The sequence below is a fragment of the Marinobacter arenosus genome (assembly GCF_019264345.1).
Classification (GTDB): Bacteria; Pseudomonadota; Gammaproteobacteria; order Pseudomonadales; family Oleiphilaceae; genus Marinobacter; species Marinobacter arenosus.
Genome location: NZ_JAHVAO010000001.1, coordinates 401,391 through 862,763, shown reverse-complemented (window position 1 = coordinate 862,763; position 461,373 = coordinate 401,391). Strand labels below are relative to the sequence as shown.

403 protein-coding genes, 9 tRNA genes, 1 other RNA gene, 3 pseudogenes and 1 riboswitch are annotated in these 461,373 nt (G+C 57.5%); of the genes and pseudogenes, 242 read left to right on the top strand and 174 right to left on the bottom strand.

Features of this window, described 5'->3' with window-relative positions; translation table 11 throughout:
* Positions 1 to 91: 91 nt before the first annotated feature.
* Positions 92 to 949, bottom strand: a complete 858-nt coding sequence (gene folD, locus KXD86_RS03920) for a bifunctional methylenetetrahydrofolate dehydrogenase/methenyltetrahydrofolate cyclohydrolase FolD (RefSeq protein ID WP_218634768.1) — start codon at positions 947 to 949, stop codon at positions 92 to 94.
* 231 nt (positions 950 to 1,180) lie between these two features.
* Between folD and KXD86_RS03915 the strand changes: the two genes are divergently transcribed.
* From KXD86_RS03915 to KXD86_RS03870, 10 genes are all read left to right on the top strand, one after another.
* Positions 1,181 to 1,257: transfer RNA gene (locus KXD86_RS03915), tRNA-Pro, on the top strand.
* 33 nt (positions 1,258 to 1,290) lie between these two features.
* A tRNA-Arg gene (locus KXD86_RS03910) sits at positions 1,291 to 1,367 on the top strand.
* 86 nt (positions 1,368 to 1,453) lie between these two features.
* Positions 1,454 to 1,529: transfer RNA gene (locus KXD86_RS03905), tRNA-His, on the top strand.
* Between the two features lie 72 nt (positions 1,530 to 1,601).
* Positions 1,602 to 1,686: transfer RNA gene (locus KXD86_RS03900), tRNA-Leu, on the top strand.
* Between the two features lie 224 nt (positions 1,687 to 1,910).
* The gene (gene tig / locus KXD86_RS03895) at positions 1,911 to 3,215 is read left to right on the top strand and encodes a trigger factor (protein ID WP_218634767.1); all 1,305 of its coding nucleotides are present in this window, start codon (positions 1,911 to 1,913) and stop codon (positions 3,213 to 3,215) included.
* Positions 3,216 to 3,392: 177 nt separating this feature from the next.
* Positions 3,393 to 4,028 carry an ATP-dependent Clp endopeptidase proteolytic subunit ClpP gene (gene clpP / locus KXD86_RS03890; RefSeq protein WP_218634766.1) on the top strand — a complete coding sequence of 212 codons (636 nt, stop codon included), beginning with the start codon at positions 3,393 to 3,395 and terminating at the stop codon, positions 4,026 to 4,028.
* 76 nt (positions 4,029 to 4,104) lie between these two features.
* Positions 4,105 to 5,388 carry an ATP-dependent Clp protease ATP-binding subunit ClpX gene (gene clpX, locus KXD86_RS03885; RefSeq protein WP_218634765.1) on the top strand — a complete coding sequence of 428 codons (1,284 nt, stop codon included), beginning with the start codon at positions 4,105 to 4,107 and terminating at the stop codon, positions 5,386 to 5,388.
* 166 nt (positions 5,389 to 5,554) lie between these two features.
* A complete protein-coding gene (gene lon, locus KXD86_RS03880; protein WP_218634764.1) occupies positions 5,555 to 7,972 on the top strand; it encodes an endopeptidase La in 2,418 nt (805 codons plus the stop codon).
* A 239-nt stretch (positions 7,973 to 8,211) separates the two neighbouring features.
* Entirely contained in the window at positions 8,212 to 8,484 is a 273-nt protein-coding gene (gene hbs, locus KXD86_RS03875; protein ID WP_041344017.1) for a non-specific DNA-binding protein Hbs, read from the top strand.
* Positions 8,485 to 8,636: 152 nt separating this feature from the next.
* Positions 8,637 to 10,490: a SurA N-terminal domain-containing protein gene (locus tag KXD86_RS03870; protein WP_218634763.1), complete on the top strand. Its 1,854-nt coding sequence runs from the start codon at positions 8,637 to 8,639 to the stop codon at positions 10,488 to 10,490.
* A 153-nt stretch (positions 10,491 to 10,643) separates the two neighbouring features.
* On the opposite strand, the gene lamB is transcribed toward KXD86_RS03870, so the two are convergent.
* Together lamB and KXD86_RS03860 are read right to left on the bottom strand one after the other, a co-directional pair.
* The gene (lamB, locus tag KXD86_RS03865) at positions 10,644 to 11,969 is read right to left on the bottom strand and encodes a maltoporin LamB (RefSeq protein ID WP_218634762.1); all 1,326 of its coding nucleotides are present in this window, start codon (positions 11,967 to 11,969) and stop codon (positions 10,644 to 10,646) included.
* Positions 11,970 to 12,241: 272 nt separating this feature from the next.
* Complete coding sequence (locus KXD86_RS03860) at positions 12,242 to 13,114, bottom strand: MurR/RpiR family transcriptional regulator (RefSeq protein ID WP_218634761.1); 873 nt, start codon at positions 13,112 to 13,114, stop codon at positions 12,242 to 12,244.
* Positions 13,115 to 13,327: 213 nt separating this feature from the next.
* Here KXD86_RS03860 and zwf point away from each other — a divergent pair, with 213 nt between their 5' ends.
* From zwf to KXD86_RS03845, 3 genes are read left to right on the top strand one after another with little or no spacing between them, the layout of a single operon-like run.
* The gene (zwf, locus tag KXD86_RS03855; RefSeq protein WP_218634760.1) at positions 13,328 to 14,803 is read left to right on the top strand and encodes a glucose-6-phosphate dehydrogenase; all 1,476 of its coding nucleotides are present in this window, start codon (positions 13,328 to 13,330) and stop codon (positions 14,801 to 14,803) included.
* On the top strand, positions 14,790 to 15,509 hold the full coding sequence (pgl, locus tag KXD86_RS03850) for a 6-phosphogluconolactonase (RefSeq protein ID WP_218634759.1): 720 nt from the start codon (positions 14,790 to 14,792) through the stop codon (positions 15,507 to 15,509). Before zwf ends, pgl begins: the two co-directional genes overlap by 14 nt.
* 32 nt (positions 15,510 to 15,541) lie before the next feature.
* Entirely contained in the window at positions 15,542 to 16,189 is a 648-nt protein-coding gene (locus KXD86_RS03845; protein ID WP_218634758.1) for a bifunctional 4-hydroxy-2-oxoglutarate aldolase/2-dehydro-3-deoxy-phosphogluconate aldolase, read from the top strand.
* Positions 16,190 to 16,283: 94 nt separating this feature from the next.
* Here the strand turns inward: KXD86_RS03845 and pyk are convergent, their stop codons facing one another.
* Together pyk and gap are read right to left on the bottom strand one after the other, a co-directional pair.
* Positions 16,284 to 17,732: a pyruvate kinase gene (gene pyk, locus KXD86_RS03840; protein ID WP_218634757.1), complete on the bottom strand. Its 1,449-nt coding sequence runs from the start codon at positions 17,730 to 17,732 to the stop codon at positions 16,284 to 16,286.
* Between the two features lie 68 nt (positions 17,733 to 17,800).
* Positions 17,801 to 18,805: a type I glyceraldehyde-3-phosphate dehydrogenase gene (gene gap / locus KXD86_RS03835; protein WP_218634756.1), complete on the bottom strand. Its 1,005-nt coding sequence runs from the start codon at positions 18,803 to 18,805 to the stop codon at positions 17,801 to 17,803.
* Between the two features lie 169 nt (positions 18,806 to 18,974).
* Here gap and edd point away from each other — a divergent pair, with 169 nt between their 5' ends.
* Both edd and KXD86_RS03825 read left to right on the top strand, forming a co-directional pair.
* Positions 18,975 to 20,795 carry a phosphogluconate dehydratase gene (edd, locus tag KXD86_RS03830; RefSeq protein WP_218634755.1) on the top strand — a complete coding sequence of 607 codons (1,821 nt, stop codon included), beginning with the start codon at positions 18,975 to 18,977 and terminating at the stop codon, positions 20,793 to 20,795.
* A complete protein-coding gene (locus tag KXD86_RS03825; RefSeq protein WP_218634754.1) occupies positions 20,792 to 21,757 on the top strand; it encodes a glucokinase in 966 nt (321 codons plus the stop codon). The genes edd and KXD86_RS03825 overlap by 4 nt, the downstream gene beginning before the upstream one ends.
* Before the next feature lie 25 nt (positions 21,758 to 21,782).
* On the opposite strand, the gene KXD86_RS03820 is transcribed toward KXD86_RS03825, so the two are convergent.
* Positions 21,783 to 22,517, bottom strand: a complete 735-nt coding sequence (locus KXD86_RS03820; RefSeq protein ID WP_218634753.1) for a nitroreductase family protein — start codon at positions 22,515 to 22,517, stop codon at positions 21,783 to 21,785.
* A gap of 81 nt (positions 22,518 to 22,598) precedes the next feature.
* Here KXD86_RS03820 and KXD86_RS03815 point away from each other — a divergent pair, with 81 nt between their 5' ends.
* The gene (locus KXD86_RS03815) at positions 22,599 to 23,201 is read left to right on the top strand and encodes a uracil-DNA glycosylase family protein (RefSeq protein WP_218634752.1); all 603 of its coding nucleotides are present in this window, start codon (positions 22,599 to 22,601) and stop codon (positions 23,199 to 23,201) included.
* 3 nt (positions 23,202 to 23,204) lie between these two features.
* Here the strand turns inward: KXD86_RS03815 and glpD are convergent, their stop codons facing one another.
* Positions 23,205 to 24,734 carry a glycerol-3-phosphate dehydrogenase gene (gene glpD, locus KXD86_RS03810; RefSeq protein WP_218634751.1) on the bottom strand — a complete coding sequence of 510 codons (1,530 nt, stop codon included), beginning with the start codon at positions 24,732 to 24,734 and terminating at the stop codon, positions 23,205 to 23,207.
* A gap of 170 nt (positions 24,735 to 24,904) precedes the next feature.
* Positions 24,905 to 25,663 carry a DeoR/GlpR family transcriptional regulator gene (locus tag KXD86_RS03805; protein ID WP_218634750.1) on the bottom strand — a complete coding sequence of 253 codons (759 nt, stop codon included), beginning with the start codon at positions 25,661 to 25,663 and terminating at the stop codon, positions 24,905 to 24,907.
* A 207-nt stretch (positions 25,664 to 25,870) separates the two neighbouring features.
* On the opposite strand from KXD86_RS03805, the gene glpK reads away from it, so the two are divergent.
* Positions 25,871 to 27,343: a glycerol kinase GlpK gene (glpK, locus tag KXD86_RS03800; RefSeq protein ID WP_218634749.1), complete on the top strand. Its 1,473-nt coding sequence runs from the start codon at positions 25,871 to 25,873 to the stop codon at positions 27,341 to 27,343.
* Positions 27,344 to 27,372: 29 nt separating this feature from the next.
* On the opposite strand, the gene KXD86_RS03795 is transcribed toward glpK, so the two are convergent.
* Complete coding sequence (locus tag KXD86_RS03795) at positions 27,373 to 29,262, bottom strand: sigma-54-dependent Fis family transcriptional regulator (protein ID WP_218634748.1); 1,890 nt, start codon at positions 29,260 to 29,262, stop codon at positions 27,373 to 27,375.
* 330 nt (positions 29,263 to 29,592) lie between these two features.
* Between KXD86_RS03795 and KXD86_RS03790 the strand changes: the two genes are divergently transcribed.
* From KXD86_RS03790 to KXD86_RS03765, 6 genes are all read left to right on the top strand, one after another.
* Positions 29,593 to 30,687: an ABC transporter ATP-binding protein gene (locus KXD86_RS03790; protein WP_218634747.1), complete on the top strand. Its 1,095-nt coding sequence runs from the start codon at positions 29,593 to 29,595 to the stop codon at positions 30,685 to 30,687.
* Entirely contained in the window at positions 30,687 to 31,787 is a 1,101-nt protein-coding gene (locus tag KXD86_RS03785) for an ABC transporter ATP-binding protein (RefSeq protein ID WP_218634746.1), read from the top strand. The genes KXD86_RS03790 and KXD86_RS03785 overlap by 1 nt, the downstream gene beginning before the upstream one ends.
* Positions 31,787 to 32,653 (top strand): carbohydrate ABC transporter permease, encoded by an 867-nt coding sequence (locus KXD86_RS03780; protein WP_218634745.1) that lies wholly within the window; start codon positions 31,787 to 31,789, stop codon positions 32,651 to 32,653. Before KXD86_RS03785 ends, KXD86_RS03780 begins: the two co-directional genes overlap by 1 nt.
* A 9-nt stretch (positions 32,654 to 32,662) precedes the next feature.
* Entirely contained in the window at positions 32,663 to 33,469 is an 807-nt protein-coding gene (locus KXD86_RS03775) for a carbohydrate ABC transporter permease (RefSeq protein WP_218634744.1), read from the top strand.
* A gap of 12 nt (positions 33,470 to 33,481) precedes the next feature.
* A complete protein-coding gene (locus tag KXD86_RS03770) occupies positions 33,482 to 33,757 on the top strand; it encodes a DUF2160 domain-containing protein (RefSeq protein WP_218634743.1) in 276 nt (91 codons plus the stop codon).
* A gap of 147 nt (positions 33,758 to 33,904) precedes the next feature.
* Positions 33,905 to 35,653 (top strand): ABC transporter substrate-binding protein, encoded by a 1,749-nt coding sequence (locus tag KXD86_RS03765; protein ID WP_218634742.1) that lies wholly within the window; start codon positions 33,905 to 33,907, stop codon positions 35,651 to 35,653.
* 87 nt (positions 35,654 to 35,740) lie between these two features.
* On the opposite strand, the gene KXD86_RS03760 is transcribed toward KXD86_RS03765, so the two are convergent.
* The 3 genes from KXD86_RS03760 to KXD86_RS03750 form a co-directional block, all read right to left on the bottom strand.
* Entirely contained in the window at positions 35,741 to 36,991 is a 1,251-nt protein-coding gene (locus KXD86_RS03760) for an ABC transporter substrate-binding protein (protein WP_218634741.1), read from the bottom strand.
* A 177-nt stretch (positions 36,992 to 37,168) separates the two neighbouring features.
* The gene (locus tag KXD86_RS03755) at positions 37,169 to 38,053 is read right to left on the bottom strand and encodes an aldo/keto reductase (RefSeq protein WP_228739314.1); all 885 of its coding nucleotides are present in this window, start codon (positions 38,051 to 38,053) and stop codon (positions 37,169 to 37,171) included.
* Position 38,054: 1 nt separating this feature from the next.
* On the bottom strand, positions 38,055 to 39,875 hold the full coding sequence (locus KXD86_RS03750; protein WP_218634740.1) for an alpha-amylase: 1,821 nt from the start codon (positions 39,873 to 39,875) through the stop codon (positions 38,055 to 38,057).
* A 262-nt stretch (positions 39,876 to 40,137) separates the two neighbouring features.
* On the opposite strand from KXD86_RS03750, the gene malE reads away from it, so the two are divergent.
* The 3 genes from malE to malG all read left to right on the top strand — a co-directional run bounded on the left by malE (position 40,138) and on the right by malG (position 43,881).
* The gene (malE, locus tag KXD86_RS03745) at positions 40,138 to 41,337 is read left to right on the top strand and encodes a maltose/maltodextrin ABC transporter substrate-binding protein MalE (RefSeq protein ID WP_218634739.1); all 1,200 of its coding nucleotides are present in this window, start codon (positions 40,138 to 40,140) and stop codon (positions 41,335 to 41,337) included.
* Between the two features lie 101 nt (positions 41,338 to 41,438).
* Positions 41,439 to 42,980, top strand: a complete 1,542-nt coding sequence (malF, locus tag KXD86_RS03740; RefSeq protein WP_218634738.1) for a maltose ABC transporter permease MalF — start codon at positions 41,439 to 41,441, stop codon at positions 42,978 to 42,980.
* 10 nt (positions 42,981 to 42,990) lie between these two features.
* Complete coding sequence (malG, locus tag KXD86_RS03735) at positions 42,991 to 43,881, top strand: maltose ABC transporter permease MalG (protein ID WP_218634737.1); 891 nt, start codon at positions 42,991 to 42,993, stop codon at positions 43,879 to 43,881.
* Between the two features lie 93 nt (positions 43,882 to 43,974).
* On the opposite strand, the gene KXD86_RS03730 is transcribed toward malG, so the two are convergent.
* Positions 43,975 to 45,018 carry a hypothetical protein gene (locus KXD86_RS03730; RefSeq protein WP_218634736.1) on the bottom strand — a complete coding sequence of 348 codons (1,044 nt, stop codon included), beginning with the start codon at positions 45,016 to 45,018 and terminating at the stop codon, positions 43,975 to 43,977.
* Between the two features lie 339 nt (positions 45,019 to 45,357).
* On the opposite strand from KXD86_RS03730, the gene KXD86_RS03725 reads away from it, so the two are divergent.
* Positions 45,358 to 46,482, top strand: a complete 1,125-nt coding sequence (locus KXD86_RS03725) for an esterase/lipase family protein (protein WP_218634735.1) — start codon at positions 45,358 to 45,360, stop codon at positions 46,480 to 46,482.
* Positions 46,483 to 46,543: 61 nt separating this feature from the next.
* On the opposite strand, the gene malK is transcribed toward KXD86_RS03725, so the two are convergent.
* Together malK and KXD86_RS03715 are read right to left on the bottom strand one after the other, a co-directional pair.
* On the bottom strand, positions 46,544 to 47,659 hold the full coding sequence (gene malK, locus KXD86_RS03720) for a maltose/maltodextrin ABC transporter ATP-binding protein MalK (RefSeq protein WP_218634734.1): 1,116 nt from the start codon (positions 47,657 to 47,659) through the stop codon (positions 46,544 to 46,546).
* A 32-nt stretch (positions 47,660 to 47,691) separates the two neighbouring features.
* The gene (locus KXD86_RS03715; protein ID WP_376770948.1) at positions 47,692 to 49,347 is read right to left on the bottom strand and encodes an alpha-glucosidase; all 1,656 of its coding nucleotides are present in this window, start codon (positions 49,345 to 49,347) and stop codon (positions 47,692 to 47,694) included.
* A gap of 335 nt (positions 49,348 to 49,682) precedes the next feature.
* Here KXD86_RS03715 and KXD86_RS03710 point away from each other — a divergent pair, with 335 nt between their 5' ends.
* Positions 49,683 to 51,830: a methyl-accepting chemotaxis protein gene (locus tag KXD86_RS03710; protein ID WP_218634733.1), complete on the top strand. Its 2,148-nt coding sequence runs from the start codon at positions 49,683 to 49,685 to the stop codon at positions 51,828 to 51,830.
* A 23-nt stretch (positions 51,831 to 51,853) separates the two neighbouring features.
* On the opposite strand, the gene KXD86_RS03705 is transcribed toward KXD86_RS03710, so the two are convergent.
* From KXD86_RS03705 to KXD86_RS03695, 3 genes are all read right to left on the bottom strand, one after another.
* On the bottom strand, positions 51,854 to 53,227 hold the full coding sequence (locus KXD86_RS03705) for a sodium:solute symporter family transporter (protein ID WP_218634732.1): 1,374 nt from the start codon (positions 53,225 to 53,227) through the stop codon (positions 51,854 to 51,856).
* 88 nt (positions 53,228 to 53,315) lie between these two features.
* Positions 53,316 to 55,118 carry a PHA/PHB synthase family protein gene (locus KXD86_RS03700; RefSeq protein WP_218634731.1) on the bottom strand — a complete coding sequence of 601 codons (1,803 nt, stop codon included), beginning with the start codon at positions 55,116 to 55,118 and terminating at the stop codon, positions 53,316 to 53,318.
* Between the two features lie 75 nt (positions 55,119 to 55,193).
* Positions 55,194 to 55,553: a phasin family protein gene (locus tag KXD86_RS03695; protein WP_218634730.1), complete on the bottom strand. Its 360-nt coding sequence runs from the start codon at positions 55,551 to 55,553 to the stop codon at positions 55,194 to 55,196.
* Positions 55,554 to 55,710: 157 nt separating this feature from the next.
* Here KXD86_RS03695 and KXD86_RS03690 point away from each other — a divergent pair, with 157 nt between their 5' ends.
* The 6 genes from KXD86_RS03690 (at position 55,711) to KXD86_RS03665 (ending at position 62,871) form a co-directional block, all read left to right on the top strand.
* Positions 55,711 to 56,031, top strand: a complete 321-nt coding sequence (locus KXD86_RS03690) for a TraR/DksA family transcriptional regulator (RefSeq protein ID WP_218634729.1) — start codon at positions 55,711 to 55,713, stop codon at positions 56,029 to 56,031.
* Between the two features lie 23 nt (positions 56,032 to 56,054).
* A complete protein-coding gene (locus tag KXD86_RS03685) occupies positions 56,055 to 56,765 on the top strand; it encodes an ABC transporter ATP-binding protein (protein ID WP_218634728.1) in 711 nt (236 codons plus the stop codon).
* 49 nt (positions 56,766 to 56,814) lie between these two features.
* The gene (locus tag KXD86_RS03680) at positions 56,815 to 59,136 is read left to right on the top strand and encodes an ABC transporter permease (RefSeq protein ID WP_228739313.1); all 2,322 of its coding nucleotides are present in this window, start codon (positions 56,815 to 56,817) and stop codon (positions 59,134 to 59,136) included.
* Positions 59,136 to 60,341, top strand: a complete 1,206-nt coding sequence (locus tag KXD86_RS03675) for an efflux RND transporter periplasmic adaptor subunit (RefSeq protein WP_218634726.1) — start codon at positions 59,136 to 59,138, stop codon at positions 60,339 to 60,341. The genes KXD86_RS03680 and KXD86_RS03675 overlap by 1 nt, the downstream gene beginning before the upstream one ends.
* Positions 60,342 to 60,428: 87 nt before the next feature.
* Positions 60,429 to 62,174, top strand: coding sequence for an N-acyl-D-amino-acid deacylase family protein (locus KXD86_RS03670; protein ID WP_218634725.1), 1,746 nt, complete (start codon positions 60,429 to 60,431; stop codon positions 62,172 to 62,174).
* Between the two features lie 64 nt (positions 62,175 to 62,238).
* On the top strand, positions 62,239 to 62,871 hold the full coding sequence (locus KXD86_RS03665; RefSeq protein ID WP_218634724.1) for a DUF2238 domain-containing protein: 633 nt from the start codon (positions 62,239 to 62,241) through the stop codon (positions 62,869 to 62,871).
* Here KXD86_RS03665 and malT read toward each other — a convergent pair.
* Complete coding sequence (malT, locus tag KXD86_RS03660) at positions 62,859 to 65,615, bottom strand: HTH-type transcriptional regulator MalT (protein WP_218634723.1); 2,757 nt, start codon at positions 65,613 to 65,615, stop codon at positions 62,859 to 62,861. The genes KXD86_RS03665 and malT overlap by 13 nt on opposite strands.
* A gap of 246 nt (positions 65,616 to 65,861) precedes the next feature.
* Here malT and KXD86_RS03655 point away from each other — a divergent pair, with 246 nt between their 5' ends.
* The 4 genes from KXD86_RS03655 to KXD86_RS03640 are packed head-to-tail and all read left to right on the top strand — an operon-like array spanning position 65,862 to position 70,491.
* Positions 65,862 to 66,662, top strand: coding sequence for a C39 family peptidase (locus KXD86_RS03655; RefSeq protein ID WP_218634722.1), 801 nt, complete (start codon positions 65,862 to 65,864; stop codon positions 66,660 to 66,662).
* A 54-nt stretch (positions 66,663 to 66,716) separates the two neighbouring features.
* The gene (locus KXD86_RS03650) at positions 66,717 to 67,727 is read left to right on the top strand and encodes a transporter (protein WP_218634721.1); all 1,011 of its coding nucleotides are present in this window, start codon (positions 66,717 to 66,719) and stop codon (positions 67,725 to 67,727) included.
* 38 nt (positions 67,728 to 67,765) lie between these two features.
* Positions 67,766 to 69,391 carry an OmpP1/FadL family transporter gene (locus KXD86_RS03645; RefSeq protein ID WP_218634720.1) on the top strand — a complete coding sequence of 542 codons (1,626 nt, stop codon included), beginning with the start codon at positions 67,766 to 67,768 and terminating at the stop codon, positions 69,389 to 69,391.
* A gap of 35 nt (positions 69,392 to 69,426) precedes the next feature.
* On the top strand, positions 69,427 to 70,491 hold the full coding sequence (locus KXD86_RS03640; protein ID WP_218634719.1) for a MalM family protein: 1,065 nt from the start codon (positions 69,427 to 69,429) through the stop codon (positions 70,489 to 70,491).
* A 10-nt stretch (positions 70,492 to 70,501) separates the two neighbouring features.
* On the opposite strand, the gene KXD86_RS03635 is transcribed toward KXD86_RS03640, so the two are convergent.
* From KXD86_RS03635 to KXD86_RS03625, 3 genes are read right to left on the bottom strand one after another with little or no spacing between them, the layout of a single operon-like run.
* On the bottom strand, positions 70,502 to 71,533 hold the full coding sequence (locus tag KXD86_RS03635; protein ID WP_218634718.1) for a polysaccharide deacetylase family protein: 1,032 nt from the start codon (positions 71,531 to 71,533) through the stop codon (positions 70,502 to 70,504).
* Between the two features lie 44 nt (positions 71,534 to 71,577).
* Positions 71,578 to 72,240 (bottom strand): DNA-J related domain-containing protein, encoded by a 663-nt coding sequence (locus KXD86_RS03630; protein ID WP_218634717.1) that lies wholly within the window; start codon positions 72,238 to 72,240, stop codon positions 71,578 to 71,580.
* 27 nt (positions 72,241 to 72,267) lie between these two features.
* Positions 72,268 to 72,912, bottom strand: coding sequence for a TetR/AcrR family transcriptional regulator (locus KXD86_RS03625; protein WP_218634716.1), 645 nt, complete (start codon positions 72,910 to 72,912; stop codon positions 72,268 to 72,270).
* Positions 72,913 to 72,984: 72 nt separating this feature from the next.
* On the opposite strand from KXD86_RS03625, the gene ttcA reads away from it, so the two are divergent.
* Positions 72,985 to 73,899 (top strand): tRNA 2-thiocytidine(32) synthetase TtcA, encoded by a 915-nt coding sequence (ttcA, locus tag KXD86_RS03620; RefSeq protein WP_218634715.1) that lies wholly within the window; start codon positions 72,985 to 72,987, stop codon positions 73,897 to 73,899.
* Between the two features lie 33 nt (positions 73,900 to 73,932).
* On the opposite strand, the gene KXD86_RS03615 is transcribed toward ttcA, so the two are convergent.
* The 9 genes from KXD86_RS03615 to ccoN all read right to left on the bottom strand — a co-directional run bounded on the left by KXD86_RS03615 (position 73,933) and on the right by ccoN (position 82,611).
* On the bottom strand, positions 73,933 to 74,622 hold the full coding sequence (locus KXD86_RS03615; RefSeq protein ID WP_218634714.1) for a sulfite exporter TauE/SafE family protein: 690 nt from the start codon (positions 74,620 to 74,622) through the stop codon (positions 73,933 to 73,935).
* A complete protein-coding gene (gene ccoS / locus KXD86_RS03610; protein ID WP_218634713.1) occupies positions 74,622 to 74,870 on the bottom strand; it encodes a cbb3-type cytochrome oxidase assembly protein CcoS in 249 nt (82 codons plus the stop codon). The genes KXD86_RS03615 and ccoS overlap by 1 nt, the downstream gene beginning before the upstream one ends.
* Before the next feature lie 36 nt (positions 74,871 to 74,906).
* A complete protein-coding gene (locus KXD86_RS03605; RefSeq protein WP_218634712.1) occupies positions 74,907 to 77,357 on the bottom strand; it encodes a heavy metal translocating P-type ATPase in 2,451 nt (816 codons plus the stop codon).
* Entirely contained in the window at positions 77,354 to 77,869 is a 516-nt protein-coding gene (locus KXD86_RS03600; RefSeq protein WP_218634711.1) for a FixH family protein, read from the bottom strand. Before KXD86_RS03600 ends, KXD86_RS03605 begins: the two co-directional genes overlap by 4 nt.
* Before the next feature lie 46 nt (positions 77,870 to 77,915).
* Positions 77,916 to 79,346, bottom strand: coding sequence for a cytochrome c oxidase accessory protein CcoG (gene ccoG / locus KXD86_RS03595; protein WP_218634710.1), 1,431 nt, complete (start codon positions 79,344 to 79,346; stop codon positions 77,916 to 77,918).
* Positions 79,347 to 79,479: 133 nt separating this feature from the next.
* Positions 79,480 to 80,370: a cytochrome-c oxidase, cbb3-type subunit III gene (gene ccoP / locus KXD86_RS03590; RefSeq protein WP_218634709.1), complete on the bottom strand. Its 891-nt coding sequence runs from the start codon at positions 80,368 to 80,370 to the stop codon at positions 79,480 to 79,482.
* Positions 80,367 to 80,552, bottom strand: a complete 186-nt coding sequence (locus tag KXD86_RS03585; RefSeq protein WP_218634708.1) for a cbb3-type cytochrome oxidase subunit 3 — start codon at positions 80,550 to 80,552, stop codon at positions 80,367 to 80,369. Before KXD86_RS03585 ends, ccoP begins: the two co-directional genes overlap by 4 nt.
* Before the next feature lie 4 nt (positions 80,553 to 80,556).
* The gene (ccoO, locus tag KXD86_RS03580; protein WP_218634707.1) at positions 80,557 to 81,165 is read right to left on the bottom strand and encodes a cytochrome-c oxidase, cbb3-type subunit II; all 609 of its coding nucleotides are present in this window, start codon (positions 81,163 to 81,165) and stop codon (positions 80,557 to 80,559) included.
* A 15-nt stretch (positions 81,166 to 81,180) separates the two neighbouring features.
* A complete protein-coding gene (gene ccoN / locus KXD86_RS03575; RefSeq protein WP_218634706.1) occupies positions 81,181 to 82,611 on the bottom strand; it encodes a cytochrome-c oxidase, cbb3-type subunit I in 1,431 nt (476 codons plus the stop codon).
* 222 nt (positions 82,612 to 82,833) lie between these two features.
* On the opposite strand from ccoN, the gene KXD86_RS03570 reads away from it, so the two are divergent.
* Positions 82,834 to 83,502, top strand: coding sequence for an alpha/beta family hydrolase (locus KXD86_RS03570; protein WP_312846250.1), 669 nt, complete (start codon positions 82,834 to 82,836; stop codon positions 83,500 to 83,502).
* On the opposite strand, the gene KXD86_RS03565 is transcribed toward KXD86_RS03570, so the two are convergent.
* Entirely contained in the window at positions 83,478 to 85,325 is a 1,848-nt protein-coding gene (locus tag KXD86_RS03565; protein WP_218634705.1) for a sensor domain-containing diguanylate cyclase, read from the bottom strand. The two genes, KXD86_RS03570 and KXD86_RS03565, sit on opposite strands and share 25 nt — an antisense overlap.
* 116 nt (positions 85,326 to 85,441) lie before the next feature.
* Between KXD86_RS03565 and rlmM the strand changes: the two genes are divergently transcribed.
* Positions 85,442 to 86,518 (top strand): 23S rRNA (cytidine(2498)-2'-O)-methyltransferase RlmM, encoded by a 1,077-nt coding sequence (rlmM, locus tag KXD86_RS03560; protein WP_218634704.1) that lies wholly within the window; start codon positions 85,442 to 85,444, stop codon positions 86,516 to 86,518.
* On the opposite strand, the gene KXD86_RS03555 is transcribed toward rlmM, so the two are convergent.
* Positions 86,515 to 86,805 carry an antibiotic biosynthesis monooxygenase family protein gene (locus KXD86_RS03555; RefSeq protein WP_218634703.1) on the bottom strand — a complete coding sequence of 97 codons (291 nt, stop codon included), beginning with the start codon at positions 86,803 to 86,805 and terminating at the stop codon, positions 86,515 to 86,517. The two genes, rlmM and KXD86_RS03555, sit on opposite strands and share 4 nt — an antisense overlap.
* Before the next feature lie 84 nt (positions 86,806 to 86,889).
* Between KXD86_RS03555 and tusA the strand changes: the two genes are divergently transcribed.
* Positions 86,890 to 87,132, top strand: a complete 243-nt coding sequence (gene tusA, locus KXD86_RS03550; RefSeq protein ID WP_218634702.1) for a sulfurtransferase TusA — start codon at positions 86,890 to 86,892, stop codon at positions 87,130 to 87,132.
* A 5-nt stretch (positions 87,133 to 87,137) separates the two neighbouring features.
* On the opposite strand, the gene KXD86_RS03545 is transcribed toward tusA, so the two are convergent.
* Complete coding sequence (locus KXD86_RS03545) at positions 87,138 to 89,015, bottom strand: protein-disulfide reductase DsbD (RefSeq protein ID WP_218634701.1); 1,878 nt, start codon at positions 89,013 to 89,015, stop codon at positions 87,138 to 87,140.
* 158 nt (positions 89,016 to 89,173) lie between these two features.
* Between KXD86_RS03545 and KXD86_RS03540 the strand changes: the two genes are divergently transcribed.
* Genes KXD86_RS03540 through pdxB form a run of 3 tightly spaced genes read left to right on the top strand, consistent with a single transcriptional unit; the run spans position 89,174 to position 92,214 of the window.
* The gene (locus KXD86_RS03540; RefSeq protein ID WP_218634700.1) at positions 89,174 to 89,764 is read left to right on the top strand and encodes an elongation factor P hydroxylase; all 591 of its coding nucleotides are present in this window, start codon (positions 89,174 to 89,176) and stop codon (positions 89,762 to 89,764) included.
* The gene (locus tag KXD86_RS03535; protein WP_218634699.1) at positions 89,761 to 91,041 is read left to right on the top strand and encodes a DEAD/DEAH box helicase; all 1,281 of its coding nucleotides are present in this window, start codon (positions 89,761 to 89,763) and stop codon (positions 91,039 to 91,041) included. Before KXD86_RS03540 ends, KXD86_RS03535 begins: the two co-directional genes overlap by 4 nt.
* Positions 91,042 to 91,059: 18 nt before the next feature.
* The gene (gene pdxB / locus KXD86_RS03530) at positions 91,060 to 92,214 is read left to right on the top strand and encodes a 4-phosphoerythronate dehydrogenase PdxB (RefSeq protein ID WP_218634698.1); all 1,155 of its coding nucleotides are present in this window, start codon (positions 91,060 to 91,062) and stop codon (positions 92,212 to 92,214) included.
* A gap of 52 nt (positions 92,215 to 92,266) precedes the next feature.
* On the opposite strand, the gene htpX is transcribed toward pdxB, so the two are convergent.
* The 3 genes from htpX to KXD86_RS03515 all read right to left on the bottom strand — a co-directional run bounded on the left by htpX (position 92,267) and on the right by KXD86_RS03515 (position 94,935).
* Positions 92,267 to 93,148, bottom strand: a complete 882-nt coding sequence (gene htpX / locus KXD86_RS03525) for a protease HtpX (RefSeq protein WP_218634697.1) — start codon at positions 93,146 to 93,148, stop codon at positions 92,267 to 92,269.
* A gap of 94 nt (positions 93,149 to 93,242) precedes the next feature.
* On the bottom strand, positions 93,243 to 93,710 hold the full coding sequence (locus KXD86_RS03520) for a hypothetical protein (RefSeq protein WP_218634696.1): 468 nt from the start codon (positions 93,708 to 93,710) through the stop codon (positions 93,243 to 93,245).
* Positions 93,711 to 93,720: 10 nt separating this feature from the next.
* Positions 93,721 to 94,935, bottom strand: coding sequence for a pyridoxal phosphate-dependent aminotransferase (locus KXD86_RS03515; RefSeq protein ID WP_218634695.1), 1,215 nt, complete (start codon positions 94,933 to 94,935; stop codon positions 93,721 to 93,723).
* 255 nt (positions 94,936 to 95,190) lie between these two features.
* Between KXD86_RS03515 and KXD86_RS03510 the strand changes: the two genes are divergently transcribed.
* Together KXD86_RS03510 and KXD86_RS03505 are read left to right on the top strand one after the other, a co-directional pair.
* The gene (locus tag KXD86_RS03510; protein WP_218634694.1) at positions 95,191 to 95,676 is read left to right on the top strand and encodes a glutathione peroxidase; all 486 of its coding nucleotides are present in this window, start codon (positions 95,191 to 95,193) and stop codon (positions 95,674 to 95,676) included.
* 2 nt (positions 95,677 to 95,678) lie between these two features.
* Positions 95,679 to 96,146, top strand: a complete 468-nt coding sequence (locus tag KXD86_RS03505; RefSeq protein ID WP_218634693.1) for a MarR family winged helix-turn-helix transcriptional regulator — start codon at positions 95,679 to 95,681, stop codon at positions 96,144 to 96,146.
* On the opposite strand, the gene KXD86_RS03500 is transcribed toward KXD86_RS03505, so the two are convergent.
* The gene (locus KXD86_RS03500) at positions 96,109 to 98,370 is read right to left on the bottom strand and encodes a hybrid sensor histidine kinase/response regulator (RefSeq protein ID WP_228739447.1); all 2,262 of its coding nucleotides are present in this window, start codon (positions 98,368 to 98,370) and stop codon (positions 96,109 to 96,111) included. The genes KXD86_RS03505 and KXD86_RS03500 overlap by 38 nt on opposite strands.
* Before the next feature lie 118 nt (positions 98,371 to 98,488).
* Entirely contained in the window at positions 98,489 to 99,262 is a 774-nt protein-coding gene (locus KXD86_RS03495) for a hypothetical protein (RefSeq protein WP_218634691.1), read from the bottom strand.
* A gap of 256 nt (positions 99,263 to 99,518) precedes the next feature.
* On the opposite strand from KXD86_RS03495, the gene KXD86_RS03490 reads away from it, so the two are divergent.
* Entirely contained in the window at positions 99,519 to 100,529 is a 1,011-nt protein-coding gene (locus tag KXD86_RS03490) for a LysR family transcriptional regulator (RefSeq protein WP_218634690.1), read from the top strand.
* Here the strand turns inward: KXD86_RS03490 and KXD86_RS03485 are convergent.
* From KXD86_RS03485 to KXD86_RS18995, 8 genes are all read right to left on the bottom strand, one after another.
* Positions 100,518 to 101,483 carry a GNAT family N-acetyltransferase gene (locus KXD86_RS03485; protein WP_218634689.1) on the bottom strand — a complete coding sequence of 322 codons (966 nt, stop codon included), beginning with the start codon at positions 101,481 to 101,483 and terminating at the stop codon, positions 100,518 to 100,520. The two genes, KXD86_RS03490 and KXD86_RS03485, sit on opposite strands and share 12 nt — an antisense overlap.
* 9 nt (positions 101,484 to 101,492) lie before the next feature.
* A complete protein-coding gene (locus KXD86_RS03480; protein WP_218634688.1) occupies positions 101,493 to 102,644 on the bottom strand; it encodes a cupin domain-containing protein in 1,152 nt (383 codons plus the stop codon).
* A 16-nt stretch (positions 102,645 to 102,660) separates the two neighbouring features.
* On the bottom strand, positions 102,661 to 104,028 hold the full coding sequence (gene purB / locus KXD86_RS03475) for an adenylosuccinate lyase (RefSeq protein ID WP_218634687.1): 1,368 nt from the start codon (positions 104,026 to 104,028) through the stop codon (positions 102,661 to 102,663).
* A 94-nt stretch (positions 104,029 to 104,122) separates the two neighbouring features.
* The gene (gene hflD, locus KXD86_RS03470; protein ID WP_218634686.1) at positions 104,123 to 104,761 is read right to left on the bottom strand and encodes a high frequency lysogenization protein HflD; all 639 of its coding nucleotides are present in this window, start codon (positions 104,759 to 104,761) and stop codon (positions 104,123 to 104,125) included.
* A complete protein-coding gene (gene mnmA, locus KXD86_RS03465) occupies positions 104,758 to 105,936 on the bottom strand; it encodes a tRNA 2-thiouridine(34) synthase MnmA (protein ID WP_218634685.1) in 1,179 nt (392 codons plus the stop codon). Before mnmA ends, hflD begins: the two co-directional genes overlap by 4 nt.
* Positions 105,937 to 105,986: 50 nt before the next feature.
* A complete protein-coding gene (locus tag KXD86_RS03460) occupies positions 105,987 to 106,436 on the bottom strand; it encodes an NUDIX hydrolase (RefSeq protein WP_218634684.1) in 450 nt (149 codons plus the stop codon).
* Entirely contained in the window at positions 106,433 to 107,074 is a 642-nt protein-coding gene (locus tag KXD86_RS03455; RefSeq protein ID WP_218634683.1) for a pseudouridine synthase, read from the bottom strand. Before KXD86_RS03455 ends, KXD86_RS03460 begins: the two co-directional genes overlap by 4 nt.
* Before the next feature lie 221 nt (positions 107,075 to 107,295).
* Positions 107,296 to 107,607, bottom strand: a complete 312-nt coding sequence (locus KXD86_RS18995) for a cold shock domain-containing protein (RefSeq protein ID WP_218634682.1) — start codon at positions 107,605 to 107,607, stop codon at positions 107,296 to 107,298.
* A gap of 316 nt (positions 107,608 to 107,923) precedes the next feature.
* On the opposite strand from KXD86_RS18995, the gene clpS reads away from it, so the two are divergent.
* Positions 107,924 to 108,283: an ATP-dependent Clp protease adapter ClpS gene (clpS, locus tag KXD86_RS03445; protein WP_228739312.1), complete on the top strand. Its 360-nt coding sequence runs from the start codon at positions 107,924 to 107,926 to the stop codon at positions 108,281 to 108,283.
* 18 nt (positions 108,284 to 108,301) lie between these two features.
* Positions 108,302 to 110,572 carry an ATP-dependent Clp protease ATP-binding subunit ClpA gene (clpA, locus tag KXD86_RS03440; RefSeq protein ID WP_218634681.1) on the top strand — a complete coding sequence of 757 codons (2,271 nt, stop codon included), beginning with the start codon at positions 108,302 to 108,304 and terminating at the stop codon, positions 110,570 to 110,572.
* 121 nt (positions 110,573 to 110,693) lie between these two features.
* Here clpA and infA read toward each other — a convergent pair whose 3' ends face one another.
* The 9 genes from infA to KXD86_RS03395 form a co-directional block, all read right to left on the bottom strand.
* Positions 110,694 to 110,912 carry a translation initiation factor IF-1 gene (infA, locus tag KXD86_RS03435; RefSeq protein WP_014421226.1) on the bottom strand — a complete coding sequence of 73 codons (219 nt, stop codon included), beginning with the start codon at positions 110,910 to 110,912 and terminating at the stop codon, positions 110,694 to 110,696.
* A gap of 82 nt (positions 110,913 to 110,994) precedes the next feature.
* Complete coding sequence (locus KXD86_RS03430) at positions 110,995 to 111,708, bottom strand: arginyltransferase (protein ID WP_218634680.1); 714 nt, start codon at positions 111,706 to 111,708, stop codon at positions 110,995 to 110,997.
* Complete coding sequence (gene aat / locus KXD86_RS03425; RefSeq protein ID WP_218634679.1) at positions 111,709 to 112,422, bottom strand: leucyl/phenylalanyl-tRNA--protein transferase; 714 nt, start codon at positions 112,420 to 112,422, stop codon at positions 111,709 to 111,711.
* 150 nt (positions 112,423 to 112,572) lie between these two features.
* A complete protein-coding gene (gene trxB, locus KXD86_RS03420; RefSeq protein ID WP_218634678.1) occupies positions 112,573 to 113,526 on the bottom strand; it encodes a thioredoxin-disulfide reductase in 954 nt (317 codons plus the stop codon).
* Positions 113,527 to 113,663: 137 nt separating this feature from the next.
* Positions 113,664 to 114,575: an AAA family ATPase gene (locus tag KXD86_RS03415; RefSeq protein ID WP_218634677.1), complete on the bottom strand. Its 912-nt coding sequence runs from the start codon at positions 114,573 to 114,575 to the stop codon at positions 113,664 to 113,666.
* Positions 114,576 to 114,582: 7 nt separating this feature from the next.
* On the bottom strand, positions 114,583 to 115,506 hold the full coding sequence (locus KXD86_RS03410) for a carbon-nitrogen hydrolase (protein ID WP_312846249.1): 924 nt from the start codon (positions 115,504 to 115,506) through the stop codon (positions 114,583 to 114,585).
* Positions 115,503 to 116,504: an agmatine deiminase family protein gene (locus tag KXD86_RS03405; RefSeq protein WP_376770947.1), complete on the bottom strand. Its 1,002-nt coding sequence runs from the start codon at positions 116,502 to 116,504 to the stop codon at positions 115,503 to 115,505. Before KXD86_RS03405 ends, KXD86_RS03410 begins: the two co-directional genes overlap by 4 nt.
* A gap of 160 nt (positions 116,505 to 116,664) precedes the next feature.
* Positions 116,665 to 116,967: an outer membrane protein assembly factor BamE gene (locus KXD86_RS03400; RefSeq protein WP_218634675.1), complete on the bottom strand. Its 303-nt coding sequence runs from the start codon at positions 116,965 to 116,967 to the stop codon at positions 116,665 to 116,667.
* A 108-nt stretch (positions 116,968 to 117,075) separates the two neighbouring features.
* A complete protein-coding gene (locus tag KXD86_RS03395; RefSeq protein WP_218634674.1) occupies positions 117,076 to 117,663 on the bottom strand; it encodes a PilZ domain-containing protein in 588 nt (195 codons plus the stop codon).
* A 121-nt stretch (positions 117,664 to 117,784) separates the two neighbouring features.
* On the opposite strand from KXD86_RS03395, the gene KXD86_RS03390 reads away from it, so the two are divergent.
* Complete coding sequence (locus KXD86_RS03390; RefSeq protein ID WP_218634673.1) at positions 117,785 to 119,026, top strand: lipoprotein-releasing ABC transporter permease subunit; 1,242 nt, start codon at positions 117,785 to 117,787, stop codon at positions 119,024 to 119,026.
* A complete protein-coding gene (locus KXD86_RS03385; protein ID WP_218634672.1) occupies positions 119,019 to 119,729 on the top strand; it encodes an ABC transporter ATP-binding protein in 711 nt (236 codons plus the stop codon). Before KXD86_RS03390 ends, KXD86_RS03385 begins: the two co-directional genes overlap by 8 nt.
* Here the strand turns inward: KXD86_RS03385 and KXD86_RS03380 are convergent.
* Positions 119,717 to 120,262, bottom strand: coding sequence for a DUF2062 domain-containing protein (locus KXD86_RS03380; protein ID WP_218634671.1), 546 nt, complete (start codon positions 120,260 to 120,262; stop codon positions 119,717 to 119,719). The genes KXD86_RS03385 and KXD86_RS03380 overlap by 13 nt on opposite strands.
* 138 nt (positions 120,263 to 120,400) lie before the next feature.
* On the opposite strand from KXD86_RS03380, the gene KXD86_RS03375 reads away from it, so the two are divergent.
* The 9 genes from KXD86_RS03375 to murB all read left to right on the top strand — a co-directional run bounded on the left by KXD86_RS03375 (position 120,401) and on the right by murB (position 129,254).
* The gene (locus KXD86_RS03375; RefSeq protein ID WP_312846248.1) at positions 120,401 to 122,788 is read left to right on the top strand and encodes a DNA internalization-related competence protein ComEC/Rec2; all 2,388 of its coding nucleotides are present in this window, start codon (positions 120,401 to 120,403) and stop codon (positions 122,786 to 122,788) included.
* 72 nt (positions 122,789 to 122,860) lie between these two features.
* Positions 122,861 to 123,487, top strand: a complete 627-nt coding sequence (gene pocA, locus KXD86_RS03370) for a flagellar polar localization protein PocA (protein ID WP_218634670.1) — start codon at positions 122,861 to 122,863, stop codon at positions 123,485 to 123,487.
* Between the two features lie 5 nt (positions 123,488 to 123,492).
* Positions 123,493 to 123,918: an ExbD/TolR family protein gene (locus KXD86_RS03365; protein ID WP_218634669.1), complete on the top strand. Its 426-nt coding sequence runs from the start codon at positions 123,493 to 123,495 to the stop codon at positions 123,916 to 123,918.
* Positions 123,915 to 125,693, top strand: coding sequence for a lipid A export permease/ATP-binding protein MsbA (msbA, locus tag KXD86_RS03360; protein ID WP_218634668.1), 1,779 nt, complete (start codon positions 123,915 to 123,917; stop codon positions 125,691 to 125,693). The genes KXD86_RS03365 and msbA overlap by 4 nt, the downstream gene beginning before the upstream one ends.
* On the top strand, positions 125,690 to 126,718 hold the full coding sequence (lpxK, locus tag KXD86_RS03355) for a tetraacyldisaccharide 4'-kinase (RefSeq protein WP_218634667.1): 1,029 nt from the start codon (positions 125,690 to 125,692) through the stop codon (positions 126,716 to 126,718). Before msbA ends, lpxK begins: the two co-directional genes overlap by 4 nt.
* A gap of 19 nt (positions 126,719 to 126,737) precedes the next feature.
* A complete protein-coding gene (locus KXD86_RS03350) occupies positions 126,738 to 126,926 on the top strand; it encodes a Trm112 family protein (protein ID WP_218634666.1) in 189 nt (62 codons plus the stop codon).
* Positions 126,927 to 126,950: 24 nt separating this feature from the next.
* Complete coding sequence (kdsB, locus tag KXD86_RS03345; protein WP_218634665.1) at positions 126,951 to 127,751, top strand: 3-deoxy-manno-octulosonate cytidylyltransferase; 801 nt, start codon at positions 126,951 to 126,953, stop codon at positions 127,749 to 127,751.
* Positions 127,735 to 128,214: a low molecular weight protein-tyrosine-phosphatase gene (locus KXD86_RS03340; RefSeq protein WP_218634664.1), complete on the top strand. Its 480-nt coding sequence runs from the start codon at positions 127,735 to 127,737 to the stop codon at positions 128,212 to 128,214. Before kdsB ends, KXD86_RS03340 begins: the two co-directional genes overlap by 17 nt.
* Entirely contained in the window at positions 128,211 to 129,254 is a 1,044-nt protein-coding gene (murB, locus tag KXD86_RS03335; RefSeq protein WP_218634663.1) for a UDP-N-acetylmuramate dehydrogenase, read from the top strand. Before KXD86_RS03340 ends, murB begins: the two co-directional genes overlap by 4 nt.
* 37 nt (positions 129,255 to 129,291) lie before the next feature.
* Here murB and KXD86_RS03330 read toward each other — a convergent pair whose 3' ends face one another.
* Entirely contained in the window at positions 129,292 to 131,025 is a 1,734-nt protein-coding gene (locus KXD86_RS03330; protein ID WP_218634662.1) for a proline--tRNA ligase, read from the bottom strand.
* A gap of 209 nt (positions 131,026 to 131,234) precedes the next feature.
* Positions 131,235 to 131,732, bottom strand: a complete 498-nt coding sequence (locus KXD86_RS03325; RefSeq protein WP_218634661.1) for an Lrp/AsnC family transcriptional regulator — start codon at positions 131,730 to 131,732, stop codon at positions 131,235 to 131,237.
* 148 nt (positions 131,733 to 131,880) lie between these two features.
* On the opposite strand from KXD86_RS03325, the gene leuA reads away from it, so the two are divergent.
* Positions 131,881 to 133,575, top strand: coding sequence for a 2-isopropylmalate synthase (gene leuA, locus KXD86_RS03320; protein ID WP_218634660.1), 1,695 nt, complete (start codon positions 131,881 to 131,883; stop codon positions 133,573 to 133,575).
* A gap of 93 nt (positions 133,576 to 133,668) precedes the next feature.
* Here the strand turns inward: leuA and KXD86_RS03315 are convergent, their stop codons facing one another.
* From KXD86_RS03315 to xseA, 3 genes are all read right to left on the bottom strand, one after another.
* Positions 133,669 to 133,878, bottom strand: coding sequence for a cold-shock protein (locus KXD86_RS03315; RefSeq protein ID WP_008169155.1), 210 nt, complete (start codon positions 133,876 to 133,878; stop codon positions 133,669 to 133,671).
* A gap of 314 nt (positions 133,879 to 134,192) precedes the next feature.
* Positions 134,193 to 136,076, bottom strand: a complete 1,884-nt coding sequence (locus tag KXD86_RS03310) for a propionyl-CoA synthetase (RefSeq protein WP_376770946.1) — start codon at positions 136,074 to 136,076, stop codon at positions 134,193 to 134,195.
* A 102-nt stretch (positions 136,077 to 136,178) separates the two neighbouring features.
* Positions 136,179 to 137,558 carry an exodeoxyribonuclease VII large subunit gene (xseA, locus tag KXD86_RS03305; RefSeq protein WP_218634658.1) on the bottom strand — a complete coding sequence of 460 codons (1,380 nt, stop codon included), beginning with the start codon at positions 137,556 to 137,558 and terminating at the stop codon, positions 136,179 to 136,181.
* 192 nt (positions 137,559 to 137,750) lie between these two features.
* On the opposite strand from xseA, the gene guaB reads away from it, so the two are divergent.
* The 6 genes from guaB (at position 137,751) to KXD86_RS03275 (ending at position 144,193) form a co-directional block, all read left to right on the top strand.
* Positions 137,751 to 139,214: an IMP dehydrogenase gene (gene guaB, locus KXD86_RS03300; protein WP_218634657.1), complete on the top strand. Its 1,464-nt coding sequence runs from the start codon at positions 137,751 to 137,753 to the stop codon at positions 139,212 to 139,214.
* Between the two features lie 64 nt (positions 139,215 to 139,278).
* On the top strand, positions 139,279 to 140,856 hold the full coding sequence (gene guaA / locus KXD86_RS03295; protein WP_218634656.1) for a glutamine-hydrolyzing GMP synthase: 1,578 nt from the start codon (positions 139,279 to 139,281) through the stop codon (positions 140,854 to 140,856).
* Positions 140,857 to 140,866: 10 nt separating this feature from the next.
* Positions 140,867 to 141,379 (top strand): tRNA adenosine(34) deaminase TadA, encoded by a 513-nt coding sequence (gene tadA / locus KXD86_RS03290; RefSeq protein ID WP_218634655.1) that lies wholly within the window; start codon positions 140,867 to 140,869, stop codon positions 141,377 to 141,379.
* A 9-nt stretch (positions 141,380 to 141,388) separates the two neighbouring features.
* Entirely contained in the window at positions 141,389 to 142,381 is a 993-nt protein-coding gene (galE, locus tag KXD86_RS03285) for a UDP-glucose 4-epimerase GalE (RefSeq protein ID WP_218634654.1), read from the top strand.
* A gap of 40 nt (positions 142,382 to 142,421) precedes the next feature.
* Positions 142,422 to 143,765 carry a UDP-glucose dehydrogenase family protein gene (locus tag KXD86_RS03280; protein ID WP_218634653.1) on the top strand — a complete coding sequence of 448 codons (1,344 nt, stop codon included), beginning with the start codon at positions 142,422 to 142,424 and terminating at the stop codon, positions 143,763 to 143,765.
* A gap of 2 nt (positions 143,766 to 143,767) precedes the next feature.
* On the top strand, positions 143,768 to 144,193 hold the full coding sequence (locus tag KXD86_RS03275) for an HIT domain-containing protein (protein ID WP_218634652.1): 426 nt from the start codon (positions 143,768 to 143,770) through the stop codon (positions 144,191 to 144,193).
* 128 nt (positions 144,194 to 144,321) lie between these two features.
* Here KXD86_RS03275 and fabR read toward each other — a convergent pair whose 3' ends face one another.
* Positions 144,322 to 144,951: an HTH-type transcriptional repressor FabR gene (gene fabR, locus KXD86_RS03270; protein ID WP_218634651.1), complete on the bottom strand. Its 630-nt coding sequence runs from the start codon at positions 144,949 to 144,951 to the stop codon at positions 144,322 to 144,324.
* Between the two features lie 240 nt (positions 144,952 to 145,191).
* On the opposite strand from fabR, the gene aspS reads away from it, so the two are divergent.
* The 15 genes from aspS (at position 145,192) to nadA (ending at position 157,191) form a co-directional block, all read left to right on the top strand.
* The gene (gene aspS / locus KXD86_RS03265) at positions 145,192 to 147,003 is read left to right on the top strand and encodes an aspartate--tRNA ligase (protein WP_218634650.1); all 1,812 of its coding nucleotides are present in this window, start codon (positions 145,192 to 145,194) and stop codon (positions 147,001 to 147,003) included.
* Positions 147,004 to 147,065: 62 nt separating this feature from the next.
* Positions 147,066 to 147,809: a YebC/PmpR family DNA-binding transcriptional regulator gene (locus KXD86_RS03260; protein ID WP_218634649.1), complete on the top strand. Its 744-nt coding sequence runs from the start codon at positions 147,066 to 147,068 to the stop codon at positions 147,807 to 147,809.
* An 18-nt stretch (positions 147,810 to 147,827) separates the two neighbouring features.
* Positions 147,828 to 148,355 carry a crossover junction endodeoxyribonuclease RuvC gene (gene ruvC, locus KXD86_RS03255; RefSeq protein WP_218634648.1) on the top strand — a complete coding sequence of 176 codons (528 nt, stop codon included), beginning with the start codon at positions 147,828 to 147,830 and terminating at the stop codon, positions 148,353 to 148,355.
* Positions 148,356 to 148,385: 30 nt separating this feature from the next.
* On the top strand, positions 148,386 to 149,015 hold the full coding sequence (gene ruvA, locus KXD86_RS03250) for a Holliday junction branch migration protein RuvA (protein WP_218634647.1): 630 nt from the start codon (positions 148,386 to 148,388) through the stop codon (positions 149,013 to 149,015).
* 151 nt (positions 149,016 to 149,166) lie between these two features.
* Positions 149,167 to 150,198: a Holliday junction branch migration DNA helicase RuvB gene (ruvB, locus tag KXD86_RS03245; RefSeq protein WP_218634646.1), complete on the top strand. Its 1,032-nt coding sequence runs from the start codon at positions 149,167 to 149,169 to the stop codon at positions 150,196 to 150,198.
* Positions 150,191 to 150,628, top strand: a complete 438-nt coding sequence (gene ybgC / locus KXD86_RS03240) for a tol-pal system-associated acyl-CoA thioesterase (protein WP_228739309.1) — start codon at positions 150,191 to 150,193, stop codon at positions 150,626 to 150,628. The genes ruvB and ybgC overlap by 8 nt, the downstream gene beginning before the upstream one ends.
* Positions 150,629 to 150,642: 14 nt before the next feature.
* Entirely contained in the window at positions 150,643 to 151,332 is a 690-nt protein-coding gene (gene tolQ, locus KXD86_RS03235) for a protein TolQ (RefSeq protein ID WP_218634644.1), read from the top strand.
* 35 nt (positions 151,333 to 151,367) lie between these two features.
* Entirely contained in the window at positions 151,368 to 151,814 is a 447-nt protein-coding gene (tolR, locus tag KXD86_RS03230; protein ID WP_218634643.1) for a protein TolR, read from the top strand.
* Positions 151,815 to 151,836: 22 nt separating this feature from the next.
* Positions 151,837 to 152,865: a cell envelope integrity protein TolA gene (tolA, locus tag KXD86_RS03225; protein ID WP_312846247.1), complete on the top strand. Its 1,029-nt coding sequence runs from the start codon at positions 151,837 to 151,839 to the stop codon at positions 152,863 to 152,865.
* A gap of 14 nt (positions 152,866 to 152,879) precedes the next feature.
* Positions 152,880 to 154,193, top strand: a complete 1,314-nt coding sequence (tolB, locus tag KXD86_RS03220) for a Tol-Pal system beta propeller repeat protein TolB (protein ID WP_218634642.1) — start codon at positions 152,880 to 152,882, stop codon at positions 154,191 to 154,193.
* A 64-nt stretch (positions 154,194 to 154,257) separates the two neighbouring features.
* Entirely contained in the window at positions 154,258 to 154,827 is a 570-nt protein-coding gene (gene pal / locus KXD86_RS03215) for a peptidoglycan-associated lipoprotein Pal (protein WP_218634641.1), read from the top strand.
* A 24-nt stretch (positions 154,828 to 154,851) separates the two neighbouring features.
* Positions 154,852 to 155,619, top strand: coding sequence for a tol-pal system protein YbgF (gene ybgF / locus KXD86_RS03210; RefSeq protein WP_218634640.1), 768 nt, complete (start codon positions 154,852 to 154,854; stop codon positions 155,617 to 155,619).
* 93 nt (positions 155,620 to 155,712) lie between these two features.
* Positions 155,713 to 155,788: transfer RNA gene (locus KXD86_RS03205), tRNA-Lys, on the top strand.
* 70 nt (positions 155,789 to 155,858) lie between these two features.
* Positions 155,859 to 155,934, top strand: a tRNA-Lys gene (locus KXD86_RS03200).
* A gap of 195 nt (positions 155,935 to 156,129) precedes the next feature.
* On the top strand, positions 156,130 to 157,191 hold the full coding sequence (gene nadA, locus KXD86_RS03195) for a quinolinate synthase NadA (protein WP_218634639.1): 1,062 nt from the start codon (positions 156,130 to 156,132) through the stop codon (positions 157,189 to 157,191).
* Positions 157,192 to 157,203: 12 nt separating this feature from the next.
* Here the strand turns inward: nadA and KXD86_RS03190 are convergent, their stop codons facing one another.
* The gene (locus tag KXD86_RS03190) at positions 157,204 to 158,682 is read right to left on the bottom strand and encodes a M48 family metalloprotease (RefSeq protein ID WP_218634638.1); all 1,479 of its coding nucleotides are present in this window, start codon (positions 158,680 to 158,682) and stop codon (positions 157,204 to 157,206) included.
* Positions 158,683 to 158,846: 164 nt separating this feature from the next.
* On the opposite strand from KXD86_RS03190, the gene KXD86_RS03185 reads away from it, so the two are divergent.
* Together KXD86_RS03185 and KXD86_RS03180 are read left to right on the top strand one after the other, a co-directional pair.
* Positions 158,847 to 159,074: a sulfurtransferase TusA family protein gene (locus tag KXD86_RS03185; protein ID WP_218634637.1), complete on the top strand. Its 228-nt coding sequence runs from the start codon at positions 158,847 to 158,849 to the stop codon at positions 159,072 to 159,074.
* Positions 159,075 to 159,090: 16 nt separating this feature from the next.
* Complete coding sequence (locus tag KXD86_RS03180; RefSeq protein WP_218634636.1) at positions 159,091 to 160,170, top strand: AI-2E family transporter; 1,080 nt, start codon at positions 159,091 to 159,093, stop codon at positions 160,168 to 160,170.
* A gap of 7 nt (positions 160,171 to 160,177) precedes the next feature.
* Here the strand turns inward: KXD86_RS03180 and KXD86_RS03175 are convergent, their stop codons facing one another.
* The gene (locus KXD86_RS03175) at positions 160,178 to 160,645 is read right to left on the bottom strand and encodes a peroxiredoxin (protein WP_218634635.1); all 468 of its coding nucleotides are present in this window, start codon (positions 160,643 to 160,645) and stop codon (positions 160,178 to 160,180) included.
* A gap of 74 nt (positions 160,646 to 160,719) precedes the next feature.
* Between KXD86_RS03175 and dapA the strand changes: the two genes are divergently transcribed.
* The 6 genes from dapA to KXD86_RS03145 all read left to right on the top strand — a co-directional run bounded on the left by dapA (position 160,720) and on the right by KXD86_RS03145 (position 166,029).
* Positions 160,720 to 161,598: a 4-hydroxy-tetrahydrodipicolinate synthase gene (gene dapA, locus KXD86_RS03170; protein ID WP_218634634.1), complete on the top strand. Its 879-nt coding sequence runs from the start codon at positions 160,720 to 160,722 to the stop codon at positions 161,596 to 161,598.
* Positions 161,599 to 161,633: 35 nt separating this feature from the next.
* Complete coding sequence (bamC, locus tag KXD86_RS03165) at positions 161,634 to 162,731, top strand: NlpB/DapX family lipoprotein (protein ID WP_218634633.1); 1,098 nt, start codon at positions 161,634 to 161,636, stop codon at positions 162,729 to 162,731.
* A gap of 45 nt (positions 162,732 to 162,776) precedes the next feature.
* Complete coding sequence (purC, locus tag KXD86_RS03160) at positions 162,777 to 163,490, top strand: phosphoribosylaminoimidazolesuccinocarboxamide synthase (protein ID WP_218634632.1); 714 nt, start codon at positions 162,777 to 162,779, stop codon at positions 163,488 to 163,490.
* A gap of 31 nt (positions 163,491 to 163,521) precedes the next feature.
* Positions 163,522 to 164,259 (top strand): TIGR04219 family outer membrane beta-barrel protein, encoded by a 738-nt coding sequence (locus tag KXD86_RS03155; protein WP_218634631.1) that lies wholly within the window; start codon positions 163,522 to 163,524, stop codon positions 164,257 to 164,259.
* Positions 164,260 to 164,271: 12 nt separating this feature from the next.
* Positions 164,272 to 165,279 carry an NAD-dependent epimerase gene (locus tag KXD86_RS03150; protein WP_218634630.1) on the top strand — a complete coding sequence of 336 codons (1,008 nt, stop codon included), beginning with the start codon at positions 164,272 to 164,274 and terminating at the stop codon, positions 165,277 to 165,279.
* A gap of 117 nt (positions 165,280 to 165,396) precedes the next feature.
* A complete protein-coding gene (locus KXD86_RS03145) occupies positions 165,397 to 166,029 on the top strand; it encodes a GNAT family N-acetyltransferase (protein ID WP_218634629.1) in 633 nt (210 codons plus the stop codon).
* Here the strand turns inward: KXD86_RS03145 and KXD86_RS03140 are convergent.
* The 8 genes from KXD86_RS03140 to KXD86_RS03105 all read right to left on the bottom strand — a co-directional run bounded on the left by KXD86_RS03140 (position 166,021) and on the right by KXD86_RS03105 (position 173,072).
* A complete protein-coding gene (locus KXD86_RS03140) occupies positions 166,021 to 166,860 on the bottom strand; it encodes an RluA family pseudouridine synthase (RefSeq protein WP_218634628.1) in 840 nt (279 codons plus the stop codon). The two genes, KXD86_RS03145 and KXD86_RS03140, sit on opposite strands and share 9 nt — an antisense overlap.
* A 100-nt stretch (positions 166,861 to 166,960) precedes the next feature.
* On the bottom strand, positions 166,961 to 167,824 hold the full coding sequence (locus KXD86_RS03135; RefSeq protein ID WP_218634627.1) for a cupin-like domain-containing protein: 864 nt from the start codon (positions 167,822 to 167,824) through the stop codon (positions 166,961 to 166,963).
* Between the two features lie 245 nt (positions 167,825 to 168,069).
* Positions 168,070 to 168,146, bottom strand: a tRNA-Val gene (locus tag KXD86_RS03130).
* Between the two features lie 55 nt (positions 168,147 to 168,201).
* Positions 168,202 to 169,152, bottom strand: a complete 951-nt coding sequence (locus KXD86_RS03125; protein ID WP_218634626.1) for a DMT family transporter — start codon at positions 169,150 to 169,152, stop codon at positions 168,202 to 168,204.
* Positions 169,153 to 169,307: 155 nt separating this feature from the next.
* On the bottom strand, positions 169,308 to 170,396 hold the full coding sequence (locus tag KXD86_RS03120; RefSeq protein WP_218634625.1) for a hypothetical protein: 1,089 nt from the start codon (positions 170,394 to 170,396) through the stop codon (positions 169,308 to 169,310).
* Positions 170,397 to 170,520: 124 nt separating this feature from the next.
* Complete coding sequence (locus tag KXD86_RS03115) at positions 170,521 to 171,594, bottom strand: hypothetical protein (protein ID WP_218634624.1); 1,074 nt, start codon at positions 171,592 to 171,594, stop codon at positions 170,521 to 170,523.
* Between the two features lie 139 nt (positions 171,595 to 171,733).
* Positions 171,734 to 172,351 (bottom strand): YceI family protein, encoded by a 618-nt coding sequence (locus KXD86_RS03110; protein ID WP_376770945.1) that lies wholly within the window; start codon positions 172,349 to 172,351, stop codon positions 171,734 to 171,736.
* Positions 172,338 to 173,072 carry a CDP-alcohol phosphatidyltransferase family protein gene (locus KXD86_RS03105; RefSeq protein ID WP_218634623.1) on the bottom strand — a complete coding sequence of 245 codons (735 nt, stop codon included), beginning with the start codon at positions 173,070 to 173,072 and terminating at the stop codon, positions 172,338 to 172,340. The genes KXD86_RS03110 and KXD86_RS03105 overlap by 14 nt, the downstream gene beginning before the upstream one ends.
* 143 nt (positions 173,073 to 173,215) lie before the next feature.
* On the opposite strand from KXD86_RS03105, the gene KXD86_RS03100 reads away from it, so the two are divergent.
* From KXD86_RS03100 to KXD86_RS03085, 4 genes are read left to right on the top strand one after another with little or no spacing between them, the layout of a single operon-like run.
* Positions 173,216 to 174,217: a zinc-dependent alcohol dehydrogenase gene (locus KXD86_RS03100; protein WP_218634622.1), complete on the top strand. Its 1,002-nt coding sequence runs from the start codon at positions 173,216 to 173,218 to the stop codon at positions 174,215 to 174,217.
* A 27-nt stretch (positions 174,218 to 174,244) separates the two neighbouring features.
* Positions 174,245 to 174,643: a 6-pyruvoyl trahydropterin synthase family protein gene (locus tag KXD86_RS03095; protein ID WP_218634621.1), complete on the top strand. Its 399-nt coding sequence runs from the start codon at positions 174,245 to 174,247 to the stop codon at positions 174,641 to 174,643.
* A complete protein-coding gene (locus KXD86_RS03090) occupies positions 174,630 to 176,570 on the top strand; it encodes a glycosyltransferase family 4 protein (protein WP_218634620.1) in 1,941 nt (646 codons plus the stop codon). Before KXD86_RS03095 ends, KXD86_RS03090 begins: the two co-directional genes overlap by 14 nt.
* On the top strand, positions 176,567 to 177,562 hold the full coding sequence (locus tag KXD86_RS03085) for a lysylphosphatidylglycerol synthase transmembrane domain-containing protein (RefSeq protein ID WP_218634619.1): 996 nt from the start codon (positions 176,567 to 176,569) through the stop codon (positions 177,560 to 177,562). The genes KXD86_RS03090 and KXD86_RS03085 overlap by 4 nt, the downstream gene beginning before the upstream one ends.
* Here KXD86_RS03085 and KXD86_RS03080 read toward each other — a convergent pair.
* The gene (locus KXD86_RS03080; protein WP_218634618.1) at positions 177,519 to 178,382 is read right to left on the bottom strand and encodes a RibD family protein; all 864 of its coding nucleotides are present in this window, start codon (positions 178,380 to 178,382) and stop codon (positions 177,519 to 177,521) included. The genes KXD86_RS03085 and KXD86_RS03080 overlap by 44 nt on opposite strands.
* 160 nt (positions 178,383 to 178,542) lie before the next feature.
* Between KXD86_RS03080 and KXD86_RS03075 the strand changes: the two genes are divergently transcribed.
* A complete protein-coding gene (locus tag KXD86_RS03075; protein ID WP_218634617.1) occupies positions 178,543 to 178,959 on the top strand; it encodes a helix-turn-helix transcriptional regulator in 417 nt (138 codons plus the stop codon).
* 15 nt (positions 178,960 to 178,974) lie between these two features.
* On the opposite strand, the gene galU is transcribed toward KXD86_RS03075, so the two are convergent.
* On the bottom strand, positions 178,975 to 179,811 hold the full coding sequence (galU, locus tag KXD86_RS03070; protein ID WP_218634616.1) for a UTP--glucose-1-phosphate uridylyltransferase GalU: 837 nt from the start codon (positions 179,809 to 179,811) through the stop codon (positions 178,975 to 178,977).
* Positions 179,812 to 180,144: 333 nt separating this feature from the next.
* Between galU and KXD86_RS03065 the strand changes: the two genes are divergently transcribed.
* The 10 genes from KXD86_RS03065 to prpF all read left to right on the top strand — a co-directional run bounded on the left by KXD86_RS03065 (position 180,145) and on the right by prpF (position 193,668).
* A complete protein-coding gene (locus KXD86_RS03065; RefSeq protein WP_218634615.1) occupies positions 180,145 to 181,296 on the top strand; it encodes a ShlB/FhaC/HecB family protein in 1,152 nt (383 codons plus the stop codon).
* A 144-nt stretch (positions 181,297 to 181,440) separates the two neighbouring features.
* Positions 181,441 to 182,934 (top strand): glucan biosynthesis protein G, encoded by a 1,494-nt coding sequence (locus tag KXD86_RS03060; RefSeq protein WP_218634614.1) that lies wholly within the window; start codon positions 181,441 to 181,443, stop codon positions 182,932 to 182,934.
* Positions 182,935 to 182,958: 24 nt separating this feature from the next.
* Positions 182,959 to 183,243: a hypothetical protein gene (locus KXD86_RS03055; RefSeq protein ID WP_218634613.1), complete on the top strand. Its 285-nt coding sequence runs from the start codon at positions 182,959 to 182,961 to the stop codon at positions 183,241 to 183,243.
* Positions 183,233 to 185,344: a glucans biosynthesis glucosyltransferase MdoH gene (mdoH, locus tag KXD86_RS03050; protein WP_218634612.1), complete on the top strand. Its 2,112-nt coding sequence runs from the start codon at positions 183,233 to 183,235 to the stop codon at positions 185,342 to 185,344. The genes KXD86_RS03055 and mdoH overlap by 11 nt, the downstream gene beginning before the upstream one ends.
* Before the next feature lie 19 nt (positions 185,345 to 185,363).
* Positions 185,364 to 186,944 carry an OpgD/OpgG family glucan biosynthesis protein gene (locus tag KXD86_RS03045; protein ID WP_218634611.1) on the top strand — a complete coding sequence of 527 codons (1,581 nt, stop codon included), beginning with the start codon at positions 185,364 to 185,366 and terminating at the stop codon, positions 186,942 to 186,944.
* 109 nt (positions 186,945 to 187,053) lie between these two features.
* Positions 187,054 to 187,734 carry a GntR family transcriptional regulator gene (locus tag KXD86_RS03040; RefSeq protein WP_218634610.1) on the top strand — a complete coding sequence of 227 codons (681 nt, stop codon included), beginning with the start codon at positions 187,054 to 187,056 and terminating at the stop codon, positions 187,732 to 187,734.
* Positions 187,735 to 187,752: 18 nt separating this feature from the next.
* The gene (prpB, locus tag KXD86_RS03035) at positions 187,753 to 188,640 is read left to right on the top strand and encodes a methylisocitrate lyase (protein WP_218634609.1); all 888 of its coding nucleotides are present in this window, start codon (positions 187,753 to 187,755) and stop codon (positions 188,638 to 188,640) included.
* A gap of 45 nt (positions 188,641 to 188,685) precedes the next feature.
* Complete coding sequence (gene prpC, locus KXD86_RS03030; RefSeq protein ID WP_218634608.1) at positions 188,686 to 189,816, top strand: bifunctional 2-methylcitrate synthase/citrate synthase; 1,131 nt, start codon at positions 188,686 to 188,688, stop codon at positions 189,814 to 189,816.
* Positions 189,817 to 189,895: 79 nt separating this feature from the next.
* Positions 189,896 to 192,493, top strand: a complete 2,598-nt coding sequence (acnD, locus tag KXD86_RS03025) for a Fe/S-dependent 2-methylisocitrate dehydratase AcnD (RefSeq protein ID WP_218634607.1) — start codon at positions 189,896 to 189,898, stop codon at positions 192,491 to 192,493.
* A complete protein-coding gene (prpF, locus tag KXD86_RS03020) occupies positions 192,490 to 193,668 on the top strand; it encodes a 2-methylaconitate cis-trans isomerase PrpF (RefSeq protein ID WP_218634606.1) in 1,179 nt (392 codons plus the stop codon). The genes acnD and prpF overlap by 4 nt, the downstream gene beginning before the upstream one ends.
* Positions 193,669 to 193,737: 69 nt before the next feature.
* On the opposite strand, the gene KXD86_RS03015 is transcribed toward prpF, so the two are convergent.
* Entirely contained in the window at positions 193,738 to 194,472 is a 735-nt protein-coding gene (locus tag KXD86_RS03015; protein WP_218634605.1) for a THxN family PEP-CTERM protein, read from the bottom strand.
* A 285-nt stretch (positions 194,473 to 194,757) separates the two neighbouring features.
* On the opposite strand from KXD86_RS03015, the gene KXD86_RS03010 reads away from it, so the two are divergent.
* The 10 genes from KXD86_RS03010 to KXD86_RS02965 all read left to right on the top strand — a co-directional run bounded on the left by KXD86_RS03010 (position 194,758) and on the right by KXD86_RS02965 (position 207,194).
* The gene (locus KXD86_RS03010) at positions 194,758 to 196,242 is read left to right on the top strand and encodes a bifunctional 2-methylcitrate dehydratase/aconitate hydratase (protein WP_218634604.1); all 1,485 of its coding nucleotides are present in this window, start codon (positions 194,758 to 194,760) and stop codon (positions 196,240 to 196,242) included.
* A 684-nt stretch (positions 196,243 to 196,926) separates the two neighbouring features.
* Positions 196,927 to 198,339 (top strand): TIGR03013 family XrtA/PEP-CTERM system glycosyltransferase, encoded by a 1,413-nt coding sequence (locus tag KXD86_RS03005; protein ID WP_218634603.1) that lies wholly within the window; start codon positions 196,927 to 196,929, stop codon positions 198,337 to 198,339.
* Between the two features lie 62 nt (positions 198,340 to 198,401).
* Positions 198,402 to 199,043: an XrtA/PEP-CTERM system exopolysaccharide export protein gene (locus KXD86_RS03000; RefSeq protein WP_218634602.1), complete on the top strand. Its 642-nt coding sequence runs from the start codon at positions 198,402 to 198,404 to the stop codon at positions 199,041 to 199,043.
* Positions 199,044 to 199,094: 51 nt separating this feature from the next.
* Positions 199,095 to 200,624, top strand: coding sequence for an XrtA system polysaccharide chain length determinant (locus tag KXD86_RS02995; protein ID WP_218634601.1), 1,530 nt, complete (start codon positions 199,095 to 199,097; stop codon positions 200,622 to 200,624).
* The gene (locus tag KXD86_RS02990; protein WP_228739308.1) at positions 200,621 to 201,517 is read left to right on the top strand and encodes a P-loop NTPase family protein; all 897 of its coding nucleotides are present in this window, start codon (positions 200,621 to 200,623) and stop codon (positions 201,515 to 201,517) included. The genes KXD86_RS02995 and KXD86_RS02990 overlap by 4 nt, the downstream gene beginning before the upstream one ends.
* A 55-nt stretch (positions 201,518 to 201,572) precedes the next feature.
* A complete protein-coding gene (locus tag KXD86_RS02985) occupies positions 201,573 to 202,796 on the top strand; it encodes an outer membrane beta-barrel protein (RefSeq protein ID WP_218634600.1) in 1,224 nt (407 codons plus the stop codon).
* A gap of 39 nt (positions 202,797 to 202,835) precedes the next feature.
* A complete protein-coding gene (locus tag KXD86_RS02980; protein ID WP_218634599.1) occupies positions 202,836 to 203,705 on the top strand; it encodes an XrtA system polysaccharide deacetylase in 870 nt (289 codons plus the stop codon).
* A gap of 10 nt (positions 203,706 to 203,715) precedes the next feature.
* Positions 203,716 to 205,041, top strand: coding sequence for a FemAB family XrtA/PEP-CTERM system-associated protein (locus tag KXD86_RS02975; RefSeq protein WP_228739307.1), 1,326 nt, complete (start codon positions 203,716 to 203,718; stop codon positions 205,039 to 205,041).
* 26 nt (positions 205,042 to 205,067) lie between these two features.
* Positions 205,068 to 206,159: a glycosyltransferase family 4 protein gene (locus KXD86_RS02970; RefSeq protein WP_228739306.1), complete on the top strand. Its 1,092-nt coding sequence runs from the start codon at positions 205,068 to 205,070 to the stop codon at positions 206,157 to 206,159.
* Between the two features lie 210 nt (positions 206,160 to 206,369).
* The gene (locus KXD86_RS02965; RefSeq protein WP_218634598.1) at positions 206,370 to 207,194 is read left to right on the top strand and encodes a polysaccharide deacetylase family protein; all 825 of its coding nucleotides are present in this window, start codon (positions 206,370 to 206,372) and stop codon (positions 207,192 to 207,194) included.
* Here the strand turns inward: KXD86_RS02965 and KXD86_RS02960 are convergent.
* Complete coding sequence (locus KXD86_RS02960; RefSeq protein WP_218634597.1) at positions 207,174 to 208,343, bottom strand: ATP-binding protein; 1,170 nt, start codon at positions 208,341 to 208,343, stop codon at positions 207,174 to 207,176. The genes KXD86_RS02965 and KXD86_RS02960 overlap by 21 nt on opposite strands.
* An 8-nt stretch (positions 208,344 to 208,351) precedes the next feature.
* Complete coding sequence (locus KXD86_RS02955) at positions 208,352 to 209,527, bottom strand: carboxylate--amine ligase (protein ID WP_218634596.1); 1,176 nt, start codon at positions 209,525 to 209,527, stop codon at positions 208,352 to 208,354.
* 239 nt (positions 209,528 to 209,766) lie between these two features.
* Here KXD86_RS02955 and KXD86_RS19070 point away from each other — a divergent pair, with 239 nt between their 5' ends.
* Positions 209,767 to 210,303 carry an arsenate reductase/protein-tyrosine-phosphatase family protein gene (locus KXD86_RS19070; RefSeq protein ID WP_218634595.1) on the top strand — a complete coding sequence of 179 codons (537 nt, stop codon included), beginning with the start codon at positions 209,767 to 209,769 and terminating at the stop codon, positions 210,301 to 210,303.
* Positions 210,296 to 211,642 carry an O-antigen ligase family protein gene (locus tag KXD86_RS18990; RefSeq protein ID WP_218634594.1) on the top strand — a complete coding sequence of 449 codons (1,347 nt, stop codon included), beginning with the start codon at positions 210,296 to 210,298 and terminating at the stop codon, positions 211,640 to 211,642. The genes KXD86_RS19070 and KXD86_RS18990 overlap by 8 nt, the downstream gene beginning before the upstream one ends.
* Before the next feature lie 58 nt (positions 211,643 to 211,700).
* Here the strand turns inward: KXD86_RS18990 and KXD86_RS02940 are convergent, their stop codons facing one another.
* The 7 genes from KXD86_RS02940 to KXD86_RS02910 form a co-directional block, all read right to left on the bottom strand.
* On the bottom strand, positions 211,701 to 212,690 hold the full coding sequence (locus KXD86_RS02940) for a glycosyltransferase (protein WP_218634593.1): 990 nt from the start codon (positions 212,688 to 212,690) through the stop codon (positions 211,701 to 211,703).
* A gap of 22 nt (positions 212,691 to 212,712) precedes the next feature.
* Positions 212,713 to 213,585 carry a polysaccharide lyase family protein gene (locus KXD86_RS02935; protein ID WP_218634592.1) on the bottom strand — a complete coding sequence of 291 codons (873 nt, stop codon included), beginning with the start codon at positions 213,583 to 213,585 and terminating at the stop codon, positions 212,713 to 212,715.
* Positions 213,586 to 213,971: 386 nt separating this feature from the next.
* A complete protein-coding gene (locus tag KXD86_RS02930) occupies positions 213,972 to 215,429 on the bottom strand; it encodes a lipopolysaccharide biosynthesis protein (RefSeq protein ID WP_218634591.1) in 1,458 nt (485 codons plus the stop codon).
* Positions 215,426 to 216,577 carry a glycosyltransferase family 4 protein gene (locus KXD86_RS02925; protein ID WP_228739437.1) on the bottom strand — a complete coding sequence of 384 codons (1,152 nt, stop codon included), beginning with the start codon at positions 216,575 to 216,577 and terminating at the stop codon, positions 215,426 to 215,428. Before KXD86_RS02925 ends, KXD86_RS02930 begins: the two co-directional genes overlap by 4 nt.
* 5 nt (positions 216,578 to 216,582) lie before the next feature.
* Entirely contained in the window at positions 216,583 to 217,770 is a 1,188-nt protein-coding gene (locus KXD86_RS02920; protein ID WP_260523766.1) for a polysaccharide pyruvyl transferase family protein, read from the bottom strand.
* A 102-nt stretch (positions 217,771 to 217,872) separates the two neighbouring features.
* A complete protein-coding gene (locus KXD86_RS02915; RefSeq protein WP_218634588.1) occupies positions 217,873 to 219,015 on the bottom strand; it encodes a glycosyltransferase in 1,143 nt (380 codons plus the stop codon).
* Positions 219,012 to 220,037 carry a polysaccharide deacetylase family protein gene (locus KXD86_RS02910; protein WP_228739305.1) on the bottom strand — a complete coding sequence of 342 codons (1,026 nt, stop codon included), beginning with the start codon at positions 220,035 to 220,037 and terminating at the stop codon, positions 219,012 to 219,014. The genes KXD86_RS02915 and KXD86_RS02910 overlap by 4 nt, the downstream gene beginning before the upstream one ends.
* 63 nt (positions 220,038 to 220,100) lie before the next feature.
* Here KXD86_RS02910 and KXD86_RS02905 point away from each other — a divergent pair, with 63 nt between their 5' ends.
* Both KXD86_RS02905 and KXD86_RS02900 read left to right on the top strand, forming a co-directional pair.
* A complete protein-coding gene (locus KXD86_RS02905) occupies positions 220,101 to 221,300 on the top strand; it encodes a glycosyltransferase family 2 protein (protein ID WP_228739304.1) in 1,200 nt (399 codons plus the stop codon).
* A gap of 19 nt (positions 221,301 to 221,319) precedes the next feature.
* Positions 221,320 to 222,465 carry a DegT/DnrJ/EryC1/StrS family aminotransferase gene (locus tag KXD86_RS02900; RefSeq protein ID WP_218634586.1) on the top strand — a complete coding sequence of 382 codons (1,146 nt, stop codon included), beginning with the start codon at positions 221,320 to 221,322 and terminating at the stop codon, positions 222,463 to 222,465.
* Positions 222,466 to 222,524: 59 nt separating this feature from the next.
* Here the strand turns inward: KXD86_RS02900 and KXD86_RS02895 are convergent, their stop codons facing one another.
* The 7 genes from KXD86_RS02895 to KXD86_RS02865 all read right to left on the bottom strand — a co-directional run bounded on the left by KXD86_RS02895 (position 222,525) and on the right by KXD86_RS02865 (position 240,972).
* Positions 222,525 to 224,060, bottom strand: coding sequence for a golvesin C-terminal-like domain-containing protein (locus KXD86_RS02895; protein ID WP_218634585.1), 1,536 nt, complete (start codon positions 224,058 to 224,060; stop codon positions 222,525 to 222,527).
* Positions 224,061 to 224,195: 135 nt separating this feature from the next.
* Positions 224,196 to 225,350, bottom strand: a complete 1,155-nt coding sequence (locus KXD86_RS02890; RefSeq protein WP_218634584.1) for an acyltransferase family protein — start codon at positions 225,348 to 225,350, stop codon at positions 224,196 to 224,198.
* Positions 225,351 to 225,369: 19 nt separating this feature from the next.
* Positions 225,370 to 226,269 carry an alpha/beta hydrolase family protein gene (locus KXD86_RS02885; protein ID WP_218634583.1) on the bottom strand — a complete coding sequence of 300 codons (900 nt, stop codon included), beginning with the start codon at positions 226,267 to 226,269 and terminating at the stop codon, positions 225,370 to 225,372.
* On the bottom strand, positions 226,229 to 227,017 hold the full coding sequence (locus KXD86_RS02880; protein WP_218634582.1) for an alpha/beta fold hydrolase: 789 nt from the start codon (positions 227,015 to 227,017) through the stop codon (positions 226,229 to 226,231). The genes KXD86_RS02885 and KXD86_RS02880 overlap by 41 nt, the downstream gene beginning before the upstream one ends.
* Positions 227,018 to 227,098: 81 nt before the next feature.
* Positions 227,099 to 233,551, bottom strand: a complete 6,453-nt coding sequence (locus KXD86_RS02875) for a non-ribosomal peptide synthetase (protein ID WP_218634581.1) — start codon at positions 233,549 to 233,551, stop codon at positions 227,099 to 227,101.
* 6 nt (positions 233,552 to 233,557) lie between these two features.
* Positions 233,558 to 240,148: a polyketide synthase gene (locus tag KXD86_RS02870; protein WP_218634580.1), complete on the bottom strand. Its 6,591-nt coding sequence runs from the start codon at positions 240,146 to 240,148 to the stop codon at positions 233,558 to 233,560.
* A 179-nt stretch (positions 240,149 to 240,327) separates the two neighbouring features.
* Positions 240,328 to 240,972 (bottom strand): 4'-phosphopantetheinyl transferase family protein, encoded by a 645-nt coding sequence (locus tag KXD86_RS02865; RefSeq protein ID WP_218634579.1) that lies wholly within the window; start codon positions 240,970 to 240,972, stop codon positions 240,328 to 240,330.
* 327 nt (positions 240,973 to 241,299) lie between these two features.
* Between KXD86_RS02865 and KXD86_RS02860 the strand changes: the two genes are divergently transcribed.
* The 3 genes from KXD86_RS02860 (at position 241,300) to KXD86_RS02850 (ending at position 244,346) form a co-directional block, all read left to right on the top strand.
* Positions 241,300 to 242,157: a cupin-like domain-containing protein gene (locus KXD86_RS02860; RefSeq protein ID WP_218634578.1), complete on the top strand. Its 858-nt coding sequence runs from the start codon at positions 241,300 to 241,302 to the stop codon at positions 242,155 to 242,157.
* Positions 242,158 to 242,291: 134 nt separating this feature from the next.
* A complete protein-coding gene (locus tag KXD86_RS02855; protein ID WP_218634577.1) occupies positions 242,292 to 243,410 on the top strand; it encodes a GNAT family N-acetyltransferase in 1,119 nt (372 codons plus the stop codon).
* A 24-nt stretch (positions 243,411 to 243,434) separates the two neighbouring features.
* Positions 243,435 to 244,346, top strand: coding sequence for a formyl transferase (locus tag KXD86_RS02850; RefSeq protein ID WP_218634576.1), 912 nt, complete (start codon positions 243,435 to 243,437; stop codon positions 244,344 to 244,346).
* Positions 244,347 to 244,353: 7 nt separating this feature from the next.
* Here the strand turns inward: KXD86_RS02850 and xrtA are convergent, their stop codons facing one another.
* The 7 genes from xrtA to KXD86_RS02815 form a co-directional block, all read right to left on the bottom strand.
* A complete protein-coding gene (gene xrtA, locus KXD86_RS02845) occupies positions 244,354 to 245,862 on the bottom strand; it encodes an exosortase A (RefSeq protein ID WP_218634575.1) in 1,509 nt (502 codons plus the stop codon).
* Between the two features lie 102 nt (positions 245,863 to 245,964).
* The gene (locus tag KXD86_RS02840) at positions 245,965 to 248,664 is read right to left on the bottom strand and encodes a tetratricopeptide repeat protein (RefSeq protein ID WP_218634574.1); all 2,700 of its coding nucleotides are present in this window, start codon (positions 248,662 to 248,664) and stop codon (positions 245,965 to 245,967) included.
* A gap of 47 nt (positions 248,665 to 248,711) precedes the next feature.
* Entirely contained in the window at positions 248,712 to 250,085 is a 1,374-nt protein-coding gene (gene prsR / locus KXD86_RS02835) for a PEP-CTERM-box response regulator transcription factor (protein ID WP_218634573.1), read from the bottom strand.
* A 136-nt stretch (positions 250,086 to 250,221) separates the two neighbouring features.
* Positions 250,222 to 252,357, bottom strand: a complete 2,136-nt coding sequence (gene prsK / locus KXD86_RS02830; RefSeq protein ID WP_218634572.1) for an XrtA/PEP-CTERM system histidine kinase PrsK — start codon at positions 252,355 to 252,357, stop codon at positions 250,222 to 250,224.
* Between the two features lie 47 nt (positions 252,358 to 252,404).
* Positions 252,405 to 253,352, bottom strand: coding sequence for an SDR family oxidoreductase (locus tag KXD86_RS02825; protein ID WP_218634571.1), 948 nt, complete (start codon positions 253,350 to 253,352; stop codon positions 252,405 to 252,407).
* Positions 253,352 to 254,167, bottom strand: a complete 816-nt coding sequence (locus tag KXD86_RS02820; RefSeq protein ID WP_218634570.1) for a lysophospholipid acyltransferase family protein — start codon at positions 254,165 to 254,167, stop codon at positions 253,352 to 253,354. Before KXD86_RS02820 ends, KXD86_RS02825 begins: the two co-directional genes overlap by 1 nt.
* 37 nt (positions 254,168 to 254,204) lie before the next feature.
* A complete protein-coding gene (locus tag KXD86_RS02815; RefSeq protein ID WP_218634569.1) occupies positions 254,205 to 255,125 on the bottom strand; it encodes a D-hexose-6-phosphate mutarotase in 921 nt (306 codons plus the stop codon).
* A gap of 296 nt (positions 255,126 to 255,421) precedes the next feature.
* On the opposite strand from KXD86_RS02815, the gene KXD86_RS02810 reads away from it, so the two are divergent.
* From KXD86_RS02810 to KXD86_RS02710, 21 genes are all read left to right on the top strand, one after another.
* A complete protein-coding gene (locus KXD86_RS02810; protein WP_376770963.1) occupies positions 255,422 to 255,994 on the top strand; it encodes a 2OG-Fe(II) oxygenase in 573 nt (190 codons plus the stop codon).
* Positions 255,995 to 256,104: 110 nt separating this feature from the next.
* An RNA gene (ffs, locus tag KXD86_RS02805) (signal recognition particle sRNA small type) lies at positions 256,105 to 256,201 on the top strand.
* Positions 256,202 to 256,350: 149 nt separating this feature from the next.
* Positions 256,351 to 258,300, top strand: coding sequence for a DNA polymerase III subunit gamma/tau (gene dnaX / locus KXD86_RS02800; protein ID WP_218634567.1), 1,950 nt, complete (start codon positions 256,351 to 256,353; stop codon positions 258,298 to 258,300).
* A 4-nt stretch (positions 258,301 to 258,304) separates the two neighbouring features.
* Entirely contained in the window at positions 258,305 to 258,628 is a 324-nt protein-coding gene (locus KXD86_RS02795) for a YbaB/EbfC family nucleoid-associated protein (protein ID WP_218634566.1), read from the top strand.
* A gap of 40 nt (positions 258,629 to 258,668) precedes the next feature.
* Positions 258,669 to 259,271 carry a recombination mediator RecR gene (gene recR / locus KXD86_RS02790; protein WP_218634565.1) on the top strand — a complete coding sequence of 201 codons (603 nt, stop codon included), beginning with the start codon at positions 258,669 to 258,671 and terminating at the stop codon, positions 259,269 to 259,271.
* Positions 259,272 to 259,290: 19 nt separating this feature from the next.
* On the top strand, positions 259,291 to 260,439 hold the full coding sequence (gene rnd / locus KXD86_RS02785) for a ribonuclease D (RefSeq protein ID WP_218634564.1): 1,149 nt from the start codon (positions 259,291 to 259,293) through the stop codon (positions 260,437 to 260,439).
* Entirely contained in the window at positions 260,436 to 260,729 is a 294-nt protein-coding gene (locus tag KXD86_RS02780; protein ID WP_218634563.1) for a YcgL domain-containing protein, read from the top strand. Before rnd ends, KXD86_RS02780 begins: the two co-directional genes overlap by 4 nt.
* Positions 260,726 to 261,172 (top strand): YcgN family cysteine cluster protein, encoded by a 447-nt coding sequence (locus tag KXD86_RS02775; RefSeq protein WP_218634562.1) that lies wholly within the window; start codon positions 260,726 to 260,728, stop codon positions 261,170 to 261,172. The genes KXD86_RS02780 and KXD86_RS02775 overlap by 4 nt, the downstream gene beginning before the upstream one ends.
* Positions 261,172 to 261,516, top strand: coding sequence for a hypothetical protein (locus KXD86_RS02770; protein ID WP_218634561.1), 345 nt, complete (start codon positions 261,172 to 261,174; stop codon positions 261,514 to 261,516). The genes KXD86_RS02775 and KXD86_RS02770 overlap by 1 nt, the downstream gene beginning before the upstream one ends.
* 46 nt (positions 261,517 to 261,562) lie before the next feature.
* Positions 261,563 to 263,461: a vWA domain-containing protein gene (locus KXD86_RS02765; RefSeq protein ID WP_218634560.1), complete on the top strand. Its 1,899-nt coding sequence runs from the start codon at positions 261,563 to 261,565 to the stop codon at positions 263,459 to 263,461.
* 17 nt (positions 263,462 to 263,478) lie between these two features.
* Entirely contained in the window at positions 263,479 to 264,321 is an 843-nt protein-coding gene (locus KXD86_RS02760) for an AAA family ATPase (protein ID WP_218634559.1), read from the top strand.
* Positions 264,322 to 264,343: 22 nt separating this feature from the next.
* Positions 264,344 to 265,522: a vWA domain-containing protein gene (locus tag KXD86_RS02755; protein ID WP_218634558.1), complete on the top strand. Its 1,179-nt coding sequence runs from the start codon at positions 264,344 to 264,346 to the stop codon at positions 265,520 to 265,522.
* A gap of 338 nt (positions 265,523 to 265,860) precedes the next feature.
* Positions 265,861 to 266,406 (top strand): AraC family transcriptional regulator, encoded by a 546-nt coding sequence (locus tag KXD86_RS02750; RefSeq protein WP_228739303.1) that lies wholly within the window; start codon positions 265,861 to 265,863, stop codon positions 266,404 to 266,406.
* 98 nt (positions 266,407 to 266,504) lie between these two features.
* A complete protein-coding gene (locus KXD86_RS02745) occupies positions 266,505 to 268,064 on the top strand; it encodes a tetratricopeptide repeat protein (RefSeq protein WP_218634557.1) in 1,560 nt (519 codons plus the stop codon).
* Positions 268,061 to 270,877, top strand: a complete 2,817-nt coding sequence (gene bamD / locus KXD86_RS02740; RefSeq protein WP_312846244.1) for an outer membrane protein assembly factor BamD — start codon at positions 268,061 to 268,063, stop codon at positions 270,875 to 270,877. The genes KXD86_RS02745 and bamD overlap by 4 nt, the downstream gene beginning before the upstream one ends.
* Positions 270,864 to 271,337 (top strand): tetratricopeptide repeat protein, encoded by a 474-nt coding sequence (locus KXD86_RS02735; RefSeq protein WP_218634556.1) that lies wholly within the window; start codon positions 270,864 to 270,866, stop codon positions 271,335 to 271,337. Before bamD ends, KXD86_RS02735 begins: the two co-directional genes overlap by 14 nt.
* A 15-nt stretch (positions 271,338 to 271,352) precedes the next feature.
* Positions 271,353 to 271,709: a hypothetical protein gene (locus KXD86_RS02730; protein ID WP_218634555.1), complete on the top strand. Its 357-nt coding sequence runs from the start codon at positions 271,353 to 271,355 to the stop codon at positions 271,707 to 271,709.
* A gap of 15 nt (positions 271,710 to 271,724) precedes the next feature.
* A complete protein-coding gene (locus KXD86_RS02725) occupies positions 271,725 to 272,372 on the top strand; it encodes a MotA/TolQ/ExbB proton channel family protein (RefSeq protein WP_218634554.1) in 648 nt (215 codons plus the stop codon).
* Positions 272,373 to 272,418: 46 nt separating this feature from the next.
* The gene (locus KXD86_RS02720; protein WP_218634553.1) at positions 272,419 to 272,949 is read left to right on the top strand and encodes an ExbD/TolR family protein; all 531 of its coding nucleotides are present in this window, start codon (positions 272,419 to 272,421) and stop codon (positions 272,947 to 272,949) included.
* Complete coding sequence (locus KXD86_RS02715) at positions 272,946 to 273,434, top strand: ExbD/TolR family protein (protein WP_218634552.1); 489 nt, start codon at positions 272,946 to 272,948, stop codon at positions 273,432 to 273,434. The genes KXD86_RS02720 and KXD86_RS02715 overlap by 4 nt, the downstream gene beginning before the upstream one ends.
* Positions 273,427 to 274,404, top strand: a complete 978-nt coding sequence (locus tag KXD86_RS02710; protein WP_218634551.1) for an AgmX/PglI C-terminal domain-containing protein — start codon at positions 273,427 to 273,429, stop codon at positions 274,402 to 274,404. The genes KXD86_RS02715 and KXD86_RS02710 overlap by 8 nt, the downstream gene beginning before the upstream one ends.
* 48 nt (positions 274,405 to 274,452) lie before the next feature.
* Here the strand turns inward: KXD86_RS02710 and KXD86_RS02705 are convergent, their stop codons facing one another.
* A complete protein-coding gene (locus KXD86_RS02705) occupies positions 274,453 to 274,938 on the bottom strand; it encodes a MaoC/PaaZ C-terminal domain-containing protein (protein ID WP_218634550.1) in 486 nt (161 codons plus the stop codon).
* A gap of 186 nt (positions 274,939 to 275,124) precedes the next feature.
* On the opposite strand from KXD86_RS02705, the gene KXD86_RS02700 reads away from it, so the two are divergent.
* The 3 genes from KXD86_RS02700 to KXD86_RS02690 all read left to right on the top strand — a co-directional run bounded on the left by KXD86_RS02700 (position 275,125) and on the right by KXD86_RS02690 (position 282,155).
* Positions 275,125 to 276,801 (top strand): long-chain fatty acid--CoA ligase, encoded by a 1,677-nt coding sequence (locus KXD86_RS02700; RefSeq protein ID WP_218634549.1) that lies wholly within the window; start codon positions 275,125 to 275,127, stop codon positions 276,799 to 276,801.
* A gap of 236 nt (positions 276,802 to 277,037) precedes the next feature.
* Complete coding sequence (gene hrpA, locus KXD86_RS02695; protein WP_228739302.1) at positions 277,038 to 280,898, top strand: ATP-dependent RNA helicase HrpA; 3,861 nt, start codon at positions 277,038 to 277,040, stop codon at positions 280,896 to 280,898.
* A 135-nt stretch (positions 280,899 to 281,033) separates the two neighbouring features.
* Positions 281,034 to 282,155, top strand: coding sequence for a beta-ketoacyl-ACP synthase III (locus tag KXD86_RS02690; protein ID WP_218634547.1), 1,122 nt, complete (start codon positions 281,034 to 281,036; stop codon positions 282,153 to 282,155).
* A 7-nt stretch (positions 282,156 to 282,162) separates the two neighbouring features.
* On the opposite strand, the gene KXD86_RS02685 is transcribed toward KXD86_RS02690, so the two are convergent.
* On the bottom strand, positions 282,163 to 282,570 hold the full coding sequence (locus tag KXD86_RS02685; protein ID WP_218634546.1) for an acyl-CoA thioesterase: 408 nt from the start codon (positions 282,568 to 282,570) through the stop codon (positions 282,163 to 282,165).
* 93 nt (positions 282,571 to 282,663) lie between these two features.
* Here KXD86_RS02685 and KXD86_RS02680 point away from each other — a divergent pair, with 93 nt between their 5' ends.
* From KXD86_RS02680 to dinG, 5 genes are all read left to right on the top strand, one after another.
* Complete coding sequence (locus KXD86_RS02680) at positions 282,664 to 283,449, top strand: MlaA family lipoprotein (protein ID WP_218634545.1); 786 nt, start codon at positions 282,664 to 282,666, stop codon at positions 283,447 to 283,449.
* 34 nt (positions 283,450 to 283,483) lie between these two features.
* Positions 283,484 to 284,971 (top strand): DUF3336 domain-containing protein, encoded by a 1,488-nt coding sequence (locus KXD86_RS02675; RefSeq protein ID WP_218634544.1) that lies wholly within the window; start codon positions 283,484 to 283,486, stop codon positions 284,969 to 284,971.
* A gap of 100 nt (positions 284,972 to 285,071) precedes the next feature.
* Positions 285,072 to 286,781 carry an ExeA family protein gene (locus KXD86_RS02670; protein ID WP_218634543.1) on the top strand — a complete coding sequence of 570 codons (1,710 nt, stop codon included), beginning with the start codon at positions 285,072 to 285,074 and terminating at the stop codon, positions 286,779 to 286,781.
* A 3-nt stretch (positions 286,782 to 286,784) separates the two neighbouring features.
* Entirely contained in the window at positions 286,785 to 287,534 is a 750-nt protein-coding gene (locus tag KXD86_RS02665; RefSeq protein ID WP_218634542.1) for a general secretion pathway protein GspB, read from the top strand.
* A complete protein-coding gene (gene dinG, locus KXD86_RS02660; protein WP_218634541.1) occupies positions 287,534 to 289,738 on the top strand; it encodes an ATP-dependent DNA helicase DinG in 2,205 nt (734 codons plus the stop codon). The genes KXD86_RS02665 and dinG overlap by 1 nt, the downstream gene beginning before the upstream one ends.
* Before the next feature lie 271 nt (positions 289,739 to 290,009).
* On the opposite strand, the gene KXD86_RS02655 is transcribed toward dinG, so the two are convergent.
* The gene (locus KXD86_RS02655) at positions 290,010 to 292,748 is read right to left on the bottom strand and encodes a winged helix-turn-helix domain-containing protein (protein WP_218634540.1); all 2,739 of its coding nucleotides are present in this window, start codon (positions 292,746 to 292,748) and stop codon (positions 290,010 to 290,012) included.
* Positions 292,749 to 292,991: 243 nt separating this feature from the next.
* Here KXD86_RS02655 and cysB point away from each other — a divergent pair, with 243 nt between their 5' ends.
* Positions 292,992 to 293,969, top strand: a complete 978-nt coding sequence (gene cysB, locus KXD86_RS02650; RefSeq protein ID WP_218634539.1) for an HTH-type transcriptional regulator CysB — start codon at positions 292,992 to 292,994, stop codon at positions 293,967 to 293,969.
* Positions 293,970 to 293,999: 30 nt separating this feature from the next.
* On the opposite strand, the gene KXD86_RS02645 is transcribed toward cysB, so the two are convergent.
* Positions 294,000 to 294,722, bottom strand: coding sequence for a phosphoadenylyl-sulfate reductase (locus KXD86_RS02645; RefSeq protein ID WP_218634538.1), 723 nt, complete (start codon positions 294,720 to 294,722; stop codon positions 294,000 to 294,002).
* Between the two features lie 182 nt (positions 294,723 to 294,904).
* On the opposite strand from KXD86_RS02645, the gene thrH reads away from it, so the two are divergent.
* Positions 294,905 to 295,519: a bifunctional phosphoserine phosphatase/homoserine phosphotransferase ThrH gene (gene thrH / locus KXD86_RS02640; protein WP_218634537.1), complete on the top strand. Its 615-nt coding sequence runs from the start codon at positions 294,905 to 294,907 to the stop codon at positions 295,517 to 295,519.
* A gap of 33 nt (positions 295,520 to 295,552) precedes the next feature.
* Here the strand turns inward: thrH and pabB are convergent, their stop codons facing one another.
* A complete protein-coding gene (gene pabB, locus KXD86_RS02635) occupies positions 295,553 to 296,887 on the bottom strand; it encodes an aminodeoxychorismate synthase component I (protein ID WP_312846243.1) in 1,335 nt (444 codons plus the stop codon).
* 200 nt (positions 296,888 to 297,087) lie between these two features.
* On the opposite strand from pabB, the gene KXD86_RS02630 reads away from it, so the two are divergent.
* Together KXD86_RS02630 and KXD86_RS02625 are read left to right on the top strand one after the other, a co-directional pair.
* A complete protein-coding gene (locus KXD86_RS02630; protein WP_218634535.1) occupies positions 297,088 to 297,699 on the top strand; it encodes a hypothetical protein in 612 nt (203 codons plus the stop codon).
* Positions 297,700 to 297,875: 176 nt separating this feature from the next.
* Entirely contained in the window at positions 297,876 to 298,796 is a 921-nt protein-coding gene (locus KXD86_RS02625) for a DUF6160 family protein (protein WP_218634534.1), read from the top strand.
* A 123-nt stretch (positions 298,797 to 298,919) separates the two neighbouring features.
* Here the strand turns inward: KXD86_RS02625 and KXD86_RS02620 are convergent, their stop codons facing one another.
* On the bottom strand, positions 298,920 to 299,537 hold the full coding sequence (locus KXD86_RS02620) for a hypothetical protein (protein ID WP_218634533.1): 618 nt from the start codon (positions 299,535 to 299,537) through the stop codon (positions 298,920 to 298,922).
* Between the two features lie 223 nt (positions 299,538 to 299,760).
* Here KXD86_RS02620 and KXD86_RS02615 point away from each other — a divergent pair, with 223 nt between their 5' ends.
* The 10 genes from KXD86_RS02615 (at position 299,761) to KXD86_RS02570 (ending at position 310,725) form a co-directional block, all read left to right on the top strand.
* Positions 299,761 to 300,792 carry a DUF58 domain-containing protein gene (locus KXD86_RS02615; RefSeq protein ID WP_218634532.1) on the top strand — a complete coding sequence of 344 codons (1,032 nt, stop codon included), beginning with the start codon at positions 299,761 to 299,763 and terminating at the stop codon, positions 300,790 to 300,792.
* Positions 300,789 to 302,867: a transglutaminase TgpA family protein gene (locus tag KXD86_RS02610; RefSeq protein WP_218634531.1), complete on the top strand. Its 2,079-nt coding sequence runs from the start codon at positions 300,789 to 300,791 to the stop codon at positions 302,865 to 302,867. Before KXD86_RS02615 ends, KXD86_RS02610 begins: the two co-directional genes overlap by 4 nt.
* Positions 302,864 to 303,895: a DNA polymerase III delta subunit-related protein gene (locus KXD86_RS02605; RefSeq protein ID WP_218634530.1), complete on the top strand. Its 1,032-nt coding sequence runs from the start codon at positions 302,864 to 302,866 to the stop codon at positions 303,893 to 303,895. Before KXD86_RS02610 ends, KXD86_RS02605 begins: the two co-directional genes overlap by 4 nt.
* Before the next feature lie 117 nt (positions 303,896 to 304,012).
* Positions 304,013 to 304,363 (top strand): PilZ domain-containing protein, encoded by a 351-nt coding sequence (locus tag KXD86_RS02600; protein ID WP_008171779.1) that lies wholly within the window; start codon positions 304,013 to 304,015, stop codon positions 304,361 to 304,363.
* Between the two features lie 13 nt (positions 304,364 to 304,376).
* Positions 304,377 to 305,297: an alpha/beta fold hydrolase gene (locus tag KXD86_RS02595; RefSeq protein WP_218634529.1), complete on the top strand. Its 921-nt coding sequence runs from the start codon at positions 304,377 to 304,379 to the stop codon at positions 305,295 to 305,297.
* A 4-nt stretch (positions 305,298 to 305,301) separates the two neighbouring features.
* The gene (locus KXD86_RS02590; protein WP_228739301.1) at positions 305,302 to 306,201 is read left to right on the top strand and encodes a DUF4892 domain-containing protein; all 900 of its coding nucleotides are present in this window, start codon (positions 305,302 to 305,304) and stop codon (positions 306,199 to 306,201) included.
* A gap of 5 nt (positions 306,202 to 306,206) precedes the next feature.
* Positions 306,207 to 307,418: a patatin-like phospholipase family protein gene (locus KXD86_RS02585; protein WP_218634527.1), complete on the top strand. Its 1,212-nt coding sequence runs from the start codon at positions 306,207 to 306,209 to the stop codon at positions 307,416 to 307,418.
* A gap of 96 nt (positions 307,419 to 307,514) precedes the next feature.
* Entirely contained in the window at positions 307,515 to 308,417 is a 903-nt protein-coding gene (prmB, locus tag KXD86_RS02580) for a 50S ribosomal protein L3 N(5)-glutamine methyltransferase (protein WP_218634526.1), read from the top strand.
* A 37-nt stretch (positions 308,418 to 308,454) separates the two neighbouring features.
* Complete coding sequence (aroC, locus tag KXD86_RS02575; protein WP_218634525.1) at positions 308,455 to 309,549, top strand: chorismate synthase; 1,095 nt, start codon at positions 308,455 to 308,457, stop codon at positions 309,547 to 309,549.
* A gap of 33 nt (positions 309,550 to 309,582) precedes the next feature.
* Positions 309,583 to 310,725, top strand: a complete 1,143-nt coding sequence (locus KXD86_RS02570; RefSeq protein WP_218636702.1) for an MFS transporter — start codon at positions 309,583 to 309,585, stop codon at positions 310,723 to 310,725.
* Positions 310,726 to 310,735: 10 nt separating this feature from the next.
* Here the strand turns inward: KXD86_RS02570 and KXD86_RS02565 are convergent, their stop codons facing one another.
* On the bottom strand, positions 310,736 to 311,893 hold the full coding sequence (locus KXD86_RS02565; RefSeq protein WP_218634524.1) for a PilT/PilU family type 4a pilus ATPase: 1,158 nt from the start codon (positions 311,891 to 311,893) through the stop codon (positions 310,736 to 310,738).
* 33 nt (positions 311,894 to 311,926) lie between these two features.
* A complete protein-coding gene (locus KXD86_RS02560; RefSeq protein ID WP_218634523.1) occupies positions 311,927 to 312,799 on the bottom strand; it encodes a LysR family transcriptional regulator in 873 nt (290 codons plus the stop codon).
* Positions 312,800 to 312,982: 183 nt separating this feature from the next.
* On the opposite strand from KXD86_RS02560, the gene leuC reads away from it, so the two are divergent.
* The 22 genes and pseudogenes from leuC to cobA all read left to right on the top strand — a co-directional run bounded on the left by leuC (position 312,983) and on the right by cobA (position 338,712).
* The gene (gene leuC, locus KXD86_RS02555; protein WP_218634522.1) at positions 312,983 to 314,401 is read left to right on the top strand and encodes a 3-isopropylmalate dehydratase large subunit; all 1,419 of its coding nucleotides are present in this window, start codon (positions 312,983 to 312,985) and stop codon (positions 314,399 to 314,401) included.
* A 17-nt stretch (positions 314,402 to 314,418) separates the two neighbouring features.
* Complete coding sequence (gene leuD, locus KXD86_RS02550) at positions 314,419 to 315,066, top strand: 3-isopropylmalate dehydratase small subunit (RefSeq protein ID WP_218634521.1); 648 nt, start codon at positions 314,419 to 314,421, stop codon at positions 315,064 to 315,066.
* 38 nt (positions 315,067 to 315,104) lie between these two features.
* Entirely contained in the window at positions 315,105 to 316,178 is a 1,074-nt protein-coding gene (gene leuB, locus KXD86_RS02545) for a 3-isopropylmalate dehydrogenase (RefSeq protein WP_218634520.1), read from the top strand.
* 130 nt (positions 316,179 to 316,308) lie between these two features.
* On the top strand, positions 316,309 to 317,424 hold the full coding sequence (gene asd, locus KXD86_RS02540; protein ID WP_218634519.1) for an aspartate-semialdehyde dehydrogenase: 1,116 nt from the start codon (positions 316,309 to 316,311) through the stop codon (positions 317,422 to 317,424).
* Positions 317,425 to 317,735: 311 nt separating this feature from the next.
* A complete protein-coding gene (locus KXD86_RS02535; RefSeq protein WP_218634518.1) occupies positions 317,736 to 320,930 on the top strand; it encodes a FimV/HubP family polar landmark protein in 3,195 nt (1,064 codons plus the stop codon).
* A gap of 102 nt (positions 320,931 to 321,032) precedes the next feature.
* Entirely contained in the window at positions 321,033 to 321,941 is a 909-nt protein-coding gene (truA, locus tag KXD86_RS02530) for a tRNA pseudouridine(38-40) synthase TruA (RefSeq protein WP_218634517.1), read from the top strand.
* A complete protein-coding gene (locus KXD86_RS02525; RefSeq protein ID WP_218634516.1) occupies positions 321,938 to 322,567 on the top strand; it encodes a phosphoribosylanthranilate isomerase in 630 nt (209 codons plus the stop codon). The genes truA and KXD86_RS02525 overlap by 4 nt, the downstream gene beginning before the upstream one ends.
* Positions 322,560 to 323,768, top strand: coding sequence for a tryptophan synthase subunit beta (gene trpB / locus KXD86_RS02520; RefSeq protein WP_260523764.1), 1,209 nt, complete (start codon positions 322,560 to 322,562; stop codon positions 323,766 to 323,768). The genes KXD86_RS02525 and trpB overlap by 8 nt, the downstream gene beginning before the upstream one ends.
* Positions 323,769 to 323,787: 19 nt before the next feature.
* Positions 323,788 to 324,600, top strand: a complete 813-nt coding sequence (gene trpA, locus KXD86_RS02515; RefSeq protein ID WP_218634514.1) for a tryptophan synthase subunit alpha — start codon at positions 323,788 to 323,790, stop codon at positions 324,598 to 324,600.
* Between the two features lie 43 nt (positions 324,601 to 324,643).
* Complete coding sequence (gene accD / locus KXD86_RS02510) at positions 324,644 to 325,570, top strand: acetyl-CoA carboxylase, carboxyltransferase subunit beta (protein ID WP_218634513.1); 927 nt, start codon at positions 324,644 to 324,646, stop codon at positions 325,568 to 325,570.
* A pseudogene (gene folC / locus KXD86_RS19065) lies at positions 325,554 to 326,849 on the top strand (bifunctional tetrahydrofolate synthase/dihydrofolate synthase); the annotation flags it as partial. The gene accD and the pseudogene folC, both read left to right, overlap by 17 nt.
* A 6-nt stretch (positions 326,850 to 326,855) precedes the next feature.
* Positions 326,856 to 327,581 carry an acetyl-CoA carboxylase carboxyltransferase subunit beta gene (locus KXD86_RS19060; RefSeq protein WP_228739427.1) on the top strand — a complete coding sequence of 242 codons (726 nt, stop codon included), beginning with the start codon at positions 326,856 to 326,858 and terminating at the stop codon, positions 327,579 to 327,581.
* A 139-nt stretch (positions 327,582 to 327,720) separates the two neighbouring features.
* Positions 327,721 to 328,398: an SPOR domain-containing protein gene (locus KXD86_RS02500; RefSeq protein WP_218634511.1), complete on the top strand. Its 678-nt coding sequence runs from the start codon at positions 327,721 to 327,723 to the stop codon at positions 328,396 to 328,398.
* 93 nt (positions 328,399 to 328,491) lie between these two features.
* Positions 328,492 to 329,061, top strand: coding sequence for a CvpA family protein (locus KXD86_RS02495; RefSeq protein ID WP_218634510.1), 570 nt, complete (start codon positions 328,492 to 328,494; stop codon positions 329,059 to 329,061).
* 34 nt (positions 329,062 to 329,095) lie between these two features.
* Positions 329,096 to 330,622 carry an amidophosphoribosyltransferase gene (purF, locus tag KXD86_RS02490; RefSeq protein WP_218634509.1) on the top strand — a complete coding sequence of 509 codons (1,527 nt, stop codon included), beginning with the start codon at positions 329,096 to 329,098 and terminating at the stop codon, positions 330,620 to 330,622.
* Between the two features lie 30 nt (positions 330,623 to 330,652).
* Positions 330,653 to 331,894 carry an O-succinylhomoserine sulfhydrylase gene (locus tag KXD86_RS02485; protein WP_218634508.1) on the top strand — a complete coding sequence of 414 codons (1,242 nt, stop codon included), beginning with the start codon at positions 330,653 to 330,655 and terminating at the stop codon, positions 331,892 to 331,894.
* A 6-nt stretch (positions 331,895 to 331,900) separates the two neighbouring features.
* Positions 331,901 to 332,434, top strand: a pseudogene (locus tag KXD86_RS19055) (DNA translocase FtsK 4TM domain-containing protein); the annotation flags it as partial.
* A 414-nt stretch (positions 332,435 to 332,848) separates the two neighbouring features.
* Positions 332,849 to 334,477, top strand: a pseudogene (locus KXD86_RS19050) (DNA translocase FtsK); the annotation flags it as partial.
* Between the two features lie 12 nt (positions 334,478 to 334,489).
* Positions 334,490 to 335,149, top strand: coding sequence for an outer membrane lipoprotein periplasmic chaperone LolA (gene lolA, locus KXD86_RS02475; protein ID WP_228739299.1), 660 nt, complete (start codon positions 334,490 to 334,492; stop codon positions 335,147 to 335,149).
* A complete protein-coding gene (locus KXD86_RS02470) occupies positions 335,149 to 336,486 on the top strand; it encodes a replication-associated recombination protein A (protein ID WP_218634506.1) in 1,338 nt (445 codons plus the stop codon). The genes lolA and KXD86_RS02470 overlap by 1 nt, the downstream gene beginning before the upstream one ends.
* A gap of 88 nt (positions 336,487 to 336,574) precedes the next feature.
* Positions 336,575 to 337,849 carry a serine--tRNA ligase gene (gene serS, locus KXD86_RS02465; protein WP_218634505.1) on the top strand — a complete coding sequence of 425 codons (1,275 nt, stop codon included), beginning with the start codon at positions 336,575 to 336,577 and terminating at the stop codon, positions 337,847 to 337,849.
* The gene (gene cobA / locus KXD86_RS02460) at positions 337,846 to 338,712 is read left to right on the top strand and encodes a uroporphyrinogen-III C-methyltransferase (protein ID WP_218634504.1); all 867 of its coding nucleotides are present in this window, start codon (positions 337,846 to 337,848) and stop codon (positions 338,710 to 338,712) included. The genes serS and cobA overlap by 4 nt, the downstream gene beginning before the upstream one ends.
* A 49-nt stretch (positions 338,713 to 338,761) precedes the next feature.
* Here cobA and KXD86_RS02455 read toward each other — a convergent pair whose 3' ends face one another.
* Entirely contained in the window at positions 338,762 to 339,838 is a 1,077-nt protein-coding gene (locus KXD86_RS02455; RefSeq protein WP_218634503.1) for a 3-deoxy-7-phosphoheptulonate synthase, read from the bottom strand.
* Between the two features lie 172 nt (positions 339,839 to 340,010).
* Between KXD86_RS02455 and KXD86_RS02450 the strand changes: the two genes are divergently transcribed.
* Positions 340,011 to 341,834 carry a DUF1631 family protein gene (locus KXD86_RS02450; protein WP_218634502.1) on the top strand — a complete coding sequence of 608 codons (1,824 nt, stop codon included), beginning with the start codon at positions 340,011 to 340,013 and terminating at the stop codon, positions 341,832 to 341,834.
* Between the two features lie 28 nt (positions 341,835 to 341,862).
* The gene (locus KXD86_RS02445; protein ID WP_218634501.1) at positions 341,863 to 342,270 is read left to right on the top strand and encodes a PilZ domain-containing protein; all 408 of its coding nucleotides are present in this window, start codon (positions 341,863 to 341,865) and stop codon (positions 342,268 to 342,270) included.
* Between the two features lie 64 nt (positions 342,271 to 342,334).
* Here the strand turns inward: KXD86_RS02445 and KXD86_RS02440 are convergent, their stop codons facing one another.
* From KXD86_RS02440 to gloB, 7 genes are all read right to left on the bottom strand, one after another.
* Positions 342,335 to 343,120, bottom strand: a complete 786-nt coding sequence (locus KXD86_RS02440) for an enoyl-ACP reductase FabI (protein WP_218634500.1) — start codon at positions 343,118 to 343,120, stop codon at positions 342,335 to 342,337.
* Between the two features lie 66 nt (positions 343,121 to 343,186).
* Positions 343,187 to 344,791, bottom strand: coding sequence for an ABC transporter ATP-binding protein (locus KXD86_RS02435; protein ID WP_218634499.1), 1,605 nt, complete (start codon positions 344,789 to 344,791; stop codon positions 343,187 to 343,189).
* 1 nt (position 344,792) lies between these two features.
* Positions 344,793 to 345,815 carry an ABC transporter permease gene (locus KXD86_RS02430; RefSeq protein WP_218634498.1) on the bottom strand — a complete coding sequence of 341 codons (1,023 nt, stop codon included), beginning with the start codon at positions 345,813 to 345,815 and terminating at the stop codon, positions 344,793 to 344,795.
* Positions 345,816 to 345,817: 2 nt separating this feature from the next.
* Complete coding sequence (locus tag KXD86_RS02425) at positions 345,818 to 346,903, bottom strand: microcin C ABC transporter permease YejB (protein WP_218634497.1); 1,086 nt, start codon at positions 346,901 to 346,903, stop codon at positions 345,818 to 345,820.
* 46 nt (positions 346,904 to 346,949) lie between these two features.
* Positions 346,950 to 348,779: an extracellular solute-binding protein gene (locus tag KXD86_RS02420; RefSeq protein WP_218634496.1), complete on the bottom strand. Its 1,830-nt coding sequence runs from the start codon at positions 348,777 to 348,779 to the stop codon at positions 346,950 to 346,952.
* A 126-nt stretch (positions 348,780 to 348,905) separates the two neighbouring features.
* Positions 348,906 to 350,660 (bottom strand): LysM peptidoglycan-binding domain-containing protein, encoded by a 1,755-nt coding sequence (locus tag KXD86_RS02415; protein WP_218634495.1) that lies wholly within the window; start codon positions 350,658 to 350,660, stop codon positions 348,906 to 348,908.
* A gap of 156 nt (positions 350,661 to 350,816) precedes the next feature.
* Positions 350,817 to 351,611: a hydroxyacylglutathione hydrolase gene (gene gloB / locus KXD86_RS02410; protein ID WP_218634494.1), complete on the bottom strand. Its 795-nt coding sequence runs from the start codon at positions 351,609 to 351,611 to the stop codon at positions 350,817 to 350,819.
* Positions 351,612 to 351,706: 95 nt separating this feature from the next.
* On the opposite strand from gloB, the gene KXD86_RS02405 reads away from it, so the two are divergent.
* The 5 genes from KXD86_RS02405 to KXD86_RS02385 all read left to right on the top strand — a co-directional run bounded on the left by KXD86_RS02405 (position 351,707) and on the right by KXD86_RS02385 (position 356,291).
* A complete protein-coding gene (locus tag KXD86_RS02405) occupies positions 351,707 to 352,501 on the top strand; it encodes a class I SAM-dependent methyltransferase (RefSeq protein ID WP_218634493.1) in 795 nt (264 codons plus the stop codon).
* Between the two features lie 15 nt (positions 352,502 to 352,516).
* A complete protein-coding gene (gene rnhA / locus KXD86_RS02400) occupies positions 352,517 to 352,960 on the top strand; it encodes a ribonuclease HI (protein ID WP_218634492.1) in 444 nt (147 codons plus the stop codon).
* A 29-nt stretch (positions 352,961 to 352,989) separates the two neighbouring features.
* Positions 352,990 to 353,691, top strand: coding sequence for a DNA polymerase III subunit epsilon (dnaQ, locus tag KXD86_RS02395; RefSeq protein ID WP_218634491.1), 702 nt, complete (start codon positions 352,990 to 352,992; stop codon positions 353,689 to 353,691).
* Positions 353,692 to 353,932: 241 nt separating this feature from the next.
* A complete protein-coding gene (locus KXD86_RS02390; RefSeq protein WP_218634490.1) occupies positions 353,933 to 355,639 on the top strand; it encodes a FimL-related protein in 1,707 nt (568 codons plus the stop codon).
* A gap of 4 nt (positions 355,640 to 355,643) precedes the next feature.
* Positions 355,644 to 356,291, top strand: a complete 648-nt coding sequence (locus tag KXD86_RS02385) for a multidrug transporter (protein ID WP_218634489.1) — start codon at positions 355,644 to 355,646, stop codon at positions 356,289 to 356,291.
* Positions 356,292 to 356,361: 70 nt separating this feature from the next.
* Here the strand turns inward: KXD86_RS02385 and KXD86_RS02380 are convergent, their stop codons facing one another.
* Positions 356,362 to 356,676 (bottom strand): SCP2 sterol-binding domain-containing protein, encoded by a 315-nt coding sequence (locus KXD86_RS02380; RefSeq protein ID WP_218634488.1) that lies wholly within the window; start codon positions 356,674 to 356,676, stop codon positions 356,362 to 356,364.
* 230 nt (positions 356,677 to 356,906) lie between these two features.
* Between KXD86_RS02380 and sohB the strand changes: the two genes are divergently transcribed.
* Both sohB and KXD86_RS02370 read left to right on the top strand, forming a co-directional pair.
* Positions 356,907 to 357,971 (top strand): protease SohB, encoded by a 1,065-nt coding sequence (gene sohB / locus KXD86_RS02375; RefSeq protein ID WP_218634487.1) that lies wholly within the window; start codon positions 356,907 to 356,909, stop codon positions 357,969 to 357,971.
* 23 nt (positions 357,972 to 357,994) lie between these two features.
* Positions 357,995 to 358,993, top strand: a complete 999-nt coding sequence (locus KXD86_RS02370) for a YhdH/YhfP family quinone oxidoreductase (protein WP_218634486.1) — start codon at positions 357,995 to 357,997, stop codon at positions 358,991 to 358,993.
* Positions 358,994 to 359,054: 61 nt separating this feature from the next.
* On the opposite strand, the gene KXD86_RS02365 is transcribed toward KXD86_RS02370, so the two are convergent.
* From KXD86_RS02365 to metH, 4 genes are all read right to left on the bottom strand, one after another.
* Positions 359,055 to 359,561, bottom strand: coding sequence for a DUF934 domain-containing protein (locus KXD86_RS02365; RefSeq protein ID WP_218634485.1), 507 nt, complete (start codon positions 359,559 to 359,561; stop codon positions 359,055 to 359,057).
* Complete coding sequence (locus tag KXD86_RS02360) at positions 359,554 to 361,206, bottom strand: nitrite/sulfite reductase (RefSeq protein WP_218634484.1); 1,653 nt, start codon at positions 361,204 to 361,206, stop codon at positions 359,554 to 359,556. The genes KXD86_RS02365 and KXD86_RS02360 overlap by 8 nt, the downstream gene beginning before the upstream one ends.
* Before the next feature lie 390 nt (positions 361,207 to 361,596).
* Positions 361,597 to 361,833: a DUF2970 domain-containing protein gene (locus KXD86_RS02355; RefSeq protein ID WP_218634483.1), complete on the bottom strand. Its 237-nt coding sequence runs from the start codon at positions 361,831 to 361,833 to the stop codon at positions 361,597 to 361,599.
* 40 nt (positions 361,834 to 361,873) lie between these two features.
* Positions 361,874 to 365,572 (bottom strand): methionine synthase, encoded by a 3,699-nt coding sequence (gene metH, locus KXD86_RS02350; RefSeq protein ID WP_218634482.1) that lies wholly within the window; start codon positions 365,570 to 365,572, stop codon positions 361,874 to 361,876.
* Positions 365,573 to 365,815: 243 nt separating this feature from the next.
* Here metH and nfuA point away from each other — a divergent pair, with 243 nt between their 5' ends.
* From nfuA to KXD86_RS02335, 3 genes are all read left to right on the top strand, one after another.
* Entirely contained in the window at positions 365,816 to 366,403 is a 588-nt protein-coding gene (gene nfuA / locus KXD86_RS02345; protein WP_218634481.1) for a Fe-S biogenesis protein NfuA, read from the top strand.
* Positions 366,404 to 366,622: 219 nt separating this feature from the next.
* Positions 366,623 to 367,822 (top strand): hypothetical protein, encoded by a 1,200-nt coding sequence (locus KXD86_RS02340; protein WP_218634480.1) that lies wholly within the window; start codon positions 366,623 to 366,625, stop codon positions 367,820 to 367,822.
* 37 nt (positions 367,823 to 367,859) lie between these two features.
* Complete coding sequence (locus KXD86_RS02335) at positions 367,860 to 368,222, top strand: hypothetical protein (RefSeq protein WP_218634479.1); 363 nt, start codon at positions 367,860 to 367,862, stop codon at positions 368,220 to 368,222.
* A 3-nt stretch (positions 368,223 to 368,225) separates the two neighbouring features.
* Here KXD86_RS02335 and KXD86_RS02330 read toward each other — a convergent pair whose 3' ends face one another.
* The 5 genes from KXD86_RS02330 to KXD86_RS02310 form a co-directional block, all read right to left on the bottom strand.
* Positions 368,226 to 368,552: a TusE/DsrC/DsvC family sulfur relay protein gene (locus KXD86_RS02330; protein ID WP_218634478.1), complete on the bottom strand. Its 327-nt coding sequence runs from the start codon at positions 368,550 to 368,552 to the stop codon at positions 368,226 to 368,228.
* A gap of 3 nt (positions 368,553 to 368,555) precedes the next feature.
* Entirely contained in the window at positions 368,556 to 368,837 is a 282-nt protein-coding gene (tusB, locus tag KXD86_RS02325; protein ID WP_218634477.1) for a sulfurtransferase complex subunit TusB, read from the bottom strand.
* Between the two features lie 34 nt (positions 368,838 to 368,871).
* Entirely contained in the window at positions 368,872 to 369,222 is a 351-nt protein-coding gene (locus tag KXD86_RS02320; RefSeq protein WP_218634476.1) for a DsrE family protein, read from the bottom strand.
* Positions 369,223 to 369,224: 2 nt separating this feature from the next.
* Complete coding sequence (gene tusD / locus KXD86_RS02315) at positions 369,225 to 369,641, bottom strand: sulfurtransferase complex subunit TusD (RefSeq protein WP_218634475.1); 417 nt, start codon at positions 369,639 to 369,641, stop codon at positions 369,225 to 369,227.
* Positions 369,642 to 369,732: 91 nt separating this feature from the next.
* Entirely contained in the window at positions 369,733 to 370,431 is a 699-nt protein-coding gene (locus KXD86_RS02310) for a Bax inhibitor-1/YccA family protein (protein WP_218634474.1), read from the bottom strand.
* 208 nt (positions 370,432 to 370,639) lie between these two features.
* Between KXD86_RS02310 and KXD86_RS02305 the strand changes: the two genes are divergently transcribed.
* A tRNA-Ser gene (locus tag KXD86_RS02305) sits at positions 370,640 to 370,730 on the top strand.
* A 132-nt stretch (positions 370,731 to 370,862) separates the two neighbouring features.
* A complete protein-coding gene (locus KXD86_RS02300) occupies positions 370,863 to 371,060 on the top strand; it encodes a hypothetical protein (RefSeq protein WP_218634473.1) in 198 nt (65 codons plus the stop codon).
* 47 nt (positions 371,061 to 371,107) lie between these two features.
* Here the strand turns inward: KXD86_RS02300 and KXD86_RS02295 are convergent, their stop codons facing one another.
* The 5 genes from KXD86_RS02295 to KXD86_RS02275 form a co-directional block, all read right to left on the bottom strand.
* On the bottom strand, positions 371,108 to 371,848 hold the full coding sequence (locus KXD86_RS02295; protein ID WP_218634472.1) for a 5-oxoprolinase subunit PxpA: 741 nt from the start codon (positions 371,846 to 371,848) through the stop codon (positions 371,108 to 371,110).
* A gap of 3 nt (positions 371,849 to 371,851) precedes the next feature.
* The gene (hemH, locus tag KXD86_RS02290) at positions 371,852 to 372,961 is read right to left on the bottom strand and encodes a ferrochelatase (protein WP_218634471.1); all 1,110 of its coding nucleotides are present in this window, start codon (positions 372,959 to 372,961) and stop codon (positions 371,852 to 371,854) included.
* Between the two features lie 48 nt (positions 372,962 to 373,009).
* Positions 373,010 to 373,438: a protein tyrosine phosphatase family protein gene (locus KXD86_RS02285; protein ID WP_218634470.1), complete on the bottom strand. Its 429-nt coding sequence runs from the start codon at positions 373,436 to 373,438 to the stop codon at positions 373,010 to 373,012.
* Between the two features lie 100 nt (positions 373,439 to 373,538).
* Positions 373,539 to 373,964, bottom strand: a complete 426-nt coding sequence (locus KXD86_RS02280) for a DUF6691 family protein (protein ID WP_218634469.1) — start codon at positions 373,962 to 373,964, stop codon at positions 373,539 to 373,541.
* Positions 373,965 to 373,968: 4 nt separating this feature from the next.
* Entirely contained in the window at positions 373,969 to 374,406 is a 438-nt protein-coding gene (locus KXD86_RS02275; RefSeq protein ID WP_218634468.1) for a YeeE/YedE family protein, read from the bottom strand.
* 346 nt (positions 374,407 to 374,752) lie between these two features.
* Between KXD86_RS02275 and KXD86_RS02270 the strand changes: the two genes are divergently transcribed.
* A complete protein-coding gene (locus tag KXD86_RS02270; protein ID WP_218634467.1) occupies positions 374,753 to 375,160 on the top strand; it encodes a phasin family protein in 408 nt (135 codons plus the stop codon).
* Positions 375,161 to 375,182: 22 nt separating this feature from the next.
* Here KXD86_RS02270 and KXD86_RS02265 read toward each other — a convergent pair whose 3' ends face one another.
* From KXD86_RS02265 to KXD86_RS02220, 10 genes are all read right to left on the bottom strand, one after another.
* Positions 375,183 to 375,812: a TetR/AcrR family transcriptional regulator gene (locus tag KXD86_RS02265; protein ID WP_218634466.1), complete on the bottom strand. Its 630-nt coding sequence runs from the start codon at positions 375,810 to 375,812 to the stop codon at positions 375,183 to 375,185.
* An 18-nt stretch (positions 375,813 to 375,830) separates the two neighbouring features.
* Positions 375,831 to 376,643, bottom strand: coding sequence for an exodeoxyribonuclease III (gene xthA / locus KXD86_RS02260; RefSeq protein WP_218634465.1), 813 nt, complete (start codon positions 376,641 to 376,643; stop codon positions 375,831 to 375,833).
* A gap of 81 nt (positions 376,644 to 376,724) precedes the next feature.
* The gene (locus KXD86_RS02255; protein WP_228739297.1) at positions 376,725 to 377,471 is read right to left on the bottom strand and encodes a hypothetical protein; all 747 of its coding nucleotides are present in this window, start codon (positions 377,469 to 377,471) and stop codon (positions 376,725 to 376,727) included.
* A complete protein-coding gene (locus KXD86_RS02250) occupies positions 377,468 to 377,989 on the bottom strand; it encodes a DUF2878 domain-containing protein (RefSeq protein WP_218634464.1) in 522 nt (173 codons plus the stop codon). Before KXD86_RS02250 ends, KXD86_RS02255 begins: the two co-directional genes overlap by 4 nt.
* Positions 377,986 to 379,260: an SAM-dependent methyltransferase gene (locus KXD86_RS02245; RefSeq protein ID WP_218634463.1), complete on the bottom strand. Its 1,275-nt coding sequence runs from the start codon at positions 379,258 to 379,260 to the stop codon at positions 377,986 to 377,988. Before KXD86_RS02245 ends, KXD86_RS02250 begins: the two co-directional genes overlap by 4 nt.
* On the bottom strand, positions 379,248 to 380,132 hold the full coding sequence (locus KXD86_RS02240; RefSeq protein WP_218634462.1) for a DUF1365 domain-containing protein: 885 nt from the start codon (positions 380,130 to 380,132) through the stop codon (positions 379,248 to 379,250). The genes KXD86_RS02245 and KXD86_RS02240 overlap by 13 nt, the downstream gene beginning before the upstream one ends.
* A gap of 2 nt (positions 380,133 to 380,134) precedes the next feature.
* Positions 380,135 to 381,400 (bottom strand): NAD(P)/FAD-dependent oxidoreductase, encoded by a 1,266-nt coding sequence (locus KXD86_RS02235; protein ID WP_218634461.1) that lies wholly within the window; start codon positions 381,398 to 381,400, stop codon positions 380,135 to 380,137.
* Complete coding sequence (locus tag KXD86_RS02230) at positions 381,397 to 382,197, bottom strand: SDR family NAD(P)-dependent oxidoreductase (RefSeq protein WP_218634460.1); 801 nt, start codon at positions 382,195 to 382,197, stop codon at positions 381,397 to 381,399. The genes KXD86_RS02235 and KXD86_RS02230 overlap by 4 nt, the downstream gene beginning before the upstream one ends.
* Positions 382,194 to 382,661, bottom strand: coding sequence for a nuclear transport factor 2 family protein (locus KXD86_RS02225; RefSeq protein WP_218634459.1), 468 nt, complete (start codon positions 382,659 to 382,661; stop codon positions 382,194 to 382,196). The genes KXD86_RS02230 and KXD86_RS02225 overlap by 4 nt, the downstream gene beginning before the upstream one ends.
* The gene (locus tag KXD86_RS02220) at positions 382,658 to 383,614 is read right to left on the bottom strand and encodes an acyl-CoA desaturase (protein WP_218634458.1); all 957 of its coding nucleotides are present in this window, start codon (positions 383,612 to 383,614) and stop codon (positions 382,658 to 382,660) included. Before KXD86_RS02220 ends, KXD86_RS02225 begins: the two co-directional genes overlap by 4 nt.
* A 118-nt stretch (positions 383,615 to 383,732) precedes the next feature.
* Here KXD86_RS02220 and KXD86_RS02215 point away from each other — a divergent pair, with 118 nt between their 5' ends.
* Positions 383,733 to 384,752, top strand: coding sequence for an NAD(P)/FAD-dependent oxidoreductase (locus KXD86_RS02215; protein WP_218634457.1), 1,020 nt, complete (start codon positions 383,733 to 383,735; stop codon positions 384,750 to 384,752).
* Positions 384,753 to 384,758: 6 nt separating this feature from the next.
* Here KXD86_RS02215 and KXD86_RS02210 read toward each other — a convergent pair whose 3' ends face one another.
* Entirely contained in the window at positions 384,759 to 386,243 is a 1,485-nt protein-coding gene (locus KXD86_RS02210) for an HD domain-containing protein (protein ID WP_218634456.1), read from the bottom strand.
* A gap of 114 nt (positions 386,244 to 386,357) precedes the next feature.
* Between KXD86_RS02210 and KXD86_RS02205 the strand changes: the two genes are divergently transcribed.
* The 7 genes from KXD86_RS02205 to KXD86_RS02175 all read left to right on the top strand — a co-directional run bounded on the left by KXD86_RS02205 (position 386,358) and on the right by KXD86_RS02175 (position 391,873).
* On the top strand, positions 386,358 to 387,566 hold the full coding sequence (locus KXD86_RS02205) for a PP2C family protein-serine/threonine phosphatase (protein WP_218634455.1): 1,209 nt from the start codon (positions 386,358 to 386,360) through the stop codon (positions 387,564 to 387,566).
* A gap of 15 nt (positions 387,567 to 387,581) precedes the next feature.
* Positions 387,582 to 388,073: an STAS domain-containing protein gene (locus tag KXD86_RS02200; RefSeq protein WP_218634454.1), complete on the top strand. Its 492-nt coding sequence runs from the start codon at positions 387,582 to 387,584 to the stop codon at positions 388,071 to 388,073.
* Positions 388,074 to 388,139: 66 nt separating this feature from the next.
* Positions 388,140 to 389,207, top strand: a complete 1,068-nt coding sequence (locus KXD86_RS02195) for an NAD(P)H-dependent glycerol-3-phosphate dehydrogenase (protein ID WP_218634453.1) — start codon at positions 388,140 to 388,142, stop codon at positions 389,205 to 389,207.
* 24 nt (positions 389,208 to 389,231) lie between these two features.
* Complete coding sequence (locus KXD86_RS02190; protein ID WP_218634452.1) at positions 389,232 to 389,681, top strand: SixA phosphatase family protein; 450 nt, start codon at positions 389,232 to 389,234, stop codon at positions 389,679 to 389,681.
* Positions 389,682 to 389,725: 44 nt separating this feature from the next.
* Complete coding sequence (locus tag KXD86_RS02185) at positions 389,726 to 390,622, top strand: radical SAM protein (protein WP_218634451.1); 897 nt, start codon at positions 389,726 to 389,728, stop codon at positions 390,620 to 390,622.
* Between the two features lie 23 nt (positions 390,623 to 390,645).
* Positions 390,646 to 391,212, top strand: a complete 567-nt coding sequence (locus tag KXD86_RS02180) for a DUF1285 domain-containing protein (protein ID WP_218634450.1) — start codon at positions 390,646 to 390,648, stop codon at positions 391,210 to 391,212.
* A 199-nt stretch (positions 391,213 to 391,411) separates the two neighbouring features.
* Complete coding sequence (locus tag KXD86_RS02175) at positions 391,412 to 391,873, top strand: FKBP-type peptidyl-prolyl cis-trans isomerase (protein ID WP_218634449.1); 462 nt, start codon at positions 391,412 to 391,414, stop codon at positions 391,871 to 391,873.
* 118 nt (positions 391,874 to 391,991) lie between these two features.
* Here KXD86_RS02175 and KXD86_RS02170 read toward each other — a convergent pair whose 3' ends face one another.
* A complete protein-coding gene (locus tag KXD86_RS02170) occupies positions 391,992 to 393,644 on the bottom strand; it encodes an electron transfer flavoprotein-ubiquinone oxidoreductase (RefSeq protein WP_218634448.1) in 1,653 nt (550 codons plus the stop codon).
* Between the two features lie 531 nt (positions 393,645 to 394,175).
* On the opposite strand from KXD86_RS02170, the gene KXD86_RS02165 reads away from it, so the two are divergent.
* The 3 genes from KXD86_RS02165 to KXD86_RS02155 all read left to right on the top strand — a co-directional run bounded on the left by KXD86_RS02165 (position 394,176) and on the right by KXD86_RS02155 (position 396,816).
* Complete coding sequence (locus KXD86_RS02165) at positions 394,176 to 394,925, top strand: electron transfer flavoprotein subunit beta/FixA family protein (RefSeq protein WP_218634447.1); 750 nt, start codon at positions 394,176 to 394,178, stop codon at positions 394,923 to 394,925.
* Complete coding sequence (locus tag KXD86_RS02160) at positions 394,926 to 395,867, top strand: electron transfer flavoprotein subunit alpha/FixB family protein (protein WP_218634446.1); 942 nt, start codon at positions 394,926 to 394,928, stop codon at positions 395,865 to 395,867.
* 106 nt (positions 395,868 to 395,973) lie between these two features.
* Complete coding sequence (locus KXD86_RS02155; RefSeq protein ID WP_218634445.1) at positions 395,974 to 396,816, top strand: putative RNA methyltransferase; 843 nt, start codon at positions 395,974 to 395,976, stop codon at positions 396,814 to 396,816.
* A 15-nt stretch (positions 396,817 to 396,831) separates the two neighbouring features.
* On the opposite strand, the gene KXD86_RS02150 is transcribed toward KXD86_RS02155, so the two are convergent.
* Positions 396,832 to 397,311: a hypothetical protein gene (locus KXD86_RS02150; RefSeq protein WP_218634444.1), complete on the bottom strand. Its 480-nt coding sequence runs from the start codon at positions 397,309 to 397,311 to the stop codon at positions 396,832 to 396,834.
* Between the two features lie 12 nt (positions 397,312 to 397,323).
* Positions 397,324 to 397,653 (bottom strand): hypothetical protein, encoded by a 330-nt coding sequence (locus KXD86_RS02145; RefSeq protein ID WP_218634443.1) that lies wholly within the window; start codon positions 397,651 to 397,653, stop codon positions 397,324 to 397,326.
* A gap of 209 nt (positions 397,654 to 397,862) precedes the next feature.
* Between KXD86_RS02145 and KXD86_RS02140 the strand changes: the two genes are divergently transcribed.
* Both KXD86_RS02140 and KXD86_RS02135 read left to right on the top strand, forming a co-directional pair.
* Positions 397,863 to 398,279: a hypothetical protein gene (locus KXD86_RS02140; RefSeq protein WP_218634442.1), complete on the top strand. Its 417-nt coding sequence runs from the start codon at positions 397,863 to 397,865 to the stop codon at positions 398,277 to 398,279.
* Between the two features lie 35 nt (positions 398,280 to 398,314).
* The gene (locus KXD86_RS02135) at positions 398,315 to 399,556 is read left to right on the top strand and encodes a saccharopine dehydrogenase family protein (RefSeq protein WP_218634441.1); all 1,242 of its coding nucleotides are present in this window, start codon (positions 398,315 to 398,317) and stop codon (positions 399,554 to 399,556) included.
* Positions 399,557 to 399,565: 9 nt separating this feature from the next.
* Here KXD86_RS02135 and cydC read toward each other — a convergent pair whose 3' ends face one another.
* Genes cydC through KXD86_RS02115 form a run of 4 tightly spaced genes read right to left on the bottom strand, consistent with a single transcriptional unit; the run spans position 399,566 to position 405,346 of the window.
* Positions 399,566 to 401,182 (bottom strand): thiol reductant ABC exporter subunit CydC, encoded by a 1,617-nt coding sequence (cydC, locus tag KXD86_RS02130; RefSeq protein ID WP_218634440.1) that lies wholly within the window; start codon positions 401,180 to 401,182, stop codon positions 399,566 to 399,568.
* Positions 401,175 to 402,908 carry a thiol reductant ABC exporter subunit CydD gene (gene cydD / locus KXD86_RS02125; RefSeq protein ID WP_376770944.1) on the bottom strand — a complete coding sequence of 578 codons (1,734 nt, stop codon included), beginning with the start codon at positions 402,906 to 402,908 and terminating at the stop codon, positions 401,175 to 401,177. Before cydD ends, cydC begins: the two co-directional genes overlap by 8 nt.
* Positions 402,909 to 403,910, bottom strand: a complete 1,002-nt coding sequence (gene cydB, locus KXD86_RS02120) for a cytochrome d ubiquinol oxidase subunit II (protein WP_218634439.1) — start codon at positions 403,908 to 403,910, stop codon at positions 402,909 to 402,911.
* A gap of 2 nt (positions 403,911 to 403,912) precedes the next feature.
* A complete protein-coding gene (locus tag KXD86_RS02115; protein ID WP_218634438.1) occupies positions 403,913 to 405,346 on the bottom strand; it encodes a cytochrome ubiquinol oxidase subunit I in 1,434 nt (477 codons plus the stop codon).
* Between the two features lie 185 nt (positions 405,347 to 405,531).
* Here KXD86_RS02115 and KXD86_RS02110 point away from each other — a divergent pair, with 185 nt between their 5' ends.
* The 6 genes from KXD86_RS02110 to KXD86_RS02085 all read left to right on the top strand — a co-directional run bounded on the left by KXD86_RS02110 (position 405,532) and on the right by KXD86_RS02085 (position 409,117).
* Positions 405,532 to 406,161, top strand: coding sequence for a class I SAM-dependent methyltransferase (locus KXD86_RS02110; RefSeq protein ID WP_218634437.1), 630 nt, complete (start codon positions 405,532 to 405,534; stop codon positions 406,159 to 406,161).
* Positions 406,162 to 406,239: 78 nt separating this feature from the next.
* Positions 406,240 to 406,326: transfer RNA gene (locus tag KXD86_RS02105), tRNA-Leu, on the top strand.
* 263 nt (positions 406,327 to 406,589) lie between these two features.
* Positions 406,590 to 406,943 carry a zinc ribbon domain-containing protein gene (locus KXD86_RS02100; RefSeq protein WP_218634436.1) on the top strand — a complete coding sequence of 118 codons (354 nt, stop codon included), beginning with the start codon at positions 406,590 to 406,592 and terminating at the stop codon, positions 406,941 to 406,943.
* 215 nt (positions 406,944 to 407,158) lie between these two features.
* Positions 407,159 to 407,464: an NIPSNAP family protein gene (locus tag KXD86_RS02095; RefSeq protein WP_218634435.1), complete on the top strand. Its 306-nt coding sequence runs from the start codon at positions 407,159 to 407,161 to the stop codon at positions 407,462 to 407,464.
* A gap of 70 nt (positions 407,465 to 407,534) precedes the next feature.
* On the top strand, positions 407,535 to 407,945 hold the full coding sequence (locus tag KXD86_RS02090) for a RipA family octameric membrane protein (RefSeq protein WP_218634434.1): 411 nt from the start codon (positions 407,535 to 407,537) through the stop codon (positions 407,943 to 407,945).
* Between the two features lie 41 nt (positions 407,946 to 407,986).
* Positions 407,987 to 409,117: an alcohol dehydrogenase family protein gene (locus tag KXD86_RS02085; RefSeq protein ID WP_228739296.1), complete on the top strand. Its 1,131-nt coding sequence runs from the start codon at positions 407,987 to 407,989 to the stop codon at positions 409,115 to 409,117.
* Positions 409,118 to 409,145: 28 nt separating this feature from the next.
* Here KXD86_RS02085 and KXD86_RS02080 read toward each other — a convergent pair whose 3' ends face one another.
* Genes KXD86_RS02080 through KXD86_RS02065 form a run of 4 tightly spaced genes read right to left on the bottom strand, consistent with a single transcriptional unit; the run spans position 409,146 to position 412,200 of the window.
* The gene (locus KXD86_RS02080) at positions 409,146 to 410,027 is read right to left on the bottom strand and encodes a DMT family transporter (RefSeq protein ID WP_218634433.1); all 882 of its coding nucleotides are present in this window, start codon (positions 410,025 to 410,027) and stop codon (positions 409,146 to 409,148) included.
* A 4-nt stretch (positions 410,028 to 410,031) separates the two neighbouring features.
* Positions 410,032 to 411,495 (bottom strand): patatin-like phospholipase family protein, encoded by a 1,464-nt coding sequence (locus KXD86_RS02075; protein ID WP_218634432.1) that lies wholly within the window; start codon positions 411,493 to 411,495, stop codon positions 410,032 to 410,034.
* 13 nt (positions 411,496 to 411,508) lie between these two features.
* Positions 411,509 to 412,060: a nucleoside 2-deoxyribosyltransferase gene (locus KXD86_RS02070; protein ID WP_218634431.1), complete on the bottom strand. Its 552-nt coding sequence runs from the start codon at positions 412,058 to 412,060 to the stop codon at positions 411,509 to 411,511.
* On the bottom strand, positions 412,057 to 412,200 hold the full coding sequence (locus tag KXD86_RS02065; RefSeq protein WP_218634430.1) for a hypothetical protein: 144 nt from the start codon (positions 412,198 to 412,200) through the stop codon (positions 412,057 to 412,059). Before KXD86_RS02065 ends, KXD86_RS02070 begins: the two co-directional genes overlap by 4 nt.
* Positions 412,201 to 412,380: 180 nt before the next feature.
* On the opposite strand from KXD86_RS02065, the gene KXD86_RS02060 reads away from it, so the two are divergent.
* On the top strand, positions 412,381 to 413,172 hold the full coding sequence (locus KXD86_RS02060) for an enoyl-CoA hydratase (protein WP_218636697.1): 792 nt from the start codon (positions 412,381 to 412,383) through the stop codon (positions 413,170 to 413,172).
* Between the two features lie 16 nt (positions 413,173 to 413,188).
* Here the strand turns inward: KXD86_RS02060 and KXD86_RS02055 are convergent, their stop codons facing one another.
* The 3 genes from KXD86_RS02055 to KXD86_RS02045 are packed head-to-tail and all read right to left on the bottom strand — an operon-like array spanning position 413,189 to position 415,397.
* Positions 413,189 to 413,692, bottom strand: coding sequence for a DUF192 domain-containing protein (locus KXD86_RS02055; protein WP_218634429.1), 504 nt, complete (start codon positions 413,690 to 413,692; stop codon positions 413,189 to 413,191).
* Positions 413,689 to 414,450, bottom strand: a complete 762-nt coding sequence (locus KXD86_RS02050) for an ABC transporter permease (protein WP_218634428.1) — start codon at positions 414,448 to 414,450, stop codon at positions 413,689 to 413,691. Before KXD86_RS02050 ends, KXD86_RS02055 begins: the two co-directional genes overlap by 4 nt.
* A 26-nt stretch (positions 414,451 to 414,476) precedes the next feature.
* On the bottom strand, positions 414,477 to 415,397 hold the full coding sequence (locus KXD86_RS02045; protein WP_218634427.1) for an ABC transporter ATP-binding protein: 921 nt from the start codon (positions 415,395 to 415,397) through the stop codon (positions 414,477 to 414,479).
* A gap of 132 nt (positions 415,398 to 415,529) precedes the next feature.
* Here KXD86_RS02045 and KXD86_RS02040 point away from each other — a divergent pair, with 132 nt between their 5' ends.
* Together KXD86_RS02040 and KXD86_RS02035 are read left to right on the top strand one after the other, a co-directional pair.
* Positions 415,530 to 415,988, top strand: a complete 459-nt coding sequence (locus KXD86_RS02040) for a hypothetical protein (RefSeq protein WP_218634426.1) — start codon at positions 415,530 to 415,532, stop codon at positions 415,986 to 415,988.
* Positions 415,989 to 416,047: 59 nt separating this feature from the next.
* Positions 416,048 to 416,362 (top strand): hypothetical protein, encoded by a 315-nt coding sequence (locus KXD86_RS02035; RefSeq protein WP_218634425.1) that lies wholly within the window; start codon positions 416,048 to 416,050, stop codon positions 416,360 to 416,362.
* Here KXD86_RS02035 and KXD86_RS02030 read toward each other — a convergent pair.
* Positions 416,355 to 416,918, bottom strand: a complete 564-nt coding sequence (locus KXD86_RS02030) for a hypothetical protein (protein ID WP_218634424.1) — start codon at positions 416,916 to 416,918, stop codon at positions 416,355 to 416,357. The genes KXD86_RS02035 and KXD86_RS02030 overlap by 8 nt on opposite strands.
* A gap of 304 nt (positions 416,919 to 417,222) precedes the next feature.
* Positions 417,223 to 417,297: riboswitch (cyclic di-GMP riboswitch) on the top strand.
* 31 nt (positions 417,298 to 417,328) lie between these two features.
* On the opposite strand from KXD86_RS02030, the gene KXD86_RS18840 reads away from it, so the two are divergent.
* Entirely contained in the window at positions 417,329 to 417,985 is a 657-nt protein-coding gene (locus KXD86_RS18840) for a PEP-CTERM sorting domain-containing protein (RefSeq protein WP_228739294.1), read from the top strand.
* A gap of 83 nt (positions 417,986 to 418,068) precedes the next feature.
* Here the strand turns inward: KXD86_RS18840 and KXD86_RS02020 are convergent, their stop codons facing one another.
* Genes KXD86_RS02020 through KXD86_RS02010 form a run of 3 tightly spaced genes read right to left on the bottom strand, consistent with a single transcriptional unit; the run spans position 418,069 to position 421,077 of the window.
* Positions 418,069 to 419,535 carry a PhnE/PtxC family ABC transporter permease gene (locus KXD86_RS02020; protein ID WP_218634423.1) on the bottom strand — a complete coding sequence of 489 codons (1,467 nt, stop codon included), beginning with the start codon at positions 419,533 to 419,535 and terminating at the stop codon, positions 418,069 to 418,071.
* 16 nt (positions 419,536 to 419,551) lie between these two features.
* A complete protein-coding gene (locus KXD86_RS02015; protein WP_218634422.1) occupies positions 419,552 to 420,202 on the bottom strand; it encodes an ATP-binding cassette domain-containing protein in 651 nt (216 codons plus the stop codon).
* Positions 420,202 to 421,077 (bottom strand): putative selenate ABC transporter substrate-binding protein, encoded by an 876-nt coding sequence (locus KXD86_RS02010; RefSeq protein WP_218634421.1) that lies wholly within the window; start codon positions 421,075 to 421,077, stop codon positions 420,202 to 420,204. The genes KXD86_RS02015 and KXD86_RS02010 overlap by 1 nt, the downstream gene beginning before the upstream one ends.
* 185 nt (positions 421,078 to 421,262) lie before the next feature.
* Between KXD86_RS02010 and senB the strand changes: the two genes are divergently transcribed.
* Positions 421,263 to 422,234, top strand: coding sequence for a selenoneine biosynthesis selenosugar synthase SenB (gene senB, locus KXD86_RS02005; protein ID WP_260523760.1), 972 nt, complete (start codon positions 421,263 to 421,265; stop codon positions 422,232 to 422,234).
* Positions 422,235 to 422,251: 17 nt separating this feature from the next.
* On the opposite strand, the gene KXD86_RS02000 is transcribed toward senB, so the two are convergent.
* The 4 genes from KXD86_RS02000 to KXD86_RS01985 form a co-directional block, all read right to left on the bottom strand.
* The gene (locus KXD86_RS02000; RefSeq protein WP_218634419.1) at positions 422,252 to 424,528 is read right to left on the bottom strand and encodes a slr1591 family oxidoreductase; all 2,277 of its coding nucleotides are present in this window, start codon (positions 424,526 to 424,528) and stop codon (positions 422,252 to 422,254) included.
* Positions 424,528 to 425,214, bottom strand: coding sequence for a helix-hairpin-helix domain-containing protein (locus KXD86_RS01995; protein WP_218634418.1), 687 nt, complete (start codon positions 425,212 to 425,214; stop codon positions 424,528 to 424,530). The genes KXD86_RS02000 and KXD86_RS01995 overlap by 1 nt, the downstream gene beginning before the upstream one ends.
* A gap of 42 nt (positions 425,215 to 425,256) precedes the next feature.
* Entirely contained in the window at positions 425,257 to 425,655 is a 399-nt protein-coding gene (locus KXD86_RS01990) for a hypothetical protein (protein ID WP_218634417.1), read from the bottom strand.
* Between the two features lie 172 nt (positions 425,656 to 425,827).
* Complete coding sequence (locus KXD86_RS01985; protein WP_218634416.1) at positions 425,828 to 427,348, bottom strand: GNAT family N-acetyltransferase; 1,521 nt, start codon at positions 427,346 to 427,348, stop codon at positions 425,828 to 425,830.
* Positions 427,349 to 427,544: 196 nt separating this feature from the next.
* Here KXD86_RS01985 and KXD86_RS01980 point away from each other — a divergent pair, with 196 nt between their 5' ends.
* Entirely contained in the window at positions 427,545 to 429,431 is a 1,887-nt protein-coding gene (locus tag KXD86_RS01980; RefSeq protein ID WP_218634415.1) for a methyl-accepting chemotaxis protein, read from the top strand.
* On the opposite strand, the gene KXD86_RS01975 is transcribed toward KXD86_RS01980, so the two are convergent.
* Positions 429,428 to 430,381 (bottom strand): transporter substrate-binding domain-containing protein, encoded by a 954-nt coding sequence (locus KXD86_RS01975; protein WP_376770943.1) that lies wholly within the window; start codon positions 430,379 to 430,381, stop codon positions 429,428 to 429,430. The two genes, KXD86_RS01980 and KXD86_RS01975, sit on opposite strands and share 4 nt — an antisense overlap.
* A gap of 189 nt (positions 430,382 to 430,570) precedes the next feature.
* Here KXD86_RS01975 and KXD86_RS01970 point away from each other — a divergent pair, with 189 nt between their 5' ends.
* Complete coding sequence (locus KXD86_RS01970; RefSeq protein WP_218634414.1) at positions 430,571 to 431,125, top strand: YiiD C-terminal domain-containing protein; 555 nt, start codon at positions 430,571 to 430,573, stop codon at positions 431,123 to 431,125.
* Positions 431,126 to 431,138: 13 nt separating this feature from the next.
* Here KXD86_RS01970 and recQ read toward each other — a convergent pair whose 3' ends face one another.
* Positions 431,139 to 433,007 carry a DNA helicase RecQ gene (recQ, locus tag KXD86_RS01965; RefSeq protein ID WP_218634413.1) on the bottom strand — a complete coding sequence of 623 codons (1,869 nt, stop codon included), beginning with the start codon at positions 433,005 to 433,007 and terminating at the stop codon, positions 431,139 to 431,141.
* A gap of 230 nt (positions 433,008 to 433,237) precedes the next feature.
* Here recQ and KXD86_RS01960 point away from each other — a divergent pair, with 230 nt between their 5' ends.
* Positions 433,238 to 434,416 (top strand): 1-acyl-sn-glycerol-3-phosphate acyltransferase, encoded by a 1,179-nt coding sequence (locus KXD86_RS01960; protein ID WP_218636695.1) that lies wholly within the window; start codon positions 433,238 to 433,240, stop codon positions 434,414 to 434,416.
* A 52-nt stretch (positions 434,417 to 434,468) separates the two neighbouring features.
* Positions 434,469 to 435,128, top strand: a complete 660-nt coding sequence (locus KXD86_RS01955) for an alpha/beta hydrolase (RefSeq protein ID WP_218634412.1) — start codon at positions 434,469 to 434,471, stop codon at positions 435,126 to 435,128.
* Positions 435,129 to 435,146: 18 nt separating this feature from the next.
* Here KXD86_RS01955 and glgP (KXD86_RS01950) read toward each other — a convergent pair whose 3' ends face one another.
* Genes glgP (KXD86_RS01950) through glgB form a run of 3 tightly spaced genes read right to left on the bottom strand, consistent with a single transcriptional unit; the run spans position 435,147 to position 441,076 of the window.
* Positions 435,147 to 437,699 carry an alpha-glucan family phosphorylase gene (glgP, locus tag KXD86_RS01950; protein ID WP_218634411.1) on the bottom strand — a complete coding sequence of 851 codons (2,553 nt, stop codon included), beginning with the start codon at positions 437,697 to 437,699 and terminating at the stop codon, positions 435,147 to 435,149.
* Positions 437,700 to 437,729: 30 nt separating this feature from the next.
* The gene (gene glgA / locus KXD86_RS01945) at positions 437,730 to 439,193 is read right to left on the bottom strand and encodes a glycogen synthase GlgA (RefSeq protein ID WP_218634410.1); all 1,464 of its coding nucleotides are present in this window, start codon (positions 439,191 to 439,193) and stop codon (positions 437,730 to 437,732) included.
* Entirely contained in the window at positions 439,190 to 441,076 is a 1,887-nt protein-coding gene (gene glgB, locus KXD86_RS01940) for a 1,4-alpha-glucan branching protein GlgB (RefSeq protein WP_218634409.1), read from the bottom strand. Before glgB ends, glgA begins: the two co-directional genes overlap by 4 nt.
* Before the next feature lie 197 nt (positions 441,077 to 441,273).
* Between glgB and glgC the strand changes: the two genes are divergently transcribed.
* The 6 genes from glgC (at position 441,274) to glgP (KXD86_RS01910) (ending at position 448,979) form a co-directional block, all read left to right on the top strand.
* Entirely contained in the window at positions 441,274 to 442,539 is a 1,266-nt protein-coding gene (gene glgC, locus KXD86_RS01935; protein WP_218634408.1) for a glucose-1-phosphate adenylyltransferase, read from the top strand.
* Positions 442,529 to 444,256: a glycoside hydrolase family 57 protein gene (locus tag KXD86_RS01930; RefSeq protein ID WP_218634407.1), complete on the top strand. Its 1,728-nt coding sequence runs from the start codon at positions 442,529 to 442,531 to the stop codon at positions 444,254 to 444,256. The genes glgC and KXD86_RS01930 overlap by 11 nt, the downstream gene beginning before the upstream one ends.
* Entirely contained in the window at positions 444,253 to 445,746 is a 1,494-nt protein-coding gene (gene malQ, locus KXD86_RS01925) for a 4-alpha-glucanotransferase (protein WP_218634406.1), read from the top strand. The genes KXD86_RS01930 and malQ overlap by 4 nt, the downstream gene beginning before the upstream one ends.
* Positions 445,747 to 445,859: 113 nt before the next feature.
* Complete coding sequence (locus KXD86_RS01920; protein ID WP_218634405.1) at positions 445,860 to 446,222, top strand: PilZ domain-containing protein; 363 nt, start codon at positions 445,860 to 445,862, stop codon at positions 446,220 to 446,222.
* Positions 446,223 to 446,243: 21 nt separating this feature from the next.
* Positions 446,244 to 446,420, top strand: a complete 177-nt coding sequence (locus tag KXD86_RS01915; RefSeq protein ID WP_218634404.1) for an SDR family NAD(P)-dependent oxidoreductase — start codon at positions 446,244 to 446,246, stop codon at positions 446,418 to 446,420.
* Positions 446,421 to 446,447: 27 nt separating this feature from the next.
* Entirely contained in the window at positions 446,448 to 448,979 is a 2,532-nt protein-coding gene (glgP, locus tag KXD86_RS01910) for an alpha-glucan family phosphorylase (protein ID WP_218634403.1), read from the top strand.
* A gap of 8 nt (positions 448,980 to 448,987) precedes the next feature.
* Here glgP (KXD86_RS01910) and KXD86_RS01905 read toward each other — a convergent pair whose 3' ends face one another.
* A complete protein-coding gene (locus KXD86_RS01905; RefSeq protein ID WP_218634402.1) occupies positions 448,988 to 450,400 on the bottom strand; it encodes a TrkH family potassium uptake protein in 1,413 nt (470 codons plus the stop codon).
* Between the two features lie 249 nt (positions 450,401 to 450,649).
* Between KXD86_RS01905 and KXD86_RS01900 the strand changes: the two genes are divergently transcribed.
* From KXD86_RS01900 to KXD86_RS01890, 3 genes are read left to right on the top strand one after another with little or no spacing between them, the layout of a single operon-like run.
* A complete protein-coding gene (locus KXD86_RS01900) occupies positions 450,650 to 451,192 on the top strand; it encodes an outer membrane beta-barrel protein (protein ID WP_218634401.1) in 543 nt (180 codons plus the stop codon).
* Positions 451,193 to 451,214: 22 nt separating this feature from the next.
* A complete protein-coding gene (locus KXD86_RS01895) occupies positions 451,215 to 451,790 on the top strand; it encodes an acyl carrier protein phosphodiesterase (protein WP_218634400.1) in 576 nt (191 codons plus the stop codon).
* A complete protein-coding gene (locus KXD86_RS01890) occupies positions 451,787 to 452,377 on the top strand; it encodes an ATP-dependent zinc protease family protein (RefSeq protein ID WP_218634399.1) in 591 nt (196 codons plus the stop codon). Before KXD86_RS01895 ends, KXD86_RS01890 begins: the two co-directional genes overlap by 4 nt.
* Here KXD86_RS01890 and KXD86_RS01885 read toward each other — a convergent pair.
* The 5 genes from KXD86_RS01885 to KXD86_RS01865 form a co-directional block, all read right to left on the bottom strand.
* Complete coding sequence (locus KXD86_RS01885; protein ID WP_218634398.1) at positions 452,374 to 453,888, bottom strand: DUF3336 domain-containing protein; 1,515 nt, start codon at positions 453,886 to 453,888, stop codon at positions 452,374 to 452,376. The genes KXD86_RS01890 and KXD86_RS01885 overlap by 4 nt on opposite strands.
* Positions 453,889 to 453,939: 51 nt before the next feature.
* Positions 453,940 to 454,686: a CLCA_X family protein gene (locus KXD86_RS01880; RefSeq protein WP_218634397.1), complete on the bottom strand. Its 747-nt coding sequence runs from the start codon at positions 454,684 to 454,686 to the stop codon at positions 453,940 to 453,942.
* 105 nt (positions 454,687 to 454,791) lie between these two features.
* Complete coding sequence (locus KXD86_RS01875) at positions 454,792 to 455,136, bottom strand: c-type cytochrome (RefSeq protein WP_218634396.1); 345 nt, start codon at positions 455,134 to 455,136, stop codon at positions 454,792 to 454,794.
* Positions 455,137 to 455,258: 122 nt separating this feature from the next.
* On the bottom strand, positions 455,259 to 457,955 hold the full coding sequence (locus tag KXD86_RS01870; RefSeq protein WP_218634395.1) for a mechanosensitive ion channel domain-containing protein: 2,697 nt from the start codon (positions 457,953 to 457,955) through the stop codon (positions 455,259 to 455,261).
* A gap of 227 nt (positions 457,956 to 458,182) precedes the next feature.
* A complete protein-coding gene (locus tag KXD86_RS01865; protein WP_218634394.1) occupies positions 458,183 to 458,458 on the bottom strand; it encodes a DUF1127 domain-containing protein in 276 nt (91 codons plus the stop codon).
* 261 nt (positions 458,459 to 458,719) lie between these two features.
* Between KXD86_RS01865 and KXD86_RS19045 the strand changes: the two genes are divergently transcribed.
* Together KXD86_RS19045 and KXD86_RS01855 are read left to right on the top strand one after the other, a co-directional pair.
* On the top strand, positions 458,720 to 458,989 hold the full coding sequence (locus tag KXD86_RS19045) for a helix-turn-helix domain-containing protein (RefSeq protein ID WP_218634393.1): 270 nt from the start codon (positions 458,720 to 458,722) through the stop codon (positions 458,987 to 458,989).
* Between the two features lie 294 nt (positions 458,990 to 459,283).
* Positions 459,284 to 460,672, top strand: a complete 1,389-nt coding sequence (locus KXD86_RS01855; RefSeq protein WP_218634392.1) for a MipA/OmpV family protein — start codon at positions 459,284 to 459,286, stop codon at positions 460,670 to 460,672.
* Positions 460,673 to 461,373 lie beyond the last annotated feature (701 nt).

Below are 461,373 nucleotides of genomic sequence, written 5' to 3'. Positions count from 1 at the left end.
GCGTTAGGGAGCAACAAAAAACCCCGCTTGAAGCGGGGTTTTTTGTGCCTGGAGGCTTTGCCGAATCCCTGACTCTGTCCAGAGTGGGCGTTCAGTCCTTATGCAGGACGTCCGCCGCGTAAAGCGTGTTCTGAAGCAGTGTGGCGATGGTCATGGGGCCAACACCACCGGGAACCGGGGTGATGTACGAGGCGCGCTCTGCTGCGGCCTCGAAGTCGACGTCGCCGCGCAGTTTTCCGTCCGCCATCCGGTTGATGCCAACATCAATGACCGTTGAACCGGGTTTGACCCACTCGCCGTTGATCAGGCTGGGTTTGCCCACGGCGGCAATCAGAATGTCCGCTTCCCGGACAAATTTCTCGAGGTTCGGGGTGAAGCGGTGGCACACGGTGGTTGTCGCTCCTTTGAGCAGCAACTCCATGCTCATGGGGCGTCCTACAATGTTGGACGCGCCGACAATCACGGCATGCTGCCCCTTGTAGGGGGTGCCGATGCTGTCGAGAAGGGTGATGATGCCAGCCGGCGTGCACGGTCTCAGGGTCGGCTTGCGCTGCATCAGGCGGCCAATGTTGTAGGGATGGAAGCCATCCACGTCCTTGTCGGGTCGAATCTTGACCAGGATCGGGTCCGCATCCAGGTGTTCAGGCAGGGGTAGTTGCACAAGTATGCCGTCCACCGCCGGGTTTTCGTTCAGCTCATCAATGAGGGCTTCCAGGGCTTCCTGGGAGGTGTCGGCCGGCAGGTCGTAGGAAAGTGAGACGATGCCTGCGTCATCGCAGGCTTTGCGTTTGTTGCCAACATACACGTGGGAGGCCGGGTCATCCCCGACCAGTACCACGGCCAGCCCGGGAGCGCGTAATCCCTGTTGTTGGCGGGCTTCTACACCGGCTGCGACCTGCTGTCTCACACCGGCGGCAATTTCTTTTCCGTTGATCAGTTTGGCGCTCATGTCTCGTCTTGTCGGTTGGGCATTGAAAAGTGGAGGCCGGGCATTGTCTCATGCTTCCGTCGGAACTCCAATTGGCGGGGAGCAGGGCGGCGTGGGAGGAACTTTTCGGGTCGTGCCGGGTCATACAGAATCCTGATCTTTCGGTGAATTTGGAATTCCGTGTTGACGGCGTGGTTCGGCGCCGGTAATATGCGCGCCAACTTTGCTGAGGCACTTGTTGTTCAGTTCAGACGGGGTATAGCGCAGTCTGGTAGCGCGCCTGCTTTGGGAGCAGGATGTCGGGAGTTCGAATCTCTCTACCCCGACCACTTTTCTGAGTATTCAGGTGGGCGAACGGTTAAGCGCCCGTAGCTCAGCTGGATAGAGCACCCGCCTTCTAAGCGGGTGGTCGCAGGTTCGAGTCCTGCCGGGCGCGCCATTAAGTCGTCGGCTTGGTCCGAAACCGGGGTCGCCAACCAGCAAAGTTGATAGGTCGAAAATACCGTAAGGTATGTCCTGATTGTGGTGGACGTAGCTCAGTTGGTAGAGCTCAGGATTGTGACTCCTGCGGTCGAGGGTTCGAACCCCTTCGTCCACCCCATTTTCCCGATTTGTTTTCCGCTTTTGTGAAGCTCCAGCCGGTATCGGCTAACCTGGGTTTTGCAGATGATGTGCGAGAGTGGCGGAACTGGTAGACGCGCTGGATTTAGGTTCCAGTGGGGCAACCCGTGAGAGTTCGAGTCTCTCCTCTCGCACCACCCTTTCTTTTTTCGTCAATGTCCCCATATCTACGTTGTGATGCGCAGCCACCGGTGCCGTTTTCCTGCCCGGAAACTGCCTGTGACAGGTGATTCTCTCGGTGGGCCAAACCGTGATAAACTACCCGCTTTTAAATTTCGGTCCTTTCGCGGGAGTTCGCCCGGAGCGGGACTTTTAGCTTTAATTTCATTCACATACCGAACCTGTAATTTGAGGATCTTCCATGCAAGTGTCTGTTGAAACGACCTCCAACATCGAACGTCGGATGACGATTGGTGTGCCCGCCCAGGAAATTGACCAGGCGGTCCAGAAACGCCTGCAGGAAACAGCGCGCACAGTGCGTCTGAACGGTTTCCGCCCGGGCAAGGTGCCCATGAAGGTGGTCAAGCGTCGTTTCGGTGACAGCGTCCGCCAGGAAGTGGTTGGCGAGGTTATGCGCGACCAGTACATCAAGGCACTTCAGGAGCAGGACATCAACCCGGCCGGCTGGCCGAAGTTCGAGCCGAAGACCATGGAAGAGGGCAAGGATCTTGAGTTCGTTGCCATTTTCGAGGTTCTGCCCGAGATTGAACTGGGTGACCTGAGCAAGGTTTCCGTTGAGAAGCTGACCTCTGAAATCGCAGACAAGGATATCGACAACATGATCGATAACCTCCGTCGTCAGCAGGCCACCATGAAGGAAGTCAAGCGCAAGTCCAAGAACAAGGATGTGCTGACCATTGATTTCAAAGGCTTTATCGATGGTGAAGAGTTCGAAGGTGGCGCCGCTGAAGGCCATCGTCTGACTCTGGGCTCAGGCCAGATGATCCCGGGCTTCGAGAAAGCCATCCAGGGCGGTAAGGCCGGTGAAGACATGGAAATCGAAGTGACCTTCCCGGAGGATTACCACAACGAAGAGCTCGCGGGTAAGCCGGCGAAGTTCGAGATTAAGATTCACAAGGTGGAAGAGCCCCAGTTGCCGGAACTGGATACCGAATTCTTCAAGAAGTTTGGTATCGATGCCGAAGACGAGGCGACCTTCCGTGAGGAAGTGAAGAAGAACATGGAGCGCGAGCTGAAACAGGCCGTCTCCAACAAGGTCAAGAACGACGTGGTTGACGGATTGCTCGAGAGCACCGAGCTTGATGTGCCTGCCGCCCTGGTTGACCAGGAAATCGACCGTCTGCGTCAGGATGCGGTTCAGCGCTTTGGTGGTCAGGTTGACTTCCAGCAACTGCCGAAGGAAATTTTCCAGGAGCAGGCTGAGCGTCGCGTGAAGACCGGCCTCCTGTTCCAGGAAGTGGTCAAGCAGAACGACCTGAAGGCGGATCCGGCCAAGGTAGACGAAAAGATCCAGGAAATTGCGTCTACGTATGAACAGCCTGAGGAAGTTGTTGCTCACTTCAACAGCAACCCCGAGCAGAAGTCCCAGATCGAGTCTTCCGTTCTCGAAGATGCCGTTGTTGATTTTGTCCTGGACAAGGCCAAGGTCAAAGAGAAGAAGGTCAAGTACGAAGAAGCGGTACAGGCGGGGCAGCCACAGCGCTGATCCTGTCGGGGTCGGAGAGTACACTCCGACCCTGCTGGCCGAATTCTGAAAACAGCCGGCTTGTCCGGCTGTTTTCATCTGGGCCTGCTGCTGGCAAAGTATAAGGTGAAATAACACCTATAATGATCGCCGTGGCGCGAGTCCACGACCCAATGTCCATAAGGAGTTCAGGCGCACATGACGCAGAAACCAATTGATGGCCCCGCAATGGTTACCAATTCCGGCCTGGTGCCGATTGTTATCGAACAGACCGCTCGGGGCGAGCGCTCGTTCGACATATACTCCCGTCTGCTCAAGGAGCGGGTGATTTTCATGGTAGGGCCGGTTGAAGACCACATGGCGAACCTGATCGTTGCCCAGTTGCTGTTCCTGGAATCCGAGAACCCGGACAAGGACATCCACCTGTACATCAATAGCCCGGGTGGGTCTGTCACCGCCGGGATGTCCATTTACGACACCATGCAGTTTATCAAGCCGGATGTCGCCACGCTGTGCGTCGGTCAGGCGGCAAGCATGGGCGCGTTTTTGCTGGCCGGTGGCGCTGCAGGCAAGCGTGCCTGCCTGCCGAACTCCCGGGTCATGATTCATCAGCCGCTGGGAGGCTATCAGGGCCAGGCGACCGATATCGAGATTCACACCCGTGAAATCCTCAAGATCCGCCATACCCTGAACTCGATCCTGGCCCATCACACTGGCCAAGAGCTGGACACGATCGCCAAAGATACCGATCGTGACTACTTCATGGATCCGGGGCAGGCGAAAGACTACGGGCTCATCGATTCTATACTTGATAAGCGCGTACCGAATAAATAATACTGGAAGTAATCGCATCATACTTGGCCGGCGTATTAGCCACTAACGCCGGCGATTCAAGAGCAGAGGTAATTCAATGGCAGATGAAAGAAACGGCAGAGGCGACGATAACGGCAAGTTGCTCTACTGCTCGTTTTGCGGAAAGAGCCAGCATGAAGTCCGTAAGCTCATTGCAGGGCCCTCGGTGTTCATCTGCGACGAGTGCGTTGACCTGTGCAATGACATCATTCGTGAAGAGATTCAGGAAAATGCGCAGGAAGAGGCCAGCGATCGGCTCCCGACACCCGCAGAAATCCGCGACACTCTGAACGAATACGTCATTGGTCAGGATCGCGCGAAGGTTGTGCTTTCGGTGGCGGTCTACAACCACTACAAGCGTCTGCGCTACGGCGAAGGCAAGGCCGAAGTGGAGTTGGGCAAGAGCAACATCCTCCTGATCGGTCCGACCGGTAGCGGTAAGACGCTGCTGGCTGAGACTCTGGCGCGGATGTTGAACGTGCCATTCACCATTGCCGATGCGACCACGCTGACCGAAGCCGGCTATGTGGGTGAGGATGTCGAGAACATCATCCAGAAGCTGCTTCAGAAGTGTGACTACGACGTCGACAAGGCCCAGCGCGGTATCGTGTACATCGACGAAATCGACAAGATTTCCCGTAAGTCGGATAACCCGTCGATCACCCGGGATGTGTCGGGTGAGGGCGTTCAGCAGGCGCTGCTCAAGCTGATCGAAGGTACCGTCGCGTCGGTGCCGCCCCAGGGCGGCCGCAAGCACCCGCAACAGGAGTTTTTGCAGGTGGATACCGGCAACATCCTGTTTATCTGTGGCGGTGCCTTTGCAGGCCTGGACAAGGTGATTCAGGAGCGTTCCGAGCGGAGTTCCATTGGTTTCTCGGCTGCTGTGGTCAGCGAAGAGGACAAGAAGAGCGCCGGTGACATCATCAAGGATGTGGAAACCGAGGATCTGGTCAAGTTTGGCCTGATTCCCGAGTTCGTGGGCCGTCTCCCCGTGGTCGCGACTCTGACCGAGCTGGATGAAGCCGCTTTGGTGCAGATCCTGACCGAGCCGAAGAACGCGCTGACCAAGCAGTATCAGAAGCTGTTCGACATGGAAGGCGTCGAGCTGGATTTCCGCGAAGACGCGCTGCGGGCAGTCGCACGCAAGGCGATGGAGCGGAAAACCGGTGCCCGGGGGCTTCGGTCGATCATGGAGGCCACGCTGCTGGACACCATGTATCAGATCCCGTCCGAGCACGACGTAACCAAGGTTGTGATTGATGAAAGCGTGATTGACGGGGACTCCGAGCCCTTCAAGATCTACGCGAGCAGCGATCATGCCAAAGCGGTCCCGGAAGACTGACCGGTGCTGTTGAATCAAGTTTGAATGAAAAGGGGCGGAAACGCCCCTTTTCACGTTCTGTTTCCCCGTAAACCCTTTCTGTTTCGTTTGGTAAAAAGATTGCAATTTATGGGGGCGCCCCAATGAAGGGTGATATGCTCAAAGAAATACCGTCAGAGGATTCCCTATGACCCGGATACCCGAAAATACTGTGCAAGAATACCCGTTGCTGCCCTTGCGTGATGTGGTGGTGTTCCCGCACATGGTAGTCCCGCTGTTTGTGGGCCGAGAAAAGTCCATTCAGGCGCTTGAAGCCGCAATGGAAGGAAGCAAGGAAATCCTCCTGGTTGCCCAGCGGGATGCCTCCACCGACGAGCCAGGTCCTGCGGATGTGTTTGATATGGGAACACTGGCGACCGTACTGCAAATGCTGCGGCTGCCGGATGGCACCGTGAAGGTGCTGGTTGAGGGGAATGCACGGGCGACCATCAGTGATATCTCGGAAGGAGACTACCTCTCCGGCAGTGCCGTGTTGATGGATGAAGAAGGTCTGCCCGAGCGAGAGCAGGATGTTCTGATCAAGACTCTGATGGATGAGTTTGAGAAGTACGTGAAGCTCTCCAAGAAAGTGCCGTCCGAAGTCTCGAACGCGCTGACCGGTATCGAGGAGCTGGAACGTCTGGCCGATACCATGGCCGCGCACCTGGAAATGCGAATCCCCGAGAAGCAGGAGTTGCTGGAAGCGCTGGATGTCCGCAAGCGCGTGGACCTGCTTCTGGGCAAACTGGATGGCGAGATCGATCTGATTGAGGTCGAGAAGCGCATCCGCGGCCGCGTCAAGAAACAGATGGAGCGCAGCCAGCGCGAGTATTACCTGAACGAACAGATGAAAGCCATTCAGAAGGAAATGGGCAATCTGGGTGAGGGTAACAACGACTTCGAAGAGCTTGAACAGAAGCTTGAAGAGGCTGGTCTGCCCGAAGAGGCCCGTAAGAAGACGGAAACCGAGCTGAACAAGCTCAAGATGATGTCGCCGATGTCAGCCGAAGCCACGGTGGTTCGCGGCTACATCGACTGGATGCTGGCCGTGCCCTGGAAAAAACGCAGCCGGGTCCGTCACGACATTGAGAAGGCCCGTGAAATCCTCGACCGCGACCACTACGGCCTGGACGAGGTCAAGAAGCGTATCCTGGAATACCTGGCGGTCCAAAGCCGGGTGAAGAAAGTGAAAGGGCCAGTGCTGTGTCTGGTTGGCCCGCCGGGGGTTGGTAAAACCTCGCTTGGTCAGTCCATTGCCAGGGCCACCAACCGGAAGTACACCCGAATGGCGCTCGGTGGTGTGCGCGATGAAGCCGAGATCCGGGGGCACCGGAAAACCTACATTGGTGCGCTTCCGGGCAAGTTGCTCCAGAAATTGTCCAAGGTCGGGGTAAAAAACCCGCTGTTCCTGTTCGATGAAATCGACAAGATGGGCATGGATCACCGGGGGGATCCGGCATCGGCGCTCCTGGAAGTGCTGGACCCGGAGCAGAATCACACCTTCAACGATCATTACCTCGAGGTGGATTACGACCTGTCTGACGTCATGTTCGTGTGCACCTCCAACTCCATGGACATTCCGCCGGCCCTGCTGGACCGGATGGAAATCATCCGGATTCCGGGGTACACCGAGGACGAGAAGGTAAACATTGCGCTGCGGTACCTGTTGCCGAAACAGATCAAGGCCAACGGTCTGCGCAAGGACGAGCTGGTAATCCCGGAGGAAACCCTGCGGGACCTGATTCGCTATTACACCCGTGAGGCAGGCGTACGTGGCCTGGAGCGCGAGATTGCGAAGATCTGCCGCAAGATCGTGCGCGAGCACGTCGAGAGCAATGACAAGGCCTCTGTGACCTTGCAGCCGGATGTGCTGGAGGAGTACTCCGGCGTCAAGAAGTTCAAGTACGGCCTGGCCGAGGAGAAGAACCAGATCGGGCAGGTGACCGGACTGGCCTGGACCCAGGTTGGCGGCGAGTTGTTGACCATCGAATGCGCTTTGACACCGGGCAAAGGGCGGGTCGTAAAGACCGGTTCACTCGGCGATGTCATGCAGGAGTCCATTCAGACGGCTCTGACCGTGGTTCGCAGTCGTGCCCCGGGGTTGGGGCTCGCTGACGATTTCCATGAAAAGCATGATCTGCACATCCACGTTCCCGAAGGTGCAACGCCAAAAGACGGCCCCAGTGCGGGTATCGGTATGTGCACGGCGCTGGTTTCTGCGCTGACCAAAATTCCGGTCAGGGCGGACGTTGCGATGACCGGTGAGATCACGCTCCGCGGACGGGTTCTGGCCATTGGCGGGCTCAAGGAAAAGCTGCTGGCGGCGCATCGGGGCGGTATCAAGACGGTGTTGATCCCGGATGAAAATGTCAGGGATCTCAAAGAGATACCTGATAATATCAAGGAGTCTCTGGAGATTCGTCCGGTCAAATGGATCGACGAGGTCCTGGATATTGCGCTGGCATACCCACCCGAGCCTCGGGCGGAAGATGAGTCATCAGAGGCTGCTTCAGGCAAGCCCCGTGATGATGAAGGTGACAGCGCAGAACGCATAAATACGCATTAAAGGCTTGATGAGTTGTTGACATGCCAGAGAGCCCGTTGGTATAACTGTTTCGCCGTGAAGCAGCCAATACCAAGGGCTCCCGCGCAGTAAGTGCCTATTCCGAACACCGGTTAACAAACCGCAAGGAATAAGAAAACTGAAGAATGGAATTCTCTGACCGCTTATGCGATAGTCGAGAACGTCCGAGAAAAAACAAACCAACCTATAACATCTTCAACCTGAAATCGAAGGGGTTTAGTGTGAACAAGTCCGAACTTATCGATGCAATTGCAGAGTCCTCAGATATCTCCAAAGCCGCCGCTGGCCGTGCTCTGGATGCTATGACCAACTCCATTACCGGTGCCCTGAAAAAAGGCGATCAGGTTACTCTGATCGGTTTTGGCACTTTCTCCGTTAAAGAGCGTGCTGCTCGTACCGGTCGTAACCCGCAGACTGGTGCCGAGATCAAGATTCCGGCCTCCAAAGTGCCTGGGTTCAAAGCAGGCAAGGCCCTGAAAGACGCCGTTAAATAACGGTTCTTTCTCTGGTAGCTCCTGTCGCAGGGGGCTACCCAAGAAGAATTCAAGGCGCATTCCGGACAGGGTGCGCCTTTTTACGTTCGGCGCCCCAATGCTCATCGCCTTACGATAAAACTGCACGACCTTGAACAGGATTCGGGAGAAACATGCTTCAAGATATTCGGGAAAATGCCCAGGGCACCATTGCCAAGATCATCATCGGTCTGCTGATCGTGTCCCTATCCATCTGGGGAATGGACGCCATTATTGGCGGGTTCTCCGGTGAGCCGGAAGTGGCAACGGTGAATGGTGAGGACATCACGGAGCGGGAGTTCCTGCGCCTGGTTCAGATGGAAAGTCAGCGCCGACTGTCGCGCATGGAAACACCGGATCCTTCGCTGCTCAATGAAGACCAGATTCGCCAGGACGTGCTGGAATCCCTGATTCAGCAGGAGGTTCTGATCCAGGACGCCGACAGCCAGGGGTTGGCGTTGACGGACGCTGACATTGATGCGCTGATTACTCAGATGCCCCAGTTCCAGGTAGAGGGGCAGTTCAATCGGGACCGGTTCGTGTCGACCGTCCGCAATATGGGTATGGGCGTCGCTGAGTTCCGCGAGGCTATGCGGAAGCAGTATGTGGTCAACCAGATTCGGGCCGGCATTATCCAGAGCGGCGTGGCGGCCGATGAACACGTCGCCCAGATTCTGCGCATCCAGAATCAGACCCGTGATTTCCGGATTGTGACTGTGCCGGACAGTGCCGTTGCCGGGCAGGTGGACATCACCGACGACGAGGTGCAGGCGTTTTACGAGGAGAACAGCAGTGCCTTCCAGGAACCGGACCAGGTGGATGCGGCCTACATCACGCTGTCCCTGGGGTCGTTGGCAGAAACCATCGAGATCAGCGACGAAGAGCTGCAGGCCTATTACGAGCAGCGTGCCGATGATCTGGCCCGTGAAGAGCGTAAGGCGTCCCATATCCTGATCGAAGATGGCGAGGGGGCTGACGCCACCATTGAAACCCTTCAGCAGCGCCTCGCCGAGGGCGAATCCTTTGCTGACCTGGCTCGTGAGTTCTCCATCGATACCGTCTCCGCGGAAGAGGGTGGTGATCTGGGGTATGCCGGGCGCGGCGTTTACGACGAGGCTTTCGAGGAGGCGCTGTTTGCGCTCAATGAAGGTGAAACGTCAGACGCGGTCGAAACCAGCTTTGGTGTGCACCTGATCAAGCTGGAGGACGTGCGTCGTTCAGAGGTCCCGCCGCTTGAGGAAATCGCCGGTCAACTTCGCAGCGAACTCGCCCGTGACCGCGCCGAAGACCGTTTCGCGGAGATTCGCACCCAGTTGGCCGATTCCGCCTACGCGGCGGATGATCTCGCGGGTCCTGCCGAAGAGCTTGGCCTTGAAGTGCGCGAGGCCACAGGCGTAACCCGAAACGGTGGCATGGCGCCGTTTGATCATGAAGGGCTGCTTCGTCAGCTGTTTTCGGCGGATGTGCTCGAGGAGGGGTACAACACCGAGCTGATCGATGTTGGCGATAATGTGTCTGTTGTCGCGCGTGTTCGTGAATATCGTGAAGCACAGCAGCTTCCTCTGGAGCAGGTGGCCGATGACATCCGTGCAAGATTGCAGGTGCGTGAGACCCGTGAGGCGCTGCGCGAGCGAGCCCAGGAGATCATCGCCGGACTCGAGGCAGGTCAGTCCCTGGAGGAACTGGGTGCTGGTGAATGGGTCAGCTATGAAGCCCAATCCCGGAATTCGCAGGAAGTGGGTGCAGGTGTCATGAGAACGGTCTTCTCGCTGAGTCGTCCAGCAGACGGTGAGGCCAGTTACGGGCAGTCCGTCAGTGCGGATCGCGCGTCGGTGGTTGCGTTGGATGGTGTGAATGAGGGCGCCGTGGAAGAGGACGGTGCTGACTTCGAGCAGCTGAGCCAGTTCCTGGCGTCCCTCGAGGGGCAGCGTGAGTATTCGGCGTATCAGCAGTACCTTCGTAATCGCGCTGAAGTAGAGCGGCCTTGAGCCGGACGTAAGCGTATAGCCCGACCGTCGTCGGGAACTGAAAAGCCCGGTTTCGACCGGGCTTTTTTGTCGGTGGGTGTAGCAGGGGCACAAAAAAGGGCCGGCATGTTGCCGGCCCAAAGGGTCCAAAGGAAGACAGGATACTTGCGGCGTTTACCACCACGCCTCGATCTGGGCGCCAATCTGGATGTCGCCGTCGATGCCGTCCCCGCCGCGGGCAGCCTCGGCTTCATCCCCGAAGAAGGTGGCTGCGTAGGCTCGGATAACCGGGCGGGCCCAGTAGCCGGAACCTGCCTGCCACTGCTGTGCAATGGCGAACTTGCCCAGATCCTGTGATTCGGCGAACCAGGGCCGGTCGGTTTCGCTGTAGCCAACTTCAATGGCCGTGCTCATGACCGGAGTCCAGTTATAGATCGGGCGGGCAACAATGCTCAGGCGTTCACCATCTTTGGCCGCCGGGTCGTGGGATTCGGCCTGCTCGTACACAATGGAGTGGCCAAGGTCCCAGCTATTGCCCAGCTTGATGACGCCGTGGTTCAGCACCCGCCAGCTGGACTCGAAATAGCCGGCCACATTGCCGTTGTCCACCCGGCCGCCGCTGCTGCCTTCGGCGTTGGCAAAGCCCATGGAGTCGGCGCCGTACTGAATGGCGAACTTGTTGAAGCCCCCCATGATCCCCGTTGAAACTTCCGCGGTCAGGAAGTAGCCGTCCTCATCCTCTATGCCCGCGGCCTCCTGCTGGTCTGTCAGGTCAGCCATCGCGTAGATGCCGATCAACTCGAGCGTGTAGTCGCTTGCCACCGGAAAGGCATAGCGCAGGTCAATCTTGTTGTTCTGAACCAGGTTGTCGCCATCACTGGTGTCGGAGTTGGTGTAGGCGACCGAGAAGTTGCCAGACCCCATGCTGATGTTTTCAATGCCCGCGCCGTAGCCGGAGTTGTTGACGTAGTACAGGTCCAGCTGATGGATGTCCTTACGCTGGTAGAAACGCTTACCGGCCCACAGTGTTGCTCCCGGAAGTGAGTCGATGACGTTCTTGGCGGAAACGTAGAGCTGGCGTAATGCAATATCGCCGCCGCCGTATGGATCCGAGTTATTGGTGGTGGTTTCAGAATTGGTGAAGTCTACGTTATTGATGTTATTACCGCCGTTGAGGGCCTGGTAGTCATTGCCCTGGGGGTCGGCGCTGTAGGCCAGCATCGAGTCGAAGCGGAACGTCTTTCCGTCTTCGTTGTAGAGTTCGTCGCCCAGCCCCAGCTCGGCGTAGGTGTCACACTCGTCGGCAAGGCGGCCGACATAGTGCCCTGTGGCACCATTGCCAAAGCAGGTCTGCTCGCCGCCGCTGCCAATGTTGGTGGAGGCGCCCGCGCGGGCATAGCCATTGAAGTCCACCGCCATGGCAGGGCCGGTCATTACGGCAGCCGCGACGGCCGCAGCCAGGGGGAGTTTTCTTGCGAAGAAGCGCTTGTTGTTCTGCATGTTTGGGTCCTGTGCTTTTTGTCGTTTTTGAATGTCAGGGAAGCGGAATTTCCGGTTTTTTCTGAAGCTTCAGTAAGGGCCGGATTGCGCTTCCGGCTTCCGCGATTGCAGCTTCTGCCAATCAGACATTGGGGAAACCGGATTTCATGGTGTTGTAACCCTGGGTGCAGTACATCCTCCGCCCTGAACAAATTGGGGGGTGAGTTTTCAGGGGGAGGAGGGGCGTAGACGGAGGAGTCTCTTATGGGCTGGTTGCGCCGGGCGTTGCGCGCCTATTCGGGAGGAAAGCGTGTCGGTTTGAGGCTTTCCTTGATCTTCTTCAGGTGCCCGAGAAAATCGGCGCCGCGTTTCAGGGTGACGCCGGTGGCCAGAATGTCGATCACCGTCAGGTGAATGATTCTGGATGACATTGGCATATACACCTCGGTGTCTTCGGGAGCTGTTACGCCAAGGACAACGGTGCAGATTTCAGCAAGCGGGGATTGCGGGTTGGTGATGCCGATCACGGTGGCACCGTTTGCCCGCGCGAGCTTGGCTATGTCAACCGTTTCACGGGTACGGCCAGTGTAGGAAATCAGGACGATGACGTCGCCCACATTGGCGCCGGCAGCAACCATCCGCTGCATCAGGGCGTCGTCGTAAGACATCACCGGGATGTTGAAGCGAAAGAATTTGTGCTGGGCATCCAGGGCCACGGCGGCGGAACCGCCCATGCCGAAGAAGTTGATCTGCTTGGCCTGGATCAGGTAGTCAATGGCCATGGCCAGTGCTTTCGGGTCCAGGGCCTGGCGGGCTTTGTCCAGACTGGCAATGGTGCTCAGCATGATCTTATCCGCGAATTCGGATACCGAATCGTCCGGCCCAACGTTCTGGCCGACGTAGGGCGTGCCCGTGGCGATGCTTTGTGCCAGCCTGATCTTGAAGTCCGGAAATCCGGTGGCGGAAAAACCCCGGCAGAACCGGTTCACCGTGGGCTCGCTGACCTCAGCAGCGCGGGCCAGGGCAGCTATGCTGTAACGAGTGGCCGCACTGGGATCCCGAAGAATGGCTTCGGCCACTTTTCGCTCCGATTTGTTGAGGCTGTCCAGCCGGGCCTGGATGTCTTCAAGCAAGTTGTCGTCACGGTGCGCCTGGTTCGCAGCCATTAAAGGTACTCCCTGAATCTTGGCGATCATTGGTGTGAAAACGCGCTGATTATACCGTGTTTTCTGTCATTATGGGGTAGTAAAAGTATCAGAAAATGGTTTTTTTGCTTGGAAAACCCGATTTCCGATGTCATTATTTGCATAAAATTACTACATTGAGTGTTTGTTCGGGCGGTTCTTGGGATCGCCTTACCCACCAGAGAGAAGGAACCAATGGTCAACAAGATTAATACCCGGTGTGACCTGATGCTGTTTGGCGCCCTCGGCGACCTGGCGCAACGCAAGCTGTTTCCAGCCCTTTACCAGTTGGAGCGTGCCAATTTGCTGGCCGAAGGCAGTCGCATTCTCGCGATAGCACGCACCGAGGCTGACACAGTGGCGGTTCGGAAACAGTTGTTCGAGAAACTTGAGCAGCATGTGAAGGCGGAAGAGTTCGAAGCGTCCGTCGTCCGAAAATTCCTCGAACGCGTGGATTACCTGCGGCTGGACTTCAATGACCCCGACGGCTTTGGTGTACTCAACGAGTGGCGTGACGATGCCAACAACGAACTGATCGTCTACATGGCTACACCCCCCGCCATGTACGGCGTGATCGCCCGTAATCTCCGCGCCGCGAGTTGCTGCACCGAGAAGACCCGTGTGGTGGTGGAGAAGCCCATCGGCCACGACCTTGAATCCTCCCGGGTAATCAATGATGAGTTGGGGGAGGTCTACAACGAAAATCAGCTGTTCCGGATTGATCACTACCTGGGGAAGGAGACGGTCCAGAACCTGATTGCCCTGCGATTTGCCAACAACCTCTTTGCCTCGCAGTGGGATCAGAACCACATTTCCCACGTCGAGATCACGGTGGCTGAGAGCGTCGGCATCGAAGGGCGCTGGGGCTATTTCGACAAGGCAGGCCAGATTCGGGACATGATCCAGAATCACCTGCTCCAGTTGCTGTGCCTGATTGCCATGGATCCGCCTTCGGACCTGTCCGCTGACAGCATCCGGGATGAGAAAGTGAAAGTCCTGAAGGCCCTGCGGCGGGTGACGCCGGACATGATGGAGAGTCATGTGGTGCGCGGTCAGTACACCGCCGGCACCAGTAATGGCAAACCGGTGCCGGGGTACCTGGAAGAGGAGGGGGCCAACAAGGGCAGCGATACCGAGACGTTTGTGGCCCTGAAGGCGGAGATCGAGAACTGGCGCTGGTCCGGGGTGCCCTTCTACATCCGGACCGGAAAGCGTCTGCCTGAGAAGCTCTCCCAGATCATCATTCACTTCAAGCCCGCGCCCCATTACATCTTCGATCCGGACCAGAAGCACCTGGCCAATAACAAACTGATCATTCGCCTGCAGCCCGACGAAGGCATGTCACTGAAGATTCTGACGAAGGATCAGGGTCTGGACAAAGGCATGCGTCTGCGTCAGGGGCCGCTGGAACTGACCTTTTCCGAGACCTTTGATACCGATCGTATCCCTGATGCCTACGAGCGATTGTTGTGGGAGGTCATGAAGGGGAATCAGTACCTGTTTGTGCGCCGGGACGAAGTCGAGCACGCCTGGCGTTGGGTGGACGAGGTGATCCGCAACTGGCGCGACAGCGGCGAGCCGCCCAAGCGTTATGCGGCAGGCACCTGGGGGCCTGTGGCGTCCATTGCCATGATCACCCGTGATGGGAGGAGTTGGTATGAAGACGCCTGAGATTGACTTGCCCGAGGGCGTTCACATGCGATTCGGCTCCGACCCGGAACAGGTGGCGCTGGATCTCGCGGACGCCGTGGCCGCCTTCCTCAAGGAGCGGCTTGCTGACGCGCAGAGGGTCAGCCTGGTGGTGTCGGGAGGTTCAACACCCCTGCCATTTTTCCGGGCGCTGTCGACGAAAGATCTTGACTGGCACCGGGTGGATCTCCTGCTCGCGGATGAGCGCTGGGTGCCGGAGGATGACCCTGCCAGTAATACCCGTCTGGTACGGGAGAACCTGCTGCAGGATCGCGCTGCCGGCGCCAACTTTCTCTCACTGAAGCAGCCGGGCGCGACCCCGCTGGAGGGTCTGGAAGCAGTCAAGGCGGAATTGTCCGGGCTGGCGCTGCCGCTCGATGTTTTGATTCTGGGGATGGGGAACGATGGTCACACGGCTTCCCTGTTTCCGGACGCACCGGAATTGCCGCGGGCCATGAGTCCCGACTGCCCGGACCTGGTTGCTGCGGCTACGCCACCGTCCCAGCCTCAACAGCGTATCACCCTGACCTGGCCGACGTTGAGGGATGCCCGTTTTACCGCCCTCCACCTCAAGGGTGCCGACAAGCTTGAGACCCTCAGGCGTGCAATGACAGCACCGGAAGATGTGATGTCGATGCCGGTTCGTGGCTTTCTCAAGCCCGGCCTGAATGTGTTCTGGAGTCCCTGAATCCGGCTCTAACTGATTCCATGGAGAAAATCATGACCCAGCTTTCTGAATTTCATCGTGAGCGCGTCCGAGCCGTGCTGGACGCATCGCCGCTGGTCCCGGTGATTGCAATCAATCACCTTGAGGACGCCGTGCCACTGTGCCGGGCGCTGGTGGATGGTGGCATCAATGTGCTTGAGATCACCCTGCGTACCGAACATGGCGTCGACGCCATCAAAGCGGTTCGTGAAGCCATTCCCGAGGCCTGGGTGGGGGCAGGGACCGTTACCAGCATTGCCCAGTACCGACAAGTGGAGGCGGCTGGTGCCCAGTTTGTCATCACACCGGGGGTGACCGAAGCCATTCTCGAATTTGGCCTGACCTCCGAGGTACCGCTGTTGCCCGGTATCGCAAGCGTCTCCGAGTTGATGATGGGCTACGCCCTCGGATACCGGGAGTTCAAATTCTTTCCGGCGGAAGTGGCCGGTGGTGTGCCCGCGCTCAAAGCGTTCAGCGGGCCCTTCGGCGACGTCACCTTTTGCCCGACCGGCGGCATCCGTCGCGAGACCGCTCGCAATTACCTGGCGCTGAAGAATGTTCAGGCGGTCGGTGGATCCTGGCTGACCCCGAGCGACGTGGTAGCAGCCAGGGACTGGGGGCAGATCACCGAGATAGCCCGCGGCAGCCTGGCCGATCTTTGAGACGGAGGCTGAGAACTCGGGTTTAGTCGTCATCAGGAAATCCGGCGTTCCGATCACCACAGAGTCATCGGAACGCCGAATGGTGCGTGGCGTATCAGCGGATGTCCGAGCCGACCCGGACAATCTTCATGGTATTGGTGCCGCCCTGGGCATTCACATAGTCGCCTTTGGTGATCACGACCAGGTCATGCTCATTGACGACGCCGCGATTCACCAGTTCTGATACCGCCTGCGCGTTGGTCCGTTCGTTGGGGATTTTGGCGGAATCAAACGGGATGGTCTGAACGCCGCGGAACAGGACCACGCGGTGCTGGGTCGAGTGATGGCGGGAGAATGCGAAGATCGGCAAGCTGGACTTGATGCGGGACATAAGCCGGGGAGTTGCCCCGGTTTCGGTCATGCAGATGATCGCAGAGACCCCTTCCAGGTGGTTGGCCGCATACATGGCCGACAGGGCAATCGCCTCGTCCACGCGTTCCATGCTCTCGTGAATGCGGTGCTTGGACTGGTGCATCGAGGGGTGCTTTTCGGCGCCCAGGCAGATCCGCACCATCGCTTCGACCGCTTCCTTCGGGTAATCGCCAACGGCGGTTTCCGCCGATAGCATGACCGCGTCGGTGTAATCCATGACCGCGTTGGCGACGTCCGACACCTCGGCCCGGGTGGGCATGGGGCTGGTGATCATTGATTCCATCATCTGGGTGGCGGTGATCACCGCCCGGTTCAGCACCCGCGCCCGGTTGATGATGTGTTTCTGGACGCCCACCAGTTCGGCATCGCCAATCTCCACCGCCAGATCCCCGCGGGCAACCATGACCGCGTCAGACGCTTCAATGACGGCATCGAGGGCAGCCTCGTCGTGAGCCAGTTCTGCCCGTTCTATCTTGGCCACCAGGCCGGCTTCCGAGCCGGCATCCTTGAGGAGCCTCCGTGCGGTGTGCATGTCTTCCGCGGTTCGCACGAAGGAGACCGCCACGTAGTCGGCACCCAGGCGGGCGGCGGTGACAATGTCCTGTTTGTCCTTTTCGGTGAGGGCGTCTGCCGAGAGGCCGCCGCCTCGCTTGTTGAGTCCCTTGTTGTTCGACAGCGGCCCGCCGATGAGGACCGTGGAGGTGATGCTGTGGTCGTCCACAGAGGTCACTTCCATTTCGATGCGGCCGTCATCCAGAACGAGGATGTCTCCGGGCTCGACGTCTTCAATCAGTTGCTCGTAATCGATACCGACACGTTCCTCGGTACCGGCTTCCTTGTCCATGGAGGCGTCCAGAACGAACGTCTGGCCGGCGACAAGGGTCACCTTGTTGTCCGTAAACCGTGCGATGCGGAGTTTCGGGCCCTGAAGGTCCGCCAGCAGGGCAACAAAGCGCCCCTGGGCGGCGGCCGCCTCACGGACCTGGCGTGCCCGGCCGATGTGTTCTTCGGCGCTGCCATGGGAGAAGTTCAGTCGGGTGACATCGACACCGGCGCCGATGATGGCGGCAAGGGCTTCGGGAGAATCGGTTGCGGGACCGAGAGTGGCGACAATCTTGGTGCGCCTGAGCATGTGTGGTGTCCTTTGGTTGGTCGGGAAGGTCTCATTAAGAATAGTGGAATAACCGGTGCCGGCCAGGGTTACTGGCCGGCCTGCATCAGGGCGATCGCGTTATCCAGCATTCGGTTTGAAAAACCCCATTCATTATCATACCAGGCCATGACTTTTACGTGACGACCCAGTACTCGGGTATGGTTGGCATCGAAGACGCTGGACAGGGCATTGTGGTTAAAGTCCACACTGACCAGCTTTTCCAGGTTGTAGCCAAGAATCGGGCTGGTCTCGGCTGCAGCCCTGACCGCCTCGTTGATTTCCTCAACCGTGGTGTCCCGGCTCGCGATAAAGCCAAAGTCGACCAGCGAGACGTTGATGGTGGGGACGCGCACAGCGAGGCCATCGAGTTTTCCGTCAAGTTCCGGGATGACCTTGCCAATGGCGGCGGCGGCCCCGGTTTTGGTAGGAATCATGGACTGGGTGGCGGAGCGGGCGCGATACAGGTCCGTATGGTAGACGTCACTGAGTTTCTGGTCATTCGTGTAGGAATGAATGGTGGTCATCAGGCCGCTTTCGATGCCCACTGCCTTGTGCAGGGCTTCGACGACGGGGGCAAGGCAGTTGGTGGTGCAGGAAGCATTCGAAATCACGTCGTGCTCCCGGGACAGCGTCTGATCATTGACTCCGAAAACCACGGTCGCGTCGGCGTCAGGGGAGGGGGCGGAGATAATGACTTTGCGGGCGCCGGCGGTTAGATGAGCCGCTGCCGCATCGCGGCGGGTGAAGAGGCCGGTGCACTCGAACACCACGTCAATGTGGAACTCCCTCCACGGCAGCTCTTCCGGATTGCGAACCGCAGAAATAGCGATGCGATCGCCATTCACCGTCAGGGATTCCGCATCGTGTCCGACCACGCCTTCAAACCGACCGTGAACGCTATCATACTTGAGCAGGTGCGCATTGGTTTCGGCGTCGCCAAGGTCGTTGATGGCGACGACCTGAATCTGCTTGCGGTAGTCATTTTCGTAAAGTGCCCGGAGAACATTGCGGCCGATTCGGCCAAAACCGTTGATTGCAATACGGATAGTCATCGTCCGACTCCTCGGTGGTTGGTTTTTTGTTCGTTTTTTCCTCTTATAATGTAGTAAATATAACAACAAAAATTTGGTTTTTGAACGTTTTCCGGGTGAAAACTCCGAAAAAAGAAAGTAAAGTTACATCTATAATGACATCCAACCAGTCAGTTAAATGGAGCCCATCATGCACCCGATCGTTGACAGGGTTACACAGCGAATCATTGAGCGTAGCCGGTCCAGCCGGCAGGACTACCTCGGCCGGATGAACGAGCTGAAGGCCCAGTCGCCCCATCGCAGCACCCTTTCATGCGGAAACCTGGCGCATGGGTTCGCAGCATGCGCCCCGGGCGACAAAGACACGCTGAAGTTCATGAACAAAGCCAATGTCGCCATCGTTTCTGCCTACAACGATATGCTTTCGGCCCATCAGCCCTATGAAAAGTTCCCGGATATTATTCGGGACGCGGCCCATGGGATGGGATCCGTGGCTCAGTTTGCGGGTGGGACGCCGGCCATGTGCGACGGTGTAACCCAGGGCCAGCCGGGCATGGAATTGAGTCTGTTTTCCCGGGACACAATCGCCATGAGCACGGCCGTGGCACTCAGCCACAACATGTTTGACGCAACCTTGCTGCTCGGCATTTGCGACAAAATCGTGCCCGGGCTGCTGATTGGCTCTCTCAGTTTTGGCTACCTGCCGACCATTCTGGTTCCGGCGGGCCCCATGCCTTCCGGTTTGCCAAACAAGGAGAAGCAACGCATTCGACAGCTCTACGCCGAAGGCAAGGTCGGCCGGGAGGAATTGCTGGAGGCCGAGAGCAAGTCCTACCACAGCCCCGGTACCTGCACCTTTTACGGTACCGCCAACAGTAATCAGTTGCTGGTGGAGGTCATGGGGCTGCATTTACCCGGTTCCGCCTTCGTGAATCCGGGAACCCCGCTTCGGGACAGCCTGACCCGCGAGGCGACCGAGCAGGTTATTCGTTTGTCCAAGCCTCATGGGGGCGAGCTTGGCCTGGGCGACATGGTGGACGAGAAAAGCATCGTCAATGCGCTGGTTGCCCTGCTGGTGACCGGGGGCTCGACCAATCACACCATTCACTGGATCGCCATTGCCCGTGCCGCTGGCATCATCATCGACTGGAACGACTACGCGGAACTCTCGTCCGCGGTGCCCTCCATGACCCGTATCTACCCTAATGGGCAGGAGGATGTGAATGCCTTCCACGAGGCGGGCGGCACGCCGTTCCTGATCCGGGAATTGCTGAATGGCGGGTATCTGCACAACGATGTCGAGACCGTGGTGGGGCATGGCCTTGAGCGCTACACCAGGCATCCTGTGCTGGAGGGGGACAAACTGGACTGGCAGCCAGCACCGGCGAAAAGTCTCCGCCCGGAGGTGCTGAGTTCAGCGGCCGAGCCGTTTGCCCCGGATGGCGGGCTGAGGGTTCTGGATGGCAATCTGGGGCGAGGCGTCATCAAGGTGTCTGCGGTAGCGGAGGAGCACCGCAAAGTCGAAGCGCCGGCGGTGGTTTTCAATGATCAGAACGAACTGAAGGCCGCGTTCGATGCCGGAGACATGGATAAGGACTGTATCGTGGTTGTTCGTTTCCAGGGGCCCAAAGCCAACGGGATGCCGGAGCTGCACAAACTGACGCCGTACCTGGGCGTGCTTCAGGATCGGGGCTACAAAGTCGGGCTGGTAACCGATGGCAGAATGTCGGGGGCGTCAGGCAAAGTGCCTGCGGCCATTCACGTGTACCCGGAGGCACTCGATGGCGGGCCGCTGGCTCGCGTCCAGGACGGCGACCTGATCTGTCTCGACGCGTTGACGGGGCGTTTGAGCGTTGAGGTCGATGATCACGAGTTTGCCGAACGGGGTTCGGTAAAAGTCGACTTGAGCGGTTATCATCACGGTTACGGTCGGGAGTTGTTTGGCTGGATGCGCCGTTCGGCAAGCACGCCCGAGGAAGGTGCCAGCTTTTTCTGGAATCACGACGCATGACAGCAAGTCAGTATGCCCTGGTCGGAGACATCGGTGGGACCAATGCGCGATTCGCCCTGGTGGCACAGGGCAGCGTCCGGCCTGAGGCCATTGAAATCCTGCCGTGTGGCGATTACGGCAATCTGGACGATGCCGTGGTGGACTACCTTGAACGCGTGGGGGTGGCTTCCGTCTCCGAAGCCTGCCTGGCGGTAGCCTCGCCGGTGAGCGGTACCCGTGTCAGGATGACCAACAATCACTGGTGTTTCGACACCGATGAGGTCCGCGCCCGTTTCGGCTGGCAGGCATTCAAGGTCATCAACGACTTCACGGCCATGGCGCTGGGTGTGCCCCACGTCCGCTCAGATCAACTGGTGCATGTCTGTGGCGGCCCCGGCGATGAGCGCCGGCCGCGGCTGGTAATGGGGCCCGGAACCGGCCTTGGCGTATCCGGACTGGTGCCTATTACCCATGGTTGGGTGCCCCTGATGACCGAGGGCGGTCACGTGGACTTCGCGCCCACGGACGATACGGAAATGGCCATCCTGCGCATCCTCAAGGCTCGCTTCGGGCGAGTGTCCGTGGAGCGGATTCTGTGTGGCCAGGGGTTGCTGAATCTTTACCAGGCGCACGCGGAAATCCAGGGCGTGGCGGCACCGCTGGATGCGCCCGAACGAGTGACCGAGGCAGCCCTGGGACAGGCGGATCCGCTGGCGCGTCATGCGCTGCGCCATTTCTGCGAAATCCTGGGTCGTGTTGCTGGCAACGCTGTATTGACGTTGGGCAGTACAGGCGGCGTTTATCTTTGCGGCGGCATCCTGCCACGTTTTCTCGATTTCTTCCTGGAAAGCCCGTTTCGGGCCGGGTTCGAAGACAAGGGCCGCATGCGCCCGCTGGTCGAGCGCACACCGGTCTACGTGGTGACCGAGCCCTACACCGGACTTCTGGGTGCCGCCGAAGCCCTGGGCAATCCGGAGGTCTAGTCCGTTGCTCCGGGCCGGGTAGCGTCTACAGGTAGTGAATCAGGTTTTCCTGAGCGACCCGGTATTGCTGATTGTAAACCCCGTTTTCCGCCCGTTTGCCGGCAGCCAGCATCATGGTGACCAGCCCTTTCTTCGGAATTTTCAGCAGTTTTTTCACGCGGCATTCGTCAAAGCCTTCCATCGGGCAGGAATCGTACCCGTGTGCCCGCAGGGCGAGCATCAGGTTTTCCGCGGCCAGCGCCGTTGATTTGGTCGCCCAGACTTTCATTTCATTGGACGAATAGGGGCCTCGCGGTACCGGGCGGGTCAGGCCAACCACGAAGCCCGCTGCTTTCTTGGCAACGCCCAGCAGGCCGAACGGGCCCTGGTTGTAGTGGATGGGGGCAATCTTCCGGTAGTACTTTTCGACAATCGGAGGGAGTTTCTCCTCGGGCCATTGCTCCACCGCCAGTCGGGCGTGATTTCGCCAGGTGTCGGTGCGGGCTACAATGGCAATCAGGAGTGGTGCCGTTTTCGCCGCATTCTGTCCGAGGCAGGCCCCGGCCACCCTGGATTTCAGTTCCGGCGTGCGCACCACGTAAAATTCCCAGGGCTGCAGATTGCTGGAGTTGGGCGCGAGCGTGGCCAGTTCGAGGCAGTCTGCCAGCACGTCGTCGGGTACTGGATCATTCTTGAACCGGCGGATGGAACGCCGGGAACGCACCACCTTTCGAAACTCCTCCACATTGATGTCCGGGAGCGCCCCTGCCTTCGCATTCATAACGGTTCCTTTTGGGTTCGTGTCGCTCTATGGTTACGGGAAACCCTTCAGTGATGCAATTGCCGGGATGACGATTGACCCATGACAGATCAACTTGCCGACTTACCTTTCCGGGAACTGGTTCGGCGGGTGAGGGCCTGCACCATTTGCGCGGACGTGTTGCCCTGTGGCCCGAGGCCGGTGGTTCAGCTCTCGGAATCGTCACGCATTCTGGTGGTTGGGCAGGCGCCCGGTCGCCGCGTTCATGACACCGGGCTCCCCTTCAACGACCCCAGTGGGGACCGGCTGCGGGATTGGATGGGGGTGACCCGGGATACTTTTTACGACGAACAGAAGCTGGCCATTCTGCCCATGGGCTTCTGTTACCCGGGAACGGGGAAATCGGGCGATCTGCCGCCGCGGCCGGAATGTGCACCGGCCTGGCGCCAGGCACTGCTTGATCGATTGCCGGACATTTCACTGACGCTGGTGATCGGCCGCTATGCCCATGCGTGGCACCTGCCGGACGGTGAGGCCTCGGTTACCGGCAATGTGAAGAACTGGGAACGTTACTGGCCAGACGTGGTGCCAATGCCGCACCCCAGCCCCCGCAACAACGTATGGCTACGGCGGAACCCATGGTTTGAAGAGGTCACCGTTCCGGCGCTGCGGGCGCGAGTGGCCTCAATACTGGCAGAACGCTGACGTTCAGGCGCTGTGGTGCATCGCGGCATCGCTCGAATTGGATGCCTGTTGCCCCCGGAGAAACTGGTTCAGGGCTTCAACGTCCTGCTCGGTTGCGTAGAGTCCCTGCTTGGTTCGGCGCCACAGAATGTCATCGGCATCCAGGGCCCATTCGGCTTCCCTCAGATAGCGAACTTCGGCGGCGTAAAGCGTGCCGGCAAAGTGTTGGCCGAGATCGTCCACCGACGTGCAGTCGCGCAGGAAGGTATAGGCACTGGTCCCGTAGGTTCGGACATACCGGCTGATCAGATTGTCCGGTAACCAGGGAAAGTCATGATGCAGCCGGGCCGACAGGTTCTCCTGGTTGTCAAAATCGCCCCCGGGCAAAACGGCGTTTTTGGTCCAGCGGCCACCCGCGTTGGGAAAGAACTGACAGAGCTTGTCGGTTGCCGCTTCGGCGAGCTTGCGATAGGTCGTGATCTTGCCGCCAAAGACCGAAATCAACGGTGCCTTGCCGGGCTCGCTGCTGACTTCGAAGGAATAGTCCCGGGACGCTTTTTGCGCATTCTCCTCTTCGCCGTCCATCAGTGGACGCACCCCGGAATAGGACCAGACCACATCCTCGGCGCTCAGTTGCCGCTTGAAATGCGAGTTCACAATGTCGAGCAGGTACTCGGTTTCCTCCGGAGAGATGCGCGCCTGCTTCGGATCGCCCTCATAATCGACGTCCGTGGTACCCACGAGTGAAAACTGATCTTCATAGGGAATCACGAACACGATGCGTTCATCCTCGTTCTGCAGGATGTAGGCTTCGGTGCCTTTGTTCAGGCGCGGTACGACGATGTGGCTGCCCTTGACCATCCGGATCATCCTGGGGGCGGGCATGGCGAGGGTTTCACCAAAGAGTTTACTCACCCAGGGGCCGGAGGCGTTGACAATGGCGCGGGCCCTGACAGTTTGCTCGGAATCGTCTCCCGTGTCTCTCAGCGTAACCGTCCACTCGTTGTTGCCTCTTTCTGCCTTCACGCATTTGGTCCGGGTCATGATGCGGGCACCGGATTCCTGGGCTTTCTTCGCGGTCAGCACGACCAGTCGGGCGTCGTCCACCCAGCCATCGGAATACTCGAAACCTTTGACGAGTTCCGGCTTCAGAGGGTCGGAGCTGTCGAACCGGATCGAACGTGAGCCGGGCAGAAGTTCCCGTTTGGCCAGATGATCGTACAAAAACAGGCCGGTCCGTATCATCCAGGCGGGTCGGAGGTGAGGACGGTGGGGCAGGCGGAAACGCATGGGCCACATGATGTGTGGAGAGTTCCGAAGCAGTGATTCGCGCTCGGCAAGGGCCTCCCGAACCAGCCGGAACTCGTAATGCTCGAGGTAGCGCAGCCCACCGTGAATCAGCTTGCTGCTGCTGGAAGAGGTCGCCGACGCTAGATCGTTCATTTCACAGAGCAATACCCTGAGCCCGCGCCCCGCCGCATCCATCGCGATGCCTGTTCCGTTCACGCCGCCACCGACGACAACAACGTCATAGGTGTCCTGTTCCTTAATCATGGCTGCTCTGTTCCTCCCTTTGTGGCAAAAGTATGGCCCCGGGGTTGCACACTTTTCGTTCGACTTCGAGCATTATGCGAAAGTCTAAAATATTCGTAAAGGAAAAATAAGAAAAAAAACGAAAATCAAGGTCGGATTCCCGGGGCAGCGTCAGGGGCGCAAAGTCGCGTTCAGACGATGTGGAGTTTGACGTTGTGTTCGGTCAGCAATTGACGGATGTCCAGAGGAGGCTGGGCATCGGTGAAGACGTGATCGGCCTGGGTGATGTTGCCCAGGCGGACCATGGCGTTCCGGCCGAACTTGGTGTGGTCTGCGGCGAGGAGCACCTGATCGGAATTGGCGATGATAGCCTGGGCGACACGGACTTCCCGGTAGTCGAAGTCGAGCAGGGAGCCGTCGTCATGGATGCCGCTAATGCCGATGATGCCGAAATCCATCTTGAACTGGTTGATGAAATCACGGGTGGCCTCACCGACGATGCCGCCATCACGGTTCCGGACCTCGCCGCCGGCGATGATGACGTGAAAGTCCTCTTTTGCGGACAGGATGGATGCGACGTGCAGGTTATTGGTGACGATCTGGAGATTGTTCCGGACCAGCAGCGCCTTGGCGATAGTCTCTGTGGTGGTGCCGATATTGATGAACATGGAGGCGTTGTCGGGAATCATTTCCACCAGGGCTTCGGCAATGCGCTCCTTGGCTTCCAGGTCCATGATTTTTCGGGTTTGATAGGCGGTGTTGACCGTGCTCGAGTCGATCCCGGCTCCACCATGATGCCGGCGAAGCTTCTTTTCCTTGGCCAACTCGTTGAGATCACGGCGGATGGTTTGAGGCGTTACCTTGAACTGATCAACCAACTGCTCCGTGGTGACGAACCCGCTCTGCTGAATCATCTCCATAATCAGGTCCTGTCGGCGACGCTGTGCCATTCACACTACCTCCGCAGTTTTGCTGTGTTCTGATACGAAAAACCGGCCGCTGGTAAACATGTCTGGAGTTTAGTGTTTTTCAGGCGGTTATGCAGCTTCTGGCGGCTGTCTTCTCGGGTCCATTTGCGGAATCCGACGATCTCGGTTGGCTTTTATGTTCAAAAAAGTAAAAATGCGAACAAATAAGAAAGCAAGGACGACCAGACCATGAGCCAATACATACTTTCAATTGACCAGGGAACGACCAGCTCCCGAGCAATTCTGTTCGATCTGGAGGGACACTGCCGGCATTCCCATCAGGAGGAGTTTGCCCAGCATTTTCCCGCCAGCGGCTGGGTGGAGCACGATCCGGAAGATATCTGGGATTCGGTTCAGAGAACGATCAGCCGGGTGATGGCCGAGGGCTGCAAACCCGGTGATGAGGTGCTCGCTGCAGGTATCACCAATCAGCGGGAGACCACCCTTCTATGGGATCGCCAGACCGGGGAGCCCGTGTATCGGGCCATCGTCTGGCAGGACCGGCGAACGGCCTCCTTCTGTGAATCTCTGAAGAAACAGGGGGCGGAGCCCTGGGTGAATGCCAAAACAGGCCTGCTCATTGATCCCTATTTTTCGGCCACAAAGATTCGCTGGATCCTGGATAATGTGCCCGGAACCCGTGAGCGTGCCGACCGCGGCGAGCTTGCGTTCGGTACGGTCGACAGTTTCCTGCTCTGGCGGCTGACGGGCGGCCGGCAGCATCGAACCGATGCCACCAATGCCAGCCGTACGTTGCTGTTCAATATCCATACCCAGGAGTGGGATCCCGAGTTGCTTGAGCTGTTCGGCATTCCCGCCTCATTGTTGCCGGAGGTAATGGACTCGGCCGATGAATTTGGAGAGATCACTGAGGCCGGGGCCCTGAACGGTATCCGGGTTCGGGGAGTTGCCGGCGACCAGCAGGCAGCGCTGTTCGGTCAGACCTGTTTTGAGAAGGGCATGGCCAAGAGCACCTACGGGACCGGATGCTTTCTCATGCTGAACACGGGCGAAAAGGCTTTGAGATCGGATCACCGTTTGCTGACAACGGTGGCCTACCGGGTTAAGGGTAAGCCGACCTATGCACTTGAGGGCAGTATCTTCGTTGCGGGAGCCGCCATACAGTGGTTGCGGGACGGACTCCGGCTGATTGCCGATGCCTGTGAAACCGAGCCGCTGGCGCAAGGCACGCCGGTGGATCATGGCGTCTACCTTGTGCCGGCGTTTACCGGGCTTGGAGCGCCTTACTGGGACCCCAACGCCCGCGGTGCGATCTTCGGACTCACCCGTGATACCGGCATCCGGGAGATCGTAACGGCCGGCCTGCAATCGGTCTGCTACCAGACCAAGGATCTCCAGAAAGCCATGGAACGCGACGGCATCCGCCCCGTGACCCTGCGCGTGGACGGGGGCATGGTGGCCAATAACTGGGTAATGCAGTTTCTTGCGGACGTATTGGGTGCGCAGGTTGACCGGCCGTCATTCGTCGAGACGACGGCTTTGGGCGCGGCGTACCTCGCCGGGTTACAGGCAGGCATTTACGGGTCGCTGGACGAACTTGCGGAGCTATGGCGGTGTGACCGCCGCTTTGAGCCGCAGATGACCAAAACGGACCGGGACCGCCTCTACGACGGCTGGACCCGGGCCGTGGAGAAGCTCTGACCGGCCCCGGGACAGCACCTTGGCCGGGGCTAACGGACGCCGAGTTCCCGCAGGCGTTTGTACAGGGTGTTACGGCTGATGCTGAGCTCCCGTGCGGTCCGGGAAATGTTCCCCATGCATTGATGGTAGACGCGAAGGGTGCGTGCCAGCGGGTCCCGCCCCTTGGCCGTTTCCGCGTCATGGTCGGTGTCTCGGAGGGCAGGCATCGCCTCTGAGGCCGGGGCCGCCAGAGACGATTCGCTGTCGTCGAGCTGAGCCAGAAAATCCTCGGGCAGGTGCCAGACCTGGATGTCTTCGCCATCGGCGATGGCAATGGCCACCCTGAGTACGTTCACCAACTGACGAATGTTGCCTGGCCAGGGATGATTCTCCAGGGCGGCCAGCACGCTCGGGGACAGTTCGTCAGGTTGCCCGGATTCCCGATGCTCCCGGTAGATTTCCCGGATCAATTCCCGTTTGTCCGCCCGGTACCGCAACGGTGGCAACTCCACGCTCAGACCGTTGATCCGGTAATACAGGTCGGTGCGGAACTGACCGGCTTCTATCCGGGATGCCAATGACCGGTTGGTAGCGGTCACCAGCAAGAGGTCCACTGACACGCTGTCTGTGGAGCCGACTGGCGTCACCTCGCGCTCCTGGAGCACCCTGAGCAACCGGGATTGGGCCGAGAGCGGCATCTCCCCGATTTCATCCAGGAACAGGATTCCCTTGTGGGCCTTGCGAATAAAACCCAGCGAGCCCTGGGCCCTGGCGCCGGTAAAGGCACCCGGCTGATACCCGAAAAGTTCCGATTCAACCAGTTCCGGCGGAATAGCGGCGCAGTTCACCGACACCAGGGCTTCGTGCTTGCGGTGACTGGCGCCATGCAGGGCTTTGACCAGTATTTCCTTGCCGACGCCGGTTTCGCCGGTAATCAGAAGCGGCACGCCTCGTTCCAGCACCTTGAAGGCCTGGCTGGCGCAACGGCGGACGGAGGCATCGCCGAATTCAATGGCAGTCAGGTCGGGCTGGGCAATGCTGGGGGCTTGTTCCGACTTCTCCGGCGCAAACCGGGCGTCGGGCTCTGCGCGCGACGCCGGCCGTTTCAGCCGGGCACTCAAGCGCACCTTGCTCCGAGTCACCAACTGCATAGGCATCCGCTCTGGGTGCGCCAGTATGTGGTTGCGCGGCGTGGTGAACAGGTCATCGAGGCGCCGGTTCATGGTGTCCTGGCCCAGGAGCTGGTCCGCCCGCTGGTTGCTTGAAATGATCATGCCTCGGTCATTACAAACGAGAATGCCGGACCAGGGGCTGTCGAAGTTATCGGCGGTCGTATTGAGGGTGATCTGACAATGGCTGTGCTCGAAATGCCGGCTGATGAGCCGGTTCTCAACAGACTGGGACAGTAGCCTCACCATCCCCAGTGTGTGTGCCCGGGGCAGGTAGGCATCACTGAACACACTGAGGGCGCCGGCCAGTGTCTTGGTGGCGTCAAAAATGGGCGCTGCCGAGCCAATCAGGCTGCGATGCAGTTTCAGAAAGTGTTCATTGCGTTCGATCTGAACCGGTTTGCCGGTCGCGATACAGGTCCCGATGGCGTTGGTGCCACAGGTTTGTTCATGCCAGTTGGCTCCGTCCTCGAACCAGGGCTTGAGGTGGGCCTCGGTGATTCGGTCGTCGCCCCAGCTGCGGAGAATATTGGCTTGCCGGTCAGCGAGCAAAATCAGGCAGCGACTGCTGGAGAGAACGTTCCTGTAATACGGCAGAACCTCGGCCTCTGTCATGGCCAGTAGTTCAGTCGTTTCCCCGGTCGTGTCCGCGCCTTTCGGGGTCTGCGCAGTTGGCGAAGGCTGGTCTTCGTGTTCCAGCCCCTGGGCGATGCATCGATCCCAGGACTCTGTGATTACACTCCGGTAATCGCCGTACTCATTCTTCCTCATTGAGCGCCACCTTCGGGTTCGTTTTCTTCTTATTGAACACCGTTGTCGGATTCTACGGTTCGTTTGACCGCGCAGACCTGTTCAATCATCTGTGCAAACACTGTTCAGGTCAATGTTCAATCTGGACAAAGTATCGTTAAACGAACATGTTGATTTTCGTTTTAGAAATCACGGTAATTGCAAAAACCTCGGTAAAACAACAGTGTACAGTTTCTTGGTGGGGGAAAGTGCGAAGCTGGTACAGGTATTGCGTTCTCGTATTCGAATTCGAAGCGCTGGAGGCATGGCTTAGTCTCCGGGCTGCATCTACAAGAACAACAAGGAAAGCCTATGTCCTTAACACTGGAGAATCTCTCCCGTGTGGTCGACGGAGTCGATTATGTCCGGGATGCCAACCTGACCTTTGAGGCCGGGTCCTTCAATGTACTGCTTGGTCGCACGCTGGCGGGAAAGACCTCCCTGATGCGACTGATGGCGGGCCTGGACAAACCCGATACTGGCCGACTGATCTACAACGGTGAAGATGTGACCGGGCAAAGCGTGCAGACCCGGAACATTTCGATGATCTACCAGCAGTTCATCAATTACCCCAACCTGACCGTCTATGAAAACATCGCCTCGCCGCTCAGGCTGGCGAAGATGACCGACTCGGACATCGATCGTCGGGTCAAGGAAACCGCGGCGATGCTGCGGATCGAACCACTGCTTAAACGGCACCCGCTGGAGTTGTCGGGGGGGCAGCAACAGCGGACCGCCATGGCCCGTGCACTGGTCAAGGACGCCACCCTGATTCTCTTTGATGAGCCCCTGGTCAACCTCGACTACAAGCTTCGCGAAGAGTTGCGGGCGGAACTGCGGGAGCTCTTCCGCGAACGTCAATGCATCGCTGTCTATGCGACGACCGAAGCGAACGAAGCACTGGCACTTGGCGGGACCACCACGCTACTCCACGAAGGCAAGGTAGTGCAGACCGGGCCAGTCATGGAGGTCTACCGGAGGCCGGTGAATACCCTGGCGGCCCAGTTGTTCAGCGAGCCGCCCATGAACATGATTCGAGGCAGGGTAACCGCAACCGAAGTCACCTTCGATGAATACTCCCATCACGCCCTGACGCAGGGGCTCGCCCGGCTGGATCCCGGTGATTACTGGTTCGGTATCCGGCCCAGCCACATCGGCCTTGTGCCCGCCAACGAAGACGACCTGGAAATGTCCATGGAGGTCGAACTCAGCGAGATCAGCGGCTCGGAAACCTTTATGCACGTGCAGAACCGCTACTTCGAAATGGTCCTTCAGCTGATGGGGGTGCACCAGTACCACACCGGTGCCCCGGTCAAGGTCTATCTGCCGATCAATAAACTGTTCGTCTTCGACGACAGTGAGCGGCTCGTCCATACCCCGTCACCGGTGAGAGCAGGGGAGGTCTGATGGCAGAAATCCAGTTGAAGTCGCTGGCCCACAGCTACAGCGACATGCCCAAGGACCCCGATGACTACGCGATCCGGCAGCTGGATCACATCTGGGAAAAGGGCGGCGCCTATGCCTTGCTGGGGCCGTCCGGTTGCGGCAAGAGCACCATGCTCAACATTATCTCGGGTCTGGTCCAGCCGTCGGAGGGTGATGTCCTGTTCGACGGCAAGCGCGTGAATGAGTTATCGCCCCGTGACCGTAACATTGCCCAGGTATTCCAGTTCCCCGTGATCTATGACTCCATGACGGTCTACGAGAACCTGGCATTTCCCCTCAAGAACAACAAGGTCCCGGCCTCGAAGATCAAGGCCCGCGTGCACGAGATTGCGGAAGTCCTGGAGATTGAGGACAAGCTCTACCGGAAAGCCAAGAACCTGACGGCCGACGAGAAGCAGAAGGTCTCGATGGGGCGCGGCCTGGTGCGTGAGGATGTGTCCGCCATATTGTTTGACGAACCCCTGACCGTGATCGACCCGCAACTGAAATGGAAGCTGCGACGCAAACTCAAGCAGATTCATGAGCAATTCGACATCACCATGGTGTATGTCACCCACGACCAGCTCGAGGCGTCGACCTTTGCTGACAAGATCGCGGTGATGTACAGCGGTCAGATCGTCCAGTTCGGTACCCCAACAGAGCTGTTTGAGCAGCCGAACCATACCTTCGTTGGCTTCTTTATCGGCAGTCCCGGGATGAACCTGGTGGCCGTCGAACGCTGCGCCGGGGGCGTCTGTTTCGACGACGTCGTTGTTTCGCTTGAGCCCTGGCAGGTGGAGATGCTCCAGCTACTCAAGTCCTCCAACGTGAAAATTGGCATCCGGCCCGAATTCATCCAGGTGTCCGGGGTGGCATCTGACGACACCTACGAGTCGGACGTTCTGGATGTCGAGGACCTGGGGACCTACAAGATCGTCACCGTCCAGCTTGGCGGGGAACGGCTGAAGGTTCGCCAGAACGAGGAGTTCCAGGCCGAGGTCGGCGACCGGATTCACCTGTCATTCCCGAAGCAGTGGCTGAAGCTGTACGTGGATGAATTTCTGGTACAGGAGCAACCGTGATGGAGAAGATACCCAATAATCGCGCTTGGTGGCTGGTGCTGCCGGTATTCATCCTGGTCGCGTTCTCCGCGCTGGTGCCTTTAATGACGGTGGTGAACTATTCGGTGCAGGACATCTTCGGGCCGGGCCAGGCCTACTTTGTCGGCACGGAATGGTTCCGTGAGGTTCTGACCAACGAGCGGCTGCAGGATTCCCTGGTGCGCCAGTTCGTTTTTTCCGGTGCCGTGCTGCTGATCCAGATTCCACTGGGAATCGGCGTGGCACTCATGATGCCCAAGTCCGGAATCAAGGCGTCGTTGTGCCTGATCCTGCTGGCGATTCCATTGCTGATTCCCTGGAACGTAGTGGGCACCATCTGGCAAATCTTTGGCCGCGGCGATATCGGTCTGTTTGGCTGGGGCCTGAACGAACTCGGCTTTGACTACAACTACACCGGCGATACCGTCGATGCTTGGTTGACCGTGCTGTTGATGGACGTCTGGCACTGGACACCCCTGGTGGCGTTGCTGTGCTACTCGGGGCTGCGGGCCATCCCCGAAGCCTTTTATCAGGCCGCGGAAATCGACCGGGCATCGCGGTGGGCCGTCTTTCGGTACATCCAGCTTCCGCGTCTCAAGAGCGTGTTGATCATCGCGGTCCTGCTCCGGTTCATGGACAGCTTCATGATCTACATCGAACCGTTCGTGTTAACCGGCGGCGGGCCGGGAAGCTCGACGACGTTCCTGAGCCAGACCCTGACCACCATGGCAATCGGCCAGTTTGATCTGGGTAGGGCGGCGGCCTTTTCCCTGATCTACTTCCTGATCGTGCTGCTGGTGTCCTGGCTGTTCTTTACGGCCATTACCCATGCCGACAAAGACCAATAGGAGGCGGTGATGCACGAGACACGAGGCAAGAACATCGGGATCACGATTTTCATCCTGTTATTGCTGACGCCGATCTACTGGCTCCTGAACATGTCGTTCAAGACCAATCAGGAGATTCTCAGCGGTCTGACGCTGTGGCCAGAGACGTTTACCCTGGACAACTACGCGGTGATTTTTACCGACCCCAGTTGGTACAACGGGTACATCAACTCCATGATCTACGTGTCCATGAACGTGGTGATCACCCTGCTGGTGGCTTTGCCCGCTGCGTATGCGTTCAGCCGCTATCGCTTCCTCGGGGACAAGCACCTGTTCTTCTGGCTGCTCAGTAACCGCATGGCACCGCCGGCGGTTTTCCTGCTGCCGTTTTTCCAGCTGTACTCGTCCATCGGCCTGTTCGATACCCACATTGCCGTGGCCCTGGCCCATTGCCTGTTTAACGTGCCCCTGGCGGTGTGGATCCTGGAAGGTTTCATGTCGGGTGTGCCCCGGGAGTATGACGAGATGGCGTACATCGACGGCTACAGCTTCCCGAAATTTTTCATCAAGATCTTCCTGCCCATGATCCGGTCCGGAATCGGCGTGACGGCCTTTTTCGCCTTCATGTTCTCCTGGGTGGAATTGCTGTTGGCGCGCACCCTGACGTCGGTGGACGCCCAACCCATCGGGGCAATCATGACGAGAACGGTGGGCGCCAGCGGCATCGACTGGGGAGTGCTGGCGGCTGCGGGTGTCCTGACTATCATTCCGGGGCTGCTGGTGATCTGGTTTGTGCGTAACCACGTTGCCAAGGGCTTCGCGCTCGGACGCGTTTAGAGGAGAACCAACATGCTTGCATGGATGAACTGGACGCCAACCGTCGCAATTTTCTTCACAGTGATTGCCGGCATTCTGGCGACCATGACTGTCTGGGAGATTGTCTCTCCCTGCACCGAGCGCAAGGGATTTCTGCCCATAGCCACCACGCGCGGTGACCGGCTGTTTATTGGCCTGCTGTCCGCCGCGTACATACACCTGGCCTTTCTGGCCGTCAGTACGGTCAGCCTGTGGATTGCCCTCGCGATCTCGGTCATCTGGTTGCTGGTGTTGCTGCGCTGGGGATAGGGACAGGCCAGCGGAATCTCAGAACAACGATCGTGATCGCCCGGAACGGCGGTTCGATCAAAGGAATAGCGGCTAGAGACGCTATGCACAGGGAAACGGAATAGTGACTGTTTCGTTCCATTCAAAACAAGACGAACGAGGTAGGATATGTTCAAGAACAACAACTATCCGAAGACCCTTCTTCTCAGTGCTGCCATCGGTGCTGCAGGGTTGGGGATGAGCCTGCCGGTCAGCGCTGACCAGTATTCGGACGCGGCCGAGAAGTGGGTGGATGATGCCTTCAAAAACTCGACCCTGACCCGGGAAGAACAGCTTGAGGAATTGGCGTGGTTTGCCAAGGCCGCCGAGCCGTTCCGGGGCATGGAAATCAACGTGGTCTCGGAAACCATCGCGACCCACGAATATGAATCCAGTGTGCTCGCCAAGGCGTTTACCGACATCACCGGCATCAAGCTCACCCATACCCTGATCCAGGAAGGGGACGTAATCGAAAAGCTGCAGACCCAGATGCAGTCTGGTCGTAACATCTACGATGCCTACGTGAACGATTCGGACCTGATCGGTACCCACTTCCGCTATGGCAAGGTGGTCCCGGTTGAGGACATCATGAATGGTCCCGGTAAGGACCTGACCCTGCCAACCCTCGATCTGGACGATTTCATCGGACTGGATTTCGTGACCGCTCCGGACGGCAAGCTTTACCAGTTGCCGGATCAGCAGTTCGCCAACCTGTATTGGTTCCGGGCCGACTGGTTTGAGCGCGACGATCTCAAGACCCAGTTCAAGGAGATCTACGGTTACGATCTGGGCGTGCCCGTCAACTGGTCCGCGTACGAGGACATCGCCGAATTCTTCTCGGTGCACGTCAAGGAGATCGACGGGGAGCGTGTCTACGGCCACATGGATTACGGCAAGAAAGATCCGTCACTGGGCTGGCGCTTCACCGATGCCTGGTTCTCCATGGCTGGCGCCGGCGATAAGGGCCTCCCGAACGGGCTGCCCGTGGACGAATGGGGCATTCGCGTGGATGAGTGCCACCCCGTGGGCTCCAGCGTCAGCCGCGGCGGCGCTACCAACGGACCGGCCGCTGTCTATGCGACCACCAAGTACGTCGATTGGCTCGACAAGTACGCACCGCCCGAGGCCCAGGGCATGACCTTCTCGGAAGCCGGTCCGGTCCCGGCCCAGGGCAACGTGGCCCAACAGATTTTCTGGTACACGGCTTTCACCGCCAGCATGGTCAAGGACGGTCTGCCGGTAGTGAACGACGATGGCACGCCGAAATGGCGCATGGCGCCTTCTCCCCGTGGTCCGTACTGGGAAGAGGGCATGAAGCTGGGCTATCAGGACGTGGGTTCCTGGACCTTCTTCGATTCAACGCCGGAGAAGCGTCGTCTGGCCGCCTGGCTGTACGCCCAGTTCACCGTGGCGAAAACCGTTTCTCTGGAAAAGACCCTGGCGGGCCTGACTCCGATCCGCGAATCGGACATCAACTCCGAGGCGATGACCGAAGCCGCGCCAAAGCTTGGTGGTCTGGTGGAGTTCTATCGAAGCCCGGCGCGGGTCCAGTGGTCGCCAACCGGCACCAACGTCCCTGATTATCCGAAGCTGGCCCAGCTTTGGTGGCAGTATATTGCCCAGGCCGCCAGTGGTGAGGCTACCCCCCAGGAAGCCCTGGACGGATTGGCCAAGGCCCAGGATCGTGTCATGGAGCGTCTGGAGCGGGCGAATGTCATGGCCACATGTGGTCCGAAACTGAATGAGCCCCGCGATCCGCAGTACTGGCTGGATCAGCCGGGAGCGCCGAAAGCCAAGCTGTCGAACGAAAAACCGCAAGGCAAAACGGTTCCCTACCAGGAACTCCTGAAGACCTGGGAAGACGCTCGCCAGAGCTGATACCCGTGCTGTGTCGGCCCGCCGCCTGTCGGAGATGGACGGGCGGCGGGCCAGCCTTCCTCTCCGGGACCGAACTGGTCCCCGGCCTCAGAGTGTGATGGGTTTGCCGGCCTGGGCTCGTCGTGCCTCCCACTCGGCGCGCGTCTGGGTTGCCTCACTGCCCGGCATGGAATCAATGATGCTGAAGTAATCGGAACTGTATTTGTCCGACACGACGGTGTCGCGGGGTTTGACCTTGACCACATAGACGGTCTGTTCGTTCTGGTGGTCGAAGTCACGCCAGTGCTGCTCGTCCTTCAGGAAGGTGTAGCGGTGTCCCTCCAGGGCCGCCCGGACCTTGGCCGTGTTGGTGGTGCCGGCGCGTTCGACGGCTTCCTTGTACTGGTACACGATGCTGTAGGCAGACGCCGCAGCCGAGGAGGGCCGCATTTCATAGCGATTCGAGAAGGCCTCCACGAATTCCTTGCCCCTCGGGTAATTCTTCTCATACGGCGCATTCCATACCCAGGGTGCCCCGCCCACAATGCCTTCCATGATGGTCGGGCCGACCTGGCGGGCCATGCCGAGGGTAAGGTTCGGTACTACGATCTGGACTTTGTCCTTCAGCCCCATCTCGTAGGCGACATTCAGGGCGCGAACCATGTCGTCGCCGAACAGCACCAGCATGAGTACCTTGGCATCGCTGGCGGCGGCTTTTTCCAGCGCCTCGCGGAAATCATTGATCAGCGCCCGTGGGAAAGGCGTTTTCACACCCGGGTGATCGCTGGTGTTCTCTGTCTCCGAGAATTTGCGCACCGATTCTTCAACGGACCAGCCCCAGGTGTAGTCGGCGGTAATGTAGAAATACTTCTCGCCGGCGTGGTTGCGCTTGAGGTACTGACTCAGGGCCTTGGCGGTCATCCAGGCGTTGTAGGGCTCCCGGAACATGTGGCTATGGCCTTCGCTGCCGGTCGTCGCGTTGGAATAGGTCAGGGTACCGAAGTAGAGCCGGTCCCGTTCCCGGGCAGCCTTGCCGGAAGCGATGGCCACGGCGCTGGAAACGCCGCCAAAGACCATCTCAGCACCTTCTCTGTCGATCAGCTCAGCGGTGTTCTTTGCCCCCTGGGCCGGTTCTCCGCGTGTGTTGCGGATAACCAGCTCCAGCTGCCGACCAAGGACGCCGCCGGCCTTGTTGATTTCGTCCACGGCGAGGAAGGTGCCGAGTCGTTGTTGCAGCCCCTGGTCCTTGTAGCGCCCGGTCTGCGGGTAGTTCAATCCGATCCTGAGGGTTTCTGCGGATACTGTGGCACTTGCGAGCAACAGCAGGCAGACAGAAAAGAGAGCTTTTCTGAGCGTCATTGATGTCAACCTCCGGCATGCCGTTCCGGGAGAGGGCAAAGAACGGCGGGTTCTTTTTTGTTTAATTGTTAACCGGCGGTAAGTGTCAGTGCTGGCCAACGAGCCAACAATGGGACTTAGGTGGAAGATTTGGTAACAATTTGTACGGCCCGGAAGGTTGCCGATTTCCTCGCTGTTTCAGGGAACTGCCTGGTCGCGAACGGCCTCGAGCAAGGCGTACCAGAGCGGTCGAGGCAGATCCTTCCGAGCCCCCTCCAGTGCCCCCTGAATCCGTGCCGCCCGCAGCGAGCCGAGCACCGGGACCGGTCGACCGGGAAGCTGGCGTAACCAGGCGATGGCCAGACCGGTTTCGCACAACCCCGTTTCCTGCCCGGCCGCCTTCATCAGGGTGTCGGGGATGGCCTGTCCCAGTGCGCCGCCGCCCAGGGGGGACCACGCCAGCCAGCGCAGGTTGTCCGCGAGATGGGCTTCCAGCGTGCCATCGAACAGGGGAGCGGTGTGAGCCAGCGACAACTCACACTGGTTGCAGATCAGTGGAAGATTGGTATGACGCTGGAGCCAGCGCCATTGGTCGGGCAGAAAATTGGAGACGCCGATCTGTCGGACCTTGCCTGCGGCAACCGCCCGTTCAAGCGCCTGGGCAACGCGATCCGCCGCCATCAGCGGATCGGGGCGATGAATCAGGAAGGTATCGATCTGTTCGACTTGAAGGCGACTCAGCGCGCTGTCGATGGCGTCGGTCAGGTAGTGGGCCTCTGCGCGATAGTGTTTGGTGCCCCAGCGGCTGGCGTCCAGATGGGCGGGCACAATTCCGGCCTTGGTGATGACCCGGATCTCCCTTTGAAGCCCCGGATCCGAGGCCAGGGCTTCACCGAAGATCCGTTCGCATTGACCATCGCCGTAGATATCGGCGTGGTCGAACACTGACAGGCCCTCATCAATCCGGGCCCGGATCCACCGCGCCAGGGCCTGTGGTTGGCACAGATCCGGGTGGTCCAGCAATCGCATCATGCCCAGGATCAGTGGGGGCTCGGAAGCCGGAAACGGTGTTGATGTCGGCATACTATTTCCTCGCAAAGGCTACCACGACGCGGTCATCCCCAAGGCGTCGTGAGAAAACATACGGTTGATGGCTGATGAGGGTGTGGGATCCGGCACCGATGGCGGGATGGCGTGCCCGGAACTGCCCCAGTTTCTGCCAGTGACTCAGGACGGCCGCGACGTCCGGGGCGTTAAGGTCCGCCCAGTTCATATCCGAACGGGTCCCCTGATGGGGGTCGGAGCCGGTAGGTCCAAACGGGCGACCGGTTTCGTCACCGTAGAAAATCTGGACGGTCCCCGGGGTCAGTAACAGCGCCGCCGCGGCACGTTTCTGGAGCACGGGGTCGTTGCCCGCCATTCGGCTGAACAGGGTAGTATCGTGGGACGACAGGTAGCTCATGACGTTGAATGGCGTGCCGCCGTTCAGTGTGTCGGCGTACTCTTGATACACCGGTTCCATGGCCGTCAGACACCTCGCGCCGGCGTGGGCTTCCGCTTGCAGATCGAAATTGATCACCGCATCGAAACCGGCATCGAAGTAGCTGCTCCGGCGCACGGAATGAGGAAATACCTCCGCCACCATCCAGAAATCATGTCCCGGCAGCGAGGATTCCGGATGGCGCGCGCGGTAGTCGTCCAGTGCTTCCTGGGCGCGCGCCTTGAGCTCTGCCCAGGCAACCGGTTCGACGTGCTTGGCGGTATCGACCCGGAACCCGTCGACGCCGAAATCACGCACCCAGCTCGTGAGCCAGGTGATCAGGTGATCCCGGACCGAGGCTTGGTCGAGCGGGACCGCCCGGCTGCTGGCCTTGGTCCGGAGGAAGTCGGGCAATTCAACGGGTTCGTCCGTCTCCGTCTTGAAGTCCGGAAGGAACGCCAGGGAACCTCGTTGAGGATCCACCGCGGCACTGGGCGGCGTGTCGTAATCGGCAATGCCGGCCCGAACCCAGCCCTTGCCCCACCAGTGGCGCCAATCGGGGTGGTCGTAGTCAATCAAGGCGTGGTACGCGTGCTGGTTTTCCCAGGATTCCGGTTGCCAGTCACCCCATCGGGGCGGCAGGTGCTTCTCAAAGCCGTCGAACAGGGAACCGAAACCGAACGTCTGCATGTCCTGCAGGGTACTATAGCCCGGGTGATTCATCACCACGTCCATAATGACCCGGATACCCCGTTGGTGGGCCTGGTTCACCAGGGCACGAAATTCCGAGCGGGTGCCGTAGTTGGCGTCCGGTACGGTAAAGTCCAGGGTGTAATAGCCGTGGTAACCGTAGTGCCGGAAATCCCCGCGGTCTCCACCGCCGACCCAGCCATGAATCTGCTCGAACGGAGGGGTAATCCAGAGTGCGTTGACGCCAAGCTCCGCCAGATAGTCGAGCCGGGCTGTGAGACCGGCAAAATCGCCACCATGGAAGGTGCCAATCTCCTCCTTGCCATCGGGTTGACGGCCATAGCTGCGGTCGTTGTCGGCACGGCCGTTCGCAAACCGGTCGGTGACGGCAAAATAGACGGTGGCCCCGGCCCATTCGAACCGGTTCACCGGGGCGCGGATCGACTCCAGCAGAACAAGTCCCTCCGCCTGCGGATCTGGTTTGAACCGCACGGAGCCATCGCGGACCGTGGCGGTGGTGCCGCTGTAGAAATCACGAACCGTTTCACCGTCGTCAAAGGTGCCTGCAACGGGAATGCTGACGGTACCGGTTTGAGTTTGGCACGGCGTGTCAGGGGGCTCACTGCCGGGCGTTGCCGTCGCCGGCGGGTGGACAGTGGCCAGGCATCCGGCCAAAAGGAGGACGGGGACGCGGCATGACGGAGATCGGGCCAGGGCACGAGTGCAGCGGTTCATGAGGGACGCTCCGGGTGCGATTATGGTTGTTATCGACGCCATCAAAGCAAAGTCCGGGGCGGGGTGGTAGACGGAATTTTTACGCCTTTCTACTCCCCCGTGCTACGCCTCGGGGAATGAAATCGGGGGGGATGCTAATTTCACGGAATTGCAACAGAGTGCAGACACTCGCAAAAGAAAGCTTTGCGTTAAGCCCGGCCCGAGAACCTCGCGACTGGCCGGACAACAAGAATAAGGCAAGAACACACAGAGGAAACACCTGATGAATCGTCGACTCTTTATACGCAGCACTCTCGCCGCATCGGTCATGGCCGCAACCTTCGGTCTCTCGGCGCCAGCCCATGCCGAAATCGAAGAAGGCAAACTGGTGGTCTGGATTAACGGAGACAAGGGCTATGATGGCCTTCAGGAAGTAGGCGACTGGTTTACAGAAGAAACCGGTATTCCGGTTGAAGTTGCCCACCCGGACAGCGCAACCGACAAGTTTCAGCAGTCCGCCGCCACGGGTAATGGTCCTGATATTTTCATCTGGGCCCATGATCGCTTTGGCGAGTGGGCGCAAAGCGGCATCATTTCCGAGATTAAACCCTCCCAGAAAGTTGTTGACGCCAATTACGAGTTTACCTGGGATGCGGTCACCGTTGACGGTAAGAAATACGGCTATCCGATGGCGGTGGAGTCCATTGGCCTGATCTACAACAAGGACCTGCTGCCTGAGCCGCCAACCGCATTTGAAGACATTCCCGCTGTGCACAGCAAGCTCGCACAGGACGGCAAGCGCGCCATCCTTTGGGACTACAACAACACCTACTTCACCTGGCCGATGCTGGCGGCCGCCGGCGGTTACATCTTCGCCGAGGGTGACGACGGTAGGGTGGACGTGAAAGACACCGGTGTGAACACCGATGGCGCTATCAAAGGTGCCAAGGCCCTGTCGATGCTGATTGAAGAAGGGGTGATGCCCCGTGGTGCCGACTACAGTGCCATGGAATCCAGCTTCAACAAGGGCGAGACGGCCATGATGATCAATGGTCCCTGGGCCTGGGGCAATCTGGAGAAAAGCGGCATCAATTTCGGCGTCACCACGTTGCCGACGGTGGATGGCCAGCCCAGCAAACCGATGGTCGGCGTGATGGCGGCGACCCTGAATGCCGCGAGCCCGAACAAGGACCTGGCCGTTGAGTTTCTGGAGAACTATGCGCTCTCGGTCAAGGGGCTGAAAATGGTCAACAGCGATGTTCCCCTTGGCGCCGTGGCGAACAAGGCGTTTATGGACGAGCTGTCGGCGGATCCCAATATCCGGGCAACGTTCGAAAATGCCCAGTTGGGCGAACCCATGCCCAGCGTTCCCGCCATGGGAGCGTTCTGGTCGTCCATGGGGCCGGCCCTGCAGAACATCACGTCCGGCCGGCAACCCGTTGACGAGGCACTCGACGCCGCGGCCCAGCGAATCACCCGGTGATCCCGGTGGCGCGGGTCTGACTGGCCCGGCCCCGTATACGTACACGCAGATGAGAATCTGCCGTCGCCCATCGGGCGACGGCAACCTACGGGCTGACTACAATGATAACGGAAACCCTATCCCACCCCGGAACCGAAAGCAGACACTCCATGACCAGAGCCTTTCTGAAATGGGGCGCCCTGGCCGCCCTGGTCGGTATGGCGCTGTACCTGATCCTGGCCCTCTACGCCCAGCGTGAGTTCGTGTTTGCCATGCTGTTCCTGGTGCTCACGGCGTCCGCCGTGGTGGTGTTCATCAATCGCAGGCTGTATGCGCACCGGTATATCTTCCCGGCCATCGCTGGCATGGGGCTTTTTGTGATCTTTCCGCTGATGTACACGATCGGTATTGGCTTCACGAATTACAGCGCCAGCAACCTGCTGAGTTTCGAGCAGGTGCAAGACAACCTGCTCAGCCGGACCTACCAATCCGAAGCGGTTCGATACAACTATCAGCTCTATCGGACCGATGCTGGATACGTGCTCTACCTGGAAGGCCAACACCAGAATCTGACGTCTGCGCCGCTGGATCTGGAGGCCGGTGAAACCTCGGCGCCGGTTCTGCCAGTGGCCGGCAAACCCTCCGGCGAGCCACTGGGAATCCGGGACATTATCCAGCTCAGGGAGGTGCTCTCCGAGGTAACCCTGGTGACCGAAGACGGTCGGGAACTCAGCCAGGCAAGCCTGCGCTCGTTCGCCGCCATTCATCCCCAGTTCACCCTGCACGAGAACGGCAGCCTGACGGACAACCAGACCGGAACGACCTATTACCCGGATCATGAAACCGGTTTTTACCGCTCAGCCGAGGGTGCATCCCTGTCTCCGGGTTGGACCGTCAACATCGGCTGGGACAACTACCTGAAAGTCGTCAGCGACCCGACCATTCGCGGCCCGTTCTTCCAGATCTTTGTCTGGACCCTGGCATTTGCGGTGGCAACGGTCGTGCTTACCCTGGCGCTCGGGTTGCTGCTGGCCAACCTGCTGCAGTGGGAGCAGATTCGCGGCAAGGCCTTTTACCGCACCATGTTGATCCTGCCGTATGCCGTGCCGGCGTTCATCTCGATCCTGGTGTTCAAGGGGCTGTTCAATCAGAACTTCGGGGAGATCAATTTGGTTCTGGAGGGCCTGTTCGGGCTGCGTCCGGACTGGTTCAGTGATCCGGCCCTGGCCCGCACCATGATCCTGATCGTCAATACCTGGCTGGGCTACCCCTACATGATGTTGTTGTGCATGGGGCTGCTGCAGGCCATTCCCAAGGACCTGTACGAGGCGTCGGCGATGGACGGCGCCGGACCGGTCAGTAACCTGTTCAATATCACGCTGCCCCTGATCATCAAGCCGCTGATGCCGTTGCTGATTGCCAGTTTTGCGTTCAATTTCAACAATTTTGTCCTGATTGCCCTGTTAACCGGCGGCGCGCCCGACATTATTGGCGCGAGCACTCCGGCCGGAACCACGGATCTGCTGGTGAGCTACACCTACCGGATTGCGTTTCAGGATTCAGGGCAGAACTTCGGGCTGGCGGCTGCCATTGCCACCGCCATCTTCCTGGTTGTCGGCGCGCTGTCGCTGATCAATCTCAAACTGTCCAAGATCAAGGTGTAAGGAGCTTCCCATGGCAATGGTTCAACCCCGCTCCACGAAATACCGCGTGTTGGCGTCCCACCTGGGGATGTTGGCCTTTATCGCGATCGTGCTGTTTCCGCTGCTGATGGTGATTTCGATCTCCTTTCGGAGTGGCAACTTTGCCTCGGGCAGCCTGCTGCCCGAAAATCCATCGCTGGAACACTGGTACCTGGCGCTGGGTATTCCCTACACCGGGGAAGATGGCGTCACCACGCAACCGCCATTCCCGGTCCTGCTCTGGCTGTGGAATTCGATCAAGGTTGCAGTGGTTTCTTCGGTGCTGATCCTGGCGCTGTCCACCACCAGCGCCTATGCCTTTGCTCGCATGCGCTTCGCCGGGAAAGGCGCGGTGCTGAAGTCCATGCTGATCTTCCAGATGTTTCCGCCGGTACTGTCACTGGTCGCGCTCTACGCGTTGTTTGACCAGATCGGCAACCACGTGAGCTGGCTGGGGCTGAACACGCACGGTGCCGTAATTGTTGCCTCGCTCGGAGGTATGGCATTGCATATCTGGACCATCAAGGGCTATTTCGATTCCATTGATCGCTCCCTTGAGGAGGCGGCAATCGTGGACGGTGCCACCACCTGGCAGGCGTTCCGATACATTCTGCTGCCTTTGTCGGTGCCGATTCTGGTGGTGGTATTCATCCTGGCGTTCATTATGACCATCATGGAATACCCGATGGCCTCGGTACTGCTGGTCGATACTGACAAGCTGACGCTGGCCGTGGGCGCTCAACAATACCTGTACGAACAGAATTACCTGTGGGGTGACTTCGCTGCCGCAGCGGTGCTCTCAGGCTTACCCATTACCGTGATTTTCCTGTACTGCCAGAAATGGATTGTCGGCGGCCTGACCGCCGGCGGCGTCAAAGGATGATTCGCAACCTGTGACGGTTTACCCGGCCAGATGAACCTTCCCCCCACTGGCCGGGCTTTTTACGATCACGCAGGGTTCCACCCTGGCACCGGATCAGTTCTGGCCAAAGACCCGTTCTTCTTCGAAACGGTAATACCCGGCGGCTTCCTCGGACCGGATAACCTCCGCCATGTCCTTTCCAAACACCTCTTCCGTGAGCGCATTGAGCGCCTCCTGGCGTTCAGGGCCTTGCTCGTATTGCTCCAGAATGGCGTTCCGTTCGGACTGGTAACGGTCGCCCTTGCTCCAGCGTTCGTCCCGGCTCCGGTCAAGATCTCCCCAGCGGTCAAGGGCTTCGTCGCCCATGCCCAACTGGGCTCGAATGCCACGCAGGGTGGCGTAGCGCTCCGGAGCCGGCTGTTCATGCAGGGAAGACTGTACGGAGGGCAGGGTGAGAAACCGGTCGGTCAGCTCCTGGCGACGGCTTTCAAGAACACGGCTGGCCTGGTCGCCGTAGGTCTGTTCGATGGCCTGAGTGTAAGCCATGGCCTTGGTGAGGGGCGTCCCCGAATTGGAGTCAATGCTTTGAAGCGATTGCGACAATGCCTGACTCTGCAGTTCCGCCTGCCAGATCAGCTCGGCGTCAGCCCCGAACAGTTCCTGGCGTTTGGCCCAGATGAAATCCCGCCGCTCCCCCGGCGCCATTGCCCTCAAGGCATACCGTTCCTGCTCCATGAAGTCCTGGTAGGCAAGCAGGGCGGTGACCCGCTCCCGGAGCGCGTCGTGATGGTCCGGGAACCACGTCTGCAGCAACGCCAGGAGATTTTCCTCCCAGTGCGCCGGGTCGATGGACGCCAGGTAGCGCATCATGTCCTCGAGCAAGCGGACCTGGGCCTTGGGTTGGTCCAGGTGAGCGCCGTACTTCGATAGCAGTTGCTCGCGTACCCGCTGCAGCTCGGTGTTTTCTGTCACCTGAGGCGTGTTCGCGTCAACCGCCGGCGGAGGTGAATCGGCCGCCGGTTCCGTGGAAACGGCTTGCGCATGTTCAGGTGTCGGGGCCACGGAGGAGGCTCCCGTGCCTGCCGTGATCCAGGCATAGGCGGCGACGCTGAGGGTGAGGCCGGTAATGGTGAGGCCCTGGGTTTTGGTCAGTTTCACGTTGGGCACCTTCGATTGTTGTTTTTATCAGATAGCGATGCACTAGATTGCCGCGACCGGTCGATCATGCCAACCGAATTCGGGGCTTTGTGTCGCCCAACTTGCCATGGCGTGACTTCAGTCACACCAAAGCCGGGGCATATCAGATAGAAAGGAAAGGTCTGCACGTGGCGGACGCCTCGGTAGTCTGGACGGCGATGATTGCCGTTCGCACCGCGAGGATTCAGGGATTGAGTACAGGGATAGGGATACCTGCCCGTGGGGATGTCGGCGACAGGCCAGACCCCAGACAGCATTTACCGTGGTTAGGCTCACAACAAAAACAAGAGGCTAACAATAATGAAGAACGTCAGTACCCTGAAAAAACTGGGTGCCATCGCGCTTTTCGCCGCTGGCATCGTGAATTCGCCCCACACCCTGGCCCGCGACGCAAACCTGACGCAGTATCCGGTCGTGTTTGCCCACGGCATGGCCGGTTTCGATGACATTCTCGGCTACGACTACTGGGGCGATGACTACGGCACGTTCGTGCTTGATCCCTGCGATAAGCTGTTTGAGTCGAACTGCAACGGCGATGTGAATGACAATCAGCGCAGTTTCGTGTCATCGGTAACGCCCTTCCAGAGCTCCGAAGTTCGCGGGTACCAACTCGCCAATAACATCGAAAGCTACATGGCAACCTCCGGCGCCAGCCGGGTTAACATCGTGTCTCACTCGCAGGGTGGCATTGACGCTCGTAAGGCAGCCCGCCTGCTCCGCGAGCGCAAGGGATACCGCGTCGTGGAAACTCACGTGAGTATCTCCTCGCCACACCGGGGGTCACCGGTGGCAAAGTACGTCCTGGACTACTACGCCAATTCGGTGACGGAGACGCTCGCCAACTATTTTGGTGACGTGGTCTACGGCAGTGGTAACGACGCGATCGCCGGCGCCAAGCAACTGGTTTACGACGATTACGATCCAAATGACGGTGTCACCACCGGGATGAAGGCGTTTAACCAGAAGTACCCGTCGAGCACCAGTTATGTCGCCAACTCCGTTTCGCTGATGACCGCTCAAAGCGGCAGCAACGTGAATCCGGCGCTGTGGTTGGTGTCGGAGCTGATCTATAACATCGATGGGGACGGCTACTGCTACGACGACTGCAATAACGACGGTGCCGCGGGCCAGGGCGATGGCAATCCTAACGAACGGGACGATGACGGCGTCGTTGGCATCAACAGTCAGCAGCAGGGCTACCGGATGGAATACGCCGAATGCTGGGGTTGCCTGGATTACGTGTGGGAGCGCACCAACCTGGGTTACGTCTCCGACATTAATCATCCCAACAGCACTCAGATGACATCGTCGGCCTACGTCATCAACCAGGATCACCTGGACGTGATTGGCGTCGGCCCCGATACGTTCGACGAAATGGAGTTCTACGCAGCCATTACGGATTACATCGCCGATCGCGGCGACTGAGGAGCGACTTTCCCACCGGGTCGTGGCAATCGTTATCATTGCCCGACCCGGCGAGGCAGGATCAGAAGTCCACGCAGGGTTCCTGGTACAGCCGCGGACAGGCAGTCCCATCCTGCCGGAACAGGTGGCATTTATTGGCATTGAGGCCAAGTGTTACCGGTGTCCCTTCCTGGACGGGGTTTCCGCCATCGGTGCGCATGGTGAGCACGCCCTCCACATGTTCGACTTCCAGGTGCACCAGTGTCTGGTATCCAAGACGTTCGACCACGTGTACCTCGCCCTTCAGGTACATATCGGCTTCCGCATTTTCCGTCAGATGTTCCGGGCGTACCCCCAGTGTGACCTGCTCACCCACGGACAAACTGCCGCCGTTCACGGGCAGTTCCAGGTGATGGTTGCCGGGAAACTCGACAGTCACGCTCTGGCTGTTGGCGGCTACCACGGAGCAGTCAATAAAGTTCATCTTGGGAGAGCCGATGAAGCCCGCAACAAAACGGGTCGCCGGATAATGGTAGAGCTCCATGGGTTTGCCAATCTGGGCAATCGCACCGCTGTCGAGGGCGACAATCTTGTCGGCCATGGTCATGGCCTCGACCTGGTCGTGCGTGACATAGATCATCGTTGCCCCAAGGCGTTTATGCAGCTTCGAGATCTCGATGCGCATCTGCACGCGAAGTGAGGCGTCGAGGTTCGACAGGGGTTCGTCGAACAGGAAAACCTCCGGTTCCCGGACGATGGTACGGCCGATGGCCACGCGCTGGCGCTGGCCGCCGGACAGGTCTTTGGGCCTGCGCTCCAGCAGCTTGTCCAGTTGCAGCAAGGTGGCTGCATCGTTAACGCGCCGCTCGATTTCAGATTTCTGGGTCTTGGCGAGTTTCAGGCCAAAGGCCATGTTCTCGGCCACATCCATATGTGGGTAGAGGGCATAGGACTGGAACACCATCCCCACTTCCCGTTCCTTGGGTGGCAGATCATTAACCCGGTTGTTGCCGATGTACAGATCGCCGGAGGTTATGTCCTCCAGGCCGGCAATCATCCGCAGCAGGGTGGACTTGCCGCAACCCGAGGGGCCGACAAATACAACGAATTCTCCGTCCTGAATATCCAGGTTCACATCCCGGGTGACCTGGGCTTCGTCAAAACTCTTGCAGATATTTCGTAACGTGACGCTGGCCATAACTGGTATCTTCTTGTTGGGTCGGTATGATCTTAGAGCCTGGCTATTTCAACGCCCCAGGGCTCCAGGTTCAGGGTCGTGCCTTGCCATTGGCCGCCGACAAACTCCGGTGTCCCGGAAACCGGCTCGCACCCCCCTGGCATGGAAATACGGGTCCGCCTGTTGCTGAGGTTCAGGGCAATAATCAGTGTGTCCCGATCAAGGGAACGGGTGAAGACAAGGGTGCCTTCCGGGCTCTCATGAAACTCGATGTCGCCTTTCAGCAGCGTGTCCCGATCCTTGCGCCAGCCCAGGAACGAACGGTACGCGGCGAGCACCGAATGGTCTTCGTCGTGCTGGACTGTCACGGCCGCGTTGTAGTGGTCATCATAGACCGGCAGCCAGGGCCGTGCATCGGAGAAGCCACCATGGGATGCCTCATGGTGCCAGACCATGGGCGTCCGGCAGCCATCGCGGCCTTTGTACTCGGGCCAGAAATTGATGCCGTAGGGGTCCACCAGATCGTCATAGTTCAGCTCGGCTTCGGTCAGCCCCAACTCCTCACCCTGGTAGATGCAGACACTCCCCCTGAGCGTGAGCAGCATGGCCATGTAGGCTTTCAGTTGCCGCTCTGAAGTCGCGCCCCACCGGCTGGCAACCCGGGTGACATCGTGGTTGCCAATAGCCCAGCAGGGCCAGCCGTTGGTGAGCTTGTCCTCGATGGTGCTGACCGTTTTGCGGAAGAATTCAGCGCCATGCTCTTCGGTGAGCAGGTCAAAGGAATAGGCCATGTGCAGCTTGTCGCCGTCACTGGTGTAGTCCGCCATGGTCTGCAGCGAGTTGTCATCGCCGATCTCGCCCACCGTGGTGGTGCCGGGGTACTGTTCCAGAAGACTCCGCAGGCGCTTCAGAAACTCGAGGTTCTCGGGCTGGGTCTTGTCGTGTTTGTGAAGCTGGTAGGCGTAGGGGTTCTCTTTCCGGACGCCGATGGACCCTTCGGCCACCACATTGCTCGCCGGGTTGTTGCGAAGCTTCGGGTCGTGGAAGCAGAAGTTGATCGCATCCAGCCGGAACCCGTCCACGCCGCGGTCGAGCCAGAATTTGACGTCGGACAGCACCTGGTCCTGAACGTCCCGGTTGTGGAAGTTCAGGTCAGGCTGGCTGGCCAGGAAGTTGTGCAGGTAGTACTGCTTGCGCCGGCTGTCCCAGGCCCAGGCCGAGCCGCCAAATACCGACAGCCAGTTGTTGGGCGGAGTGCCATCGGCTTTTGGGTCGGCCCAAACATACCAGTCTGATCTCGGGTTGGTGCGATCGGCCCGGCTCTCTTCGAACCAGGGGTGTTGATCGGAGGAATGACTCAATACCTGGTCGATCATGATCTTGAGGCCCCGCTTGTGGGCCTCGGAAATGAGTTCGTCAAAATCGGCCAGGGTGCCGAAAATCGGGTCCACATCCCGGTAATCGGAAACGTCGTAGCCGAAGTCTTTCATTGGCGAGGTGAAAAACGGGGACAGCCAGATCGCATCCACATTCAGGCTGGCAATGTAGTCAAGCTTGGCAGTCACACCCGGCAGGTCACCAATCCCATCGCCGTTGGAGTCATAAAAGCTGCGTGGATAAACTTGGTAAATGACGGCGCCACGCCACCAGTCCGGATTGTTGGTCATGTTGTCTCGCTTGTTTTCCGGTGGTGAAAGATCCTGATTCATAGTGGGACGCCCGGACATTCTGTTCATCCTCCTGCCTGACTTTTTGTTGGCGTAGTCAGGGGGAGGAGAGGGGCGTAGAGGGGGGAGATACCTCTTATGCACTGCGGTGGTGCCCTGTTTGGTCGGCGATTACCCAGTCTGGCTCGATGTGGTGCGCTGCCGTCGTTCCGATGCTGCCTGCTCGCCTCAGGAATCCACACTGCGGCCAGGGTTCAGCGGGATTCCCCCGTCACTGGCCGATGCGGCCTGAACCTTGCAAAACGTTCCCTGATTCCGGTTTGACTGCACCGGCCTGGTGCCTTGCAGTCCTGGCGTACGGATTGGAGGACGCGTGAATGACCCTGAAAAGTGACACCATGAAACTCACCGGCGAGGAGCGGAGCTGGCTCCCGGCCTGGGGCTCGACGGGCAAGCTCGCCATGGGCTGGTCCTGTTTCCTGAACAGGAAAATGTACGACACCAATGAGCAGATTTTCGAAAGCATTGCCCGAACGCGGCGTGATGCCTTGATGGCATGGGCCGACCACAAGTGGGCCTTCCTGGAGTCCCTGGCGGCCCGACTGGAAGGCCAGGACGAGGCGGCCGTCACGGAGTTGATGCACGCCTCCTCAGGCAGGCTCCGGGAGATTTCTGAACTGTTTGTTGTGGATGAAGACGGCGTCATCCTCGAATCATCCGCCGCCGGTCGCCGGGGTAAACGGGACCTGCCGCGAAAGGCGGTCGAGACCGGTGTGCGTTCACGCCTCCTGCATGGCCCCTATCGAGACCCCGTTACCCTGGAACTGGGGCCAACGACCTCCCGCTTCCACGACGCCGTCACCCTGATGTTCTACCAGCCCGTAATGCTGGACAGCGGGCGGCCCGCAGCGGTTTGCGCCCGAATCCCCAACGACGTGATGAGCGACCTGATTCAACGGGAAGCCGGCCACGTGTTCGAGGAATCCGGTGACAATTATCTGTTCATGATCGACAGCCGATTCGACAACACGATTCTGGCCGGCACGGCGTTGTCCCGGTCTCGGTTCGAGGACGCCACGTTCAGCCATGGTGACAACCTCAAGGAGGGCATTCGCACCGGTTTCGGGACCGTTGGTGTCCGCGAGCACACCGAATTCGAGATTCGCTTCACCGATCCGGCCACGGGGCAACTGCATCCGGGCGTTCGGGAAACCATTGCCCGGGGCGAGAACCTGTACGTGAAGTATCCGGGTTATTCCGATTACCGCCATATTCCCGTCATCGGCAAAGGCGTCACGTTCCAGATGCCGGGCTCACCGGACCGCTGGGGCATGATGTGCGAGGGTGATCTCGAAGAGGTGTACCGGCGGCGCTCGATCTCCTGGCGCCTGTCCGCCCGGTTGGCCGTGCTTATGGGGCTGTTGTGGGCCATCAACTTCGCCCTCGCATGGAGCGGTGTGCCGCTCTGGTTGGAAGGCGCGGTAAACGCCCTTGCAGCCTTGGCCATGGTGTTGCTGTTCAGGGTGTCGTCGGCCAAACCCCTGTCGGAAAAGCTGGGCGCGATGGCGGACGTGATTCGGAACATCGCAGAGGGCGGGGGTAACCTGCGCCAACGCATGGATCTGTCCAATATGCGACGGGACGAAACCGGCGATCTCGCGCGTTGGATCAACAGCTTTATCGACAGTCTGGACGGTATGGTGGGTCAGGTGATCTCTCTCGCGACGGATTCGCGCCAGGCCAGCGACCAGTTGATGACCCAGAACCGACTCGCGGACGAACGAATCCGCGAGGTCCTCACGCACATCGACGATATGGTGCGGGGTGCAACGGAGCAGGAGAATGAAATCCGTAATGCGTCCACCACCGCGCAGGAAATGCGTTCCGGCATGGAAGATGTGGTGGAGCGGGCCCGGGCCCAGTTCGCCCGGGTCAGCCAGGAAACTCAGAGCATTCGCGACGTGATCAACCGGTCGGCGGAAGGTATCCGGGCGGCGAATGATCGTACCGAGGAAATCAGCAAGACCGCGCTGGTGATCAACGATATTGCGGCCCAGACCAATCTCCTGGCCCTGAATGCGGCCATCGAGGCGGCGAGGGCGGGGGAATCGGGCCGAGGCTTTGCGGTGGTTGCCGATGAGGTACGGCAGTTGGCCAGCCGCACTGCCCAGGCCACGAAGGATATCGGTGAACGGCTTGCGGGCGTCCAGGAGGAAACCCGCAGGGCCGTGGTAACCATGGAGGAGGGCATGTCCGAAATGGAGGAGCGGTTGCGTAAGGCGGAAGCTGCGGCGGACGACAATTCTGCCCTCCATCATATGGTGGAGAAACTGTTTCGCGCTATTTCCGGTATTGAGGACACCAACCGTCAGCAGAGCAGCCAGACGTCGGGCGTGGCCGAGAGCGCATCGGTCATGAACGGAGTCATTGAGCAGTTGACGCTCAGCTCGGAGCGTACTCAGGCGTCCGCCAACAAGTTGCAGCGGCTGACCGGCCAGTTCCAGGTGTCAGCGGAAGTGGCCTGAACCACGTCTCTGTGGTGGCCGCCTCAGGCCCGGCCGGAAGCCGGGCGGGCCAGGGTGACAGCGAGGCAGACGAGGCCTGAACCCGCGAGCGCACCGACAAACGGCATGAGCGTGGGAATACTGCCCGGGAAGCTGGCGGCCTCCAGGCCTGCCATTATCGATCCTCCGCTAATCCAGCCCGGCAGCACTGCACCCAGAAGACCCGCCAGGCCGCCGAATATGGCGGCTGTCGTGGTCATCCGGGACCAAAGCCCCATAAGCACCGGCAGCACTGCGGTGGCACACAGCAGATCGGCAATCAGGAACAGTCTGAGCACCGAAATGCCCTGCAGCGCTACCAGCACCACGGGGACCATCAATACCACCGTAACCCAGCGCGCGGACGTGATGGACAGCCCGCGCTTTTCTGTCACCGCCAGCGAAGCCAGCGCGTTCTGGAGTGTGTCCACCGAAGACGCCACCAGGGTTATGGCGAGAATCAGGGCCGGGAGGGTCAACCAGGCTGGGGCCTCGCTCAGCAGTGCAAAGAATGGGATCGGCGGGCTGCCGAGATCAGCACCGCTGAGAGAGGCAAGGATGCCCAGACCACCGACGACCGCAACAACGATGACCGTGATCAGTCCACCCAGAGCCGCTCCCCGACTCAGGCTGCCGGTATCCCGCGCCGACCAGAGCCGTTGCCAGTAGCCCTGGTGGAACAGGTTGGCAGCGGTCACCGCAATGATGAGGGTGAGCGCGACGCTGAGTGCACTGGTTGCAGGAACCTCAGGCAATCTGGCTGTTGAAAGCTCCGGGAGCTGGCCGAGCCCGACGAAGCCGACGATCGCCAGCAGCCCAATCAGCAGGAAGGCCTGCCACTGGTCGGTCACGATGCTGGCGCGCAGGCCGCCCCAGGCGGTGTAGATCAGGGTGGCGAGCGCGACACCGAGCACCACAAGGTTACCGTTGATGCCGGAAAGCAGGGAAGTGATCGCCCCGATCGCGGTCAATTCCGCGGTCAGGAAACACAGCATGTACAACACGGAGATCAAAGACACATAGTGGCGCACGCCGCGGCCGTAGCAAGCCTGGGCAAATTCCCCGATGCTGCGGCCTTCAGGCAGTCGCCGCCGGATTGCGGGCCCGCAATAGGCGAACACGATGAAGGGCAGGGCCGCACCGATGGCGTAGCCTGCGAGCGCCAGGGGACCGACCAGGGCACCGACTTCGGGCGGCGCAAACAGAATCCAGCCACCCATGCCGGACGCCAGGAAAGACAGGCCCAGGGCCCTTGCACCCTGGGTATTGCGTGCGGTGACGTAGTCGTCCAGGCCGCCATCGGCGAGCCGGGCTCTCAGGCCCAGCCAGGTAAAAACGAGCAGCGCAGCGGTCAGCGCTGCCACGGTGGTATAGAGCATCCCAAATCTCCGCCGGTCACAGGGCAGGCAATAGTGCCATATCCCGCTGTCAGCGGCGAGCCTGGGGTGCTCTGAGTGATGCCACCTGTCAGGTTTTGGCGGCTTCCGCGGCCTTTATCCGAACGTAACTGCCGGGCGCCTCCTCAAGAACCTCCAGATTTCCATCCCCCGGAACCCGAGCGGGGACCGTCTCCCCGGCATGCTGACCGAGCCACTCGAACCAGTGCGGCCACCAGGAACCAGGGTGGTGGTCTGCCCCGGCAAACCAGGTGTCGGCATCGGCCGGCAGGGAGTCGTTGGTCCAGTAACCGTATTTCTCGCGGTATGGCGGGTTCACGACCCCGGCGATATGCCCGGAGCCGGAGAGTACGAAGCGAACCTGTCCGCCATGCACCAGGGCGCCCCGGTAGGTGGCCTTCCATTTGGCGATATGATCCTGTCGGGCGGAAAGGAAGAAGGAAGGGACGTCAATCTCCCGCAGGTTGATCGATTCGCCATTCAGGGTCAGGGAGTCCGGCTCGATCAGGCGATTGTTCAGGTACATCTCCCGCAGGTAGAAGCTGTGCATTCGGGCCGGAAGGTTGGTGCCGTCGGTGTTCCAGTACAGGATGTCGAACGCCGCCGGCTTTTCACCTTTCAGGTAATGGTTGGTCCAGAATGACCAGAACAACTCGTTTTCCCGCAATAGATTGAAGGTGAAGGCCATGGCCCGGCCATCCAGGTAGCCTTTGCGCTCCAGCATCCGCTCGATTCCACGGATCGAATGGTCGTTAATAAAAACGCCGATCCCGCCCGGATCCGAGAAATCCAGAAGTGTGGTGAAGTAGGTGGCGCTGATGATGGGGTTCCGACGCTTCTTTTTCAGCCAGGCCAGTGTCGAGCCGAGCAGGGTTCCGCCGACGCAGTAACCAATGGCATTCATACGGTCCTCGCCCGTGGCCTCGGTTACCGCAGCCATGGCCTCCAGTGGGCCCTGTCGCATGTAGTCGTCCCAGCCCTTGTCCCGAAGTGACGGGCCGGGGTTGCGCCATGAAATCACAAACACCGTCTGGCCCTGGTTGACCAGCCACTGAATGAACGAGTTCCGGGCGGTCAGGTCGAGGATGTAATACTTGTTGATCCATGGGGGCACGATCAGCAGAGGCTGTTTGCTCACCGTCTCTGTTGCGGGCGTGTACTGGATCAGCTGCATCAGCTCATTCTGGTAGACAACCTTGCCCGGTGTCGTTGCCAGATTCCGACCCACCTCAAAGGCCGAGCGGTCGGTCATCCCGACATTGAACAGTGACGGATTCTGGCGCAGGTCCTCGAACAGCTGGCGCCCACCATCAACGAGGTTCAGGCCCTTGCGCTCCCACGTGATTTTGAGCACTTCGGGATTGGTGACGGGGTAGTTCGAAGGGGACAGCGCGCTGGTGAGCTGGCGGGCGTAGAAGAGCATCTGGTCCCGTCCACTGGGGGGGAGTCCTTCCATCTGTTCTACCCACTTGAGAAAGGCGCGGCTATTGATCAGGTAGGCCTGATGCAGGACATCAAAGGGCAAATGCCTGTGCCAGTCGTCGGCCTGGAACCGGCGGTCGTCCTTCTCCGCCTCTATCACCGGCTGCTTTTCCCTGCCGGCCAGGCGGGCCAGAGTGTAGTAGCCCAAAGCGAGATGCTTGCGGCCAAGGTCGAGCTCAGCACTGGCGAACCGCAGCGGATGCAGCAGGAGGTCTTCGGCCATGGTGCGGTAGGCGTCCGACATTTCCGTCAGTGTGGAAAGTGAGGCGTCGTCCATCACGCCGCTGTCGCCGAGCCATTTCTCCAGCTGTTGCTGGCCTTGTCGAAAATTGGTTTCAAAGCCGTTGATCAGGTGGCTGGTGGTTTTGCTGAGCAGATCCAGACCGAACATAGCAGTCCTCTCATTACCAAAGGCAGAACAGCCGGAGCGGGCAAACCCCGGACCGGCTGCGTTTTCAACACTGGGTCAGGCCGCGGTCTTGCCGCTGGAACCGGACTTGGAGGCCGCCGGTTTGGCTTTGGCCGTTTCGGCCTTTGGCGTGTCGAAGGCTTGCTGGATCTGTTCCCGGGCCTCGGTGAAATAGTCCTGCCATGCTTTCCAGTCGGCCGTGAACTGCTCGCTCAGGGATTTCAGGGTCTCCGCCTGATCTCCGGTCAGGGTTTTCAGTCCCTCGAGATCACGTACTTCCGAGACTTTCTTCGCCTGTTCCGTGGCGACATCCGCGTAGCGTCGGAATGCATCCATCTGCATTTCCGCGGCTTTGCTGAACTGCTCGATCAGGGTTTCGTTGAAGCGGCTGGCTTTTTCAAACATCTCATTATTCATGCTGACAACTCCTTTGTTGGCATAACGGTTGAGTGGCTATTCTGCCCGAGCTCGCCGCGAACAAATTTGACAGGCGTCAAGCCCGTGTTCGGCTTATGCTTTAGGGTGTGGCATTAACGGTTGAATGCCCGATTTCCCCGTTGGCAGGAGGCGCCTGATGACTAATCGGAAAGCAGAACTTGAAACCCTGCGGGCAGACCTGAAGGTCCGCTTGTCCCGTTTTGAAGCTCACCAGCACCGGGAAGGCGGAGCCCTGGACAAGGATTTTGAGGAGCAGGCAAGTCAGACCCAGAATGATGAGGTCGTTGATTCGCTTGAGGTCGAGACCCGCGAGGAACTGGCCCAGATCGAACGGGCGCTGGAGCGCATCGAGAATGGGCTGGGAGATGAGTGCGAATCCTGTGGGGAGCCAATCGATCCCCGCCGTTTACAGGTCCTGCCCTATACCACCCTGTGTGTTGACTGCGCCGGTGAGTGACATCGGACACCGGGAAGGCGCTGATGGACCCAAAACCTGTTTTCCATACCCGCGGACTGACCAAATCCTATGATCAAGGGGAAGTTCAGGTCCGCGCCTTGAGAGGCGTTGACCTGGACCTTTACGCCGGGGAACTGGTGGTCATGCTGGGGGCGTCGGGATCCGGTAAATCCACGCTGCTCAACATCCTCGGTGGCCTGGATGTGCCAACGTCCGGCGAAGTCCGCTACCGGGATGCGGAGCTGAGCAACGCGGGTGATCGGGAGCTGACCCACTATCGGCGCGACCACGTGGGTTTCGTTTTTCAGTTCTACAACCTGATTCCCAGTCTTACCGCTCTGGAGAACGTTGCCGTCGTCACTGAAATCGCGACACGGCCGATGGCACCCGAGGATGCCCTGGATCTGGTTGGCCTGCGGAATCGAATGCACCACTTTCCCGCCCAGTTGTCTGGCGGCGAGCAGCAACGGGTAGCCATCGCCCGCGCCGTCGCCAAGCGCCCCGACGTACTGCTGTGTGATGAGCCAACCGGCGCACTGGATTCCCAGACGGGCATCCTGGTCCTCGAGGCCCTGGAAAGCGCTAACCGGGAAACCGGAACCACCACCGTTATCATCACCCACAACGCGTCAATTGCCGGCATGGCGGATCGGGTGATCACCCTGTCCGATGGCAACATCAGTGGCGAACGGCGTAACAGTGAGCGTCAGTCACCCCACACCCTGAGCTGGTAGGGCGATGGCTTCCGCACTGACAACCAAGGTACGGCGAGAGCTTTGGCAAATGAAGGGGCAGGTCTTGGCCATCGCCCTGGTCATTGCGGGCGGGGTTGCCGTGTGCGTGATGTCGCTGGTGGCCTATTCCTCGCTCTCCGCCACCCGCGGCCAGTACTACGAGCAGTACCAGTTTGCCGAGGTGTTTGCGACGGTAAAGCGGGCGCCAAAGCATGTGCTGCAACAGGCGGCTGAGATCCCCGGTGTCAGCCGGCTGACCGGTCGGGTGGAGGGCGCAGCGAAACTTGAAATTCCTGGATTCACCGACCCGGTTTCGGCACGGGTGTTGTCTCTGCCCGATCAGGGCCAGCCCGAGGTCAATCGGCTGTTCCTGCGCGAGGGCCGGTTGCCGGCCTCCGGCAGGCCCGACGAGGTCGCTGCTGTCGGTTCATTTGCCGACGCTCATGCGCTTCAGCCCGGTGACCGGTTCTCAGCCATTATCAACGGGCGCCAGCAGACGCTGACGCTGACCGGCATCGTTGAATCGCCTGAATTCATCTACGTCATTCCACCGGGTGGCATGCTCCCGGACTTTGAACGCTATGGCGTGCTCTGGTTGAGCTCGGACTCACTGGCTGCGGCCATGGACATGCGGGGGGCGTTCAATAGCGTGGTGGTTCGGACCGAGCCCGGTTATCCCGTTGCCTCGGTGATTGACGGCCTTGACCGGTTGCTGGACCGGTACGGAGCCACCGGCGCCTTCGCCCGGGAAGACCAGTTCTCACACCGCTTTCTCAGTGATGAACTGGACCAGCTCAAGATCATGGCGACGGTCTTCCCCCTGATCTTCATGAGCGTTGCCATGTTTCTTCTCAACGTCGTCATAAGTCGACTGGTGAGCACCCAGAGAGACATCATTGCGGTGCTGAAAGCCTTCGGTTACGACAACCGCCAGATAGCCTGGCATTACAGTCAGCTCGTGTTGACCATAGCCGCCATGGGCCTTGTCCTCGGTATTGGCTTTGGGGTCTGGCTGGGGCGGGGCCTGGGCGAGCTGTACATGGATTATTACCGGTTTCCGGGGCTATTGTTCCGGCTCGATCCGGGCTGGCTTGTGTTGCTGACCATGATCACCGTTGCGGTCGCCTGGCTGGGTGGCTGGCGTGCCATCCGTTCGGCGGCCTCGATGGCGCCAGCGGAAGCCATGCGACCGGAAGGGCCGGCGAAATTCCGGATCACTCGGGCCGAAAAGTGGCTGTCCGGAATCCATTTTTCCCAACCTTCCCGAATGATTGTGCGCCAGACGACCCGTCGGCCGTTGCGGTCGTTTCTGTCAATGATCGGCGTTGCCATGTCTACCGCAATCATCATGGTGGGCAATTTCCAGTTCGACGCGGTGTCGCTCATGGTGCAAACCGAGTTTGCCCGGGTGCAGCAGCAGGACCTGACGGCCACCCTGATCGACCCTGCCAATGCCGCGGTGCTTTTCGGACTGCAGCGCCAGCCAGGGGTCCGTTTTGTCGAAGGGCGTCGCTCGGTCGCCGCAAGGTTGGTCAACGGGCACCGGGAGTGGCGCAGTGCCTTGACCGGCATCCCCGGGGACGCCGCGCTTCAGTTTGTCGTGGACAAGGATCTGGAAACGGTGAGCCTGCCCGCCGACGGCCTTCTTCTGACCGACTTTCTTGCCAGCGAGCTCGGAGTGTCGGCAGGCGAGAACCTCACGGTTGAGATTCTCGAAGGCGACCGCCGAACCCTGTCCGTGCCGGTGGCCGGAACCACCAGCGAGTTCCTCGGGGTGGGCGCTTACATGAGGCTGGATGCCCTGAATCGGGTATTGGGGGAGGGGCCACTGATCAACCAGGCCCTGTTGAATGTGGATCCTGCTCTTGAAGATACCGTGTATCGGCAACTCCGGGAAACGCCCGGCGTGCTCGGTATAAGCATCCGGCAGGCCATGCTCGACAGTTTTTACGAGACAATGGCGCAAACCTTTCTCACCTTTACGTTTTTCAACAGCCTGCTGGGCGCAATCATTGCGTTCGGCGTGATCTACAACACGATTCGCATATCGCTGGCGGAAAAAGGTCGGGAATTGGCTAGTCTTCGGGTATTGGGGTACACCCATAACGAGATTGCCCACATTCTGTTTGGTGAAATGGCCCTGCTTCTGGTCTCGGGCATTGTCGTTGGCTGGCTGATTGGGCAAGGGCTGGCCTTTCTGCTGATTACCGCTTTGCAGACCGAACTCTACAGGGTGCCGTTGACGATCACGTCCCAGACCCTGGCGCTGTCAGCGACGGTGGTGTTGGGGTCGGCGCTGGTATCGGGCGCGGTGGCCTGGTGGCGGCTCAAGAATCTGGATCTGGTGGCTGTGCTGAAAACGAGGGAGTGATGACAGACAAGCGTTCTGCCGGCAAGTGGCTGTTCTGGGTGCTGTTCGCCCTCCTGGTTTTGGCGGCCCTGTACTTTACCCTGCGCCCGGATCCGGTCTGGGTTGATCTGGTGCCAGCGGCACGGGGGGCAATGGAAGTGTCGATCACCGAGGAGGGCAAAACCCGGGTGAAGGACCGCTACCTGGTTTCGTCTCCTGTGGCTGGCTACCTGCACCGGGTATCGCTGGAGGTGGGGGATACGGTAGCGCCGGGCCAACTGCTGACCGAGGTGGATCCGATGCCGGCCAGTGTGCTCGATGCCCGCAGCAGGGCAGAGGCCGAGGCCCGGGTCGGGGCGGCTCGGTCTGCGCTCAATTCCGCCCGACAGAAAGTGGCGGCGGCCGAGGCCGAAGCAATCTTTGCTGCGAGCGAACTGACGAGGCTCCAGGCCCTGAGCGGCAAGCATTTTGTCTCTGAGGATCGGCTGGAGCAGGCCGAAGCGGCAGACGAGCGTGCCCAGGCAATTCTTCGGTCCGCCCGGTTTGATGAAGAGGTGATGGCCCACGAACTGAGCGCGGCCCGGACACGGCTGGAGGTGTCCGCGGCCCGGACGAGCGGCAACGGGGCTGTTGAGCGGGTTGAGGTCCGATCGCCGGTAAACGGCGCCATTCTGGGGATCGTCAGGAAAAGTGAAGGCGTGATACAGGCAGGCGAGCCAATCCTGGAAGTTGGAGATCCAGGGGCACTGGAAGTGGTGGTGGAGGTTTTGAGTTTCGACGCGGTCAAACTGACTCCCGGGGTCAGGGCCCGATTGACCGGCTGGGGCGGCCAGATGCTCGAGGCTTCGGTGAGACGGGTTGAGCCGGTTGGATTTGAGGACATTTCCGCCCTCGGCGTTGACGAGCAGAGGGTGCAGGTGGTGGCGGACATTGTGAGTCCGGTGGATGAGTGGAAAATGCTGGGTGACGGGTATCGGGTGGACGCTACCTTTGTGCTGTGGGAGGCCGATGACGTCCTGCGCATTCCCGCATCAGCCATTTTCGAGCACGAGGGAACCCATCACGTATTTCGGGCCGTGGAGGACAGGGCCAGACTGACCCCGGTTGTCACCGGCCGCAGCAACGGTCTCTACACTGTCGTTCGGAGTGGTTTGAGCGAGGGAGATGGAGTCGTTCGCCACCCGGACCGGCAACTGGAAGATGGGGGGCGAATCCGGGGCCGGTAGTGGTTCCCGGCGGTAAAACAGGGAAATGTCGGCCCGGTCTGGCTAGACTGTTTCCGAACAAGAAAAACCTGACAGGAGTGAGCCTGCATGAACCGGTATGACACGCTTATCATCGGGGGCCGTTATTTTGACGGCACCGGTGGTCCATCCCGCATTGCACATGTGGCCATTCGCGATGGACGTATCGAGCGGGTGTTCAATTCCGAACCGGACACCAGTCTCTCGGACCGCGTGATCAATGCCGAGGGATGCTGGGTCACGCCCGGATTCCTGGATACTCACACCCACTACGATGCGGAGCTGATTGTTGCCCCCTCGTTGTCCGAATCCGTGCGTCATGGGGTCACCACGGTATTGATCGGTAGCTGTTCCCTGAGCATGGTCTGTTCGGAGGCCGAGGATGCCTCGGATATTTTTACCCGCGTGGAGACGGTGCCGAGGGAGAAGGTACTGCCCATTCTGCAACAGCACAAAAGCTGGCGGACGCCTTCCGGTTGGCTGAGTTTTCTTCGCGACCACCCGCTGGGACCCAACGTGATCAGCTTTCTGGGGCACAGCGATCTGCGTGTTGGTGTGATGGGGCTTCATCGCGCGACCGATCGGCGCGTCAAGCCGACACCGGAGGAGCTGGGGCGCATGGAACAGTTGCTGGAAGAGGCCTTGCAGGTGGGCTTCCTGGGGTTGTCGACCATGTGCCTGAAATGGGACAAGGTCGACGGTGACCGGGAGTGGTCCAAGAGTCTGCCAAGCACCTATGCGCGCTGGCGGGAGGTCAGTCGCCTGAACCGGCTTCTGCGGCGCTACGGGCGGGTGCACCAGGGGGCTCCCAATGCCGCCAATCCGCTCCAGGTCACCCAATACCTTCGGGAAACCCTAGGCTGGTTCCGGAAGCCACTGAAAACCACCTTGATCGCCATGATCGATCTGAAGGGTAACCCCACGGTCCGGCCCATGGCCAATGTCGTGGGCTGGCTTGCCAACGCCTTCCGGGGTAATTTCCGCTGGCAGCTTCTGCCAACGCCCTTTGCCATTTATGCCGACGGCATGGACATCGTCCTGTTTGAAGAATTCGGGGCCGGAGAAATGGCACTGGATGTTCGCGACCAGCTCGAACGCAATGAACTGCTGAAAGACGAAGAGTACCGGCGAACCTTTCGCAAGTTCTACAAGGAGAAGCTGTCGCCGCGGGTCTGGCAGAGAGACTTTGGCGATGCCATTGTGTTGGGCTGCCCGGACGCCTCATTGGTCGGGCGGAACTTCGCCGAACTGGCCGATGAACGTGGCATCCACGTGGTCGATTTCTTTCTGGATATGGTTGTGGCTCACGGTCGGGCGCTGCGGTGGTTTACAGTGGTCGGCAATCACCGCGAGGACCGGCTTCAGCAGATGGTGAAGAATCCCAACGCCCTGATTACGTTCTCCGACGCTGGCGCACACATTCGCAACATGGCGTTCTACAACCTGCCTCTTCGTTTCCTGAAGCTGATTCAGGACAGCCATAGCCGGGGTCAGCCGGTGATGTCCCTTGAGCGCGCCGTCCACCGATTGACCGGGGAACAGGCCGACTGGCTGGGCATTGACGCCGGCCACATCCGGGAGGGTGACCGGGCCGATGTCACTATCCTGGATCCCGAGGGATTGAACCAGGATCTGGAGCAGGTCACTTGGGCCGATATGGAAAGCTTTGGCCTCGAACGGATGGTTAACCGGGTTCCGGGATGCGTGAAACATGTCCTGATCAACGGTCGCCCCGCGGTTACGGATGAAGTCATCGAACCGGCTCTCGGCAAGGAATTGGGCTTCGGTCGGTTTCTGCCCGCTACCACGAGCTGATGACGGCAAAGATGGCTCTACTCTGTACCACCACACCAATCGATAGAGCAGCAGGATGACTGTGATGGCGCGATTTCCGCTACCCGCCTTGGTCTGGACAATGGTTTTTCTGGCAGTGCTGATCTGGTCCGGGATCGGTCCCAAGGATCGGGCCACCTGGGTCCTGGAGGTGTTGCCTGCGGTGATCGGTCTGGTCCTGGTGGCATGGTGTGTGGTTCGTTTTCCGCTCACGCCCATGCTCTACTGGTTGATCCTTATCCACGCGGTCATCCTCATGGTGGGCGGGCATTACACCTACGCCGAGGTGCCCCTGTTTGATTGGTTGGGTGACTGGTTTGGGTGGGAACGAAACAACTACGACAAGCTGGGGCATTTCGCCCAGGGCTTCGTTCCGGCCCTGATCGCCCGGGAAGTGGTTATCCGGCTGGGGGTGTTCGCCAGGCCAGGCTGGCGCTCGTTTTTTATCGTCAGCTTTTGCCTGGCGTTCAGCGCATTCTATGAACTGATCGAGTGGTGGGTCGCCTTGGCGAGCGAAGAGGCGGCGGAATCCTTCCTGGGTACTCAGGGCTACGTTTGGGACACCCAGTCGGATATGGCCTGGGCGTTGTCCGGCGCCATCCTCGCGCTGATCCTGCTTGGCCGCCTGCAGGACCGGCAGATCCGGTCGCTCGACCGGTCCGCAGGTTATTCGCCCTGAATCTTGCTCAACAGATCCTTGGCCAGTTCAATGGCCTCGGAACGGTGGCTGATGTTCTGTTTCTGGTAAAGGCTTCGAATGTGGGTCTTGACGGTAGTCGAGGCTACTTTCAGGTGTTCGGCAATCTGGTCGTTGGAGAGCCCCGCATGAATCAGGCTCAGGATCTGCCACTCGCGGCGTGTGAGCGGTGAGGTCCGGATCAGTTCGGGAACGTCCGGGCGGTCTATGATGTCCTGGATGATGGCCTCGTCCAGTGAGATCCGGATGGCCCGGCTGAAATCCCGCTGCTGCTGAGCCAGCTGTATGAGCCGCTCCGCCCGCTGCAGTTCCATGCCGTCGACCGCCCCTTCGCTGATCAGAGCCTTGAGGATGACGATCAGCACCTTACCCAGGCGCAGAAAGCTTCCCACCGCGCCGGTGGTGCTGGCCAATTGCAGGGCCGCCCTCATCTGCCGAAGGGCATCGTCCCGCCGCTCCTGGTGCCAGTACAGGTTGGCGAGGGCAATGTAATTCCGGTTCAGGTCGGTTTTCAGTCCAAGTCGTTCGGCCACCTGCGTCAGTGATTCGAGCAAAGGTTCGGCTTCCTGCAGGCGTCCCAGGCTGACCAGGGCTCGGGCCTGATTACGGCCGTTGCACTGATAAAAATGGTTGGTGGCGTTGAACGGATCGCATGGTGGGGCGATGGTGAGCCAGCGCTGGATGGAATCGTGGTCCCGCACCGCATCCCAGTAGGACAGCATGGTGGCGTGGGCATTGGCGACCCAGTCCAGATGGTAATCGCCGGACGCCAGCATTTTCTGGATCTTGCCGATGTAGTCGGCGCACAGGGTCTGCCGGCCTCTGGCCTGGGCCACCTTGGCAAGGGAGGTGTAGCTCTGAACGTACCAGCGCTCGCCCTGGGCCTCGAGAATCTCAATGCCCTGCAAGGCACAGCGCTCGGCACTTTCCAGGTGGTGCCATTCCCACATCACCTGGCTGCGTATTCGGAACAGGAATTCCAGTATGGGAAGATGGTTGAGTTGATTGTCCTCCGCGTACTGGAAGGCCCGCTCCTGAATGTTATACGCCTTTTGTAACAGGCCCATGGCAACGCTGATTTCACTTTGCTGGCACAGTGCCCACAGGACATTCTGGTGGGCCTGATGAGCCCGCGCGAGGTGTTCCGTGTCTTGCATCCGGGCGAGAGCTTCGTCCAGCTCACCCCTCACGAACAGCGCCTCGCCAATCACTGATGCGGCGGCTACCCGGGACGTCGGCAGGTAACGGGCCTCTTGCTCAATGGCTTCGCGGGCCAGCGATAGCGCGCGGTCGCCATCGCCGTAATTCATGGCAACCTGAGCCCGGATCGCACTGAATTCACCATGAACCGCCTTTTGGGTGTCCTCACTCATGGATGTCTGCAGCCGGGATTCCGCCGCCGACAGCCAGTTCTCCACCTCGTCGAACTTGTACTGGCCCTGGGCGACCCAGGCGCGCAGCAGTGTCAGGGTCGGATCCTGGGCAATCTGGTCCTGGGGCAGGGTGTCGAGGCAACGCTGCAGCAGGGTGAACTGGCCTTCGGTGAAGAACTTGCGACCGTGCAGCCCCAGCACTCTATTGATGCGATCCGGATCTTCCGCCGCGATGGCATGTTTGGCAGCCTCTTCCGCATGATCAAGCTGCAGCCAGGCGTCCGACGCCCGTTGGTGCAGCTCGCGCTGATTTTCCCGGGTGGTGCAGGTCAGTAAGTGCCGCAGGTAAACCGAGAACAGCGGGTGGTATCGGAACCACAGGGCGGAGTTGTCAACCGGGGTGATGAACAGGCCCATGGACAGCAGGCTGCTGAGTAATGACTGGCCGTCTGTGTCGTCCATGACCCGCATTACCATGCCGGCATTGAAACGATCCAGAATGCTGGTTCGCAACAGGAAGGTGCGTTGCTGTTCGGTGAGGCTGTGCCCCAGGAGTTCGTCAAAATAGTCGAACACATGCTGGTTGCCATGTTCGAGCTGATCGACAAAGTCGCTGAATTCCAGGCTGGTGGCGGCTGAGGCGGCCAGCAGTTGAAGAGCCGAAATCCAGCCCTCGACCCGGCGCACGGCCCGCTCGATATTTTCCCGGGAAACCTCGAAGGGTAACCGGCTCTCCAGGTAGCTCTGGGCTTCATCCGCGCCAAAGGCCAGATCCCGGCTAGTGATTTCGACCATCCGACCCTGCATCCGCAGCTGCGCCACACCGACCGGAGGCAGGGTGCGTGAAATAAGGATCAGCGTCAGGCTCCCGGGCAGGTGCCTTAGCAAAAAGCGCAGGCCGTCATGGATTTCTGAGTTGTTGATCAGGTGGTAGTCGTCCAGGACCAGAAACAGGGGCGTTTCCGTCTGGGTTAGTTCGGCCAGGAGCGCCGTCAGCAACGCCTCGAGAGTCGGGTAGCCAGAGCGCTGCAGAGTTTCAAGTGTCTCGGTACAGCCACCGTCCGTTGCCCGGTCAAGGGCGTTGGCCAGATAGCCGCCAAATCGGGCCACATCGTTGTCGCTGGTTTCCAGCCGGTACCAGGCGGCCTTTGCCTCCAGCGCATCCAGGCGGTCAGCAATGGTTGTCGTCTTGCCATAGCCGGCCGGTGCGTGCACCAGCAGTAGGCTGACCGCCTCGAGTCCCTGCAGGACATCGTTGAACTTCTCCCGCGCCAATAAGGCAGGCGGGGCGAGCGGGCGCTCGTTCTTGGCGGCAATAAAGGTGATCGGTCCCGGGTTAAGTGTTGTTGTCATCAGGATCTACATCTGGAAGTGGCGGTCTTATCAGCCGTTGATACCGGCTTTACCCGTTGGCGTCAACTTCCAACGCTGTCGCACCAAGCCTTGAACTGGTTCTCACATCCATTTCCGAAGGCCTCTTCTGCAGCGGCAGATTTGAGGCACAGTTATCTTTAAGGGATCAGGCTTTTCGGTATCTTACCGTAACAACATGTAACCCGATAAATGTCATGGCCAATAAAAACAGGGACCCCCTTTGACATGCTGCTGGTGCTCGCCGGATCCATTCTCACATTCACCATGGTGCAGGAAGCAACTGTGGTCGAGCCTTTCGAAAAAGGCACCGTTGTCATCGAGCAGGATGTTGATTCCGGGCCTGTGAAACTGCGCTCCGATGTCCGTGTGGAACCGCTGGTTGAACAGAAGTACCGGAACATTGTGCGCCAGGCCTATGACTACAGTTGCGGGAGTGCGGCGCTGACCACGGTGCTGAATTTCTACCTGGGTCGAACGCTGTCGGAGCGGCAGGTGATGGAAGGCCTGCTCCATTACGGTGAGAGTGAGCGGATTGTCGAGCGCCGGGCCTTTTCCATGCTCGACATGAAACGCCTGGTGACCGCGCTCGGATACCCGTCCGGCGGCTTTCGGGCCACCATTGACGATCTCAAGGATCTTGATCACCCCGCTATTGTTCCCATCCACCACGCAGGCTTCAAACACTTCGTTGTGCTTCGGACCATTCGAGATGGGCGGGTGTACCTGGCGGATCCGTCGGTCGGCAATATCTCGTTTCCACTGGCGGAGTTTGAAGAGAAATGGGACGACAACGTTCTGTTTATCGTGTTTCCCGGCAGTGATAAGCCGCTGGACAACCTGGAATTGAAAGAGGAAGACCTGCGTTTTGTAGACGACCAGACCATGACCTTGCTGGCACTGGAACGGATTCCGGAATTCCACGAGGCCACCGAACGGCGAATCCAGAATCTCCTGGAACGCCAGAAGAACAATCCCGACGGCAGTGTAGAAAACACCAGAAAACAACTGCACTACCGTCGCAACTAATTCTCCGGATTGTTATCCGGATCAGGACATTACAAATAAAATAAGGGAGTCAGGATGAATCGTTGGTTTGTGCGAGGCTTTATCCTTGTTTCCACGGCAGGACTGCTTCCGGGCATGGCCCTGGCGCAGGAAGGCAATGTCGACCAGGCGCGGGAAGCCCTGGCCAAGCAGGAGGGAGACGAGGATTCTTCACGTCAGCTGGAAGAAGTGTTCCAGGCTGCGGAGAAGAATTACTCGCTGCAGAAAAAAGGCACTCACGCCCTAAATTACTCGTTTGACTATTCCTACACGGCGGACCAGCGCCTGGATCTGGCCATCACCGATGGCTCGGTCCGGAACCTCGACGTGGTTCCCTCCGCCACCCATAACTTCACCAACGCGTTCTCCTACGATTATGGCCTGTTGGACAACCTGACCGTTGGCACACGGATTCCGTTGGTGGTGAAGTACGATTCGCAGGACGAGCTTACCGTCTACGATTTCGGCGACATCTCCTTTACCGGACGCTGGCAGCCGTTTGCCTACGTGCCTGGCAAAATGTCGACCACGCTGTTTGGAACCTTCACCACGAAAACCGGGGTGAGTCCCTACGAGATCGACATCAATGAACAGCTCTCGACCGGAAGTGGTTATTACTCTCTGGCCGGTGGCGCCAGTCTGTCCAAGGTTCTTGATCCGGTGGTTGTCTTCGGGTCGGTAAGTCTGACCTACAACCTGCCGGCCGAGGACCTGAACCAGGTCCGGGGCGCCCGGCTGTTGACCGAGGTGGATCCCGGGTTCGGGCTGTCGGGCTCTGCAGGTTTTGCCTACTCCCTGTCCTACGACATCTCACTGAGTATTTCCGCACAGCTCAGTTACAGCGACGAAACGGTTCTCACCTTCAGCAATGGTGATCAGGCGGTTGCCCAGGACCAGATGACAGGCTTTCTGAGTATGTCTCTGGGCACCCGGGTCAGCGACACCACCATCGTGAATACCAGTCTTGGTATTGGTCTGACCGAGGATGCCCCGGACTTCTCCCTGGGTGTATCCCTCCCCATTAATTTCTCCGGCCTCAAAGAGTGATTGGTGCCGTCGACGTTTTACGGGAAGGGAAGGAATTCATGGGACACTACAGCCACAAGCGGCAGATTCTCGCGGCTCTGATCGCCACGACCATCTCGTGTGGTGCCGAGGCCCAGCTCGCGCAGAACCTCACCATCCACCCGAAGGCGCTCGCCCTGGGTAACGCGGTGACGGCAGATCCCCCGGGAATCATGGCAATCCATTACAACCCGGCCGGCCTGACCAAGTTGGATGATCGCCAGCTTGAAGTCACTTTGATGAGTGTTTATCTCGACATCGATGCCGATTTCACGGCGCCCGAGGGCTATGAAATCTTCGGGATCGACGGTCTGGAAACGGACCCGCTCACGGGCAAACAGAAAGACCCGGTGGCCAACAGCCACAGCCACACCAACAACGTGGCGTTGTATGTGCCCGGGTATGGCATCCTGAGGGCGCCCCCCGGACCGGCGGTGGCACCGTCGGCCGGTATCAGCATCAACCCTCCCGGGTCGAAGCTGACATTCGCCAATGCCTTTTATCTGCCGTTGGCAGCTGGATTCTATCGTGACAAGGACGATCCCGGCCGTTATCAACCCCAGGCAACGGCGCTGCAGCGCACAACCTACCTGTCGCCCACCGTTGGGTACGAAATCAACGACGAGTGGTCGGTGGGGGCGGGTATCCACCTTTCCCACATGGGGATTGCCGCTGATCAGTATATGAGGGCGCCCAACCTGTTATTGGGGGTCGCGGAGATCCTGCAGGATGCCTTCAACTGTGAAAGCGGTGACGAACCGCTCCAGCCCTGGCTGGCGCTGTGTGGTGGTAACGTCGGTCCATGGGATGACATCGGGGCCCTGAGCATCAATGTTCAGGAGACCTTATCGCCGACCTATTCGTTCGGCGTCATGTGGGAGCCGACCGAGTGGTTCACCTGGGGCGCAAGCTACACTTCCGAAGCCGACATGAACCTGAAGGGCACGTATGAGATTCAGTACACGGATGACTGGTCCGGGTTCTGGCAGAGCGTGAACAGCTCGGTGCTCGGTGCCATTACCTCGGCCATCCTCAGCCTGCCATCCGGCGCGCCCCGCGAAGCCGGTAATGTCAGCATGGATCTGGTGTATCCACAGCACTTCCAGACCGGGATCAGTGTTGACGTGCACCCGAAACTCACGCTGAACGCCGATATCGGCTGGACCGATTACGCTCAATGGGATGCCTTTGAATTCCGTTTCGACCGCAACCTGGAGTTCCTGAACGCAGCGAAGATCCTCTCGCCGGATAACGCCACGTCGGATACCCTGCGCCTGCCCCTTGGTTTCAAGAGTCAGTGGAACTGGGCGTTTGGCGCCGAATTCCATGCCTCGTCGCGCCTGGATTTGCGGGCGGGCGTTGAAATCCGGGACTCGGTCATACCGGACGATCAACGCTCCATCATGGCTCCGTTTGGTGGCGCCAATCTCTACAGTGTCGGTATGGGGTATAAGTGGGACAAGGACACTCAGATCGACATGAACCTCAGTTACCTGCAGTCGATCGAAACCATTCCGGCGGACACCAGTTGTAACGTAAACTGCGACAATATCACCAACATCATCTACAACCCCTATGCGGGGCTGGATATCAAAACCTCGCTCCGGGTGGTCATGGCCGGCCTCAGTTTCCGAACCAAATTCTGAGCGGGCAGCACCCAGTGACGGGGTGGACTCATGGCATGACGATACGCGTTCTGGTGAAGTTAGCAGTTATTTCAGTGGTGGCCGGTCTGGCGACCGGGTGCCAGGTTGGTGGCGCACCGGTATCCGAGCGGGATGGCTATTTTACGTGGGTGGACGAGCAGGGCAGGGTCCGCTACTCACCCATTGTAAAGCCCCCTGTTAAAGAGTCGGACTCTGAGACAGAGCTGGCAACCACGTCTGCAGGTGGCGACCCCGGCGTCAAGACCAGGGCCGAGGCAAGTGAAATGTCCAAGGCATTGGCAGAGGAAACCGAGTACACCCTGGAGAACTACCCGGACGCATCCGAACTTGCCAAGGATGGGTATGTCCGCCCAGGCGAGCGTCAGCCCTATTTCACCTGGCGCGATGCGGAAGGCAATCTGAGAGTCAGTTACTTTCAGCCCGATACCCGCAGCGACGAAGAGAAAGGGCGGGTTCCGCCTCCGATCGAATTGACGCCTGCCAGTATTTACCATGCAGGGCCGGACCTTGAGCCACGGGAGCCTGTTGCGGGCAGTGATCCCGACGCCTTTGCGGTTCTGGGCATTGAATCCGGCAACGAGGATTACTTCGCTCGTTTCAGTGAGTCATGCTGCCGGGGCCTGGACACGAGTAACCATGAAGAGTGGCAGAAAGGCCGTGAGTTTGGTGTCGATCTGGATCCTCAATCTCCGGTTCACGGCTTTCTCACCGGGACCAGCCCATTCCAGTTGATTGACCTTGCCAGCGTTGCCGACCGGACCGATTTTATCGCGCGTATCCGGTCCTATGACCATGATGGCATAGTCGTACCATCCCTGGTGTTCCTGGATAGCGAGTTCCAGCCGGTGCGTCTGGTGACTGACCTTGTCAGTCCCTACGAACCGGAAACCTGGAGTCGCCGCGGGTTCCTCGAAGCCTGGGTGCCGGTCTTCCCGGCCGAAGGCGAGCGCTGGATGGTCATCTTTACCCGCACTGAGGATCTGGATCGGCAGACTGTCATTGAAACCGACCGCGGGCCAAAGGCCATTCCCCATGTTGACCATGGGGAAATCGGCTTGATGATGGCAGAGCCGGACTGAGTCCGCTGGTTCAGTCTTCCGGCTGGGTCAGGTCCAGCCATTGCTTTGACAGCCAATAAAAGCTGCCATCTCCGACCGGATGGGTGCAGTTATAACGGAAACGCCGGCTATCGAAAGCCTTCGGCGCCCGAATCACCACCTCGCCGTCATCCACTTCAAAGTCAATGCGCCCCATACCCGAAGCAAAGCATGTCAGGGCTGTTGGGTTTATTGATGACGGCAGGCTGAAGGTCAGCGTCGGCGGGTTGGTGGAGATCACCCCGTCGGGCAAGTTGGCAGTGTCCACTGGAAATGCTTTGCTCCGCAGTTTATTTTCGAGGCCGTTGAGCTGACCGTAGGTGTTCGCCATGGGAAATCGGGGCAAACGGGTGCTACCGGAGGTTTGGGCAATGGCGCCGGAATGTTGGCCATAGCCGTACCATCCCCGTTCCGCTATTTTTGCCTCCAGCGCGGCGTCGAACTCGCCGTAAGGATAGGCAAACATGGGCGTCGCGCTTCCGAGCTTGTCCTCGAGCGTTGCTTGCGCCGAGTCCAGGCTGGACTCAACGCGCTGTGCCCATTGGCTCTCGCTCTCGCCCGGTTTGCGGGCCAGGTGACCATGGTCGGCGCTGTGGTTGGCAATGGTGACACCTTCCCTTTGCTCGAGTTCCCTCAATTGAGCCCACGTCATGTAGCCCTGTCGCCCCACGGCTTCCGTGTTTACGAAGATGGTGTAGGGGAATGCCTTGTCAGAGAGTATTGGCGCGGCGGTGGTGTAAACCGAGTCGTAGGCATCGTCAAAGGTTATCGCCAGCCGGCTTTCCGTCCCGGGTTCGCTGGCCAAGGCCTCGTCGGTCCCCTTTTTCAGGGGTACGACCGCCAGTTCAAGGTCTGAAATCATGTCCATTTGAGCCTCGAACAACGATACCGAGGTGCTGGTGGACGCGGGCGTGGAATCACTGACATGGTGGTATTGCAACACGACAAGGTCGGCCCGGGTCTGCTGGGCCAGGGTGAACAGAGCCAGAAACAGTAGCGGCTTCACGAATGTTCGTTGTGACATGAAAGATCCTTTCAAACGGTCGTAGATAGTGGGTGCGCTCAACGTCATTTGGCGAATTGAAAGTGGGTTTTGAGTGTGGCAAAGGCAAGATTGAGTGCCTGAATACTCTTGGTATCGCCGCCCCGGTCGGGATGGGCCTGCATGACCGCCCGCCGGAATCGCTGCTTCACTTCCGGAAAACTGTCGGGAACCCTGTCGAACCCCAGTTTTTCCGCAGCCGCGAGGGTGTCGGAGGCGTCTGGTCGGCTGCCCGGTCTCCCGGCCCAGAAGTCGTCCATCATCTGATGAATGACCCCTTCGGGAAGGTGGTATTGGGACAGATCCAGATAGAATGCCCGGAGCATGTCGAGCTCGTCCGGCAAGCCCTTGCCAGCAATGACGTCCTGGGGTGAGAGTTGGATGCGGAGGGGCGAGATGTGCAGCGTTTCACCGATCTCTGAGAGCTGGTCCCTCAGCCGGTAAAGTGCATGGAACAGCAGGAAGTGCACCGGGTATAGCTTCTCCGGATCGCTGAAGCACACGTCTCCGATCAACTCCCACGGCGGGCGTTGCAGCGCTTTGATCAGGAACAGTTCGCTGACACCTTCGGGCGTTCGGCGCAGTTCGTGTTCCAGCGCCACCAGCAGGTGTTGAATCTGCTGTTCCAGAATGCCGTCATTCTCGACAGCGAAAGCCGCAGATCGGCGTATTGAATTGGAGTCGGTCATGGGCCAATGGTAGGGCAGTCGGCTGCGTCAGGAAAGGCCGGACAGTTCGGGGATGCCGCCCAGAAACAGTGCGGTGGAAAACCGCGTTGCCCGAAGCGCCTCCTCGTCTGCGGTGTCGGGTGCACGATGGGCGCGTTGGGCAACCCTCAAGCTCATCTCGTAGGCCACTCCGAAAAAGGCTGCGCAGAGGTAGTCGTAATCCAGTTCTGGCAGCAGGCCCCGGGCCATCGCCTCGCGAACGTCCTCCTCCAGTGACAGCATCGTCAGCCCAAGAATGTCCGAGCCGAACAGCTTTCGCAGGGCACGGTCGTTGCGGTGAGCCAGTTCATAGACCAGCGGGTCCCGGGCGGTTGCGGTATAGAGGGCAAGATAAGCGGAGTGAATAAAATCCTGCGTCGTGTCCGCGGAACGGCGATTACGGGTAAGGCTGTGGTTCAGCCGGGTCAGGAAATCGCTCAGGAGTGCGGCAAAGATGTCCTGTTTGCTTGAGAAGTAATTGTAGAAGGTGCCGGAGGCCAGCTCGGTGCGCCTTATGATGTCGCGGATGGTCGAATTGTCGTAGCCATGTTCGCGAAAGCATTCCCTGGCAGCATCGAGGATGGCCCCTCGATTGCGGATCCGGTTCAGCTCTCGTTTTCCGGTAATCTGACGGTGCGGTTGCAACATATCCATGTCGGTATCCTGTCCCTGAATCCCTGTGACGCGTATAATCCGACGCTCATTAACCTTATGAACGTAGTTGGTATGTCCGAAGCAATGATCGCCAGTCCCGAATCGTCCCAGAGCGCCGAGTTTGAGCGCCGCCAGAAACTGGAGCTGAACAAACTGCAGAAGCGTCTGCGCCGCGAAGTCGGGCAGGCGATTGCCGATTTTTCGATGATTGAAGCCGGCGACAAGGTCATGTGCTGCCTGTCTGGCGGCAAGGACTCCTACGCCATGCTCGATATTCTGCTCAACCTGCAGAAGAGTGCGCCGGTTTCCTTTGAGCTGATTGCGGTCAACCTTGACCAGAAACAGCCCGGATTTCCGGAGGAGGTACTCCCGGAATACCTGAAAACCATGGGTATCGAGTACCACATCATCGAAAAGGACACCTACAGTATTGTTAAGGAAAAAGTACCGGAAGGGAAGACCACGTGTGGTCTGTGTTCCCGGTTACGGCGTGGCATTCTCTACAACTTTGCAGAAGAACACGGGGTGACCAAGATCGCGCTCGGTCACCACCGCGACGACCTCCTGGAAACCCTGTTCCTGAACATGTTCTACGGTGGCAAACTCAAATCCATGCCCCCAGTGTTGCACAGTGACGACGGCCGCAACACGGTGATTCGTCCACTGGCCTATGCGCGTGAGAAGGACATTGCCCGCTACGCCGCGCTTCGGGAATTTCCAATCATTCCCTGCAACCTGTGTGGTTCCCAGGAAAACCTGCAACGGCAGGTCATCAAGGACATGTTCCAATCCTGGGACAAGCAGCACCCGGGCCGGCTGGAAACCATGTTTCGTGCCATGTGCAACGTTGAGCCGTCTCACCTTGCGGACACCAACCTGTACAATTTCCGGGATGGAGAGCGTCTGGGCGGGAAACGTCAGGCCGTGAATACGGCTGAGCCCGAGGATGCCGGCCACTTTGGGCGCCTGGATGTCCTGAACATCTAGCGCTGATCGCCCGGCCATGGCCCGACGATCCCGTTAATGGGCCAGGCCGCCGGTCAGTGGCAGTGTCCAGACGCCGAACACGATCAGCAGCACGCCGGTCACTTTCCGAAACAGCTGTTGACCCTGCAGCTTTCGAATCCAGCCCGCCGCGTAACCCGTTGCCAGCATGGAGGGAAGGGTGCCAAGGCCAAAGAACAGCATGGTCAGGGCTGCCGAGCCCACGGTGGGCTGAAGTGCGGCCCAGCCGAGCGTGGTGTAGATAAGGCCGCAGGGCAACCATCCCCAGAGTGCGCCCAGGGCCAGGGCCTGGCCCACATGATTGACCGGTAACAAGCGCCGTGTCAGCGGAGACAGGCGCTGCCAGACAGGCGTCCCCACCTTCTCAATGTAGCGGATCCCTTGCCACCATTGCCCCATCGACAGCCCCATGGCAATCAGCAGCAGACCCGCAACGGTTCGGAGCACCCAGCCGAGTTCCGACCACTGGTGTGCAGCGGAAGTGCTCAGGACAGCCACCAAGGCCGCAATCATCGCGTAGCTGGCAATTCTGCCCGCGTTGAAAGCCAGTAACATCAGGGTCTGGCGCAGCCTGAACCCTTTGCCCACGGGCAGGGCCATGGATAACGAGGCGCTGATTCCACCGCACATGCCGAGGCAGTGAGAACTGCCCAGTAGTCCGATCAGAAAGGCGCTGGGGTAACTGAGGTAGAGTTCCGGGGCCATCAGGGTTTCGGGTCGTCCTCGTTCGAATCGGCCCCGTTGCGTTCCCCGGACTCTTCCGCGGCCGGGGCATTCGACTTGTCCGTTCGGGCATCGTCCGGAATCATATCCTTGTCATCGTCATAGAGAATCCGGTGCGCCGGCCCCTCCAGATCATCGTACTGGCCACTTTTGACCGCCCACGAGAACAGGAAAATACCCAGGGCCACCACAATCAGCACCAGCGGGACCAGGATCATTACGATTTGCACGGCAAAACCTCGCGGAAAAAGTATCGGGATACGGTATCAGGACACAACCTGAGCGCCAACCGCGGCCTCGGTCTGGGTTTTTGGTTGCCGGGCCTGCCGCCCCAATCGAAGGGCATTCAGAACCACAATCAGCGAACTGGCTGCCATGCCAATGGCTGCGAGCCAGGGCGGCACCATGCCGGCCGCAGCCAGGGGCAGGGCGCACACGTTGTAGACGAAGGCCCACATCAGGTTCTGACGAATAACCCGGCGGGTTTGACGGCTGGTTTTCAGGGCTTCAACCAACTGAACCAGTTGACCATTGAGCAACACGGCATCGGCGTGAAGCTGGGTCAGGTCCGCGGCCGACCCCATGGCGACGGAAATACCCGCCCCGGCCATCGAAGGCAGGTCGTTGAGTCCGTCTCCAACCATCATGACGTTGCGTCCCTCGTCGGTGAGCCGCTTCAGGACGTCGAGTTTCTGTTCCGGTGATGCCTGGCCTATGGCGTCGTCAATGCCGACCGCGTGGGCGACCTGCGAGACGTGATCCGACCGGTCACCGCTGAGCAGGAGGGTGCGGATGCCCAGGCTCTGGAGGGCGTGGATGGCGTCAGCCGCATCCTGTCTCGGCTGATCGTCAAGCGAGAAGCAGGCCAGCCATTGGCGGTCCGACGCCAGCCAGATTTCCATGCCGCGGTCGCCAGATGAGGCCGGTGCAGGCAGGCCCGTCTGTGACTCGACAAACTCCTTATGACCAATATGGAGCTGTTGTTCCCCCCACTGTCCCGACAACCCGCCGCCCAGGTGATTGTTTACCCGCTCGACGACAGCGGACGGACGGTTATGAAACACGCGGGCAATGGGGTGCTCGGAGTGTTGTTCCAGCCCGGCTGCCAGCTTCAGACAGGTGCGCTCGTCCACGTCACCCACGACCCTCACGGCAATGAGGCTCAGCTCGCCCCGGGTCAGTGTGCCGGTCTTGTCAAAGATCACGGTATCAATCGTGTTCATGGATTCCAGGGTATGGCCCCGTGTTGGCAGGAAACCCAGACGCCGCAGTTTCACGGTTGCGGCGGTGATGGCGGTCGGTGTGGCCAGGGACAGCGCACAGGGACAGGTGACCACCAATACTGACAAGGTGATGTCGAAGGCATTGTCGGCCCCGGCGAGCCACCAGCCAAACCAGACCACCGGGGCCAGGATCAGCACCCGGGCCACGAACTTGCCGGCGATCCTGTCGGCCATCTGCGCCACCGGCGGTTTCTCGGCCTGAACCCGGTCCAAAACCCGCATGATGCCCGACAGCCGGGTCTGGGAACCGGCCTTGACCACCCGGACATCCAGCGGATTTTCGCCGTTGATGCTGCCGGCATGCACGGTGTCGCCGGGCATCCGGGTCTCCGGCAGGTATTCACCCGTCAGGGCCGCCTCATTGAGGGTGGACTGACCGTGGACGATCTCACCATCGACGGGCAGGGTTTCCCCCGGCCGAACCCGAATCACATCCCCCGGTTTGATCGCATGCGCCGGTACGACCTCCAGATCCTCACCCTGCACGCGACTGGCGACGGTCGGCTGGAAGCCTGCCAGTGCGTTCCCGGTCAACCCGGCGCGGAACCGGGCCTGCACCTCGATGTAGCGGCCCAGGAGCAGGAAAAAGGTAAACATGCAGACCGATTCAAAATACACTTCCTCGCCGCCGAAGGCGGTCACCCAGGCGCTCGCCGCGTAGGCCAGACCAATGGCAATGGCAACCGGCACGTCCATGGTCAGGTGCCGGGACTGGAGATCTCGCCGGGCGTTACTGAAAAAGGGGCGTGCGCTGTAAAACACGACTGGGGTGGCGATCAGCAGACTGAACCAGCGGAAGAAACTGACAAACTCCGGTGACAGGTCATTCACCATCTCGAAATACAAGGGAAAGGCCAGCATCATGCTCTGGAACGAGCCGATGCCGGCAAGCACCAGTCGAATCAACATGGAGCGATGTTCCGATCGAAGGGCCTGTTCTGCTTCGTCTGGCTGGTAAGGGCGTGCGGTGTAGCCGAGTTCGTGGATGGCAATCAGCAAGTCGCTGAGTCGGCTCTGGTCTTTGGCCCAGACCAGGCGGGCGCGCTGGGTGGTGTGATTGACACTGAAAGACAGCACGCCCGGCTGTTTCTTCATGTGATTTTCCAGCAGCCAGATGCAGGCAGCGCAGGTGATGCCGCCTATCAGGAGTTGGGCTTCCTCGCCACCTTTGACCGGTGACACGAAGGCCTGCTGGACCAGGGGATGATCCAGCTCTCGAATACGGGCAAGTTCGGAGCTGGATAGCTGTCGGGGCGTGACCGCGGGCTCGGTGCGGATGTCGTAGAACCCTGATAAACCCTCACCACGGATGGTCTCGCAAACGGCCTTGCAGCCGCGGCAGCAGAAATGCTGTATTCGTCCATCCAGCTCAAGGGTAATCGGCGGTTCGCCGTCTGCCGGTTCGCCGCAGTGGAAGCATTCCAGGGCAGTCACCCTTTGGCGGCGCCTTCTGAGCTGACCGTGATGCCGTTGTCCGCGGGCAGCCAGGCTTCGCCTTTCAGGCGCCACTGGTTATCCGGCCCACGCAGGTCGTAATACCAGCGTCCATCAATGTCTTCAAGCAATTGGCCGCTGTACTGGCCCGTGCCAGTTTTCTGGAATTGAATGGTCCGGTCGCGATCGGCCAGCGTTGGATGAAAAAGATTCAGGACCAGGTAGGGAAAGTCAGCCGGTCCTTCGTCTGTCGACAGGTTCAGGGCGATGGTGCGGTCGTCGAATCGCATTTCCGCGATCATGCCGAGGTCTTTGGCCTTCTGGTCGCGCGCGATTTCCATGTTGATGCCGCGGCCTTCCTTGGAGTAATCGTCGGTCACCATGGTGTCTTCCAGGTTGGTCGCGATGATGATCATGGAGATGCACCAGATGATGGCGGCCAGCGGAAAAATGGTCAGGAACCAGAACCAGGGCTGGCGGAACCAGGGTGCTATCGGAGCTTGTTCGGTCATATCACTCATTCTCGTTTAAACAGTATGGTCGTCGCGCATTTCAGAATCAGCGGGTTGGACCAACAAATCGGCTTTCAGTTTCCAGCTTCAGCGACGTATCGGTTTGCGACTGGGCCTCAAAGAAAATCTCGTTGTTGGACTGGCTGATGGATTCTGGTGGCACATCAACCACCGTCGGCAGCGACCGGTTTTCGCCGCTTTCCACCGTTACTGACGTCCCGGTCAGAATCCGGATGCCTTCCAGGCCTCGCACTGAAATCGAAAACGTCTGGGGAACTTCGGTCATGTTGGCGATTTTCAGGGTGTAGGAATTCTCAACCCGTCCTTGCCCGTTAAAGCTGTACAGCGCGCCCCGGTCGCGGAGGGCATCCATCTGCGCCGGTACCCGCGTTGCAATGGTCACGACGATGGCCGCAATCATAATTGCCAGCACGGCACCGTAGCCAAAGGTACGCGGGCGAAGCAGCTTGGAAGTCTTGCCTTCCAGCTCGTTCTCGGTGGTGTAGCGTATCAGTCCCCTGGGGTAGTCCATCTTGTCCATGATTTCGTCACAGGCATCGATACAAAGGGCGCAGCCAATGCATTCGTACTGCAGGCCATCGCGAATGTCGATGCCGGTCGGGCACACCTGGACGCACTGGCCACAGTCGATGCAGTCGCCAAGGCCCGCCTCCGCCGGATCGGTTCCTTTTTTGCGGCCGCCCCGGGGTTCACCGCGGTTCGGGTCATAGGACACAACGCGGGTGTTGGGGTCGAACATCACCGACTGGAACCGGGCATACGGACACATGTACAGGCACACCTGTTCACGCATCCAGCCGGCATTGAGATAAGTGGCGATGGTAAAGAACGCTACCCAGAAGTAGGCCCACCCGTTGGCCTGGAGGGTAAAGAGGTCCGTGATCAGTTCCCGGATCGGGTAGAAGTATCCGACAAAGGTCAGCCCCGTGGCGAGGGCGACGAGAAGCCAGGCGGTATGTTTGGCCGACTTCTTGGCGATTTTGGCACCCGAGCGGGGGGCCTTGTCGAGCTTCATGCGTTTGTTGCGGCTGCCCTCGATGCGCTCCTCAATCCACATGAAGATAAAGGTCCACACCGTCTGGGGGCAGGTGTAACCGCACCAGACCCGGCCGAAGAGGGTCGTGATGAAAAACAGGCCGAAGGCGCAGATGATGAGCATCCCGGACAGCAGGATGAAATCCTTCGGGTAGAACGTCAGGCCGTACAGGTGAAATTCCCGGGCCGGAAGGTCGAAGTGGATCAGTGGCTGTCCGTCCAGGGTGATCCAGACAAACAGGAAGTACATGCCCATCAGCAGCATCAGGCTGACATTGCGGATGCGCTGGAAGAAGCCTTTGACTTCTTTCACATAGATTTTCTTGCGGCTGGCGTAGAGTTCGACACTTCCGGTTTTGTTGTTGTTATCGGAGGGGTCAGAGGATGGGTCAACCTGTTTGACCGGAATCTCACTGCTCATCGAAACCTCCCGATGAAAGGGTAAAGCGCTAAGGCGGCCCGGAGGGTCTGCTGATCTGTTCCAGGCTGTGTCCGGCGGGGCAGGGCACAGGCTGGAAAAGACCAGGCCGGGGCATGAGCCCCGGCCTGCTGACTCAGTTCGACAGGCTGTATACGTAGGCTGCGAGAATCTGAATCTGATCTTCTGACAGACGGCCGCTTTGGGCGGGCATCTGGTTCTGACGACCGTTCATGACGGTTTCCTTGATCCACTCATAAGTGGAGCCATACAGCCAGGTGTTGTCCGTCAGGTTAGGTGCACCAACAGATTCCATGCCCTTGCCGTCAGGGCCATGACACGCGGCACAGCCCTGGGCAAACACGGCCTTGCCGGCTTCTGCGGCTTCAGCGTCTTTCTCGCGACCACTGAAGCTCAGCACATAGTTAACCACCTGGTCGACCTGCTCATTGGTCATGTTGGGCATGACACCTTTTGCCGGCATGTTGCCCATGCGACCGTTGTGCAGGGTCTCGAGGATGGCGTCCGGCGAACCGCCGTACAGCCAGTCGTCGTCGGTCAGGTTCGGGAAGCCGACCTGGCCCCGGGCCGCTGAGCCATGGCAGACGGCGCAGTTGTTGGCAAACAGACGCTGGCCGATCTTCAGGGCGTCTTCGTTGGATGCCAACTCGACGACCGGTGTACTGCCATACTGGGCATAGATTTCGCCGTATTTTTCTTCTGCTTCGGCAACTTCAGCCTCCCATTGGTTGGCTGACGTCCAGCCCAGGACGCCCTGGAAGCTACCCAGTCCAGGGTACAGGACCAGGTAGCCCAGCGAGAAAATACAGGTGGCGATGAAAAGGTAGAACCACCACTTTGGCAGCGGATTGTCGTACTCCTCAATGCCGTCAAAGGAATGGCCGGTGGTGCGATCGGTTTCGGTATCGGTGGTCTGGTTCTTACGGGTTGCCCACAGAAGCCACATACAGCCGAAAATAGTACCGAGCACGATCACACTGATCCAGAGGCTCCAAAAGGTACTCATTGTTTCTTCTCCGTTTTTTCCTGTTCGAGAGTACGCTTTTCCACTTCGTCGTCATCGAAGGGCAGATGCGCTGCCTCGTCGTTGGCCTTTTTGCGGTGGGCGCTGTACGCCCACCAGACGATTCCGAAAAAAACCGCCATGACCAGAAGGGTTTGAATGCCGCGTAACTCGTTCAAATCCATGGGATCACCGTTTCTCTGAAATCACGGTACCGAGTTGTTGCAGGTACGCGACCAGAGCTTCGATTTCGAATTTGCCTTCGACCTGAGCAGACGCCTCGGCAATCTGTTCATCGCTGTAGGGCACCCCCAGTGACTGCAGAGTTTCCATCTTGGCCGCCGTTGCTGTGTGGTCTACACGGTTCTCAAACAGCCAGGGGAACGCTGGCATGTTGGATTCCGGAACCACACTGCGCGGATCGTACAGATGCTGGCGCTGCCAGGCGTCCGAGTAGCGGCCGCCGACACGGGCCAGATCCGGGCCAGTACGCTTGGAGCCCCACAGGAACGGCCGATCGTAGACAAACTCACCGGCGACGGAGTAGTGGCCATAGCGCTCGGTTTCAGCCCGGAACGGACGGATCTGCTGGGTGTGGCAGACGTGGCAGCCTTCGCGGATATAGATATCCCGGCCTTCCAGTTCGAGGGCGGTATAGGGTTCCAGGCCCTCAACTGGCTCGTTTGTCTCTTTCAGGAAGAACAACGGCACGATTTCAACGAGAAAGCCGCCGCTGATGGTCAGGATGATCAGTACGATCATCAGACCAATATTCTTTTCAACAATATCGTGGTTCATCTGACCTCTCTCCGTTTACGCCGTCTGGGCTGCTGCGCTTTCATCCGCAACGGCTTCTTTCTGGCGAATAGTCATGTACACGTTGTAAGCCATGACGAGCATGCCACTCAGGAAGATGACGCCGCCGAGGAAGCGGACGAAATACCCCGGGTAGGATGCTTCCAGCGATTCAACAAAGCTGTAGGTCAGCGTGCCGTCGGCGTTAACCGCGCGCCACATGAGGCCCTGCATGATGCCGTTTACCCACATCGCAACGATGTACAGGACGGTACCGACGGTTGCCAGCCAGAAGTGCACGTTGATCAGGCTGGTGCTGTACATGGCCTGGAGACCCCAGAGTTTGGGGATGAGGTGATAGACCGCGCCAATACTGATCATGGCAACCCAGCCCAGAGCACCGGAGTGAACGTGGCCGATGGTCCAGTCAGTGTTGTGAGACAGGGCGTTGACCGTCTTGATGGCCATCATCGGGCCTTCGAACGTTGACATGCCGTAGAACGACAGGGAAACGACCAAAAAGCGCAGGATCGGGTCGGTGCGCAGTTTGTGCCAGGCACCGGACAGCGTCATCATCCCGTTGATCATGCCGCCCCAGGAGGGCGCAAGGAGGATCAGGGACATGACCATGCCTGCGGTCTGCGCCCAGTCAGGCAGCGCGGAGTAGTGCAGGTGGTGCCCACCGGCCCAGACGTAAGTCGCGATCAACGCCCAGAAATGGACAATGGACAGACGGTAGGAGTAAACCGGACGGTTGGCCTGCTTGGGCACGAAATAGTACATCATGCCGAGGAAGCCGGCGGTCAGGAAGAAACCGACCGCGTTGTGACCCCACCACCACTGCATCATGGCGTCGGTCACGCCCGCGTAGGCGGAGTAGGATTTGAACGCGCTGGCAGGGAGCGCCAGGTTGTTGCCGATATGAAGGAACGCCACGGTAATGATGAAGGCGCCGTAGAACCAGTTGGCAACGTAGATGTGGGGCGTGCTGCGCTTCATGATGGTGCCGAAGAACACCAGTGCGAAGGCGACCCAGACCACGGCAATGGCGATGTCAATCGGCCATTCAAGTTCGGCGTACTCTTTGGACGAGGTAAGACCCATGGGTAAGGTGATGGCGGCGGCCACAATGATCGCTTGCCAACCCCAGAAGGTGAACGCAGCGAGGCCGTCCGAGATCAGGCGAGCCTGACAGGTACGTTGAACGACGTAATAACAGGTGGCGAACAGGGCGCTTCCACCAAAGCCGAAGATGACGGCGTTGGTATGCAGCGGCCGTAAACGACCGAAGTGCGTCCAGGGCAAATCCAGGTTCATCGCTGGCCACACAAGCTGGGACGCGATCAATACGCCCATACCCATGCCAACAATGCCCCAGACCAACGTCATGATGGCAAATTGTCTTACCACCTTGTAGTTGTAAGTCAGGTTTGCATTTACTGTGCTCATAGCCTTACCAATGGGTTTAGAGTGAGAAATTATGCGGGCGCAAGTATGGAGAAAGCATTAGCGCTTTGCAATGACTCAGGTCAACTCCGGAAAGCTGTCAAATGCGCCGAAATCAGCAACATGGCATCCTTGCACCGGCCACTAAAAGCGACGTTTTGGGTGTGGGCATATGCCGATGCCTGACGTCTAATGATAGTCCCTAAATAACCTTAGGTGAATGAAGTGGAATTGATTAAGACGAAAAGCTATGAGAAGGGGCCGGACGTGGTAATGATACTTGCGCACGGTGCCGGTGCGCCTGCGGATTCAGCGTTTATGAACGCTCTGGCCGATGAGCTCGACGCAAATGGCGTACCGAACGTGCGGTTCGAGTTTCCCTACATGCAAAAGCGGCGCGAGGACGGCAGGAAGCGACCGCCCGATCGTCAGCCGCGGCTGCTCGAGTGTTTTGCCGACGTGGTCAACCAGGTCCGTCGGGATGTGGGTAACGACTGCCTGCTGGTGGTCGGCGGGAAATCCATGGGCGGACGCATGGCCAGCCTCTTCGCCAGCGAACGCGCCGATATCGACGGCGTGGTGGGGTTCGGCTATCCCTTCCACGCCCCAGGCAAGCCGGATAAATGGCGAACCGGACACTTTGGCTCCTTACGCTGCCCGATGCTTATTGTGCAGGGGACCCGGGATCCGTTTGGAAGACAGGACGAGGTCGAGGCGCGGGCGTCGGAGTTGGCTGGGGTGCATCTTCACTGGTCGGATGGCGGTAATCACGATTTTCAGCCTTTGGCCCGTCAGAATAGCAGTCAGCAAGCCCTGATTGCGGAGGCGGCACAGCAGGCGCGGGCGTTCATCAGGGAGTCTGTCAAGCCTCAGGCTTTGTCCGCCAACGCCTGATTGGACACGATCACCCGGTTACGGCCTTTGCTCTTGGCCTGGTAAAGGGCTTCGTCGGCCCGGTCAAACAGGCTTGTCCTGTCTTCGCCATGAGCCAGAGTTGCAATGCCGGCGCTCAGAGTAATCCGGGCGGCGCGCCCGTCCGGGCTGGTCAGCGAGGAGCTTTCGATATCCTCAAGGATGGCTTCGCATACCTTTAATGCGCCACCCATATCGGTGCCCGGAAGCAGCAGGGCAAATTCCTCTCCGCCGAAACGCACGGCGACATCCCGGGGGCGTTTCACGTGCCGGGTCAGAATGTCGGCGATCAGTTGCAGGAATGTGTCGCCAAAGCCGTGACCCCAGGTGTCGTTGATCGTTTTGAAGTGATCCGCGTCGACGAGGGCGAGCGTCAGTGGCTGTCCGGTTCGCCGGGCCTCGGCACAGAGTTCCGGCAGGATGTTGTCCATGTGTCGACGGTTGTGAAGGCCGGTCAGTGAGTCGTTCAGGCTTAGCGTCGCCAGTTGCCGGTTGGCTTTCTCCAGTTCCCGCATGGTGTTTCGCAGTTGGGCCGTGCGCTCGTGAACCTTGAACTCCAATTCCGTTCTGGCGTTGTGCTCCACCGCCAGCAGTTTTTCATTGAGCAGTCGCCAGCGCTGGACCATGGCGTAGTTGAGCAAGACCACCTGGCCGCCCACGGCCACCTGCATCAGTGCCTCACGAGCGAGAAAATCCGCGAGATAGCCGAACGCGGCCAAGGCGTAGATCAGCCCACCTACCAGCATGACCAGCCACGCGAGCACGTACCACATCGCCGGCTGATAGCCGTGACGCCAACGAACCACGGCAATGACAAACAGGCTGCAGATGACCGTAAGCGCCAGGACTGTGTTGAGCAAGATTGTCTTGCTGTAGGGCAGCAACAGGGTCAGGGCGAGAAAGCCGACACAGAACCAGGCCAGGCCGGTCATCGCGGTTCCAGCAATGGTTTTCTGTTCGACGTCGAGGAAGGAGCGGCCGAACAATGTCATCGACAGGGCGCAGAGGACCAGGCTGAGGGGAATGGAGGTATTGGCGAAGCCGGTGCTGTCGGGCCAGAAATACTGGTTGGCGAAGCCACCCATGGCAAACATGAAAAGTCCCATGGCGGCCATATAGAAGGCGTTGTAGAAGTAATACACGGTGCCCGAACTGAAAAACAGCAGCAGATTGAACACCGCGAAAACCAGGAGGGCACCGTAGAAAAGCCCATGGGTCAGAGTCAGGTGATTGCTCAGGGCGATCACCTGTTCCGGAGTTTCGAACGTCAGGGGCACATTGAGTGCGCCGCTACTCTGTACGCGCAGAGTGATTGATCGGGTTTCGCCCTCGGCCAAGGTGACTGGGAGGAGGAAATACCGGTAGTCTATGCCTCTTGCGTCGAAAGGTCGCTGGTCTCCCGTGGCCAGGTGGTTGTATGGGCCATCACCTGACTGCCAGAACGTTACCTCGTCGAGCAGCGGATAGTTGAGTTTCAGGTACCAGAGTGCCTGGCGATGCCCGGTGTTCTTGACGTTGAGGTGCACCCAGTAAACGGATTTGGTGTGGCTGAATACCAGGTCGTGGCCGTTTGCGGGGGTCCAGTCCAGGTCCTCCGGCAAGCCGTCGGGCGAGCGTGCATCGTGCGCCGGATCGCCGGGCGCAGCGCTGTAAAAACAGATGAAGTGCATCAGCGACCGCCGGGATTCCGCGTTTGTGGCGTCAAGAGTCGGACACCCGGTCCCGGATGACTGGGCATCGGGTAACGCTAGAGCCGGTAGCAGGCTAAGACTCAGGATGGCGAACAGGCGCAGAACAGGCGACATCTGGGGATTCCCGCAAGCAGTAGATCAGAGAGTGTAGCCAAAGCACACAATCTTTGATGTTAAACAGTTTCAAATTTACAGGGTTGCCTTGAGAGGCCTCTGACAACAGGTATCCAATGGAACAGGTTCTTGCATTCTGTCGACCCGGCTTCGAAGCCGAGGCGGGTCGTGAACTGACCGATCAGGCCGCCGAGCGCGGTTTGTTCGGTTTCTTTGAGCCCACCAAAGGCGCTGGCATGGTCTGGTATTCGCTGGGAGGGTCGGAAGCGGCGGAGGATCTCCTGTCGCGACTGGCGCTGGCGGACCTCGTGTTCGTCCGGGACTGGTTCGTCGTCCTCGGTCGTTTCTCGTTGCCGGAACACGATCGAGTGGGGGCTGTCATTGACGGGCTCAGGAATCTGGAACGGGGCTACCCCGGGTGTGCACGCCTCGAGGTCAGGCTGCCTGAAAACAACGCCGACAGCGATCTGGGCAACTTTGCCCGTAAGTGGGTGTCTCCGCTATCACGTGGATTACGGGGGGCGGGCCTCCTGAAGGCCGATCAGAATGCCCCCGCTCCGGCCCGGCTTGAGGTTCTGTTGCCTGACTTTTCCGAGGCGGTCATTGGTTTCAGCCTGGAAGAAAACAGGGCCCGGTACGTCGGTGGCATTCCCCGGCTGCGTTTGCCGGCATCGGCGCCGAGCCGATCTGCCCTGAAGCTGGAGGAGGCGTGGAAAATTTTTCTGCCACCGGAACGGGAACTGGAGTATCTGGGCGGCGGCAAGAAGGCTGCGGATCTCGGGGCCGCACCCGGTGGCTGGACCTGGCAATTGGTGCGCCAGGGAATGCTGGTGTCGGCGATTGATAACGGGCCGATGAATCCCGAACTGATGGCATCCGGTCACGTCGATCACGTTGAGGCTGACGGGTACAGCTGGCGACCCAGGCGGGCAATAGACTGGATGGTCTGTGACATTGTGGACCAGCCTCGGAAAACCGCACGGCTGGCGGTCGACTGGCTTGCCGGCGGGTTTTGCCGTTACACGGTATTCAATCTGAAATTACCGATGAAGAAGCGCTACGATGAATGGCTGATTTGCCGTGATATCATTGAGAAAGGTTTGGCAGAAGCGGGCGTTGGCTTCAATTTGAAGGCCCGCCACCTCTACCATGATCGCGAGGAAATCACCTGTTTTATCGAGAGAACGGGTTAGAAAACGCTCTGTTCGAGGACGGTGATGGTTTCGTCCTGATCCATCATGGGAACCAGCTCGGACATGAGTTCCCGGCGCTCGGGCGAGCGGTACCAACGGTCCCAGTCGGCTTCGGAGCGCCAGTTGGCGAGGGTAATGCGGTGGTTGGGGTCATGGCTGTCGGCGAGTGTTTCGCCGGAAATAAAGCCTGGCGCACTGACCGCTTGTTGCAGGACTTTTCGGGCACGTTGCTCGTAAGCGTCTTCCAGGGTTTCGGCGATGTGGCGTTCAATCAGCACCCGAATCATGGCTTACCTCCAATTTTTTAGCTGTTATAAACAATAATTTAGCAGGTTTTCCGGAAAAATCAGGTTATCAAGCAGGAGAAAGTTTTGACGGCTTCAGAGTACGACGCAGAGCTGGATGCACGGGGACTTTTCTGCCCGGAGCCAGTCATGATGTTGCACAACCGCATCAATGACGTTGCGCCCGGACGCGTGCTTCGGGTTCGGGCCACCGACCCCTCGACCACCCGAGACATTCCCCGGTTCTGCCAGTTTCTCGGCCACGAGTTGGTCCGTGATGAGGAGCAGGGTGACGAGTTCGTGTTCCTAATTCGGAGAGGAGAGGCCTGACAGGATCAGGCCCCAGCTCCGAGCCCATTCAGGTGGCGAAGGAAGTCATCCCGGTCCATTTCGCCCAACACGCGCTGTCCCGTCATTTCCTGTCCATCCCGACCGTAGAACAGGATGGCGGGAGGGCCGAACAGCCCGAGCTCATCAAGTAGCGCCTGCTGCGCCGGCGTGTTGTCTGTCACATCAATCTGCAACAGGGTGTAGGGCGCGAGCGCCTGGATGACCTGCGGGTCGCTGAAGACGTTGCGCTCCATGACCTTGCATGAGATGCACCAGTCGGCATAGAAGTCCAGCACGACCGGGCGATTTTGCGTCCGCGCCTGATCCAGCCGGGCGCGAATCTGGGCCGGTGCGGCGACCCGATCGAAGCCGGCGTGATCGGAGCTTGCTTGGCCGGGCGTTGGCGTCGAGGCCACCGTAAAGGGGGTGAGTGGTCGCAGCGGATCGTTGGCACCACCCATGGCACCGGCAAGTAACGCCAGACCATAGGCAAAAAGCACCAGGCCCAGACCCTTCCGGGTTCGCGCCCAGCCGGCTTTGGCGGCATCGAAGGCGCCAAGCTGAACCCCGGTGATCGCAATGAGCAGGCCCCAGAGTGTCAGTGCTACCCAGGCCGGAACCAGTCGCTCAACCAGCCAGATCGCGACAGCCAGCAGCATCACGCCATAGAAGTGCTTTACCGTGGTCATCCAGTGTCCGCTGGTTGGCAAGAGTCTGCGACCGCCGACCGCCACCAGAATAAGCGGAAGCCCCATGCCGAGGCCGAGCGCGAACAGGGCGACACCGCCGATCAGGGCGTCCTGGGTGGTGGAAATGTAGAGCAGGCTGCCCGCCAGAGGTGCGGAAACGCACGGTGAAACAATGAGCGCCGACAGTGCGCCAATTCCGAAAATGCCCAATACGCGGCTGCCGGTCAGGTGGTGACTGGCGTCATTCAGCGGGTCGCGGATGAATCGTGGCAACTGGATTTCGAACAGATCGAACATGGAGAGTGCGAACACCACGAACAGTGTGGCAAACACCCCCAGCACCCAGGGCGACTGAAGCTGCGACTGAAGATTGAAGCTTGCCCCCAGCAGTCCGGTCACGACTCCGGCCGCAGCATACGTGAGTGCCATGCCCAGAACGTAGCTGACGGACAGCATCAGTGCATGGCCGGACGTGCGAGTGTTATGGCTGGACACCAGGGTCGAGATGATGGGCACCATGGGAAGTACACAGGGGGTAAAGGTCAGTCCCAGCCCAAGGAGGAAAAAAACGCCAACAATTACAACCGAGGATTGCCGGGAAAGAAAACCCGCGAGGCCGGTAGCGGACGACGTGTCTACCGAGCTGCCGTTTTCACTGGTGCTGCCGGGTGCAGGACCCTGGCTCGTGGCATCGCCGGGGTAGTACAGTACATCGCGGGTCTGCGGTGGATAACACAGGCCTGCCTCAGCGCAGCCCTGGTAGGTTACCTCCAGCTGGGCTTCCCGAACGCCGTCGGGCAGGGCAACCGGAACCCGAACCTCGACCGGATCGTAGAAAACGGTTACCTCGCCAAAGAATTCGTCCTGCACAACCTTCCCGGTCCGGGCGAACCGGGGTTCGCCGATCTCGACACCCTCGGTGGTTGAGGCAACACTGATCCGTTCCCGGTACAGGTAGTGGCCCGGGGTGATGTTCCAGGACAGTACCACGGAGTCGCTGTCCGTGCTGTAACTGAACGGGAGCGCCTCATCAACCGGCAGGAAGTCGTTGCTGTCGGATCCAAACAGGGAGTTGCCACTGGTGCCCAGGGCTGAGGCTGTTCCGGTCACCAGCAGAAGACCGATAAGCGTCAGCAGGTGGGTAAAGGCGAAGGCGCGTCGACAGTTCTGAAGGACCACAGCGGATACTGTCATGGGTTGATCTGGTTCCTGTTTGCAGTTCGTGATTAGTGAGTTCTGTGCGCCCGCGACGGGGTGTGTTCTTCGCGTGGCGTTCGAAGCCAGTGGACAAAGTCGGGACCCCAAAGTTCCCTCTGGTATTGATCGCTGTAAAGTCGCACAATAGCCAGCCAATGAATCACAGTCCAAATGATCTTATCATGCTGTTTAATGACTTGTTCCGGGAAGAATACCGGACGATTTTGGTCAAAGGCAGTGATGAACCCGAATACCTACCTGCCAATGAGCCGGATGGGGTCGCGCAAGTTGTCTTTGCGCACGGCTATTATGCCAGTGCCTTGCATGAAATCAGCCACTGGTGTATCGCCGGTGAGCGCCGTCGCACAATGCATGATTACGGTTACTGGTACTGTCCGGATGGTCGGACGCCCGAGCAGCAAAGGGCGTTTGAGCAGGTGGAGGTGAAGCCCCAGGCGCTGGAATGGCTTTTCTCCGTGGCGGCCGGATCCCGCTTCCATATCAGTGTGGATAACCTCTCCGGAGTGGGTGCTGCCGATGAGGCGGGCTTCAGACAAAAAGTCCGGATACAGGCTCGGCATTATCTGTCGAGCGGAATGCCGCGACGGGCCGAACAATTTTTTGATGCATTGAAAACCTTTTATGGAACCGCTGATACCGTGTTCGAATCCTGGCAAGAGGATGCCCAACGCATTGCTCCGGCGAGTTCCGCACTGAACATCCCGAGGAAAATTGAGACTGTATGACATCTGACCCAAAGCACACTGGCGACCTTCGATTCCAGGACCTGAATCTGGACAAACGTCTGCTGGATGCCATTACGGCGATTGGATTTGAATACTGCACGCCGATTCAGGCGGAAACCCTGCCCTGGACATTGGCGTGTGAGGACCTGATTGGCCAGGCCCAGACGGGCACCGGTAAAACCGCAGCGTTCCTGATCACCGCCATTCAGTCCCTGCTGGAAACCCCGATCCCGGAAAAGGACCGGTTTGCCTCTGAACCCAGGGTTCTGGCCCTCGCGCCCACGCGGGAGCTGGCGATGCAGATTGCCAAAGACGCCGAGCAGCTTTGCCAGCACACGGGTCACAACGTCGTGACCGTCGTTGGCGGCATGAACTACGACAAGCAGCGGGACCAGTTGCAGAACGAGATCGTGGATATACTGGTGGCAACGCCGGGACGGCTCATTGATTTTCTGGGTTCCCAGGATGTCTTCCTCGATCAGCTGGATATTCTGATTCTGGATGAGGCGGATCGCATGTTGGACATGGGGTTCATTCCCGATGTGAAACGAATCATCCGCAAATGTACAGCCAAGGAAGAACGTCAGACCCTCCTGTTCAGTGCCACATTCAACCAGGATGTGCTTAACCTGGCGTCCATGTGGACCAAGAATGCCGAGTTCGTGGAAATCGAGCCGGAGCAAAAGACAGCGGAGCGGGTCGAACAGACGGTATATCTGGTCGGCGATGATGAGAAATTGCCGGTTCTGGTGAACTACCTCAAACGTCCGGAAGTGGAGAAGGCCATCGTCTTCGCCAATCGCCGCGACCAGTGTCGGGATCTCGAGGAGGACTTGCGTAACCAGGGGGTCAAGGTTTCCCTGATGTCCGGAGAGATCGCCCAGAACAAACGCCTGAAGACGCTGGAACAGTTCAAGAAAGGTTCCATCCAGGTGCTGGTCGCCACTGACGTCGCAGGTCGTGGTATTCACGTCAACGGCGTAACCCACGTTTTCAACTACAATCTTCCCGACAATGCAGAAGATTATGTCCATCGCATCGGCCGTACCGGACGGGCGGGCAAGCATGGGGTGTCGGTCAGCTTTGCGGGGGAGGATGATTCCTTCGCACTGCCGGCCATCGAGGCGTACATCAGCCAGAAACTGAAAACGGCGGTGCCGGACGAGGCGTTGACGGTGGCAATGGAAAATCCGCCGATCACCCGCAAGCGCGGTCGCCGCCCCCAGGGTGGTCGCCCTGGCTCCGGTGGTCGCAATCAGCGTCAACGCAGGAACTGACAGGGCCGGACAAGGATCATGTTGATCGTAGCAGACGAAAACATCCCGTTACTGGACTCTTTCTTCGGAGATTTCGGGGAAATACGTCGGGTATCGGGCCGGACGATGACGGCCAGCGACGTCAGGGACGCCGATGTGCTTCTGGTTCGGTCCGTCACCCGGGTTGGCCCGGAACTCCTTGAGGGTAGCCGAGTCCGGTTTGTGGGCACGGCAACCATTGGTACCGATCACGTTGACCGTGACTGGCTGGAACAGCAGGGCATCCGCTTTTCCGCTGCGCCGGGTTGTAACGCGAACAGCGTCGCCGAGTATGTGCTGGCTGTACTGTCCCTGCACGCAGAGCGGCGCGCCCTGGCCGACTGGACGCGTCTGAGTGTCGGGATTGTTGGCGTCGGAAACGTCGGTGGCGAGCTTGCCCACAAGCTTGAGCGACTGGGATTCGAAGTGCGGTTGTGCGACCCGCCCAGAGCTGAACGGGAGGAAGGCGGCGACCAGGAATTCGTATCCCTTGATGAAGCGCTGCAGTGCGATGTGATTACGCTTCATACGCCACTGACCCGGGATCAGCAACATGCCACCTATCACATGCTCGGGGAAAGCCAGTTGGCGTCGCTGACCTCGGACCAGCTGCTGATTAATGCCGGCCGTGGCGAAGTCATCGATACCGGAGCGTTGCACGCCCGTTTGGCTCAGGCTAATGCACCGGTCGTGGCTCTGGATGTCTGGGAGCGGGAGCCTCGCATTGATCCGGAGCTGGTTGACCAGGTCTGGTTGGCGACCCCTCATATTGCCGGCTACAGCCTTGAGGGAAAGGTCCAGGGCACGGAAATGATTTATCGCGCACTCAGCGGCTACCTTGGTCTGCCGGTGCGCAAAAAGGCGGGGCAATTCCTGCCCGAACCGGCCTTGAGTAAGGTTTCGTTTACCAGTGCCGCAGATGAGGACGATGCGATCAGGATTGCGCTTCGGGCCTGTTATGACCCGAGGCAGGATGATGCCCGGTTGCGGTTTGCCATGGGGGGCTCGGCCGAGGAGAGGGCTGCGGCCTTTGATCGGCTGAGGCGGGATTACCCGGTGCGCCGGGAATGTTCCAGCCTGAAGGTGCAGTTGAAAGGCACGAGCAAATCCCTGCAGGACAGCTTCAGGGCAATCGGATTCAAGCTGAAGATCTGATCGAGGATCTGGGCATAGAAAAAAACCGGGGTTTTTGCCCCGGTTTTTTGTTTTAGAGTGTGGCCTGTTTCAGGGCCTCAATCCGGTCTTCCAGCGGCGGGTGGGTCATGAACATGGCGCTGAGGCCGCGACGAGCTCCCCGATTGATACCAAATGCCTGTAACGTGTCGGGCATCTGATCCGGAATTTCGCTCTCCTGTTTCAGTCTCGCCAGTGCACTGATCATGGCAGATCGGCCCGCCAACTGCGCGCCGGCGATATCCGCCCGGAACTCCCGGCGACGGGAGAACCAGAACACGATGGTGCTGGCAAGGATGCCGAGCACGATTTCTGCCGCAATACTGACCACGAAGAAACCGATACCGTGCCCGCTCTCATTCTTGAAGATAACGCGGTCAACAAAGGAGCCAATCACCCGGGAGGCGAAGATCACAAATGTGTTGACGACGCCCTGGATCAGCGCCAGTGTCACCATGTCACCGTTGGCAACGTGGCCAATCTCATGGCCAAGCACGGCCCGGATTTCATCCTTGTCGAAACGGTGCAGGAGACCTTCACTGACCGCGACCAGCGCATCATTTTTGTTCCAGCCGGTGGCAAAGGCGTTGGACTGGGATGCAGGGAATATCGCAACCTCGGGCATGCCGATACCGGCGTTCTTGGCAAGAACTGCCACGGTGTCCATAAGCCAGCGTTCGGCGGGAGTGCGGGGGGAGTCGATGACCCTCGCCCGGGTGCTCCACTTCGCCATCGGCTTGGATATCAGCAGTGAAATAATCGCCCCGGCGAATCCGAACACTGCGGCAAATGCCAGCAGTGAGCCATACTGAATGCCGTTTTGTGACAGGTAGCTGTCCACGCCCAGTAGTCTCAGCGTGAAACTCGCTACCAGGATGACTGCAAGGTTTGTGGCGAGAAACAACAGAATCCGCATGTTAGTTCCCTGATTAATGAGTCAAACACGTAAAGCTGTGCCTAAGACCGGAATATGTGGTCGTGGTTCTGGGGTTCAACGTCCTTGCGCCGATTTAATGTTTGCGATCGGCGAAGAATGTCGCCTGGACAACCTGGCTGATGCGCCCGGAATGGCCGCTTTTCAGCGCTTTCCGGATCAGGTGGATGTGGGTCGAAAGGTCCTCCTGAACGGATGGAGGTAAGTTGTCATCGGCCGGGGCCTTGCTTTGGGCCAGGGCTTCACTGAGTGCAGACGGCGCCGGAGCGCTCAGGCGAACGAAAGCGGCGTGGGTCAGAACCGCCTGATCCAGCGCTTCCTGGCGGATGGTATCCACGTATCGCAGCAGGCCTTCTTCCTCCAGCCAGAGCAGGGCTCCGAAGCAGGCCATGTGACGCTTGCTGTGAAGTCCGAATTCATCCGGCTCGTCCGGGCCGGCGATGTCCTCCACAAAGAGGTTTACGCGACGAGGAAAGACGCCGTAGAGCTGGACAAGTGCAATCGCAACGTCCTTGTAGAACTCCTCTACGTGAATGTCAGCCATGGATACTCCGTTACTGCTGGTAGTTGCCAAGAAAACGACCTAGCCGCGACATGGCGTCTTCAAGGGTATCTTCCCTCGGCAGGAAAACCACACGCAGGTGCTGTTTGTCATCGATGTTGAAGGCGGAACCCTGCACCAGGAGGATTTTCTCCTGAAGCAGCAGGTCCAGTACCAGTTTTTCATCATTGACGATCGGGAAGTACTTCGGGTCCAGCTTCGGAAACAGGTAAAGCGCTCCCTGGGGTTTCACACAGCTGACGCCGGGAATATCGTTCAACATTCGCCAGGCGGTCTCGCGTTGTTCGTACAGGCGCCCGTCTGGCGCGACAAGGTCGTTGATGGACTGGTAGCCACCCAGCGCGGTCTGGATCGCCAATTGGGCAGGCACGTTGGCACACAGGCGCATGTTGGACAGCATTTCGATCCCCTCGATGAGATCGTTAGCCCGGTGCTTGGCGCCACTGATGATCATCCAGCCAGACCGATAGCCCGCGGCCCGGTAGTTCTTGGACAGCCCGTTATAGGTGAAGAAGAGCACATCGTCTGCGAGGGAAGCGGTAGAGACATGCTCAGTGCCATCGTAGAGAATCTTGTCGTAGATTTCGTCCGAGAGCACGATCAGGTTGTGCTGGCGAGCCAGTTCGATGACCTGCTCGAGGAGTTCCGTCGAGTATACCGCGCCCGTCGGGTTGTTGGGGTTGATCAGAACAATCGCCCGGGTGCGGCGGGTGATTTTTTTCCGGATATCGTCGATATCTGGAAACCAGTTCTGCTGCTCATCACAACGGTAGTGCACGGGCTTACCGCTGGAAAGGGTGACCGCAGCGGTCCAGAGCGGGTAGTCGGGCGCCGGGATGAGGACCTCGTCACCGGTGTTCAGCATCGCCTGCATCGACATGACAATCAGTTCGCTGACGCCATTGCCCAGAAAAATATCGTCGATGTCGACTTTATCAATGCCACGTTGCTGACAGTAATGCATAACGGCTTTCCGGGCCGAAAAGAGTCCCTTGGACTCGACGTACCCCTGGGCCAGATGCATGTTGTAAATGACGTCCTGCTGAATTTCCTCCGGCACATCCAGTTCAAAGGCGGCGGGATTTCCAATGTTCAGTTTCAGGACCCGGTGGCCTTCCTCTTCCAGTCGACGCGCTTCCCGCAGAACTACGCCACGTATCTCATAGCACACGTTATCCAGCTTGGCGGATTTGTAGTAGTTCTGCATAAGGCCCGGGTTTCCTTGGTCTGAATTCGGAAAATAAAACTGTTGTGTAACAGGCCTTTATTCTAGCGGAGCGAGGGGCGGCGGCAACAGGGGAATTATGATGAATTGTGGCGTGGTCGGGCAGATTTGGCGGTTAAAGCTGGAGTCCTGTTTGAGCGGATGACCATTCAGGCCCGGAAAGCCTTGGTTTTCCATTTAGCATTGTGCACAATTGAATTTCGGAAAATATAAATAAACAAGCCCAAGGAGGCCTGTGTGTCTGAATCGAGCGTTTACGACTTCACTGTCACCGACATCAAGGGAAACGAGAAAAGCCTGGCTGATTACCGTGGCAAGGTGCTTCTGATTGTGAATACCGCCAGTAAGTGCGGCTTTACTCCCCAATTCGAGGGTCTGCAGACCCTGCACAAGGAGCTGGGAGAAAGTGGCCTTGAGGTGCTCGGGTTCCCTTGCAATCAGTTCATGAATCAGGATCCGGGCAACGACGATGCCATCAGTGAATTCTGCAGCCTCAATTACGGCGTAGACTTCCCGATGTTCTCGAAGATAGAAGTGAACGGCTCGGGCGCCCATCCGCTTTACCAGTTTCTGAAGCGTGAGGCCAAGGGCCTGATGGGTTCTGAAAAGGTAAAGTGGAACTTCACCAAGTTCCTGGTGGGCAAGGACGGGCAAGTGATTCGACGCTATCCGCCGACGGCCAAGCCCCAGGATATCCGCAAAGACATCGAGAAGCTTCTGTAGCCATGGGAATACCCGACGGGACACTGTCTCTGGAAAACCAGATCTGCTTTGCGCTCTATGCCGCCAACCGGGCGGTGACTGCCCGTTACCGCCCGCTGCTGGCGGATCTGGATCTCACCTACCCGCAATACCTCACCATGCTGGTGTTGTGGGAGCAGAAGGAGGGCGGGGGCGTTACCCGGGTATCCGATCTCGGCCGCCGGCTTAGATTGGACTCGGGAACCCTGACGCCCCTGTTGAAAAGGTTGGCCGACCGGGGGCTGCTGGAGCGTCGACGGAGTGCCGAGGATGAGCGGGTGGTCACACTGACGCTGACCGACGCCGGTTGGGCGTTGCGGGAGAAAGCGGGAACGATTCCCGAACGCCTGCTGTGTTCGGTCGGTGTTGAGCCAGAGCGACTGAAAGCATTGCGGCAGGAATTGAAAGCGGTGCTTACGGCTCTTGAGGGGGAGGGGGGGCCCAGCGACTGATTGCCGCCCGCAATTCCTCCCGGTTGTATGGTTTGGTGACGTAATCGTTCATGCCCGCGGCTATGCAGTCCTCTCGGTCTCCTTGCATGACATTGGCGGTCACGGCGATGATTGACAGGTCTTTCCATTCCGGATTCTTCCGGATTTTACGAGTGGCCTCGTAGCCATCCATCACGGGCATCTGGCAGTCCATCAGCACCAGGTCATAATTCCGCGCGTGCAGGGCATCCAGAGCCTGTTGGCCGTTTTCAACGTGTTCCACCTGATGCCCAAGTTTCTTGAGCAGGCTGCTGGCCACCATCTGGTTCACCTGGTTGTCTTCGACCAGCAGGATCTTGAGTGGTCTGCTGTCCTCCTCTTTACGGGCCACCGGGGCGGGTTGGAATGCCGTCTCGTTGCGGAGAATTCCGACAGCCCGGCACAGACAGCGGTAAAGCTCGTCCCGGCGAACCGGCAGGGACAGGATCTGGTCCTCGGGTTTGCCGCGAACCGCCGAGCCGGATCGGTCGGCGAGAATCACACCCTCTCCCTGCCAGGTCGGGGCAACTCTGTCGGTATCCTCGGCCAGCACGATCAGGATACCCTTGTGGTGCTGACTGATATCCCACGCCGGAATCTGCCAGGCGCTGAGTTGCCGTTCGATCGGCCGGCGGTGCGGGTTGTCAGCGGGTATGGCCAGAGCTACACCAATCTCACGAAGTTTGGCAGCGACCTGCGGTAACCCGTCGGGGCTGCTGTCCTCATGCATTGGCAGCGGGAGCGTGACCGTAAAGTGAGTGCCACGGCCCTCTCTGGAGTCCACCAGAATCTGACCGTGCATTCGCTCCACCAATTGCCGGCAGAGGGTCAGGCCCAGGCCCGTGCCTCCGTACAGTCGGGTGGTGTCAGCATCCGCCTGGGAGAACGGTGAAAATATCCGGTGCAGTCCCTCAGAGGACATGCCAATGCCGGTGTCGATGACATCCAGTCTGAGGCTTCCGGCCGAGTAGGCCGCCTTGACATACACCGAGCCCTCGTCGGTGAACTTGATGGCGTTGCTGAGGAGGTTGTTGAGTATCTGGCGGGCCCGGGTCGGGTCACCCAGAAAGCTCTCGGGGAGGGCGGGATCTACCTCGCTGACCAGATCAATCCGTTTGCGGCGGGCCTGTTGCGCATGCAGGGTGGCGGACTCTTCGATCAGGTTACGCATGCTGAAGGGTATGTTCTCCAGGCTGAGTTTGCCGGCTTCGACTTTCGAGATATCGAGGATATCGTTGAGCAGGCCAAGCAGGCTTTCCCCCGCGTTGAAGGCGATCTCCAGCCGATTGCGTTGGGTCGAGTCCAGTTCCCCTTCAAGAGCGAGGCCCAGCATGCCCAGCACCCCGTTAAGGGGGGTGCGGATCTCATGGCTCATGCTGGCGAGAAAGTTGGCCCGGGCCCGGGCTCGACGGACTGCGTCTTCCTTGGCCTTGATCAGCGCGCGGTTACCGCGCTGGAGCGCATCGTTTTTCTCCGAGATCTCGCGCGTCCGGTCTTCCACTTCCCGTTCCAGTTGGAATGAGTAGTTTTTCATGGCACTTTCGGCGGTCCGGAGCTGGGCAAGGCTGGAATCAATGGTCTCGAGGTGCTGGTTGATAATGCCCACCATGGTGCCGATTTCGTCGTCCTGGTGGTTGGCCGGCACCGGCAGTCGGACTTTCTCCGGGGTACTCGCCTTGACCTGCGACAACGCGCTGATTACGTTCAGCATTGGCCGTGTCAGAACCAGATAAAAAATACCCAGCAGGGCCGCCGTGAGGGTCAGGCTCTTGAGCAGACCGCTTATAAGCGTGTAAGTGGCGCGTTCGAGAAACTGGAGGCCGTAATGATAGGTGTCGATGGTGACGATCAGTTGCCCCAGTGGCAGGTCCTCAAGTTGCGGCACTCGCAACTCCTGGCTGAAAACCCGGCTGGAATCGAACAGCAAGTCGCTGGCCCAGCGGTAGGGCGAGTCCGGGCTGCTCTGGCTTGCGGCGGCCATGGTCTGGCCATCGTTGTCGATGATTCTGGCGTCGATCGTGGCCGGGTGGCGAAGCAGACCGTCCAGCAGTTCCTCGGCCAGCCGGACATCAATGTTGTAGGCAATTTGGGAGGCCGGGCTCACACTGATATTAATCAGGGCGTGAATTTCCTCCTCCATGGATGCCCGGGCGTTAAAGTAATCCAGGGTGATCTGAATCAGGTTCAGTACGAGCCCCAACGCCATGGCGACCAGAACCGTATCTCGGGTCAGACGGAAGGAGAGTCGCTTTCTGAAACCATTGATCACTGGAGTTTACTGTCCCTGTTAACGGGGCAGTGTGAGCTGCCCGGTTCAACTGCCGTTAATCGTCGTAGTCGGCCTTTTTCTTCCATTCGTCGTCATGCAGGAAGGTATCCCACTCACGATCCAGCTTGGATGCGGACTCGGCACTTGCAGTGTCCCGGCCTTCATTGCTCAGTGCTTCCAGTTCCTTGATCCGGGTTCGGAAGCTTTTGACGGCTTTCATCGCCAGTGGGTTGTCGCGAGATTTGCCCATCTCGGTACTGGCAAGGTGATAGGCGTGAATGGCCTTGCGAATCTGGTTCTGACGAACATAGTCCCGAGCCTGGAAAACATGCAAGTCCGCGTGGGTCTTGTGAACCAGGAACAGCACGTACTTCAGGTTCTTCTTGGCACTTCCGGCGTCTATCCGGCCGCTCTTGTGCATGCCTTCGATCATTTTGAACAGATTTTGCAGCAACTCCTTCACGTAAGTGGATTTCTCCGGCGAGTCAATCTTGACCGGTGCCCGGGAGTCCTGCTTTTCGAGAATCTGGGTCTTGAGCTGCAGTGTGGAGTCCTGCCACTTCTTGACGGGAAGGTTTGCTTTGAGGGCGACCAGGTCAGAGCAAGCTTCTTCCATGCGCTTGATGAGAAGCAGCTTGAGGTCGGTGGTCAGGTATTGGCCGGGAATCTCAGACAGTAACCGTTGGGCCCGATTGTAGGCGTCTTCCTGCGCCGTCACCTTTCGGGCGCGCTCTATTCGGGCTTTCTCACGCATCTGGCTCAAAACGATGATCGCGATGGAGATCGTTACGAGGGCAGCCAGTACTATTACGATTGTTGTTGTATCCATCTTGTCAGCGATGACTCCGGCTTCTGGATCAATGGATGGCAGGTGCGAATGCCGGCCTCAAGCTACCGATAGTATTCAGTAACCCAAGGAAAGACTAGCAGAATTACGGTACTGAAACCGTTGCAAAATGTGAAAGTTGCCGCTCTGTATTGATTTCGTGAATCATCTGTTTCGTGTATATTGCCCTGGTGAATGATGGGGTGGTCTTCCGCCTATCCGCCTATCCGCAAATCTGCCTGGCCTTCCGGAGTTACCGATGGATATTTCCCGCGTTGATCTGAATCTGCTGGTTTACCTTGATGTCCTGCTGCGGGAACGGAACGTCACCAAGGCGGCAAACCATCTTGGTATAACCCAGCCGGCCATGAGCAACGGGCTCAGGCGCCTGCGGGATCTGTTCGGTGACCCCTTGCTGGTCCGCACCAGCGAGGGTATGACGGCCACCGAGCGCGGCCGTGAACTGCAGCCGTTGGTACGGAGTATACTGTCGGATATTGAGCAGGCGGTGCAGGAAAAAACGCCATTTTCCGCACTCGAAAGCCAACGGGTGTTCCGCATCATGGCCAGTGATTATGCCGAGTCCTGCCTGATGCCCAGGGTTCTGCGACGGATTCGCCAGGAGGCACCGCACGTCACCCTGGATGTACTGACACCCAGTGACGTCAGCTTCCTCGACGTTGAGCAGGGTCGGCTCGACATGGCCATCAACCGGTTCGACAAGATCCCGCAATCCTTCCATCAGAAAACGCTCTGGACCGAATACTTCTCCTGCCTGATGAACGCCCGGAATCCGATTCTGAAGGAGCCGTTTACTCTCGACACTTACCTGGATGCGAGCCATATCTGGGTCAGCAAAACCGGTTTTGGTGTCGGCGTGGGCGTGAATCCCAAAGATGTCCAGCGTCTTGGCTGGGTAGATGAAGCCCTGTCCCGGATGGGGCGAAAGCGCCAGATATCGGTGTTTACCCGCCATTACCAGGTGGCCATGCTGCTGGCCGAACAGCACGACCTGATCGCAACCCTGCCTTCCCGTGCGGCGTGGCTGCAGAAGGACAACCCGGACCTTGTGGTCAAGGTACCGCCTTTTGAAATTCCGCCTTTCGAACTGAAAATGGCCTGGAGCCCGTTGCTGCAGCACAACAGCGATCATCAGTGGCTACGCAAACTGATTGCGGAGGTTGCCGAAGACGTGGACCGGGAGTTTGCGCCGTTCGGCGCCCAGTTCGAATCCGCTGAAGTGCCCCGGGTGCAGCATTCAGAGCGGTAGTTCCCTCAGCTCCAGAGAGCTCCGGCCGGTGTCCCACATGCGCTGGAAGTTTTCCCCAAGCAGCTTTACCCGACCACCATCAGAAAACTTTGCAAACCCCTCGGGTTTGTAAAAGTCGTGGCGGTATAACACCCCGGAGCGGTCAGCCAGGAGGAACGGCTGGTCGTCAACCGGGTAATCGTCGTTTACCAGTCGAAGTTCAATCCTGCTGGGCAACCGGCGCATCAACTCAACCAGTTGGTGACGGCGCTTGACCAGGGGCTTGTCGTCGTGGATCAGCAACCTGATGTCACTTAGCCTGTGCATTCTCGCCAGAGCGGAGACCAATTCGCGGAACCGATGCCGATCATAAAGATCGTGATCCAGGAAACGATCGTAGAGCCAGAGTCGTTGTCCCGCCTGACCCACCATTGAATCCATCAGGCTGACCATGTGGTGTTCGTTGGAGAACAGCCAGGTTTCCGAATCTTCACCAAGAATCATCGGCGCGGTGCGCTGGTCGATCTCGCAGGCCACGAGTTCAGGCGACAGGCAGCGCATGTCGACGTGGGGAATCCCGGCATCGTCGTAGGGACTGGAGCAGACATGGAAACCAGAACGCTGGTAGAAAGAAATCGCATGTTCCTGGGCTGAAAGCCGAAGCTCATCGAAATGACCGGCGGCCTCGGAAATCAGGTGATGCAGGAGAGCTTCACCGATGCCCCGTCCACGGAAGCCCGGAAGAATCGCCATGCGACCGATATGACCGGTCTCTCCGAGGGTTGAGAACAGTCTGGCGACGCCGACGGGGGTGTTATCCGGCAGGACCGCCAGGTAATGGTCGGCAATCTCGTCGGTGTCATCCCACTCCAGCTCGGGCGGTACGTTCTGTTCTTCAACGAAAACCCGCTGTCGGATGTCGCGGATATGACCCGGAGCCAGTTGCCAGCTGTACTTCCTGAATTTCACTCTCATGGCGACCAACTATTCGAAGTAGACCGAACCCTGATTATACAACGTGCAGAGCAGCCCAAGCAGGGCCTCGTCATCGGCAAATCGGGCAAGCCGTTCTGAGTCGATGCGTGCGCCGGCGCAGAGGAGTTCGGCCATGGGCCGGGCGTCGCCTTTCAGGAGATACTGTTCACCGTCAACGAACAACGCGGTTTCGTCCTCGAAATCGTAATAGGCGAAGCGGGAGCCTTCGTTCCAGCGAAGCTGTTCGCCCGCATGGATGGCAGCAGCGAACTCCTCAACGGATGCTGGCTCCTCTGCCGGCACCACAATGTCCATGTTCTTGGGAGCGGTGGCGTACTGGCCGAACCAGAGGGAAAGCTGGCGTCGATCGCCCAGTTTTTCCCGCAGCACGGCATCGAGTTTGTCGATCACGGCTGGCTGAATGGTTCCCGGATTGTCCTGAACCTGCAGATCCGGGTCGTTCAGGTGATCGCTGGCATCGGATTGGCTACAGAGAAAATCGGTGAACCCGGTCAGGACGTCGTCGATCGTGGGGGCCCGGAATCCCACGGACAGCGTGATGCAGTCGTTCTCGGCGACCCCGTGGTGGCCAATTCCCGGTGGCAGGTACAGCATGTCCCCCGGGGCCAGGGTGACTGTCTCTTCACCATCCCAACTGCTCAGGATTCGCAGCGGGGTGCCCTCCACCCGGGGCGAGGTGTGGTCACAGTGGCCGCCAAACGTCCAGCGACGACGGCCCTGCGCCTGAAGCAGGAATACATCGTACTGATCATAGTGCGGTCCGACACTGCCGCCCTTTGGCGCAAAACTCGCCATGATGTCATCGAGGCGCCAGTTGGGGACGAAGCGGAAATGCTCCAGCAAGTCAGCGACTTCCGGAACCCAGTGATCCAGGCCCTGAACCAGTAATGTCCAGTCATGCTCTGGTAGCTGGCTGAAACGTTCCGGGCTGAAGGGGCCGTTGTGCAGCTGCCAGGGTTTGCCTTCGTCGTTTTCGATGACGATCCGGGACTCGACGGCTTCCTCGCAGGCGAGGCCGGCGAGCTCCTCCGGGCTGACCGGGGATTCCAGGTCCGGAAAGGCCTGGCGGATAACCAGCGGTTTCTTCTGCCAGTAATCCCGCAGAAATTCGGAGGCCGTCAGTCCGCCAAGCATGTCCATATGTGCGCTCCCGGTATCAGATGTTGCGTGCCTGATCGATGGCATTTCCAATGTAGCTGCCCGGAGTCAACGCCATCAACTCCTTCTTGGCAGCCTCGGGAATGTCCAGGGTCTCAACGAAATTCTTGATCAATTCCGGCGTCATTGCCTTGCCGCGGGTCAAAGCCTTGAGCTTTTCGTAGGGCTTTTCGATGTTGTAACGACGCATAACCGTCTGGATCGGTTCCGCCAGCACTTCCCAGGCATGGTCAAGATCTTCGTCAAGGCGTGCAGGGTTGATTTCCAGTTTGCCCAGGCCTTTCAGGGTGGCTTCGTAGGCGATCAGGCTGTGGGCGAAGCCAACACCGAGGTTGCGCAGTACGGTGGAGTCGGTCAGGTCGCGCTGCCAGCGGGAAATCGGAAGCTTGGCGGAGAGGTGGCCAAGCAGTGCATTGGCAATGCCCAGATTGCCCTCGGAGTTCTCGAAATCGATCGGATTGACCTTGTGAGGCATGGTGGAGGAGCCCACTTCACCTTCCACGGTCTTCTGCTTGAAGTAGCCCAGAGAAATGTAGCCCCAGATGTCGCGGTCCAGATCAATCAGGATGGTGTTGAAGCGGGCCACCGCATCGTAAAGCTCGGCGATGTAGTCATGGGGCTCGATCTGGGTGGTGTACGGATTCCAGTCCAGACCCAGGCTTTCGATAAACTCCCGGGCATTGGCGGACCAGTCAATGCTGGGGTAGGCAGAAAGGTGGGCGTTGTAATTGCCAACCGCGCCATTGATCTTGCCCAGCAACTCGGTTGCGCGAATCTGCTTGAGCTGACGGCGCAGGCGATGAACCACGTTCGCCAGTTCCTTGCCGACCGTGGTCGGGGAGGCCGTCTGGCCATGGGTACGGGACAGCATGGGCTGCTCCGCGTGCGCCTGTGCCAGCTCGCCCAGTTTCGCGATCACCTTGTCCATTGCCGGCAGCAGGCCATGGTCGAGGCCTTCACGCAGCATCAAAGCGTGGGAGAGGTTATTGATGTCTTCGGAGGTGCAGGCGAAATGCACAAATTCGGTGACCGCGTGCAGCTCCGGGAACTCGGCAATCTTTTCTTTGATGAAGTACTCGACCGCTTTCACGTCGTGATTGGTCGTGCGCTCGATGTCTTTGATGCGTTCCGCATCCGGCAGTCCGAACTCGCTAACCAGTTTGTCGAGGAACGCGTTCGCCTCGGCAGAAAATGCGGGCACTTCAGCGATCTCCGGGTGGGCCGCCAGTTTCTGCAGCCAGCGAATCTCGACGGTCACGCGGTTCCTGATCAGGCCATATTCACTGAATATGTCTCGGAAGACGCTGACTTTATTGCCGTAACGTCCATCGACCGGGGAAATGGCGGTCAGGGCGGTGAGTTCCATCGAAAACCTCTCAAATCATCAAAGAAACGGGACAAAAGAAAATGTGGGGCGCATATGATACACCAGCACCGCGCCCGAATCAGTCGTATCGAAGCTACAGGGGACGATTGGCTTGCTCTGCCAGCTCCCGGGCGTGCCGAATGACCTTTTTGCGGGCGAAGATCAGTTGCCACCGCCGGCCGCCAGTCTGGCGCCAAAGTACGGCTGAACGGATGCCCGCGAGCAGCAGGGCGCGAACCTTGGCGGCGTTCTCTTCCTGCTGGAGAACCGTGGGGTTGCCACTGACCTGGATCCTCAAGCGGAAGGTGCTGATGGTGTCAGCATAGACCGACGCCAGGTTGCTGATCAGGTTGCCATGGGTGTAGCCAAAATGACTGGCCGTGTGCCGGGCCTGATCGATTCGGCTGCCGATGACGTCCAGCATGTCCGGCCGCCGGTTGAGCTTCGACTCCAGGTGAATGAGGTTCAGGACGTAGCGGAGGACTTCGATATCCTGTTGCTTGCTCTGCTCACTCAGAACCGCTGAGAGCGTGACCAGACCTTCCCGGATATCCGCCAGATCACCACCATACACGTCCAGCGTTGACGCCGGATCGGTGGCAAACAGGGAACGGATACAGGTTTCCAGGCTGGCCTCAGAGCATTGGCCGTTATGTGCGATTTGCTGGACCAGATTGGCTGCCTGGAATACGCCAGCGAGAGCGAGGGTCTGATCATTGAGAGTTCGGCTCATGCACCGGCTTCCTGTTGTGGCATTGTGGCCAGGCGCGCCGGCAGAGCTTCGCCATCGCGCCAGGTTTCTTCGATCACGCCACCGCCCAGGCAGACCTCACCCTCGTAGAAAACCACCGACTGGCCCGGGGTAACGGCTCTTTGGGCATCGTCAAAGACCACCTTGACGCCGTTCTCCAGCACCTGGACCTCGCAGTCCTGATCCGGTTGCCGATAGCGGGTCTTGGCCTTGCAGCGGAAACGAGTGGCTGATGCTTCCCCCGCCACCCAGTCGATGGGGCCGGACACGAGCCCGCGGGAGAACAGCAGTGGATGATGTTTGCCCTGCACCGCGATCAGAACGTTTCTGTCCAGGTCCTTTTCAGCGACATACCAGGGCTCGTCTCCGAAGTCGCTGAGCCCGCCGATTCCAAGCCCCTGACGCTGCCCGATGGTGTGGTACATCAGACCTTGGTGCCGGCCGATGACCTGGCCCTCTGGCGTTTCGATGTCGCCGGGCTGGGCCGGCAGGTACTGCTTCAGGAAGTCGGTGAACTTACGCTCACCGATGAAGCAGATGCCGGTTGAATCTTTCTTGTCGTGGGTGACAAAGCCCTGGGCTTCGGCAATTCGCCGAACTTCCGGCTTTTCCAGTTCCCCGACCGGAAACAGGGTTCGGGCGATGCGTTCGCCGGATACCGCATGCAGGAAGTAGCTCTGGTCCTTGTTGGGATCGAGCCCCTTGAGAAGCAGGGCCTTGCCCGAGCCGTCATCCAGTGGCCGCTGGCGTGTGTAGTGTCCGGTGGCTATAAAATCGGCACCCAGGGTAACCGCGTAGTCCAGGAACGCCCGGAACTTGACCTCCTTATTGCAGAGGATGTCAGGATTGGGCGTCCGCCCGGCGGTATACTCGGACAGGAAGTGTTCAAACACGCGATCCCAGTACTCGGCAGCGAAGCTTGCGGTGTGAAGCTTAATGCCAATGGCATCGGCAACCGCCTGAGCGTCCGCGAGGTCGGTCATGGCAGTGCAGTATTCGGTACCGTCGTCTTCGTCCCAGTTCTTCATGAACAATCCTTCGACCTGGTAACCCTGCTCCTTCAGCAGCCAGGCTGCGACAGATGAGTCCACCCCGCCGGACATGCCGACGATCACTCGGGTGTTTGCTACGGGACGTGTTTCGGTTGCGTGTGTCATGAAAACTTCAATCTGGGTGAAAAGCCGGCAAGTTTACCATTTGTCCGTCGTTACGTCTGCGTATCCACCACCACATCCAGCGGATAGCGACGCCCGTTTCGGTAATCTTCTATGCACTCGAGGACCAATGGGCTCCGAAGTTGGTTCCCCAGTTGGCGAATGTCCTCCAGGTGCATCCAGTGGGCGGCAATGATGCCCGCATCCAGTTTATCGGTGACGCGCTCGAGCGCACGGGCGGCATAGCAGAACCGGTAGTAAGTGACACCGTTGGCCGGCGCCTTGTAGGTATACACTCCGAGGAAATGCACGGGTTCGACGCGCCAGCCGGTCTCCTCCAGGGTTTCACGTCTGACGGCGTCCAGAATGGCCTCATCCTCTTCGACATGACCGGCCGGCTGGTTGAAGACAACGCGGCCGCCGCTGAGCTCTTCAACAACCAGGTAGCGGCCTTCCTGGTCTTCAACAATGACGGCCACGGTGGCGTGAGGGGTCCAGGTCATCGTTTTCTGGCGCTCCTTGGTGATTTGCCAAATTTCCGGGTCGCTGCGGGGCGCTTCCGGCGTGGTCCCGGTTCGGGGATATGAACCTCCACGGTTCGGAACTGGCCGGGTTTCAAACCGTCCAGCGTCCAGTCCCCTATACGGTAGCGAATGAGCCTGAGCGTTGGGAAGCCAACGGCGGCGGTCATGCGCCGGACCTGCCGATTGCGGCCCTCGGTGATGGTGAGTTCCAGCCAACTCGTCGGAACGGATTCCCGGTATCGAACCGGTGGGGTTCTGTCCCAGACGACGGGGTCGTCCATCCTCGCTGCCCGGGCAGGTGCCGTTGCTCCATCTTTGAGTCTGACACCGTGTTCCAGCTGGGCGAGCGCGTCGTCGGTAATCCGGCCTTCCACCTGCACCCAATAGGTTTTTGGCATCTTCTGGGACGGGGAGGCAATGCGATGCTGCAGGGAACCTTCATTGGTCAGAAGCAACAGTCCTTCCGAATCGTAATCCAGTCTACCCGCCGGATAGACACCGGGCACCGGGATCCAATCAGCCAGCGTTGCCCGGACGGGCTTGGACGGATCCCGGCGATCATCTGTGAACTGGCTCAGAACTCGAAAAGGTTTATTGAAAAGAATCAGATCGGCCATTCCAGTCAGCGCATGCGGAGTGATAGATTGGGTTAGGACTGGAAGGGTACTTTAACCGTGGCGAATGACAAAGCCCGGAGAGAGCGTCTTCAGGGAGGCGCTGCATGAATGCCCAAAGCGACGAGTGCCCGGAATCTGTCCAGGCTGGTTTTGGTGAATACCAGCTTGACTGCGCCTACGTTTCAGACAGCAGGCGCCCCGGGGCGCTCCGCGAGACCCAGTCAGGCGTTCGCGGCACGGGGTGGGTAGTCACCTCGACCGGAGTCGTCGGAATCCGATTTTTTTTCGGCCGACGTCCCGGAGCCATCCGGGGATTGTTTCTGGGGCTGTTCGTCGGGAACGATGTTGATCGCGTGAACGCCCTTGTCGCTGGGTTTTTTGTCAAAGGTGACGGTCTGGCCGGCTTTCAGAGTTTTGTATCCTTCCATCTGAACCGACGAAAAGTGGGCAAACAGGTCATCGCTGCAGCCATCCTCAATAATGAAACCGTATCCTTTGGCATTGTTGAACCACTTGACCTTGCCTCTTGGCATGATGAACTCCCCTGTCCATGTGCTGTCTTACTTTATTATTGGTGCTGTGCGCGTTCCGGTCGGGAGCGCCCGACACGGATCCTGTTACGTAAAGCTCGCATGAATTTACACTATTTAACAATGCTACTTAACTTTCGACCAATCGACGCGTTGAGTCAATAGTTTCTATTACCGGAATGTGTGGTTGAACGCGGTCCGGAACCGGTATCATGCTCGTAGTGATACATACCTCACGCCCGTTTTTTCGAGTGCGCTTGAAAACCCGGGTACAGACAACCACATTTAGGCAAGGGCACCGATAAACCGGTAAAGAATGATGCGGACTATCGAAGATTCTCTACTAGTATTTAATCAAGGGGAGGACGAACAACCGGGACGACAGGATGATCTCAGCGTTGCGCCCGAAAAACCCGCCCTGAAGCATCCGGCGAGGTATCGCGTGGTGCTACTGAACGACGATTACACGCCCATGGATTTTGTGGTGGACGTGTTGATGAAATTCTTCGGCATGAACGAAGAAAAGGCGACGCAGGTGATGCTGCTCGTCCATACGCAAGGAAAAGCCGTATGTGGGGTATATACCCGAGACATCGCAGAAACAAAGGCGGCACAGGTGAACCAGTATTCTTCGGAATGCGAACATCCGCTCCTTTGCGAGATTGAACGTGCGGACTGACAGACGTTGGGGTGGCCCATGCTGAGCAAAGATCTTGAAATTACGCTGAATACGGCCTTCAAAAGTGCCCGGGACAAACGTCATGAATTCATGACGGTCGAGCATTTACTGTTGGCCCTGTTAGACAATGAATCGGCGGTGGGCGTTCTGAAGGCCTGTGGGGCAGATCTCCAGCGACTTCAGGAAGAACTTGTGGAGTTTGTCGATTCCACCACGCCGTTGATCCCCAGTAACGACAGTGAACGCGAGACCCAGCCGACCCTGGGCTTCCAGCGTGTGCTGCAGAGAGCCGTATTCCATGTCCAGTCCTCCGGCAAGAAAGAGGTCACGGGAGCCAATGTCCTGGTGGCAATTTTCAGTGAGCAGGAGAGTCAGGCGGTTTACGTCCTGAAAAAGCAGAGTATTGCTCGAATTGACGTGGTCAACTTCGTGTCTCACGGGATTTCCCGGGTTCAGGGTGCAGAAGATCAGGAAGGGCATGATCAGGCGGCGCCGGATGAGGCTGGCGAAGAAGGTGGTCATTCCAAACCACTGGAAAGCTACTCAACCAACCTCAATGAGCAGGCTCGTCAGGGTCGGATAGATCCCCTGATCGGTCGGGAGCATGAAGTCGAGCGAGTGGTTCAGATTCTGGTGCGTCGGCGCAAGAACAACCCCTTGTTGGTCGGCGAAGCGGGTGTCGGTAAGACCGCGATTGCCGAGGGGCTTGCGAAGCGGATCGTGGACGGCCAGGTTCCGGATATTATCTCGGATGCGGTGGTGTATTCGCTGGATCTGGGCGCGCTGCTGGCGGGAACCAAGTACCGGGGCGATTTCGAGAAGCGACTGAAGGGCCTGCTGGCGGAACTGAAGAAAGAGAAGCACGCCATTCTCTTCATTGACGAGATCCACACGATCATCGGCGCCGGATCGGCATCCGGTGGCGTCATGGATGCGTCGAATCTGCTGAAGCCGATGCTGAGTTCGGGCGAGATCCGTTGCATCGGGTCAACGACGTTCCAGGAGTTCCGCGGAATCTTCGAGAAGGACAGCGCGCTGGCCCGTCGTTTCCAGAAGATCGATGTCAACGAGCCAAGTGTTGAGGACACCTACCAGATTCTGAAGGGCCTCAAGCCGAATTTCGAAAAGCATCACGACCTGAAATACACCGACAAGGCCCTGCGCGTGGCCGCGGAACTGGCGGATCGGTACATTACCGATCGCCATCTGCCGGACAAGGCCATTGACGTGATCGACGAGGCCGGTGCACGGCAGCGCCTGCAACCGGAAAACAAGCGCAAGAAGGCAATCGACGTTTCGGAAATCGAGGATGTGGTGGCCAACATCGCGCGCATCCCGCCGAAAAATGTCTCCACCAGTGACAAGGATCTGCTGCGCAATCTGGAGCGGGACCTCAAGATGGTGGTCTTCGGCCAGGATCCGGCGATCGAATCCCTGTCCACGGCTATCAAACTGGCCCGTGCCGGCTTGAAAGCCCCGGAAAAACCGGAAGGCGCGTTCCTCTTTGCTGGTCCCACCGGTGTGGGCAAGACCGAGGTCACTAAACAGCTGGCCAAGGTGCTGGGCATCGAGCTCGTCCGTTTCGACATGTCCGAGTATATGGAGCGGCATACCGTGTCCCGCCTGATTGGTGCCCCTCCGGGCTACGTCGGGTATGACCAGGGCGGCTTGCTGACCGAGGCGGTCAACAAGCATCCGCATTGCGTACTGCTTCTGGACGAGATCGAGAAAGCCCATCCGGAAGTGTTCAACCTGCTCCTGCAGGTGATGGACCACGGTACGCTGACGGACAACAATGGTCGCAAGGCGGATTTCCGCCACGTGATTCTTGTGATGACCACCAACGCCGGAGCGGAAAGCATGGCCCGTCGCTCAATTGGCTTTAACGAGCAGGACCACAGTACCGATGGCATGGAAATCATCAGCAAGACGTTCACGCCGGAGTTCCGGAACCGTCTCGATGGCATTATCCAGTTTGCCGATCTGCAGAAAGGCACCATCACTCACGTGGTCGACAAGTTCCTCACCGAGTTGCAGGCGCAACTGGATGAGAAGCACGTTGTCCTGCACGTGGATGATGACGCCAAGGTCTGGCTGGCCGATAAGGGGTACGATGTCACCATGGGCGCCCGCCCGATGTCGCGCCTGATTCAGGACAAGATCAAACGTCCGCTGGCGGAGCAGATCCTGTTCGGGCGTCTGTCCGAGAAGGGTGGGGATGTCTACATCCATCTCCGTGATGACGAGTTGGTTTTCGATTACGAGGATGAGCCTGCGGAAGCGGTATAGTCCTCCAGGGATTTTCCCACCAACCAAAAAAACCGCTGCCCATTGGCAGCGGTTTTTTTACTTTCCATACGGTAGAAACGAAAAAAGCCCCGAAGAGGGGCTTTTCAGATGTCAGAAAGCCTTAACGGGCGCGGTACACGATGCGGCCCTTGCTCAGGTCGTAGGGAGTCAGCTCAACCTTGACCTTATCGCCGGTCAGGATGCGGATGTAGTTTTTGCGCATCTTTCCGGAAATATGGGCAGTCACCACGTGGCCGTTGCTGAGTTCAACACGGAACATGGTATTTGGAAGCGTGTCGATAATAACGCCTTCCATTTCAATGACATCTGATTTCGCCATTCAGTAGAAACCTCGCTTGGAATGTACTTCTCGTGATTTTAAATTGCGCAATTCTGCCTGAATTATCGGCATTTGGCAAAAGTCAGTTCAAATCGATGGTCCGCCACTGCCCATCGCGCAACGCTTCGATGGGTTTGAAGCGGGTCTTGTAGTTCATTTTGCGGCATTCGCGAATCCAGTACCCCAGATACAGGTTGGGCAGGCCCCGGCGCCGTGCCTCGTCTATTTGCCAGAGGATGGCGTAGGTGCCGAGGCTCCGGTGTTCGAGTTCCGGCTTGAACACGGTGTAAATCGCAGACAGGCCGTCGTCGAGCAGGTCGATTGCAGCAAGGCCGACCAGTGTGTTCTCCAGCCGTATTTCGAGGAACCACGAATCCGTGGCGCCATCCACCAGGAAGGAGATGAACTGCTCTCGGGACGGCGGATACATGTCACCGTCCTTGTGGCGTTGCTCGATGTATTCGGCATAGAGCCGATAGTACTGCTCGCTGAAGCTCGCGGGCACCAGATTGAACTCCAGGTCCTGATTCTTCCGGAGCACGCGCTTCTGGTTCCTGTCCGGTTCGAAATCATTCACTCTTAGCCGAACCGGAATGCACGCGTTGCAGTTTTCGCAGTGGGGGCGGTAGTAATGGGAGCCGCTCCGGCGAAAACCCAGTGCGGTCAGCTGGCTGTATAGTTTCTTGTCGATGTGCGCCCGTGGATCGACGAACATCGTGGTCGCTTCACGGTCCGGGAGGTAGCTGCAGTCGTGAGGTGGGGTTGCGAAGAACACCAGTGTTCTCAGATTGCTCATTTACGCCTCCGGACCAGGCCATTGCCAGCGAAATGTCCAGTTGTGTCGGGCCGGTTCCCGACCAACGCATGCCCTGAGTATAGATAAAAACTCGCTTCTGGGAATACTACGGGCACCCATCGTGAGCAAATGACGGCTCTCCACCTGGCAGTCCATCATTTTGTAGTCCCATTCCCTGAGCTGATTGGCAAGGTGAACCATCAAGACCTTGGAGGCGTTCGTTTCGAGCGAGAACATGGATTCGCCGAAGAAGCATTGGCCAATCGCCAGTCCATACATTCCGCCGGCCAGCTCACCACTACGATTCCAGACCTCGATCGAGTGGGCATAGCCTTGCCTGTGGAGCTCGGAGTAACTGGCGATCATGTCCTCGGTGATCCATGTGCCCTCAGCCCGCGTTGTCGCACACAAGCGAATGATTCGACCAAAAGCCCGGTCCGCTGTGATCGTGAACCGCCCCTGATTCAGGGTGCGACGCAAGCTGCGGGAAACATGAATGTCGTGAGGAACGAGGACGCAGCGGGGGTCCGGGGACCACCAGAGAATGGGCTGGTCATCACTGTACCAGGGGAAGATTCCGTTTCTGTAGGCAAGGAGGAGTCGTTCGGTAGACAGGTCACCGCCGAGTGCAAGCAGTCCGTCGGGATCGCCGAGTGCTTCGTCCGCGGGCGGGAACCAGAGTTGGTCCGGGTCAAGCCAGGGTAGTGAGGTCATCCTGCTCCGGTTTGGGAGTTTGCCTGCATAATGTGTTCGAATGTCGGTTTGTGGGCGCAAATCGCTGAAGCTGGCCGTTCAATGGGCCGAATCCAGCGACGTGCTCCCACTGGCCGAGTCAAACTATTGAGAGACTAATCGCAGTTTAGTTCAGTCCTGCTGATCCAGGAATTTTTCCGCGTCCAGGGCCGCCATGCAGCCGAACCCGGCCGAGGTGACGGCCTGACGATAGACATGGTCCGCCACATCGCCGGCGGCAAACACGCCCGGGATGCTGCTCTGGGTGGCCATGCCCTCCAGGCCCGAGCGAATGCGGATATAGCCGTTCTCCATGTCCAGGTGGCCCTGGAACAGATCGGTGTTGGGCTTGTGGCCGATGGCAATGAAGACGCCTGCAAGCTCCAATTCCTGAGTGGACTCGTCTTTGGTGCTCTTGATGCGCATGCCGGTCACGCCGGTGCCGTCACCCAGGACCTCATCGAGGGTATGATCCCAGACGATGTTGACGTTACCGTTCTGGGCCTTCTCGAACAGCTTGTCCTGCAGGATCTTTTCGGCGCGGAGGCTGTCACGGCGGTGTACCAGGGTGACTTCGTCAGCAATATTGGACAGGTAGAGCGCCTCCTCGACTGCGGTGTTGCCGCCGCCAATAACGGCTACTTTCTGCTTCTTGTAGAAAAAGCCGTCGCAGGTGGCGCAGGCGGAGACACCCTGGCCCTTGAACTTCTCCTCGGATTCCAGGCCGAGGTACATGGCCGATGCGCCAGTTGCGATGATCAGCGCGTCACAGGTGTACTCGCCTCCATCACCTTTCAGTCGGAATGGGCGTTCGTGAAGGTCAGCCTCATTGATGGTGTCGTAGACAATGCTGGTCTCAAAACGCTCTGCGTGCTTGAGCATGCGCTGCATCAACTCTGGACCCTGGACACCGTCGTTGTCGCCCGGCCAATTGTCGACATCGGTTGTGGTGGTGAGCTGGCCGCCGACCTCGATACCGGTGATCAGGGTCGGGTTCAGATTGGCCCGGGCTGCATAGACCGCGGCGGTGTAGCCAGCGGGGCCGGAGCCAAGAATGATCAATCGGGAGTGTTTGGTTTCGCTCATTTGTGTATGTCTCTCACTAAATTCGGTACGACGATGCCCTTGGCGGGCTCAAATCTGCTCGGAAAGGGCAGAAGGCTAACACGAATGACGCAGTCTGCCATTCGATTTGGCCAATTCCGCTTATAAAACTTTGCTATTTATTCAAGGACAGAAACCGTGGCGAGCAACTGCCGGACCCGCTCAGAACTCTTGCCGGATTCCCCCTGTTCGAGACGATGTTCCGCCACCGCCGGGAATACCGCCTGAATGTCGTCGGGCAGGACGTGATGGCGTCCCTCCATGAGCGCCCAGGCCTTGGCCGCTTTCAGCAGGCCCAGGCCCGCCCGGGGCGAGAGCCCATAGAGCAGACCGGGCATGCGCCGGCTCTGTTCCAGCAACCGCTGAACATAGTCCAGCAGAGCCGGGCTGGCTTTGACCCGGCCAACGGCCTCCTGCAGCGTGGTCAGGTCTTCCTGGGGCAGGAGCGCCTGCAGCCGCTCTGTCATGGCTCGACGGTCCTCGCCTTCGAGCAGTTCCCGTTCCGCTCTGGGATCCGGATAGCCGAGGCGCAGTCGCATCAGGAACCGGTCGAGTTGGGATTCCGGTAACGGAAAGGTACCGCCCTGTTCGATGGGGTTCTGGGTCGCGATCACGAAGAATGGCTGTGGCAGGGGGCGTGTCTGGCCCTCAATAGAAACTTGCCGCTCTTCCATGGCTTCAAGCAGGGCGCTCTGGGTCCGGGGCGAGGCGCGGTTTATCTCGTCGGCCAGGACAATCTGCGCGAAAATCGGGCCCGGATGAAACACCAGGCTACCCGCTTCCTTGTCGTACATGGAGTAGCCAAGCACGTCGGCCGGCAAGAGGTCGTTCGTGAACTGGATACGCTGATAGGACAGGCCCATGATTTTCGCCAGCGCGTGGGAGAGGGTAGTCTTGCCCATGCCGGGGATGTCTTCAATCAACAGGTGACCGCGGGCCAGTAGCCCGCACAGTGCCAGACGCACCTGTTGGTCCTTGCCCAACAATATCTGGTTCAGTTCACTGACAACGGTGTCGACCAGTTTCTTCATTGTCGGGTCAGTCCCTCACTCGCTTGAGAATGTCGCCGTAGGCGTCGATGCGACGATCCCTCAGGTACGGCCAGATACGGCGAATCGATTCACTGCGAGTGCGGTCGAGCGTTGCGGACAGAATGCACTCACTGTCGTCACCGGCGCGGGCGAGGAACTCGCCCTGAGGACCACAGATGAAGCTGTTGCCCCAAAACCGTATGCCATCGGTTTGTCCCGTGGGGTCCGGCTCTGTACCGACCCGGTTTGGCGCGACCACCGGCAGATTGTTGGCGACCGCATGGCCACGCTGTACGGTCACCCAGGCCTCGAGCTGTCGAGCCTGTTCTTCCGGATCGTCGGTTACGTCCCAGCCGATGGCCGTGGGGTAGATGAGAATTTCTGCGCCAGCCAGGGCCATCAGCCGGGCCGCTTCGGGATACCATTGATCCCAGCACACCAATACGCCCAGCTTGCCAACCGACGTGTTGATTGGTGTGAACCCGCTTTGCCCGTCGTTGAACTGGGCATCGCCCGGCGTGAAGTAAAACTTCTCGTAGAACCCCGGGTCATCCGGGATGTGCATTTTCCGGTAGATGCCGGCTATCGAGCCGTCCCGCTCCAAAACCACCGCGGTATTGTGGTACACGCCATTCATCCGACGCTCGAAAATGGATCCGACCAGAACAATACCCAGTTCCCGTGCGAGATCGGACAACCTCTGGCTGGTTGGGCCCGGGATGGGTTCGGCCAGTTCGAAGATGTTGGTGTCTTCCGTCTGGCAGAAATACAGGGTGGCGTGAAGCTCCTGCAGAACAACCAGCTCCGCTCCATTGGCGGCGGCCTCCCTGACGAGCTTTTCAGTCGTGGCGAGGCTTGCTGCCTTGTCGTCTGTGCAGGCTTGCTGGATAGCAGCGAGGTTCAGAAACTGGGAATGGGTGTTGTTGCTCATGGAGAGACCACTCCTGCCGGAATCTGCATGGTGACGCAATGGAGGCTCCCGTGCTGGAAAATCAGTGCCCGGCAATCGATGGGGATAATTTCGCGATCCGGGAACACCTCTTCGAGAATGGCAATCGCCTCGTTGTCCTGACGCACGCCGTAGGTGGGTACCAGTACCGCGCCATTGATGATCAGGAAATTGGCGTAGGTCGCGGGAAGGCGATGGCCGTCCTCGTCATGAATCGGGTCAGGCCAGGGTAGGGCCGTCAGCCTGTAGGGGCTGCCATCACGCTGGTGAAATTCCTGCAGCTCCTCTTCCATGGCGGCCAGGGCACTGTAATGCTCGTCGGATACATCGGGACAGGCGACGTAACAGATGTGGTCGGGCGCGCAGAAGCGGGCCAGTGTGTCGATATGGCTGTCGGTGTCGTCGCCGGCCAGGTAACCGTGGTTCAACCAGAGAACGCGATCGGCGCCCAGTACCTCGGCGAAGAGGCGTTCGATGGCGGTTCGGTCCTGGGAGGGATTCCGGCTCGGGGTGAGAAGGCATTCGCTCGTGGTGAGAATAGTGCCCTCACCATCAGATTCAATGGATCCACCCTCCAAAACGAAGTCCATCTTGAGAAGCGGTGTGGCGCCAAAAGCACCGGCATTGGCCAGGTGTCGATTGAGGGCGTCGTCCTTTTCCCAAGGGAACTTGCCGCCCCAGGCGTTGAACCGGAAGTCAAGGAGGGCCAGGCCATCCTCGGTCTGAACGGTGAGGGGGCCATGGTCCCTTGCCCAGGTGTCATTAGCCGGCGCGGGAACGGCAATCACCCGACCGGGAAATCCCTGGTCCTGGGCAAAGCGGTTCAGGGTCTGCCCGAGCTCCTGAACCCGGACCACGTGCTCACAGCTGATCAGCAGGTGTTCGAAGCGCAGGACAGCCTTGGCAATCGCAGTGAAAACCGGCTCCACCTCGTCCAGGATTTCGGCCCAGTCGGTTCCCGGGTGGGGCCAGGTCAGCATTACTGCACTTTGCGGAGCCCATTCAGCGGGCAACACACGTCTGGATGTCACTTTACTGCCACCTTGAATCGTAAAACCGCCATTCTAACCAACGGAGGGCGCAGCGTCAGGGGCTGTGCCGGGAATTTGCTACCTGCTCGCTGTTGTTTTTTGTTACGTCTCAGCGATTGGGCTTGAGTACGGCATGGAGTACGCGGTCGCGCTCAAAATAAACAATAAAGTTCCGGTAGTGCCACTGAGTGATGGGAGGCTCTCCAACAGGGCCCATGACCTCCAGCGGTTCGCCCCAGGTGGCGCGAACGGACTCCTGGCTCATTCCGGTTGCGGGTGTGCTGACCAGTTCGCGATCAGCCTGCGAACCCACCGGAATGCTGAGCTGCTCGGCCCACAGGCCGCTCGCCGGTGCGAGGGTGAGCGTTGCCGCCAGCGCCAGGGTTCCGAGTGTTATTCTGTTTTTTCTCATTGTGTTATCTCCATTAATGCCTGGTTCCTCCCGGGGTTCGCTCGGAAGGACATGGATAAAGCGTAATATCTTAAAAGGACAGGCAAAAGTCACCTGTTTTTCCGAAGCTTACTCTTTTTGACGCTGCCGAATCTGCCAGCGCATCACATGTCGTGCAATCTGTTGACGGTCGCTGTCCTGAATTTGTTCAAACTCGGTATGGACCCTTGCGCCACCTGCGTTCTCGGTTTGCACGTCAATGACCGTGGCGATGGCCTGCGGCTGGAAAAGCTCAGGCGGCAGCGTCATGCGAATGGCCAGGCGATCACCAACCGCCCAGAGCGGGGCATGGCTTGAAAATGCCAGGCCGCCTTCACTCAAGGTCACCTCTTGCCAGTCTTCCGGTTGCAACGGATTTTGCTCAAAGGCCATAATGCGCGCAAGCGTGTCCAGCTTGCCATTCAGGGACTTGATTAATCCTGTCAGAAGGCGGTCTCGTTCAGCGAGGCTGGCAAGCTGGGCTCTTACGTCCTGATCCAGTCGCCGGAACTCGGCTTTCAGACTTTCAAGGTGGTCGCCATCAAAGGCGTCTTCCTCGAAGGGCGCGTTTGGTGGAAGCCTCCGGATTTCCAGGCCGATTCGATCTTCGATACGGAAGAAATCCCGACGTTCGGGGGTATACTCGACCGGTCCGCTGGGTGTGTTGTGTGACGGCATCCTGGCTCCGAAATTGAATTTTCCATTATTAGAGAACAGTTTAGCAGTTTCCTCCGTCGCTGGCAGACGGTTGGGAAGACCAGACCACGACAGACCTGAAGGTAGCGACAGGCACCTCCCCATGTTCAGACCCTTATCGTTCTACATCGGCTTGCGGTACACCGCAGCCAAACGTCGTAACCACTTTATCTCCTTTATATCACTAACTTCCATGATCGGCCTGATGCTGGGTGTCGCGGTGTTGATCATCGTGCTTTCGGTCATGAACGGATTCGATCGGGAACTCAAACAGCGGATCCTCGGTATGGTGCCCCACGCAGTCATTGAGGGCTCCGGCCCCCTCCAGGACTGGGAATCGGTCGATCGGCAGGTTCAGGAGCATCCCCGTGTCCTGGCTGCCGCCCCGTTTATTCAGGGGCAGGGCATGGTCACCGGCGGTGGCAATGTTCGTGGTGTCATGCTCAATGGCGTATTGCCTGAGGAGGAGAAGACGGTTTCGATCATTGAGAAACACATGATCGAAGGCAGCCTGGACAATCTCCGGTCAGGTGAATTCGGCATCATTATCGGCCGCCTGATGGCGGCCAGTCTCCGGCTTGAGCTGGGAGACAAGGTAACCGTGGTCCTGCCGGAGGCCTCGGTGACGCCGGCAGGCGTGTTGCCGAGGCTCAAGCGATTCACCGTCAAAGGCATTTTCAGTGTGGGCGCCGAACTGGATGGCAACTACACGCTCGTTCACATGGACGATGCCTCCAAGCTGATGCGTACAGGGGGCAAGGCCCTCGGAGTGAGGCTGCTGGTGGACGACCTGTTTGCCGCTCCCAGGGTGGCAGAGCAGGCGGCGCGAATGCTGGAGGGGCGTTATTACATCTCTGACTGGACGCGAACTCACGGCAACCTGTTCCAGGCCATCCGGATGGAAAAGACCATGATTGGCCTGCTGTTGATGTTCATTGTCGCCGTGGCGGCCTTCAACATCGTCTCCACCCTGGTCATGGTGGTGACTGACAAGACTGCCGATATCGCAATTTTGCGCACCATGGGAGCCACGCCGGGCCGAATCATGCGTATTTTCATCGTTCAGGGTGCGGTGATCGGCGTCTTCGGAACGTTGATCGGAACAACGCTGGGCGTGGTTGGCGCACTCAACATCAGTGCTTTTATTTCCTGGCTGGAAGGGGCACTCGGACATCAGTTCCTGAGCGCCGACGTGTACTTTATCAGTTATCTGCCCTCCCAGTTGCAGTGGCAGGATGTCTACATCATCAGTGGAGCCGGCCTTGCCATGAGCCTGCTGGCGACTGTTTATCCCGCGTGGCGAGCATCCAGAGTCGATCCGGCGGAGGCGTTGAGGTATGAGTAAGGAAAATACAATCCCGCAGCAATCCGGGCCTGTGATTGATTGCCGGCAGATCACTCGGACCTACACCGAGGGGCCGGAAAAGCTGACCATCTTTTCTGATATTTCTCTGGTGGTGGACGCGGGCGAGACGGTTGCCATAGTGGGCAGTAGCGGTGCTGGAAAGACGACCCTGCTGAACCTGCTGGGGGGGCTGGACCGCCCCTCGTCCGGGCAGATTTCGATTTGTGGCGAAGACATTCACCGGCTCTCCGAATCAGGTAGGGCCCGGTTTCGGAATCGCCACCTGGGCTTCGTATACCAGTTCCACCATTTATTGCCGGAATTCTCCGCGCTTGAGAACGTCATGATGCCCTGCGCCCTTGGCGGCATGGCGGTCAAGGCGGCGAGGGAAAAGGCAAAAGATTTGCTGGCCAGGGTCGGGTTGGCAGAGCGACTGGCCCACAAACCGGGCGAGCTGTCCGGGGGTGAACGGCAACGCGTTGCCATTGCCCGGGCGCTGGTCAATGAGCCGCAATGCGTACTGATGGATGAGCCGACCGGGAACCTGGACGAACATACCGGGGAAGGTGTACAGAAGCTGATCGAATCACTTCGCGATCAGTTGGGTATTGCCTTTGTCATGGTGACTCACGACATGAGGATGGCCCGCAGCCTGGGCCGGGTCTTGCGACTTGAGCAGGGGCGACTGATTCAGGAAGGCTGATCCGCGGGTCCCCGACGCCTGTTTCGTTCCAGGCGTCGTATCTGCCAGTCAGAGCGTATTTTTCGACGCCAGAGAAACTGGATGACCAGGTATGCCAGGCAAGCCGTAAGAGTGGCGATGATCAGCGACCCGAGGTACAGCGGAATGCCGATATCCAGCAAACGCTCGCTGATCCAGGCCCAGGACAGCTCGAACTCGAAGTTCAGGACCGGTCGGTTCAGAATCCAGGCGCCGATTTTGTAATTGAAATAAAAGATCGGTGGCATGGTCACCGGATTGCTGATCCACACGAGCACGACGGACAGAGGCAGATTGGCATTGAACCAGATTGCAAAGAGGGCGGCGCCAAGCATCTGAAAAGGCATGGGAATGAAACAGAACCAGATGCCAACGAGAAACGCCCGGGCGACACTGTGTCGATTGATATGCCACAGGTTGGGTTCATGAAGGATATCGCCAAGAAAGCGCAGCGACTTCATCGCTTGCACCTTCTCTGGTGTTGGCAGATAGCGTTTCATGAACTTCTTTGGCATTGGAAGCTCTGCCTGTTGAAAGAGTGTAAAAACCGGTAGCAAGGATGCCGCCGGTGATGTCTCAAACCGGGAGGACAAGGATTGTCCGGAATTTCAAACATTCAAGGCCGCTCCCTCCAAGGGCGCGGTTTGGCAGTTGTGGGCGTTTTCGCCTTCTCTTGCGGCGTTATCTTACTGTATCGGTTGTCGATCTTGCCACCACCGGAGTGGTTCGTGGCGAGCTTTATCACGTCTTTTTGCATTGCTTTACCGTCCCGCCCCCGATTCTTCCGGAAAGTCGCGTTTGTGTTCATGGCGTTGAGTGCTGGCGCAGGCTGGGCTGCCTGGCACGCCAGCGCGCGTTTGAGCGAGCAACTGCCGGCGACGGTCGAGGGCGAGATCGTGTCCGTGTCCGGATACGTTTGCGACGTCCCGGCGCCCGGCAGCTTTCGTAGTCTGCGCTTCAGTTTCTGTGTCACCCGCTGGCATGACCTCCCGCGGCACATGGCAGAAGCATCTCCGATGCCCCGAAAGCTTCGGCTGGCCTGGTATGGGGCGGACGCCTCGGGACTTCCCGCCCATCGGCTCCGCCTGAACGTGGTCCTGAAGCGGCCTCACGGAACCCTGAATGACCAAGGGTTTCGCTACGAGGACTGGCTGTTTCGGAAGGGCTATCGAGCCACAGGGACCGTCCGGGCCGCCGAACCTGCCGGCACCGTCTATTGTGGTCTCCATTGTCGTTACAGCGAGGTCCACGCCGGACTCGCCAGTTGGGTTGCAAGCGAGTTTTCCACCGCCGAGCACCTGCCGTTGATCGCCTCGTTGTTGGTGGGCTATCGGGGGCATATGACCGATGACCACTGGCAGGTCCTCCAGGCCACGGGGACAGTGCACCTGGTTGCCATCTCAGGGCTCCATCTCGGACTGGTAGCTCTGGGTGCGGGCCTCGTGGTCAGGCACGTGATGCTGGTGGTTCCGATCGGGTGCTTGGGTGAACTGGCTCGTCGTCGACTCCTGTTTGCGGCTGTGATGGTGTGTTGCCTGGTCTATGCCCTGGCGGCCGGCTTCACTGTCCCGACCCGCCGGGCGCTCGTGATGGTGGTGGTCGGTGGCTGGGCCGCGTTGTTTGCGCGCGAGGGGGCCGCCTGGCATGCGCTGATCCTGGCATTGGCGACGATCCTGTTGCTGGACCCGTTTGCGCCTCTGGACCAGGGATTCTGGCTATCGTTCGGTGCGGTTGCTGTGCTGATCTGTGCCTTTGCGAACTCTCTTGGTGTGTCCGGATGGTTCTGGACGCTGCTGGTCGCACAATGCGCGGTGTTCGCGGGGCTTTGGCCCGTACTTAACGTCTTCGGGCAGGATCAGCCGCTGGTAGGTGGGCTGGCAAACCTGGTCGCCATTCCGCTGGTCTCGGTTATGGCCATGCCGGTGCTGGTGTTTGGCGGGTTGCTGACGGCAATGGTGCCCGCCGTGTCCGGGTTTGTAACCAGCGCTTTCGACGCGGTACTGGGCGCTCTATGGGGCCTCCTTTCTTTCCTTGCGAAGCTCCCGTCCCCTCAGCCCGACGCCGGGGCGCTGGAGATCATCCTGTTGTCGCTTCTGGCGCTGGTCCTGCTGCGCGCACCAATGACTGCCTGTCGAGTGCTTGGGGGCGTGGCCATCCTCTCGTGGCTGGGGCTCTCGCTGATGCAGGCTCCGTTAGCAAACCGACCGGTGGCTGAACCGGAGCTTCGGATCTGGGACGTGGGCCAGGGTTTATCGGTGCTGGTGCGAACAAAGGACCGGGTGCTCCTCTACGATACCGGGCCGGCGGTCCCGGGCGTGTTCTCGTCGGTAGAGTCGACGCTTTTGCCCAACCTGAAGGCCCTGGGTGTTCGCCGCATTGACACCCTGGTGGTCAGTCATGCGGACAGCGATCACGCCGGTGGATTGGCTCTGCTGGCAGATTCCCTGGAGATCGGGCAACTGGTGACTGGTGAAGTGTCCGAGGTCTGGGAGAAGTTGGGAGGCTCGGCCCGGTTCCCAATTGTTCCCTGTTTGAGTCGAGGTGAGCGGTTAGGCAGCCTTGACGTCGAATACTGGCAGGCGCCGGGTGCTCGTGAAGGCAACGATGCATCCTGCGTGATGAGCATCCGGCACGGGGCGTCGGGGACAGAATGGCTGCTACCGGGGGATATCAGTGCGGATGTGGAAGCCCGGTACCTTGCTTTTCGAGACGGCACTCCGTGGGCGATCAACGACAAGACCCGGGTCGTGCTGGCACCGCATCATGGCAGTAAGACGTCGTCGTCGTTGACCTGGGTGGAAACACTGAAGCCTGATGTGGTGGTTTATTCAGCCGGGTATCGCCATCGCTTCGGACATCCCCATCCGACTGTGACAGCCCGTTATCGGAGTCTTGGAGGGCAATCCCTCAGCACCGCCTGTTCCGGCAGATTGATTCTGGCGATTTCCAATAACCATCTGACGGTTAAAGAAAAGCGACACAATGTGCCATTCTGGATAGGCGCTCCGGATCAGGCCCGGGCCCGATGTAGAATACCGTGACACAACGGGTGTGGCCTCCAACGGCAGCTATGCTAAAGTAGCGCGGCTTGTAAATTATCAGGGAGACCGAGCGTGTTCGAGCTGTTGAAAGCCGGTGGCATTTTGATGGTGCCAATTGTTGCGTGTTCCATTCTGGCGCTAGCCATCATCATGGAGCGTTTCTGGACTCTGCGCGTATCCAGGGTTGCTCCAGCCCAGACCGTCAACGAGTTGTGGCGCTGGATAAAGAAGAAAGAGCTCAATGGCCGCAAGCTGAAAGCGCTCCAGGGGTCCTCTCCCATGGGCCGGATTCTGGCCGGCGGTCTGCTCAATGCCAAGCATGGTCGTGAGATCATGAAAGAAAGCATTGAGCACGAAGCGAGTCAGGTGATCCATGATCTTGAACGGTTCCTGAACCCGCTGGGTACCGTTGCGACCATTACGCCGCTGCTGGGGCTGCTGGGAACGGTCATTGGTATGATCAAGGTCTTCGCCGAGATTCAACTGGCCGGTGTCGGCAATGCCGGCAATCTGGCGGGCGGTATTTCCGAAGCGCTGATCACGACCGCCGCCGGACTCAGCGTTGCGATTCCAGCCCTGATTGCCCATCGCTACTTTATGCGTCGGGTAGACGAGCTGGTGGTCAGCATGGAACAGGAAGCGATCAAGCTGGTTGAGGTTGTCCACGGAGACCGCGAAATCGACGTGGAAGGAGCCTGAACGCCGTGAAGTTCAAGCGCCAGAGAAGTCAGGAAGTCGCGGTAGATCTGACGCCACTGATTGATGTGGTGTTCCTGCTGCTGATTTTCTTCATGGTTTCGACCACCTTTACCCGAGAAAGCCATCTTCAGGTCGAGCTGCCCGAAGCCAGTGGCGAGCCGGCGTCACCAGCGGAGGTGAAACAGATCGACGTGGTGATCAATGCCGAGGGACAATACATCCTGAACGACCGGACGCTGGTCAACAATCGCCGTGAGACTCTGGAGCGGGGCGTTCGGGAGCTGGCCGAAGGCGATAATTCGCTGCCATTCATTATCACTGCTGATGCCCGTACGCCTCACGAATTTGTGGTGCGCGCTATGGATGTTGCCGGTAGGCTTGGGTTTGCCAAGCTGAGCATCACCACCGAGCGGGAGGCTGAAAGCCCGTGAGCAGCACTGAGCCGCTTCCCACGCCGGCTCCGGAAATACCTTCCGGCAGTTGGGAAACGTACAAGCGATTGCTGGCGTATGTAAAACCATTCTGGCTGGCGTTCGCGCTGGCTGTGGTCGGTAATGTCATCTATGCCGCGGCTTCCACGGGCATGGCGGCCGCCATGGAGTATGTCATTGCCGCCATTGAAAACCCGACAGACGGTAACCGTCTGCTGCTGACGCTGGTGATCGTCGGGGTGTTCGCCTTTCGTGGACTGGGCACGTTCATGAGTCAGTACTTCATCAACTACGTCGGGCGGCAGGTGATCAATGCCCTGCGCAATGACGTCTTTGATCGGCTGCTGACCCTTCCCTCCCGCTATTTTGACGACAACGCCGCCGGTAGGCTGGTTTCCAAGCTCACGTTCAACGTGGAGCAGGTCGCCGAAGCGACCACCAATGCGGTGACCATCACGCTTCGGGAAGGCCTGACGATTGTGGGGCTGATGGGTTTTATGTTGTACACCAACTGGAAGCTCACACTGATTTTCCTGGCTGTCGGTCCCATTATCGGCGCCGTCGTCAGTTATGCCAGTAAGCGTTTCCGGAAGATCAGCAAACGTATCCAGGGCTCCATGGGGGACATAACTCATGTGGCGTCAGAATCCATTGCCGGCTACCGGGTGGTTCGGACGTTTGGTGGCGAGGACTATGAGCAGCAACGTTTTCGCGAAGTCAACGATCGCAATCTGAAGCAAAGCCTGAAGATGGCATCGACCCAGGCGATCAGCGTTCCTATTATCCAGGTACTGGTGGCGATCGCCATCGCCGCTCTGGTCTGGACCATGCTTGCACCGGAGATTCGCGGTGAAATGACAACGGGTCAGCTGGTCGCCTTTATTACTGCAGCGACTACCATGGCCAAGCCCATCCGGCAGGTTACGTCGGTTCATGCCAAGATCCAGAAGGGCGTTGCTGCGGCATACGACGTGTTCGAAACCATCGATGAGCGCCCGGAACAGGATCCTGGCACCTTTGCACCGACCAGGGTCGAGGGCAGCATCCGGTTTGAGGATGTCTCGTTCCGGTACCGCGATCAGCTCGACAACGTGCTGGAGGGCATTTCACTGACCATCCCCGCAGGGCAGAGCGTGGCGCTTGTTGGCCGGTCGGGCAGCGGAAAATCGACTCTGGTCAGTCTGTTGCCGCGCTTCTATGAGTACACCGGCGGCGACATCCTGATTGATGACCATTCCCTTCGAGACTATTCCCTGAAGGCGTTGCGGGCCCAGATTGCCCTGGTGACGCAGAATGTCGTGCTGTTTAATGACACCATCGCCGCCAACATCGCCTACGGTGCGCTTCGGAACTGTACCCGCGATGACATTCGCGAGGCGGCCGCCAAGGCCCATGCCCTGGAATTCATTGACCGCATGCCCGACGGACTGGACACGATGATTGGTGATAATGGCGTCATGCTATCCGGTGGTCAGCGCCAGCGTCTTGCGATTGCCCGCGCACTGCTGAAAGATGCGCCGTTGTTGATTCTTGACGAGGCGACGTCGGCCCTCGATACGGAATCCGAGCGTCATATTCAGGAGGCGTTGGAAACGGTGATGGAAGGCCGGACCACGCTTGTGATTGCTCACCGCCTGTCCACGATCGAGAAAGCGGACCGGATACTGGTTATGGATAACGGTCGTATCGTGGAGTCGGGTCGGCACGAAGAGTTGCTTGCGGCGGGCGGCGCATACGCCCAGTTGCACCAGATGCAGTTCAGCGAATCGGCATGAGTTCCCTGATTGACCGGCTCTGGTACGGCAAGGGTCGTCCCTTGCGGTTCCTTGCTCCTTTGAGTTGGATCTATCAGGCGGTTGCAGCCTCTCGCCGGCGGAAGGCCTGGGAGTTCAGGAATGAGGTGGTGCCCGTCCCCGTGGTGGTGGTTGGCAACATCACCGCCGGCGGCACCGGAAAATCCCCGCTGACCGCTCTTTTGGTCACTGAGTTTCGCGCTGCCGGGTGGCGACCGGTGGTGCTCAGTCGGGGCTACGGTGGCAACTCAGCCCAGTATCCGTTGCTGGTGGACGGGCACAGCGATCCGGCGCAGGCGGGCGATGAGCCGGTCATGCTTGCCCGGACGACCGGTGTTCCGGTCGTGGTGGATCCCCAGCGCCGACGTGGCGCAGCCTGGGCTCTCAAACAGGGCCTTGGAGATATCCTGATCTGCGATGACGGCCTGCAGCACTACGCGCTTCCCAGAGACGTGGAGATCGCTGTCTTTGACGGTGCCCGTGGTATGGGTAATGGCTCGGTCATTCCAGTCGGCCCCCTTCGCGAACCTGCCTCACGCCTGTCTTCAGTGGATTTTGTCGTCGTCAATGGCGGTGAATTTGAGGCTGGCAGCCGCATCGAATCGTTTCAGGGCATTGAGCATCCGCAGATTTACACCATGGCGCTGGAACCGTCCTCGCTGACCAACCTGATTACCGGAGAATCTCGCCCGCTGAGTGATCTTGAGGGGCAGTCCGTGCGGGCTGTGGCTGGAATCGGAAATCCCGGGCGGTTTTTCGATACACTACGGGGTCTCGGAGCGGTTGTGGAAGGCGTGCCTTTTCCGGATCATCATGATTTCAAAGCCGGTGACCTGGAAGCAGAGAATGGCCAGTGGATAGTGATGACGGCCAAGGACGCGGTGAAGTGCCAGGGCTTTGCGTCTGACAACGCCTGGGTATTTTCCGTTCAGGCCCGCCTTGCCCCGGAATTCATCGCCTCGCTGCTCGCCCGAATCCGGCAGCGTACCGAACAGATAATCTCTTAAACGTTGGTGAGAAAACATCATGGATAAAAAACTGCTGGCGATGCTGGCTTGCCCGGTCTGCAAAGGCGATCTGAAACTGAACGATGCTCGCACCGAGCTCCTCTGCTTTCAGGATGCCATGGCCTTTCCGATCCGTGAGGGGATTCCGGTCATGTTGGCGAGTGAAGCCCGGACACTCACGACCGATGAGCGTCTCGATAAACGGTAAACCACCAGCTCAGGATTCCTGTCCATGTCTTTTACAGTCGTCATTCCGGCCCGTTACGCGTCCAGTCGCTTGCCCGGGAAGCCCCTGGCAGAAATTGCCGGTAAGCCCATGGTGCAGCATGTCTATGAACGCGCCCAGGAAAGCCGCGCGGATCGGGTGGTGGTCGCAACGGATGATGAACGCATCCGGTCGGCTTGTGAACGCTTCGGTGCAGAGGTGGTGCTGACGTCGCCCGATCATGCCAGTGGTACCGATCGGCTGGCGGAAGTGGCGAGAAAACTGGACTTCGACCCGGATCACCGGGTCGTGAATGTTCAGGGTGATGAACCACTGATCCCTCCAGCCCTGATCAACCAGGTTGCGGACAATCTCGAACGCTATCCCGACGCCGCCATTGCCACACTCTGCGAGCGCATCCACGATGTTGAGCACGTCTTCAACCCCAATGTGGTCAAGGTTGTCTTTGATCATCAGGGCATGGCTCATTATTTCAGCCGGGCGCCAATTCCCTGGGCCCGAGACCGTTGGCAGGATGGCAATCCGCTGGCCGGGGCAGACGTCTCTCTTCCCGATGGCGTCGGGTACTTCCGCCACATCGGGATCTATGGCTACCGCGCCAGCGTACTCGGTCAGTTCGTGAGCTGGGCTCCGGCTCCGACGGAGCGAGTCGAGTCGCTGGAGCAGCTCAGGGCTCTCTATAACGGGGCCCGTATCCATGTGGACGTGGCCGCGGAAAAGCCACCCGCCGGCGTGGATACCGAGGCAGATCTTGAGCGGATCAGGGCTTGTTTGAGAACGGGGAGGGGCAATGACTCAGCGGGTTAGGGTTCTGTTCGTTTGTCTGGGGAATATCTGTCGATCGCCCAGTGCCGAGGGGGTGTTCCGTGCCCTGGTCACAGAGTCGGGTCTGGCTGACCGGATCGAGATTGATTCCTGCGGCACTGGCCACTGGCACATTGGTAAGGCTCCTGATGCCCGGGCCGCCCAGGCGGCCCGTAAGCGTGGTGTTGACATCAGCAACTTGCGAGCCCGCCAGTTCGCGGCCCATGATCTCGACAATTTTGATTACGTGCTGGTGATGGACCGGCAAAACCTGTCGGACGTTACCGATGTCTGGCGTCAAAATGGCGGAACCCGTCCCGCCCTGTTCCTGAGTTATGGGCGGTCCACGCATCAGGAGGTGCCTGACCCCTATTATGGCGGTGAAGAGGGGTTCGAGTTCGTTCTGGATCTTATCCATGAGGCCGGGGAAGGGTTGCTGGCCGAGATCCGGGAGCGCCTGGCTTGAGCCTGACAGCGGAACCCAGAGAACACGTGGAGCTTGGCGATCTCAATACGCTCCATGTGCCAGCCGTTGCCCGCTTCTACTGGGAAGTGCACGATGCGGCCGAGTTGAAGGCAGCGCTTGCCTGGGCTGAAGCCAAGAGCCTCGGTGTGCTCATTCTGGGCGGAGGCAGTAATCTTGTCTTCAATGGCGATTTCAGTGGGTTGGTCATCCGGATGTGTGTTCCCGGTCGCTACTGGGAAGAGGCCCGGAATCATGAGGCGACGCTGGTCCTTGGCGCCGGCGAAAACTGGCACGAGGCGGTGATTTATGCCGCCCGAGCAGGTTACAGGGGCATCGAGAACCTGGCTCTGATCCCGGGTACGGCTGGCGCTGCGCCGGTACAGAATATCGGTGCGTATGGTGTCGAATTATGCGACACGCTGGAGTCTGTTACCGCGCTGGACCGCCGGAACGGTGAGGTGGTTAGCCTGCGCAATGAAGAATGCGGTTTTGCGTACCGGGACAGTCTGTTCAAGCAGTCTCCGGGGCGATACGCCATCATTGAGGTTCGCCTGAGACTGTCGAGAGACACGCCGCTGCAATTGGGTTACCGGGATCTGGAGGAGTATCTCGGTGATCGCGACCGGGCGGCGCTCAGCGTCATTGATGTTGCCGAGGCAATCATGGCCATTCGCCGTCGCAAGCTGCCCGACCCGAACCTCATTCCCAATGCTGGCAGTTTCTTCAAAAATCCCGTGGTTGCAGTATCCGATTATGAACGCCTGCAGACTACTTATCCGGATATTGTTGGCTACACACAGCCCAGGGGCGTGAAACTCGCGGCTGCGTGGCTGATTGATCAGTGCGGTTGGAAAGGGTTCCGGAACCAGCGGGTCGGTGTTCATAATCGCCAGGCACTGGTGCTCATCAACCATTCCGGCGGTACCGGGCGGGATATCCTGGAACTGGCCGAAAAAATACGGGAAACGGTGAAGGCCAAATTCGGCGTTGAGCTTGAGATGGAGCCGGGCGTTGTAGGCCAGGGCGGTGAATCAGGGTAGGCGGCAATCGCCTACCCAAACGTCACCTGGCCCGCTATCACAGCCCCTTGCGTGGTGACGCATTGATCAGGAAGGGCAGGGCTTCGGCTACCGGAATATCCTGCTTGTCGGCATCCCGGCGTCCTTTGTATTCGAGCGTGCCAGCGGCCAGGCCGCGATCGGAGACCACGAACCGGTGAGGAATGCCGATCAGCTCCATGTCGGCGAACTTGACGCCCGGTCGCTCATTGCGATCATCCAGAAGCACGTCGTATCCCGCCTGGCGGAGCTGTTCGTAGAGTTTTTCCCCAGCTTCAGCAACGGGGGCCGACTTGTGCGCATTCAGCGTCACAATGGCGACCTGGAAGGGGGCAATGGCATCTGGCCAGATAATGCCCTTCTCATCGTGATTCTGTTCAATGGACGCGGCGACGATTCGGGATACCCCAATGCCATAGCAGCCCATCTCCATGACGACGCTCTTGCCGTTCTCATCGAGTACGGTTGCGTTCATGGCCTGGCTGTATTTGTTGCCGAGCTTGAAGATGTGGCCGACCTCGATACCGCGGCGGATTTCCAGGGTACCCTGACCATCGGGGCTCGGATCGCCCTCCACCACGTTGCGGATGTCTTCGATCCGGGTAAGCGGTACGTCACGATCCCAGTTCACACCGGTCAGGTGGAAGTCGTCCTTGTTGGCGCCGCAGACGAAATCGGCCAGATGAGCCGCACTGCGATCAACCACAATGGGCACATTCAGGTTCACCGGCCCGATTGAGCCGGCCTTGCAGCCGACGGCTTTCTCGATTTCCTCATCGGTGGCCATGGTCAGCGGCTCGGCAACGCCGGCCAGGTTTTCAGCCTTGATCTCGTTCAGGCTGTGATCACCACGCAGGATCAGGGCAACCAGACCCGCTTCTTCCTCTTCGTCGGCCTCAGCTTTAACCAGCAGGGTTTTGACCGTGCGGGTGGCATCAACGCCAAGGAATTCGGAAATGGCGTCAATCGTGCGTTGACCCGGCGTCGAAACTTCTTTCAGTTCCTCGGACGGGGCTGCGCGTTCGCCAGTTGGTGCGACCGCCTCGGCCTTCTCGATATTGGCGGCATAGCTGCTGTCGGTGCTGAACACGATGTCGTCCTCGCCCGAGGAGGCCAGCACGTGGAATTCGTGGGACGCACTGCCGCCGATGGCCCCGGAATCGGCCTGAACCGGCCGGTAATCCAGACCCAGGCGATCAAAGATGGCGCAGTAAGTGCGGTGCATAATCTGGTAGGTTTCGTCCAGCGACTCGCCATTGAGATGAAACGAGTAGGCGTCTTTCATGACGAACTCACGAGCCCGCATGACGCCGAAGCGGGGCCTGCGCTCGTCACGGAACTTGGTCTGGATCTGGTAGAAGTTGGCCGGCAGTTCCTTGTAGCTGTTCAGCTCGTTTCGGATCAGGTCGGTGATGACTTCTTCGTGGGTCGGACCAAAACAGAAATCCCGCCCATGGCGGTCATGCATGCGAAGCAATTCGCCGCCGTACTGGGTCCAGCGTCCGGACTCCTGCCACAACTCCGCTGGCTGAACCGCTGGCATCAGGACTTCCTGGCCTCCGCTCTTGTCCATTTCTTCGCGAACAATTCGCTCAACCTTACGCAGGGTCCGCAAGCCCATTGGCAGCCAGGTGTAGAGTCCGGCCGCAAGCTTGCGGATCATGCCGGCACGCAGCATGAGCTGGTGGCTGATAATCTCGGCGTCTGCCGGTGTCTCTTTCTGGGTCGCAATCAGATAGCGGCTTGCTCGCATCGTGTCTTCCGTTTGGTTCAGATCAGGGGATTGTCAGCCTATTCGATCGGCGGCCAGTAGGCCGCTGCAGCCGGCATAGGCTCTATTTGTCGTAAAGAGGTCGTTATTGTACGGAGCCAGCCTGTCGAGGTACAGATGGCGAGTGAGGAAACGGGCAGGCGCTGTTGTCGTCATGGCATTGGGAAGGCCTGAGCGGCGAAGTCGTGCTGTCAGGTCAGGTATCCCAGGGGCAACGCCGTGCTGTCAATGACTCTTCTGAGCACAAAGCTGGAATGCACACCACTCACCCCCTGAATCCGAGTAATGCGGTTCAGGAGGAAATGGTGGTAATGATCCATGTCAGGCACGACAACCTTCAGCATGTAGTCCGCGTCCTGACCCGTGATGAGGTAACATTCCTGGACCTCGGGGTATTGGGCCACCTGCTCTTCGAAGGCGGAGAACCGTTCCGGTGTGTGTCGGTCCATGCCGATCAGGATGATGGCGGTGAGCGACAGGCCCAGCTTCTTGTGATCCAGAATGGTGACGGTGCGGACGATGATGCCTGCATCTTCAAGAGCCCGGACGCGGCGAAGGCAGGGTGAGGGTGAAAGGCCAACTTTGTCAGCCAGTTCCTGATTGGTCAGCGAGCCATTCTGTTGCACCTGCTCGAGAATGCGGCGGTCGGTTTTGTCGATTTTAATAAGTCTTTCCGGGTTTTTAGCCATAAAATGCCAATCGTAATTTTAAGTTAGGCAGAATGTAGCTAAAAATAGTGCTGAGCGACTAAAATAGCAATCATATGCTCGCGTTTTGACGTTAACCTATTAAAACTGTTGCAAGACTCTCCACCCGAAACCGCAAGGATTGACTGAAATGGCTTTTGATTACCGCAAGTACGTTGCTTTCAAGCCCGTTGGCAAGACCGATCGCCGTTGGCCTGACAAGGTTATCGACAAGGCGCCGACTTGGTGCGCGGTTGATCTTCGTGATGGTAATCAGGCTTTGGTCAAGCCGATGACGGTGGCCCAGAAACAACGATTGTTCGATCTGCTGGTCAAGCTTGGTTTCAAGGAAATTGAAATTGGGTTTCCGGCCGCGAGCCAGCCCGACTTTGATTTCTGCCGGAAGCTGATCGACGAGAACCGTATCCCCGATGATGTGAAGATCCAGGTTCTGACCCAGGCCCGTCCGGAGCTGATCGAGCGCACTTACGAGGCATTGAAAGGCGCCAAACGCGCCATCGTTCACGTCTACAACTCCACCTCGACGGTTCAGCGGGAGCAGGTGTTCGGGCTTGATCGTGCGGGAATCAGGGACATTGCGGTGAACGGCGCCAGACTGGTACGTGAGATTGCCGCCCGACACCCGGAGACCGAATGGACGTTCCAGTATTCCCCCGAAAGTTTCACCGGCACCGAGCTGGATTTTGCGGCCGAGGTGGTGGATGCGGTTACTGAGGTCTGGCGGCCGGATCAGGGGCAGCCGGTCATTATCAATTTGCCCGCGACCGTCGAAATGGCAACACCAAACGTGTTTGCTGACCAGATTGAATGGATCTGCGACAACATTCAGCGCCGCGAGCACCTGAGTATCAGTGTGCATACTCACAATGACCGTGGCTGCGCTGTCGCTGCTGCCGAGTTGGCGGTCATGGCGGGGGCTGATCGAGTAGAAGGTACTCTGATGGGCAACGGTGAGCGCACCGGAAACATGGACCTGGTTACCATGGCCATGAATCTGTACTCCCAGGGTATCGATCCGACTCTTGATCTGTCGGGAATGGCCGAGATCACCGAGGTGGTTGAAGCCTGTACCGAGATTTCAACGCATCCCCGTCACCCCTATGCCGGAGAACTGGTCTTCACCGCATTCTCCGGTAGCCATCAGGATGCTATTCGCAAGTGCCTGGCCCGGCGGGAACCAGGTGAGCTCTGGAACGTTGCCTACCTGCCTATCGACCCGTTCGATATTGGGCGTCGCTACGAGGAAGTGGTGCGAATCAACAGTCAGTCCGGCAAGGGTGGGGTGGCCTACGTGCTGGAGCGTGATTACAACATCAGTCTGCCGCGCTGGTTGCAGATTGAGTTCTCAAAGATGGTGCAGAAGGAAGCGGAAACCAACGGCGGGGAAATCGATTCCCTCACTATCCATCGGTTGTTCGAAGAACGCTACCTGAAGGTCCATGACGACTGGGCGTTGCGCGCTTACGATCTGCATCGCGATTCCGAGGGCGTACAAGCTGACGTTACCGTGGGCTCCGGTACAACAGAGCGGTCCCTTAAAGGGCGTGGATTGGGTGCCGTCGAGGCGGTGTCTGATGCTCTGGAGCGTCAGTTCGGTATTTCGATAGCGGTTGAGGCTTATGACGAGTTCGCGCTCGGCGAGGGCACAAACGCGAACGCGCTGGCGTGCATCCGTCTGATGGCGGGAGGGCAGCATTGCAGCGCGGCGGCGCTGGCAGAAGATACGACCTCAGCAACCCTTCAGGCGCTGTTTTCGGCCGTTGCACAGGTCGTGGGAACTGAAATGCGGGCCGCTGAAACGAGGCCGGACACGGTTGATGCCTGATTAGCGGGCTCTACCGAACGTAATAAGCCGGCACAAGTGCCGGCTTATTGATTTTCCCATGCCCGTGAGGGGCAAAGGACGGAACTGGCAACCTCAGACCGGGGTTACGTTTTCCGCCTGTGGGCCTTTCGGTCCCTGCGTTACGGTGAACTGTACCTGCTGACCTTCGGTCAGGGTACGGAAACCGCTCGCATTTATTGCACTGTAATGAACAAAGACGTCGCTTCCACCATCCTGAGCGATGAAGCCAAAGCCTTTGGACTCGTTAAACCACTTCACGTGGCCGGTTTTTGTATCGGACATTGATCTTTCCTGTCTTTCTGAAATTTGCCCTCACGGGACCTTCATATTCCTTATGGAATCCATGCTGAGAAATCCAGAGAGTACTGAGGAAGGAGCAACGAAGAGCACTTCGGCAGGACGTTATAGCGCATTCACCAAATACCGCTGTACTTTCACAGCAATTTCAGTATAGACCGAGTTTGGGGGTCGTCAACGCTTTTTTTCCGGTTTCCGGAGAGTTTTTAGTGTTTTAAAAACAACTATTTGGCCGGACAGACGGGCAAAACCTCCCGAGCCTCTTTTCGGAGGTCGGGAGGTTTTCGGGCGGGAGGGGGTCAGCGACGGAAATGCTCGCTGATCTCATCCAGAATGGCGGGGTCGTCAATCGTGCTGGGTACTGTGTACTCTTCACCGTCGGCTATCTGGCGAATGACCCGGCGCAGTATCTTGCCGGATCGGGTTTTCGGCAGCCGGTCAACCACGATCGCCCTGCGAAAACACGCGACAGCGCCGATCTTCTCACGAACCATTTCAACCAGTTCATCCTCCAGTTCGTCGTGATCGATGGTTGCCCCGTCCTTGATCAGCACCAGGCCAACGGGCACCTGTCCTTTCAGGTCGTCGTGGGCGCCCACGACACAGCACTCGGCAATGGCCGGATGGGAGGCAACCACTTCCTCCATCTCACCCGTTGACAGGCGATGGCCCGCCACGTTGATGACGTCGTCGGTGCGCCCCATGACAAAGACATACCCATCGTCGTCGATAAAGCCGCCATCCCCGGAACTGTAAAAGCCCGGAATGGGTTCGAGGTAGCTTTTCCGAAAACGGGCGTCGTCCTCCCACACGGTCATCAGACAGCCTGGGGGGAGGGGCAGTTTGACGGCGATCTGCCCCTGTTCGCCTGCGGGCATCTGGCGACCGTTCATGTCCACGACCTGTACGTTGAAGCCGGGCGAGGGTACGGTCGCTGAGCCGGGCTTGGTTTTCATCATTTCGATGCCAGCGGGATTGCAGCAAATTGCCCAGCCGGTTTCGGTTTGCCACCAATGGTCGAGAATGGGCAGGTTGGTGTGCTCGTTCAGCCAGTCATAGGTCGGTGGATCAAGACGTTCGCCCGCAAGGAAAATACGCTTCAGCGAGCTGACGTCGTAACGTGACAGGTGGTCGGCTTCCGGGTCCTCCTTGCGAACCGCACGAAAAGCGGTGGGTGCAGTGAACAGGAGGTTTACGCCATGATCCTGAACCACTCGCCAGAACGCACCGGCGTCTGGAGTTTTGACCGGCTTACCTTCGTAGAGAATGGTTGTGCAGCCGGCGAACAGGGGGCCGTAGACAATGTAGCTGTGACCCACTACCCAGCCCACGTCAGACGCGGCCCAGTAAACGTCGCCGGGGTTGGCGTCATAGACCAGCTTCATGCTGTAGTTCAGCGCCACAGCATGCCCGCCGTTATCACGCACGACGCCTTTGGGTTTTCCTGTCGTTCCGGAGGTATACAGAATATACAGAGGGTCTGTGGCCTTCACAGGAACGGGATCTGCCGGAGTGGCTTTGGCAATGGCCTCGCTCCAGTCAAAGTCCCGGCCCGGCTGTAGGTTGGCTTTGGCCTGGGGGCGCTGGTAGACGATGCAGCTTTCCGGCTTGTGGCTGGCCTGTTCAATGGCCTTGTCCACAAGGGGCTTGTACTCGATCACCCGGTTTATCTCGATACCGCAGGAGGCCGTGACGACGGCTTTGGGCGTGGCATCGTCGATGCGGACCGCAAGTTCGTGAGAGGCGAAACCGCCAAAGACCACCGAGTGGATGGCCCCAATGCGGGCGCAGCCCAGCATTGCAATGGCCGCTTCCGGGATCATCGGCATGTAGATGATGACCCGGTCACCCTTGGTGATGCCCCTGTCCGACAGCGCGCCGGCGAATCGGGCTACCGCATCGGTCAGTTCCTGGTAGGTATAGGATCGCTTGGTGTTGGTGACGGGGGAGTCGTAGATGAGGGCGATCTGTTCACCACGTCCGGCTCGGATGTTGGCGTCCAGGGCGACATCGGAACTGTTCAGGACGCCGTCCGGGAACCACTTTCCGTGACCGTTGTCGGTTGGTGTCCAGATGGTTTGTGGCGGCTCGATCCATTCGATGTGCTCGGCCTGTTCTCGCCAGAAGTCGATCGGTTGGTCAATCGAACGCCGAAACTCGGAGTGGTAGTCCATACATTCCACCTCATTCTGCCTATTGTTGTTTTATTATCTTTCTGAACAACTCTAGGCCGTTTGAAATCATGGACTAGTAGACCATTGGCTTAGTTGCGCCGTTTTTCTGCGCTAATTTTCCGGTGAATTGACAGAAGTCACTCTGGCCTCGATCTCCCCATGGGCAATTCGGGCGGTGATCCCGTCGCCGGGCGCAACGTCCGACGCATTGCGGATGATGTTGCCCTGGTTGTCGCGAACAATCGCATAACCTCGCCCAAGTGTGGCCAGGGGGCTGACGACATTGAGCGTCTGGGCCATGTGTTCGAGGCGTTCCTGATGGTGTTTAAGTTGTGCCCGAATAGCGGCGCTGAGGCGCTCGCTGACCAGTGCAACGGACGCACGGCTGTCGATCAGTTGGCGGCGAGGGGATTGCAGGGCAAGGCGTTGGCCGAGATGGTCGCTGCGCACGCTTAGCCGCTCCAGGCGCTGAACCATCGCTTTGCCTAGGCGGAGTTCCAGATCGTCCATGCGTTGGGCTTTTTCCAGCAGATCCCTTCTCGGATCGCGGAGACGGGCACCGAGATGCTCAAGTTGTGTTGCGAATCGCTTGATGGCCCGTCTGGCAGCGTTTGCGAGACGGTGTTCCCGTTCCTGAATCTGCCTCAACCAATCCAGTTGGTCGGGCGAAACCTTTTCAGCGGCAGCAGAGGGGGTTGGCGCGCGAAGATCGGCGACAAAGTCGGTGATCGTTACGTCCACTTCGTGTCCGACCGCGCTCACGGTTGGTATCCGGCACGCGGCCACAGCACGGGCCACGGCTTCTTCGTTGAAACACCAAAGATCCTCCAGTGAACCGCCTCCGCGCCCGATGATCAGAACGTCGGCAACGCCATGGGCTTGCGCCCGTTCAATGGCCTGGACGATATCTCTCGTGGCGGCCTTGCCCTGAACGGCAGTGGGGTAGAGCGTGACCGGTATGGCCGGACACCGGCGAGCAAGCACGGTCAGGATGTCGTGAATGGCAGCGCCGGTTGGTGAGGTGATCACGCCGATGTGCCCCGGCGTTTTCGGCAAGGGCTTTTTTCTTGCGGTATCGAACAGCCCCTCGGTCTGCAGTTTGCGTTTGAGTTCTTCAAAGGCTTGCTGGAGTTCGCCCAGGCCGGCCGGCTCAAGGTGCTCGATTATGATCTGGAAATCACCCCGATTCTCGTACAGCGTCACCTTGCCTCGAATCCGCACCTGGTCCCCCTCTTTGGGCAGAGTGCGAATGCGCTGGTTGAAACCCCGGAACATGGCACACCGCACCTGGCATTTCCGGTCTTTCAGCGAGAAATACCAATGCCCGGACGATGGCCGTGAGAACCCGGACAGCTCTCCTTCTACCCAGACCTGCATGAAACTTGATTCAAGCAGGTGTCGGGCCTGGTGGTTGAGCTCACTGACGCTCAGGGCGCGAGGCCTGGTGTCCTGAAACAGCGGGTTCTCCCTGGGAGTGGGGTAGTCATCCATACGCAATAGCCGAAAAGTGGGAGGGTAAAAATAGCCAAATTTCAAAAAGATGCAATCGAACCTTAAAAAAGGTGCGGTTTACTGAATTCCAGCACCCCTTTATAATAGATCGATTAAGGATTTTGCTTTGCTGTGCCGCCGCGGGTTCAGCAGGGTAACTCCCAACTTAGCACGTTCAAAAGGCGGATCCCAATGCTGCGAATTGCCGAAGAAGCCCTCACATTTGATGATGTTCTGCTGGTCCCCGGATATTCCGAAGTTCTCCCACATGAGGTCAGTCTGCAGACCAAGCTGACCAAGGAGATTACCCTCAATATCCCTCTGCTGTCGTCTGCGATGGATACCGTGACTGATGCCGAGCTGGCCATTGCCATGGCCCAGGAAGGCGGAATCGGTATCATGCACAAGAACATGACAGTTGAGCAACAGGCTGCAGCGGTTCGCAAGGTCAAGAAATTCGAAAGTGGTGTGGTCAAGGACCCCATCACGGTTGCTCCGGACACCACCGTTCGTGAACTGGTGGATATCACCATGGCGAACAGCATTTCCGGTTTGCCCGTAGTGGATGGCAATGACCTGGTCGGCATTGTGACCGGTCGTGATATCCGGTTCGAAAGCCGCATGGATACGCCGGTCCGGGACATCATGACACCCAAGGATAAATTGGTCACCGTCCAGGAAGGCGCGAGCCTCGACGACGTCAAGGAGCTCCTGCACCGTCATCGGATCGAGAAGGTGTTGGTGGTCAATGACAATTTCGAGCTTCGCGGCCTGATTACCGTCAAGGACATCCAGAAGGCCAAGGACTACCCGCTGGCCTGCAAGGACGATCAGGGTCGCCTGCGGGTTGGGGCGGCAGTAAGCACTGGCGGGGATACAGAGGCACGTATTTCGGCGCTTGCTGAAGCTGGCGTGGATGTCATTGTGATTGATACCGCGCACGGCCATTCCAAAGGTGTAATCGATCGTGTCCGCTGGGCGAAGCAAAACTTCCCCGAAGTCCAGGTCATTGGCGGCAACATTGCGACCTCCGAAGCCGCGCTTGCTCTGGCCGATGCCGGCGCAGATGCGGTGAAGGTCGGTATCGGACCTGGCTCAATCTGCACCACCCGGATTGTGGCGGGCATTGGCGTTCCCCAGATTTCCGCTGTGTCGAACGTTGCCGCCGCATTGAAAGACCGGGGCGTACCGCTGATTGCTGATGGTGGTATCCGGTTCTCGGGTGATATTGCCAAAGCCATCGCGGCAGGAGCCCACAGCGTGATGATTGGCAGCCTGCTCGCGGGCACCGACGAGGCTCCGGGCGAGGTGGAATTGTTCCAGGGCCGTAGTTACAAGGCCTATCGGGGCATGGGTTCCATCGGCGCGATGGGGCAGGGCTCAAGTGACCGTTATTTCCAGGATGCGAGCAAGGGTATCGAGAAGCTGGTTCCTGAAGGCATTGAAGGGCGCGTTGCCTGCAAGGGCCCCATGCGGAACATTGTTCACCAACTGGTTGGTGGCCTGCGTGCTTCCATGGGTTACACCGGAAGCGCCACCATGGAAGAGATGCGGACCAAGCCCGAATTCGTGCGCATCACCAACGCCGGCATGCGTGAGAGTCACGTGCACGACGTGACCATCACCAAGGAAGCTCCGAACTACCGTATCGGCTAACACTGGTTCTACCCCAACGCGGCTCCTCTGGAGCCGCGTTATTTATTTCTGACCCGAGGACTCCATGGCCCAGAACATTCATGACCACCGCATCCTGATTCTCGATTTCGGTTCCCAGTACACCCAGTTGATTGCACGACGGGTACGGGAAATCGGCGTTTATTGTGAAATCAAGGCGTTCGATATCACCGATGAAGAGCTCGATGAGTTCAACCCCAAGGGCATCATCCTGGCCGGCGGTCCCGAATCCGTTACCCAGCTGGGTGGTCCGCGGGCACCGGAAGGTCTCTTTGAGCGGGGGATTCCGGTTCTCGGTATCTGTTATGGCATGCAGACCATGGCCGAACAGCTCGGTGGTCGGGTGGCCAGTTCCGAGAAACGGGAATTTGGTTATGCCCAGGTGAAAGTCCGTGCGACCGGACCGCTGCTTCAGGATATTACCGATCACCTGACCGGCACCGGGGATTCCCTGCTGGATGTCTGGATGAGCCATGGCGACAAGGTTGTGGTCATGCCGGATGGCTTCGAGTTGCTGGCGTCTACCGAGAGCGCGCCCATCGCCGCGATGCAGGATCTCAGCCGGAACCTGTACGGGGTCCAGTTCCACCCCGAGGTGACTCACACCCTGCAGGGCAAACGCATTCTCGAGCACTTCATTCTCAATATCTGTCAGTGTGAAGCACTCTGGACGCCGGCCAAGATCGTCGATGACGCGGTGCGTCAGATTCGCGAACAGGTCGGCTCCGACAAGGTTCTGCTGGGACTGTCAGGCGGTGTCGACTCTTCGGTGACGGCTGCGCTTTTGCACAAGGCCATCGGCGACCAGCTGACCTGTGTGTTTGTGGATAACGGACTGCTGCGCCTGCACGAAGGCGACCAGGTCATGGATATGTTTGCCAGCAACATGGGCGTCAAGGTGATCCGGGTGGATGCAGAGGACCTGTTCCTGTCCAAGCTCAAGGGTGTGAGCGATCCCGAGCAGAAGCGAAAGGTTATCGGCAATACCTTCATCGACGTGTTTGATGAAGAGGCCACGACGATCAAGGATGTCAACTGGCTGGCGCAGGGCACCATCTACCCGGACGTCATTGAATCGGCGGCCTCAAAAACCGGCAAGGCCCATGTCATCAAGTCTCATCACAATGTGGGTGGCTTGCCGGAAACCATGAAGCTGAAGCTTGTTGAGCCGCTGCGCGAGCTGTTCAAAGATGAGGTCCGCCGCATCGGTCTCGAGTTGGGTCTCCCTTATGACATGGTCTACCGTCACCCGTTCCCGGGGCCGGGGCTGGGTGTGCGCATCCTTGGCGAGGTTAAAAAGGAATACGCGGATATCCTGCGCCGGGCCGATGCGATCTTCCTGGAGGAGCTGCACCGGGCAGACCTCTACCACAAGACCAGTCAGGCCTTCGCCGTCTTCCTGCCCGTGAAATCCGTAGGCGTGGTAGGCGATGCCCGCCGGTATGAGTACGTCGTCGCGCTGCGAGCGGTGGAAACCATCGATTTCATGACCGCACGTTGGGCGCATCTGCCGTATGAGTTGCTGGAAACCGTATCCAATCGGATTATCAATGAGATCACCGGGGTTTCCCGGGTGACCTACGACGTTTCGTCGAAACCGCCGGCAACCATTGAGTGGGAATAGCCCGGCAGGTATGGATCCGTTAACACAGCCAGTTGCCAGTGACGAGCTCTGGATGGCGCGAGCGCTCGAATTGGCCGCCCAGGCAGCCAGTGCTGGCGAAGTGCCTGTTGGGGCCGTGGTCGTGCTTGACGGAAAGGAAGTGGGTGCAGGGTTTAATGCACCCATCACCGGGTGTGACCCAACCGCTCACGCTGAAATCCGGGCCCTTCGGGATGCCGCGGCCAGGGTGGGCAATTACCGTTTGTCCGGGGCGGTGCTTTATGTAACGCTGGAGCCTTGTACGATGTGCGTCGGGGCCATTGTACACAGTCGCGTCAGCCGTCTGGTTTACGGGGCCCCGGAACCCAAAGCCGGTGCGGTGGAGTCGGCTCGTCGAACGCTTGAAGAGCCTCACCTCAACTGGGACGTGTCCGTTGTGTCCGGGGTGCTTCAGCAGCGCTGCAGCGAAATGATCAGCGGTTTCTTCAGCGCTCGGCGAGAAGAAATCCGGCAACAGCGTCGTCAATCTTCAGGGAAGGAGTAAACTTACGTCATGAACGTTCTGGTCACCGGCGGAGCCGGGTATATAGGGAGTCATGTTGTACGCCAACTGGATCAGGCGGGCCATGACATCGTTGTTCTCGATAACCTTTCGACCGGCTACCGCTGGGCAGTCACGGCCGGGAAGCTCATCGTCGGTGACCTGGCCGACGAAGCGGTCATTGAAGAGGTGTTCACAGATCAGAGATTTGACGCGGTCCTGCACTTCGCAGCCAACATCGTGGTCCCCGAATCTGTAGCCAATCCGCTCAAGTATTACAGCAATAACACCCGCAATACCCTGAATCTCCTCAAAGCTGTGGAAAGGCACGGGGTTCCCTTCATGGTGTTTTCCTCAACGGCGGCTGTCTACGGCATGCCGGACCAGACGGTTCTGACGGAAGATATGCCGCTTGCGCCCATCAATCCCTATGGCGCTTCCAAGATGATGAGCGAGCGCATGATCATGGATCTGGCCGCCGCTTCCGACCTCAACTATGTGATTCTTCGCTATTTCAATGTCGCTGGCGCAAACCCCGAGGGGGTGTTGGGTCAGGCGACCCCTGAGGCCACCCACCTTATCAAGGTTGCCTGTGAGTGTGTGACTGGCCAAAGAGAAGGCATGAGTGTGTTCGGCACCGACTACGGTACTCGGGATGGTACCTGTGTGCGCGATTACATCCATGTGGACGACCTGGCCAAGGCCCATGTTATGGCCCTTGACTATATGGCCCGGGGCGGCGAGTCAAAGGTATTGAACTGTGGCTATGGTCGAGGGTTCACGGTTAAAGAAGTGATCGGTGAGGTCAAAAGGCAGTCGGGTGTTGATTTTCCGGTTGCCGAAACCGGGCGTCGCGCGGGCGATCCAGAGGCCTTGATGGCCGATAATGCGCGGATCAAAGAAGTCCTGGGCTGGACCCCGGAGTACGACAGTCTCGAGACGATTGTCGGGACAGCGCTGGCCTGGGAAGCCATCTGGCAAAAACGCAAGCATTCTTCGAGTTGAGGTCTTAAGTCCTCCTCTAAACAGCATTGGGAATGAATGGATGAAGATTACGATTTTTGGCACTGGGTACGTTGGCTTGGTAACAGGGGCGTGTCTTGCAGACGTTGGCCACCACGTCCTGTGCATGGATGTGGATAAGGCCAAGATCGAAAAGCTTGAGAACGGTCAGATTCCCATCTATGAGCCGGGTCTCGAAAGCATCGTCGCGCATACCGTCGAAGCCGGGCGTCTCGCCTTTACCACCGATGCCGAAAAAGCGGTCAAGCATGGCACGTTGCAGTTCATCGCGGTGGGCACGCCCCCGGACGAAGACGGTTCTGCAGACCTGCAGTATGTAACCGCCGTCGCCCGGGCGATAGGTCAGTACATGGATGACTACAAGGTGGTGGTCGACAAATCCACGGTACCGGTCGGCACCGCCGATAAAGTGCGAGCCGCGTTGCGTGCTGAACTGGATGGCCGCAATCTCGAGCTGGATTTTGATGTGGTCTCCAACCCCGAGTTTCTCAAGGAAGGGGCTGCCATCAATGATTTCATGAAACCGGACCGGATCGTGGTTGGTACGGACAGCGACAAGGCTGCGGAGCTGCTGCGCGAGGTCTATTACCCGTTCAACCGGTCACGCGATCGGATGATCTTCATGGATGTCCGGTCGGCGGAGCTGACCAAGTACGCCGCTAACGCCATGCTGGCGACCAAGATCAGCTTTATGAATGAAGTGGCTAACCTGGCGGAGCGCCTCGGTGCGGACATAGAAGCGGTTCGCCAGGGCATTGGGTCGGACCCGCGCATTGGTTACCATTTTATCTACCCCGGCTGTGGCTACGGCGGTTCCTGTTTTCCCAAGGATGTTCAGGCGCTTGCCCGAACCGCCCGCGACTGCGATTACGAATCCCGCTTGCTGAACGCTGTCGAGTCGGTGAACTACGCGCAGAAACACGTTCTGTTCGACAAAATTTCCCACTATTTCCGTGGCAATCTCAACGGCAAGGTCGTGGCGCTCTGGGGTCTGGCGTTCAAGCCAAACACCGATGATATGCGCGAAGCCTCGTCACGAACCCTGATGGAAGATCTGTGGAAGGTAGGCGCCAGGGTGCAGGCGTTCGATCCGGAAGCAATGGAGGAGACCCAGCGTATTTACGGCAATCAGGCGGGGCTGACACTGTGTGGAACCAAGGAACAGGCCCTGAAAGGCGCCGATGTTCTGGTCATCTGCACCGAGTGGAAGGAGTTCCGCTCGCCGGACTTTGACGTGGTCGCCTCGGCGTTGCGGGAGCCTGTGGTGTTTGATGGCCGGAACCTGTACGAGCCCGAAATGCTTGAACGCCATGGCCTGATTTACTACGCCATAGGACGGGGCAGAAATCAGTTTCATACGGTGTAATTATGAGCAAGGCGCCAGACTTTCAGCTTCATCAACGATTGGCAGCGGATACCATCGGTCTGGGATTCAGTCAGCTGTGCGAAATCCGCCTGATGAACGATCGTACCTGGCCCTGGCTGCTACTCGTGCCGGCTGTCAGTGAGATCCGGGAGATTTTTGAGCTAAGTGATGTGCAGCAGCAACGGCTGATGCATGAGTCTTCAACCCTGAGTCGCGGCATGATGACGCTGTTTTCGGGTGACAAGATGAACGTTGCCGCACTTGGCAATATGGTGCCCCAGCTTCATCTGCATCACATTGTACGTTTCGAGGGCGACCCTGCCTGGCCGGGCCCGGTATGGGGCGTGCGACCTCCGGTGCCATACAGCAACGAGGAGCTGGAGACTGTCAGGGAACAGCTTTCCCCGATTTTGGCTTCATTGAAATAGGCGGTTAAAAAAAAGCCCGCCAAGGTGGCGGGCGCAAAGCTACCTGGAAAGGTAACGACTCAACAATGGAAGGTGTATCGTCTTCCATTCCCGTCCACGTGACCATTCCCAAAAAGGTTCCACAGACCTCAGGTTTTTTGTGGGGCTTTTCTGCGCGCCAGCGTTTGAGATCCAACGAGGATCATTCTTAACTCGGTCTTGAGCTTCACCTTCAGTTCATCCCGTTCCTTGTGTGTCGCATCCAGTGCTTCGGCGCCCTGATTGAAAACCAGGGTGACCATGGCCTCCGCCACCAGGCGGGAATCCGATAGCGGTTTGCTCTGCTCTTCGGCGACGCGGTGAAGATCGTCGGCCAGTTCCGTCACAAAGTGGTCAATTTCCGCTTTGATGGCGGTCCGAAAGGGCTTGGATACCCCGGTACGCTCCCGGAGCATCAGCCGGAAGAGATTGGCGTTGTTACCGAGATACTCCATGAACGTTTCCACCGATGTGGATATGGCGCTGCCGTCCCGGGCGATTCGCTTCCGCGCCTGACGCATCAGCTGTCGCAGGGCCACACCGCCTTCGTCGACCAGGGCGAGGCCGAGTTCGTCGAGTTCTGAGAAGTGCCGGTAGAACGAGGTAGGGGCTATTCCGGCCTCGCGGGCAACTTCACGGAGGCTCAGGCTGCCAAAGCCTCGGTCGGCGCTCAATTGGGCAAGGGCAGCATCCATCAGTGCGCGACGGGTACGAAGTTTCTGCTCGGCTCTGGACGACACGGTGAGGCTCCATTTACTGCGTGAAGGTCGCATTCTAGCGGTCTGTCGACGGCGAGTCATCCGGGCACGGGTAATGCCGAGAATGACGCCTGATTTTCAGCGACATTGTGTTTATAATGGGCGGCTTTTCCAGTATGGTCGCCACGTCTTTTTTGCGGCCCAATTTTTTAAGCAACGTGAGCCACCACGCCCGCTTGCTTGCCAGACATTAAGCACACATCAGATACAACGGGAACCGGTATGCGCAGTCATTATTGCGGTGGGATCAACGAATCCCACATCGATCAGGAAGTCACACTTTGCGGATGGGTACATCGTCGCCGTGATCACGGTGGTGTCATTTTCCTTGATCTGCGGGATCGGGATGGTATCTCCCAGGTGGTTGTCGATCCAGACACCCCCGAAAGCTTTGCCCTGGCCGAGAAAGTTCGCAGCGAATTCGTGATCCGGGTGACTGGCCGGGTCCGTCGTCGTCCTGCAGGCACCGAGAACAGCAATATGCCAACGGGCCAGGTCGAGCTCCTTGGCAAAAAACTGGACATCCTGAACGCGGCCGCCACACCGCCGTTCCCGCTGGACGAACACGTGGATGTGGGCGAGGACGTGCGCCTGCGCTACCGTTTCGTGGATCTGCGCCGCCCCGAGATGATCAATCGCCTTCGGTTCCGTTCTCGCGTGACCAGCTACATCCGGAACTATCTGGACGGCAACGGGTTCATGGACGTGGAAACGCCGATCCTGACTCGCGCCACGCCGGAAGGTGCCCGCGACTACCTGGTTCCGAGCCGTACCCACGAAGGTTCCTTCTTCGCTTTGCCTCAGTCACCTCAGCTGTTCAAGCAGCTGTTGATGGTGTCCGGCGTCGACCGGTATTACCAGATCGCCAAGTGTTTCCGGGATGAGGACCTCCGGGCCGATCGTCAGCCGGAATTCACCCAGGTAGACATCGAGGCCTCGTTCATCGACGAGGAAACCCTGATGGGGTTGAACGAGGACATGATCCGCTCCCTGTTCAAAGATGTGCTCGACGTTGAACTGCCCAGCTTCCCGCGCATGCCGCATTCCGAGGCCATGCAGCGCTATGGCAGCGACAAACCCGACCTCCGGATCCCGCTGGAACTGATTGATGTGGCGGATCTGGTCGAGAGCGTGGATTTCAAGGTCTTTGCCGGTCCGGCCAAGGACCCGAAAGGCCGGGTGGCAGCGCTTCGGGTGCCGAAAGGTGGTGATCTGACCCGTAAGCAGATTGACGATTACACCAAGTTCGTTGGTATCTATGGAGCCAAGGGGCTGGCGTACATCAAGGTCAACGACCTGTCCAAGGGCGTAGAGGGGCTTCAATCGCCAATCATCAAGTTCCTGGGTGATGACGTGGCTCAGGCCATCATGGAGCGTGTTGGTGCCGAAGACGGAGACATTGTCTTCTTTGGCGCGGACAAGACAACTGTGGTTAACGAGGCGCTGGGTGCGCTGCGCATCAAAGTCGGCCATGACCTTAATATGCTGACCAAAGAGTGGGCGCCGCTGTGGGTTGTCGACTTCCCGATGTTCGAGGAGACTCCTGACGGAGGCCTGACAGCGATTCACCACCCGTTTACAGCGCCGTCCTGCAGTGCCGATGAGCTCGCAGCGAATCCGGCAAACGCACTGTCACGCGCCTACGACATGGTGTTGAACGGAACCGAGCTGGGTGGCGGCTCTATCCGTATCCACGATGAAAAGATGCAGGAAGCCGTATTCCGAATTCTGGGCATCGAAGAAGATGAGGCGCGTGCCAAATTCGGTTTCCTGCTGGATGCACTCAAGTTCGGCTGTCCGCCACACGGTGGCCTGGCCTTTGGTTTGGACCGTCTGGTCATGTTGATGACCGGCGCTTCCTCCATTCGGGATGTCATTGCCTTCCCGAAAACCCAGAGCGCGACCTGCCTGATGACCCAGGCCCCGGGTGAAGTCGATGACCAGCAGTTGCGTGAACTTCACATTCGTCGGAGAAAGTCCGCCAAGGCGGTAGAAGGCAATAAGGCAGGAAGCGAGGACACAGCAAGCGAGTAAATTCTCAACACCGGAGGTGTGCTGAGAGTGGCGCACACTCCGGAGATGGCTGGAGTGGTTTTATGGCTGGTCATAGCAAGTGGGCCAACATCAAACACCGTAAGGCAGCGCAGGATGCCAAGCGGGGCAAAATCTTCACCAAAATCATCCGTGAGCTGACCGTTGCCGCCCGACAGGGCGGCGAAAATCCTGAAGATAATCCACGCCTGCGCTCGGTTATCGACAAGGCGCTCACGGCGAACATGAAGAAGGACACCATCGAGCGTGCCGTCGAGCGGGGTGCTGGAGGTGGTGATGACAGTAACTACGAAGAGCTCACCTACGAGGGCTATGGTCCGGGCGGTGTGGCCATTTTCGTGGAAGCAATGACCGACAACAAGAACCGCACGGTGGCGGAAATCCGGCACGCCTTCAGCAAGATGGGGGGCAATCTCGGTACCGACGGTTCGGTGGCCTATCTTTTCAGCAAACAGGGTATCATCAGCTACAGCCCGGATGTGTCCGAGGACAAGCTGATGGAGGCTGCCCTGAACGCCGGTGCTGAAGATCTCGCAGAACAGGATGACGGCTCCTTCGAGATCGTCACCACGCCCGAGCAGTTTCTCGACGTCAAGGAATCGCTGGTAAGCGCCGGGCTCACACCAGACAATGCGGAAGTGACCATGATTCCCGCAACCCGGGTTGAGCTGGATCGAGACGGCGCAGAAACCATTCTCAAACTGATCGATATGCTGGAAGATCTGGATGATGTCCAGAACGTGTATCACAACGCCGACATTGCCGGCGACATCATGGAATCGCTCTGAAGCGACAGGGGTATCGATTTGGCGATCATTCTGGGTGTAGACCCCGGGTCGAGGATCACCGGCTTCGGGATTATCCGGGCTGAGGGCCGCAATATCGAGTATATTGATAGCGGTTGCATTCGGGTCGGCGAAAAGCCGATGGCGGAGCGCCTGCAGACGATTTTTCACAGCCTTGCCACGCTCATCGGCGAGTTCCGCCCGCAAGAGTTTGCCATTGAACAGGTATTTATGGCCCGCAACCCGGATTCTGCGCTCAAGCTGGGCCAGGCGCGTGGCGCTGCCATTGTCAGTGCCGCCAACAGCGGATTGGCGGTTCACGAGTACTCCGCGCGCCAGGTCAAGCAGGCCGTGGTCGGCAAGGGTGGGGCAGACAAGTCTCAGGTGCAGCATATGGTACAGGCGCTGCTGGCCCTTCCCCGCAAACCCCAGGCGGATGCCGCCGATGCGCTTGCCATCGCGTTGTGTCACGCCCACATGAGCCAAAGTGTTTTGAGGGTAGCTGGCGCGGGAGGCAAGGTCCGCAGCGGGCGCGTGCGACAAAAATAACCCGCTCTCAGGAGCGACAGGAGAGTTCCTTTGCTAGGTCGTATCCGAGGAATACTGGTTGAAAAAGCACCGGGTCAGGCATTGGTCGAGTGCGCCGGGCTGGGCTACGAAGTTGATATTCCCTACACCACTTTTTTTCATCTTCCCGAAACCGGTCAGGAAGTTACCCTACATACCCATTTTGCCGTTCGGGAAGATGCCCAGAGCCTTTATGGGTTCGCATCACGCCTTGACAGGGACCTGTTCCGGCTCCTGATCAAGGTTAGTGGCGTGGGCCCCAAGCTGGCTGTAGGCATCCTCTCGGGCCTGGATGCCGAGCAGTTTATCCGCTGTGTGGAGGCGCGTGACGCCAATGCGCTCGTCAAACTGCCGGGCGTCGGAAAAAAGACCGCGGAACGTCTGCTTATTGAAATGACCGATCGGATCGGGCAACTTGAAGGACAATTCGTGCCAGCGTCGCGAGAAGCGACAGGAACGGCCATGGCAGGGCAAGACGTGTCAGAGCGCGGTCAGGATCCCAGAGACGAAGCGGAGGCCGCGCTCATTGCCCTCGGATACAAGCCTCAGGAGGCTGCCAAGGCGATCAGCAAGGTCGCCGAAGCCGGAATGTCGAGTGAAGCGCTGATAAGGCTCGCATTGCGCAATATGATCCCGGCGTGATGGCCACTGATCAATCTGTCGCCAGGATAGCGCCAAACCTGTAGAGAGCGTAACGTGACACCCCTTTGGCGGTTTGTACAATTGGGGCAACGATTTAACTGCGACGCAAGCGCTAAGGCACGATGTTGATTCCTAACAAACGGATGACGCCATGATCGAATCCGACCGACTGATCTCAGCCCGGGCCGGTGAATATGAAGAGGTGCAGGATCGGGCGATTCGTCCCACCTTGCTCACGGAGTACGTCGGTCAGCCCGCGGTTCGTGAGCAGATGGACATCTTCATTTCCGCTGCCCGTGGACGTCAGGAAGCGCTTGACCACGTTCTGATTTTCGGGCCGCCCGGTCTCGGCAAGACCACGCTGGCTAATATCATCGCTAACGAGATGGGCGTGTCGATAAAGACAACGTCGGGGCCCGTTCTGGAAAAGGCGGGTGATCTCGCCGCCATGCTAACCAATCTGGAAGAGGGCGACGTCCTCTTTATTGATGAAATTCACCGTCTAAGCGCCGCTGTCGAAGAAGTGCTCTATCCGGCAATGGAAGATTACCAGCTGGATATCATGATTGGAGAGGGCCCGGCCGCGCGCTCCATCAAACTGGATCTGCCGCCTTTCACCCTGGTGGGTGCCACGACACGGGCGGGCCTGCTGACCTCGCCGTTGCGAGATCGGTTTGGGATTGTCCAGCGCCTGGAGTTCTACAACACAGAGGATTTGACCAGCATTATCATCCGGTCGGCCCGTCTGTCCTCCGTGGATATCGACGAAGCGGGCGCGTTTGAAATCGCCAGGCGTTCCCGAGGGACGCCACGTATCGCGAATCGCTTGCTGCGTCGCGTTCGCGATTTCGCCGAGGTTCGCTCCGACGGTCACATCAGCTCGGACATTGCCGATCAGGCGCTGAACATGCTGAAAGTGGACAGTCAGGGGTTTGATCACATGGACCGTCGCCTGTTGCTCGCGATGATCGAGAAATTTGACGGTGGTCCGGTTGGGGTCGAGAGTCTCGCAGCGGCAATCAGCGAGGAGCGAGGCACCATCGAGGATGTGTTGGAACCCTTCCTGATTCAACAGGGGTATATGGTTCGAACCCCTCGTGGTCGCATGGTTACCTCCAATGCCTACCAGCATTTTGGCGTGGTGCCGCCGAAATCCGGGCGGGAGGATGATCTTTTTGGCTGACCCTCAGGACCCCTCTGTTTTTGAGCTGCCGCTCCGAGTCTATATTGAGGACACGGATGCGGGTGGCATTGTGTTTCATGCCAAGTACCTCCACTACATGGAGAGGGCCCGGACCGAGTGGGTTCGAAGCTGCGGGGTTGGACTGCGCGCCGGGTTAGCCGAGAACATCAGCTACGTTGTCCAGCGGATGGGTATCCATTATTCAGTGCCGGCCCGCCTGGACGACCGCTTGCTGGTGACCGCAGAGCCGTCGGCCTACGGGCGTGTGTGGATGGAATTCAAACAACGGGTCTATCGGGCTGAGGACCGAACACTTTTGTGTGAAGCCGACGTCCGAGTGGCGTGCGTGGCGCTGGACAGTGGTCGCCCGCGCCGATTACCCGAGAATATGCAGGCGTTGTTGCAAAGCAACGTTCAGACAACCGAATAAGCCAGGAGCAAAAGGTGGAATCAGAAGTTTCAGTCTGGTATCTCGTGTCCAACGCCGGTGTGCTGGTGCAACTTGTCATGTTGCTCCTTGCCCTGGCATCCATCGTGTCCTGGGCGCTGATCTTTCAGCGTCTTCAGGTGTTCCGGAAGGCCAGGCAGTCTCAGTTGGCGTTCGAAGAGCGGTTCTGGTCCGGTATGGACCTTGGCCAGCTCTACCGCGAGGTCAACGCCGAGCCGACGCCGTTTTCGGGTATGGAATCCGTGTTCAGGGCAGGCTTCAAGGAGTTCTCCCGCCTGCGCCAGCAAAGCCGGGACGCGGATGCTGTCATGGAAGGGACCCAGCGGGCCATGCGTGTGGCTTTTTCGCGGGAACAGGAGCGCCTGGAAACGCACCTGCCGTTCCTGGCAACTGTGGGCTCGACCAGCCCCTATGTCGGCCTGTTTGGCACCGTGTGGGGCATCATGAATTCATTCCGTGGCCTGGCTCAGGTGCAACAGGCTACCCTGGCGACGGTGGCACCGGGCATCTCGGAGGCCCTGATTGCTACGGCCATGGGCCTTTTTGCGGCTATCCCCGCGGTCATTGCCTACAACCGATTCTCGGCCATGGCGGATGCTCTGCTCAAGAACTACGAAACCTTCGCCGATGAATTCTCCAGCATCCTGCATCGCCGTGTTCACAACAGCGAAAAGAGTGCTGCGTAAATGCACGTTTTTTATAAAGGTTGGAGGGTAGCGCAATGAAGGGCATGGGTATGATGCCTCAGCACCGGCGCAAGCCAATGTCGGAAATCAACGTCGTGCCCTACATCGACGTGATGTTGGTGCTGTTGGTGATATTCATGGTCACTGCGCCCATGCTGACCCAGGGGGTGAAGGTGGATCTGCCGGAAACAACGGCGGATCCTATTCAGGCTGACAAGAACGTGGAGTCGATCGTGGTGTCTGTGGATTCCAACGGCGCCTATTACGTTGAAGTTGGCGACCGTGGCAGCGATCCCATGTCCCTGGGAGAGGTGCGTGAGCAGGTTTCAAAAATTCTGTCGCAGCGTGCCAACAGCGAGATCCTGGTGCGGGGGGATGAGCACGTGGAATATGGAACAGTGGTTCGTCTGATGGCCGAATTGCAGGGTGCCGGGGCAGGCAGCATAGGCTTGATCACCGAAGCGCCACTGGACGACAAGTGATACCAGTGCGGGCAGGTTTGTTGTGATAGGTCACGAGCGCGAAGTAACCAGCACGGGCGTACCACCCTGGAAATCTCCGGTTGCATTGTCGATCACCCTGCACCTTGTGATTATCGGTGTTGCACTGGCAGGCTGGACTTGGTCCAGCCCGGACCATGAACCACCGCCCCGGAGTATCTCGGCGAGGTTGATTACCCAGCAACAGCCAGAACCCAGTCCAATAGTGGAACCGGATGATCAGCCTGATCGTGAGGAAGAGAGGCTCCGGGAAGAGCAGAAGCGCCAGGCCGAACAGGAGCGTAAAGAAGAGGAAGCCCGGCGTCAGGCGGAACAGAAGGCACGCGAGGAGGCGGAACGCCAGGCCAGGGAAGAGGAACGCAAGCGCCAACTGGCAGAGCAGCGGAAGAAGGAAGAGGCCGCCAAAGCGGAGGAAGCCGCCCGCCAGAAGGCAGAAGCCGAAGCCCGGGAACGCGAACGCAGAAAAGCCGAAGAGGAAAAGCGGCGAAAGGAAGAGGCCCAGCGTAAGGCGGAGGAAGAGAAGCGTCGCCAGGAAGAACAGCGAAAACGGGAAGAGGCCGAGCGTAAGAAACGTGAGGAGGAGGCCCGCAAAGAGGCTGAGCGTAAGCGGCTCGAGGCCGAGCGCCGCTTGAAAGAGCAGCAACTCGAGGCATTGGCTCAAGAGGCTGAGCAGGCGAAGGCAGCCGAAGCGCGAGAGCGGGCGCAGGCGGCGGCTGCAAAGGCCCGCGAAGCGCAGATGCTGACAGAAAGTGAAAAGTATCAGGCGTTGATCCGTGAGCGCCTCAGTCAGGCCTGGTACCCGCCCTCGTCGGCGACTGAAGAAATGACAGCCCGGCTGCAGATCACCCTGCTGCCCACGGGTGAACTGGCGGGCGTTAAACTGGTGGGTAGTAGTGGCAATACCGCGTTCGATAACTCTGCGCTCAGCGCTGTGCGATCGCTTAATCGATACCCGATCCCGGATGAGCGCGACACGTTCGAGCGGTATTTCCGTCAGTTTACCATCGAGTTCAACCCTCGCCGGTTGAAATAAGGAATGGATGACACATGACACAGCGGGTTTGGACTATGCCGTTACGAAAGCTTTTTTCAGTGATCGCCCTGGTTTTTCTGACGGTGAACACGGCGAATGCCGAATTGTTGATCCGGATTACCGAGGGTGCTGACGCCGCAATTCCGATTGCCGTTGTGCCGTTTTCGGAGAGTGGGGCGGTGCCTCCGGGAGACAAGGTCGGAGACATTGTACACAGCGACCTTGCCATGAGCGGTGAGTTTCGCCCATTGCCGGCCGAGAAAATGCTGAGTCTTCCGTCCAAGCGGGAAGAGGTGTTCTTTCGGGATTGGCGACTGCTTGGGCAGCGTTACGTCCTCGTGGGTAGCCTGACCAGGCAGGGAGATCGGGTTTCGGCGCGATACGAGCTGTTTGATGTCAATACGGAGGAGCGACTGCTGGGGGAAACCGCAGCTGCGCCAGCATCGAATATGCGGTCGCTTGCCCACCACGTGAGCGACAAGGTTTACGAGGCCATTACCGGTGTGCCCGGGGCGTTCTCCACCAAGCTGGCCTACGTGACGCTCGATACCTTCAACGGCAAGCCTCGGTACCGGTTACAGGTTAGTGACGTGGACGGAAAGCGGGCCAGGGTCCGCTTGGAGAGTCAGGAGCCAATTCTTTCGCCGGCCTGGTCCCCCGATGGGAAGAAGCTAGCGTATGTCTCGTTTGAGACGGGCAAGCCGGTGATTTTCGTCCATGAGCTGGCGACCGGAAACCGAACTGCGGTTGCGGATTTTCCGGGTCTGAATTCCGCGCCGGCCTGGTCCAGGGACGGCAGATCGTTACTGATGACCCTGTCGAAAGACGGAAATGCCGAAATCTACCGAATGAATCTGGCGAGTCGTCAGTTAACCAAGATAACCAATCACTGGGCTATTGATACGGAGCCGAGCTGGGATCACACCGGCGACGGCCTGTTCTTCACGTCGGACCGATCCGGTGGGCCGCAGATCTACCACAAGGAAAGTGAGCGGGCGGCGCCCCGTCGTATTACCTTTGGCAGCCGCTACAACGCGCGGCCCAGACCGGATAACACTGGAGACTTTGTCTACTACGTGCATCAGCGGAACAGCGCGTTTCATATCGCCCGAACCAATCTTGATACCGGTGAGGAGACCATCCTCACCCGAACAGAATCCGATGAATCCCCAAGTGTGTCCCCGAACGGTCGAATGCTGATCTATGCCACCAAGCAGGGTTCAGACAGCGTGCTCACCGTTATTTCTGTCGATGGCGGTGCTGCCTACAGCCTGCCGGCGTCGGAAGGCGATGTGCGCGAGCCGGCCTGGGGGCCGCTGGTGCGGTAACGGGGCCCTTTGTTGCCCGTAAAATGATTCGTTAAACAAGTCAATCAACTAAAAGGAACGTTTTATGAAGTTGTCAGCCCAATCCAAGTTTTTTGCCGTTCTGCTGTCTGCCGGTCTCTTTGCCGGTTGTAGCTCCACTGGCGAAACAGTAGACGAGGGTGCCTACGGTTCTGACGTCGATGCGATTGATCAGGACGGTGGTTCCACTGTCTACGGCGGCGGCGACCAGGACGGCATTTCTTCCTCGGCGATGACCGAAGAAGAGCGTATGGCCGCCCAGCAGCAGGCTGAGCAGGAAGCGCTGCGTGATATCACAACCTTCTACTTCGATTTCGACACTGCTGAGATCAAGCCTGAAGCTCGTGATGTTCTGGTTGCCCACGCCCAGTTCCTGGCTAACAATCCGGGTCAGCAGGTGCGTCTTGAGGGCCACGCCGACGAGCGTGGAACCAAAGAATACAACCTGGCATTGGGTGAGCGTCGTGCCAACGCCATCCAGCGTTTTCTGGTTGTAAACGGTGCCTCACGTGGTCAAATGGAAACCGTGAGCTACGGTGAAGAGAAGCCGGCGGTTATGGGTTCGACTGAAAGTGCCTGGGCCCAGAACCGTCGTGTGGAGCTCGTGTTCGAGTAAACACATCAGATGTCAGGAATGCCCATGAGAAAATTACTCATGGCGGCAGTGGTTCTCCCGTTTGCCTTCGGGCAGGCGGGAGTGGCGCTGGCGCAGTCAACTACGCAGGCTTTTCAGAACAGCAGTTCGGAAGCCCAGCGCAAGGCGAATAGCAGTCAGGCCACCGCTGAGCTTTTCTACATGATCCAGCAACTCCAGGGCGAAGTTCGTCGCCTGCAAGGACAGGTAGAGGAGCAAAAATATGAGATCGATCGCCTGAAAGAGCAGGGCCGGGATCGTTATATCGATCTTGATCAGCGCATACTGGACCTGTCCGAGAAGATTGCTGAGCAGCCCGCGAGCTCGCCTGGGGCTGGTGCAGGGGTGGCCGGGGCCGCTGGCGGCGCTGCTACAGCCACCAAGGAGTATCGTCAGCCTGATGCTGAGGAGCGCAAGCAGTACGAGGCGATCCAGGACCTGATTCGGAACCAGAAGAACTATGACGAGGCAATCAGCCAGCTTTACGAGTTCATCGATCAGTACCCGGAAGGGGATCTGACCGTTAACGCTTACTACTGGCTGGGAGAGGTCTACCTCGTGAAGCCTCAGTTGGAGCAGGCCAAGCAGGCCTTCACGATTGTCGCAACACGGTATCCTGACCATCGGAAAGCCCCGGATGCTGTCTACAAGTTGGGAGTCACTCTTGATCGGCTTGGCGAGAAACAGGAGGCCAGGCGGCGGATGGAAACGGTTGTCAGGGACTACCCAAATAGCAGTGCCGCCAATCTGGCGCAGAAGTATCTGGGCTCCTGAACCAACGGATCGGTTGCTTCGGGAGAAATGTTGAGAAACCTGAGAAAAAGGGTTGATCAACGCCAAAAAATCATTACTATATGCGCCTCGTTTGGGTCGTTAGCTCAGTTGGTAGAGCAGTTGGCTTTTAACCAATTGGTCGAAGGTTCGAATCCTTCACGACCCACCAAATTCGAATTCCGGCGTGTGCTGAGTCACGTCGGGATGGGGTCAGTGTTTACGTGCTGATCCGCAGTTACGGGTCGTTAGCTCAGTTGGTAGAGCAGTTGGCTTTTAACCAATTGGTCGAAGGTTCGAATCCTTCACGACCCACCAAATAGCGAAAACCCCGCACGGGTTTTGCGAAAAAAGAGCCTCCGGGCTCTTTTTTTTTGCGTATACGTTATTACCTAGTCAGGAGAGGGCACGGAAATCCCGCCCAGGGTTCTGTTGCAGCCTTGTTTCGGAATCACGAAAGCCAGGGTTGAAGTGATATAATCCCCAAAGACCACGCAACACAGAGATGCAGTAATGACACGAGCTGAAGATCGTATTCTTGTTCAGGAACACCTCGCCCACGCCGCGGAACCCAAACCGCTGAGCGCTGACGAGAAGGCCGATCTGGAAAGCCGCATCAAGGCCGTGCTCAAAGCCAAGGACGCGGTGCTGGTAGCTCATTATTACACGGATCCTGATCTTCAGCGCCTGGCAGAGGAAACCGGTGGTTGCGTGGCGGATTCACTGGAAATGGCGCGGTTTGGAAACCAGCATCCGGCGTCGACCGTTGTCGTGGCTGGTGTGCGCTTCATGGGCGAAACCGCCAAGATTCTCAATCCTGAGAAACGGGTGTTGATGCCAACCCTGGAGGCAACCTGTTCCCTGGATGTGGGCTGTCCGGCGGATGAGTTCGCCGAGTTCTGTGACCAGCACCCCGACCGTACCGTTGTTGTCTACGCGAATACGTCGGCAGCCGTTAAGGCGAGGGCTGACTGGGTAGTAACCTCCAGTTGTGCTCAGGCCATTGTTGAAGACCTGGACGCCCGTGGCGAAAAGATCCTTTGGGCGCCTGATAAGCACCTGGGCCACTATGTCCAGAAGACCACGGGCGCCGACATGCTTTTGTGGGACGGGTCGTGTATTGTCCACGAGGAATTCAAGTACCGTGGTCTGGAAGATCTGAAGGCGCTCTACCCGGAGGCGGCTGTGCTGGTTCATCCGGAATCTCCCGATGCCGTGGTGGAGATGGCGGATGTGGTGGGCTCAACGTCTCAGTTGATTCATGCGGTTCAGACGCTGCCCAATGAGACGTTTATCGTGGCTACGGACAACGGTATCTTCTACAAGATGCAGCAGCTCGCGCCCAACAAAACGTTGCTGGAAGCGCCGACCGCAGGGAATGGTGCTACCTGTCGTAGCTGTGCCCATTGTCCCTGGATGGCGATGAACGGGCTGGAGAACCTGCTTCATGTCCTGGAGCACGGTGATCAGGAGGTCGAGGTTGATGACGCCTTGCGTGAGCGTGCCCTCAAGCCTCTGCGTCGAATGCTGGACTTCACGGCCAACATGAATCTGAAAGCTGCCGGCAACGCCTGAGCGGTCGGAGCGTCAGCTGTTTCGTCTGGCGTTCAGGCGGCTGGTTATCTCGGCCAGCCTTTCGGTGACAACCTGACGTTGGGGTGATCCCGCCGGCAGCTTTTCCTGGGCCTGTCGAAGCTGGCGCTGGGCGGACTCGAGATCTCCCATCAGCGCGTCGTATTCCGCGCGGGCCCGATGCACCCCAACGATGTTGCGCGCCATGCCTTCCGCTTCGGCCAACCGAAGCCAGAGATGTTCCTGGGCGGGAAGTTGCCGGGTCAGTTGTTTCAGATACTCTGCGGCAGCGGCGCCATTGCCGTCGGCAATTTCCGCTTCAGCCAGTTTGAACGTGATGGGGTAATTGCCAGGGTTCCTGGCCAGGGCCTCTCGGAGAATGTCTCTGGCCTCCTGAATCCGTTTCTGGTCGATCAGTACGTCAGCCAGTGTGACCTGAAAGGTGATTCGTCCGGGGGCTCGGTCCAGAAGGTCCCTGAGAACGTTCAGGGCTTTGTCGGGCTGATTGTTCTTCTGGTAGGCAACGGCAAGTCCGTATCGAATTGCGTCATGCCTCTGCGCCTTATCGCCATTGAGATACGCCTCGAATGTTTCAACGGCCACGTCCGCCGACGCCGCATAATGCACCTGCAAACGGTTGCGGATCAGGTGATATTCCTGGCCGTCCCTGATGTTTCGGTCCGGATACTGCTCGGCACGGTTCCGGGTGTCCGCTACCCGGCTTTGGGTAAGCGGGTGCGTGGATAAGTATTCGGGAACCTGGTTACCCTGGAGCCGGTTCTGCCGCATCATGATCTCGAACATCTCGGGCATCCCACGGGGGTCCATGCCGGCGCTTGCCAGGATATCCAGGCCGACTCGGTCTGCTTCCTGTTCGTGGGCTCTGCTATAAGCGAGCATGTTCTGGACTGCCAGCGCCTGAGTGCCCGCAATGGCTGCAATACCAAGGTCAGACTGGGTGACGGCCGACAGGATGATGCCGGCGAGCATGCCGGCCATGGTCAATGGAGCACTGGTTTCCTGTTGCTCCAGCCTGCGTGCAAAGTGCCGCTGGCTCAAGTGGGCAAGCTCGTGAGCCAGCACCGATGAGAACTGCTGTTCGGTGGCAGCATTAAGGAACAACCCGCCATTGACCCCGACAATTCCGCCCGGAACGGCGAAGGCGTTGATCTCGGGGCTGTCGATCAGTGCCAGGGTAAGGTTCCGGTCCTGGAGTGGGGCAGAGGGTACCAGTCGGTAGATGATTGCCGTCAGATAGTCGTAGACCAGTGGATCCGTGATTCTCGGCGCCGACCGGCGGATCGAAATCATGACCTGTTGTCCGATTTCCGATTCCTGTTGCCCGGAAATCAGGCCGCCGCCATTGCCGCCGATATTTGGCAACTCGGTTTCCTGGGCGTGAACGAGCGAAAAGGCGGCGCACAAACACGCCGCGAGGGCGCCCGCCCTGGCGCTGCGGGACAATCGGGCTAAACGGTGTTGGAAGCAAATCATGTAACGCAGGGTGCCTTTCGTTCCAGGTGCCAGTGTGACAACAGCTTACGATAAAAAGTTCTTAAAATTCGATTAAAATCTATTGTGATGCAATACATTATCACTGTCGGCATAATGCGTGCCTGTTCATTCGCCTTACCGGTTTGTAGTGGTGCTTCAATTTTATGGTAGATCGTACTCTTGACGCCTCCGGCCTTCGCTGCCCGATGCCTCTGCTGAAAACCAAGCTGGAACTGAACGCAATGTCTGCGGGAGAGGAGCTCGAGGTTATTGCGACGGATTCCGGATCCGCCCGGGATATTCCTGCATTTATCGAACTTTCCAGTCACCAGTTGATGAGTTCATCTGAGGCCGATGGCCAATTTCGGTTTGTGATAAAGTGCGGCGGCTAACCATTCGGAGTCATTGATGATCAGTATATTACGCGGGCTCGCGCACAAGTATTTTTCAGACGAAGAGGCGGTCATCCTTTTTCTGATCCTGGTGATCGGAACCGTACTGGTTATCTGGTTTGGTGCCATGTTGGCGCCGGCCATCGCGTCTCTGATCATTGCCTTTATCCTCCAGGGGCTTGTGACCAAACTCGTCAAACTTGGCGTACCGGAAATGGTCGCCATCATCAGCGTGTTTTTGCTGTTCCTTGGGGTCCTTGTCGGGGTTATTTTCGGTCTGCTGCCTCTTCTCTGGACTCAGGTCAGTAACCTGGCGGGTGAAACGCCCCGAATTATCCGTGAGATGCAGTCTTACCTTGAATTGCTGCCCGAGGAATACCCGCAGCTGATTTCCGCAGATGCTGTTAATACCCTTTACCAGCAGGTTTCGACGGAAGTCGCACACATGACGCAATGGTTGGTGTCCTTCTCGCTATCGAGCATTCCCGATCTGGTGGCGCTTCTGATCTACGTGGTGCTGGTGCCCATTCTGGTTTTCTTCTTTTTGAAAGACCGGGAGGTGCTGCTCGATTCCATTGGGCGACTGCTTCCTTCGCAACGTCCGATGATGTTGAAAATCTGGCACGAGGTGAATCTCCAGTGCGCCAATTACGTTCGCGGAAAGGCGGTCGAGATCCTCATTGTTGGGGGCGCCACCTACGTGGCGTTCAAGCTCCTGGGCATGCCCTATGCGGCGCTGCTGTCACTGCTGGTTGGCCTGAGTGTCGTCATTCCCTACATCGGCGCGGCTGTTGTGACGATACCCGTCGCCATGATTGGGCTGTTTGCCTTTGGTTGGGGCAGCCACTTTATCTGGGTCATGGTGGTCTACGGCATTATCCAGGCGCTCGACGGCAACGTGCTGGTGCCTGTTCTATTTTCCGAAGTGAACAACCTGCATCCGGTTGCCATTATCGTTGCGGTGTTGTTCTTTGGCGGGATCTGGGGGCTGTGGGGGGTCTTTTTCGCTATCCCGCTGGCGACCCTTCTCAAGGCCGTGTTTGCGGCGTGGCCGGTGAAGGAGCATGTCCAGCCACCGGCCCCGGAGCAATCCTGATGTCGCGTCAGAGGGCTTTTACGGCCTCAAGAACCTCTTGAGCATGCCCTTTGACCTTGACGCCACGCCAGGCGTTTCGAAGAACGCCCTCGGCGTCAATCAAAAACGTACTGCGGTCGATGCCCAGGTATTCCTTGCCGTAAAGCTTCTTGAGTTTGATGACGTCGAACAGCTTGCACAGGGACTCGTCCTTGTCTGAAATAAGGTGGAACGGGAATTCATGCTTGGCCCGGAAATTCTCGTGGGCTTTCAGGCCGTCTCTGGAGACACCGAAGATCTCGGTATCGAGTTCGGTAAACGCTTTCATCAGGTCCCGGAAATCCTGGCCCTCCGAAGTACAACCAGGCGTGTTGTCTTTGGGGTAGAAATAGATGACAACGTTTTGCCCCCTGAGATCGGCCAGACGAATAGTCTGGTCGCCAGTGGCTGAAGCCTCAAAGTCGGGCACGGGTTGGCCCAGTTCAACAGATGGCATGACAACTCCTTTAATTCCCTTGTGTCAGTTCGTGCCCAACATTACCATATCGGTTTTATTCGGACGGAGCTTTTATGATTACGGGTAGCCTTGTCGCACTGGTCACGCCCATGGATCCAAACGGTGACATTCACTGGGAGGAGCTGGATCGGCTGGTGGATTTTCATATTGAAAACGGCACCCATGGCATCGTTGCTGTGGGCACCACTGGTGAATCCGCAACGCTGGACCCTGAAGAGCATTGCCAGGTGATCGGCCACATCATAAAACGTGTGGATGGTCGCATCCCCGTCATTGCCGGTACAGGGGGCAACAGCACCCGAGAAGCCATAGAGCTGACGACCGAAGCCCACAAACTGGGTGCCGATGCCTGTCTCCTGGTGGTTCCTTACTACAACAAGCCGACCCAGGAAGGCTTGTACCGCCATTTCAAGACGATTGCCGAAGCCGTCCCCGGCATGAATCAGATGCTCTACAACGTTCCGGGCCGGACCGCCTGCGACATGCTCAATGAAACGGTTCTGCGCCTGGCTGATATCCCGAATATCGTTGCCATCAAGGATGCCACCGGCAACATTCCTCGCGGAGCGGAACTGATTGAAGCGTTGAACGGGCGTCTCGCGGTTTATTCCGGTGACGATGCGACTGCCGCCGAGCTGATGTTGGCAGGCGCCAAGGGGAACGTCTCGGTCACGGCCAACGTTGCGCCGAAAGCGATGTCGCAACTCTGCGAAGCCGCCATTGCGGGCAATCGCGAAGAAACCGAACGTCTGAATGATCTTCTGATGCCTCTGAACCGGAAGTTGTTCCTCGAGGCGAACCCCATACCGGTAAAGTGGGCTCTGCACCGCATGGGTATGATCAGCGAGGGCATTCGTCTGCCGTTGACGCCGCTGAGCGAGAAGTTCCACGCAGAAGTGGAAGATGCGCTGAAAGCCTCAGGTGTACTCTGAGTTTACTGAAACTGTGTCTGACCCGGAGTAACCCGATGCCGGTTCTTGAAGGAACCCGTAGTACCCCGTTGTTCTCGACCAAGGCTATCGCATCCGGACTGTTGCTGATGACAGCGCTGTCCGGATGTAGCCTGATAGAAGATCGTTCCGAACGTTACGTTTCCGCAGAAGAGGGCAAACCGCTTGAGCTCCCGGCCAGTGCGGAGAAGTCCCGCTTCAGTCAGGTGATGCCCATTCGCGATGTCGCGGTCGCTGACGCCAGCAAAATGTACCCTTCCGATATCCCAAGCCCGCCGGACATGACGTCTGAAATTCTCGAAGAGAATTACGTCATCGAAGAGCTCGACGGTCGCGTCTGGCTGCTCGTCAATGATGTTCCGGGCCGTATCTGGCCGGCAGCGAATGCGTATATGTCCGATCGGGGGCTCGGTGTTGGCTATGACAGCCCCCAGCTCGGGCTACTGCAAAGCGAACTGCTGAATTTCAGCAAGCGGGCCCGACAGTTGGCCGACTTGCCGGATCAGCCCGGCGTTGAGGAGCCGAGAGTTGTGCTCCAGATGCGCATGGCGCCGGGCGTACGCCGAAAGACGACTGAGATTCAGGTTCGAAAGGTCATCGTTGACGGCCAGCCTGAAGAGCTCGTCTCCTGGTCGGGCACCAGTAGCCCGACGCCTGACGCTGTAGAGGTGCAGAAACGTGTGCTGAACGACCTCGGGACTTTCCTCAAGGCCCGTGAAGAAAACAAGTCGTTCTCTCGAGCCGCGTCCGGGATGGTCAGCGACCCCCTCGTAAAACTGGTGTCCGAAGGTGACGAGGCCGTCGCCATCCGCATGAACCTTGATTACGGTCGCTCCTGGGCAGAACTGAGCCGGGCGTTGACCGAGGCCGGGATCGCTGTGGTTGACCTCAACCGGAGCGAAGGCTGGTTCTACGTGGATTTCCGCACGGAAGATGAGCGTGACTCGGGCTGGTTTGACTGGTTTAGCGATGAGGACAAGCCGGAACACACCCACACGATAAACCTCGCAGAACGTGACAATGAACTGGTTATCACGGCCGAGCGTCTGACCAGTTACGACGGAGAGAACTCCGTGCCCGATCTTCTGACACAATTGTTTGACTATCTATACTGATTGAGTGGGCGGTTATCCAGGCCGATCCCACTTCGGAGACCTGTAATGGAAAAGCGTGAAGAGCTATATGCCGGCAAGGCGAAATCCGTTTTCAAGACGGACGATCCCGATCGTTTCGTGCTTGTGTTCCGTGACGACACGTCTGCGTTTGATGGCGAAAAAAAGGAACAGCTGAATCGCAAGGGCATGGTCAATAACAAGTTCAATGCGTTCATCATGGAGAAGCTGGAAGCCGCGGGTATTCCGACTCATTTCGAGGGCCTGCTGTCTTCGACGGAATCGGTGGTCAAGAAGCTCGACATGATTCCCGTTGAGTGTGTCGTTCGCAACATCTCTGCCGGTAGCCTGTGCCGACGTCTGGGCGTGGAAGAGGGGCAGGAACTGACGCCTTCCACCTACGAATTGTTTCTCAAAAATGACGCGCTGCATGACCCCATGGTGAACGAGTCACTGGCGGTGAGTTTTGGTTGGGCGTCGGCTGAAGAACTGGAACGCATGAAAGAGCTCACCTACAAGGTGAACGATGTCTTGAAGGCTCTGTTCGACGATGCGGGAATGCTACTCGTGGATTACAAGCTGGAATTCGGTCGAAGCGGCGGTGACATCGTGCTGGGCGACGAGTTCAGTCCGGACGGTTGCCGTATCTGGGACAAGGAAACCCGGAAGAAAATGGACAAGGACCGTTTTCGCCAGGGATTGGGTGACGTGATTGAAACCTACGAGGAAGTCGGACGCCGTCTGGGTATCCAGTTCGACTGATCCTGACATACAACAAAAGAAAAGGTGTTTTATGCGTAAATTGATGGTTGTCGCCTGCAGTTCTCTTATGTTGTCAGCACCGCTGACTCAGGCCGATGTGGTAGGGCTTGGCGCGAACGTCAGTTACTGGGATTCCGACCTGTCCGGTCAGGCCACCGATAATGGCGACGTCGTTGATGTCGAGAATGATCTCAATCTGGACAGCGACTCCAACGCCAATGCCTCACTCTATTTCGAGCATCCGGTTCCCGTTTTGCCAAACGTTCGCTTGAACTACACTTTGATTGAGCAAACGGGCCGTGGTCAGTTGGGTGCTGATTTTGGCGGTATTGTTGTGGGCAGCGGCGTGGACGTCCGATCAGACCTCGATTTGGAGCAGTTGGACCTCACCCTCTATTACGAAGTGCTTGATAACTGGGTCAATCTTGACCTGGGTTTGACCGCCCGAGATCTGGATGGTGAACTGAACGTCCGGGAGATCGGTGGAACTCAGGCCAGCAAGACTCAAGTGGATGCGGTGCTGCCTATGGGCTATGTGGCCGCCCGCTTTGACTTGCCGCTGACGGGTGTGTCGGTTGGTGCAGAGGGCAACTTCGTCAGCTACAGTGGCGACTCACTGCACGATTTCAACGCCTATGGCCAGTTTGAGATAGCGGTGCTTCAACTGAGAGCCGGGTATCGTCAGATGTCTATCGACTACGAAGATGACGACGAAAGCCTGGACGTGGAAATCGACGGACCGTTCATCAGCGCGGGCGTTGTGTTCTAGGGAGAAGGAACCTTGAAGATTCTCGTTACGGGAACCGCCGGCTTTATCGGCTCGCATCTGGCCCATCGCCTGCTTGATCGCGGCGATGAGGTCATCGGTGTTGATAACGTCAATGACTACTATGATGTGAGCCTGAAAGAGGCCCGGCTCGAACGATTGACTGGCAAGCCTGGATTCACCGAGGTGCGTCAGGACGTCGCGGACCGGAGCGCCATGGAGGCGCTTTTTGCCGAGCAAAAACCGGAACGGGTTGTGCACCTTGCAGCCCAGGCCGGGGTCCGGTATTCCCTCGAGAATCCTCATGCCTATGTTGACGCCAACCTGGTGGGATTCATGAATATCCTGGAAGGTTGTCGTCACAATAACGTCAAGCACCTCGTATACGCGTCCAGCAGCTCCGTGTACGGCGCTAACGAAACCATGCCGTTTTCCGTGCATGATAACGTGGACCACCCCCTCAGCCTCTACGCGGCCTCCAAAAAGGCCAACGAATTGATGGCTCACACCTACAGCCATCTTTATAACCTGCCCACCACCGGATTGCGCTTCTTCACGGTCTATGGCCCCTGGGGCCGCCCCGACATGGCGCTGTTTATCTTTACCAGGAAGATTCTTGCCGGTGAACCGATCGATGTCTTCAATCATGGCCATCACCGGCGCGATTTCACCTACATCGACGACATCGTGGAAGGCGTGATCCGAACCCTGGATCACGTTGCGGAACCCAACCCCGAGTGGACCGGCGAACGCCCCGATCCGGGCACGGGTAAGGGGCCCTACCGAATCTATAACATTGGTAGCAACAACCCGGTGGAGCTGTCGCGCTTTATCGAAATTATCGAGGAGCGGATCGGGAAAAAAGCTGAGAAAAACCTGCTGCCATTGCAGCCGGGCGATGTCCCTGCCACCTACGCCAATGTTGACGACCTGATCGCAGACGTGGGCTACAAGCCCGGGACGCCAGTCGAAGAGGGCATTGCGAATTTTGTCGACTGGTACCGGGATTTCTATCGCGTCTAACCCTTAGAACGCCCAGGTTCGAGGTGAACGGCGTCCGAAATTTGAAGGGATTCATATTCCGACTAGTATTTGAGGAGTTCCGTCCGCGAATGTCAGACCTCAAGGGATGATCGGTCATTGAAGACTTTACGGCGTTGGTTGCGCCCCCTCAAACGATGGTTTAATCGCACTCTTCGAATCGAAGCGGGCATCTTCTTGTCGAAGCCCATCGAGCAAAACAACCCCGCTGACAAAGACGACTCTGTCACGGTGACCGACATGACGGACATGGCAGAGCTCCGGCAGGATCTGCCCTTCTCCGAGAAAGAGTTTAAACGGCGAGTGCGTGAGGGACACAGGTTCTTTGAGCTTTTTGTAGATCGGGAACCCGTGTCCTACAACTGGGTAGCCTGCACCGGCGCAACGATCGGCATATTGCACGATTTGAGGCTACGGGTACCGGAGAATGCCCTTTATCTCTGGGATGGGGCCACCACCCCGGAGCACCGGGGCAAAGGATTTCTTTCGGTGATGATCAATGGAATTCTCCAGAACCTGAGTCATAAAACGAGTATCGCCTGGACAGCGGTTGCCGTGAGCAATAAATCTTCCAGGCGCGCCCTGGCGAAAGCGGGCTTTGAGCCGATGTTTACCTATGTCAGCGTCCAGCTTCTGGGTCGCACGCTGTTGAGCTTTGTAATCAGGGAAGGAAAGCTGGCCAAGGCGCAGCCGGTGTTTGACCGCTTGGCTAATGAGCCAGTGTCAGTCTGACGGGGCTCCCTGGTCACTCTTGGTCAGGCTGTTCAGATGCTCCGGAAGGCAGAGCCGAATTCGCTGTCGGGTCAGAGGACAGTCGTACTCCAGGCGCACGGCCAATAGTTGCAAGGACACCGAGGCAGGTTGCCCGTAGAGGCGATCGCCGACGATGGGGTGGCCGATGCCGGCGAGATGCTTTCGAATCTGGTGTTTTCGCCCCGTCTCAATGTTGACCCGCAACAGGCTGGTCTCGTCATCTTCTTCGGTTCGAAGTGTGGTAACTCGGCTGGCGGCGGTCTTTCCGTCTATCGGTGTGTCGATCAGACGGTCCTGTGCCTGCAACAGACCGCGTACCCTGGCCTGGTATTCCTTTGTTATGGTTCGGCTGGCAAAACATTGAGACAGGGCGCCTGCGGCTTTGGGATCGTGGGCAATTAGCATCAGGCCGGCTGCGTCTGCATCAAGCCGATGAACCAGAAAGCTGTCTCGCCGCAGTTCAGTTTCCGCCATGCGCAGAAGGCTGCAGTGGTCGCCCCATTGGGAGCCCTGCGCCAGCATTCCGTGAGGTTTAAACCAGACCGAATACCTCCCCCGGTCTTCGAGGCAGTCCGGATTCTCCGGTTTTCGGCCCAGCACGACATCGTCATAGAACAACTGCAACCGTGTCCCGGCCCGGATTTCACGTTTGGCCTTGCGCAGTCGGACTTGTTTGCCTTTGTGGGTCCACCAGCAGGCACCCTTGTTCATGGCGTCCTTGATGCGTTGCTTGGGAAGGCCTGAGGCCTCGCTGAGCGCATCGACCGCAATTTTCGTGTGTTCGAGGGTAAGGTCTATGGACGTTCGCATGGAGGCCGTCAGAAGGTGAATTGGTTGGGGGGAAGCATAAGTAATTGACCCCGCCCTGACAACAGAACGGGGTGGATCCGGTGGAATGTCCCAACCGAAGCTACGGCGCCAGTGGCTTGAAGCTTTTGTGTCGGGGTTGGTTTCCCCCCAAAGCATGGAGCAGGTTCTCATAGAACGCGACAATGGCGCACTTCATGACGATCGGGACAAACGTGAAACCGGGCAGCCTGGCGTCAAATAGAACGGATCGTCTGAGTACGTCCACCCGCGGAGCAACGAACGACAGACTGATGGTCAGGGAGAGTTCCTGAGTCCTGGTCTCTGTACAGTGTGGGCTCGTCGAGGGCATGTATACCCCCATGCCCGGCTCCAGATCGAGTACGAGCGCCTTTTTTTCAAATGACGGCTGATAGTTCAGGGAAGGGGGATTGCATTCTCCGCCAAAAAATTCGTGTAGGCTCTGTCTAGGAACCAGTTCGGGATCATTGGGGCTGAACGCAAGAAAATGCTTGCTACCCCGAAGTTGCAGCAACAGGTTGCTGCCGTAATCCAGGTGATAGGGAGTCGTTGCCCGGCCACGGCTGATGAACAGGGAGCCGGTGCACAGAGTCACCCTGCCATAGGGTGCTGGTAGGGATTCCCTCAACGCGGTTGCCATTTCCCGGAACACGTGTCGCAGAATCGGCGTATCCTCAATCTCGTGCAGGACAATCCAGACATCGCCGTCGGGGTCCTCCAGCTGTTTGAGCAATTCGGATCTTGGAATGTTGTTGGTATAAACCCGTTCGTGACGCTTCTGAGTCGGAGGCTTGGCTTTGATGCTTTCGAGAGGAATGGTTTCGAGGATTTTGGCGATTCCGGAATCGGTAAAGCAGGGATCAAGGTGGCAATCATGAGAAACCGGCATTGGTTCCTTGCCAGCGTCACCCAACATCGGTGGGTCGGATGCATTAAACCTAATCATTTCAGTCACCTGCCGCGCAATAATGGACGATTGCAAAACAGATTCTTGAGACGGCTTAGAGGGTCAAATCTCTTGTGACGCACAAAGCGTCAGAGCCTTACTTTCAAGGATAAGTGAGGAGCGAGTTTTGGCTATTCAGGTTTAAGAATCATTTGAAATACTTCAGACGTTTTCATCGTTCGAAAGTCTAAAGTGAGGGGTGTTCTGAGAAATCTGGTGAGGGGCGTTGCAGATCCGCGAAAGATTGGTAGGACCACCCAGATTCGAACTGGGGACCTCTACCATGTCAAGGTAGCGCTCTAACCAACTGAGCTATGGTCCTATGTCCTGCAACGGGGACGCAATATACTTATTCTCCGGATTCCGGTCAACCACTTTTATGCGGTTTTCCGATTCCTCAACCCGGTCTTGATGGCTTTGCCAATTGCCCCCCACCGATTGACCACCAGCGCAGTGAAAATAAGTGCACATCCGCCCAGTTGAACCGAACTCATTGTCTCTCCAAACCAGCCGGCAGCGAATAATGCAACCCAAATAGGCTCAAGTACCAGGATAACCACGCCGTGACTGTGGGCAGACAGACTCTGGGCGTATGTCTGTAACAGAAACCGCCCCGCCGTTCCAATGAGCGCGCTTGCCAACACCCACCAAACCAGAAGGGGGGAGGGGTCCACAAATGTTTCCTGCCAGGTCTCCAGAACCAGGGATTCCAGCAGCGTCACCGTTCCAACCGTTAACAGGGCCAGGGCAGTGAGAGGTAACGCCGGCACTCGGTGCTTTTCAATCGTTTCACCTCGTCGATTGATGACGGTTCGCTGATTGGCTGCCCGGGTGTTCAGGGTAAAGTACAGGGCAAAGATAGAGGCGGCGCAAACAAAGAAAAGTTGCCCCGGTTCGGGGTTAAAGCCATTTTTCAGGGACAGCAGAGCCAGGCCGCAGACCGCAATGGGAATCGCGATCCAGGTACTCGCAGGTTGCTTCTCCTTAAAGGCCAGGCGGGCAATGATGGGGACGATCACGACCCCCAGGCTGGTCAGGAATGCACCTTCACCCATGCTTTTGGTGTGGAACAGGCCCATGACCCAGAAACTCATGGCGATACCGAATACCAGGCCGACGGCAATGCTGCGCCGGATCTGATCTGTACTCAACCGTGATAACGGGCGCCAGGCCGCGAAGGCGAGAACACTGCCGGCGATGAGGAAGCGCGCGGCCATGAAAAGCAGTGGAGGCATCAGCAGGACGGCCTCCTTGGAAAACATCCAGCTGATAGCGGCTGCAAGCGTTACGGCTACCAGCAGAACGTCTGATTTGCGAGCGTCGGACATCGTAAACCCGTGTGAGCGTCGGTCGGCGACCGAAAGACCGAAAACGGGACAATGTATAGCTTGCGAACAAAAAAGGGAAGGTGAGATAGGGTGGAAGAATGGGGTGGGCTCGTCCTTGAGCCCGATTTTCCTCGTGAAATCAGCGGACTTCCCAGTCAGTTGTTGAGTGTGGTGTAGACCAATGTCGACATGTCGGTCTGATCGGACCCCGGTACTTCAATGTAGGTGTCGCCAGACCCCCACCATTGCCACCAGGCCCGCTGATTGTAGGTTCGGCTGGCAAAGTCGAGCCGGAGTCCGTTCAGGGTTGTGTTGTTCACCACCGGTACCGAGGTATTCCCGGTTTCCGAACCCAGCACGCCGCTGTGGCTTGCACCTTCGTTCATCAGGATAGGGAAGTGATTGAACCAGAGTCCGTCCGGCCCGTTCTGGTTGGTGACCTTGCCGGCCAGGCTGATCTGGTCGGAGCAGGATTCGATCCCATCAGCGGTCGTCGAACCGCAGGCGGAATGGGTGGGCACGACCCCATCGTCAGTTCCAGCAATAAAGGGCTTTGTCACGCCTCCGTAGGACGAGCCGCCAGCGACAAAACGAAGCCTGGGGATGGCATTCGGGCTGATCGCAAGGTTGCGGGCTGCATTGGTCTGCAGGTCGTTAACCACCCCCAGTTTCCCGGGTTCCGGTTCGATGCCAGTGAAGGCTTGCACGGCGGCTTTCAACGGCCAGTTATACCAACTGTCGTTGTAGGCAATGCTGAGAGCGAGGTCGGCCAGTTCGGTCCCTCCGCCGGCACCGGAATAGTCGATGGCGGCGAGAATTTTCAGGGGTGCGAGCCCTTCCGACTGCAGCCAGCGAGCCTGATTCTCAAGTAGATACCGCGTCACGAGGTCGCCGGTGGAGTGAGACACAATAATGCAGTAGTTGTTGCACAGGCCCTGCTGGCTGATCTGGCGGATCTGCTGATACGCCTGTTGGGCAATATTGCCTTCGATCCGGCCATCGCTCCCCCAGTCCACTCGGGCCTCGGACCGGGCCAGCCAGAACGTGCGCCAGTAATCTTCGCCGGCCGCTTTCACGGCCTGGAGGTTCTCTGGCGGGTTTGCCAGGTCCTCTTGCTGAAAGCCATGCACGAGTATCACATTATGGCCAGCCAACTGGGCCTGGGCGCTGCCGGCAAACAGGCTACCGGTGATTGTGACCGCGACAGCGGCCTTGCAGGCACTTCCGATCATCGTTGTTGTCATGTTTGCTCCGTCTTTGCTGAATTATTGTTGTGAAAAGACGATTACCCGTCGACCTCAGGCACTGAAGGTCTTTCCGACGGTACAACCCGGCGTCAGCCGGTTCGGAGCCAGAGCGGCCCCGCTGTCAGAACTTGTCGGCTAACTGCCTGAGCAGGGCCGCCCGTTGTTCTGATTCGGAATCCGCTGCCGGAGAATCCTGCAGATCCCCGAGGTCCGGCGGCGTAAATGAATACCCATCTTCTGGCCCGAATGCGTAGTGGGTTCGATCTCCGGGCCTGGACGGGAGCTGGCGAATCTGAAGGTTTCGAATCTCGAGCTCGCCCTGAATGTCGCGGTTTGCCAGCACGGTTCCGTGTGCTTTGAGTTCGATCGTTTCCGTGCCAAGGTCCACACGTTGTTCGGATTGGAGTTGGGCGATAGGGACCAGCCCGGCGAACAACTGGGCGGACAGCGCATAGAACCCTGGCTGCTCCGGGTGGAAACGAACGGGGATGACCAGGTTGTTGTCGTTCAGGTAGGGATCCCCCAGGCCTTCAAAATCTCCCAGGTAGGGTTCGATAGTCAGCGTTGAGACGTGTCTCACCGGTTTGCCATCCACCTGCGCCTCGACTATGAGCCGGTACTCCCCGGGGGCCTCATCCGACGCCAGGGACCCTTCATAAAAGCCGGTGCTATCCGACATCGTGAGGGTGGTTGATCCGACCGCCTCTCGTACCTGGGCTGCTTCCAGTGTCGCCTGAAGCGTGTCGCCCACAACTTGCGGACCCTGAACCGAGGCGACCACGAGAATAGGCTCGCCTTTGGTAAACCGGTATTTCTCCAGAGTGACCGTAAAACGGCCATCGTTACCAAGCGGGAGTTCGACAGGCTGATAGTGGTTGCCTTGATAGCCCTTGGCCTGCGCTGCTGTGAGGGGAATGGACCAGGACGGATAGCGAGAATTCTGAGTGTATTGCTCGGCGACACTGGTGAGCATGAAACCAAGCGCATTGTCACCGGGTTGCAGCGGTTCGGGCGCCTTACTCGGGGAATGTGGATTGTCGCTGACCTGATCGCCGGGAACATCGTCTTGGACCCGGTCGGCAAAGCCGGTGACCAGCCACTTGAATGTGGAGGTATTGTCGGCGGACAAATAGTAGCCTGTGCCAAACGCGCAGGTCGTCACAGCCATGAACAGTAGGAGCGCCTTGCCGGGCATCCGTCGATTCCTTGTTATTTTTGTCTTGTTTGTGGCTAATAAACATACAGATATTCAGCGAAGCCCGGCAGAGCTTTGAGGCATCAATGTAACAAAATGTGTTCACGATGAGGGGTCGGTCACAAAATAGCGGCCGGGATCAGAACCACCCGGAATCGCGATTGGCCTCGAACCCGAAACGCAGGCGGACTTCATCACCCACCAGGGCCGGATCCAGCCCATAGGTCATTCCCCAATCGCTCCGTTTCAAGGTCGTTTCGGCACTGATTCCCAAAGTAAAGTCCTCGTGCCCGATGGGGTAGACGGCCGATTTGTTGAGGGTGACATCCAGGACAACAGGGTTGGTCTGGCCCAGCATGGTGAGGTCGCCGGTTACCTTACCCGCGTTCTCCCCGGTTGGTTCGAAGTCGGTCAGGGTGAAGGTGATCTCAGGGTAGTTCTCACTGTCCAGAAAATCCTCCGCCCGTAAGTGGTCGTCACGCTTCTTGTGGTTTGTGAAAACGCTCTCACTCTGAAACACCAGGGTGCCTGAATTGAGTTCGCCGGTTTCTTCGTCATAAACGAACTCGCCTTCCACTTCACGAAACATTCCAATGACTGGCGCGTAGCCTATGTGCATGATTTCAAAAGCCATGGAAAAATGTTCCGAATCGACGGTGAATCTGGACGGCTCGGCCGAAACCACCGGCGTCATGGCGAGGAGTGCAGGAAAGGCAGCCGTGCAGGCGAGGTGCGCAGTCATGTTAGGCAGGTTCATGAGCGGTTCTCCTTTGATAGAGCCAGACAATATCGATGTAAAACGACCAGATCAGCAACAACAGGGCCGTTGCCAGTGTGAGGCTGGCGAAGAGGGGCAGGACGGGCGGCAATATAGCGACCATCAGGGTGACGATTTGCCAGACACAGATGGTTTTTCGCCGGAAGCTGTCAGGAAGCGGGTTATTGAGCCAGCGCCACCTCAGACCGGCGAGAACGAACCCATAGCGGATAGAGCCGAGCGTAAGTACCCACAGGCCGGCCTTGCCCAGCGCGATAACCGCCAGGCAGAGCCCCAGAATGAATGCAGCATCCAGTTCCATGTCAAAGCGGGCGCCAAACTCGCTCTGGGAGTTGGTTGCACGGGCTATGGCACCGTCCACCCCGTCGAGAATCAGTGCCAGGAGGGCGAGCGTTCCATACAGCCAGACGCCAGCTCCGACGCCGTTCATGAACGGTGCACTGGCAAACAGAACAATGACCAGCGACGCCCTCAACAGTGTGGCCCGGTTGGCTGGCCCGATAATCCCATGGGGCGACCAAACGCGAAGCACACACCCGCCGAGGGTGCTGAAAAGCCCGGCGACGATGATCCAGAAGAGCGCAGGGAGCGACCAAAGCAGCGCCACCATAGAGCTCAGGGCGGCGGTCAGAACGAACGCCCACGCCAGGTCCTGCAGTGCAGTCAGGCCATGGGAAGCCGAGTCGCCTTTAGAATCCATACCAAAACTCCAGCGTATAGCCTTGAGGTCTGCAGGGCCGTCGTGCACCCAGCAAGAAACTATAGTTTGTTACGCCTGAATGTGCTTACGTGGGAGACGGCCGTTCGGACTCAAATCCGCCGTTCATACGCAGGGAGAGTTCATTGAAACCTGAAACTGAGGGGACCTCGGAAACGACGCTGGCCTGGTGGGCGACGAATAAGGGGAAGGGGGCCTTGCTGGAAACAACGATTGATTCCAGCGTGGCTTCAGTTTCGGACGAGATTGTGACCGTGGAAGCCCTCTATTCCGGCATTAGCCGGGGAACCGAGGCGCTGGTGCTTAATGGTCGGGTCCCCGAAACGGAATACGAGCGCATGCGGGCGCCGTTCCAGGGCGGGGATTTTCCGTTTCCCGTGAAATACGGTTACGCGAACGTGGGGATGGTCACGAGCGGGCCGTCGCACCTGACCGGAAAACCGATCTTCTGCCTCTTCCCGCATCAACAGCGGTATCGGGTTCCGGCGACCGCCGTCACCCTTGTCCCTGAATCCGTACCCCCCGCTCGTGCAGTGCTTGCGGCGAACATGGAAACCGCCGTGAACGGGCTCTGGGACGGCGAGCCCGCCATCGGCGATCGGATAGCGGTGGTTGGTTTGGGGGTGGTGGGTTTCCTGGTGGCCTGGCTGGCCGACCAGATACCGGGTGCCCGGGTGACAGCGGTGGACATAAACGAAGATCGAAGGCCGATTGCAGAAGCACTGGGGCTGAGTTTCGCATCCACCCTCTCACAGGATGACCACGATCTGGTGTATCACACCAGCGGTCATCCTTCCGGACTGGAGACCGCGCTTGCACTGGCCGGCCCGGAATCCGTGGTCGTCGAAATGAGCTGGTACGGCAACCAGTCTGTGCCGGCGAACCTGGGGGGCGCTTTTCATGCTCGAAGGCTGACGCTCAGGTCCAGTCAGGTTGGCCAGTTGCCTCCGCTCCGTCGCTCCCGTTGGGACCACGCCAGGCGCATGCGGCTGGCCCTGGAGTTGCTCGGCGATGAGCGACTGGACTGCCTGATCAGTGGTGAGAGCCAGTTTACCGACCTGCCTGACAAGATGGCCGGCATTCTTGCCGATGTGAACCACACGCTCTGTCACCGGATTGCCTATTAACCCGCCTTCATTGTTAGAGGATTTTCTATGTTCAGTCTGACCGTTCGCGACCACATGATGATTGCGCACAGTTTTAATGGGGAAATATTTGGTCCGGCTCAGAAGCTTCACGGGGCCACCTACGTGGTCGACGTTTCGTTCGAGCGGAAGCAACTGGACTCAGACAATCTGGTGGTGGACATCGGCCTGGCATCGACCGTTCTCAAGGAGGTGCTTGGGGAATTTACCATGCAGAACCTCGATCAGATTGAGGCATTCGAAGGCCGTAATACCACCACCGAATTCATGGCCAGCGTCGTTTTCGAGCGAATGGCGGATGCGATTCGAGCAGGGCGACTCGGTGAGTCGGGCAAGGGTATTGCCAGCCTGAAAGTGACCCTCTCTGAGTCTCACATTGCCTGGGCCAGTTACCATGCCGGGATCTGAGACACCCTGGGAGGTCGAGTTTGTGGTCCCCGGGGACCCGAACCAGAATACAGGCGGCTACCGCTATGTCCGGCTCCTGGTCGAGGCTTTGAACCAATCGGATGGCATGGCGCGCGTTACCGGTGTGCCTGGGCGCTTCCCTCGGCCTGATGAAGAAGCGAAGGCCGCGTTGGATGACTGTCTGCAGGGCTATCCCGATGGTGCGGTAGTCGTACTTGACGGTCTCGCTATGGGCGGCCTGCCCGAGGTCGTCCAGGCCCATGCCTCGCGACTGAGCCTGATTGCGCTGGTGCATCACCCGCTGGCGGATGAAACGGGCCTGACCGCTGAGGAGCAGCGGTGGTTTTTTGCACAGGAGACTCGGTCCCTGGCGGCAGTCGGCAAAGTAATCACCACCAGCAGGTTCACTGCCGAGCGGCTGGCGGACTTCGGGGTTCCTGCGCAAAACATCCGGACCGTCGAGCCGGGTGTGCAGTCATTTCCAGGGTCTTCGACAACCGACCATGCTATTCGCGGTCCCGGCGAACCACCTCGTATTCTGTGTGTGGCCCATTTGTCGCCGCGCAAAGCCCAGCATCAACTGATCGATGCGTTGGCCGAATTGAGGTCGCTGCCCTGGCACTGCACCCTGGCCGGCTCTTGCGATCGGCAGCGTGATTACAGTGAGCGTGTCAGATCCCAGATTGAATCCCGGGGCCTCCAAAGTCGGGTGGACATTACGGGTGAGGTGAGTGGCGATCAGTTGTTTGATCTCTATCGTCAAGCTGATCTGTTCGTGTTTCCGTCGCTCTACGAAGGCTATGGGATGGTGATTGATGAAGCCCTGGCCGCGGGCCTCCCGGTGATTACATCCAGTGGCGGTGCGCTGGCGCAAACGGCCATGCGTGGTGGCGTCGTTCAGTATGAGGCGGGTGACGTCGCGGCTTTGTCTGCCCGGCTGAGATACTGGTTGGCGAACCCTCAGGAGTTGGCCCGTCAGACGAACCTTGCGCGGCGGGAATCGGGCCGTTTGAGACATTGGCGGCAGGCAGCCGTCGAATTTAAGGCCGCCCTGGAGGATTTGTTGGGCGTCAGGCAAGAAAGCGCCTTCGATATTGATTGGCTTCGCTGGCGCGAGGGGGCCGATCACGCTGCACGCTCGGAAAAACTGACGAGGGCTCTGGCCCGTTGGCTGGACATGGATTACCCGACGCATCGACAGACAGGCAGTCCGGGATCGTCCGTTACCATTGTCGATCTTGGTGCGGGTCGCGGCTCCAATGCTGCGTACCTCATCCCACAGTTGCAGGTTCGCCAGCGCTGGTTATTGCTGGACCAGGACGTCGCCCTGCTGGAGGACGCCCGGAGGCGGCCGACAGCGCCGGACATCGAACTGTCCCACTCCGTTGTTCAGCTGGCTGCGGGTTCACTGGGACGCCATATTCCCACTGAGGCCGCTTTGATAACCGCGTCTGCGTTGATCGACCTGGTTTCAGCGGAATGGCTCAAGGCGCTGGTCGAGGCTGTTGTATGCCGGAAATCGGCTCTACTGGTGGTGCTGAGTTACGCGGGCCAGTTTGAGCTGGACCCGCCCCATGAACACGACCAACGCATCCGTGAATTGGTTAACCGGCACCAGCATCGTGATAAGGGTGTGGGGCGCGCACTGGGCGCCGAGGCCACATGGGTCCTGAAAGATCTGATGGAATCTGCCGGCTATACCGTCTCCGTTGCCGAAAGTCCCTGGCGCCTGGGAGCGAGGGACAGGCTCTTGATCGGCAGGTTGCTTGAAGGGTGGGTGGAGGCGGCCAACGAGCAGGACCCCGGCGCTCGGGCGTCGTTGACCGAATGGTGGGAGGGGCGTAAGGCTCAGCTCGCAAAAGGGGCGCTGTCCGTCACTGTACAACATCTGGACTTGCTGGCCTTGCCGGGGGCCGCGTCGGAATGAAGGGGAAGGGGCACCGAGTACGCCGTCCGCTACTCAAGTGGGTAGTGGCGTTGTGCCTGTTGGCTGCTGTGCTTGTGTCAGTCGATCGACAAACGCTGTGGCAGGAGCTGTCGCAGATGCCCATCGACCTCCTGCTGCCCGCATTGGCTATCACCGTGCTCCAGGTGCTGCTGTCCTCCGGGCGCTGGTGGTATACCGCGCGACGTCTGGGCGTTTCGCTGACGTACCGCGTGGCGCTACGTGAGTATTACATCGCAAGTTTCCTGAACCAGGTGCTCCCGGGCGGGGTGCTGGGGGATGTGAATCGGGCATGGCGGCACGGCAGGGCCAGTGGTCAGCCGCTGTATGCGATGCACGGGGTTGCCATCGAGCGGTTGTCCGGCCAACTGGTTCTGGGCCTCGCGGTGTTGATCTCTGTGTCCTGGTTGGCACAGGTGGGCGTCGTGCCCCCGGAGTCTCCATGGTGGATGTGGGGGCTGGTGGGCCTGGTGGTCGTGGTTTTTCTTCTGGGCCGATATTTGATTCGTTCCAGCCGCGGCGCGAGGCATTATCTCCGGGGTCTCTGGCGAGACATCGTTCGGACATTGGTGGCCTGGCCGGCCTTCCCGATTCAGATGGGCTCCTCTGTGCTCGTCCTCGCCAGCTACCTGGCGGTCTTTTTGATTCTGGCTTATGGGGCGGGGCATCTCACGAGCTGGAACGCCATGATCTTGACCGCTGCACTCTGCTGTCTTCTTCTACTGAGCATGGTTTTGCCAGTCACCGTATCAGGCTGGGGCGTTCGGGAAGGGGCGGCTGCCGTACTCTGGCCAATGGCGGGATTGCCGCCTGAGCAGGGTGTGGCTTTGAGCGTCGGTTACGGCGCCCTCGTTTTCCTGTCCACACTACCAGGTCTGGTGTTTTTGACCGTCCGGCTCAAGCAGGCCGGGAGTGGGGCGCGGGACCCGGTCAGGAAAAATCAAGATCAAAGAGCATATCACTGCCCAGATTGACCAGTTGGGACCTTGGACGCAGCGCATCCTCCAGCAGGTCAATTTCCGGGAGAGAAAAAGCCGGTCTGCCGCTTCCGATGATCATGGGCGCGACCATGACATGAAGGCGGTCGAGTACGCCAGCCCGAAGGAAGGCGGACACGGTCAGGCCGCCCCCTTCAACAAAGACCTTGCGGAGGCCGAAGTCAGCCAGCACCCGAAGTATGTTGGTCGGGCACACTGTCTCGCTGTCATGACAGGGCCCCAGACAGGGGACTTCCGTCACACCGCTTTCAATCCTGGCTGGGCGGTTTGGCCGGTACGTTCCGGCTACCAGCCTCAAGGTAGGGGCTTCGCCATCGGTGAACAGGTGGTGGCTGTCCGGAACCCGACGATGCCGGTCAATGACGACGCGAACCGGGTTGGGCCCCTGAGCGCGTCTGACAGTCAGCCTTGGATTATCGGTTGTCGCTGTCCCGGCGCCAACAACGACAGCGTCTGAAACGGCGCGGATGCGATGCAGGTGGGTGATGCCGTCGGCACCGTTAATAAACCGGGAGTGCCCGGTTGCCGTCGCGATTCGACCATCCAGGCTTTGGCCGAGTTGTCCGACTACGCGGGAGACGGTGCCGTCCTCAAGAGGTCGGCACAGGGGAAGGAACAGGGAAAGCAGGTCATTGGCTTTGTCTGTGGCAGGGTGCAGGAGATGCCACGCTCCCCGGCCGTTTAGCCTCACCGCCGCCTCGCTGGTTTCCGGCACCGCCAGTGTTACGTTGCTGCGATTGACCGCTTGCAGTACCAGTTGCCAGGCAGTCTCGGTGTCCAGGGGGTGTGCAGCCATAAACGTCCTGTTCCGTCGCCGTTGGATTCATTAAAGGTCGATTGTGTGCAAAGCTATATGTACGTTACATTTCCAGTTTGATTCACTTTTCGGAACGATCCGGATCGTATCGGGCTCCAGATGCACTGGCGTCCCTGCTGAGGGTAGAGGCAACCAGCTTATGCGGTACCTGCAAACGTTCAATCGTCGCTTGCGCCAGATTCGGGAGGACGGCCGGCTCTCTCGATGGGATGTCGCCCAGATGTGCGGCGTGGAGGAGACCCGGGTCAGAAGCTGGGAAGCAACCGATGCCAGGCAGCGAACTTACCCCAGTGTGACGGAACTGCTCGATTTCTGCATGCGGACCGAAACGCCCCTTGACGTTCTGCTCGATCTGGAGGAGCCCGGCGGTGGTGGACAGCTTGAGTTACCGGGTTTGGCGTTCAGCAACAGCGACGACCTTTCCGTCGCGATCAAACAGCTGGAACAGGAAATTAACCGGGTTCAGCTGTCGGAGGAAGAAGTGGAACTGCTGCGCCGGTTTCGCAATACTTCCACAGAAAACCGGCGCATGATCCTTCAGATCCTGGGTGGCTAGCGGACCTCTGTTAACTCAGTTTCCTTTCTTGTAGATATTCTCATAGACGTAATTCGTGGCCTCCACGAAACCGTCAATGCTGCCACAGTCGAAGCGGCGTCCCTTGAACTGGTAAGCCAGTACACACCCATTTTTAGCCTGTTCCAGTAGGGCATCGGTAATCTGGACTTCGCCGTTCTTGCCTGCGGGCGTTCGCTCGATGATGTCGAAAATGTCCGGAGTCAGGATGTACCGGCCGATAATCGCGAGGTTGCTGGGCGCGTCTTCCGGCGCGGGCTTCTCAACCATGTCAGTGATTCGATAGAGGCCATCTTTCATGGACTCGCCCGCGATCACACCGTACTTGTGGGTCTCGTTTTCCGGAACCTCCTCGATGGCAACGATGGAACAACGGAACTGATTGTAGAGTTTGACCATCTGGGCCAGTACGCCGTCGTCACCATCCGGGCCCAGGCAGAAATCATCGGCCAGTACCACCGCGAAAGGGTTGTCTCCGACCAGGTTGCGGCCGGTCAGAATGGCGTGGCCGAGGCCCTTCATTTCATTCTGCCGGGTGAATGCAAACGTATTGTTGTCGATCAGGTCGCGAATTGAAGCGAGCAAATCTTCCTTGCCGGAGCCTGCAATCTGATGCTCCAGCTCGTAGCTGATGTCGAAGTGATCCTCGATGGCCCGTTTGCCGCGCCCGGTCACAAAACCGAATTCATGGATTCCGGCTTCTGCGGCCTCTTCCACGCCGTACTGCACCAGCGGCTTGTTCACGACCGGTAGAATTTCCTTCGGCATGGCCTTGGTGGCCGGAAGAAAGCGGGTGCCATATCCGGCAACGGGGAACAGGCATTTCTTGATCATGGAATTCGTCCTTTTTTGAGCGTTCACATCCCCTGAATGGGAGTCTTCCAAGCTTTTCACTTTAGCCTAAACACAAACTGTGCCGAGTTTAACGAAGTTGCCGACTGAAATGGAGGGCCAGGGCTCAAGCGTAAGCTACGGTAACTGAATTGTTGCCAGATGGGCTTCTGGTTACACTCTGAAACACTTCGCAATCAACTTGCAGAAACATGCATAACAGCATGTATTCCCGGATATTAAGAAATGTAATTTTTGGTCATTCGGGCTGGCATTCGGGACGCTTGCACAGATAAAGTGCTGTTCATATTTTGGTCACCTCCCGAAGGATTGCGAGTGCGAGTCACCCGTTTTTTTGCACTGATTCTGTGCATTTCACTCATCAATGTGGGCGCCGCATCGGGCTATGAAGGCGCAAATGGGGTTTCAGAAGCCTACCCGGGCGAACTGCTGCCCTCTGTGGCGCGGTATGTGGCGTCGAAGGTCCAGGTCACAGGTTCGTCCAGTCACGAGGACGACCGCGCGTACGGCAGTCTTGGTTTTGCGAGCGACGATCTGGGCTGGTCAAAGCACCGGATTGGGCTGAATTATCGTGACAGCGTTTCCCGCCGGGAGAACCTTGAATCCAGTTCTCTGATTCTGAATTACGGACTTTCGGTACTCGACTTCGATGTCGGCATGGAATTCGAGAACAGCGACTGGGCCGGGGTTAGTCTTGGTGAAGGAAACAGATTTGACGCCAGAAGTGAACACGATGCCTTCAGAATCAGCGGCAGTCGCCCGCTGCTTTCCTGGCGTGGGTTCTCCTTGAGCAGCCTTTTCAACCATTCATCCGGTACCTCGAACGCCGCCGATGCGACTGGCTGGGAGGAAGAGACCCAGTATCAGATTTCCAAACTGGGGCTCGAGGTGCGGGAAGATCATGAGTTGTGGGCGGGGTTGCAGTCCTCCACGAGCTTGAGAGCGTTTGGCGGGGTTGAATCCCGCGAAATCGCCAGTACTTCCGGCCGTACCTACACCGAAGACCCGTTCCGAAAGCTTGCGCTGTCTGCATCAATCCAACGGGATATCCACGAATGGACCGTCGGGCTTGGTGGGCAATACCAGATGGCCGGTGAAGACCTTCCGTCTGCAGAAAAGATCCAGATTGCAGGATCGTCATTGGCGATGGGCTTCAGCGGGCAGACCAAGTACGCTCAGGAGGGTGGCTGGCTGCGAATTCAGGCGGGAAGTCCAAAATTCCGGGTTCCGGTACTTCGGGGATTTCAATCCTCCGTCGAGATGGCTGTTCTCCGTGGTTGGACGCCCGGCGAGGAGCATGGCGGCCTTCAGGAGGGTGGTGCAAGTGTTGGCGAAGTCTCCCTCAAACTCGATGCCCGTGATTTTTACGCCGCATTAAGTGTGGGTAAGATGCTGGCTGTTTCAGACCCGGAAATCGATCTTCCGAAACGTCCGGACCTCTCTTTCTCCATTTTCGTCGACATGTAACCTTCGTTTCCTCTACTTTCCAGTTGCCACATATGGCTAGATTTGCCTATGTTGATAGGTGATCAATCGGAAGCGAGCAGGGAAGAGGGCAGGATCGTGGCAGATACCGGGAAGTATCGAGTCATACTTTGCTTGGCATTGGTTATGACGTTGCCACGCCTGGTTTACGGCTTTGATTTCAGCGATGTTGAGCAAAAGGCCGAGGCGCTGGCCGGAGAGGCGTTCGAGCCGCCCAAGCAGGTGCCTGATTTTCTTCGGGAACTCAGCCCATCCCAACATCGATCCATTCAGTTCCATCCCGATGCCGCCTTATGGCGAGACTCTGACTCAAAGTTCCAGGTGACAATGATGGCTCCGGGGAGCTTTTACGCCCACCCGGTCCGTCTCAATGTGGTGGCGGCAGGTAACACGAAGGCCATCCCCTTCCGCCGGGAAGACTTCACGTACCCCGACACGGACCTGACAAACCGTATTCCCGCGGACCTGGGTTATGCAGGCTTCAAACTCAATTTTCCGTTTTCCGGTGCCGATGCGCGAGAACAGTTCCTGGTCTTCGGCGGAGCCAGCTACTTCCGGGGAATGGGACAGGGTCAACGTCTGGGATTGTCGGCACGAGGCATCGCCATTAACACCGGATTGCCCTCAGGCGAGCAGTTTCCGTCGTTCACAGAGTTCTGGCTTCAACAACCCGAACCCGAATCAGACTCGATGGTGGTCTTTGCGCTGCTGGATGGAGTCTCGATCACCGGTGCCTATCGGTTTGTCATCCATCCAGGCGCAGCCACCGACGTGGAGGTCACAGCCAGGTTGTTTTTCCGAGAGGACGTTGAGCAGTTGGGGCTTGCGCCTTTGACGTCAATGTTCTTCTACGGAGAGAACTCGGTTAAACCCATGGGTCAATGGCGTCCTGAAGTTCATGATTCTGATGGACTTCTCGTTCACGACGCCGAGACGGAGGAGTGGCTCTGGCGTCCGTTGCTGAATCCGAAGAATCTGAGAATGAGTTACCACCAGGTCGCGAATCTCAAGGGCTTTGGTCTGATGCAACGGGATCAGCGGTTTGAATCCTATGAGGATGTTGAACACCGGTACGACGTCCGGCCAAGCGCCTGGGTCGAAAGCGAGGATGGTTGGGGGCCGGGGCACGTGGTGCTGCTGGAATTGCCCACCGATGCCGAGTCGAACGATAACATTGTGGCGTTCTGGAAACCGGAAACGGCCATGACTGCCGGGGAGACCCTGGCGTTCAATTACCGCGTGAGTTTTGGTGGTCCTGATATCAGTGGCCAGGAAACAGGGCGCGTTATCCCCACCTTTTTCGGCAACGGTGAGGCCTCACAGGACAATCCCAATGCCTATCGATTTGTCGTTGATTTCGAGAGCGAGGAGCTGTCCGGCCTTTCCAGGGAAGCGCCTGTGGTCAGTAACGTGTCCGGAGGAGAGGGCGTAGAGATACTGGAACACTTTGTTCAGTACGTCGAACCCAAAGACATGTGGCGGCTTTCGATCCTGGCCCGCCCTGAACCGGGCAAGGTCCTGTCTTTACGGGCCTTTCTCAGTCTTGACGGTGCGCCGCTTACCGAGACCTGGATTTACGAACTCGGCATTGGCAATAACCTGATGCGTCAATCCGAGTAGGCCGCCCTGGGAGTCACTCTTCAAATGCGCGACATTGATCTGCAGAATGTCTTCAACCGAGTCTATCTCTACCTTGTGGAGTCTGGCATAGAGATGACCGCCGACCAATGCCAACGCCTTCTGCAGTTGCTGGATAAGGCAGTGCTGGCTTCTCAGGCCGAGGGTGCCGAAACCAGTGCCCTGGACCGGGCCATTGATACGATCCCGGAGTACTTCGGGTTACCCGGATTCACCGTGCCTGAGATCTGTCCACCGCTGAAACGTGGCAGCATGGGCTACGACCGGCCCGGAGCAGACAATGGCGAATGACGAGCAGGACGGTTGGCGTGGCGTCGCGCTCTTTCGTCGAAGTTTGATGATCTTTCTGGTAATCGGCCAGACAGCGTTAGCCACCTATTATCTGCTATGGATACTGCCGTACCACGGTGGCACCTTGGTTGAAAAAGTCCTGATATTTCTGTTCGCCGTGCTGTATGTCTGGATTGCGATCGGCTTCTGGATCGCCGTTTGGGGATTCCTGATACGGTCCTTCGGAGGCGACCGCCATTCACTGGTGAGGCGGCACACCCAGGAGGAGCTTGATGCCGTTCCACTGGCGAAAACGGCGATCCTGCTACCCATCTACCACGAACCGGTTGACTGGACCCTCAAAGGCTTGAGGGCCGTCTACGAGGATCTTGCGAGCCAGGGCGACCTTGACCAGTTCGAATTCTACATCCTCTCCGACAGTCGATCCCCTGATGTATGGCTGGAAGAGCAGGCCGCCTGGTACGACCTGGTCACCGAGCTTGGTGCCGAGGGGCGCATTTTCTACCGTCGCCGGCCGGTCAACCTGAACTTCAAAAGTGGCAATGTGGCGGACTTCCTGCGTCGGTGGGGACGCCGCCACAAGTACATGGTCACTCTGGATGCAGACAGCCTGTTGAGTGGCAAGACGCTTCGCCGGATGGTGCAGATCATGGAATTGCAGCCCCAGGTCGGGATTCTGCAGACCAATCCGAACGTCATCAACGGCAAATCACTGTTCGCCAGGGTCCAGCAGTTTGCGAACCGTTCCTATTCCCCCCTGTTTGCCACTGGCCTCGCTGCGGTACAGATGGGGGACGCCGCGTTCTGGGGCCACAACGCGATCCTTCGGGTTCAGCCTTTCATGAAGTATTGCGGGCTTCGAAAACTGTCAGGTCGAGGGTTGTTCGGCGGCCCGATCATGAGCCACGATTTTGTCGAGGCGGCCTACATGGGACGGGCTGGTTACGAAGTCTGGCTCGAGCCTGAGCTGGGGGGGAGTTTCGAGGAATCGCCGCCGACCCTGGGCGACGAATTGGCGCGGGACAACCGGTGGACGAAGGGTAATCTCCAGCATCTCTGGGTCCTGCTTACGGAGCCGGGGCTGCGATTTGCCCACCGGATGGCGTTTCTCAACGGGATCATGGCGTATGCGGCCTCGCCGTTGTGGCTGCTGTTTCTTATCACGGTGACGATCTCAGCGGCGCAGATGACACTGGCGCCGATCGATTACTTTCCGGAAGGCTATCAAGGCTTGTTCCCTTTGTGGCCGGAGTGGCGCCCCGAATGGGCGCTGGGGTTGGCGTTAAGTACGTTGCTGCTGCTGTTCTTCCCGAAATTTTTGGCGATTCTGGACGCGGTTGTCCAGCGTACCGGCGCATCCTTTGGTGGTTACGGGAAGCTGTTCAAGAGTGTTCTGCTCGAAATTCTTGTGTCCGTCCTGCTTGCGCCGGTTCGGATGCTGGCTCACAGCCGCTTTGTGCTCGCGGCACTGTTCAATGTTTCGCTGAAATGGGCCGGCCAGAACCGGACCGAAGAAATGACATGGCGAGACGGCTTCTGGACCCAGCTTCCAGCCATGCTGGTCGGTAGCTCCTGGGCGCTGTTTGCCTGGAATCTGGATACCCTGTTTTTCTTCTGGTCGCTCCCGGTCGCCGTACCGCTTATTTTGTCGGCTCCGACGTCGGTGTTGTTGAGTCGCCAGTCGCTGGGTGTGGGATTACTGGGCAGGCGACTGCTGATGATACCCGAGGAATCCCAGCCGCCGCCGGTGCTGAAGCTGGCCTTGAAACACCGGTCAATGAGTCGACCTTACCAGAGTCTGACGCCGTTCCAGCAGGCGATACTGATTCCGCACGTGAACCGTTTGCACCAGGCATTCGCCCGCATTCATACCCCTGAAGCTCGCCGGCGGCATTGGGCCGACGATGTGGAAAGCTGCCTTCAGTTCGGGCCGGTCTATCTTTCGAATGCAAAGTTGGCCCATATCGCCAGGGACCGGTGGGCGCTGGATTACCTCCATAAAGAGGCCTGGAAAGCGTCGATAGGGACGTATTGGGGGCAGTGCATTCAACGGCGGATTCTGGAACGGGTGGGCAGCCCGCCCAGCGAGCCCAATTTTTGAGTGTCGTTAAGGAGGAAGCATGGACAGGCGTTCACTGCTCAGATGGTTTGCCGTAGGCGCAGGCGGCTACTGCTTCTCGCCAGGTCTGCTGTTCGCTGCGGAGCGAGACAGCGGTTCAGATGGTCCGAAAACGTTCAGCTATGAGTGGCTTAAGGGCAGGGCAAGGTACTTGTCTGAGCTTCCGTATGAATCCCACGAGGGGGAGTTGCCCGATTCGCTCAAGGGGCTGTCGTGGGACGATTATCAGGCAATCAGTTTCCGTCCCGACCGGGCGCTCTGGGCCAATCAATCCCTGCCGTTTCGGGTTCAGCTCTTTCATCTTGGACTGTATTTCCAGACCCCCGTCCGAATTCATGAATTGCGCGATGGCATGGCGTGGCCGCTGGAGTATGACCCCGAGTATTTCAGGTACGAGGGGGAGCAACCCTTGGGAGAACTCCCCCGAGACCTGGGATTCGCAGGCTTTCGTGTGCATTACCACACCAACTTTGCGCTGGATCTCGCGGCTTTTCTGGGGGCCAGCTATTTCCGGGCCGTCGGGAAGGAGATGCAGTACGGAATGTCCGCTCGCGGGTTGGCAGTCAACACGGCGGGGCCCGGTGGGGAAGAGTTTCCTCGATTCGCGGAATACTGGCTGGAACGGCCGGCGCCGGGCGCAAACGTCCTCAGGGTCTGGGCGTTGCTTGATTCACCAAGTGTTACGGGAGCCTATGCGTTCGTTCTTGACCCCGGTGCCCGGTTCATCATGGACGTAGATGTTGCGCTGTATCCGCGGGAGGAAATCGACAGGCTGGGCATCGCGCCACTGACCAGTATGTACCAGGTTGGTGAGAACAGTCGCCGGATGGACTACGACTGGCGGCCGGAAATCCACGATTCGGATGGCCTGCTACTGCACACGGGCGCGAACCAGTGGGTCTGGCGCCCCATCGCCAACCCAGAAAATCTCCGGTACAACAGTTTTGTGGATCGAAACCCGAAAGGCTTCGGACTGCTGCAGCGGGACCGGAACTTCCAGCATTATCAGGACGATGGCGTTTTTTACGATCGTCGTCCAGGCCTCTGGGTGGAGCCGCGAGATGACTGGGGCGCTGGCAGTGTTGATCTGGTTGAAATACCGACGGTTGATGAAACCTTCGACAACATCGTGGCGTACTGGAATCCTGAAACGGCCTTGTCTCCGGGACAGGAGTATCTTTTCTCCTACCGTCTGACCTGGGGCGATATTGTGCCTGCTGTTGAGTCGAAGCTGGCAACCGTGCGTGCAACCCGGACCGGGCTGGGCGGGGTCGTTGGGCAAAAGCGGACGTATTTTTCCTGGCGGTTCGTTATCGATTTTGCCGGTGGCATGCTGGAGATGTTGGCGGACGATGCCGAAGTGGAGCCGGCCATCACCGTGAGCCGCGGCGCTGTTGAAATCTCATCGGCGAGGCCCTTGGCTTCGATAAACGGGTACCGGGCCATGTTCGATCTTGTTCCGGATGATGCAAGCGACCCGATTGATCTGAAAGTGGTGTTGAAGTTGGGTGACGAAGTGCTTACCGAGACCTGGGTGTACCAGTATTCGCCACCGCCACCCAGCGAGCGGGAACTGTACTGATGGGCATCGGAATGTGTCGACAATGCGGTCTCTGGCCCTGAAGGATTGTTGACAATATGGGCAATTGGGCGTAGTTTCTCCGGAAAATATCCTGGATTGTTAACAAAGCATGCCTGAGGCCACCGAAAAAACATACACCCGCGCGGATGAGGCATTCGATTGTCTGCAAACGTCCATTGTGAAGGGGGAACTCGCGCCCGGTGAAAAGATCGGTGAACTGGAGCTGTGCACGCGATTCAATCTGACCCGGGGGCCGCTTCGTGAAGCCCTGGGTCGCCTGGAGTCACGTGGTCTTCTGGTTCGTCGTCCCCACGCCGGTGTGAAAGTCGTTTCCGTTAGCGCGTCTGAGTTGGTTGAACTCTATCGGATACGGGAAGTGATGGAAGGGCTTGCCGCCCGGCAGGCCGCTGAGCGCATGACCGACGCGGAAATATCCGACCTGCAGGCTACACTGGATGTTCACGAACGCATGATTGAAGAGGCTCAGGGGCAGGCCTATTACCAGGCAGAGGGTGATTACGATTTCCATCACCGCATTGCCACCGGCAGCCGCAATACCAAACTGGCCCAGATGCTCTTGGGTGATCTCTATTACATGGTGCGAATGTACCGTTACCGGTTGAGCACCTCCGCCGGGCGCCCCCATCTGGCGCTTGGTGAACACCGCCGTATCGTCGAAGCCATCGCCCAACGCGATGGAGAGCTCGCCGAATTTCTCATGAAACGACACATCAACGCCGCCCGCCGCAATATCGAAAAGAAGATTGAGGAAGGCGTTTTAACTATCTGATAGATGAGGGTACACAACATGTCTACCAAACTTTCCCCGGGAGCACGCTTCCGCAAGGCCCTGAAAGAAAACCAGCCGCTGCAGATTGTCGGAACCATTAATGCCTATGCGGCGATGATGGCGCAGAAAGTGGGGCATCAAGCCATTTATCTGTCGGGTGGCGGCGTGGCAAACGCCTCCTACGGTCTGCCGGATCTGGGCATGACCAGCATGAACGACGTTGTCGAAGATGTCCGTCGCATAACCGCCGCTTGTGACCTTCCGCTGCTGGTGGATATCGACACCGGTTGGGGTGGGGCTTTCAACATTGCCCGCACGATTCGTGAAATGGAACGGGCGGGTGCTGCCGCTGTCCATATTGAGGATCAGGTGGCCCAGAAACGCTGTGGCCACCGACCGAATAAGGAAATCGTGTCGCAGGAAGAAATGGTTGACCGCATCAAGGCCGCTGTAGATGCCAGAGAGGATGATGACTTCTTCATTATGGCTCGTACCGATGCCTTCCAGAAAGAAGGGTTGGACGCGGCTATCGAACGTGCCAAGGCGTGCATCGAAGCGGGCGCCGACGGTATTTTCGCGGAGGCGGTGACCGAACTTGAGCATTACAAGGCGTTCTCGGACGCGCTGGATGTGCCGATTCTGGCGAACATTACCGAGTTTGGCGCCACGCCGCTATACAACCGTTCAGAGCTCGGCGATGCCGGTGCTGACATGGTCCTGTACCCGCTGAGCGCCTTCCGGGCGATGAACAAGGCCGCCCTGTCGGTTTACCAGAATATTCTGGAGAAGGGGGACCAGAAGGACGTGGTCGATCTCATGCAAACACGGATGGAACTTTACGATTTCCTGAACTATCACGAGTTCGAGCAAAAGCTGGATCAGCTTTTCCAGCAGCAGAAAAACTAATTTTAAACGTGACTGATGATCATCCTTAGATGAGGGAGAACAACAATGGCTGAAGCGAAGAAACTGGGAGGCGCAGGTCTGCGCGGACAGGTAGCGGGTCAAACGGCTTTGTGTACGGTGGGCCAGTCCGGTGCCGGACTGACCTATCGCGGATATGAAATCGCCGATCTGGCTGAGAAGGCCCAGTTTGAGGAAATTGCCTACCTGCTGTTGAGAGGCAAACTGCCCAACCGCCAGGAGCTGGACGCCTACAAACAGAAGCTGCAGAGTCTCCGAGGCCTTCCCGCTGCCTTGAAGACTGTGCTTGAGCAGATTCCCAGGGATGCGCACCCCATGGACGTCATGCGCACCGGTTGTTCCATGTTGGGTAACTTGGAGACGGAAAAAGACTTCAGCGAGCAGGACGACAAGATCGATCGCATGCTGGCCGTTTTCCCATCCATCATCACCTACTGGTACCGCTTTGCCCACGAGGGCGTCCGGATCGAGACGGACAGTGATGTGGATTCCATTGGTGGCCATTTCCTTGAGCTGTTGCACGGCAAAAAACCGAGCGAGCTTCATGAGCGTGTGATGAACGTGTCTCTGATTCTGTACGCGGAGCATGAGTTCAATGCGTCGACGTTTACAGCCAGGGTCTGCGCTTCAACACTGTCTGATATCCACAGTTGCGTGACCGGTGCGATCGGTACGTTGCGCGGTCCCCTGCATGGCGGTGCGAACGAAGCGGCGATGGAGCTGATTCAGAGATTCAAGACTCCGGACGAAGCAGAAGCGGGCCTGATGGGCATGCTTGAGCGGAAAGAAAAGATCATGGGCTTCGGCCATGCCATCTACAAGGACTCTGATCCCCGTAACGCGATTATCAAGAAATGGTCCGAGAAACTCGCTAACGAAGTCGGCGATACGGTCCTTTACCCGGTTTCGGTTCGGTGTGAAGAGGTCATGTGGCGTGAGAAAAAACTCTTCTGTAACGCGGACTTCTTCCACGCATCGGCCTATCACTTCATGGGCATTCCAACCGAATTGTTTACCCCGATCTTTGTGATGTCGCGGGTTTCGGGCTGGACCGCTCATGTAAAAGAACAGCGGGAAAACAACCGGATCATTCGCCCGAGTGCCGAGTATACCGGCCCAGCTGATTCGAAGTGGGTGCCCATCGACGAGCGCCCCTAAGCCAGGCAGGGCACTTCCGGGCTTTCCGGTCGTGCCCGTTACCGCCCACATCTTCGATACCTGACATGAGTTCCTACCGATGAATACTGATTACCGCAAAGCGCTTCCGGGTACTGACCTGGACTATTTTGATACCCGTCAGGCGGTGGAAGACATCCAGCCTGGCGCCTATGACACGCTTCCTTACACCTCTAGGATCCTGGCCGAGCAGTTGGTTCGCCGGTGTGATCCGGAGATGCTCACCGCTTCACTCAAGCAGCTGATCGAGCGCAAGCGCGATCTGGATTTTCCATGGTATCCGGCGCGTGTGGTCTGTCATGACATTCTAGGCCAGACCGCCCTGGTTGACCTTGCGGGCCTGAGGGACGCCATCGCGGAGAAAGGTGGGGATCCCGCTAAAGTGAACCCTGTTGTGCCAACCCAGTTGATCGTCGACCATTCGCTGGCGGTAGAGCACGCGGGTTTTGAAAAGGATGCGTTCGAGAAGAACCGTGCGGTGGAAGACCGTCGCAACGATGACCGTTTTCACTTCATTAACTGGACAAAAACGGCCTTCAAGAATGTGGATGTGATCCCGCCCGGCAATGGGATCATGCACCAGATCAATCTGGAGAAAATGTCGCCGGTGGTGCAGTCCCGTGACGGTGTAGCCTTCCCGGATACCTGCGTAGGGACCGACAGCCACACGCCGATGGTTGATGCTCTGGGTGTCATCTCTGTCGGTGTGGGTGGCCTGGAAGCCGAAAGCGTGATGCTTGGTCGTGCCTCGATGATGCGCCTGCCGGACATCGTCGGTGTGGAACTGACGGGTAAGCTGCGTCCGGGCATTACCGGTACCGATATGGTACTGGCGATTACCGAATTCCTGCGTAAAGAGCGGGTTGTTGGCGCGTACCTGGAGTTCTACGGCGAGGGGGTTGACAGCCTCACGGTCGGCGACCGCGCCACCATTTCGAATATGACGCCAGAGTATGGTGCGACAGCGGCCATGTTCTACATCGATGGCCAGACGATTGACTATCTGAAACTGACCGGACGTGAGGACGATCAGGTTGCCCTTGTCGAGAAGTACGCCAAGCACACAGGACTCTGGGCTGACAGTCTGAAGCAGGTCGAGTATGAGCGGGTATTGAAGTTTGACCTGTCCAAAGTTGAGCGCACCCTGGCAGGCCCCTCCAACCCGCATGCACATCTGCCAACCTCCGAGCTTGCCAAGCGTGGAATTGCCGGTGAGTGGGAGCAGGAAGAGGGCAAGATGCCCGATGGTGCGGTGATCATTGCAGCAATCACCAGTTGCACCAACACCTCGAACCCCAGGAACATGGTGGCAGCGGGCCTCATTGCCCGCAACGCCAACAAGCTGGGCCTCACGAGGAAGCCCTGGGTGAAGACCTCGCTGGCTCCTGGCTCCAAGACGGTGAAAATGTACCTGGAAGAGGCCAATCTGCTACCAGAGCTTGAAGACCTTGGCTTTGGCGTCGTTGCCTTTGCCTGCACCACCTGCAACGGCATGAGCGGTGCGCTGGACCCAAAGATCCAGCAGGAAATCATCGACCGGGACCTTTACTCGACAGCGGTCCTGTCCGGTAACCGGAACTTTGACGGGCGGATTCACCCTTACGCGAAACAGGCATTCCTGGCCTCTCCGCCGCTGGTTGTCGCCTATGCGATTGCCGGAACGATCCGTTTTGATATCGAGAAAGATGCGCTGGGTTATGATCAGGACGGTAACCCGATCACGCTGAAAGATATCTGGCCGAACGATGAAGAAATTGACGCGATTGTGAAGGCGAGCGTCAAGCCGGAACAATTCCGCAGTACCTACATCCCGATGTTCGACATCACTCGCGATGCCCGGGCGAACACCAATCCGAATTACGAATGGCGCCCACAGAGCACCTACATTCGTCGTCCTCCCTACTGGGAGGGTGGGCTTGCCGGCGAGAAGACCCTCAAGGGCATGCGCCCGCTGGCGATTCTGCCGGACAACATTACCACTGACCACCTGTCGCCCTCGAACGCCATCCTCGCCAGCAGTGCGGCCGGCGAATACCTGGCGAAAATGGGCTTGCCGGAGGAAGACTTCAATTCCTACGCAACGCACCGCGGCGACCACCTCACGGCCCAGCGTGCAACCTTCGCCAATCCCAAGCTGTTCAACGAAATGGTCCGGGATGAGAATGGCAACGTGAAACAAGGCTCCCTGGCCCGGATTGAGCCGGAAGGAAAGGTAACGCGCATGTGGGAGGCGATTGAAACCTACATGGAGCGTAAGCAGCCGCTGATCATTATTGCCGGGGCAGATTATGGTCAGGGTTCTTCCCGCGACTGGGCGGCCAAAGGCGTAGCCCTGGCAGGCGTTGAAGCCATCGTCGCCGAGGGCTTTGAGCGCATTCACCGCACGAACCTGGTGGGTATGGGTGTGATGCCTTTGCAGTTTGAGGAGGGCACGACTCGCCAGACTCTGGCACTGGATGGCACGGAAACCTACGACGTCGAGGGCGTCGCCTCGCCGAAAGCCGAGCTGACGCTGGTGATTCATCGTAAGAACGGCAGCACCGAGCACGTGCCCGTGATCTGCCGGCTCGATACGGCGGAAGAGGTGTCAATCTACTCTGCCGGGGGTGTGCTTCAGCGATTCGCTCAGGACTTCCTGGAGGCGGAGGGCGCCGCATGAGCTTTCCAGCGCAAATCAGAATCCCCGCCACGTATATGCGTGGCGGAACCAGCAAGGGCGTGTTTTTCCGGCTGCAGGATCTGCCGGAAGCCGCCCGGGTTCCAGGTAAGGCCAGAGACCAGCTCCTGCTGAGAGTTATTGGCAGTCCGGACCCCTATCAGAAGCAAATTGACGGAATGGGCGGGGCGACGTCCAGCACCAGCAAAACGGTGATTCTGGCTGAGCCTACCCAGCCTGATCACGATGTGGACTATCTTTTCGGGCAGGTGTCCATCGACAAGCCGTTCGTCGACTGGAGCGGAAATTGCGGCAACTTGACCGCCGCGGTCGGCGCATTCGCCATCAACGGTGGGTTTGTATCGCGAGATCGCATTCCCGACAACGGCTTCTGCAAGGTCCGTATCTGGCAGGCCAACATCCGGAAAACCATCGTCGCCCAGGTACCAATTACCAACGGGGAAGTTCAGGAAACCGGTGATTTCGAGCTGGATGGAGTGACCTTCCCTGCGGCCGAGGTTCAGGTGGAATTCATGGACCCCGCCGACGGCGACGGAGCCATGTTCCCGACCGGCAATGTGGTTGACGAACTGGAGGTTCCCGGGGTCGGTTCACTCAAGGCTACGATGATCAACGCGGGAATCCCGACCATCTTTGTGAACGCCGAGGATATCGGCTACACCGGGACTGAATTGCAGGATGACATCAACAGCGACCCGAAGGCCCTGGCGATGTTTGAGACGATTCGGGCCCACGGTGCCGTGCGAATGGGGTTGATCGAAAACATTGAGGAAGCGGCGAATCGGCAGCACACTCCGAAAGTTGCCTTTGTCAGCAGTCCGGCGGACTACACCTCTTCCAGTGGTAAGCGGATCGGTGCCGGAGACATTGATGTTCTGGTCCGAGCCCTGTCAATGGGCAAACTGCACCACGCCATGATGGGTACGGCTGCGGTTGCTATTGCGACGGCGTCCGCCATTCCCGGAACACTAGTGAACCTGGCGGCCGGCGGAGGCGATCGGACTGACGTGACCTTCGGTCACCCCTCAGGCACCCTGCGGGTCGGCGCCGAGGCACAACAAGTCGATGGGGAATGGACGGCCACCAAGGCTGTCATGAGCCGCAGCGCGCGGATACTCATGGAAGGTTGGGTGCGTGTGCCAGGAGATTCTTTTTAGAACGTAGTAGCAATGCAGTGGCATCCCAACCAGGGGTGCCACTGCCGTTACTTTCATTCAAGCAGTCGACTACGCCCGTCTCCACACCTTCCGTGAGAGAAAGCCCAGCAAACTCAACACGACGAGCAAAAAGGACGAGGGCTCAGGCACTTCCAGTGCGCTGGACCGAATAATACCCGAGAGCAGGGAAGTACTCGTGGTCCGCTCCTGGGTCCAGAGTGCGTGAGCGAGTTCGCCATCCTGGAAGAATCCGGTGATATCAAGGTAATACTGCCTCGAGCCGAATGAGTAGTACGAAGAGCTGGACGGATTCAGGGCCAGTGTGACACGGTCAGCGCAGCCATACTGATTCAGGGTCGACTCTCTGGATTCGCCATTGCCGCACGCCTGACCTTCAGCCGGTGTATTGACGGTTTCCCAGTGATCAAACTGGAAAACGGATTCCAGCAACTGGTAGACACCGTTAAAGTTTACGGTAGCAGACACCTTGAGTTCGGCTCCGGTCAACGGCGTCCCGCCGATGGGGTGGTTGAAATGCGTGAACTCACCCAGGGCAAACGCTTCTCCGTCGCTGGTGTGAACCGCCGAGGCGGCAGTGCCGGTGAACGAATAGCCACTCTGGTAATCGGGGGTGGAGTTACCCCACTTGACGGTATCCGTGTTCAGGCCTGAGACCACCGGGGCACCGGGTGTCACGTTTATCCAGGTCCCAGTAACATCTGAGATTTCAATGGGCGACGCGACCGCCAGGCCCGAAGCAAAAGCCGAGCTCCATAGCAATAATTTAAAGGGAGAATGTGTCATAGCAAAGCACCCCTGTAGAGTGAAACGCTGCTTGAGAGCGAATGACAACGGCTACTCCTGAATACGAACGCAAAGTGGATACCAATTCCGAAATTCTTGCTAAAAAACAGAAGGGTTTCGTCAGCACCGGGAAAGTGCTGCGTTTGCAAGGAGTGTAGGTTGTAAAAAAGTGTGACATCGCTCACGTTTTCGGTGGCACAAGGAGGGAGCGAAAACATCGTTTATTCACACAACAGTGAACTAGGCTTCTAGCTATGAAGCCTGGCCGTCGAGGAGGAAGCGACCATGACCGACAACAGCGATAAGAACGAGCGCCCGGAGTTTGATGAAGTCCTTCAGACCATCGCCGACTATGTGCTGGATTACGCCATAGACAGTGCCGAAGCCTGGCGAACCGCCCGATACTGCCTCATGGATACCCTTGGCTGTGGCCTGCTGGCCCTTCGTTTCCCCGAGTGCGCAAAGCATCTGGGGCCTATTGTGGAGGGCACCGTGGTCCCCCATGGTGCTCGGGTTCCCGGTACGTCATTTCGTCTGGATCCCGTCAAAGCGGCCTGGGATATTGGCTGCACCATTCGTTGGCTTGACTACAACGATACCTGGCTGGCAGCGGAATGGGGGCACCCCTCGGACAATCTCGGCGGCATCCTGGCCGTGGCAGACCATCTATCCCAAAGACGGGTTGCTCAGGGGCAAGCGCCGCTGACCATGCGCTCTGTTCTCGAGGCCATGATTATGGCGCACGAAATACAGGGAATTCTTGCCCTGGAGAACTCCTTCAACCGGGTGGGCCTCGATCACGTTGTACTGGTAAAAGTCGCTTCGACAGCGGTTACCGCGAAACTGATGGGGGCGAGGAGGGAGGAACTGCTCTCTGCGCTTTCTCACGCCTGGGTTGACGGTCAGAGCCTGAGAACCTATCGGCACGCACCTAACGCGGGCTCTCGAAAATCCTGGGCTGCAGGGGATGCAACCTCGAGAGCTGTTCGTCTTGCGGACATTGCGTTGCGCGGGGAGATGGGGATTCCCGGGGTATTGACGGCCTCTCAATGGGGGTTCTATGACGTTTCGTTCAGTAAAACCAACAAGGATCAGAAGCTAAAGCCGGATGGCGAACGCCGATTCACGCTGCCGCGCTCGTTCGGGTCTTATGTGATGGAGAACATCCTCTTCAAGGTTTCGTTTCCTGCCGAATTTCATGCCCAGACCGCCGTTGAGGCTGCAGTCACGTTGCACCCTGAGGTTCAGGCCAGAATCGAGGATATCGACAAGGTGGTCATCACGACCCATGAGTCTGCGATTCGAATCATTTCCAAACAAGGTGCACTGGCCAATCCGGCGGATCGCGATCACTGTCTCCAATACATGGTCGCGGTGCCCTTGATATTTGGCAGTCTGACCGCCGATCACTACGAGGACAGCTTTCACGAAGCCCATCCGATCATTGATGACCTGCGCGACAAAATGGAGGTTGTCGAAGAACCTCGATATTCGAAAGAGTATCTTGAGCCCGAAAAGCGCTCCATTGCCAATGCTGTCCAGGTCTTCTTCAAGGACGGCAGCAGTACCGAGAAGGTGGCCGTGGAATATCCGATTGGCCATCGCCGGCGCCGGGAGGAAAGTATTCCTCTGCTGGAGGAGAAATTCAGCGCTAACCTCCGTACCCGGTTCCCGACCCATAGGGCCAGGCAGATCGTGGAAAGCTTCGCTGATCATGAGGTACTGGAGGGCATGCCCGTGCACTTGTTCATGGACCAGTTCGTGATTTGATTCGGGTCGCGGGAATTTATCTCTCGGGGTGGGACGTCGAATAATTTTACGGGTGAGGGCAAAGATAGCTTGCTGTTCTGAAGACTAGTGTCAGGAAACAAGCCCACAAACATGAGGACTCGGCTGGGTGGTACAGCCTATGCACATTACTTTCCGTGGCTGTGAGGTAGAGCGGGAGGGTTTATGGCCGTCACTGGCGCTGCGAGGCGTGCTGGCATCGTTACGCTGATCGTTACAGGATCTTTCACGGGAGTGCCTGCCGCGCCAGTTTTGGATGCCGATTCCTTGCAACCGCCTTCGGTATCGTCTGGGCAGGAACCGCGCCTCGACCTTTTAGCCATCGATGGCCGGCGGATTGAGAACGATGACGCTGGCTTCAAGCCGGCAGAAAGTGGCCCGAAACAGAGGGTATGGACATCTTCATCCGGCAACACTGAGGCGCTAGGTGAATCCGCAGAATCGGTCAGGGAACCGGGGTCATTTGCGCTGTTGGGGCTCGGCCTTCTGGCGCTTCTGCTCCTCGGGCGCGCGGGTAGGAGGCGCTGAGCGGCAGCGCTGCTTTTTGGCTGGCAATTGACCATGAATCATTGAAGTTACAAAAAATTACAGTAAACTCTGGTGTATTGAGTTCCCTTTGCAGTGGATGCAGGGAGCGTGCTCGGTTGAACATCAAAAGGAGTTGACGTGGCCCACGTCAGGCTGTTCCGGCATTATATACACCTCCCCTTCGTTATTCTGGGCCTGATTGATTTCCTGGTATTGGTCTTCAGCTTTCTGCTGGCTGTATTTTTTCGCTATTTTGGCGACGCCGGGTTTTTTCTGGACAATCTGGCCTTCCTGCTTCCTTCCGCCGTGGTCTTTGCTGCCGTCAACCTCCTGGTCATGATCTCTATCGGGGTCCATCAGGCCAGACTGGAAGAGGGCATGTCGGGAATGATGCTGAGGACGATCCTTGCGCTGATCGTGGGTGTACCCGTTGCCGGCTTCACCTATCTGCTTGCCAGTGAGTGGCTGTGGTACCTCGGCTCGAGCGGCGTACTGACGGCGGCCTCGGTGTTCGGATTTTTTATGTTGGGAATCGTGCGCTCCGTTTTCTTTGCCATTGCGGGCAAAGACGCGTTCAAGCGCAAGGTTCTTGTCCTTGGCTCGGGGTTTCGTGCAAATCAACTCCTCGAGGACTTGAAAACACCTTTCAACCGAAAAGGCTTCAGTCTCAGTGGCTTTGTACCCCTACCCGGGGAGCAGAGGGAGGTTCCGGAAGAACACCTGATCTATCCGGCTACGACTTTGCAGCAATACATCCACAAGCACCCCGTCAGTGAGATCGTCGTGGCCGTTGACGATCGAAGGAAAGGGCTTCCGATGGAGGATTTGCTGGAGTGCAAGATGGAGGGTGTAAAAATTGTTGACGGTGCGACCTTCTACGAGCGGGAGTCCCGTAAGGTGGCCCTGGAAATGATTTCCCACGGGTGGTTGGTGTTTTCCGATGGGTTCTCTGTGTCCTCTGTATTTGGCATCGGGAAACGGTCGCTGGATATTCTTGCAGCGACCGCACTGCTGATTGCCGGCTTGCCATTCATGATTCTGACCGCAATCGCTATCAAGATCGAAGATGGATTGAAATCACCGGTTTTCTACAGCCAGGAGCGGGTTGGTTTGAATGGGCAGGTGTTCAAAGTGCATAAATTCCGTTCGATGGTTACAGACGCTGAGAGGAATGGAGCCGTATGGGCCAGCAAGAACGACGCTCGCGTTACGCGGGTGGGGGAGTTTATTCGCAAGGTTCGAATCGACGAGTTGCCTCAGATCTTCAATGTATTGAACGGCACCATGGCCTTTGTCGGCCCCCGGCCAGAGCGGCCGGTATTTGTTCAGCAACTCTCGGAAAAAATACCGTTCTACAGTGAGAGGCATCGTGTGAAGCCGGGAGTCACCGGATGGGCCCAACTCTGCTTCGCCTATGCTGATAATGAAGAAGATACGCGGGAAAAACTTCGCTATGACCTCTATTACATCAAGAATCAAAGCCTGCTTCTTGATTTGTTGATTATAATTCAGACAGTCGAAGTGGTATTGTTCAAAAAAGGATCAAGGTAGTTTCGGGGTTACGCTGTTCCCGAGATATGGAAAGAAGCAAGGAATTGTAGAGAGGATTTACAATGTCACGGATGTACTCCCTTCCAGGGCTTGCCCTGTTGTTGACGGTTACCCTGATTTCAGGATGCGCCGGTCACTCACCCTCATCCAGAGACAAAATTCAACGGGCGCTGAGTGTCAATACGGCGACCAGTGTTGAAGAATATGTTCTCGGAGCCACGGACGTCGTTAAGGTCTCGGTCTGGCGTAATGAAGATCTCAGTATCGAGGTGCCGGTTCGTCCTGATGGCAAGATTTCCGTTCCTCTCGTTGGTGATGTGCAGGCAAGTGGTCGAACACCGCAGGCGCTTGCCGATGATATCGAAAGTAGCCTGGCACGTTACATCCGCCAACCTCAGGTCAGCATTGTCGTAACATCGATGGGTAGCCACGAGTACACCGATCGAGTGAGAGTCACCGGTGCTGTTGAGCAACCTGTATCGGTGCCGCACCGGGCAGGAATGACCGTGCTTGATGTTGTGCTTGGTGCTGGCGGCACGACGCCCTTTGCGGCCCTCAATAAATCCATGCTTTACCGAAAAGTTGACGGCGAGGTTATCGCCATTCCGGTTCGCCTGGAAGACATATTGAACAATGGTGATGTCGCAACAAATTACGCGATTCGGCCGGGAGATATTCTTAGTATTCCGGAGCGGAATTTCTAAGCGACCAGAATCTAAATGGGTCTGTGTTAATCCAAGAGTGAGTTATGCGCCATGGCACTGCCTCTGTCCGAGTTACCAGTCGAAATCGTCAAGGAAGTACGGTCCAGAAAATGGCTGGCCCTGCTGCTCTTCATCATCGTGAGCTTTGGTGTTCTGGCTGCAGGCTTCCTATGGCCCTACAAATATCAATCTGAGACGGTCATTTTCATTGACGATCAGAATATCATCCGCCCGTTGATGGAAGGCAGTGCGGTTGCAACCGAAATTAATGACAGAGCGTCGGCAGCTCAGGAATTACTCTGGAGTCGAAGTGTGATCGAGAAAATCGCCAAAGACGAGGAGATCTTTGGCGAGGGGGCCGCAGACGTCGAGCGCCCGAGGCTTGAGGGCCGGATTTTTGGCTTAAAAGAGAACCTGTCCGTTGTTCCCCGTGGCGACAGCTATTTCGCGATAGTCTATCAGGCAGGGTCGCCAATGCGAGCGTTCCAGGTTGCCCAGCGTATGGGGCAGCTCTTCATTGAAGAAACGAACGAAAGGAAACGCTCGGAAAGCCGGAACGCCTACGAGTTCATCAATAATCAGGTACGCAGCTATGAGCGTCAGTTGGCCCAGGCCGAAGAGCGCTTGCAGGCATTTCTCTCTGAGAACGTCGATGGCACGGAGGGCGACGCCAATGATCGCCTGGATAATCTCAGGAGTCAGCTTGAGCTTGCCCAGTTAGAAAAATCGGAACTCGAAGCCCGGGAACAATCACTGGAGCTTGAACTGAATCGTGTGAATCCCACGATACGGCAGGGCAGAACCCCGGATGCATACCAGACCCGGATCAGTTCTCTCGAAGAGCAACTGGATAATCTGCGCCTTCGTTATCACGATACTTATCCCGATATCGTGATCCTGCGGGAACAGCTTCAGGAGCTGCGTCGCCAACGTGCGAGACAACTTGCTGAGCAAAGTGACGAGCCCCAGCCAATTGGAGATGAATCCCTGTCGAACCCGGTCTATCAGGAGATCCAGACCGAACTAACGTCCACCAGAGCGGATATACAGACGCTCAATTCCCGAATCAACAGCTTCAGACAGCTCCTTTCGGAACAGGCCAAGCGGATGGAACGCATCCAGGAAAACAAGGCCCAGTACATGGAGCTAACGCGGGACATGGAGGTTAACAAAGAGATTTATGATGACCTGCTCAAGCGACGTGAACGGGCGAGGGTTTCCATGTCCCTGGATGTTGAAGGTCAGGGGCTGAATTACCGAATTAACGAAAAGGCGCAGTACCCTCTATCGGCATCAGGCCCTGGGTTCCCGCTGTTTGCAGCCGCCGGGCTCTTTTTGGGATTGGCGGCACCGTTTGGTCTTGTTGCAGGGCTCTTGCAGATCGATCCGAGAGTAAGAGCACGGGAACAACTCGAGGAAACCATTGAGTTGCCGGTTTTGGTACAGCTTCCGGAAATAAGAACGCCGTTTGAGCAACGGCGGGACCACAGGGTAACTGTGGTGGTTGGAGTTATTGCCGTGGTTGCCGTGGTTGTCTACTTGAGTGTCGCCGGAGCCGCGCTGATGGGAGTGATCGGATGAATGACCAGAATAGCAAAACGGGTTCCCTCAAGGATTCGGAGAAAGGCCAGTCAGTCGTTAGTGGAGACAGTAGTCGTCAGGAGGACAATTATTGGCTGAGGAACAAGGATGAGTTAAACAAGGATGGTGTCCCTTATTCGGAGTGGGATGACTCCCGTATGCTCGTCCCCAGTTCCCTTGAGCTCGGCCCCGGCGCGGTGGACCGGTATGTCATCAGCAAGCAGATTGTCCGAATGCAGGAGCCTCGAAGGTTAACTGCGGACGACATGGATGAACGCCGGATCATTTACCCTGAATCAAGCAACCGGGCACTCGTCAACCGCTTCCGGGACCTTAGGACCAAGTTACTCGAAGCCTCAGGCGGTAACAATTTCACGATTGTCGTAAGCGCGACAAATCGGGGAGCGGGTGCATCATTCGTGGCGCTCAATCTGGCAGCGGCCTTTGCGTTCGATCAGTCCAAGACTGCCGTCGTCATAGACTGCAATCTTCGGGAGCCAACGCTTCACTCTACGCTCGATATCATGCCGGAAACGGGGCTCACCGATTTTCTGGATGATCCTGATTACGACATTGCCAGGATTCTATACCCTACAGGCATTCCTCGTTTGCGACTTATACCCGCAGGGAGTCGTCGGGAGACACCGAGCGAATTTTTTACCTCCTTCAGAATGAAACAGTTCCTCCAGGCGGTGAGGCGCCGTTATCCAGACCGCTTCATTGTGCTCGATACTGCGCCTATTACTGAATCGCCTGACGCCAGGATTCTCTCGGAGCTCTGTGATTACGCGATGCTGGTTGTTCCTCATGGACGGGTTACTCCTAATCAAGTGGAGCAGGCCGCCCTCGCGTTCAATCCGCAAAAATTTGTCGGGACGGTGATTAATGGTTAGACAGGGATTGTCAGTACTCAAAGGGCGGTACGGTTTACTCATTTTCGGACTCTGGATGAGCTCATCGGGCCACGCAGTGGCAGCTCCTGCCGTCTTCTCGGTCGGGCTGGATTCGCGCTATACCAATAATGCTACGCAGGCTCCTTTCGATGAGGAATCGGACCTGGAATCGAGGGTGTTTCTAGGCGTTCAACATACATCCGATCCTGGCAACTGTAATTCTGATCTGGCTGCGAGAGTTGGTTATAGCCGCTGGCTTGATGAAACGTTTTCACCGGAAACTACCGCCAATGCTGATTTTGAGGGAGATTGTCGCCTGGGTAGTAATCTGGTTTGGGAGGCTTCGGACTATCTCAGAGACGTCACCCGGGACAGTCGGGTAACCAATACTCCCAACAACCGAACACAGAAAAATGTCTTTCGAACCGGTCCGGTGCTCACATTCAGGTTAGGCGCAGTGGATGAGCTCTTGCTCTCTGCCTCCTACGAGAATACGGAGTTTCGGGAACCTGAACAAAAGGACGGGGAACGGTACAGCGGCTCGGTCGGTTGGAACCATTTCTTCAGTCCCTCATTGACGGCTGGACTGCGAGTGAGTGTAGATCAGTCGGAGCTCGATACTGAGGAGGAATTTGATCGGCTCACTGTCAGCGCTCCTTTCAGGAAAACTTGGGCTGCAACGGCCCTGAGCGGCGCATTGGGCTATGGCCAGATTGAATCCTCGCTGCAAAACAGTAGTCCACGGGAATACGACAGCTTCGTTGGCAATGTGTTATTGGTTCGTCAGATAAATGTCACTACAGAACTTGAAATTGAAGCGAGTCGAGAGCTCACCGATCAAACGTCCGATTTCGATGCTCGCTTTGATGATTTTATTTTTAATCTGGATCAGACAAGTGCTGTCGAGGTCACAGCCTTGCGGTTGGGTACAAATAATGATCTTGGCGCCGCTACCTTTGACATTGGACTGTTTGCAAATCGGTCAGACTATCTTGATATCGGCATTGAAGAGGATAGCGCCGGTATCGATGCGTTCTTTCGGCGCCCGCTATCAGGCCAGTTGAATTGGACCGTGGGGGCACGCTATGAATTGTTCCGTTACAGCGCAGACGATACCGAAGACGATGTCATTCGAGTCAATACCGGAATCGATTTCCAATTGAACAGACAGCTCAATTTCGTGACCGTCTTGGGCTATGAAACGCGTACCAGTGATGTGCTGATCCGGGAGTTCGATGAAGCCTGGGTCCTGGTTGGTGTTGAATATCAGTTCCGCTGATGCATCCAATGACGGTAACGCGAGACAAGGAAGACTGCCATGCAGACACCGATTCAGAATGCGCTCACAATCGACGTAGAGGATTATTTTCAGGTAGCAGCGCTTTCGGAGGCAGTGCAACGGGATGACTGGTCCTCCATGGAATACCGTGTCGAGGCAAATACCGATCGTTTGCTCGAGCTCTTCGATAGCCACGGTATCAAGGCCACATTTTTTACCTTGGGGTGGGTGGCTGAGCGATCGCCGGCTCTGGTTCGTCGGATCCAGAACGGTGGCCACGAAATTGCCAGTCACGGTTACAGTCACCAGTTAATCTATGACCAGACACCTGAGCTATTCCGCGAAGAGACGCGCCGGTCAAAAAAGATCCTCGAGGATATCACTGGTGAGCCGGTAACCGGTTACAGGGCGGCCAGCTATTCCATCACATCCGCATCTCGTTGGGCGCTGGATATTCTTTGTGACGAGGGCTTTACCTGGGATTCCTCTATTTTCCCTGTGCATCATGACCGTTATGGAATGCCAGGGACCCCGTTCGAGCCTTACAAGTTGAGGGCCCCGGGTGGCGGCGTATTGACGGAGTTTCCTCTCTCGACATGTCCCTTGGGCAATTATCGGCTACCGATCGCCGGAGGAGGCTACTTCAGGCTTTTCCCTTATTGGTTCAGTCGGTGGGGATTGGGGAGGATCAATAGGGCGGGGCAGCCATTTATTTTTTACCTTCACCCCTGGGAAATTGATCCTGAGCAGCCACGAATGAAAGTCAAAGCGTTCTCGCGTTTTCGCCACTACAACAACCTTGATAAGTGCATGAGTCGGCTTGAAAGCCTGCTGGGGGACTTCCGCTTTGGCCCCGTATCGAGTGTTCTGTCCGATGCGAAAATTTCTTCCCAGGCTGTTGCCGTATAAGGGCGCTTAAATGAGTAGTCTGATGGGAAGCGAGATTTCTGGTGCGAGTGTGGAAGATCAGAAGCGTCGTCTTGAAGGTCTGAAAAATGAGAAGGGGCGGCTGAGTCATCTTGTGGGTGAGGCGCGTAAAGCCGGGAAAGACGCGGATGTCTGGCTCTCCGGGCTTCGCGAGGTATCCCGGGAGGTCAAGGCGCTCCAAAAATTAATCAAAAAGCAGCTCAACGATGGTCAGACCGATAGAAAATGGGTACCCGAACCCATTACGCCTTATCCATCGATCTCTGACAGCTCCCTAGGTAAATCGGTCAAGGTAATACCCTGTACCGGAGCGTTAGAGGGAAAGGCTGAGGCGTATGTTGGTCAGCACCCCGGTGCATCAGTGTGGCATCGGCCTCGAGTCACATCCTTTGTCGAACAGACATACGGCCATCAGGTCCGTTATCTCTGCGCCGTTACAGATGACGGTGCGTTGGTTGGTATTCTCCCCGTCGTCCAGCTCAGAAGCCGTTTGTTCGGGAATTTCATGGTTTCCATGCCGTTCTTCAATTATGGCGGGTTACTTGCGGACAGTGCCGAGATAGCCCGTGAGCTCATTTCTGCGGCAGACCAATGGAGACAAGAGGAAGGCGCCACGCATCTGGAGCTCAGGTTCCTTCAGAACAATGAGCTTGGCCTTCCTCAACGAACAGATAAAGTAACCTTTTGGTTGTCGTTGCCTGCTCAAAGCGAACCTCTCTGGAATAGCTTCAAACCCAAAATCAGGGCTCAAATTCGCCGTGGCGAACGTGAATTGAGCAGTTTCAGTATCGGGGGCTCAGAGCTTCTGGATGAGTTCTACCGGGTTTTTTCAGTCAATATGCGTGACCTTGGGACACCGGTGTACAGTCGCGGTTTTTTCAGGAATTTACTCGCGTGTCTTGACGGGCAGGCCTGGCTGGTCGTGGCACGCATTAACGGCAGGGCCGCAGGTTGTGCATTTCTAACAGGTTACCGGGACAGGATGGAGATTCCTTGGGCATCCACTCTTAAGAGATACAGCCACACAGGGATTAACATGATTATGTACTGGAAAATCCTTGAGTTTGCTGTCGAGCAAAAATTCTCGGTTTTTGATTTCGGTCGCTGCACTGAGCATGCCGGAACCTACCGATTCAAACAGCAATGGGGCGCCCACCCGATTGCTCTTTACTGGGACTACGTGCTGCCCAATGACAAGAGACTCCCTGAACTTAATCCGAATAATCCGAAGTTCCGACTGCTGATCGCAGCCTGGCGCAAGTTGCCGGTATGGGTTGCGAACCGTTTGGGGCCGCGCATTGTCAGGGTACTGCCGTGATGCTTGCCCGGCCAGAGAGAAGCATCTTGCATTTGATCGATACGACGGGGCCTGGCGGGGCCGAGACGGTCTTTATCGATTTACTCAGGGCCCTAGAGCAGACAGAACTGAGGAACGTGGTGGTTTTAAGAGGGGAGGGATGGGTCGCGGATAAGGTGCGTTCCATCGGGATCACGCCCCATTTTATTGACTCGAAGGGAAGTTTTAACCTTGGTTACATCCGCGCACTCAGGCATTTAATTACGAGTGAGCAGATTGGACTGATTCACGCACACCTCCTGGGCTCAAATGTTTATGGCGCAATGTTGGCCTTAATCTGCCGAAAACCGATGATTGCGACGTTCCACGGAGCCGTTGACGTTGCTGACGGAGAGCGTTTTCTTAAGGCCAAGTTTTTTCTGATCGGTCTTGGAGCTTCAAGGATAGTGTGCGTTTCGAAACGTCTGGAGAAAGAACTTACCGCCAAAAGCAATCTACCCGCTCGCAAACTGAAGCTCATCTATAACGGAGTGGATCATTTACCGTTTCTCGGAGAGTCGAGGGTCGATTTACGGCAGGAGTTGGGGTTGAGGCCAGAAACAACCCTGGTTGTTTCTATCGGAAACATTCGCCCTGCAAAGGGCTACGAGTATCTGGTAAACGCGTCGATACTCATGGCGGAATCGGATCCCGACATTCATTTTGTGGTTGTGGGACACCAAAGAAAAGGGCTATTCGAAGAGTTGACCCGTCAGATCTCCACGGCGCCGCATGAGCCAAATATTCACTGGCTCGGATTCCGAGAAGATGTGGCCGACATACTCAGGCAAGCGGATATTTTTCTTCTGCCCTCTGTCTCGGAGGGCTTCTCTATCTCTACCGTGGAAGCCATGATGGCCGGCGTACCGGTTATTGCTACGCGCAGCGGCGGCCCGGAGGAGATTATTGACGACGGAAAAACCGGTTTCCTGATTCCCATCAGAGATCCCGCTGCCATTGTCTCCGCCATAAAGAAGCTCACAGCGACAGAGATTCGAAAAGCGGTTGTTCCCAGTGCTCGCAGTATTGCAGGCCAAAAGTTTGGTCTGGCGACTATGCTTAAGGAGTACCGTGGTCTCTATCAACAACTCATCGGCTAGGGCAAGATGCTAAAGAACCTCGTTCTGAAGCTAGCCAACTTAGTTGGCGAAACCGGTCTTTTTCAGGTTCTTTGTCCGGGAAGCGTCCCGGTGTTCATGCTCCACAGGGTCTCCGACCTTGGGGAAGAACGGCTACCCGGATGTATGACCGCAGATATACTTCGCTCCCATCTGGACTACCTTGCCAGGAATGGATATCGGGTCCTTTCCATGGATGATCTCCGGGCGGCGTTTGATCACCACAAACCACTTCCTTCAAAGTCCGTCATGTTCACCATCGACGATGGATTCTTTGATCACCACGATATTGCTGCCCGAGTGTTCAAGGAGTTCGGTTATAGTCTGAATTTTTTTGTGATTACAGGCTTTCTGGATCGCAACCTCTGGCCATGGGACGATCAAGTCGCATATGCACTTCACCGCTCCAAGAAAGAGGTGATCGATTTAAGGCTTCCTTCCGGAAAGGAGTTAACGATTAATCTTCGGCACGATGACATCGGCGACGTTGTTTATAGTCTTCGAAGCACGTTAAAGAAGGAAAGCCAAAGTGATCTCTATGCATGGCTAGAAAAGGGCCTTTATCCGGCGCTCGGCGTTGAATATCCACATGAGATTCCCACAAGCTACCGGCCGATGTCCTGGAGCGATGCGCGAACTCTGCGGGATGCAGGACACGGCGTGTACCCGCATACTTGTACTCATCGAATCCTTTCAACGTTGTCTGTTGACGAGAAACAGTCCGAGATAGAGATGTCGATTCGACGGGTAGAGGCGGAACTAGATTACCTACCGGATATTTTTGCATACCCTACCGGACGTCGGTCCGACTATGATCAGCTCGATATTGAACGGCTCCAAAGATCCGGAATAAAGCTGGCGTTTAACACCATTCCCGGTTATGTTCGGGCGGATCGGAATAGTCTCGAATTGCCCAGATTCTCCTTACCATGCGATTTCGATGATTTTCGCCAGATTGTGAACAGGTTTGAAGCTTTCAAGATGAAGGTGCGCGGATTAGCTAAACTTCCTGCGTAGCTTCTTTTCGGCTCTGCGCGAGATGTTCTTGATAGCGTCCCATGAATATTTGCAGGCCGGGATTGGATCCTTCCAATAGAACAGTGCGCCAACCCTGGGGCGTAGGAGCAACCTCAGGTACAGGAAAAAGATTGAGAGGAGATTTTCTCTGTCCTCCAGCCTGGCAATCAAATCACCGAAAAAATTCCAGTACACCAGGTTATTGCGCTGCGAGCCAAATGCTACTTTTTCGCCATAGGCAACTTGAGCGCAGGCAAGTATGTTGTTGATACCACAGCGTGTATCGAACCAGTTGCACATGCCCAGGCGAGGATTGGTTTCGATGTAGAAGTACCGTCCGGAAACGGGGTCTCTCTTGAATTCGATCATGGCCGGCCCGCAGTAATTCAATGCCTTCCCGATCTTTTCGCATTCCTCGCGGAGCTCTTTGTTTTCTCTGCTGATAGCCAGCGAGGTAACGCCATAGTGTGACGGCATCGTCCCCAGTCGCTGAAAGACAAAGCAGGCGCTCATTTCCTTCTGCTGATTGAAGGTGACGTTGCAGACCCAAAGGTTGTCGTCGTTACCCTGAATCACTTCCTGCCCAATGAACCGTTCCATGTAGCCTTTGAAGCGGGTTCGGAAGTTATCTAATTCCACCTCTGAATAAAGAATAACGTTTTTGGCGCCCAGTATCCGGTAATCCCTGAACGTGCGGGGCTTAATAATCAAGGGGAAGGACTGGGGGGCGTCATCGGTGAGCTCGTAGTAAGTTTTGGGCAGAGAAATCTCGCCATTTTCCATTGCCTTACATTCAAATTTCTTGTCGTTCAGTATCCGGGTTGTTTCCGCTGTTGGGACAATGAGGTGTTGTTTTGCATAGCCTTCGCTCTTGAGTTCTCCAAGTAATTCGGCAGAGCTGTCCGAGCAGGCCAGCAAAACGCCGGGGCCGGACTCGTCGATGAACAACTGGTCGAGAATTGGCCTGATGTCACCCAGAGAGGGGGAAGCCGGCAACACAAAGGTTCTTTCACTGAAGCGGCTATAGGTACTAAGGTCTGAATGTTTGGTGATCAAGGTATAGGATTTGAGCCCGGCGTGGGCGGCCGATCGTATCGCACCGAGACCGTTGAGTCCGTTAGCAAGAATAATGACGTAGGGTGACCCCATGGATATTGTCATCCCCTCAAGGCGCGAACGTACTGTTTTAGCTCAAACCAGAATGGCTTGAGATCATTCCAGCGATTCACCTCATGCCTGGTTCGAGCGCCAGGCTTCAAGAATCGAAAGATCTCAATCAGCTTCTCTCTGGCAGAGTATTTGGACGTAGGCGATTTCAGAACTATGAAAAGCCTATCCAGATCCCCAAGTATCCACCTTACCCGCCTGTGTCGCCATACGACTTCCGGGGGGCGCTTGTTCGTACAAACCAGGTACAGCCACCAGGGAAAGTCGATACCCGAATCAATGGCCAGTTGAAGGGAGCCCCAGAATCGAGGGTTAACTTCCATCAAGTAGCCCGTGCCGTTGTGGTCGACCCGGAACTCCACCATTGCTACGCCATGCCAGCCGACACTTTCCAGGAGTTTCTCGGCGGATACCCTCAACGAATCGTCCAATGGGGCGGACTCGCTCAAGACGCTCACACCACCTCCGGGCGGCTTTTCGCGGAGCCTGCGATGCGAGAAATAACATACCGCTTTCCCTTGGTGGAAAAGGGCAAACACGCCCTGACCAGTGCCTTCTATAAAAGACTGAATGGTGAACGGATGTGAAAAAAATGTGTGGGACTTTAGTAGGGCTCGAGCGTCTTCCGCGGAATCGGCGATAAGAACTCTGGTTGAAGTGATGCTGTCGTTTTCCAGAATTTTTGATTTGAAAGGCTTTAAAACAATGGGGAAACGATCTATCCCCTCCAGTTTTCTCAATCCTTCATCAACGTTGTCACAAAAAGAGGTGCTGGGAATAGGGACTCCGATATTTGCAGCGAATCTGAAGAGCTCGTTCTTATTCGCAAGTTGCTCGACTGCCTCTGTGCTGGGAAAGGGTAGGGTTACGCTGTCTGGCAGCTCTTCGCGATACAGAAGCAGGGCGTACGTCGTTGCCTCGGTAATGGGGAGAAGGAACGAGATATCGTGTTTTTCGATGAGCTCCAACAGAGCCTTGAAAAACAGGCGGGGTGACCCGCACGGGTCCGGATAGGAGACCATTCTGCTGCAATAACGGGACAAACCAGCCATTGAAGTTGCGGAGCTTTCCCCGACAGCCACCCACAAGTCTCTGGCCCCGAGTGACCTCACCGCTGCAAGAGATGCCCGCTGGTTCCCATCAAGCACCAATATTCTGGATTCCATGGATAGCAACGTCCTTTGTTGGTACCAAGCTCACGATGCGGGTCTATATTATCATTGATAATGGCGTCGAATACTATTAGGACCAGGCCTCCCGGCGTGATCCGTCCGTTTCGTAATGCGAGCTGGAGTTTTTCGGTTGGTTTTCTCAAGACCTTTTACGCTGATTAGTTGAGGTATGGCATGATACGACTTACAACTGACTTTCAGGGACTTTCACACGGAAATAAGGAGATTATCTGGTGAACCGGTTGGTGTATGAGCGGTTTGGGTCGAGAAATGGTTTCGTTCGATTCCTTGGATATTGGCTTCTTGCCCAAATAGGAGCCTATCGCCGTTTTCCCGCTTTGATTCCCGGAACAGATCAGCGCGTCGTCTTCGTTTGCAGCGGAAACATATGCAGAAGCCCACTTGCTGAGGTATACGCAAGAAGCCTCGGCCGTGACGCAAGGTCTTGTGGGCTGGATTGCACCGATGGCCATCCAGCGGACCCAAGGGCAAGAGAGCTCGCCCGAAAACGTGGTTTAACTCTGGATGACCATCAGACAGTCAACGTTCGGAATTTTGAGTTCCGGGATACTGATCTGATCGTTCTGATGGAACCCACCCATATCACCTCTTTTCAGGAGAAAATTGGCAACGCCTATTCTCTGGCCTTGGCTGGACACTATTGCAGACGACCGACTCCTTATATTCACGATCCATTCAATTGCAGTTCCGAGTTTTTTGCCAACTGTGAGCAAAAGATCATGGAAGCCGTGAGGAAAATCTGTGATTAAAAAGCGCAAGGAGGTCAGTCTTCAGGAGTTTTATCAGCTCAACATCGGAGCCATGTGGCGTCATTTCAAAACTGAATCACTGGCCTTCTGGATGATCTGCGCTTACCTGTTTCTGGAATACGTAAGACCGCAGTCGATTTATCCCTTTCTCGACTTTCTTCCCTGGACACAGTTAGCAGTGCTTGGAGCGTTCATAGGGTGCTTTAACGACAAGAGTGTAAAATGGGTTTCGTCACCTATAAACATCTGGCTCATACTTTTCTTTATTATAATTCTACTATCAAGCGCCTTTGCCTACTGGCCATCGTTCGCTTTTGAGCGGCTGGAAAACTTTTATACCTGGCTTGTTATATATTTTCTTATTATTAGTATAGTAAATACCGAAAAACGGTTTTTTATATTTATTTGTATTTTCTTTTTGGCAACTTTCAAACTATCGCTGTCGCTTTCGATAACATGGGCGAAGCGTGGCTTTGCGTTTACTGATTGGGGGTTGAGTGGGCCGCCGGGCTTTTTTCAGAACTCTGGAGAGCTCGCCATTCAAATGCTGGTTTTCTGGCCTATTGCCTGGGCATTTGCTCTTTATTTGAAGCCGCATGTTAGTAAGGCTAAATATTTTATTCTTTTATTAATGCCGTTTACGGCAATGATGGTCATTCTTGGCGCGAGTTCTCGGGGCGCGCAGCTTGCGCTGCTTGTTCAATTGATAGTTCTTAATTCCAGATCCCTTTTCAGGCCAAAGGTTTTGGTTTCGTGTGCAGTCGTCCTATCCCTTCTTTGGGCCGTTTTGCCTCAAGAGCAGAAAGATCGGTTTCAGGTGGCAGGCGATGATAGAACCTCGATTCAGAGGCTCCTATATTGGGAAAACGGCATAGATATGATGAACCGGCACCCAGGGCTTGGTGTAGGTTACTTTAACTATGTCCCATTTTATGAGCGCGCCTATTACGAGGATATGTTATACGAATCGGCCGAACTCCCTCATAATATCTTTATACAAGTTGGGGCGGATCTTGGATATCCCGCATTGTTACTTTATTTGGTGATGATTTCCTATGCTTTATTGAGAACGAGGAAAGTGGCGAAGATGTTGAAAAAAAACGCAGAGAGTAGTTTTTTTACAACGATCTTTTCATATTTGAATATATCTGTGATTGGCTTTGTTGTTGCCGGCCAGTTTGTCTCTGTGGTGTATTATCCATTCCTCTGGATCCATTTTGCTCTGTTCGTATGCGCGAGTAATATCGTTTTTTCGGAAGTTTTGGTCCCAAGCCGTCGCAAGAAAAAAATGCATCGGCTTGGGCAGGAAAGCGAAGGAAAGGAACTGAGGCGGGTCTAGACTCGGCAATGTACAGATCACTAACGTCGGGATGCCCTATGATCAGCATGATCCGAAACTATAGTTGTTGAATCTGGGAGATTAATACGGTTCTCTGGCTAGTTTCCTTTTCGAGTATTTCTTTTTTCAGATCAATGGCGTCGCGGCGCATGAACTCAATGCTGTTTACCATTTGATTGATCGCCTGCTTTATATCTTGCGCTGTGTTCCGGCTAAAAACAGCGCCCTTTGAGAAATATTGCCTTTGAACTGGCGTATCCGAAAGAATCACTGGTTTCTCTGCGGAAATACTTTCGTACGCTCCGCACACCATGCAATCCGCCCGCTTGGTCATATCGATACAGAAATCTGCGGAAAACAGGTGGTGGTGGAAAGCGTTTTCGTCGATGAAACCGAGAAGATTGACATTGCATGGAATGGTGTTGTTACGCAACGATCTGACTTTCTTATGGTTTCCCGAAAAAAAGAACTGGACCTCATCAGTAAAAGCAGAGGCCGCCTCAAGGATTTCTTGGTAGGGTTCGTCTTCGCTCCAAGAGGTAATACAGAATGCTTTTAGTTTCTTTGGCCCACCGCGCTCCGCCGGAAACATTTTCCTCTCAAGGTTGGGAAGAGGGTCGGGCAGAATGATCGGATTGCCGCCACACTTGGTGATGAATTCGGCCAATTCCGAGTTTGTGACGATAACGGCGTCAGCCTTTCGGATAATAAATCTGTTTATCCTCGGCAGAAACCTACCACCGTTTTCGGGCCCGTGAATTCCGGCGTTGTGAGCGTCGATGATTACTTTGACTCCTCGCCATGGTTTAAGAGCAATGGCGAGTAGCGCCAGAACAATGGAAGGGTTCTGAGCAAAGAGATAGCGTGGTTTTTGTTGTCCCACAATAGCGAGGGTTCGGACGGCGCTCTTTAAATACCGCGAAGCGCGACCGGGGCCTTCTTCAATTACCTCGTAAAGCGGAACGTTAAAATAATCACTTGCTGAGCGGTTCCTGGTTTGCCGCTCCCATGTCACCCAGACTGCATCATCCCTGATCGTGGGGGTCATAAGAATACCTTCTAGAAATGATCTATTCCACGTTGAGCTGTGGTGCCGCTGGGCGCACACCAGGCGCCCCGCCACCGCTGCTGGCACCGCCAACCATTGGATTGCCGCTAGCGTCCCGGTTGGAGGGAGTATCCGACGTAACCACAATATCGTCCACATACATGAACTGGGTCTTTGGCGCAGCGCCATTCCAGTATGTGAAAAGGTGAGCCCTGTCAGACGTGTCGGATGAGCTGTTTAGCGTCTCAGCCCCGGTGATTTCCCGGAGTAGCCTTCCGTCCTTCCATACCCGAACAATGGCGGTTCCTCCTTGGTCGACGGGAACATTATCAAACTTGATATACATCTCGTAGGTTTCCCAACGTCCTCGTTGAACCTCATCCGACGGCGCTCCAAACTCAAACCATTGTTGCTGTCCTTCGTAAATAAACTTGTGCGGCACGGTGGATGCTTCCGGGTTCATATACCAATCGTTGTAGCCGGAGTTGGAACCATCACTCTTCTGTGCATGAATCCTGAGAAATTTCAGGTGACCGCCTCCGCCAGTTGAATCGTAGTTGAATCCCTCTGGGAAAAAGGTGTTGACGCTGAACCAGACCTCATCGCCCTTTCTTAACAGTTCCGGGTAATTGATGATTCCTCCCCATTCCCCAAAGGCCGTAGAGCCTCCGGTCACAGTCAGCTTAGCGGCCTTGCTTCCGGTCAGAACGCGCTCGTCAGTAATATAGGATCCACCGGCGGCGTCATCGAAATCCTGGTCACCGTCGCTCTGCGCTTTGGAACCGACCGCACCTTGCTCGAATGTCAAAGCTCGTGTCCAGGAATGAGCGGGAAGGGATAGGGCCACGAGCAGCGAAAGTGCGGTTGCTCTGACCAAAACATTGGAGTGTTTCATGTTAACTTTCTCCATGTTGCGGACTTGGAAGGCGTGTCTGATGCGGAGGCAGAAACGCGGTTTGACGTTGGAACAATTATAGCTGATTGTCCTTTAGCCAGAGCAATAAATTTCCCGGTTTACGTCGCAACTTTAATTATTCGTTCTGTCGTTTTCAGACAATAAAACTCTCACTGCCTGAGTCGTCTAAGAGACGGGTTTATATAACCTTCTGTTTTTAAGAAACTCTGTACGGAAACCCTGTTCAGTAAGGCTGTTTTGGCTTTAGTCGTTAATTTTTCTTCACTATTAAACAAAAGTTACCATAAGGAAATTGATGGTGTGGCTGTGTTTCCATAAGCAAAGGCGTGTCTGGTGGTTCTATGTTGGAACTTTTGAACAGTATTTTAGTGTTTCCTGAAAAAGCCAATCAAATAGTTTTTAGATCCGGAGAGTTCCTGTTTCTCGAATAATGAGAAAAGTATAATAACCGAGAAAGTTACTGTTAGTAAGATTTTGCTAGAAATAGTTGAAAAAGATAAGTCTTGACTAATAAATGACTGATCAACTGTTGCCGCAAGCGCTAGGGCTATGATGCCAGTAAAAAGTGATTTCTGGCTTATCTTGAGAGGGTAGAATTTATTTGCTGTATGTAGCGCATACGTGTATTGAACAATGGATCCGCCCGCCAGCGCAACCGATGCCCCTACAAAACCGTAATCCGGTATTAAAACTAAATAGAATACCGTGATCAAGATGGCTGTAACGATGTTGTTTTTGGTTAACTCGAGTGTCCGGTTTCTATACATAAAGCTGAAATTGTTGAAGATCGTCAAGCTTTGAAAAACCCCTGCCAACACCAAAAAAGGGACGGCATCAATGGCTGGGTGGAAGGGTGGGGCAGACATAAACTGAATGATGATCGAGGAGAACGTGTTCACACTGATGCCAGAAATTAGCAAGAGTGCGGTAATCATACGAAACGCTAGTGAGTAAGCCGGGTATGGATTCGTCGTTTTGGCTATGGCAAAGCGTTCCGTTTGCCAGTATTGCGAGAATGGACTCCAGATCAGGACGCCTACAATCGCACCAAATTTCGCTGCCAGTTCAAAAAGTCCCACGTCATCCAGGGATGAGAATATACGAATAAAATAACGATTGGACGAACCGATATAAAGTCCGATCAGACCTGAGATCCATAATGGCCAGCTGAACTTTAAAATCTTAACGGCCAATGATTTTGTCACATGGAAGCCAGTATGATAAAAAGTGTAGCCTGTTAATATGACAGATATAATAACTGAAGATATAAGGCTACTCAGAGCAAGCCCCATCAGGCCCCAGTCGAGTATAACGATTGTGAGAATGTTCAGGCTTAACTGAAGCGCAAGCTTAGCCATGCTAAAATTAAAAAATGTCCATGGCTTTTTTATTATTCGCAAATAAGTAAGACTATACTGCTCCAAAGCGTGGGTCAGTATTAATGCAGAAAAGATAATTATATAGATGCTGTATTTTTCATCTCCAAAAACGAGCGAAGATATCGGAGTTGAAAAGCCGGCCATAATCAAACAGGCGAAACCGCTAAAGAAAGATGTAATTAAGAAAGCGGTTGTCACGACGGAGTTCTTTCTTTTTTTACTATCTTCCTCATGAAAAAATTTCGGTACGGCCTGAAACATGTGGCCACCTAGAATGATTTCAAACAGGCTTACTAAGAAGACCAGAAGGCCGATAACACCATAGTCGGCAGGGGTTAAATACCTCGTGTAGATCGGCAGCATCAAAAACCCAACAAGCTGTCGGGATATATTTCCGACAGCGTAGATCGTTGAGTGCTTGACCATCTGATGCGCTTGGCTCACAGCGCAAGCTCCTGCTCGCGTTCCAGTTCTCTGAAAATATTGATTATGCCCTTCGCTTGAGCGGTTCTGGAGTAGTGTTTAATGACCCGTTCACGGCCCTTTCTACCCATCGTTTTCAGAAGGTCTGTCTGATTGAGAAGACTATTCAGTTGCTCAGCTGCGGCGACATGATCGTTTACGGGGAATTTTCTGCCAGTGTCGTCTGTTATCGCCTCATTCAGACCCGGAAGATCCGATACCAGGAGTGGCAACTCTGTTGCTGCCATTTCAAGTGACGACATGGGGAAAGAGTCCCACTCCACCGAGGCGATCATTCCAACGGAGCAACTCTTAAGGAGGTCGGGTACATCGGATCGGTAGCCGCCAAAAGTAATATGCTCATTGACCTCAGGGTCCTGCAGGTACGCCTGAAAATTCTCACGCTCTCCTGGCCGGTTTCCGAGAATAAGAAACTGAACGTTCTTATGTAGTAGCTTGCGGGTCAGGATTTCCGCAGACTGAAGGATAACGTGCACACCTTTGCGTCTCTCCATATGTCCCGAAAACACAACAATTTTTCGATCCTTTGGTATATCAAAGGACTCGTGGGCGTACCAACGTTTTGAGGGGTCGGGCGCATACTTCTTGGTGTCTATTCCGGTTTTAACAATGGAGGTTTTCGAGAATGGGATTCCCCTCCCATTCACGGCGGTATCACGCATTCCGTCAGACTGAAAAACGTAATGATCGGGACCGTATCGCTTGGTTGAAACCTCCAGCTTTTTTAGAAGAAGTTTCAGGCCGCTGTTCAGCGAGCTCATGGGGGCCCCCCAGTAGGAGACGAATGTCTTTACACCGCCCCTCCGCAGAGCCTGATACATTGGGCGTGAGACTGGCTGATCAAATCCGAGGAGGCGTTGGATACGATGTTTCCGGATATAGGACTCAACGCTCTTGAGGTGATCAGGATCTGACCACTGGGTATCGAGGTGAAGGATGTTGGTGAGATCGGTGGGAAGAGAAGAGGTCATTCCTCCGGTGAGATCGGAGTACGCGTAGTGCACGTTTTGAATGTCGCCCACCAGATCTTTCGCAACCTCAAGGAACGTGTGTTCGTGACTTGATGCTGCATACCCCGGGTTCGACTCACAGTGAAAAAGAACCATCATTCCGGTCACGAGCCCTTTGCCTCCGTTGGCTTGCCAATCGAGTCGGCGAGTGGTTCCTCCAAAACATTTGCCAGTAGCCTGTAGGGGCGTTCGCTGACTGTCTTGGCCTCCTGCTGAATTTTGAGGGCGGCGATTGCAAATTTTTCCCGGGATTCCAGAGCCTCGGACACCAGGTCGTTCAGTTCTTGATCAACCTGGTTGATGGAGGTGACCAGTGGCTTTAGTCCGAGGGCTTCAAAAGACCCTGTAAGCTTCGCTTGGGTATATTCATCGACATATATTCCGACTGCTGGGATGCCTATCGACAGGGCGAATACGAGCTGATGGTAACGCATGGATATAACAAACTGGCTGTCTGCGGTGAGAGCTTTGAGTTCGGACGCCAGAGGTATAGGGTTAACGAGGTGGAAGCTCTCTTCTTTCCATAGATGCTTTATATGATTCGCCAACGCGATGTCACCCTTGGTGCCCATCGGTGCATGGTGAGGAATAAAGACGGTGTTTAGATTATGGGATCGAACCGTTTGTTCAATGGCGGCAGCCACCCGGAGCACGTCAGAGTCATCCATCCCCCCAAATTTCCGCATGGAGATACAGGCGAAGTCACCACTGCTTGCACTGATTGATCGGCTGTATTCGCTGTGACGTTTCTCCAGATAGCAGGCATCGTCCAGGGCAAATTGAACGGGTGAGCTGACCTGTGTGTGAGAAAAATTGACGTCTCGGACACCGATCCATTTTGCTTTGCGCAGTACCTGATCGACGGCTTCTCTGTGTGACTCTTCAAACGGCCCAATTGTCTGGCTGACGAGGATGACGTCCTTTTTGAAAAAGTTGGCGACTTTCAAAAGCCTCAGGCGAGCTTCCAGAACCCCGGGCCAGACACTGGTCATATTGCCGCCACCGCAAATGACGACTTTGTCGCAACGCGCCACTTGGTATACATTCATGGCAAAGGCTTTGAAATAGGACAATGGTTTCTTCCAGAGCAAGCTACGGAACTGCTTGTCCGTCATGTGGTAGAACGCAAAGGCGCGAATTCCGTAGGTTTCCGGTACCCGCTCAGGGCTGGCGCAGCCCAGTATCAGGTTCTCCTTTCCGACTAACTTTCCGAGTCGCTCTATTGCAACTTCCGCCATTGCCTCGTCCCCGACATGGTAATCGGGTCCAAGTCCGGTTATATCCGATAACATGAGAATTTTTGGCATTGTCCCTATACTCTGTTATTCACTAACAAGTTAACGATCCGTGTTGCTCTCGGAGTTTCCGGGCAGTGTAAATTCCTGGATCAGCATCTAGGTGGCTTCGACCTCGCTAAGCCCTCTATATCTATTGTAGAGCCCCATGTACTTCTCTGTATTCGATTGCTTTCCAAAATTATCGGTGGCGTGTGCCAATCCTCTCTGGGATTTCCGTGCGCGCTCCTCACAGGAGTTGAGGGCCATAGACGTAACTGACGCATAGGCTTCCGGTGTTTGCTCGTCCACCAGCCAGCCACAGGCTCCCTGGTCGAGCACTTCAGGAATACCTCCGACTCGATGCCCGATAACCGGAATTTCAAGCGAGAGGGCTTCTAGAAGCGTCAGTGGCAGACCTTCATGGTCCGATGTCATCAGTAGGGCATCCAGCGATGTGAGCTCTTTGAAGGCGGGGTTCACAAAGCCTTTGAATTCAATGTTCGTTGCGACGCCCAAGCTTTCAGCCAAGTCCCGCATTTCACTCTCCAAAGGCCCCGTTCCAATGATGATTCCTTTGCAGTGTTCGCCCCTCTGATTCAGCAGGGCAACTGTTCTGATGAACAGATCCACTCTCTTTACCGGAGCCAGACGTCCGATGATCCCCAACCGTGTTGGCTCCTCGGCTTGCCTGACCGGTTTCGGCCACTGAGCCCGGATAGACTCGACATCCACAAAGTTGAATATTTTGTGTACCTTGCCGGGAAATACAGACGAGAGGCTTTCTTCTAACTGTGTCGATACGGCCACCACAGCTTGCTGCCTGAAACGACCAAGGAAAAGATCGAGCTTTTGGACCAGCCACTTGTGAGGGGATCTCAATGTGAAGGCGGACTCCGGATTGCCATGGACAGTTCGGACTGAACAGGGGACATGCGCCAGATCTTTGCCAAGTATTCCCAGAATGTTTTCCTTGAATCCGTGAGTATGGAGCAGTTGTGTTTGGTGTTTCCGGCAGTGATCCCGTATTACCTGGATCATCTGCAGTGCGTTCAGCCGGGATTCGTCAGCCAGGTCCACGGGGATGCCGAGCTCCCGAAGTTTTTGACTGAGTATGCCCTCGTTAAAAACGATAGCGGTCAGGTTAAGTTCGTTGGAGGCTTTCAATGCCCGACACAAGCTATAGACCTGGACTTCCGCGCCGGCCCACAGGTCCCCGGATACGACATGTGTGACAACACCGGGAATGCTCGCCGCTCTCATAGAATGCCCCGACCAATTGTGGCCAATAGATACCTGGTACTGCCACTGTTTCCGTCATGGAGATTGAATCGGTGTAGGTCAAACGGATCCCGATTTCCGGGATTCCACCCGGTCTTGGTTGTGCAGGCAGCTTGATAGCGATCTTCAACCAGCTTTCTGCCATCTCCAGTGATGTCCCCATTGGGATAACAAAAAATGGGCACTATTCCTTTACCGAAGTCATTCAGGTCATCCAGACAACCGAGAATTTCCCGCCTGAGTGTCGAGGGGTTATCAAGACGATTCAGACGGAAATGATGCTGGGTATGCGCTCCGTAGCGAAAAAGTTCGCCTGAGGCCATTTCCGTTAGTTCCTGGCGATTCAAGATCGACCTGTCGTCTTCGCTGGTGCCCGGAGACGAGGATCCTGGGCTGGCGTCACTGAGGTGGTTCAGAATCGTGGCGTCATCGAGGCTTTTCAGTCGGTTTATAACCTGATCAGCCTGACTCAGTGTCAGAGGAGCTTGGTTAGGCTCCCCATTCGGCAAGTAGGGCGTGAGCCACTGGTATTGCGGTCCTGCCTCACTGAGGGGCGTTGACGTGAGCAGTTTAAGAATCTGCTCCGGCCAGAAAACGTCGTTTGTATCGACAAGGCGCGTCACCAAAAAAATCGTTGCCGGCACATTCTCTGATTTGAGGATAGGGTAGGCGTACTGAAAATTGTCTCTCCAGCCGTCATCGAATGTCAGGACCAAAGAAAGCCTGGGTAATGGCTCTTTGCGGGCCCGTCTTGCCAGCCAATCGTCGAGATGGATTGGAGTCGCCCCGAGGGACTTCATGAGGTGAAGGTGGCGCTTTAAAACCTCCGGGTCGGTTACCATCCCGGGTTGCTCGAACTTGCGGTCCGGATGATGCCTGGGAAGGATCCTATGGTAGGTCAGAATAATGAGCGTCGGCTGAGATGTCAGTCTGACTTTCAGCCAGCCATACACTGCAAGCGCTGCAATGACGAAGAATTTCAAAGCAGATCGTAAATAGGCCAAGACCATGCCTCCATGAAAGCCACCAGTGGTGTTGGCTTTAGCGTCCCTGTATAGTCTGTAACCATGATTCTGCCAGTCGAAGGCGGAGTTGTCATTAATGCCGGTTCACAGGGATTGAGAGCGATGCTGGTTTTTTTGTTCTGGTTGGCCGCCTTTGGCGTTGCGTTTAGCTATTTTATTTATCCTGTCCTGTTAGCTCTTGTCCCCAAACGCAAAACGAAGGCTGAGTTTCGGCCCAGCCCTCACGATCAAGCTCCTGCGGTGTCACTCATCGTTACGGCTCACAATGAAGAATCCCGAATCCGCGAAAAAATCGAAAACTGCCTGAAGATCGATTACCCCGATCTTGAGATTATCGTAGCGTCCGACTGCTCCACGGATGCCACGGATCAAATCGTAGCCGAGTATTCCAAAAATAACGTGCTTCTTGCCCGCGCAGAGGAGCGAAAGGGTAAGGAGCATGCGCAACTGCAGGCAATCATGAAGTCATCAGGCCAGATACTGGTGTTTTCAGACGTTGCGACCTCAATCCCTGAAGATGCACTTCATAAAATGGTTCGTTATTTTCAGGACCCGGCAGTCGGTGCGGTATCGAGTGAGGACCGTTTTGTAAGCCGAGACGGCAGCATTGTCGGGGAAGGGGCGTATGTGCGCTATGAAATGTGGTTGCGAGGTCTGGAATCAGAGCGAGGCGGAGTTGTAGGCCTCAGTGGTTCTTTTTTCGCGGCCAGGAAAGAGGTGTGTGAGAGCGACTGGGATATTTATTCGCCCAGTGATTTTAACACGGCGCTGAACTGCGCAAGGAAGGGACTGGTGGCCGTTACTGCTCCCGATGTACTTGGCTACTATCAGGATGTGAGTGACCCCTCCAAAGAATATCAGCGGAAGATACGAACCGTGATCCGGGGATTAACCGCATTGAGCCGTCACATGGAAGTTCTCAATCCAAAACGGTTCGGCTTGTTTGCATTCCAAGTGTTCGGACACAAGGTTATGCGCTGGGCGGTTCCCTGGTTTCAAGTGCTTTTGCTGGTGACCTCTCTGCTTCTTTCGGGGGCGGGGCTGGTCTATGTTCTGGCGTTCATCGGTCAGATTGCATTTTACAGTCTTGTTATTGCTGCACGTTTTGTACCTGCCATTAGGGAGAAGGCGTGGGGAAAGATCCCTTATTTTTTTGTTCAGGTTAACGTTGCCATTGCCCACGCAACGGTGTTTTTCATGACGGGCCGAAGGATGACTGTATGGACTCCCTCGAAGCGCTAATGGCCGGGGAGGCAGGTCCATGTGGGGCAAACTGAGACCGGTGGGTAGCCGGATTCCAGTCGCTCATAAAATACTGAGCACGGGTCAGTTCCCCTGGCATCAGAACTACCGCGCTGAATTCACGGCCTCCGGCACCCAGGCACTAGCCATGGCGGTCGCCTTTGCCGCTTCCCGGAAAAAGTCGGTTTCGGCGCCTGAAATCATAATCCCGGCTTACGGTTGTCCGGATTTGGTGGCAGCGATCATCGCCGGGGGAGGGAAACCCGTTCTGGTTGATCTCAAGCCCGGCACTGGCTTCATGAATGAATCACAGTTACGTGGCGCGGTGACAACTCGAACGGTAGCGGTGGTGGCGGTAGCATTGCTCGGTACTCCCGAGCGCCTGGACATACTCTCGAAAATTTGCCGTGAGCTAAGGCTTTTTCTGATCGAGGATGCCGCCCAATGTTTCCCTCCGGCGAGCACTGAGAGTGCGTGGGCCGATGCAGTGATTCTTAGTTTTGGAAGGGGGAAGCCCATTAATTTAATGGGAGGCGGAGCCTTACTGGTCAGGAATGAAATTTATGAAGAATCGAAGTCTGTCATCGACCAATTTCCCCGTATGGAAGCGAGATTGGGATTGGTTTGGCGACTCAAGCGAAGACTTTTCCATTTGCTCATGGCCAGAATTCCCTATCTTGTCCTTGAGAAACTTCCTTTTTTCGGGATCGGTGACACCAAGTATCATAAGTGTTCGGCTGTCATCCGCCTTGCGCTACCTGAATCACTGGTTCATGCGGGCATAGACGATTTTCGGGCCCGCCCGCTGGTTTATCCACTATACGATCGAGAGTTGAAGGGGTTGGAGCGTTCTGGCTGGACAATACTGGGAGATAGTTCTCGCTCACCCAACCTACCGCGGATTCGTTATGGTCTGCTCGCGCCCACGCAACGTCTACGTGACGAGGCCCTCCTGGCCCTCAATAACTCGGGGATTGGGGCTAGCCGTTTCTATGGGCAGGCATTGCCGGGGATCGAGGGGCTGAAAGAAATATGCGGACCGGCCCGTTTCCCTGTTGCCGAGGACTTTGCTGCCCGACTGCTCACTCTCCCGTGCCATGAGGATGTGCAAGCGGAGGATGTCGCGCTTGTTGCCCGGATACTGAAGGGCCAATCTAGCCACTAGGTGAATGAAAGCACCACCTGTCGGTCCTTTTAGACCACTGCAGTTAGACCTGCACCGGGTTACTGGACAATACTGGTCTCCACACCAGAATACTCGCCGGCCACGCCATCGGTATCAATGGCCCTGATCCTGAATTGCCATTCACCTTCATCAAGGTCTTTGACCAGATAGGTGTTCGTCCCGGTTGGCTCAATCAACTGGGTTTGTGCCGGAGCCCCCTCTGCGCTCACCCGGATGGCATCGGCAACCACGTAGCCGTCTGCGTTGTTATCGATACGTACTACAACCCCGCTATCGCCCGGTGTGAAGGTTCCCAGCAGTTGGAACGAACCGCCATTCTCGCGCTGATCAACGGTCGCTGCGTCGGTGGTCTGAGTCCCGCTATTGTTAGTGTAGGTATACTCGTAAGTCGCGTTGGACGCTCGCAGACCTGATGAAACCCAGTGTGCATAAAGCTCGTAAGTGGTTCCGGGCACCAGATTTGTCACGCGCCATTCAGCCGATGTTTCGCCGGAACCCGGATCCATGAGGAAATAGTCGCTTCCGATAAAACCACTGTAGCCGCTGGAGGTGCGTCCGCCTCCAGAGCTCGAAAAATTACTGGATTCATTGTCTACGGTGATCTCATCTCCTACGACTGTTAACTGGTAAGAGAGCTCGTACTGGGCAATATCACTCTCGCTTAACGGGCTGCCATCGGTGCGTTGAGTGGGTGGAGTCCAGGAGACAAGGACAGAATTGGTGTCTGGAATGCTTGTGGCATCGGTTGGGTCGGTCCCTGCGTTGAACTCCTCGATATTGGAGAATCCATCGTTGTCAGAGTCGGCTCCGGAGTCATCGGCCGTCGGGTCAAGCCCGAACGAAACTTCATAACCATCCGGTGTGCCATCGCCGTCCGTGTCGGAGTTCGTTGGGTCGGTCTGGGTTAGGAATTCGTCCAGGTTGGTTAGGTCGTCGCCATCGGGATCGAAGTCAGCGTCCGCTGCTGAATTCGGATCAAGTCCATAAGAGAGCTCCCAGTCATCAGGTATACCGTCACCATCAGAGTCGTCGGTCACTTCACCGCCTGAGACGCCCACCTCTCTGAAAAGAACCGCATCGGCCACGACGTAACCATCTGCATCGTCATTTACCGTTACCCGCCCGGTTAATGTCGACATTCGATAGGTGCCCAGCTTGAACCACTCGCCGCCGTTTTCTCGCTGGTCGACGACTACAGTTTCGGTCACCAGGTTGTTTCTGTTATCCAGGTGATGAACCGTGTACTTCACGTTCGATCCACGCCTGGATGTCGAGGACCATTTCGCATAAATATCAAACGTTCTTATGATATTGAGGTTCCAGGTTGCAACATTGTTCCCCTGACCCGGAGGCACGATGAGATAGTCGCTGCCCTGATAACCCGAAATAGAACTGGATACCCTCCAATCGCCGTCGGCATAGAAGCCGATATCCTCCCGATCAATGATGTGCTCCAAGAAATCACCGGCCGCCGGCGGTGGTAGCTCTTCGACATCCATAGGTGCTTGAATTGCACAACCGGCGAACAGTGAGCTCGATACAGACAGAAGTAAGAGTCTATTATTTCTGACCATGAGAGCATCCTCAGGCATGGTTGGAAAAGGCGGGATAACTCACTGAAGCATGGCACAGGGCTCCGATAAATAAATCTGAAGGTTAGTTTTTATGCTTTTATAAAATGGGTTTTGATGAAGAAATAGAATTTCCCGTCAGACTTTGTAGGGCTGGGTTTGCGGGTAACGTCTTGGCTTTAGCCTGTCCCGCATTGGGGCTTCGAGGAGATGGTAGGTCAGGTGCGACAATCCCAGGACAATCAACGTCAGCCCTGCCATAACGAAGAGCTGATCCGAGAAAGCAAGTGCCTCGCTCACGGGGACGCCCGTAAAAAACCGAATGGTTTCCCTGAACAAGTCCATGATGAACCAATGAACGAGATAAATGGAGTAGGAAATTTTGCCCAGATAAACCAATACCGAATGATTCAGTAGGTGCGGCTCGGAGCCTGGAAGTCTTGCAGCACAGAGCACCAGCCACATAAATCCGGCGACGGAAATGACGCCGGGAATGGGGAGCGCAAGCAGGACCAGATTCACGGCCAGGGCCGGCATAAGCAGCCGGCCTGAGGCAATGTTATTGAAAAGCCCCACTTGATAGCACCGGAATAACATCAAACCCAGCGTCGCCTCGCTGAGGCAGCGGACCAGCATCGGCCATCCCGCATATTCAAGGCCAAGGTCGCCAAAATGCCACTCTATGATGGCCAGCGGCAGCAACGCCAGCCCGGTCAGGAAAGCAGGGCTTTTGTGGGCGACAGGCAGGAGCCAGCGCATCAGGAACGGCAGCGAAAAGTAAATGATCCATTCCGCGCTTATGGACCAGGCCGGTTGATTCCAGTAAGCCTTCCAATGCAGCGTTTGCACCAGGAACAGGTTGGTAATAAGGGTTTCCGGATTCTGATCACTGGTGAAGGGATCTGTGAGGTTGTCCATGCCCTCGGCGCCCAGCGCACTCAGAAGCCATTGAAGGCTCTCGAATCCGACGAACAGTAGCAGGACAAACAGGTGTAACGGATAGATACGGGCGAAGCGTGTCTGCATGAACCGTCGGTAGGTTGAACCTTCAACCCCGGCGCGGAAATGGTTCTGGTAGACGTAGGCAAGCACGAAACCGCTCAGGATAAAGAACAGGTCGACCCAAAGGTAGGACTTATAGAAAAGCTTGGACGGAATTATTCGTCCGATGTCGAGGAGTAGGACGAACATAAAGTGATGGAACATCACAAGAATCGCGGCAATCCCCCGTAAAGAGGTCAGTGCGGCTAGTTCCGGTCTAGCTTGGTTGGGCGCCTGAGCTGCTGTTTCCATGGCTGTTGATGAGAATCACTCAATAAGCGGGCAACTTCTGGTTTACCCAGTCCGTAATAGCCTCAATGACACGCTTCCGATCTTCTGGTTCAGAAAGTATGTGTGTTGCGTTGGGGCGGTGAATGACGGTGAGATTGTCTTTGAACGAGACACCGTTGAAGCAATCCTCGAACTGTTTGTGGTATTTGTAGTGTTCGTTGCCGAGGAACACGTACAGCATCTCCAACCCCCTGTCATTCAGGGTCTTGAGACCTTGCTGCACGTCTTCTTTGGGCGGGTAGCTGGCAAAATCCGGCACTTCAAAAAACTGTTCCTCAATTCCTGATACTTCAGCCCCTTTTTTGACTTTGCGTAATCCGAGCTTGCGCAACAGCCAGGTCACCCAGCGGGAGGGCGAAAGCAGCTTGGGCGAATAGTGCATCATGTGACTTTTCCAGGTCGTGTAGCAGTAGCCATCCAGTTGCACGGTACCCAGAACTCTCCGGTCTGCGATGGCGGTGCGGTAGGCGGCGAAAGCGCCTGAGCAAAGGCCGTAGAGTATAAAACGATCAATTTTCTTCCATTTCCCAAGGTAATCCATGACCTCCTGGACTTCCTCAATTGCGGCCTGGTTCGCTGTCAGGGTGCCACGCCGCGCGTCACTGTCACCGATGCCGGAGAAATCGAACCGAAACGTGGGAACGCCTGCTTCATCGGCCAGGGCTCGTCCCAGCGTTACCGACAAGCGGCAGGAGCCGACGCGATGGATTACGCCTGAGTTCAGCAATATGACGGCCGTCTTGGGGTCTGACACCCGATCTGCATCAGGTTCACAGAAGATGCCTACCAGGGGCAGGTGGTCCCCAATTGTGACTACCCGTTCGCGCATGATGTTCCCTTCATGAAGACGTTGTCCGACCAAAATACTGTTCGATTGCATCGATCACCGGTTTTGGCCACAGAATCCCTCCAACATGGTCGACATAATTCCAGTCGTGAGGCGCCGGCGCCAGTTCTGAGTAAAAGCCCTGCTGAGCGGACAACAAGCGTTTCAGGTCCGCAAAGGTATCGGACTCGTGAGAGACGATCTGAGCAATGGGAACCCGGACATCTGCGGCCAGTGTCTTAAGGTGCCATTTCGAGATGGAGTCCTGAAAAAGAGGGGGCATGCTGAATCCATTGAAATGAAGGGTTCCGTCCGAGGTGATCACACGGGAGCGACTGCCCAGTGGCTGGGCGCCAACGATCGCGGATCGAATGCCTTCAACGTAGCTGGCACCGTCTACAACGGGATCCCACATCACAAGGCGGGACACCTGAGCGTTCTCGGTAGCTGCTTTCGCGGCGAGCAGGGCTCCCAGCCGCAAGCCTATCAGAGCGACTTTGGGCACGGCAGCCATGTCCTGAAGTTCCTGAATGGCGTGTCCAATATCCCTGACCCATTGATCGGCTGATACGCCGTTGATGTCCCCCGCTGAATCGCCTGTGCCCCGGTAGTCGAAACGCAGAACCGGGTAGCCCAGGTTCGCGAGATTGATTGCCAACCGGCGTATGGACTTGTGAGCCCTCAGGTATTCCTGGCCAAATGGATTACACAGGACAATCCCCTCATTGCGGCTCATACCATGTCTGGAATGGAACGCCCCGAACAGGTAGCTTTCGGACGGTCCGAAATAAAACGCTTCCAATATGCTCTCCCGATCACACTGCGATACGGCGGGGGGACTGAACGGCGACGTTTTCGGTAGCATCATGAGAATCATCCCGTGTCACGATGCGCCGAAAAGCCGTCTGAACATGCCCCGTCCGGTTTTCATGGGTTTGTTGTTATCGGTCTTCTTTCCGGTTTCGGCATTGGATGAAGCCTGTTTCTGGTCAATCAGCTTGGCCAGTTGCTCCAGTGTATTTACCCACAGGTCCTGAGGCATCAGCCTGGCACCGAAGGCTTTTTCAATATCGACAATAACCTTTAATGCCAGGAGCGAGTGCCCCCCTATGTCAAGAAATTGATCGTCGAGCGCCACTTCGTCCCGCTTGAGCAACTCCTTCCAGATGGCCATCACGCGGGCTTCGGTTTCGTTGGGCTCCCGATGAGGGACGCCGCGACTCGGGGCCTGAGTATCATTGACCTCCGCCAGGAGCTTCCGATTAACTTTGCCCGATGGCAGCAAAGGAAGTGCCTCATGGGCTGAAAACTGTTGGGGCATCATGTAGTCCGGCAAAAATTTCCGGAGGTGTTTGCGTAATTCGCTGCCGGTGGGCTGGTCATCGCCACTGTAGGTGACATGGGCGACCAAACGCTGATCGTCTGAGCTGAAGCTCTGGACGACGACAGCGGCATCCGAGATGTTTGGATGAGCGCGGAGATTGATCTCGATTTCTTCAAGCTCAATCCGGTACCCGCGCACTTTGACCTGGTTGTCGAGGCGGTCTGCGAACTCAATCTGGCCGTCCCGGGTCCAGCGGGCTCTGTCCCCGGTGCGGTAGCGCCGCTCACCGGTCGGAGAAGAAACGAAACGTTCTTCCGTTTGCTCTGGATTGCCACGATAGCCGTTTGCCAGGCCCGCACCACTGATCCACAGTTCGCCAAAGACGCCAAGCGGGAGCGGAGCGCCCTGTTCATCAAGAACATGCAGTTGTGTGTTTGCGAGCGGCCGTCCAATCAGGATCCGTGGCCACATTCCAGCTTCAGCTTTTGAAATCTGGTAACAGCTGGTCCAGACGGTGGCTTCGGTCGGGCCATACATATTCCACAGCTCAACGCCCTGATTGACTAGATTTTCTGCGAGGTCGGGGGGGAGTTTTTCGCCCCCGATCAGGCCTTTGATGGGCGTTGTTGGCTCAAACCCGGCATTGATCAGCAACCGCCAGGTGGCTGGTGTAGCCTGGACGGTTGTGATTCCGTGCCGGTCAATCAGTGAGAGGAGTTGGTGAGGATCACTGCTCTGGTTTGTCGACGCCACAAACACCGTTGCCCCGACAGTGAGAGGCAGGAACAGCTCAAGCAGAGAAATATCGAAGGCCAGGGTAGTGATGGCGAGTAGCCTGTCGTGCTCACCAAGTCCCGGTTCCACAGCCACCGCCTTGAGGAAGTTATGCAGTGCTCCATGACTGACTTCCACGCCTTTGGGGACGCCCGTGGAGCCTGAGGTGAATATCACATAGGCCAACTGCTCTGGTTTCAGGCTCGTGCTGACAGTTTCCGTGCTATGCGCCGCAATTTCCGTGGCCACCTGGTCCAGTAAGAGGGTGGTGCCGTCGTGTGCGGACTGGGCACCGGCGAATTCGGAGTATGTCACCAGCACCTTCGCGCCAGCGACACCGAGTATGGCCCTGACCCGTTCTTCGGGGTATACCGGGTCCAGCGGCACGTAAGCGGCGCCCAGTTTCCAGAGTGCGATGACAGTCGCCGGTAAATCGACATTCCGGTCAAGCAGGAGCGCGACGACATCGTGCTGTTGAACACCTTTATCGGACAGGAACCTTGCCAGTTGATTGGCACGCTGATCGAGTTCACGGTAGCTGTAACATGAACGATCATCCTGGCAGGCAGGTTGATCGGGTTTCGCGTTGACCTGCCGTTCAAACTCGGTGAGGAAACCCTGCTGGAAGTTCCAGGGGGTGTCGGTCCGATTCCAGGCCGCAATTTTCTCCAGTTCCTGCGCAGTGGCACCGACCATCTGCTGGATATCCAGCTCCTCCTGTTGTTCGGTCAGCGCCTGAACGCTATCTTTAAAATTCGTCACTAAAGCCTCGATAGTTTCGCGTTTAAAGAGTTCGATCGGGTACTCGAAACCCGCCTGCATTCCGCTGACCTGCCTCTTGAACCAGACATCAAGATCTGTCTCGACGCCCACCCGGTCGAGGTTTATCTGGGATCGATGGATTCCATTCATCTGGTCCTGCCGGTTGCGGACATCCTGGTAATTGAACAAGGTCTGGGCAATGGGGTTGCGCGACTGATCCCGGGGGGGGTTGATGGTTCGCACCAGAAGATCGAACGGCACATCCTGATTGTCTATGGCGTTGAGAATGGTTTCCTTTACGTGCTGAATAATGTCACCGAACGACTGACTGCCCGCCAGCCGGAACCGGCAAACGAGCACATTGATCATCGGCCCGATGACATCCTTCAGTTCGTCCTGGTTTCTGGCATAGACCGGGACATTGACGATCAGATCTTTCTGTCGGCTGAATCGATGCAACATCAGTACGTAGAGCGACAGGAGGACCATGAAAAGGGTCGTGTGATGGCGCGTTGCAAATGATTCCAGAGCGCCGATTGCCTGCTCGTCAATGTCAAATTTCACCCCCTCCGACCTGTGCGGCTGGGTCTGGGGCCGGTCGTAATCCGTGGGAAGCTCCAGTACCGGTAATTCTCCGGCCAGTTGTTTCTTCCAGAAGGATAACTGACTATTCACGGCATCACTGCGCAACCAGTCACGCTGCCAGAGTGCAAAGTCCTGAAACTGAACGGGCAGGGGGGGAAGAGGGTTTCCCAAGCCCTGGGAGTAGGCGTTGTAGAGGGTACACATTTCTTTCAGAAGCAGATCGAACGACCAGCCATCGAACACCAGATGGTGAATCATCAGGAAAAGAATGTGGTCCCTGTCATCGAGTCGGATCAACCAGACCTTGAACAAGGCGCCTGATGCCACGTCAAAGCTCTCTGCCACTTGCGAACGCAGGGCCTGTTCCAGGCTGTCGAGATCGTCTGCGCCATAGTCAGACAGATTCTGCGGTTGAAGGTCCAACGACCTGAATTCGTCGACGAGAATCTGAACTTCGCCATCGGGATTGATAAAGTTGGCTCTCAGTATCTCGTGGCGTTGCAGAATTGTATTGAACGCGCGCTCCAACGCAGCTATGTCCAGATCTCCCTCGAAACGGAACACAGCCGGAAGATTGAACGCATAAGAGTCCGGAACGATCTTTTCGTAGAGGTACCAGACCTGTTGCTGTGGAATCGCATAAACCGTTGCATCGTGGGGGCGCGGTGAAATCTGTTGCGTCTGTGGCCCACTTTGCCGTTCTTGATCTATCAATTTAGCCATCGTTCGGACCGTCGGTGCTTCGAACAACTTGCCAAGGCCCAGAGGAATTCCGTATTGGCTCTTGATCTGGGCCAGCATCTGCGTTCCCAGAAGGGAATGCCCGCCCAGGTCAAAGAAATTGGCGTTAACACTCAGATTGGAAACGCCAAGCACTCTGGACCATAGGTCACACAGGTCCGATTCGGTTCGGGTTGCTGGCGGAACATAATCGGACTCTGCGGCAGCTGTAGGATCGGGCAAGGGTAGGGCCTTACGGTCTACCTTACCGCTGGAGGTCAGGGGCAGTGCGGTCAGCTGTATGAAATGCTGCGGCACCATATAGTCAGGCAGGTTCTGCCCGATATGCGTCTTCAGCTCTGAGAGCGATTCTGCAACCTTTGATTTTGCCACGAGATAGGCAACGAGGCGCTGATCGTTCTTGCGATCTTCCCGAGCAAGCACGGCGCATTGGGTAATATCGGGGAATCGAAGAATCACCGATTCTATCTCGCCAAGCTCAATGCGCAGCCCCCGAAGTTTTACCTGGAAATCGTTTCGACCTATGTATTCGAGCACCCCGTCTGACCGCATCTTGACGAGATCGCCAGTCCGATAAGCCCTGAAAGGCTCATCGGAGAACGGATCGTCAATAAATCGATCGGCCGTGAGGTCCGGTCGGTTCATGTACCCGCGAGCGACCTGGACACCCGCAATAAGGAGTTCGCCGATGAGGCCGGGGCCAAGCAGCTGCATCTGTTGATTAACCACGTATAACCGGGTGTTGGGTGGGGCTTTGCCCATCGGTACGGTGTGGTCAAAGATCTCTTTGCCGCATTGCCACAGACTGGCGTGTACCGCCGCCTCCGTCGGACCGTAGAGGTTCCAGCATTCCGCGTCGGGAAATGCCTCGGTGATCCGGGCTTCGAGTTCCGTGCTGACGGCCTCACCGGCCAGGATCAGCCGTCTAAGGGAGGGGCAATCGGACTGACGACAGATATCGAGAAACAGGTATGCCAGGGATGGAACGAAATGGACGTGGGAGATCTGATGCTGATTTATCAGGGCTGCCAGGTACTCCGGATCCTTATGTCCGCCCGGGCGGGCAATGATCAATCTGCAGCCTGTCATCAGAGGCAGGAAAAGCTCGCACAGTGATACATCGAACGTGTACGGCGTTTTCAGCATTACAGCATCCGACTCATCCAGAGGGAACGTCTCCTGCAGCCACAACATATGATTGCAGATGGACCGATGTTCCAGCATCACACCTTTTGGCGTTCCGGTGGAGCCGGAGGTGTAGATCACGTAGGCGAGCTGTGTGCAGGAATAGTCGACATCGGGACGCTGATCTGGATAGTCCGTCAGGTCGGGTTCCCCGGCATCAATTGCAACGGCCCGAACGGAAACAGGCACACGGCTTTTCAGTTCTGATTGCGTCAGAACGAACGTTGCGCCAACTTCATCCAGGATAAACGCCAATCGGTCGTGGGGGTGGTCCGGATCCAGAGGCAGGTAGGCGCCGCCCGCCTTCAGAATTCCGTTGATCGCGATGAGCATGTCGAAAGAGCGATCCATCAGAATGGGAACCACCGTTTCTGCGGCGACACCCTGATCCATTAACCAGTGCGCGAGGCGGTTTGCCTGGCTGTCCAGTTCGCTGAAGGTCAGCTCGGCGTCCTCAAACACCAACGCGGTTCGATTCGGGAACCGGTCAGCTGCTGATTCAACAAGGCCATGAAGGCTTGTATGTTCAAAGTCGTACGGACGGTAAGCCGCTTCCCATTGACCGCGGTAGAAAGCGAGCTCTTCGTCCCGAATGAGATTGTGTTGTTTGATAGCAACACCGGGATTGCCGATAACCCGACGCATGAGGATCTGTAATTCCTCCATACGGCGGTTCATGGTTTCTGTGTCCCACAGCTGAAGATTGTGAGTGCACTCCATCACCGCTGAAGCATCGGACAGGGTAATGTTCAGGTTCAGGTCAAAGTTCTCAAAGGCGCGGGGGTTTGATTGAAACGAAGCCTCCAGGCCGGCAAATTGAAAATCCGACTCGTTGGCCTGATCCACGTTGAAAATGACCGAAACCAAGGGTGGCTTGGATGGATCGCGGGCAACGCCCAGGGTCTTTAGAAGCGTGCCGTACGTCAGGTATTGATGCTCGAAGGCTTCAAGCATGTTCTGCTGCGTTTTTTGGAGCAGGGTCTCGAACGAATCCTCGCCCGACACAGTGATGTAGAGTGGGATAATATTGACACAGTGGCCCACCAGGCTGTGTTCTTCCTTGGCCATCTGTCCGGCGAAGGGGATGCCCAGGACTATTTCCTCACATCCGGAGATACGATTCAGGTAGGCGACAAACGTGGCAATCAGCGCCGTCGTGATGGTGCTGCTGTTTCTCGCCGCCAGTTTTTTCATGTCCCCCAGAAGGTCCATGGGGAGGTCTTTGTCCAGTCGGAATGCCTCAAAACTACGGGAGAAGGATCGAGGCCGGTCATAGGGGAGGTCCAGTGCCGGTATTCCCTGGGCAAATCGGTCTGTCCAGTAGTCGATACTGCGTTCCCGTAACGGCCGGGTTTCGTCACTGCGTTCCCAATCGGCGTAGTCGCTGAATCTCGGGGCAGGCTCAAGCAGCGATGGGTTCGACGGTGCAATGAGGTTTGAGTAGAGCTTGCCGAGTTCGCTGGCAAGGATATACAACGACCAGCCGTCGCAGATTGAGTGATGCAGGGTCAGGAGGATCCGGGTTTCCGAACTGGAACACTGAATAACATCCAATCGGGCAAGAGGGCCGTTGAACAGGTCAAAGGCATCGACGACGGCACTTTGAGCCAATAACGTAATCTGCTCGTCTCGCAAGTCCGGCGCAAGTGATGAAAAATCATGGGCGTAGATTGGGGCAGGGCGATCTTTGTAGATCACCATTTCCTCCCCATCATCACTGAAACACCCGCGCATGGCCTGATGGCGATCCCAGAGTGCTTGCAGAGCGCCGTTTAACGCAGTGTGATTGACGTGCCCCTGGAGATTGACGAACACCGATTCGTTGAAGGCGGCGCTCGCGCCGTCGCCAAACTGAGCGGCCAACCACACTTCACGCTGGGATTCGGTGGAGATAATGACCCCTTCGAGCTCGCCGAACTGAAAGGGATCATGTCGATCAACGTAATTCAAAACGGCCGTATTCATAAGCGGTTAACCTGCCCATTTCTCGAACTGGTTCTTGTCCGTTTTGGAAGGGATGTACCAGGCGGCTTTCCCGGATTCGTCGCGTCCCAATCGGGCGCCCTCCACCGGTGGCCGTTGATCGCTGGCATGGACCGGCTGATCCGAACTCTGGTTCGTCGGGAAAAAGTCCATCGCGATCATTTCATCCATGGCCTGCTTGAAGGCGTTGACGATGACGCTAATGTCCTCGTCACTGTGGGCCGTGGTGATGAACATCGGTCGGGCATCCCAAATATGGATGCCTTTCTCGCGGAGAAGAATGTAAATCAGTTCCTCGAACGCGATGTCCTGAGGGATCTTCACCTTGCACATGGATCCGCAATTCTCGACTTTCACCGGTGCACCCACCATCTGAGCATAATGGTTGATGTCACTCACCATCTGGCTCGCCCGTTCATTGAGGGTGGCCTGAAGTTCCGGCTCGTTGGTCAGCCGTTGCAGGACAGCAACCGCTGCGGCCAACACCAACGGGTGGCGAACGAAGGTGCCAGCAAAATAGGTAACCCCCACCTCGGGCCCCGAGTCGTCGCCGAATTGCCACTGACCCCCGTCCAGGGCGTCCATGAACCGGGCTTTTCCGGCGATGGCTCCAATGGGAAGACCGCCACCCACAATTTTGCCGTAGGTGCAGATATCGGCATCGATGTCATAGTAACCCTGGGCACCCCGTGGGTGGATGCGGAAGCCGGTGATTACCTCATCAAAAATCAGTGCGATCTGCTTTTCGGTACACAGTGTTCGCGCTTTCTGGAGGAAGTGTTTTGGCTGCAGCCCTGGATGGCGACTCTGTACCGGTTCCACGAGGATGGCCGCGATTTCTTCGGAGTGCTCCCGAATGTAGTCGAGGGATTCGTCACTGCCATAATCCAGAACGATCATGTTTTCGACGGCGGATTCGGGAATGCCGGCGGCCGCGGGAACCGCAAAACCGTTGCTTCCCCGGGTAACGATGACGTCGTCATGGATTCCATGGTAGTCGTTCTCGAAGATCACGACTTTTTCCTTGGCAGTGACCGTCCGTGCCAGACGCATGGCTCCGAGAACCGCTTCAGAGCCGGTATTGCAGAATGCCACGCGTTCGTTGCCCGTGATCTGGCAAAACAGGCGGGAGGCGTCAGCTACCAGGGGATGTTGCGGGCCGATCTCATAGCCAAGGTCCAACTGTCTGGAAATGGCCTCCTTGATAAAAGGCGCGGAATTACCAAAGAAATTACTGCCAAAACCACAGGTGACGTCGATCAGCTTTCCGCCGTCGATATCCCATAGGTAGGGCCCTTCAGAGCGCTCAACAACAATCGGATATATGACCTCCTTTATGACATTGCGAAAGCCCGACACGACCCTTGGGTCGGCAAGTTGCTTGCGATTGCTCTGTGCAAATTCTTTTGAGCGGGAAAATCGAGTGTTGTACCGCGCGGCCAGTTTCTCGAAGTTCTGCCGTTGCTCTGGCGTCATATCATTGCTGCGCTTAACATTGATGCGCGTACCGGCCCCGAAAGGCTTGAGCGGAGAGCCCTCTGATGATCCCCGCGCACTGTTACGGCCGGAATTCCCGGAAGATGTCTGAACGGATCCACTGCCGGATGGCTGGCTGGATAGCGATGATAACAGCGCCAATTGCCCCTGCAGGATCTGCATTTGCTGATGCAACAACGACGGTATGTCTCCGTTTGACCCTGATGGCGGTGCAAATGCAGGCAAACGATCGGTCGGATCTGGGGTGGCCGGTGCCTGGGTCGCGTCGGTACTGGCGGAATGCTGAGGGACTGGTGCGGGGCCCGAGGGACCCTGACCCACCGTGTGTCCATCCACTTCTGCACCTTCTTTGAGCAGATACTCTGTCAGCTTGTCGAGGTTACCGCAGTCATTGAGAAGCTGGCGGAAGGTAATGTTTACCTTGAATTTCTTTTTGATTTTCTGGGTTGATTGCGTCAACAACAGGGAATCCAGTCCAAGCTCGAAGAACGTCGCATTGCCTTCGGCTTGACTGAGATCCATGCCGGATATGTCGGAAAACAAAGTGCGCAATTTGTCCGCAATAGTGTCTTTCATGCTTTGCCCAGCCGAATTCTGTGAACGATCGGCGGCAGCCACCTGAGGGGTGGCTGCCGCACTGTTGGAGGCATCCGTCATCGCCGGAATGGCCGACTCAGGCTCAATAACATGGGTCCGATGCTGGAAAGGATACCCGGGCAATCGAATTCGCAGTGCGGGATCTACGGTCCCACAGGGCCATTCCAGCGATAGCCCTGCGGACCACGCCTGTCCCAGCGCTCGAGCAAACGATGACGCTTCTTTTTCGGGGTTCCCGGCGTCCGGAACGAGGGGAATCAGGTCAAGGTCGGATTTATCGTCCAGATTCTGTAAAGCCATTCCGGAGACCGTGCTTTGCGGTCCGCATTCCAGGACGATCAGGTTTTTCAGTGCTCCAAGAGTCTGACACCCTCTTCGGAACTGCACAGGCTCCCGAATCTGCGTGGCCCAGTAGCGGATGTCCGTGGCCTGCTGATCGGTTATCCAGTCGCCGGTAACACAGGAAATGAACGGGATGCGAGGGGGATGAAGGCGCGCCCCCTCCAATCGCTGAATAAACTCGTCGCAGGCGGCATCCATAGCAGGGGAGTGGAAGGCGTGGGATGTATTCAGGGCCCGGAATTTGACACCATGCTGTTCCAGAATTGCGGTTGCTTGGGCAATGGCATCAGGGTCTCCGGACACCGTGCAGGCGTCGGCCGTGTTTTCAGCTGCGACAACAACCCCGTCGGGCAACGACCCAGAGAGCTGGTCGACGCCGGCGCGGACCGCCAGCATTGAACCTGATGGCTGGGCCTGCATGACTTCTCCGCGGGTCATTACCACCTGAATGGCCGTTGGTAAGTCGAACACTCCCGATACGGTGGCTGCCACCAGCTCACCAATACTGTGGCCAATCGCCGCCTGGGGCCTGACCCCAAGGTCGTGCAGCGTCATGGCGAGTGAGTAGCCGATACAGAACAGGCTGATCTGGGTTTTTTGGGTTTCCTTCAACGGATCACCAGATTCGAACATCAAGGCGTGGACATCCAGTGCATGTTGCGTTGCGAGGATGTCCGCACATTCGTCGAACGCGGCCTTGAAAGCCGGCACCCCGGCATGAAGAGCATGCCCCATTCCGGCTACCTGACAACCTTGACCCGGGAAGGCCAGCGCCACAGTCGGCGCGACGAAGGAGGGCTCCGTATCCTCGGCTTCCTCAATCCGTGAGATCAGCTCCTGGACGCTGATGTTCTGGGGCAGTGCCATGCGATAACGGAATGCCCGACGATTATGGATCAGTGCGCTGGCAAGCTGGGCTCTATCTGCCCGTTCGCTGGATTGATTCAGGACCGGTTGAAAGCTTGCCAGTAGGGCAGACAATGCCTTTGCAGAATGGGCACTGAAACACAGTGGCACCCAGTCAGGCGTTTCCGACTGTTCTGGCAGCACGGTAGGTTCAATGCCCCTGATTAATACATGAGCATTGGTGCCGCCGATCCCGAAAGAACTGACGCCGGCAATACGCTCTGATTTTGGCTTGTTCCACTGCGTTGTGCGCTGCGCGACCATGAATGGCGTCTGGGGCAGGGACAGTTCCGGGTTGGGTGCCTCGAAATTAATCGATGGGGGGATCGCGTCGCGATCAATGGCGAGGGCGCATTTGATGAGCCCGGCGACACCGGCTGCTGCCGTCAGGTGGCCGAAGTTACTCTTTACCGAACCCAGGTGGCAAAACTGTTTCTTGGGGGTGTAATCCGCAAACGCGGCACTCAGGGCCGAGACCTCAATGGGGTCGCCAATGGGCGTAGCGGTCCCGTGGGCTTCAATATACCCAACGCCGTTGACATCAAGGCGTGCATCATTGATCGCCGACAGGATGACCGATTTCTGGCCCTGCACACTGGGTCCCGAAAAACTGCCTTTCTCGGCGCCGTCATTATTGACTGCCACACCGGTAATGGCGGCGTAAATGTAGTCCCGGTCCTTTTGAGCATCGTCCAGTCGTTTCAGGACCACGATACCGCCGCCATCACTGAACACTGTGCCTGAACTGTCCTTGTCAAAGGGGCGGGTATGGCCGTCGCGGGTATAGATGCTGCCTTCCTGGTGGGTATGGGGTTGTTGCTGCGGAAACGTCAGTGATGCACCACCGGCTATGGCAATATCGCAACGCCCCTGTCGAATCGCCTCAACGGCCTCAGCCACCGCAACCAGCGACGTCGAGCACGCACTGTGTATGCTCAGCGCAGGGCCAACCAGGTTAAGTTTGTGGGCGAGGCGAGTGGCGGCGTAATCCTTTTCGTTCGCGACCATGGCCTGAAGGGCGCCGTAGTCCTCCAGCTTCTCCTGATTTTTGAGAACATGGTTGAGGTAGTAGGTGTTATTTCCGACGCCGCAATAAACCCCGATCCGTCCGGCAAACTGTTCGGGGTCATACCCGGCATTCTCCAGGGCATGCCACGCAAGCTCGAGCAGCAAACGCTGTTGGGGGTCGATAAACTCCGCCTCGATAGGGCTGATGCCAAAAAAACGGTCATCGAACCCCAGAGGATCATCCAGAACCCCCCTGGCGTTGACGTGGCCACGTTCTTTGTCTGTCGGCGTGAAGAAAGTGATGCTCTCCTTGCCATCAAGGAGGTTTTGCCAGAACTCGTCCAGTGAATTGGCGCCGGGAACTCGCAGGGACATTCCGATGATCGCGACATCACGAGATGCAGGCCCGTCATTGACGCCTGGATGGCTGCCCGCTGCGCGCGTTACTGGCACGCTTTGGCGGGTCACGGCGTAGTTGAGGAACTGCCCGAGTGTCCGATACTGGAACAGTGAATAGACCGGAATCGACAGCTGTTGTTGCTCATAGAACGCCGCGGCGATCCGGTTGGCGGCCAGGGAATCCATACCCCGGTCCTGTAGATTGTCTTCCGTTGTCAGATCCTTCAAATCCAGTTCGTGCCGGATGATTCCCAGTAGTGCTTCTGACAGGTCTCCCTGCCGGGTATTGGAGGCCGGCCTTTCGGCTTCCAGCGATTCCAGCATGGACTTGCGGTCTATCTTCCCTGAAGGCGTTTTGGTGAGCTGCTTGACCCAGAAAAACCGACTGGGGATCATGTAGCCGGGCATCAATGCCTGTAATTTGTGCTTGAGAGACGCCTCTAGGTCGCCGGCCCCGGTGTCAGGGGTGACGAACGCTACCAGCTTCTTCTGCCCGTTGATTTCCTGAACGGCGGCAGCCGCTTCCTCGATCAGGCCCGTGTCCAGAAGCCGAGCTTCGACTTCACTGAGTTCCACCCTGTAGCCACTGATCTTGACCTGGTTGTCGATCCGTCCACGGTAAAGGAGTTCACCTTCCTCATCGAGGCTCACGAGATCCCCCGTCCGGTAGGCTCGTTCTCCGTTCAGGTCTGGAAGCCTGATAAAGCGCTGCTCCGTCTGCTCAGGGCTATTGATGTAGCCATGCGCCAATACCGGGCCCGCGATATAGAGCTCGCCGACTTCTCCGTGTTCAACCGGCTTCTGCTGCTCGTCCAGTACCAGGAGCTCTGCCTGGTCAATGGCCTTGCCAATGGGGGGCAGGGCTGGCCAGTTATCCGCTGGCCAATGGAGCTGATGCTCGCTCACCACATGGGTTTCGCAAGGACCATACTGGTTGATCAGGGTGACGTCTTTCATTTGGTTAAAGGCGGTACGCAGTTCCTTACTGACGACCAACTGTTCACCCGCGGTAATAACCTCCCGGAGAGACGCCGGGTAGAGCTTAAGCCGGTTCGCCCACATGACCAGTTGAAGAAGGGCAATGTAGGGCAGGAAGATCCGTTCGATCTGTTTTTCATCAATGAACTCAAGCAGTCTCCGGAAATCCTGCTTGAGTTCCGGCTCGACGAGATACAGGGTTCCACCTTGAGTCAGCGTGGAAAACGTCTCCTGAAAGGAAACATCAAAGCTCAACGCCGAGAACTGCAGGGTTCTGAGGCGTGTCCCGGGAGCGTAATGGTTATTCTGCCAGGCGATCAGGTTGTCCAGCGTGCCGTGATTCATCCGGACGCCCTTGGGCTTGCCGGTCGAACCGGAGGTGTAGATCACGTACGCATCCGTCTCTGGTCCAATGGGTGCGGTTTCCGGTGCTGACTCTGGCCGATGACCAAAGTCCAGCTCCCGAAGGTCCAAATGGCTGCCGACAGGGGACCTGAAATCGTCGTTGTCGGTGATGGTGAGCACCACGTCAGCGTGGCTGACCATATAGTTGAGCCGATCCTCGGGGTACATGGGATCCAGGGGCAGATAGGGACAGCCGTGACGAAGAATGGCAATGATGGCAGTGATCGCCAACTCACGATTGCGTGTGTGGATGGCAATCGGGGGCCCTTGTGGGGCGCCTATATCAGCGATCTTTGCCTGAATGGTGAGGGCGTTGTTGAAGAGATTCCCGTAGGAGACCGGTCCCCCAGAGCCATATATAGCTGGAGAATCGGCAAACTCCCGGGCGGTACGTTCAAACTGGGCCAGGAACCCGGGTACAACGGGGGGAGACTCTCTAGCATCCATCTCTCTGCCTTCCCTAGATAGAGATCAACGAACACAGCTCGGCGGGACTCCATGCCAAGAAATATGTGGTCTGGCAGAATGCGGTCAGACCGGTTGTTACAATATGTAAACTAGCATAGCAAACGGTATTGCGCTATATCCCGCAGGCTGTATTGGCGTCTCGGGAGAAGGTACAGAGTTCACTCCTGAAGGCGGAAAAAGCTCGCACTCAAGAGACCTAATTCTGTTTCAATTACGATGCAGTCCAGGTCGGTGGTAAACCCGTTGACTCGAGCCCGAATGCGGGGCCCTGAGCCCATCAAAAGAATGTCCCGCATATCCATGAATTGACCAATGTGAGCAGAGACGGCTTTAACCACGGCTTCCTTTACGCAGAATGCAACAGCTGTGGCAGGCAGTCCGGGAAAACGGTCGACAAGGAGAGATTCCTCGTCAGGTTGCACAATCAGGTGTGCAATATGGCGCTCTACTGCCGTTGGGTCCTCAAGTAAGTCGATGCCAATCCCCTGAATGGCCCCGGCAGGTACGACAACGGCCACCCCGTAGTGCTGACCGTGAGTTATCGACCCGATGACGCCGTCGGGCCAGATCGGCTGGCCCAAGGGGCCTCTATCCAGGGCCTGGGCCGGCACGCCTGCGCGTTCCAGCGCTTGACGAGCGAGCCACCGGCCGGAATAAAACTCCCGCTTTCGACTCGTCACCGCTCGCTGCATCCATTGTCGTTCGATGAGGTAGCTTGAGTCATCCTGGCTGAGTTCGCCCGCACACAGGTAGAGGTCCACCTGACAGAACTCCCTCAGGCATCGTTCAAGAGCTTCATCCATGCAATACCTCGCGATATAACGGTATTAAGAACATTAAGACGTTGGTTATGACCAATCAAGTTGAGACGCGGATACTTTCCAAGTGTGTCCGGCATCGCTTGACTGGGCTGGTCGATAAATAATTGATCGTGGACCAATCTGAACCCTGTCGGATCGGGTAAGATGAACGGAAATGACCGGATCAGAAGCGGCTAGTCATGAAGGCGCTGGTTGAGCTTGCAGCTTTCAGGGCCATGGCATATCGTTAAATTGTCCTTCCCCATTTGCAAAGCAGGGCTTGGCTTTGAGGGGAATCAGGACAGTCACAGTTCGTTGAAAAGGGATGTCATGATGAACTTATTTGATCTAGCTACGCCAAAACCTGTTGAAACGATTCCTTTTCCTTCTGAACAGGATGGCTTGATCCGATATATCCAGAAACGTCAGCCTGTGTTGTTGGATGGGGTCAGGGAGGCGCTGCCTTTTACGCGAAACTGGGACTATGAGTTCTTCAGGAATTCGCTGAAATCCATCCGGATTCAGCGTAAGTCTGAAGATGGGATTTATCATTACCTTGGCTTCGAACGTATCCCGATGCCTGATTTCAATCAGGTCATGGAGACAACACACAATGGGTACGCGCTTGAACCATTGAGAGGTCAAGGCGTATCGGACGATCTGCCGTCCGAAATCGATGTATCGTTACCGGCTTTCGTTCCAGAGTCGGGATTCCGGGTTTCGAACCTCTACATCGGACCGGGACAAAACAAGTCCCTCCTGCACTACGATGAAACCCATAGCCTTTTAATGATGTTGGAAGGACGGAAGCGATTCATTCTGTTTTCGCCTGATCAAAGCGACTGCATGTATCCATACAGCCCTTTCAGTTTGAAAGCTCTCCTGGAAAATCGGGTGGTGGACAGCAAGGTCGATTGTCAGAGTCCCGACTTCAGTCGATTCCCGAAACTGAGCCAGGCAAAAGGCCTGTCCGGCTGGCTGGAAGAAGGTCAGGCCCTTTTCATTCCGGCCGGAACCTGGCACTTCATTGAGGCCGAGGGGCGGAACGTGTCGGTCAACTACTTCTGGCTCCAGAACAGCCTCAAAGATTGGCTGAATCAGCCATTACTGGACTTCTGGATCAAGCGCCGGGCTATCGATGTACTGGACCAGCTTCGGAAGGTTAAGCACCGGCTATCGGCGGCTTAGTCCGGGAACAGCGCTAGCCAATGACAGGAATGATTCATTCTCCCCGCGAGAACAAACGATGGCGGTTTTCTGGATAGGAGAGTTTCTCATGACTGTCACTAACTACTCATCTATCGGCGGGAAAACCTGACACTGTGGAGTTAAAAATCATCCGGGGGGAGGAGGAATTCAGTCGCATACAGCCAGAATGGGATGCATTTGTCGCGAAACTGGCTCCCGCTCCTCTGCCACTGACTCATGGCTGGTTACTTGCTTGGTGGAAAGCCTTCGCCGTCGATATGGAGATGGAGTTCAGGTGTGCCTACAGCAATGGGGAGTTGGTTGGGATAGCGCCACTCGTTCGTACGCGAGAGCGCTATCGCGGTATTCCCATCACACTGTTGAAGTTGGCAGCAAATGGTCACAGCCCCTATTCATCCATCATTGTTGACGCCTCGTTAACACCTTCCGATTCTGAAGCCGTCTATTCCGCGCTGACACGCATCGGTTCCCGAGAGCTGGGGCTGTTCTTCAAAATAGATCAGGCGAGCGAGCTCAGGCGTTTTCTCACGGACAGGACAAAGCCGGGCCATGAAAGGGTGCTGGAAAAACCCAGTTTAAAGACCCCGGTCGTCGACATTGAAGGCAGTTGGGAGGAGTTTTACCAATCGAAGTCGCGAAGCCTGAAGAAAAGCCTGAATCACAAACTGAACCGATTCAGGAGCGAGGGCGACTTTACCATTGACCACGAGAAAATAACCGGCGCCGATCAACCCATCATTGACGAACTCATCGAGATTTCGGCGAACAGCTGGAAGTCCTCGATTGGTAACGATCTCAGGTCGAATCAGCGAAGCCGGCATTTTCTGCTCAATCTCGTGGGATCATTCGGAAAGTCGGGTGATTTGAGTGCCTGGATCGTTCGTCATAAAACGACACCGGTGGCCTTTGAACTTCATTTGACGCTCGACGATGTTGTTTACCCGATTCGGGCCGATTACGACGAACGGTTCAAAGCGTATTCACCTGGATCAGTTCTTGAGTATGCCGCACTGAAAAATCTCTTCGAGAATGGCCTTTACCGACAGTACTACACCTGTGCCGATGACTACTGGTATTTGAGTAAATGGACCAGTGATTATCGAAATTTCTGTTCGGTGGAATTGTTTGGGGACAGCCTGAAACTGAGGACTCTCTACTTTGTGGAATGTCGTGTGATTCCTGTCATCAAACGGGCCATCAGATCGACCAAAACCAGGCTTCGCACTGCCTGAGTTCACCAAAAGGAGATTGGAACAATGCGTACAGTGGTCGTGGTCAGTCAGGATAAATCCGATATTTTTTTCGCGAATCAGCTGATGAAATCCCTCAACGTTGTTGGGGTTGTTATTGAGAACCAGATTCCTGAGAGGGACCAATCCCCGCTTCTCAACAAGGCAATCAAGTACGCAGGCAATCCCGCCATTTTCTCCCGGAAAGTATGGGAGGTGCTGGACCGAAAACTGGTCGAGGGTAAGCAGGATTACAACCGGGCGGAGAATGCCCTCGACTTCGGCGAGGAGGGGCATTTTCTAAGCCCGGTTGACGATGTGGCGGTGCTGCGTACCCAGGGGGTGAACGCCATAAATGCTCCAGAATATCGTGACTGGATCCGTTCTTTGAGGCCCGATGTGATCGCTGTCTGTGGTGCCTCAATTATGAAAGCGGAGCTCCTGGCCGTACCCACCCATGGCGTCCTGAATCTGCATGGTGGGTTATCCCAGTTCTATCGGGGGCTGTTCACGACGGACTGGGCTATTCACAATCGGGAACCTGAGCGTGTAGGGGCGACGGTTCACTTCGTGTCAGAGGGCGTGGACGATGGTGACGTGGTGTACCAGGGAAGGCCGGCTATTACCGCAGACGACAACCCGAACAGCCTCTACGAAAAAGTGGTGAGGTTGGGCGTCGAGATGATGATAGGTGCTATTTCGGACCTCGAGCATTCGCGATGTCGACCCACCAAGCTAACGTCAAAAGGGCAGCTCTATCTCCATGACAGGTTCACCACTCAGGCCAAACGCGCTACCTGGCGTCGGATTCGAGAGGGCATCATCACCGACTACCTTGAGAACAAGTCGGAGCGGGACAAGCCGGTGTTGGCCGCGCTGATCAACGAGTTCCAACTTGAGGAAACGTCTGAGACCAGCCGGATTCCCAGCGCGAGCTGAGACCTCCTTACTGCAGAATGCCATCCAGAAACTGTGTGAACGCCTGTCGCTGCTGTTCACACCCGGATTGGTGTGATACTTCGCAGCGGCCAGCGAGGGCCCAGAGTGCTCCGCGACTGTCCCCCGTTATCTTCTTCAAGGCGCCTGCCACCTTGGCCTCAAGTTTGGAATCGGTGAGGAATCCCCCCACATCGTACCAGGACCACACGATCACCTGTGACCGGTCTTGTTTGTTGCGGATAACGGTCTCGTTGATCCGTTCCGGGCTCCGGCTGTAGGAATTCCCGAGTTCACGCTTTGCCGATGAAACAAGCTGCCAGTCAGAGCTGTCAAACAGTTGGTTCTTGTAAAAGATCAATTCTTTGTTCTGGGTTTGATTGCGGTAACCGGTAATCTGTAACTGGACCTGCTTGAGATCATCGGACACGTACACGCCGCTGAGATCGATGTCTGGATCCGAGAATTCGGGCTGCCAGACATTGGCGTGTTTCAGGGGCCCCCGCCAGTCTGAAGTGCCTTCCGCCAGCGTCGGATTCCAGGATTGCGCGACCTTTTCGGTTTTTGCTTGAAGCGCGATGGGAACGATAGCCGGCCAAATGATGAGAACGGATGCACCGATGGGCCAGAGCGCGGATGTGTGTTTCCCGGAAATAGGTGAGGGGACTTGCTTGGGGCCCGCGCTCGTCGGCTTTGCTCCTGATGAGTCTTCCAGCCTGGACGACACGAATAAGACCGGAATAAGGGTAAAGATGACGAATATCACCCAGCCAAACAACTCGTGATCTTTGACCAGTGAGGTCTCCATGTTGGTGTAATGGCCTGCAGCGATGATCCCGAAGACCCGTATCCAGTTTGCCAGCAGAGAAAACAGACCGGCGGTAATGACCAGGATGGCCTTTGACCTGAATGAACGGTAGTAGAGCTGCCCATAGAAGGCGCCAAGAAAAAGCGCGACCATGAGGTAGCGCACGCCGCTGCAACCGCCTTCAACCAGAAACGCACCCACCTCGAGCGTGATCAGGAATTCATTGATTGTTGCGTCGATATCGGCGATCTGCAGGAAGATATCGTTGAAGAAAACCGTGATGTGCTGCAGTAAGGGAGAGAAGTCGTCCCAGATAGGGGCGGCGAAACACAGGAGCATGATCGGACCGCCGGCCACGGTCAGGAAAGCTCGCCCCCAGATCGACCAGCCCCATAGCAGAATCAGTATGGGCGTTAGCAGGAGGCGGAGGACTTGTATATCTGCAGCCTGGGAGAGCAGCAGGCCGGCGCTGGCGCCTGCCAGGAGAATAATCGCTGTGGGTGAGCCATTGATGGTTAGCGTTTGAAGGGCATGTCGTCGGACGAACAGCAAATACACCGTACCGGCAAGGACCAGATACCCATGATTATAGATAATGGAGTCATACCAGAGATGGAAAAAATCCTGCCACTCCGACCACAGGGCGAGGGCGAGCAATGGGAAAGCAAGTACCCAGAGGTAATGGCGGGAAAAACCGGGACTGGCGCTCATAAGTTCCTTTTACTTAGACCGTCTTCTGGCAAAAGCACCCTAAAGATACCCCAAAATGGCACCTTATCACAGGCTTTGCGAGTCCCGGTATTATGTCGGCGTTTACCCCTGTTCGCCGAACTTCTTAAGGATCCTCTGGGCGGCGGAGTCCATGCCGACGACACGGTAAGCTTCGGCGAGGTGTCGGGCGATTTCTTCGGAGTCCGGCTGAAGTTCGTGAGCTTTCTCGAGAACGGGCACACTTTCGCGATGATTCCCGGATTTCAACATGATCCAGCCGTACGTATCCGCAATGGCCGCATTGTCCGGGCTGAGCTCGTACGCGCGTTCGGCCAGCACGATGGCTCTGTCGTCGCCGGTCTTGTGGTAAAGCCATGCCAGGTTGTTAAGAACCACGGTGTTGTCCGGCATTGATTCCAGTAACACCTCGTAATTGGACCTGGCACTGCTCTCCTTACCGGTGGATTGCTGCAGTATCGCGAGGTTGAGGCGCAGTTGGGTATTATTCGGGGAGCCACCCAACTCAGACTCCAGATAGGCGAGCGCGTCGTTGGTCCGCCCGGACCGCTGCAGGTTCCTGACGTAGCCGGTGACCGTGTCTGCATTCGATACCTTTCCAAGTGCTTCCCGGTATAGTTCGGCGGCCTTTTGGTACTCGGCTTCGCGTTCACGGAACCTGGCTTCCGTCAGGTAAGGGTGGGGCGAGTTAGGATGCTGTTCCCTGGCTTCATTGAGAATGGTCATGGCGTCGTCGGAGCGGTTATTCTCGAAAGCCTGCTGGGCTGCCTGAAGTGTAATCTGCTCATTGTCCGGAAACAGAATGCGTGCGCGTTCAAGTACCGAATCTGCCCGTTCACTATTTCCAGAGCTCTTCAGATTCGACACGACGTTACTGTAGATGTCTGCGACCAGATGCTCTGCAGGAGCCGGCGTATCTTCGTCGGACCGCTCAAGCAGCGAGGCAGTGAGGTTATTCGAGCTTTCGCTGTCGTTGTCGAGCAGAGCGATTTCCAGGAGTATCAAGCGAGGGCCGGTGGCATCCGGGTGCTGGTCCAGGATGTCTCGCATGAACTGCTGGGTTTCGGTCCTGTCCTGAACAGCAATTAATCCCTGCAGCGCCTGAGCGCTGTCCGGAGCCATCTGGGCGGCCATCTCGAACTGTTTCTGGGCCTCTGTTCGGTCATTCTGAATCAGGGCCAGCTTACCAAGGGAAACCACGGGGGCGACGGACTGCGGTGCTCTCTCCCGTGCGCTCATAAAGTACGTGCGCGCAGCCTCTGGGTCGCCTTCATTGATTGCAAGGTTGCCCCGGGTAATCAACGCAGAAATACTTTCAGGCTTGGCTTTAATCCAGTTGTCGGCCGTTTGGATAGCCGCGTTCTTGTCGCCGGCTCCCAGATGGGCCTGAACAATAATGCCACGGGCCCTGTCCAGGTCCGACGCCTCTTTGCTGACCTGTTCCGCCTGCATGATTGCCCGCTCATGCTCGCCCCGTTGATTGAGATAGCTGGCATAACGCAACCTGAGTTCATGGTTGTCAGGGTTGATACTCAGCGCCTTCTCCATCAGCGCTTCGCCCGTTTTCACGTCTCCATTTTCCAGCGCCGCAATGGCCACCAGCGTAAGGATTTCGGGGTCGGAGTCTCCATTTTTCAGCTCTGCCAGTGTCGTTTGCGCTCCCTCCGGGTTACCCATTTGCAGCATCGTGGCTGCCAGCATTTTGCTGGCGATTTCGGAGTTCCCCATGCTTGCGATCGGGGCCAGCAGTTCCTGCGCTTCTTCGGCACGGCCTTGCCTGAAACGAACGAGACCGAGCATCAGAACGGATTGTTCATGGTTCGGTGCCTGCGCCAGAATCTCTTCAAGATACTGTTCGGCTTTCGTGAGATCGCCCTCCCGAAGCGCATCGTCTGCCGCAATCAGGTTGCTACGAATTTTACCCGGCGGCGATTTGGCCAGAATCTCTTCATAGACATAAGCCTCGGAGAACTTGCTTTGGGCCCGGAGCACACGAATCAATGCGGAAATGGTGGCGTACTTCCGGGCGGTCATCACGTCAAACTGACCGATATCTTCCAGTGCCCGGATGTAGGCGTCTTCGGCTTGCTGCCAGTTTTCTTCGAGGTGGGCAAATTGTGCCTTCCACAGCCACAACTCGGCATTTTCCTTGTTTATTTCTTCGGCTTCCGCCACCCACGTTTGGGCCTTCTCCTTGTCCCCCGAGGCGAGTGCAACTTTGGAAAGGCCAATCAATGCTTCAACAGAGGCAGGATCGATTGAACGGGCCTCCTCATAGGCCTGTTGCGCAAGGTCAGTTTGACCGGACGCCAGAAGGATCTGGCCTTTAAGCAGAAGGCCTTTGATCTTGGTGTCGGTATCAGGCGAGGAGAGTTTGCCCAGGGCTTGCAGCGCGTCGTCTAATTTACCCTGTTTCAGTTTGGCTTCTGCCAAAATGAGGCTGGTTCGGTTCCGGATTGCGTCGCTGACGTCTTTCTCGGAAATACGCTCCATCAATCGCGTCAACTGGCGCTCTGCATTCACTGCGTCTCCGGCCGTCAGGAGGTTGTCGATGATCAGGAAGTAAGGCTCGAGATTGTTCGGCTTCAGCTCGATGGCGCTTCGTGCCTCCTGGGTGCTGGCTTTGAGTTCTCCCTGGCGCTGAAAGAACCGGGACTGGTCCAGGTGGCTGAGAAACTGAATGTCTGTCTGGGACATGTCACTGTCGTCACTCCCACAGCCTGCGAGTGACAAGGCAATAAAGAGGGAGAGGAAGGTGGCACGTACTGCTAAAACTGATTTCATGGCCCTGGTCCTTTTCCTTTCGGGTCCTATTATGAACATCCTGATGTTCAGGTCTTTGACGTCTCGGTCGATGTCCCGATCCGGTATTTATCCGTCAGGTTGTAGAGCGTCGGTCGGGTCACACCAAGCAATCTCGACGTCTGGGCAATATTGAAGTTGCACGTCCTCAACGCCTGCATGATGGCCTGGCGTTCTGCATTCTCACGAACCTGTCGCAGGTTCAGTTGGTGGTCCCTCGTCGGATTTTCAGTCGGGAGCTCGAGATCCTCGGCGGTGACTCGTTTACCGTCGGCCATGATCGTGGCCCGTTTTAGTTTGTTGATCATCTCTCGGACGTTGCCCGGCCACGCATAGCTATTGATGGCATCAATGGCATCCTCGGTGAAATTGAGGTTGGGGCGGTCCATGTCTTTACTCAGGGCTTTGAGCAGCGATTGGGCTATCACCAATGCGTCCCCGTCCCGCTCCCTCACGGCGGGTACATCAAGGGTTATCTCGCTGATCCTGTAGTAGAGATCTTCGCGGAAATCCCCACTTTCAATCAGTGTCTTAACATTGCGGTGGGTAGCACACACCACCCTCACATCGACCGGAATCGGCTGAATAGAGCCGACTCGATCGACGACCCGCTCCTGCAGGAATCTGAGCAGTTTCGCCTGGAGAGCCATAGGCATGTCGCCAATTTCGTCCAGAAACAGCGTCCCGCCATTGGCGCTCTCAATTTTGCCTTTCTTGGTGTGGGTCGCCCCGGTGAAGGAGCCTTTTTCGAACCCGAAGAGTTCGCTTTCCAGAAGGTTTTCCGGAATCGCGGCACAGTTGATGGCAGCGAAAGGTTTTCTGGCACGGTGGCTAAGATCGTGGAGCGCACGGGCCAGCAATTCCTTGCCGGTACCGGTTTCGCCAGTGATCAATGTGGTGACGTCGGTGGGGGCCACTTTTTCCAGGGTGCGGCAGATGCTGAGCATTTGGGGGCTTGCGGCAACAATACCCTTGATGTTGGTGCCGTTTCGTTGCCTGGACAGATCCTGGTTTTCGCGCTCAAGCTCGGCAAGTCTGAACGCCCGGTTGACGACGAACGTGAGTATCTCGGCGTCCAGGGGCTTCTGGTAAAAGTCACAGGCGCCCATGCCTATGGCCTTGACGGCATTCTCCTTGTCTTCACGACCGGTCACGACAATGACTTTCGTCGTGTTTGCCAGTCGGAGAATATCTTCAAGTAAGCCAAAGCCCTCACTTGCGCCTCCCGGGTCTGGTGGAAGGCCGAGGTCAAGTGTCACTACGTCGGGTTCCACTCGCCTGAGCGCGGCGAGGGCGGATTCCCGGTCAGAAGCAACGGTAATATCCAGGTCATCACTGAAACACCAGCGCATCTGGCTCTGAAGGCCTGGATCGTCCTCTACAATCAATAGTCGTCTAGTCACGACAGCAACAATTCCCTTGTTCGTATACCCTGTTTAACAATCGAGACACTGTCTTCCCGAAGTGTCCTATACCTGATTTTCGACTTAAGATTGACACTTTGCAATGATTCAGTCGACTGTTAATGAAAAACGACGATTAATTGGCGCTCTCTCTGGGCTGCCCTTCTCCCGGAAGTGATTGTTCGGGCGCCTCTTCCTCGACATCAAGGGCGGTTTCGGCAAGGGGGAACCGGAGAGAAAAGCAGGAGCCGACACCGGGCTCGCTGGTGACGTCAATATGTCCGCCCAACTTCTGCATGTACTCCTGGGCCTGGAACGCCCCGATTCCCATTCCGGCCAGGCCTTTCGTACTTTCGAAGGGCTTGAACAGCTGGTAGTTGATGAATTCTTCGGTCATCCCGCAACCCGAATCCTGAATGAACAGCACAACGTTACCCTTTGAAATCTTCTGAGTCAGGGTGATCTCTCCATCTGGAGGAGTCGCGTCCTGTGCGTTCTGAATCAGGTGTCCGAGAATGCTCCGTAACTGTTCACTGTCTGCGAGAATGATGGCTTTTGGCGGATCACCTTCGAGGTGCGGAACCGGGCGCTGCCTACGGAAATCCTCAAGAAGGTCCCTGACGAGGCCGGTCAAATCCAGCTCCGTGAGTTCGCCACCGGTATCACTTGACGGCCTTCGCATGTGATCCACCAGGTTCGACATCTTACGGACCGCGTGATCGGTGGTGTTGATCATGTCATCGATGAACGCCGGATTCGTCCGGTGCTTGGAGGCGTTCTTGACCAGCAATGACAGTTGCGCAATGACCGTCTTCAGGTCATGGATCATGAAGGCTGATGCCTTGCTCACCGCCTCGAACTGCATAGCGCGTGACAGCCGGTGCTGGGCATCCGCTTGAGCCAGAAGGTTGCAGGTCTGCCTGGCAACCACTTTGACGAGGTCAAAATTCTCCCAGTTCAGCTCTACTTTGGCGTAAGGGTTCCCAACCATGGCGATGCCATAGAGTTCATTGCCCAAATAGAGAGGGATGATCAGCCAGGCATCGGGCATCTTGGCAATGGCATCGGGAATCTCCAGCAAGTCGTAGCTTACCGGGTCGTTCCGGTATTCCCTGAGGTCGACCACCCATTCCCGGTGCTTGAAAAACCGGACCAGCTCAGAATCCTTGTCTATGACGGTGTACCGGGGCGGTGAGAGATTGACGGAAGCTTTCAGGACATAACTCTCGTGCTCTCCCTTGAGCCAGATGGCACCCGCATTGCTTTCGACCAGGCCGGCGAGAATTCGAGTTACCCGTTCGGGAAGAGGCGGTTCGTCGCCCAGATTGGCAAGCTCCCGAGTCATTTTCAGCCATTCGTCCCGGTAGTCGTACTTGTAGTCGAAGAAGTTCCGGCTGATCAGCACCATCAGCTTGGCGCGAATTCGGCGAGACAGAATCAGCGTTGCCAGGAAGGCAAGGGAAATGGTGAAGAACAGGACCTGAAGAGCATCCCCCCAATCTCCGCCCAGAACCCGGACATAATAGCCACCGATCGCAAGGCAAAGAAGGTAGGCGCCGGCAAAGATCAGTGTGCCGGCGTGAAAGACGGCTGCATGGGACAACTGAAAATCAACGGGCTGTTTCCGGGTATTGATCACGTTGATGGCGAACAGCGGCACGAGGAGGGCATTCACAAAGCCGCGGGCGTTCCAGAACGAATCCGCCACCTGGCCAAACAGCAAGGCATCCGCGTACATGAAGAAATCGAACGCAAACAGGGTAGCTACGCCGATGCATAGGTATTTCATGCTTGAGCGGCCGAATCCCGGGGAGTTTCGCCAGATTTGTTCGACCAGTGACAGGCCGAGCAGGGACAGCGCAATCTGCCCGAGAAGGCGTGTCTTGCCATTCAGAATGGAAAGGCCGAAAACGTACTCCAGGATTCCGAAGCCGAGCAGGAGAAACAGAAGGATCGTGGTGGATACCCCAAGGACCTGCTTGAGCTGCCCGGTCAGGCTGCCCTGACGAAAGGCATTCCGTAGCATTGCGAACAGCAGAAGGATCCAGGCTGCGTAGCGAAGAAGCTCCAGCAGGTACCGGATAAAAAAGCCGGGGTACCCCAGCAGGCTCTGCATAACCAGAGCTGACGACCAGACAGTCGTGACAATGGCCGCCAAAAACAGGGCGCGATCGACGTCACGCCTGACATATCGGGTGGCGACAAGAATTGCCAGCAGACCAAAGGTCAGGGCCGCTGCCACATGGCTGATAACGCTAAAGTCGCTTACCATCCCTCGCATCCTGCGTGAATGTCATCTGATCCCTGACGGCCGGGACACTAAACCGGTTTCTTGTTGTCCCGATAGAAACGGAAGATTTCCTTGAGCGGTCGCTTGGGGCTGAACCCGAACTCTTTGGCGAATGCTCTGCCGTCTATTACGACAGGATACTTGAAAAACGCCATCAGGTAAGAAGGAAAACTTCTCAGCTTCAAGGTACGCAGGATCAGTGAGGGGAGCGCGGGCGGCACCGAGGGTATCGGGATGCGTTTGCAATTGCACAGTTTCAAGGCGTGCTGGTAGGCAACCCAGTCTTGCGGCGCAACGTTGAAAACGCCCCGGACAGGTCGTTTGTAGGCCAGCACGATGGCGTCTGCCATATCGTCTATGTGGATGAACTGCATCATGGGTGAGAAACCCGCCAATACGGGAGCTCGTTCACTGGCGAGCAGGGTGCTGATGGTGTTCCGCACACCGGGACCGACAATGTTACACGGCCTCAGAATGGTGATGTTGAGCTCCGGATAGCGCCACAGGTAGATGTTGGCGAGGTTCTCCAGTTCCACGGAATCCACCAGGTCGGCACTCAGACCGGCGCTTTTCAATGGCGCCGATTCATCAATCAGCGCGGGGTTGTAGGCGACGGCGCCGTACACGTGGAACGTGGACAGTACGACAACCCGTTTAATGCCGTATTTGTGGCTCAGGTCCAGCAATTTCTGGGTCCCCAGCACATTGGCGTTGTATCGACGCATGCGGGTGAGTTGGCTGGACATGATCCTGCCGAGGTGAATGACACCATCAAACTCATAGCGGCGAAACAGATCTTCGAATACCCGTTTGTTGAAATCAATGCAGTAGCTGGGGATATCGTCACCCAGGTATACCTGCTCCCGAAAGTCGACAGCGACGAGGTCGCAGTGGTCGCGAAGTTGGTTGATGACCTGCTGGGCCAACGCACCGGCGGCGCCGGTGACAAGAATGTGAGGTCTGCGATGCTGTGTCATCAGAAAAGCCTTTTCCGTTCACTCAATCCTTTGTCAATCAGCCGGCTTATCTCGGCTTTCACCTTTTCAACCCGCTCGGTGACCTGTTCTTCCGGGATTTCCAGGTCATCGAAGTACATGGGATCACCAAAGTTAAGGTGCACCTTGGCCGGCAGGACAACGGGGAGGGCGACCGGCGCATAGGGAATGCCCAACGTCCTGGCCAGTGGCTTGATGTTGGCGATGGCTGGAATGGTTTCTTCGCAGCCCACTACGCCTACCGGAACGATTGGTGCCTTGTACTTCATGGCCAGGTGCATGAAACCATTGCCAAAACGCTTTAGCTCATACCGGTCGCGGTACAGTTTGCCGGAACCCCGAATGCCCTCGGGGAAAACAATGACGGCTTCATCGTTGGCCAGCATTTTGGCGCAGTTCACCGGATCTCCGAGCACGGCGCCTACCTCATTGAGCAGGTTCCCAAGCCAAGGCACAGTTGGGAAGAACCGCTCAATCATAGCCCTTGGCATGCGTGGATTTTCCTTGCGTGATGCCAGGGCGTAGCCAATCAGAAGGCCATCGATCGGAAGCTGGCCGCTGTGGTTGGCGATGATGAGCACAGGGCCCTCCGACGGGATCTTCTCGACGCCGTGGGCCTGGACGCGAAAGTATTTCTCATAGATCTGCCTGGTTAGAGCAAGCCCATACTTGATCGCTTCGTTGTTGTAACCCCAGGGATCGTAACCCAATGTTCCGATGGGTTTTCGAATGCGATTAACGTGTTGCTCCAGATCTTCAGGAATTAGCCTGGATTTCAAAAACGATGCCAGACTCATGCTGACTCCCTGTTGGCTTTCGGATGTTATCGTAAATTCAGGAGCGTCCGATCAGAACGCCGAGTGTGTGGCTCTGGCCCTCATAGAGCACCCGATAATCACCAATGGCATTGGCTGTCTCGACGCAGAGCATGTTCTTCCAGGCATGGTCCGGAAAATCCGACAGTCGAGCAGCTTTGTCAGGACCGGGATTCCAGACGACGGTGGAGTCGCTCCCCACGGACTTGAGCTTGCGGCTGCCAGCGGGTGTGACAATGGTCAAAGGTTCTCCGCTCTCGTAAATCCTGTCGGTTTCCCCTTCAAAATACACAGGGCCTTCCTGGCTGAAATACTCCCAGTTTCTGAGGGTATCAATATAGTTGCTGCTCCCCAGGCCCAGGACGCGGCTCCTGGAAATGTCGGATGTGGGGAAGTAGCTGTGCAGGGCCTGGCTGAACGCCAATGGATCACTACCGAGGTTGGTCGTCGTCAGCGCCACCTGGCAGCCGCGAATGGAAAAGCTGAAGGTAATGAGGGCAATCGCGTGGCCGGTCCACACTTCCGCGAAATCTTCGTTGGCGTCAAGTGACAGACTGATTTCAACCTCGTGAGCACTTTCCCGAACGTCCTCCAGCTTCCAGAGGGCCGTTCGGGCGAAACCGTGGGCGCTGTCCGTGTGAATCCTTTTCCGGACTTCCGGCGCATTTCTGGCAGGATCTCCGAACCAGGGCCAGCACACCGGAATTCCGCCCCGAATGGCTCGCCCCGGCTCCAGGCGTGCGGTGTCACTGAGAAACAGCCAGTCGGCTTCACCCCGGGGTGCAAAGTGGGTCAGGTGAGCCCCTTGCAGAAAAATGGTCGCCCGGAATAGGGGGTGGTGAACATCCAACGCTTCGAGTTGCCCGATGGTTTTCCAGCGCGTAAAGGACCACTGGCCGGGAGAGAGTGAGAGTGGCGGTCGGTTACTGCTTTCAGACATGGTTCGGATCTAGATCTTCTGGGTTAACGGTATTTGCTTACACAGAGAGTAAATTAAAACTCCCTCCCCGGCGAGAACTGCGAATAAAATACGACCAGGTACACAGGGAGCACTCAATGGATCAGTCAGTTGTTATTCCCATCACCGCCCCGCGACTCGACCAGAAGAATTCTGATACGGCGATGGGTGTCGTCGCTAATGGCGACTGTGCTGTGGAGTCGGAAGCAGCCAACCGCAGGCCTATCGATCATCAATGGCTGGAGGACGTTGCCGATGGACTTAGTGAACACGGCTGGATGACGCTGGATGTCCGCGAACGGCTTGGTCCGGCCTTATTGGCAGCCCTGGCTTCAGAGGTGGCAGTGCTGGATCGGTCGGATGCCATGAAAAGTGCCGGGGTCGGTCGAGGCAGCGAGCTCGTGCGAGACCGTTCCGTTCGCCGGGATCGAATTGCCTGGCTCCAGGGTGCCACAGTGCCCCAGGCCTCTCTTTTTGAGTTCTTTGAAGAGATACGCTCCGGGCTCAATCAAAGGTTGTTCCTGGGTCTGAAACGCTTCGAGAGCCATTATGCGACCTATCATCCGGGTGACTTCTACAAAAAGCACCTGGACAGCTTCCGGGGGCGCGCCTCCCGTGTCGTCAGCCTGGTACTTTATCTGAATGACGATTGGCGAGCCGAGGACGGCGGGGAGCTGCGCGTATTCAACCGGGACAGCGAGAACGAAATCTGTGGCCAGGTTTTGCCGGAAGCGGGTCGAATGGCGTTGTTTCTGAGCGAAGAGATTCCTCACGAGGTTCTGCCCGCCCATCGCACGCGGTACAGTCTGGCGTGCTGGTTCCGACAGGATGAAGTGCCCCTGCCGCTTTAACGAAGCGTCCTATTGCCGACTTTCGGAAATGTCGTTGTAGTCAGCAAACCCTTTTGCTACTATGCGCGCCGCTTTCAGGGAATTGTCCTGAAACGCCGTTATGGTGGCCCCATTGGTGCCTCCGCAACATGAAACCGTGAACCCGGTCAGGCCCGGAAGGGAGCAGCCGCAGCGGTGGAATTGTGTGCCGGAGTGTCGCTGGTGGGGTCACCCCCAGTTTCCCCGTCTTTTTTCTACTTCTCTGATTTTCTACGGTCTGAACGCTTTTTCAGTGCACGTTCTCGGTCGATCTTTGCTTCTTCTCAAGTCGGGTCCATGCTAAGGTTAAGCCCGTTTTTCACTGCAGTTGACGGATCATGAGCTACCAGGTACTTGCCCGCAAATGGCGCCCCCGCACGTTTGAAGACATGGTGGGCCAGGAACATGTTCTCCAGGCACTGATTCATGCCCTGGAGAATCAGCGCCTGCACCATGCATACCTGTTTACCGGTACCCGGGGTGTCGGTAAAACCACCATTGGCCGGCTGCTGGCACGGTGCCTGAACTGCGAGACGGGAATAACCCCCAGGCCATGTGGCGAGTGCTCAAGCTGCATGGAGATCCAGGAGGGGCGGTTCGTTGACCTGATTGAGATCGACGCCGCATCGCGAACCGGCGTGGACGACATGCGGGAACTCACTGACAACGTTCAGTATGCGCCCACCCGCGGTCGGTATAAGGTGTACCTCATTGACGAGGTCCACATGCTGACCAACCAGTCCTTTAACGCGTTCCTGAAAACCCTGGAAGAGCCCCCGGAACACGTCAAGTTCCTGCTCGCTACCACCGATCCCCAGAAACTCCCGGTGACGGTGCTGTCCCGCTGCCTGCAATTCAATCTGAAGCGAATGACCCCGGAACACATTGCGGGTCATCTCCAGCACGTATTGACCGAAGAGCAGGTCCCGTTTGAAGAACCTGCGCTATGGCTGTTGGCCCGAGCGGCCGATGGCAGCATGCGTGACGCTCTCAGTCTGACCGATCAGGCCATTGCCTTTGGTAACCAGAAACTGGCGGCAAGCGACGTCAGCAATATGCTCGGTACCATCGATCAGCGTGATATAGAACGGCTGGTTAATGCCCTGGTGGACCGGGATGGCCCTGGTTTGCTCTCGGAGATCAATCGCATCTCCGACTTCGCACCCGATTACAGTGTCATTCTTGCCGACCTCTTGTCTCTGTTCCATCGGGTAACCATGGAACAGGTCGTGCCCGGCAGTGCAGACAATGCCCTGGGGGATGCCGCCCAGGTCCAGACGCTGGCCCGAAAGCTGAGTGCCGAAGACGCCCAACTTTTCTACCAGGCTGCGCTCATGGGACGCAAGGATCTGGCTGTGACGCCGGACGCGCGCATGGGTTTTGAGATGACTCTGCTGCGAATGTTGGCCTTCCGGCCGGGTGCCGATCGACGGGGACCGCCCGCTGTGAGTTCTGGTGGGCAATCCGGGGGGCGGTCGTCCCTCGATGAACCCGACCCTGCGCCCGCCTCAACGGCTGAGTCGTCAGTACACGTTGCGGCCAAACCTGCTCCTGAACCGGAGCCAGAAGATAGCGCTCCTGTTCATCAGGCTGTTGAGGAGGCGCCGAAGCGTGCGGGTGAACCCCCACAGCCCACACCAGCACACAGTATCGACGAATCGCACGACGAATCCTGGCTTGCCAGTCTCGATGCCCAAGCGGCCGCTGAGTCGGTAACCGAACCGGAACCGAACGTTGCCAGTGTCCCGTCGGAGTCCCGCCTCCCGGACGATACCTCCGAGCCCGTGCCTGATTCCGGACCCTCGCTGGCCGACGAGCGGGACGAGGTTGACGCGCCGCTTCCGGATCAACCCGAAGCCCCGGCAGCTCCAAAGGAGGTGTCTTTGCCTCAGTTGGAAGGCGAGTTTGTCTGGGAGCGTGATTTCAGATCGCTCGGTATTGTGGGCATGCCGGGAAATTTGGCCAGCCATGGAGCGCTGTCCTGGCAAGGTGATACCGTTGTCCTGACTATCGATGACGGGCATGCGCGTCTTCTGAACGAAAGGCACGAAGAAAAGATTCTGGCTGGCTTGAGAAATCGTTTTGGTGCTACCACTGAATTACGTGTGGAGCCCGGTGACCCCGGGCCTCATACGCCAGCGGCTTACGAGGAACGTCAGCGGAAAGCCCGCCAACAGGCGGCGGAAGAGGCAATCCGCAAGGATCCGGCCGTCCAGTCGATCGTTGAACGTTTTGAGGCGCGGGTAGTCGAAGACAGTATCCGGCCAATCGAGACAAGCAGGAGGTAACAGCATGATGAACAACATGGGCGACCTGATGAAAAAAGCCCAGCAGATGCAGGAAGAGATGCAGAAGGCCCAGGAAGAGATTGCCAGGGCCGAGGTCACCGGCGAAGCGGGTGCCGGATTGGTCAAAGTGACCATGAACGGTCGTCACGATGTGCGCAAGGTCGAAATTGATCCCTCGCTCTTGTCGGAAGAGAAAGAAATACTGGAGGACCTGCTGGCGGCGGCTGTCAATGACGCCGTACGACGGGTCGAAGCGAACCAGAAGGACAAGATGTCCGGAATGATGTCCGGCATGGGCATGCCCCCTGGCTTCAAGATGCCGTTCTGAACCCTGTGCGTTTCGTTGTCTGGAAGTTTGAGGATGTCTAATGGCCTTCAGCCCGCTCGTAGATGAACTGGTGGAATCGCTTCGGTGCTTGCCTGGAGTAGGGCAAAAGACCGCTCAGCGCATGGCGTTTCACTTGCTGGAACGGGGGCGCACAGGTGGCAGCCGGCTTTCGGATGCTCTGAGTAATGCCATGACTGGCGTGAGGCGATGTGACAGTTGCCAGAATTTCGCGGATACCGAGATCTGCGGAATCTGTGACAATACCGCCCGACGCACCGGTACACTTTGCGTGGTTGAGAGCCCCTCTGACCTGCTGGCCATTGAACAAGCTGGCGACTACCGCGGTGGCTATTTCGTCCTGATGGGCCATCTTTCGCCCATTGATGGGGTGGGCCCGGAAGAAATCGGCATCGAGCGCTTGATTAATCGTGTGAACGCGGAGGGCATCACCGAGCTTATACTGGCGACCAACCCGACGGTAGAGGGCGAAGCTACCGCCCATTACATTGCCGATCGGCTCGATGGTCGCGATATCCTCATCACTCGCCTTGCCCACGGCATTCCAGTGGGAGGCGAGCTGGGTTATGTAGACGGCTTTACCCTGACGCACGCTTTCCGCGGACGCAAACCACTCTCCGAATAAAACAACACCAGGCTCTTTTATGACAGGTTCGAATCCGGCTGTTGACGTTCCCCCGTCGCCAGACACCATTCACTGGCTTCGGGAACCCGCGGCGCTGGACCAGTGGCTTGAAAATGTCAGGGGTGAGCCCTTGGCGCTGGACACCGAATTTGAGCGTGTGAACACTTTCTACCCCATACCCGGCCTGGTCCAGCTCGGCTTCCAGGGGGACTTTCGCCTCGTTGATCCTGAGGTGGCAGAGGCCTCGGCCCGTTTCCGGGAAGTGCTTGAGGATCCGGAAACGCCAAAATTGCTTTACGCCATGAGTGAAGATCTGGAACTGTTCCGTCAGTGGCTGGGCATACAGCCCCAAGGCGTTCTGGATCTTCAAATTGGCGCGGCTATGGCGGGAGCTGGCTTTTCTCTGGGGTATGCGCGCCTGGTCGAATCCCTGTTCGGAGCAACGCTGGACAAATCCGCTACCCGGTCCGATTGGCTGGCAAGGCCATTGTCTGCGGCCCAGGAACGATACGCTGTCGATGATATTCGGTTCCTTGAACCGATGTATCGGTGGCTCTTGGAGCGTTTGCAGGAGCGGGGTCTCGTATCGGCGTTTACCGAGGAATCTGAGCGGTTTGCCACCGAGCTCGGCCAGCAGGATGATCCCCGTAATCATTACCTGAAGCTACGCGGGGGATGGACGCTGACGCCGCAGCAGCAAGGTGTCTTGCGGGAACTCGTGCATTGGCGCGAGCAGGAGTGCCAGCGCCGTGACCGTCCCCGTAACCGGGTACTGGCCGATCCCCTCCTGATTGCCATTGCGGAGAAAATGCCTCAGTCGATCGGAGCAATCTCCAACATTCAGGGCGTTCCTTCGGGGGCGGTGCGACGGTACGGCGACACCCTGCTGCAACTTGTCGAAAAAGGCCGGACCGCGGATAATTCCGGCCTCCAGCGTATAGCGCCCCCGTTAACCCGTGATCAGCAAGCGTACTTCAAGTTGCTGAAGCGCCTGTTTGTAAAGTCTGCCGAAGACGCGGACATACCGGTGGAATTGCTGGCGCCGCGAAAGCGCCTGGAGAAAGTCGTCCAGGAACGTAATCTGGCTGATCAGCCGTTTTTTCAGGGCTGGCGTGAGGAAATTCTGGCACCCGCGAGGGCCGACATCGAGGAATTACTGGCATCATGAAAGAACGGGAATTTGTTTCTGTTTTCCGCAGCAGCAAGAAAAACAACACCTATCTCTTTGTGCGTCGTGGGCAGGTCTGGGAGGATCTACCGGAGAGTCTCCGGGGGATTTTCGGCCAGCCGGTACACTCGATGGACCTGGTCATGACGCCGGATCGAAAATTGGCGCGGACCACAGGCAAACAGGTACTGGACGCGCTGGCAGAGAAGGATTTCTACCTGCAAATGCCCGAGGAGCAGGACAGTTACGTGGTTGATTTTCGGAAAAAGCTGGAGCGTCGCGACCGATGATAGCCCAGATTCCCTTCTGGCAGCGAAAACGCCTCGAAGAAATGAGTGCGGCTGAATGGGAATCCCTGTGCGACGGGTGCGGCAAATGCTGCCTGAACAAGCTTGAAGACGAGGACACGGGCGAGGTCTATCACACCGATCTGGTCTGCCGGTACATGGATGAAGCAACCTGTCGGTGCACCGTATACTCCGAGCGGCTGAAGAAGGTGCCCGGTTGTACAGTGCTGACAGCCGATACCGTCACCGACTACCATTGGCTTCCATACACCTGTGCTTACCGCACATTGGCCGAAGGCAGGCCGCTGGCGGACTGGCATCCCTTGCGTAGCGGAGACCCTGCCACGGTCCATGAGGCGGGTGTGTCCATCCGGGGCAAGGTCGTTCCGGAGGATCAGGTGCCTGAAGAGGACTGGGAAGAACACATCATTCACTGGATTATTTAATGATCGATACTGACGCACAATTGGCCTACGGGATTTTCTGGGCCGCCTACGCCATTGCTTTCGTTGTGTTCTTTTACATGATGAAGCGTTTGTTCCGATATCTGCCCTTCTATGGGGTGCGAACCCTTTTACTCGCTGCCTTGGTGGCGTTGTTGCTCACGCCGGTCGAATCGCCCGAATTCACGGACTGGTGGATACCCGCCTGGCTGTATGGGGGCTATGAGTTGATTCTTGGAGAAGCAGAGGCGGCGGGTAGAGCGCTCTTCAATCTCGGAATCGCGGCCCTTGTCATGCTTCTGGTCTGGGTTCTGGATCTCGTGCGTTATCGCCTGAAAAGGCGCTAATGTGGCCATTCGGTACCATTGAAGGGGCTCATTCTCGAGAGCAACGATGCCAAAACTCCTGACGCTGTTAATCTTTACCGTCACCGTGTTTCCGGCCACTGTTCACGCTCAGGAAATGCCAGCGCCGGCCCTGTCTGCGTCGTCCGATGTCAGAATCATCGTCGACATATCCGGATCGATGAAGGAAAACGATCCGGATAACCTGCGGCAACCGGCAGTCAGGCTGCTGGCCCGTATGATTCCTGATGGCACAACGGCCGGTCTCTGGACCTTTGGCCAATATGTGAACATGCTGGTTCCACACCGCTCCGTTGGTGCAGACTGGCGTGAACAGGCCGTTGAACGGTCTCGCCAAATCAATTCCGTTGCGCTCAGAACCAATCTGGGCGAAGCCATTGAAGTGGCCAGCGACAGCTATTATTCCACCGATGGCCTTGAGAACACCCATTTCATTTTGCTGACCGATGGCAACGTCGATATTTCAGACGACGCGCAGGTTAATCTGCGAGAAGAGAACCGGATACTGGAATCTCTGGTGGTGGATCTGGCGGAGCAGGGTGCCACCTTTCACCCCATCGCGTTATCAGCGCAGGCGGACGCGGAATTTCTGAGAAAGCTCGCCCGCAAGTCCGGGGGGCGATTTCAGATTGCCGATACGGCAGACGCGCTGAATCGGGTGTTTCTGGAAGCGTTGAATACGGCCGTACCGCAGGAGCAGATACCCATTGTCGGTAATGCCTTCTCTGTCGATGAGGGGGTGACCGAATACACAGCCCTTGTGTTTTGGGGCGAGCGGGAAACCCGCGAAACGCGCCAGTTAGAGCTGATTCGGCCGGATGGAAGAACGATTAACCTCCAGGAATTGCCTGATAACATCCGGTGGGCGCGGGAAGCAGGTTACGATCTGATGACGGTCAGCGAACCAATGTCGGGTGATTGGCGTATCAATGGCGAACTGGGCGAGGGTAGCCGGGTGACCGTTGTCAGTGATCTGAGGATGGCGGTGAGTCCGGTACCCCCGACGTTTTCTGAAGCGGAACCCATCAAACTGGACATCGCGTTCTTTGAGGGTGGGGAGAGAATCACCGATCCCGATTTCCTGCAGGTTCTCGAGGTCAGGCTCAGTATTACGTCCGAGGACGGCCTGAGCGGCACCAAGGTGCTCTCTGCTGACCAGCCACCGAAGAATGGTGTTTTTTCAGACACAATCGGAAAGTTGCCGGCACCCGGTCTTTACCAACTGGAGATAATCGCCGACGGCCAGACATTCGGCCGGAAGTTCAGCACCCGTGCCGGGTTCGTCTCCGAGGACTCGACGGCAGAAGGGCAGGCCGATGCAGAGCCTCATCAGACGGCTATGGCTGGCGAGCCCGACCCTGGAGCGTCCGTCGAGCAGGAGGAGCCGGGCGGAGAGTCGGACTCCATCCCCGAACCCGAGGCCCCAGTAGCGTCGGCGATCACCAGTCCGATCGACATCAGTGACGTTGAGGAGCCCGAGACCGTGGCAGCTCGACCTGCCGGACTGGAAGACGATGCTGTGAGTGGCTTGCCGGTGCCTTTCTGGGCGATCGGAGCAGGTATGGGGGGCGTGGGACTGATGGCGCTTGTTGGGCTGGCGATGAAAAGGCGTCAGGCCCAGCGGTCGGAACAGGCAAGGGCGGCGGCAGAGCGGGAGACCGTGGCGGATCTCGACGAAGAAGTGTCGGAACCTGAAGCGAGCGAAGCAGAACAGCCTATTGAAGCGCCTGCGGATGACGGGGAGGAGGCCATCCCTGAACTCGACAACACGGTGGAAGAAGGCAGGCAGGCCGATGAAGAAGAGTTCGGGCTGGATGATTTCGATCTTTCGGAATTCGATGACCTCCCCGAGTACGATGAGAAGGATTCCGAACGCAAGCGCGACGAGCTCCAACCGAAACCCGAAGATTCAGATCAGAAAAAGTAACCAACAGGATATTTAACATGAAGTTTACCGGTACCGAGAATTATGTAGCCACCGATGACCTGCAGATGGCCGTCAACGCGGCAATTTCTCTTCAGCGCCCGCTGCTGATCAAAGGCGAGCCCGGAACCGGCAAGACACTGCTGGCCGAGGAAATGGCTGCCGCACTGGGTATGCGGTTGATTCCCTGGCACATCAAGTCGACCACCAAGGCCCAGCAGGGACTGTATGAGTACGATGCCGTTTCCCGTCTGCGGGATTCCCAGCTTGGCGATGAGAAGGTCAAGGACATCAGCAACTACATCGTGAAGGGCAAGCTCTGGGAGGCGTTTGAAGCCGAGGAGCAGGTCGTGCTGTTGATCGATGAAATTGACAAGGCTGACATCGAGTTCCCCAACGACCTCCTGCTCGAGCTGGATCGCATGGAGTTCTTCGTCTACGAAACCCAGCAAACCGTGAAGGCCCGACAGCGCCCCATCGTGGTCATTACCAGCAATAACGAGAAGGAACTGCCGGACGCATTCCTTCGCCGCTGCTTCTTCCACTACATCAGCTTCCCCGACCACGACACAATGAAAGACATTGTCGATGTTCACTTTCCGGGACTGCAGCAGGAAATTGTTCGGGATGCCCTGGAAGTCTTCTTTGACGTGCGCAAGGTTCCCGGTCTGAAGAAAAAACCGTCCACCTCTGAATTGATTGATTGGCTGAAGTTGCTGATGGCGGACGAATTGTCTGCGAAAATGCTTCAGGAGAAAGACACGAGTTCGGCACTGCCGCCTTTGTATGGCGCACTGGTGAAAAACGAGCAGGATGTTCACCTGCTGCAAAAACTGGCTTTCATGGCCCGTCGTCGCAGCTGATATTCAGCAAGAGTCTCGTTTTATGTTGATTGATTTTTTTCTCGAAGTGCGGCGGGCGAAGGTGCCCGCCAGTCTACGCGAGTTCCTGGACCTTCTGGAGGCTCTTCAGAATCGTCTGGCGTTTGCCGACATGGAAGATTTTTATTACCTGGCGCGTTTGTGTCTGGTAAAGGATGAGCGTCATTTCGACAAGTTCGACCGTGCGTTCAAGGCCTACTTTGAAGGCATCGAGAATCTTGAAGATCTGATGGAGATGCTGATCCCGGATGACTGGCTGCGCGCCGAGTTCGAAAAGCATCTGTCTGAGGAAGATAAAGCCAAAATCGATTCTTTGGGCGGACTTGAGGAACTCATTGAGACCTTCAAGAAGCGCATGGAAGAGCAGAACGAGCGGCACGCCGGTGGCAACAAATGGATTGGCACGGGTGGAACCTCGCCATTTGGTGCGGATGGCTACAATCCCGAAGGCTTTCGTATCGGCCAGAAGAACGGTCGTCACGGACGAGCTGTCAAAGTCTGGGAGAAGCGTGCCTTCAAGGATCTGGATGACAGCATCACCCTGGGTATCCGGAACATCAAAGTTGCCCTGCGTCGGCTTCGGAAGTTCGCCCGCCAGGGCGCGGCCGATCAGCTTGATATGGATGACACCATCCGGTCGACTGCCCGAAATGCGGGGTACCTCGATCTGAAAATGGTGCCGGAGCGGCATAATGCCGTGAAAGTGCTTATTTTCTTCGATGTTGGTGGCTCGATGGATCCGCATATCCGGGTGTGCGAGGAGTTATTCTCGGCGGCGCGTCTTGAGTTCAAACACATGGAGTACTTTTACTTCCACAACTTCATTTACGAGAGTGTCTGGACCAACAACATTCGGCGGATGAACGAGACCACCAGCACTTACGACATCCTTCACAAATACTCACCGGACTACAAAGTCATTTTCGTGGGGGATGCCACCATGGCGCCCTATGAGATTTCCCACCCGGGTGGTTCGATCGAACACTGGAACGAGGAAGCTGGTGCAACCTGGTTTCAGCGGATCTCGGATCATTTCCGCAAGGTGGTATGGCTTAACCCGTTGCCCGAGAGTTATTGGGGGAATGGGGGCTCACTGGGTATGACGCGCCAATTGGTCGAGGATCATATGTACCCGCTGACCATCGACGGCCTCGAATCGGCCATGAAGCATCTGAGCAAATAAAAAAAGCCGATGCGGTTGAGGGCATCGGCCAAGCTCGGCATATCAAACGGGGTTTCCCATATGGGTTCCCCGCAATCACTGTTAGGCAATTCCAGGGCCATGAATAAAAAGCGCCTAAAAAACAATGCACTGACAGTTCCGATTTCCAAACAATAAAACACTGTCACATTTCCCTTCCTATACCTGTCAAAAAAACCGACACTCCTTGAAGTTCCTTCTGCGAATTTGCATTTGGTGATCTGGATACCGTTCTTGCGCGTTACCAAGTGTTACGATTTCTGCCAGCTTGTTACATAACAATGCCCGTCACCAGGATGGCAGGAGGCAGACACGGCATTATGTTCGGCAAAAAATCAACACCAAAGCGCCGGGTAAGCGCCTGGAGCGCGTTGCTTACCGGCATAGTGAGCCTGGGCGCAGTATCCCAGTGGGCGTTCGCAGCAGCCGTCGACCAGGACATAGAACAACTGCGGGCACAGGTTTCGGAGCATTCCGCTCAGGTGTTTGCTCTTGAGCAGAAGCTCCTCCACCCGGCGGACACGCGGATGGCAGTTTTCCTGACACTCGGCAGCCGAGAGGCTCTGGACCTGGATTCCATCGAGTTGTTTGTTGACGGCCAACCCGTTGTTTCCCACCTCTACTCCGACAGGGAGAGGGGCTCCCTGGAGGCTGGCGGCATTCAGCAGTTGTTCGTGGGCAACCTCTCGAACGGCGAACATGAGCTGAAGGCGGTCGTTACCGCACGTTCGGCGAAGGATCATTTTGTTCGTCGCGAAACCATCCACCGATTCCTGAAACGTCCTGGCACCTTGCGGCTTCAGATGAGTCTGGAGGCGCAGGCACCCAGTTACGAACCCCGAGTATCGTTTGTCGAGTGGAAGTAACCGCCATGATGCGCCAGATTCTCAAATCCTCCTTATGCGCAACATGCACGCTCCTACTGTGGGCGTGGGCTTCTCCCAGCCTGGCCGGGGCTGGCCAAGTGCCGCCCGAGCTTCAGACGGGGTTGGCGAAGTATGCGTTGGCAACCGACCGGATTTATCCGGTTCTCGGGTTCGTCGACAGTCTGGAGGGCGATTCCGCCGCCTTTCTCAGGGCCCGCTTGCTGCTGGAAAGTGGTCGCACGGAGGCGGGTTTGGCAGCACTCCGGCAGGTTGCGAAAGAGCACCATCACCGTGGGGAGGCAGCATTGCTTCTGGGCCGGAGTCTGTTAGCACAGGAGCAGTTCCTGGAGGCAGAGAACTGGCTCGAAAAGGCGGTTCGTTTCGGGTTTGGCGAGACGCGGCAACAGGCGTCCTACGAACTGGCGGAGATCGCGAGAAAGGCCGGGCGAGCGGACAGGGCAGGTCAGATCCTGGCAGGAATGGAGGAAGGCTACTGGGCGGCGGTGGGGTACCTGAACCTTTCTTCCGATTATGCCAGGGAGGATCTGAACCCGACCCGTGCACTGGTAGCGCTCAGGGTGGCATTGGCCATGGCCGAGAAAGACAGTGTGGGCGATCGCAGTCGTCATCTGAAAAGCCGTCTGTTGGTTCGCGCGGGCTATCTGGCGTTTCAGAACGACGAGTACGAGAAAGCCATCGGTTTCCTTGAAAAGATACCGCTGGAAAGTTACAGCACTCCACAGGCGCTCTACCTTCATGGGTTGGCCCTGGCTGCCAAGGGAAACCATCGCGCCTCCATGCAAAGCTGGCATCGAGCGAAGAAATACCCGCTTGCCTTCCCGGGCGTGGCCGATGCGTGGATCGGCATGGGCCGCGGTTTCGACCTGTCCGGCTACCTAGGGCAGGCCGGTGAGGCCTACCTGGCGGCCAATGCCGCCTATGAGAGCGAGCGCGTCACACTTCGAAAGCTGGCCGACCGTATTCGTCAGCAGGGTGCCTATAAAGCCCTGGTGGAGGACGCCCGGGACTCCGACCTTGAATGGTTTTTGGCGGATAGCCGGACGTTGACCCAGCCGCGAATGGCCTACCTTCTTGAGTTCGTTGAGAATCCCGAGGCACAGCAAAGCGTAAGGCGGGTCGCTGATCTGAAAGATCTGTCGCGGACTCTGGAACGACAAAGAAGCGATCTGACCATTTTCGTCCAGGCGCTGGAAGACCAGATCGCAACGCTGGAGGCGGAAGGCGGCAGGGCGGCTGCCAACCTGAATAGCCAACAAGAATCGCTCAGAAGTGCCCTCAAGCGGCTGGAGGGTGCAAACCTGAGCGCGGAACAGAAACAGCGGGTTCGTAGTATGGCGGAAACGCTGTCTGCGTCTGGAAGCAGCCTGGAAGCCTTCGCAGCTCGAATCAAGACTCGCCCATCAGCGCTCAGGGAACAACTTCGTCAGGCGCGGGGGTTGAAAGCAAAGACCGGGGAGTTCCAGGAACGGGTTGCCCGCCTGATCCGTCGATCCGAGGAACTTCTGGACGAGCGAGCCCTGGATTTCGTGGAAGAACAGGACCGTCGAATGGCTTTTTCGCTGGATAAGACCGAGCAGCAAATCGCCCATTTGTATGAGTACCTTGCTCTGGAGAATCTTCAGGAGGGCAAGCGGTGAAACGTCCGACCTTCGCGTTTCTTTGCCTGGTACAGCTGACTGCTCCGGCGTTGGCGCAGGAATCGTTCCGGGTCGAGCTCGGACGGGATGGCGAGACCATCGGGGATATGCGCCCGGTATTTCTCAAGTTTGAGTCCCGGCCCCTGCCTGCGATCTCTCCCGCCGAAGTCGCACGCCGCTACCAGCGGCTGTTTGACTCCTCTGATGAACCGGAAGTTCGGATTGATGCCCTGAACCGCCTCACTAACATTCGGGACCGATCCGGACAGGATGTCGGGTTTTCTCCGGAGGAAGAGGCGCGTGTTTACCGCGAGGTGATCGACAGTTACGAGTCCATCCTCTCCCGCGGGTCCTACAGTGGTCGATTGGATGAGCTGCTTTACCAGATGGCCAAGGCGCATGCTTTAACCGGACAGGCCGGCCAGTCCATTGATCGGCTGAAACAGCTGGTAGGCCTTTACCCCAAGTCCGACCTGGTGCCCGAAGCGCGGTTCCGGATCGCAGAGTCAGCGTTTTCTGCGGGGGATTATGCCGAGGCAGAATCGGTCTATCTCACCTTGATCGAGTCTATAGAGCCGGGCCCGCTGAAGACAAAGGCCGGGTACATGTTGGGCTGGAGTCAGTTCAAGCAGGGGCCGTCGGCCTGGGAACGCTCAGCCGAGACTTTCCTGTCGGTACTTGATGAGTTTTTGCCAACGCCGGACAGTATTCAGAACGTCGAGCCGTCCAGTGTGGACACAATTGACGATACCTTCCGGGTTCTGGCGTTGATGGCAGCACGAAAGCAGGGTCCCGAGAGTCTCCTGGCATGGCTTGAGCTTGAGGGCGCACCGAAAAGGCATTGGGCGTACCTGCTGTTCGACCGCCTCGCGGATTACTATGCAATTCGCGGTGAATTCGAGGCAAGCGTGCGAGCCAATCGGGCATTCGTTCGGCATTCCCCGGATCACCCGATGACCCCTCTCTTCATGGCACAGATAGCTGAGGTGTGGGAGCGCGCCGGCGAACCCTCCCGGGTCCGGGAAGCCCGGGCGGATTACGTGGCCATGTTTGGGGCGGCCGATCGCTACGCGACGCTTTCCACTTCTGATCAGCAACGCTGGCAGCAGTTCAGTCGCCGGCTGGCTGATTTTTACTATGAGCGGGGGGCGACGGCCTTCCAAAATGGTTCCCTTGAAAGCGGGCGCGCTGCATTTTCCACTTCCGCCCAGTACTACGAGGAGCTCGCGGAACGCAGCGAATCCGACAACGCCCTTCTCAGGCTGGCCGGCGATGCCCGGCTGCAATCCGGTGAATACGCAGCAGCGCTGTCCGATTTTCAGCAAGCCGCCTATGGGAACAAGAACTACGAGGAAGCCGACGACGCAGGTTGGGCGGCCGTGGTGTTGGTCAGGGAGGGCGTCGACGGCTCAAGTCGGACGCCGGAATTCCAGCCGGACCTGGCCCAGCTTTCCGAGGAAGCCGACCGGTTTGAGGAGTATTTCGCCGGGGATCACCGTCTGCCCGGTTTAACGGCGGATCTGGCATCACGATGGTTGGCGGCGGGTGATCCGGAGCGCGCTCTCAATTATGGCGAAAAAACGGTCAAGAATGAGCGTGCCTCGGCGACCGAACGGTACGCGGGCTGGCTCGCCATCGCCAACGTCAGGCAGCAGGGAGGCGAGTATGCCCTTGCCGAGCGCGCCTGGAATCGTGTTCTGGACGTGTCGGAGGAAAGCACGTTTGATGGCGTGGAGGCGGATGAACGCGCATCGATCCGGAAGCAACTGGCGACGGCTATCTATCGTCAAGGTGAGCAGGCTGCGACGCGGGGCGACGTTGCCATCGCCGTGGACCATTTCAAAAGGGTGGGGAACGCGCTACCGAACTCGGATATTGCCATCAGGGGGCGTTACGACGCGGCCAATACCCTGTTGAAGGCTTCGGAATGGTCGACCGCCATTAACGAACTCCGCCTTTTTCGCCAGGATTTCCCGCAGCATCGGTTGACCGAAGAAGTCAGTGCCAAGCTGGTTCATGCCTACGTGGCCTCTGGTCAGCCAGTCTCTGCGGCCCGGGAACTGATGGACGCGGCGGAAGTGGTGGAGAACCCCTGGCCAATGAAGCTGAGAGCGGCATCGCTTTTTCACCAGGCCGAGGATACCGCCAACCGCAATCGATTGTACCGGGAATACCTGGTTGCGCATAAAAGCGCCAATACCGCTGACCAGCACCTTGAAATGCAGACCATGCGTTATCGCCTGATTCAAAGTGGCGACGAATCGGTTGATCTGCAGCAAGATCTGGTTGACCAAGAGCTGGCAAGCCAATGGCACTCCGACGACACGCTCGCCTGGGCGGCCCGAGCCTCTCTGGCCCTTGGCGCAAGGGCAGCTGCGACGTTTGCCGGTATTGAGCTGAGTCATCCGTTACCGGCATCTCTCGATCAGAAACAGCGGGCGCTGGAGATCGCCCGCCAACGTTTTGTTGATGCGGAAAGGCTTGGGGGCGAGGCGGTTCGGTCGGAATCGCTGTATCGCCGCGCTGAGTTATATCGCGTATTGGCGAAGGATCTGATGGCATCGTCGGTTCCCTCTGACTTGAATGAACTCGAAACGATGCAGTACCAAATGCTTCTGGAAGAAGAGGCGTTTCCCTTCGAAGAGAAAGCTATCCGTCTGCATTCGGAAAACCACCAACGTGTTGCCGCCCGCGGTTACGACGCGTGGATAGGGAAGAGCCTCGGTGTGCTTGCGAAGCTGAATCCCGGTCGTTACGACCGGTCGGTCCGCTGGATGACATGGAGATTGGAGGTCAAAGATGATGCTGGATAAGAGCCCGGTGCGCCTTGCCGTTCTGATACTGGGGTTCGTGTTTCTTGCGGGCTGTTCAGCGCCAGCTGTGAAGGAACCGGAGCGCGTCAGCCCTGAACTGGCAATGGAATATGCCCGGGAGGGCAAGCAGGCCTACGAGCAGGGCCGAAAGCGGGAAGCGGAGCAGGCCTGGCAAAAGGCGGTGGAGCTCAACCCTGAGGACCCGGTTGTCGTCAACAACCTCGCGTTGTTGCTCCAGGAAGAGAAGCGTTTCACCGAAGCCGCTTCCCTTCTGGAGCAAGGAATACAACATTCGCCGGAAGTGGCTGAGCTGCATTACAACCTTGCCGTCATTTCCGAGCTCTATCTGATCGATCTTGAGACGGCATTGGCCCATTACCAGAAGTACCGGGAGATTTCTGGTGAGGAGGACAAGACGGTGGCCGGATGGATCGCAGACCTGCAGCGGAGGCTGGACTGAATCATGGGATACCGGATGACGTTTGGCAAACCCCGCCTGGCTTTGAAGGCGACCGTCGTGGCATTGCTTGCAGCCGGTCCCGCTGGCCTTCTGGCGTCGGAGTTGTCGGACGATGCCACTCCCGAGGGAAACCCTCTGACGGTTGAGGGTATTTCGGCGCGGATTGGCGAGGATAACCCGAGAGTTCTCTACATCCTTCCCTGGCAGGCGCCGAGCCTTCCTCGCAGGCCAAGACAAGAACTCGACAGCACGGCCCCGGTGCTCCTGCAACCGGTCAACCCGGTTGCAATGGAACAACACCGGGTATTTCGACAAACCCTTAACCCCCTGGTTCTGAATCCCGGTCGGGATTCAACCGTGACGATGCAGTAACAACGGAGAACAAACATGCTGGATACAGTACTTCGGTTTTTTCAGGATGGTGGCCCTTTCATGTACCCCATTGCGGTGGTCCTCGCCGTGGGGCTTGCGATTACCCTGGAACGATTTTTCTATCTGGCTTCCGTTCGACGCCGGAACCGGATGGCGTTTGAGAAGGGAATTCTGCCTCTTCTCCAGAAACGGGATTACCAGCGCGCCATGAAGGCCGCCAGCAGCTCAGATAGTGCGATCGCGTCCATCATGGGGGCGGGCATTGGCCGCCTTCTGAACAACAGTCGCCGTGAAGACATTGAGTACGCTATGGAAGAGGGGCTGATGGAAGTTCTTCCCCGGCTCGAAAAGCGGACCCAATACCTGGCGACTCTGGCCAATATCGCGACCCTGCTCGGATTGCTGGGGACAATCATTGGTCTCATCTCGGCGTTTACCGCGGTTGCTGCAGCAGACCCGTCACAAAAGGCGAGCCTGCTGTCGGAGAGTATCTCCGTTGCCATGAATACCACCGCTTTCGGTTTGATGTCCGCCATTCCACTTCTGATGTTCCACGCACTGCTCCAAACCCGGACCAATGAAATCGTGGACAGCTTCGAGATGGCTGGCGTCAAGCTGCTCAATATCATTTCTGATTCGAAAACGACGGGCGCCGTTGCCTGATGATTGGAAACGGGTTTTGGGTCGAAAACAGCATGGATGAGTCTGTATGAGACGCCGACATCGCAAATTCGCCAGTTCACCCGATCTGGACATTACACCGTTCATGAACCTGATGATCGTGCTCGTTCCGGTTCTGTTATTGGGCATGGTGTTCAGCCAGGTACGAATGATCGAATTGAATTTTCCAGGCGGGGACAGTGGCCAAGCCCCTGCGCCGGAGCAACTCAAACTGGTGGTCACCCTGATTCCGGCAGGGATGGAGGTTTCTGACAGCAACCGGGGCGTTATCAGGGCCTTACCGGTGACCGGAGGCCAGCAGGATTTCAGTGGGTTGAGGGACGTGTTGCAGCGGATAAAGCGCCGGGTTCCGGAAAAGACCGACATCGTTCTAGAAGTGGGTCCTGACATTGACTATCAGACACTGGTAACCGCCATGGATACGGTCCGTTCGTACCCCGCGGTCGTTGCGGCCAGTGTTGTTGAAGGTGAGCTCTTTCCGGATGTCGCGCTGATGGATGCGCCAGAAGATCGGCAATTGGCGGGCCGAAAGGGCGTGGACGACGGGGAGGGTGCATGAAAGCCTCTCGCAAAGCTCGCAGGATTCAGCGGCATTACGGCCGGATGCATAAGGCCGGAGGCCTGAACCTGGTATCACTCATGGACATTTTTACCATTCTGGTGTTTTTCCTGATGGTTAATTCGTCCGATGTGAAAGTCATGCAGAATACCGCGGACGTGCCTCTCCCGGAATCGTCGGCCAAACAAGCGGCGGCCGAGAATCTGACGGTCCAGGTCAGCGGCGGGTCTATTCTGGTCCAGGGCCGTGAAGTGGCCCGCTTGAGTGCCATTGAAGCCAACGACACGCACATCGCCGGCCTGTCGGAAGAGCTCGCGTATCGACGGGACCGTTGGCCGGAAATTCCGGAACAAGGCCTGGAAATCACCATCATGGCCGGCAGGGACACCGATTACCGCCTGTTGCGAAAGATAATGCAGACCTGTGTTGACGAGCAGTTCCGCCAGGTACGTCTGGCCGTCGAGGCGGGGGTGCAGAATGGCTGAAGCCAGGGAGAATCTTGGTCAGGAAATGGGCTTGCCGTGGCGAACCGCGAAAGGGGAAAACCGTCGGTTTGTCGTGATTTCCCTTTTGGTCGCGGCTGTTTTTCTTCCACTGGCTGTGCTGATCCCGACGATTGACGTGCCGCAAATCGAACGGTCCCAAGCTGAGAAAGTGCCTCCCCAATTGGCGCGTCTGGTTGATCGGCCGGAACCGGTCGAACCGCCGGAACCGGTCCGCCCGGAGCCTCAGCCCGAACCCCAACCGACGCGGGAAAATTCATCCGAGGCTGATGAACCGGTGGAATCTGCAGACAAACCGGTACCGGCGGTTGCAGATCCGGAACCGGTAACGCCGACTCCAGCCACCCAGAGTGTTGAGCAGGCTCGTGAAAAGGCGTCTCGCTCGGGCCTGCTGGCGATGAAAGACCGACTGGCCTCGTTAAGGGCACCGGAGAATGAGGCGGTTGAGCAGTTACAGGCAAACACAGGGGCGGGGGGCGTTCCTGCCGGGTCCGACATTGCGGATGCCGACAGGGTGTTGAAAGGTAGCGGTGGCGTCGAGGATACGGCCGCTCCGGAGACTCAGGTGGCTGTCGAGGGGCACCGGGTCAAGGAGGTGAAGGCGTCCCCTGAGGTGAGTGAGCGGCGTGTGGCCAAGGCTGAACCAGCCGAGCCGGCAACGGGGGAGCGCGCGATGAGCAATATCCGGCAGGTATTCGATGCTCAGAAGACGGCGTTGTATTCGCTGTATCGACGGGAGTTGCGTCAGGATCCGACCCTGGAAGGGAAGGTGTTGCTTGAGTTGGTGATTGAACCGGACGGGTCCGTGTCCGCCTGCCAGGTGGTCAGTTCCGAGCTTGAGAATCCGACCCTGGAGCAGCGCATAGCCATGAGAGTACGCCTGTTCAACTTTGGTTCAGATAACGTGGAAACCCGAAAGGTCCGGTTTCCCATCGACTTCCTCCCGGGCTGACCAAATGGGCAACCGGCTTGCGCCGGTTCGCCCGTTGCTTTGGAGGCCTCAGCCTTCGATGGTGATCTTGGGCAAACGAGGTTTCCGCAGGGAGACTTTTTCCGTGGGCGCAATGACCTTTGCTTCGCCAGACACCACTTTCTGACCTTTCTGATTCTGAACGTCGCACTGGAAAACCACCCGGTTCTTGGGCTCCTTGCTGAGAACTGTGAGCGTGACGGTCAGCGTGTCATCCAGCTTTACCGGCCGCTTGAACGCAAGGCTCTGCTCCAGGTAGATGGTGCCTGGCCCCGGCATCACCGTTGCGAGTGCCGCAGAGATGAGAGAGCCACTCCACATGCCATGCGCAATCCGCTCCTTGAACATCGACTCGGCCGCGAACTCGGAGTCCAGATGGACCGGATTGACATCGCCGGAAACCGCCGCGAACAGCACCAGCTCCTCTTCAGACAGGGTGCGTGTGAAGGTGGCGGTGTCGCCCTCGTTCAGCTCGTCGTAGGTAATATTCTCAAGAGTATCAAGGGTATCGCTCATGGTGTGCTCCGCACGAATATCATTTGAGTACAGGTGTTCAGAGTTGTTTTTCGAAAACTACCTCATCGTTAACAAAACTGCTATTCTCTCCCCTCTTTTTTGAGGCTGAGACTTTTGTAGGGTTGATTTTTAACCAGCCTTGCATTGGTGAATATTATAATCAGAAGCGCCAAACAGGAGATGGTGATGGATTTTGAGCAGTTCTATCAGGACAAATACCCCGCCGGCGTCCCCCGCGAGGTCGACCTGAACAAGTACAACAGCATGGTTGAAGTGTTCGAACAGGCCGTTAAAAAATATGCGGACCGTCCAGCATTCAGTGCGGTTGGCGCAACTCTCACCTACCGTGACCTGGACACCCAGAGCCGTAACTTCGCCGCCTGGTTGCAGAACAAGACCGACCTGAAGCCCGGTGATCGGATCGCTGTTCAGATGCCCAACGTGAGCCAGTATCCTGTGGTTGTTTTCGGCGCCATGCGGGCGGGGCTGATTGTGGTGAATACCAACCCGCTTTACACCACCCGCGAGATGGAACACCAGTTTAACGATTCCGGCGCCAAGGCCCTGGTGGTTCTGGCCAACATGGCCGAGAACGCCGAGAAAGTTTTGCCTCACACTGGTGTTGAGCACGTGATCGTCACTGAGATCGCGGATATGCACTCGCCGATCAAGCGTACCTTGATGAACGCCGTGATCAAGCACGTGAAAAAGATGGTGCCGCCGTTCAACATCCCCGGTGCCCACAAACTGCCAGCCGTGCTCAGTGCCGGTGCCCGTGAAAAATTCACGCCGGTTGAGTGCAAGAAAGACGACATTGCCGTGCTCCAGTACACCGGTGGCACCACCGGTGTTGCCAAGGGTGCCATGCTGACCCACGGTAACCTGGTGGCCAACCTGCTCCAGACCCGCCCAATGATGGGCGACATTGTGGTTGAAGGGCAGGAAGTCGTGGTCGCACCTCTGCCGCTCTACCATATTTATTCCTTCACCCTGAACTGCGGCATCATGCTGGAAGCCGGGGCCCATAATGTGCTCATCCCGAATCCCCGTGACATCCCGGGGTTCGTCAAAGAACTCAAGAACCACAAGTTCACTGCGTTTCTGGGCCTCAATACCCTGTTCGTGGCGCTCTGCAACAATGAAGAGTTCCGAAACCTCGACTTTAGCAGTCTGAAGCTGACTTCGTCTGGCGGTATGGCGCTGACCAGCGATACCGCAAAAATGTGGGAACGGGTGACGGGCTGTGAGATCTCCGAGGGCTACGGCATGACCGAGACTTCACCGGTCGTGACCTTCAACCCGCACGTGGCCATCCAGTTGGGCACCATCGGTCTTCCGATTCCGTCCACCATGATCAAGACCATTGATGATGAGGGTAACGAGACTCCGCTGGGTGAACCGGGCGAGCTGTGTGTCAAAGGTCCCCAGGTCATGCGCGGTTACTGGCAGCGGCCCGAGGACACGCAGAAGTCCTTTACAGAGGACGGATACCTCAAGACCGGTGACGTGGCGCTGATCCAGGAAGATGGCTACATCCGGATCGTTGACCGTAAGAAGGATATGATCATTGTGTCCGGCTTCAACGTGTACCCCAACGAAATTGAGGATGTGGTGAGCAGCCATCCCAAGGTTGTTGAGTGCGCGGCCGTAGGTATTCCGGACGACAAGAGCGGGGAAGCCGTCAAGGTATTCCTGGTTCCGACAGCGGAAGGCGTCACTGAAAACGAGTTGAAGGAATTCTGTCGGGAACGCCTCACTGCCTACAAGGTTCCGAAGCATTATGAGTTCCGTGAGGAGCTGCCAAAGACCAACGTTGGTAAGATCCTGCGCCGTGAATTGCGCGACGAAGCCAGCGCCAAGTAGTATCGGTCGGGCACCAGCGGTGCCCGGTCCCTCGGTTGGGACCGTTGGAAAGGATGACCCCGCCTCGGCGGGGTTTTTCCGTTTTTAAGCGAGGGGCTTTCCCGCTAGACTATCGCCAATCCCGGAAAACCGACCTTGAACGAGAGCAATCCCGCATTTTGATGACAAACACCTCCGCCGATAACGCCAGCGCTTCAAACCGAAAATCCGACGGGCAGTCAGCAGTCAAAGCCTTTATGGGCCAATTGGACGCCTGCAACCAGCAGGAGGCGGCCCGAATTTTGAAGGCCGTCGCGCGCTGTAAGGGAAATCCCGGCCCGAAGGATCTGGAGAAGATGGAACGGTGGCTGAGTCAGGGGCTTGAGACAGCGCAGCGACGCCGCGCGCTGCACAAGCCCGCCTCATTTCCGGAAGGACTCCCGGTTTCGGAACGGGTCGATGACATTCGGGAAGCCATCGAACAGCATCAGGTGGTCATCATTGCCGGGGAGACCGGTTCGGGTAAGACCACGCAGATTCCCAAAATCTGCATGAACAGCGGCCGGGGCATTCGCGGTCTGATTGGCCATACCCAGCCCCGAAGGATTGCCGCCCGGAGCGTTGCAGCCAGAATTGCGGAAGAACTGGGAGAGCAGACCGGCCAGCAGATCGGTTACCAGGTTCGATTCACCGACACTACCTCGGAGCAGTCCCGGGTCAAGGTCATGACCGACGGCATACTATTGGCCGAGGTCCAGCATGACCGATTTCTTGATCGCTACGACACGATTATCATCGACGAAGCTCACGAACGAAGCCTGAACATCGATTTCCTGCTGGGGTATCTGCGTCAGCTCCTGCCCAAGCGTCCAGACCTTAAAGTCATCATCACCTCCGCCACCATCGAAGTGGAACGGTTCAGTGAGTTTTTTGATCAGGCGCCCGTCATTGAAGTAAGCGGCCGGACCTACCCGGTGGATATTCGTTACCGACCTTTGACTGGCGACGAGGACGACCGCGACCAGGGCTGGACGGATGGTGTCCTGGGCGCGCTGGATGAGATCGAACAGCATGAGCGTGCCCAGAAGCAGCCGCCGGGTGATGTTCTGGTCTTCCTGCCGGGCGAGCGGGAAATACGCTCGCTCAGCAAGGTGCTTCGCCACGTGGACCTGAAGCACACGGAAGTGCTTCCGCTGTATTCGCGCTTGAGCAACCAGGAACAGAATCGGGTTTTCCAGTCCCACAAGGGGCGCAGACTTGTTCTCTCGACCAACGTGGCCGAAACGTCGCTGACCGTGCCGGGTATCCGCTATGTCATTGATACCGGTGTGGCCCGTATCAGTCGATACAGTGTTCGCTCCAAGATTCAGCGGCTCCCGATTGAGCCGATTTCACAGGCCAGTGCCAATCAACGGGCAGGGCGATGCGGGCGCGTTGCCCCGGGTATCTGTTTCCGGCTCTATGACGAGACCGATTTCATCAATCGGCCGGAGTACACTGACCCGGAAATCCTGCGGACCAATCTTGCCTCCGTCATCCTGCAGATGGCGACCTCCGGACTGGGTGAAATACGACACTTTCCGTTCCTCGAGTCACCGGATCGCCGGCAGGTGAATGATGGCTACAAGCTGCTCGAAGAACTCAGTGCGGTTGATGACAAGCGTCGGGTCACCAAGCTGGGGCGGACCATGGCCAGGTTGCCGCTGGATCCACGCCTGGCCCGTATGCTGGTGACGGCAGCCGGGCACGGCAGTCTGGCGGAAACGCTCATTATCATTGCCGGCCTGAGTGTTCAGGACCCGCGCGAACGCCCCCAGGAAAAACAGCAGGCCGCAGACCAGGCCCATGCCCCGTTTAACGACAAGGAATCGGACTTTGTCACCCTTCTGAATATCTGGAACTTCTACGAAGAACAACGCCAGGAACTATCCCAGAATCAGATGAAGAAAGTGTGTCAGAAGCATTTTCTTAGCTGGATGCGCATGCGGGAATGGCGGGACATTCACCGTCAGCTCACACTGATCTGCCGTGACCAAAAGCTGGCTTTCAATAAAGACGCTGCAAGTTACGAGGCGCTTCACACGGCGATCCTTGCCGGGCTCCTGGGACAAGTTGCCGTAAAAGTTGAAAAGAAAGAGTACCTGGCGACCCGAAACCGGAAGGTGCTGATTTTCCCGGGGTCCAAAGTGGCCAAAACGGGGCCCAAATGGATTGTCGCCACCGAAATTGTGGAGACCAGCCGGGTCTTTGCCCGTATGGTCGCGGCAATTCAGCCCGAATGGATTGAACCGCTGGCTGAACACGTCGTGAAGCACCATTACTTCGAACCACACTGGGAGCAGAAGCGCGCCCAGGTGATGGGCTACGAGAAAGTAACACTCTATGGGCTAGACGTTGTTCCGAAGCGTCGCATTGCCTACAGCAAAGTGGACCCAGTGGAATGCCGGAACCTGTTCATTCGGCGAGCTCTTGTGGAGGGGGACTACCAGTCCAGGGCGCCGTTTATCGCCCGCAACCGGGAAATGCTGGACACCGTCGAGAACCTGGAGAAAAAGACCCGGCGCAGGGATCTGTTGGTCGACGACGAAACACTGGTCGCTTTCTATGACGAGCGGTTACCCCAAGACATCGTCAGTGGTCGGCATTTCGAGAGTTGGTGGAAAGGCCTCTCTGCCGACCAGTTAAAGAGCCTTGAATTGACCGAGGAAGACATTCTCCAGCGCCCGGTGGACGCCCGCGCCGGAGAACTCTACCCAGATTATCTTGAGTGGGAAGGGGTACGGTACCCCCTGAGTTACGAGTTTGAGCCCACCAGTGACCGCGACGGGGTTACCCTGCAGGTGCCGCTTATGGCACTGAAGCAGATTCCGTCCCGACGACTCGAGTGGCTTGTGCCAGGGCTGCTTCGAGAGAAGTGCGTGGCGCTGGTTAAGGGCTTGCCCAAATCGCTTCGGCGCAACTTTGTGCCGGTCCCCGATTTCGTGGATGCAGCGCTTGCCAACCTGCAACCCTCCAATGAGCCCTTGGCTTTGCAACTGGGAGAACAGCTCCGGCGCATGACCGGCGTCCGGATTGATCCGGATGCCTGGCCGAATGAGGACCTGCCTCGCCATCTCCGTATGAACCTTCGGGTGATGGGCGATGGTGGCAAGGTGATGGCCGAGGGCAGGGAGGCTTCGCAGCTTCAGGATCAATTGGAGGGCAAGGCCGAGGAAGCTCTGGCGTCGGCAACCAGCGAGTCGGAACCGACCGAATCCGCCGGCGAGTATCAGGATTGGCAATTCGGGGAGCTGCCCGAACTGGTTCAGACTGAAAAAGGCGGCATGCAGGTTACGGTTTATCCGGCACTGGAGGACCTCGGAAAAGCGGTTCGCCAGATTCGGTGTCTGGATCGTCTGACCGCAGAAGACACCACCCGCAAAGCCGTCGCACGGCTAATATTGAATCGGTTCGGCAAGACCCTGGATGACCTCGAGCGCAAGTTACCTCGTTTCAAACAGTCTGCCCTGATGTTTGCGCCGGTTGGGCAGGCCCGGGTGCTGCTGGACGATCTCCTGCTGGCCACGGCCATCGAGCATTTCCTGAGCGAAAACCTGCCGCGCACCGCGGATGCATTCAACACGCTGTTCGATCGTCATCGAGGTGACTTCATTCCTGCCCTTGAGGAGGCGGATGAACGCCTTTATCAGGCCATGTCCGGCTACCAAAAGATTGCCAGGCAATTGAAGGGAAAGATTCCCCTGACCCTCGCCAACAGTATGGCCGACTTAAAGTTCCAGTTGCAGAACCTGGTTTATCCGGGGTTCCTTGTGGCCACGCCCGCCACCTGGCTTGCGGAGTTCGGTCGGTTCTTCGAAGCGGCGCTGATTCGATTGGAGAAAATGCCCCGTGAACTTGGTCGGGAGCGGGAGTTCCTGCATACCATTGAACCCTTGTGGTCCCGTTACGCGAGCAAACGGGATGAGCAGCAACGTCAGGGAATCCGGGACCCGGAGCTGATCACCTATCGATGGATGCTCGAGGAGTTCCGGGTTTCCTTCTTTGCACAGCAACTGGGCACGTCGATGACCGTTTCGGTCAAACGGCTGAATAAGCAGTGGGCGCTGACCCGCGTTTAGTGGTCCATAGGGCCTTGCACTAATGCAGGGCCCATTGCACGGTTTGCTGGCGGGCAAACGGCGAAGACTGTGTTAGTATTTCTGGCAGCGTTATCTACAAGTCTTCAGTTTTCACAACCATGACGTGGGGTTAGTGTGATTAAAGCCGTCATTAGCGGGACCGGTCTCTATACACCGCCGGAAACCATCGATAACGACGAACTGGTCGAAGCGTTTAATCAGTACGTTGAACTTTTCAATTCCGAGCATGCGGATGACATTGCGCGAGGTGAGGTGGCCCCATTGCAGCCTTCTTCCTCAGCCTTCATCGAGAAGGCGTCGGGCATCAAGCGCCGGCATGTTATCAACAAGGACGGCATTCTCGACCCAAAACGGATGACTCCACTTATTCCTGAGCGCAGTAACGATGAGCCCTCGGTCCAGTGCGAGATGGCGTTGTCGGCCTGCAAGCAGGCGCTGGAACAAGCCGGCAAGACAGCGGGCGACGTCGACGCCGTCATTGTTGCCTGCTCGAACCTGCAGCGGGCATATCCGGCTATCTCCATCGAAGTTCAGCAGGCACTGGGCGTTAACGGATTTGCCTACGACATGAACGTCGCATGCAGCTCTGCCACCTTTGGGCTTCAGGCCGCCGTCAACTCCGTTGAAAACGGAGCCGCACGATCGGTACTTGTGGTCAGTCCGGAGATCTGCTCAGGCCACCTGAACTTTCGCGACCGTGACAGCCACTTTATTTTTGGCGACGCCTGCACCGCCATCCTGGTCGAGCGCGAAGAAGACGCTGCCAGTGGGCAGGGCTTTGAGATCCTGGGCACCAGCCTGAAAACGCAGTTCTCGAACAACATCCGTAATAACTTCGGTTTTCTTAACCGGGCCGATGAATCGGGAATTGGCAAGCCGGACAAGCTCTTTATTCAGCAGGGCCGTAAGGTGTTCAAGGAAGTGTCTCCGCTGGTCGCCGAGACGATTCAGAATCAGCTTGAGAGCCTGTCGTTGGCACCGGAGAACCTCCGTCGCATGTGGCTTCATCAGGCGAACCTGAACATGAACCAGCTCATTGCCCGGAAAGTGCTGGGCCGCGATGCCTCGGAGGATGAGGCACCGGTGATTCTCGACGAATACGCCAACACCAGTTCAGCTGGCTCGATCATTGCGTTTCACAAGCACAAGGACGACTTTAACTCCGGCGAGATCGGTGTCATCTGCTCGTTTGGTGCGGGTTACTCGATCGGCAGTGTGGTTGTTCGTCGTCGTTAATTCACTTCTAACCCGCTGCCAGCGCCCTTAGGGTGTCTGGTAGGCGGGTTGATGTGCGGGTCTGGCGATCGAACCAGACCACCTTTGCGTAACCCTCCGCGTAAACGTCTCCGGTATCAGCGTCTGAGATCACGTGGTACGTGTCCAGGCTGGTATTCCCCGCCTTGTCAGCGTATGTTTCCACCACCACTGTAGCCGGATGATTCAGTTCCTTCAGAAATGTTGCACTGGTCTTTATAATAACCGGTCCGGTCGGCTCCTCGGGGCCACCCAGATCCAGTGAGGTAAGCCAGACAATCCGGGCTTCTTCGAAGAAACGGAAATACACTGTATTGTTGGCATGGCCGTAAGCGTCCATGTCGCCCCAGCGAAGCGGCACTGTGAGGGTGCTGACAGGATTACCCGGTACTGACATTGAATCTCTCCAGAGCAATGATCTGAATAATGATAAGAAAAGCGCCGGTATTTTCGACGAAACGAAACGACTTCAACAACCCAAGAGCAGATAATGAGACAACTTTTTACTCGGCGCTGGCCTCTTCCCGTCCTGGTCCTGTTACTGGCGACTGGATTCTCGATTGGCAATGCGTTTGGGCAGGTCATGCAGGAACCTGCGCCCCAAGGTTCGACGCCTGTCAATGCAACGGATCCCTACGAGAACTGGAACCGCAAAGTATTCCGGTTCAATGAAACCATTGATCAGTGGTTTTTGAAACCGGTCGCACAGACGTATCGGACGTTTACGCCCAATGTCGTTGATCGTGGCATCACGAATTTCTTCAATAATCTGCAGGAGGTCCGGAACTTCGCCAACAGCCTGTTGCAGCTGAAAGGGGAGTCCGCCGTCGTTGCTGCCGGGCGTTTTACCTACAATACCATTTTCGGGCTGGCCGGCTTTTTCGACGTGGCTACGGCTTTTGACCTGCCCGAGCGCCCGGAAGATTTTGGCCAGACGCTGGGTTACTGGGGCGCAGGATCAGGGCCCTATCTGATGCTGCCCCTCCTGGGACCTTCCAGTCCCCGTCATTTCGGCGGTCTTGCCACCGATCTTTTTGTGCTACCGTCTCTGTGGGACAACGTCGACAGTCCGGAGAATTACTACGCTCGGGGTGTTCAGATTATTGATACCCGTGCAGACCTGATCCCGGCAGAGGGCTTTATCTCTGGTGATAGCTATATATTTGTGCGTAACGCGTTTCTTCAGCGCCGCGAATTTCTCATCAATGACGGTCGGACGATTGAAGATCCGTTCGCCAGTGACGATGACGAAGACCTGATGCTTGAGGATTTCTGAGGCTGCACTGTTTCCACACAACAGGAGGTGACCGGTGGTCAGGGACCCACGGATACGAAAATTCCGCAAGATGCTTGCCGAAGCGCCTAACTATGAAGTGTGGAAAGCGGCAGCTCTGGAACTGGATTTTCTGGAGGGCAAAGCCGACTGGAAGGAGGACTTTGCCTCCGACCTCTACCATTACGAACTGATTTACGACCGCCTCAGCAACCTCAAGCAGTATCGTCAGCAGAACGACTTCGACCGCCTGAAACGGGCGCTACGGGAAGGCCTGCACCATGATCTTGGCAACATGGGCAATCCGGCCCTCTATACACAGTCGCGAGTCGGCACCAAGCACCTGATAGAGGAATACATCACCCAGGTCTGCGAGGCACTGGATTTTCTCTGTGACCATCCGGTTCCGGGTTTCTCGGTAGCCGACAAACTCCAGTTCTTCCGCGACACACTCACCAGCTATGGTCGTCCCACCCTGCTGCTGAGTGGCGGGGCAACATTGGGCATGTTCCATTTCGGAGTCATCAAGGCGCTCTGGGAAAAGGGGCTGTTACCCCAGGTGATTGCCGGGTCAAGTATCGGGGCCATTATTGCCAGTATTCTCGGCGTGCATACGGACGCGGAGATTCCGGAAATGCTGGTCCCCGAAAATCATAATCTGAAGGCGTGGAAATGGCGGGGCCTGCTGAGTGCTGTCCGTGGCGACGGCTTGATGGACCAGGAGCAGCTGAAGGCGTGTTTGCGCGCCAATATCGGCGAGTACACCTTCGAAGAGGCCTACGAAAGAACGGGGCGGTCCATCAATGTCAGTGTTTCGCCGGTGCAGGCGCACCAGAAGGCCAGGTTGTTGTGTGGCTATACCTCGCCGTACCTGCTGGTATGGAGTGCCGCACTTGCCAGTGCTGCAGTGCCCGGTATTTTCCCACCTGTCACGCTGATGAAGAAAGACATCAATGGAAATTCGCTGCCGTACATGCCCCGGCTCAAGTTCGTGGATGGCTCAGTGGTCAGTGATCTGCCAATCGAACGATTGATGCATCTGTATGACGTAAATTACACCATTGTGAGCCAGACCAACCCTCATGTGGTTCCGTTCCTGAGCAACCGCGGGCTCGATGAAAAACTCTCCCTTGCCAAGTTGCCGCTGCATTTGGTGAAGTCGGAAATCCAGTTCCACGGACAAGGTGTTTTTGATTATCTGCGCAAGCGCGTCAAGCCCGAGCTGTTGCGCCAGGTGGCAGGGCAGTTCCACACCATCATGGCCCAACGGTATTCCGGCGACGTTACGATCGCACCCTCCTACTCTCTGAAAGATTACCGGCGAATGTTGTCCAACCCCGATTCGGTGTATGTGAGAGAAATGATCCTGGCGGGCGAACGTGCCACCTGGCCCAAGATATCGATGATCCGCTCCCACGCACGCATTTCCAAAACGCTGGAACGCTGTGTGAGACGGTTGAAGCAACAGAACCGACGTACCACGGAACTTCGCCTCGTCAGCAATTCTGTTCACGACGAATCCTGAGATGACAGTTCAGCGAAGCGGGCGGTATGATACCGCGATAAAGAGCCGGGGCCGGACGTGCGCCGCCTGTCCCGACGCCTGAGTACCAGACTGGATACCCATGTACTACGACTTCTTCGGCTTTCGGGAACCCCCATTTTCCATTGCCCCGGACCCCCGTTACCTGTACCTGAGTGAACGCCACAAGGAAGCACTGGCGCACCTGATGTACGGTGTAAAGGGGCAGGGTGGTTTCATCGTGATCACGGGGGAAGTGGGTACGGGTAAAACCACCGTTTCAAGGTGCTTCATCGAAAACGCGCCAGACAACGTGGACATTGCCCTTATCCTCAATCCCCGCTTGTCGGCCCGAGAGCTGCTCTCGTCAATCTGCGGTGAGATGGGTGTGCCTCACAAGGGCAATGCCAGCATCAAGGACATGGTGGATCTTATCAACGAGGATCTGCTCCAGGCGCATGCTGCGGGGCGTCACAAAGTCCTTATGATTGACGAGGCCCAGAACCTCTCCGCGGATGTGCTGGAGCAGTTGCGGCTGTTGACCAATCTGGAAACGGCAGAAAAGAAGTTGCTGCAGATCGTTTTGCTGGGGCAGCCAGAGTTGCAGCAGATATTGGCCCTGCCCGAATTGCGGCAACTCAATCAGCGCGTGACGGCGCGCTATCATCTGGACGCCATCGGAAAGTCCGAACTTCCGAACTATCTGCGGTATCGGCTCAGTGTGGCAGGGATGCGCGGTGATATTTTCACGTCAGGCGCGGTCAAGAAGCTTTACCGGGAAAGCGAGGGCATACCGCGTCTTATCAACCTGATTAGTGATCGGGCGTTGCTTGGTGCCTACGCTGAAGGGGAGCACGAGATTACTGCCACCCACATACGGCACGCGGCACGAGAGGTGCGGGGCGACTTTCCCGCGTCAACGTCCGGGAGTTCGGGGAACGCCGTTCAGCCCACCCGGTACCTGATGTTAACGGCATCTTTGCTGTTGGCGGTGATCGGAACTGCCTGGCTGGTTGATCGTTGGCCGGTAACGGTGACTGACATCCGGTCGGAGTTGGCCGCGTCAGCCATTCAGGCCGGTATCGTTGAGCGAGACGACGTTGGGGACCTGTCCTCGTCATCGGCGTCCGATCCGGGCATCACGGGTGCTGAAACGAAGGGGGCTGAGGGGCCGGCGGAGCTCGATGTGTTCAGCTTTACGGAACAAGCGCAAAGTCTGCCGGATGCGTTCCGGTCGTTGTTCAGGATCTGGGGGCGCGACTACAGTCCGGCGTTATTCCCGGTGGCTTGCCAGTTTGCCCGAGACAACGGATTGGGCTGCCTTGAGCGCCAGGGCTCTCGGCGTAGTCTGGAATTTCTTGATCGTCCGGCCATCCTCGAGTTGCAGGATGATTCCGGCCATCGTGGCTATGTGGTCCTGAGTCGTCTGGAGGGGGACATCGCCGAGATCCGATTGCCCCGCGGGACCCAGGAAGTTGCCTTCGCCAGTATCGAGCCCTACTGGTTCGGTGGGTATCGGGTACTCTGGAGTCGCCCGGATTTTCTGGCCGAAGGGACCGAGAATGGTAGCCGGTCGGAGCAGCTCTGGATCGGTGCCAGAATGATGGAGCTGGCGGACAGGTTCAGCTCTTCGGTGACCGAAAACGGTCGAATCAAGCGAATGTCGACCGATGAGCAGGTTCGTTGGTACCAGGACGTCAAGGGCCTGACCGTTGACGGTATTGCTGGCGCCATGACCATTATCCAGATCAACAATGACCTGGGGGCGGACGTACCCAGGCTCGTCCATTCGGCATCTCAGGAGGGCAAGTAAACGATGTCCTACATTCTGGATGCCCTCAGGAAATCGGAGACCGAACGTCGGCAGGGCAAGGTCCCGGACCTTGGCCATCAGGTCCAGCTAATCCACCGTCCGAAGAAAAAGCGGCCATCGGCGGTAGTCTGGATTGCTGTCGCCCTTGTATTAAATGCGATCGTGATGGCCGTGGTGTTCTGGCCACGTCTTTCGCCCGTAACCGAGGGCCTGACCTCTGCCGCGCCCGCTGGCGCTCAGCTCCCCTTGGAAAGTCAGGACGTGATGCCACCGGAGCAAACAAACGAGACCAATTCCCGGCAGAATGAGGCTGGGCTGCAGGCATCCAGAATCCCTGCTGTCGCCGAGGAATCTCCGCTGCCCGAGGCCGAGTCGGAGACCGCCGTGGCTGAAAGTGGGGGTATCGATAGTAACGAAACGGTTCGCGAACGCCCCACGATCATCGTGCCGTCCTCGGAGTCAGCACGCGAGAATCCGGTATTGCCAGAGCCGATGCCGGCTGGCAGGGTACCGCATCTAGTAGAGTTACCCCTGTCCTTTCAGAAGAGCATTCCGGATTTGACCTTCAATAGCCATATTTACTCGTCTGATCCCTACGCCAGCCGCGTGATGATCAACAACAACTACCTCCGCCGTGGAGACACCTTCTCCGGGCTGAGAGTCGATAATATTACCGAGGACGGCGTTATTCTCAGTAAACAGGGGCAGCGATTCCGGGTTGGAACCGTGCGCGACTGGGTGAGCCCCCGCTGATGGCGCTTACCGACGAGATCAAACAGGAGATTCAGCAGGGTTACCGAGACGTGCTGGCGGGCAAGGACATCCGGGCCCGCTACGGGCAGCGTCTCATGATTGCCGAGATCGCCAGGTACATGGGGGACATCACCGATAACGATGGTCAGCGGACTTCGCCCCCTTCCACCTGCGTGGTCGAGGCTGGAACCGGTACGGGCAAGACCCTGGCGTATCTGATCGCCGCCATACCCGTTGCCAGGGCGTTGGGGAAAACACTGGTCATTTCCACCGCCACCGTTGCGTTGCAGGATCAGATCGTTCTGAAGGACCTGCCGGATCTGCGCAAGCACAGCAAGATGGATTTCAACTGGACCCTTGCCAAGGGCCGGGGCCGTTACCTGTGCATGTCGCGACTGGAAGCTCGGCTCCATGACGAAGGCAACGGTGACAGCGATACCATGCCCTTGTTCCTTCTGGATGGCCCCCAGGGTGAGGAACCGGGAACCCGGGCGTTTTTCGAGGAGATGCTGGCCAGCTATGGCTCCCGGGACTGGGATGGAGACCGCGATCACTGGCCCGAACAGATTCCGGACGATGTCTGGCGCCAGGTAACTACAGATCACCGCCAGTGCACCAACCGCCATTGCAGCTACTTTGACAGTTGTGCGTTCTTTGACGCACGGAAAGACCTCGACGACGCCGACATCGTTGTGGCCAATCATGATCTTGTGCTGGCCGACCTGGCGCTCGGCGGCGGTGCGATCCTGCCCGAACCGGAAAATGCGCTGTTTATTTTCGACGAAGCCCACCACCTTCCTGACAAGGCGCTCAATCATTTTGCGGCCTCAGTTCCGCTGAACTCTACGCGGCAATGGCTAAAACAGCTGTCGCAGGCGCTTGCGAAAATGCAGCCGTACCTCGCGCCGGCAACGCAAGCGGCGAAGACGCTGGATCGCATCAGTACAGCGTCACGGGATGTTGATCTTGTCCTGGCCCGTGTCTATGAGGAGGCGGAGCAGAATACCGGTTGGGAGTTCAACGAAGAGCGGCGGACCGCGCAATGGCGCTATCCGGAAGGCGAGTTGCCGGAAGCGCTCTCGGACCTGGCGGGTGAAACGCGAATCGCCACCGCCAACCTGGTGCGCCATCTGGGCGCCCTGGCGGACGAACTTCAGACCGCCTTCGATGAACGCAAGGATCATGAAATTGATCGGGATACCGCCGAGGCGTGGTACCCGGTGATTGGCTCCTTTCACAGCCGTTCCGAGGAACAGCTTCGTCTTTGGACGGCCTGGTGTGAGCAGACCGGGCATCAGCAGAGCAATGGCGGGTCCGACTCGGCCGACGATTCCGAACAGCCGGATCCTCAGCGCACCGGTTACAAGAGTCCGGCGCCGGCGCGCTGGGCGGTCAAGCAGCGATGGGATCATGCCGAGGACATCACTCTGTACAGCTCACCGGTGCTCGCCGATAACCTCCTGTATGCCCGATTATGGTCGCGAGCTTACGGGGCGGTCCTGACCAGCGCCACGTTGACCGCTCTCGGTCGCTTTGACCGATTGCGGGCGAGGGCAGGCCTTCCGGAATCGAGCCGGTACCTGGTAGTGCCGAGCTCCTTCAAGTATGGCGAAATGGCGACGGTTGAAGTCCCGGCGATGTCAACGATGCCCACGGATGATGCCTTTGCCGACGAACTGGTGGCCCGACTACCGGATCTGTGGGCGGGAGAAAAGGCAACGCTGGTGCTGTTTACCTCCAGGCGTCAGATGCAGCAGGTGCGGGATGCGCTGGCACCGGAGCACCCGGACCTGATAATTACCCAGGACGATATGGCCAAAGGAGAGGTGTTACGACAGCACTGCAAACGGGTTGATGAGGGGAGACCCAGCGTGTTGTTTGGCGTTGCCAGTTTCGCGGAGGGCATTGATCTACCGGGGAAGTACCTGCACCACGTGGTCATCACCCGGCTGCCGTTTTCTGTCCCGGACGACCCTATTGAGGCTAGTCTTGCGGAGTGGGTGACCCAGCGTGGAGGCAATCCGTTTATGGAGATTACGGTGCCCGATGCCTCCATCAAGCTGGTGCAGGCTGTGGGCCGGTTGCTCAGAACGGAGCAGGATACCGGCAGGGTGACCATTCTGGACCGGCGCATCATAGCGAGGCGCTACGGACAACTGCTTCTGGATGCGTTACCACCGTTCCGTCGGGTTATTGAGTACTGACGGTAGATAATCTCACGGTTTCCATAAAAAAAGAGCCAGCCCGGTGCGGGGTGGCTCTCGTCAAGGGGTCCAAATGAACCCGGGGCGTCGAAACAACGCGGAACAAGAAATCTGAAGGCCTGAAGTTTCAGAATTCGGGGTGAGGATTTTGCCTCACCGTTGGAAAGATAATAGGGGATGAAAGGGCGTAACCGGATCGTCCAAAGGGCGTAGTGAGGACTATTCGCCAGCCAAAAATGTGATGTCGATCACAAAACGATCCTTTTTGACCTCAGAGATCCAGCAGCCCGAGGTCCCGGGCTTTCGCCAGCGCCTCAGTCCGTCGGCCGACGCCAAGCTTGCCATACAGGTTTCGGATGTGTGCTTTGACCGTTGCCGGTGCGACCTCCATCCTGGTGGCAATCTCCTTGTTCGCGTGCCCCTCGTTGATCAGGGCAAGTACTTCCATTTCCCGACTACTCAAGGGCTCCGGTAACTGCGCGGGCGTTGGCTTATGACCTTGTATCGGGGCACTCATGCCGGCATTATCCGAGAGTTCGGAGGCCTGCTGCTCCAACATGGCCAATAGCGCCTGATTCCAGCGACCGGGCGTTTGTACGATGGCCAGCTCACGAACACGATGTCTCAAGCGTGGGCTCTCCTCGGCGAACAGGCGCATGAAGCCGGCCTCCGATGCTTTCGTTACCGCCCGATTGAGCATCTGGGTGGCTTCCTGTTCGCGGTCTTGCAGGTCAAGTGCCTCGCCATACACCAGGAGTATCTCTACGAGGTGGCGGGTGTGGGCGTTGCGCTCAGCCGAGGGGAGCAGCTCTTCCAGAATCCGCTGGGCTTTTTCCGGGTACCCTTGCGCCACCAGAACCCGGGCGTTGCTGATCAGATTCTGTTCCCGGTTCAGTGGGTTGGTGAACTGGCGATCTTCCGGCGATCCCAGGCAGGCCTGTGCCTTGTCTGGATACCCGCCGGCCAGATAACACCTGGCGAGGAGAGCCGAACTTGCTGGTGGTTCAAAAACGATATGATCCCGGCGTTTGCGTCCCACCAGGGCTGCATCCTCAAGCACTTCGATAGCTTCCCGAAGCCGGCCCTCACTGAACGCCAGGTGCCCGCGGACATACTGGATGATCACGTGCTGGCCAGCCTCGGTGCCGCGGTTTACGTGCTCCAGCAGTGGCGCAAGGTGGGTTGCCGCCAATTGAGGCTCATTGCGTTCCCGGTAGATCTCGGTCAAGGCGCTGTTCTGCCAGCACGAAATGAGTCGGGGTTGGCTGGGATCCGAGTAATGCTTATCGACCCACTGGCGTATCTCCGTACAGGTTTCCAGGGCAAGATCCATGTCGCCTCTGTTGTACTGAATCCAGGCCAGTAATCCGCCACTGGACAGGACGGTGCTGGGTTTACGCTCAACCTGACCATATCGGACGGCCGACTGCAGTGCGTCTTCGGCGTCGGCAAGCAGTCCCTCGCCATGGTAGTCCAGTCCAAGGCCATAATAGGTTACGGATTTGAGGGGAATTTTGGTGTGGTCAATGTCTTTCAGTACCTGCCGGGTCAGATCGCTCGCGCTTTTGTCGTCGCTGCGCGTTCGTGCCAGGTAGGAGCGAATGAGCGAGATTTCGCTTTGAAGGCCGAGGGCTCCTTCGGCGTCCGGATGGGAATCGGCAACCCGACGGTCCAGCAGATCCTCGAGAGAGGTGAGCAGGGGGGCAAGGGCATCCAGCCGATTGGCGAAGAAGAGCCCCCAGATTCTGAGCATTTGTAATTGAGGACTGTCCTCAACCCGGTGCTCCGGCAGCGACTCGATCCAGTCCAGTACCGGTAAATGATAGCCTCCGTGAATCAGGTTGTTGCCATGCTCGGAAAGCACGGTTGCCAACCAGTCCCAGTCTTTCTGATGCACAATCTGGGAAATACCTTCCTGGACATGTCCGTGGTCCAGAAGCCATTCCACGGTTTTCCGCCACAATCTCAGGGCCCGCTCCGGATTCGAGTGCTTGATCCGCTGCAGCAGTGCATCTCTGAAAAGATCGTGGTAACGGAACCACTCGTCATGATTGTCCAGGGGGATGAGGAACAGGTTCTGACTGAGCAACTGCTCCAGCTTCTGCTGACTGTCCTGCTGCTCGCGGATGAAATCGCAGAGGGAGGCGCAGAGCCGCGGGCAGCAGGCGGTATCCAGAAGGAAATCCGCGATCTCTGCGGGCTGCTGTTCGAGCACTTCAGCCAACACGTAATCGCTGATGTGGCGCTCATCAATATCCAGTTGGCCACGGCTAATGCTGTCCTGTGGGTTACCGGTCTTGGCATCGTCTATCTGTCCACCACCGGACAGGGCGGTCAGTTGCATGGCGGCGACCCAACCCTCGGTTTTGCGGCAAATGGATTGGACCTCGGTGTCGGACAGATTGATTCCCATCGTGTCACGGAAAAACAGATGGCATTCATCCTCCGAAAAGGCCAGAAGGCTCGGATGCACATCTTCAACCCACCGACGGACTCTCCAGCGGGCCAGGGGAAGATGCGGCTCGGACCTTGAGGCCAGCGTCACCATAATTTCGGGGGGCAGATAGTCTACGAAGTAGGCGAAGTCCCGCAGAGTCTGGTCGTTACGAACCAGGTGAAAATCATCGATGACCAGGTTCCAGGGACTTTTATCTGAGGACAGAACGTTCAGGAGCCCGGTAATCGCGCCTGTCACTGCGTCGGCTGAATCCTGGTTGAGCTGCTTGCGGCATTCTTCCAGTCCCGCGAGCCCCGAGTACTCGAAAGCACCGATGACGTACTGCCAAAAGCGGCGCCGGTCATCGTCGTGTTCATCCAGGGAAAGCCATGCGGTGGGAAGCGACGTGCGAGCGCACCACTGGGCCACAAGGGTGGTCTTTCCAAAACCGGCCGGCGCAATAACCAGATTCAGCCTTTTGGGGCTGTTCGGTTCGAGCATCGAGCTCAATCGCTCTCGGCGGACGGCCCGTTGGTCAGAGGTGGGCCGAAGGAATTTGGTGGTCAGCAGCATCGTGTCTCTGAAGGCGGAAAGTGTTGATAACGGATTGTGTGCTTTGTCACAGCCAAGTCAAGGGGAGTAAAGACATTTGGGCAGTATGTAGGCCGCTTTAATTCATTTTTGGTCTAAACTTAAGAAAAAGGTTTTTCTATACTAAAAAAGCATGAAAAATAAATCCGTTATGCGTACGCTGCACTTGGTCTGTTCGAACAGACCGTCTGCCGAAGGCCGGGAATCCAGGGAGCAACAGACTCAATGAAATTACAACAGTTGCGATATATATGGGAGGTTGCCCACCACGACCTGAACGTGTCCGCAACCGCCCAGAGCCTCTTCACCTCACAACCGGGAATCTCGAAGCAGATTCGCCTGCTCGAAGATGAGCTCGGACTCGAGGTTTTCGCACGGAGTGGCAAGCATCTGACCCGGATAACCCCGGGTGGTGAGATCATCATCCGGGAGGCGGGAGAGATCCTCCGCCGGGTTGAAGGGATCAAGAAAATTGCCCAGGAATTCAGTAACCAGAGGCAGGGCGACCTGAGTATTGCCACGACGCATACCCAGGCGCGTTACGCGTTGCCTCCGATCATCAAAGGCTTTATCGAGTCCTATCCGGATGTGTCGTTGCACATGCATCAGGGCACGCCGATGCAGATATCCGAGATGGCGGCCAACGGGGCGGTCGATTTTGCGATTGCCACTGAGGCCATGGAACTGTTCAATGACCTGATCATGATGCCTTGCTACAAGTGGAATCGCAGTGTGATCGTGCCGAAAGATCATCCACTGGCGAAAATGGACGAGCTCACCCTGCCAAACCTGGCGGAATACCCGTTGGTAACCTATGTATTCGGCTTCACCGGTCGATCCAAGCTTGATGAGGCGTTCCAGTCCCAGGGGTTAACGCCCAAGGTGGTGTTTACGGCGGCCGACGCGGACGTCATCAAGACCTACGTACGTCTGGGTCTCGGCGTTGGCATCATTGCGAGCATGGCGTTTGATCCCGAGACCGATACTGATCTGGTTGCGCTGGATGCGAGGAAACTGTTCCGGCCGAGCGTTACTCGAATCGGGTTCCGGAAGGGCACGTTCCTGCGGGGTTACATGTATGACTTCATCGAGCGCTTTGCCCCTCATCTCACCAAAGAGCGGGTCGATGAGGCGGTGGCCCATCAGGGGAGCAGGGCCGAGATTGAGGAACTCTTCAAGGACGTGGAACTGCCCACCTACTGAGCCGGTGGGCGTATTCAGGTTGGCGCAGGGTTAATTCCTGGCAATCAGATTGTCCGCATGCAGGCCACATTCTTTCTTGGTGGCCTCTTCCCACCACCAGCGCCCCTCGCGCTCGTGTTGGCCCGGCAGGACAGGGCGGGTGCAGGGCTGGCATCCGATGCTGACGAAACCCTTTTCGTGCAACGCGTTGTAGGGTGCTTCTGACATCCGGATGTAATCCCAGACTTCCTTGGACGTCCAGTCTGCAAGCGGATTGAATTTGACCAGGGTTTTCTCGTCCGTTGAAAAGGCTGTGTCTTGCTGAACCACCGGAACGTCATTGCGGGTGCCTAGACTCTGATCCTTGCGTTGTCCCGTGATCCACGCATCAACGGTGGCCAGTTTGCGCCTCAGCGGGTTGACCTTCCGGATACCGCAGCACTCTGAGTGTCCATCTTCGTAAAAGCTGAACAGGCCCTTTCGGTTCACAAGGTCCTGTACTTCGGCGGCATCCGGGAACAGAACTTCGATGTCGATGCCGTAGTGCTTTCGGACTTTCTCGACAAACTCGTAGGTTTCCGGGTGCAGCCGTCCGGTGTCCAGGGTAAACACCTGAAGGTTGTCGGTCAGTTTATGCGCCATTTCAATCAGCACGACGTCCTCGGCGCCGCTGAACGAGATGGCAATGTTGTCATACGTTTTCAGTGCGGCTTTGAGGATGGAGCGGGGGCTTTGTCCCTCCAGTTCGTTCCGAAGCGTTTCGATATCGGTCATTTCCTGATGCTACCTGATCTAAATGAGTGAAAAGGCTACCATTAAATGCCTCATAGCATGAAGGAATGAGAGTCTATATGGTTATGCCCGATGCATTCCTCGCCGTATTTTCTTATCATACGGCGCACACCCGAGCGGAGCAGGCGCTCCGGCACACCTAACTGTACTATCAGGAGACCATTGTGGAACTCGCATGCCTTGACCTTGAGGGAGTACTGATCCCGGAAATCTGGATCGCATTCGCGGAAAAAACCGGTATTGAAGAGCTCAAGGCGACCACTCGTGACATTCCAGATTACGATGTACTGATGACCCAGCGCCTGAAACTGCTGGACCAACATGGTTATGGCTTGCCGCAGATCCAGGACGTCATCGGAGAGCTGGACCCGCTGCCGGGCGCCCGCGAATTTCTGGACTGGCTGCGGGAACGGTTCCAGGTGGTGATTCTGTCCGATACGTTTTACGAGTTTGCCATGCCGCTGATGGCGAAGTTGGGATTCCCGGCCTTGCTCTGTCATAAGCTTGAAGTAGCTGAAAACGGGCAGATAACGGATTACCTCCTGCGTCAGCGGGACCCTAAGCGTCAGTCCGTCCGTGCTTTCCAGCTGCTCAATTACCGCGTGATTGCGGCGGGAGACTCTTACAACGATACAACTATGCTGGGGCAGGCTGAGGCAGGCATTCTTTTCCATGCCCCCCAGAATGTCATTGACGAGTTTCCGCAGTTCCCGGCCGTGCACAATTTTGACGATCTAAGGCAGGAATTCCTCAAGGCCAGCGCCATTCACAACGCCTGATCGAGCCTTTTTCGGGGGAGGCGTTTGCCTCCCTCAAAGTTCTTCCAGGAACTTCATCAAGGGTCTGACCTTGGTCAGGGTCTCCTGATATTCACTCTCGGGCTCCGAATCCGAGACAATACCCCCGCCCCCCCAGCACCGTATGGTGCCGTCGCCTTGGCACAGCATGGTCCGAATGGCGATGTTGCTGTCCAGTGTGCCGTCCAGGCCGCGATAAAAAACAGAGCCGCAATAGGGGCCTCGCCAATGGGGTTCAAGCTCCCGGATAATCTCCATGGCTCGAATCTTCGGCGCGCCGGTGATGGACCCGCCTGGAAAGGCGTCGAACAACGCCTTCAGTGGCGTTACGCCAGGTGCCAGTTTGGCGTGTATGTGGCTGACAAGATGGTGAACGTTCCGATAGGACTCCAGGGCAAAGAGCTTGTCGACAATCACGCTGCCGGTGGCAGAGTTCAGGCTCAGATCGTTCCGGAGGAGATCAACGATCATCAGGTTCTCGGCCCGGTCTTTGTCTGACCTCTCAAGCTCTTCGGCCAGAGCAGCGTCCTCTGCCGGAGTGTTGCCTCGGGGCCTTGTCCCTTTGATCGGGCTGGTTGTCACCGTGTTTCCGTCAATTTCCAGAAACCGTTCGGGCGAAATGGAGAGGACGGCATCCTCTCCAGTTCGGATAAAGGCGCTGTAGGGGGTCGGATTGGCTTCGGCAAGCGCCTGAAATGCAGTCCAGGGTTCTCCCCGATACTGGCCTGTGAATTCCTGGGACAGGTTGGCCTGATAGCAGTCTCCAGCTTCAATGTAGTGCCGGATCGCTTCCACGCTCGCCTTGAAAGCCTCCGGGGATTGGCGGGCTCTGAACGAAGAGGGCATGGCCCAAGGTTTTTCATCGGCGGCGGGCGCGGTTTTCAGCCAGGTATCGAGTTTGCCAAGAAGACTGGCAGGGCACCGTGGGTGTGTCCAAAGGTAGTGCGAATCGGTCTGGCGATTATAGCTCGCGGCCCAGAGATAAAGCCCCGCAGAGACCAGGGGTACAGGAGAGGTCGGGCAGAGCGCTGCGAGATGCTTCTCCCTCGCATAGCCGAGTTCGTAGCTCAGAAAGCCGATCCATCCGCCCTTTAGGCATTCTCTGGTGCCCTCGTGATAAATAGCGAAGTTGGAAACCAGTGACTCCATGTCCTCGATGAGTCTCTCGATCCTGGCGGGGCAGGCGTCCCGAACATTGAGGGTACGGAATTCTGAAGAACACGCCGAAAAACCACTGAACGAGCCCCGAGCAGCGCCTGTTCCCACACTCCCCACATAGACGAAATCGCGCTCGATGGACGCGCGCGCCAACAGGCGTGTGTACTGCTGCTCACTGATGGGAGTCGTCACAGAAAGAGTCAATTTGCCCTCGGAAAATTCGGAAGAATGATAATCAGGCCACAAAACGAGCGTTGTCGTCTGCTGAGTCGCGCTGATTTAATGATGTACTCAAAAACAATCAACTCAAGTGGCTACAGCGGCTCGGCCTATTCTAACGAAACAGGCCGAACTTCGCGTCTGTTTCATGAACCAACAACAGGAATAAAACCATGCAGCTTTTCTCTCGGGCAAACATGACTGCAGCCTTGTTAACAAGTGTCATTACGCTGGGTTCCGGCGTCTCTCTGGCTCAGGAGGATACCGTTGAGGTCAAAATTCCAGAAAACAGCGTCCTTTCAGATGGGGTGATTTCCAAGAAAGAAATGGCCAAGTACCTGGTCATTGGCAACAAGCAGTTGGCTTACCTGGCTGAGAATGCCACGGAACAATATGCCCCGGAGTTGCAGGGGAGCGGCCAGGCGATGCCGTCAGCCTGGATGCTTATGTCTGATGGCGAGACTGTAAAGAAGTTGTCGTTAGATGGTGAAGCGGAAGGAGCGCCTCCCCAGATCCGAATTGTTATGTTCCGTGCCGCCCTCAAGTCCATCGCCCGTCGCGGGAAAATCAACGCCGCTGTCATCCTGTACGCCGGAAAGGTAAGCGAGGATAACCCGCAGGAGGTTCTGGTACTTGAACATGAGCATCGGCTGGGAATCTCTGCGACGAAAATAGTGCCGTTCGAAGTTGAAGGTGGAAAAGTTAAGTATGCTCAGGCGGTTACTAAGGATAAGCCGTTCCAGATGTTTTATGACGACAAAGGGCAGGCACCCAGCGCGAGTTAGAAACTTTGAGAAACAGTCGTGGTTTGTTTCAGGTTGTAATTGATGGGTTAAGAACTGTGAATGCAGTCACGGACTAGGACTGTAAAACAATCTTAAATGGAATTGTGGAGTCACGAATTCCACACCCAAAACTAAAAGCTCAGATAAGAACAACATGAGTTTATAAGGAGATAAGAATGAAAGGCCTGAATAAAATTGCTCTTGCAACAGCTATCGCGGCGGCTCCGTTTGCAGCCAACGCTGAACTGAAAGCCATGAACGACAGCGCCATGGGTAACGTTACCGGTCAGGCCGGTGTGACCATCGAGCTGGAAACCAAAGTAAGCATCGGCCAGTTCAAGTACACCGATGAAGGCTCCTTCGCGGTTAACGGCATCGTGCTGGGTGGTTCTGGTGTTGCCGGCGGCACTGGCACCGACCTCCTTGACCAGTTGAAGATCGACATCGACGTTGCTGACGACGGCGATGCCATCATTCACGTTGGTTCCCTGGAAACCGTTGATCACGACGCTGATCCTGCAACTCCGGAAATTCCGGTACCCATCGATTGGGGTATGACTGTTGACTCCATGGAGCTTCTCGCAGGCTCTACTGGCACTGACAGCACTACTCTGATCTCCAACATGAGCATGCACGGTGACCTCGCTGCTCTGGACATGACCGTTGATACTGCAACTGACCACCTGAACGTGGCTGTTGCCTTTGACATCGACGACATGGATTTCGACGTTGACTTCCTGGCCATCGGTATCCGTGACCTGACCGTTACTGGTGCTGGCGACAACTTCGACTACGACGGCGACGGCCTTACTGTTGCAGACGGTACTGAAGCCAACGAAGGTGGCTTTGACCTGACGACTGCAGAGGGTCAGCTGGCTTACGGTAAGCTGAGCAAGTACGCCAACGTTAACCTGGACGTATACAAAGGTGCTGGCCTGGGTGCCTCTACCGCGGTTGACGTTCTGCGCGTTGACGTAAACAACGTCTACATGGACGTTGCTATCGGTGCTGTTGAAATTGGCGGCACTTCCATCGGTTCCGTGGCCCTGGACAACCTGGCCGTTACCGACACCAAACTGGCTATCTACGGTCACTAATCTGACCTGATACCAAAATTGGTGAAACGCCCCGCTCAGCGGGGCGTTTTTTTTGCCCCGAGAAAAGTCAGCAACAAAAAAGGCAACCCGCAGGTTGCCGTTTTCATTGATAAAAGGGATCGATTACTGGTCCGGCACCGCGATGGAAAGATCAAACCCGCCGCCGGGCCGCGGCGTCAGGGTGACTGGCCCCTCATTGATAGCCTGTGGTACCTGAATCTGATCAATGCCCGGTGGATTACCAATCGAGAAGTTCAGGTTCTGGCCGTCAAATCCAATGCCAAGCTGATCGTTCAAAAAGGTTTGGCTGAAGGGTTCATCCGGAATCTGGGCCTGCTGTCCGAAGACCAGTGGCGGGATAGTGGGTGTGAATTCCGCCGGAGGCTGAGCTCGCGCCAGTTCCTCCTGGGGCAGGAGCAGGGCACGCCTCAGGAATTCGTCCTCAGCGCTTTCGAGTGCATCCGTTTTCCCTTCCTCAATGTATCTCCTTAGTGCTTCCCGGTAAGCTTCTTCCTCGGCCTCGCTGAGCACCGGCTCACCGGGCGAAATCGTGAGCGAGCGGATGATTCGCCGACGATCTGCTTCCGATTTCTGTTGTTCCTTGGGTACGACGATAACCGCCGAATCCTTCACATAGGTTTCGACCATCTCATCGGAGGTCAGTGCCTGAACACCTGACAGGGCCGGGAAGGATGCAGCCATTCCTGCGAGGGAAGCGGCAAGCAGATTTCGGCGTTTCATAAGCAGGCCTTTTGCAGAGATAAACGCTGATGAACGGCATGTCTGACCGTGTTTCGATCAGAATGCACCTAATTTCAAGTATTCGGTTTGTAGGACAGGAATTCAAGCCGCATTGATTGCATTTGTGATCAGAATCGTTGAATTTCCAGTATTGTTATAAAGCCTTGGTCATACGGGTTATATTGCTGGAACTTTTAATGCTGTCACCGGCCCGAAGGGCATCATGAAAAACGTCTTCAATAAGCGCTGGAAGCGGTGGGTGAATCGAAGAATTCCCCGAACGGATGTCCAGTTACTGAATCAAAAAAATATCTTCATTCTGCCGACGGGGGCGGGGGTGGTATTCGGTGTCCTGTTGCTGGTCATGCTGATTACCGGCATCAATTACCAGAACAGCCTGATTTACCTGACAACCTTCCTGCTGGGGGCGGTGTTCGTTGGCGCGATGCACCAGACTCATCGAAACCTTTCCGGGCTCGAAATAACGTTGGTGCAGCCCGGGGAGGGGGTCGCTGGTGAAGAGGTCCCGTTTCGAATGCGTGCGACGGCGGGGCGGGATCATGCGATTGCAATCAGGCTGTCGTGCGACGGATCCGGGCTCGGTGCTGCTCACATCGCCGCTGGCCAGGCCAAAGACCTGACGTTACCCGTGCCTTCGGCGCATCGGGGCTACCTGAGGCCAGATCGAATCCGGATCGAGACCCGATTCCCGTTTGGTCTGCTCAAGGCGTGGTCCTGGATTCGACCAGTATCACCCGGCATTGTTTTTCCCAGGCCCGTTCCGGCTCCGGACTCCCCGAGCTCAGTCGATGACGGAACGGACTCCGAGAACGCCAGCCTGGCCGAGGGCAACGATCACGCGGATCTGAGACCCTGGCGTGAAGGGGACATGAGCCAACGGGTTATGTGGAAACGTTATGCCCGCAGTGGCCAGATGGTGGTGGCCGATTGGGCGGGCGAGCAGGGGAGTCCTCATTGGCTGGACTTCAACGCCTTCCCGGGAACCGATCACGAGTTGCGTCTGAGTTATCTGGCCTGGCTTGTTGAAGAGCGGGATCGATCCGGTGCACCTTTTGGCCTCAGTTTGCCCGGCCAGATCATTGAGCCGGACAGCGGCGCATCTCACGTCAATCGCTGCTTCCGGGCGCTGGCTGTGTGGGGGGAAGAACGTCCGCGCGAGATGGGGGTGGCTCGTCACGGCACCAGAATTGCCGAGAACGGCGACGGCTCCAGCCTGACGGAGCATCGTGCATGAGTGTGCTTGAAGGGCGAATTAACACGGTGGTGCCGTTAAAAGATTCCTTCACCGGCCTGCCTTCAAAGGCGTTGCTTTGGCTCATCGGTAGCTTCGCGTTGTTGCTGACGCCGCAACTCGACCGGTTACCGGTCTGGTTGATTGTCGCTTGCGCGGTGCTGGCTGTTTGGCGCTGGCTTGCTCAGTTTGGCCGGGTGCGATTGCCTGGCCGATGGTTGAGGGCCGGAATCATGCTCGTTCTGGTCTCGGTGTATGTCGCGACCGTTCACGGCCGGTTTTCAGTCGACACGGCGGCATCGTTTTTCGTACTTGCGGTCGGTCTTAAGTGGCTTGAGAGCCGTTCGGCCCGTGATTTCTACGTCCTGTTTTTTATTCTCGTCTATCTGAGCGCGGTAAACTTCCTGTTTCATCAGGAAATTCACTGGACCCTGGTCAACCTGGTGGCCATTGCGGCATTACTCGTCGGCCTGCAAGTGCTCAATGCCCCGGACCTCCCTGATGGAATGAAGGCGGGCTGGCGAAGACTTGGGCTGCTACTGGTTAAAACGTTGCCCATTGTCTTGCTGCTGTTTGTCTTTTTTCCGCGAATGGCGCCCCTTTGGAGTGTGCCCCTGGTTTCCGGCGAAGCGAGAACCGGGATCAGTGACACCATGCGCCCCGGGGACATCTCAAGCCTGGCCCAGAGCAGTGAGCGGGCGTTCCGGGTGACGTTCGGTGGCGAAATGCCCGCCTACAGGGATCGCTATTGGCGCGGCCTGGTGCTTGATTACCTCGATGGCGAAACCTGGCGACAGGGCACTGCGGAAGGGTATCGGCGACCTGGACGCGTTGCACTGGACGGTGGCGTGGGGAATCTCGGGCCCCGGCAATACGATGTCCTCCTGGAGCCCACCGATCAGCGATGGGCCTTTGCCCTGGAAAATTCACGGGCGGTGTCCGCCAATGTGGTCGAGGAATCGGAGGATTTGTTCCGGTTCAAACGGCCTGCGGACACCTCCGTCAGGTATCGCCTGGAGCGTGAAACCCCGCAAAATGAAAGCCTGGCGTCACTGTCACCAGCCGAGACCAGGCGCTACCTTCAACTGCCGGCCTCCGGGAATCCAAGGGCACGGGACCTTGCCGAAGACCTGCGTCGGCGATTCTCCGACCGCGAGATCGTACGGGCTTTGTTGACGCGGTTCCGGGAACAAGCCTATTACTACACGCTCAGGCCCCCGCAGATGCCGGAAAATGGCATCGATACGTTGCTTTTCGATGCCAAACGGGGTTTTTGCGCCCATTATGCCGGTGCGACCGTATTTGTTCTCAGAGCCGCCGGCATACCGGCGCGGGTTGTGGTCGGCTATCAGGGCGGTGATCAAGGTGCCGGTGGAGATTACCTGATCGTTCGGCAGTACGACGCTCACGCCTGGGTGGAGGCCCGGATAGAGGGCAGGGGCTGGATCCGCGTTGACCCGACTGCCGCAATTACCCCTGACCGAATCGAGTCAGGTCTTCGCGAAGCGGTGGCGGAGGAAGGGTCATTTCTCGAGGATGACTGGACGTCACCGCAACGGTACAGCGATATTCCCATGATCCAGTGGGCGAGTCTCCAGTTGGACCGGATCAACTATCAGTGGCAACGGTGGGTTGTGGGGTATCAGGGGCAAAGCCAGATGGACCTGATGTCGCGCCTGCCCGGTGGTTTCGGCCTCAAGGAATTGGGGTATCTGACGGCAGGCATTGTCGGCGTCGGTCTGTTGGTGGCGGGTCTCGTGTCCGCCTGGCAGGTTCGCCGGATCGAACGTCGTGACGCCTTCCGGAAAATGGTCGATACGTGGCATCGGCTCTGTTTTCGGGCCGGGGTACCCGTGCGGACCGGGGAGACGCCCGCTGCGCTGGCTGCGCGCCTGGCGAGGGCGGAGCCGGCTGTGGCGGAGTCCGCCCGTCTCTTTGCCCGAACCGTCAACAGCCATTACTATAGCGACAACTCACTGCACGGCCGTAATGGCGAACTGAAGCGGCTCCGCCGTTTGCTGGCCACCATGAAAAAACAGATACGCCGTTCCCACTCAGCAACAGGAAAACGCCCGTGACCGACATCGCAAACAGTATGCCCTGGCACAGACGGGCCTGGTCGGCGGTCCAGAACCGACTGTCGGAGGGCAGGCTGCCGCATGCGCTGATCATTATCGGCGAGCGTGGAGTGGGCAAACGAGCGTGGGCCGAGGCGGTTGCGGGCCTTTTGTTGTGTGATAATCCGACAGGCCAGGAGTCCGGTAAACCCGTGGCCTGCGGTCGCTGCAAACAGTGCGAGCTTTATGCTGCGTCCAGCCACCCGGATGCCCGTTTCTATTCCCCTGAAAAATCCCGGATGGTCAAAGTCGACCAGATCCGGGCCTTGTCGACGTTCGCAGTGGCGTCGCCCCAGGTTGCCCGGAGAAAGATCGCAATCATTGATCGCGCCGACCAATTGAATATCAATGCCGCCAATGCCTTGCTGAAAACATTGGAAGAGCCACTCCCGGATTTGACCCTGCTTCTACTGCAGGAAAGTGGCAGGCCGGTTCTGCCAACGATTCGCTCGCGCTGCCAGACGCTGACTATCCCGACTCCGGACCCGGAGGCAGCGACGACATGGCTGGCAGAAAGCGTCCAGAGGCTGGATGAGGCGAACCGCCCGCCTGCCGATGTTCTGGCCAAGGCGCTCATGCTCTCAGGTAACGCTCCGAGGCTGGCACTGGAGTACGCAACCGGTGACTTTATTGCGCAGCGTGATGACGCTTTTGCCCGCTTCAAGCAGTTCATGAAGGGGCAGATCCCCGTGGCTGAGGCCGCCAAGGCCTTCAAGACTCTGGGGTTGGAGGGAAGTCTCTGGCTGTTTGAGGGTTGGGCAGCCGACTTGGCCCGCTTAAGTTCCGGAGGCAGTGCCCACGATCGCGAGGCGGAAGAGATGCTCGGTTACCTTGCTCGAACGAATCCGGCGTGGCGGGCCCATGAATTGTTGGATATGGTAAAGGACTCCCGGGAAGCGGGTGTCTACAATGCCAACCCGGAACTTGAAGCCAGTCGGTTGCTGATAGCATGGCAAAAGCTGATGCCGGTTAAGCGGCGGGTTGGCTGAGGAACGCAACGCCCAAGCATTGCGCCTTTGCCGTGTACAACTGCTATGATTGCGAAATGACAGGGATTTTTGTCCCTGAAACAACGAAATATTGAGAAAACATAAAAGGTGTCAGTTATGGGGCCCGGATTTGGTGCACGCAGTGGCATTCTTACCCTGACCATTAAAGACAAGGCGGTTCTTTACGCCGCGTACATGCCGTACATCCGTCAGGGTGGACTCTTTATCCCGACCCAGAAGCAGTACCAGTTGGGCGATGAGGTTTTCCTGTTGTTGAACCTTATGGATGAGCCGGAAAAAATTCCCGTGGCCGGAAAGGTGATCTGGATAACCCCGAAAGGCGCGCAGGGAAACCGGGCAGCCGGTATCGGCGTGCAATTCAATGGCGACGATGAAACCGCCCGCACCAAAATCGAATCGTATCTGGCAGGTTCACTGAGTTCCGATCGTCCCACTCACACGATGTGAGGCCGGTTTCACCATGAATGATATCGCCATGTCGTCAGAAGCCATCGGATCTGCTGCTGGATTCAGAGAGGCTCGCTGGCGTCTCCAGACCCTGACCCTTGCAGGGTTGACCTGGCCCGCACGAACGGAAGCGGGCGCAGGGCGCGCGGTGCTCATGCTCCATGGCTGGCTGGACAACAGCCTGACGTTCATCAAGCTTGCGCCGGAGCTGACTGGCGTGGCGACGGCGCACGCCATTGATATGGCGGGACATGGTCAGTCTGGTCACCGGCCGGAGGGTCAGGGGTATCTCCTCATGGATTACGTGGCTGATCTGGCGGAACTGGTTGAGGTTCATTTCTCGGAGACCGGAGATTCCACAGTGGACCTTGTGGGCCACTCCCTCGGCGGCATCGTTTGTGCCCTGTATGCGGCGGCGTTTCCGGAGAAGGTTCGTAAACTGGTTATGATCGATAGCCTCGGAGCGATCAGTCGGCCGATTGAAGAAACGGTGCCTCAACTCCGGCGCGCTATCAAGAAACGGCTTGCCGGGTCCGGACGCCAGACTGTCTATCCGGATATTCAGTCCGCTGCCAAGGCCCGGGAAGGTGGTTTGAGTCCGCTCAGTCCAGAGGCTGCATTGACCCTTATTCCACGGAACATGAAACCAGAAGGCGACGGTTTCGTCTGGCGGACTGATCCGAGGCTGAGGCATCCTTCGCCCCTGATGATGAACGAGGAGCAGGTTCTTGCATCACTGAGGGCCATTGTCACGCCGACACTCTTCGTTCGTGCCGAGAAAGGTCTGCTTGCATACCGTAAGGGGCTTGATGAGCGGCGTGATGTCCTTGAATCCCCCACGATTGCCCACGTACCGGGCGGACACCACTGTCACCTGGATGGCGACACCCGACCTGTTGCGGAGGCCATCAGAAATTTCCTTGAAGATGAGTAGCTCCTTGTCAAAGAATCGTTTTCTCCAGTGTGTTGCGTTCATAGCCAGCTGCCTGCCGGTGGCGGTGTCGGCGGCGGTCCCCTCGGAAATGCCGGATCCCTTTCCACAGTCCACTCTTGAAACCACAACGGTGATCGAGTCCCCCGGGCACCTGATCCTCTTCAGCCCGGTTCGGGAAGTCAACAACCAGATACGCTCGGAAACCATGGCCAGGCTGTCGGTGACCGGTGAGGGGCGGCTTTACGAGATTGCCCGGGATTCTGGTCGAGACAAGGCTCGAGAGCATTACCTCCGGCTGTTGCAGGACAGGGGCGCGCAGATCCTGTTTGATTGCAGCGGCATTTCCTGCGGCCGAAGTAACGTCTGGGCCAACCAGATTTTTAATCAGAGAGTACTGTATGGGCGGGATGCCACCCAGGACTACCTGGTGGCCGGAACCGTCGCAAGCGACGGCAGCCGCTGGTTGACCCTGATTTACACGGTCACGAGAGGAAACCTGCGGGAGTATGTCTGGATTGAACACCTTTCGGTGGCGCCGGGGGGGCGGATACCCGGTTTGGGGACTGTAGACAGTCGCATTCGTGGGCCGGTAATCGTGCCCTGGACCGGGGGCATTACCTATCGCTTCGACTGGTCGGCGACCGATCGACGTAAAATTTCAGACTGGTCGGAGGAAGAAGGCGCCCTGGTGGTGCTTTCCGGTTTTTCTGCGCTGGGGGCCGAAGAGACCTTCGAAGACGCTATGGCGCGGGCGTCTGAGGCAACGAATTCGCTGTCTGAAGTCCTGGCCAAGACCGGTGTGTCGGCTGAGCAACAGAAGCTCATCATTGTTGGCCCCAGTGTCCCTCTGGCGGATCCAGACCGGCAAGGTGATCGGGTCGAAGTGACGGTCATCACGAGGTAATAATTATGAGTAAATCCAGGGACGGCAAGGGCCCCGAGCCAGAAGAGACTGTCGAATCCGGGGTTGAAGGCGGCGGATCGACGGATCTCAAACATTCGAACGAGTCCGCGACTTCCTCAGAACCCGCTTCGAAACCGATCAGGACGGCCGGCGAACGCAAGACGGTCGCACTGACCCTGGGAAGTGGGGGCGCACGAGGCTATGCCCATATTGGCGCGATAGAAGTACTCGTTGAGCGTGGGTACAACATTATTGCAATTTCCGGTTGCTCGATGGGCGCGCTGATTGGCGGCATGTTCGCGTCGGGAAAAATGCAGGACTACAAGGACTGGGTAACCGGCCTGGGTCAGTTCGATGTCCTGAAGCTGCTGGATGTGACCTTTAATTCGGTGGGTGCGATCCGGGGCGAGAAAATATTCTCGGTAGTCCGGGAGATGCTGGGAGATACCCGAATCGAAAATCTGCCCATTGCCTACACGGCCGTGGCGACGGATCTGCTTGCACACAAAGAAATCTGGTTTCAGGAAGGGCCGCTGGATCAGGCGATCCGCGCCTCGGTGGCCATTCCGAGCGTGGTTACCCCGCTGGTCCTGAATGGGCGCGTTCTCGTGGATGGCGCCTTGCTCAACCCACTTCCGATTATCCCGACCATTTCTTCCCACGCCGACATCATCGTTGCGGTAAACCTCAGTGGGGAGGATGAGCGTCGCCAAAGATTGCCAGACGCTGCGTTCAGTCCGGTGGATGAGGGGTCTGAGATGGACGAGTGGGTTGATACGATCCGGGAAAAAGCGTCGCGCTGGTTCGACTGGGATACGCTCAAGTCATTCGCCGCCCGAAAACCGGACAGCGGAGAGACGCCCGAGGAAAAGATTTCTCGGGAAATGCACAAAAAAGATAATCACAAACACGAAGACACCAAGCCTGCCGATAATAAAAAGACACAGGAAGAGCACGAAACCATCGACTGGGACAAGCTCGGCATTGGTAAATTTGATGTGATGAACCTGACCGTTGAGACCATGCAGAGTGCACTTGTGCAGTACAAGATTGCGGGCTATCCGCCGGACCTTCTGGTCAATGTGCCGAAGAATGCGTGCCGAAGCTATGACTATCACAAGGCTCCGGAACTGATTCAGCTTGGCCGGGAGCGCATGTCGGCGGCCCTGGACCGTTTCGAGGCGAACAGGAACAGCTCCGGACCACTGGCGATTTAACAGTCTTTTCCCGGTGTGGCACTGCAGAGGCTGCAGGCAGGCGGGCAAAGGGCGTATAATGCCGCGCTGACCATTTCCCGCAAAGGATTGAGCTCCGTGACCAGCCATATTGATGACCTCCATACCGTCCGCGACTACTTGCGGTACGCGTCCTCGCAGTTTGCGGCCTCCGGGCTGTATTTTGGTCATGGTACGGATAACGTCTGGGATGAAGCCGTCCAGTTGGTGATGCGTACGCTCCATCTGCCCCTCGAGAACAATACCCTGTTTCTCGACGCCCGCTTGGTGCGGGAAGAGCGCCAACTGATTCATGAGCGTATTGAGCGTCGGATCAGTGAACGCATTCCTCTGGCATATTTACTGGGCGAAGCCTGGTTCATGGGCATGCCGTTCCATGTGGATGAGCGTGTTCTGGTGCCCCGGTCGCCGATTGGCGAACTGCTTGAAAACGGGCTTCAGCCCTGGCTCGGGGACAAGGAGGTGCACCGGATACTCGACCTGTGCACTGGCAGTGGCTGTATCGGAATCGGTGCGGCCAGCGTATTTGACGAGGCGTCGGTAGATTTGGCGGATATCTCTGCAGATGCCCTTGAGGTGGCCGAGTCGAACATCGACTTACATGAGCTGCGGGAACGAGTTCAGACTATCCAGTCCGATGTTTTCAGCAACGTCACCGGTCAGTACGATGTTATCCTGAGCAATCCGCCCTACGTGGACGCAGAGGATCTGGCCGATATGCCGCAGGAGTATCGCCATGAGCCCGAGCTTGGGCTTGCTGCGGGTGCGGACGGTCTGGATATTGCGCACCGGATTCTTGCCCAGGCCCTGGAGCACCTTTCGCCGGACGGTTTGTTGATCGTTGAAGTCGGCAACAGTTGGGTCGCGATGGACGAGGCTTATCCCGATTTGCCGTTAACCTGGCTGGACTTTGAAAATGGCGGCAGCGGTGTGTTTCTGGTGACCGCGGAAACGTTGCGGGATTGGCACAATCGTGCTTAAACGGATTTCTTATATTAACTGGATAAAGTACTGAATCATGTCGGGAAATACCTTCGGAAAGTTGTTTACTGTCACCACGTTTGGTGAAAGCCACGGCGCCGCACTGGGCTGCATCATCGATGGCTGTCCTCCGGGTCTGGAGCTTTCGGAAGCCGATATGCAGCGTGACCTGGACCTGCGCAAACCGGGAACATCCCGGCACACCACGCAGCGTCGGGAAGCCGACGAGGTACGGATCCTCTCCGGCGTGTTTGAAGGCAAGACAACGGGCACCCCCATCGGTTTGCTGATTGAGAACACCGATCAGCGTTCCAAGGATTATTCCAAGATTGCGGAACAGTTCCGACCCGCCCATGCCGATTACACCTACATGCACAAGTATGGCGTTCGTGACTACCGTGGCGGGGGACGTTCGTCTGCCAGGGAAACGGCCATGCGCGTTGCCGCCGGTGCCGTGGCACGGAAATTCCTGGAGCAACGCCTGGGCATCGTTATCCGTGGTTATCTGTCGCAGTTGGGGCCAATCAAGGTGGATAAGCTGGATTGGTCGCAGGTCCATCAGAACCCATTCTTCTGTCCCGACGCAGACAAAGTCCCCGAAATGGAGGCTTACATGGATGCGCTGCGTAAAGAGGGCGACTCGATCGGAGCCCGCATTAACGTCGTTGCCGAAGGTGTTCCTCCGGGATTCGGCGAGCCCGTTTTCGATCGACTGGATGCGGATCTCGCCCATGCGCTCATGAGCATTAATGCCGTCAAAGGCGTCGAAATTGGGGCCGGCTTTGACAGTGTTGAGCAAAAAGGCACAGAGCACCGGGACGAGATGACGCCCGAAGGCTTCCTGTCCAACAACGCCGGAGGCGTCCTGGGCGGTATCTCGTCCGGGCAGCCAATCCTGGCCAGCATTGCCCTGAAGCCTACCTCCAGTCTGCGCTTGCCCGGACGCGGTATCGACGTTCATGGTAATCCCGCAGAGATCATCACCACCGGTCGCCACGATCCGTGTGTTGGTATCCGAGCCACGCCGATTGCCGAAGCGATGATGGCCATCGTATTGATGGACCATTACCTGCGCCATCGCGGACAAAACGGTGACGTTTCCGTGTCGACCCCGGTGCTTGGCCAACTCTGATCCTCGGTCAGCCACTGCGTTGGAGAGCAGAGTATCTACTGGCGACTTTCCAATCTCTACTTCTGGTTCTTTGCCCTCCTCGGAGGGCTCTTACCTTACTGGTCTCTCTACCTTGAGGGGCAGGGTTTCTCCTATCTTCAGATCGCCACATTGATGGCGACCATCCAGCTGACCAAGATAATCGCACCCAGCGTCTGGGGTTGGCTCGGTGACAGGACCGGGCAGCGCGTGCGACTGGTCCGTTTCGGCGCAATCACAGGTTCCCTGTTCTTTGCGGGCGTGTTCTTGGAACCCGGTTTCTACGGGCTTCTGCTGGTGATGTTGGCTTTCACCTTCTTCTGGAACGCCATTCTTCCGCTTTACGAGGTCATCACGCTTCGAACCCTCGGCGCGCGCAAGGAAAGGTACGGCAAGGTCAGGCTGTGGGGCTCGGTCGGATTCATTGTTGCCGTTGGACTCGTGGGGGGCGTGCTTGAGTATGTCCCGGTCCAGAATTTGCCATGGCTTTTGTTGCCTGTATTTGCAGGCATCGCCGTTTCGGCGTTTCTGGTGCCCTCGGAGCGGGGGGAGCGGAAGTCCGCAGCACCCAAGGGAAGCTTGAAGGAAATTGTGACGCATCCTGCTGTTGTGGCGTTCTTCCTGATGAATTTCCTGCTTCAGGTTTCCCATGGCGCCTACTACACGTTCTTCAGTATCCACCTTGAGCAACACGGCTACGGCAAGTTATCCATCGGTTTGCTTTGGTCCCTCGGCGTCATCGCCGAAATTGGTCTGTTCCTGATCATGCACAAACTCTCACGCCGGTTCAGCGTTCGACAGATCGCGATCGGTGCATTAACTCTGACCATGATCCGCTGGGTGCTGATTGCCGAGGTCACGGACGTTGTCGCGGTGCTTATCTTCGCCCAATGCCTGCACGCGGCCTCCTACGGTGCGCTTCACGCCATATCGGTGCAGTACATCCAGGGATTCTTCGGTCGCCATCACCATGGCCAGGGCCAGGCGCTCTACAGTGGCCTTACGTTCGGGGCTGGCGGCGCGATAGGCGCGTGGTTGTCGGGTTTTCTGGTGGAAGGCTTCAACACATCCGCCGCGTTCTGGGGCGGGGCCGCTGCCATGCTTGTGGCCATTGCCGTTACCTGGCGGGGGCTTAGGCCCCCACCAGATGATCAGTGAGTCGCGGGGTTTACTCCGCCGACTCGTCCTCGTCCTCTTCGATCTGAAGCGATAGGCCGCTTCCGGTCGGCCCGCCTGAAGAGGTCGTGGACGCGCTCTCCGCGCCACCTTGGCCATGGAGTTTGATCTTCAGGCGCAGGTTGTTGGCCGAGTCGGCGTTCTTGAGCGCCTCTTCTTCGGATATCTTGCCGTCCTTCCACAGGTTGAAGAGGGCGAGATCGAAGGTCTGCATGCCGAGGTTCGCCGATTTCTCCATGATTTCCTTGATGCCATCAATTTCGCCCCGAAGGATCAGCTCGCTGATGGTAGGCGTGCCCAGCAGAATCTCAATAGCGGCGCATCGCTTCTTATCAATGGTCGGAACCAGTCGTTGCGAGACAAAGGCGCGCAGGTTCATGGCCAGATCCATCAACAGCTGCGGCCGGCGTTCCTCCGGGAAGAAGTTGATGATCCGGTCCAGGGCCTGGTTGGCATTGTTGGCGTGAAGTGTGGAGATGCACAAATGGCCCGTTTCTGCGAAAGCCAGCGCGTGTTCCATGGTTTCCCGGTCGCGGATCTCGCCAATCAGGATGACGTCAGGGGCCTGGCGCAGGGTGTTCTTGAGCGCTTTCTGGAAGCTGCGGGTATCCACGCCGACTTCGCGCTGGTTAACAATGCTTTTCTTGTGCCGGTGGATGTATTCCACCGGATCTTCGATGGTGATGATGTGCCCGGCCGAGTTGGAGTTGCGGTGATCTATCAGGGCCGCCAGAGACGTTGATTTGCCCGAGCCGGTTGCGCCAACGAACAGTACCAGGCCACGTTTGGCCATCACGACGTCCTTGAGAATGGTCGGAAGACCCAGGTCGTCTGCGTTGGGAATGTCAGTGACGATATTCCGGGCGACAATGGAGATTTCGTTCCTTTGCCGGAAGATGTTGATACGGAAGCGACCCACATTGCGAATGCTGTAAGCGAGGTTCATCTCGAGCTCTTGCTCGAATTCGGCGATCTGCTCGTCGTCCATGACCGAATAGGCGATGTCCTTGATGATTCCTGGCGCCAGAGGGGTGCGGTCAATGGGTTTCAGTGAGCCGTGAAATTTGGCGCAGGGCGGGGCGCCGGTGCTCAGGTAGAGGTCCGAGCCATCGTGTTTGGCCAGAATTCGCAGATAATCGTCAAAGCCCATGAAATCTCCTAAGCGTATTGTATCGGTGGTTCATTATTCCGTTTCTTCCTGCCGGACAATCTCCAGTAACGCCCTTGCGGCGAGGCTGAGCTGGCGCCCGGAAAGGCCGACCGCACCCAGTACCCTTGAGACCGAAAAGTCCACGTCCAGCCTGTACGTGCTGTCATCAAGCATGCTGATGGGCAGGACACTCCACCCGAGCCCGACACTGGTCATCATTTTGATCGTCTCGAGGTAATTGGTCGGGATCTGTTGTTGTAACGGCAGGTTTGCTTCCAGAAACAGCCGGCTGACCGCCCGGTAGGTGGCGGTAGAGGTGTCAGGAAGAATTGCCGGGTAACGGGCCAGATCCCCCAGCGTCACGGTCGTTTCGAGGGCAAGTTCATGTTCGGGGCCCACTACGAACGCCATTGGGTCTGGCCAGTGCTGGTATACCATGAAGTGGCTTTCCATACTGTCACTGAGTGTGACAAAGGCCAGTTCAGCGTTACGTTTTTGCATCTCCGCGTAAGCCGCGTCGGATTCCATGAACTGGAGGTTCAGCGTTACGTCCGGATAGTGACTCGTGAACTTGCGAAGCCAGTTCGGGAGGTGGTGAAGTCCGATATGGTGGCTGGCGATAATCTCAAGCTCACCTTCCAGCTTTTCGTTATCCGGGGATAAGGCAATCCGGGCATTGTGGATTTCATCAAGAATCCGTCGGGCGTGAGGCAGAAGCCGGATTCCGGCGTCGGTCAGCCGAATCTGTCGATGGCTTCGGTCAATGAGTTTCACGCCCAGTTGAGTCTCAAGGGCAGCCAGTCGCTTGCTGATTGCCGGCTGGGTCAAGTGGAGCAACTCAGCGGCTTCCGAAAATGACCCCTGGTCGACGATGGTCAGAAAAGCGCGAAGCGCGTTCGATTCCATAGGATATCCTGCAATGGAAAGTGGCGGGAGGCCCCCGGGCCTGTCGCAGTAAAGGTAAACGCTATCGAATGCCTAAATGGAATGCAAAGAATAAAAAACATGAATTGAGGTTATTGTCGGGCCAGGAGTATGATGCGGGTATACGATGTCTTATTCAGAAACCCGGATAGTGAGAGAGCAACCATGGCGGGCAAAACCTTATACGACAAATTGTGGGACGATCATCTGGTCAAGCAGCGGGACGATGGTTCCGCGCTGATCTATATCGACCGTCAATTGCTGCACGAAGTTACATCGCCGCAGGCGTTTGAAGGTCTGCGCCTGGCCGGGCGCAAGCCGTGGCGGATCGATGCCAACCTTGCCACTCCTGATCACAATGTTCCGACCACCGATCGGGAAAAGGGCATTGATGGCATTGTGGACCCGGTCTCCCGGACGCAGGTAGAAACCCTTGATAAGAACTGCGACGAGTTCGGCATCCTCGAATTCAAGATCAAGGACACCCGTCAGGGGATTGTCCATGTGATCGGGCCGGAACAGGGCGCGACACTGCCAGGGATGAGCATCGTCTGTGGTGACTCCCACACCTCCACCCACGGCGCGTTCGGCTGTCTCGCTCACGGTATTGGTACCTCGGAAGTTGAACATGTGCTGGCCACCCAGTGCCTTGTTCAGCAGAAAATGAAGAACATGCTGGTTAAGGTGAATGGCAAGCTCGGGCCTGGCGTAACGGGCAAGGATGTCGTTCTCGCGATCATCGGCAGGATTGGAACTGCGGGTGGTACGGGGCATGCGATTGAGTTCGGAGGCGAGGCCATCCGGCATTTGAGCATGGAAGCACGTATGACCATCTGCAACATGTCCATCGAAGCCGGTGCCCGGGTGGGCATGGTTGCCGTAGACGATACCACCATCGATTACGTGCGCGGGCGGCCTTTTGCGCCCAAGGGCGAGCAGTGGGACGCGGCAGTCGACTACTGGCGCACCCTTCACAGTGACGATGACGCAGTCTTCGACAAAGTGGTTGAGCTTGAGGCGGAAGATATCAAGCCGCAGGTAAGTTGGGGCACCTCTCCCGAGATGGTAGCCGGCGTTGATGGCTTTGTGCCGGATCCTGCCAAAGAGGCGGATCCCATCAAGCGTGAGGGCATTGTACGCGCGCTGAAGTATATGGGGCTGGAGCCTAACATGCCGATTACGGGCATTCAGCTGGACCGGGTGTTCATTGGTTCCTGCACCAATAGCCGGATCGAGGATCTGCGCGAAGCCGCTGCGGTCGTCAAGGGTCGTAAAGTGGCGCCCAGTCTTAAACAGGCCATGGTGGTTCCGGGCTCTGGTCTTGTGAAGGCCCAGGCGGAAAAAGAAGGTCTCGACAAGATTTTCATCGAAGCCGGACTGGAGTGGCGCGATCCCGGTTGTTCCATGTGTCTTGCCATGAATGCCGACAAGCTGGGGCAGGGTGAGCATTGTGCTTCAACCTCCAATCGAAACTTCGAGGGTCGCCAGGGCTTTGGCGGTCGAACTCACCTGGTGAGTCCGGCGATGGCGGCTGCGGCGGCGGTCACTGGCCACTTTGTCGACGTCCGCGAACTGACCCACTGATCCACAGGAGAAAGACCATGCGCGCATTTACGCAACACCAGGGCCTGGTGGCCCCCATGGACCGTTCCAATGTGGATACGGACATGATCATCCCGAAGCAGTTTCTGAAGTCCATCAAGCGCACGGGGTTTGGCCCCAACCTGTTTGATGAGTTGCGGTACCTCGACGAAGGCAAGCCCGATCAGGATTGCTCAACCCGCCCATTGAACCCGGACTTTGTGCTCAATCAGAACCGATATCGGAATGCCAGTGTGCTTCTGGCGCGGGCAAACTTCGGTTGCGGTTCCAGTCGTGAGCATGCGCCCTGGGCGCTTGAGGACTATGGCTTCCGGGTGATTATCGCCCCGAGCTTTGCGGATATCTTCTATAACAACTGCTTTAAAAATGGCTTGTTACCCATTGTTCTCGATGAAAAAATCGTTGACCAGCTCTTTCGGGAGGCGGAAGCCAGCGAAGGTTATGAGCTGTCCGTCGATCTCGAGGCAAAAACCGTGACGACCCCCGGCGGTGAGTCCTTCGGCTTTGAGGTGGATGACTTCCGTCGGCACTGCCTGCTGAACGGTCTGGATGATATCGGCGTGACCCTCGAGGATGCCGATGTGATCAAGGCCTACGAAGACCAACGCCGCAAGACAGCACCCTGGTTGTTTGGTGCTGGCAACTGAGTTTTACAACTTGAAGTGATCTGACACAGGAAAGGAAAATGTCCAGAACCGTATTGATGTTGCCTGGTGATGGCATCGGGCCGGAAATCGTTGCCGAAGCAGAAAAGGTCCTGCACAAAATTAATGATCAGTTTGCGTTGGATCTCAGCTTTGAGTCCGGCCTTGTTGGCGGTGCGGCGCTCGATGCGACCGACAGCCCCCTGCCAGAAGAGACGTTGGATAAAGCGAGGAAAGCAGATGCCATCCTGCTCGGAGCCGTAGGCGGGCCGAAATGGGACAGTCTGCCGATGAGCCAGCGCCCGGAAAAGGGGCTCCTGGGCCTGCGTTCGAACCTGGAGCTGTTTGCCAATCTGCGTCCGGCCATTCTTTATCCGCAGCTCGCCTCCGCCTCTTCTCTAAAACCCGAAGTGGTGTCCGGCCTTGATATTATGATCGTCCGTGAGCTGACGGGCGGTATTTACTTTGGTCAGCCGCGCGGTGTCAGGGAGCTGGAGAGCGGTGAGCGGCAAGGCTACAACACCTACGCCTATACCGAATCCGAGATTCGCCGTATCGGCCGGGTGGCGTTTGAAGCGGCTCAGCAGCGAGGCAAGAAACTCTGCTCGGTTGACAAGGCAAACGTGCTGGAAGTGACTGTTCTGTGGCGCGAAATCATGAATGACCTTCGCCGCGAGTACCCGGATGTCGAACTGTCCCACATGTACGTGGATAACGCTGCGATGCAGCTGGTCCGAGCACCGAAGCAGTTTGATGTGATTGTGACTGGCAACATGTTTGGTGATATTCTCTCTGACGAAGCGGCTATGCTGACCGGTTCAATTGGCATGTTGCCATCCGCGTCGCTGAACTCTGAAAAGCAGGGTATGTACGAACCCTGCCACGGTTCAGCGCCCGATATTGCCGGAAAAGGCATAGCCAATCCGCTGGCGACCATCCTGAGCGCCGCAATGATGTTGCGGTACAGCCTGGGTGAAGAGAAAGCCGCAGAGGCGATCGAGGCAGCGGTCAGCAAGGTGCTGGATCAGGGCTTACGGACCGCGGACATCATGTCTTCGGATGGCACGCAGGTTTCCACCCGGGAAATGGGAGAAGCCGTGCTCGCCGCGATCTAGGCTCAGACCTGGTTCCAGTAGACTTTGAGACCCGACGGCAACGACATGCTGTTGCCGCGGGATCATCCATCCTGTCCCTGCCAGCGATAAAGGCAGCGGGCGGGCATAAAACGAGGTTCAAAGGTCGCACATGAAGCGAGTTGGACTTGTAGGTTGGCGCGGCATGGTCGGTTCTGTCCTCATGCAGCGCATGCGTGACGAAAACGACTTTGCCGATATCGATCCGGTATTTTTCTCGACGTCCCAGACCGGGAAACCGGCCCCGGACGTTGGCAAGGAAGGAGTGCCTCCACTTCAGGACGCCTTCGATATCGATACCCTCAAAACCCTGGATGTGGTCGTGACCTGTCAGGGTGGGGATTACACCACCGAGGTGTACCAGAAACTGCGTGACGCAGGATGGGATGGCTACTGGATTGACGCGGCCTCGACCCTGCGCATGGCGGATCACTCAGTGATTGTTCTGGATCCGGTCAATCGCAATGTGATCGATTCTGCCCTGGAAAAGGGCGTGAAGGATTACATCGGTGGTAACTGCACCGTTAGCCTGATGATGCTGGCTCTTGGTGGTCTGCTCGAGGAGGACCTGATCGAGTGGGTTTCTCCCATGACGTACCAGGCCGCGTCAGGATCTGGCGCCCAGAATATGCGGGAATTGCTGAATCAGATGGGTGATCTGCATGGTAGCGTGAAAGCAGAACTCGCTGATCCGTCATCGGCCATTCTTGAAATCGACCGCAAGGTGACCGACACCATGCGGAGTGGCGATTTCCCGACCGAACATTTCGGGGTTCCGCTGGCCGGTAGTCTGATTCCGTTCATCGACAAGCAGCTCGATAACGGAATGAGCAAGGAAGAGTGGAAAGCGGGTGTTGAGACCAACAAGATTCTTGGTCGCAGCGATAACCCGATCCCCATTGACGGTATCTGCGTTCGTATCGGCGCGATGCGCTCACACAGTCAGGCGCTGACAATCAAGCTGAAAAAGGATCTGCCGGTTGCGGAGATCGAGTCCATCCTGGCCAAGGCCAACGACTGGGTGAAGGTCATCCCGAACGATCGCGACGCAACCATGGAAGAGCTTACGCCGGCGAAAGTGACCGGTACCCTGAGCGTACCGATCGGTCGCATCCGGAAGCTGGCCATGGGTCCGGAGTACATCTCCGCGTTCACCGTTGGTGACCAGCTGTTGTGGGGCGCTGCTGAGCCTCTGCGACGCATGCTGCGGATCCTTCAGGAGCGTTAAGAAATGTTACACAGGGGTAATTAATGCCAACTGTGTCCGGTTTCAGAGAACCGGTTCGGGGCGAAGGCTGATTTCGGCCTTCGCCCCTGTTATTTTCAAGAGCGCTAGGGAGTTCCGCTCGATTGATAAAAAAATGGTACAAGGATTGCGGCTGATTGATTGATAAAAGGGGTATTATCAACAATACTTGCCGCACAAGCGTCAATAGAACGACACAATAACTAGAACGATCCAGACGGAAGTCATCCAACCTCGTCCGATTCTGTTTTTACAAAGCAGTAACGAATAACGGAGACTGGAAAGGAAAAAGCATGAAGGTACGCAAGCTTGCGGTTGCCCTGGCTCTGGCGGGAGGGCTCGGATCCAGCGTCGCACAAGCCCTGGGGCTGGGAGAAATTGAACTTCAGTCCTATCTGAACGAGCCTCTGGACGCAGAAATCAATCTGCCCCAGAGCCGCGGTGTGGATCCGGGCGATGTATTCGTGAATATCGCCCCCGAATCTGCCTATGAAACGGTCGGACTAAGCCGCAACCAGTTTCTGAGTAAACTCAGGTTCCAGGTTGTCACCCAGAGTGATGGGTCGTTGGCGGTCAACGTATCTTCACGGGAGCCCCTGCGGGAACCGTATCTTAACTTTCTGCTGGAGCTGACCTGGCCGAACGGCCGGTTGATGCGAGAGTACGCCGTTCTGGTTGATCCCCCCGTCTACGCAGAAGATTCCGGTGTCGAAGAACAGGTCAGTGCGCCTGCGGTAAGCTCAACGATCTCCCAGCCTTCTTCCAGTCGAAGCGCTGAGTCTGTTCGTCGTCAGGCGCAGGCCGAGCAATCGTTGAGTCGCGGGTACCAGGGCAACACCTTTGGTCCGACCGGTCCGTCCGATACCTTGTGGACCATCGCTTCCAGCGTGCGCCCCAATGACAGCGTGTCCACCCAGCAGGTGATGCTCGCCATTCAGGATCTGAATCCTGACGCCTTTATTGGCAACAATATCAATCGTCTCAAGCGGGGAGAGGTGCTCAGGGTGCCGACGCTTGAGCAGATCCAGTCCCGGACCCGAGCCGAGGCCACTCAGGTTGTCGGCCGTCAGAATGCGGAATTCCAGTCTCCGCAGCGGACAGTCGATGCAACGGACAGCCAGCAGGCCGATTCGGCGACCGCTCAGGCCTCCTCCGGTGGTGATGAGCTGAAACTGCTCGTTGCCGACAACGAAAACTCGACATCCAGCGAAGGTGGATCGGCCGGTGGCGACGGAGAACTGCCCGGCGGCGTGGATGCCGGCACTGCCGTTGCGATGGAAGAGCTGGAAAGCGCGCGTCGTGAGAACGATGAACTGAACAGCCGGGTCAATGACCTTCAGGATCAGGTTGAAACGCTTCAACGCCTGCTTGAGCTCAAGAACAGTCAGCTCGCAGACATGCAGCAAATGGCAGGCGAGTCTGAAGAGGCGCCGGCAGAGTCCGGTGCCGATGATTCTGACCCGACGGCAGCTTCAACTGCCGACGCAGCCGCTGACGAAACGGCGGAGACGCTTGAGGCGGACGATACAGAGAAGGCGGAATCAGACGAATCCGCCGTCGATGAAGCCATGGGCGACGAAGCCGATGGCATGGTTCCGGCGGAAGGCGAGTCCGAAGCTGACGTTACCGGTGAGGCCGGAGCTATGGCCGAGAGCTCTGCGCCGGAATCGGAAACTGCCGTAGACGATGCCATGGGATCAGCAGGCGAGGCTGATAACGCAACCGTTGAGGACGGTGTTGAGCCGGAAACGGCGGTTGAATCGGCAGAGGCGGAACCAGCCCCGCAAGTGGCGAGTCAGGATCCGAAACCTTCCGCACAACCACCAGTCCAGGAAAAGGGTTTCCCGGGCAACATTATTGATGCGATTACGGGCAACCTCCTTTACCAGGTTGCACTGGGCGGTGGTCTGATCCTGTTGTTGTTGCTTCTCCTGTCATTGGCCCGTCGCAATGCCAATCGCGAGAAAGCGTTTTACGAGCAACTGAACAGTGAGTCGGGCGAGGAGTCGGATTCATTTGATTTGAGCCTCGATGACGAGGACGCGGAGCAGGGCGGCAGTAACGATGCGCTCGCAGAAGCGGATTCTTACCTTGCTTACGGACGTCACGATCAGGCTGCTCAGACCCTGGAAGCCGCTATTTCCCAGGAACCAAGCCGCACAGACCTGCGATTGAAACTCCTTGGTGTCTACGCAGATAACCAGGATCGGGAGTCGTTTGAGAAGCAGTTTGGTGAAATTGAAGCTCTTGAAGACGACCAGGCCATGGCTTCGGCCCATGAGCTGCGCGCTCAGCTGGATGAAGCCGAGTCGATGCCGAGTATTGACGATCTTGAGTCGCAGCTTCGGACGGATTCTTTTGGAGGTTCCGAGGCAGAAAAAGACTCCCAGTTGTCGGACGAGTTGCTCGCGGATCAGTATGATTCAACCAAGGAAGAGCAGGTCGAAAACGAGTTCGGAGAGCTGGATACCGATTTTGCAGACTTTGATCTGGACGAGGTTGAATCATCTGAGGCGTCGGCCAGCGCAAGGGCGACTGATTCAGAAGAGGCCTCCGAGCAAAAGGACAGTGACGGCTCTATCGAGTACGACCTGTCTGGCTTGTCACTGGAATCCGAGGAAGAAGGTGCAACTGACGGCCGGGAGACCGGCGCCGAGGAAGAAGCGGATTATTCGTCGCTTGAAATGGATCTGGGTGAGCAGTCCGAAAACAAGGCCGAAGACACGGACTGGTCTGACGACCTCGGTCTTGAGTTGGATAGCTCCCTCGAGGATGAGTCTGACTCCGGTGTAAACCTGGACGAGAGCGCGGAAACGGCTTCTGCGCCAGCGGACGAGGAATCCGCTGACAGCGATTCCCTGGACGAATCCTTCCTGGATGAACTGGATGCCGAGCTCGATAAGGTTGCGGGTGAGGAAGACGAATTGGGCGGGGACGAGATGGAAGAATCCTCGCTTGATGATCTCGAGTTGGATGTCTCCGACGAAGACCTGGCCCTGATGGAAGAGTTCTCAGATTCAGCCGATGCTGAAGAGAGCCGGACTCCGGCACTGGACGAAGAGCTTAACCTTGAGGATACGCTGGGTGAAGGCGATGTTCTCGGTGAAAGCAATGTTGCCAGTCCCGAAGACGAAGTTGCTGGCACCGAAGAGCTGGAAGATCTCGGGTCGCTCGATGAGCTCGCAGAGCAGGATGACCAAGCTCCTGAACCTGTGAATAAAGACGACGTTCCGGTTGCTTCCGAGGAAATTGGTGACGATGTGAGCCGATCTGACTCCGTTGACATTGACGAAAGCGAACTGGGTGACGACGACGACTTCGACTTCCTGGCGGGAACGGACGAAGCGGCAACCAAGCTGGACCTTGCTCGCGCCTACATTGAGATGGGTGACAGTGACGGAGCCCGTGACATACTTGAGGAAGTTGCGCTGGAAGGAAATGAGGATCAGAAAACCGAAGCGCAGGATCTCCTTAAAAACCTGTCCTGATTCGTTATAATCGGGTAAATCAGGCGGAAGCGCCGGCTGTCGAGTTTTCTTCGACGCAGCCGGCGCTTTGTTTTTTCAGTTTCATTCATCCCGGACAGGCGTTTGTTTCTCGAACCTCAGCAGCTCACCACCGACATCGAGATCGGAAACGGTCGCGTCGCACTTGCCTTTGAATACGATGGCCGTGACTTCCATGGTTGGCAAATCCAGAAGTCAGGCGTTCGCTCCGTGGAGCAGGAACTGACCGACGCTGTGTCGAAAGTGGCAAACCACCCGGTTGATCTGGTCTGCGCTGGACGGACCGATGCCGGCGTTCATGCCAGCTATCAGATTGCACACTTTGAAACGTCGTCAACGAGGGCTCTCCGTTCCTGGGTGATGGGGATCAACACGGCGCTTCCAAACGACATTGCCGTTCATTGGGCCGGAAATGGCTCCGACGATTTCCATGCCCGCTTTTCCGCCGTCTACCGGCGGTACCGGTACGTGATCTATAATCATCCCGTTCGGCCGGGAATACAGCGTGGCCAGGTGAGCTGGACGTTTCGACCTCTCGACGTGGGCCGCATGCACGAAGCAGCACAGGCCCTGTTGGGAGAGCACGACTTCTCCGCGTTTCGTGCTGCGGGATGCCAGTCCCGTACGCCCGTTCGCTTCATGGAGCAGGTGACAGTAACCCGTCGGGGAGAGTTTGTCGTAATAGACGTTCAGGCAAACGCTTTTCTTCATCATATGGTTCGAAATATCGCGGGCGCGTTGATGGCGGTTGGCTCTGGGCAGCAGCCGGTGAGCTGGATTCGTGAGATACTCGAACAGCGAGACAGAACACTTGCGGGCGTAACCGCTCCGCCTCACGGCCTTTATCTCGTGGATGTCGGTTACCCGCAGCGGTACGGAATCCCTCGTGCGGAATGTGGCCCGGGTTTCTTGAGACCCTGGTACAGTCGGGAGGATAACCACCCGATTTCGCCAACTCACATTCATCCCAAGCAGCCGGTAAAGCAGCCATGAACACGCGAGTCAAAATCTGTGGCCTGACACGTGTCGAGGATATTGAAGCGGCGGTAGAGGCTGGCGCTGATGCGCTGGGGTTGGTGTTTTACCAGCCGAGCCCTCGTTCTGTCGTTGTGTCCGAGGCAGCCGAGCTGGCCCGGCACGTGCCAGCCTTTGTCTCGGTTGTCGGACTGTTCGTGAACCCGACAGCAGAGGAAGTCCGGGAGGTTCTGGAACGGGTTCCGCTAGACCTGCTGCAGTTCCACGGAGACGAAAGCGCTGAGTTCTGCTCTCAATTCGGTCGGCGTTGGGTCAAGGCGATTCGGGTTCGGGAGCAGGGCCAGATTGAAGCCGCCTTCAAGAGCTTCAGCGAGGCTTCCGGGCTGCTGGTGGACGCCTGGGATCCCGAGCGGTATGGGGGAACCGGGCAATCGTTCAATTGGGACCTTATTCCTTCCGATCGTCCGATGCCGCTTATATTGGCCGGTGGTTTGTCTTCTGATAACGTATTTCGCGCTGTGAGCCAGGTGAGGCCCTGGGCTGTGGACGTCAGCGGCGGTGTTGAACGAAGCAAAGGCATCAAGGACATCGAAAAAATTTCCGATTTCATTAAAGAGGTTCACCGTGTCTGTAAAACTGACTGAAGAAATGCTGAAAGCACTGCCGGATGCGAGGGGGCACTTCGGGGCCTTTGGCGGCCGGTTCGTTTCCGAGACTCTGATGGATTCGCTCATGACGCTCGAGAAGCAATACAACGAGCTCAAGCGGGATCCCGAGTTTCAGGCACGGTTCGACAAAGAGCTGGCCGATTATGTAGGCCGACCCACGCCCCTGTATTTCGCCGAACGACTTACCCGCGAAACAGGCGGTGCGCAAATCTGGCTGAAACGGGAAGATCTCTGTCACACCGGTGCCCACAAGGTAAACAACACCATTGGTCAGGCATTGCTGGCGAGTTTTTTGGGGAAGAAGCGGATTATCGCTGAAACCGGGGCAGGTCAGCATGGCGTTGCGACAGCGACAGTCTGTGCCCGGCTGGGTCTGGAGTGTCATGTGTTCATGGGCGCCGAAGATGTCCAGCGCCAGTCCCTGAACGTTTTTCGCATGAAGCTGCTCGGCGCTGAGGTCCACGCGGTTGAGAGTGGTACCCGAACGCTCAAGGACGCAATGAATGATGCCATGCGTGACTGGGTCTCCTATGTCGATGAAACGTTCTACATCATCGGAACGGTTGCGGGGCCGCACCCTTATCCCATGCTGGTGAGGGATTTCCAGTCTGTCATTGGTCGCGAGACACGCCGTCAGGCGTTGGAGAAAACCGGCAAGTTACCCGATGCGCTGGTTGCCTGCGTTGGTGGCGGCTCGAATGCCATTGGCATGTTCTATCCATTCCTCGCTGACGAATCCGTTCAGCTCTACGGTGTCGAGGCGGGTGGTCTCGGTATTGAAACCGGCAAACACGCCGCGCCCCTGTGTGCCGGTCGACCGGGGGTACTCCACGGCAATCGCACCTATCTTATGGAAGATGAGAACGGTCAGATTGCCGGCACCCATTCGGTCAGCGCTGGTCTGGATTATCCTGGGGTGGGTCCTGAGCACAGTTGGTTGAAGGACATTGGCCGGGCGAATTATGTATCCGTGACCGATGATGAAGCCATGGAAGGTTTCCGCAAGCTGACTCGCGTCGAAGGCATAATGCCCGCCCTGGAGACAGCTCACGCCGTGGCTTACGCCATCAAGCTCGCTGCAACCATGGACAAGGATCAAACCGTCGTGATCAACGTATCCGGCCGGGGTGATAAAGACATAAACACGGTTGCCAAGTTAGAAGGCATCGAGATCTGAAGAATCAACAGGAGCAGGCATGAGCCGAATTGAAGGGGTCCTGAAAACCCTCAAAGGACAAGGTCGCAAGGCACTGATTCCCTACATTACTGCCGGAGACCCCCATCCCGATGTGACTGTGGATCTGATGCACACGTTGGTGGAAGCAGGTGCCGACATTATCGAGTTGGGCGTGCCATTCTCTGACCCCATGGCCGATGGCCCGGTCATTCAGCTGGCCTGTGAGCGAGCCCTCAAGCACGGCACGTCCTTGCGCCAGGTGTTGGCTATGGTCAAGGCATTCAGGACCAAAGACAGCGAAACCCCGGTGGTGTTGATGGGCTACCTCAACCCGATGGAGGCAATGGGGTACGAAGCCTTTGCCGATGCCGCTGTCGATGCGGGCGTTGATGGAATACTGACCGTCGATCTGCCCCCGGAAGAGGCGGATGATGTCGCGCCTCTGTTCACTGAGCGCAAACTGGACGCCATCTTTCTGCTGGCGCCAACCACAACCGACGACCGGATTCGTGCAATCAGCGAGCACTCCTCCGGCTATGTGTACTATGTTTCATTCAAGGGAGTCACCGGGGCCGCCAAGATCAACGTGGAGGAAGTGGCTACCAAGGTGGCCCACATTCATGAGCTCACAGCTCTTCCAGTAGGTGTGGGTTTCGGTATTCGTGACGCAAAAACAGCTGCAGCGGTGGGTCAGGTATCCGATGGTGTAATTGTTGGCAGCGTTCTGGTCGATACAATAGCCAGAAATCAGGCAGATACCGACGAGCTGAAGCAGGCACTGAAGGATCTGCTCCACCCGATGCGCGAAGCGCTGGATAGCCTGGGCTCCTGAATAGGGGGCCGGGCCGACAGGCATCACAGGACAGGATGAAATCATGAGTAACTGGCTGGACAAGATCATGCCGAGCAAGATTCGCTCGGAATCCAAGCAGAGAACTGGTGTTCCCGAGGGCTTGTGGAAAAAATGCCCCAAGTGTGGCGCCTTTCTCTACAAGCCGGAACTTGAGAAGAATCTCGATGTTTGTCCAAAGTGTAACCACCATCTTCGAGTGAGCGCCAGACGCCGTCTTGACGTATTCCTCGATTCCGATGGTCGGGAAGAAATTGCTGCAGAGCTGGAGCCTTGGGACCGGTTGAAGTTCAAGGACAGCAAGCGCTACAAGGATCGATTGTCCCACGCTCAAAAAACTACCGGCGAGAAAGACGCGCTGGTGGCGATGAAAGGCACGACGCTGGGTGTCCCCCTTGTTGCCTGCTCATTTGAGTTTAATTTCCTCGGGGGTTCTATGGGGCAGGTTGTGGGCGAGAAATTTGTCCAGGCCGCCAATGTCGCCCTCGAGCACCGCATTCCGCTGGTCTGCTTCTCTGCCAGCGGCGGTGCCAGGATGCAAGAGGCGATTCTATCGCTGATGCAGATGTCCAAAACGGCCGCCGTACTCGAGCGTATGAAGCTTGAGGGCATTCCCTACATTTCCGTGATGACGGATCCGGTGTTCGGTGGTGTGTCGGCCAGTCTGGCGATGCTTGGCGACCTCAACATTGCTGAACCCAATGCCCTGATTGGATTTGCTGGCCCACGGGTTATCGAGCAGACGGTTCGCGAAAAGCTGCCCGAAGGATTTCAGCGTAGTGAGTTCCTGCTCGAGCACGGCGCCATTGACATGATCCTCCACCGCCACCAGATGCGCGAGCGTATTGCCCACGTTCTGGCGAAGTTTACGGGCCAGGAGCGGCCCGGAACCGAGGAGCCGATCGAATTCGAAGTTACGGAAAAACCGGAAACCGATGCCCCCATCGAGTAACAAGTCTGGCCAGTCCCCCATCCCTCCGGGGACTGGCGCCACCGTCGACCGGTGGCTTGCCTATCTGGAAGCCCTCCATCCAACCGAAATCGATCTTGGTCTTGATCGCGTGCTTCTGGTTCTGCGCCGGCTTTTTCCGCGCAAGCCCAGTGCGAGGATAATCACAATAGCGGGCACCAATGGAAAGGGAAGTGCGGTTGCCTCTCTCGAGGCACTGCTCCGCGCTGCAGGTCGAAGAACCGGGGCGTATACCTCACCACATCTCCAGTCTTATAACGAACGTGTCCGGTTGGAAGGGAAGGATATTGAGGACGCGGCACTGGTCTCCGCGTTTGAGCGTGTGGAGGCTGCCCGTCGAAACATCTCGTTAACCTATTTCGAATTCGGCACCCTGGCTGCCTTCGTTGCATTTGCCGAGGCGGGTGTTGACGACTGGTTGTTAGAGGTGGGGTTGGGCGGTCGACTGGATGCCGTGAATGCACTGGACGCAGATCTTGCGATCATCACCTCGGTCGACATTGACCACGTTGCTTTTCTCGGTGACAACCGCGAAGTGATCGGATTTGAGAAGGCTGGCGTGTTACGGCCGAACATTCCTGCCATTTACGCGGATTCCGATCCACCCCGTTCGGTCCTTCAGCAGGTGGCCGCTCAGAAAGTGGATCTCGCGCTCGCCGGACGAGATTATCAGGTGCATCCTGCCGGTGATGACTCTGAGGACAGGCACTCTGAGAGTCTGGTGCTGGATTATCAGGGCTGGAAAGTTACCCTGCCCAACGGGCCGCTACCTATTCCCAGTGTGGCGGCAGCTGTGGTGGCCCTGCGCGCACTCGAACCCGGCATGGATGTCTCTGTTATTGAACGTGCGCTGGCTCACCTTCGTGTACCCGGGCGTTTCGAGCGAATGGCAGAGCACCCGGAGGTTTACGTCGATGTAGGCCACAATCCTCATGCTGCTGGCTGGCTTGCAGGCCGTTTATCGGCCCTGAAAACCGGCAATCGCCGGGTCTTGGCGATCTACGCGGCGCTGGGTGACAAAGACGTGGAAGGTGTCATTGAGGCCATGAAGCCTGTTGTGGATCGGTGGTGGCTGGCGGGGCTCGACGTACCGCGGGGCCTTTCCTCCGACGCACTGGTCAGCAGGGCCGAAGCGGCCGGACTGCGGGAATGCCATCGGGCCGATACCGTTGACGATGCAATCACAGCCGTCCGTAACTGCGCCCGAAAGAACGATCTGATTATAGTGTTCGGATCTTTTTTCACGGTAGCAGAAGCACGTAGACGGCTGACACCTATCAGTGCCCGTCAACGTCTTGAGAGCTTTCTGGACCCGGAAGGCCGTAGGGAAGTTGGTATTGGGGTAGAGGCATCGGACGTACTCCAGTTCCAGGGCAGCGAGCGCTATCAGGACCAACTTGCCCAGTTCCGGCAGTCTACGGGCGAATCCGATGCCCTCGTTGTCATGGAGGGCACAGCCCTCGGTGTTCCACTGGTCGCCTGTGCCTTCGAGTACAGTTTCATGGATGGCTCCATGGGCGAAGTGGTTGGAGAAAAATTCGTCCAGGCGGCGAACGTTGCTCTGGATCGCCACATCCCGCTGGTGTGCTTTTCAGCCAGCGGAGGGGCGCGGGTACAGGAAGGTTTCCTGGCGTTGATCCAGATGGCGAAAACCGCGGCGGTACTCGAACGAATGAGGCAGCAGGGCATTCCCTACATTTCCGTGATAACGGATCTGGTTTATGGCGAAGTGTCTGCCAGTCTGGCCATGCTGGGCGACCTGAATATCGCCGAACCGGATGCCAGAAGTGGCGCAAGTTTTCCTGAACTCATCGAACAGGTAGAGATCGAGGGTCTGCCGGATGGGTTTCAGGGCAGCCAGTTCCTGTTAGAGCGGGGGGCCGTTGATATGGTCCTTGATCGCCGGCAGTTGCGCGAACGCATCGCGCATATACTCGCCAAGTTTTCTGGGCAGGATTGTCCGGGAAATCCGAAGGGCGAATTGGACGATTGAAGCCAGATTCCGGCTCGCTTGGGCGTCTTAAACTTTGTCCATGGCACGGGCCGGTGCTTTGAGTTATTTCGGGATGCCAGTTAGTATCTGCTGCTAACGCCAAATGTGGACCTTCACCAGTTAACGGGAGCCGGGAATCGTGGATGGATTGAAGCAAAGAATAATCGGGGCGCTTGTACTGGTCTCCCTTGCGGTTATCTTTGTTCCGATGTTGTTCGATGAGCCGCATTCCGAGCGAACCTCCACCAGCATCAAGATTCCCGAGGAACCGCCTTTCCCTGAAGTGACGTCACCGGAAGCTGACAGTGCGATGCCGCCTTCCTATGAGGAGGGGTCGTCGACCGTGGAGTCCCAGAATCCCGAGCCGGTTCCATCCGGGACGAACGAGCCGGACTACCGAATTGTTGAAGATAACAATGAGCCCTTCGAGGGCGCTCCTGAGACAACTCAGCCAGAGGCGGCCGTATCTCCGGACGAGTCCTCCCCAGAGGTGGCCGACAATCCGGCCTCAGCAGAACCTGCCAAGACTGCAGAAAGCGAGAGCGAAGCCGAGCCGGCCGAATATACCCGTTCGCTGGAAGGCGCGTGGGTCGTGCAACTGGGCAGCTTTGGCAACGCCGACAACGCTCGCCGCCTGAGAGATAAAGTCCGGGACAAGGGATTCGGCTCGCACTTGCAAAAAGTTGAGCGCGGCGATGCCACGTTGACCCGTGTCTTCAGTGGTCCCTTCGCCACCAAAGCCGACGCTGAGGCCGCCAAACGCAGCCTTGATGAAGCCTTCAGTCTCAATAGCCTGGTGACAACGGGCGACAAATAAGCGTCTTTTCTTATCGTTTATGGGGTCGTGGCAGTTTGGTGGCGGCCGGTTTCCTGATAGAATTCGCGCTTCCTTTTTTCCATCGGGTTCTTCATGGAAGCGCTGATCTGGATTGACTGGGTCATCATTGCCCTGATTACAGTTTCCACGCTCATTAGTCTTAAGCGGGGCTTCGTTAGGGAGGCCTTGTCACTGGTGACCTGGGTGGGCGCGTTCATACTCGCCAGAACCTTTCATCCGCAAATGCAAATGCTCCTGGAGAGCACAGTCGAAACCCCGCTGGTCCGTTTGATTGCAGCGTTTGCAATACTCTTCTTTGGCACGCTCATCGTGGGCGCTATCATCAACAACATGATTGGTCACCTGATACGGGCTACCGGCCTGTCCGCCACCGACCGGGTTCTTGGCATGGGCTTTGGGCTATTACGGGGCGTCGTCGTGGTGATCGTCGCGATCGCCTTCACTCGATACACGCCACTTGCGCAGGACACCTGGTGGCGGGAATCGTTGATGATAGGCAGGCTAGCCGTCGTGGAGGACTGGTCCCGACGGACATTGGGTGACGAATTCGCCCGTTTTCTTGGGCCGGCTTCGGATGGCCAGAGTGACCCAGGCAACAGTCAACAGCAGGAAGCCGTGGAACCCACGGCTACCTCCAGCTAACATTCGAATCTAACACTCGGAGAAAACCCTATCCATGTGTGGCATTGTCGGCATCGTCAGCACTTCCAACGTCAATCAGTCTCTTTATGATGCATTGACTGTTCTTCAGCACCGGGGCCAGGATGCGGCGGGCATTGTTACCTTTCAGGACGAGCGGTTTTTCCTCCGCAAGGATAACGGATTGGTTCGGGACGTGTTCCATACCCGCCACATGCGCAGGCTGGTTGGTAACGTTGGCATCGGTCATGTTCGCTATCCGACTGCCGGAAGCTCAAGTTCCGCTGAAGCGCAGCCGTTCTATGTAAACAGCCCGTACGGCATCACCCTGGCTCATAACGGCAATCTGACCAATGCGGACGATCTCAGCCAGGATCTTTTCCGCACCGACCTCCGTCATATTAATACCAACTCCGATTCGGAAGTCCTGTTGAACGTGTTTGCCCACGAGCTTCAGAAGCTTGGCAAGCTTGATCCCACCAAGGACGAAATCTTCGCGGCGGTGAGGGCGGTTCACAAGCGCTGTCGGGGCGCCTATGCCGTTATCGCCATGATTACCGGCTACGGCATTGTCGGTTTCCGCGACCCGAACGGAATTCGACCGGCCTGTTACGGTGTTCGTGAGTCGGAGGATGGTCGCAAGGAATACATGATCGCTTCAGAGAGCGTCGCACTGAGCGCCGCAGGCTTCACCCTTGTCCGGGATATTGCGCCGGGCGAGGCCGTTTATATTGAAACAGACGGAACCCTGTACACGGAGCAATGTGCGGAAGAGCACCACCTGTATCCGTGTATTTTCGAACATGTCTACTTTGCGCGTCCGGATTCAATCATCGACAAGGTGTCGGTCTACAAGGCGCGCCTGAGAATGGGCGAAACCCTGGCGGACAAGGTGCTTCGCGAACGCCCGAACCATGACATTGACGTGGTCATGCCGATTCCCGATACCAGTCGAACGTCTGCCATGCAGATGGCTCATCGCCTGGGGGTTAAATTCCGCGAAGGCTTTATCAAGAATCGCTACATTGGCCGCACTTTTATCATGCCCGGCCAAAAAATGCGGAAAAAGTCCGTTCGCCAGAAGCTGAACCCCATCGATCTGGAGTTCCGCGACAAGAACGTCATGCTGGTTGATGATTCCATCGTGCGGGGAACGACCTGTAAGGAGATCGTTCAGATGGCCCGGGATGCAGGTGCACGAAACGTGTATTTCGCGTCGGCTGCGCCTCCTGTGCGTTACCCGAACGTGTATGGAATCGATATGCCATCAGCCAGCGAACTGATCGCCCACGACCGGACGGTTGAACAAATCCGGGAACTGATTGGCGCAGACTGGTTGCTGTATCAGGATCTGGAAGATCTGATCACTTGCGTGAATGACGTTAACGAGGACATTGAGGGTTGGGAGTGCTCGGTCTTCACCGGAAACTACGTCACGGGCGACGTTGATCAGGCCTACCTGAATCGCCTGGAGGAAGCCCGCAACGACGACAAGCGTTCGAAGCAGCAGGGCGGAGATCACGGTGATAACGCCATCATTGATTTGTACAATGACGAAGACTAAACGCGTAATGCGCGATACCAGGAGTAGCTCATGACTTTCCGCCGCGAACAGAATGTCTGGATCCCGGAATCGGATCTGGAGGGTATGTCAGTGGATACCCTGGCGGTGAGGGCAGGGCAGGTTCGCACGGGTGAACTGGAACACAGCGATCCGATTTTCCCCACATCGAGCTTTGTTTACGGCAGTGCCGCTCAGGCCGCCGCCCGTTTTGGCGGTGATGAACCCGGTAATATCTATTCCCGGTTTACCAATCCCACGGTTCAGGCCTTCGAGGGTCGTATCGCGGCCATGGAAGGTGGCGAGCGTGCAGTGGCGACGGCTTCGGGAATGGCTGCCATCCTGAGTACCTGCATGGCTTTGCTGAAAAGCGGCGATCATGTGGTGTGTTCCCGGGGGGTGTTTGGAACAACCAACGTCCTGTTCCAGAAGTACATGGCGAAATTCGGGGTTGAGACGTCTTTCGTCAGCCTTACGGATATGGACGAGTGGGCGGCGGCGGTTCGTCCGGAAACCCGGATGCTCTTCATCGAAACGCCGTCGAATCCACTGTGCGAAGTTGCAGACCTGTCTCGCCTGGCCGATCTGGCTCATGACAACGATGCCTTGTTCGTCGTGGACAACTGCTTCTGTACGCCGGTATTGCAGCGCCCTCTGGAGCACGGTGCTGATATCATCATCCATTCGGCGACCAAATACCTCGACGGCCAGGGCCGCTGTGTCGGCGGGGTTGTGGTCGGGCCGTCAAAATTGATGGATGAAGTGTATGGTTTTCTGCGGTCTGCCGGACCGACCATGAGTCCCTTCAATGCCTGGGTTTTCCATAAGGGGCTGGAAACCTTACCAATCCGTATGCGTGCTCACTGTGACAATGCGTTAGAGTTGGCAGTGTGGCTGGAAGAGCAGCCGGCCGTTGAAGAAGTGTTTTATGCCGGGTTGCAGAGTCATCCACAGCACGAGCTTGCTAAAAAGCAGCAATCAGGATTCGGCGGTGTTCTGTCGTTCCGTCTGAAGGGCGGGCGTGCGGAAGCCTGGTCGTTTATTGACGCCACCCGGATGATTTCAATCACCGCCAATCTGGGGGACGTGAAGACCACGATCACCCATCCGGCTACCACGACCCACGGCCGCCTGTCTCCAGAAGACAAGGTCGCAGCGGGTATCACCGAGAATCTGGTCCGGATTTCGGTGGGCATCGAAGCAGTCGAGGACCTGAAAACCGATCTTGCACGTGGCTTTCAGGCACTTCAGAACCCAAGCAATGGAAACGTTTGAGTATTCATGGCCGAGTCCGCAAAAGCGAAGAAAGCACCACAGGAACTGACAGAGAAGCAGCTGCGCTTTCGCCGTTTGGTGGCACAGGGTGCCCGTGAAGGCGCCGTAATCGCGCTGATTGCGCTGTGCATCTATTTTTCGATGGCGCTGGTCACCTTCAGTCCATCCGATCCCGGCTGGGCGAGCATCGGCCATGATACCAGTGTCCAGAATTACGCAGGGCGCACGGGCGCGTGGCTGGCAAGCCTGTTCATGGACTTCTTCGGTCAGGTGGCTTACCTGTTCCCGTTGATGATTGCGGGCTATGCGTTCATGTTGATCCGTCGTCGAAACGATTCCATGGATCTGCACTGGCCATTATTTATGATGCGTTTCGGTGGCTTTTTGCTGATTCTGCTGTCCGCCACCAGCCTGCTTTCCCTTTATTCGGTGTTTGGCCTTGGGGTGTCCTCCGGCGGGGTGCTTGGAACGGCCGTGTCGGAAGCCATGGTCCGGTTCTTTAATCTGCCGGCCACCACCCTGTTGCTGATTGCCATTTTCCTGTTTGCGATCACCGTCACCACAGGTCTGTCCTGGTTCTCGTTGATGGATCAGATTGGCGGACTGACGCTCCGGGCGGGACTGATGCTGAAGGCTCTGTTCAGCCCCAATCCGGACAAGAAGAAAACCGCTCCATCGCCCAAACCGGAGCCTCCGGTGGTCAAAGACCGTGTCGCTGCCCCGAAGGCGGCACCTGTGGAAAAGCAGAAGGGCGGGCCGCGTTGGTGGCATCGTATTCCCGGGTTCGGTCCGTCCAGACCCAAGAAGCCGTCCAAGGCGCCGTCTGAGCGGAAGGAACCGGGTCTGGAAGGTCTCACGACAGCGGTGGATCCGGAACCTGAACGTTTGGAGAGTTTCAGCTCCACTGAGGACAGCCCGACGTCTCAACCGGCCCCGAGCAAGTCTGCTCCCGGAGACGCCGCGGCCAAGTCCGCCGGCAGGTCCTTGAAAATTTCACCGTTCAAGAAAGACGAGCAACCGCCCTCCAGCAAAAACAGCAAGGAGAAACAGCCTTCCTTGCTGGAAGACCTGGAAAACCCGATTCCGCCCATTTCCCTGTTGGATCCGCCTGAGGAGCACAAGGAAAAAGGCTATTCCGAGGAATCCCTGGAGCACATGTCCCGGATGCTTGAGGAAAAGCTGGCGGATTTCGGCGTTTCTGTGGAAGTCGTTGAGGTCAATCCCGGCCCGGTCATTACCCGGTTTGAGATTAAGCCGGCGCCCGGGGTGAAGGTGAGCAAGATCTCGAACCTCGCGAAGGATCTGGCCCGTTCGTTGGCGGTTCTGAGCGTGCGTGTGGTTGAAGTCATCCCGGGCAAATCCGTTGTCGGGATCGAAATACCTAATGAAGAACGGGAAATGGTCCGGTTGAGCGAAGTGCTCGGCGCTCGCGTGTTCGAGGATTCCGCCTCGCCGTTGACGCTCGCCCTGGGCAACGACATCGGCGGCAATCCGATGGTGGCCAATCTCGCCAAGATGCCCCACCTGCTGGTCGCAGGTACCACGGGGTCCGGTAAATCCGTCGGTGTCAACGCAATGCTGTTGAGCATGCTGCTGAAGGCGACACCCGACGAAGTCCGTTTCATCATGGTTGACCCCAAGATGCTGGAACTGAGCATCTACGACGGCATTCCTCACCTGCTGGCGCCCGTGGTAACTGACATGAAGGAAGCGGCCAATGCGCTTCGCTGGTGCGTGGCAGAAATGGAACGTCGTTACCGCCTGATGGCGAATCTTGGTGTCCGGAACATCGCCGGGTACAACCGCAAGGTTAAGGACGCGATTGCGGCAGGGGAGCCGTTGTTGGATCCTCTGTGGAAGCCGGACGAGTACCTGGCCAACGAAGAGCAGGAGCGCCCCGAGCTGGACACATTGCCGTTCATCGTCGTCGTGATCGATGAATTCGCTGACATGATGATGATTGTCGGCAAGAAGGTCGAAGAACTCATTGCCCGTATCGCCCAGAAAGCGAGGGCCGCGGGTATTCACCTGGTCCTGGCCACCCAGAGGCCGTCGGTAGATGTCATTACCGGCCTGATCAAGGCAAACATTCCCACCCGTATTTCATTCCAGGTGTCCTCCAAGATCGATTCTCGCACTGTTCTCGATCAGGGTGGGGCCGAGCAGCTTCTGGGGCATGGTGACATGCTTTATCTGCCGCCGGGCTCCGGTCTGCCGGTCCGGGTTCACGGTGCCTTCGTCGATGATGATGAAGTCCACCGCGTCGTAAGCGCCTGGAAAGCGCGCGGTGAACCTGTGTATGTGGATGACGTTCTCAATGGTGCGGAAGGTGAAAGCCTGCCCGGCGTTCCGACCCTGTCCGAGGGTGGGGGTGACAGTGAGGGCGATGCGCTCTTTGACGAGGCGGTTGCCTTTGTGACCGAAGGCCGGAGGGTGTCGATCTCCTCCGTTCAACGCAAATTCAAGATTGGCTACAACCGGGCGGCAAACCTTGTCGACGCCATGGAAGCATCGGGCGTCGTCAGTGCCGCCGGGCACAATGGCGCCCGGGAAGTTCTGGCACCGCCACCCCCCAGAGATTAGGAGCCGTATCCAATGCAATTCCATCCGTTTCTGAAGATGCTCGCCCTCGCAATCGTTACCTTGTTTGCGTTGGCGGCGAAAGCGGCTGACGACTCGCCGGAATCCCGTGATGCGGCGGTCCAGCTTGCCTCCGTGCTCAAGAGTTACGAATCCTACCAGGCTGACTTCATACAGATCGTCGTTAATGAAAATGGCAACCGCGTCCAGGAAACGCGCGGTGCCCTGAAAGCAAAACGCCCGGGGCTGTTCTATTGGGAAACCAGCGCGCCACTCTCCCAGTTCATTGTCAGTAATGGCGAGACCGTTGAGGTCTACGATCCCGATCTGGAACAGGTGACCATTCACAATCTGGATGAGCGGGTTCAGACCACGCCGGCGCTATTACTCAGCGGTGAGGTCGATAACCTTGAGGAAACCTACAACGTGTCCCGGAAGGCCATCGGTGACAACACCCGGGAATACACACTCGAACCCCGTAACCCGGATTCCCTGTTTGTTTCCCTGCGTCTCACCTTTTTCAAGGGAGAGCTTCAGGAGATGCGGATGCGCGACTCGTTGTCCCAGCTCAGCGTGCTCAGCTTCGACAACATCAGGCTGAATGAGAACGTCGACAACAGCGCCTTCACCCTCGAATATCCGGAGGGCGTGGACATCATCCGGGACGGAGCCTGATGCAGGATAGTCTGTTCGAGGAACAGCCAGGTTTTCGGCCACTGGCGGCGCGCATGCGGCCCGCCAGCCTGGATGACTATGTGGGCCAAACGCATCTGGTGGGGCCCGGAAAGCCCCTGCGCCGAGCCGTGGAGCAGGGCCAGCTGCATTCCATGATTCTCTGGGGCCCCCCGGGGGTGGGCAAGACCACGTTCGCCCGTCTCCTGGCCTCCCTCAGTGATCTTAGCTTTGAAACGATCTCAGCAGTTCTCAGCGGTGTGAAAGAGATTCGGGCTGTCGTGGATCGGGCCCGGAACCGTAAGCAATCCGAGGGGCGTGACACGCTCCTGTTCGTGGATGAAGTGCATCGCTTTAACAAAAGCCAGCAGGATGCCTTCCTCCCCCATATTGAAGATGGCACGTTCATTTTTGTGGGGGCCACCACCGAGAACCCTTCGTTCGAACTGAACAGCGCGCTGCTTTCCCGGACCCGGGTTTATGTCCTGAAAAACCTCGACGACGAGGATGTCCTGCGGTTACTGGAGCGGGCACTGGTTTCGGGTGAGGGCTTCGCGGGCCGTCTGTCGGTTCCCACCGACGTACTGGCGCTGATGGCAGCGGCGGCTGGCGGGGATGCCCGGCGGGCACTCAACATCCTCGAAGTGGCAGCAGACCTGGCCGAACCAGACGCCGAAGGCCGGGACCACGTAACCCACGAGCAGCTTGAACAGGTCATGCAGACCAGTTTGCGTCGCTTCGACAAAGGCGGGGACGTTTTCTACGACCAGATTTCTGCCCTCCACAAATCCGTTCGGGGTTCCGATCCGGACGGATCGCTGTACTGGCTTTGCCGGATGCTGGACGGTGGGTGCGATCCACTGTACGTTGCTCGCCGGTTGGTTCGGATTGCCAGCGAGGACATCGGAAATGCCGATCCGCGGGCGCTGCAACTTTCAATGGATGCCTGGGACGCCCAGGAACGTCTGGGGTCACCGGAAGGGGAACTGGCGCTTGCACAAGCGGTTACCTACCTGGCGATGTGCCCAAAGAGCAATGCGGTCTACAACGCGTTCAACCAGTGTATGGCAGACATTCGCAAAGACCCGGATTACGACGTGCCTGTGCATTTGCGTAACGCTCCCACCAAACTTCTCAAGACCATGGGGCATGGCGAATCCTATCGCTACGCTCACGATGAACCCGATGCGTTCGCCGACGGCGAATGCTACCTGCCCGAGCCCATTCATCAGCGCCGTTACTATCAGCCGGTGAATCGCGGTCTCGAAATCAAACTGGCCGAGAAGCGCGATCGACTCGACCAGCGCAATGCCCAGAGCTCCCGAAAACGCTACTCCTGAGCGGGCCCTACGGTAGCCACCAGCCTCAGTGCAGGTATAATGGCCAGTCATTTATCACACATCGCTAACCGGAATAGTCAGGATAACCATGCTCGATCCAAAACGTGTCCGCACCCAGACTGAAGAGATCGCCCGTCGGCTGGCCATCAAGAACTTTACGTTTGATACCGCCACCTTCGAGCAGCTCGAAGAACGCCGTCGCGCCCTGCAGGTTCGCACGGAGACGCTACAGAGCGAGCAGAACAAGCAGTCAAAGTCGATTGGCAAGGCCAAGGCGGCGGGTGAGGACATTCAGCCCTTGCTGGACAAAGTCGAGAGCCTGAAGGCACAGAAGTCTGCTGCCGAAGATGAGCTGCGAACGCTTCAGGACGAGCTTTCCGAGTTCCTGGCAGGTATTCCCAATCTCCCGGACGAGGACGTGCCCCAGGGCGAAAGCGAGGATGACAACGTCGAGATCCGGACGTGGGGAACCCCGAAGACACTAGACTTCGAGCCGAAGGACCATGTTGCCCTGGGAGAGGGGCTCAAAGGGCTGGATTTCGAGACGGCCAGCCGGCTGGCTCATTCCCGGTTTGCGGTGATGCGGGGACCGGTGGCCCGTCTGCACCGGGCATTGGCGCAATTCATGTTGAACCTGCATACGGGCGAGCACGGTTATACAGAAGCCTATGTGCCGTACCTGGTGAATGCGGAAACCCTCTACGGTACAGGTCAATTGCCCAAGTTTGAGGAAGACCTCTTCAAGATGGAGGGGGAGAATCCTCTTTACCTGATTCCAACCGCCGAGGTTCCGGCCACCAACCTGGTCTCGGATTCGATCCTGGACGCCAAGGAGTTGCCGCTTCGACTGGTCTGTCACACCCCGTGTTTCCGCAGCGAGGCAGGGTCCTACGGCCGTGATACCCGCGGCATGATTCGCCAGCACCAGTTCGATAAAGTGGAGCTGGTGCATGTGGTTCGACCCGACGATTCGGATGCAGCGCTGGATGCGCTGACCGGGCATGCGGAAAAGGTACTGCAGTTGCTGGATCTGCCTTACCGTGTGGTTACCCTTTGCGGCGGTGACATGGGGTTCTCGGCCGCTAAAACCTACGATCTCGAAGTCTGGCTGCCGGGCCAGCAGAAATATCGGGAGATCTCATCCTGCTCCAATACCCGTGATTTTCAGGCACGGCGCATGCATGCCCGTTGGCGTAACCCGGAAACCGGAAAGCCGGAGCCCGTCCACACCCTCAATGGTTCAGGCTTGGCGGTGGGCCGCGCCCTGATTGCCGTGATGGAGAATTATCAGCAGGCTGACGGCAGCATTCTGGTTCCGGATGTACTCAAGCCTTATATGGGAGGCATCGACCGAATCCAATGACCGATCAGTTGACGAATGCACCAGGGAAGGGCGTTGGTGCAACCCCTGCACCAGTTCGGTACCGGACTAATCCCGTTACAGACAACCCGAACAGCTCCGCCGGGGAGGTGGCGCTGGTCGGGGCCGGGCCCGGCGATCCGGAACTGCTCACCTTGAAGGCCTGGCGCCTGATAACGTCGGCCGAGGTCGTGCTCTACGATCGACTCGTGTCGCCTGAGATCATGGCACTGATTCCCGAGACCGCCGAAAAAATCCACGTGGGTAAACAACGTTCCAATCACGTATTACCCCAGGATCAAATCAATCAGCGCCTGGTGGATCTGGCCCGCGAAGGGCGCAAGGTAGTGCGGCTCAAGGGCGGTGATCCGTTTATCTTCGGTCGGGGTGGTGAAGAAATCGAGACACTGGCTGCCGCAGGCGTCCGGTTCCAGGTGGTGCCGGGTATTACCGCAGCATCCGGATGCGCGGCGTATTCCGGCATTCCGCTCACTCACCGGGATTATGCCCAGTCAGTACGTTTTGTGACGGGTCACCTGAAGAACGACACCTGCGACCTGCCGTGGAAAGACTTCGTTCAGAACAACCAGACCCTGGTGTTCTATATGGGGTTGGTTGGACTGCCTGTCATCTGTCGGCAACTGGTAAGCCATGGAATGTCTCAGGATATGCCCGTGGCACTGGTCTCCAAGGGAACGACGCCTGATCAGATGGTAATCACCGGTACCCTGGACGATATCGTGGAGCGGGTTCAGGCGCAGCCCGTCCAGCCGCCCACGCTCGTCATCATCGGCCATGTGGTCGCGTTGCGCGAACGGCTGGATTGGGTGGGCGGTTTGCCCGAAAGGAGCCGCGCGGGAGACTGAGACCACAAAAAAGGGAGCCCGAGGCTCCCTTTTTTCATTGCTGTCGCGCTCAGCCGATTTTGCGCTGGGGCAGGACATCCTTCAGTTTTTCACGCATTTCCCGAATGGCCTTTTCGGTGGTTGGCCAATCAATGCAGGCGTCGGTGACAGACACGCCGTATTTCAGGTCGGCCAGGTTCTCAGGAATGGACTGATTACCCCAATTGATGTTGCTCTCTACCATCAGGCTTTGGATGGAGGTGTTGCCTTCCAGGATCTGGTGCGCCACATCCTGCATAACGAGAGGCTGGAGGCCAGGATCCTTGTTCGAGTTTGCATGGCTGCAGTCAACCATGATGGACTTCCGGAGTTTTGCCTTTTCCAGGGCCTGTTCGCAGAGGGCGACACTGACGGAGTCGTAATTGGGCTTACCACCGCCACCGCGGAGCACGGCGTGGCCGTAATTGTTGCCCTTGGTCCGGATGATGGCAACTTTGCCCTGCTGGTCAATGCCAAGGAAACTGTGCGGGTGCGACACGGACTTCATGGCGTTAACCGCGACGTCAAGGCTGCCGTCAGTGCCGTTCTTGAAGCCGATGGCCATGGACAGACCGCTGCTCATTTCACGGTGGGTCTGGGACTCCGTGGTACGGGCACCGATGGCCGACCACGCGATGGTGTCCTGCAGATACTGTGGCGAAATCGGGTCGAGTGCTTCGGTGGCTGCCGGCAGACCGAGTTCGTTGATATCCAGAAGCAGGCGGCGGCCGATATGCAGGCCCTGCTCGATATCGAAGGTGTCGTTCAGTTTCGGGTCGTTGATCAGGCCTTTCCAACCGACGGTGGTCCGGGGCTTCTCAAAGTACACGCGCATGACGATCAGAAGCGTATCGCTGACTTCGTCAGCAAGCTTTTTCAGGCGTTGGGCATAATCGCGGGCTGCTTCAACATCGTGGATGGAGCAGGGGCCAACCACCACGAACAGGCGGTGATCCTTGCCGTCCATGATGTCATAGATGGCCTGGCGTCCATTGGCTACGGTTTCAGCGGCTTTGTCAGAGAGTGGCATCTCCTTTTTCAGCGCTTCAGGCGTAATCAGTGGTTCCTGGCTGGCCACATTCAGGTTCTCTAGTTTTTTGCCCGACATGTTGTTCTGTATCCCCGATTCTGATCGTTGCTTCCCAGTTGGACGAACAAATGCCAACGGAGTTGCAGATTAACGCGAATGCGCCGGTGTCCGGTTGCGATTAACCCCGGCGAGGTGGTTATACTGCGTCATTTGGTAGGCCTTTTCAACGCTTCTTCAGCACGGGGACTGGATGTCACAAAACAGGCAAAAAGCACGAGATGTTCCGGTCCGCAGGACGGTTTCGACGAAGATTGCCGATGTCCTCACAGGAATCCGTGTTCCGGATCTGCCTTACCCGCCTGGAAAGCTCGACCCTGATTCCGTCAGTGACTGGCGCCCCCTGCTTCTGTCCTGTTGGGCCGAGCAGCGGGATGAGCGTGTTACTCACGTGGTCCGTTCCGTTCACCTGAACTGGTCGGCGATGCAGATCAATGCCGCGTATGTCGCCGACCGGATAATGGATGTTTTTCTGAAGACCAGCGGGTTGCATCCGGAGTTGGCTCGTCGGGTCGCTCGCCTGCGGTTCTTTCTTGCCTGGCGGATGAGCCTCGAGGGCGCCAAGGCGTTCAGCGAAACTTTTATCGAGTGGCTAGACAGTCTTCAGGAATGGCGAGGCTGGAGTGATTCGGGTGGTCGCTCTGCAAAAGTTCTGCTCGATCAACTGGACGCACTGGTTATTGCGGTATCCAGCAGTTTCGAGTCTGGTCGGGCATCCGAGGTTGAAGACTTTTGCCGGCAGTGGAAAGAGGACGCCGACAGGCGTAATGGGCAGATCGGCAAACTCCACCAGAGATTGCTGGAAACGGAGCAGGGCGCGGCCCGTCAACGTCGTGCCGATCAGACCGCCCGTGCCCTGATTGGCCGGGCACTGCACGGCCGCCGTTTGCCTACGCCAATCAGTCGCTTCGCCCTGGACCAATGGCGCAGGCTCCTCAAACACGCGATCTGGGAATCCGGTGTCGAGGGAGAGACGTTCCGCCACGGATCAAAGCTCCTCGAATGGCTGGTCTGGATCGGCGACCCATCCTTATCTGATCAGGACCGCAACCGGCTCTATCACGTGGGCGAGCAGATTGGTGATCGCATCCTAGATGTCTGGAACCGCACGTTTGATCACCCCCTGGCGGCTGGCGAATTGTCCGGGATTGAGAGCGTCCTCGTATCACGGCTGCGCGGAGAGGCGCCGGAATTGGCTGACGCTTTGCCACCGCCGGACAGGTTCAGCTGGGACAGCTCATGGCTGGAGTTTTCGGCAGCAAGCCACGGCGAAGTCAGCGAGCTGGAAGGGCAATGGTTCGTCGAAGGCGAAGGCAGAAGCGAACAGCGCCGCTACTTCTTTGCGCTACTGGAGGACACCGCAGAGGTTCTTTGGACGAACGGCGCCGGGGTGAAGCTGGGTTTGCAGCCTTGGGTAGAATTCCAGCAGGCGCGGGAACGTGGCGAGGTACGCCCGTTACCGATGCTGAATCCCTTTGGCAAGGTATTGAATGAGACGATAACGGTGCTTGCGGAGGTTTGCTATAAACAACGCAGGCAGCGGGAGCAGGCGGCCAAGGAAGCTCGTGATCAGGCTGAGGCACTTCGCCACAAACGCGATCAGGAGGAGGCACGGCGAAAGCAGGATGAAGCAACCCGTGAAGCTGAGTTGACGCGGGAGCGACAAAGGGAGGAAGCCCAACGGCAAGAAGACGAGCGGGTGGAACTTGAGCAACGCGCCCGGGAGCAACAGCTTCTGGCAAAAAAGCAGGTCAGCGAGCTGAAGCTCGGCGGCTGGATTGCCATCGCGCCATCCTCGGCTGAGGACGACCCGTTGCGACTCAAGCTGGCGGTCCGGATCAACGCGTCGCGGAAACTCGTCTTTGTTGACCGTTTGGGGCTTAACCGCCGAGAATTTCAGGAGGATGGTTTGGTGGAGGGAATCGTGGCCGGCCAGATACGGGTATTGGACAGCTCTGCCGAGTTTGACGATGCCCTCAGCCGGGTTGTTGGCCGAATCCGGGTGGGCCGAAATTGAGGCCGAAAGCAGCGCAGGTAAAATAATAATGAGTAATGCAGACTACGATTTTTGGGCGTCAGATCAGAGGTTGGAGAGCGCGGATAACCGATCGGACTATCGGCTCACGGCAACGGCAAGGGCAACGCTGGAGCTCGAGTCTGAGGTCCCAGGTCACGGACCTGAGAGTCGGGGGCGCGCTCTGGTGTGCCGCATCCGCGACATTTCAGCCCGTGGAATGTGCCTGCTTTCGAAAGAACCGCTGTCACTGGGCGCACTGCTCCCGGCATCCGTATTCCTCGGCACTCATCCCGAGCCGTTTGCATTGATGGTGGAAGTGGTCTGGTGTCGACCGAACCAGTCCGAATTCCTGGTGGGTACGCAGATTATCGAATCCGCCGACACGGCCTATGTGGAGTGGTTGGAGGCGGTTGCTTCGGCGATGACCGGGGAGTGACTCCGGATTACAAAAAAAGCCGGCGACAAGCCGGCTTTTTTCGTTCTTCAACGGTCGCTGGGGCTCACTCTTCCATCTGAGCCATGCCGGTAATGTTGAAGCCGGCATCGACGTACATGATTTCGCCGGTAATGCCGCTGGCCATATCTGAGCTCAGGAAGGCTGCTGCATTCCCGACTTCATCAGTGGTCACGTTGCGACGCAGCGGAGCCTGCTTGGCGTTCTCGGCAAGCATCCGTCGGAAACTCTTGATACCAGACGCCGCAAGGGTTTTGATTGGACCGGCGGAGATGCCGTTGACCCGGATTCCGTCTTTGCCGAGGCTGGCCGCCATGTAGCGAACGTTGGCCTCGAGGGAGGCCTTGGCCAGACCCATCACGTTGTAATTCTGCAGCACCCGCTCGGCACCCAGGTAGCTCAGGGTCAGCAGTGAGCTGCCCTCGTGCATCATCTTGCGTGCTCCCTTCGCCAGCGCTACAAAGCTGTAAGAACTAATGTCGTGGGCGATTCGGAAACCTTCGCGAGTGGTCACGTCGACATAATTGCCGTCCAGTTCATGGCCGGGGGCGAATCCGACGGCGTGGACGATGATGTCAATGTGATCCCAATGTTTACCCAGCTCGGTGAAGACGTTCTCGATTTCTTCGTCACTGGCGACGTCACAGGGGAACGTCAGCTTGCTGCCCCATTGTTCGGCGAATTTCTCCACCCGGGGTTGAAGCTTTTCATTCTGATAGGTGAACGCCAGTTCGGCGCCTTCCCGGGCGAATGCTTCGGCGATGCCGTAGGCAATGGACAGCTTACTGGCAACGCCAACGATCAGTGCTTTCTTGCCACTGAGTAATCCCATGGGTAGTTCTCCCTGTGTTCCTGATTTCGGAGCATTATCCCTGAACTCGCGCGCTCCGGGTAACGCTCAATTGGTCGTAGACGGGTTCTGGTAGAAGAACGCCGCACTGAGCAGTTCCTGGGTGTATGCCTGATTCGGTGCGTGGAAAATGTCTTCGGCGTTGCCGTATTCCACAATCTTTCCGTGGTGCAGAACCAGCAGTTTATGGCTGAGTGCCCGAACCACGGCGAGGTCGTGACTGATGAAAATATAGCTTAGACCATAGCGGCCCTGTATATCCCGGAGAAGTTCAATCACCTGCTTCTGAACGGTCCGATCCAGTGCTGAGGTTGGTTCATCCAGAATGATCAGGTCGGGCTGGAGCACCAGCGCTCGGGCAATGGCAATGCGTTGGCGCTGGCCTCCGGAGAACTCGTGAGGATAGCGATGGCGGTTCTCCGGGTCCAGGCCAACGTCCCGTAACGCCTGGATGACCCGTTGCTCATGGTCGGAAACCGTGCAGGGCTCGTGAATCTCAAGGCCTTCCCGCACTATCTCGGCGATGGACATACGTGGGCTCAGGCTGCCAAACGGATCTTGAAACACAATCTGAATCCGACTTCGCCAGGGGCGGAACTGTTTCTGGGTGAGATTGCCCAGTTCCTCCCCGGCCAGCTTGATACTGCCGGTGCTTGCGGTCAGTTTGAGCAGAGCGTGCCCGATGGTGGTCTTGCCACTGCCACTTTCGCCAACGATCCCCAGCGTTTCACCCCGGTTGAGGCTGAAATTGGTGTTCTGAACGGCGTGAAAGTAGTCTGTGACCTTGCCGAACAGCGATTTCCGGGTGGAAAAACGGACGTCCAGGTTGGCGACCTGAAGCAGGGGGGCGCTTTTGCTCACCGCCTTCAGTGGCGCTTCCGGTGGCTCGGCATCCAGCAGTTTGCGGGTATAGGGGTGTTTGGGCTGTTCAAACAGGGTTTCTGTATCCGCCAGTTCCACCAGCTTCCCCTGTTCCATGACAGCCACCTCATCGGCATAACGGTGGACGATGGACAGGTCGTGGGTGATCAGAAGGATGGCCATCCCCAGTTTCTGCTGGAGTTCCCTGAGCAGTTCGAGCACCTGTTTCTGTACCGTGACATCCAGCGCGGTCGTGGGCTCGTCGGCAATCAGGAGTTCGGGTTCATTGGCCAGGGCCATGGCAATCATGACGCGCTGTTTCTGCCCCCCTGAGAGCTGGTGGGGGTAGCTGCCCAGGCGACTTTCCGGGTTCTGAATACCGACCAGATCGAGTAACTCAATGCACCGTTTCCGCGCGGCGGAATTTCGCATCCCCTTGTGCAGGGCGAGGGTTTCCCCGATCTGCTTTTCGACCGTGTGCAACGGATTGAGGGACGTCATGGGTTCCTGGAAGATCATGCTGATCTGCCGCCCCCGGATCTGACGAAGGCGCTTTTCACTCGCCTTCAGCATGTCCTCACCGTGGAAGTAGATCTCTCCAGTGGGGTAGCTGGCATGGCGCTCATCAAGCAACCGAAGCACGGATAACGCCGATATGGATTTGCCCGACCCGCTCTCTCCGACCAGCGCCAGGGTCTCGCCCTCACGAACGGCAAAGGAGAGCGAATCCACCGCCCGGGGGCCATGATCGAAACAGATAGACAGGTTGGAAATCTCTAACAGGTTGCTCATATCAGCTCTTTCTCGGATCAAAGGCGTCCCGGACGGCCTCACCGACAAACACGAGGAGCGTCAGCATGACCGAAAGCGAAATAAAGGCAGATATGCCGAGCCACGGTGCGTGCAGGTTTGCTTTCCCCTGGGCGATCAGTTCGCCCAGCGACGGCGACCCCGATGGCAGGCCGAACCCGAGAAAGTCCAACGATGTCAGGCCCGTTATGGCACCGGTCAGGATAAAGGGAAGGAACGTCAGTGTCGCGACCATGGCGTTGGGAAGAATATGGCGGAACATGATCTTCCGGTTCTCCAGGCCCAGTGCCCGGGCTGCTTTTACATATTCGAAGTTCCGCGCCCGAAGAAACTCGGCGCGGACGACGTCCACCAATCCCATCCAACTGAACAGCAGCATGATGCCGAGCAACCACCAGAAGTTTGGCTGTACGATGCTTGAGAGGATGATCAACAGGTAAAGCACCGGAAGGCCCGACCAGACCTCAATGAACCGCTGACCGAGCAGGTCAATCTTACCGCCGTAATACCCCTGAATAGCGCCAACGGCGACACCCACAATGCAACTGGCGAAGGTCAGGGTAAGGCCGAACAGCACGGAAATCCGAAAACCATAGATCACCCGGGCGGCGACATCCCGTCCCTGGTCATCGGTACCCAGCCAGTTCTCCGCGCTGGGAGGTGCCGGGGAGGGGACTTCAAGATCGTAGTTGATGGTGTCGTAGCTGAATCGGATTGGCGGCCACAGGATCCATCCGTTGGCCTCGATCTCACTGGAGATGAAGGGGTCCCGGTAATCGGCTTCGGTCGGCAGGAAGCCACCGAACGTTTCCTCCGATACCGACTCCACCACCGGGAAATACAGGGTGTCCTGATAGGACACGATGAGAGGCGAGTCGTTGGCAATCACCTCCGCGATCAGTGACAGGCCGAAGAGGGCCAGAAACACCCACAGTGACCAGTAGCCTCTCCGATTGGCCCGGAAATTCCGCAGCCGCCGACGCTGGATGGGCGTAAGGGGCTTCATGCTTACGCACCCTCCCGGCTTTCGAAGTCGATACGCGGATCCACGAGAACGTAGGTGATGTCGCTGATCAGTTTCAGGATCAGACCCATCAGGGTAAAGATATAAAGAGTGCCGAATATGACCGGGTAGTCCCGGTTCAGGGCTGCTTCAAACCCGAGCAGGCCCAGTCCGTCCAGGGAAAAGATAACCTCGATCAGTAACGATCCGGTGAAGAACAGCGCAACCAGAACACCGGGCAGGCTCGCAATCACGATCAGCATGGCGTTCCGGAACACGTGGCCGTAGAGAACCTGCTTTTCCTCCAGGCCCTTGGCCCGCGCTGTCACGACATACTGCTTGCTGATTTCGTCCAGGAACGAGTTCTTGGTCAGCAGCGTCAGCGTGGCGAAGCCGCCGATCACATTGGCGGTGACCGGCAGGGCCAGGTGCCAGAAGTAATCGCCGATCTTCTGGTACCAGGTCAATTCATCAAAGTTTGTCGAGGTAAGCCCACGCAGCGGGAACCAGTCGAAGTAACTGCCGCCGGCAAAAAGCACGATCAGGAGGATTGCAAACAGGAAGCCTGGAATGGCATAGCCGATGACAATGGCGGAGCTGCTCCACACGTCGAACCGCGAGCCATCCATCACAGCTTTACGGATGCCCAGGGGGATTGAAATGACATAGATGATCAGGGTCGACCAGAGCCCGAGAGAGATGGAAACGGGCATCTTCTCAACGATCAGACTGGTCACGCTTTTTTCGCGGAAGAAGGAGTCCCCGAAGTTGAAGGTGGCGTAATCCCCCAGCATCTTGATAAATCGCTCGTGGGGCGGCTTGTCGAAGCCATACATGACCTCAATTTCCTTCAACAGCTCATCCGGTATTCCACGGGAGCCCCGGCTATCGCCGGAGGCGCTTGATACCTCACCCCCGGAATCGCCGCCCGAGGCACGCGCCAGGGCACTGCCTCCGTGGCCTTCCATTTCTGCAATGAGTTGTTCAACGGGGCCGCCTGGCGCCGCCTGGACGATCACGAAGTTCAACAGCATGATCCCGATCAGCGTCGGGATAATCAGCGCCAGCCTTCGGAGTATGTATATGCCCATTTAGCGGAAAGTTCCTTCCGTTACAGCGAGGATCAGAATCAATTGCTCAGGGCCGCACCCACCAGTTGTCCAGATCGATGCCGTTTTTGGGCGTCATTTCGGGGCGCTGCAGTTGATTCCAGTAGGCGACCCGGTCCTTGGCCAGGTGCCAGTGGGGGATCACATAGTGACCCTGAAGAAGTACCCGGTCCAGCGCACGAACCCGCTGAACGAGCTCATCTCGGTCAGGCGCCTGAATGACTTTGCTTACCAGGTCGTCAACCACGGGATCGGAAACGCCCATGTAGTTTCGGGATCCGATGGCGTCGACATTGGCGGAATGCCAGTACTCCCGCTGCTCATTGCCGGGGGAATCGGATTGCGGCAAAACCTGGGTAATCATATCGAAGTCAAATTCCCGGACCCGCTGGACATACTGGTTGCTGTCGACGAGACGGACGGAGACATCAATGCCCAGTTTCGCAAGATTGTTCTTGAAGGGCAGGACCACCCGCTCAAAGCTTTTCTGGAACAGCAGGATCTCGAAGGCCAGCGGCTCCCCGGTGCTCGTGTTGACGAGCTTCCCATCCTGAATCTTATAACCAGCGGAGCGTAACAGTTCCAGGGCGCTGCGCAGGTTCTCTCTCAGGCCCTGCTGACCGCTCGTCTCCGGTGGTTGATAATCCTCGGTAAAGACGTCCTCACTGAGCTGGTCCCGATAGGGTTCCAGTATCTCGAGTTCGCGCCCCTGGGGCAGCCCGGACGAGGCCAGATCGCTGTTCTCGAAGTAGCTGTCGGTTCGTGTGTACTGGCCGTAGAACAGGTTCTTGTTGGCCCATTCGAAATCGAAACCGTAGGCCAGAGCTTCGCGCACGCGGGGATCCTTGAACACGTCGCGGCGGGTGTTGAAGGCGAAACCTTGCATGCCGGTCGGGCGATGGTGCTCGATCGCCTCCGCAATGATCTGGCCGTTGTCAAACTTGGAACCGGTGTACGCTGTCGCCCAGTTCTTTGCCGAGGTCTCGACCCGGAAATCGAAATTGCCAGCCTTGAACGCCTCGAGCGCCACCGTATCGTCGGTGTAATAGTCGTAATGGATCTGGTCAAAATTGAATCGACCTTTCCGAACCCCAAGGTCTTGGGCCCAATAGTCGTCGACCCGCTCGTAGGTAATCGAACGCCCCGCCTCGAACTCGCCGATTCGATAGGGACCGCTGCCCAGGGGCGGTGTCAGACCGTTGTCACCAAATTCCCGGGTCTCCCAGTAATGGGCCGGCAGGATCGGCATCTGGCCAAGAATCAGTGGCAGTTCCCGGTTCATGGTGGGGCGGAAGTCAAAACGAATACGTTGCGGGTTTTCGATGGTGACCTCGGCCACATCCGCATAGTAATTGCGGAAAAACGGGTGGCCCTTGGTGGTCAGGATCTCGAACGAAAACTTCACATCCTCTGCGGTAATGGGTTCACCGTCGTGGAAGCGGGCGTTCTCGCGCAGGTTGAACGTGACGTAGCTGCGGTCTTTCGGTGTTTCCAGGGATTCGGCGATCAGGCCATAGGCGGAAAACGGTTCGTCATCGGACGAAACCATCAGGGTGTCGTAAAGATACGTGCTGATGCCCGCCGCTGCGACACCCCGAATATCGAACGGGTTGAACGAATCAAACCCGTTGGCAACCACCGCCATTTTCAGAGTCCCGCCCTTGGGCGCCTCGGGGTTCACGTAGTCAAAATGCGGAAACCCGACCGGGTACTTGGGCTCGCCGTGCATGGCGATGCCGTGCTGGGCGTTGGCCGGGTCGGCGGTATTTTCGCTGCTCATCACTGAGGATGAAGTGGCCAGCAACGCAAGAGAAGAGAGGATCGATGTAAGGTGTGAGGCTGTCCGTTTGCTAGTCATAGGTCTCGCACGTTCCGGAGTGTCAGGCCGGCACGCCAGAATCCCGCCCGGCGCGCCGTTGGTTCCTAATCGAACCCTTATGATTCTTGTAGTTAGGGAAAGTTCCTGCGCCGGAATGACTGTGCGTCAGGGACTGTTCCGAATATCAACGTAGAGTACCAGACTTTGACCCGGTTGCAGATAACGAGAGGTATTCAGGTCGTTCCAGCTTGCGATGTCCCGCACATTCACGGCGAATCGGCTGGCGATAGTCGACAGCGAATCACCTTTACGGACCCGGTATCCCACCTTGCGGACCATGGCGTCGCCCCGGGCATTATTCGTCGCGACCACCGTGGGCTTGGAGGTTTTGGACCAGATCACCAGTTTCTTTCCGGGAATCAGCGGGTCACCCGGCGCCATCCCATTCCACGCGGCCACTTCCCGAACCGAGACGCGGTGTTCCCGGGCAATGTCCCAGAAGGTATCGCCGCGGCGGACCGTGTAACGTACTTTATTGCCATCGCGCTTACGGTCCTGTTTCCGTTCAAGACGTTGTGAGGCACTCAGGGCGTAAGTGTCTGAGGCCTTGCTGGCCGATGGGATCATCAGGCGCTGGCCGATACGGATCAGGTCGGAGTTGAGATTGTTGACCTGCTGGATCACCGAAGGCGTGGTTGAGAACTTCCGGGCAATGGTAATCAGGCTGTCGCCGGACTGCACCTTGTAGTTGCGCCAGGAGACACGTTGACTGGCCGGGATTTTTGCCAGCGCGGCCCGGAAGGTTTCGGCATTCTCACGGGGCACCAGAAGCCGGTGCGGGCCATCCGGGTTAGTCGCCCATCGGTTGTAGGTCGGATTGAGCAGGTAGATTTCGTCGACATCAACGCCGGCCAGTTCAGCCGCCTGAGCCAGGTCGAGCTGTGAGCCGGTTTCCACGATCTCGAAGTAGGGTTCGTCCTCGAGGGCGGGCAGGGTGATGCCGTAATCCTCAGGCTTATCGAAGATTTTGGCCAGGGCAATCAGCTTGGGCACGTAGTGCCGGGTTTCCCGGGGTAGCTCCAGCGACCAGAAATCCTGCGGTTGGTTCTTCTTCCGGTTCCGTCGCATGGCGCTGGAAACCGTTCCACCACCGCTGTTATAGGCGGCCAGGGCGAGCGTGTAGTCTCCGTCAAATCGGTTTGCGAGACGGTCCAGATACGTCAGCGCGGCATCTGTTGCGGCCACAACGTCGCGTCGGTCATCATGCCACCAGCTCTGGGTCAGGCCGAAGTATTTTCCGGTTGATGGAATGAACTGCCAGAGGCCTGCAGCCCGACCATGGGAATAGGCGAACGGGTCGAATGCGCTTTCCACCACAGGCAGAAGCGCGAATTCAGCCGGCAGGCCGTGCTTCTCCGTCTGGTTCAGGATGTAATGAAGGTACCGGCTGCCGCGGTCGACCACGCGATTGATATAACCGGGATGACTGGCGTACCAGTTGAGCTGGTCCTGCACCCGCTCATTATCGACGCTGTGGTCGAGCGCAAACCCTTTCCGCAGCCGGCTCCACAGATCGGTCTGCTGGGGTGCCTGCTTGACGATCTGCTGCTCGGGGTTGTCGAGCTTTTCCCGGGCTTCACGGGCGGTATCCCTCAGTTCCGGCGCAATGGCCTCATCCAGGGCGCCATGGACCGCGGCGTCTTCCCCCTGACCGGACTCGACAGACTGTTTGAGGTTCTCGTCGCCCGTTGCAACAGTCACCTGATCGGATTCAAGCGGGTTGGTTTCCTGTTCTCCTGAATCTGCATCGCTGAACCAAGTAGTGGGATTGACCCAGGAGTCTCCGGGTTGGTTCAGCAGGCTGCAGCCGCTGGCGAGAGTCCCGGCGAAGAAGAGGATAGACAATCGTTTGACCGACATAGAATACTTCCGGCTCATTGTTGAAGCCGGACGGTGTGTCTGAAAATCCGGCATATTTAAAGGGTTACGGTCACAAAATTGCCATGATTCTATGGGACGGCTTTTCCGGGGGTCAAGAAACCTCTCGTTACGTCCGTGAGAGGATTTGTTAACCAGTCAGAAGTGGTCCTTGCCGTGACGGATGGCCGCAAAGATCGCATTCTCGGAATCCGCGGGGAGTCCGTGCTTGGCGCAGTAGTTCCGTGCGGCATCGACCACGGCCGGGTCATCCCAGCGCAGGAAGGGGTTCAGGCGCTTTTCTTCACCCAGTACCGACGGCACGGTCGGAATCCCGTCTTCCCGGCGATTCTTACACTGAACCTCAAACGCCTTGAGGCCTTCATCCTCGGGTAACCAGCTGCGGGCAAACTTGAGGTTGGCCAGCGTGTACTCGTGAGCACAATAGACCGCCGTGCGCTCGGGCAGGGCGCGCAGTGTCTGAAGCGACTGGCGCATCTGCTCCGGTTTGCCTTCAAACAGCCTGCCGCAGCCGCAAACAAACAGGGTGTCGCCACAGAACAGAACCGGACGGCCATCGACCTCTGTGTCCGTGAAATAGGCGATGTGGTCCAGTGTGTGTCCGGGCACGCCAAGAACCTGGAAGGTCAGGCCTTCCCAAAACACGTCGTCGCCGGGCTGGACTTTGTCTGTGCAGCCCTTGAAAGGAGACTCGGCAGGACCTGTCACGCTGCATTCTGGAAAGGCCCTCATCAGATCGCTGATGCCGCCCACGTGGTCCGGGTGGTGGTGGGTAACCAGGATCGTGTCGAGTACCAGCCCTTTGTCCGCGAGGAAATCAAGCACCGGCCTAGCCTGGCCGGGATCGACAATCAGGGCCTTATGGTTATCCGGGTTCGACAGGCACCAGATATAGTTGTCACTGAACGCTGGAATAGCGGATATGGTCAACATAGAGCCCCACATGTGCAAAAGGAATGTGACTGATATGATAGAGCATTACATACACGGTCCCAACAGTGGGTTCCGGTTGCGAGGGGTAAGACGGTGTGAGCAAGGCTGGAGCGATCGATTATCCGGGGCGTCATGAGACCTTTGAACGGTGGTTCGGGACACCGCTGGGTCGTGCACTGTTAGCCGACCAGCGAAGGATGCTCGACCATGAGTTGAGTCACCTGACCGGTGCCAGGCAACTTCAGGTTGGAGTCAGCCATCGTTTGCCGCTGGCGACCGGAACCGATTTTGCCCAGAGGATTATGACAACGCCTCGCTGGTACCCTCACATTCCCGACGGTGTGACCGTATGCGACGCGCATGAATTGCCGTTCCCCGGCGATTCCATGGACCTTGTCGTGCTGCATCACAGCGCGGATTTCAGCCAGTATCCCCACGAGGTTTTGCGTGATGCCGCGCGGGTGTTGCGGGGCGAGGGCACCATTGCTCTGATCGGGTTCAACCCGCTGAGTCTGTGGGGGCTTCGCAAGCTCGCGTCCCGTCACCGGGAAGGCCCCTGGGGTGGACGTTTTATGCTGCGCGGGCGGATGGAAGATTGGTTGCACTTGCTCGGCTTCAATGTCGAGGCATCGGTTACCCGTTTCTTTCGTCTGCCGCTCCAGAGAAGTGGTCGAAAAGCCCGGAACCGCCTTGACGCCAAATTCGGTGGAAACGGAATCCTGCCTGTTGGCGCTTATTACTGTATCCTTGCCAAAAAACGCGTATACGCCGGACTCCCGAGAAAGCCCGCCTGGCGACAGGCAAAGGTTATCTCCCTCTCTGGGACCAGGACCATTGGGGCGTCCAGGGGCTGTGCCCGCAGGCAGTACGCGCCGGGAAAGACTGATTAACCAACAGGAGAGACGATGGCCGGCAAGGTGATTCTCTATACCGATGGGGCCTGCAAGGGCAACCCGGGACCAGGCGGCTGGGGTGTCGTTCTGCGATACGGGGACAGCAGGAAGACGATGCACGGCGGAGAAGCGGACACCACCAATAATCGCATGGAGCTGATGGCGGCCATCCGTGGGCTGGAAGCGCTAAAACGCCCCTGTGAAGTCGAACTTTTTACCGATTCCCAGTACGTTCGGAAAGGCATCACCGAATGGATGGCGGGCTGGAAGCGGAATGGCTGGAAAACCTCGGCCAAAAAGCCGGTCAAGAACGAGGACCTCTGGCGGGAGCTCGACACCGAGGTGGCCCGGCATCGGGTCAATTGGCATTGGGTCAAGGGACACGCGGGCGTCCCGGATAATGAGCTGGCGGACGAGCTGGCCAATCGTGGCGTTGCTGAGCTGGCGAAAGCCTGAAAATGAAAAATGATCGAGCAGTGTGAATTATGAGACAGATCGTACTGGATACCGAAACAACGGGTATTGATCCGTCAGAGGGTCATCGGATTATCGAAATTGGCTGCGTCGAGCTGATGGAGCGCCAGCTGACAGGGCGCAATTATCACGTTTATATCAATCCCGAGCGGGAAGTTGAGGCCGAGGCGATCACCGTTCACGGCATCACCAATGAGTTTCTCGCTGACAAGCCGAAATTTGCCGAAATCGCGGATGAGTTCTTCGAGTTCATCAAGGGTGCGGAGCTGGTCATTCACAATGCGGCGTTTGACGTCGGTTTTATGGATGCGGAGTTCGCCCGGCTGAAACCCGTTCGGAAAACGGCCGATCACTGCGGCATTGTTGACTCCCTGGCGATTGCGCGCAAAAAGCATCCGGGACAGAAGAACAACCTTGATGCGCTCTGTAAGCGGTATGGCGTTGACAACAGTAACCGCGACCTGCACGGAGCATTGCTGGATGCCGAGATCCTGGCCGACGTATTTCTGCTCCTTACCGGTGGTCAGACTGCACTCTCGCTTGATGCCGGTGCCGAAGAGGGCGGCAGCAGCAATGGCATTCGCCGGCTGGCGGAGGATCGTGCTGCGTTGGCTGTCGTCAAGGCCTCGGAAGATGAGCGAAAGGCCCACGAAGAATTCATGGCGATGCTCGAAAAGCAGGCGGGTCAAACGGTCTGGGGAAAACTCAATTAAGTGGGATGCGAACTGGGTCAGTCTGTACCAAATGTTACATTCCCGCTTTCTTGAGGTACTTGAGTTTTATGTTATAAGTAATGATAAGTTCGCCAGTTTTTTGCGAACTCAACCCTGTTAAAGGGCATTGTTGGCCGGGAAGGGTTGAGCCGGCTCATAACAAGAAAGCCTGTCAATTCATCCGACGGGCAATAGTCACTATGAGGAAGCGGTAGTCTCCGCACACTAACAGGAAGCGTTTATGGTTCAATCGTCTCTTGCGACGAAATCGCAGTCGTTTGATTTGGTCAAGAATGAAATCGAGCAGACCATCAGACAGGCAGAATCCAGCCTTGAACGCTTTCAGGAAAACCGTGAGAGTGGCGAAGATCTCCAGAACTGCGTGGACTTCATCAACCAGCTGCGAGGCATTTTCATCCTGGTTGAGCTTCGTGGTGGCACCCTGCTGTGCCAGGAAGCCGTCAGTATGGCCAACGATGTCCCGGTTGGCGCCAATGACGACAAGAACATCCTGCTGACTACCCTGAACAGCGCCCTGTTCATCCTCCGCCGTTACGTCGAGTACTACCATCAGCAACGGGAAGACCATCCGGAATTGTTGCTGCCGGTGATCAACGATCTACGCGAAGCCCGCCGGGAGAAACCCTACCCGGAATCCTGTTTCTTTGATGTCGACGTCAAGGAACGCCCTGATTTTTGTGCCGGCATGCGGATTCCGCCGTTCGACGGCAATGAGTCTGAATACGAAATCCTTGCGCGTCGAATGCGCCTGACGTTTCAGGTTGCGTTGCTCAGTATCCTCAAGGATCGGAACGATGTGGTGAGCAAGAAATTGATTGGCCGCTCAGCCCGGGGACTGGCAAGGCTGTGTCAGGGAGCGCCGATGGGGCAGATGTGGTGTCTGGTATCGATCGTCGCTGACACCATGCTGGATCGGGCAATGATATTCACCAAGGCCCGCAAGCGAATGTTTATGCGGATCGAAAAGTACGCCCGCGAAGTGGTGTATGTGGGGAAGGTTGCCACCGCCAAGGATGCGCCGGATTCGTTAGTGCGGGATCTGGTTTACCTCCTGTATCGCAGTGGGTCAGCGAACCCGGAAGTGACCAGAGTATTGTCGGCGTACCGTCTGGCGCCGGCCGAGTTCCCGGATGCCATGCTTGAAGCTCATTCCCGGAGGCTGTACGGCCCGGGCAGTGATGTTCTGAAATCTTTGTCAGAGGCCTTGCAGGACGAACTCAATCAGTTGAAGGACAAGCTGGACATTATCGAGCGCGGTATCGAGCCCGACCTCGCAGAGTTGTCGTCCATTGCCGACGCTCTTGAGCGTTTGGCCAACACCCTGCTGATGCTCGACCTGAACAAACTGGCCGGGGTGTCCCGAGACGAGGCGGCGAAGTTGCGTAGCTGGGAGCAGGAATCCCGCCTGCCGGCTGACGAAGAGCTGTACCGGCTTGCCGATTCGGTGTTGGGTATTGAAGACGCGATCATGCAGATCGTGACTCGCGGCATCACCTCGGAAACCGATGCCCTGGCTTCGGGGCAGCGGAACCGGGATGAGTCCGTCTACCTGCGTGAAGCGCTGTTTGTGGTCGCGGACGAGGCGCGTAGCGCGCTGACGCTGGCGAAACGGGCGATCACCGCGTTCATGGAATCCGACTACGACAAACTGCATCTGGCGAACCTGCCGGCGACTCTCCACAGCATATGGGGCGGATTGCAGATGGTGAATGACCCGGGCGCGGCAAGCGTCTTGGAACGCGTGGCGTCGTCCATCCAGGAGCGGCTTCTGGATTCCCGTGAAGCCCCGCCTATGCAAGTTCTCGAAGCCCTGGCTGATGCGCTGACCTCTCTGGAATATTACATCGAGAGCATTGGCAAGCAGGAAGACCGGAATGCCGACCTCCTGAAGCTGGCTCAGACTTCACTGACCGATGTAGGCCTCTGATTCAATGTCCCATGAACTCGCAACCATAGTTCTGGCAGCCTGTGGTGGGCTGCTGGTTATCGTTGGGCTTCTTTTTTTCCTGCGCCCTCGCTGGTTGCTTGGCTGGCTGAAGGGCATGGCGGTATTTGGCCTGATGCTGCTGGGTGCCTATGTACTGATTATCGCCATCAATATTGCAGGCTACCAATCCCTCGAAGGGATGCAGACCGTTGCAACCATCTCTACCCAACGGCAGGGTGACCAGCTCTGGCGTGTCACCCTTGAACCCCAGAATAACGCCCCCTACGTTGAAACGTTAAGGGGTGACCAGTGGCAAGTCGATGCCCGGATCATCCGGTTCTCCGGCCCTTTGCGTTGGGTTGGTATTGCGCCAGGGTACCGCTTGGAGCGTTTGGGGGGGCGGTACACGTCTCTGGAACAGGAACGAGCTCAGCCGAGATCGGTTGTGGGGCTGGGTGAAGCGACCTGGCCGGATCTCTGGGCGCTGGATCAGGAATTCAATCTGCCGTTTATCGAGGGCGTCTACGGCAACGCCACCTTTATGCCCATGAGGGATGGCGCGTTGTTCGACGTCCGGCTATCGTCTTCGGGGCTGGTCGCGGTGCCCGTGAACGAGCAGGCCCGCGAGGCGGTTCAGGAGTGGAATCAGTAAAATCAGGGGCCTGAACGAAAAAAACCTGCGCAGTGCGCAGGTTTTTTTGTGAGCCTTCGTCGGGGGCAAATCAGCCCATCTTGAACAGCTCGCCCAGCTTGGTAGCCAGCATCATGTCGCCTTCAGCGCGCAGCTGGCCGGCCATGAATGCCTGCATGCCGTCGGTTTCGCCGGAAACGATGCCCTGCAGGGTCTCAGAGTTCATGATCAGGGTAACGGAAGGGTCATCATGAGCGCCTTCGTGCAACTTGCAGGAGCCATCGTTGATGACCAGGTGATAGGTCTTGTCGTCCTCGATGTCGAACTGGAATACAAGGTCGAGGCCCTGTGCAGCGTCTGCGTTAAAGTTCTGTTCGAGTTGTTCAAATACCTGAGCTACAGACATTGTTCTACCCTTTGTGATGATTGTCTTGTCATGGCGACGGCTTAGATCTCCCTCGCTTGATGCAGCAGAGCGGGAGCCTGTCTGGAGCCGACCTCGCAATCCGACTTTATGGTTAGTGGTAGGTTGTGTCAAGCTCGATCGAACGCTTGTTTTAATTATTTTTCTCTTCTTATCACTATAAATTCGGTAAGTTACACTCTGACGTTTTCATAACCGCACGGAGAAGCACTTTGGAGTTCCTGACAGAATACGGTTTGTTTTTAGCCAAGGTTGTCACTTTTGTGGTGGCAGCGATCGTCGTGGTCGCGGTCATCATCTCGTCAGCACAGAAAGACCGTGATGACCACGGTGGCGATGGCGAGCTGAAGATCCGCAAGCTCAATGAGAAGTACACGAAGCTCCGCGAGTCCATTCAGGCCAGATTGATGTCGGATTCCGAACGCAAAGCCTTCGAAAAGAGCCAGAAAAAAGAGCAGAAAGCGAAGAAAAAAGCCGAGAAAGCACAGCATAAAGACGGGGCCGCGGAGAAGGCAGCTCGTTCCCGGATCTATGTTCTGGATTTTGACGGCGACATCAAGGCCAGTGATACCGATCCTCTGCGGCGCGCCATCACGGCCGTTCTGAGTGTGGCCGATCCCGAGCGGGATGAAGTGGTTATTCGCCTTGAGAGTGGTGGTGGGCTGGTGCACTCCTATGGTTTGGCGGCGGCCCAGCTGGACCGGATCCGCAGCAAGGGGATTCCGCTCACTGCCTGTGTCGACAAGGTTGCTGCCAGCGGTGGCTATATGATGGCCTGCGTGGCGGACCGAATCATCGCCTCGCCATTTGCCATCCTGGGGTCGATTGGTGTGGTCGCGCAGTTGCCGAATTTCCATCGCTTCCTGAAAAAGAACGATGTGGACTTCGAAGTGCTGACCGCCGGCGAACATAAGCGGACCATGACCATTTTTGGTGAGAATTCCGATAAAGGTCGGCAGAAGTTCCTGGAAGATCTTGAGGACACCCATGTGCTGTTCAAGGAGTACGTGAGTGAGCGTCGTCCCGGTGTCGATATTGGAGCGGTTGCAAACGGCGATATCTGGTTTGGCAAGCGCGCTCTGGACGTCAATCTGATTGATGAGATCAAGACCTCCGACGAATATCTCATTGAAGCGTGCGACCGGGCGGACGTAGTGTCGGTAACGTACCAGCGTAAACGGTCGCTGCCGGAAAAGCTTGGTCTGGCGACCAGCGCTGCCCTGGAACACACGGTCTGGAGGGTACTCAGTGCCTTCCGGAATCAAAACATGCAATAGCAGCCTGAGGGTGGGGGATAACGATGCCGACGAACACCGAGTTCAAAGCCTGGCGGGTCGAGGAAAAAGACGGTAGCTACGTGGGAAGCGAACAGACCCTGAATACTGGCGATCTTCCTGAGGGAGATGTCCTGATTCGGGTTTCCCATTCCTCGCTCAATTACAAAGACGCGTTGTCTGCATCTGGTAATAAAGGCGTGACCCGAAGCTTCCCGCACACGCCGGGGATTGATGCGGCCGGGGAAGTCGTTGACTCTTCTTCTCCAGACTTCCGTTCGGGCAGTCAGGTGATTGTTACCGGGTATGACCTCGGTATGAATACGGACGGTGGCTTTGGCGAATACATTCGTGTTCCTGCCGGTTGGTGTGTGCCAATGCCTGCCGGCTGGGACGCGCGTAAGGCGATGATTTACGGGACGGCTGGCCTGACCGCGGGTCTGTGCGTCCAGAAACTGCTTACCATGGGGGCAAACCCATCCCAGGGTCCGGTTGCGGTTTCCGGCGCCAGCGGTGCGGTTGGCAGTGTCGCTGTCGAGCTTCTGGCGAAGCTGGGTTTTGAGGTCGTTGCCATTAGTGGCAAGACTGATCATGCCGATGATCTGAAGGCGCTGGGCGCGACCGACGTGGTTGGTCGCGAGACATTGGCCGAAGAAAAGAAGCCGCTGGTTAAGCCGATGTTCGGAAATGCCGTGGATACCGTAGGCGGAGGCCCGCTGGCAGAGCTTCTCAAACAGATCAGGCCGGGTGGATCAGTATCGTGTTGCGGACTGGTGGCTGGGCCTCAGCTTCAGACCACCGTCCTGCCGTTCATTCTGCGCGGTGTCAATCTGCTTGGCGTTGACTCGGTGGAGATTCCTCTGTCGGATAAACGGTCCGTTTGGGAGAAGTTCGCCGGTGAGTGGGCGTGCCCCAAAACTGAGGCGGCGGCCAGGGATATCGATCGATCTGGGCTTGATGATGCGCTTCAGGCCTTCCTGAAAGGGGCCTCGGCGGGCAAGATCGTCCTTGACCACAGTCTCTGAATAAAAAAAAGCCTGCCACTCGTGGCAGGCTTTTTTTTATGTCAGTCCGTTCGCGGCCGGTTCAGGACGCCCGGCGGCGGAACAGGGGGACGTCGGTATCCGTTGCCGCCTGATAGCCCTGACTGAAGAAGTTGAGGCACCGGGCGGCTTTCTCGATGTCCTTGTCAGGGCGCAGTACGTAGGCGTTGAAGCCGCAGCGCTTCATGAACTGCAGTTGGTCAAGCAGGACATCACCAATAGCGCGGAGTTCGTTTTCATAGCCAAAGCGTTCGCGCAGTAATCGGGCAATGCTGTAGCCGCGGCCATCGCTGAACTTTGGAAAGTTGACCGCAATGACGGGCAGGTCGTTGACCTTGCCTGCCAGGATCTCGGGCTCATCGTGACTGTCGAACCAGACTCCGATGGCGTCATTGCCGGCAAAATGCTCGTAGCCGGCCAGCCACAGATCTGCCGGAATCAATGCTTGGCCCTGTTCAGGAATGTCGAGGGACTCACCCTCGGCGGGACGGGGGACGACGGTCCAGCGATCTGGTTGGATGCTGCCATCCTGGAAAATTACATCAGGCATAAACCCGCTCCTTGAAGGGTTCAATCCCTACGCGACGATAGGTGTCCAGGAAGGTTTCTTCCTCGGTACGCTTGTCCACATAGACATCAATGATCTTGGCAACAACCTCGGGCATATCGTCCCGGGCGAACGAAGGCCCAAGAATCTTGCCGATGGCGGCGTCGTGGTGGGAGGAGCCGCCCAGACTGATCTGGTAAAACTCTTCGCCTTTCTTGTCAACGCCGAGTACGCCGATGTTGCCAACATGGTGGTGCCCGCAGGCGTTCATGCAGCCAGAGATGTTCAGGTCGATGTTGCCCAGGTCGTACAGGTAGTCCAGATCATCAAACCGGCGCTGGATGGCTTCGGCCACCGGAATGGATTTGGCGTTCGCCAACGCGCAGTAATCGCCGCCGGGGCAGCAGATGACATCTGTCAGGGTGTTAAGGTTGGCGGTGCCGAACCCCATGGGCTTGATGGCCTGCCAGAGCTCCAGCAACCGGTCCTGACGTACATCTGCCAGTACCACGTTTTGCTGGTGAGTCACGCGGACCTCTCCGAAACTGAACTCATCAGCAAGTTCGGCGATCTGCTCCAACTGGCGGTCAGTGACATCGCCCGGGGGTGTGCCGGTTTCCTTGATGGTCAGGGTCACGATCGCGTAACCCGGCTTTTTGTGAGTGTCCACGTTGTGGCTCAGCCACTGGTCGAACCCGCGATTTTCAAAGCGCTGCTTTGCCAGCAGGTCAGTCGCATTATCGATGGCTGCGTAGTCCGGCTCCGTGAAGTAGGATTGAATCCGCTCAATCGCGTCACGGGTAAGGCGCGTCGGTGAATCCTTGATGTGGGCCCATTCGGCCTCCACCTTTTCTGCGAAACCTTCCGGTGTCAGTGCCTTGACCAGAATCTTGATACGAGCCTTGAATTTGTTGTCACGGCGCCCGTACCGGTTGTACACCCTCAGCACGGCTTCAAGGTAAGTCAGCAGGTCCAGTTCCGGCAGGAATTCACGAATCACCGGGCCGACCATCGGGGTGCGGCCAAGACCACCACCCACGTGTACCCGGAAACCGAGTTCGCCGGCGTCGTTCCGAACCATCTGCAGGCCAATGTCATGTACCTGAATGGCGGCACGATCCGTTTGTTCGGATGCGTTCACTGCAACCTTGAATTTGCGCGGAAGGAAGGCAAATTCAGGGTGGAATGTGGACCACTGACGGATAATCTCGCAATAGGGGCGAGGGTCGGCAATCTCGTCTGTCTGGACGCCGGAGAACTGATCGGTCGTGGTGTTCCGGATGCAGTTGCCACTGGTCTGGTTGGCATGCATTTCCACTTCGGCCAGTTCGGCCAGGATGTCGGGTACGTCTTCCAGGGCCGGCCAGTTCAACTGGACGTTCTGCCGGGTGGTGAAGTGAGCGTAACCCTTGTCGTAGTCGCGGCTGACACGGGCCAGTCGACGCAGTTGATCTGACCGAAGCATGCCATAGGGGACGGCGATCCGGAGCATGGGCGCGAGACGCTGGACATAAAGCCCGTTCTGGAGGCGAAGCGGCAGAAATTCCTCTTCGGCCAGTTCACCGGCCAGAGCACGCTCTGTCTGGTCACGGAATTGGGCAACCCGTTCGGCAGCAATTTGCCGATCGTGTTCGTCGTATACGTACATAGGGAACGTCCTGCTTTAAAGCGTCGTTGCGGCGTCCCGGTTGCGGGGTTGATACCCTGAGAGCCGGGGCCTTATATCTGCCGGGGAGGATATCACCGTGTTTTTATTCTTAAAATGATTATTTCAAAATATGTTTATCGATTGAGGCGATAAGCAGAAGCAGGGCAAACTGGACGAATGTAACTTTTACGGCTTTACTAAGCTATGGGTTGACCGGGAATTCCGGCAGCCTCTGCAAATAATAAGAAGATTCACGAGTAAAAGATCCGAAAGAGGAAAGCTCAATGAAAAAATCTGCGCATTCAGACTCTCAGGCTGACGCCGTCGCAGCCGTCCTGCTGGTACTGCTCGCGGTTGCTTTCGCCGTCGTGTGGGTATCCGGTCAGTAGGTTACTGGCTGGCCAGCACCATCTGCACAATGACGATCAGCCCGATGACGAAACCGGCGGTAAACAGAATTCCGGCGATGATGTAAGGCCAGGGGCTGTGACTTGAGAAATCCTCTTCCCGGCGCTTGTCCGACTGGACACCAAATGCGCCGGCAAGAATGCTCTGCATGACTTTCAATACACCTGGACTGCCCGGTTTCTGGTTCTTGTGACTGTCGGTGCTGGAAGGATCGGTCATAGCATCGCCTGTCGTTGCGGTTGGTTGCTGTCGGTCCGGTCTACTCGGCTGGATCGTAGGCAAGGCTGGGTGCCAGCCACCGCTCCGCTTCCGCCTTTGAGATGCCTTTGCGTTCAGCATAGTCCTCAACCTGGTCAGCGCCAATTTTACCGACTGCGAAGTACTTTGATTCCGGGTGAGCGAAATACCAGCCCGAAACCGCCGCAGTGGGGAACATGGCGAAATGCTCGGTCAGTTCGATGCCGGTCGTTTCCGTCGCCTTGAGGAGCTCGAACAGCGTCGCTTTTTCCGTGTGTTCCGGGCAAGCCGGGTAGCCCGGCGCAGGACGGATGCCGCGGTAACGTTCCTTGATCAGGTCCTCGTTACCCAGTTTTTCATCATTTGCATAACCCCAGAATTCCTTCCTTACACGTTCGTGCATCCGTTCGGCAAAGGCCTCGGCAAGCCGGTCCGCCAGTGCCTTGACCATGATCGCGTTGTAGTCATCGTGGCGATCCTTGAACTCCAGGGAAAATTCTTCGGCACCAATACCCGTGGTGACGGCAAACCCACCGACGTAATCACAGGCGTCGGAACCTTCCGGCGCAATGAAGTCCGATAACGCCATCATGGGCTTTCCTGGTGCCTTTTCATCCTGCTGGCGCAGGTGGTGGAGGGTGGTCAGTTGCTCGCTGCGGGTTTCGTCCGTGTAGACAACGATGTCATCGCCACGACGGCTGGCCGGCCAGAAACCGATGACACCGCGAGCAGTGACCCGGTTTTCATCGATCATCTGACGAAGGATCTTCTGGGCATCGTCAAACAGGTTCCGGGCTGCTTCGCCACGCTTGGGATCATCGAAAATGCCGGGGTATTTGCCGGAGATGTCCCAGGAAATGAAGAAGGGCGTCCAGTCGATGTAGTCGACCAGCTCGTTCAGGTCATACTCCTCGAACACCTTGATCCCGGTGAAAGCGGGTTTTGGCGGAGTGTAGCCATCAAACGTAACCGCCGGTGCCCGATCCCGAGCTTCCTTCAGGGAGACCAGCTTGGTGCGGTCGCCCCGATTCTTTCTGCGTTCGCGAATTTCGTCGTATTCAACACGGGCTGCTTCCACGAGGCCGTCTTTGCCGGATTTGCTCAGCAGTTGGGATGCCACGTTTACACAACGGGAGGCATCCGACACGTACAGGGCGATGTCGTTTTTATACTGGGGCTCAATTTTGACGGCGGTGTGGGCCTTGGAGGTGGTGGCGCCGCCAATCATCAGCGGAATATTGAAATCGAGGCGTTGCATCTCCTTGGCGACATGAACCATTTCATCCAGGGACGGCGTAATCAGGCCGCTCAGACCGATAATGTCCACATCTTCTTTTTTGGCCGTTTCAAGGATCTTGTCGGCGGGCACCATCACGCCCAGATCGATTACCTCGTAGTTGTTGCACTGGAGCACCACGCCGACGATGTTCTTGCCGATGTCATGGACATCGCCTTTCACCGTCGCCATGAGGATTTTGCCCTTGGCTTTCTGACCTTCGGATTTCTCTGCCTCAATGAAGGGGATCAGGTGCGCAACCGCCTGCTTCATGACCCGGGCGCTTTTGACCACCTGGGGCAGAAACATCTTGCCGTCGCCGAACAGGTCGCCAACCACATTCATGCCGTCCATCAAGGGGCCTTCAATGACCTCAATCGGGTGAGCGGCATTCTGGCGGCAGGCCTCGGTGTCGTCGACAATGTAGTTGGTAATGCCCTTGACCAGCGCGTGCTCCAGGCGCTTTTCCACCGGCCATTCGCGCCAGGCAAGATCTTCTTCCTGGGTCTTTCCACCTTTGCCCTTGAACCGTTCGGCAATCTCCAGCAAGCGGTCAGTGGAGTCGTCCCGACGGTTCAGGACAACGTCTTCGACCAGTTCCTTGAGCTCCGGATCGATCTCATCGTAGATCACCAACTGGCCCGGGTTCACGATACCCATGTTCATGCCAGCCTTGATGGCGTGATACAGGAAAACCGAGTGGATGGCTTCACGCACCACATCGTTGCCCCGGAATGAGAACGAGACGTTGCTGACGCCGCCTGATATGGAGGCGTAGGGCAGGTTTTCCTTGATCCAGCGGGTCGCGTTGATGAAATCAACCGCGTAGTTGTTATGTTCTTCGATGCCGGTTGCGATGGCAAAAATGTTGGGGTCAAAGATGATGTCAGCGGGATTGAAGCCGATGCCCGTCAGTACGTCGTAGGAACGTTTGCAGATCTCGGTCTTGCGTTCGTAGGTGTCAGCCTGACCCTGTTCGTCGAAGGCCATAACCACCACAGCGGCACCGTAACGCATGCAGTCACGGGCCCGCTTGATGAATTCCTCTTCGCCTTCCTTGAGGCTGATGGAGTTGACCACCGCCTTGCCCTGAACGCAGCGAAGGCCGGCCTCGATCACATCCCACTTGGAGGAGTCGATCATGATGGGCACCCGGGAGATGTCCGGCTCAGAGGCAACGAGGTTCAGGAAGGTCACCATGACCTCCTTCGACTCCAGCATCCCTTCGTCCATGTTGATGTCGATGATCTGGGCACCGTTCTCAACCTGGTCACGGGCAACGCTCAGGGCCTCTTCGTATTGCTCTTCCTTGATCAGGCGCAGGAAGCGCTTGGAGCCGGTCACGTTGGTTCGCTCACCGACGTTGATGAACAACGTGTTCTCGTCGCCGGTAAACGGCTCAAGGCCGGACAAGCGCAGGGCCTTTTTACGCTCGGGGATCTTGCGTGGTGGGTACTTGGCTACCGCCTCGGCGATTGCTTCGATGTGGTCCGGGCGCGAGCCGCAACAGCCACCGATGATGTTCAGGAAGCCATCCCGCGCGAAGCCCTCGACAATCTCGGCCATTTCTTCCGGTGTCTGGTCGTACTCACCAAATTCGTTGGGGAGGCCGGCATTCGGGTGCGCGCTCACGTAGGTTTCGGCTTTGCCCGACAGTTCCTCGACATAAGGGCGAAGCGCGTCTGCACCCAGCGCACAGTTGAGACCGACGGAAATAGGGCGAGCGTGGGCCACGGAATTCCAGAAAGCTTCGGTGGTCTGGCCGGAGAGGGTGCGGCCGGACGCGTCGGTGATGGTGCCGGAAATCATGATCGGCAGCTCAATGCCACTGTCTTCGAAATACTGTTGCGTAGCGTAGATGGCCGCCTTGGCGTTGAGAGTATCGAAAATGGTTTCGATCAGGATCAGATCGCAGCCACCCTCAACGAGGCCCTCCACGGCTTCGTAGTAATTGTCGACCAGAGTCTGGAAATCAACGTTACGGTAACCCGGGTTGTTGACGTCCGGCGAAATGGATGCGGTACGCGATGTCGGACCCACTGCGCCGGCAACAAACCGTGGTTTTGCCGGGTTGCGCCCGGTAAATTCATCAGCAACATCCCGTGCCAGCTTGGCTGCGGCGACATTCAGTTCCCGCGCAATCGACTCCAGCCCATAATCCGCCTGAGAAAGGCGCGTGGAGTTAAAGGTGTTGGTTTCGATGATGTCGGCGCCGGCATCGAGATAGTCTGCATGTATGTTGCGCAGCAGGGCAGGTTGGGTCAGGTTGAGCAGGTCATTGTTGCCCTGAACCTCCCGGTCGTAGTCAGCAAACCGATCGCCTCGAAACGCCTGTTCGTCCAGCTTTAGGTTCTGGATCATGGTCCCCATGCCGCCATCAAGAATCACAATGCGTTCCTGCAGGGCCTTGTGGAGCTGTTCCAGACGGGTGTTGCGATCGGTCATATCTATAATTCCGGATGTCGTTTATAACGGCGTATTTATCTTAATGGCGCGGGATAATAGCAAAAATGCGCAAGCCCGTCTTAGTACGAATGACCATTATCATTTGCCCAGCTGAAGGGGCTGGCACAAGTCTGGTCGTACGGGAAACTCATTACGCCCAGAAAGACCAACCATTTTACTTGGTCTTTCATGTTGGTGCGAAGTCCCTTAAAATGAACTCAAACTTTCAAATGGGTTGAAAACATGGCATTGGTTACTGTGACAGATCCCGCCCGGGATTATCTTGCACAACTTATCGAAAAGCAGGACGTAGAGGGCATGGGTGTCCGGATTTTTGTGACCCAGCCCGGCACCAAGAATGCCGAGACCTGTCTGGCTTACTGCCCGCCCAATGAAGTGGTTCCGACGGACGAGCAACTGGATCTGGAGAAGTTCACTCTGTATCTGGACCATAATTCGGTACCGTTCCTGGAAGAAGCGTTTGTCGATTACTCCAAGGACCAGATGGGTGGCCAGCTGACCATCAAGGCCCCGAACGCCAAGGTTCCAAAAATCGACGATGACGCGCCCCTTCCGGATCGCGTGAACTACATCCTTGCATCCGAAATCAACCCGAACCTTGCTGCTCACGGTGGCGATGTGTCCCTGGTGGAAATTGTTGACGAGTCCGTTGCCGTGCTCCGCTTTGGCGGCGGATGCCAGGGCTGCTCTGCGGTCAGCCTGACGCTGAAGCAGGGCGTGGAGGCCACTCTGAAGGAGCGGGTTCCGGAGATCACTGAAGTTCGTGACGTGACGGACCACTCGAACACGGAAAACGCCTACTACCAGTAAGTCCTGCCTTCCGGCCCGTCCCGGCTCTCAAAAGGGGCGGGCCACGTTCGAAAAGCTGCCGCAGCACCGTCGTTTGGATGGCTTCACGGCCAATGCTCCCCAGTTTCAAATACTTCATTATCAGTCACATAAACTGAATCAGCGTGTAGCTACAATGGCCCGATGGGTTTAACGATTACCCGGCAATCGTGGGCTATACAATCTTAATCGGGGTTTCATTTGTCCGACCTAACGTTACTGTCTCTGCCTATCATGGCAGCCATCGTGGGCTGGTTTACGAACTGGCTGGCGATCAAGATGTCGTTTTATCCGGTTCAGTTCATCGGAGTGGGCATGCTTGGCTGGCAGGGCGTCATTCCCCGTAAGGCGGAAAAAATGGCCCACATCTGCATAGACCGGACGCTTCAGCAGTTCGGCGACCTGAACGCCGTCTACCAGAAGCTTGAACCCCAGCGAATTGTCGAGCAGGTGATTTCACAGGTTACGCCACGACTGGATGAATACATCGACGAGGTGATGTACGAGATCCAGCCGGTACTCTGGGACAATCTGCCGTTATTCCTCCGGAACCGGATTTATCAGTGGGCCAGGGAACAGTTGCCCTCCCGAGTCGAGGACCTGGTCGAGGATTTCGGTGACGACCTTGACGACCTGGTGGATCTGAAGGCCCTGCTCAGTCGCGAGCTTAAGAAACACCCCGACCTGATGAACCGGATCTTTCAAACGGCCGGGGCAGTGGAGCTGCAATCGGTGATTAATCGGGGAGCCATTATTGGCGGTATTCTGGGCGCCGCGCTGATCCCCCTGTGGACCCGTTACCCGGAGCCCTGGCTACTGCCGGTTGGCGGCTTTGCGATTGGCTTTCTCACCAACTGGATCGCCATTAACCTGATTTTTGCTCCGGTGAGGCCGAGGCGTTTTCTGTTCTGGAAAATCCAGGGACTATTCCTGCGCCGGCAGCCCGAGATCAGTGACGTATGGGCGAAGCTGGTCGCCGACGATCTGATTACGGTCGAGAAGGTGGCGGATGCCATGCTCAATGGCCGTCACGGCGACCGGACGCGGGCCATTATTCAGAAGCACCTCCGGCCACTGCTTGATAACTCGGTTGTTATGAAGCTGACCGCGCAGGTAACCGTCGGGATGACCGGCTACACCGAACTTAAGAAGGCGATGAACCAGAAGGCGGTGTTGGCGACCCGGGATGTGTTCAGCGATCCGGCCTTTAATCGAGAGCGGGCGCCGGTGGTGGCTGGAGTATTGTCCAGCCAGATGCGGGCCCTCGGGCCGTCAGAATTTCAGGATATCCTCCGTCCGGCTTTCCGGGAAGAGGAGCTGCAGTTGATGATCGTGGGTGGGGTGTTTGGCGCGCTGGCCGGGCTGATCCAGTATGTTTCGCTGGTGCATCTGAGCTTTTAACCGATAAACTGCGTCGACAGGCGCGAGGAGAGCAATCATGCCGGCTTGGGCGGCAATAGCGACGCAGGTGCTGGCTACCGGTGTTACGGTAGTCCTGGTTCTGGTTGGGTTCTGGGGACTGATTGTCCGGCCCTATCTGGACAGGAAGGTGGCGGAACTCATCCAGGCGTCCCAGGAAATCGAGCCGAACGTGACTCGTGGCGTGAAGCGTGGCGTCGAGGAAGCCATCAAAGGGCTGCCTGAAAGCGCTCTGGATGGGACGGTGAAGGAGTCGACCCGCCAGTTCCTGAAGTTTGGCTCGGGTTTGTTCGAGAATGGGCTGAGCAGTTTTCTCGGGAGCGCGGCGGACCTGGAGCGCAAAGCTGAGGCCGAGCGCCGGGAACAGCGCTCCGCTGATTGAGGGTCAAAGGCAGTTTGTCGGGCGGGGGAGGCCCGCAATACGGCAGGCTGTCTTGGCCGGCGTTCCGGGAAACAGCTGCATCAGGTAAATACTGTTCCCTTTTTCTTCGCCCATGGCGTCCTTCACGGCTTTAACAAACAGCCGATTGGAGGGTGGCGACATTTCATGTTCCTTGTAAAAATCTCTGAGGAACATAATGATTTCCCAGTGATTTTCGTTAAGGCTGACGCCATCTTCCGAGGCTAACTCCTCTGCGGTCTCCCGGTTCCATGCCCAGGCATCCTCCAGAAATCCCTCGTTGTTTCGCTCAGGAACTGTGTCTTTAGTCATGCTTCACCAACTGATTACCCGTTTCGCCCTGAGGGTCAGGTCGACCCATTCTGAATAGTCGAGCAGCGTAGAGTCGTGGCTCTGCTCCGGTAGGCCCCGAGCGGAGACATCCGCAACCAGGGCATACACCCGATCGGCGCTCAGGTGTGTGGTCGCGGCTAGGCCCAGCACGCCATTCTCGATCAACACGATGGCGTCATCGGGGCCCAGCATTCCCAGGCATTCGCTGAATCGTGGGTGGTCCGGGGTTTTGTTCAGGATATGCAGTGTGTGAAGTTCATTCATTCTTGGGTTCCGGGTTTTCGTTACGGTGTCCGGGTCAGCCTGCAAACGCGGTCTGGGAGAATTGTGCCAGGAGATTGGCATTGGCATCGGTCAGGGTGACCCCGTCAGTCAACACCGGGGCTGTTATCCCGTAACGCTCGCAGGAATTTCGGTCGGCCAGGATCTGCTCAATGCCGAAAACGGGCGCGGCTGCCAGGTTCTTCTCTACGGATTTCTGCTCTATGGCGGACGGCGTCTGGCCTTTCCGAAGCCAGTTAACGCCGGCACCGGTAAACAGCAAGCTGACGGGCTGATCAAACGCCGCCAGGGAAAACGCCATGTCCAGCGCCTCCCGGCCGGACCAGGCGCCGTAGGGAGGCTGGTCAATGATGATAAGCGTCGGCATTCTCACACCCCTCCGTGGAAATATAGGGTCCTGGAGGATTTGACGTTGCCCTCTACCCATTCGCCAAGGCCGGCGATGGCGAACGGCGCCATGAGATTGGAAGCGCTGAGTTCGTAGCGTTTCTGTTCTGAGGGATCGATCAGGCCGCGTCTCAACGCCGAAGCTATGCAGGCCACGCCCGGTACGTTGTGTTTCTCCAGGAACTTGGCCCAGTTCTTTGGCCAGTGTGGCTCGTCGGATGGCGGCGCTACAAGGTCAGAGGCGAGGTGAACGCCATCGCCATACAGGAATACCCGGTCAATGGTGTGCCCGGCGTCCAGGGCCGCCCTGGCGAATGCCAGGGCCGTTTGTGGCGCCTGGGTGGAATAGGGCGCTCCGGTAATCACCAGGGTAAAGGAGTGCGGTTCAAGGTTCGTCATGGTGATGCATCTGGCCGGAAAGTTTTCAGTTTACCTAAAGCAAAAACCCCGGCAAGAGCCGGGGCTGTTTGAGCGAGAGCCGATTTGCGGATCAGTCTTCGCCACCAAATGCCGACAGCAGGTGAAGCAGGCTGACGAACAGGTTGTAGATTGAAACGTACAGACCAACCGTTGCGATCACGTAGTTACGCTCGCCACCTTTGATGATCTGGCTGGTTTCAAACAGGATCATCACGGAGGCGAAAATCGTGAAGCCTGCGGATACCGCCAGGTGAAGAATGGAGCTCTCCATGAAGAAGGCCAACAGCATGGCACCGATCAGCACGAACGCGCCTGCAGTCAAGAAGCTGGACAGGAAGCTGAAGTCCTTCTTGGTGATGATGGCGGTCGCTGAGAGGCCAACAAAGGCTACGGCTGTCAGTGTCAGGGCCTGGGCAACGATCTGGGAAGCGCCGGCTGCCACAAACGCCCCGATGATCGGGCCCAGGGTGTAACCCATGAAACCGGTCAGCGCGAAGGTGGTCAGAATGCCCCATGGGCTGTTTTTCAGCTTGTAGGTGGCAAACAGAAGACCGATGTAACCCACAATTGTGATCAGGAACCCGGGATGGGTGCCGTTCATGTTCAGGAACGCGGTCAGGGCCGAGAAGGCCAGGGTCATGCCCAGAAGCATGTAGGTGTTTCGAAGCACCTTCATTGCATCTGCACTGATGCCAGTGGTCGCGCGCTCCGTCTGGGAGGCTGAATAGGCTCCCTGATTGTTTTGAACGCCGAATCGTCTATCTTCCATTGTGCTCTCCGTTGTGAACGTCTGGATACTGTCTTCCATCATAGTGACAGAAACGCAACTTTCAATCATTTACGACAGGAAACTGCTGGGTGGATTCCATTAAAAGCTGTTAATGCGAGGAATTCCGGCGGGTTTTATGCAGGGCGTTGACAGCGCAGGCAATTCCGGTATCATGCTCACCGCTGTCGCAAGGCAGCAATGGAAAAACGGTGGGCTGGCAGAGTGGCTGAATGCAGCGGTCTTGAAAACCGCCGAAGGTTAATAGCCTTCCCGGGGTTCGAATCCCTGGCCCACCGCCATTTTTCTTCTCTTTTCCCTAGTACAACCTCTCCTTTGTAGACGATTCGAGTCTCTACACTCCCGTGTATCTGCGTATTGGGTTTCCTTGGTTGAAGCTTCAGTATGTCTCTAAAGGCAAGTGGGAGGTTTCCGTGAACCAAGAAGCATCTGATTCCAGAAATGTTGAACGACCGGACCTTCGGACGAATCGTCGGTATGCGGTTTCCGCCAATCGCGGTAATGCCAGTCAGAAGGTCAGGTATGTTGAAGCGGGCGGCGCTGCTGTCGATACGGGCGAATGCACCTTCTGCCAGTCCTTCCCGGAGTTGGGCGATAAAGCTGACAAGTAAGGGGTAGAGTACCTGGTGAATCGACTGGGTCTGCCACCGTTACAGGGTTATACCGTCGGCGATTTCAGGGCGTCCCTGATGGCACGTAATGCGGCCAGGGCACTCTCATTATCCCCGTGAACGCACAGGCTGTGGGCCGGCAAATCAAGCCAGCGACCCTGGATGCTCCTGACACCGCCTTGCTCAGCGAATGACAGCGCCTGGCCGACAATGATGTCGGGATCGGTATGCACAGCGCCTTCCTGCTTTCGCGGTACCAGCAGCCCCTCATTGGTGTATGCACGATCGGCAAACGCCTCCAGTAATACCGGAACCCCCAGGCTCTCTATCAGGGACTGCTGTTCCTGGTAGCGGCAGGTTACCGGAATCATCAGCGGCAGGTTGCGGCGATAGGTGCCGACGGCTTCGGCAACGGCTCTCAGCAAGGTGTCGTCGCGCATCATGTCATTGTTAAGTGCGCCGTGGGGTTTCACGTAGGATATGTGGGTTCCTTCGGCCCTGCACATGCCATCCAGGGCGCCAAGCTGATAGAGCATGAGCGCATGGATTTCTTCCGGGGTATGGGCGATGGAGCGTCGACCGAAACCGGCCAGGTCGTGATAAGAAGGATGGGCGCCGATTTCAACCTCATGTTCGGCGGCGAGTGCAACGGTGCGACGAATGACCATGGGATCGGCCGCATGAAAGCCGCAGGCAACATTGGCCATGTCGATGAGGGGCATGACCGCCTCATCCTGGCCCATCTCCCAGGCTCCGTAGCTCTCCCCAAGATCGCAATTCAGCTTCATAGCTCACATGTCCCGGTCAGGGTAGGTAGCCTCTTTCCGTTCATCTGCCCGCTTTTGGCGCTTGGCCAGATTCTCCGGTTTGTTCTTCGGAACCTGCCACCCCTGCAGGTTCTCCTCAATCAGCTTCACCAGGGCCTCAATGTGCCCCGGCGTGGCGTTAAGCGCCGGTATATAGCTGAAACCCTCACCACCGGCTTCCATGAAGTATTCCCGGTTTTCTTCGTCGATCTCCTCAACGGTCTCGAGGCAATCCGAGGAGAAGCCGGGGCAGAATACATCTATTGATTTTACGCCTTTTTGAGGCAGAGATTTAAGCGTTTCGTCGGTATAGGGTTTGAGCCACTCCTCTCTCCCGAAACGGGACTGGAATGTGGTCAGGTAGTCATCGCTGGCAAGCCCCAGGCGTTCAGCCAACAGACGGGACGTTTTGTGACACTCGCAATGATAGGGGTCCCCTTTCATCAGGTATTTCAAGGGAACGCCATGGTAGGACAGGATAAGCTTGTCGTTGCGCCCGTGGTTAGCCCAATGGGCCTCGATGTGTCGGGCCATGGCCTCGATGTACGGCGGGAAGTCCGGGTAATGGGAAATAAACCGGAGATCCGGCAACCAGCGACGCTTACTGAAGTCCTTGGCAATGGCATCAAAGGTGGACGCAGACGTTGAGGCCGAATACTGGGGATAGAGCGGGAGCACGAGCAATTTACGCACACCCTGGGCCTGCATCTCATCCAGAACCTTGGGTATCGACGGGTTGCCGTACCGCATGGCGAAGCCAACCACGACATTCGGACCATAGGTTTTCTTAAGGGCTTCCCGAATGCCTTCTGCCTGCTTTCCGGTGTGGATCAGCAGGGGGGAGCCTTCGGGCATCCACACGCCGGCGTAGGCCTTGGCACTGCGTCTTGGGCGGATACGAAGAATGATTCCGTGCAGAATCAGCCACCAGAGTGGGCGCGGCAGCTCGACGACCCGCGGGTCCGAGAGAAATTCAGCCAGATAACGACGAAGCGCCGACGGTGTCGGGGCGTCGGGAGTGCCCAGATTGGTGACAAGTACACCAAGGCGCTCGGGTTGATTGTGGCTGAAGTTCTCAGAACCTTTGAACTGCATAGAGGGAATCCTGGTGGTTGGTCGTCGGGAGCAGGGGGCCAGGCCGGTTTACTTATTGGCGGCTTGCTGTGCCATGCGCGGCGCCAGGCCGCTGATATCGTAACCGGCGTTCCGGGCTTTGGTAAAAATTTCCTGGGCGGGTGTTTCCCGGGCGGCGCTCAGGGCCCACAACACCGTGCAGCGGGTGCCGGAGCGACAAAAAGCCAATACGGGTTTCTCCGCGTCCCGGATCATCGGAGCGAACCGGTCCACGTCCTGGTCGGTGATGTTTCCCGACTCAACGGGCATATAGATCCATTCCAGGCCCGCTTGGCGAGCTGCGGCCTCAATGTCGGCCATCGGTGGCTGGCCAAATTCCTCATGGTCCGGCCGATTGGCCACCAGGGTTTTGAAGCCTAGGCGTGCTGCCTCCGCGACATCGTCAACCGAGATTTGTGGTGCGACCGAAATGGTGTCGTCGATCTTTCGGATATCCATGTGTGTACGCCTCCGGAATCACTGACTTTGGAATTGCCGCCATGATCTCACAGGGCTCGACAGCTGTCAGAATGGCGGCCAAAAAAAGTAGCAGAAATGATCAGGTTTTTATGCGACGCCGCTCGATGACCTCGAATACCGCCATACCCGCGACCATGGAGGCCACGAAGACAACAGCCTTGATCTCGCCGGCACCGAGGGCCACCAGTCCAGGCCCGGGACAGAAACCGGCGATACCCCAGCCGGCGCCAAACGCGAGACCACCGATAACCAGGCGTTTGTCGATGTGGGTGTTGCTCGGGATTTTCATAGAAAAGCCGAGGAACGACAAGGTCCGGCGACGGGCCACCGCGAAGGCGCCCAGGCCCACCAGGATGGCACCGCCCATGACGAACGCGAGGGATGGGTCCCAGAGTCCGGCAATGTCGAGGAACCCCAGCACTTTTTCGGGATTAGCCATCCCGGACACGATGAGTCCCAGGCCAAAGAGCAGCCCGGCCAGTAGGGAAGCGATATTGAATCTCATGGTCTCACACCCCCATCACATGCCGGATCATGTAGACGGTCAGGAAGCCCGCGCCCATGAAACTGAGGGTTGCGACCAGGGATCGCAGGGACAGTCGTGACAGACCGCAGACACCGTGACCGCTGGTGCAGCCTGAACCGTAGCGGGTTCCGATACCCACAAGCAGGCCTGCGACGATCAGGGCCGGGTAGCTGGCGTTGATCTCAATGGGCGGCAGTTCTGCGGCCAGGATCCATAAGGCAGGCGCGCCGATGAGCCCGGCTAGGAAGGCAACGCGCCACGCAATGTCACCCCGGCCCGGGACTAGAAGGCCTCCGAGTATTCCGCTGATGCCGGCGATCCGGCCATTAAGAAGCAAGAAGCTGGCGGCCGCCAGCCCAATCAGAACGCCGCCCGCCAACGCCGACCAGGGCGTAAAGTTACTCCACGCAATCTCAATCATTCAGAGTCTCCACTGTGGTTAAACCGTAGTTTTGGAATAAGCATATAAGTGGGGGCGATATTAACAAAAAAAAGCCCGGCACAGGGTGCCGGGCAGAGGCGTGCGAGTAGTATCCATGAAAGACTTCCAGACAAACCGGCATCAGCAGGGATACCGGTATCAGGAAGTATTGACCATATTTTGAACACTTCAAGCCACTTCCCGGATCGTTTGAAAACATTTTTTCATATTGAATGCCTGTTTATACTGCGGCCTTTCGCTGTGCGCCTTTCAGCCCGACTGAAATCAGCTCCGCAGTGTAATACAATGGGCGTTCACAGCACTATTCTATCCCTGAGGTTGTTACATGTCTGACGAAAACGACAAGAAGCCGGAAAACGATCCGCAACTGGCGGCCAAGATTAAGGATTCCGCGCGCCAGATATGGCTGGCTGGCCTCGGGGCATACACCAAGGCAGAAGAAGATACGGGGCGTTTTTTCGAACGTTTGGTGCAGGAGGGCGAGCAGCTCGAAAACAAGACCCGTGGCGTCGTTGAAAAACAGATCAAGTCTGTTGAGGACCGGGTAGGCGATGTCCGGGAGCGAGCCACCGGCACCTGGGATAAACTGGAAACCCTGTTCGATGAGCGTGTGTCGGGTGCGCTTCGGCGTCTTGGTATCCACCGTCGGGAAGAGATCGAGGCGATGGAGCGGCGGATACAGGCTCTCGAAAGTGAGTTAAAGCGTCTTCGCGGAGACGACGAGGAAGAATAATCTTGCGGGCCGGGGCCCGGACCTAGAGGTAGTCCCGGCTCATCAGGAGGGCGTGCTCCTGTTCATCCGGTGCCAGATAGGGAATGACAAGGTGCATCATCTGGTAGACACCCCGGCCAGGGTTCACGAATTCCCGGTCCTCCAAGTGAGATAGCGTATCAAAACTGCTCCAATAGCAAGCAGTTAGCGTCAGTTGTTCGCATAATGCCTGAAGCTGCTCCGATCCGATCTCCATGGTCTTTTGCCGCCGGAAACTCTCACAGATCACCAGAAACGCCGCCGTTTTTTTCTTGCGCAGACGCCGGAACCGGGTCTGCAACCGGTCGTACCGGGAAAGCACGTTCACCAGGTCCTGGTAAATGAATCGGTAACGGGCAATGGCCTCGAACAGCAGGTGCAGGAAGAAGCCCTGCTGGTCGAGGCTGATGTCGACGTCTTCCGGTACCGACAGCAGATCCAGCATTTCCTCCTCGAAACGCCCGAACAACTCCTCGACGATGTCGCCTTTACTCTTGAAGTGGTAATAGAGATTGCCGGGGCTGATGTCCATCTCATCGGAGATCAGCAGCGTGGTTACATTGGGCTCGCCGACACTGTTGAACAGCGCCAGGCTGGTGTCGAGAATACGGTCGCGGGTTTTGATTTTTTTCATGTCGCGCCCGGCCAGCTCCTAGAGGTCAAAGCTTGCCCAAACGGGGCAATGGTCGGATGGGCGTTCCATGGCACGGATGTCGTACGAGACTCCGGCTTCACGGGCTTTGGGTAGCAGGCTGTTGCTGGCCATGATCAGATCAATCCGTAGACCACGGCGGGGATCGCGTTCAAAGCCCTTGCTGCGGTAATCAAACCAGCTGAACGTGTCGGCTTCGTCGGGATGCAGGTGCCGGAAGACGTCGGTGTATCCACGGGCTTCCACTTTGCCGAGCCATTCCCGTTCCTCGGGAAGGAAACTGCATTTTCCGGTGCGCAGCCAGCGTTTCGCGTTGTCCGCCCCGATTCCGATGTCCTTGTCGGTGGGCGAGATGTTCATGTCGCCCATCACGACCACATGGCCGCCCCGCTGGTTCAGGTCGTCCAGGTATTTCATCAGGTCCGCGTAGAACTTTTCCTTGGCGGGGAATTTTACCGGGTGATCCCGGCTTTCGCCCTGGGGAAAGTATCCGTTAACGACGGTAAGCGGTTCGCCATTCACCGTAAAGTGGCCGGTAATCAGGCGTCGCTGGGAATCCTCACCATCCCAGGGGTAGCCCTTGAGGACAGTGTCGGGTTCAAGGCGGGACAGCAGTGCAACGCCATAATGGGTTTTCTGGCCATGGAAGTGAACGTGGTAACCGAGTTCACGAATGGCGTCCACCGGAAATTCCTCGTCCCGGACCTTGGTTTCCTGGAGGCCGATAAAGTCGGGTTTCAGGGTATTGATGACGGCTTCGAGCTGGTGCAGACGGGTACGAATACTGTTGACGTTGAACGACACAAACATCATGGGTGCTGATTCTCCGGAGTTGACTCCGCCGCGAGTTTAACACAATGGTCATGGGGAGCGGCTTTGGCAGTGGCGACGCTTTCAGCGAGTCAGTTCACAATCCGGCCAGTTTTCCACCGCGTATTGGATATGGGCCGTGTAGTTGGTGTCGTTGTTTTTGCGGATATTGGTGAGACCGTAATAGTCCGTCAGGGCGCCGCGGGCGTTGTAACCGAGGATGATAGGGTCGACCAGAAAGCGCAGGATCACGCCTGTGGGGCGAATCTGGACAACATGATCCGCAGTGACCTGGGAGCTTTCGGCGGCCTCGAGAACAAACTCATAGTGCTCGCCACGGGTGGGACCAAGGAACCGGAACGCCACCGGCTCATTGTTCAGCACAGCCGGCCAGTTGCGTCGCACAAAATTATCGAAACCTGCGTCGACCACAACGCTGTCGGAGAAGGGGACGTCGAACGATTTGTTTTCCCCTTCCGGAGTTTGCCAGTTGACCACCAGGGTATCGTCGTCCGGATAGTCGATAACCAGGGACTCGTCGAATCGGGGCTGGCGGAAATTAACGGCGGGCCGAATCAGCGATTTGGAGTAGTTGAGATCCTTGTTGGCGAACTCACGACCGCCACCGGGCTCCTGGTAGCCGACCTCGTGTTGCCGGGGGCGGAAAACCCCTTGTTCACAGACGCCGGTAACCCGGTGCTGCTCAACATAGAGAGTTTCACCGGCTTCCGTCCTGGCGGTGCCGGTAAAATTCATTTGCGCGGCAAACCCCATTTGAGCCGCGAGGAAGCACGCTGAGGCGATCATCAATCTGGCTGGATTCGTGGTCATTGCTGAAGCTCCGGGTACAGGGATCTTTTGAGAAACAGCAGAAGGGGAAACACCACCAGCCAGCCAACTGCCAGCGCCGTCAGTGACGGCAGCAGATCTGGCAGGCTAACCGCCCCCAGCTTGCTGGCGGACCAATAGGCAAAGGGGCCGGCAATGGGAGCAAGAACAAAGGGTAGCCAGGCCTTGCGACTGATCCAGTCCAGGGAGTGGCTGAGGGTGCTCATAAAGATGGCCCAGATCGCGACCAGCCACGGCGGCGTCAGCAGGATGTCGCCGTCGACGCCGGCGAGGATGCCGGTACGAAACCACAGCAGATCGAGGGAGGCGCCCAGGACGGTGCCAAGACCAATGAACTGGAGTTCGCTCATCCGTCTCTGGCTGACCAGCACGAAATGCACGACCAGGAGCGCCAGCACCAGACCCGCAGCTGCCATGCCCGGGAAGAGAACGCAGATCAGCCACCCGGCCTGAAAGACAACGAAGTTAAGAATGTTACGGGCGGTCTCGGACTGGATCATAGGCTCAGGATGTTCGGTCGTTTGTTGCCCGGTTTTGCCATCACGATCTGGGACACGCCGATGGCGCGTTCGCTGAATCCAGCCTCGCAGTATGCGAAGTAGAACTCCCAGAGGCGACGGAACGCTCGGTCATAGCCCAACGCCTCAAGCTTTCCCGGGTTCGCCATGAACCGCTCGCACCAGTCGTGCAGGGTGCGCGCGTAATGGAAACCAATGTCCTCGGCGTGGGTGAGCACCAGGTTGCTCTGGGTCCTCATGGAATCGAGGATGGCGCCGAAGGAGGGGATGAAACTGCCGGGGAAGATGAAACGCTGGATGAAATCGACGTTCCTGAGGGCGCGCTGATAGCGTTGTTCCGGCATGTTGATGGCCTGAATCAAGGCGAGTCCATCGGGTTTAAGCAGGGCGCTGATCTGAGCCAGATAACTGTCGAGGAACTGCGGCCCGACTGCCTCAATCATCTCAATGGACACAAGCTTGTCAAAGCGGCCTTCGAGATCCCGATAGTCGTCGAACAGCAGGGTAATGCGGTCATCGAGACCTTCCTCCGAAACCCTGGCTTTCGCCAGTTCCAGCTGCTCTTTTGAGATTGTGGTTGTGGTTACGTGGCAGCCGTAGTGCTTGGCCGCATGGATCGCGAACCCGCCCCATCCGGTGCCAATTTCGATCACCCGGTCGTCCGGCTGCAGATCCAGTTTCCGGCAAATGGTGTCGAGCTTGTGGGTAGCGGCTTCTTCCAACGTGGCGTCCTCGCTCGGGTAGATCGCCGAGGAGTACATCATGGTTGGGTCGAGGAAGAGCTCGAACAGGTCATTGCCCAGGTCGTAATGGGCGCTGATGTTCTTCCGGGACCCTTCCCGGGTATTCCGGTTAAGCCAGTGTAGCCCTTTCAGGGCCGGTTTGGTGACCCAGCTGAACCGGTCCTCGAATTCGTTCATTCGGTCCACATTCCGGGTGAAGAAGCGGAGCAGGGCCACAAGGTCCGGGGTGGTCCAGTCGCCATTCACGAAGGCCTCCGCGGCCCCGACGCTGCCGCCGGTGAGCAGGTCCCGCCAGGTACTGTGATCATGAATCACCAGCTCGGCGGCGGGATACTGGGTGTCGCCGTCGCCGAAAACCAGATCGTCGCAGCCTTCCTCGTAGACGGTGAGGATGCCGTCGCGAAGCTGGTTGAGTTGCTGGATCACCAGACTTCTGGCGATCCGGCTGACCGGAGAACGTGAACGTTCTTGGTCACCCGTTGATTGAACTGAGGTATTCAGGTTCTCCATGAACTTACCCTTCCACGTTTCTCGTTGTTGTCTGCGGCACTGGAAACTTCCAGTCCCGAATCGTCTGCCCCCCGCCTGTGGGCGGGGTCGTCTGCGGACAGTTTGTCCGGATGGGTGTAAAACGGTGCGCCCTTGAGCTTGAGCTTCAGGGCGTGCCAGTAGATCCCGGCCGACACCTTGAGCGCTTCCAGCGGAAACTTCCGAAGACTCCTGTGTACTTCTTTACGGGTGAGCGGGGTGCGATGGACTACCAGAGTGGCGTCAAAATGCTTCTTTTCCTGTTCCCGTACGTTCATGTGAATCCGGAGGTCAGGGCCACGGAAGCTGAACGTCCACTGGTAATGCTGTTCCATGCCGTTAAACGGTGACACATGGAAGCGTTTGCTAAAGCCGAACCGTTCCGTGCGCCACCCCGACGTGTTCGGGCCTTCACGCAGGGTTTCCAGACAATAGACGTGGCGTTCGTTCCAGGGGGTGTTGGTGATCTGGGCCACGATTACCCGGGGCACTGCGCCGTCCTGAGGGCTGTCCTCGTGGCCGTAACAGAAGTAGAAACTAACCGGATTGAACACGTATCCGAAATAGCGTGGGTGGGTCACCAGCTCGACGAGGCCATCCGGCCGCCAGCCGGTCGCCTTCTCGACATGGTCTCGGACGGCTGCCGATAACGAACCGGCACCTGGCTGGAAATAGTCGGCCCGGCGTAGCGACAGCCAGTTAAAGCGCTCCAAAGAGAAACACGGGCTGATGTCGGTGATCCGGTCCCACTCGTCCACATCCAGCGCCAGCATGCCAGTGCTGTACTCAAACTCGTGGTTCACTGGAAACATCCGGCGGTGGCGAACCGATCCTTCAAGCCATTGGCTGTTCATTGCTATAGCTCCAGACCGAAGGCCTCGGTCACGCGAAGCGCGCTGCGTACGCCGTCTTCATGAAAGCCATTGAACCAGTAAGCGCCGCAGTAATGGGTGCGGTTCCGGTTTCCGATGTCGTCGTACCGCCCCTGCGCCGCGACCGCCTCCAGGGTGAAGACCGGGTGGCTGTAGCTGAACTGCTTTATGATCCTGTCCGGGGCGATGTCGTGGCTGCGGTTGAGGGTCACGCAAAAGGTTTCCGGTGCATCATGGAAATTCTGCAGAATGTTCATGTTGTAGGTAACGGACACCGGCTCGGTACTGTGCGTGGGGATGAAATAGTTCCAGGCGGCCCAGGCCCGACGGGTGTCCGGGAGCACGCTGCTGTCGGTATGGAGGACAACGTCGTTGCTCTGGTAGCCGATGGCTCCGAGGACCTCCCGTTCACAGTCCGTGGGATCGGCCAGCATCGCCAGGGCCTGGTCGCTGTGGCAGGCCAACACGACTTGATCAAATCGACGTTCTTTGCCACCCACGTAGAGAGTGACACCCTCATCGTCCCGTTTCACGCGTTCAACCGGGCTGTTCAGGTGGGTGCAATCGCCCAGCCGGTCCATCATCTTGTGGACATACTGGGCAGAGCCACCTGAAATCACCCGCCAGGTGGGGCGATCGTCCACGGAGAGCATGCCGTGGTTATTGAAGAACTGCAGGAAGAACCGGATTGGGAATTGTTCAAGCACGATTTCCGGAGCGGACCAGATCGCGGCGCCCATCGGCACGATGTAATAATTTCTGAAATAGCGAGAATAACCGTTCCGGCTCAGATACTGGCCCAGGGTCTCGCTGTCGTTGATGGCATTCGCCGCCAGATCGGCGCGGGTTTCCCGGTTAAACCGGAGTATTTCCCGGATCATCTTGAGGAACGGCAGGTTGAAAATGTTCTTGCGCTGGGCGAACAGGGTATCGAGACTGGTGCCGTTGTATTGAAGGCCCGTGGCGTTGCAATCGACACTGAAACTCATGTCGCTGACTTCCGATGGCACGCCGAGCCGGTCCATCAGACGGATGAAATTCGGATAGGTCCAGTCATTAAACACAATGAAGCCCGTGTTGACGGGCCAGGTGCGGCCGCCGGCTTCAACCTGTTCGGTATTGGTGTGGCCGCCGGCATAATCGCCGGCTTCAAACAATTCGACATCGTGCTTCTCGGCCAGCAGCCAGGCGGCCGTCAGGCCGGACACGCCGGCGCCAATGACAGCAATACGCTGACGTTCGTTACTCATCCATTGTTTTCCTGTTCAGTGGTACTTTTTCTCGCCATAGAGGCCGCCATGCGATCGATCAGGGTTTGTGGTAGCGCGCCCAGCAGTCGGAGCATCCAGGTGAACCGTTTCGGAAACGCGATTTCGTTCCTGCCTTTGGCCAGGCCGCTGACGATGCGGTCCGCTGCTTCTTCGGCCGACACGAGAAACGGCATGGGGAAGTCGTTGCGATCCGTCAGCGGGGTTTTCACGAAGCCAGGAGACACGACGACAACGTCAATGCCCTCGGCGGCAAGATCGGCCCTCAGGGCCTGGGCCAGGTAGGTCAGGGCGGCCTTGGAGGCGCCGTAACCCTCTGCTCGACCGAAGGGGAACCACCAGGCGGACGAGCTGATGATCACCAGGGTTGCCGGTAAGCCCTTGGCGCGCGTCCGCCTGAGTGCGGGTAATGCGATATCAAGGCAGCGGGCGGTACCGATGACATTGGTGTGGATGTTTTTCTCGATCACTTCGCTGTTGTAATGGGTGATGTCCAGGTACTCGCAGGTACCCGCGTTCAAGATGGCCATGTGGAGATCGCCATGATTCTCAAGAACGTTGGCGATGCCGCGGAGATCTTCTTTACTGGTGGTGTCACCCGTTGCGGTAATAATGCGCTCGGGCGCCAGAGCCTTGAGCTCTTCCAGGGGGTGCGCCCGACGTCCGGTGAGCACCAGCCGGTGACCTCCCCTGGCGAGTGCCCGGGTCACTGCCTCACCGATGCCGGAACTTGCCCCGGTGATCCAGATGTTGGAATGGGTCTGAAGGCGTTCGGTCATCCTGCGTATCCTTTAATCCAGCGGACAACGCTACCGACCACGGGAAGGTTTTCGTACAGCAATTGTCCGGCGTCGAAGTAATCGCGGTGGTAGCACACCTTACCGTCGGCAATGCGCAGGTGACTGATGCCGTCCACAAGGATTTCCTTTCCGCCGTTGATTCGCTTGTGCCGAAGATGCATGACCCAAGGGATGACTGAGTAAGAGCCATCGAATACCGGCTCTGAAAAGTCAAAGCGACAGCTAATGGCGTTGGCGTAGGCACTGGCGAAATAATGCGTCAGCTCATCCAGGCCCTGAACCGATCCAAGGGGATCCTGAAACTGGATGTCCTCGCTGTAAACTTCCGACAGTTTGTTCAGATTGCCCTTGTCGAGTTCGTTGAAAAGCCGCTTGAAATGCTCGATCGTGACGGGTACAGCAGAGTTTCGGGAACCGACTTCAATGGCCGAGGCGGTAGTCATGAACGTGTCCTCCTCATTCTGTCCAGTTGGCGGGTTTCTTCCTTGATGTGTTTGGGAATCGGGTTGAGATCCCAGATGATCCCAAGGCGGGAAAGTAGCCAGAGCCCATACCAGGTGATGTCGATTTCATACCAGCGGAAACCCTGGCGCACTGACTGGGGCCAGCGATGGTGGTTGTTGTGCCACCCTTCGCCCAGTGTCAGCAGGGCCAGCCAGAAATTGTTGCGGCTCCCGTCGGACGTATCGAAACGGCGCTTGCCCCAGACATGGGAGAGCGAATTGATGGATACCGTAGCGTGGAACAGCGCTACCGTGGAAATAAAGAATCCCCAAACCAGCAACTGAAGACCATTGGTACCAAGGCCCGGCGCCCAGACCGCAAGCGCCTCGCCGATTCCGTAGATGGCAACGGCGGCAATGGCCGGAACGATCGCATCGAAACGGTTTATGAACCGCAGTTCGGGGAATTTCATCCAGTCCCGAACCCGGCGTTCATCCATGGCGAAGCCGGCGTCGCAGGTGAACCAGCCAACGTGGGACCACCAGAAACCGCCGTGATGCGGCGAATGGAGGTCCTGTTCCTGGTCGGAATGCTGATGGTGGTGGCGATGGTGGGCGGCCCACCAGAGCGGCCCCCGCTGGGCCGCGCTGGCACCAAGGACGGCGAACACGAACTGGGCGGGCCGGCTTGTCTTGAAGGTTTTGTGGGCGAAATAGCGGTGGTAGAAGCCGGTGATTGCAAACATCCTCAGCAAAAAGAATCCCGCGGCGAAGGCGGCCGCGAAGGTGCTGACGCCGGTGTAAAAGGCCAGCAAACACGCGAGGTGCAGGGCCAGAAACGGAATAACGCGGATAAAATTGAAGGAACGGGAGCTGGTGTCGATGTGATCCGAACCCGCGGAGGAATCGAACCACCTCAGAATGTTTGTCAACCAGTTTTGTACTCGGGTCATACCCTGTTTGCCCTTGTCTCTTTTGTGAACCTGAACAGCGTGGTCATCGGTTTTTTGCCGAACAAAACGCTTGCAGGGTTGTACGTTCTAACTCACCACTTTGGATGCACGATAACCCATGTTTAATCAGTCATCGCAATCACCCCTTATACGCCGCATTGCGGTCGTTGGTTCAGGCCTCGCGGGGCTGACCGCCGGCCTGAAGTTGAAACATCAGGGTCACTCGGTCCAGGTCTTTGAAAAAAGCCGGGGACCGGGAGGACGGCTTGCGGCCAAGCGGGTGCCGGGTGGCTCGGCTGATGTCGGTGCCCAGTACTTCACAGCCCGCAATCCTGCATTTCTTCCATTTCTTCAGGAGTTCGCGGGGGAGTCAGCCTTTGCCCGGTGGCAGGGTCGGTTCGGTTTCCGAAACGACCGGGGTGAGTGGGACAGCTTCCCGGACGATCCCCGATACGTGGGCGTACCCCGGATGACCGCGATCACCCGCGCGCTCTCAGCCCATCTAGATCTGAAGGCTGAGACGCGGGTTGGAGCAATTCGAAAAGCAGGCTCCTCCTGGACCCTTGTGGACACAGAAGGCGCGATCCTCGGGGAATTCGATCAGGTGGTGATCACGGCGCCGCCCGCCCAGGCCCGGGACCTGCTGGCAGACAGCAACCTGCATGAATTGGCGCAGGAACTGGATGCGCCGGTGACAAAAGTATTGCCCTGCTGGGCGGTGGCCGCACACTTTGAGCGTCCGCTTCCGTCCGACTACGAGGGCATGCGAGTGGAGCATCCGGTGCTTTACTGGGTTGCCAACAACTCCAGCAAACCCGGGCGGGACGATGCCGGCCAATGGTGGGTGTTGCACGCCAACCCGGAGTGGACCGACGCGCACGTTGAGACGCCGCCGCAAGATGTGGCGAACCTGATGATCGATGCGCTGCGGGACCTGCTCGGGTGTACGGATGCCCCGGACAATGTGGTCACCCATCGATGGCTTTATGCCCGATCGGCGGACAGTGACCAGCCCGGGCATCTCTGGTTTCCAGACCACAACATTGGTATTGCGGGGGACTGGCTCAGTGGCGGGCGCGTGGAAGGGGCGTTCAACAGTGCCTGCAGCCTGGTGGAAGCCATGTCAGGCCGCGACTGAGGCTCGCTACTCAACCATGCCCTCCAGCCCCCGGGTGGTGACATCCGGGCGCAGGTAGAAGTGGGTGATGGTGCCGTCACTGAACTTGCTGAAAAAGGCGCTGACGTGGGTAATCTTCTTAAGGGAACGTTTTCGATCAATCGGATCCCTCGTCAGCACCTTGATGCCGTTGAAATTATCCTGAATGTTCGAGAACCGGGCCCGCATGGAGCAGGTCACCACGTGCGAGGGGTTGAGTTCCAGTTCCTGTGCCAGCCAGGCGCTATGACGTTCGATGCCCCTGTCGCTCAAATCTTCGCGGGTATCGAGGTGGCTGAGTTTGACCCGGTTGACGATGCAGAAAGAAAAACTGCCCGGGTTCTTTCTCGCAACCTTGCGGAAGGCCTCCCAGAAGAAATTGTCCGTCAGTTCCGCGAAAAAACGCATGTCACTCAGGCAGGTGTCCACCCACTGGAAATTCTCGGGGTCTTCCAGCACCTCATTAATCGCTTCGCGTAACAGCCAGTCGAAGCCGAGCGCCGTTTTGTGGGCGTACACCTTGCGGTACATCTGATGCCGGCTGTAAACGAAATCCTCAAGGGCCCCGAGGCCTTTCTGGGTGATGGCCAATCCCAGCCAGGGCTCGGAAACGTTCCAGCCAAATCGAAGGTTGCTCAACAGATGGTCGAGGTTAAAGCCGCCGATCGTGACCGATGAGTGGAATCCGTCCCGGAGCATGTAATCCGCGCGGTCGGCATCGATTTCTCCGGAAACGATGGATTTCAGCAGGTCCATCACCATGCGCGGAATATCGCTGCTGATGAGGGTTCCGGATTCGGCGTCTTCGCCGGCGATAAAGGCCCAGAAGGTGTGGGCGTGCCGCTGAAAGGTGTCACTGGGCGACACATCGGTCGTTTCCATGATTCCAATGACGTCCCGGGCACAGAGCCCGGCGCTTTCCAGATCAACCGACGAGAGAACATCGTGGGCGACACGGACGGAGTAATGCTCGTGTTCCAGTTCTTCCGGCTCCCCGGAATGGTAGATCGAGTAGTCAACGCCGTCCCAGAGATCGCCAAATCGCCCCGGACGGGACATCAGGTCGCGGATCCGACGAGCCTGGGTGAACTGGTGGGAAAAGCTGGAATGGCCGCTGTCGTGCAGCAGGCATCCCAGGCGAATGGTCTTGGCGAGGTAATCGATGGCGTCGAGCTGACTCAGGCTCAGGTCGGTCTGCTCGCTCAGTTGCCGCTCCCGCAGGTACGCATCGATCATGGACCGGAACATGCGCGTTCCGACGTGCATCACACCGATGCTGTGGAGGAAGCGGGAGTGGGTCGCGCCCGGGAATACCAGACTCAGGATATCATTCTGGCAAATATTCCGGAGACGCTGGAACAGGGGATGATCGATTACCTGGATTTCGTGGCGATATAGGGGAATGCCGCCGTGGACCGGGTCCATAATCAGCTTGTCATAGGCGCCAAGCAAGTCGTTTACGGCACGTCTCATATCCAGGAATCTCCCAATTTCGTCAAACTGGCCTTGTTATATCACAGGGTCGTGCCAGAATAGGCTTATTAAACCCGATTTTTCGTTTATCGCTGGTAGCTTAGGGCAATAGCCATGACGTCGCGCACCGAGCGCATTCTGATTATTGATGCCGATGAAAAGGCCCGTCGGGACCTTTCCCATTACCTGGAAGCCCGCGGCTTTTACGTTACCGGCGCTTCCGGCCTGTCCTCTGCCAAGACGCTGTTTGACGATAGCATTCCTGATGTCATCTTTGCAGACCTTCCGCCGGCGGGGATCGGGGATCTGGCTCGGCGGCTCGAAGAGTCTGAAACCTTCACGCCCATCGTCTGCTGTTCCGCGAGCGATTCCAGTGCAGACGTTGTTAAAGCGCTCAGGGCAGGGGCTGCGGACTTTGTCCTGAAACCGTGTAACGACGATCGGGGCGCGCTGGACGATGTCATTGAAAAGCTTTTTGATCGGGTGCGAGTAAACCGCCTGAACCAGCTATACCGTCACGAGCTGGAGGAAGCCAACCGGGATCTGCGCAACGGCATAGCGGAACTGCGCGCTGACCAGCGGGCAGGGCGCAAGGTGCAGTTGCGAATGCTTCCGGATCACGAACAGGATCTGGTTGGCCTGCACGTGGACCACCTGATCAAGCCTTCGCTTTATCTCAGTGGCGATTTCCTGGATTACTTCCGCATTTCAGAAGATCAGGTGCTGGTCTACATTGCTGATGTGTCGGGCCACGGGGCCAGTTCCGCCTTCGTTACCGTGATCCTGAAAAACCTGACCAACCGGTTGCTGCGCAACCTCCGGCGCCAATCCAGTCACGACATACTCTATCCGGATCGCTTTCTGGAACGGATCAATTCGGAACTGCTGGACACGGGGCTCGGCAAACACGTAACCGTGTTTGTTGGCATTATTTCCGTTAGCGAGCGTAAATTAAGGTACGCCGTAGGGGCGCATTTCCCGATGCCCATTCTGTCATTTGAAGGCGGTGAAACGGCCTTTCTTGAGGGCAGTGGGTTACCGGTTGGCCTTTTCGATATGCCCCAGTGGGAAGTTTACGAAGTGCCACTGGATAAACCTTTCCGGCTAATTCTGTTTTCGGACGGCATTTTGGAGGTCATACGTGCCAAAAGCCTTGATGAAAAGGAAAGGACGCTACTTGAACTCGTTTCAGGAGGTCGTCACACTATCGCCTCCCTTAACGAGGCTCTGAATCTCGACGAGATCACGGAATTACCGGACGATATAGCTATTGTGTCGGTTACTGATACCATGGTCGGATCAGATAACACGTCGTCGAAATAGTGGCAGTGTGAAAAAATGGCTGGTTACAAGATCCTGCAAGCTGAAAAACAGGGCATCTATGTCCTGAAGTTTATTGGCGAAATCCGGCTGAACCTGTGTTCGACGCTGGACAATCTGGTTGAGTCCATCACGCAGGACCCTCAGTTCAAAACCGTGGTCATTGATCTGACAGAAACCGAAATCATCGACAGCACCACGCTCGGGCTTCTCGCCAAAATCGCCATGGCAGCCCAGCAACAAAGCCAGTTTTTGCCCACACTGATTTCCACCAACCCCGATATCACCCGCATTATCACATCCATGGGGTTCGACAAGATCTTTATCATTGTTCGTGAACCCGCGTCCCGCATTGAAGAACTCGAAGAAATTCCTGTGTTGAAAGCCAGCGAGCAGCAGGTTCGTGACAAGGTTTTGGACGCGCACAAGGTGCTGATGGGGCTGAACAGCCGTAACAGGGAAGAGTTCAAGAACCTGGTGCGTGCTCTCGAGTGTGAAGAGCCCGGTTAAGCCGGACCGTTCCTGATCCCGGAACGAACCGGATTCTCATCGTTTTGACACAGTAATGGAATAATTATGCCTGAAAAGAACGCGCCTCAAGACAATGGGGCCAAAGGGCCGGTACATGACGTAGCGGTTCTTGGCGGTGGCAGCTTCGGTACCGCAATGACCAAGGTACTGGGCGAGAACGGCCATCGCGTTCACTTCTGGATGCGGGATGACGCTCAGGTTCAAGAGATCACCGACACTCGTATCAACAGCCGGTACATGCCCGACGTTAAGCTGTCCGGTGACATTCTTCCCACCACCAATCTGGCCGAGGCGGTCGGCAACGCCGAAATCGTATTTGTGGCCATTCCAAGTAAGGCGTTCCGAGCGGTTATCCGGGATCACAGCGGCGAATTCAGGGATGGCCAGATCGTCGTCAGCCTCACCAAAGGTATCGAGGAACACGGCTTCAAGCTGATGAGCGAGATCCTCCAGGAGGAAATCCCCCGGTGTCGTATTGGTGTCCTGAGCGGACCCAATCTCGCAAGTGAAATCGTTAACCGGGACCTGACCGCAACGGTGATCGCCGCCAAGGACCCGGACGTTCGCCGTACCGTCCAGGACCTGCTCGGCTGCGAGTATTTCCGGGTCTACGCCAACGTGGATATCTACGGCGTTGAGCTGGCGGGCGCCCTGAAAAACATCTACGCCATCGTAGCGGGCCTTGCGTCGGCCCTGGATATGGGGGAGAACGCGAAAGCCATGCTGATCACCCGTGGGCTGGCGGAAATGAGCCGGTTTGCGGTCAGCCTTGGCGCCAATCCCATGACCTTCATGGGGCTCGCGGGAGTGGGGGATCTCATCGTGACCTGCACCTCGTCCAAGAGCCGGAATTTCCGGGTAGGCTATGCGGTGGGTAAGGGCCAGAACCTGGACGACGCGGTCGCTGAGCTGGGTCAGGTCGCCGAGGGCATCTATACTCTGAAGCTGGTGAAAGAGAAATCCGAGGCCATTGGCATCTACATGCCTCTGGTGAGGGGGCTTTATGAAATCCTCTATGGGACCGCCTCCATCAAAGCCGTTATTAACAGCTTGATGATGGCTGTGCAGAATTCCGACGTGGAATTCATACTCCCGCGGACGATCACCCAGTAACGTTCATTCAGTGGAGGGATGCCTGTGCAGTTGTTGATCATGCGGCACGGCGAAGCGGGCTGGCATACGCTCGATCAGGAGCGTGAGCTGACCGAAGCCGGGCGTTTTCATGTCGCCGAGGCCGCTGCGCAGATTGCCGAATCCCCGTGGCGCCCCAAGCTGATCTGGAGCAGCCCCTACGTTCGGGCGAGGGAAACCTCGGCCATCGTGTCGGAAATCCTGAACTGCGCGATCGAAGAAAAGCAGTTCCTTACGCCCGATGACGACCCAGGCCTCTGCTTCGACGCCCTGTTGGAGAACCAGGCGTCACCGCTGCTGATCGTCTCGCACATGCCCCTGGTGGGCAGTCTTTCCACATTGCTGGTAGACGGCCACCGCCGCGGGATACCGTTCATGACCTCCCAGGCGGTGCTGTTGGATATGCCGGTGATTGGTCCCGGCTGTGCGGACTTGAAAGCCCAGTTTCTGCCCTGATCTCCCTCATCATCGACACGCCAGTTACCGATTGAGCCATTGTTATGTACAGTTTTCCCATTGATTACGTCGAGCCGGTTTTCCGGCCTCCGAGTGAAGCCAAATCCCTGATTCTTCCTGTCACCAATGGGTGTTCCTGGAACAAGTGCACCTTTTGCGAGATGTACACCCAGCCGCAGAAGAAGTTTCGGGCCCGGAAGCCGGACGATGTTCGACGCGACATCGAGAACGCCGCCCGTAGCCTCGGGGGTGTTCGGCGAGTATTCCTGGCCGATGGTGACGCGATGGTCCTGCCCACGCGGCGTCTCCTTGAAATTCTTGCAGACCTGAAGGCAGCCTTCCCGGATCTGCAGCGGGTGTCCAGCTACTGCCTGCCGCGAAACCTTGCGAAAAAGACAGTGGATGAGCTGGCCCAGTTGAAGGAGGCCGGACTGCAGATTCTGTATGTCGGGATGGAGTCGGGCGACGATGAAATCCTGAACCGCGTTAACAAAGGGGAGTCGTGGGAGTCCACTCGCTCGGCGTTGGTGAAAATTCGCGAAGCGGGCCTGACCAGTTCGGTTATGGTTCTGAATGGGCTGGGGGGCGAAACCCTCTCGCGCCAGCATGCGATCAATACCGCGACCCTGTGCAATGAAACCCAGCCGGACTACCTGTCGACGCTGGTGGTGAGCTTTCCCCAGGGCGAAGAGCGGTTCCGGGCCGGATTCGGTGATGATTTTGTCCCGCTCACTCAGCAGGGACTGTTCGGGGAGATCAGACTGTTCCTCGAGCATCTTGAGCTGGAGCGCACGGTGTTTCGGAGCGACCATGCCTCCAATTATCTGGTACTGAAGGGCACGCTCGGCCGCGACAAACAGAAAATGCTGGAGCAGGTCGACCTCGCCATTAACAGCCCCGGTGCTGTTCCGCTCAGGGCGGAATGGATGCGAGGGTTGTAACTGATGGATTGCGGAGCCAACGTATGAGCCAGAACCCGGAAAGTCTTGCCAAGCAAGTGGAGCAGATTGTGAAGAACCCGGAACAGCCACCCCTCGACCAATGGCACCCGGAACTGTCCGGGGACATGGATCTCCGCATCACCCGCGATGGCCAATGGATACACAAGGGCGAACCACTGGCACGAGAGGCCATTGTTCGCCTGTTCTCTACCATCCTGCGCCGTGAAGACGACGGGCAGTACTACCTGGTCACCCCCGTGGAAAAATGGCGGATCGAGGTGGAGGACACCCCTTTGCTCGCTCACTCCCTGACGGTTGAAGGTGAGGGGCAGGATCAGGTCATCACGTTGACGACCAATGTGGGTGAAACGCTTGAGGTCGGAGAGGACCACCCGCTCGACGTCGGGGAGTATCCGGATTCCGAAGAGCCACGCCCGGTCGTTCGGGTTCGTCACGGTGTCGATGCAAGATTGGTGACCGCAGCCTTTTACGATCTGGCCAATCATGTCGTTGAACAGGGCGGGGCAGACGACCGGATGCTGGGGGTGTTTAGTCGCGGAAATTTCTACAAAATCGGGCGGGGTGGTTGAAAACCCATACGGCGCCCCCACCTCTGACGGTAGAAAACGCATCAACTCAGTTGTTAAACTGTGTTTTCATACTTGTTACGAGCCTGGCTCTCTAACGAGGCCCGGTGGTCGTCAGTCCCTCTGTGCAGTCTGACTGTTCAAGATCACTTTCGATTGCCTTAATTCATTAAACAGTCATTGCGACACGCAAGGAGATCACATGGCCCAACCTCGTGTTGTCACCATCCATTACACGCTCACCAACGACCAGGGAGAGCAGCTTGACTCCTCCCGTGTAGAGGGTCGTGAGCCGCTGTCTTACCTGGAAGGTGCCCAGAACATTATCGGTGGACTGGAAAGTGCACTGAACGAAAAGAACCCTGGCGATCAGGTCAAAGTATCTGTTGAGCCGGCAGAAGGTTATGGCGAAGTTAACGAAGAGCTGGTCCAACCGGTTCCGCGCTCAGCTTTTGAAGGTGTCGACACGATCGAGCCCGGCATGCAGTTTCAGGCACAGACTCCGGGTGGCCCTCAGGTTGTACGTGTCGTTGAAGTCGGCGATGAAACCGTCACCATCGATGCCAACCACCCGCTGGCTGGCCAGACCCTGCACTTCGACGTAGAAGTTGTAGAGGCCCGTGAAGCGACTGACGAAGAAAAAGAGCACGGTCACGCTCACTAAGCTTGTCAGAAGCTCCATCGAAAAACGGCTCCTTCGGGAGCCGTTTTTTTATGCCTGAATGATATCAGGGTGCAAAAAAAAGCGGCCCCGAAGGGCCGCTTTCCATGGCGTTCCAAACTTACATGTTTGGATAGTTGGGGCCACCGCCACCTTCCGGCGTTACCCAGTTAATGTTCTGTGCAGGGTCCTTGATGTCGCAGGTCTTGCAGTGAACACAGTTCTGGGCGTTGATCTGGAACTTCTTCCCGCTGCCGTCGTCTTTCTCGACAACCTCGTAAACGCCGGCCGGGCAGTAGCGCTGAGCCGGTTCGTCGTACTTGGGCAGGTTTTCCTGCAGCGGAATGTCCGGATCGGTCAGTTTCAGGTGAACCGGCTGATCTTCTTCGTGATTGGTGTTGGAGATGAACACCGACGACAGCCGATCGAAGGTCAGTTTGTTATCCGGCTTCGGATAGCTGATCTTCTTGGCTTCGGACGCAGGCTTGAGCGTTGCGTAGTCCGGAACTGTGTCGTGGAACGTAATCGGCAGGCTGCCGCGCAGAATGTTCTGCTCGAAGAAGGCGATCGCGCCACCCACGACGTTGCCGAACTTGTGCATGGCCGGACCGAAGTTACGCTCAGCGTACAGCTCTTTGTACAGCCAGCTGTCCTCGAAACGCTTCTGGAAATCGGTGATTTCTTCTCCGGCTTTGCCGTCTTTCAGTGCCTCGAATACCGCCTCTGCACCCAGCAGGCCCGACTTCATGGCGGTGTGGGAACCCTTGATCTTGGAGCTGTTCAGGGTGCCAGCGTCGCAGCCCAGCAACAGACCACCCGGGAAGCTCATTTTCGGAAGGGCATTGTAGCCACCTTTCGAAATGGCTCGGGCGCCGTAGGACACACGCTTGCCGCCTTCCAGGTATTTGCTGATCTCCGGGTGAAGCTTCAGGCGCTGGAATTCCTCGAACGGGCTCAAGTGCGGGTTGCTGTAGGACAGGTCGGTGATCAGGCCAACGTAGACCTGCCCGTTTTCCAGGTGATACAGGAAAGAACCGCCGGTAGAGCCGCTTTCGTTCAGCGGCCAGCCAGTGGTGTGAACAACCAGGCCAGGCTCGTGCTTGGACGGATCAATGTCCCACAGTTCCTTGATGCCGATGCCGTAATGCTGCGGATCCTTACCTTCGTCCAGCTTGAAGTCGTTGATCAGGCGCTTGCCGAGGTGACCACGGCAGCCTTCGGTAAAGAGGGTGTACTTGGCGCGCAGTTCCATACCCGGCATGTAGCCGTCTTTCTCGGAACCGTCACGGGCCACGCCCATATCACCGGTGATGATGCCTTTGACCTGGCCGTCTTCAACGATGGTCTCGGCAGCAGCAAAGCCGGGATAGACTTCCACGCCCAGTTGCTCGGCCTGCTCGGCGAGCCAGCGGCAGAGGTTGCCCAGGCTGATGATGTAGTTGCCGTGGTTGTGCATGTTCTTGGGCACGAAACCATTCGGAATCTTGGTCGCTTTCTGCTGATCCTTCAGCAGGAAAATGTCGTCGCGAGTGACCGGCGTGTTAAGCGGGGCACCTTTCTCTTTCCAGTCCGGGAAGAGTTCGTTGAGGGCAGTGGGCTCGAATACGGTACCGGCAAGAATGTGCGCGCCGATTTCAGAACCTTTCTCTACCACGCATACGGTCAGTTCTTCGCCAGCTTCCTGTGCCAACTGCATGACACGACAAGCTGCCGACAGGCCCGCAGGGCCGCCGCCGACGATAAGAACATCAAATTCCATCGATTCGCGTTCCACGTTGGTCTCCTCAAACTTCTTTAATGGATATTATGTGCCCGCAGGCGAATAATTCAGGGACGTCATCATACCGGTAAAAGTGCCTATAGACGACTGCCCGTAGCCGAATGTAACGACTTATCAGATTGAAAGGATATCGTATTTGAAGAATCAAACAAACGTTTGTTTGAAATTCTCTCCGTCCTTTGGCATTGTAAGTGCGCACCGAAACATCGTGTGTTCTGAGGCGTTTTTTAGTATCGTCTCACGGCCAGGCCGAGTCAACAACGGCCAATTGGCTTGAGAAACGCTTCTGGCGCGTCGAATGGGGCTATTGACCCATTTATCCTTTGCCTGCAGTATTAGTCCGCCGTGACAGCAGGCCCCGCGTGAGGAAGCTGTTTGTAACGTTTGACGTGAACGCCCATAATTTTGCATTCACGCCGAAACGAGAGGAATCAAGAATACTCCGATATCCGCAGCCGCGGGGTCGCGAAAAAGAGTGTTTCTGATTGCGAGTCTTTAAACCCATCGTAGAAGAACGAGGAATCTATGAAGGTTCTGGTCGCTGTAAAACGAGTAATCGACTACAACGTAAAGGTGCGCGTCAAGCCGGACAACACCGGTGTTGATCTCGCCAACGTCAAGATGGCAATGAACCCATTCTGTGAAATCGCGGTTGAAGAAGCGGTTCGCCTCAAAGAGAAGGGTGTTGCCAGTGAAATCGTGGTGGTCTCCATCGGCCCGAAAGCTGCACAGGAGCAAATCCGTACTGCGCTGGCCCTGGGTGCTGACCGTGGTATCCACGTGGAAACAGACGAAGAGGTTCAGTCTCTCGAAGCGGCCAAGCTGCTGAAGTCTGTTGTCGAGAAAGAAGAGCCCAAGCTGGTCATTCTTGGCAAGCAGTCCATCGATTCCGACAACAACCAGACGGGCCAGATGCTGGCAGCACTGACCGGTATGGCTCAGGGCACCTTCGCGTCCGAAGTGGTTGTCGATGGTGAAAAGGTTAACGTAACCCGCGAAGTAGACGGTGGTCTGATGACCGTGTCTCTGAACCTGCCGGCGGTCGTTACCACTGACCTGCGTCTGAACGAGCCTCGTTACGCCTCTCTGCCGAACATCATGAAGGCCAAGAAGAAGCCGCTCGAATCTGTGAGCCCGGCCGATCTGGGTGTCGACATTGCCCCGCGCCTGTCCACGCTGAAAGTTGAAGCGCCTGCCGCCCGCCAGGCTGGCGTGAAAGTGGCTGACGTTGCTGAGCTGGTCGATAAACTGAAGAACGAAGCGAAGGTGATCTAAATGAGCATCCTTGTAATTGCTGAACATGACAACAGCAGCCTGAAACAGGCTACCCTGAATGTTGTAGCGGCGGCCAAGGCCATCGGCGGGGACATCGACGTCCTGGTTGCCGGTGAGAACTGTGGCGCCGTTGCGGAAGCAGCTGCCAAGGCCGAAGGCGTGAACAAGGTACTGGTTGCCGACAACGCCGCTTATGGTCACTTCCTGGGCGAGAATCTGGGCGAGCTGGTTGCCGAAGTGGGCAAGGGCTACAGCCACATTCTGGCCGCTGCCGGCACCACCGGTAAGGACTTCATGCCCCGCGTTGCAGCTCTCCTGGACGTCGCGCAGGTTTCCGACATCATCCGCGTTGAGTCCGAAGACACCTTCGTTCGTCCGATCTACGCAGGCAACGCCATCGCCACCGTTAAGGCAAGCGACAGCATCAAGGTTATCACCGTTCGTCCGACAGGCTTCGATCCGGTTGCCGCTGAAGGTGGCTCTGCCGCTGTCGAGCAGCTGGACGTTGTGAAGGATGCCGGAGTTTCTGCCTTCGTTAGTGAGCAGAAAGCCGAATCCGATCGTCCGGATCTGGCCAGCGCCGGCGTGGTTATCTCCGGTGGTCGTGGCATGCAGAACGGCGAAAACTTCAAAATGCTGGAGAAAGTTGCTGATCTGCTGGGCGCTGCTGTTGGTGCATCCCGTGCCGCGGTCGACGCCGGTTTCGTACCGAACGACATGCAGGTAGGCCAGACTGGTAAGATCGTTGCTCCGCAGCTGTACGTTGCGGTTGGTATCTCCGGTGCTATCCAGCACCTGGCGGGTATGTCTGACTCCAAGGTGATCGTTGCGATCAACAAGGACGAAGAAGCGCCGATCTTCCAGGTTGCCGATTACGGTCTGGTCGCGGATCTGTTCGAAGCGGTTCCGCAGCTGGAAGAAGAACTGAAGAAAGTACTCTGATTCTTTCTTCGGTTGAAAAAGGCACCTTCGGGTGCCTTTTTTGTTGCCTCTCCATAAAATAGGCTTGGCTTTCCAATCCTCCATCGCACCTATTTGGATACCTGTCATGACCATTTCTCCCTTTGCCGCACTGGCTTGCCCCCTGGATGGAAGTCCCCTGGTTCATGGCGAACGGAGCTGGTACTGCGAAAACGGGCATAACTTTGACGTTGCCCGGCAAGGCTATGTTCACCTGCTGCCAGTGCAGAAAAAGCGCTCGCTGGACCCCGGTGACAGCAAGGAGATGGTCGCGGCACGCCAGCGGTTTCTCAACGCGGGCTACTATGAACGGATATCCGATGCGGTAAACCTGGCAGTCGGCGCGGTGTTGCAGGGAAACGAGCCCGCCTCTTTCCTTGATGCAGGATGCGGTGAGGGGTACTACGCGAGGCGGCTCGCAGATGCCCTGGGGCAAAGCCGGGACGGGACCGGAATCGGAGTCGATATTTCGAAATGGGCGGTACTGGCGGCGGCCAAACAGGACAAACGGTTCAGTTGGGTCGTGGGCAGCAACGCCAATCTGCCGGTACTGCCGGACGAACTGGATTGCATACTGTGCCTGTTCGGTTTTCCGGTTTACGGCGAGTTCCACCGGGTCCTGAAGCCGGGAGGGCATGTGCTACAGCTCGATGCTGGTCCGGAACACCTGCGCGAACTGCGGGAAATTATCTACCCGGAGTTGAAACCGGAACGGCCGGATAACGATGACGCGCCCGATGGCTTTCGTTTCGTTAGCAGTGAGAATGTGCGTTACAGCTTGCCCCTGAATAGCCAGGAGGCCATCGCCGATCTGCTGGCCATGACCCCACACCTATACCGCGCCAGTGCCGAAGGGCGTGAAAAAGCGGCAGCCCTGCAATCGCTGACCGTAACCGTGGATGCTGTGCTGCGGATTTTCGAGAAGGCCTGAGCCGTCGTTAGCCGGTCAGGTCGATTTGTCCGAGGAGCCCTTGCGGCCGCGCTTGCGGGAGACAATCTGCTTCTCGGCTTTCCCGATAATCAGGGTGTCCGCGAGGATATGGAGCGCCTTATTGGTCGTCCGGACCGTCTTGTAGATGTTTTCGCTGGTGTTATCGTGGGTCATTCGGGCTTTACGGGCGTTCGCTCGGAATTCTTCATCCCTTGAAAACAGATCGATCAGGCCAAACGTGGTGTTGGAAATCGCCTTGTGAACCTTTTCAACGGCACTGGCGCCACCGGATACCGAATCCTCGAGTATTTTTGCCCGGTTGCGAACCTCAAGCAAATCCATCCGGCTTTTCTGAATGGCGCTGTGGGCCGCAATCCGGTGGGAATTGAGTACCCTCAGGTGACGGCGGGCTACTTGCAGCTGCCAGAACGTGAATACCAGTGCCCCGGCTGCCAGCAGTAAGAGGGCAGATGATAAGACCAGGTAAGCGTTCATGGGGGAGGTCTCCTAACGATATTCAATGTGCATCTCGACATCGATTTCCCGTTCCGCCAGCTCAGATTCCAGCTCTTTCATGACCTCCTGATACACCATTTTCCGGACCATGACCGGCAGCCGGTCGGCCAGGACGCGGGCCGATCGGGATTCGCGCTTGGCGATGGCAATCGGATCCAGAACCCTGAGCGTAAGAACGAGCTCGGGGTCTTGCTCTGGGTTCTCGATGTCGTCGCTCTCCATCATGTGGCGAATCAACTTGCGCTGCTCCAGCACTTGCCAGCACAGAAAACCGCTGAAAATGGCGAGAATCAGACTTACTGTCACCAGGATTGTGGTCAATTCTAATACTCCGTGGCTCGTTTAATGCGTGTTTCGCAGTTTGCCTGACAAACTACGTCAAACGATTGGCCCTGACGACGGTGATTCTGCAAGTCTGTGGTGAAAATGGAACCTTCACTCAAAATAGCCAACAATATTTGCAGTGCGTACGACTGCTGTGCAGAATCAAAGAGTTAAGACCTACGTTTGTCCCACTTAAGGAAATGATTATGGTCTGGATCAAGGCATTTATCGCCGGTTTTCTTGCAACCCTGGTATTCCACCAGGGGCTGTTCATGCTGTTCTACCTGGGGGGCGTGGTGCCGATGGCACCGTTCAACCTGACACCTGTTCCACCCCTGGGCGTTCCCTCCGTCCTGTCGCTCGCTTTCTTTGGCGGCTTGTGGGGGCTTGTGCTCTGGCTGATTCTAGGCCGGCTGGCGGGCATTAAATACTGGCTGGGTCACGTTCTGGTGGGCGCGATCGGGCCAACGGCGGTGGCTATGTTGGTGGTGTTTCCGCTGAAAGGTCTCGATGTGTCAGCGCAGACCTGGATTGGTGGCCTGATTCTCAATGGATTCTGGGGCCTGGGTGTGGCTACATTCATGCGTCTGATGGGCGCCCGAGCACCGCGCTCCGCTGCCTGATCACATTAATTACTTTATCGAACTAAGGATGAGCAATGACTAAATCAGCCGATACGACCTACGATCTGGTTGTGTTTGGAGCGACCAGTTTCGTCGGTCAGATTCTTACCCGGTATTTGCTCGACACCTACGGATTGGGGAAGTCCGTGAAGTGGGCGATCGCCGGTCGCTCTGAAACAAAACTGAACACCCTGAAAGACGAACTGGGCAAAGACGCCAAGGATCTGCCGGTGATCCTGGCTGATGCCTCGGATGAGCGCGCGCTTCAGGCAATGTGCGGCCAGACCCGCGTGATTATTTCCACCGTCGGCCCCTACGCGCTCTATGGTGAGCCCCTCGTTCAGGCCTGCGTCCGCACTGGCACGGATTACTGCGATCTGACCGGCGAGGTGCAGTGGATTCGCAAGATGGTGGACCGGTACGAACAGGAAGCCAAGGCGTCCGGTGCCCGCATCGTCCATTGCTGTGGATTTGACTCCATTCCTTCCGACATGGGGGTCTGGTTTCTCCAGGAGAAGTCCGAGCAGACGTTCGGGGCGCCATGCCGTGACGTTCGCATGCGCGTGAAAGTGGCGAAAGGCGAGTTTTCCGGTGGCACCGTTGCTTCCATGATCAACATCGCCAAGGAGGCCGCCGCCGACCCGAAACTCCGCAAGGAGCTGGCGAACCCATTCTCAATCTGCCCGCCGGAGCATCGGTCCAAGGTTCGTCAGCCGAGCTTGAAGGGGGCGGAGTACGATGCCACCTTCAACGCGTGGCTGGCGCCATTCGTGATGGGAGCAATCAATACCCGGATCGTCCACCGTTCTAACGCGCTCCAGAACGCCCGCTACGGAAAGGAATTCACCTACGACGAGGCAATGATGACCGGTCGGGGTATGAAAGGCCGGCTGGCCGCCTACGGAATCACCGGAGGCCTGGGCGCCTTTTTCACCGCCTCTGCGATCAAGCCCACTCGCTGGCTGGTCGAGAAGTTCGTCCCGAAGCCCGGTGAGGGCCCCAGCCCGGAAGCCCAGAAAGCGGGTTTCTACGACCTGCGATTTGTTGGGCGCACCGAGGACGGCAAGACCATCATCACCAAAGTAACCGGCGATCAGGATCCGGGTTACGGCTCCACGGGCAAAATGCTCGGCGAGGCCGGCATGTGCCTGGCTTTCGACGTACCCGCCGACAAGGAAGGGGGCTTCTGGACGCCATCATCCCTGCTGGACGGTAGCCTGATGGAGCGCCTGACCAGCAAGGCTGGTCTGACCTTCGAGGTGTTGGAAACCCGCTAGGATGACGCCTCAGTAAGTCAGATGGATCACGCGGTCGGTGTCCGGAAGGGCATCGGCCCCGTGCGCCAGGGCAATCAACGCCTTTCCCTCCAGCCACTGGTTCAGCCTCTGGCAGATGCGCTCTCGTGTGGCCGCATCCACCCCGGTGAACGGTTCATCCAGAATGATCAGCGGCGCCGGATTCAGCAACACCCGGGCCAGGGCAACCCGCCGGGCCTCACCCCCGGAAAGCCGACTGCCTGCGCTGCCCAGCCAGGTATCCAGCTGATCCGCTTCCGTTGCGAACCGTTCCGCCAGCTCCACCAGTTCCAGAACCTGCCAGAGCTCGGCATCCGAGGCGTTTGGATTGGCCAGCATCAGGTTGGCCCTGAGGGTGTCCTCGAACAACACCGTCGATTGCGTGAGGTAGCTTAACGGGCGGTGGCAGACGTCACCGTGATAGGCGGGTATCAGGCCGGCCAGGACGTCCGCCAGGGAGGATTTGCCGCTGCCCGAGTGTCCCACCACCCCAAGGTGCTCACCCTCGCCGAGGGTCAGGTTGACGTGTTTGAAAATGGGCGGAGAATCCGCGTAGCGAACCGCCAGGTCCGTAGCGACCAACACCCTGCCATGGGGTACCTTTTCGCCGTCCTCCGACATCGTCGCCCCGGACGTTTCGGATTGTTGGTTCAGCCTTCCAGCCGAGGTTTCTGTGGCACCAAGCTTGCCAAAGGCGTCGGGCAGGGCGGCATAGACCTCGGCCAGCCCCAGCAGGGCGATGGGCAGCAGGACCAGCACGGGCCCGGAAATCTGGCCGGCTTCGAACAGGGAGAAGCCGGCCCAGAGCGCAAAGGTCGCCGCAAGATTGACGAGAAGCTGAGTGCCTGCCTGATGCCAGCCAACCCGGCGATCGGCTTTGGCCTGTTCCGAACTGACATGCTGGGCCTGGCGCATCAACCACGCCGCGTGCTTGCCGGTACGCCCGGCGGCGGTGAGCTCGGCAAAGCCCTCAAGATGTTCAATGACGGCAATGCGCAACCGCTCCTCCCGCTCACTTTGCGGCCCAGCGATGTGGCGCGTACGGAGGTAAACCGACAGCGTGGATAACACAAGCGCCGCGAACAGGATGATCGCCAACCAGAGGGCAATGGTGGCGTTGAACCAGATACTGGCCAGTACCACCACCAGCAGCACCACCAGCGCAGCCAGGGCCGTGGGTGCAATCAGACGCAGATACAGGGTGTCGAGCGCATCCACATCCCGTGTCAGGCGGGACAGCCACTGTGCGCCGGAAAGCCCGGAACGATCGATGGGCGGTGTGGACGCCAACTGCCTGAAAAGATGGACCCGGATGTCGGTCAGCAGGCGAAGTACCGTATCGTGGTTATAGACCCGCTCAAGGTAACGACCGACCGTACGGGACAGCGCGAAGAACCGGATGCCGCCGCCGGGGGTATACAGGTTGATGGCCGCCTGTGCGCCGGCGGCCAGGGCCAGCCCCACCAGGGCCGTCTCGGTGATAAACCAGCCGGAGAGAGCCAGCAGGCCGATGCCGGAGACCAGGGTGACCAGGATCAGGCCGCCTCCAACGGTCAGCCGGACGGGGCGACGTAAAATCAGGCGTAGCCAGGGGGCAAGTTCACGCATCGCGCACCTCGCCCTCGGTAACAAGGAGGACCCGGTTGGCCAGGGTAAGCAAGGCCTGATGGTGGGTGGAAAAGACCAGCGTCTTTCCGGCCTGTGCCAGCTTGTGAAGGGCCTCCAGTACGTAGATTTCGCTGTCGGTGTCCAGGCCCGCCGTGGGCTCGTCGAGCAGGATCAGGTCGTAATCGGCTACGAAGATGCGAGCCAGGCTCAGGCGGCGCGCCTGGCCGCCCGACAGGCCCCGGCCACATTCCGAGACATGGCTATAAATGCCTTGTTCGCGACTGTCGAGTAGCGGTCGAAGGCCAACGTTCTTCAGGGCGGTCTCGATCGCAATATCCGAGGCCTGCGGGCTGGTGAGGCGCAGATTGTCGGCCCAGGTACCGTTTACCAGAAACCCGGTCTGACCCAGCCACCCGAAACTGACTGCGCCGGGTGCCCGGCCCAGTACGCTCACGGAACCCTCGTCCGGTTCAATAAATCCGGCCAGGAGGTGGAGCAGGGTACTTTTCCCGCCACCGGACGGGCCAGTCAGGGCAATGCACGATCCTCGTTCCATTGAGAGCGTCAGGTCCCGGAAGATGGGGTGGCCCGGCCGGTATTCCACGGTGACGGACTCAAGCTGGATTCGATCGGCGGGGACGTTGGTCGATTCCGGGGCCCTATCAGGTTGGCGGCCCTCGTGGAGGGGTTTCAGGGAACCCAGCCGGGCGAGGATCTCCGCGCCGGCACCGAGGGCTGCGGCACGATCATGGTAATGCTGAGACAGCGTGCGTAATGGCTGGAAGAACTCGGGCGCCAGCAAGAGAATCAGAAGCCCGGAAAACAACGTAAGCTGGTCGGAGGGCCCGTAGGTGATGTAGCCGAGTAGCCCGAACCCGATGTAGATGGCGATGACGGCAATGGCCATGGACGCAAAAAATTCCAGAACCGCCGAAGACAGGAAGGCCACGCGGAGCGTCTTCATGGTGATGCGCCGGTAGTGATCCGAGCGCGATTGAATCAGCAGTGAGGCGGATTCGGTCTGGCCAAACAGTTGCAGGGTGCTCAGCCCCCGAACCTTGTCCAGAAATTGCCCTGAGAGCCTGCTGATGGCCTGAAAATGCTGCTGGTTAAGCTTCTCAGCACCCATCCCCACCAGGGCCATGAAGACTGGTATCAGGGGGGCTGACAGCAACAGGAAGATGCCCGCGAGCCAGTCAAGGCTGAAAACGAGCACCAGAATCATCAACGGAATGACCAGGGAGAGCGTCATCTGGGGCAGAAACCGGGCGAAATACCCGTGCAATGCCTCGACGTGATCCAGCCATTCCCGGGACAATTCGCCCGCCGAGGAATGCCCGATCGCCACGGGCCCGGCGGATTGCCAGAGGTGGTTGATCTGGCGTCGGGCATCCCGCCGGACGTCTTCACTGCATCGGGCGGCCAGGTGAGTCTGCAGGCCCTGGGCCGCAGCGCGTACGACCATCGCGAGCATCACGCCCAGAAAGGGCAGGGACAGTTCGGCCATCGGTGCATCGTCGACCACGCCCCGGTGAACAACGGTGGCCAGGAACGCCATCTGGGCGATGGTCGCCAGGCCCGCCGCCACGCCCGCCGCGACGGTGCCCCGGATCCACCGCCGATTGCCCCGGGCCAGGCTCGCGAGCCAGCCTTTTACTTCATGCGGATCAGGGGCTGAGGAGTCCTCCCCAGCCCCGTGAATCTGTCCATTGGAAGTTTCTGCCACTTAATGGTAGCCCTCGCCCGCACGAACCTTGCCGCGGAAAACCCAGTATGTCCATGCGGTATAGACCAGCACGATCGGGATTACAAACAGCAGGCCCAGCAGCAGGAAGAGCTGGGATTCGTAGGCGGAGGCGGCGTCCCACAAGGTGTACTCCGGCGGCACCACATAGGGCCAGCGGCTTGCCACAAGGCCCAGGTAAGTGGTGATGAACAGCCCCATGGTGGCCACAAAAGGCATGCCTTCGTAACGATTCCGCACCGAACGGAAGATCTGGAAGGCGCAGAGCAGGGTGAGTACCGGCAGAATCCAGATCACACTGAGATTGCTGAACCAGCGCTCCCGCACCATGTCGTCAACGAACGGCGTCCAGACACTGATGATGCCGAACACCACAAGAACGCCAGCCAGCAGGGGCAGGGTGATGCGGTAGGCCCACGCCTGCAGACGCCCCTCGGTTTTGAGGATCAGCCAGGTCGAACCCAGCAGCGCATAACCAGCGAGCATGCCCAGGCCGGTCAGGACCGTGAACGGGGTCAGCCAGTCGAGTGCATTGCCCACGTAGACGCCGTTGGCGGTTTCGAACCCCTGGATGTAGCTGCCCACCACGGCACCCTGGGCAAACGCGGCGACCGTAGAGCCCCCGGCGAATGCCCAGTTCCAGAGGTACCGGGAGGTTCGGGCCTTGAACCGGAACTCGAAGGCGACCCCCCGGAAAATCAGCCCGGCAAGCAGCAGGAAAACCCCGATATACAGTGCCGGGAGCAGGATAGAATAAACCAGTGGAAAGGCGGCCAGCAGACCGGCCCCGCCGAGCACCAGCCAGGTTTCGTTGCCGTCCCACACCGGCGCCACCGTGTTCATCATGGTGTCACGGGCTTCCTCGTTCGGTGCAAACGGAAAGAGGATACCGACGCCCAGGTCGAACCCGTCCATCAACACGTACATGATGATGCCGAAGCCAATAATAAACGCCCAGATCAGGGGCAGGTCGAACAGTTCCATAATCAATGGCCTCCCTGGTTGGCGGGTGTGCGGGGCTGGTCGCCCTCGTCAATCTCGAACGGTACGTGCGCGGCCGAGAACGGTCGTTTCGGCCGTTCCGCCTCATGCTCCTCTTCGTCGTGGCGATCTTCGAGGCCAACGTAGAGCACCCGCATCAGGTAATAGAGCCCCGCGGTGAACACCAGGCCATAAACCACGATGTAGCCGATCAGGGTGAACAATGCCATGGCGCCGGTCAGCGAGGGCGTCAGTGATTCCGCCTGAGTCATCACGCCGTAAACCAGCCAGGGCGCACGGCCAATCTCAGTGACGAACCAACCGCTGAGAACCGCCAGGAATGGCGCGACGCTCATGAAACGGAGCCCCTGGAGGAACCAAGGATTGCGGTAGTAACGCCCACCGGCACGCAGAATCAGGCCGGTTACCGCGAACGCGATCATCAGCAGACCCAGCCCCACCATCACCCGGAAGGACCAGAACACAATGGCAACGGGCGGTTGCTCCGCCACCGGCACCTCGTTCAGGCCGGGCACCTCACCGTCCCATTCGTGGGTCAGAATCATGCTGGCGAGGCTGGGGATACCGATTTCATAGAGATTGCTCTGGCTGCCCTGATCCGGGATCGCGAACAGCAACAGCGGGACGTTTCGCGAGGTTTCCCAGTTGCCCTCCATCGCTGCAACCTTCATCGGTTGATGTTCGAGGGTATTCAGACCGTGGAAATCACCAACCACGGCCTGCGCCGGGGCAATAAACAGCAGCAGCCACAGGCACATGGACAGCGCTTTGCGGTTGGCTTCCACCTCCCGGCCACGCAGCAGGTACCAGGCACTGACCCCGGCCACCACAAACCCGCCAGTGAGGAAGGAAGCCAGGGCCATGTGCAGGAACCGGTAGGGGAAAGAGGGGTTGAACAGCGCGTCGCTCCAGGAGGTCACGTGAATGACGCCTTCTCTCAGCTCGAAACCCGCGGGGGTGTGCATCCAGCTGTTGGCGGCCAGAATCCAGAACGAGGAGATGAAGGTGCCGGTGGCGACCATGACGGCGGCAAACAGGTGCAGCCCCGCCGGAACCTTGTCCCGCCCGAACAACAGCACACCGAGGAACGCCGCTTCCAGGAAGAACGCCGTGACCACCTCATAACTGAGTACCGGCCCAAGGAAGTTGGCGGACGCCTGGGCAAAGTTGCTCCAGTTGGTACCGAACTGAAAGGACATCACGATGCCGGAGACCACGCCCATACCGAACACCACGGCGAACACCTTGGTCCAGAAGGCCGACAGTTTCACCCACACCGGGTTCTCGGTTTTGAAGGCCAGGCCTTCGAGAACCGCAATGTAGGAGGCCAGCCCGATGGTGAACACCGGAAAAATGGCGTGAAATGACACCACAAAGGCGAACTGGATTCGCGAAAGGATGAGAGGATCTAGCTCCATGGGAACCCTCCGGTAACTCATGCATCTCAATAAACGGGGAACCGCAATCCCGTTCGGCCGCTGCCTGGGCGCATGTTGTAGGTTGTTATTACCGGCAGATAGTTGCCATGCTACTAAAAACATGGACAAATCAGGTAGGGCAGATTGTCGCACCCCCCTGACACCCGAGAATGATGGTGAACCCGATGAACTTTTACGAAGAACGCATCCTTCCCCACCTGATCGACTGGGTCTGCTCGAATGGCCAGGTCATGAAGCTGCGGAGCCAGGTGGTCCCCAGGGCGCGGGGCGTTGTTCTCGAAGTCGGCATGGGGTCCGGCATCAACCTGGAATTCTACGACCCGGAACGGGTCGATCTCGTTTACGGCCTGGAACCTTCCGAGGGGATGCGGCGTAAGGCGCAGGACAATCTGTCCCGCTCCGCCGTGAACGTGGAGTGGCTGGACCTGCCGGGCGAGAAGATTCCGCTCGAGAACGAAAGCGTGGACACCGTGTTGCTGACCTTCACCCTCTGCACCATTCCGGACTGGAGGGCCGCCCTCGATCAGATGATGCGGGTGCTGAAACCGGAAGGCGAGCTGCTTTTCCTGGAACACGGGGAATCCCCGGATACCGGAACCCGGACATGGCAACACCGCGTGACTCCCGCCTGGAAAAAGGTCGCCGGCGGCTGCCATCTTAACCGGCCCATTTCAGAGCTGATCGAGGCGGCAGGATTCCAGGTAACCGAACTGGAAAATCTCTACATCCCCAAAACCCCGAGAATCGCGGGCTACGTGTACAAGGGCAGGGCCGTTAAACCGGCAAGCGCCTGAGTTTTGCCCGCCCGGAATCGGAATTGCGTTACCGAACCGGCCCTTATACAATTCTGCCCGTCTTGATCCCCCTCCGATGCTCCGGTGGTGAAATTGGTAGACACAAGAGACTTAAAATCTCTCGACCTCACGGTCGTGCCGGTTCGATTCCGGCCCGGAGCACCAGTCCCCACGTTTTCCGCACTAACATCGACAACCACACGCTTTTGAAGGTGCGCCGCCATGTTGGTCTGTTCGTTACGGCCCATGTCGAATGCGTCTGCTAAGTGATTACATTGCCCCGCAGAGGTGGTTCAGATAACCTTTTGTTTTTAAATAGGGATGAGCTGATCGTTGGCCCAGCGACGACTCGACATAATGAAGCTGTCGCACTTTTGCATTAGCGAAGTGCGCTTTCTAATCACTGTTCTAAGATAGGGAAATCGACGATGTCACGTTTTTGGGATGCATTCCAACACCTGGAAATTGCACAAAATAGAAGGAAAAGTGGCGACGCACAGATAGACGCCAAAACTGCGCTCCGTTCGATTAATGAGTTGGAGGAAAAAGTAGATCGTCTGTCTTTGCTCTGCCATGCGTTATTTGAAGAGTTAGAGCGTGCCACAGGATTCTCCGAAACCCGGCTGAAAGAGAAAATGACCCAAATAGATCTTCGGGATGGCAGGGAAGATGGGAAATATGACGTTGTTCAAGGATCTGATTGCCCGGATTGCGGCCGGCAGGTTAAGAAAACACGGCGAAATTGCTTCTGGTGTGGGGCAAGTCTTCAGCCACTGGGGTGACTGTTAACCAGAAAAGGCACAGAGACGGCCACTTCAGTGCAGCGCCGCCTCCATTCCGTAGCCGCGTATGCGGGCAGGCGTTAGGGGCTAACGAAATGCCGACAATCGGACAAACCTAAAACCAAATCCAGTCTCTGCAAGAAGAAATAAAAGCCGGGTTTGCTGGGAATCCTGGATCGGTTCAACCAATAAGCGGCACAAACAAGAGAGCTCAGATGGTTACCTGTTATCTGAAGTACATTATTGACCCCCACAAAGTTGAAGAATTCGAGCACTACGCGAAGCTGTGGGTCCCTCTGGTCCAGAAGTTTGGCGGTCAGCATCACGGGTATTTTTTGCCCTCCGAGGGGGCCAACAACGTCGCGCTCGCGTTATTCACGTTCGAGTCGCTGGCCGCTTACGAGCAGTATCGGGAGGCCTCGTTTAAAGATGCCGAGTGCCAGGCGGCCTTCAAGTACGCCAAGGACACCCGGTGTGTATTAAGCTATGAGCGCAGTTTTATGAGGCCAGTCTTCGAGTAAGCTTCCAGCAGGTGAATCAGGAAACGGCACGCCAATTATGGTGAAGGCGGCAACACAATAAGGGCATGACATGGATGAATGGCAGTACCTCTGGGACCATTTCAAATTCAATGCGGAACAGCGGTTAAAGGGCTTCAATTTCTTTGTACTTCTGTCGATCTTCGCCGACGGTGGCGTGTTCACCGCCATCGACCGGGAATTCAACCCTGTCCTTCTGGTTCTGTTGGGGTCGTTCATCATCGTGCTGGCGTTGGTGTTCTGGCTGGTGGATGTGCGGAGCCAGCACCTTTTGCGCCTCACGATCCCCGCCCTGAAAGAACTGGAACAGACGTTTCCCGAGCGCAGCCGGCTCTTTGCCAACGATTCCGGTCGTACCGGCATCATCATTCGCTACAGCACCGCCTTTCGGGTACTGATTATTTGCCAGTTTGTTTTCGGCGCCGGCGTCGTGGTTTTTGGCGCTTCCCGGTGGATCGGCTGAAGTGTGAGAGAATGGCATTTTCCACCCACCAGGGAGGCTGAATGTCTGATCTGAGCTATCTGAAAGCGAGCAACCCGGACCGTTTTGAATCTCGTGGCGATCGGCCCACCATGAAGGCGGTGGTCACGACGGGCAACGGTGGGTACGACAAGCTTGACTACCGGGACGTTCCGATACCTGTGCCCGGGCCCGGAGAGGTCTTGCTGCGGGTGCTGGCTGCGGGGGTCAATAACACGGAAATCAACACCCGCCTGGGTTGGTATTCTTCGTCGGTGGAAGGTGGTACGGAACAACTGTCAGACGCTGCAGGCGACTCCGAGGTTGAAGACGGTGGCTGGAACGAGACAACGCCGTTCCCGCTCATCCAGGGGACCGATTGCTGTGGCGAGGTCGTCGCGGCGGGAGACGGAGTCGCCCAGCCGGAGATCGGCAGGCGGGTGCTCGTGCGGGCCTGTATGCGCCTCAACGGCTTTGATTCCCTCGACAACCTCTGGATGGCTTCCGATTTTGATGGGGCGTTCGCCCAGTACGTCAAGGTGCCGGCAAACGAGGTGTTCGAGGTCGATTGCGATTGGACCGACGTGGAGCTTGCGACCATCCCCTGCGCCTATGGCACGGCAGAGAACATGCTGCATCGCGCGGGTGTAAACGCAGGGGACCGGGTACTGGTTACCGGGGCCTCTGGCGGCGTTGGGTCTGCGGTGGTCCAGTTGGCGAAGCGTCGGGGCGCTCGGGTTATAGCGGTCGCGGGTGCGAATAAGGTTGAGCAGGTCCGGGGCCTCGGAGCCGATCAGGTGGTCCCGCGGGATTCGGACTTGATCAAGGCGCTTGGCGAGTCCTCGGTGGATGTTGTTATCGACAACGTCGCGGGCGAACAATTCGGGCCGTTGCTCAAGTTGATGGCCCGTGGCGGTCGCTACGCATCGTCGGGTGCCATTGCCGGGCCAATCACCACGCTCGATATGCGTGATTTTTACCTCAAGGATTTGACGCTCATCGGGTGCACCGCCTGGGATGAGCCGGTTTTCTCAAACCTCATCGGGTATATCGAGAACGGGGAAATACGCCCCCTCGTCGCGAAAGTCTTTGACCTGAAGGACATTGCGGCTGCACAGGAAGAGTTTCTCAAGAAAACCCATGTCGGGAACTTTGTGCTGGTGCCGCCGCAGTAAGCGGCCGGTCAGGAACGCGGTCTGTTGATCACTCGGAAGACTGGGTTCTCAGGGCGCGATACCGGGACACCTCAATCCAGCCATGGGCGGCCAACGCAGAGAGGACAATGAGCCCGCCAACCAGGCTCAGGGGCGTTGGGACTTCGCCGAGGAAAAGCCACACCAGGAAGGCGCCGATGATGGTCTCGAGCAACAGCATCATGCTGACTTCGGCGGCGGGAATGTAGCGGGGACCAATCTGGATCAGGGTTGCCGCAACGGGCAGGAACACGAGGCAGAGCAGGGCGATGAACAGGCTGTCCCGGAGCGACGGAATCTGGGCGCCGCCGGCCGCTGCGGCGGCTCCTGCCAGCATCAGGGCCCCGAACATGAGCATTACACTCATGTCGGCGTCCGGGCGCGACCGGGCCACGTTCAGGTTGGACGCCAGTGCGGTGGCTGCGACAAACGCCATGAACAGCCCCAGGGGTTCGCCGCGCCCCCATTCCCCGATCGCCATGATGGTTGCGCCAATGACGCAGACGACAATGATGGCCCAGGTTCGCAGCGGCAGGGTTTCTTTCCAGAACAGCCAGGCGATCAGGGCGGCGATCACGGGAGCCGTGTTCAGGATTACCAGTACGTTCCCGGCGGCGGTGTTCTTCATGCCCACCACGAAACCGAGAGTGCTCATGGCAAACGCGGTGGCGCAGAACAGTCCTTTCCAACCGCAGTTTCGCATCTCCGAAACCAGGCGAGAGCGATAGCGAACGCTATTGATCAGCAGGAAACTGATCGCCAGCAAGAGGCCCCGCCAGAACAGGAAAACCACCGGGTCCACGGAGGTGATCTTGACCAGCAGCGCATCGGGTGTGATGAACAGGACGCCCAGGGCTGCGATGCTGAGTCCCTTGATTCGGGTTGTTTCCAAGAGATTACTCCGGCCGGACCTGGGTTTGGATGGCGGTTTCCAACCGGGCGATGCAGTCTGAGAAGGTTCGGCTGATTCTGGTCTGGTCGCGGATCATGGCCATGCGTGGCCAGGTGGCCTGCTCACCGAGCCGGATGAACATGTCCAGATCGGCCCGGCTGGGGTTGGCGAGCAGTTTCCGGTACAGCAGGGGGCGGAACGGGAAATGGACATTGATGTCACCCAGGTAGGTTTGGGTGGTCATGGCATGGGCCTGTTCCAGCAGCGGACGAATCACCGAGGACGGCGCATTGTTGCGACTCAGTTTGAGGGCCGTGGCGACCTGGGCGTGCGCGATGGAAGCAGCTACCTGTTTCAGCGTGGCCTTGGGGCCTCGCTCGTGGTGGTGGCTGATGAAAGGTAGCACGTGGGGATTGGCCTGGCTCACGATGGTCCGGTTGACGTTGTGCAGACGGGCCATGCGCATCAGTGGCAGATCACCGTGCACGCTGCCGTCAATCCAGCGCTCGGTCGGCATGTAGGGCTTGGCACCGGTGGACCCCCGTTCAAGATCCCGCGCCCGCAAAGTCACCGGAGGGTAAATCGCTGGTACTGCGCAGGAGGCGAGGATGGCAGAATCCACCAGGACCTCCGGTGAACTCAGGCTGTTCAGAAGGCGGGGTTTCTGGCGCGTTCGGGTGGGGGACACCGAGATGTTCAGGGTTCGCCCGCTGTGAACCTCCGCTTCCTTGAAGCTTGTGCTGCCGATGTTGGTCCGTATATGGTCCAGCAGGTGGGACGGATCCATGGCGTGCTTTTTACGCCAGATGCGCCCCGGCTCCAGCCAGCGGAAGGCGTTCAGGTGAATCTCGCCGGGCTCGGTAAAAAAGGTTTCAAGCTCGCGGTTGTTCCGGGTGCAGATAGCGCCGGCCACAATGGCGCCCATGCTTGAGCCGGCAATCACATCCGGGAGCAGCCCGGCCTCCCAGAGCGCCCGGGTAACGCCAATGTGGTAGATGCCGAAGGCCGCCCCGCCGCTCAGCATCAGGGCAGGCCGGCCATACACCCGTTCGGCATCCCGGAACAGCCGCAGTTTCTGTTCGATCGACACGCCGGGCATGTCATGGTCACAGACAAAGTTCATGGACCGTTCCACTTCGTCCAGGAACTCGGTAACCACGAGCTTGGTGCCGGTCCAGGCGACGGCGTACAGATCCGGATTGGCAATTTCACCAAGGTGCCGGTACACGCTTTCCTGCAATACGCGCGTCAGCCCTCGGGTGTCGCCACGGTTTCGGCACCGCGCCATGGCGCTGATGTGTTCTCTGAGCAGACTTTCATGCAGCAGTTCGCTGCCGGCTTCTTCGCGCCAGATTGATGTGCCGTCCAGATCATCAAGCTTCTCCGCTATGGCGTACCACCGGCGGTAGGAATCCGCTTCGGAAAGTTGCTTCTGTAGCTCCCGGCGTTGGGCTTTTCTGTCGCTCATAAGACTCATTACTTCAGGCGTGCCGTTTGGTAAGGGCGCGAACGCAGCGTTCGAAGACCGCTTCATCGAAGAAGGGCTCATTTGAGGAACCGTGGCCCCGGACGATCTCGCCCCCGGCCTCAACGATACCGCATTCGATCATCAGGTTATCACTGAGCCCGAAGTTCTCCACGGTATGGCCGAGCTTGTCGGTTGGTGTGGAACCGGCGCGTTCGTAATAGTTTCTTGGATCCATGGTGTAACCGATCGCCGATTTGCCCTGGGCGATCATGTAACCAACTTCGAAAACGGTGCCCGGATCCGCACTGAGGCCACGGAACGGGCTGAGATTGGCAATGATGGCCTGGCAACTCTCCATCAGTTCCCGGTTGGCCCGGTAGATCCGGAAGCCGAGGGCCTGTGGTGATTCGCTGCCAGTCGCTTCCAGTTGGGTGTCGAGCGGGTCGACGCCCTCCAGGCCGTAGGCGGCCAGCAGGCGCTTTTTGCTGGCAACAATGCGCCGGTGCTCCAGTTCGGGAAAGAAGACCTCGGGACCGGCCAGGTAAACGCGTTGTGGTTTGGTCAAGGATTATCCTGTTTTGGAAGTGGTTCAATTCGGTTGATGTCGCCGGTCGGCGGTTCCGGTTCGTCTTCCATGATCACCAGTATTCCACCCGCAATGATAGCAATGGCTACCAGGGCCCGAAGGATCGTCGATTTTGACATGCCTCGCTCCTTTTTGACGGGAACCATACCACTTACCTTAGGGGACGGGGCGCTAATCACAACCCCCGGCGTAAATTCCTGAGCCTTCTACAAAAGTCGCTTCGACAGTCACTCGAGGCTGGTTAATACTGAAGGATCGAATGAGTGCAATTCCAGACCCGTGTGAAGGGGGAACGAATCATGATGTCTGACGAGGAGCCGCTGGTTCGCAAATACAGCGATAACGGGATAACGACGCTCACCCTCAACCAACCCAAGCGCCGCAACAGCCTCTCGATGGCCATGCTGGAGGCGCTGTCGGAGGAACTGAATGCCGTAGCCGGGGACCCGGAAACCCGAGTGGTGGTGTTGGCTTCCCATGGAAGCGTGTTCTGCGCCGGGCATGATCTCAAGGAAATTCAGGAACAATTCGATAACCCGGATTTTCAGCTTGCCCTGTTCCATCAGTGCAGCAAGGTCATGCAGCAGATCGTTTCCCTGCCGAAACCGGTGATCGCCCGGGTGGCCGGAGTGGCTACCGCCGCCGGCTGTCAGCTGGTCGCCAGTTGCGATCTCGCTGTCGCAGCCGACACGGCCCGGTTTGCGACGCCGGGTGTCAACATTGGCCTGTTCTGTTCCACGCCGATGGTGGCGCTCTCCCGGAACGTCTCGCGCAAACACGCCATGGAAATGTTGCTCACCGGTGAGATGATTGGCGCAGTCCGCGCTGAGGCCATCGGCCTGATCAACCGCGCGGTGGATGAGCAGGTGCTGGATGAGACCGTTTACGGGATGGCCAGAACCATTGCGGATAAGTCCGGATACACGCTGAAAGTCGGCAAGGAAGCGTTTTACCGGCAGCTGGAAATGCCCCTGGCGGAGGCCTACGAGTTCACGTCAAACGTGATGGCCGAGAACATGCAGGCCAACGATGCGCAGGAGGGCATTTGTGCCTTCCTGGAGAAGCGCAAGCCGGACTGGAAGGACAGCTGAGGGGCGCCCGCCATGTTCAGCGGGCGGAGCAGTTCTCGTCGCCAATGGCGAGGCGATCACCAACCGAGATTCCGTGCGCTGAGAAAAAGCCCCGATTCATTTCAACCGCCGAGGTGAATGCAACGCCCGCCGGATAGGATGGACAATTACCGGCGTTGCCTGAACTGCACGGGGCCATGGTGCGGATATTGCCAACCTCGCCGTCGGGGCTGAGGTAGGCGATGTCCAACGGGATCAGGGTCTTGTACATCCAGAACCCATGTTCCGGGTTCTGGGGTTGGTCGTACACAAACAGCATGCCGTTGTTCTCGGCCAGGGATTTTCGCCCCATCAGTCCTTTTTGCCGCTGGCCGAATTCCTCCGCCACCTCAACCGTCACGGGAACAACCCCGTTCGCTGTGATAAAGCACGCTTCCGAGAGCGGAAGCCGGTCCTGGGGAACGCTCGGATCGGCCGAACAGGCTGACACCAGGGGCACCAGCAGCAGTGCAAGCCGTGAGGCACTTCCGTTTCGAATCATGAGCGCAGCCGGTACCCGGTTTTGAAGATGTACCAGACTGCCAGCATGCATGCGCCCAGGAAGACCAGAGTCATACCGACGCTGATGCCCACGTGCACGTCGGACACGCCATAGAACGCCCAGCGAAAGCCACTGATCAGGTACACCACCGGATTGAACAGGCTGATGGTCTGCCAGATTGATGGCAGCATGTCGATGGAATAGAAGGTGCCGCCGAGAAACACCAGCGGCGTGACGATCATCATCGGAACGATCTGGAGTTTTTCAAAGCCGTCGGCCCAGATGCCTATGATGAAACCAAACAGGCTGAAGGTGATGGAGGTGAGAACCAGAAAGGCAATCATCCAGAACGGGTGCAGCACATCGTAATCCACGAAGAGCCGCGCCGTGGCCAGGATGATCAAACCCAGAATCACCGACTTGGTGGCAGCCGCTCCGACGTAGCCGAGTACCACCTCCACGTAGGAAACCGGAGCCGAGAGTACCTCGTAGATGGTGCCTGAGAATTTTGGCATGTAGATCCCGAACGAGGCGTTGGAAATACTCTGCATCAGCAACGAGAGCATTACCAGGCCCGGAATGATGTAGGCCCCGTAACTGATGTTGTCGATGTCACCCATGCGCGAGCCGATGGCGGAGCCAAACACCACGAAGTACAGGCAGGTGGAGATCACCGGTGACAGCACACTTTGCATCACCGTGCGCTTCATGCGGGCCATTTCGAAGTTGTAGATTGCGCGGACGCCGTAAAGGTTCATGCCTTTCTCCAGTGAATCGGGCGGGGCTATTCGTGCACGAGGCCGACGAAAATCTCTTCCAACGAGCTCTCTCGGGTCTGCAGGTCCCGGTATTCGATACCCAGGTCACCAAGGGTGCGCAGCAAACGCGCGACGCCGGCCTGTTCCTGCTGGGAATCGAAGGTGTAGATCAGCTCGTAGCCATCATCCGACAGTTCGATGGGTTCCAGCGTCAGCTCGCCCGGCATTCTTTCCAGCTTCGCCTGCAGTTGCAGCCGCAGTTCTTTTTTGCCGAGCTTGCTCATCAGGCGGTCTTTTTCTTCGACCAGGATGATTTCGCCATGGCGGATGACGCCGATCCGGTCGGCCATCTCCTCGGCTTCTTCGATGTAGTGCGTGGTCAGAATAATGGTGACCCCGTTTTCCCGGAGTTTTCGCACCATTTCCCACATGTCACGACGGAGTTCAACGTCCACACCGGCGGTCGGTTCATCGAGAAAGAGAATCTGGGGTTCGTGGGAAAGCGCCTTGGCGATCATGACCCGGCGTTTCATCCCACCTGACAACGACATGATGCGGTTGTTGCGCTTATCCCAGAGCGACAGGTCCTTCAGCACCTTCTCGATGTGGGCGGGTTTGGGGGCCTTGCCAAACAGGCCGCGACTGAACGAAACGGCGTCCCACACCGTCTCAAAGGAGTCCGTGTTCAGCTCCTGGGGCACCAGGCCAATGGACTGCCGGGCCTTGCGATACTCGCGCACTATGTCATGGCCGGCGGCTTTCACCTCGCCCTGGGAGAGATTCACGATGCCACAGATGATACTGATCAGGGTTGTCTTTCCGGCTCCGTTCGGGCCGAGCAGGGCGAAGATTTCGCCCCGCTTGATGTCCAGGTTGATGTCCTTCAATGCCTGGAAACCGTCCCCATAAACCTTGCTGAGGTGCTTTACGGAAATGTCCGGCTGCACGGGCGTATCCTGTCTGTAAAATGGGTCAAAAATGAAAGCGCCGTATTTTCTCATGACTGACGACGATTTAGAAAGCTTTGCCTGCCTCCGCATAGCGCTCATAATGCCGCTGTCCGGAACTGAGGTACGACAATGATACGAGCAGCACTCACGGTGGGACTGATTCTGGCGCTGGTTGCGACAGCGGTATTCGTCCCCCGACTGTTAAAGGATAACGGCCAGGCGAAATGGGGAGGCCCTACCGTTCCCTGCGACCTCCTGGCGGAATCGTGTAGCTGGTCGGGCCGGGCAGGGCTGTGGACGGTAAAGCTGGAGGTTCCGGCTGAAGCCCGCCAGAGCGCTCAATACACACTGACCGTTGTGTCACCGGAACCGCCGGAGCAATTCGTTGCCGTGCTCCGCGGCGAGTCCATGTACATGGGGGAATACCCCGTGCCGCTGCGCCGTCAGAGCGACGGCTCCTACATTGGACGTTTCTCGGCGCCCATCTGCTCCACCGGCAGCGAGATGGTCTGGCGAGTGGAATTACAGCAGGGCCAGGAGCCGCTGAAAGGCATACCCCTGAAGATGGTGTTTCAGGCGGATAGCTGACAAGCCTGCGTTATGGTGTAAAATTCCGGTTACATGTGACCGAAACCAGGGATGATACGATGGATTACGGAGATAGCGTTCAGAAGGTGCTGCTGCGCAAAATCCGCAAGGCGGAGCAGGATCTGTTGCAGTTGAAGCTCGATTACTGCCGATTTGTATTTGGCCTGACCCACCGGGCGCGGGTTGTGTCAGGCGGTGAGGTTTATCTGGTTCGCTCCGTGGACGTCGACAGCATGAAGCACACAGAAGAGGGCGGTTTTTCCAAGCCTGCGATCTCGGGAGTGTCAGTGAATCAGACAGAGGCCCAGGATTCCATCCAGCTGGGGACTGACTGGGAACTGGAAACGGTTGCCGAACAATCTGCCGTCAAATAAACGCGTTGTCCGTAATGGCCTGGTAAAGACTGTTGGTCGGTGCCACGTACTGGTGGTGCCGCCAGAACTCCGCGCCTTCCAATCCCCCTCGGTAACACGCCAGAAGCACACCGCTCCGGCTCATGGTCGCGATGGCCTGTAGCGCCTGAGGCTGTCTGATACCCATTTTCCGGTTTGCGATCTGGGCGGCCAGACCCGCCACCGATTCCGTATGTCGGGCGGATGTGTCGCACAGTGCGCAGGCTGCGCCATACAACCACACCGCCGCGTAGTCCCGCACCTCTGCTGGAGCCTGGACCAGGTCCAGCCCATTCACGCGGCAGTCCCTTTCCTGCAGCCCGGCCAGAATATGCAGCTGGGTAAACAGTTCGGTTCGATCGTAGGCGGTCGATGTTGCCTTTACCCGTTTGCTGTAGTCCGGCACAGGCGCTGGCCTGTGGACGGGCAGGCTCTCAGGCACGGGTGCCGCGCGTACCAGCGTGACCATGCGATAGGCCATGAGCAGCAGCAGGGCCACCAAGCCAATCTGAATCACGAATACCAGTCCATCCACCATGTTGCACATCGCCCTTAATGTTTCAGAAGGTGCTCGAAGTGTAACCAAATGTAATCGGAAAGGGGATGGTACGCCTTGGCAAATTCGTCATTTCGATTGGCTGGAGTGACGGAACTGTGATGGCCATCAAAAAGACGTTTCCCGGTGTTTGTGTCGGAACTATTTACAGGTAAAGGACGATTTGTGAACTGCTTCACCTACGTTACACCTATGTGTCGAAAAACTTTACAGGCGTTGCATTGGTAGCCGCTGAAACCCTCTGTTCCCTTGGCTTGGGGCACATGGCACGGTTCTGGCTTTCTCGGTCGACTGTAGCCAAACCATCTGCGAGGGTGGGACGGAAAGCTGCGGGTCTTTCTGAGACAGCCGGGCTGCACAGGGAGTAATCAAAGCCTTCACGGAGAATGTCGATGAATCTTAAAAGAACGGCACTTGGTTTCGTATTTGCAGCTTCAGCAAGCGCCGCCATGGCAACGCCGCAGTACAGCGGAAGTACCACCTCGGACGGTGACCTCGCCCTCAATCAAGGGGCTGGCTACTACATCTGGAACGATCTGAACAACACAAGCAATTGGTATGTCCGTTGGCTGGCGCCCGACGTTGTCGATGCCGATAACACCGTTGAATGGTTCGGTGACCTCGAGTTCGAAAATCAGAACCTTGGTACCTACGAGTCGTTTGCGTTTGAAACCTCTGGCCCGCATGTGGATAGCATGACGGATTTCAGCACCGGAACGTCTGACTTTATCACCTGGACGGCCGCTACCAATGCGACCGGTGGCGTGGACGGCTTCAATTTCACCCTGGCTGGTGGCATCGAGCTGCTGCAGTTCTCGCTCGGCTCAAGCCTGTTCGCTGGTCTGACACCGGTTCTGAGCGATCCGGGCACAACCTCCACGGGCATCTACATCGGTGGCAGCTACGCGTCGACGGATGCGCTGGTGCTCGAAAACAACGAGGGTGCCGTATACCAGCAGTTTGAAGTGTCCGTTCCGGAGCCTTCAACACTGGCACTGCTTGGTCTCGGCCTGGCGGGGTTTGGTGTATCACGTCGTCGTCGCAGCTGATTCGGGCGACAGTGACGAAAAGCCGGGCTCGTCCCGGCTTTTTGCTGTCTGACGCGCCGTAAACCCGGAGCTGAGCGGCGCGATCAGCAGGTCGGCATGGTTTGCAGCGCCAGCTTCCGGCGAATGTAGCGTCCGAGGGCGTCTACGCCGATGTTGAGGAGCGCGGTAATCAGGATCAGCATCATGGCGCGGTCGAACTGAATGTTTTGAATCGCGCTGTCGACGTAGAAGCCCAGGGTATAGATACCCAGAATCCCGAGAATCGCCGTTTCCCGCATGATGATTTCCCATCGATAGAACAGGAACGCCAGAAACGACCGGTAAATCCTCGGCACCAGTTCCCAGGAATAGCGGCTGACCCCCGTAACGGCGTCGCTCCTGAGTTGAATGGTGTTGGTCTGGCGACCGATCAGGTGGCCTATGATGCCGCCGTTATGCAAGGCCAGCGCAACCACGGCGGGCAACATGGAGGGCCCCCATAGCTGAAGCAGAATGTAGGCAAGGATGTACTCCGGCGTGGAGCGCGCAATCACTAGAAAAACGTGGCCGGATGTCCGGCGGATAGGCCCGCCGAAGTGGTTGGAAATCAGGGGGAACAACAGCAAGGCCAGGATGCCGGTGCCCACCAACGCAATCTGCGTAAGAATCACCGTATTCCAGATGCCCGGCAGGGCCTGGTGGACCATCAGGTCACCGAACCAGTCGCTCAGGCCGGAAAGACCTTCCCCCTGTCGGATCGGGCTCGGGACGATGTCCTGGGTAAAGAACCGCTCCACGTTCCCCCACACGATGGGCAACCCGTCACCGAGGAAAAACGGCGCGCCGAGAATATAGACGGGTAGAAGCTTGGGTTTGACCCACAGCGGCATGGTTGCGATCAGCACGTAAAAGAGAATCAGCATGGCGCCCGCGTCTGAGTACAGCCCCTGGGAAAACGATGACTCCAGGTAAAAGCCCAGCGTCGGCAATCCCACGAAGCCAAGGATGGCGCTGGAGCGGAGGCCGCATTCCAGCCGGTACGCGGTGTAGGTTCTCAACTGAACCCAGCAATCCGGGATCCGGGTGTAGAGAAACGCAGCGATTACGCCAGCACCCGGGGGCAATAGCCGGCCTGGCTCGGGATCTGCCTCCTCGAGGATTTCCGAATACACTTTGGCAAAGATTCCGGAATAGGGAATGGCAATGGCCAGCACCCCCGTCAGGGGATGGAAGCCGAAGAACTGGAGGAAGATGAGCGCCCAGAAAAGCTCGTGAATGGCCCGGATGAACGCGCAGAAAATCCGGACCGGCAGGAACCGGTAAACCAGTGACAGAAGAAAACCGGCGACACTGCCCAGCGCCACACCCACGAAGGCAAAGGCAACGGTTCTCAATAGAGCCGTCATCAACCCCTCGGAACTGAAGAAGTTTGGGGTGACAACGCCGAGGAAGAAATTACCCAGGTCCCGCCAGGGATTCGAGGCAGTTATCGCAATGTCGGCCGCCAGCAGTCCTGCCACCGCAATGGCAAGGAAAATAAGGCTGGTTCGAACCGTCGGGTAGGAAAGCATGAAAATCTGCCGTTTCCTAGTAGAGCGACATGATGTCGGTAGCGGACAGGCGATCACTGGTGTCGTCCAGCGCAATCTGACCGTCCTGTATGCCCACAATCCGGTTGCAGTACGTTAACGCCATCTCGACATCGTGGAGCGCAATCACACTGGTCGAGAAGTAATCCCTGAGCCGTTTCATGACAAGGTGCGCCATTGGACCGTCCAGCGCCGACACCGGCTCATCTGCCAGCAGCAGGTCTGCGTTCCGGTACATGGCCCTGGCGACCGCCACACGCTGGCGCTGGCCTCCCGACAGGGACGCCGTTGGAATCCAGAGCTTTTCAGCCATGCCCAGATCCGCAAGCAACGCCCGCACCGCGCGTCTGTCAACGGAGAAGGGCCGGATCAGGGTCATGGTGTTGTACCAGGCGGAATGCCGATCCAGCTGTCCCATGAACACGTTGTGGAACACGGGTAGGGCATTAACCAGTCCGAGTTCCTGTGGTACCAGTGATGAGTCACGATTTACCTGCTCGTGAATCAATCGAATCAGTGTTGATTTGCCGGCACCGCTTTTGCCGACCAGAGCGACTTGTTCGCCCTGTTTGACCGTCAGGGAGAGCGGGCCAACCACCCGCTCTCCACCGAAGGAAGCCGTCAGGCCTGAGAGATCGAATCCTGGCATTAATCGAGGATTCCAATCTCTTCCGCCGTTTTACGGATCGGCTCATAGTCATCATTGGAGGCCGGGATGAAGCCGGAGCGCGGGAAGCTTTCCAGCAGAGCCTTGTCGTCGAGACTCAACAGGGCCTCTTTCACGCGGTCCTTGAAGCCGTCTCCGAACCGGTCGTTAACATCGCCACGAATGGTCCACTGGTAGTCCGGGTACGCCGGGGTTTCCCAGATGACCTGGACTGCATCGGTGTCGACGTTGCCGTCCTCAACCTCTTTCTGCCAGACCTGGAAGTTCAGCGCGCCGACCTCATAAGTGCCGGCCTCGACCAGGCGAAGCGTACGGGTGTGGTTGCCGCTGAAACCAACCCGGGCGAAAAAGTCCTCGGGCTGTTCGCCAAAGGTTTCGCGAATGTAGAATTCGGGCATCAGGCGGCCCGACGTGGAGCCCTTTGAACCGAAGGTGAACGTGGTTCCCTTGAGTCCTTCCTCGAGTGTGGCCAGATCGTCAGCCGGCTGGATTCCGGTGCTGGTGTTGGCTATGAAATAGGTCTGGAAGGCTTCGTCCTCGACGCCCTGGGCAATCGCTTCCGAGCCGGGAACCAGTCGACGGGCCTGAACGCCGGACAAACCGCCAAACCAGGCAAGTTGAACCTGGTTGTTGCGGAAGGCCGAGACAGCGGCGGCGTAGGATTTGACGGGAATGTAGCGAACGTCCACATTCAGCTCTTCAGACAGGTAGTCCGCAACGCCCTGGAATCGCTCTACAAGCTTCGTCTCGTCCTCATCCGGGATAGCCGTGAACACGAAGGTCTCGGCCGAGGCGGAAAACGCCAGGGTACCAAGCAAGCCGGAAAGCATGAATTTCCGTATAAGATTCAAGGTCATTTGAAGTCCTTAGTTCTATGATTGGATGACTGGAGAGAGCGAACGCACGTCGCATCCTGAACATCAGAGGATACCTTGATTCGCGCTAACTCTGAACAGCTATACGAGTTCCACCTTTGATTGGCTCAGCCCTGTAACCTCAAGTAGTGGCATCGTTTGTTAATGGGTAATTCATGAAAATAATAATGCTTACGCCGGCCCCTCCCGGATCCCGGGCTGGCAATCGCGCCACCGCCGAACGCTGGTCGGAATTGCTCCGGCAGTCCGGGCATGAGGTCCAGGTGGTAACGCACTATGAGGGGGAGGCCTGCGATGCCTTTTTTGCCCTGCACGCCTGGCGCAGTCACGACGCCATCCAGACGTTTCGAAAATGCTGGCCAGAAACGCCGTTGATCCTGGCGCTGACCGGGACCGACATCTATCGCCACCAAACCGAGTATCCGCTGCCCACCAGGGCCTCCATGGCAGCCGCGGATGTGCTGATCGGATTGCACTCGCTCGTGGGAGAGGATATTCCGGAGCCGTTCACCGAGAAACTGCTCACCCTGTATCAATCCGCCGACGCCAACTCCCCGGAGGGTGACGCCACGAGCCGGAGTGAAGCGTTCGAGGTCTGCGTGATTGGCCACCTGCGGAAGGAAAAGGATTCCCTGCGGGCTGCCAAAGCGGCGAGACGGTTGCCCGATGAGTCGACAGTTCACGTGCTCTGTGCCGGCAAACCGCATGATCGGCACTGGCAATCGATGTTAGAGCTGGAAGTCCGGGAGAACCCACGGTTCGAGTGGCTGGGCGAACTGGATAAGGCTGACACCCGGGCGTTGATGGCGCGGTGTCAGCTTATGGTGATCAGCTCGGTGATGGAGGGTGGAGCCAATGTGGTGTCCGAGGCGTGTCGGGCAGGGCTTGCGATTCTGGCCTCAGACATCCCGGGGAATCGCGGCCTGCTCGGGGAGGACTACGAAGGGTATTTCCCGGTAGGGGATGAGGCATCTCTTGCGGATGCGCTGCGACGGGCCGAAACCGATCCGTCGTTCCTGAAGCGCCTGTCTTCGCAGGTGGAGGCTCTGGCCCCTCTGTTTACACCCGAGAAAGAACGGCGAGCCCTGGAACAGGCGCTGGCGTTGGCTATCCAGCGCCGCGCCGGGCTCAAAGGCTAGGCCTCTGGTTCCAGGGGCTAGTCTCGCAGCGAAATAGGCTCTATCGCCCCTTCGACGTCCTGAGGCAGCACCCGACCGATGATCGCGGTATGGGGGTAGCCCAGAGATTTCAGTTCCCGCACGCAGGCTTCGGCCTGGTCTGCAGCCACGCTGGCGAGCAGCCCGCCCGCTGTCTGGGGATCGAAAATCAGCGGGTATCGAGGGTGCTTGACCCATTTCTCCTGATCCCGGATGCCTCGCCGTAGCCGGATGTTAGCAGGCTGGAGCGAACTCAGTATGCCGGCTGCGGCCGTTTCCTCGGCACCCGGCAAAACCGGAATCGCGGAAAGGTCCAGCTCGGCATCGACACCGGAAGGACGAGTCATTTCGACAAGATGGCCCAGCAGGCCAAAACCGGTCACATCGGTACAGGCACGGGATCCATAGCGCCTCAGGCATTCCGCAGCCAGCTTGTTGGACTGGATCATGGAGGCCAGGGCGCTATCAATCCATCGTCCCCGCGCCGCCAGTCGGGCGTGGGCTGCAAACAGGGTGCCGGTACCAATGGGTTTGGTGAGGATGAGCGCATCGCCCGCCCGCAACCCGCCTTTGCTCATGACGTCGTCGGGATCGATCAGACCATTGACTGCAAAACCGAGGGCGAGCTCCTTGCCTTCCCCGGTGTGACCGCCTACCAGGGCACAACCGGCCTCGTTCAGGACGTCCACCGCGCCGGACATCATCTGGAACACGACATCCTCAACCTTGGATTCGATGCCATAGGGCACGGTGGCGACGGCTGTCGCGCTCTGGGCTTCGGCGCCCATGGCAAATACGTCACCCAGGCTGTGATTGGCGGCAACCCGACCGAATACGTAGGGATCGTCAATGAATGCCCGGAAGAAATCCACGGTATGAACCACGGCTTTGCCAGGAGGAACGCGGAGCACGGCGGCGTCATCCGGCGCGTGCAGCCCGATGATAATGTCGTCCCGCTCGATCGGCTTCAATTCGCCCAGGGCCCGGGACAACACGGTACTGCCGACCTTCGCACCGCAGCCGCCGCAGCGCATGGCGACCGCTGATATCGCCTGGGAGGCCTCTTCCGGGTTCTGGGCGGCGGCCGTGTCCGGCAACTTGGCGTCCTCCGCCATTTCCGGAAGGTCGTTGAATTTCCTCATGAACCTGCGGTCGATCCAGTCTTTCCAGCGCCAGACAAGGGCACCGTCGAGCTGGGTATTGCCGTGTGAAGCGACGGCGTATTTGTCGCCGGTGCTGATCAGGGCGAGCCACTTCTTCTGGGGGTGAAAATCCTTCGCTTTCTTGCCCAGTGCCACACGCTTCAGGTTGTCGGCCAGCGGCGGCCCCTGACGGACCGCGAACACACCCGCTTTCTCGCGAGGGTGATTGATGACATTGGCTATGTCACCGGCGGCAAAAATGCTGTCGTCGTTCTCCGATTGGAGGGTGTCGCGGACCCGCAGAAACAGGCCCTCGTCCAGGGCGAGGCCGGTCTCTTTCAACCAGGCCGGGCCGCCCGCGCGAGTAACCCACAGGACCTCGTCGGTCTGCAGGGATTCGCCGGATTCCGTCACCAGGAGCCCTTCCTGGACCTTTCGGACCGGCGACCCCAGATGCACTTTCACGCCCCGTTCGGCGAGTGTCTTTCGGAACACCTCTCGAACCTTGGCATTGTGGGTTGGAAGGATCTCGTCAGCCGCGTCGAACAGATGGAAATGCAGCTGATCCGGATCTTTGCCTCGCTGTTTCAGCTCCTTCGTCAGACGAAACTGCATGGCGAGCGTGAGTTCAACACCACCGGCGCCCGCGCCGACAACGGCAATGGAGAGCGGACCGTCGTGGTTTTCGATGCGGGACAACAGGGCAAGCCAGCGGTTGTTGAAACCGGTGATTGGCTTGACCGGCACAGCGTGGTCCGCGGCACCTTCCACTTCATTGACCTGTGGCGAGGAGCCGATGTTAATGGACAGGATGTCGTAGGGGACGTCGGGTCTTCCACGGCAGACCACGCGCTTCCTTTCCCGGTCAATACCGACCGCTTCGTCCCGATAGAACCGCGCTCCGGCATACTCGGCCAGGCGGCTCAGATCGATATGAACGTCATCATAGCTGTAGTGGCCGGCAACGTATCCGGGCAGCATGCCAGAGTAGGGGGTGTGAGTGTCGCGGCAGATCAGGGTAAGGCGCACGCCGGGAACCGGGTTCATAGCGAACCGTTTAAGTACTCCGACGTGGCTGTGCCCGCCGCCAATCAGGACGATGTCCCGTAATACAGGCTGGTCAGGCGTTCGCATCAGACGATTTTCTTGGCTTCAGCGCTGAACTGTGAGAATCCCTTGACGCTCGAGAAGGCCTTGAGCTTTTCCTCGTCTGCGGCGGACGGATTGGCGATCTGGTCAATGGAGGTGATACCCGCTTCCTTCATCTTCTTCGCGGTTGCCGGACCAATGCCTTTCACCAGGGTGAGGTTGCTCTTGTCGATGGACTTGGCTGCGGCGGCTGAAGCAGGCTTCTTGGCCGCTGGCTTTTTCGCCGGAGCCTTTTTGGCAGGCGCCTTCTTTGCAGATGCTTTTTTGGCCGCCGGCTTACTGGCCGCGCTGCTGGATTTGGCCGTCTTCTTCGGTGCCGATTTCTTGGCAGCGGTCTTGGCTTCCTTGCTGATTTCTTCGGTGCGTTTCCTGACTTCCTCACCGGCTTCTTTGGACGCTACACCGAGGCGCTCAAGGATGTTGCTCTGAAGCTCATGGAACTCATTCAGCCGCCGTTCGAATTCTTCGTTGAACCGTTTCATTTCCCGGTCCCGCAACTCGTCGAAGTCTTTCAGGAGTTTCCTGACCGGATCCTGGATCTGCTGCTGCAAGCCGTCAAACTGCTTCAGCGCATCGTTGATCAGCCCTTCGATCTGGGAGGACGTTTTTTCGAATTCTTTATTGACCTTCTTTACGATTTTATCAACGCTCGGTTTGGCTTTCTTCGCCATGAAATGTCTCCTTACGGGTGGGGGAGGAACGCTCGATCAGAATCAGGCCAGCTGCCGAAAACCGGAGATAGGCCCTGGGGAACGCCTGGATTTAAGGGACTGCTTCTTGGATAAGACTTCCCGTATCCGACGGAGTTTCTCCGCCAGGGGAGAGTCTTTCTCTGAATCAATCTCTACAAAATCAATGGAGTAGAAGAAGTTGCTGCAGTGTTTTCTACGTTCGGTCACAAGGCCGCTCACGCCTTCTGCCCGGATCTCGTCAAAGGGCATATCCATGATCAGATCCAGAACGAGGGTATCGCCAGGATTAAACACCTTGTCGGTTTTAAGCACACAGCCGTAAGCATCCAATTCGTAAAGGTCAGCCTCCACCAGTTCCTTCCGGAACAGGCCCTGCCTGACTCGAAACTGCGCACTCAGGTCTGGTAAAGATTCATTCATCAACATTTACTCTGGTGATTTCCGTATCCACTGCCATTGGGCCGTCTCGGAAGACAAGCCGAATATTGTTTAAACAATAGACACTGATCGTCGGTTTGGCAACGCCATCAGTGCCCTACACGGTAGCCCTCAGGCAATGGTTCAACTCCCCGTCTGAGTTTATCGGCCGGGCTCACTTCTTTTTTAGCTCGTACATGTCCACGCGCCGATCTTTCAGGTTGGTGACAGAACCCTCGTTCCGCACCAGCTTGAGTTTTTCCAGGTCCATGTCCGAGAACATGATCATCTCCGTATTCGGGGTGGTTTCCGCCATCACCGCGTCGTGCGGGAAGGCAAAATCCGATGGCGAGAATACGGATGACTGGGCGTACTGGACGTCCAGGTTTTCAACTTTCGGCAAATTGCCAACGCTGCCGGTGATGACCACATAGCATTCGTTTTCGATCGCCCGCGCCTGGGCACAGTGACGTACCCGAAGGTAGCCATTTTTGGTGTCTGTCCAGAACGGCACCATGATGATGTCGACGTCTTCACTGGAGGCAATTCGACCCAGTTCGGGAAATTCGATGTCGTAACAGATCATGATCGCGACACGGCCGGCATCGGTGTCGAACACTTCGAAGTCGCTACCACCTTCAATGACCCAGTCACGGCGCTCGTGCGGTGTGATGTGAATCTTCCGCTGCTCGTCAACCCGACCGTCACGGTGGCACAGGTAGGACACGTTGTAGACCCGGTCGTTCTCCAGAAGTGGCATGGATCCGGTGATGATGTTGATATTGTAGCTCACCGCCATCTCGGACATTTCATCCCGGAACTGCTGGGTGAATCCGGCCAGGAAGCGTATGGCCCGGGTCTGGTCGAGCTGGTCGGTCAGACCCATGAGCGGCGCGTTGAAGAATTCCGGGAAGAGGGCGAAATCACTCTTGTAGTCGGACAGCGCATCAACGAAGTATTCGACCTGCTTGAGCACTTCCTCCACGGAGGTGAATTCCCGCATCTGCCACTGCACGGCGCCAAGGCGTACCTGCGTTTTCTTGACGTTCAGCACCGACGAGGGCGGCGTGTACAGAATGTTCCGCCACTCCAGCAGGGTTGCATAACCGAGGGACTTTTCGTCCTCGGGCAGATATTTGTGCATCAGGCGGGTGACCTGGAAATCGTTCGAAAGCTGGAAGGTCAGAATCGGGTCGTAGATTTCCTTGCGATCTACCCGCTGGATGTATTCTGCCGGCGTGTACTGGTCAGAATACTTGTGATAGTTGGGGATGCGCCCACCGGCAAGAATGGCCCTCAGATTCATGGACCGGCAAAGCTCTTTCCGGGCCTCATACAGGCGACGCCCCAGTCGGTAACCGCGGTATTCCGGGTGGATAAAAACGTCCAGGCCGTACAGCGAGTCCCCATTGGCGTTATGCCAGATCTTTTCGTTGCGCAGGATCAGGTCGTCGTACGTGTGCGGATTGCTGAAGCGCTCATACTTCACGCAGACGGTCAGGGCGACTGCAATCAGGTGGCCATTATCCTCGATGCAGATCTGCCCATCGGGAAACTGCTCCACCAGTGCCTTGATGGTTTCCTTGGGCCACGCTCCTCCGATGTCATCGTATATCCGATCCATCAGCAGCTGAAGTTGATCGTAATCGTCGAGCGTTAAATTCCGGAGATTAAGATGCAGCTCTTCGTGGGCCATTCAGTTCGGCTCCCGTCGTAATTGGATAGATGGCATTGGTGGCGTTACCGGCGGCGGTTTTTAGAAGTTTATCAGATACTGTTAAAGAGTTCGCACAACAGGCCGAAACATCACTTAACGGACTTTTATTTCGTGAAAGCGTATGGTCCTGCGCTTTCAGCAATGTGACTCAATGATTTCCCGCGAGGATTCCACCGTGAACCTGACTTTTGGTCAAAAGCTGCTGGTCGCTTTCAGCATTCTGCTTTTGCTTGTTATGGGCGCCTTTACGCTCTCCGGCGACCTGCGACTGCAGAAAACCACCTCAACCTACGTTGACGCTCTCGTAGAAGATGCTGTCGCCCAGAGTACGTCGAGCATTGCCGATTGGCTCAACACCCGTCTGACAATGACGGAATCCACCGCTAAAGCACTGGAGCGCGTAGACACAGACGAAGAGGCCAGAACGGTGCTCCAGGCCATTACCACCGGCGGTGGATTCCGGGACGTCTACGTGGGGCGGGCCGATGGCTTCATGTTGATGAAGTCCGAAGAAGCCAACGCGACGTTGCCGGCGGACTACGACCCGCGGGTTCGGCCCTGGTACAAGAAGGCCATGAGCCTGGGCCGGGCTTCCTTCACCGAGCCGTATCGGGACGCGAGCACCAACGACACCATTATTTCGACCCTGGCACCGGTCAAGCGGGGCGCCTACGAGGGTGTCGCGGGCGCGGATATCGGGCTTGGCGCCATTGAGAAGACACTGGAAACGGTCACTCTCGCAGACACGGGTTACGCCGCACTGATCAACGCCCAGGGCGTGGTGCTGTTTCACCCGAATGAAGAACTGATCGGAAAGAACATCAAGGCTCTGATCGGAACCAAACCGATGTTGGACGGCCGTGCCCACGGGTACGAAGCCGACGACGCATCCTGGAGTGCGAGCTTCTATCCCATCAGCGATGCCCGGGGCGTGGACTGGTACCTCGGTACCTTTGTGAACCAGGACAAGATCAACGCGCCGGTGCAGAGCGCCCGTGTAACCGGGTTGATCATTGCCGTGATCGGTCTGCTGGTGTCACTGGTGGTGCTGCATATCGGTATCAAAGTGTTGATGGCGCCGCTTCGCCGTCTGAACGGTGCCATGGCTGACATTGGCACCGGTGATGCCGACCTGACCCAGCGGCTGAAGGTCAACGCCCGCGACGAGTTTGGCCAGTTGGCGGATAGCTTCAATCGGTTCGTGGAGAACATTCAGACCGTTGTGCGTGATGTACAGCGCGGCAGCGAGGAGTTGGGCAGTAATGTACGATCCCTGAGAGAGACTGCCAGCACCAGCCGCTCCAGCGTTGAACAGCAGCAGGCCGAGATTGACATGGTCGCCACGGCGATCAATGAAATGTCGGCGGCGGCGGGCGAGATCGCCCAGAACGCGCAGCAGACCGCCGATGCAGCCAATACAGCCGATAACGACAGTCGTGCATCCCTGGAAACCGTCGCGGCCTCGCGTGACGCGGTGCAGAAGCTGGCCCGGGAGGTGAACGCGGCAGCGGAAGTGATCAATACGCTGGGCAAGGACGTCACGTCCATCACGTCTGTCCTTGAAGTGATTCAGGGCATCGCCGAGCAGACCAATCTGTTGGCGCTTAACGCGGCCATTGAAGCGGCACGCGCCGGTGAGGCGGGTCGCGGTTTTGCCGTGGTTGCCGACGAAGTCAGGAATCTCGCCCAGAGAACCCAGGCCAGCACCGAAGAGATCAACAACATGATCGAGCGGTTGCAGAAGGGCGCCGACGACGCGGTGAACGTGATGAACGCCTCCACCGCCGTCTCCAACGTCAGCATGGAGAAGGCTCAGGACGCGATGGACGCGTTGAACCGGATTGCGGAGGCGATTACGTCCATCAACCAGATGACGTCGCAGATCGCTACGGCCTCGGAAGAGCAAACGTCCGTGACGGAAGAACTGAACTCATCCATCACCCGCATCGCCGACCAGGGCCAGGAAGCGGCAGCGGCGGCGAGTGAGAACGACGTCTACAGCGGGCAGATTGAGAGTATCGGTCATACCCTTAACCAGAACGCGTCCCGTTTCCGGGTCTAACGGCTGAGCAGTTCGAGGCGGTGGCGCAGGGATTCCAGCGTTCGCCGCCCGACATAGCCGGATTCCTCGCTCAGATAGGGATTCTCCAGCACCAGAACGCGGCGGCCGGGCAAATTCAGCGCCTGAACGGCGCGGCCGTAATAGGTCCTCAGAAACTCTCCGAAACTACCATCCAGAATGGCTCTCTCCATGCCCAATTGCAGTCTGTGGGCGGTCTGCTGGTCCTCCGGTGCCACGAACAGGTAGGACGGCATGGCGTAAGCCAGAAGAATGTTGGGCTCAATCACCAGATTGGGATCGGCTTCAATCTTCAGATCATACAACACCTCACTGGCCCCTCGGGCGAAACACTCGAAACGATTGTTCCTGAGCATCGAGAACAGGATTTCATATCGTGTGTGGGTGACGACCTGGATGTTGTTGGCTCTCAGTACTTCGGTATCCGGCCAGTGAGTGCCCTGGCCGATTCGGATGTTGGAATTCTCAAGATCCTCAAGCGTGTGAATGTTCTCGAACAGGGGCAGATGTTCAGGGCGCACCACGCAGACCCGAAAACCCAGCAGGCCGCCATCAATGGGAATCGGCACGGCCGTCAGGAAGGTCTCCCGTTCCTCAGAGGTGGCCACATTCGCAATATCGACCAGGCGCGAGCGGTTACGGCTCAGCTCCCGCAACACACGGCCCTGGCTCAGTTCCTGGCTTCGCACCAGCCGGTAGGCGCCGTATTCCGGGGTTTTGCTCAGCGCGAGGTTAACCAGCGCGTTAATGGCAGGGCTGTCGTAATTGCGATACCAGAGGATGTAATCCCGGGTGGATTGAGTGGGCGCATCCGCAGAGACCCAGGAGGCGGGGCAGAATAGCATCGCTATCAAAAGGGCGGCCCAGGCAGGATTCAAGTGAGCGCCACCTTCCTGAACGCCGCGCCGGCGAGTCGCGGTAGTGAGTTCCAAAGCCAGAATTCCTTCTCTATGGGCGGAACATGCGTCGGTTTGTTGAGCTCGACGCTTGATTGAACGTCCCTACTTTAGAACAGAACGCGGCAGAAAAAGCGCTAAAGTGTCAAAAAAAGTGTAAAACCGTGTTGCGGACAATCGCAGGCGTTGTGATGATCAGTCCATCAAGCCAAGAAGAGACATGTTATGGCACTCATCGACAACCTCATTGGCGCCACCGGACAGTGGGTCGCGAATTCGGATTCCAAGGCCACCCTGGCCAATCCGCTCGCCTGGTTACGAAAAACGGGTGGTTACGCAGCGGTGAACCGGATCATCGGTCTCTCGATTCCCTTTGCTACCCGGAACCGGTTCAGCGTGGAGGAGCTCAGGCCGGGTTACGTGAAAGCGAAAATCCGCCTGAAAGGCAACAAGAACCACTTCGGCAGCCTCTATGCCGGGGCCTATTTTCTGGTCGCGGAAATACCCGGCGGGGTTCTGACCCTGTTTGACCTGGGGCCCTCGTACACGCCGATCCTGAAGGAAATGACCCTGCAGTTTCTCCAGCCGGCCAACTCCGACGTCACCGTGGAGTTTTCGCTATCCCCGGAAACCGTGGCCAACATTCTCTCGGAAGCGGATAGCACCGGCCGGGCGAAGTTTACCCTCGAAGGGCAATTGCACGATCAGGAAGGGAATCACGTTGCGACCTCCATTGCCCATTACCGGGTCAGGAAGCAGGGATTCAAAGCGCCAGCCTGATCGAGCCGGCGGCTCAGTCCTGATCCAGGCCGGCGATGGCCTCGAGGAAAATGGCGCCGTACTTTTCGAGCTTGGCAGCGCCAACGCCGTTTACCTCGGCCAGCTCTTCAAGGGAGCGGGGCTTGCGCTCAAGCATGTCGAACAGCGTGGTGTCGTGGAAAATCACGTAAGGCGGCACACCCTTTTCTTCCGCCAGTTCCTTGCGGCAGGCGCGCAGTACCTCCCAGCCGTGGCTATCGGTAATCTGGTCGCGAACCGCAGACCCACCGCGTGCGCCGGAGGAACGAGAGGAGGTCTTTTTCACCACCGGATCTTTCCTCAGCTCGACCTGATGCTCGCCTTTCAGCAGTGGACGGCACTGTTCGGTCAACTGCAGGGCGCCGTAGCCTTCTGGATCGGCTCGCAGATAACCGTTGGCGACGAGCTGCCGGAAGACCGATTTCCACTCGTTGGCGGAGAGTTCGGTGCCAATGCCGTAAGTCGACACCTCATGATGGCCGGATTGCAGGATCCGCTCGTTTTCAGACCCTCGCAGAACGTCGATCAGATAGGTAACCCCAAATCGCTGGCCCGTACGGAACACGCAGGACAGCGCCTTCTGGACCGCGACAGTACCATCCCAGGTTTCCGGAGGATTCAGGCAGGTGTCGCAGTTTCCGCAGGGCTCATCGAGGACATCGCCAAAGTAGCGGAGCAGGACCTGGCGTCGGCACCGGGTGACTTCGCACAGGCCCAGCATGGCATCAAGCTTCTGGCGTTCCACCCGTTTGAAATGATCGTTGCCCTGGGAGGCTTCCAGTATCTGGCGTAACTTGATCACATCCTGCAGGCCATACACCATCCAGGCGGTGGAGGGCTTGCCATCGCGTCCGGCCCGGCCGGTTTCCTGGTAATAGGCCTCGAGGCTTTTCGGCAGATCAAGGTGCGCCACGAAGCGAACGTCCGGCTTGTCGATCCCCATGCCAAAGGCAATGGTCGCCACGATAATGACCCCGTCCTCACGGAGAAACCGCTCCTGATAACGAGCGCGGTCTTCGGCCGGAAGGCCAGCGTGGTAGGGCAGAGCCGTGTAGCCCTTGTCCGCCAGCATGCGCGCCGTGGCGTCTACCTTGTTTCGGGAAAGGCAGTATACGATGCCACAATCGCCTTCATGTTCTGATTTAATAAAATCAAGCAACTGCTTGTTTGCATTCGTTTTAGGTGCGATCCGATACTGAATATTGGGCCGATCGAAACCACTGACGAAATGCCGGGCCTCGGTGAGCGTGAGTCGCTCGGCAATTTCCTTGCGGGTTCGTTCATCGGCGGTCGCCGTCAGGGCAATGCGGGGAATGCCCGGGAACTCGCCTGCCAGCATGCTGAGCTGCAGATAATCGGATCGAAAATCATGACCCCATTGGGAGACACAGTGGGCCTCGTCAATGGCAAACAGTGAGATGGATGCATTATGCAGCAGTTCGATGGTGCGGGGCTGGATCAGGCGTTCCGGCGCACAGTAAAGGAGATCCAGTTCACCGGTCATCAGGGCGTATTCGGTCGCCCGCGCCTGCTCGAAATCCATCGTGGAATTAAGGAACGCCGCTTTCACACCCAGTTCCCTGAGGGCGGCAACCTGGTCCTGCATCAGGGCAATCAATGGCGAGATTACAATGGCGGTGCCCGGGCGTACCAATGCTGGTACCTGGTAGCACAGTGACTTGCCCCCACCGGTGGGCATAAGCACCAGGGCATCGTTGCCATTGACCACTTCACGAATAATGTCGCCCTGCAGGGGCCTGAAGGCTTCATAGCCAAACACTTCGTGAAGGACCTGTTCCGGGTCCCGGCGGGATGCGGTCGGGCGTTCGGTGGTCAGTTGATCAAAGTCCTGTTCAAAGTGCATAAGGTAACCGGTTGTCCGGCGTCAGGCCGGTAGGATTGCAGGGACGGAATAACTGCTTTGGCAGAGGTCGCAAATCATACCAGATTCACACCCGTTAATGGCGACACCCGGGGCACAATCGAGGGGCACAGCGATGGAGGCAAAACAACCCGAGAAACGCTACAATAGCGCCCTTTTGAACCACCGTTCAGCGGAAATCTGTGACAGACACTGACAATAACAGGGCTTCCATGCAGGAATTTGATGCCATCCGTCCCTATTCGGACGAAGAGACCGGCCCGGCCATCCAGCGCCTGGTTAACGATCCGGATTTTCTGGACATGATCGGGCGCTTCAAGTCGCCAACGGTTGCCCGATGGGCTCCCGCCGTACTGCGAGTCTTTATCCGACGCTGGCTGATCAGCCATTTTGGTCACTTCAACCGTGTTGATGACCTTCAGGCCCGGCTTTCCGAGTACGTCGGCCAACTGGTGGACCATACGACGACCCGGGTGACGGCGAGCGGCCTGGAAAACCTGGACAAGTCCAGCGCCCATCTGTTCATCTCCAACCACCGGGATATCGTGTTCGACCCGATGGTGGTCAATTATCTGCTTTTCCAGAACGGCTTCCACACCACCCGAATCGCCATCGGCGACAACCTGCTGGCCAATCGCGTGTTTGCTGAAATGATGCGGCTCAATAAGAGCTTTGTGGTGCGCCGGAACATGACCAGCCCCAGGGAGATGCGGGATGCGTACATGACGCTGTCAGGTTTCATCAACCACAGCATCGACACCAACACCAGCATCTGGATTGCCCAGCGCGAGGGGCGGGCGAAGGACGGCCTTGATTTCACCGATCCGGCCATCATCAAGATGTTCTATATGAGCCGGAAGAAGAGCGGGCTCAGCTTTGCCGAGGCCATGAACCGTTTGCACATCGTGCCCGTTTCCATTGCCTACGAGTACGACCCGTGTGACGAGGACAAGGCCCGGGAACTGGAAACCCGCGCGCGAACCGGACACTACACGAAGGCCGAGGGCGAAGACACGGATCAGATCATGAAAGGGCTCACCGAATTCAAAGGCCACGTGCACGTGCATTTTGGCGCTCCGATCCATGACTCCCCGGATAACCCGAGGGACCTGGCGGCACGAATCGACCGGGAAATGCACGCGCACTATCACCTGCACGCGTCGAACCTGGTGGCCTACGAGATGCGGGACGTGCATCCGGATTCCCATGCCACGCCAGAGAACGTGAGCGAAACGGTGGTAACCGCCGAAGCCTGGTCGCCGGCCGAACTGGAAGCGGCCGAAGCCGAGATGGAGCGGCGGCTGGATGCCTGTGATCCGGCAATTCGCCCGTACCTTCTGGATATGTACGCCAATCCGGTGGTGACCGCGCTGGAAGCGAATTCAGATTAACGACTCCGGAGAAACTCCGGCGATACATTTGCCGACGTCAACGAGGTGTTGTGTGCAGGAACTTGATTACATTGAAGTGGAAACCGGCTCCGAGCCCACGGCTGCCGTTATCTGGCTGCACGGGCTGGGCGCCAGTGGCCATGATTTCGAGCCGGTAGTGCCGGAACTTGGCTTGCCGGAGGGGGCGGCGGTTCGTTTCATTTTCCCGCACGCCCCCAATCTGCCCGTTACCATCAACGGCGGCATGACCATGCCAGCCTGGTACGACATCAAGGCGATGGACATCGACCGGGTTGTGGATACCGACCAATTGATGCAGTCCGCCGACGCCGTGGGAAAGCTGATTGATCGCGAAATTGAAAAGGGCATTCCAGCCGAGAAGATCATCATTGCCGGATTCTCCCAGGGTGGCGCGGTTGCCTACGAACTGGGTCTGACCTATCCCAAGCGGCTTGCCGGTGTCCTGGCGCTGTCCACCTATTTTGCGACCGCAAAGACCATCAAACCGTCCGCCGCCAATGCCGAAACGCCCATCAGCGTTTACCACGGCACGTTTGACCCGATGGTGCCGGAATCCCTGGGTGTGCAAAGCGTCGAAACCCTGAAGGAAATGGGCTACGACCCGGCCTACCAGACGTTCCCGATGGAACACAGCGTCTGCCTCGAAGAAGTTCAGGACATTGGCCGTTTCATTCGTCGGCACGCGCTCTGACCGGACCGGGTACAGAGCTCAGACCCACAACATGGCGCCCATTTCCAGCGGATGGGTCAGGGCGTCATGGAAGGGATACATTCTGAGCCTGAGCGTCTGCAAGCCCGGGTAGGGCGGCGAGAGCTGGGCTGAGAATACCGTATTCCCGTCCTGCTCATTCTCAGCGTTGAGCAGAACCCGGTTGTCGCCCGATAGGTGGTAGCTACCGATACACTGGGGTGTCACCAGGCACTCCACCCTGACATCGCTGCCGGTCAGGCCGTTGAGGTTGGCTTCGACCCGTAGCTCAATGGTTTCGTCGAAGGCGCAACGACACGCCACGCATCCCTGAACGCTCAGGCTCACCCCGGGCCATGCTTCCCGAACCCGCTGCTTCCAGTTTCCCAGTTCCTTCGCCAGGGCGGCCTCGTCAGCGAGCATTTTCCTGCCTTGCACAGCGGCTTGTGAGTAGTAACGCTCTACGTAGTCCATGACCATGCGCTGACTGTTGAAGCGGGGTGTGATGGATTTCATGGAAGCCTTTGACCGCTTTACCCACCCTTTGGAATAGCCTTGGGATGCGCGGTTGTAATAGAGCGGCACGATTTCAAATTCGAGCAGGTCGAGAAGATCCCGGGCCTCCTCCTCGTTCCGAAACTCGGCATCGAGGTCCAGATTCCGGGGCGTAATCGCCCAGCCATTATCCCCGTCGTATCCTTCGCCCCACCAACCGTCCAGCACGCTCAGATTCAGTGCCCCATTCAGCGCAGCTTTCTCACCGGATGTGCCACTGGCTTCCTTGGGGTATTCCGGCGTGTTCAGCCAGACATCGACACCGCTCAACAGGTGCCGGGCCATGGCCTGGTCGTAGTCTTCCAGGAGAATGACGTGCCCCATGAGCGACGGCTGCATCGATAGGTCGTGAATCACTTTGATCAGATGCTGCCCGGGCTTGTCCTTCGGATGGGCCTTGCCCGCAAACACCAGAACAACCGGGTGTTCGTGGTTGGTCAGGATCCGTTCCAGCCGCGCGAGATCGGAGAAGATGAGCGTAGCCCGTTTGTAAGTGGCGAATCGGCGGGCAAAGCCGATGACCAAGGTGTCTTTATCGAAGGAGACAATTTGGCGCGTCATCCGATCGGTGACCGAGTGGCCCGTGCCGTTGCGAAGATGCTGGCGTTGGAGTTGATTGACCACAAACTCGCCCATCTGCTGTTTCAGCGCCTTGTGGACGCTCCAGTAGTGGTAGTCCGGTATCCGGTCAACGAATTCCCAGAACGCCCTGTCGCGCAATTCGCTTTGCCAGGTCGGAGCCTGGATATCGAACAGACTGGCCCATTCCGGCGCCAGAAACGTGGGCACGTGAACGCCGTTGGTGATGTACCCGATGGGATTTTCGGCGGGCGGGACCTGTGGCCAGACGTCGCCCTCCATGCTCGACGCCACCGAGCCGTGGATACGGCTGACCCCATTGTGGAATCGGGAGCCGCGCAGGCCGAGGCTGGTCATGTTGAAGCTTTCGTCACCGTTCTTCGATCCGAGCGCGAAGACCTTCTCGAAATCGAGCCCCGACTCTTCAAGGTAGGTGCCCAGTGCATGGTTAAGCAGGTCCCGGCTGAAGATGTCGTGACCGGCAGGCACAGGAGTGTGGGTCGTGAACAGGGTGGACGCCCCGACGGCTTCCAACGCGGCGTCGAAGTCCAGGCCGGTGGCCATTAGCTGTCGACACCGTTCCAGGATCTGGAAGGCGGCGTGGCCTTCGTTGATGTGCCAGACCGTGGGCGCCAGCCCAAGCGCATCCAGCACGCGGGTGCCGCCAATTCCGAGCAACATCTCCTGGCTGATTCGCGTGGACTCGTCGCCGCCGTAGAGACGAAGGGTGAGTTCCTGGTCGTCGGGATCGTTTTCCGGGGTGTGGGTATCGAGCAGGTACAGATCGATGTGGCCAATCTGAGCCTGCCAGACCTGCGCGACCACGGTTCGGCCAGGGAAGGGAACGGTGACTTTGAGAGGCTCGCCGTTCTGTTCTACCGCCGTGATGGGTAATTCATCACTGAAATGGGACTGGTACCGGGCAACTTGTTGTCCCTGCGGGTCGATGGTCTGGATGAAATAACCTTGCTGATAGAGCAGGCCGACGGCAACAAACGGTAATCCGAGATCGCTGGCCGCCTTGCAGTGGTCTCCTGCCAGAATGCCGAGCCCTCCGGAATAGATGGGGAAGCTCTCGTGGAAGCCGAATTCGGCGCAAAAATAGGCGACCAGTTCGGTGTCCGGGTTTAGAATCTCCTCGACCTCCGGACCGGGCCCAGATTCGAGGTATGCGTCGTAACTGCTTAAGACCCGGCGATATTCTGATAGGAAAGCTCGGTCTTCACTGGCCTCGTCGAGGCGCTCCTGGGCCACCCGCCGGAGGAACAGTTTCGGATTGTGCTCCACTTTCTGCCAGAGGGGAAGGTCAATCCTGGCGAACAGGTTGCGCACCCCATGGTCCCAGCTGTAGAACAGGTTGTTGGCCAGTTCCTCGAGCCGTTCAAGTCCGTCGGGGACCCTGGGCCTGGCCTCCAGTCGAAATTCGGTAGCCTTGTGCATGATGAATGCCTCCTTGTGGAAACCATCCCGCTACTGCATAACCGGGTTCTGACGTTCAGCAAGTATCCCCTGGTAAAGCTCCCCGTAGTGGGCCGCGCTCTGCGTCCACGAGTAGTCGCCTGCCATGCCATTCTCCTGGAGTCGCCGCCAGGCTTTGCGGTTCTTGTGGCAATCCAGCGCCCGCTCAATCGTTTCCAGAAAGCTGAGTGAAGACGGGGACGTAAAACAAAAACCATTGGCGTTATCAATGCCGTTGTCGGCCGGATCAAAGACCGTGTCCCGAAGCCCGCCCACCGCGTGGACGACTGGTACGGTGCCGTACCTGAGGCTGTACATCTGGTTCAGGCCACAGGGCTCGAATCGCGATGGCATCAGGAAAAGATCGCAGCCGGCCGTAATTTGGTGGGCGAGGGCCTCGTCATACCCGAGTGTCAGCGAAACCTGGGCTGGCCATTTGCGGGCCAGCTCCTTGAGCGGTTGCTCAAAACGGGACTCACCCGACCCGAGCAAAGCGAACTGGCACCCGCGTTCCAGCAGAGGCGGCATGACGCTCAGGAGCCAATCCAGGCCTTTTTGCTCGACCAGTCTGCCCACGAAGCCGAGCAGGGCGGCACCTTGAGGGGCAAGCCCCAATGCTTTTCGTAGGCGGGCCTGGCACAGCCGCTTATTCCGGAGGTGATCCGGGCCGTAATGGGCGTCGAGGTAGCGGTCGTCCTCCGGATTCCAGGTTCGGGTATCAATGCCATTCAGAATGCCCGACAGCTGAGGGCGGCGGTAACGGAGTAATCCATCCAGGCCATACCCCAACTCCGGGGTCTGTATTTCCTCAGCGTACCCTGGACTGACGGTGGTTATTCGGTCGCTGAAGACCAGACCACCCTTGATGAACGATAACTGGCCATGAAATTCCAGCTGATCATATCGCCACAGCGCCTCGGGCAGACCAAGACGTTCGAAGGTTTCCCGGGGAAACAGCCCCTGATAGGCCAGATTGTGAATGGTAAACACGGTCCCCGGGCGCGCAGGGTGATCGTCGAGAAACACCGGTATGAGGGCGCTTTGCCAGTCATTGCAATGAACGATCTCGGGAACCCAGAGCAGTTTTAACTGGCCAAGGGCGATTCTTGCACCAACCTGGGCAAACACTTTGAACCGCTGGGGATTGTCTGGCCAGTCCACGCCGAGTTCGTTCTGATAGGGATTGCCCTCGCGCCCGAACAGCGGCGGGCAATCCACCAGCAAGAGGGTAACGGCGGTTCCTGGTAACCGGCTCTGAACCAGACTGACGGAAAGCCCGTCGATGATGAATCGGGCAACGGGACGTGCGCCGGCCTTACTCGCCGCAGACATGGCGGCGGGATAGCCCGGGAGCAGGATATGAACGTCATAACCCAGCCGACACAGAGCTTCGGGCAGACTGGCTGACACGTCCGCGAGACCGCCGGTCTTTATCAGTGGGTAGACTTCGCTCGAGGCGAACAGCACCCGGGTCATGGTATGCGCCTCAACACCACGGCGCCGAGCGGCGGCAGTGTGAGTTCCAGGGACCATTCCCGGTTCATCCAGGGCGTGCTGTCAGCGGTTATGGGCAGGGGATTCCCCACGTTGCTGCCGCCGTAGTATTCGGAATCCGAATTCAACACCTCTTGCCAGGGACCCGCTCCGGGTACCCCGATGCGGTAATGATGGCGGGGTACCGGTGTAAAGTTCACCACCACCACGGTGGCGTCGGTTGATGCCGTGCGCAGGTAGCTGATCACCGACTGGGAAGAATCGTGACAATCGATCCATTCAAAGCCGTGCGGCGAAAATCCACGGGCATGGAGCGAGGGTGCGTCGCGATAGCACCGGTTCAAGTCCTGAACCAGAGTTTTCAAACCATTGTGTTCCGGGTGAGCGAGCAGCTCCCAGTCAAGCTCACGCGTCTCGTTCCATTCCCGGCTCTGGCCAAATTCGCCCCCCATGAACAGCAGTTTGGCGCCGGGATAGGTGAACATGTAGGTGAACAACAACCGCAACGAGGCCCGTTTCTGCCAGTCGTCCCCCGGCATCTTGTTCAGGAGGCTGCCCTTGCCGTGGACCACCTCATCGTGGGACAGGGGCAGGAGGAAATTCTCGGAAAAGGCGTAAATCAAACCAAAGGTCAGCTTGTCGTGATGGTACGGGCGGTAGACCGGGTCCTGGCTGAGATAATCCAGGGTGTCGTGCATCCAGCCCATGTTCCACTTGAGATTGAAGCCCAGGCCGCCGAGTTCGCTGGGGCGGGTCACGCCCGGCCAGGAGGTGGATTCTTCAGCAATCACCAGCGCACCGGGGAAGCGTTCCTGGCAGACCTGGTTCAACGCCCGCAAAAACTCAATGGCCTCAAGATTCTCGTGGCCGCCGTGCACATTCGGAACCCATTCCCCCTCGTTGCGGGAGTAGTTGAGATAAAGCATCGACGCCACCGCATCCACCCGAAGACCGTCGATATGGAAGGCGTCCAGCCAGAAGAGCGCACTTCCGATCAGGAAGTTTCGAACCTCGTGGCGGCCGTAGTTGTAGATCAGTGTGCCCCAGTCCTTGTGGCGGCCTTTGCGGGGGTCTTCGTGTTCGTAGAGGGCACTGCCATCAAACCGGGCCAGGGCGTGTTCGTCGGTCGGAAAATGGCCGGGAACCCAGTCCAGTATCACCCCAATGTTCTCCCGGTGACATCGGTCGATGAGGTAGCGCAAGTCGTCAGGGCTGCCAAACCGACTGGTCGGCGCATAGTAGCCGGTGGTCTGGTAGCCCCAGGATTCATCAAGGGGGTGTTCGGTCAGGGGCAGCAGCTCGATGTGGGTAAACCCCAGTTCCTGGACGTAGGGAATGAGCTGGTCTGCCAATTCCCGGTAGCTGAGCCAGCGGCCGGAACCGTGGTGGCGCCAGGAGGCCGCATGCACCTCGTAGATCGAAATGGGCGCTTCCTGCCAGTTCCAGTGACTGCGCCGTTCCATCCAGTCGCCATCCTTCCAGGCGAAATGACCCCGCTCCACAACGACCGTGGCGCTGGCCGGGCGCAGTTCGAAGGCCTGACCGTAGGGGTCGATTTTCTCAAGCTGCCGGCCGTCAGCGGCGGTAATGGAGAAGCGATAGAGCGCACCGGGCCTGACGCCCGGCACGAAACAGGACCAGACTCCGGAACTTCCGGTGGAGACCATGGCATTTTTCCCGGGGTCCCAACGATTGAAGTCGCCGATTACGCTGACGGCTTTCGCCTGAGGCGCCCAGACTGAAAACCGTACTCCCTCCTCGCGCCTGGATTTGCAGGGATGAGCGCCAAGCACGTTATAGATATGCCAGTGTCGCCCCTCGTTAAAAAGGTGCAGATCAAACTCGCTGAGGGTAGGGCTTTCCATAGACCACGCTCGTTCCTGACAACGGGAGTTCCATTGGACGTTATGGCAGGTGAACAAAAAATGACCTGCAACAATTTTACGTCATTAATCAGTGATACTGTTCTAATCTTAATATGCTCGTCAGGAATCTGCCGGGTTCACTTTCACGGTGGACCGGCAACGCGGCGGAAAACCGTGGGGTTTTCAGGGAAGCAGCTATGCAAACGACACAGCGTTACGTCAGTCGACTTACTCGACAGACCCTCGCCCTGGTGCTTGCCGGCGGAAGAGGCTCTCGACTTCATGATCTCACCAAATGGCGCGCCAAACCGGCCGTGCCCTTTGGCGGCAAGTTCCGCATCATCGATTTCCCCCTTTCCAACTGCATCAACTCCGGCATAGGGCAGGTTGGAGTCATTACCCAGTACAAGTCCCACTCGCTGATTCGACATATTCAGCGGGGCTGGAGTTTCCTGCGCGCGGAGCTGAATGAGTTTGTGGAATTGCTTCCGGCGCAGCAGCGGATCGAAACGTCGTGGTATGAAGGCACCGCCGACGCCGTGCTGCAGAACCTGGACATCATCCGCAGCCACACGCCGGAATACGTGCTGATCCTTGCCGGTGACCATGTCTACAAGATGGACTACGGCACAATGATCGCGGCCCATGTTGAAAACGAGGCCGACATAACGGTGGGGTGCATCGAGGTCCCCCTGGAGGAGGCCTCCGCGTTCGGCGTGATGGCCGTTAACGACGAGATGCAGATCGTCGAATTCACAGAGAAACCGGAAAATCCCAAGTCCATGCCCGGCCAACCGACCAAGGCGCTGGCGTCAATGGGTATATACGTGTTCAGCACCCGCGTCCTCTTTGACGAATTACTGCGTGACCACCGACAGGAGACCTCGTCCTCCCACGATTTCGGCAAGGACATCATCCCCTCGGTCATCAAGCGCCTGAAGGTCATGGCGTTTCCCTTCCGGGATCCGATCCACAACAAGGAAGCCTATTGGCGGGATGTGGGTACCGTGGATGCGCTCTGGCAGGCCAACCTGGAGCTCATTGGCGTGAGCCCGGAACTGAATCTCTACGATTCCAAATGGCCGATCTGGACCTATCAGGAACAGTTGCCCCCGGCGAAGTTTGTGTTCAACGATGAGAACCGGCGGGGGTCCGCAGTGGATTCAATGGTCGCCGGTGGGTGTATTGTCTCGGGCGCGACCGTCAAGAATTCGTTGTTGTTTTCGCAAGTTAAGGTGCATTCCTACAGCCAGGTCGAGGATTCGGTCATTTTCCCGGACGTGGAGATCGGCCGCCATTGCCGGATTCGCAAGGCGTTGCTGGATCGAGGCTGCCGGATTCCCGACGGTACCGAGGTCGGCTTCGACGAAGCGAAAGACCGGAAGCGATTCTATGTCTCTCCGAAAGGCGTCGTACTGATAACGCCCGAGATGCTCGGGCAGGATTACCCGCATGGACTCTGACGACCGGACCCCCGTGGTCCTTTTCTGGCACATGCACCAGCCTGGCTACCAGGACAACCAGACCGGGCAGTTCCAGTTTCCCTGGGTGTACCTGCATACCATCAAGGATTACAGCGACATGGCGGCGCACCTTGAGGCGCACCCGGGTGCGAAAGCAGTGATTAACTTTGCCCCCATCCTGCTGGAGCAGATTGAAACCTACCTGGTACACATCGAACGGTGGCGTCACGGGGTGGGGCAAATCGGCGACCCGTTACTGGCTGCGCTGGTCGCCGAACAGCTGCCGGAAACCGGCAGCCCCGGATTCCTCGACCTGGTAGAGAAGTGTCTCCGGGCCAACACCGACCGGATCATCAACCGGTTTCCTGCCTTCGCCAGACTTGCCCAAGTGGCCGGGCTCTATCGGAAGAAGCCCGAGATGCAGCGCTATATGTCCCCGATGCTGCTTAGCGATTTGCTGGTCTGGTACCACCTTGGCTGGATGGGGGAAACGATCCGGCGAGAGAATCATTGCGTCCGGAGTCTCCAGGAAAAAGCGTGGCAGTTCTCAATGGACGATCGACACGCCCTGATGAATGTCATTTTCGAGACGTTGGCGGGGATAGGGCCACGGTACCGCCACCTTGCGCAGATCGGCCAGGTGGAACTTTCGGTCAGCCCCTATACCCATACCATGCTGCCGCTTTTGCTGGAGCTTGCCTCTGCCCGTGAGGCCATGCCCGATATTGTCTTGCCCTCGTTTGCGAAGTATCCGGGTGGCGAGGTCCGGGTTGCCTGGCAGCTTGAGGAGGCCAGGCGCGTGTTTTCCCGGTTCTTCAACCTGGAGCCCACCGGGTGTTGGGCGTCTGAGGGTGGGCTGAGCCAGGAGACCCTGACCCATCTCGGTCATCATGGATTCCGGTGGACGGCCAGTGGCGATTCGGTGATCCGCAACAGCCTGCACCAGGCCCGGCTGGCCGATAAATCCATCCCGGATTCTGGCATTCACCGGCCTTACCAGTTCGGCCAGACTTCACCGACGGTCTTTTTTCGCGATGATGGCTTGTCCGACCTGATCGGATTCACCTACGCCGACTGGCACGCCAGCGACGCGGTAGGCGACCTCGTTCACCACATGGACAATATTGCTGCCCAGGGCAAAAAAGAGTCTCGCCCGGTCATCTCCGTCATCCTTGACGGTGAGAATGCCTGGGAATACTACCCGGAGAACGGATTCCACTTCCTCGACGAGCTTTACGAGGTGCTACAGGACCACCCGAGGCTGCGCCTTACTACGTATCGCGAGCTCCTGTCTGCGCCGGTCTGCGACACCGTTCCCCTGCCGCACCTGGTTGCCGGAAGCTGGATCTATGGAACCTTTTCAACCTGGATTGGGGACCCGGATAAGAACCGGGCGTGGGAACTCCTGTGCGAAGCGAAATGCCACTTCGACCGGGTCATGGACAATGGCAGCCTGAGCGCGGAGCAAAAGAGCGCGGCTGAGTTGCAGCTGGCCGTGTGTGAGGGGTCTGACTGGTTCTGGTGGTTCGGTGATTACAACCCCGCCCAGATCGTCAGTGATTTCGAGTACCTGTACCGGAAGCATCTGGTCAGTCTCTATGACCTGATCGGTTACCCGGCCCCGGCGTCGGTGTTCCAGAAATTGAGCCAGGGCAGCGGAGCGCCCGAACGGGGCGGTGCCATGCGACCAGGCCACGACCGGAATACCCCGGCATGACCCAGGGTTCAGCGGGAACAGACCTGTTCAATATCCGCAAGGCCGGCGTTTTGCTTCACCCCACCTGCTTGCCTGGCGAATGGGGTGTTCTGGGGCAGAGTGCCCGCAGGTTTCTGGATTTCCTGGCCAGCGCTGGCATCCGCGTGTGGCAGACACTGCCCATCGGACCCACGCATTCCGACCTTTCCCCTTACCAGTCGTTGTCAGCGCACGCGGGAAACCCGGATTTTATTGATCTGGAGGAGCTGATCGCCTCCGGCCTTCTGAGCGCGGAGGATCTGGGTCTGGCCGGGATGGAGATGGGACGGCGATCCTGCTTTGAGCGCGCCGCCGCGCGGTTTTTCGAACGGGCGGAGGCCTCGCCGGATAACGCGGTGCATCAGGCTTACCAGGACTATGTTGCAACCAATGACTACTGGTTGGATGATTTCACGCTGTTCAACGCCATACGGGAGGCGTACCCGGGACTGAACTGGCTACAGTGGCCGACAGAACTGCGTGACCGACACCGGGCGGCGTTGGCGGAATTCGCCCGGCAGGCTGTATCCACGGTGCAGCGCGTTCGGTTCGAGCAGTTCCTGTTCCATACCCAATGGCAGGCGCTTCGGCACTATGCCCACGAACGGGACATTTGCCTGTTTGGCGATATTCCGATTTTTGTCGCCCATGACAGTGCCGACGTCTGGGCCAACCGCGAGGGGTTCAAGCTGGACGCCGAGGGGCAGTCGACCGTGGTTGCCGGCGTTCCACCGGACTATTTTTCGCCCGATGGCCAGCATTGGGGGAACCCCCTGTATGACTGGGAGGCGATGGCTGGCGACGGGTATCAGTGGTGGCTGCAACGCCTGGACAGTCAGCGGCACCTCTTTGACCTTATCCGCATCGATCACTTCCGCGGGCTTGAAGCCTATTGGGAGATTCCGGCGCACGATCCTCAGCCCCGGCACGGCCATTGGGTAGCCGGGCCTGGGAGGGCCTTTCTGGAAGCGTGTTTTGGCACGTTTCCCGAGCTTCCCCTGGTCGCAGAGAACCTGGGCATCATCAGCGAGGAGGTGGAGCAGCTCAGGCGCGCGTTCCACCTGCCGGGGATGACCGTTCTCCAGTTCGGATTCGACGGCAACCCCGATAACCCGCACCTGACCCACAATCACGAGCCGCACAACCTCGTGTACACCGGGACGCATGATAACGACACAACGCTCGGGTGGTACACCAGTCTGGACGACAGCACCCGCAATTACGTCAACCATTATCTTGGCACCACCGGGGACAACATGCCCTGGCCGGTCATACAGGCCGCGTTTGGCTCGGTGTCGAGCATCGCGATCGTGCCGATGCAGGACCTGCTCGGGCTGGGCTCGGAGGCGCGCTTCAACACGCCGGGAACCACGCAAAACAATTGGTTATGGAAACTGAATTGGTGTGAGGTACCGGCCGGTCTCGCAGGTAGTGTTCGGGATCTTGCGGGGCTCTACGGAAGATTAATCTGACGACTGGGTGAATATTGATCAACATCAAAATAAGCCGGTTTGAAGTTGGATATAAAGTGTTCATTATTTGTCCAAAGTGGTGCCGTTATTTAATGAGTCAGAAGGGAGGTTTCATGGAACACAGACTCAGCAAACGCGTTCAGGGCAAGTTAGGGCTTCTCGTGTACAAAAGGGGCATGCCAGTGGCGACCGGCCAGATTCGGGATGCTTCCAGCCGTGGGCTTTTCATTGCTACCGACTACTCCGATGTTCAGTTAAACCAGACACTGGAGATTGAGTTCCGTTTTCCGGAGAGGGAGGAACGGCATTTCCGGCGGCTGAAGGCCCATGTTGTGAGGAAGTCGGACAAGGGTCTGGGTGTGGACTTTGACGGCGTAGAGAACGACACGTTTACCATCTCCTCGCTGCTGCATTGGCTGAAACAGCATCACCGGTCCGTGGAGTATTTTTCGGTCCGCGAGAGCCAGGTGTACTGATTGCTCGCAAGGAGAACCGCAATGAAACGGGTGGAAGGGAAAGTAGCCGCCGTTACGAGAGGATTCCATGGTATTGGTGCCGCCGCGGTGACTCGATTGGCAGAAGAGGGCGCCAGTGTTGCCATCCTCGATTGCCTCGATAAAGAAGGGGAGGCACTGGCCCGGAAACTCGTGGCACGGGGCTATACCGCCCACTGATGACCGACTCCAGCGCGGGAACTCCCGGTGACCATTGCAGCCTACAATCCACGCCACATTCCTGAGGGGCTTGCCGGCCTCTCAGGGCTCGCCCTTGACCTTCGCTGGAGCTGGCATCATGGCAGCGACAGCCTCTGGCGCGCCATTGACGAAGAAACCTGGAAGGCCACGCACAACGCCTGGCTGGTACTGAACAGTGTGTCCGGAGAGCGGCTGGACACCCTGGCCAACGACGAAGCATTCCTCGAACTTTACCAACGGCAGATGGAGGCCCACCGGCAGTTTGAGCTGGCCGATACCTGGTACTCGGACAATTTCCCGGGCAGACTCGGCGACGGTGTCGCCTTCTTCTGTATGGAGTACGGCCTGAGCGAGTCCCTGCCGTTGTATTCCGGAGGGCTGGGCGTTCTCGCCGGGGATTTCCTGAAGGCTGCAAGTGACCTGGGTGTGCCGATGACGGCAGTTGGGCTGCTGTATCAGCAGGGGTATTTCCGGCAATCGGTCACGGCAGAGGGGCAGCAGCTGGAATTCTACCCCTATAACGACCCCAGCATGTTGCCGGTAGCGCCCCTGACCAACTCGGACGAGCAATGGGTACGGGTTGTCATACCGTTTCCCGGCAGGCAGGTCCGGCTGCGGGCCTGGAAAGCCCGTGTCGGCCGCTGCAATTTACTGCTTCTGGACAGCAATGACCCCCGAAACGAACCAGGCGACCGCGGTATCACCAGCGAACTGTACAGCAGCAACTCCGAAAAACGCCTGCAACAGGAAATCGTTCTTGGGATTGGTGGCTGGCAGCTGTTGCGCCAGTTGGACATCAAGCCCGCCATTTGCCACATCAACGAGGGGCACTGCGCCTTTGCTTTCCTGGAACGGGCCCTGACCTGGCAACGTGACAACGACACCGATGTCGAAACGGCGCTTCTGGCCAACCGTTCGACCAATCTCTTCACGACGCACACGTCGGTAGCGGCAGGCTTTGACCACTTTGCACCCAGCCTGATCCGGCTTTACCTGACGCCGTGGATGAAAGAGCGGGGTCTTACCATGGATCAGTTCATGGCCCTGGGCAGCGAAAGCGGTGGCCATTCCCAACGGGCGGAGGACGACGCCTCCGTGAATATGGCCTTGCTGGCGCTCAATATGTGCGGGCGCATCAATGGTGTCAGCGACATTCACCGGAAGGCGACACAAAACCTGCTTCAGCCTTATTTTCCCCGGTGGCCAGGCCGGGACATTCCGGTGGAAGCCGTGACCAACGGAATCCACACACCGAGCTGGGATTCGCCGGAGTCCGACGCGCTCTGGACCAAAGCGTGCGGCCAGGAACGATGGCGACAGCCTCTGGAGAGCACCTGCCCCCTGGACAACATGCCCGATTCCGACATCCTGGCCATGCGGCAGGCTCAACGCCGGAGACTGGTTCACTACCTGCGTCAGCGACTCGCTGCCCAGCACTGCGAGCATATGCCGGGAAACAATCCGGAGGCGGCCTGTGGTCTGTTACTGGATAGTGAAACGCTCACCCTGGGGTTTGCCCGCCGATTCACCGAGTACAAGCGGCCGGACCTTTTGCTGACCGATCCCGACCGTCTGCTGGCCTTACTCAACCATCGTGACCGCCCGCTCCAGATTGTACTGGCCGGCAAGGCCCACCCCAGTGACCACCGGGGCAAGGAACTCATCCGACGTTGGAAACGGTTTTCAAGCCTGCCGGGTGCCGAAGGCAAGGTGGTCTTTATTGAAGACTACGATCTCGGCGTGGCCACCCAGCTGATTCAGGGTGTTGACGTCTGGCTGAACTGCCCGCGCTATCCCTGGGAGGCGTGCGGCACCAGTGGTATGAAAGTATTGGTCAACGGCGGGCTCAATCTGTCCCAGTACGATGGCTGGTGGGCGGAGGCGTGGAACGAATCGGTCGGCTGGGCGATCAGGCCGGGCGCGACGTTTGAAGAACTGAGCAGTTCGAACGCGCACGACCAGTCAGATGCCCTCGAACTGTATGACTTGCTCGAGAACGAGATCATCCCTGAATACTATGCCACGGACAGTCACGGCCACCCGGGTCGCTGGCTCCAGCGTATCCGCTGCAGCATGAACACGCTGACCGCGGCCTATTCGGCGAACCGCATGGTGCGCGAGTACGTCGACAACTTCTACCTGCCGATGGCGACCAAAGGAGAGCAGCGAACCCCGGCGCTGGCCCGCGAACTCGTGGCGTTATACCGGGACATCAATCAGATGTGGCGACGGATAAGGTTTACATCGATGGATGTTCAGGAGGCAGACGGGGGGCAACGGATCTCCGTGGAAGTTTATCTCGATGGGATTCCGGAACAGCACGTGGCCGTCGAGTTGGTGGCAGAGGCGTCCGATTACGGTCCGCAAGAGACCCGGCCCATGAAACTGAAGCAACGACAGGGCGGCTCTGAGCACAGTTATCTCTTCGAATGCTCAGTGCCGACTCGTCCGGAAGGTCACTACACACCGCGGATCCGGCTTCGGGACGAGCGCATGAACCTGCCCCTTGAGAACCCTTCCGTGCTTTGGCGTAACTGATCGCGAAATTAGCTGCGCCAGAAGGCGGGGGACAGGACGATCACCACGCTCAGGATTTCCAGGCGGCCCATCAGCATACCCACCGAAAGCACCCACTTGGCACCGTCTGGCAGGGGGCCGAAGTTGCCGGAAGGCCCGATGATTTCCCCCAGGCCGGGGCCCACATTGGTCAATGCGGTCAAGGCGCCGGACAGGGATGTCACGAAATCCAACTGCATCGCGGCCAGGGCAACGGTGATGAGCAGGAGGCAGAGAAGGAAAATAAACGTATAGGCGATCATGGACGAGATGATTTCATCGCTGACAGACCGGCCGTTGTAGTTTCGCGTGAGGACGGCGCGGGGATGCAGCAGGCGCATCAGCTGCTCGCGAAGAATAATCAGGGATAACTGGAATCGGAAAATCTTCATGCCGCCGGCCGTTGAGCCAGAACAGCCGCCCACGAACATCAGAAAGAAGAACAGAACGAACGCCAACGGCCCCCAGGCCGAATAATCCTCAGACGCATAGCCGGTGGTGGTCACCACCGACGTCACATTGAAGAGCGTTGCCGTGTAGTTGTGAAGGGGATCAAATGGCACCGGCGACACCAGCCAGCGGTAGAGCGTCAGCAGCGCCGGTACCAGCAACAGGATTCCGAGGAACAGTCGCACCTGCTGATCCCGGAACAGTACCCCGTGCTGTCCGTGCATTTCACGCACAAACAGGAAGAACGGAAGGCTCCCGATGATCATGAACAGGGTGGCTTCCATCAGGATCAGATCGCTGAATTTGCCCATGGACATGTCCGACGTGGAGAACCCACCCGTCGCAATGCTGGTCAGCCCGTGGTTAAAGGCATCAAACAGCGTCATGCCGGACAGCCAGTAAGTGAAAACGGCCACAATGGAAAACGCCACGTAAACCACGAGCAGCCCTCGACTGAGCGTTTTCATCCTTGGCAGGGCCTTGTCCGTCCACTCCGACGATTCGGTAGCAAACAGCCGCATACCGCCAACCCGGAGGAAGGGAAGTACTGCGACGAACATACCGATGATACCGATACCGCCGATCCACTGGAGGATGGACCGCCAGAGCAGGAGATCCGGGTCCATGGTATCCAGGCCGCTCAGCACCGTTGCGCCGGTGGTGGTGATGCCGGACGTTCCCTCAAAGAACGCATCGGCGGCAGATATGCCGTTGTCACTCAGGTAAAAGGGCAGGGCCGAGAAGACGGCAATGATAAACCAGCTGGAAACAGTCAGGACGAACATGAACCGCGGCTTGAGATCCCGCGGTTGCCGAAAGGTGACCAGAATGCCGAAAACGCCAAGACCACAGACAATGGCGGCCGATTCCGCGAACGCCATGGCATTGGGCGCCTCGGAACCAGCCAGAAAAATGACCGGCAACGTCATGAAGATGCTGAGAAGCACAAACATGACGCTTACAATAAAGACAACGGGATAAAGGTTTCTCAAAGAACGCTCAAGCCAGCTGAAACAAGAGACGGCTCAGAATACCTGTGGGTGCCGGCTTCCGCAAGGAAATGGCGTTTCTGTGACCGGAATTAACCACGAATTAAATCACTGTAAATATGAGGTAAATGGGGATCCATAGTCTGGAAATGTCCGTGTGGTTGGTGCAACGTGAAAACTGGAAAACGGAACGTTCGTTAAGGAGAAGGATCCATGAAACACTCACATTCCCTCGCAGTTGTCTTTGCCGCTGGTCTGGCTACCGCAGGTGCCGCCAATGCCCAGGATATGTACAAGTCCGGCGTGGGCGGGCTCTATACCGGACTGAACTATACCTTTGCGAACCTGGATATCGGTTCGTCCGATGCGGATGTCGGTACCCTTTCCGCCAAAGCCGGCGTTATGGCCACACCATTCCTTGGCTTTGAGGCTCGAGCCGGGTTCGGCGTGGATGATGACCGTATTGGCGCTGTCGACGTGTCGCTCGACAACTTCTTCGGCGGCTATGCGACGTTTAATCTCGCCAATGAATCTCCGATCACGCCGTATGCGATTCTGGGCTTCACCCGTGTCGAGCTGGAAGCGGAAGGTCCCTTTACCACCGCGACGGAAGACGACAGTGACGTGTCTTACGGTGTCGGTTTGAATATGGAGTTCGCCTCCAACGTATCTGGCAACCTGGAATACATGCGTTATTATGATGACGACGATGTCACCGTAGACGGTCTGGGACTTGGCGTTCAGTTCAATTTCTGAGACCCACTGACCAGGAGCCCGATTGAACCATCTAGCCCACGTATTCCTGGCCCCGGATTCACCGGAAGCGCGCGTGGGCAGCATCCTGGGTGATTTCACCCGGGGTGTTGTTCTCTCCCGTCTTCCGAATGAGGTGCAGAAGGGCGTGCGCCACCATCGCGCCGTTGACAGTTTCACCGATCAACACCCGGAAGTGCTGGCGAGCAAGGCCTGCTTTTCCCGGCAGCGTCGCCGGTTTGCCGGCGTTGCCCTGGATATCCTCTACGATCACTATCTGTTAAGACACTGGCAACGTTTCAGTCAGGCGGATCGTGATACCTTCGTCCAAACTGTTTACGGCGAACTCCAGAGTCACGAGTATCTGATGCCGGAGCCGATGATCAGAGTGGCACGACGCATGGTTTGGCATGACTGGTTTGGCGCTTATCAGGACCTGGAGAGCATTGGACACGCTCTGGACCGCGTTGCCGGCCGCGTACGGTTTCCGAACCGCTTTTCCGGCATTATTGACGAAATCCGAGCAAATGATGTTGAACTGGAAGAGCGTTTCTTAATGTTTTTCCCGGATTTACAAACCTTTGCAGGAGATATTGAATGAGAAATCTAGCTTCACTGGTATTGGCCGCAAGCCTTTCCCTTCCTGCGACCAATGTGGTGGCTGAAGACTCAGAGACATCCGACAATTCCGTTCCGGAAACCCTGGGGTTCGTGGAGTGGGTTGTTATGAACGACACCAATCTGCGCCTGAAGGCCAGGCTCGATACCGGGGCCAAGACCTCATCACTCCACGCCGTGAATGTTGAGGAGTTCCAGAAAGATAACGAGGAGTGGGTGAAATTCCAGCTTCCGTTGGGGGATCATGAGGATCAGCCGAGTGAAGGCGAAATTGACCACGAGGACGTGGTTCTGGAGTTCGAACGTCCGATCCATCGAACGGTCCTGATCAAGCGTAAAGGCGCCCCATCACAGCGTCGGTACGTGGTGAAGATGGAGTTCTGCATTGCCGGAACAATTCACGAGACCCAGTTTTCGCTGACCGATCGCGGCAATTTCTCGTACCCGGTACTCCTCGGACGGCGCTTCATGCGGGACGACAACATTCTGATCGACTCCGCCGATAGCTTTATCGCGCAGCAGGACTGCGAGTTCAGCACGCTGGAGGAAATCGCCCAACAGGCGGACTAAAAGGACACCGGCGGGAGCGTCAGCCGGCGGCGCTCTCCGCCACCGGGCCTTAGCCCGAACTCCCGCTGATCCAGCACATCCAATATGCAGTCCAATTCCCGCCCCACCACGGCCGCATTACGGATCATCGCCAGTTTGGGCCACGTATTGCGCTTGCCGGCGAGGATCAGATTCGCGATTTCCTGGTCATTACGATACCCGAACAGAACGTTTCGCCAACTGAAGTCCTTTTTTTCCAGGATGATGTTCACATCACCGGTATAGCTCTGAGTCAGCACACTGTGGGCGATCAGAATCGCGGGGCTGACAAATGATACGCCAAAGCGGCTCAAATACCCCTCCAGTTCTTTCAGGAGGTCTGCTGCGGTACCTGTCATCATGCTGCTCGCGACATTTCTCAACCCTTTGCGGGCGCGCAGTTTCGGATCCTCGACAAACGGAACCGCCAGGGGATTGATCATACTGACAATGTAATGATTGACGCCGAACAGCCTGGACAGGCGTTTTGCCGGCAGGTCCTCGGCCACAGAGCCGTCAACCCATTTCCGGGATGGGAGATAGGGCTTCGGTTTGCCATCGGCCCCTTTGGCATAGAGGGTCACGGGCGGTACCACACCGGGAACACTGCCTGACGCATCCATGGCAGAGCGGATGTAAACGTTCGGCGACGTAATCGCGTTCATTAACCGGGAGTTCTGGTGCTTTTCCGCGGGGGCAATTGAGATATTGATGTACCGGCCGGTGTGTTCATAAGCTTCCTGGAAGGTCATCGTATTGTTGATGCCATCCATGGCGCGTTGCTTGACGGATAACGGCGATACCTCCGGCTCCATCCCGGCCAGGACCTTGATCGGATTCAGGTGCTCGGGCATATCGTACCGGTAGCGCTCAAAAAAGCCGGCCTTCAGTTCCTCATTGGTGTACATGGACAAAAGCGCAGAGACCCAGGCTCCGGCACTTGCCCCGGAAACGACATTGGGCAACAGGTCCTGTTCAATCAGGGTCTGAACGACGCCGTGGTGGAAGTAGATCAGTCCACCACCACCGCTCAGCATGAGTGCGGAGCGGCCATAACAGTGGCTGGCGCGACGGAAGAAATCGACCTTGTCCTGAAGGGAGATATGAGAGGACGAGGAATCGGCAACGGTCCTGAGGGCCTGAACAATGGCGTTCACATAGTTGTCAATCAGCCGCTTGGTGCCGGTCAGGGCCCGGTCATAGAGAATAGGGCGGCCCATTCCACTCATATTGCCGTGGATGCCTTCGTTCAGAACGTAGAGCAGTTCTTCATGGTTCTGTTCGGCCAGCAGGGTGCGGAGCGACTCATATCGGGCGCGGATATCGCGGTAATCGTAATACTCGGAGGCGTCGGTCTGACGCCAGTTCTCGGCGCCAGTCAGGTTATCCAGGGCAATAGCGGCCTCGTGCCATTGCCGATAACTGGTGGCGGATTGCATTCGCTGTCGGAGTTCCTGCCGGCTGAATCCTTTCGGCTTTATCAGGGACATCATTGGCGAGTACCGTTATCCATGCGTTTGCGCGGTCTTTCTTGAGTATGTACCTCAATGCGGTTTACCGCCAGTACCGGCCACCCGACTGAGCGCCCGGCCAAGGTTGCAGAAGTAGTTGCTGAACGCTGCGCTGATCCGATCCCGTTCAGCCCCGATGGGGTAGAGGCCCATGCGGGCTTCGTCGGAATTCCGGGTTCCGCGCACGAGAAAGCTGTCCCGGGGAGCCGTGTCCTCAATGAAGGCTTCAAACGCCCGCGCGGCCATCTCTTCCGGGCGAGCCCAGTAGAGTGAATTCTGATGGCTGTCGGCGATTCTTGACGCCTTGAACAGGTCGCTGGGCTCGGTGCCCGCGGCATTCAGAAGAACCGCCTCAAAGCACCGAAACAGTTGGGAGGTCAGGGTATGGGGCCTGAAAGCCTGGCTGTCGAGCCAAAGGGAGCTGGCGAAGGCCTGGCGGTCGCAACCCAGAAACGTCTTTGGCGCGATGTAATGGTCGAACGCGTGGAACCACTCATGGGCCAGGCTGCCCGGGCCGGCGTTCTTGGCGAGGGCGAGTTGCCGGGTGGCCGGGATATAATGGGCACTGACACCGGGTTGCCCGCCAATTCCATACTGCAGCCCCAGCGAGCTTCTGAGCGAAATGACCTGCTCAGGTACACCAAGCGTGGCCATGAGAACATCAAGTGCGCTGTTGAAGCGCTGGGCGGCCCGATCCCGTTCAGATTCGGTCACCCACCGACCAATCTCAATGCTCCGGAAGTCGTACCGTCGTCTGATGTGTATAAACGAAACTTTCACGAATCCCCGCCGCTTAAAACTGTATATAGTTACAGTATTGTAGGCGTGGCCGGTACCACTAACAACCTCACCGACCTCGCCGAACGTCGGAGACCGCTCAACGGTTCACATTCCCTCGTCCCGCAGGTTCAGGATCCAGTCGACCAGATCGTTGGCCTCCTGATCGCTGACTTCCGCGCGTTCCTCGGTAGGAGGCATTACGGCGGACCCCCAGTGATCTTCCCCTCCGGTTTTAACAACCTCGACCAGCATCTCTCGATCGTCTTCCGTGTACTTCTGGGCAATACTCTGGAAGGAGGGCGCTCGCGGCAGCTCCTCGCTGGTGAGATGACAGCCAAGGCACTGCTTTTCCTCGGCCAGCTTCATCATGCCGTGGGAGTCTGCGAAAGCCACAGACGCACCCATACTGAGGCAGGTAGCAAGCGTTATCGAAATGGATCTGAATTTCATACCGCCCCCTTTATTGCTCATCCTTTATGAATAATTTGAGATGACTGCAATAGGTCTGGGACCAATCAACTACCTCACTTTTTAACTTAGACCAATAGTAAAGGGTGCACCACTTCTAGCTTTTACTTGTCAGGTTCAGAGCGTATATGAATGTCCCGTTGGGGGAAGGGGATCTCGATGCCCGCTTCTTTCAGAGCCCGAGTGATAGATGAATGCAGCTCGTGTGAAAGGGGCATGAAGTCCAGAAGATCCCGAACGAACACCCGGACCTCAAAGTCGATCCGGCTCTCGCCCAACTCCACGCAGAACACGGCGGGCGCCGGCTCTTCCACAACCCGCTCATTGTTGACGGCGACCTGGTAGAGCAGATCCTGCACCATATCGACATCGGAGCCATAGGCCACGCCAACGCGGATAATAACCCGGGTAATGGGATCGGACAGGGTCCAGTTGGTCAGGTCCTGGGTGACAAAGGTTTTGTTGGGAATGATCTGCTCTTTTCGATCCCAATCGACCAGTGTTGTCGCGCGAATCCGGATACGGGACACCGTACCGGTGATTCCGCCAATGGTAACCGTGTCACCAACCCGAATCGGGCGCTCAAACAACAGAATGATACCAGAGACGAAATTGGCGACGATCTCCTGGAGGCCAAACCCTAGCCCCACACCCAAGGCTGCCACCAGCCACTGCAACTTCGACCATTGGAGCCCCAGGCCAGCCAGGGCGGCGGCAATACCAATAAACACAATCGTGTAACTGGCCAATGTGGTAATGGCATAACCAACGCCAGGCTCAAGGTTAAGGCGGCTGAGGAAGACGACTTCCAGGGTGCCCGGCAGGTTCCGGGCCGCGATGACAGTGCCGGCACCGATCCCGAAAGCTACCATCAGGTCACCCAGATTAATGGGAACCGGGTTTTGCCCCTCGATGCCTGTGTTGATGGTCCATAGGGTGATGTCGTCAAAGATGCCCAGTGCCGGGAACACATTGTGCCAGAGCATCCAGAGGCCCGCGGCCGCGAGGATCAGAGAGATAATCTTTAACAGCGTTTCGCTTTGCTGGCTGATTTCGTTGATATCCCGTTGTGGGATATCAAAACTCATCGGCACACCTTCGCCAGATGATTCAGCGGCTTCCCGGGTTTCCGCCATCTTGCGCTCTGCTTCTCGCGCTTCGAGTGCGCGCTTGAGCGCTATTCGACGCTCCCGGACGGCAAGACTTCTCAGCCCGAGGTAGTGCAGTAAAATCACGAAGGCCAGCCAGCACAAACTGATAAACATCAAGCCTTCAAAGCGAACCGCCGTGTAGTGGTAGCCCCAGAGCGAGACGAGAGCGAGAACCAGGGGCATGGCTACCGCCAGCCAGTGCAGAACCCGGAGTATCTGGCTGCCGGGTTGATCCACCCTGACGGCGGTCATGAAGCGTTGTGCGAAATAGGCGAGGGCGAACGAGGCAACCATGAACAGAAAACGTCCCAGGCTATCGCTGTATACCGCACCTTTCTTGGTTGCCATCGTCGGCATGATGACGATGATTGGAATCAGTACCGCCAGCAGAATCGGAATCTGCTTGCGAATGACCCGAAGGGTATTGGAATTCCACTGAAAATGCCGCTCTCCAAGCCCCTTGGTATACGCAACCGTGTAGATGCTGCGCAGTAGCAACGCGACAAAAGCGGCGTTGGACAAGCCCTTGGAGAGGGCATGGAGAAAACTGTTACCACTCTCGAGTAACAGGTACCCCAGGGTGAGCAGGAAAACACCAGGCAACGCCAGGAGAAAGCTGTAAATGAGCGCCGAGAAGGTGAATTTCCACCGATCACGGCGAACATTGCCGACGTGGTAGCCGGTATCGATGAGCGCCTTACGAAACTTGCGCCGACGCACGGCCATCACCACCAGAACCACGGAAAGCAGCGACAACAGCGGCCAGTGCTCCCTGGCTGAGGCCTGCACCGCCTCTTTCAACGCCTTCCATTTGAACCCGGATACAAACCAGGTTGCGCCCCGATAGATCTGTTCCACTATCTCCAGATTGACCCGTTCGGTACTGGGCAGCCAGAACAGTCGTTGTTGGAGCAGCGTCTGGTACGCGTCGAGTCGATCCTGGAGTTGCACCACAATGTTGTAGTATTCGTTCAGCACTTCAATGTGCTTGGTCACCGCTGCATGGAGCTGCCGGAGGAGCTGTACCCGATTCACCTCCAGGCGGCCACGGGCGTCATCGTCCGGTTCGATCACCGCCTCGAACTCCTCAAGGCGCAGCTGTTCCTCGCGGGCTGCCGACAGCTGGGCACTGATCCCTTTCGTCAATCCGGCGGCAATGGTTTGGCCTTTCAGCCGCTCAAGGCGCTGTCGCAATAGATTCGCGTAATCATCGGTGAGGTTGAGTCCGGCCCGTTCCAGCCGGAGCTCGAAGCTCTCGTATTCATTATCCAGACGGGTTCGCAATGATTCTGCGTAAGCCAGGCGTTGTTCACTGATGTTGAGCGCGTGCTGACGACTGTCCAATGCCTCACGAAGTTTCTGGATCTGCTGCTGGATATCGGCGTTCTGTGGCGTCGGAATCGAACTGACCAGTGGCTCCTCCGGCGCCTCAATTTCGGGTTTTACCGGCGTCGGTTCCGGTTCGGGCTCTTCCTCCGATTCCTGCTCTTGCTCTTGATCTTCGCCTTCTTCCGCCGGTGGGTACCTTTCCGTTTCGGTCTGCACCGGTGGCAACAGATCGTCCAGCGCTGCGGTTGCCGTTTGGGCAAAGCCTCCACCGACCCAAAGGATCAGGAAACAGAGCAGGGCATGGACGCGGGATGAATTCATAGTCGAGCAACGTTCGGAGAGGCTTTTCGTTAGTTTAGCCACAAACGACAACAGGTAGGAGACGGACCGGTGGTATCTGACAGTATGGTAACTGGAGCGTTATCGAAACGTGAGACCCTGAGGTGACGCAACCGGTGGACGCTGAAACTGCCAACCCCACTGGATGCGGGCCACACCCAAACAGCCATTGCTGTTTGGGTGACCCCGGAAAACGCGATGGGAATGCTTCAGGCTGTTGGCGGGTATTTGCAGTAATTGCGGGCCAGAAAGGGAACGCCCACGGCTTGTTGTTCTTTGGTGCCGCCATCCTTTGGAATCTCAGCACGCCATATCGGCTTGTTGGCTTCCTCGAGCAGATCGGTGCTGGGAATCCCGATATCGCGGACGAGAGAATCCAGTTCCCGGCTGCTCATGTTGTGCAACTGGCACCGCAAAGCTCGCCGGGTGCGGTAGTTTCTCCAGTAAATCTGCATGCGCTGAAAGAGCAATGATTTCGTACTCATGGTTCACCTCCTGTGTTTACTCAATCCTATTCCTTTGCTGCTCAAAAATAAGACACAGCTTCTGACTGGGTGAGCGGAACAGATGGGGCATTTCTCTGTACTGTACTGCTGTTAGTTTTAGCGTTCTGTACCGTTCGTTGGGAGCGTTCGGACACACCGGCATTCCTGTGGAGGCCAGCGGCTGAAACGCGACGCAATTTTTGACAGGTTTTATGCCGGAAACTAAATTTAGAAAGTCATCTTTTGAATAGGGATATTCAAATGTCGGACTACAAGGATTTTGCCCAGAGAATCAAGATTGCCTGCGATAACCAGCCCAGACTCCCCGCCAATAAAGAGGGGCAAGAGACATGGCTATCAAGCCGCCTGGGAATCAGCCACGAGGCGGTCAGACGATGGTTTAGCGGTGAAAGCATGCCCCGCAGAAGGCTCATGGCAGATCTGGCGTCTCTCCTTAAAGTAGACGAGCGATGGTTGGCCTCGGGTTATTCTGGCCAGACGTTCGTGCAGGACAAAAGCAAGAGGGCCTAACGAAGGTCCACGTGAGTCAAAGAGCCATTCCTTAGGTACGTCTGTTCGTCCTGAATTAGCGGTGCATCCGTTAGTGCTGTTAATGAAATGCCTTTTGAAAGAGCAGGGAAGCCCTACACTGTCAGATACTATTTGTAGGCTCTGCCGCTGAGCATTTGGCCGTGAGTAGATTAATTGAAGGGAGAGGCGTGCCGGATGGCAGGACATTGTTTTGCAAGCGGTGAGAGCCGAGGGCAACGTTCACTGCTCAACACTCGGCTATCCACCCGACTTTCACGAATGTTGGCTGGGTTCGTGGCCCTGACAATTTCACCCGGGGCGGCCAGTTTTTCCGACGATAGATCTATCGACCCAGAGGATCGCTCCGGCAACTGGTCCATTGGCTTCGTTTATAACTGGCAAGACTCGGTGTACGCGGGGGAGGACTACCGCACTGACTTCATGCCCAGGTTCGCATACACCGGGGAAAATCTCTATTTTGATACGACGCAGCTGGGCTGGCACCTTATCGATAACTCTGAATGGCAACTCGATATTTTTTCTGACTACTTCATTGGCGGATATAACGATCACACGTTTTTCTCAGATACGGGTGAGGTTCGCGATGAAGATGACCCGCTGAAGGGCATGGAACGCAAGGGCGCTCTTGAGGGCGGGGCTGCCTTGACACGCAAGACGGACCTTGGAAGATGGACCCTGGATCTGCGTCACGATATTGATGGTGTCCATAACGGCGGCAGTGCGCGACTGGGCTGGAGCAAAACCTGGAGGGATCAAAACTGGCAATGGGAGCCTTGGATCGATGCCACCTGGCACTCAAGCGAACGGGCTGATTACTATTTTGGCGTGCGTCCTGAGGAAGCGACGGACTCGCGCGAAGCCTATAATCTGTCGGACACCGGAATCGCACGAATCGGTTTCGTTGCTCGCCATACATTCCGACGCCACCATAACTTTGCGTTCAACCTGAGCTACTCTGTTCTTGATTCAGATGTAAAGGACAGCCCCGTAATCAGCGAAAATGGAGCTGCACGTGCCACCCTGGCGTATCGCTACGAATTTAATGATCCGGTGGTGACCGATAATGGCGATTACAACTTTTTCCGGTCCAATCCGAACACCTGGTCCTTGCGCGTTGCCTATGGCTGCACCAGCGATACCAAGCTGAATGAGATTCTCCGGGGGCAAATCAACTGCGACGGTGATGGCACTCACTTGGGAAGCCTATTCCTCAGCCGCAAGCTCAGCGAAACCTTCTTCACTCTCCCAGTGGAAGCCTGGTTAACCAGTGGGCTCGCGCGTCGCTTTGAAAATGGCCTGCAAGACGATTTCTGGGAGGGAGTACTAGCCTTCAAGGCCATATTCAGGCGGTTCCCTTGGTCTGACACGGTTGAAACGCGCTTTGGTGTTGCAGAAGGACTGTCCTATGCGCACCGGGTTCCTTCTATCGAGCAGGAAAAGGGCGAGCAAAAGGGTCGTCGGTCCAGCCACTTGCTCAACTATCTTGATTTCAGTCTCGACGTAAGTGTGGGTGACGTTTTCGACGTGGACTCCTTGCGCAATTGCTTTGCCGGATTTTCCGTCCATCACCGCTCCGGAATTTTCGCCAGTTCCAACCTTTACGGTAATGTCGATGGCGGCTCAAACGTCAACACGCTTTACCTGGAGTGGGAGTTCAATTGACCGCTTGCCGCAGCGGGGACCACAGAAAGACATCGAGCACCGAGAATGACAGTAGTGCAGTCAGCGCCTCGCGGGTTACGCCTTATCCGCGTTACTGTTCAGAAATAACTCGCGGATCGAAGATACATCGCATGGCATTTAACATAATATACATTATGCGCAGTATTAGGTGTGTTTTCGGAGAGACTTGAGCCTGCCAATGGGCGACCACAGAAAGTACTAAACTTTTCCACACAAAGTGCTAAATCCCGCACACAGGTACCTAAGCATCTGAATTCACAGCCTGCTCTTAAGTGTCGAGGTTCGGGGTATCGGTCTTCAACGTCCTGATCCACACCGTATTTACAGTCTTAAGGCTGGTACGCTATTTCGTTCATTGACCGTGAACGGGATTCTAAGACCGAGAATTCATCCCAACAGTATCCGTTTGATCATGGCTAGACGTGGCTACGAAATGGTTGTAATTGGCGCATCCGGTCTGAGTGTCCGTGTCGGCGCCATCCGAGATCTTATAGATGAAGGTGCAAGCTCAATAGAAACCAGTCATGCTGTCGGCTGGAAAAGTGATAGGATGTTCGCGGTCTGCGGCGGAGAATATCTTGGCAAAGCACGTGCTATGGCAGAGTTGGCAAGGCGTCAGGGTCGATCCTAGGAAAGTCTCAGCACAGTAGTATTCCCCATAGAATGAACTCTTTGTGACC

Bases quoted from the DNA above. Each gene is read 5' to 3' on its own strand.
- folD (WP_218634768.1), bottom strand. From the start codon at position 949: ATGAGCGCCAAACTGATCAACGGAAAAGAAATTGCCGCCGGTGTGAGA.
- tig (WP_218634767.1), top strand. From the start codon at position 1,911: ATGCAAGTGTCTGTTGAAACGACCTCCAACATCGAACGTCGGATGACG.
- clpP (WP_218634766.1), top strand. From the start codon at position 3,393: ATGACGCAGAAACCAATTGATGGCCCCGCAATGGTTACCAATTCCGGC.
- clpX (WP_218634765.1), top strand. From the start codon at position 4,105: ATGGCAGATGAAAGAAACGGCAGAGGCGACGATAACGGCAAGTTGCTC.
- lon (WP_218634764.1), top strand. From the start codon at position 5,555: ATGACCCGGATACCCGAAAATACTGTGCAAGAATACCCGTTGCTGCCC.
- KXD86_RS03870 (WP_218634763.1), top strand. From the start codon at position 8,637: ATGCTTCAAGATATTCGGGAAAATGCCCAGGGCACCATTGCCAAGATC.
- lamB (WP_218634762.1), bottom strand. From the start codon at position 11,969: ATGCAGAACAACAAGCGCTTCTTCGCAAGAAAACTCCCCCTGGCTGCG.
- KXD86_RS03860 (WP_218634761.1), bottom strand. From the start codon at position 13,114: ATGGCTGCGAACCAGGCGCACCGTGACGACAACTTGCTTGAAGACATC.
- zwf (WP_218634760.1), top strand. From the start codon at position 13,328: ATGGTCAACAAGATTAATACCCGGTGTGACCTGATGCTGTTTGGCGCC.
- pgl (WP_218634759.1), top strand. From the start codon at position 14,790: ATGAAGACGCCTGAGATTGACTTGCCCGAGGGCGTTCACATGCGATTC.
- KXD86_RS03845 (WP_218634758.1), top strand. From the start codon at position 15,542: ATGACCCAGCTTTCTGAATTTCATCGTGAGCGCGTCCGAGCCGTGCTG.
- pyk (WP_218634757.1), bottom strand. From the start codon at position 17,732: ATGCTCAGGCGCACCAAGATTGTCGCCACTCTCGGTCCCGCAACCGAT.
- gap (WP_218634756.1), bottom strand. From the start codon at position 18,805: ATGACTATCCGTATTGCAATCAACGGTTTTGGCCGAATCGGCCGCAAT.
- edd (WP_218634755.1), top strand. From the start codon at position 18,975: ATGCACCCGATCGTTGACAGGGTTACACAGCGAATCATTGAGCGTAGC.
- KXD86_RS03825 (WP_218634754.1), top strand. From the start codon at position 20,792: ATGACAGCAAGTCAGTATGCCCTGGTCGGAGACATCGGTGGGACCAAT.
- KXD86_RS03820 (WP_218634753.1), bottom strand. From the start codon at position 22,517: ATGAATGCGAAGGCAGGGGCGCTCCCGGACATCAATGTGGAGGAGTTT.
- KXD86_RS03815 (WP_218634752.1), top strand. From the start codon at position 22,599: ATGACAGATCAACTTGCCGACTTACCTTTCCGGGAACTGGTTCGGCGG.
- glpD (WP_218634751.1), bottom strand. From the start codon at position 24,734: ATGATTAAGGAACAGGACACCTATGACGTTGTTGTCGTCGGTGGCGGC.
- KXD86_RS03805 (WP_218634750.1), bottom strand. From the start codon at position 25,663: ATGGCACAGCGTCGCCGACAGGACCTGATTATGGAGATGATTCAGCAG.
- glpK (WP_218634749.1), top strand. From the start codon at position 25,871: ATGAGCCAATACATACTTTCAATTGACCAGGGAACGACCAGCTCCCGA.
- KXD86_RS03795 (WP_218634748.1), bottom strand. From the start codon at position 29,262: ATGAGGAAGAATGAGTACGGCGATTACCGGAGTGTAATCACAGAGTCC.
- KXD86_RS03790 (WP_218634747.1), top strand. From the start codon at position 29,593: ATGTCCTTAACACTGGAGAATCTCTCCCGTGTGGTCGACGGAGTCGAT.
- KXD86_RS03785 (WP_218634746.1), top strand. From the start codon at position 30,687: ATGGCAGAAATCCAGTTGAAGTCGCTGGCCCACAGCTACAGCGACATG.
- KXD86_RS03780 (WP_218634745.1), top strand. From the start codon at position 31,787: ATGGAGAAGATACCCAATAATCGCGCTTGGTGGCTGGTGCTGCCGGTA.
- KXD86_RS03775 (WP_218634744.1), top strand. From the start codon at position 32,663: ATGCACGAGACACGAGGCAAGAACATCGGGATCACGATTTTCATCCTG.
- KXD86_RS03770 (WP_218634743.1), top strand. From the start codon at position 33,482: ATGCTTGCATGGATGAACTGGACGCCAACCGTCGCAATTTTCTTCACA.
- KXD86_RS03765 (WP_218634742.1), top strand. From the start codon at position 33,905: ATGTTCAAGAACAACAACTATCCGAAGACCCTTCTTCTCAGTGCTGCC.
- KXD86_RS03760 (WP_218634741.1), bottom strand. From the start codon at position 36,991: ATGACGCTCAGAAAAGCTCTCTTTTCTGTCTGCCTGCTGTTGCTCGCA.
- KXD86_RS03755 (WP_228739314.1), bottom strand. From the start codon at position 38,053: ATGCCGACATCAACACCGTTTCCGGCTTCCGAGCCCCCACTGATCCTG.
- KXD86_RS03750 (WP_218634740.1), bottom strand. From the start codon at position 39,875: ATGAACCGCTGCACTCGTGCCCTGGCCCGATCTCCGTCATGCCGCGTC.
- malE (WP_218634739.1), top strand. From the start codon at position 40,138: ATGAATCGTCGACTCTTTATACGCAGCACTCTCGCCGCATCGGTCATG.
- malF (WP_218634738.1), top strand. From the start codon at position 41,439: ATGATAACGGAAACCCTATCCCACCCCGGAACCGAAAGCAGACACTCC.
- malG (WP_218634737.1), top strand. From the start codon at position 42,991: ATGGCAATGGTTCAACCCCGCTCCACGAAATACCGCGTGTTGGCGTCC.
- KXD86_RS03725 (WP_218634735.1), top strand. From the start codon at position 45,358: ATGAAGAACGTCAGTACCCTGAAAAAACTGGGTGCCATCGCGCTTTTC.
- malK (WP_218634734.1), bottom strand. From the start codon at position 47,659: ATGGCCAGCGTCACGTTACGAAATATCTGCAAGAGTTTTGACGAAGCC.
- KXD86_RS03715 (WP_376770948.1), bottom strand. From the start codon at position 49,347: ATGAATCAGGATCTTTCACCACCGGAAAACAAGCGAGACAACATGACC.
- KXD86_RS03710 (WP_218634733.1), top strand. From the start codon at position 49,683: ATGACCCTGAAAAGTGACACCATGAAACTCACCGGCGAGGAGCGGAGC.
- KXD86_RS03705 (WP_218634732.1), bottom strand. From the start codon at position 53,227: ATGCTCTATACCACCGTGGCAGCGCTGACCGCTGCGCTGCTCGTTTTT.
- KXD86_RS03700 (WP_218634731.1), bottom strand. From the start codon at position 55,118: ATGTTCGGTCTGGATCTGCTCAGCAAAACCACCAGCCACCTGATCAAC.
- KXD86_RS03695 (WP_218634730.1), bottom strand. From the start codon at position 55,553: ATGAATAATGAGATGTTTGAAAAAGCCAGCCGCTTCAACGAAACCCTG.
- KXD86_RS03690 (WP_218634729.1), top strand. From the start codon at position 55,711: ATGACTAATCGGAAAGCAGAACTTGAAACCCTGCGGGCAGACCTGAAG.
- KXD86_RS03685 (WP_218634728.1), top strand. From the start codon at position 56,055: ATGGACCCAAAACCTGTTTTCCATACCCGCGGACTGACCAAATCCTAT.
- KXD86_RS03680 (WP_228739313.1), top strand. From the start codon at position 56,815: ATGAAGGGGCAGGTCTTGGCCATCGCCCTGGTCATTGCGGGCGGGGTT.
- KXD86_RS03675 (WP_218634726.1), top strand. From the start codon at position 59,136: ATGACAGACAAGCGTTCTGCCGGCAAGTGGCTGTTCTGGGTGCTGTTC.
- KXD86_RS03670 (WP_218634725.1), top strand. From the start codon at position 60,429: ATGAACCGGTATGACACGCTTATCATCGGGGGCCGTTATTTTGACGGC.
- KXD86_RS03665 (WP_218634724.1), top strand. From the start codon at position 62,239: ATGGCGCGATTTCCGCTACCCGCCTTGGTCTGGACAATGGTTTTTCTG.
- malT (WP_218634723.1), bottom strand. From the start codon at position 65,615: ATGACAACAACACTTAACCCGGGACCGATCACCTTTATTGCCGCCAAG.
- KXD86_RS03655 (WP_218634722.1), top strand. From the start codon at position 65,862: ATGCTGCTGGTGCTCGCCGGATCCATTCTCACATTCACCATGGTGCAG.
- KXD86_RS03650 (WP_218634721.1), top strand. From the start codon at position 66,717: ATGAATCGTTGGTTTGTGCGAGGCTTTATCCTTGTTTCCACGGCAGGA.
- KXD86_RS03645 (WP_218634720.1), top strand. From the start codon at position 67,766: ATGGGACACTACAGCCACAAGCGGCAGATTCTCGCGGCTCTGATCGCC.
- KXD86_RS03640 (WP_218634719.1), top strand. From the start codon at position 69,427: ATGACGATACGCGTTCTGGTGAAGTTAGCAGTTATTTCAGTGGTGGCC.
- KXD86_RS03635 (WP_218634718.1), bottom strand. From the start codon at position 71,533: ATGTCACAACGAACATTCGTGAAGCCGCTACTGTTTCTGGCTCTGTTC.
- KXD86_RS03630 (WP_218634717.1), bottom strand. From the start codon at position 72,240: ATGACCGACTCCAATTCAATACGCCGATCTGCGGCTTTCGCTGTCGAG.
- KXD86_RS03625 (WP_218634716.1), bottom strand. From the start codon at position 72,912: ATGGATATGTTGCAACCGCACCGTCAGATTACCGGAAAACGAGAGCTG.
- ttcA (WP_218634715.1), top strand. From the start codon at position 72,985: ATGTCCGAAGCAATGATCGCCAGTCCCGAATCGTCCCAGAGCGCCGAG.
- KXD86_RS03615 (WP_218634714.1), bottom strand. From the start codon at position 74,622: ATGGCCCCGGAACTCTACCTCAGTTACCCCAGCGCCTTTCTGATCGGA.
- KXD86_RS03600 (WP_218634711.1), bottom strand. From the start codon at position 77,869: ATGACCGAACAAGCTCCGATAGCACCCTGGTTCCGCCAGCCCTGGTTC.
- ccoG (WP_218634710.1), bottom strand. From the start codon at position 79,346: ATGAGCAGTGAGATTCCGGTCAAACAGGTTGACCCATCCTCTGACCCC.
- ccoP (WP_218634709.1), bottom strand. From the start codon at position 80,370: ATGAGTACCTTTTGGAGCCTCTGGATCAGTGTGATCGTGCTCGGTACT.
- KXD86_RS03585 (WP_218634708.1), bottom strand. From the start codon at position 80,552: ATGGATTTGAACGAGTTACGCGGCATTCAAACCCTTCTGGTCATGGCG.
- ccoO (WP_218634707.1), bottom strand. From the start codon at position 81,165: ATGAACCACGATATTGTTGAAAAGAATATTGGTCTGATGATCGTACTG.
- ccoN (WP_218634706.1), bottom strand. From the start codon at position 82,611: ATGAGCACAGTAAATGCAAACCTGACTTACAACTACAAGGTGGTAAGA.
- KXD86_RS03565 (WP_218634705.1), bottom strand. From the start codon at position 85,325: ATGTCGCCTGTTCTGCGCCTGTTCGCCATCCTGAGTCTTAGCCTGCTA.
- rlmM (WP_218634704.1), top strand. From the start codon at position 85,442: ATGGAACAGGTTCTTGCATTCTGTCGACCCGGCTTCGAAGCCGAGGCG.
- KXD86_RS03555 (WP_218634703.1), bottom strand. From the start codon at position 86,805: ATGATTCGGGTGCTGATTGAACGCCACATCGCCGAAACCCTGGAAGAC.
- KXD86_RS03545 (WP_218634701.1), bottom strand. From the start codon at position 89,015: ATGACAGTATCCGCTGTGGTCCTTCAGAACTGTCGACGCGCCTTCGCC.
- KXD86_RS03540 (WP_218634700.1), top strand. From the start codon at position 89,174: ATGAATCACAGTCCAAATGATCTTATCATGCTGTTTAATGACTTGTTC.
- KXD86_RS03535 (WP_218634699.1), top strand. From the start codon at position 89,761: ATGACATCTGACCCAAAGCACACTGGCGACCTTCGATTCCAGGACCTG.
- pdxB (WP_218634698.1), top strand. From the start codon at position 91,060: ATGTTGATCGTAGCAGACGAAAACATCCCGTTACTGGACTCTTTCTTC.
- htpX (WP_218634697.1), bottom strand. From the start codon at position 93,148: ATGCGGATTCTGTTGTTTCTCGCCACAAACCTTGCAGTCATCCTGGTA.
- KXD86_RS03520 (WP_218634696.1), bottom strand. From the start codon at position 93,710: ATGGCTGACATTCACGTAGAGGAGTTCTACAAGGACGTTGCGATTGCA.
- KXD86_RS03515 (WP_218634695.1), bottom strand. From the start codon at position 94,935: ATGCAGAACTACTACAAATCCGCCAAGCTGGATAACGTGTGCTATGAG.
- KXD86_RS03505 (WP_218634693.1), top strand. From the start codon at position 95,679: ATGGGAATACCCGACGGGACACTGTCTCTGGAAAACCAGATCTGCTTT.
- KXD86_RS03500 (WP_228739447.1), bottom strand. From the start codon at position 98,370: ATGGCGTTGGGGCTCGTACTGAACCTGATTCAGATCACCCTGGATTAC.
- KXD86_RS03495 (WP_218634691.1), bottom strand. From the start codon at position 99,262: ATGGATACAACAACAATCGTAATAGTACTGGCTGCCCTCGTAACGATC.
- KXD86_RS03490 (WP_218634690.1), top strand. From the start codon at position 99,519: ATGGATATTTCCCGCGTTGATCTGAATCTGCTGGTTTACCTTGATGTC.
- KXD86_RS03485 (WP_218634689.1), bottom strand. From the start codon at position 101,483: ATGAGAGTGAAATTCAGGAAGTACAGCTGGCAACTGGCTCCGGGTCAT.
- KXD86_RS03480 (WP_218634688.1), bottom strand. From the start codon at position 102,644: ATGGACATGCTTGGCGGACTGACGGCCTCCGAATTTCTGCGGGATTAC.
- purB (WP_218634687.1), bottom strand. From the start codon at position 104,028: ATGGAACTCACCGCCCTGACCGCCATTTCCCCGGTCGATGGACGTTAC.
- hflD (WP_218634686.1), bottom strand. From the start codon at position 104,761: ATGAGCCGAACTCTCAATGATCAGACCCTCGCTCTCGCTGGCGTATTC.
- mnmA (WP_218634685.1), bottom strand. From the start codon at position 105,936: ATGACACACGCAACCGAAACACGTCCCGTAGCAAACACCCGAGTGATC.
- KXD86_RS03460 (WP_218634684.1), bottom strand. From the start codon at position 106,436: ATGACCTGGACCCCTCACGCCACCGTGGCCGTCATTGTTGAAGACCAG.
- KXD86_RS03455 (WP_218634683.1), bottom strand. From the start codon at position 107,074: ATGGCCGATCTGATTCTTTTCAATAAACCTTTTCGAGTTCTGAGCCAG.
- KXD86_RS18995 (WP_218634682.1), bottom strand. From the start codon at position 107,607: ATGCCAAGAGGCAAGGTCAAGTGGTTCAACAATGCCAAAGGATACGGT.
- clpS (WP_228739312.1), top strand. From the start codon at position 107,924: ATGCGGACTATCGAAGATTCTCTACTAGTATTTAATCAAGGGGAGGAC.
- clpA (WP_218634681.1), top strand. From the start codon at position 108,302: ATGCTGAGCAAAGATCTTGAAATTACGCTGAATACGGCCTTCAAAAGT.
- infA (WP_014421226.1), bottom strand. From the start codon at position 110,912: ATGGCGAAATCAGATGTCATTGAAATGGAAGGCGTTATTATCGACACG.
- KXD86_RS03430 (WP_218634680.1), bottom strand. From the start codon at position 111,708: ATGAGCAATCTGAGAACACTGGTGTTCTTCGCAACCCCACCTCACGAC.
- aat (WP_218634679.1), bottom strand. From the start codon at position 112,422: ATGACCTCACTACCCTGGCTTGACCCGGACCAACTCTGGTTCCCGCCC.
- trxB (WP_218634678.1), bottom strand. From the start codon at position 113,526: ATGAGCGAAACCAAACACTCCCGATTGATCATTCTTGGCTCCGGCCCC.
- KXD86_RS03415 (WP_218634677.1), bottom strand. From the start codon at position 114,575: ATGAAGAAACTGGTCGACACCGTTGTCAGTGAACTGAACCAGATATTG.
- KXD86_RS03410 (WP_312846249.1), bottom strand. From the start codon at position 115,506: ATGAGCAACAACACCCATTCCCAGTTTCTGAACCTCGCTGCTATCCAG.
- KXD86_RS03405 (WP_376770947.1), bottom strand. From the start codon at position 116,504: ATGCTGACCTGGCCCCACCCGGGAACCGACTGGGCCGAAATCCTGGAC.
- KXD86_RS03400 (WP_218634675.1), bottom strand. From the start codon at position 116,967: ATGAGAAAAAACAGAATAACACTCGGAACCCTGGCGCTGGCGGCAACG.
- KXD86_RS03395 (WP_218634674.1), bottom strand. From the start codon at position 117,663: ATGCCGTCACACAACACACCCAGCGGACCGGTCGAGTATACCCCCGAA.
- KXD86_RS03390 (WP_218634673.1), top strand. From the start codon at position 117,785: ATGTTCAGACCCTTATCGTTCTACATCGGCTTGCGGTACACCGCAGCC.
- KXD86_RS03385 (WP_218634672.1), top strand. From the start codon at position 119,019: ATGAGTAAGGAAAATACAATCCCGCAGCAATCCGGGCCTGTGATTGAT.
- KXD86_RS03380 (WP_218634671.1), bottom strand. From the start codon at position 120,262: ATGCCAAAGAAGTTCATGAAACGCTATCTGCCAACACCAGAGAAGGTG.
- lpxK (WP_218634667.1), top strand. From the start codon at position 125,690: ATGAGTTCCCTGATTGACCGGCTCTGGTACGGCAAGGGTCGTCCCTTG.
- KXD86_RS03350 (WP_218634666.1), top strand. From the start codon at position 126,738: ATGGATAAAAAACTGCTGGCGATGCTGGCTTGCCCGGTCTGCAAAGGC.
- kdsB (WP_218634665.1), top strand. From the start codon at position 126,951: ATGTCTTTTACAGTCGTCATTCCGGCCCGTTACGCGTCCAGTCGCTTG.
- KXD86_RS03340 (WP_218634664.1), top strand. From the start codon at position 127,735: ATGACTCAGCGGGTTAGGGTTCTGTTCGTTTGTCTGGGGAATATCTGT.
- KXD86_RS03330 (WP_218634662.1), bottom strand. From the start codon at position 131,025: ATGCGAGCAAGCCGCTATCTGATTGCGACCCAGAAAGAGACACCGGCA.
- KXD86_RS03325 (WP_218634661.1), bottom strand. From the start codon at position 131,732: ATGGCTAAAAACCCGGAAAGACTTATTAAAATCGACAAAACCGACCGC.
- leuA (WP_218634660.1), top strand. From the start codon at position 131,881: ATGGCTTTTGATTACCGCAAGTACGTTGCTTTCAAGCCCGTTGGCAAG.
- KXD86_RS03315 (WP_008169155.1), bottom strand. From the start codon at position 133,878: ATGTCCGATACAAAAACCGGCCACGTGAAGTGGTTTAACGAGTCCAAA.
- xseA (WP_218634658.1), bottom strand. From the start codon at position 137,558: ATGGATGACTACCCCACTCCCAGGGAGAACCCGCTGTTTCAGGACACC.
- guaB (WP_218634657.1), top strand. From the start codon at position 137,751: ATGCTGCGAATTGCCGAAGAAGCCCTCACATTTGATGATGTTCTGCTG.
- guaA (WP_218634656.1), top strand. From the start codon at position 139,279: ATGGCCCAGAACATTCATGACCACCGCATCCTGATTCTCGATTTCGGT.
- tadA (WP_218634655.1), top strand. From the start codon at position 140,867: ATGGATCCGTTAACACAGCCAGTTGCCAGTGACGAGCTCTGGATGGCG.
- galE (WP_218634654.1), top strand. From the start codon at position 141,389: ATGAACGTTCTGGTCACCGGCGGAGCCGGGTATATAGGGAGTCATGTT.
- KXD86_RS03280 (WP_218634653.1), top strand. From the start codon at position 142,422: ATGAAGATTACGATTTTTGGCACTGGGTACGTTGGCTTGGTAACAGGG.
- KXD86_RS03275 (WP_218634652.1), top strand. From the start codon at position 143,768: ATGAGCAAGGCGCCAGACTTTCAGCTTCATCAACGATTGGCAGCGGAT.
- aspS (WP_218634650.1), top strand. From the start codon at position 145,192: ATGCGCAGTCATTATTGCGGTGGGATCAACGAATCCCACATCGATCAG.
- KXD86_RS03260 (WP_218634649.1), top strand. From the start codon at position 147,066: ATGGCTGGTCATAGCAAGTGGGCCAACATCAAACACCGTAAGGCAGCG.
- ruvB (WP_218634646.1), top strand. From the start codon at position 149,167: ATGATCGAATCCGACCGACTGATCTCAGCCCGGGCCGGTGAATATGAA.
- tolR (WP_218634643.1), top strand. From the start codon at position 151,368: ATGAAGGGCATGGGTATGATGCCTCAGCACCGGCGCAAGCCAATGTCG.
- tolB (WP_218634642.1), top strand. From the start codon at position 152,880: ATGACACAGCGGGTTTGGACTATGCCGTTACGAAAGCTTTTTTCAGTG.
- pal (WP_218634641.1), top strand. From the start codon at position 154,258: ATGAAGTTGTCAGCCCAATCCAAGTTTTTTGCCGTTCTGCTGTCTGCC.
- ybgF (WP_218634640.1), top strand. From the start codon at position 154,852: ATGAGAAAATTACTCATGGCGGCAGTGGTTCTCCCGTTTGCCTTCGGG.
- nadA (WP_218634639.1), top strand. From the start codon at position 156,130: ATGACACGAGCTGAAGATCGTATTCTTGTTCAGGAACACCTCGCCCAC.
- KXD86_RS03190 (WP_218634638.1), bottom strand. From the start codon at position 158,682: ATGATTTGCTTCCAACACCGTTTAGCCCGATTGTCCCGCAGCGCCAGG.
- KXD86_RS03185 (WP_218634637.1), top strand. From the start codon at position 158,847: ATGGTAGATCGTACTCTTGACGCCTCCGGCCTTCGCTGCCCGATGCCT.
- KXD86_RS03180 (WP_218634636.1), top strand. From the start codon at position 159,091: ATGATCAGTATATTACGCGGGCTCGCGCACAAGTATTTTTCAGACGAA.
- KXD86_RS03175 (WP_218634635.1), bottom strand. From the start codon at position 160,645: ATGCCATCTGTTGAACTGGGCCAACCCGTGCCCGACTTTGAGGCTTCA.
- dapA (WP_218634634.1), top strand. From the start codon at position 160,720: ATGATTACGGGTAGCCTTGTCGCACTGGTCACGCCCATGGATCCAAAC.
- bamC (WP_218634633.1), top strand. From the start codon at position 161,634: ATGCCGGTTCTTGAAGGAACCCGTAGTACCCCGTTGTTCTCGACCAAG.
- purC (WP_218634632.1), top strand. From the start codon at position 162,777: ATGGAAAAGCGTGAAGAGCTATATGCCGGCAAGGCGAAATCCGTTTTC.
- KXD86_RS03155 (WP_218634631.1), top strand. From the start codon at position 163,522: ATGCGTAAATTGATGGTTGTCGCCTGCAGTTCTCTTATGTTGTCAGCA.
- KXD86_RS03140 (WP_218634628.1), bottom strand. From the start codon at position 166,860: ATGCGAACGTCCATAGACCTTACCCTCGAACACACGAAAATTGCGGTC.
- KXD86_RS03135 (WP_218634627.1), bottom strand. From the start codon at position 167,824: ATGATTAGGTTTAATGCATCCGACCCACCGATGTTGGGTGACGCTGGC.
- KXD86_RS03125 (WP_218634626.1), bottom strand. From the start codon at position 169,152: ATGTCCGACGCTCGCAAATCAGACGTTCTGCTGGTAGCCGTAACGCTT.
- KXD86_RS03120 (WP_218634625.1), bottom strand. From the start codon at position 170,396: ATGACAACAACGATGATCGGAAGTGCCTGCAAGGCCGCTGTCGCGGTC.
- KXD86_RS03115 (WP_218634624.1), bottom strand. From the start codon at position 171,594: ATGCCCGGCAAGGCGCTCCTACTGTTCATGGCTGTGACGACCTGCGCG.
- KXD86_RS03110 (WP_376770945.1), bottom strand. From the start codon at position 172,351: ATGAACCTGCCTAACATGACTGCGCACCTCGCCTGCACGGCTGCCTTT.
- KXD86_RS03105 (WP_218634623.1), bottom strand. From the start codon at position 173,072: ATGGATTCTAAAGGCGACTCGGCTTCCCATGGCCTGACTGCACTGCAG.
- KXD86_RS03095 (WP_218634621.1), top strand. From the start codon at position 174,245: ATGTTCAGTCTGACCGTTCGCGACCACATGATGATTGCGCACAGTTTT.
- KXD86_RS03090 (WP_218634620.1), top strand. From the start codon at position 174,630: ATGCCGGGATCTGAGACACCCTGGGAGGTCGAGTTTGTGGTCCCCGGG.
- KXD86_RS03085 (WP_218634619.1), top strand. From the start codon at position 176,567: ATGAAGGGGAAGGGGCACCGAGTACGCCGTCCGCTACTCAAGTGGGTA.
- KXD86_RS03080 (WP_218634618.1), bottom strand. From the start codon at position 178,382: ATGGCTGCACACCCCCTGGACACCGAGACTGCCTGGCAACTGGTACTG.
- KXD86_RS03075 (WP_218634617.1), top strand. From the start codon at position 178,543: ATGCGGTACCTGCAAACGTTCAATCGTCGCTTGCGCCAGATTCGGGAG.
- galU (WP_218634616.1), bottom strand. From the start codon at position 179,811: ATGATCAAGAAATGCCTGTTCCCCGTTGCCGGATATGGCACCCGCTTT.
- KXD86_RS03060 (WP_218634614.1), top strand. From the start codon at position 181,441: ATGACGTTGCCACGCCTGGTTTACGGCTTTGATTTCAGCGATGTTGAG.
- KXD86_RS03055 (WP_218634613.1), top strand. From the start codon at position 182,959: ATGCGCGACATTGATCTGCAGAATGTCTTCAACCGAGTCTATCTCTAC.
- mdoH (WP_218634612.1), top strand. From the start codon at position 183,233: ATGGCGAATGACGAGCAGGACGGTTGGCGTGGCGTCGCGCTCTTTCGT.
- KXD86_RS03045 (WP_218634611.1), top strand. From the start codon at position 185,364: ATGGACAGGCGTTCACTGCTCAGATGGTTTGCCGTAGGCGCAGGCGGC.
- KXD86_RS03040 (WP_218634610.1), top strand. From the start codon at position 187,054: ATGCCTGAGGCCACCGAAAAAACATACACCCGCGCGGATGAGGCATTC.
- prpB (WP_218634609.1), top strand. From the start codon at position 187,753: ATGTCTACCAAACTTTCCCCGGGAGCACGCTTCCGCAAGGCCCTGAAA.
- prpC (WP_218634608.1), top strand. From the start codon at position 188,686: ATGGCTGAAGCGAAGAAACTGGGAGGCGCAGGTCTGCGCGGACAGGTA.
- acnD (WP_218634607.1), top strand. From the start codon at position 189,896: ATGAATACTGATTACCGCAAAGCGCTTCCGGGTACTGACCTGGACTAT.
- prpF (WP_218634606.1), top strand. From the start codon at position 192,490: ATGAGCTTTCCAGCGCAAATCAGAATCCCCGCCACGTATATGCGTGGC.
- KXD86_RS03015 (WP_218634605.1), bottom strand. From the start codon at position 194,472: ATGACACATTCTCCCTTTAAATTATTGCTATGGAGCTCGGCTTTTGCT.
- KXD86_RS03010 (WP_218634604.1), top strand. From the start codon at position 194,758: ATGACCGACAACAGCGATAAGAACGAGCGCCCGGAGTTTGATGAAGTC.
- KXD86_RS03000 (WP_218634602.1), top strand. From the start codon at position 198,402: ATGTCACGGATGTACTCCCTTCCAGGGCTTGCCCTGTTGTTGACGGTT.
- KXD86_RS02995 (WP_218634601.1), top strand. From the start codon at position 199,095: ATGGCACTGCCTCTGTCCGAGTTACCAGTCGAAATCGTCAAGGAAGTA.
- KXD86_RS02990 (WP_228739308.1), top strand. From the start codon at position 200,621: ATGAATGACCAGAATAGCAAAACGGGTTCCCTCAAGGATTCGGAGAAA.
- KXD86_RS02985 (WP_218634600.1), top strand. From the start codon at position 201,573: ATGAGCTCATCGGGCCACGCAGTGGCAGCTCCTGCCGTCTTCTCGGTC.
- KXD86_RS02980 (WP_218634599.1), top strand. From the start codon at position 202,836: ATGCAGACACCGATTCAGAATGCGCTCACAATCGACGTAGAGGATTAT.
- KXD86_RS02975 (WP_228739307.1), top strand. From the start codon at position 203,716: ATGAGTAGTCTGATGGGAAGCGAGATTTCTGGTGCGAGTGTGGAAGAT.
- KXD86_RS02965 (WP_218634598.1), top strand. From the start codon at position 206,370: ATGGATGATCTCCGGGCGGCGTTTGATCACCACAAACCACTTCCTTCA.
- KXD86_RS02960 (WP_218634597.1), bottom strand. From the start codon at position 208,343: ATGGGGTCACCCTACGTCATTATTCTTGCTAACGGACTCAACGGTCTC.
- KXD86_RS02955 (WP_218634596.1), bottom strand. From the start codon at position 209,527: ATGGAATCCAGAATATTGGTGCTTGATGGGAACCAGCGGGCATCTCTT.
- KXD86_RS02940 (WP_218634593.1), bottom strand. From the start codon at position 212,690: ATGACCCCCACGATCAGGGATGATGCAGTCTGGGTGACATGGGAGCGG.
- KXD86_RS02935 (WP_218634592.1), bottom strand. From the start codon at position 213,585: ATGAAACACTCCAATGTTTTGGTCAGAGCAACCGCACTTTCGCTGCTC.
- KXD86_RS02925 (WP_228739437.1), bottom strand. From the start codon at position 216,577: ATGATGGTTCTTTTTCACTGTGAGTCGAACCCGGGGTATGCAGCATCA.
- KXD86_RS02920 (WP_260523766.1), bottom strand. From the start codon at position 217,770: ATGTTATCGGATATAACCGGACTTGGACCCGATTACCATGTCGGGGAC.
- KXD86_RS02915 (WP_218634588.1), bottom strand. From the start codon at position 219,015: ATGAGAGCGGCGAGCATTCCCGGTGTTGTCACACATGTCGTATCCGGG.
- KXD86_RS02905 (WP_228739304.1), top strand. From the start codon at position 220,101: ATGATTCTGCCAGTCGAAGGCGGAGTTGTCATTAATGCCGGTTCACAG.
- KXD86_RS02900 (WP_218634586.1), top strand. From the start codon at position 221,320: ATGTGGGGCAAACTGAGACCGGTGGGTAGCCGGATTCCAGTCGCTCAT.
- KXD86_RS02895 (WP_218634585.1), bottom strand. From the start codon at position 224,060: ATGGTCAGAAATAATAGACTCTTACTTCTGTCTGTATCGAGCTCACTG.
- KXD86_RS02890 (WP_218634584.1), bottom strand. From the start codon at position 225,350: ATGGAAACAGCAGCTCAGGCGCCCAACCAAGCTAGACCGGAACTAGCC.
- KXD86_RS02885 (WP_218634583.1), bottom strand. From the start codon at position 226,269: ATGCAATCGAACAGTATTTTGGTCGGACAACGTCTTCATGAAGGGAAC.
- KXD86_RS02875 (WP_218634581.1), bottom strand. From the start codon at position 233,551: ATGAATACGGCCGTTTTGAATTACGTTGATCGACATGATCCCTTTCAG.
- KXD86_RS02870 (WP_218634580.1), bottom strand. From the start codon at position 240,148: ATGGATGCTAGAGAGTCTCCCCCCGTTGTACCCGGGTTCCTGGCCCAG.
- KXD86_RS02865 (WP_218634579.1), bottom strand. From the start codon at position 240,972: ATGGATGAAGCTCTTGAACGATGCCTGAGGGAGTTCTGTCAGGTGGAC.
- KXD86_RS02860 (WP_218634578.1), top strand. From the start codon at position 241,300: ATGATGAACTTATTTGATCTAGCTACGCCAAAACCTGTTGAAACGATT.
- KXD86_RS02850 (WP_218634576.1), top strand. From the start codon at position 243,435: ATGCGTACAGTGGTCGTGGTCAGTCAGGATAAATCCGATATTTTTTTC.
- xrtA (WP_218634575.1), bottom strand. From the start codon at position 245,862: ATGAGCGCCAGTCCCGGTTTTTCCCGCCATTACCTCTGGGTACTTGCT.
- KXD86_RS02840 (WP_218634574.1), bottom strand. From the start codon at position 248,664: ATGAAATCAGTTTTAGCAGTACGTGCCACCTTCCTCTCCCTCTTTATT.
- prsK (WP_218634572.1), bottom strand. From the start codon at position 252,357: ATGGTAAGCGACTTTAGCGTTATCAGCCATGTGGCAGCGGCCCTGACC.
- KXD86_RS02825 (WP_218634571.1), bottom strand. From the start codon at position 253,352: ATGACACAGCATCGCAGACCTCACATTCTTGTCACCGGCGCCGCCGGT.
- KXD86_RS02820 (WP_218634570.1), bottom strand. From the start codon at position 254,167: ATGAGTCTGGCATCGTTTTTGAAATCCAGGCTAATTCCTGAAGATCTG.
- KXD86_RS02815 (WP_218634569.1), bottom strand. From the start codon at position 255,125: ATGTCTGAAAGCAGTAACCGACCGCCACTCTCACTCTCTCCCGGCCAG.
- KXD86_RS02810 (WP_376770963.1), top strand. From the start codon at position 255,422: ATGACGCTGGATGTCCGCGAACGGCTTGGTCCGGCCTTATTGGCAGCC.
- dnaX (WP_218634567.1), top strand. From the start codon at position 256,351: ATGAGCTACCAGGTACTTGCCCGCAAATGGCGCCCCCGCACGTTTGAA.
- KXD86_RS02795 (WP_218634566.1), top strand. From the start codon at position 258,305: ATGATGAACAACATGGGCGACCTGATGAAAAAAGCCCAGCAGATGCAG.
- recR (WP_218634565.1), top strand. From the start codon at position 258,669: ATGGCCTTCAGCCCGCTCGTAGATGAACTGGTGGAATCGCTTCGGTGC.
- rnd (WP_218634564.1), top strand. From the start codon at position 259,291: ATGACAGGTTCGAATCCGGCTGTTGACGTTCCCCCGTCGCCAGACACC.
- KXD86_RS02780 (WP_218634563.1), top strand. From the start codon at position 260,436: ATGAAAGAACGGGAATTTGTTTCTGTTTTCCGCAGCAGCAAGAAAAAC.
- KXD86_RS02775 (WP_218634562.1), top strand. From the start codon at position 260,726: ATGATAGCCCAGATTCCCTTCTGGCAGCGAAAACGCCTCGAAGAAATG.
- KXD86_RS02770 (WP_218634561.1), top strand. From the start codon at position 261,172: ATGATCGATACTGACGCACAATTGGCCTACGGGATTTTCTGGGCCGCC.
- KXD86_RS02765 (WP_218634560.1), top strand. From the start codon at position 261,563: ATGCCAAAACTCCTGACGCTGTTAATCTTTACCGTCACCGTGTTTCCG.
- KXD86_RS02760 (WP_218634559.1), top strand. From the start codon at position 263,479: ATGAAGTTTACCGGTACCGAGAATTATGTAGCCACCGATGACCTGCAG.
- KXD86_RS02755 (WP_218634558.1), top strand. From the start codon at position 264,344: ATGTTGATTGATTTTTTTCTCGAAGTGCGGCGGGCGAAGGTGCCCGCC.
- KXD86_RS02750 (WP_228739303.1), top strand. From the start codon at position 265,861: ATGTTCGGCAAAAAATCAACACCAAAGCGCCGGGTAAGCGCCTGGAGC.
- KXD86_RS02735 (WP_218634556.1), top strand. From the start codon at position 270,864: ATGATGCTGGATAAGAGCCCGGTGCGCCTTGCCGTTCTGATACTGGGG.
- KXD86_RS02730 (WP_218634555.1), top strand. From the start codon at position 271,353: ATGACGTTTGGCAAACCCCGCCTGGCTTTGAAGGCGACCGTCGTGGCA.
- KXD86_RS02725 (WP_218634554.1), top strand. From the start codon at position 271,725: ATGCTGGATACAGTACTTCGGTTTTTTCAGGATGGTGGCCCTTTCATG.
- KXD86_RS02720 (WP_218634553.1), top strand. From the start codon at position 272,419: ATGAGACGCCGACATCGCAAATTCGCCAGTTCACCCGATCTGGACATT.
- KXD86_RS02715 (WP_218634552.1), top strand. From the start codon at position 272,946: ATGAAAGCCTCTCGCAAAGCTCGCAGGATTCAGCGGCATTACGGCCGG.
- KXD86_RS02710 (WP_218634551.1), top strand. From the start codon at position 273,427: ATGGCTGAAGCCAGGGAGAATCTTGGTCAGGAAATGGGCTTGCCGTGG.
- KXD86_RS02705 (WP_218634550.1), bottom strand. From the start codon at position 274,938: ATGAGCGATACCCTTGATACTCTTGAGAATATTACCTACGACGAGCTG.
- KXD86_RS02700 (WP_218634549.1), top strand. From the start codon at position 275,125: ATGGATTTTGAGCAGTTCTATCAGGACAAATACCCCGCCGGCGTCCCC.
- hrpA (WP_228739302.1), top strand. From the start codon at position 277,038: ATGGGCCAATTGGACGCCTGCAACCAGCAGGAGGCGGCCCGAATTTTG.
- KXD86_RS02685 (WP_218634546.1), bottom strand. From the start codon at position 282,570: ATGTCAGTACCGGGTAATCCTGTCAGCACCCTCACAGTGCCGCTTCGC.
- KXD86_RS02680 (WP_218634545.1), top strand. From the start codon at position 282,664: ATGAGACAACTTTTTACTCGGCGCTGGCCTCTTCCCGTCCTGGTCCTG.
- KXD86_RS02670 (WP_218634543.1), top strand. From the start codon at position 285,072: ATGTACTACGACTTCTTCGGCTTTCGGGAACCCCCATTTTCCATTGCC.
- KXD86_RS02665 (WP_218634542.1), top strand. From the start codon at position 286,785: ATGTCCTACATTCTGGATGCCCTCAGGAAATCGGAGACCGAACGTCGG.
- dinG (WP_218634541.1), top strand. From the start codon at position 287,534: ATGGCGCTTACCGACGAGATCAAACAGGAGATTCAGCAGGGTTACCGA.
- KXD86_RS02655 (WP_218634540.1), bottom strand. From the start codon at position 292,748: ATGCTGCTGACCACCAAATTCCTTCGGCCCACCTCTGACCAACGGGCC.
- cysB (WP_218634539.1), top strand. From the start codon at position 292,992: ATGAAATTACAACAGTTGCGATATATATGGGAGGTTGCCCACCACGAC.
- KXD86_RS02645 (WP_218634538.1), bottom strand. From the start codon at position 294,722: ATGACCGATATCGAAACGCTTCGGAACGAACTGGAGGGACAAAGCCCC.
- KXD86_RS02630 (WP_218634535.1), top strand. From the start codon at position 297,088: ATGCAGCTTTTCTCTCGGGCAAACATGACTGCAGCCTTGTTAACAAGT.
- KXD86_RS02625 (WP_218634534.1), top strand. From the start codon at position 297,876: ATGAAAGGCCTGAATAAAATTGCTCTTGCAACAGCTATCGCGGCGGCT.
- KXD86_RS02620 (WP_218634533.1), bottom strand. From the start codon at position 299,537: ATGAAACGCCGAAATCTGCTTGCCGCTTCCCTCGCAGGAATGGCTGCA.
- KXD86_RS02615 (WP_218634532.1), top strand. From the start codon at position 299,761: ATGAAAAACGTCTTCAATAAGCGCTGGAAGCGGTGGGTGAATCGAAGA.
- KXD86_RS02610 (WP_218634531.1), top strand. From the start codon at position 300,789: ATGAGTGTGCTTGAAGGGCGAATTAACACGGTGGTGCCGTTAAAAGAT.
- KXD86_RS02600 (WP_008171779.1), top strand. From the start codon at position 304,013: ATGGGGCCCGGATTTGGTGCACGCAGTGGCATTCTTACCCTGACCATT.
- KXD86_RS02595 (WP_218634529.1), top strand. From the start codon at position 304,377: ATGAATGATATCGCCATGTCGTCAGAAGCCATCGGATCTGCTGCTGGA.
- KXD86_RS02585 (WP_218634527.1), top strand. From the start codon at position 306,207: ATGAGTAAATCCAGGGACGGCAAGGGCCCCGAGCCAGAAGAGACTGTC.
- aroC (WP_218634525.1), top strand. From the start codon at position 308,455: ATGTCGGGAAATACCTTCGGAAAGTTGTTTACTGTCACCACGTTTGGT.
- KXD86_RS02565 (WP_218634524.1), bottom strand. From the start codon at position 311,893: ATGGGCTTTGACGATTATCTGCGAATTCTGGCCAAACACGATGGCTCG.
- KXD86_RS02560 (WP_218634523.1), bottom strand. From the start codon at position 312,799: ATGGAATCGAACGCGCTTCGCGCTTTTCTGACCATCGTCGACCAGGGG.
- leuC (WP_218634522.1), top strand. From the start codon at position 312,983: ATGGCGGGCAAAACCTTATACGACAAATTGTGGGACGATCATCTGGTC.
- leuD (WP_218634521.1), top strand. From the start codon at position 314,419: ATGCGCGCATTTACGCAACACCAGGGCCTGGTGGCCCCCATGGACCGT.
- leuB (WP_218634520.1), top strand. From the start codon at position 315,105: ATGTCCAGAACCGTATTGATGTTGCCTGGTGATGGCATCGGGCCGGAA.
- asd (WP_218634519.1), top strand. From the start codon at position 316,309: ATGAAGCGAGTTGGACTTGTAGGTTGGCGCGGCATGGTCGGTTCTGTC.
- KXD86_RS02535 (WP_218634518.1), top strand. From the start codon at position 317,736: ATGAAGGTACGCAAGCTTGCGGTTGCCCTGGCTCTGGCGGGAGGGCTC.
- KXD86_RS02525 (WP_218634516.1), top strand. From the start codon at position 321,938: ATGAACACGCGAGTCAAAATCTGTGGCCTGACACGTGTCGAGGATATT.
- trpA (WP_218634514.1), top strand. From the start codon at position 323,788: ATGAGCCGAATTGAAGGGGTCCTGAAAACCCTCAAAGGACAAGGTCGC.
- accD (WP_218634513.1), top strand. From the start codon at position 324,644: ATGAGTAACTGGCTGGACAAGATCATGCCGAGCAAGATTCGCTCGGAA.
- KXD86_RS02495 (WP_218634510.1), top strand. From the start codon at position 328,492: ATGGAAGCGCTGATCTGGATTGACTGGGTCATCATTGCCCTGATTACA.
- purF (WP_218634509.1), top strand. From the start codon at position 329,096: ATGTGTGGCATTGTCGGCATCGTCAGCACTTCCAACGTCAATCAGTCT.
- KXD86_RS02485 (WP_218634508.1), top strand. From the start codon at position 330,653: ATGACTTTCCGCCGCGAACAGAATGTCTGGATCCCGGAATCGGATCTG.
- lolA (WP_228739299.1), top strand. From the start codon at position 334,490: ATGCAATTCCATCCGTTTCTGAAGATGCTCGCCCTCGCAATCGTTACC.
- KXD86_RS02470 (WP_218634506.1), top strand. From the start codon at position 335,149: ATGCAGGATAGTCTGTTCGAGGAACAGCCAGGTTTTCGGCCACTGGCG.
- serS (WP_218634505.1), top strand. From the start codon at position 336,575: ATGCTCGATCCAAAACGTGTCCGCACCCAGACTGAAGAGATCGCCCGT.
- cobA (WP_218634504.1), top strand. From the start codon at position 337,846: ATGACCGATCAGTTGACGAATGCACCAGGGAAGGGCGTTGGTGCAACC.
- KXD86_RS02455 (WP_218634503.1), bottom strand. From the start codon at position 339,838: ATGTCGGGCAAAAAACTAGAGAACCTGAATGTGGCCAGCCAGGAACCA.
- KXD86_RS02450 (WP_218634502.1), top strand. From the start codon at position 340,011: ATGTCACAAAACAGGCAAAAAGCACGAGATGTTCCGGTCCGCAGGACG.
- KXD86_RS02445 (WP_218634501.1), top strand. From the start codon at position 341,863: ATGAGTAATGCAGACTACGATTTTTGGGCGTCAGATCAGAGGTTGGAG.
- KXD86_RS02440 (WP_218634500.1), bottom strand. From the start codon at position 343,120: ATGGGATTACTCAGTGGCAAGAAAGCACTGATCGTTGGCGTTGCCAGT.
- KXD86_RS02435 (WP_218634499.1), bottom strand. From the start codon at position 344,791: ATGAGCAACCTGTTAGAGATTTCCAACCTGTCTATCTGTTTCGATCAT.
- KXD86_RS02430 (WP_218634498.1), bottom strand. From the start codon at position 345,815: ATGAAGCCCCTTACGCCCATCCAGCGTCGGCGGCTGCGGAATTTCCGG.
- KXD86_RS02425 (WP_218634497.1), bottom strand. From the start codon at position 346,903: ATGGGCATATACATACTCCGAAGGCTGGCGCTGATTATCCCGACGCTG.
- KXD86_RS02420 (WP_218634496.1), bottom strand. From the start codon at position 348,779: ATGACTAGCAAACGGACAGCCTCACACCTTACATCGATCCTCTCTTCT.
- KXD86_RS02415 (WP_218634495.1), bottom strand. From the start codon at position 350,660: ATGTCGGTCAAACGATTGTCTATCCTCTTCTTCGCCGGGACTCTCGCC.
- gloB (WP_218634494.1), bottom strand. From the start codon at position 351,611: ATGTTGACCATATCCGCTATTCCAGCGTTCAGTGACAACTATATCTGG.
- rnhA (WP_218634492.1), top strand. From the start codon at position 352,517: ATGGCCGGCAAGGTGATTCTCTATACCGATGGGGCCTGCAAGGGCAAC.
- dnaQ (WP_218634491.1), top strand. From the start codon at position 352,990: ATGAGACAGATCGTACTGGATACCGAAACAACGGGTATTGATCCGTCA.
- KXD86_RS02390 (WP_218634490.1), top strand. From the start codon at position 353,933: ATGGTTCAATCGTCTCTTGCGACGAAATCGCAGTCGTTTGATTTGGTC.
- KXD86_RS02385 (WP_218634489.1), top strand. From the start codon at position 355,644: ATGTCCCATGAACTCGCAACCATAGTTCTGGCAGCCTGTGGTGGGCTG.
- KXD86_RS02380 (WP_218634488.1), bottom strand. From the start codon at position 356,676: ATGTCTGTAGCTCAGGTATTTGAACAACTCGAACAGAACTTTAACGCA.
- KXD86_RS02370 (WP_218634486.1), top strand. From the start codon at position 357,995: ATGCCGACGAACACCGAGTTCAAAGCCTGGCGGGTCGAGGAAAAAGAC.
- KXD86_RS02365 (WP_218634485.1), bottom strand. From the start codon at position 359,561: ATGCCTGATGTAATTTTCCAGGATGGCAGCATCCAACCAGATCGCTGG.
- KXD86_RS02360 (WP_218634484.1), bottom strand. From the start codon at position 361,206: ATGTACGTATACGACGAACACGATCGGCAAATTGCTGCCGAACGGGTT.
- KXD86_RS02355 (WP_218634483.1), bottom strand. From the start codon at position 361,833: ATGACCGATCCTTCCAGCACCGACAGTCACAAGAACCAGAAACCGGGC.
- metH (WP_218634482.1), bottom strand. From the start codon at position 365,572: ATGACCGATCGCAACACCCGTCTGGAACAGCTCCACAAGGCCCTGCAG.
- nfuA (WP_218634481.1), top strand. From the start codon at position 365,816: ATGGCATTGGTTACTGTGACAGATCCCGCCCGGGATTATCTTGCACAA.
- KXD86_RS02335 (WP_218634479.1), top strand. From the start codon at position 367,860: ATGCCGGCTTGGGCGGCAATAGCGACGCAGGTGCTGGCTACCGGTGTT.
- KXD86_RS02330 (WP_218634478.1), bottom strand. From the start codon at position 368,552: ATGACTAAAGACACAGTTCCTGAGCGAAACAACGAGGGATTTCTGGAG.
- tusB (WP_218634477.1), bottom strand. From the start codon at position 368,837: ATGAATGAACTTCACACACTGCATATCCTGAACAAAACCCCGGACCAC.
- KXD86_RS02320 (WP_218634476.1), bottom strand. From the start codon at position 369,222: ATGCCGACGCTTATCATCATTGACCAGCCTCCCTACGGCGCCTGGTCC.
- tusD (WP_218634475.1), bottom strand. From the start codon at position 369,641: ATGACGAACCTTGAACCGCACTCCTTTACCCTGGTGATTACCGGAGCG.
- KXD86_RS02310 (WP_218634474.1), bottom strand. From the start codon at position 370,431: ATGGAAGATAGACGATTCGGCGTTCAAAACAATCAGGGAGCCTATTCA.
- KXD86_RS02295 (WP_218634472.1), bottom strand. From the start codon at position 371,848: ATGAAGCTGAATTGCGATCTTGGGGAGAGCTACGGAGCCTGGGAGATG.
- hemH (WP_218634471.1), bottom strand. From the start codon at position 372,961: ATGCAGTTCAAAGGTTCTGAGAACTTCAGCCACAATCAACCCGAGCGC.
- KXD86_RS02285 (WP_218634470.1), bottom strand. From the start codon at position 373,438: ATGGATATCCGAAAGATCGACGACACCATTTCGGTCGCACCACAAATC.
- KXD86_RS02280 (WP_218634469.1), bottom strand. From the start codon at position 373,964: ATGAGATTCAATATCGCTTCCCTACTGGCCGGGCTGCTCTTTGGCCTG.
- KXD86_RS02275 (WP_218634468.1), bottom strand. From the start codon at position 374,406: ATGATTGAGATTGCGTGGAGTAACTTTACGCCCTGGTCGGCGTTGGCG.
- KXD86_RS02270 (WP_218634467.1), top strand. From the start codon at position 374,753: ATGTCTGACGAAAACGACAAGAAGCCGGAAAACGATCCGCAACTGGCG.
- KXD86_RS02265 (WP_218634466.1), bottom strand. From the start codon at position 375,812: ATGAAAAAAATCAAAACCCGCGACCGTATTCTCGACACCAGCCTGGCG.
- xthA (WP_218634465.1), bottom strand. From the start codon at position 376,643: ATGATGTTTGTGTCGTTCAACGTCAACAGTATTCGTACCCGTCTGCAC.
- KXD86_RS02255 (WP_228739297.1), bottom strand. From the start codon at position 377,471: ATGACCACGAATCCAGCCAGATTGATGATCGCCTCAGCGTGCTTCCTC.
- KXD86_RS02250 (WP_218634464.1), bottom strand. From the start codon at position 377,989: ATGATCCAGTCCGAGACCGCCCGTAACATTCTTAACTTCGTTGTCTTT.
- KXD86_RS02245 (WP_218634463.1), bottom strand. From the start codon at position 379,260: ATGGAGAACCTGAATACCTCAGTTCAATCAACGGGTGACCAAGAACGT.
- KXD86_RS02240 (WP_218634462.1), bottom strand. From the start codon at position 380,132: ATGAACAGCCAATGGCTTGAAGGATCGGTTCGCCACCGCCGGATGTTT.
- KXD86_RS02235 (WP_218634461.1), bottom strand. From the start codon at position 381,400: ATGAGTAACGAACGTCAGCGTATTGCTGTCATTGGCGCCGGCGTGTCC.
- KXD86_RS02230 (WP_218634460.1), bottom strand. From the start codon at position 382,197: ATGACCGAACGCCTTCAGACCCATTCCAACATCTGGATCACCGGGGCA.
- KXD86_RS02225 (WP_218634459.1), bottom strand. From the start codon at position 382,661: ATGACTACCGCCTCGGCCATTGAAGTCGGTTCCCGAAACTCTGCTGTA.
- KXD86_RS02220 (WP_218634458.1), bottom strand. From the start codon at position 383,614: ATGACCCGAGTACAAAACTGGTTGACAAACATTCTGAGGTGGTTCGAT.
- KXD86_RS02215 (WP_218634457.1), top strand. From the start codon at position 383,733: ATGTTTAATCAGTCATCGCAATCACCCCTTATACGCCGCATTGCGGTC.
- KXD86_RS02210 (WP_218634456.1), bottom strand. From the start codon at position 386,243: ATGAGACGTGCCGTAAACGACTTGCTTGGCGCCTATGACAAGCTGATT.
- KXD86_RS02205 (WP_218634455.1), top strand. From the start codon at position 386,358: ATGACGTCGCGCACCGAGCGCATTCTGATTATTGATGCCGATGAAAAG.
- KXD86_RS02200 (WP_218634454.1), top strand. From the start codon at position 387,582: ATGGCTGGTTACAAGATCCTGCAAGCTGAAAAACAGGGCATCTATGTC.
- KXD86_RS02195 (WP_218634453.1), top strand. From the start codon at position 388,140: ATGCCTGAAAAGAACGCGCCTCAAGACAATGGGGCCAAAGGGCCGGTA.
- KXD86_RS02185 (WP_218634451.1), top strand. From the start codon at position 389,726: ATGTACAGTTTTCCCATTGATTACGTCGAGCCGGTTTTCCGGCCTCCG.
- KXD86_RS02180 (WP_218634450.1), top strand. From the start codon at position 390,646: ATGAGCCAGAACCCGGAAAGTCTTGCCAAGCAAGTGGAGCAGATTGTG.
- KXD86_RS02175 (WP_218634449.1), top strand. From the start codon at position 391,412: ATGGCCCAACCTCGTGTTGTCACCATCCATTACACGCTCACCAACGAC.
- KXD86_RS02165 (WP_218634447.1), top strand. From the start codon at position 394,176: ATGAAGGTTCTGGTCGCTGTAAAACGAGTAATCGACTACAACGTAAAG.
- KXD86_RS02160 (WP_218634446.1), top strand. From the start codon at position 394,926: ATGAGCATCCTTGTAATTGCTGAACATGACAACAGCAGCCTGAAACAG.
- KXD86_RS02155 (WP_218634445.1), top strand. From the start codon at position 395,974: ATGACCATTTCTCCCTTTGCCGCACTGGCTTGCCCCCTGGATGGAAGT.
- KXD86_RS02150 (WP_218634444.1), bottom strand. From the start codon at position 397,311: ATGAACGCTTACCTGGTCTTATCATCTGCCCTCTTACTGCTGGCAGCC.
- KXD86_RS02140 (WP_218634442.1), top strand. From the start codon at position 397,863: ATGGTCTGGATCAAGGCATTTATCGCCGGTTTTCTTGCAACCCTGGTA.
- KXD86_RS02135 (WP_218634441.1), top strand. From the start codon at position 398,315: ATGACTAAATCAGCCGATACGACCTACGATCTGGTTGTGTTTGGAGCG.
- cydC (WP_218634440.1), bottom strand. From the start codon at position 401,182: ATGCGTGAACTTGCCCCCTGGCTACGCCTGATTTTACGTCGCCCCGTC.
- cydB (WP_218634439.1), bottom strand. From the start codon at position 403,910: ATGGAACTGTTCGACCTGCCCCTGATCTGGGCGTTTATTATTGGCTTC.
- KXD86_RS02115 (WP_218634438.1), bottom strand. From the start codon at position 405,346: ATGGAGCTAGATCCTCTCATCCTTTCGCGAATCCAGTTCGCCTTTGTG.
- KXD86_RS02110 (WP_218634437.1), top strand. From the start codon at position 405,532: ATGAACTTTTACGAAGAACGCATCCTTCCCCACCTGATCGACTGGGTC.
- KXD86_RS02100 (WP_218634436.1), top strand. From the start codon at position 406,590: ATGTCACGTTTTTGGGATGCATTCCAACACCTGGAAATTGCACAAAAT.
- KXD86_RS02095 (WP_218634435.1), top strand. From the start codon at position 407,159: ATGGTTACCTGTTATCTGAAGTACATTATTGACCCCCACAAAGTTGAA.
- KXD86_RS02090 (WP_218634434.1), top strand. From the start codon at position 407,535: ATGGATGAATGGCAGTACCTCTGGGACCATTTCAAATTCAATGCGGAA.
- KXD86_RS02085 (WP_228739296.1), top strand. From the start codon at position 407,987: ATGTCTGATCTGAGCTATCTGAAAGCGAGCAACCCGGACCGTTTTGAA.
- KXD86_RS02075 (WP_218634432.1), bottom strand. From the start codon at position 411,495: ATGAGCGACAGAAAAGCCCAACGCCGGGAGCTACAGAAGCAACTTTCC.
- KXD86_RS02065 (WP_218634430.1), bottom strand. From the start codon at position 412,200: ATGTCAAAATCGACGATCCTTCGGGCCCTGGTAGCCATTGCTATCATT.
- KXD86_RS02060 (WP_218636697.1), top strand. From the start codon at position 412,381: ATGATGTCTGACGAGGAGCCGCTGGTTCGCAAATACAGCGATAACGGG.
- KXD86_RS02055 (WP_218634429.1), bottom strand. From the start codon at position 413,692: ATGATTCGAAACGGAAGTGCCTCACGGCTTGCACTGCTGCTGGTGCCC.
- KXD86_RS02050 (WP_218634428.1), bottom strand. From the start codon at position 414,450: ATGAACCTTTACGGCGTCCGCGCAATCTACAACTTCGAAATGGCCCGC.
- KXD86_RS02040 (WP_218634426.1), top strand. From the start codon at position 415,530: ATGATACGAGCAGCACTCACGGTGGGACTGATTCTGGCGCTGGTTGCG.
- KXD86_RS02035 (WP_218634425.1), top strand. From the start codon at position 416,048: ATGGATTACGGAGATAGCGTTCAGAAGGTGCTGCTGCGCAAAATCCGC.
- KXD86_RS02030 (WP_218634424.1), bottom strand. From the start codon at position 416,918: ATGGTGGATGGACTGGTATTCGTGATTCAGATTGGCTTGGTGGCCCTG.
- KXD86_RS18840 (WP_228739294.1), top strand. From the start codon at position 417,329: ATGAATCTTAAAAGAACGGCACTTGGTTTCGTATTTGCAGCTTCAGCA.
- KXD86_RS02020 (WP_218634423.1), bottom strand. From the start codon at position 419,535: ATGCTTTCCTACCCGACGGTTCGAACCAGCCTTATTTTCCTTGCCATT.
- KXD86_RS02015 (WP_218634422.1), bottom strand. From the start codon at position 420,202: ATGCCAGGATTCGATCTCTCAGGCCTGACGGCTTCCTTCGGTGGAGAG.
- KXD86_RS02010 (WP_218634421.1), bottom strand. From the start codon at position 421,077: ATGACCTTGAATCTTATACGGAAATTCATGCTTTCCGGCTTGCTTGGT.
- senB (WP_260523760.1), top strand. From the start codon at position 421,263: ATGCTTACGCCGGCCCCTCCCGGATCCCGGGCTGGCAATCGCGCCACC.
- KXD86_RS02000 (WP_218634419.1), bottom strand. From the start codon at position 424,528: ATGCGAACGCCTGACCAGCCTGTATTACGGGACATCGTCCTGATTGGC.
- KXD86_RS01995 (WP_218634418.1), bottom strand. From the start codon at position 425,214: ATGGCGAAGAAAGCCAAACCGAGCGTTGATAAAATCGTAAAGAAGGTC.
- KXD86_RS01990 (WP_218634417.1), bottom strand. From the start codon at position 425,655: ATGAATGAATCTTTACCAGACCTGAGTGCGCAGTTTCGAGTCAGGCAG.
- KXD86_RS01985 (WP_218634416.1), bottom strand. From the start codon at position 427,348: ATGGCCCACGAAGAGCTGCATCTTAATCTCCGGAATTTAACGCTCGAC.
- KXD86_RS01970 (WP_218634414.1), top strand. From the start codon at position 430,571: ATGGCACTCATCGACAACCTCATTGGCGCCACCGGACAGTGGGTCGCG.
- recQ (WP_218634413.1), bottom strand. From the start codon at position 433,007: ATGCACTTTGAACAGGACTTTGATCAACTGACCACCGAACGCCCGACC.
- KXD86_RS01960 (WP_218636695.1), top strand. From the start codon at position 433,238: ATGCAGGAATTTGATGCCATCCGTCCCTATTCGGACGAAGAGACCGGC.
- glgP (WP_218634411.1), bottom strand. From the start codon at position 437,699: ATGCACAAGGCTACCGAATTTCGACTGGAGGCCAGGCCCAGGGTCCCC.
- glgA (WP_218634410.1), bottom strand. From the start codon at position 439,193: ATGACCCGGGTGCTGTTCGCCTCGAGCGAAGTCTACCCACTGATAAAG.
- glgB (WP_218634409.1), bottom strand. From the start codon at position 441,076: ATGGAAAGCCCTACCCTCAGCGAGTTTGATCTGCACCTTTTTAACGAG.
- glgC (WP_218634408.1), top strand. From the start codon at position 441,274: ATGCAAACGACACAGCGTTACGTCAGTCGACTTACTCGACAGACCCTC.
- KXD86_RS01930 (WP_218634407.1), top strand. From the start codon at position 442,529: ATGGACTCTGACGACCGGACCCCCGTGGTCCTTTTCTGGCACATGCAC.
- malQ (WP_218634406.1), top strand. From the start codon at position 444,253: ATGACCCAGGGTTCAGCGGGAACAGACCTGTTCAATATCCGCAAGGCC.
- KXD86_RS01920 (WP_218634405.1), top strand. From the start codon at position 445,860: ATGGAACACAGACTCAGCAAACGCGTTCAGGGCAAGTTAGGGCTTCTC.
- KXD86_RS01915 (WP_218634404.1), top strand. From the start codon at position 446,244: ATGAAACGGGTGGAAGGGAAAGTAGCCGCCGTTACGAGAGGATTCCAT.
- KXD86_RS01905 (WP_218634402.1), bottom strand. From the start codon at position 450,400: ATGTTTGTGCTTCTCAGCATCTTCATGACGTTGCCGGTCATTTTTCTG.
- KXD86_RS01900 (WP_218634401.1), top strand. From the start codon at position 450,650: ATGAAACACTCACATTCCCTCGCAGTTGTCTTTGCCGCTGGTCTGGCT.
- KXD86_RS01890 (WP_218634399.1), top strand. From the start codon at position 451,787: ATGAGAAATCTAGCTTCACTGGTATTGGCCGCAAGCCTTTCCCTTCCT.
- KXD86_RS01885 (WP_218634398.1), bottom strand. From the start codon at position 453,888: ATGATGTCCCTGATAAAGCCGAAAGGATTCAGCCGGCAGGAACTCCGA.
- KXD86_RS01875 (WP_218634396.1), bottom strand. From the start codon at position 455,136: ATGAAATTCAGATCCATTTCGATAACGCTTGCTACCTGCCTCAGTATG.
- KXD86_RS01870 (WP_218634395.1), bottom strand. From the start codon at position 457,955: ATGAATTCATCCCGCGTCCATGCCCTGCTCTGTTTCCTGATCCTTTGG.
- KXD86_RS01865 (WP_218634394.1), bottom strand. From the start codon at position 458,458: ATGAGTACGAAATCATTGCTCTTTCAGCGCATGCAGATTTACTGGAGA.
- KXD86_RS19045 (WP_218634393.1), top strand. From the start codon at position 458,720: ATGTCGGACTACAAGGATTTTGCCCAGAGAATCAAGATTGCCTGCGAT.